Origin of the sequence: Pseudarthrobacter sulfonivorans (assembly GCF_014712225.1) — a bacterium.
Taxonomy (GTDB): Bacteria; Actinomycetota; Actinomycetes; order Actinomycetales; family Micrococcaceae; genus Arthrobacter; species Arthrobacter sulfonivorans.
The window spans coordinates 1-431,639 of record NZ_JACXBW010000003.1 but is presented as its reverse complement, the minus strand read 5'-3'; the positions used below and the strand labels follow the sequence as shown (position 1 = coordinate 431,639).

Here is a 431,639-nt window from a genome sequence, read left to right as displayed (position 1 = left end):
GCGTCCGCGCGTAAGCCCGCACGGACTCCTCCACCTGGGCGGCGAACTCCGCATGGCTCCAGCCGCGCCGGCCGAACCCGACCAGCGCGAAACTCGGCGGCAACAAGCCCCGGTTCGCCAGGTCATACACGGCCGGCATGAGCTTCTTCCGGGCAAGGTCCCCGGTCACTCCGAAGAGCACCAACGAGGACGGACCCGCGATCCGGTTCAGGCGGCGGTCCCGCGGATCCCGGAGCGGATTACGGCCCGGCCGTCCGGTACGCAGCCCGGACGTTCTGCCGTTTTCAGTTTCTGGCATGGTTGCTGTGGAACCTTCAGTTGTCGGTGACGGATGCGGAGCGGGAGCCCAGTGCTGCGATGATGCCCTGCAGCTGTGCGACGCCGGCGGCGCGGTCGGTGAGGTGCAGGCGCAGGACCGGGCGGCCGTGGCCGGCCAGGACCTGGGCGTCGCCGGCGGCCTGGGCGGCAATCAGTTCCCCGAAGGTGAAGGGACGGTCCGGGATGGCGAGGTCCTCCGCGGGGGCCGCGGTGACCTGGAGGAAGACGCCGATGGCGGGGCCGCCCTTGTGGAACTGTCCGGTCGAGTGCAGGAAGCGCGGGCCCCAGCCGAACGTGACGGGACGGCCGCTCGCGCCGGCGAGCCGGTCGCGGATGCCTTCCAGCCCGGCGAAGGCCAGCCGGTCAAAGTAGGCCTGGACACTGAGGTAGCTCTCGTCATCGAGGGTCCCGAGGAGGGCGCCCACGGCCTCCTCCGCAGTGGCTGCACCGCGGAGCCAGTCGCCGCCGCGGACCTCGATGGCGCCGTCGACAAACGCGGCCGGCGTGGGTTCGGGCTGGGCATCGAGCAGGCCGCGGGCGGCGACCTTCGCCGCCTCAACGTCAGGCTGGTCGAACGGGTTGATCCCCAGCAGCCGGCCGGCAACGGCCGTCGCGAACTCCCACACCATCATCTGGGTGGCGAGGCCGCCGGCGATGGCCACTTCGTTCTCCCCGAGCTCGACGTCGGCATCCGCGGCGACCAGCCGGACCACCAGGACGTCACCGGCCCCGGAGGTGACCTCCGGGGAGTCGGGGCCGGCCACCACCGGCAGGACGCCGGTGCCCAGCTTGCCCGTGGATTCGGAGATGAGCTGTTCGGCCCAGTCGGCGAAGCCCACAATGCCCGAGCCGTCCTCGGCGATGACAATTTTGTTCCGCAGCGGGTTGGTTCCGCCGAGTGCCGTTCCGAGCGCCAGCCCGATGTTCTCCGGGGCATCGTCATTGAGGATCTCGGCGGCCTCCTCGGCCTCGTCCAGGAAGGCCTGGATATCGACCCCGGCCAGCCCCGACGGGACCAGGCCGAACGCGGTCAGGGCCGAGTACCGGCCGCCGACATTCGGGTCCGCGTTGAACACGGCACGGTAGCCGGCCTCACGCGACGCCTTATCCAGCGGGGAGCCGGGATCGGTGACAATGATGATCCGGCTCTTCGCATCGAGGCCGGCCTCGGTGAAGGCGTGCTCGAAGATCCGCCGCTGGGAGTCGGTCTCCAAAGTCGAACCGGACTTGGACGACACCACAATCGCGGTTTCGGCCAGCCGGTCCGCGAGGGCAGCCCGGACCTGGTCCGGGTCCGTGCTGTCCAGCACAGTCAGCTCGACGCCGGCGGTGCCGGCGATCACCTCGGGAGCCAGCGAGGAACCGCCCATCCCGCACAACACGATCCGGGTCACGCCGTCGGCCCTCAACGCATCACGGAGCTCCAGGATGCCCGGCACCAGGGCCTGCGAGACGGTAGCCGCCTCGACCCAGCCCAGGCGGACAGCAGACTCGGCCTCAGCGTCGGGACCCCACAGGGTATGGTCCTTCGCGAAGATCCGGGTGGCAATACGGTCCGCCACCAGGGCGGGCAGGTGCTGCTCGAGTGCCTGCTGCGCGGCGCCGGTGGCGTCGTAGCTGAGTGTGCTCATAGTGGGTTAGGAAACCTTCCGTGCAGAGGCAAGGGCGGCTTCGACGTCGGCCAGCAGTTCTTTCCAGCTCGCCACGAACTTGTCCAGGCCTTCGGATTCGAGGAGGGCTACAACCTCGTTGTAGGAGATGCCCTGTGCGTCCAGTGCGTCCAGCGTGGCGTTGGCGTCGGCGTAGGTGCCGGAGACGGTGTCGCCGGTGACGACTCCGTGGTCGAACGTGGCGTCGAGGGTCTTCTCCGGCATGGTGTTGACCACGCCCGGGGCGACGAGTTCGGTGACGTACAGGGTGTCGGGGTAGGCCGGGTCCTTCACGCCGGTGGAGGCCCACAGCGGCCGCTGGGGGAGTGCGCCGGCTTCGGCCAGCACCGCCCAGCGCTCGGTGGCGAACTGCTCTTCGTAGACCTGGTACGCGAGGCGGGCGTTGGCGACGCCGGCCTTGCCCTTGAGTGCCTTGGCTTCGTCGGTGCCGAGGGCGTCGAGGCGCTTGTCGATTTCCGAGTCCACGCGGGAGACGAAGAACGAGGCGACGGAGTGGATCGTGGACAGGTCGTGCCCGTTCTCCTTGGCCTGCTCCAGGCCGGACTGGAAGGCGTTGATGACGGCGCGGTAGCGCTCCAACGAGAAGATCAGCGTCACGTTCACGCTGATGCCCTCGGCGAGGGTAGCGGTGATCGCTTCCAGGCCTTCGAGCGTTGCCGGGATCTTGATGTGGACGTTGTCCTTGTTCACCTTCTTGTAGAGGTGCTTGGCTTCGGCGATGGTGCCGGCGGTGTCCCAGGCGAGGCGCGGGTCAACTTCGATGGACACGCGGCCGTCAACACCCTTGGTTGCTGCTGCCACGGGGGCGAACAGGTCGCAGGCGTCGGCGACGTCGGTGGTGGTGATTTCGAAGATGGTCTCCTCGATGGTTGCCCCGGCCGCTGCCTGGGCAGCGATGGTGGCGTCGTAGTCCGAGCCCGAAGTGATGGCTGCGTGGAAGATGGACGGGTTGGTGGTCACACCAACCACGTTCTTCTCTTCGATGAGCTTGCGCAGCGTGCCGGTTTCGAGGCGGCTGCGGGAAAGGTCATCAAGCCAGATGGATACTCCGGCGTCGGAGAGCTGCTGCGTAGGGGTAGTCATGGTGTTATCTCCTGAATTCTGGATTAGGCCTGAAGGCCGGCGAGGGAGTCCTTGGCGGCGGCGGCGACAGCCTCCGCGGTGATGCCGAACTCCTTGAAGAGGCGCTTGTAGTCGGCGGAAGCGCCGTAGTGTTCGAGGCTGATGGAGCGGCCGGCGTCGCCGACGAACTCCCGCCAGCCCAGGGCCAGGCCGGCCTCGACAGAGACGCGGGCCTTGACGGCGGCGGGCAGGACGGACTCGCGGTAAGCCGCGTCCTGCTTGTTGAACCACTCGACGCACGGCATGGAAACCACGCGGGCGGCGATCCCCTCGGCCTGGAGGGCTTCGCGGGCCTGGATGGCCAGCTGGACCTCGGAACCGGTGCCGATCAGGATCACGTCGGCCGGTACGGTGGCGCCGTCCTTGGCCGCTTCTGCAAGCACGTATCCGCCCTTGGCGACGCCGGCAACGGAACCGAAGGTCTCGCCGTCGGCCGTGCCCTCGCCACGTGCGTAGGTGGGGATGTTCTGGCGGGTCAGGACAATGCCCGCCGGGTTTTCGTGGTTCTCCAGCATGGTCTTCCATGCCACGGCGACCTCGTTGGCGTCACCGGGGCGGACAACGTCCAGGCCCACGATGGCGCGCAGGGTGGCCAGCTGCTCTACCGGCTGGTGGGTGGGGCCGTCTTCGCCCAGGCCGATGGAGTCGTGCGTCCACACGTACAGCGAGGGGACACCCATCAGCGCGCCGAGGCGGATGGCCGGGCGCTGGTAGTCGGAGAAGATCAGGAACGTGCCGGAGAAGGCGCGGGTCCGGCCGTGCAGCGAGATGCCGTTCACGATCGACGCCGCAGCGTGCTCGCGGATGCCGAAGTGCAGGACGCGGCCGTACGGGTTGCCGGACCAGGCGTCGGTCTGCTTGGACGCCGGGACGAACGACGGCGAGCCCTCGATGGTGGTGTTGTTGGACTCGGCCAGGTCGGCAGAGCCTCCCCACAGTTCGGGCAGGACCGGGCCCAGTGCGTTCAGGACCTTGCCCGAGGCGGCGCGGGTGGAGACGTCCTTGCCGGCTTCGAAGACCGGCAGGGCGGCGTCCAGGCCTGCAGGCAGTTCGCGGGCCTCAATGCGCTGCAGGAGTGCCGCGCCTTCGGGGTTGGCTGCCTGCCAGGCGTTGAAGGACTCTTCCCATTCCTTGCGGGCAGCGGCGCCGCGGTCAACCACGGAGCGGGCGTGGGCCAGGACGTCCTGGTCGATGTCGAAGGACTTGGCCGGATCGAAGCCCAGGACCTTCTTGAGGCCGGCCACTTCCTCTGCGCCCAGGGCTGAACCATGGATCTTGCCGGTGTTCTGCTTCTTCGGGGCCGGGTAGCCGATGATGGTGCGCAGCGAGATGATGGACGGCTTGGAGGTCTCAGCCTTCGCCGCGAGCAGCGCGGAGTAGAGCTCCTGCACGTCTTCGACGTATTCGCCGGTCTTGGTCCAGTCCACGCGCTGGGTGTGCCAGCCGTAGGCCTCGTAGCGCTTCAAGACATCCTCGGTGAAGGAGATGTCGGTGTCGTCCTCGATGGAGATGTGGTTCTCGTCGTAGATCACCACGAGGTTGCCCAGTTCCTGGTGCCCGGCCAGCGAGGAAGCCTCGGACGTGACGCCTTCCTGCATGTCGCCGTCGGAGGCGATGACCCAGATGGTGTGGTCGAACGGGCTGCTGCCCTCGGCAGCATCGGCGTCGAAGAGGCCGCGCATCCGGCGCTGCGAGTACGCGAACCCGACCGAGGAGGCAAGGCCCTGGCCCAGCGGACCCGTGGTGATCTCCACACCCGCGGTGTGCTTGTACTCGGGGTGGCCCGGCGTCAGGGAATCCCAGGTACGCAGCGCTTCCAGGTCCTTCAGTTCCAGGCCGTAGCCGGAGAGGAACAGCTGGATGTACAGGGTCAGCGAGGTGTGGCCGGGAGAGAGGATGAAACGGTCACGTCCCAGCCAGTCCGGGTTGCGCGGGTCGTGGCGCATGAGCTTCTGGAAGAGAAGGTACGCGGCCGGGGCCAGGCTCATGGCCGTACCGGGGTGGCCGTTGCCGACCTTCTCCACAGCGTCTGCGGCCAGAACACGGGCTGTGTCCACCGCGCGCTGGTCCAAGCTGGTCCATGACAGTTCTTGCTCTTCCAAATGTGGCACGAAAACCGGGCCCCTCTCTATGCTGATGGCGGCACGGCCGATCCCGTCCTGGCACGCTGAGGCGCCGCTGCGGTGTGTACCAGCCGTTCACCATCGAAACGTGGATCTGTAACTCAGACACTAACCGACGGGAACGCGGTTTCCGCCGCGTCTTTCGGTGTGCTGATCTGGTGACAGCTTAGCTCTATTCCATTCTGCGGGCAGCGCAAATCTCACGTTTTGGACGCAATTTCGCTTTATGTGAATGAGTGTTCCGTGAGGTTGAGTTAATCTGCTCGAATCGGACTGCGAGCAATCATCTGGGCCTATTACGCGGGGATCTGTTGCAAATGCGCACGGTATGCTATTTGGAGGCCGACGCCGGCTGGCCGTGCCCTTCGGGGGCTGCGGGCCAGCGGTACTGCCGGGACCCTTGACCTATGACATTGGCGGGTGCCAGGGCAAACGGCCGCGAGATCCAGCTGCACTGACAGACAGAACTGCCAACAAGAACGGGTGACTGCCACCGTGAGCACAACCGATACGCCGCTAAATGCTGCCCCCGCCCGAGGGAGGGCCGGGCTGGCCCGAAAGGCCAAGGCGTATTTCGCCCTCACCAAACCGCGCGTCATAGAGCTGCTGCTCGTCAGTACGTTGCCCACCATGATTTTCGCCGAGCGCGGCTTCCCGTCGATCGGACTGATCCTGGCCACGCTGGTGGGCGGCGCTTTTGCCGCCGGAAGTGCCGGGGCGTTCAATTGCTACTTTGACCGCGACATCGACAAATTGATGCACCGCACCGAAAACCGGCCCCTGGTCACCGGCGAAGTGACTCCGCGTGAGGCGCTGATCTTCTCCTGGCTGCTCGGTGTGGCCGCCATCGCCATTCTCTGGGTCGGGGCCAACCCCCTGGCCGCATGGCTCGGGGTAGCCGCGATTTTCTTCTATGTGGTCATCTACACACTGATCCTCAAGCGCCGCACCGCACAGAACATCGTGTGGGGCGGGGCTGCGGGCTGCTTCCCGGTGGTGATTGCGTGGGCGGCCGTCACGGAAAGCGTGGAGTGGCCGGCCATCATCCTGTTTATGGTGATCTTCCTGTGGACTCCGCCGCACTACTGGCCCCTGTCCATGCGCTACGGCGAGGATTACCGCAACGCCAACGTCCCCATGCTCGGCGCCATCGCCGGCGCCAAGGTGGTTTCGGTCCAGGTTGTTCTCTACGCGTGGGCCATGGTGGCCTGCTCGCTGCTGATGGTCCCCGCAGGCGGCGCCGGCTGGGTCTACACCGTGACGGCCGTCCTGGCCGGGGCCTGGTTCCTCTACGAGTCGCATGCCCTGTACAGCCGGGCGCAGCGCGAAGACATCCAGGACAAGCGCGCCATGAAGGTGTTCCACGGCTCCATCAGCTACTTGACCCTGCTGTTCATCGCCCTGGCAGTGGATCCGTTCATCGGGTCCGCCATCATCGGCTAATACCGCCCAACGCCCCACGGACGCTCTCTCACTTAACGCGGGTTTAGGGCGAACGCTCTCTCACTTAACGCGGGTTCATAGCGAACGCTCTCGCAGTACATGCGGGAGTCTTAGGGACCCTCTCTCACCACCGGTGAGGGAGGGTCCCTTTGTCTCTGCAGCAGGTGGCAGCAGGTGGTAGAGCGTTCCTCAGTATGCTGCAGGGACTGAGAGAGCGTTCCTGATTTCCCTGCATCAAGTGATAGAGCGTTCCTCCATATGCGCAGGAAGTGACAGAGGGTTAACGGGGAAGTGCCACGGTTCTAGGAACCGTGGCACTTCGCCTCCGCGAGGCTAGGGGCGGGGCTACTTTGTGGGGCTGGAACGCGCGACGTCGGCGGCGTTCGTTGAGGCGCTCATCAACAGTGCCGCGCCCAGCATGTGCGCACCCACCAGCAGGGCGGGAATCCCGTTGTAGTACTGCGTGAAGCCGATGACCGCCTGCAGCAGCGTGACAGCCAGCAGCAGGACAGTTGCCGTCCTGAAGGAGCCACGTATCCGGCGGGCAAACACCAGCACCAGCGCGAACAGGGTGCCGGCCGTGACCAGGTAGGCCGGTACGGCATGGATGTGGGAGAACAGGTCCCAGTCCAGCCCGTTGCGCGGCGCGTCCGCATCTCCGGCGTGCGGACCGGCGCCGGTTACCACCACGCCCAGGATGACGGCCGCTGCCGAGAATAGCGCGACGGCGGCGGTCACCGGGCGCAGTACGCCCGGCAAGGCAGGCAGTAAGACGGTGGCAAAACGTCCGGTCCGCCCATAGGCCCGGTTAACGAGCAGGGTTGCGATGACCACCAGCGCCATGGACACCAGGAAGTGCAGGCCCACCACCCAGGGATTGAGGTTGGTCAGGACGGTAATGCCGCCGATCACCGCCTGTGCCGGGATGCTGGCCAACAGGCCCAATGCCAGCAGGAACAGGTCGCGGCGCTCCTTGCGCAGGTTCCACAGGTACACCAGCATCAGCACGGCGATTGCAGCCAGGGCGAAGGTCAGGAGCCGGTTGCCGAACTCGATGAACCCGTGGATACCCATCTCAGCGGTGTTGACCAGGGAGGTGTCGGTGCAGCGCGGCCAGGTGGGGCAGCCCAGCCCGGAAGCGGTCAGCCGGACCGCCCCGCCGGTGACCACCAGCAGGGTCTGGCCAACGAGTGAGGCCACGGCAAGGCGCCGTACGCGGGCGTCGACGGTACGGGGCAGGCGCGACGTCAGGCGGCCGGCAAACTCAGGAAGGCGTGAAGCCGTGCTCACGGATATCTCAATTCCACTTGAACCAACGGATGGCTGCTGCCCCGGCAAGGACTGTCCAGATCAGCAGTATGAGGGCAGCACCAAAATTAACGGTGCCGAAGAGGAAGGCCTCGCGCAAGGCCGCACCCAGTGCGCCCGACGGGAGGTAATGCACGATTCCCTGGACGACGGCGGGAAGCCGATCGGCGGGAATCACGATGCCGCCCAGCGCGCCGAGCAGGATCCACAGCAGGTTGGTGATGGCCAGGGTGGCCTCGGGCCGGACAGTGCCGGCAACCAGCAGCCCGAGCGCGGTGAACGCCGCTGCCCCCAGGACCAGCAACGTCAGGCCCGGCAACCAGCCGGCCGCGGGCGGACTCCAGCCGAGGGGCAGTGCCACCGCCGTGATGACGGCGACCTGAAGCGCGAGCACGGTCAGCACGGCCAGGACCTTGCCCGCAATAAGGCCGGGACGGCCCAGGGGCGTGGTGGAGAGGAATCGAAGGACCCCGTACCTGCGGTCGAACCCGGTGGCGATGCCCTGGCCGGTGAAGGCAGTGGACAGTGCGCAGAGCGCCAGGATGCCGGGGACCGCGATGTTGATGCGGCTGCCGCCGAGTCCGTCCAGGAGCGGTGTAACGGTTAGGCCCACCAGGGCAAGCAGCGGCAGGACCACCGCGAGGATAAGCTGCTCGCCGTTCCTGAGCATGGCGACGGCTTCGTATTTGCCTTGGAGCAGGATGCGGCGGGGGAGGGTCGCGGGGGACTGACGCACGACGGCGCCGGGAGTGGCGGTCATCGGATTTCCTTTCCCGAAACATCCAGGAAGACGTCTTCGAGGCTTCGCGCCGCGAGGCTAAGCGATGTGGGCATCACCCCGTGGGCGGCCCACCACGTTGTGAGGGCGGCCAGATCCTGGGGTGTGAGCGGCCCATTGGCAACATAGCTGCCGGCGCGTGTTTCGCTGACGGTAATGGTCTCGGGGAGGACCCCGGTGAGGTTAAGCCCGGCTTCGGCTTCGAAGAGGAGAGTGCGGATGTGCTCGCCGGACTCGACGGCGGGCTTCCGCTGGAGAAGCTGCGCAACGGTACCTTCCGCGACGTTCCGGCCGGCGTCGATGATGTAGACGTAGTCGGCCAGCCGCTGCGCGTCGTCCATAAGGTGGGTGGTGAGGATGATTCCCATGCCGGCGTCCCGCAGCTCGGCAATGAGCTCAAAAACCAGCTGGCGCGACTGGGGGTCCAGTCCGGCGCTGGGCTCGTCCAGGAAAAGGACCTCAGGATTGCCGATGAGTGCCGCGGCCAGAGCCAGCCGCTGCTTCTGGCCGCCGGAGAGCCGGCGCACCGACGTCCTGGCAAAGGAATCAATGCCGAGCCGTTCAACAAGTTCGTCAACCGAACGCGGACGGGCGTACATCCCTGCAATGTGGCGCAGGAGCGGAATGGGCCTGGCCGACGGCGGGAGCCCGCCGTCCTGAAGCATCAGACCAACACGGGAGCGCAGGTCTGCCCCCGAACGGCCGGGATCCTGTCCCAGCAGCGAAATGGTTCCACCGCTGCGTGACTGGAGACCCTGGGCGCATTCGATGGTGGTAGTTTTTCCTGCGCCGTTGGCGCCCAGCAGGGCAGTCACCTGGCCGCGTTCGGCAATGAGGGAGACTCCGCTCACCACCCGGAGCATCTTTCCATCCAGGCTGGCCAGCGGGCCAACATCTTTAATTAACCCGCTGATGGACAGAACCGGGGATTCGGGCGTTCGCACCCCAGCATTCTACGGGATGTAGTACTTCGACCGTTGCCCGGGCCCGGCACAGGTCAGCCTCGCCTTACTGGAACGGGGGAGTAAATTACGACATGATTGTGTTGTGTATTCCATGACCAACGCTACTGCCGTGCCCGTTGCCGGGCACGGAGCGCCGCACACCGCCCCGGACCGCGGCCACGTCGCCGTTTCGCCGGCGGCGGACCCTGACGAGCGTACCCGGGACCGCGTGCTGGGTGCCGTTCTGGAGCACGGCCCCATCAGCGCCGCGGAACTGGGCGACATGCTGGGCTTCACACCCGCCGCTGTCCGAAGGCACCTTGACCACCTGGACCGCAGCGGCGTCATCGAAGTTAAACGCGTTGCCAAAGCCGGCGCGGGCGCGGGACGCCCTGCACGCCGCTACGTCCTGAGCTCCCAGGGCCAGTCCACCCTCGGCAACGACTACCTCGACATCGCCACCCTGGCGCTCAAGCAGCTCCAGGAAGTGGCGGGCGACGACGCCGTCCGCGCGTTCGCCGTCGAGCGTTTCGCGGACATGGAACGCCGCTACGCGCCCGAAATTGAACAGGCCGGTACGGACATCACTGCCCGGGCTCAAGCATTGTCGGCAGCCCTGAGCCGGGACGGCTTTGTGGCGTCGGCTGCCTCCATCGAGGCCAAGGCCCCGCTGCCGGCGGCACTGTCCAGCGTTCAGCTGTGCCAGGGGCACTGCCCCATCCAGCAGCTTGCTGCCCATTTTCCTGTTTTCTGCGACGCGGAGACCGAAGTGTTCTCCCGGCTGGTGGGCGTTGACGTACGCCGTCTGTCCACCCTGGCGCGCGGCGGTCACGTCTGCACCACCCACATACCCACAGGCCGGCTGGCTGCCGGCGGACCCCAGGTCCCGCCGGCAGCCCCCGCCAGCCTGAATGAAGTAACCAACCATCAGCAAGAAAGGCCGTGATGACGGACCAACTATCAGAGAAAGCGGTAGCCGAAGACACTGTGATCTCGGAGATTCTGGAAAAGAATCCCGAGCTCCACGGCATCGGCACCTACGAGTACGGCTGGTCCGACAAGAACGACGTCGGCGCCAACGCCCGCCGCGGTATCAATGAAGAAGTCGTCCGTGACATCTCGGCCAAGAAGAGCGAGCCGGAATGGATGCTCGATCTTCGGCTCAAGGGCCTGAAGTACTTCGACCGCAAGCCCATGCCCACCTGGGGTGCAGACCTCTCCGGCATCGACTTCGACAACATCAAGTACTTCGTGCGTTCCACCGAGAAGCAGGCCACCAGCTGGGAGGAACTGCCCGAGGACATTAAGAACACGTACGACAAGCTCGGCATCCCCGAGGCCGAAAAGCAGCGCCTGGTTTCCGGCGTCGCCGCCCAGTATGAGTCCGAGGTCGTCTACCACCAGCTGCGTGAAGACCTTGAACGCCAGGGCGTGATCTTCCTCGACACTGACACCGCGCTGCGGGAACACCCGGAGATCTTCCAGGAATACTTCGGCACCATCATTCCGGTGGGCGACAACAAGTTCGCCTCACTGAACACGGCTGTGTGGTCCGGCGGCTCCTTTGTGTACGTCCCCAAGGGCGTCCACGTGGACATCCCGCTGCAGGCATACTTCCGCATCAACACGGAAAACATGGGCCAGTTCGAGCGGACCCTGATCATCGCCGATGAGGACTCCTACGTCCACTACATCGAAGGCTGCACCGCCCCGATCTACACGTCGGACTCACTGCACTCCGCCGTCGTGGAAATCATCGTGAAGAAGGGCGCCCGCGTCCGTTACACCACCATCCAGAACTGGTCCACCAACGTGTACAACCTGGTGACCAAGCGTGCCATCTGCGAAGAGGGCGCCACCATGGAGTGGGTCGATGGAAACATCGGTTCCAAGGTCACCATGAAGTACCCGGCCGTTTACCTCGTGGGCGAGCACGCCAAGGGCGAGACCCTGTCCATCGCCTTTGCCGGCGCCGGCCAGCACCAGGACACGGGCTCGAAGATGGTCCACATCGCACCGAACACCAAGAGCTCCATCATCTCCAAGTCCGTAGCCCGTGGCGGCGGCCGTGCTGCCTACCGCGGCCTGGTCCAGGTCCGTGAAGGCGCCAAGCACTCTGCCAACACCGTCCGTTGCGATGCGCTGCTGGTAGACACCATCAGCCGTTCGGACACCTACCCGTACATCGACATCCGTGAGGATGACGTGGTGATGGGCCATGAAGCAACTGTTTCCCGGGTCAGCGAAGAGCAGCTCTTCTACCTGATGTCCCGCGGCATGCGCGAAGACGAGGCCATGGCGATGATCGTCCGTGGCTTCATCGAGCCCATCGCCCGCGAACTCCCGATGGAGTACGCACTCGAGCTGAACCGCCTGATTGAACTGCAGATGGAAGGGTCCGTCGGATAACGATGACTGAAATCACTACTGAAAAGGCCCGCATCGGCGCGCCCTCGGCCCAGCCGTTTATTAACGGTTTCACGGAGGAAGGCGAAAGCCTGTCTCCGATCAATTCGGCCACTTCCAAGGCCCCGCTGGCCGGCGAAGCGGTCAAGAGCCACTCGCACGGCGGCGGCGTCGGCATTCCGGACAGCTCACGCGCCGGCCGGCTGACCTCGTACAACCTGGCGGACTTCAAACCGCTGACCGGGCTCGAAGAGGACTGGCGGTTCACCCCGCTCAAGCGCCTGCGCGGCCTGCACAGCGAGGTACTCGCGGGTGCTGCCCCCACCGTCACCGTCAGCGGTCCTGACCGGGTGACGGTGGAGACCGTGGCCCGCGATGACAAGCGCATCGGTTCTGCCGGCATCCCGGAGGACCGCGTGTCCGCCAATGCCTGGGAGAACTTCAGCGAAGCCACCGTCCTCACCATCCCGGCGGAGTTTGAAGCAGACGCCGAGATCACCGTTGTGATCGAGGGCACCTCAACGGTCGCAGCCGCCCAGCACCTGGTGATCGTGGCGGAGAAGTTCTCCAAGTCCGTTGTCGTCCTGGACCACCAGGGCTCAGCCGTGGTGTCCGAGAACATCGAAATCGTGGTTGAAGACGGCGCGGACCTCACCGTTGTCTCGCTCCAGGAATGGAACGAGGACGCCGTGCACGCCTCCTCGCAGCAGGCAAAGATCGGCCGCGACGCCAAGCTCAAGCACGTGGTGGTCAGCCTCGGCGGGGACCTGGTCCGCGTCACGCCGTCGGCCCGTTTCACCGCTCCCGGCGGTGAAGCGGAAATGTTCGGCCTGTACTTCGCCGATGCCGGCCAGCACCTTGAGCAGCGCCTGTTCGTTGACCACGCAGTGGCCAACTGCACCTCGAACGTGCTGTACAAGGGTGCGCTGCAGGGCCGCAACGCCCATGCCGTGTGGGTGGGCGACGTCCTGATCCGCAAGGAAGCCGAAGGCACCGACAGCTACGAGGCCAACCGCAACCTGCTGCTCACGGACGGTGCCCGCGCCGACTCGGTTCCCAACCTGGAAATCGAAACCGGCCTGATCAAGGGAGCCGGCCACGCCAGCGCCACCGGTCGCCTGGACGACGAGCACCTGTTCTACCTGCAGGCCCGCGGCATCCCCGAAGATGTCGCCCGCCGGCTCGTGGTCCGTGGCTTCCTGCACGAAATCATCCAGCAGATCAAGGTACCGGCCCTCGAAGAGCGGCTGACCGAGGCTGTTGAGCGCGAACTCGCCGTAACGAACAACTAGAGGGCGCGGACCTACAGATGACTGACCAGCCAAAGGGCGAACTTGTCTGCAAGACGGATGAAATCCAGCTCAAGCAGGCGCTGCGGATCCTGATCGACGACTACCCGGTAGCCATCGTCAAGGATTCGATGGGAGAAATCCACGCCATCGGGGACACCTGCTCGCACGCGGACATCTCCCTGTCCGAGGGCGAAGTGGAGGGATGCATGATCGAATGCTGGGGCCACGGCTCCCAGTTCGACCTGCGCAGCGGCGAGCCGCTCCAGCTGCCCGCCTACGATCCCGTCCCGGTGTTCGCCGTCGAAATTGTCGGCGACGAGGTTTACGTGGACTTCACCAACGTCCTCAACGGAGCCGAAGCCCCGAACTTCAGCTAGCAGCATCCCCGGTGCCAGCCGGACCCAAGCAACAGAACCAAACTTCCAGATACAGACCGCACCGCCGCCGAAAGGCCCGGTGCAGAGGAGAACAAGACATATGTCTACTCTTGAGATCAAGGACCTGCACGTCAGCATTGACACGGAGCAGGGCACCAAGGAGATCCTGAAGGGCGTCAGCCTGACCATCAAGACCGGCCAGACCCACGCCATCATGGGCCCCAACGGTTCCGGCAAGTCCACCCTGGCGTCCACCATCGCCGGCCACCCGCGCTACAACGTCACCAGCGGCACCATCACCCTCGACGGCGAAGACGTTCTGGCGATGAGTGTTGACCAGCGCGCCCGCGCCGGCGTCTTCCTGGCCATGCAGTACCCCGTGGAGGTCCCCGGTGTCAGCATGACCAACTTCCTGCGCACCGCCAAGACCGCCATTGACGGCGAAGCACCCAAGCTGCGCACCTGGACCAAGGAAGTCAAGGACGCCATGGGCAAGCTGCGCATCGACGCCGACTTCGCCCAGCGCAACGTCAACGAAGGCTTCTCCGGCGGCGAGAAGAAGCGCGTGGAGATCCTCCAGCTGGAGCTCTTCAAGCCCAAATTCGCCATCCTGGACGAGACCGACTCCGGCCTGGACGTCGACGCCCTGAAGGTTGTCTCCGAAGGCGTCAACCGCGCCCACGCCGAAGGCAACATGGGCACGCTGCTCATCACGCACTACACGCGGATCCTGCGTTACATCAAGCCTGACTTCGTCCACGTGTTCGTTGACGGCCAGGTTGTCGAAGAGGGCGGCCCGGAACTGGCTGACCGCCTTGAAGAAGAAGGCTACGACCGTTACGCCACGGGCGCCGGCGCAGCCACCATCGCTGCAGCACAGGCCTAGTTAGGACTTGCCATGACCGAAATCAAAGCGGCCCAGACGGGCCTCGAGGATATCGAAGAGGCATTGAAGGACGTCATCGACCCCGAGCTCGGCGTGAACATCGTTGACCTGGGGCTGCTGTACGGCTTGAAGTACTCCGACGACGACGGCGCCCTGCTGATCGACATGACCCTCACCACGGCCGCCTGCCCGCTCACCGACGTGATCGAGGAGCAGGTAGGCCAGGCCCTGGACGGCGTTGTGGATGACTGGCGCCTGAACTGGGTTTGGATGCCGCCGTGGGGTCCGGAACGGATCACGGACGACGGCAAGGACCAGATGCGGGCCCTCGGCTTCAACATCTGAGTCCCCACCGCCTCCCTAACCTCGCTGCGCTCGGCCAGGGAACCCTAGCGGCGGAGGCCCCTGTTAGCAGTACGACGGCGGCCGGTCACCTTCGCACAGAAGGTGACCGGCCGTCGTCGTTCTGTCATCCATTGCTCCGTAACTGCCCTTTTGACCCCTGAATACGGCAGTTACGGAGCAATCGATGGAGCCGGAGTGCGATGGAGCTAGAGGTTGGCAGCCGAGAACGTGTCGCACTGGTTGATGTCGCCACTCTGGTAGCCCGTGTAGAACCACTTCTGCCGCTGTTCGCTGGAGCCGTGGGTCCAGGCTTCGGGAGAGACGCGCCCGGTGGCCGCCTTCTGGATCCGGTCATCGCCAACTGCCGAGGCCGCTGACAAGGCGTCGTTGAGGTCCTGCTGGGTGATCGGCTCCAGGAAGGGCTGCCCGTCCGGTCCTGCCTGGGTTGATGCGTGCCGCACCCAGAGGCCGGCGTAGCAGTCAGCCTGCAATTCAGACCGGACGGCGCCTGACTCCGGTCCCTGTGGGTCCTGCTGGGCACGGTCCAGGTAGCCCAGCACGTTTTGCACGTGGTGTCCGAATTCGTGCGCCACCACATACTCCTGGGCCAGGGGTCCGCCGGAGGAACCGAACCTGTCCACGAGTTCCTGGAAAAAGCCCGGATCGAAGTAGGCTGTGGTGTCCGCCGGGCAGTAGAACGGGCCCACCGCACTGGACGCGGTGCCGCAACCGGTACTGACGCCGTTGTCGAAAATGATCGTTTTAGGCTGCGGGTACTGCACCCCGTAGTCCTTCAGATATGCCGGCCAGAACGCGTTCAGGCTGTTGACCGTCCCCGTGATCCGGCAGTCCAATCGGGCGTCCGCGTCCGCGCCTGTTTTGCACGCCGGTGCCGTGCCCTGGCTTTGGTCAGGGGTACCTGCCCCGCCGGTAAGGCCCTCCAGCAGGGCGGGGTTAACGCCGAGCAGGGCAGCGATGAGCAGGATGAGCCCGCCCCCGATGCCGCCGCCGACTTTGACGCCGCGGCCCATGCCGCGACGGTCCTGCACCTGCGATGGGTCCAGCTGGACGTTGTCATTGAAGCTCATGAAGTCACAATAGCCCTTGCCGGAGCCGCGGAAGCGGGTCCCGCCGGTAAAGTTGAGTGATGCCTTTTCTCGACAAAATCCAGCGCTGGGCCGAAGAGCGCCCCCATGACACTGCGGTCGTGGTTGCGGGCCGCCGTATGCGCTGGGCCGAGCTTCGCGATGCCGCCACAGCGGCCATCCCGGGCACAGCAGCTGTCACCGTCCTGGCCGAGAACAACTCGGTGGGCTTTGCTGTCCGGTTCGCCGCGGCACTGGCCGGGGAGCGTCAGTGCGCCGTGCTGGATCCCGACTGGCCGGAGGGACTCCGCCAGGAGATCAGGGAACGGATCGACGCAGCAGCCCGGGCCGGCGTGGTCTCCGCGGCGGATGCGCTGGCTGACGGGCGGCCGGAATCGACGTTCCTGATCGGCCTCACCTCCGGCACCACGTCCGTGCCCAAGGCCTTCACCCGGTCACGGCACTCCTGGCGCGAATCCTTCGAGGCCTCCATCGAGTTCTTTGGCCTGCGCCAGGACGACGTGACGCTCGCCCCCGGACCCCTCGCGGCCAGCCTTAACCTTTATGCCTTGGCCGAGTGCCTGTATGCGGGCTCGGAGTTCCAGACGCTGGAGGGTTTCGACGTCGGCGACGTCCACGCCGCCATCACGCACGACGGCGTCACCCGCCTGGTGCTTGTGCCCACCATGCTGCGGTTGCTCAGTGAGCGCGGCCTCGCAGGCGGTGTGGACGCCGCCGGATTGCGGGCCATCATCTGCGCCGGCTCAAAGCTTGATGCACGCACGCTCGAAGCCGCGCGCCGTTGGGCGCCCAACGCCACCATCTATGAGTACTACGGAGCGTCGGAACTGAGCTTTGTGTCCGGCGTGGGGCTGCCCGCCGGGAAGCTCGACGCCGGCGGCACCGGAATCGGCCGCGCGTTCCCTGGCGTGGAGGTCCGGATCCTCGACGACGGCGGTTCCGACCTGCCCGATGGCGAAATCGGCAACATCTGCGTCCGCAGCGGCATGGTGAGCAACGGCTACTTGTGGGGTGACGACGGCCAGGCGCTCCGTTCCTTCGGCGGCTTGCTCACGGTGGGGGACCAGGGGTATCTTGCCGACGGTGAGCTGCACATCCTCGGCCGGCGCGCGGACATGATTCTCACCTCAGGGAAGAATGTTTACCCGCATGAGGTGGAGCTCGCGCTGGCGTCCGTCCCCGGAGTGGCGGCGGCGATTGCAGCCGGGATGCCCGACGACCTCCGGGGCCAGCGCGTGGTGGCGGGCGTGGTTCCGGCCCACGGCGGCATCAGCGCAACGCAACTGAAGGCCGGCATCGAAAACATCCTCTCGCGTGACAAACGGCCGGTGCAATATTTTGCCCTGACCGAGCTGCCCACCACTGACCGCGGCAAAATCAGCCGGAACATCCTGCTGGAATGGATCGGATCCCGTGACACGAGGGTGCGTCAACTTGACCGCTGACGTGCTGCCGGCAGACCGGCAACCCGTGATCATCGCGGCCCGGCGCACGGCGGTCTGCCGGGCCAACGGTTCACTCAAGAACCTCAGGGCGCACCAACTGCTGGCGCCTGTCCTGGAACAGCTCCTCACCGACAGCCGCCTCTCCCCGGACACCGTGTCCGATGTGGTGATTGGCAACGCTGTGGGCGGCGGCGGCAACGTGGCCAGGCTGGCCCTGCTGGAAGCCGGACTTCCCGTCAGCGTCCCTGGCTTGACCGTTGACAGGCAGTGCGGATCGGGCCTTGACGCGATCGTCCTCGCAGCCAGGCTGGTGGCCGCGGGCGGAAACCCTGTGTACCTCGCCGGGGGAGTGGAAAGTATCAGCACCGCTCCTCTCCGCGCGTACCGGAACGACGACGGCGAACCTGACTTTTTCGCGCGGGCCCAGTTTGTGCCGCACAGCTTCGGCGATCCGGACATGGGAGTGGCTGCGGAGAACGTGGCGGCCCGCTTCGCGGTGAGCCGGCAGCGGCAGGATGACCTCGCCTTCCGCAGCCACCAGCGCGCCCTGGCCGCGGCGGCGGCAGGCCGTTTCAGCGGCGAGATCACCCCGCTGGAGACGCCGGCGGGAACCGTCGGCACGGACGACGGACCGCGGCGGGGGCTCAACGCGGCAGTCCTGGCGCGGTTCCCCGCTGCCTTCGTGGCCGGCGGAACTGTTACCGCCGGGAACTCATGCTTCGACGCGGACGCCGCCGCCGCCGTCGTGATCACTTCCTTGCAGCGTGCCCGGGAACTCGGCGTGGCCGACGGACTCCTGGTGTTGGCTACCGATACGGCGGGTGTGGACCCCGAGCTGCTGGGCATCGGCGCGGCGGTTGCCGCCGAGCGCCTGCTGGCGGCCCGGGGAATTTCTGCGGCCAGGGTGGACCTGGTGGAGTTCAACGAAGCTTTCGCTTCGCAGGCGCTGGCTTGCCTGGACCAGCTGGGCCTCGATCCGGAGCGGGTGAACCTCGACGGCGGTGCGCTGGCGCTGGGCCATGCCTACGGAGCGTCGGGAGCGGTGCTGGTGACCCGGCTGCTGGCCCAGTCGCGGCGTGCCGGGAACCACGGTTCCCTGGCGCTGGCCCTGATCAGTATTGCGGGCGGCATGGGGACTGCGGCGCTGCTGCGCTACGAGGCCATCACCGGCTGAGCCCTGCCAGCAATCGGGTACAACGGCGGATCGAGGGGTGACGTCTCGCCGCTAAGGACCCGCCGTAGCGGCGAGACGTCGCCGCTCGACGGCGGGGGGACACTTAGTCCTCCGCCTCACCGAGTCCCCGGGCGGCCAGTGCCTCGCCGGTCTGCCGTGCATACGCCACGGTGGTGATAAACACCGGCAGCACGAGCGCCCGCGGATTCCGTTCCAGCCCGCGTGCCCGGGCGGAATCCCGCACGTCGGCGAAGGCCCCGGCGATGTACGGAATGCTCCGCAGCATCACGCCGATGGTCAGCGCGAAGCGCTCGGGGTCGGCACCGAAGCGCCGGAAGGGCGTAGCCAGGGACACCACGCCGTCCAGCAGGCGCTGCATGGGGGTGGTGGCCGTCAGGAGGGACGCCGCCACCACGCACACCAGGATGTTCAGGACAATACGGGCCGCGGTGGGTCCGCCGAGCTGCCACCACTGGAACAGGCCGATGACCAGGAGGACCGCCAGCAGGGGCCGGACGGCAGCCAGGAGCCGGCGCGGGCCCGCTCCGGTCAGCAGGAACAGGCCGGACATCACGGCGAGGACGGCGGCGGACACCAGCCAGTCCACCACCAGGAATGACGCCAGGCCGCAGCCCACCACCAGCAGGAACTTCAGGGCCAGCGGCGCCCGGTGGATGACGGAATTGCCGGGGACGTAGTTGGCGAGCAGGAAGCCGTGCCCTCTCACGGCGCGGCCAGCCCGGCCGCGCACAGTGCCCGGTATGTTTCCACGGCAGCCGCCGGGCCGCCGTCGAACACTACGCGGCCCCCCTCAACCACCAGCACACGGTCCATTTCCAGCGCCAGGTCAAGGTCGTGCGTGGACATGATGATCTGCTGCCCGAGGCCGGACAGCGTGCGGCGGAGCAGTTCGCGGTTCCGCAGGTCCAGCAGGGTGGACGGCTCATCGAGCACCAGCACCGACGGGTCCACGGCCAGCACGGCGGCCAATGCCATGAGCTGGCGTTCGCCGCCGGAGAGCTCGTAGATGCTCTGGTCTGCGAGGCCCAGCAGCCCGAAACGGTCCAGCGCGGCCTCGGCCAGGCGCCGGCGTTCCGTCCCGTTTCGGACAGAACGCCGCAGCGACAGTTCGACATCCTCGCGCCCTGTCGGCATGACCAGCTGCGAGAGCGGATCGGTAAAGACGAACCCCACCTGCCGGCGGACGGCCCGCACCGCCCGGACGGTATCGGCGCCGTCTACGGTCACGGTGCCCGACGTCGGCTGGACCAGTCCGTTGACCAGCCGCAGCAGCGTTGACTTGCCGGATCCGTTGGCGCCGATCACGCCGATGCGCTGTTCGGTCAGCTCCAGGGTGACGTCGGCCAGCAGCGTCTTGGGCTCCGGCCGGCTGTCGACGGCAACTGCCACGGACGCGTGCCGGAAGGAAATGGTTGCCACGTGCGGGCTACTTAATCCGCTTGACCCGGCGGACCAGCAGGTCGGGGAAAGCGCGGTGCAGGGCGACGGCGATCACCGCGGCGACGGTGTTCTTGATGATATCGCCGGGGTAGAAGACCAGGTCGGCCAGGAAAGCCTCGCCAAGGGTCGCCTTCGAGTTCACCGCCATGCCCACAACGCCGAGGGTGTGCACCAGGGTGATGCTGGTCACCGTCGCGGCGAGGAAGAACCACAGTGCGCGGGCCCGTGACGTGCGCCGGATGACGATGGTGGCAAGCCAGCCCACCAGGGCCGCGGCGAGGGGGAAAGCGATGATGTAGCCCGCCGAAGGGCCGGCCAGGATGCCGAGGCCGCTGCGGCCCTGGCTGAAGATCGGCAGGCCTGCGAGCCCCAGCAGAGTGTAAAGGCCGACGGCGGCGAAGCCGCGGGCGGGGCCGAGCATCAGCCCGGTGAGCATCACCGCGAGGGTCTGGAAGGTGATGGGAACGCCGAATACGTTGGCCGAGATGCCCGGAACCAGCGCGGCACCGGCAACGAGGGCGGCGAAGACGGCGATCAGGCCGAGGTCGGTGGCATCCCAACGGCTGCGTGCGGAGGAGGCGGGGCCGGTGACGGCAGTGTCAGTCTGGCTCATGGGTAGTCCTGTCGGTGGTTGTACAAACGAAGCATGGGGATGATCCTGACGTTACCGGCCGCCGTCGGACGCTTTTTTGTAGGGGACCTACTAAGCGGGTGCCGGTGGTCTGAAGGCTGGGTACAAAGGCCGGCGTAACCGCGTCGCCGTGGCCGCGGTTACGGGCCGAAGCTGGGGCCGGTAGACTTGGACAGGCCGTTCTGTCCGGCCATTCTGCCCGGCTGCTCCAGACACCATCCGTAGAGCTGCGGCGTTTCCCTGTTGTGAAAGGCCTTACCTGCTGTGATTACTGTCCAGGATCTTGAACTGCGCGCCGGCGCCCGGCTCCTCATGGACCAGGTGAGCTTCCGCATCGACAAGGGCGACAAAATCGGCCTCGTGGGCCGTAACGGGGCAGGCAAGACCACCCTCACGCGTGTCCTCGCCGGCGAAGGCCTGCCGGCAGGCGGCAAAGTCACCCGCACGGGCGAGATCGGCTACCTCCCGCAGGATCCCCGCACCCCGGACATGGAACAGCTCGCCCGCGACCGCATCCTGGCGGCCAGGGGCCTGGACATCGCCGTCGGCAAGCTCCGCAAGGCGCACGACGAAATGGCCAGCGAGGACGCCGACGTCCAGCGCAAGGCCATGAACCGCTACGACCGGCTGGAATCCGAATTCCTGGCGGCCGGCGGCTACGCGGCCGAGGCGGAAGCTGCCGCGATCTGCTCCAACCTGGCCCTGCCGGACCGGATCCTCAACCAGCCGCTGAAGACCCTCTCCGGTGGCCAGCGCCGCCGTGTCGAACTGGCCCGGATCCTCTACTCGGACGCCGAGACCATGCTCCTCGATGAGCCAACCAACCACCTTGATGCGGACTCCATCGCGTGGCTGCGCGAATTCCTCAAGAACCACCAGGGCGGCCTGATCGTGATCAGCCACGACACCGAACTGTTGGAAGCCACCGTCAACAAGGTCTTCCTGCTCGACGCCAACCGTGCGCAGATCGACTTCTACAACATGGACTGGAAGCGCTACCTCACCCAGCGCGAAACCGACGAGCGCGCCCGCAAGCGTGAACGCGCCAACGCTGAGAAGAAAGCCCAGGTCCTCTTCGACCAGGCCAACAAGATGCGCGCGAAGGCGACCAAGGCTGTCGCGGCGCAGAACATGGCCAAGCGGGCAGAGCGCCTGCTCAGCGGACTGGAAGCTGTCCGCGAGAACGACCGTGTGGCCGCCCTGCGGTTCCCGGACCCGTCGCCCTGCGGCAAGACCCCGCTCACCGCGGAAGGCCTCAGCAAGTCCTACGGGTCGCTTGAGATCTTCACGGACGTGGACCTCGCGATTGACCGCGGCTCCAAGGTTGTCATCCTGGGCCTGAACGGCGCCGGCAAGACCACGCTTCTGCGGATGCTCGCCGGCGTCGACAAGCCCGACACCGGTGAAGTTGTGGCCGGCCATGGCCTGAAGGTTGGGTACTACGCCCAGGAGCACGACACCCTGGACGTGAACCGGACCGTGCTGGAGAACATGCGCTCCTCCGCCCCGGACATGAAGGACGCTGAAGTCCGCGGCATCCTCGGCTCGTTCCTCTTCTCCGGCGACGACGTTGAGAAGCCCGCCGGCGTCCTCTCCGGTGGTGAGAAGACCCGCCTGGCCCTCGCCACCATCGTGGCATCCAGCGCCAACGTGCTCCTCCTCGACGAGCCCACCAACAACCTTGACCCGGCCAGCCGCGCCGAAATCCTGGGCGCGCTCCGCAACTACAGCGGCGCCGTCGTCCTGGTCAGCCACGACGAGGGCGCCGTCGAAGCCCTCAATCCTGAGCGCGTGGTGCTGCTCCCTGACGGGGTCGAGGACCACTGGAACGAAGACTACCTGGACCTGATTACGCTGGCCTAGGCATGGGCCCTGGGCCTGGGCTAGGCGCCGGGCAGCGTAAGGATTTCTGCGCCGTCGTCGGTGATGGCAATAGTGTGCTCAGTGTGTGCCGTCAGGCAGCCCGTGGCGCTTCGGAGCGTCCACCCGTCGGCGTCGGTCACGAGTTCAGCGGTGTCGGCCATCACCCAGGGTTCAAGTGCGAGGAGGAGCCCGGGACGCAGCTTGTATCCGCGGCCCGGCCGTCCGGTGTTGGGAACGTGCGGGTCCTGGTGCATCGTTGATCCGATGCCATGACCCCCGAATTGGGTGTTGATTGGGTAGCCGGCCTCGCTGAGGACCGCCCCGATTGCATAGGAGATATCGCCGATGCGGGCACCGGGTTTGGCGGCGGCTATCCCTGCGCTCAAGGCGCGCTCGGTCGCGTTGATCATGGCCACGCTCTCGGCGGCCTTTGAGTCGCCCACAATGAAGCTGATGGCAGCGTCTGCGGCGACTCCGCCCTGGGAGACGGCAAGGTCAAGAGTCAGCAGGTCGCCGTCGGCAAGCGAGTAGTCGCGTGGCAGTCCGTGGAGCACGGCGTCGTTCACGCCCGTGCAGATGTAGTGTCCGAACGGTCCGCGTCCGAAGGACGGCGCGTAATCGACGTAACACGAGACGGCGCCGGCCTCGAGGATCATGTCCTTGGCCCACCTGTCGATGTCCAGAAGGTTGGTGCCCACCGTGGCACGGCCCTTCAGCGTCTGCAGGATGTCAGCGACCAGCGTCCCTGTCTCTTTTGCCCGGCTGACCTCGGTGGGGTTCAGGATCTCGATCATGTGGTGCCTTCCTCTAGCCCACGGCAGCTACGTTGCAATCTACTTACCGCACCTTGAGTTCCTGGGCTGCAGTAATGAGTTTTAGCTCCTCGTAGGTGATGCTGAACATCGAATTGTGGTCACCTGCACCGGCCCAGAGGACGGGATGGGCGGCCAGGGACTCGTCCAGGACGGTTTGGATCTTTACCGGATGGCCTATCGGGGCGACGCCGCCCACCTCCTGCCCGGTATGTTCCAGCACGAAGTCCGAGGTGGCGCGCCGAATTTTTCCTTCTCCCAAATGCTTGGCTACCAAGGCGGTGTCCACCCTGGCCGCGCCGCTGGCGAGAATCAGGAGCGGGGCGCCGTCGAGCGTGAACACCAGGCTGTTGGTGATCGCCGCGACGTCGCAGCCCAAAACGGCGGCCGCGGCAGCCGCGGTTGGGACCTTCGTACCGAAGACCCGAACCGTGTCCCGGAGGCCTAACGTGATGAGCGCCAGCTTGACGTTGGCCACGGGCGTGGGCACTTTCCGGAGCTCCACGTTTCAGTACCCCTGCGCGTCCAGGAGTGCGTCTTCCTCTTCTTCAGACGTGGCGTGCTTACGTTTGCGGGTCACGGGCGCACGACGGCGGGCTGCCGCGGCAGCGGAGTGGACCGGGCTGCCCGAATCGCGCGACCCGTCCTCATTTTCGTCCTCATCTTCGGCGTCGATAGCGGCGTTGCGGGCCTGCTGCCGGGCTGCATAGCCGAAACCAACAAACATCAGCACCCCGAACGCGAACCACTGCAGCGAATAGGACAGGTGCGTACCCTCCTCCGTGGCCGGTTTCGGGAACGGGAACGGCGTGTCGGCCGGGGCCGGCGATTCAGACGCCAGCTGGCCGTAAGCGCCGGTGAGCACGGGGTACGGCAGCTGGTCGGCATAGGTGGGCAGGTCGATGGAGGCGAGCTGGCCTTCGGGCGCGCCGCGGTCCAGTTTAGGCTCGCCATGCTTCAGCCGGACAACCGCTGTCACGGGTCCGGATGGGGGTGCGGGGATGGAATCCGGGCTGCCCGGGTTCTTGTTGCCGATGGGCAGCCAGCCGCGGTCAATCACCACGGTCTGGCCGGACTCAAGCTGGAACGGGACAACCACCTCGTACCCGGGCTGCCCGTTCAGTGGACGGTTGCGGACAATCCGCTGGCCGTCCACGTCGTAGGTGCCCTTGAGTTCCACCTGCGTCCATTCCTTGGCCGGGTCCAGGCCGGAAAATTCTTCCCTGGCCTGGTCGAAGGAGATGGGCGTGGCCGAATAATTGGTGAGGACGCGGTTGATCTCAGCCAGGGTCTCGGCGCGGCGGTCCATCTGCCACCTGCCCAGGAACACACAGGCGGTGGCGAAAATGGCGGCAAGCAGGAGGTAACCCATCCACTTGCTGGAAAAGAGAAAGCGGTACATTCAGCCGTCCTGCCCCACCGGCGCCTGGCCGGACTCGTGCCCCGAACCCAGGACGACCGTTTCCTTCCACAGGCCGCGGACCTGCAGGTAGTCCTCCAGCCAGTCGCGGTGCTCCGCGCAGGCCAGCCAGATCTTGCGGCGCTCCGGGGTGTGGATCTTGGGATTGTTCCACAGCAGCTGCCACGAGGCTTCCGAGCGGCACGCCTTCCGGGAGCACATGGCAGCCGTGGCCGGCGGGGGACCGGCGGTCCCTGCGGCCAGGTCGAAAATGTTCATGAAGCGCGCCGTTCCTGTCCATGCGTTGGTTCGTCGTCGTCATCAATGAGTTCGCCCTTGAGCACGGCTGACGGTTCATCTTCCTGCTCCGACTGCCAAACAGGGCTTTCCAACTCAGCCAGAGGAGCGTAGTCGAGAAGCGAGTCGCTGTGGACTTCTGCTTTGTCGCTGCCGTTGGCGATGACCACCGCAATCCACGGGAGGAATACCGCGCCGGCCACCATGACTAGCTTGAACCACCCGTCCACCACAAAAATGAGGATGAGGCAGACCATGCGGATTCCCATGGCCAGCGCATACTTCACCATGCGCCGGTGCATGTCCTCGGAGTGGGCTGTGGCGGCGTCCGTAATGCTGTGGACTGCAGTATCGCCGGAGAACCGCGGGGGGTTTCCGGGCACGAACTGTCCAGCATTGTTTTCAGGGGTCACGGCTGTTTGATCACGCTCCAAAGGCTTGCCTCCATTCTCCCACTATCGGCAGAAGCACCCAAACCTATCCGCAGAAGCACCCCAACGGAGGCTAAGATCGGAGGCAGTAAAAATCCCACCCGTTTCTACAGCGGTGCTACCTGCCGCAGAATCCCGGAGCGTCCTATGTCTGAAGCCACCACCCCCCGCAGCGTCCTGATCACCGGAGGCAACCGCGGCATCGGGCTGGCCATCGCTGAAGCCTTCGTGGCCAACGGCGACAAGGTGGCTGTCACGTACCGGAGCGAGTCCCGGTTGCCGGCAGGAATCCTGGGCGTAAAGGCCGATGTCACCGATGAAGCATCCGTGGACGCGGCCTTCACAGAGGTGGAAGCAGCCCACGGTCCGGTGGAGGTGCTGGTGGCGAACGCCGGGATAACCAAGGACACCCTTCTGCTGCGGATGAGCGAGGACGACTTCACCTCGGTGATTGACACCAACCTCACTGGCGCGTTCCGTGTCATCAAGCGGGCATCCAGGGGCATGATTCGGATGCGGAAAGGCCGCGTGGTTCTGATTTCCTCCGTATCCGGGCTGTATGGGGCCCCGGGCCAGATCAACTACTCCGCTTCCAAGGCCGGGCTCGTGGGCGTGGCCCGCTCCCTGACCCGCGAGCTTGGCTCGCGCGGCATCACCGCCAATGTTGTGGCGCCCGGCTTCATCAACACGGACATGACGGCCGAGCTTCCGGAAGCAACCCAGAAGGATTACCTCTCCAGCATCCCGGCCGGCCGTTTCGCGGAAGCTTCGGAGGTGGCGAACGTGGTCCGATGGGTAGCCAGCGACGAAGCTGCCTACATCTCCGGGGCCGTCATTCCGGTCGACGGCGGCCTCGGAATGGGCCACTAACTCCGTCCGCGGGACCGGCAAGACTCAGGCGGCCGCGTCGAACGCCTCCCTGAGCCAGCCCGCGACTTCTTGGTCCAGTTCTCTCGCATCACGCAGTTCGAGGTGGTGCATCCAGACGTCGGCGGAGGGCTGCACCACTTCCTTGAACCGGTCCGAGTCCAGCCGCCGGGGCAGGGCTATTGAGAGGACCGCCGGAACATCCGTCTTGAGGTGCTGGCGCGGATTCCACACCCAGGCAAAGGCACGCCTATGCCTGAAGGCCACCTGGCTGATGGTGGTGCGGTCCGTTGCTGACACGGTGGCTTTGATGTAGTCCCGTACCGCGAGGCACAGCTCCAGGCCCTCGGGCGAATTGCGGAATAGGTCCTGCGGTGTGGATGGCGTGCCGCCTGTCATGGTGTGAGCCTATGCCCTTCCGGCGGGTCTCCGACGCCCGTGCCGAACTAGCCGGACCGTGCATCTTTGTTGGGGTCGCACAAGGGAACACGGGGCCGGCGCTGGCATGATGGACTGCAGACCCCAAGCGATTTAGACGTATCGAACAAAGGAGCCCTTGTGGGACTGCTGGACAACAAGACAGCCATCGTGACCGGATCCTCCCGCGGGATCGGCGCCGAAGTGGCGAAGATCCTCGCAGGCGAGGGCGCCGCCGTCGTCGTTAACTACCGCCAGAAGGCGCCGCGCGCCAACAAGGTTGTCGCGGGCATTGAAGCCGCCGGCGGCCGTGCCACCGCCGTCGGAGCGGACCTCACCACGCTGGAGGGTGTGCAGGCCCTGGCCAGTGCGGCCATGGAAAACTTCGGCTCGCTGGACGTGCTGGTGCTTAACGCTTCCGGCGGCATGGAATCCGGCATGGCGGACGACTACGCGCTGAAGCTGAACCGCGACGCGCAGGTGAACATGCTCAACGCCGCCGTGCCGCTGATGAAGGAAGGGTCCCGGGTGGTCTTCGTGACCAGCCACCAGGCCCACTTCATCAACACGGTGCCCACCATGCCCGACTACGAACCCGTCGCCCGCAGCAAGCGCGCCGGCGAGGACGCCCTGCGCGAGCTCATCCCCAACCTGGCGGAGAAGGGCATCAGCCTGGTGGTTGTTTCCGGCGACATGATCGAAGGCACTGTCACCGCTACGCTGCTGGACCGCTCCAGCCCGGGCGCCATCGAAGCCCGCCGCGCCGAGGCCGGCAAGCTCTACTCCGTGGAGGAGTTCGCTGAGGTAGTGGCCGGCATGGCCACCGCCGACGTCGAGTCCGGCCACACGGAGTACGCAGGCGGCGCCGACTACTTCGGCAAGAGCGCCAAGTAAGTCATAACGGGCTGGGCCCACGCCACCGAGGGGCCCCGATCGAGCTTGCGAGATCGGGGAGGTGGCGGGGACTGCCTTTTCGTTTGAGTTTCAGACGCCGGCGATGTGCCGGACGGCGTCCAGGTAAGGCATGTTGATGGCGGAGTCCGCCACGGCCCGGACTGCCGGTTTGGCATTGAACGCCACCCCGATGCCCGCGGCCCCGAGCATGTCGAGGTCGTTGGCGCCGTCGCCCACGGCAATGGTGTGCTCCATGGCAATTCCTTCGGCTGCGGCCCATTCGCGCAGGTACTTCTCCTTGGCGGCCCGGTCGATCACCGCTCCGAGAACCTTGCCGGTCAGGGCGCCGTCGACGATTTCGAGCTCGTTGGCGATCCAGTAATCCAGGCCGAGCTCCTCGGCGATGGGACCCAGGATCTGGTTGAAACCGCCGGAGACCACCGCGACCACGTGGCCTGCGGCCTTGAAGGCGGCCACGAGCTCAGCGGCACCTTCACTCAGCTTCACTTCGGCCCGGACAGACTCGACGACGGCGGCAGGCAGCCCCGCAAGCACCGCCACCCGCGCGTGGAGACTCTGCGCGAAGTCCAGTTCCCCGCGCATGGCGGCTTCGGTGACGGCGGCCACCTCCTCGCGTTTGCCTGCGTAGGCCGCCAGAAGTTCGATGACCTCCTGCTGGATCAGTGTTGAGTCCACGTCCATGATCAGGAACTTCCGTGGAGCTTCGCGCAGTCCTGCGGGAACGATGGCCGTGTCCAGCCCGGCCTGGGCCGCGTCTGCCACGGCCCGGCGGAGGGCGGCGATTCCGGCGGCCGTGCCGTCGGCGACGGTGAGCCCGGCAGTGAGGACCTCAAACCTGTGGTCCCCGTTCCTCGACTCGGACTCGATGGTGGCGCCGTTTCCGGCCCAAAGCGAGCGCAGCCGATCGAGCCCGGAATCAGTAAGTTTGGGGCCATAGCTGACCGCAGTCACGTTCGGAGTCATGGCCTCAATCTTAGCCAGCGCGGCACAGGGGCCCGAATTCGTGGCGTGACCCACACCCGTGACGTGCAGCGGGGCGTCATGGCAGGTCCAGCCGCACGCTGCCGCGGGGTATCAGTTATCAGTCCGCCCCCCTTTTGTCCTAGTGTCTACTCCTATGAGTGATGTTCTTGAAATGGCTTCCGTCAGCGTAGTCCGAGGCAAAAAGACCCTGTTGGACAAGGTGGACTGGCAAGTCAATGAAGGGGAACGTTGGGTCATTCTGGGACCCAACGGCGCCGGCAAGACCACTCTCCTGCAGGTCGCGGCAGCACGTCTTCACCCGAGCAGCGGCACGGCAGGGATTCTGGACGAAACCATGGGCCGGGTTGACGTTTTCGAACTCCGTCCCCGGATTGGACTCTCCTCAGCGGCACTGGCCAGCCAGATTCCCGAGTCTGAGAATGTCCTGAACGTTGTTGTCACCGCAGCCTACGGCGTGACCGGACGCTGGCGCGAGGGGTACGAGCGGCCGGACGAACGGCGTGCTTTCCGTCTGCTGAATGACTGGGGCATGGGCCCGCTGCTGAACCGGACCTTCGCCACGCTTTCCGAGGGGGAACGCAAACGGGTCCAGATCGCCCGGGCCCTCATGACGGACCCCGAATTGCTCCTCCTTGACGAGCCCGCCGCCGGGCTGGATCTCGGCGGCCGCGAGGAACTCGTCCACAAGCTTGGCGAACTCGCCAACGATGAAGGGTCCCCGGCCATGGTCCTGGTGACGCACCACCTGGAGGAGGTCCCGCCCGGGTTCACGCACGCCATGCTGCTGCGCGACGGCGGCGTTGTTGCCGCGGGCCCCATCAAGGATGTACTCACTGAGGAGCACCTCAGCAGCACTTTCGGGCTGTCCCTGGACGTCACCGAAAACGCCGGCCGGTACACGGCCACTGCCCGCCGCTGACGCGGTTCCGTCCAGGTGGAGCTTCTCAGCAGCATCCTTGTGTTTTTTGCCGGTTTGTGGGCCGGCACCATCAACGCCGTTGTCGGCTCCGGCACCCTGGTCACCTTTCCGGTCCTCATCGCCCTGGGCATAACGCCGGTAACAGCCTCCATCAGTAACGCCATGGGACTGGTGGCCGGGAACGCGGCCGGTGCATGGGGATACCGGAAGGAACTCAAGGGCCGGGGCCGGCAGCTGCTGAGGCTCCTGCCGGCCTCGCTGCTCGGCGGCATCAGCGGCGCCTGGCTGCTGCTGCACCTCCCGGAAAAGGTGTTCTTTATCGCCGCTCCGGTGCTGATAGTGCTGGCCCTGCTGATGGTGGTCTTCCAGCCCCGGCTCCAGCAGTGGGTACGGGCCCGGGAGGAAAACCCCGAGCACGCCCTCAAGGACAAGAACCACGGCGTGCTGTTGATTGTGCTTGTGTACCTTGCCGGAGTCTACGGCGGCTACTTCGTCGCGGCACAGGGCATCCTGCTGGTGGGCATCCTGGGCGTCTTCATGGCGGGAACCATCCAGAACGCCAATGCGATGAAGAACATCCTGGTCCTGGGCGTGAACATTGTGGCAGCCGCCTCCTACCTGCTCTTCGCGTTCGGGCGCATCAACTGGCCGGTCGTGGCCATCATCGCGGTCAGCTCGCTGATCGGCGGCCTCATCGGGTCCAAGGTGGGCCGCCGGCTGTCCCCGCCGGTCCTTCGCGGCGTGATCTTCGCGCTCGGCCTGGTGGCCCTCGGCTTTATGATCGCCAATCTGCTGAAATAATCAGCCGGTGACAATCCACTTTCTTGAATCCGCCGCGGATCCCCGTGTGTCCGACTACACGCAGCTGACGGACGTCCACCTGCGTAAGCTCCGCGAGCCGGCGGAGGGCATGTACATCGCCGAATCGTCACGGGTGCTGCGCCGTGCGCTGGCCGCCGGCCACCGGCCGAGGTCGTTTTTCCTGGCCGAAAAATGGCTGGCGGACCTGCAGGATGTCCTGGCCGCCTACCCGGAGGTACCCGCCTTCATCGGCAACGTGGCCCTGCTCGAAGAGATCACCGGATTCCACCTGCACCGCGGAGCCATGGCCGCGATGCAGCGGCCTGCGCCGGCGCCGCTCCACGAACTGCTTGCGGGGGCGCGCCGGGTGGCGGTCCTGGAAGACATTGTGGACCACACCAACGTCGGTGCCATCTTCCGCTCCGCCGCTGCCCTGGACATCGACGCCGTCCTGATTTCGCCGCGTTGCGGCGATCCGCTCTACCGCCGCAGCGTCCGCGTCAGCATGGGCACCGTGTTCCAGGTTCCCTGGGCGCGGCTGGAGTCCTGGCCGCAGGACATGTCGGTCCTTAAACAGCACGGCTTCACCGTGGCCGCCCTGGAACTGACCGGGGACGCAGTCGACGTCGACCAGCTCGCCGCCCGCAACCCGGACCGGCTTGCCCTGGTGCTGGGCACCGAAGGTGCGGGCATGAGCGCCGAGACGCTCGCCGCCGTCGACCTCGCCGTGAAGATCCCCATGCGCGCCGGGGTGGACTCCCTGAACGTGGCGGCGGCCTCGGCCGTGGCGTTCTGGGAGCTCCGGCCGCGGCGTTCGCAGGGTCGGCGCTGATCCGCTATTATTGATAGCTGGCTGTCCTGCTCTTTCTGCCTCGCGGCAATGATGCGGGCACCAGCCATCCCATTCATACCTGGCAGCTGGCAAAATCCAGCTGTGCGAACAAAGGCCCCATTATGAAGTCTGATACACACCCGAAGTACGAAGCTGTTGTTTTCAACGACCTGGCTTCCGGCGTCAAGTTCCTGACCAAGTCCACCGTGTCTTCCAAGAAGACCATCGAGTGGGAAGACGGAAACACCTACCCGGTCATCGACGTCGAAATCTCCTCCGAGTCCCACCCGTTCTACACGGGCAAGCAGCGCATCATGGACTCTGCAGGCCGCGTCGAGCGCTTCAACGCTCGCTTCAAGGGCTTCGGCGGCAAGAAGTAGATCACTTCCTCCAAGGTTCTCTACAGGCCCGCACCGGCAACGGTGCGGGCTTTGTTGTTTCCGGGAGCCTGGAGCGTGGGGGAGGATGGAGGGCATGACTGCCACACCATCCGCGCCTGAAGACCGTCCCCGCAGCCACCACGGCGAGTACAAAGTTCCCGGCGGCAAACTTGTGGTGGTGGACTTCGACGTAGTGGACGGGGAACTCTCGGACGTCTCCCTCAGCGGCGATTTTTTCCTGGAGCCGGATGAGACGCTGCCGGCCATCAACCGGTCCCTCACCGGTCTCCCGGAGAGCGCGACGGCGGTCGAGCTGTCCGCTGCAGTCACCGGTTCGCTGCCGCCCGACGCAGTCCTGTTCGGCTTCTCGGCCAACGCCGTGGCCATCACTGTGCGCCGTGCCCTGGCACAGGCAACCTCCTGGTCCGACCACCACTGGGACGTCATCGCACCCACGGTGCTGCCCACCCAGGTCAACGTTGCCCTGGACGAGGTCCTGACCGAAGAGGTGGGCGCCGGCCGCCGCAACCCCACCCTGCGGTTCTGGGACTGGGAGGAACCGTCCGTGGTGATCGGCAGCTTCCAATCGGTGCGGAATGAGCTGCACCCCGACGGCGTCGCCCGCCATGGCATCAGCGTGGTGCGCCGGATCAGTGGCGGGGGCGCGATGTTTATGGAGGCCGGCAACTGCATCACGTATTCCCTCTATGTGCCCCAGACGCTCGTGGACGGGATCAGCTTCGCCGACTCCTACGCGTTCCTGGACGCCTGGGTGATGGCCGCGCTGGAAAAGCTCGGCATCTCCGCCTTTTATGTCCCCCTGAACGACATCGCCACCCACCAGGGCAAGATCGGCGGCGCCGCTCAGAAACGCCTGGCCAACGGCGGCATGCTGCACCACGTCACCATGAGCTACGACATCGACGCCGACAAAATGGTTGAGGTCCTGCGCATCGGCAAGGAAAAGCTCTCGGACAAGGGCACCCGCAGCGCCAAGAAACGCGTGGACCCGCTGCGGCGGCAGACCGGTTTGGCGCGCACCGAGATCATCGCGGCCATGATGGAAGTCTTCAGCGAGCGGTACTCAGCCACTCCGTCGGAGCTGTCCAGTGCCGAACTGGCCGCCGCCCGCGACCGGGTGGCCACCAAGTTCGGCACCGAGGAGTGGCTGCACCGCGTCCTCTAAGCACTCATCGATTGCTGTGTAACGGTCCTTTTGGCCGCTCAAAACGGCGCTTACGGAGCAATGGATGGAGTAGCCTGTGCGGTGAGGGCCCGCAGCAGGTGGCTTCGCTCTTCCACGATGATCCGGCGCAAGGCACGGGGCGCATCGGCGTTGGCCGCCAGCCAGGTGTCAGTGCGCTCCACCACGGGGTGCTGCTCCGGCAGGGTTCCGGCCGGCAGGTCCTGCGCCGACGGATACAGGCCCCGCACAATGCGGGTGGCGATTTCGATGCTCCGGTTCTCCCAGACGTCGCGAAGGCAATCGAAATACGGCTCCACATAGGGTGCCAGGAGTGCTGGGGGCGCAGTGGTGAATCCGGTGATGGTGGCGTCCAGGAGTTGGTTGGACAACTCCGTCCCGTGCACGGCGGCTTTCCAGGCAGCCGCCTTGACGTCCGCATCCGGCCGTGCGGCCAGTGCGGTGGCGCGGCCCGCCCGGCCTGAAGCTGTGGTGTCCCGCGCCAGCTCGGCGTCCAGTTCCCCGGCCGTGGCCTGTCCGTGGGCGGCCAGGGCACGCCAGATGTTCCAGCGCAGCTCTGCGTCCACCGCGAGGCCCTCCACCTGGACCGTGCCCTCCAGGAGGCCTCTGAGGCGGGGTAGGAGGGCGTTGTCGCGCCGGCTGACGGCAGCTACCGTCCTGGCCCATCCCAGCTGATGGTCCGAGCCCGGGGCGGCCCGCTCCAGCTCGCCGGCAGCGGCCGTCAGGAAGTCCCTGCGCACGCCCTCGCGTTCAGCCGCCGGGGTGTAGTGTTCGACGGCGGTCCCGGCGTTGTCGAGGATGTTCAGCAGCACGCCGATGCCGGTTTCGGACGGTCCGAAAGCAGCGACCGCGTGCACGTAACGGGTGGCGGGGCTTTCCGCGTCGCGGGCAGAGTTCCACAGTGCGGTCCAGCACAGGGCCCGGGCCATGGGATCGGTGATCCGGCCCAGGGATGCCAGGACCGTGGCTTCCGAAACCGGGTCGAGCCGGACCTTGGCATAAGTCAGATCGTCGTCGTTGAGCAGCAGCAGCGCGGGCACACGCTGGCCGATCAGGTCGGGAACCTCGGTCCGGCGGCCTGCCGCGTCAGTTTCAACACTGCCCGTCCGGACCAGGGCACCGCCGTCGTCGAAGTTGTAGAGGCCCACACGGAGCCGGTGCGGGCGCAGCTCTTCCCGTCCGGTGACGGGGTCCAGCGCGTCCTGGACGATTGCCGCACTGCTGAGGACGCCGTCGTCGGCTGTTATGTCCAGGGAGAGCGTCGGGATGCCGGACGTCTGCAGCCATTGCGCTGCCCAGCCCGCCAGGTCCCGGCCGGAAGCGGCGCTCAGGGCGGACAGGAGGTCGGCCAGGGTGGTGTTTCCGTACGCGTGGTCGCGGAAGTATTGCCGTGAGCCGGCGATGAACGCATCGAACCCGACATACGCCACGAGCTGCTTGAGCACCGACGCGCCCTTGGCGTACGTGATGCCGTCGAAGTTCTGTTTCGCGGCCTCGAGGTCCGGGATGTCGGCAACGATGGGGTGGGTAGTGGGCAGCTGGTCCTGCACGTACGCCCAGGACTTGCGCTTGTTCGCGAAGTTCACCCACGCGGTCTTCCAGCCCGTCGCCCGGTCCACACCGAGGGTGCCCATGTAGTCGGCGAACGATTCCTTGAGCCAGAGGTCATCCCACCACTGCATGGTGACGAGGTCCCCGAACCACATGTGCGCCATTTCGTGCATCAGCGTGTTGGCGCGCGCCTGGTACTGGGCATCCGTGGCCCGGGAGGTGAAAACGTAGTTTTCGGTGAAGGTGACCAGGCCGGGGTTTTCCATGGCGCCAAGGTTGTATTCGGGCACAAAAGCCTGGTCGTATTTGCCCCATGGGTAGGGGAAGCCGAAAAGGTTGTTGAAGAAGTCCAGCCCGCTTTTGGTGAGGCCGAACAGCTCTGAAGTGTCGAAGGATTTGGCCATGGACGCGCGGCAGTAAAGGGCCAGCGGCACCTCCAGCCGGGTGCCGTCATCGAGCGTTGCGCTCCAGTGGTCCTCGGCCTTGAAGTAGGGGCCGGCGAGGACGGTGGTGATGTACGTGGACATCGGCTTGGTGGTGGCGAAGTCCCAGCGGCTGGTGTCCGGATCGCCGGTCAGCCGGGTGCGGGCAGTTTCCACTCCGTTGGAGGCGACTACCCAGCCTGACGGGGCCATCACGTGGAAGGTGAACTCCGCCTTGAGGTCCGGCTGCTCGAAGTTGGCGAACACGCGCCGCGCATCGGCAGGTTCGTATTGCGTGTAGAGGTAGCACTGGCCGTCCGCGGGATCCACAAAACGGTGCATGCCTTCGCCTGTCCGGCTGTACAGGGCTGTCCCGGTGACCGTCACCTGGTTCTCTGCCTGGAGGTTGTCCAGCCGGATGCGGGCACCGTCCAGAATGTCCGCCACCGGCAGCGCGTTCCCGTTGAGGATCACGCTGTGGACCTCGCCGGAGATGAAGTCCAGGAATGTTGAGGCCGGCAGCCCCTGCCCTGGCTCCGCGGCGGAGAAATTGATGACACTGCGGCTGAGGTACGTCGGCACATCCGGATCCGCGGCTTGCCGCACGTCCAGGGAGACGTCGTAGCTGTGCGTGGTGATCAGGGCTGAACGGGTCGCGGCTTCATTGCGCTGCAGATTCTCATGTGACACCCAGCTATCTAATCACGGGGGACAGCACCGGGAATCACGACGCCGGGCCGGCGGCTAGGCGGTGATCAGCAGCGCTGCTGCCAGGCCCAACAGGGCGATCAGGAGCCACGCCGCAAGCGCCGCGAGCAGCGCCCTGGCTCCGGTATGCAGGAGGGTGCGGATCCGGACTGCGGAGCCAAGTCCGAACAGCGCCGCTCCCAGCAGGACGTCCTGGAGCCCGGCGCCGGCGTCGAGCACTCCGCCAGGCAGCCACCCCGTGGACCGGAGCGCCACCATGGCCACGAACCCGATCACGAACAGGGGGATCACTGGGGGCAGGGCGTGCTGTCCGGCGGCCGTACTGGCGCGGTGGTGCAGGCCCGCCACCGCCACCACCGGTGCCAGCAGCAGTACGCGCGTAAGTTTGACGACGACGGCGATCCCCAGGGCCGCTGTGCCCGCGGTCTGTGCCGTGGCCACCACCTGGCCGACGTCGTGCACGGACGCGCCGGTCCAGGCCCCGAAAGCCAGGGGGCTCAGTTGCAGGGGGTGCATCAACAGCGGCAGCAGGCCGATGGCCAGGGTGCCGCACAGGGTCACCAACGCCACGGGCAGGACGGTGTCCACATGCCGGATGCGGCGCACCGCTGCCATGGCGCCGATGGCGGATGCGCCGCAGATCGAAAAGCCGGTGGCCACCAGCAGTGCGGTCTCACGGGGCAGCCGGAAGAGCCGCACCAGGAAGTAGGTGCCGCCGAACCCCAGCAGCACCACACCGGTTATCAGGACCATGGCCAGCCAGCCCAGGCCCAGGATGTCCATGATGCTGACCTTGAGGCCGAGCAGGATGATCCCGCCCCTCATCAGGTGCTTGCCGGCGAAGTCCAGGCCCGGCCTTGCCCGGCCCGCGATCCACACTGCCGTGCCGGGCAGGTTCGCAGCGAGCAGCCCCAGCGCCACGGCAACCGTCATGGCGGGCAGCGCGGGCACTATGGCATGCACCGCAAAGGCACCAGCCAGGGCGACGGCCGCCGTCAGGAGGCCCGGAAAGAGCCTGTCAGCATCCCGCGGCAGCCAGCCGCGGGGTCCTCCCCGGCGGCCACCGTCCCCTCCGCTTGCGGAGCTCCCTTTGTTAGTCTTCTCTGGCACTCACCTACCTTGCCGGATGTCGCGCGTATTCAACGAACCGGCGGCGGCGGCGCAACACGCCACAATGGATGGCGGTAATGAATTCGAAACAAAAAGATGGTTGGCTAAAGGACATGTCAGACCTATTCCAGGATTACTCCGAGGCCGCCGGGCGGACCGGCGCCTACGACGAGATGTTCGCCCCCGGCCAGGAAGCCCGCGAGTCATACGCGGAGGTGGCGGACGCGCTCCGCAAGCTTTCCCTCGCCGATGTCAGCGCGCGGGCGGACTCGATGGCGCGCACGTTCCTGGACCGTGGTGTGACCTTTGACTTTGCGGGGGAGGAGCGGCCGTTCCCGCTCGACATTGTCCCGCGCGTTATCCCCGCCGATGAATGGACCGTGCTGGAAAAGGGTGTGGCGCAGCGCGTGCGGGCCCTGGAAGCCTTCCTCAACGACGTCTACGACAAAATGAACGTCGTGGCCGACGGCGTCATCCCGCGCCAGCTCGTCACCACCAGCGCCCACTTCCACCGCCAGGTGCACGGCTTCGAGCCTGCCGGCGGGGTCCGGGTGCACATTTCCGGCATCGACGTGGTCCGTGACGCCGCAGGGACGTTCCGTGTCCTGGAGGACAACGTGCGGGTGCCCTCGGGCGTCAGCTATGTCCTGGAGAACCGGCGCGCCATGGCCAAGGGCCTGCCTGAAGCCTTCGGCCAGCAGCTCATCCGGCCGGTGGAGGAGTACCCGCGGCGGCTGCTGTCGGCCCTGCGCAAAACGGCGCCGGCCGGCGTCGACGATCCCACGGTGGTGGTCCTGACCCCCGGTGTCTTCAACAGCGCCTACTTTGAACACACCCTGCTGGCAGGGCTGATGGGTGTGGAGCTCGTGGAGGGCCGGGACCTCATCTGCCGCGGCAACCGCGTCTACATGCGCACCACGGCCGGCGAGCAGCGCGTTGACGTGATCTATAAGCGGATCGACGACGAATTCCTGGACCCCCTGCAGTTCCGTTCGGACTCCATGCTCGGCTGCCCCGGCCTGGTCAACGCTGCCCGCGCCGGCGGTGTGACCATCGCCAACGCCGTGGGCAACGGCGTGGCCGATGACAAGCTTGTGTACAGCTATGTTCCGGACCTCATCCGCTACTACCTCAGCGAGGAACCCGTCATCGCCAACGTGGATACCTTCCGGCTCGAGGAAAAGGAAGCCCGGGAGTACGTCCTGGACAACCTGGCCGAGCTCGTGGTTAAGCCGGTGGACGGCTCCGGCGGCAAGGGCCTGGTGATCGGCCCGGACGCCTCCAACGACGAGCTGGAGGCCCTCCGTCAGCGGGTCGTTGCCGACCCCCGCGGCTGGATCGCCCAGCCTGTCCTTCAGCTGTCCACGGTGCCCACCCTGGGCGGGGACAAGTTCGGGCCCCGCCATGTGGACCTTCGCCCCTTCGCAGTGAACGACGGCGACGACGTCTGGGTGCTGCCAGGCGGCCTGACCCGCGTCGCGCTGAAGGAAGGCTCACTGATTGTGAATTCCAGCCAGGGCGGCGGGTCCAAGGACACATGGGTGCTGGCCGGTTCGCCGCAGGTGCCGGTGGAGACGGTTCCGCGGCCCACGATTTCCATCCGCGAGCGGGTGTCCGTCTGGCCGGTTGAAAGCAACTGGCGGGACCGCCAGCCGGAGCAGCAGCAGTGAGCCCCGTCCTGGCACCGGCAGTAACAGCAACGGGTTCATCCCCACAGATTTCGGACGCACAGGAGGTCACCGCGAATGCTTAGCCGTATTGCTGAGTCCCTATTTTGGATCGGCCGCTATGTGGAGCGCGCCGACGGTACTGCGCGCATCCTGGACGTCCACCTGGAGCGCCTCAACCACCTGCCCATGGACGAGCGCCGCCGCGTTGCGCAGGAACTGCTCGCGGTGATGGGTGCGAGGCCGCAGAGCGAAGATTTCGGCCTGCCCGAACTGCTGCACGCCCTGGCCTATGACAAAACCAGCGCCACGTCCATCGCGGGGTCCCTTGGCGCCGCCCGTGAGAACGCGCGGCGTGCCCGCGAGACCGTGTCCTCGGGACTGTGGGAGAGCCTGAACACCACGTACTACGGGCTGAGCCAGCACCGCAAGGACGTGGTGGGGACGTACCGGTTCTGCAACTGGACCCTTGAACGCACCGCCATGGTCAGTGGTCTGGCTGACACCACCGTGAGCCATGACGAAAGCTGGCTGTTCCTGGTGCTCGGCCGTTCACTGGAACGGGCGGACATGACGGCCCGCATGCTCTCCACCCGTGATGTCCTGTCCGCAGGCATGTCCTGGGTTAACATGCTGCGGTGCGCCGGAGCTTATGAGTCCTTCCTCCGCACCCGGCGGGCAGCATTCGGTGACCAGCATGCCGCAGAATTCCTGTTGTTGGACCGGCTGTTTCCGCGCTCGATCGTTTACGCCCTGCGTGACGCTGATGAGTGCCTCGCCAAGCTGGATCCGTCCGCGCAGCGCGTCGGCTTCATCAATGATGCCCGCCGGATCGTGGGCCAGGCCCGCACCTTCCTCGAGTTCCACCGCACGGACGATCTGATGTCCGAGCTGCCCGAGCACATGGAACGCGTGCAGAAGGCCGTGGCCCAGGCCTCGGACGCCATTTCCCGTAAGTACTTCAATCAGGCGGACGAACTGGCCTGGGTGGGAGAAGTTTCATGACCCGGCTGAGTATCATCCACACCACGGCCTACAAGTACAACAAGCGCGTCACGCTGTCGTACAACGAGGCCCGTATGACACCCCTGACAGATTCCCAGCAGGTGGTTCTTGAATCGGTGCTCAAAGTGTCGCCGTCCCAGGCGGCCGTGAGCAATTACCGGGATTACTGGGGCACCAGGGTAACCGCCTTCGACATGCAGATGCCGCATGAGCACCTCGAGGTTGTTTCCAACATCACGGTCGAAGTGTACCGGGCCGAAAAAATCCCCTCCGAGGCCGACATCGTGGGGTGGGATGTGCTGGCATCAGAGGACACCCTGAATTCGTTCAGTGATTGGCTGCCGCAGTCCCAACTCAGCGGTCCGGGCGACGAAGTCCTGGGAATCATTCCAGGCGTGGTTGAAGGCAGGAACCCGCATGAGGCCGCAATGGCAATTTTCGAGTGGATGCGCGGCGAGATGACCTACATGTCCGGCTCCACGGCGGTCACCACCAACGCGGAGGAAGCCTGGGGGCAGCGGCAGGGCGTCTGCCAGGACCTTGCACACCTTGCCATCGGCGCACTGCGCAGCTGCGGGATCCCCGCCCGATACGTGTCCGGCTACCTGCACCCGAGGTCGACGGCGGCGATCGGCGAGACAGTCGCAGGCCAGTCGCACGCGTGGCTGGAGTTCTGGGACGGGGCCTGGCGCAGCTGGGACCCCACCAACCACAAGCCCGCGGGGGATTTCCACGTGACCGTTGCCAGGGGCCGGGACTACCGCGATGTGCCGCCGCTGAAGGGCATCCTTTCCGGCGGCGGCGGGTCTGCCCTGAGCGTCAGTGTGGAGATCACCCGCCTGGCGTAGGCAGGCCGAGCACACAGGTCACTCGGGCGAGGCCTTGGCCGCCCCACTAAGCTGCGTCCACCAGGTCATCGGGGCGGTGACCTTGAACCGGCGTCCGGTCAGGGAGTCAGGGCTGACCCGGATGAACGTGTCCTTCTTCCCGGCCTGCCACGGGAACAGGTACAGCGCGGCCGTGTCCAGGATGCTTTCCGTGCCCTTGATCGCAGCCGCGGGCCCCTTGAGCACCACGCTCCAGGCAAGGCCGCTGACGGCATCCACGCCGTCGGCTTCCACTGCGACGCGGGAACCTCCGGACGCTGCTTCCAGCTTGGTCCCCTGGCCGGTGCGGAAGACGATCGTTCCGCCGTCCACGGTGTAATTGACGGGGAAGATGTCCGGATGCCCGTCCACGAGGACTGCAAGCCGGCCCACGGAGACTGTCCGGAGGAGTTCCCAGCACTCGTGGTGTTCCAGGTTGTGAACTTCGGTGATTGATTCGCTGCTCATGACGCCGAGCCTACGCCGTGCGGCCCTTGCCGGGACAGTGCCCTTCTGCCTACCAGGGGCTGGGCTTGTAATCCTTCAGGAAAACCCCGTACTGGTCCTCGCCGTTTTCGCCCATCACGATCGGATCGTAGACCCTGGCAGCGCCGTCCACCAGGTCCAGCGGAGCGTGGAAGCCCTCCTCCATGAGGCGGACCTTGGTAAAGTGCGGGCGCTCATCGGTGATCCAGCCGGTGTCCACGGCCGTCATCAGGATGCCGTCGGCGTCCAGCATTTCCTTGGCGCTGGTCCGGGTCATCATGTTGAGGGCCGCTTTTGCCATGTTGGTGTGCGGGTGCCCCGGGCCCTTGTAGGCGCGGGAGAACTGGCCTTCCATGGCGGAGACGTTCACGATGTACTTCCGGTGTGCCGTGGAACGCTTCATGGCCTCCCGGAGCCTGCTGACCAGCAGGAAGGGGGCAGTGACGTTGCAGAGCTGGACCTCGAGCATCTCCAGCGGATCCACCTCATCCACCACCTGTGTCCAGCTGTTGATGGTGGCAAGATCCGGAACCAGCCCGCCGGCGTCGATCGCTGTGCCTGACGCGATGCGTTCCAGCGAAGCCGAACCGGTGGACAGTGCCAGCGAGGTGATTGCATCGCCTGCCAGGACCGGATGATCGGTCACGCTGCCGGCAAGGGCGAGCGGGTGCTTGTCGTGGGCATGGCCGAACGTCATCAGCTCCGGGCCGCCGTTGGCTGGCTCCAGTTCGGCGGGCAGGGGTTCGTCCTCGGCGTCCACCAGCGGCTTGTATGCGTTGCCGGAACGTCGCACTGTCTGGGCCGCATTGTTGATGATGATGTCCAACGGGCCGGCGGCATTCAGGGAATCCGTCAGTGCCATGACCTGTGAGGGGTCGCGCAGGTCGATGCCCACGATCCGGAGCCGGTGAAGCCAGTCGCTGCTGTCCTCCATTGCAGCGAAACGGCGCGCGGCGTCCTTGGGGAACCTGGTGGTGATGGTGGTGTGTGCGCCGTCCCGAAGCAGGCGCAGGGCAATGTACATGCCGATCTTGGCGCGTCCGCCCGTGAGCAGTGCCCGGCGGCCGGTGAGGTCCGTCCGGGCGTCCCGCTTGCCGTGGTTGAACGCTGCGCACTCAGGGCAGAGCTGGTGGTAGAACGCGTCCACCTGTGTGTAGTGCTGTTTGCAGATGTAGCAGGGCCGGGACCGGATCAGGTGGCCGGCAACTTCGCCGGTCGCCGAGGTGGCCAGCTTGTTGCCACGCGTCTCGTCGTCAATGCGGTCCGGCGCTGCAGTTGCTGTCTGGGCGATCACTGCCCGGTCGGCTTCGGAGATCAGGTCGCGTTTGGTGACGCGCCGGTGGCGCTTTACGGCCTTGAACATTTTCCCGGTCGCCCGACGCACCGAAACGTAGTCCGGGTGTTCCTCGTCGTAGACGTGGATGGTGTTCAGAACCTTAAGGCAGGCCTGGATTTCCTCAGGCGTCAGCCCGGCTGACAGATCGGGGGAGCTCATTGCCCCAATTTTACAGCCTGCGAGGAGCCCGGCCCAACGGTGGGAGTGCCGGGCTCCTGACGGGCTTTACGACTTGGTTGAGTGGCCGTGCATTGAGACGCCGACGGCGGCCGCCTGTACTTCGGCGACCTTGTCCACCGAGTCCCGCAACTCGGACCATTTTTCCGTGGCGGCCCGGACTGCGTCCGGCACCAGGATGAGGTTGGCGGCCGACAGGGCGCGCTCGGCCTCGTCCGGTTCGGGGACCACCTGCCCTTTCGACAGCACGGTGATGCCGGAGTCGGTGACCTTGAAGCCGCGGGCCCGGTCGAGGTCGTGATCGAGGCCGATCGCGGCACCGGCCGGGACCTTGACGTTTTTGTCGAGGATGGCACGCTTGACGACGGCACCTTCACCGATATTGACCTTGTCCATCAGAACCGAGTCGAGCACGCGGCTGGACCTGCCGACAAAAACGTCATTGGAGAGCACCGAACCCTCCACGATGCCGCCGGAGATCACGCACCCGCTCGCAACAATGGAATCCAATGCCGAGCCGACTGTGTTGCCCTCGCCACGGACGAATTTGGCGGGCGGCGAGATGCTTTGCCGCGTGTAGATGGGCCATTCCGAGTTGTACAGATTGAAGATCGGCACCGGCGAGATGAGGTCTATGTGCGCGTCGTAGAAAGAGTCGATGGTGCCGACGTCGCGCCAGTACGTGCGGTCACGTTCGGTGGAGCCGGGGATGTCATTGAGCGTGAAGTCGTAGACACCGGCCTCACCCTGGCTGACGAAGTAGGGGATGATGTCACCGCCCATGTCGTGCTTGGTATCAAGTCGTTCGGCGTCCACGTGCAGGGCCGCCACCAGGGCGTCGGCGTCGAAGACGTAGTTGCCCATTGAAGCCAGGAACTGGCTGGGGTCGGCAGCAAGGCCGGGCGTGGTGGCGGGCTTCTCCACGAATGCCGCAATCTTCTGCGCATCGTTCTGGTCCACCTCGATCACACCGAACTGGTTGGCCATGTTCAGCGGCTGGCGCACGGCTGCCACGGTGGCTTTGGCCCCGCTGCGCACGTGCTGTTCCACCATCTGGGCGAAGTCCATACGGTAAACGTGGTCCGCGCCCACAACAACGACGATGTCGGGGTTGGCGTCGTGGATCAGGTTCAAGGACTGGTAAATGGCGTTTGCGCTGCCGAGGAACCAGCTCTTGCCCACGCGCTGCTGTGCGGGAACGGAGGCGACATAGTTGCCGAGCTGGGTGGACATCCGCCACGCCTCGGAAATATGCCGGTCAAGGCTGTGGGACTTATATTGCGTGAGGACCACGATTTGCAGATAGCGCGAATTCACCAGGTTGGAAATCGCAAAATCGATCAGGCGGTAACTGCCGGCAAAGGGCACAGCCGGCTTGGCCCGGTCCGCCGTCAGTGGCATGAGCCGGTTTCCCTCGCCGCCTGCAAGGACAATGGCCAGGACTTTTTTATTTAACGGCATAGTGGTCGCTCCTGTACGCCTTCGTAACTCCCCAAAACAGTCCGGCATGCCCGGACTACTTCACACTAGAACAGATAAGGCGGAAGGACTACCTTGGGTAACGTGCGAATAGACATTGTGACTAAAGAATTCCCGCCGGAGATCTACGGCGGTGCCGGAGTCCACGTGGCCGAGTTGAGCAGGGTGCTTAGTAAGCACGTTGACCTGCAGGTTCGTGCCTTCGGGGCGCCCCGCGACGCTGACTACCACGGTGCCGGGGTGACTTCCTATGCCGTGCCCGAGGATCTGGGTTCGGCCAATGCGGCTGTCCAGACGCTGGGTGTCGATCTGCGGATCGTGCCGGACATCGAGGGAGCCGATCTGGTTCACTCCCATACCTGGTACGCGAACATGGCGGGGCATCTGGCGTCACTGCTGCACGGCATCCCTCACGTGCTCAGCGCACACAGCCTGGAGCCGCTGCGGCCGTGGAAGGCCGAGCAGCTCGGCGGCGGCTACGCGCTGTCCTCTTGGGTGGAAAAAACGGCCTATGAGGCAGCCGCGGCCATCATCGCCGTCTCGGAGGGCATGCGCCAGGACATCCTGCGCAGCTACCCGGACGTTGACCCTGCCAAGGTCAAAGTGGTCCACAACGGCATCGACGTTGAGCTCTGGCAGCGCGATGAAGGCGAAGACGCGGTTCGTGCGCTCGGCATCGACCCGCAGAAGCCAAGCGTGGTCTTCGTTGGCCGGAACACGCGGCAGAAGGGCGTTCCGTACCTGCTGCGGGCTGCCGCCAAGCTGCCGGCCGACGTCCAGGTGGTCCTGTGCCTGGGCGCCGCGGACACTCCCGAACTCGCCGCCGAAACGGCCCGCCTCATCGAGGAGCTGCAGCAGCAGCGGACCGGCGTGATCCTCATCGAGCGGATGCTTCCGCGCCACGAACTCATCCAGGTCCTCAGCCACGCAACCGCCTTCGCGTGCCCTTCGATCTATGAGCCGCTCGGCATCGTGAACCTTGAAGCCATGGCCTGCGGCGCGGCCGTGGTGGCCAGCGCCACCGGGGGTATCCCGGAGGTGGTCCAGCACGGTGAGACCGGCCTCTTGGTTGACCTTGAGCAGGTAACCGATGGCACGGGAACGCCGCTGGATCCGGAGAAGTTCGTGACCGAGTTCGCCGCTGCCCTGACCGAGGTCGTGTCCGATCCTGAGCGGGCGCGCGCCATGGGACAGGCGGGCCGCCGCCGCGCCGAGGAGCACTTCTCCTGGGAGTCCATCACGGAAACCACCCTCGAGGTCTACCGCTCGGTGCTTTCCTGACACGAGGTCCGTTACCAAAACTGAATGACGTACGACGGCGGCGCTCCCCACAGATGGAAAGCGCCGCCGTCGTACGCACTTAACTTCAGCCCGGGATCCAACGCGGGGTCACTTACCGCCCCTCGCGACGGAGATACCGGGGTTTAGTGACCTCGCGTTGCCCTATGGGTCGGGCGGGGGAGGACGGTTACCTCTGCCCGGTTCGTGCTGAGGTGGCGGCGCGTGCCAGCAGCACCTTCTCGTCAACGGGCGCGGTGCCGCTGGCCCGCTGCGCCCTGTAGTATGCCCGGGCTTCGTCCTGCCGCGTCTTTTCGGCGCCGGTGGCAATCGCGGCGCGGACGTGCTCATCCCCGTAGCCGAACGCGTCCACCAGATCCAGGGCGTGTGGCCGGATCTTGACCAGGAGCCGGTTGATGTAGTCTCCCACCGTGCGGGCGCGCTGCATGGAGAGCCGGCCATTCATCAGGTACCAGGAGAGGTTCTTTTCGATCAGTGACAGGCCGAACAGGTCACGGAGCCAGGTCAGCACTACCTTGGTGCCGGGGTCGCTGACGTCGCGTAAAGCGTCCGTGAAGGCCTCCCACTGCAGGAGTTCCGCGTGCGCCCGGGCGGCGTCGATCAGCTCATTCTGGTGCTGGTTGAACAGGGCCGCACCCTTTTCGAGCGGAAGCGTGCCGGCGCCCTTGAGGGCTGCTCCGACGTCGGCCACCATGGTCTGGACGCGGTCTGTCAGGAGGGCACGCTGGCCCTCTTCGTCCCGGAGCGCGATGGCGGCCTTCTGCACTGACCCCGTGTCGGCGACGAACTGTGCTACCTGCCGCAGCCCGGTGCGGTGGATCGCCACGCCGGTTGCCTGGGTTACCACGTAGCGTGCCAGCACGCCGAAGTCGACGTTCCTGAACTCCTTGGCGTAGTCGGCCAGGAGCCGCTTGGCCACGAGCTGGAGCAGCACCGTGTTGTCGCCTTCGAACGTGACGTAGACATCCATGTCCGCATGCAGCGAGGCGAAACGGTTTTCGATCAGGAAGCCCGCGCCGCCGCAGGCCTCACGGCACTCCTGCAAGGTATCCAGGGCATGCCAGGTGCTGAGCGGCTTCAGCGCGGCCGCCAGCGTCTCCAGATCCTGCCGGTCCGCGTCGGTGTCATGGGTGCCGGAGAAGACGTCGTCGAACTTTTGCAACAGCTGCTCGTGGGCAAAGCCCGCGGCGTACGTGGTAGCCAGCCGCGTGAAAAGCCGGCGCTGGTGCCGCTGGTAGTCCAGTAGGACTTCCTCGTCCGTGTGGGAAGACGCGTTGAACTGGCGGCGTTCGGTGCCGTAGCGGATGGCGGCTGATAGCGCGATCTTCGACACCGCGACGGCCGCGCCGTCCAGCGAGACGCGGCCCTGGACCAGGGTTCCGAGCATGGTGAAGAAGCGGCGGCCGGGACTGGCTATGGGAGACGTGTAGGTGCCGTCCGCCGTGACGTCGCCGTACCGGTTCAGGAGGTTGGTCCGTGGGACGCGGACGTTGTCGAAGTGCAGCCGGCCGTTGTCAATCCCGTTGAGGCCGCCCTTGACGCCGTCGTCCTCCCCGCCGATGCCGGGCAGGAACTCCTTGGTGCCGGGATCCCGGAGGTCAACGTAGAAGGCGTGAACGCCGTGGTTCACGCCTTGAGTCACGAGCTGCGCGAAAACCACGGCACCCAGACCGTCAATTGCTGCGTTGCCGATGTAGTCCTTCCATGCGGCCCGGAACGGCGTATGGATGACAAATTCGTCGGTTGCCTCGTCGAAAGTCGCTGTCGTGGCGATGCTGGCAACGTCCGAGCCGTGGCCGGTCTCCGTCATGGCAAAGCAGCCCGGGATTTCCAGGCTCATGATGCCCGGCAGCCACTTGGCATGGTGGTCCGCTGTGCCCAGGTGCATCACGGCCGAGCCGAAGAGGCCCCACTGGACGCCGGCCTTGATCTGCAGGGACGGGTCTGCGGTAACCAGTTCCTCGAACCCGGCAACGTTGCCGCCATGGTCATCGGCACCGTTCAGCGCCGCGGGGAAGGCCCGGTGCACGGCGTTGTGGTCCACCAGGTACTTCAGCTGCCCGAAGACCCTGGCGCGGTGTTCAGTGTGCGTGAGGCCCTCGGTCTTATGCAGTGCCGGGTCACCCGCCAGCGCACGGGAGTGGCGGCGGGCGTCTGCCCATTTGCCCAGGAGCTGCTCGCCGAGCTCCGCAACGTCGACGGCGGGCTGCGAGGCTGACTGAGCATTGGCGCGAGGGCCCGCTGACGAACCCTTGGTGACGCCCGCGGTCGTCGCCGCCGTTCTTACGGCTTTGTTGTTTGCGGCCGTGCCGCCGCCGCCGCGGCGGTCCACTACTTCGGTCATGTCAATGTCCTTCGTTGGTTCTGACAGGTAATTCCAGGAGTTCCGGGGCGATCCCCACGCACAGCCAGGCGGTAATCTGCCGGGCCATGGCTGCCTGGTCCGGTTTTGCCGCGGAGTCGGGAGTGCTGAGCCACTGTTCCCCGGCGCTCCGGACCAGGCCGATGGCGGCGGTGGGCCAGTAGCCGATCACCGCTGCCCGGCCGTCGCCCAGGTGCGCCCGCATCGGGGCGGCAATCATTTCCGCGATGGAGTCGAAAAAGTGGCCCAAGGCCCCCGAAATCGCCGCCGATCCATGCTGGTTATCGGCGTCCACCGGTGCGTAGCGGGTGACGAAGCTGTACACATTGGGGCTGGTTTCCGCCATCTGGAGGTATGCCGAGATCATGGCCAGCAGGCCTTCCCTTGGCGTCTGGGCAGCCTGCGCTGCCTCGCGGATCTTGCGCTGCATCTGGCTGAGGACCACCTCACCGACCGCATGCTGCAGGCCGGCTTTGTCACCGAAGTAGCGGTAGAAGACCGACTTCGATGTGCCCGCGGCTGCGGCGATCTCCTCCATGGAGGCGTCGCTGCCCAACGCGTGGACTGCCCGGCGGGCGGCCTTGATGAGCTCCCGGCGACGTTCCTCCCGGTGGGTCTGCCACCGGGACGAGCGGCCGTCGGCGTTAAGGCCGGCAGCCGGCGTCGGTTCGTTGGGGAGGTTGTTCACGATACTCAGCGTATCAGGTACGCTGAGTATCGGTAACCGACGCAGATCAGAGGAGACACCCATGTCCGTCAACGGACAGTCCGCCACCGGACCCCAGGAATCCACCAGCCCCGCGGCAACCGGCGCAACGCCTTCCGTCCGGCGGGCGGTGATCGTGGGCGGTAACAGGATCCCCTTTGCCCGTTCCGGCGGGGCCTACACGAAGTCCTCCAATCAGGACATGCTGACTGCTGCGCTGGACGGCCTGATTGCCAGGTTCGGGCTCCAGGACGAGCGGATTGGTGAGGTTGCCGCTGGCGCAGTCCTGAAACACTCCCGGGATTTCAACCTCACCCGTGAGGCGGTCCTGGGCTCGGCGTTGTCGGCGGAGACCCCTGCGTACGATCTCCAGCAGGCGTGCGCCACGGGCCTGGAAACAGTGTTGGGCCTGGCCAACAAGATCAAGCTGGGCCAGATCGATTCCGCAATCGCAGGCGGTGTTGACTCAGCCTCCGATGCTCCCATCGCGGTTAGCGAAGGTTTGCGCGGGGTGCTGCTGGACCTCAGCCGGGCCAAGACCCTTCCGCAACGGCTGCAGGTACTCAGCCGGCTGCGGCCCAAGGACCTCGCCCCTGACGCGCCGAGCACCGGAGAGCCACGCACCGGCCTGTCCATGGGTGAACACCAGGCCCTCACAACCGCGCAGTGGAACATTTCGCGTGAGTCCCAGGACGAACTTGCCTTCAACAGCCACCGGAACCTGGCTGCCGCTTATGATGCCGGGTTCTTCGATGACCTCCTGACCCCCTACCGGGGGCTCGCGAAGGACTCCAACCTGAGGGCAGACACCACGCTGGAGAAGCTGGCAACCCTCAAGCCGGTCTTCGGGAAGGGCCTCGGCGCCGAGGCCACCATGACCGCCGGAAACTCCACTCCGCTGACGGACGGGGCATCCACGGTCCTGCTGGCATCAGAAGAGTGGGCCCAGGCACATGACCTGCCCATGCTCGCAACGGTGGTCGATGGGGAAGCCGCAGCGGTGGACTTCGTCCACGGCAAGGACGGCCTGCTGATGGCGCCGGCGTTCGCGGTCCCGCGGCTGCTGGCCCGGAACGGATTGACCCTGGATGACTTCGACTTTTTTGAGATCCACGAGGCCTTCGCCGGGACCGTCCTGAGCACCCTGGCAGCGTGGGAGGACGAGGACTTCGGCCGCACCCGGCTGGGGCTCGATGGCGCCTTCGGCAGCATCGACCGCGCCAAACTGAACGTCAACGGCTCCTCCCTTGCGGCGGGTCACCCGTTTGCTGCTACCGGCGGGCGCATCGTCGCTTCCCTCGCCAAGATGCTGCAGGCCCAAGGCCACGTGAACGGCAGGCCCGCACGCGGGCTCATCTCCATCTGCGCCGCCGGCGGCCAGGGCGTCGTCGCAATTCTCGAAGCAGCGTAGGAGCACCGGATGACAGACACATACACCCGCCTGGTCAGCCAGGGCCTGGGCAAGGACCTCGCCAAACGGCTGGGCCTTCCCGTGCCTGCGGTATTGCGCCGATACACCCCGGGCCAGCCTTTGGTTACCGGCCCCGTCCTGGTGCAGGGGAGTACACCCGGCGCCGACGAACTGGCCGCCACCCTGCTGTCCTGGAACCTGGACGTACGCCGGCACGCCGTGCCCCGCGAAAAGCTCGGGGCCATCATCCTTGTCCTGGACGGCCTGGCCACGCCGGAAGACCTTGAACGGCCGGTGCTGTCCGCTGCGGCCTCGCTCCGCGACCTCGGCCCGGGCGCGCGGTTCATCACCGTTTCCCGGCCGGCCGCAGAAGCCGGCGATCCAGCCGAGGCGGCGGCGCGGCAGGGTGTGGACGGCTTCGTGCGGTCCCTGGCCAAAGAGCTCCGGGCGGGCGCAACGGCAAACGGCATAGTTTTGGCCGACGATGTACAGACCACGAGCCCGAGCGCCCTGGGGGCGCTGCGGTTTTTCCTGTCCGGGCGCTCGGCGTTCGTCGACGGCCAGTTCCTGACCGTCAGCAGTGCCAACGGCACGCTGCCGGCCGATTCTGACCGGCCGCTCGCCGGCAAGGTGGCGGTGGTGACGGGGGCGGCCCGCGGCATCGGGGCGGCCATTGCGCGGACGCTTCACCGGGACGGGGCCACACTTGTGCTCGTGGACATCCCGGCGGCCGGCGACCATCTGGCCGCGGTCGCCAACGAAGTCCACGGCACGGCCCTGCAGTTGGACATCAGCCGTGCGGACGCGGGCCAGCGCATCCTTGAGCACACCCTGCAGCGGCACGGGCACTTGGATATCCTGGTTCACAATGCAGGCATCACCAGGGACAAGCTCCTGGCCAACATGGACCACGCGCGTTGGAACGCCGTGCTCGACATCAACATCGCCGCGCAGCTCAGGATCAACGACGCCCTGCTGGCTTCGGACCACTTCCGCGGCGCACCGCGCATCGTTTCGGTCGCCTCCACCAGTGGCATTGCCGGCAACCGCGGCCAGACCAACTACGCCGCCTCCAAGGGTGGCGTCATGGGAATGGTCCGGGCCACGGCGCCCTTGCTTGCTGCACGGGGAGGAACCATCAATGCTGTAGCCCCGGGCTTTATCGAAACTGAAATGACGGCGCGGATTCCCTTTGCCGTCAGGGAGGTGGGCCGGCGTCTCAATGCCCTGCAGCAAGGCGGCCTGCCATCGGATGTGGCGGAGGCAATCGCCTTCCTTGCCAGCGACGCCGCCGGTGGCATCAACGGGGACATCCTGCGTGTCTGCGGACAGAACCTGGTGGGAGCATGAGTCCCGCGCAACCGGTCATCCTGGGGGAGATGCCCTCGCTCTCCAAGCTTTACGTCAATGCCGCCGCGCAGGCGGCGCGCCGCCGCGTGCTGGGGACCCACGGCGGCTCAACCCTGCCGGACGCTGGCCACGAGGTGCGCGGCGTCAGGGCCGACGTCGGAAATCTCACCGCCTACCAGCACCTCATCGGCCTGTCGGCGCGGGACACCTTGCCCGCGGGCTACCTCCACGCGCTCGCTTTCCCGCTCGCCATGAGCGTGATGAACCGGGACGATTTTCCCTTGCCACTGCTGGGCATGATCCATCTGAGCAACTACGTCGAGCAGCGCGCGCCGGTGATCTTCACCGATCTCCTCGACATCGAGGCCAGGGTGGAGAACCTCCGCGGACACCGCGCCGGAACTCAGCTGGATGTGATCGCCGAGATCAGGGGCGCGGGTAAGCCGGACATCCGCTGGACCGGGCGCTCCACATACCTTGCCAAAGGTGTCTTCCTGCCGGGCATCGACGTGCCCTCACCCCATAACGGCCGGCCCGACTTCACGCCCCCGGACCCGACGGCGGTGTGGCACCTCGGGGTCGACACGGGACGCGCGTACGCCGCCATTTCGGGTGACTTCAATCCGATCCACCTGAGCGTCCTGTCGGCCAGGGCGCTGGGCATGCGGCGCTCCATCGCCCATGGCATGTATCTTGCCTCCAGGGCTCTGGCAGACGTCGGGCCGATGAAGGGCGAAACATTCGGCTGGGCCGTGACTTTCGACGCGCCCGTTTTCCTGCCAGGCCGGGTTGCGCTGGAGATCACCACAGGGCAGGCACCGGACGGAACCTGGCAACGGTCCGACTATGCGGCATGGAATCCCCGCTCCGGCCGCAAGCACTTCAGCGGTTCCGTGGCGCCACTTTAGGGGGCCGGCCGCACTGCCCGGAGAATCCGGTGGAGGCTCAGGAGGATGGACTCGGACGCCGTCACGGCACCCTCGCTGCCGCCCCCGTCGGACCCGGCCATGCAAGCCTCCACCGCCGACTTCGCGGCAGCGAAGAGCCGCCGTTGCTCCGACTCATCATCCGTGTGGAACGAGGCCAGCAGCTGCCCGGTGCTGTCCAACGCGGCGGCCAGCGGTTCGCTGTCCTCGAACGGGACCTCGTACGGGACGTCTTCCGCCCAGATGACGTCTGACAGGACTTCGGTCATGTCCTGGATGTGGAAAGTCACCCGCTCAAGGTCCCGCAAGTTGCGGTAATCGAGGTCCAGGTCCCGCGGGTGGAACCGCCGCCGCGGGTTGGCCCGGCGGCTTTCGTCAGCTTCCCTGACAAGATGGCGGACGGTGCGTGCCGCTTCCGCCAGCTCGTCGGAGCGGCGGGACCAGTCCTCATGCTCGGGCGGCCACTTTTCCGTCAGGGCCGCCGCCATATCCGTGAGCTGTTTGCCCAGTGCCAGCCGCAGTTGACCCAGGCTGTTGGCGGCCGCAGCAAAGTGCAGTGGCGGAAAAACAAGGAAATTAACGGCGATGCCAACAGCGACTCCGGCGCCCATCTGGATCAGGTAACCAAACGAAAAGGCGTCCCGGTTGCTTCCACCCACCAACAGAACCAGCAGCGCCGCCGTCGGGATCCAATCACTTCCGGAGCCAATCCGCGGGAGGCCGCCAAGCAGGACTCCTACGCCCATAAAAACTGCCACGGTCACCGGCGACGGATCACCGATGCTGACCAAGACAAAGGCCAGCCCGATGCCGATGGCGAGCCCGAGCAGCGTTTGAAGACCCTGACGGACTGATCCGGCAACGTTGTGGTACATCGCCACCAGTGCACCCAGGGGGGCGTAGTACGGATACTCCGCGGCGGACCCGGGCATCAGGGGAGCGATGGCGAACGCCACACCTGCTGCCAGTGCTGACTTTGCCGCCAGCTTCAGACGCTGGAGGGTGAAGGCGGCGGAGAGACCGGCGATGGCGTTTCGCAGCATCCGGGTCCCCCTCGATGGCGGCTGGTCCGGACCTGCGTGTGTATCTACCATTCCGCCCACGTTAGGTGCCACTGTGCGCCAGGACAAGGCAGCCGCCGCTACCGGCCCTCCGGACCGTCAGAGACTTCTTTCCGGGTGTGCGGCGCCGTGGCCAGGGGCGACCTCCTCGCCGGCCCGCACAGGTCCCGGGGGAGTGCCGTTGCCGAAGGGCCGGCCGCCCAGTGATTCCCTGCCGTGGGGCTCCAGCCAGCCGGACAGGTCCGGGCCCTGCGGCACTATGCCTGTCGGGTTGATGTCCTCATGGACGATGTAATAGTGCTGCTTGATCTGGACAAAGTCGATCGTGTCGCCGAAGCCGGGAGTCTGGAAAAGGTCCCGCGCATAGCCCCAAAGGGCCGGGAGCTCGGCGAGTTTCTGCCGGTTGCACTTAAAATGGCCGTGGTAGACCGCGTCGAACCTGGCAAGGGTGGTGAACAGCCGGACGTCGGCCTCGGTGATGGTGTCACCCACGAGGTACCGCTGGCCCGTGAGGCGTTCCTCGAGCCAGTCCATGGCCGTCCAGAGCCGGGCATACGCTGAGTTGTACGAGTCCTGGGAGCCCGCGAAGCCGCAACGGTAAACCCCGTTGTTGACTTCGGTGAAGACGCGCTTGTTGACGCTGTCAATCTCCTGCCGGAGATGTTCCGGATAGAGGTCCGGCGCGCCGGGGCGGTGGAACTGCGTCCACTCGGTGGCAAAGTCCAGCGTGATTTGGGGGAAGTTGTTGGTCACGACTTCACCGCTGGCTACCTCCACGATGGCCGGCACGGTGATGCCGCGGGGGTAATCCGGGAACCGCCGGAAGTAGGCGCTCTGGAGCCGCTCGATTCCCAGGACGGGGTCCGCGCCGTCCGGATCCAGGTCAAAGGTCCATGACCGTACATCGTGGGTCGGGCCGGGCTGGCCAAGGGAGATGGCTTCCTCAAGGCCCAGCAGCCTGCGCACGATCACCGTCCGGTTCGCCCACGGGCATGCCCGTGCAGCGATGAGCCTGTAACGGCCGGCTTCCACCGGCCAGCCAGGTTCGCCGTTGTCGCCCCGGCGGCCGTCCCGGGTGATCCGGTCCTCGATGTAGTTGGTGTCCCGGTTGAACTCGGCACCACCGGTCACGTAGGCGCCTTTGGTGCTGTGCTCTGAGTTCCGATCCATGCTGTCTGCAGTGGGTGTGGCGGCAGGCTGACTGCTCTCTGGTTCCTGGCTCATGCGGACAAGCCTAGGCTCCCGCGGCCAGAATCGAAGATATGGGTTGCCACGCCACCAGCCAGCAACCGGCAACAACCGCAAGAAAAAGCGCGATCCAAATACCGGACGGGACTGAGGTTGCGCGGTACAGAATATAGGCGTCCGAACTGGCCAGCCGGTCCCGGCGCCGAAGGTGGACGTTAGTGAGTTTGGCGAGGTCGCGGACCGCTGCGACCAGGAGGGCCACACCCAGTCCGATGGCGACGTGCCCGGTGAAAGCGCTCGGGACGAAGATAACGAGCGCCGCGCCGCCCGCGATCGCGGCGCCGGTGATGATGATGCCGGCGAAGTTCCGGATGAACACCAGCGACGCCACGAGGATCAGTGTTCCGGTGGCCAGGGCTGCAGGGCCCCAACCTCCGAAACCAGAGGTCACCAGGGCAGCACCGGTCAAGGCAGGAACGGGATATCCCCAGAATCCGGACCACACGGCCGCCAGCCGTCCACGGCTGTAACTGGTGGTTGTGCCTGAGTGGTCCAGCTGGAGCCGGATTCCGCCCAGTCGTTGACCGCTCATGACGGCGGCGAAGGCGTGCCCCAGTTCGTGGGTGGCGGTGGCGAGCAGCCCGAAGTACTTCCAGGTTGCCCGCGGGATGGACAGGGCGGTTGCCAGGGCAAAGACCACAACCAATTCGATCAGTGTGACCTCGGGGACGGCAGTCCGGCTAAGGACCTCCGTGACGCGTTGCCACAGTTCCTCGGAACTCAAATGCATTGCCTGCCGGACTGGAGGTAGTAATTGTCAGCCATAGGCCTCTACCGTACTAGAGGGATGGTTCATCGCTGTCCTGCTGCCCTTGGGGGCGCTGAACGAATCGAGGAACACTGTGACCAGCCTGAAAGACCGTCTGCATGCTGACGTCGTGACGCACATGAAAGAGCGGAACAAGACCGCCCTGACCACCGTACGCAACGTTCTGGGCGAGATCGAAACACGGGAAAAGTCAGGAAAAACGCCGATTGAGCTGGACGACGCGCAGGTGACCTCGCTGCTGCAAAAGGAGGCGGCCAAGCGTCGTGACACGGCAAAGATCTACACCGACGCCGGCGAAGCGGAGCGGGCTGCTGCCGAGATCGCGGAGGCGGAAGTCATCGAGACCTACTTGCCCCGTGCGCTGACGGCCGCCGAAGTTGAGGCGATCATCGACGAGACCATTGCCGGGCTGCGGTCCGAAGGTGTGGAACCCGGCCTGCGTCAACTGGGGGCCGTCATGAAGCCGGTGACGGCCAAGATCGCCGGCCGCTTCGACGGCAAAGCCGTCAGCGAGATGGTCCGCAGCCGTTTGGGCTGATTCCCGTTCCAGGGGACAGGAAAGGCACGCCGACTGTATGCGGGCGTGCCTTGGTCCTGCCGGCCGGGAACCGGCCCGAACGGGTGATGCTGCGAAGCTCTGGAATCAGCCTTCGCAGTCCGTGCAGTAGCTGTGGCCGTCTTTCTGCCGTGCGATCTGCGAGCGGTGCCGCACAAGGAAGCAGGAGTAGCAGGTGAATTCGTCCTCGGCCTGGGGGATAACCTGCACGACCAGTTCCTCGGCAACGAATTCGCCACCCGGGACACCGGCGCCGTCCAGTCCGTCTGCCTCATCGAGCTCGAGCACCACGCTGCGGGCGTCCGGTGCGTTGGCGGACTGCAGTGCCTCGAGTGAGTTGTCCTGCGACTCCTTGACGTCGGAGCGAAGTTCATCGTAATCGGTTGCCACTTAGGTGTATCTCTTTTCTTTGGTTCGTCTGTCGCGTATGCAACGTACAGCATCCGCCTACTATTCCCCAATAGGCTGGCGGAAAAATTTGTCTGTGGCGCCGTAGGCGGCGATAGACAAACTCCGGGATCCAAGGGCCCCCAAGGGTTTGCACCATAGGGCACGGAAGGGACTCGAAGCCCGCCTCTGCGTGTGTCTGGGCCAAGAGTGTCTCAAATTCGGGGTTTCTTTACCGGATGTTCCACTGGAGAACCATAAGAGTACGCCAAATCAACGACGCCACCCACCCGAAGGGCCCCAATCCGGACAAATTGCCGGAGGCGTTGGTCACCCGGCCGTTCGCATCGCTCAACCTGGCCTGTCCCGCTACCGTCCCGGCTGAGGGTTTCCGAGACGGACGCCGGCAGACTCGCAAGGGTCCGGTCATCTGGCCACCGGACCACGTTCGGTCTCACCGGGGACGCAATGGGCAACCCCGGCAGGGGCATCGCTGGACCCCCGCCAGGATGCCGGCCGGGGCGACGACAGATCCGCTGAGGAGGAGCAGATTCTTCCTGCGCCCTCCGGCCACGGGCCACCGCAGAGGTGCCAGTGCATCCATCGACGATCCCGACGAATGCTCTGATCGTCCCCATCGATTCGGCCGTCGTCGCGGTCATAAAGAAGCGCGGTCATAAAGAAGAAGGACAGAGCACCTGGTGTGGCGGCACCCGCCGCCGGCGCGGAGATCGTGCCACCCGGCACCATGGGATTCGTGTCGCCGCGAGTCTCGACCGGCGCCTGCCCGGCTGCAGCTGCTCCTTGACCCCGAACCGCAGCGTTGATTCGACACGGTCCGGGACCGGATCAGGGCCTACGCCGGCGCCCGCCGGCTGGACTTTGACGCAAGTGAAAGCATCTGTGATCGCGGGTCCTCGCTGCGTGTCCCGCCGTCGTTCAGGGCGGCCCTTGAGTATGGCGGCTTGACGGAGTGATAGTCCAAACGCTGTACTTTCACTTGGGGGCGGCAGGATTCTGCCGGAGCCGGGGCCTGTCTGACCGGTGACATTGATCAACCACGCCGTACATATGCGCGGCATGGCGGTCGATGCACCCGTCACGATGTATCCCGTTTGCACAGAATCTGAGGCTCTATGACCATCCGATCCATCCCGGCCGCTAAGGCGGCCGTCGCAGCAGGAACCTTCCTGCTCGCATCTGTCCTGTTGACTGGCTGCGGCGGAGAAAAGCACACGTTCAGCGGCGTGGAAGTCTCCCAGCTGGACAAGTCCATCGAGTCACTGGACAGCGCCTGGGCGCAACACCGGGCCAACGGCATCGCAGCTACCGTCGTGGATGACTCCCGCTGCTTCGTCCAGAAGGGCGCCGAGGGTGTCCTCGGCGACACCGCCCTCTGCGGCCCCGTTCACTACCTGGGCCAGGATCAAACCACCTGGGATGCGGTCAAGCTCTCCGGGTCCCCGGAAGGCGCCGACAAAATTATCCTCGGCTCCGGAACCAGCTTCGGCACGGGCCAGCCGGGCGCCAATACCTCCCTGTACCGCGCCGACGGCAAGAAAGCCTCGGACAAAACCGACCTGCCCGAACCGGACACGAAGGCCGCAACCGCCGAACAGGCCATTTGGGACTCATCCTCCACAAGCGGCAGCGGCTCCGGAACACAGGTAGTGACCCCTGACGGGGCCATCAAGGTCAGCAGCGTCAAGATCAGCGACCGCACCGGTGGAGCCTCGGACCGTTTGAAGGCCGGTGACGGCAACAGGTTCGGGAAGGCCACCGTGGACTTCACCAGCATCAAGGCCTCCACGGGCACCACCTTCTACGGGAACTCCGAACCTGCACAGCCGAAGACCACCCTGGCCTTCACCTCCGGCGGGAAAAACTATCCGATCGGCGTCCTGCGCTCCGGTACCGTGACCATGGCGGTGCCCGGCGACGGTAAAGACCTCGCCCTAGCCATCACCTACGAAGGATTGACGCAGACTGTATCCCTCGCTGACGGCAATCTCACCACCACTGCCACTGCGTACTACGACGGTGTGACCGGCACGGCGAAGGGTGCCAAACCCGCTGACCTCGAAATAGGCGATCACACCAAGGACGGCGTGTACACCCAATTCTCTTCGGATGCTTTGACGGCGACCCGGACACCGTACGACGAAAAGAACGGGTGGGCCGCCGAAGGCAAGGCGTGGCTGGTCGTGTCCGGCACTGCACGCGCGGGGAGCACAAAGTTCCTCGGCAAGAGCGTGAATTTTCCCAGCGAGAACTCCAGGGCAAACAGCTACTACGACACCGCGCTGAACGTCAATGCGGCGTCCGTCTCCAACGTCAGCGGTGAAAAGTTCACTGTCGAAGCCAAGAGCATGGATAACGACAAGATCCTCTCCTCGAACGGTCGGGCGACATTCAATCTGGTCTTCGAAGTGCCGGCTGCCGCAACCGATTTCACCGTCGACTACAAGGTGCACTCGGCAGGCACCCTTCAACGCAACATGGACAAGGGCGCGCCGGCAACGACAAGCCTGGACTACCCGATCACGGCCATCCAGCTGACGTTCGCCAAGAAATAACCCAGCGGCAGCGAAGCGCCTTGGCAGCCACCCGCTGCCAAGGCGCTTCTTTGTGCCCGGGAGCGGTGCCGTGATTCCGCACACATGGTCCGCATGCCGCCCGAAGGGACTCCTCTCTGGCGCCATACTTGGACACGGCCAGTAGCTGGGACTGCAAGGGAAGTACACCGTGGTGGCTAGAGGTCGTCGTTCCTGAAAGCCTCCGACGCGCGAGCGGTACGACACGCCTACGCATATTTCGGGACAGATGACACATAAACTGACCCGGTCCGGCCGCAAACTTCCTTGGGGGAATCTTGAAACGCTCTGCCGCCCTGCTCCTGCTCGTCCCACTGCTGCTGGCCGGCTGCGCCCAGTCCCCTGGAAGCGGAGGTGACGGGCCGCTGGACACAAAGCCCTTCTATTCGACGCTGGATGCCCCCGGCATGGACCAGATCAAGGAAACGAAGATAGCAGTTCTGGACATGCGCTCCGGAAAGCTCACCCGGGGCGCCGCCGGTCTGGACAGTACCGCTAAGAGCGCCAGCATCGACGCCCCCGATGGCATCGAACTCAAAATCGTCGGACCGAAGGGGGTAGTGGAAGCCAGGACCAAGTCCCTTCACTTCAGCGTCTCCGACGGCGGCGTGGACGTCACCGAGATCAACTACACCATCACAGCTGATTCCAACGACGCCTATTATGCGATGCTCAACGACGGCATCAAGAAGTACGGGATCCCGGGCTACGCCACGTCCCGGTGGATCGAGGCCATCACCAAGGTCGCGGACTTCTCCGAGAGAAACGACCTGGGTACGGGGCGCGCGCCCGGGGTCGAGGTCCAGTACGAGGCGGCGTACAACGCCTCGGATGGCACGCGGGCTGTCCATGTCAGCGTGACCCCTGAGCCCACGTATGCCCCCGCCGCGCTGGCGCCGCTCGGCACGATGGAATGGGAGAAGGACCCGATGAGCCAGTACGTCGAGTCCATTACCACCCCGGAAGAGAAGGTTGCGCGGCTTCGGGCCTACACAGCTCTCCCGGAAATCCTGAACGCCGCGTCGCCGGTGCACGAGACCCCAACGTCGGTCTACGAGGAACTGTTCGAGAAGAACATCATCACCGCCAGCTACCGCGAGCTGAACAAGGACCAGACCGACTGGGGGACCGGTCAATACCCGGCCCGCAACGCCGGCTACACCTACCAGGTCACGGCCATGTACTGCCCCATGCACCAACAGACCTCAGTGTCTCTGGAGCAGGGCTACCTCAGTTGCACCTTCACCGGCCAGTACATGCGCGACGGCCAGCCGGTCAGCAAATCGGAGGCCGAGCGCGTGACCTCGGTAAAGACGGCAGATGACGACGAGATCCAGTACGCCAAAGTCAACATGAAATTGGACAGCGGCATCTGGAAGGTCGACCGAGTCCAGGTCCAAGTCCGCTAGAAGACCTCAACGGCCATTCCCCCGCATGGTGGGGGCCGGCCCGGCAACGAGCCGCGTACGGACCGCCCGCTGCCGTATGCGCCATGGGCGCCCCTTTCGCGCAGCAGTACGTCAGCCCCAGTACGCTCCCTTCGTACCTGGACACTTTTCGGCACGCGGCAGATACCGCCCTGCGCGATCGTCGCTCGGGGGCTTCGACGCCGGGCTTTGTCAGCTCTGAATCGCTGCAGCGGCCTTTGATGCCGCCTGGATGCCTTCCCAACCTCGCCGGCCTGCTGCCACAACGCGGGGTTCGAGATCACCTTTGTTCTGCAGGATGGACACCAGAGTCGCGTTGACGATGTCCTCGCGGAGCTCGCTCAGCCATGGACCGCGGATGTCCGGCATCACCGGGACGCGCGCCCGGACGGTCAGGAAATGTCCGCCGGCAAAGGCCCCCGCGAGGCAAAGCGCACCGACCACGAGGAGCTTCACGATGTTGTCCCGATCGGTAACGACGATATAGGCCGGGAGGGCAATCAAGACGGCCATCAGCCCCAGTCGCATCACGAGGATCTCCAAGGCGCTGCCGGAGGCCTTCCGACGGGCCACCACGCCCTCCAACTGCTTGTCCCGGACGGCCTGGGCCCTGAACCGCCACTGCCTCTGGGAGCCCAGGTGCAGCTTGACGAGGGCACGGGCCGCGGCCAGCTCCTCCGGGTGGTCCTTGCGGAGCGAGGCAACGGCCGGGTCAGGTGCGTCCGCCCAGGCACTGCCCAGCCGGCGGTTGATGGCCGCGGCCATGTCATCCAGGCTCAGACGGGCCGCACCTTCGGCTGCGTCCTCGACACGGACGGTGGCGGCCGGAGCTGCATGTCCGGCAGATGACGCCTCGTTACGATGCCCGTAGCGTGGCGAGCCGTCCGCGAGATGGTATTCGTTTTTCATGTTCCCCCCAAAATGGCGGCCAGTGGTGCTTCGTCGTTGATGCATTCTTGGCCGGGCGACGTTGTTGGCGCCCAAAAACAATTGTGCATTATGGCGGCCCGCGGGATGCGAGCCGTCAGATTCGTTACGTCCGTGGATCCGCGTAGTTACTGCGCAGATCCTTGGGCACCGAGGCGACGTAACGGACGTGGTTCCACCTGCGCGACAGGGCCGCGCTGGCGGCGATGTCAACGCCCGTGTGCTGAAGCGCTGTCAGCAGGGCTGAGTTGACGACGTCGTCCCGCAGGTCCTGGCGTTCTGACGGTCAGCCAAGGGAATCCGCGGTAATCCGTGCCGTGTTCACAGCGATCTAAACTTTCCGGTCCTCTGGGCCGACGGATGCCGGGCGACGGGCGGGCGCGATGGAGTCCGGCTCTGGATGAGGGCGTCGCAAACTGCAGCGGATACGAGCCAACAGCACCGGGATGCCTGCCTGCTTAGGAGACGCGGGTGCGGGGCTTGCCGGCAGCCAGTTCCTTGACCCAGTCGGGTGTTACCAGCCCGAGCTGGCTGTCCGTGACGAGGCGAAGGCGGGCGGCCGCAATCTGAACCCCGCGGTCATAGGAGGCGGCGCGATGTCTCTTCGGTTCTGGAGCGTCGGCGCGGTGCGCCGCCTGGCCCTCGGCCGTGGAGGCGGAGTTGTGCCCGGCGTCGGATTCCTGGGCAGTCATCATCCACTACTCCTTTTCGTCGGTCGTTGATCCATTGTCGCCCGGTTTCGGCTCACCGTCCACACCGCCCCGGGGTTCAAGGCTTTCGAAGAGCCTCCCGCCGGGCCTGGCCGCAGGCACCGTTCCAGGGGTGGTGTAGGTGGCCAGCGGGTTCTCAAGAGTGTCGACGGGACCTTCATCAGCGACATCATCTTCGGCGACCTGGAGCGGGTCCTCCCAGGCGATAGTGGTGATGCGGACTTCGTCCGGGCCTGGCGGGTTCGCGGCCAGCACGGTCATGATTCCCAGCCCAAGCTTGGCGCGGCCCGGGTCGTCTGACAGTGAGCTGTCCAGCGCCCATTGGGCCCGCCTCCACCATTCGGCCCGGTTGTCGGCGGCCGTCTTCTGCTCGAGGGCTCTCCGATCGGCCTCCCGCTTCTGTTCCAGCGCCGTGTTGTCTGCCTTGGTGCGCTGCCTCAGGATCCGCCAGTTGATCAGCGCAGCCAGCACGGCGGCCAGAAGTACGGCTGCCGGGCTGAAAAGCGCAACGTTCTGCCACCAGTCCAGAGCCAAGGGGCTCAGCGGCGAGGGTACGGGGGAGGGCGGCATGGATCCAGCCTAAGCCGCGGCCAAGACCCGTGCCGGCGAATCTGCAGGAGCGGCGTGTTCGCGATGGAGACTAACGATGTCGGCGGCGATCCTCCGCAGCTCGGGCGCTGCAGCGAAATCGAACACGACAGGCCGGCCGCCGACGTTGAGAGTATTTGCGGCGTGCGGAGATCCATGGACGGGCTCCTCGCACGGGCGTGGATGGAGCAGGAACACGGCCGGGAGCGCCACCCCCGCAATGTTCGGTCAATTACTGCCGTCGATGGACAAAACGCCGATACGATAACCCTCAGCGCCCAATGGGGGCGGCATCATTGGGGGAAACCATGACAGTTCAAACCGGCCGTATTTTCGGCAGAGTCACCAGCTACGTGGGAGGCGGCGCCCTTATCGTCGCGGGGGTTATTGCCGGGCTCGTTCCGTACAGCGAGGGCGGCTACTCCGGCCTTTGCCCGTCGGCACTTCAAAGCCTCACCGGGGGCACCACCACCGGCCAGTCCTTCGTGAACCTGCTCTCCGGCGGCCGTTGCACCACCTACGCCAACACCATGACCATCATCATGGCTGTCCTCATGATCCTCGGCATTGCCGCACTGATCACAGGTATTCTGCTGCGCAAGCGCCAGGATATCGCGGCCGGGGGCGGGTACCAGGCGTATGGAAACCCCGCCGAGCAAGGTAATACCGCCGCCCCTGCCCAGCCGGCCTACGCGCCGATGACGGGACAGCCCGCGGACACCTCACCCTACGCGGGCTCCGGCCGTCCAGCTGCGGTATCAGGCGACCCCACCCGGCGCGCGGCCGGAGCCGGCCAGGGCAGCGGGTCCTTCGACACCAAGCTCCTGATGGTGGGGGTGGCAGCAGTCGCCGGCGTCGTGCTGGTCTCCTTCCTAGTCGACCTGCTCGCGTTCCTGCCCGGCATCGTCGAGTTGCTGCTCTGGACCGCCGTCGGCCTGACCGCCATCTGGCAGCTCAAGCGCCGGGCCGCGGGCACCGACGAGGGGAAGCTGGCCGCAGCCGAAGCGTGGAACCCGGCCGTCGTGGCCCGCAGCCTTGTCGCCGCGGTCCGCTCCCGGCTCGAGGATCACCGCGCGCAGCGCCGGCAGGCAGAACGCGCCCCGGCGAACACCGCGGCACCCACTTTCGCTGCCGAATCCGAGTTCCGCGGCGACGACGGTATGGTCCGGCCCGACGGTCACTGACCGTTCACAAAGTGTTCGAAATGAGGGCCCCCCCGTCACTGACAGCAGGGCCCTCTTCGTGGCCTGGAAGGACCCTGGCCGAGGAAGAATCCCACATGGCGCGCACGGTATCCCGGCGCTCCGCGAGCGTGCGCTTTGAGGACCGTGAGCAGAAATTTGGCGCTGTCCGCTGAGTCCGCCTTCTGCCACATGCGCACTATGTGCGGTGGATCGGCCCACAGGTGTCGCTTTTCAGCATCCGCGTGGGTGAAAACGGAGCTCGCGTGGGTGGAGACAGAAAAAACCCCTGGAATCGTTGGATTCCAGGGGTTTTCCCGTTTGTGCGCGGAGGGGGACTTGAACCCCCACCCCCTTTCGAGGACTAGCACCTCAAGCTAGCGCGTCTGCCATTCCGCCACCCGCGCAGGTGGTAATCCGGAGTTCGTTCCGCCTTTCAGCGTTTCGCTTTTCTCCGAAGCAGCGAGAAAGACTCTAACACGACTTTTCCGGAAACATCCAATCGGGGCTGATGGGTAGGCTGAAGGCACACAAAAACCCAGGTCCTTTGCAGCCTTCCCATCGCCCAAGGAGTTTCCATGTCTGACACCCGCGCCGAGGATGAAGTTGTCCGGATCTGCCAGGAACTCATTCGGATAGACACCTCGAACTACGGTGACGGTTCCGGACCGGGGGAGCGCGCGGCCGCCGAGTACACCGCCGGGCTTATCGAAGAAGTGGGCCTGGCGGCCGAGATCTTCGAATCTGCGCCCGGTCGAGCAAGTGTTGTCACCAGGATGACAGGCGAGGATCCCTCAGCCAGTGCGCTGGTGGTGCACGGGCACCTTGACGTCGTTCCCGCATTGCGCGATCAGTGGTCCGTGGATCCCTTCGGTGCGGAGCTGAAGGATGGACTCATCTGGGGCCGCGGTGCTGTGGACATGAAGGACATGGATGCCATGATCCTGTCCGTGATGCGGGATCTTGCCAGGTCGGGACGGAAGCCCAAGCGCGACATTGTCTTCGCCTTTTTCGCCGACGAGGAGGCCGGCGGTGAATACGGCGCCCGCTACGCCGTGGACAAGCGTCCTGAGCTGTTCGAGGGCGCAACAGAAGCCATCTCCGAAGTGGGCGGGTTCTCGGCAACCATCGGCGGGCAGCGCACCTACCTCCTGCAAACGGCCGAGAAAGGTATCTCCTGGCTCCGCCTCGTGGCCCACGGCCGGGCAGGGCACGGCTCGCAGATCAATACGGACAATGCCGTGACCCGGCTGGCAGCTGCGGTGACCCGAATCGGTGAGTACAAGTGGCCGATTGAACTCACGCCCACCACCCGGCAGTTCCTGGACGGCGTGACAGAACTCACCGGCGTCGAATTCGATCCGGAGAATCCGGACCGGCTGCTGGACCAGCTCGGCACGGTGGCGCGCTTTGTCGGTGCCACCCTCCAGAACACCACCAATCCCACACTGTTGAAGGGCGGCTACAAGCACAATGTCATCCCCGAGTCGGCGGAAGCCTTGGTGGACTGCCGGACGTTGCCCGGCCAGGAGGAACAGGTCCTGGAAATCGTGCGGGAACTCGCGGGGTCCGGCGTCGATGTCAGCTACGTGCACAACGACGTCTCGCTGGAAGTGCCGTTCGCCGGGAACCTGGTGGACTCCATGATCGATGCGCTCCACTCCGAGGACCCGGGTGCCAAGGTCCTGCCCTACACGCTTTCCGGCGGCACCGACAACAAATCCCTCAGCCGGCTGGGCATCACCGGCTACGGCTTCGCGCCCCTCATGTTGCCCGACGATCTTGACTTCACGGGAATGTTCCACGGCGTGGATGAGCGGGTCCCGGTGGACTCCCTGAAATTCGGTGCCCGGGTCCTCAACACCCTCCTCACCAACTACTAGGGCACGGGAGATGACGCCCGAGGAAGTCCTCCCGGACCAGGTGCTGGAAGCCATCCGCGGCCGCGCCGCGGGCTACGACCGGGACAATGCCTTCTTCGTCGAGGACCTTGAGCAACTGACCGCCGCCGGTTACCTGAAGCTTTTTGTTCCAGCGTCCGACGGCGGCCTCGGGCTTGGGCTCGAATCGGCCGCGCAGTGCCAGCGCAGGCTGGCAACGGCGGCACCGGCCACCGCCCTGGCCATCAACATGCATCTGGTCTGGACCGGCGTCGCGCAGGTCCTGGCTGCCAGGGGAGACCGATCGCTGGACTTCGTCCTCCAGGAAGCCGCCCGGGGCGAGATCTTCGCCTTCGGCAATTCCGAGGCCGGAAACGACTCCGTGCTCTTTGATTCGAAAACGGCCGCTACCCCGCTGCCTGGCGGAGCGTACAGCTTCACCGGGACGAAGATTTTCACCAGCCTGTCACCGGCGTGGACCCGGCTGGGCATCTTCGGCAAAGACACCGGCGGCAGGGGAGGGGAGGGTGAGCTCGTACACGGTTTTATCGACCGGGATTCTGCCGGCTACACCATCCTGGAGGACTGGGACACGCTGGGCATGCGGGCAAGCCAGTCGAACACCACGGTCCTTGACGGCGCTGAGGTCCGCCCGGACCGGATCTTCCGCAAACTGCCGGTGGGCCCCAACGCCGATCCGCTGATCTTCGCCATTTTTGCCTGTTTTGAGTCACTGCTCGCTGCTGTCTACACAGGCATGGGCGAGAGGGCCCTGACACTCGGCATTGAGGCGGTGAAACGCCGCACGTCCTTCAAGAACGACGGCAGAAGCTACGCACAGGATCCGGACATCCGCTGGAAGGTCGCCGAAGCAGCCATGGCCATGGACGCCCTCTACCCCCAGTTACTGGCTGTAACCCGCGACGTCGACAACCTCGCCGAACACGGGTCCCAGTGGTTCCCCAAACTTGTTGGCCTGAAGGTGAATGCGACGGAGACCGCACGCCGTGTTGTGGACCTTGCCATCAGGGTCAGCGGAGGCTCCAGCTACTTCCGCGGTTCCGAACTCGAGCGCCTGTACCGGGACGTCCTTGCCGGCATCTTCCACCCGTCGGATGACGAATCTGCGCACAACACGGTGGCGAATGCCTGGCTGGGGCCGCTGGACCCCTAGACGGTGCGCTGGCCTCCGCTACTTGGACGGTCCGCTGATCATGTCAACGGCGTGGCAGCCGGCCTGCGCAAAACCGGCGAGGGCTGCGCAACACCCCTCACACGCTCTCTCACTTAATGCGGGTTTCTCACAAGCGCTCTCTCACTTTCCTCAGGAAAGTGAGAGAGCGCTTGTGGATTTCCCGCATTAAGTGAGAGAGCGTTTCAGGTATTGGGGGCACAGCCTGACTCGGCCGCTGGACGCCTAGACGGTCCGCTGGACCTGCATGACCCGCCGGCGGAGCCAAAAGCGCCGGCCGCCGCCCATGTACAGCACACTGCGCTCCAGTTCCCACTTGCCGTACTCGGAATGCTCCACGAGCCGGCGCCTGGCCTCAGGCAATGAATCCACAGGGCTGACAGTCAGTACGAGGTACTCGTACTGCTTCAGAATGTCCCGTTCCCTACGGACCGAGCTGGTGAGAAATTGTTCCTTCATTGCTCTCCATTTTCGTCCTTTTCCGGCTAACGTGAAGTCATGAGCATCGATCCGCGTGTCGCGCTTCAGTCCCTGACAACCGCCTTGGAAGAACACCTTATAGCAGCATCCAGCAGGCGTGGGGATGGGGATCCCGCCGTCGAAGCGGCATTTTTTTCGGTCGCAGATGCCTTCGAAGTTTATGAAGACGCTCTCTACGAGGCCTACAGCGAAGTGACGCCTCTTCAGGTTTTTGACGACGATGAGGACGAGGACGAGGAATCCGGCATCGACGATGATGAGGACCTCGAAATCGTCGAGGAGTGAAGGGCGTCGCCCCTTCAGTTTCCTCAGCCGCGGCAGTTCCCGCAACATCAGGCGGGTTCGGACACGTCCTCCAGCGCACGCGCTATCTCCGGCGGAAGCCGGGTCAGCTGGGCAGCGAGGATCTCCTTCGCCTGGATCGGTGTTCGGGGGCCAACGATGGCGGTGGCAACGCCATGCTGTGCCAGTAGCCAGCTCAGCGAAACATCCAGCGGCGTCCTGCCCAGGCCTTTCGCGGCCATAGCCACGGCCTCCACAACGCTCGATGGCTGCTGCTCCAGATAAGGCTCCACGTAAGGCGCGGTATCACTGCGTGCGGCCCGGGAATCCGCCGGGATGCTGCCGCGGTACTTGCCCGTCAGCACCCCGCGCCCCAAGGGCGCCCACGCCATCAGCCCCAAGCCTGCATCTTCCACGGCGGGGACCAGTTCCGCTTCCGGTTTCCGCTGGACCAGGGAGTACTCGGCCTGGGCGGCGACGAGCGGAAACCCGGCAATCGCGGCTGCTTTGGCGCTCTGCCAGCCGTTGAAGTTGGCAATGCCCGCATAGCGGGCACGGCCGCTGCGGACCGCGAATTCGAGGGCTGACAACGTTTCGTCCAAGGGGACGTTGCCGTCCCATGCCTGGGCGAACCAGACGTCCACGTAGTCGGTTCCCAGCCTTGCCAGGCTGGCATCCAGGGCGCTTAGCATTGCGCTGCGGGAGGTGTCCACGGACCGCCGGCCCTCCGACGTCGATGTCCCCGCCTTGGTGGAAATGGAGACTTCGGTGCGGGAGACCACGTCACCCAGCAACAAGCCGATCATCGCTTCGGCGCCGCCCTCGGAGTAGGACGCTGCCGTGTCGACGTGCTTTCCGCCACCCTCAACAAAGGTGCGCAAGATCTCCGAGGCATCCTGTTCGTCGGTTTCGTTGGCCCAGGACATGGTGCCAAGGGAAAGGGCGGAGACTCGCAATCCACTGTTGCCGACGTAACGCTGCTGCATAGCTGCAAGCTTACGGGGAATCAACAGGGGGCATGACGTAGTGTCTTACCGTGAACTGGATTGAGGCGGCCCTGCTGGGCCTGGTACAGGGTCTGACCGAATTTCTACCGATTTCATCAAGCGCGCATCTGCGGATTGTGGGACAGTTCCTGCCCAACGCGTCGGATCCGGGGGCGGCGTTTACGGCCATCACCCAGCTCGGAACCGAAACGGCCGTGGTGATCTACTTCTGGCGCGATATCGTCCGGATCGTCAAGGCCTGGGCAGGCTCGCTGGCGGGACGAGTCCCGCGCCATGACCCCGACGCGCGTATGGGCTGGCTGGTGATCCTCGGCAGCCTGCCCATCATCGTGCTGGGCCTGCTGTTCCAGGACCAGATCGAGTCGGTGCTGCGCAGCCTTTGGATCGTCGCCACGATGCTGATCGTTTTCGGCCTGATCCTGGCCGTGGCGGACGCCGTGGGAAAACAGGACAGGGACCTGACCCAGCTGAGCTACAAGCATGGCATCCTGTACGGGTTTGCCCAGGCCATGGCACTCATCCCCGGCGTCTCGCGTTCTGGCGGCACCATCACCGCTGGCCTCCTGATGGGCTACACCCGCGAGGCCGCGGCACGCTACTCGTTCCTCCTCGCCATCCCGGCAGTGTTCGGTAGTGGCCTGTACCAGCTGTACAAAGTGGTCTCAAAGGACGGCATCACCGGCCCGTTCGGCCTTCCGGAGACGGCGCTGGCCACCGTGATCGCCCTTGTGGTGGGCTACGTCATCATCGGCTGGTTCCTCAAATTCATCTCCACCCGCAGCTACCGGCTGTTCGTCTGGTACCGGATCATCCTTGGCCTGGCTCTCTATCTTTTGCTCGGTTTCAATGTCATCAGCGCCTAGAAGTAGGCTTGGGCTGTGAAATCCTGGACTTCCCGCCCTGTTCCTGTGCTGCCTGGCACCATGCCGGCCCTCCGTTTGTTCGACACTGCCCTCGGACGTGAGGTCAGCCTGCCAGTGAGTGGCGAGCAGTCGATGTACGTATGCGGCATCACCCCCTATGACGCCACCCACATGGGCCATGCTGCCAGCTACGTGGCGTTCGATCTCCTGAACAGGGCCTGGCGCGACGCCGGCTTCAAGGTCGCTTACGTCCAGAACGTTACGGACGTGGACGACCCCCTGCTGGAGCGCGCCACGGCCACCGGTGTCGACTGGCGTGACCTGGCAGCGAGCCAGATTGACCTCTTCCAGACGGACATGGAAGCCCTGAACGTGATCGCCCCGGACCACTACGTTGGCGCCGTCGAATCAGTGGACGTGATCGTTCCCGCCATTGAGCGGTTGCTCCAACTGGGACTTGCCTACCGCGTGGCCGGCGCGGCGGGGGAGCCCGACGGCGATGTCTACTACGACGTCGAGGCCGCAGGAAAGCAGTCGATGGCCCCTGATGCCTGGACCCTGGGTTCGATCTCGCGCCTCGGCGAGGCTGAAATGCTCGAGCTGTTCGCCGAACGTGGCGGCGACCCCGGCAGGGCCGGCAAGCGGCAGGCCCTGGACCCCCTTCTTTGGCGGGTAGCCCGCGACGGCGAGCCCAGCTGGCCCGGCGGTGAGCTTGGTCAGGGCCGGCCGGGGTGGCACATCGAATGCACCGTCATCGCCCAGCAGTACCTTCCCGCACCGTTTACCGTCCAGGGCGGCGGCTCAGACCTCATCTTCCCCCATCACGAGATGGGTGCCGGCCATGCCTATTCGCTGGCCGGCGTCCCGCTGGCCCATCACTACGCCCACGCCGGCATGGTGGGCCTGGACGGCGAAAAAATGAGCAAGTCCAAGGGAAACCTGGTGCTGGTATCAAGGCTCCGGGCAGACGGTGAGGAGCCGGCCGCCATCCGGCTTGCCATCCTGGCCCACCACTACCGTTCAGACTGGTCGTGGACTCCGGAGGGGTTCGAGGAAGCCAAAACCAGGCTTGCTGCCTGGCGGCGCGCCCTCGCCGCTGCGCCGGCCGGCTCAGCCGCAGGTGTGATTGGTGAAATGAGGTCTGCGCTTGCCGCCGACCTCGACGCGCCGACGGCGCTGGCGGCTGTTGACCGGTGGGCGGCCACCGCGAACGCGGCGGCAGAAACAGGCTCCCAGCAGGATCTGGCCCTGGTGAGCGACGCAGTCGAGGCGTTGCTCGGCGTCGTTCTCTAAGTCAGTGATCCCGCTCTAACCCAATGACCGCGGCAGCGATGCGGCCGCGGTCACTGAAGCGCCTGGCTTCAAGGCTTGTCGCGGCCCCGGCGTTTAAGGTAGCGCTCAAATTCGCGCGCAATGGACTCGCCGCTCGCCTCCGGAAGGTCGGCGGTGTCCTTGGCTTCCTCCAGCTGGCGGACGTACGCGGCGATTTCCGGGTCCTCGGTAGCCAGCTCATCCACGCCGCGTTCCCAAGCGGCTGCCTCCTCCGCCAGCTCGTGGGTGTCCAGCGGGACCTGGAGAAGTTCCTCGACCCGGTGGAGGAGGGCCAGTTGTGCCTTGGGCGACGGGGCCTGGGCCACGTAATGGGGGACCGCGGCCCATAAGGAAAGGGTCGGAATGCCGGCCAGCAACGCCACCTCCGACAGGACCCCAACAATGCCAACGGGGCCTTCGTACTGGGACGGTTCCAGATTGAGCCGTTCCCGCAGCGGGGCGTCATCCGAGGATGTACTCACCGGGATCGGCCTGCTATGGGGGACATCGGCCAGCAGCGCCCCCACCAGAACCACGTAGTCCACTTTCAACGCCTCGGCATGGACCAGCAGTTCGGCGGTGTAAGCCCGCCACTTGTATGACGGCTCAATGCCCTGGACGAAGATGACGTCCACATTCGAATCCGGCGCGGCCGCCTTGTAGATGCGGGTGGACGGCCATTTGATCTTGCGTTCCCCCGAAGCGTTGCGGCGGACTGTGGGACGCGTGAACTGGAAGTCGTAGTATTCGTCGGCATCGATGGACGCGACCTTCTTGCCGCCCCACACCTTGTTGAGGTAGCGCAACGAGTCGCTGGCGGCCTCACCGGCATCGTTCCAGCCCTCAAAAGCCGCCAGCATCACAGTGATGCGCTGCCCATCGGCCACTGGCAGCAGGAACTGCTCCTGTTCAGGCGCGGCACCTGGTTCCGTGGTGTCTCCGTCGAAGCTATTCATTTCTTCACCCTACTTCCAAGGGCCGGGGCGATGCAGTGAATGCCGGGCCAAAAAGTGCGCCGGTCGCGATTCCATGCGTGAACGCCCGGCGATATTCGCCAAGGGCGTACCCCACGGGTGGCGTTCAGCCTTGCACCGTAGACTGAACGCATGCGATCCTCACCCTCCGATTCACCACTCCGCGCCGTTCTTTGGGACATGGACGGCACCATCGTGGACACAGAACCGTACTGGATCGCCGCGGAACACGCCCTCGTGGAAGCTCACGGAGGCAGCTGGTCACACGATCAGGCCACCCAACTGGTGGGGCAGGCCCTGACGTTTTCGGCCGGCGTCCTGCAGGACGCCGGCGTGCGGCTGGGCACCCGGCAGATCATCGACACACTGACCGCGGAGGTCATCGAGAGCGTCCAGCGTGCCGTCCCGTGGCGTCCCGGCGCGAGGGAACTGCTCGATGACCTGCACCGGGCGGGCGTGCGGTGTGCGCTGGTCACCATGTCCGAGGGGCCGCTGGCCCGCGAGATCGTGGCAAGCCTGCCGAAGCCTTACTTCGAGTTCCTGGTGACGGGAGACACCGTCGCGCAGGGCAAGCCCCATCCGGAGGCGTACCTGAAAGCGGTGGAGCTGCTTCAGGAGGCTGACCCGGGGCTGACCGTCGATCATTGTGTTGCGCTGGAAGACTCGGCGCCCGGGGTCGCGGCGGCCCTTGCATCAGGGGTCGCGACGGTGGCCATCCCGCATATCGTTCCCCTCCCCGACGATCCCCGGCACACAACCTGGGATTCGCTTGCGGGGCGTACCGTCTCAGAGCTGGAGGCCATTGCTGCCAGCAGCCTGGGAGCCGCCGCAGGCCAGGCGCAGACGCTTGGGAGCCTGTCTTGAGCGACACGCCCGCCCCTGCCCGCAGGGAGGGAATCCGCCTCGGCCGGATCGCTGGGATCCCGGTCATCCTGGCCTACTCGTGGTTTGTGATTGCAGCCTTTACGGTCATCGTCTACGGACCCGTCCTGCTGCAACGAAATCCGGCCTTCGGCATTACCGCCTACTACGTGGCATTCGCCTATGCGTTGCTGCTGCTCATTTCAGTCCTGGTCCACGAGCTGGCCCATGCCCTCACGGCCAAGATCTACGGCTGGCCCACGCAGAAGATCGTACTGAATCTTTGGGGCGGCCATACCCAGTTTGAGAACTTCACCGCCACCCCCGCCCGCTCCGTCATCGTGGCACTGGCGGGACCGGCCGCCAACCTGGTCCTCGCCGGCGGCGCCTGGCTGGTCCTGTCCGGCAGCAGCCTGGGCATTGTGGCGGACACGCTGACCAACATCTTCATGTGGGCCAACTTCGTCATTGGCATCTTCAACGTCCTTCCCGGACTCCCGCTGGACGGCGGCCGGATTGTCGAATCCGCCGTCTGGAAGGCCACCGGCAGCCAGGCCAAGGGCACCGTCGCCGCCGGCTGGGCCGGCCGCCTCATTGTGGTGGCGTTGGGCTTCTGGTTCATTGCGATGCCGCTGCTGGCCGGCGTGACACCAGACTTCAGCCTCCTGATGATCACCGTACTCGTGGGCGGATTCCTGTGGATGGGCGCCAGCGCAGCAATCCAGCAGGGCACCCTGCGCGGCAGGCTGCACCTGGTGAGCGCAACCGCTTTGGCAACTCCCGCCGTCGGAATTCCCGCGACCGCCACTGTGGCGGACATCCGCCGCCTGTCAACGGAGGGGACCGCGGTTGTTACCTGCGGGCCGGAGGGGCGGCCGGAGGGTGTTGTGGACTTGCGTGCCCTCGCCGCAGTTCCCGACTCCGCCGCGGGTTCAACCCCTGCGACGGCGGTATCTTATGCACTTGTGGCCGGCGCCTATGTCCCCGAATGGTCCCAGGGGCAGGAGCTGATCCAATATCTTTCCCAGCTGGAGGGCCGTGAATATGCCGTGGTTGACCACCGCGGCGCTGTGACGGGGCTGTTGTCGCAAAACGCGATAGTGAGCGCCATCACTGGCAAGGCGGTCCGGTCGAAGAAGCACCCGCAGGGCCAAAACCGGTAGAGTTACGTGCCGGCCATGCACTGCCGCCGAAAGGGCGCCCGGGGCCTGAACGCGCCGGGCGGACATTTTGCATGCGTGGCCCCACAGTCTTACAGGAGCGAGGAAATTTCATGAGCAGCGAATCTGCCGCCGACACCGCAACACCGTCCACCATCGGTGTTGCCGCCGGCGGAGCCCAGCCGGTAGGGGCTGCCCGCCGCCGCGGACCCTTCCGTGAAGGCGAACGGGTCCAGTTGACCGACGAACGCGGCCGCATGAACACCATCACTCTCGAAAGCGGGGGCGCCTTCCACACGCACCGCGGTTTCCTGAACCATGATGAAATCATCGGTCAGGCGGACGGTTCGGTGGTAGTGAACAACGTTGGCCAGCAATACCAGACGCTGCGCCCGCTCCTCTCCGACTTTGTCCTCTCCATGCCCCGCGGCGCCGCAGTGGTGTATCCCAAGGACGCCGGACAGATCGTCACGATGGCCGACATCTTCCCGGGTGCCAGGGTTGTTGAAGCCGGGGTGGGTTCCGGCGCCCTGTCCATCTCGCTGCTCCGCGCCGTGGGCGACAACGGCTACCTGCACTCCTTCGAACGCCGCGAAGAGTTCGCAGACATTGCCCGCGGCAACGTGGAGACCATCTTTGGTGGCCCGCACCCTGCCTGGCAGATCTCGCTGGGCGATTTCCAGGAGGAAGTAGTCCGCAGCGAGGCTCCCGGTTCCGTGGACCGCGTGGTCCTGGACATGCTGGCACCCTGGGAGTGCCTCGATGCCGTAGCCACTGTGCTGGCACCCGGCGGCGTCTGGATCAACTACGTCGCCACCGTTACCCAGCTGTCCCGGACCGCGGAGGCCATCCGCGCTGACGGCCGCTTCACCGAGCCGGACGCCTGGGAGTCCATGGTCCGCGGCTGGCATCTGGAAGGCCTGGCGGTGCGCCCGGACCACCGCATGGTGGCCCACACCGGGTTCCTCCTGGTCACTCGCCGGCTGGCCGACGGCGTCACAGGCATTTCAGTCAAGCGCCGTCCCTCGAAGACAGACTTCAACGAGGACGATGTCAACGCCTGGACTCCCGGCGCGGTTGGCGAACGGCTGGTCTCCGACAAGAAACTCCGCAGGGCAGCACGTGATGCCATCGCCGGCACCAACGTCAAGGACGGCCCGGAGATCACGAACTAGTCCACATTTCGGGAGTCTCCAGCAGTACCTGCCAACTTGGGGCTAAGGTCTTAATAAGAAGCGCAGGAAGGGGCTGATGCATGATGGAGACGCCGAATCAGGACTCCGGACGGACACCCGCGGAGCAGGCTGCCGCCAACGAACTGTCGGTTGCGGACAGGCAGGTCAATGTCCTTCGGGACAAACTCAGGCACATCGACCGCCAGCTTGCGGCTGCAACGCAGAACAATTCCAAGCTGGTCAGCATGCTGGAAGCGGCGAAAGCCGAGATCCTGCGCCTGAAGAATGCCCTGGATCAGGAGGGCCAGCCCCCCTACAGCTTCGGCACCATCCTGCAGCTCAATCCCAGGCGCATGCCGTCGGCTGGCAACAGCGGGCAGGCCGCTACCGAGGAGTCCGCGGATATCTTCAACGCCGGCCGGAAGATGCGCGTGGGAATCAGCCCGCTGGTGAACATCAGCCAGTTGTCCGTCGGCCAGGAAGTCCTGCTCAATGAGGCCCTGCTGATTGTTGCCGGCCTCGGCTATGAGCGCGCCGGCGAGCTGGCAACCCTCAAGGAAATGCTGGGTACGGACCGCGCCTTGGTGGTGGGCCGGGCGGATGAGGAACGCGTCATCAGGCTGTCCGGCGCCCTGCTCAACGAAAAGCTCAGGGTGGGTGACGCGCTGTCCATCGATTCGCGCACGGGTTATGCCCTCGAGAAAGTCCCCCGTTCCGAGGTGGAGAACCTGGTCCTCGAAGAAGTCCCCGACATCACCTATGAGGATATCGGCGGCCTCGGCCCGCAGATCGAGCAGATCCGGGATGCCGTGGAATTGCCGTTCCTCCACCCGGACCTCTACCGGGAACATGGCCTCAAGGCCCCCAAGGGCATTCTGCTGTACGGCCCGCCAGGCTGCGGCAAAACCCTTATTGCCAAGGCTGTTGCCAACTCCCTTGCCGCGCGGGCGGCGGAGCGGACCGGCAATGTGGACCTGAAGAGCTACTTCCTCAACATCAAGGGCCCGGAACTCCTGGACAAGTACGTGGGGGAGACGGAACGGCACATCCGCCTGATCTTCTCGAGGGCCAGGGAGAAGGCCTCGGACGGCAGCCCGGTAGTGGTGTTCTTTGACGAGATGGATTCACTCTTCCGCACGCGCGGCACCGGGATCTCCTCCGACGTCGAGACCACCATCGTGCCGCAGCTCCTGAGCGAGATCGACGGCGTGGAGCGGCTGGACAATGTCATTGTCATCGGGGCGTCCAACCGTGAGGACATGATTGATCCCGCCATCCTCCGGCCTGGCCGCCTTGATGTGAAGGTCAAGATCCAGCGTCCCGACGCCGAAGCCGCGGCGGACATTTTCAACAAATACATCACGACGGACCTGCCGTTCCATGAGTCGGACCTCGCCGAACACGACGGCGACGTCCAGGCGACCGTGGACGCCATGGTCCAGCGCACGGTTGAAGCCATGTACTCCACGGAGAAGTCCAACGAGTACCTCGAAGTCACCTACGCCAACGGTGACACTGAGATGCTCTACTTCAAGGACTTCAACTCCGGCGCCGTTGTCCAGAACGTTGTGGACCGGGCCAAGAAGTACGCCATCAAGGATCTGCTCACCCTGCATCAGAAGGGCCTCCGGATAGAGCACCTGCTGCGTGCCGTGGTGGACGAATTCCGCGAACACGAGGACATGCCGAACACCACCAACCCTGATGACTGGGCACGGATCTCCGGCAAGAAGGGGGAGCGGATCACTTACATCCGCACCATTGTGCAGGGCAAGGCCGGACAGGAGCCGGGCAAGTCCATCGAAACGATGCCCAGCACGGGACAGTACCTATGACCGCAGTCCCGGAACGCCGCGCCGGGGACGCCCTCCCCGCCGGCGGTGCCATGCGCGTCATGGGGGCGGAAACGGAGTACGGCATCCACGCCCCGTCCGCACCGGGTGCCAACGCCACCATGATGTCCGCACGCGTTGTCCAGGCATACGCCCAGGTGACGCGGCAGCGCGCAGCCGGCGGGGCCGAAACCCGGTGGGACTACACCGACGAGGAGCCGCTGCACGATGCCCGCGGCTGGACCCTCGAACGCGCCTCTGCCCACCCCAGCCAGCTCACCGACCAACCGCCGGTGCTCGACGCCGAGGCCGTGGCGCTGGCTTACGGCCGCGAGGAACTCGAACTGGACGGCGAGGACGAGGCCGGCAGCCTGCTCATGAACATGGTGCTCGGGAACGGCGCCCGCCTCTACGTGGACCACGCCCACCCGGAGTACTCCAGCGCCGAGGTTACCAGCCCCCGGGACGCAGTGATCTGGGATGCGGCCGGAGACCTGGTGGCACTGGCTGCGGTGCGGCGCCTTGCGTCGGACCCTGAGCTCCCGCCGGTCAACCTTTATAAAAACAATACTGATAACAAGTCTGTCTCGTACGGCTCCCACGAGAACTACCTCATGCCCCGCTCCGTGCCTTTCGGGGACATCGTGCGTGGCCTCACGCCATTCTTCGTCACTCGCCAGATCATCTGTGGTGCCGGGCGGGTGGGACTCGGGCAGGACAGTTCCACGCCCGGCTACCAGATCAGCCAGCGGGCGGACTTTTTCGAAGCTGAGGTGGGCCTTGAGACCACCATCCGCCGTCCCATCATCAATACCCGCGACGAACCTCACGCCACTGCCGACAAATACCGGCGCCTGCACGTCATCATCGGGGACGCCAACCTCAGCCAGTCCTCGAATTACCTCAAGTTCGGCACCACGGCCCTCGTCCTGAGCCTTATCGAGGCCGGCCTGGCGCCCAAGGTGGAGGTCTACGAACCGGTGCAGGCCCTTCAGGCGGTCAGCCACGACACTTCACTCACCGCCAGGCTCAGGCTGTTGGACGGCCGCCGGGTGACGGCTTTGGATCTGCAGTGGATGTACCACGAGGCAGCGGCCAAGCTGGCGCAGGACACCGGCGTTGCCGACGCCGTCGACGGGGACGGCCACACCCACGACGTTCTGGAACGCTGGGCCACCACCCTCACGCAGCTCGATTCCGACCGGAACGCGGCGGCCACCTCCGTTGAGTGGCTGGCAAAACTATCCCTGCTGGACGGTTACCGGGACCGCGACAACCTCGCCTGGAACGATGCCCGGCTTGGCCTTGTGGATCTGCAGTGGGCCGACATCAGACCCGAAAAGGGGCTTTACTACCGCTTCCTGGCCAGGAACCGCATGCAGCGGATCGTCAACGACGCCGCGATCGCCGCGGCCGTGACCGAACCGCCGCCGGACACGCGCGCGTTCTTCCGCGGACGCTGTGTCAGCAGCTTCGGCAAGGACGTGGTGGGGGCCAGCTGGGACTCGGTCATTTTCGATGTCCCGGGCTACGGCCGGCTGCAGCGTGTGCCTACCCGGGAGCCCCTCCGCGGCACAAAGGCCCTCACGGGTGGGCTCTTCGCCCGCCACCGCACGGCCGGACCGTTCCTCGCCGAACTCCTTGGTCACAACACCGCTCCGCCTCCGGCGTAAACCGCGCCGACGGGCGCGCAGCGTGGCAATATGGGCGTATCAGCAGATCCGCCCGGATCCGATGATTGCAGAAGGAGAGATTAAGATGGCAGGCCAGGAACAGCAGCAGCCCCAGTCGCGGGACACCGAAGTCGAAGAAGACATCCCCGAGGCACCACCAGCGGCTCCCGATGCGCAGGCTTCGGCCGCCACCCAGGGCGTCGATGACCTCCTGGACGAAATCGACGGCGTGCTTGAGTCCAACGCCGAAGAATTCGTCCGCGCCTTCGTCCAAAAAGGCGGCCAGTAACCCGGATCCAAACGGGGCGGTAGCCGCACCGGCCGGAAGCTGTACCGACGTAGACGGACCACGTTCAAGGAGTGCTAGTGCAGGAATCAACCGCCAATCAGGTAGCCGGCAACGCGACGTCGTCATTTACCGAGCATCTGCAGCGGGACCGGCCGGACCTGCTCCCGTACAACCGTTCACTGAACCCGGCAACGGCGCCGACCGCCCCGCTGCAAGTGCCGCACGCCACCACCATCGTGGCGATGAGCTACGGCGGAGGCGTTCTGATGGCCGGCGACCGGCGTGCCACGATGGGCAACGTCATTGCCAGCCGGCACATCGAAAAGGTCTTTCCGGCGGACCGGTACTCAGTACTGGGCATCGCGGGCACAGCCGGGATCGCCATCGACCTGACACGGCTCTTCCAGGTGGAGTTGGAGCACTACGAAAAAATTGAAGGAACGCTCCTCAGCCTCGACGGCAAGGCCAACCGGCTCGGCGCCATGATCCGCGGGAACCTCCCCATGGCCCTGCAGGGACTCGCAGTGGTTCCCTTGTTTGCGGGTTTCGATACCACTGCGGGCGTGGGCCGCCTTTTCTCTTACGACGTCACCGGCGGCCGGTACGAGGAACGCGAGCACCATACGGTGGGCTCCGGCTCGGTTTTTGCCCGAGGCGCCCTGAAGAAGCTCTGGCGCCCCGGCATGTCTGAAGCCGAGGCGGTCTCCGTGGCCGTGGAGTCACTCTATGACGCGGCCGACGACGACTCCGCCACCGGTGGCCCGGACCCGGTCCGCCAGTTGTGGCCAGTGGTCTACGCGGTGAACCGCGACGGGGCAAGGCGCATCCCCGAATCGGAGCTTGCGGCCGTTGCAGGGAGCATCATCGAAGCCCGGTCCGCCGAACGACGGGAGGCCTGAGATGACGCAGCAGTTCTATGTTTCGCCCGAACAACTGATGAAGGACCGTGCGGACTTCGCACGGAAAGGTATCGCCCGCGGCAGGTCTGTAGTGGTCATCAGCTGCCAGGACGGCATCGCCCTGGTGGCTGAGAACCCGTCCCCGTCGCTGCACAAGATCGGTGAAATTTACGACAAGATCGCCTTCGCAGCTGTTGGCAAGTACAACGAATTTGAAAGCCTGCGCCAGGCAGGCGTCCGGTACGCCGATGTCCGCGGCTACTCCTACGACCGTGATGACGTCACAGCCCGCGGACTTGCCAGTGTCTACGCGCAAAGCCTCGGCGCGGTATTCACTGCCGAGCAGAAACCCTTCGAAGTGGAACTTGCCGTGGCCGAAGTGGGGCCCACCCCGGAGCAGGACCACCTGTACCGGCTGACGTTCGACGGGTCGATCGCAGACGAGCAAGGCTTCATCGTGATGGGCGGCCAGGCGGAGCGGGTCTCAGCCGTTATTGCCGAGGGCTGGCGATCTTCGCTGCGGTTCACCGGCGCCGTCCGGCTGGCTATCGGCGGCCTTGCCAGCGGTACTGAGCAGGGCGAGGCAGGAGCAACCCTTCCGGCCAAGGCCGTAGAGGTCGCCGTCCTGGACAGGCAATCGGAGACGGCCCGCGGTTTCCGCCGGGCCTTCCGGCGAATGAACGACGCCGACATCACGGCGCTGTTGGCGGAGGAGGACTGAGATGGACAAGAGGATCTTCGGTATTGAAACCGAATTCGGGATCTCGTATTCGAGCCCCGATTCACGGCCGCTGGCGCCGGAGGAGGTGGCACGGTACCTGTTCCGCAAAGTGGTCAGCTGGGGCCGTTCGTCCAACGTCTTCCTGACCAACGGTTCGCGGCTGTACCTCGACGTCGGCTCGCACCCCGAGTACGCCACTGCGGAATGTGATGACCTCGCGCAGCTCATTGCCCACGACCGTGCCGGCGAGCTGATCCTTGACGACCTCGTGGATGAGGCGCAGGCGAGGCTGGCGGCCGAGGGTTTCAACGGCACGGTCTACCTCTTCAAGAACAACACCGATTCTGCCGGGAATTCCTACGGCAGCCACGAGAACTACCTGATCCCACGCCGCGGCGAATTCTCCCGGTTGGCGGAGATCCTCATTCCCTTCCTGGTCACCCGCCAGCTAATCGCCGGCGCAGGCAAGATCCTGAAGACCCCGCATGGGGCAACCTTCGCGTTTTCACAGCGCGCTGACCACATCTGGGAGGGAGTCTCGTCGGCCACCACCCGGTCCCGCCCCATCATCAACACCAGGGATGAACCGCACGCTGACGCTGAATTCTTCCGGCGGCTCCATGTCATTGTGGGCGACTCGAACATGTCCGAAACCACAGCCCTGATCAAGGTGGGCACCGTGGACCTCATCCTCCGCATGATTGAGGCGGGAGTGATCATGCGGGACATGCGGATGGAAAACCCCATCCGCAGCATCCGGGAGATCTCCCATGACCTCAGCGGCCGTGCGCTGGTCAGGCTGGCAAACGGCCGCCAGCTCACCGCCCTGGAGATCCAGCAGGAGTACCTGAGCAAGGTCACGGCCTTTGTCCAGGAGCATGGCGCCCACAATCCGCACGTCCCCATGATCCTTGACCTCTGGGAACGGACGCTGAAGGCCATCGAGAGCGGCAACACCAGCACCATCGACACGGAAATCGACTGGGCCATCAAGAAGAAGCTCATGGACAACTACCGCGAGCGGCACAGCCTGGGCCTCGACGCACCCCGGATCGCCCAGTTGGACCTGACGTACCACGACATTTCGCGGACGCGTGGCCTCTATTACCTGCTGCAGTCCAGGGGCGCAGTCCGCCGCGTCGTGGAGGACACCGTCATCAAGGACGCCGTGGACGCGCCGCCGCAGACCACCCGCGCGAAGCTCAGGGGCGACTTCGTCCGCCGGGCGCAGGAACTGGGCAGGGACTACACCGTGGACTGGGTGCACCTGAAGCTCAACGACCGCGCCCACCAGACCATCCTGTGCAAGGATCCTTTCCGCAGCGTCGATGACCGGGTGGAGGCTCTCCTCGGCTCTATGGGCTGACGTTCAGGTTCAGGGGCTATCCTTGACAGGGCCATTCTTTGGCCCTGCAGCGGTGCCGGGCGCCTGTTCCGGTATCGCGTCCACCCTGCCCCGACGAAAGTTCTCTTACGTGCGCCGACTCCTAGCAATCCTTCTCCCCGGTCTGCTGCTGCTTACCGCTTGTGGCGGTTCGCCCGCGGCACCGGAACCCACCAGCCAGTCGGCCGGTGACACTGCCAAGTTCGACTCCCTGAAACTGACGGACAACGGGGACAAAAAGGCTCCCGGCGTGGAGTTCTCCAAGCCGCTGGAGGTCGCGGAGCCCACCGTCAAGGTGGTCACCGAAGGCGACGGCGACGCGGTCAAAGCCAATCAGGTCGCCAACATCTCCATCCTCGCCGTGAGCGGCGCAGACGGTTCCACGCTCGAAGACACCTTCCCGGGCGAACCGGAAGCACTCGAACTCAGCGATGACATGAAGACCGGAAATGCTCTCATCTACAACGCGTTCGTGGGCGCCAAAGTGGGTTCTACCCTGGCACTCGCCGTTCCCGGCCAGGCGGCCGCGCCAGCCAGCGCCGCACCGGACGGCACCACACCGAGCCCCACACCCAGCAGCGCTGCCCAGCCCACGCAGCTCCTGTTGATCAAACTGGTCTCCGCGACGGATGTCACGCCACCGCTTGAAAAGCCCGAAGGCGACACCGTCACTCCGCCAGCCGGCCTTCCGACGGTCAAGGATAATGACCAGGGCATCCCGGAGATCTCCATCGAGGGTGCCCCGGCGCCTACAGCCCTCATCGCCCAGGACCTGATCAAGGGCAAGGGCGCCGAAGTCAAGGAAACCGACACGCTCACCGTCAACTACGTCGGCGTGAACCTCGTCGGCGGCACCAAGTTTGACTCAAGCTACGATCGCGGCGAGACGGCCAGCTTCCCCTTGACCCAAGTGATCAAGGGCTGGACCCAGGGACTGGCAGGCAAAACGGTGGGCTCCCGGGTCCTCTTGGTCGTCCCGAAGGACCTCGCGTACGGTGATGCCGGCCAGGGCGAAGCCAAGGGCGACCTTGTCTTTGTTGTGGATATCCTCGGCGTCAAGTAACTTCCAAACCATCACGCACTCAAACAAAAGGAGCACCCATGTCATTTGGTCAGCGCGATTTCGACCGCCAGAAGCCCGAAATTGACTTCCCGCAAGGCGACGTCCCCACCGAACTCGTCATCACGGACCTGATCGAAGGTGACGGTGCCGAGGCCAAGAAGGGCGATACCGTCTCCACCCACTACGTCGGCGTGGCCTGGTCCACCGGCGAAGAATTCGATGCTTCCTGGGGCCGCGGCGCGCCGCTGGACTTCCGCGTCGGCGTCGGCCAGGTCATCCAGGGCTGGGACCAGGGACTGCTGGGTATGAAGGTGGGCGGCCGCCGTCGCCTGGAGATTCCTTCCGAGCTGGCCTACGGCTCCCGCGGCGCCGGTGGAGCAATCGGCCCCAACGAAGCATTGATCTTTGTAGTGGACCTCGTCGGCGTACGCTGACCGGGACACCGTAAGGTCACTGAAACACGGGAAAGCGCGGTAACAATCAGGAGCAGTTTTCCTGGTGTTGCCGCGCTTTCTGCTTTCCGTGGATGAGTTTAGTAACGTAGCCAGAGTGTCCGTATCCCGTACTGAACGCCTGCTGAACCTGCTGATAGCCCTTCTGAACACCAAGTACGGCCTGCGCCGCGCAGAGCTGCGGGTGAAGGTCTATCACGACACGTCCGGCAACGACGTCGCGTTCGGCCGGATGTTTGAGCGGGATAAGACCGACCTGCGCCAGTTCGGCTTTGATGTGGAGACCGTGACTGACCACGGGTGGAGCGAGGATGACCCGGCCACCACCCGCTACCGCATCGGCAAGGAATCCAACCGCTTGCCCGACGTGCAGCTCAGCCCGGGGGAGTGGACCGTCCTCCTCCTTGCCTCCCAACTGTGGGAGCGCGCCGCGCTGGGAACCGCAGCCGCCAACGCCCTCCGCAAGCTCCAGGCCTCGGGCACGCTCTCCGACGTCGAACTTCCCGTGGGCGTGCAGCCGCGGATCAGGCCGGCCGGACAGGCGTTCGATGACGTGGTGGCGGCCATGCACGCCCAGCACCCGGTCAGCTTCCCCTACCTGGCCGGCACCACGGGGAAGGAAGAGCAGCGGACGGTGGAGCCATGGGGCCTCGGCAGCCGGTTTGGCCAGTGGTACCTGACCGGCTTTGACCGGTCCCGCCAGGCGCCACGTCATTTCAGGCTTTCCCGCTTCACCGGCCCCGTCTCCGTGCTGGACAAGGAAACCTACTCGCCGCCGCCGAACTTCAACATCCGCGAGGAACTGGACCGGCTTCCCGAACTCCCGCTCCGCACCGCCTTCGTGGACGTCCGCGAGGGCCGCCTCCTGGGCCTGCGAAGGCGCGCGACGCCGGTGCCCGCCGCTGGCGCGGGAGCGGCCGACGGCGGCGACGAGCGGCTGCAGGTGGACTTCAGGGACGTTGAGGTACTTGCCGAGGAGCTTGCCTCCTACGGACCGGACGCCGTGGCCCGTGAGCCCGAAGAACTGGTCGCGGCCGTGCGGCACCGCCTGCACAACGCTGCAGCCTTCTGCGCGGCGCCGGTGCCCGACTATCGGTTCGCCGACTCCCCGCGCGGCCGGTCCGTCCGGAAACGCACCTCTGAGGACCAGCTCAAACGGATGCTGCAGCTGGTGCCTTTCCTGGTCCACAACCAGGGCCTGCACATCCAGGACGTCGCCGCCCGCTTCGGGATCACACCCGCCGAGCTGGAAAGCGACCTCCGGATACTCATCTGTTCGGGGCTGCCCGAGGGGTACCCGGACGACCTTCTGGACATTCACTGGGAGGAAGGCCACGTCTTCATCACCCAGGACCTGGACCTTACCCGGCCGGTCCGCTTCACCGTGGACGAAGCCTGCGCCCTCCTGACCGGCCTGGAGACACTCAACGGGCTGCCTGAACTTGCCGAGGGCGGCGCCCTGGAGTCCGTGACCCTCAAACTCATGGCAGCGGCCGGGGAGGAGGGGCTGCGAGCGGCTTCGCTGGCCGGTCCGGAAGTCGGGCCCACGGATTCGGCCGTCCTGGACGTCGTCCGGAACGCCATCCAGGACAGGTCCCAACTGCGGCTGGTGTATTTTTCCGCCCAGCGCGACCAAGTCTCCGAACGGGACGTGGACCCGCTCCGCCTGTACTCGCTGGACAACACCTGGTACTTCGAGGCGTACTGCCACTCCGCCGGGGGCTTGCGGAACTTCAGGCTGGACAGGGTCCAGGACGTGCGGCCGAATGGCCGACCCGCCTCCACACAGATCCGGCCTGGGGAAGGGTTCCCGGCCAAGTTGTTCACGCCGAACGACGACGACACCACCGTCCTGGTCCAGCTCACCAGACAGGGCGCAGGGCTTGCCGACGACTACTACGCGGAAAGGGTGGCGCCCCTGCCGGACGGCGGGCTGGTGGCCGAGATTCGGTTCGGCAACACAACCTGGCTGCCCATGTTCGTGGCACAGCATGGCGGCGCCGCCCGGATCCTCGAACCTTCAGGGCTTGCGGCTGCAGCGCGGAGCTGGATCGAGGCGGCCCTCGCGCGGTATGGCAGTTAGACTCGTCAGCATGCCTTGGTGGTCTTGGATCCTGATCTGGATAGCGCTTGTTGCGGTGTCCCTGCTCTTTTATGTCCTCCTGGGCATCCGGCTGTACCGCCAGGCCATGGCAGTGATGAAGGACCTTGGCGCGGCCGGTACGAAACTCGGGCACCTGGCACCTGCCATGGCCTCACCCACCACCGGCGGGCTGCAGCGTGCCGCGCCCGATCAGCCGGGTGCCGCCGTTTTTGCCTCGCCTGCCCAGATGCGACATGATTACGACGCATCCAAGTCATCCCGCCGGGAGAACCGCCGCCAGAGGCGCGTACAGCGAAAGAGCGACCGGGGACAGCCCCAGTCACTTCGCGATCTGGATCTCAGTTAGACGTAGGATGTTGTTAGAGGAAAGGAATTCCCGTGGGAAGACTCTTTGAAGGCCCGTGGCCAATTGTCATTATCATCGTCGTTGCGCTGTTGCTCTTTGCTGCGCCCAAGCTCCCTGCCATGGCGCGTAGCCTTGGGCAGTCCATGCGGATCATCAAATCCGAAGTCAAGGAAATGAAGAACGACGGCAAGACCGATTCCACCGACACCGAGTCGGGACCCGTGGAAGGCAAGATCGTTAATCACCCGCAGGCGAAGCCTGCACCGACTCAGCCCGGTGAGCCGACCAACGGCACCGACGTTCCGCCGTCGAACCGCGCATAACGCAAAGTGGCACTGACGCGGGGCCGTAAATCCAACCCTGAGGGGCGGATGGCACTTTGGGATCACCTCAAAGAGCTCAAGAACCGGCTGATCAAATCGGCAATTGCTGTGCTGCTCGCTGCCGTGGGCGGCTGGTTCCTTTACGACCCCGTCGTCACTAGCCTGTCGGCTCCGCTGATTTCCATCGCGCAGGAGACCGGCCGGACGGCCGTCCTTAACTTTGCGACCATTGCGGACCCGTTTGCCTTCAAGATCCAGATCGCCATCCAGATCGGGCTCGTGATTTCCAGCCCGGTGTGGATCTACCAGGTCTGGGCGTTCATCACTCCCGGGCTGACCAGGAAGGAACGGGGCTACACGCTCGGCTTTATGGCCGCCGCCGTACCGTTGTTCCTTGCCGGCGTCTTTGTGGCCTGGCTGGTGTTCCCCACGGTAGTCCGGGCCCTGCTCCAGTTCACGCCCCAGACCGGTGCCAACAACATCTCCGCCACCGACTACCTCACATTTGCCACGCAGATGCTGCTGATCCTTGGCATTTCGTTCCTGGTGCCCGTGATTCTGGTGGGCATCAACATGGCCGGGGTGGTGCGGGGCCGGACCATCCTCAAAGCCTGGCGGATCATCGTCTTCCTGGTCTTCGTCCTGGCCGCCCTGGCAGCACCGGGGACGGACGCCTTGTCCATGTTCCTGCTGGCTGCCCCGCTGCTGGTCCTGTTTTTCGCGGCGATCGGGCTGTGTATTGTCAACGACAATCGCAAGGACAAGCGGCAGGCCAAACGGGCCGCCGAGACGGACGCAACAGCCGACATCGCGACCCCCGGCAGTGAACTGAATAACCTGTAGCGCGCAGCGCACTAGGCTTGAAGCATGTCCTCTATTTCCGGGCCGCTCTCGCCCTCCGAAAGTTACCGGGCCAGCAGGGAACGCACAGCCGAGGCGCGCTCGTACCTCGGCGGGTTCGTCCGCACCCTCGACTTTGAGCTGGACGAATTCCAGCGCCTCGCCTGCCAGTCCCTCCAGGAAGGCAGGGGAGTGCTGGTGGCCGCACCCACCGGCGCCGGCAAAACCATCGTCGGGGAATTTGCCATTTACCTCGCACTGGAGCGGCATCTCAAGGCGTTCTACACCACGCCCATCAAAGCACTGAGCAACCAGAAATTCACCGAACTCGCTGATAAGTACGGGGCAGAGAACGTCGGGCTCCTGACGGGTGACACCAGCATCAATGGCGACGCCCCTGTGGTGGTGATGACTACAGAAGTCCTGCGGAATATGCTGTACGCCGACTCCGCCACCCTGGACGACCTCGGCTTTGTGGTCATGGATGAAGTCCACTATCTCGCGGACCGTTTCCGCGGTGCAGTGTGGGAGGAAGTGATCATCCACCTTCCCAGTGAGGTCCAGGTTGTTTCGCTCAGCGCCACGGTGTCGAATGCAGAGGAATTCGGGGCGTGGCTGGACACCGTGCGCGGTGACACCGACATCATCGTCTCCGAGCACCGGCCGGTGCCCCTGTGGCAGCACGTGATGGTGGGCCGGGAAATTGTGGACCTGTTCGCCGGGGAAACCACCTTCGATGAAATCGCGCCGCCGGCCGATGCTAAGACAGGTGCACCCCTGCCGGTCCGGGAAGAGTTGGAGCCGGCACGGGATTCCGCCACCCGCGGTGGCGCAGCCGGCCGGGGGTTCGAGGTCAACCCTGATCTGCTGGCCATGGCCCGCAGCGAAAGCCAGGAGAGCTTCCGTGGGCGGTTCGGCCACGGGGGGCGGAGCCAGCGGCGGCAGCAGAGGCAGCGGTCGGACGGGCGCCCTGCGCAGGGGGCCCAGCCCGGCGAGGTTCGGAGGGCCAGCCGGCCCCAGGTGATCGCCAGCCTGGACCGGCAGGACCTGCTGCCGGCGATCACGTTCATTTTCTCCCGGGCCGGCTGCGACGCCGCCGTGGCCCAGTGCGTGTCCTCGGGTCTTTGGCTGACCACGGAGAAGGAGCAGCGGATCATCGCCCGGCGCGTTGACGAGGCCGGGCAGGACATCCCGTCCGATGATCTGGACATCCTCGGCTTCTGGACCTGGCGGGAAGGCCTGCTACGGGGCTTCGCCGCCCACCACGCGGGCATGCTGCCCACCTTTAAGGAAGTGGTGGAGAAACTCTTCGTCGAGGGCCTGGTCAAGGCTGTCTTCGCCACCGAAACTCTCGCGTTGGGCGTGAACATGCCGGCCCGCTCCGTGGTCCTGGAGAAACTGGACAAATTCAACGGCGAAGCCCACGTGGACATCACTGCAGGGGAATACACCCAGCTGACCGGACGGGCCGGCCGCCGGGGCATCGACGTCGAAGGCCATGCCGTTGTCCTCTGGCAGCCTGGTACGGACCCCGCGGCGGTGGCAGGCCTTGCCTCACGCCGGACGTACCCGCTGAATTCAAGCTTCCAACCCACCTACAACATGAGCATCAACCTGCTGGCCCAGTTCGGCAGGTCCCGCGCCCGGGAAATCCTCGAGTCCTCGTTCGCGCAATTCCAGGCGGACCGCTCCGTGGTGGGCCTCGCCAAGCAGGTGCGCAGCAGGGAAGAGTCCCTCACGGGGTACGCCAAATCCATGACGTGCCACCTGGGCGACTTCACCGAGTACGCCCGGCTGCGCCGCGAACTGTCCGACGCCGAAAACGTCACCTCACGCACCAAGTCCCGCGCCCGGAAGTCCCTGAACGAGGACTCCCTTGCCCGGCTGATGCCCGGTGACGTCGTTGACGTGCCGGGAGGGCGGGCTCCCGGGCTGGCCGTTGTGCTCAGTTCGGACCACAGCGGCCGGGAGCCGCGGCCGGCCGTCCTGACACTCGACAACCAGCTTCGCCGGATCGGCACCGAAGACCTGGAAGGTCCCATTTCTCCCCTGACCCGGATTCGGATTCCCAAGGCGTTCAACGCCAAAGTCCCCAAGTCCCGGCGCGACCTCGCCGCGTCGGCACGCAATGCCTTGCGCGAAAACCGGCCACCAGCGCCCGGACGGAGCACGGACTTTGGACTGGGCAGTGTCATGCCCAACCAGGAGAAACGGATCACGGAGCTGCGCCGGGCACTCCGCGCTCACCCGTGCCACGGCTGCAGCGAGCGTGAGGACCATGCCCGCTGGTCAGAGCGCTGGTGGAAACTGCGCCGTGAAACGGACGGTCTGGTCCGCCAGATTCAAGGCCGCACCAACACCATCGCCAAGACCTTCGACCGGGTGTGCGACGTCCTCTCGGCCTACGGCTACCTGGAGGCCGGTGCAGATGGCCGCCTGTCCATCAGCACCGACGGCCAGCGCCTCCGCCGAATTTATGGCGAAAAGGACCTCCTGATCTCGCAGTCACTGCGATTGGGTGCCTTCGGTGACCTTGACGCCGTCGAGGTTGCAGCCCTGGCGAGCGTGCTGGTCTATCAGGCCAAACGCGAGGACAGGGGCCTCCGCCCGCGGATGCCGAGCATCGCCCTCGAAACGTCCGTGGACCTCGTGGTCCGTGAATGGTCGGCACTGGAAGACGTGGAAGAACAAAACAAACTTCCGCTGACCGGTGAACCGGAGCTGGGGCTGGTGTGGCCCATGTACAAGTGGGCGAAGGGCCGGCACCTCCAGGAGGTGCTGAACGGCACGGACCTGGCGGCAGGTGACTTTGTGCGCTGGGTCAAGCAGGTCATCGACCTCCTGGACCAGTTGGCCAAGATTCCCGGCCTGGATCCGCGCCTGGCCCGGCTGTGCTCGGAAGCCATTTCCCTGGTCCGCCGCGGCGTTGTGGCCTACTCCTCGGTCCTGTGAGGCAACAGCCGGCAGGCCTTCCAAAAAAGAAGTTTTCACGTACCGGCAGCATTTGCTGCGTCCCTTATCCAGGAGCTTTGCCCCATGACTGAACGTTCCACCGTGCCCGCCCCGTCCGAACGGAAGGTGGTCCTCTACCGCAACGGCTCGGTGTACTCCGCAGCGGATCCGCTGGCCACCGCCATGGTGGTGGACGGCGACACCGTTGCCTGGGTGGGCTCCGAACAGGCAGCGTCCTCGATTGCCGACTCGTCCATGGAGATCATCGATCTCCACGGTGCCCTCGTCGCGCCGGGGTTTGTGGACTCGCACGTACACCTCACGGAGACCGGTATTGCGCTGGATGCCCTGCAACTCGGCGGTGTCCGTTCCGCCCGGCAGCTCCTGGACGCTGTGGCTGCTACCCGGGGTGAAGGCCCGGTCCTGGGCCACGGCTGGGATGATTCCGCGTGGGAGGATCCCGCACTGCCCACCGCCGATGAACTGGAACAGGCCGCCGGCGGCCGTCACGTCTTCCTGTCCAGGGTGGACGCGCACTCGGCCCTGGTGTCCTCCTCGCTTGTTGGCGCTGCCGGGCTGGCCGGCCTCGACGGCTACGACTCGGGCCCGCGGGTCCTGCGCGCTGCGCACACTGCGGCACGCCAGGAGGCGCGGCGCCTTCCCGACTCCAGCCTCCGCGGCTACCAGCAGCGGGCCCTTAGGGAAGCGGCTGAAAACGGCTATGTGGCCGTCGCGGAGATGGCGGCGCCCCACATCAGCGGAGTCGCCGATCTTCGGCTCGCCGCCGCATGGAACACTGACGCCGCTGAGGGGGCCGTGCCGGAAGTGCTTCCGTACTGGGGCCAGCTGGCCACCTCGGAGGAACACGCCAGGCAACTGCTGGACGGGCTCGGTGTCCCCGTTCGGGGCCTCGCTGGCGACCTGAACATTGACGGTTCCCTGGGTTCCCGGACGGCAGCCTTGCGGGACGACTACACGGACGCGCCGGTGGAGCGCGGCAACCTCTACGTCACAGCCGCGCAGGCCGGCGCCCACCTGGCAGCCTGCTCCCTCCTGGGCATCCAGGGCGGTTTCCATGTCATTGGCGACGCCGGGCTCGACGCCGCGCTGGAGGCTCTGGAGCTTGCCGCTGCGGAAGTGGGGGAGCAGCGGATCCGTGCTGCCGGTCACCGTTTCGAGCACGTGGAACTGGCGGACGCCGGCGCCGTGCAGCAGCTTGCACGGTACGCGGTCACGGTCAGCGCCCAGCCCCGCTTCGACGCGGAATGGGGGAACGACGGCGGGATGTACCAGCAGCGCCTGGGTGACCGCAGCCGGTCCATGAATGCATTCGCTTCGTTCTATTCGGCCGGCGTTCCCATTTGCTTCGGGAGCGACAGCCCGGTGACGCCGCTGCGGCCCTGGTCGAGTGTGCGTGCCTGCCTGGAACACCACAACCATGACGAACAGATCTCTGCGCGGGCAGCCTTCCTGGGACACACGCGGGCCGGCTGGCGTGCAGCCAGGTACCAGAACCCGATGGCCGGACAGCTGGTTCCGGGCGCGCCGGCGAGTTTCGCTGTGTGGGACGTTGAAGAACTGATGGTCCAGGTGTCGGACGGGCGCGTCCAGTCGTGGAGCACGGATCCGAGGGCACGCACGCCCCTGCTTCCCGCGCTGGACACCGGCACCGACCCGGCTTGCCTGCAGACCGTCAGGGACGGCCAGGAACTCTTTTCCAGTCCGGCGCTGCGTTCCTGATCCGATGCGCAGGTCAGCGCCCTATAATGGGTAGTTGCGCCTGCAGCCAGCGACTCAGCTGATGATCAGGTGCTCCAACCGCTCCCGTCCAGGAAAGGCCCTTTGTGCGCGTCCTTACCATTATTCCGACTTACAACGAGCTGGAATCGCTGCCCAAGACCCTCCAGCGCCTGCGGGCAGCCGTACCCGCCTCGGACGTACTGGTGGTGGACGACAACAGCCCCGACGGTACCGGGCAACTGGCGGACAGCTTCGCTGCCAACGACGCACAGGTTCACGTCCTTCACCGCAAGGGCAAGGAAGGCCTCGGCGCCGCCTACATTGCCGGGTTCAAGTGGGGCCTTGACGCTGGCTACGAGGTCCTGGTGGAAATGGATGCCGACGGCTCCCACCAGCCCGAACAGCTGCCGCAACTGCTGGAAGCCGTCGAACAGGGCGCAGACCTGGCCATGGGTTCCCGCTGGGTCCCGGGCGGCAGCGTGGTCAACTGGCCACTGTACCGGCAGGCGATTTCACGCGTTGGCAGCACCTACGCACGGCTGATGCTGGGCCTGAAGATCAAGGACGTCACCGGTGGTTACCGTGCCTTCCGGAGGTCCACGTTGGAAAAACTCAACCTCGACGCGGTCGATTCGGTGGGTTATGGCTTCCAGGTGGACCTGGCTTGGCGGGTAGCCAAAATGGGCCTCAGGATCGAGGAGCGACCCATCACGTTCGTCGAACGCGAGCTGGGCGCTTCCAAAATGAGCGGCAACATTGTGGTTGAGGCCATGATCAACGTCACCCGGTGGGGCCTGCAGGCACGCTGGAATAAGCTCCGGGGCAAGAAGGAGTCGGCCCGGGGCTGACCCCGGTCCGCTCGCAGGGCGGCGAGATCTCTCCTCAACGGAACTTGCGGTGAACACAGAAAGGGCCGGCCCGGCAACGTGATCCACGTTGCGGGCCGGCCCTTTTCAACTTGTTCGGTGTGCCTCGGTCAATGAGGCTGTGACCGCCAGTGGGTCAGGCGCTGCGCCGTTCACCGCGGCGTTCGCGCAGGATGGTCAGCCGGTCCTCGAGAATCTGCTCAAGCTCCGGGAGGGAACGCCGTTCCAGAAGCATGTCCCAGTGGGTGCGGACGGCTTTTTCGTTGCTGGTATCGGGACGTTCGCCGTCTACCAGGAGCGCTTCTTTGCCGGTCTTGGAAACCCACACAGGAGGAATTTCAGCCTCAGAAGAGAACGTGACAAAAACCTGTTCGCCGTCCTCGCACCGGTATTCCACACGCTGACGCGGGGCCGGCTCGACGCCGGACTCGGTCTCCATGCTCTGCGCGCCAAGGCGCATACCCCGCAGGCTGCGATCGCTCATGTTTTCTCCCTCTGGTCGGTTCGCGGAGCAAGGGCCCCACGCAAGCCGGTGCAATACAACCGCCCCGGACTACTGTGTGCACTGTGCTGCATCTTTAGATTCAACGCATTGCGAAGCATTCTTGTTCCAGCGGATCTGGTCCGGCCGGACAAACACTCAATTATACCGGTAGGTTCCCCCGGCGCCAAACGCAGCGAAGAGCCTGGGTAACAGCGGGCAAAGGCCGCGACGCCTGGTGGCGGCGCGGCCCGTGCCGGCAAATTTCGGGTCAGGCTCAGGGCTGCTTGGCAGGTTCCTCGTCGAAGAGTCCGCCGCCGGAGCGCGGATCAGGATTGGTACCGCCGAGCGCGTTGCCAATACCCTTCAGTGCTTCCCCGACTTCGCTGGGAATGATCCACAGCTTGTTGGAGGAGCCTTCCGCGAGCTTGGGGAGTGTCTGCAGGTACTGGTAGGCGAGCAGCTTCTGATCGGGGTTTCCCTTGTGGATGGCGTCAAAGACCTTTTGGATGGCCTGCGCTTCACCGTCCGCCCGGAGGATGGCCGCCTTGGCGTCACCTTCTGCCGCGAGGATCGATGCCTGCCGCTGGCCTTCGGCCGTCAGGATGGCTGACTGCTTGGTGCCTTCGGCGGTGAGGATCGCGGCGCGGCGGTCGCGCTCGGCCCGCATCTGCTTCTCCATCGAGTCCTGGATCGAGTGCGGCGGATCGATCGCCTTCAGCTCAACGCGCGAGACGCGGATGCCCCAGCGGCCGGTGGCCTCGTCCAGGACGCCGCGCAGCTGACCGTTGATCTGGTCGCGGGAAGTAAGGGCCTCTTCGAGGTTCAAGCCACCAACGACGTTACGCAGGGTGGTGGTGGTGAGCTGTTCGACGGCCTGGATGTAGTTGGCGATTTCGTAGGTGGCCGCGCGCGGATCGGTGACCTGGAAGTAGACCACCGTATCGATGGAAACCACCAGGTTGTCTTCCGTGATAACCGGCTGCGGCGGGAAGGAGACCACCTGTTCCCTGAGGTCCAAGAGCGGCAGGAGCCGGTCCACAAACGGGATCAGGATAGTGAGTCCCGGGTTGAGGGTGCGCTGGTATTTACCAAGACGCTCAACGACGCCGGCCCTCGCCTGCGGAATGATCCGCACCGAACGGACCAGAACAATAATCACGAATACGATCAGGACCACCAGCACAATGGCCAAGGCGACTCCTCCTGCGTTATCCATACATCTCCCTATCCCCAATTATTAGGCTGTATCCAACACTGTTAGTGACGCTAAAAACTACGACGGGTCCGCTTGCTCCTCCGGCGCGGACACCACGGCCGTGGCACCGTCGATGGCCGAGACCACGGCCTTTTGGCCGGCGGGCAGTACAACGCCGGCGGAGCGGGCGCTCCACACATCGCCGCCGATTTTCACCAGGCCGCCGGTGGAGCTGACTGCTTCCATCACCAGGGCTTGCTCGCCGATCAGCCGGTCCACGTTGGTCCGCTGTTCGGCGGGGCCCTTCTTTAAGTGGCTGAGGGCGACCGGGCGGACGAAAGCGATCATCAGCAGGGACACCACACAGAAGACCACTATCTGCAGCCACAGGTCAGCGCCGGCAAAATCCGCAACGATGGCGGCGAGTGTTCCGCCGCCGAGCATGATGAAGAACAGGTCAAGGGTGATCATCTCGATCACCGCGAACGCGAGGAAAGCTGTGAGCCACAGAGCCCACCAGTTTTCACCGAGCCATTCAAACATTCCGTCCCCCTTGACCATCCGGTAGCTGTCTATTTATCCTAGACCGCCGGAAAGCCGCACGGCAGGTGGCCAGGAAGGGGACCAGGGAACGTGGCCAAGTCGTTACTCTGGGCGCCGTGCCGGGCGAAAAACGGTGAGCCGGAACAGTGCGTTAACTTCGGAGTCCGGCTCCCGTGTGTCCAGTTTGGCGGCAAGCGCCTCGCGATCCAGATGATGCCCGGCCGGTCCCATGTACGCCAGGTCAGCCATCTCCCTCGGGGTCAGCACCAACCGGATGTCAACGTCGCGGGCGGATTCCGGCAGGAAGTAGGGCGCGAGAGACTCTGCCAGCCGGGCATCCTTTTGGTCCTCGATGGACAGCATTCCGGCCAGCGCCGCCAGTGAGGCCAGATGTCCCGGCCGCGGTGTGACCACCACCAACCGGCCGTCGGGGCGGAGGATCCGGGCGAATTCGGAGGCGTTGCGGGGCGCGAAGATGACAGTCACCACGTCGACGGCGGCGTCCGCCACCGGCAGCGGCTGCCACACGTCGCAGGCCAGGTTGACGGCCTCCGGGTTGAGGCGGGCGGCTCGCCGCAAGGCGAATTTGGAGATGTCGAGCGCTACGGCGGTGACGTCGTCGCTGACCCGCCTGACGTCGTCGAGCACTACCCGCAGGTAGTGGCCCGTCCCGGTACCCGAATCGAGGACCGTGAAGGGAGTCCCGGCGGAGACCCTGGCGGCGACGGCAGCGGCGACGGCCTCAGCCAGCGGGCGGTAGTGCCCGGCGTCGAGGAAATTGAACCGGGCCGCCACCATGTCCGCAGAGTCAGCTTCGAACACCGTGCCCTTGCCCACCAGCAGGTTGTAGTACCCCTGCCTGGCGGCGTCAAAACTGTGCCCGGCTCCGCACACCAGTGCCGGACGGGACCCTTCCCCGGCGAGGGGACGGACCGTCAACTGCTCGCCGCACAGCGGGCAGCGCAGCGGCGGGGGAGGGGAGGAGGGCATAGCCACTATCTTAGGGCGGTCCCGGACCCGGCGCCTTGCAAGGACCGACGCGCATGGCCCGACGCGGGCGGCCCGATGCGCCGCGGGTGGGCGCAGGTTAGGCTCACGTGGGTGAAGCCAGAACACCTAGCGCTGTTGAATTCCGTTTCGCCGCCGGCAGTGCATCCGGACGGAAGCCGGGCTGTTGTGTCGGTGAACAGACCGGATCTGCAGGTCGATTCATATGTTGGTCAGTTGTGGACTGTCCCGTTGGATCAGGAGAAGCTGCCGCGTCGGATCACCCGGGGCTTCCGGGACACCGCGCCGGCCTTTTCGCCAGACGGACTGGTTCTCGCCTTCCTTCGGACCGACGGGCCGTCGTCGAAAGCGCAGCTTTGGGTGGTGGAGGCCGATGGCGGCGAACCGCAGGTCCTCACCGACAGGCTTCTGGGCGTGGAGACATTCTCCTGGTCCCCGGACTCACACCGGATAGTTTTCAGCTCGCGCGAGCCGGAGGCCGGACGGTACGGCTCCGCAGCCGACGTCGGGGCCGAGGCAGAAGAGCCGCGCCTGATCTCCACCTACCAGTACCGGCTTAACGGCGTTGGCTACACCCGCGACAGGCCCCGGCAGCTGTTTGTGGTGGAAGTCCCCGGACTCGGGGGCGAGCCTGATGCGCCCCTGCCTGACGCCCGCCAAGTGACCTCGCTCGCCACGGATGCCGGCACCGGGACCTTCAGTGCTGACGGGTCCGCGGTCTATTTCACAGCGTCGCTCCACGACGACGACGACGACGACGGGCTGGCCACCGCCATCTACCGGGTGCCAGGCGCAGGAGGCGAGCCCGTGGCCGTCGAAGTGACCGCCCCGATGGCGCAGTCAGTGGCGGACGTCCGCGAATCCAAGGATGGCGGATGGCTGTTTTACATTGCCCGGGACCTGGGCGGGTCCGGCAGGGACTTTGTGGCGCAAAACGCCGTGCTGTTCTGCATGCCCAGCGGAGGCGGCGAGCCGGTGCCGTTGACGGACCCGCAGATGATGGACGTTTCTGCCCCAGGCAGCCGGATTGAACTTCGCGGCCCGGACCGCGCCCTGGTCCTGAACAATGCGCAGGGCACCGTGGAGCTCCTCGAGTTGGGAGCAACAGGTGGGCATTCCCTGCCGGTGCACGGGGACAAGACCGTGACCGGAGCCGCCTGGGCGGGCGGGTCGCTGTTCGTGGCTTTTGCCGACCCTTCCACCTGCGGGGACCTTGCCGTGCTGGAAGACGGACAGCTGCGGATCCTGACGGACTTTTCGGCTGACCTGCGGACCAGGACGGACATCCTCGTGCCGCAGGAAGTCACCTTTGACGCGCCGGACGGCTATCCAGTGCACGGCTGGGTGGTGCGGCCGGCCGGTCAGGGACCGCACCCTGTCCTGCTGAACATCCACGGCGGTCCGTTTACCCAGTACACCGTGGCTCTGTTCGATGAGGCCCAGGTGTACGTGGCGGCCGGGTACGCGGTGCTGATGTGTAATCCGCGGGGCTCCGCAGGCTACGGCCGGGACCACGGGCTGGCCATCAAGGGCCGGTTCGGGACGGACGACATGCAGGACGTGCTGGCGTTCCTCGACGGCGCGCTGGCGAAATTTCCAGCGCTCGACGCCGGGCGGCTGGGGATCATGGGCGGCTCGTACGGCGGCTACCTCACCGCCTGGACCATCGCCCACCACCACAGGTTCCAGGCCGCCATCGTGGAGCGGGGATTCCTGGACCCTGTCAGTTTTGAGGGCTCGGCCGATATTGGCTGGTACTTCGGCGGCGGGTATCTCGGTGACTCAGCGGATGCTCTGGCTGCGCAGAGCCCGCTCGGACATGCAGCCCAGGTACGGACACCAACCCTGGTGATCCACAGCGAAAACGATCTTCGTTGCCCGTTGGAACAGGGCCAGCGCTACTACACGGCGTTGAAGAGGCAGGGAGTGGAAGCTGAACTGCTGGTATTCCCCGGGGAAGACCACGAACTCTCCCGGTCAGGACGGCCGCGGCACCGGATGCAGCGGTTCGAGCACATCCTCCGCTGGTGGTCCCGGTTCCTCCCAACAGCCGCGAACCCCGCCGGGGTACCGCCCCGGTAAACGGCCGACCCTCAGGGATGCCCGTGCAGGAACCCCAGGGCGGCGCGGGCCTTGCCAATGCCCGGCTCAGCCCAGTTGGCGGCATACTCGGCGTTGCTGCTCAAGGACCTCAGCTCGGCACGGTCCACGTAAAGGGTGCCCTGCACATGATCCGTTTCGTGCTGCACGATCCGGGCCTGCCAGCCCTCGAATGCCTGCTCCCTGCCCAGGCCCTCAGGCGTTTCATAGTGGAGCAGCACCCGCTCGTGGCGCACCACCACGGCCTGCAGGCCGCTAAGCGAGAGGCACCCTTCAAAGAAGGCCGCCGTGTCCATGCCCAAGGGCGCATAACGCGGGTTGAGGATGGCCACGAAGTCCAGCGGCGTGCGGTGCCGCACGGCAGCCGCCTCCGGGTCGACGTCGAACTGGTCCTCAAGGACCGCCAGCTGCAGCGGAATCCCAATCTGGGGAGCGGCGAGTCCCACGCCTGGCGCCTCATGCATGACATTGCGCATGAGGACTATCAGCTGCTTGAGCTCGGTGTCGCTGATCTGGCCCTCGACGGCGGCGGCATGCTGGCGGAGCACGGGATGCCCGGCCTGCACGATGGGCGGCAAGGCACCTGCGGCCAGGATCTCCTGGACCCGCTCCCGGAGCTGCGCAGGCGTGAACGGAGTGGGCGGCGATACGGCAATCATGGGGAAAGCCTAACCGGCAGCAGACCTGCGGCAACGGCCTGGTCGGCTAGTGTCGATGCCATGGCAGACCTGAACCCGTCGGAACCCGAAGCACTGGAACGCGTCCTGGATTTTGTCCGGACCCTTGAGGCCGGAGGCGGCGGCGACGCCATCAGGCCGTTCCTCGCGGCGGATTTTCGCTTGTTCGAGGCGCCGCATCTGCTCGCTCCGGAGGGGTCCGCCCGTAGTCGGGAACAGGTGCTTGCAGGCGCCGACCAAAGCGGCGAGGTGGTAGCCGACCAGAAGTTCGAGATCCGGCGCACAACCTGCGAAGGCGGCCGCGTGGTCCTGGAGGCGGACTGGTCCGCAACCGTCCTGATGGACCTGAAATACTGGGACGCCGGCGAAACCATCCGCGCGCGCACCTCATCCGTTTTTGAGGTCCGCGAGGGCCTGATCGTCAGTCAGGACAGTTACGACTGCTACTTCCTGAATTCCTGAACCAAAGCCGTGCCGCCGCGGGCGGTCACTGCATGGTGAAGCGCCGGGCCACCAGCCTGTTCGCGGACGGAAGTCCGGCCACCGTGCGCAAGGCCAGATTCCGGAGGCCCAGGAGCGGCGGCGCAACGGGGCGGCCCAGGGACATGTTTACGCCCGCTTGCCAGCGTGCGCGGCGCGCGGCTTTCCGCCGCCGCGAGGCATAATCGTGGAGGTCACTGCCGACCGGCCTGCCCGCCAAGGCGGCACAGATAATCGGCGCCAACTCTGCCGCGTCGAGCCAGCCGAGGTTCATGCCTTGGCCGCCTATGGGGCTGATTTCATGTGCCGCGTCCCCTACGAGCACGGCCCGCCCCGCAAGTACTCTGCACGCCACCGACGACCGCGGACTGAAGGCGCTCAGCATGGTGTTCGTCGCCGGATCAGGCCGGACCCCGGTGCGGTGGTGAACCAGCCGGGACAGTCCGCGGGCGTCCACGTTAGCGGCGGGTCCGGCCGTGCGGACCACCCACCGGCGAAGGCCACCGGGAAGGGGAAAGGATTCCACTATCCCCTCGGCTTCCAGGTACAGGACAGCCTGCTGCTCGTGGCCACCAGCTGCTGCAAAATCACCCATGACGTAGTGGTCCGGATACGTTTTGGTGCTCACCGGCACGTGCAGCAGGCCGCGCACCGATGACCGGGCGCCATCCGCGGCGACAAGGAGCGGTGCACTCATCTGACCACGGGAACCACCATCCTCCGGTGCCGCGACCGCGACGGTGACCAGTCCGCCGTCGTCCGATACTTCCGTAACCCGGACTCCCCGGATCAGAGCGGCGGCGTCGAGGTCTTGGACGCGCTGTTCAAGTATGGATTCGGTGGTGAACTGGGGGAGGGACAGCACAAACGGAAAGCGGTCCGACACGGTGGCGAACGACATCGACCCGACGATCCTGCCGCGGCTCAGCGCAGTTCCGCTGCGGATCGGCACGCCGGCGTCCACCATGGCGCCGGCCACGCCCGCTTTGTCCAGGGCCTCGAGGGCAGGCGGGTGAATGCCGATGGCGCGGGAATGCTGTTCACGCTGGCGACGCTGTTCCAGGACCTGGACCTTCACCCCTTCCTGAAGAAGCAGGGCAGCGAGGTACAGGCCCACCGGCCCGCCGCCGACGATCACCACGTCAGCCATCAAGGTGTTCCGGACGATGGACGAGGACCTGGTGGAAGGGACGGTGGGGCTGGACGCGCCAGCCCGGGGGAGCGGCGGCGGTAAGTTCAGCCGGTGTGTAGCTGCGCCGGATGGAGACCAGGCCGTCGGAGCGGATGAACGACCCGCGGAAAGGCAGTGCCGCGAGTGCGAACAGTCCGTAGGCTGCGGCGCTTCGGCGCAGGTCATTATGCAGGCAAATGCGCCGTGCCAGGGTCTGGGAGTCTGTGAGTAACTGTGCCAGGCCCGACGGCTGCAGGTGATGGATGACGTGGTTGGAAATCACGACGTCGAACCGTCGCCCCTCGCGGACCAGCTCGCCGCTGCCCGCCTGCACGAACCTGACGTTTGCGTGGTGTGGGCGGCCGGCCGCGAAGTTGTGGGCTCTGCTGTCCGGGTCGATCCCGGTGACGTCGAGCTTCAGCCTGTCCCGTTGGGACCACTGGGCGAGCAACCGTGCCAGGTCACCTCCGCCGCTGCCGATGTCCAGGACGGTGGTGACGGTGCTTGCGGAAAGAAGAGGCCGCAGTTCCTGGACGTAAAGGAGCCTCCAGCCGGAAAAGAGGCGGTTGACCAGCGCGAACTGCCCGTACGTCCGGTCCAGTTTCACGGGATCGCAGTCGGGCGCGTCCATCAGTTCGACGGCATCCGCCGCCCGGCGCCGCATCAGCACCACCGGCTCAAACCCGCGAGGGGGCCGCCGCCCGGTCCTCGATCCGTTCCTCGCGGCGTGCGTTGCTTGGCTCGACAGCGCTCCCCGGCGCGCCGGCTTGGCGGATTTTGGTGAACAGCCCCGTTTCCACGGTGAGACCTGGACCGAACGCCATGGAGCAGATACGTTCATCGCCGTCCATCGGAGGCTGTTCCAGGATGTGCCTAAGAACGAACAGCACGGTGGCGCTGCTCATGTTGCCGAACCTCCGCAGTGTCTCCCGGGCGGGTACCAGCTGCTCATCCGTGAGTTCGAGGCGCGACTGGACCTTGTCCAGGATGCTCCGGCCGCCGGGATGAATGGCCCAGTGGCGGATGTCACGGTAGGGGAGGCCAAGCAGTGACTGGTCGCGGGACAGGAGCGGTTCGAGGGCGCCAATGATGTGGTCATCGATAATGTGCGGCACGTAGTTGCCCAGGACCATTTCGAAGCCGTGATCGCCGATGTTCCATGCCATGGACTCTTCGCCCACCGGAGTCAGGACGGTCTCGAAGTGGTCCAGCTGGAGCAGGGCCGGTGCGTCCGGAGAGTTCCGGGCGGTGACGATGGCGGCAGCGGCGCCGTCGGCAAACAGCGCGGAACCCATGATGGTGTCCGGGTCGTTGGACGTCCGGACGTGGAGGGAGCAGAGCTCGGCACAAACTACCAGGACCACGGCCTGCGGATCTGCCTCGCAGAACGACTTGGCGGCCCTGAGTGCCGGAAACGCGGCGTAGCAGCCCATAAATCCGAGGTGATAACGCTGGACAGCCGGGTCGAGACCCAGGGCGCGGACAATCTTGTAGTCGGGGCCAGGATTGAAGAACCCCGTGCAGGAAACGGTAATGACATGAGTTATGTCAAGTAACGTCAGATCCGGGCAGGCATCCAGGGCCGCCTGAGCGGACTCGATGAAGAGCTTCGTGACCTGCTTGGCGAAGATCTCGTTGCGTACCTTGGTGGACGGATTCAGCAGAAGGCCCGTGGCGGGATCAAAGAATTGCGGATCATCCGACCGGAAGGCCGTGGTCAATTCCTCGACCGCCGTGTGCCGTGTCTCGATGGCCGCCGAATCGAAACACGTGTTCACCAGGCGTGAGCCCAGCCTGGTCAGGCCGGGCTGAGCCGCGAAAACGTCCCGGGCTTCGGCCTGGACCAGCACTGTGGGCGGAACAGCAGTTTCCAGTGAGCGCACGTAGACCGTCATTGGTTCATTCTTGGCGAGCACCCGGGATATGACAATGGCTTGGCCTGCGAAAAGAGGTTCAAGGCGAGCTGCCTTTGTTCGGTGAACGGTCACCAATTGCCCCGCTTCAGCACCTGGTCAGTAACGCCGATAATCTACATTATGTAAAGTAGAAGTGATCCGATTGCAGAATCTGCAGATTAGGACCCGATGATACGACTCCCCCCTTTCCGATGCCTGGACATTGAAATGCGCGCCGTTACCGGGATCCAGGCCTGCTCGACGACGCGCCGGTAATCAGTCTGGCGCTGGAGCGGTTGACGGGTTCGAGGAGTCGCGAAGGGTCCGCCGGTTCGTGGACCACACGGGACATTTTCCCGGGGACTGGATCGTCGGTGATGCCGATGAGTTCTTCGCCCATGAGCGCTCGATCCTGAATCTGGCGTTCGCCACCATCCGGGCCTACCAAACTCATTTGAAGGTGTTCTGCGACTTCCTGACCGACCCGGTCTATGAGTGGGACAGGATCTGCAGTCAGGGGTTCGGCCGCTCCCCCGCCCAGATCATCACAGAGTTCAATCGGGCCCGCCACGCCCAAAACAACGAACAGGCACCGACGAATAGGACGTTCAGCCGGGCAGAGCTGCAGGGCTTCTTCGACCTTGCTGACCTCGAAGTTGAACGGGTCCTGGCCTCGGGGCGCAAGGGCGCGGTCGCCGCCTACCGGGACGCCACCGTGTTCAAAACGGCCTACGCCTGGGGACTACGGGCGAACGAGGTCACGCACTTGCAGACCGTGGACTTCGCCCGAAACCGACGGGCGCCCCAGTTCGGCGAGTTCGGCGTCCTGCAGGTCAGATACGGCAAGGCGCAGCGCGGCTCACCACCGAAGAGACGTTCCGTGCTGACGGTCTTCAACTGGTCTCCCGCTGTCCGGAGACGTGGACCCGGAGCGGCCTGCCTTGGCTGGCCCCGGCCGTCTCGGAAATCTTCCCCACTGCCAACGGCCTGCCGGTTCCCAAGTCCAACCTGCATCGACGCTTCCGCGACTATATCGATGAACTCGGCTATCCGCCGGGCCTGGACATCCATTCGCTGCGGCGGTCCTACGTCACGCATCTCTTCGAGCACTTCGGCTTCGACCACACCTTGGTCCAGCGGCAGGTCGGCCACGAACACGCCTCCACCACGTCTCTATACACCTTAGTTTCCAGCGATTACCAGACCAGCGAGCTCAACCGCGTGCTCGAGGACATGATTGAGAAGGCCGTCCGGCCCAAGGAGGAAAGAGAATGAAACGGGACATCGAATACCGGTGGCGGGCCCGGGAACTCATGGCACGGCACGGCATGCGCAACACCCGCGAACTCGTAGAACCCCTGCGGGAACGCGGGATCACCCTCTCCGAGTCGCAGATCTACCGCATGGTCAGCCAGAACCCCGAACGGAGCTCCTTCCAGTTCCTGGCCGCCCTCTGCGACATCTTCGGCGTCGAAGCGAACGAGCTGTTCACCTTCACGGCCGCCGATGCGAGGTCCAAACGCCAGAAGCAGGCCGCCGCCTCCGGGGAGAACGTCGTCCGGTTCGCTGACGCCTACAAACCCGTCAGGGCCCGGATCCTTGACGACGACTAGAGCCGGCACCCGCGGCCGACCCCGGTCCCAGGGCGACCACCGGTGCGACCGATGTGGGCGGATGGCCGCGAAGATCCGCGTAACCTGGCCCGACGGCGCCATCTGCGGGATCTGCTTCACCACCGCCCTCCGCACCCGAGGATCCTGCCCTGGCTGCGGCGAAGAACGGCTCCTTCCCGGCAAAGCCACCGACGGCACCGACATCTGCAGGGACTGCGCGGGCATCACCACCAACATGACCTGCGAGGGCTGCGGGACAGAAACCGAGAGATTTCGCGCCGGCAACTGCATCCGCTGCGTCCTCCGCGCGGACCTGGAGGGGATGCTCCACCCCCACGCTCCCCCGGATTTGAGCCTCAAACGCCTGATCGGAGTGCTCGCCGGCACAGGCAGGCCGGAGAGTGCTTACACCTGGATGCGCGGGGCCAACACCAACGAACTCCTCACCGGGCTCGGCAACCGCAGCATCGCGCTCACCCACGAGTCCTTTGATGCTCTTCCCGCCTCACGGTCAGTGGAGTACCTCCGGGAAATGCTCATCCATCACGGCATGCTGCCGGACCGAGACCGCCAACTTGCAGCGTTCGAACAATGGCCGGCCACCCGCATCCAGGACCTCGCCGAAACACCGAATATCCAGGCACCAATTGAACGCTTCGCCCGCTGGCACCGCCTCAAACGCCTCCGCCAAATGGCCAGCACCCGAAAGTCGCTGAACACTGCCGTCCGCTCCGCCAAACAGGAAATCACCGAAACGGGGAAGTTCCTTAAGTGGCTTTATGCGGAGCACGGGCTCGCAATGCAAGGCCTTAGGCAGGCGCACCTGAACCAATATCTGGGCGAAGGGCCCACGACCCGGTACGCCATCCGCACATTTCTCGTCTGGCAGATCAAGAACAAATAGATCGGCAGGCTGGAGATACCGCACCGCTACGGCGCCACCAAGCCGCTCATCACCCAACAACAACGCCTCGACCTCATACGCCAATGCATCGAATCCACAGGAGCCCCACTGTCGTTTCGGGTCGCAGGGCTCATCCTGCTGCTCTTCGGTCAGCCGGTCGGCAAGATCGCCGCCCTGCAGTGCGTTGACCTGCAGGCCCTGCCCGAGGGGCTACACCTGAGCCTGGGGAACATCCCCGTCTTGGTTCCGGCCCAGATCGCCCCTATGTTCTGGGACCACCTACACGACCGGCCCAACCAACAGACTGGCAATAAGGGGAGCCGGTGGCTCTTCCCCGGGACCCTGCCCGGCCAACACATCCACACCGACGCCATGATGGGCCAGCTCCGCGCCCTTGGTATCAACCTCGGCGGCGCATGGAACACCGCCCTGCGCAGCCTCGTGGAAGAACTGCAGCCAACCTTGGTCGCAAACGCACTCGGTTACAGCTACCAAATCATCCACAAACACGCCGCAGATGCAGGCGTCCCTATGGCCGGCTATGCAGGGAGAGGCTCGCTGCCCCGATGAGTCGTGTTCACCAAGCTACGAGCCGCGCCGATGGCGTCCTCGAGCTACGTCAGGAACGCGTTCAAAAGCACTATCGCAAGGCCAGCTAGAAAGAGAAGAGAGCAGAACAGCAGTCCCACGGTCTCCAATCCGCGGACCTGTTCACCGCGAAAAGGACCGCGAAGCCTCAGCATCCGCTCGATAATGACCGCCTGACGCTCGGCAATGCGCTTGCGAAAAACAAACCAGCCCAGACCGACGACCATCAGCACCACGCCCAGCTGCATTCCCGCTCCTCCGAAGCCACCACCAATAGCCCAAGACTGGTGGCCCCAGGCTCGACGCGTTGGGAGCCCCAATTGCGGAGAACGCCGCGGAATAGGACTCAGACTGATAAGTGCCATTCCCGCTTGGCGGGGAAGGGGGGTCCAAAAAGCCCTCCGCATGGCTGTGCACGAACGCGCCTAGGGAACACCGGACCGCTCAAAGCGAGAGTAGGCCCCCGGTCAATCCTCCCGAGCTCCTCTGGCGCGAAGTCCCGTTGAGAACCATTCCTTGACCTCGGCGTCAGTGGCGTCGGACAGGTCCAGAACCGTTGCCCCCAGCGTTGTCACGAAATTGGACGAAACCGATGCTCTCTATGAAGGACTGACCCGGGGGAAAAGATGGTCTTTGTGGCTGGTGCCGCGCAGCCGGGGTTAATAGAGGCCTTGCTCGCATCATCTAGATCATGGCAGAAGACCAGGAGACGGCTCCATGGCCTTGGAGCGGGTGCTGAGTGCGACTAAGAACCCCGTTGTCCAGCAGGAATCCGGTGATGGCATAAGCCATACCGATGCCCACGGTTTCGACCAGTTCGGGCTGTCCTGTCCTAGGCCTTAGGGAACCTAGACCCTCAAACTGGACCCCGTGCACCCGGTGGTCTTCGGACGGCGTAACGACGCCCCCCGGAAACGGTATAGGGTCGCGGCCCTCCCTGAAGGACTGCGCCCCATAGCGCCCGCCACTGATGAGGTTGCTGGTGCCTCCCGCTTCGGCCTTGTCCTCGGTTTTGGGATCGGGAACGGGTGGATGAACCGGGACCGGAAGTTTTTGTCGCTTCAAATGGGAGTGTAAGGACGCGTGCCCGTTATCGTAGACGAAGTCCCTGCGCGCATAGTAGCCGTACCCGGTGAAAACGACGAGGTCGTCGGTATTGCCTCGTCCGTGGACGTCGAAGAGCCAGGCCCGGGGTGGTGTAGGGGTCAATGCCGTGGTGGTGGCGCGGATCCTTGAGTGGAAGCAGTCATAGTATGACCTCTTGAACCGTTTGAACTCCTCGGCCCGAGGGAGATCCTCTGGAGATTTCTCCTCATCACCTGGCCGGTACTCTAGGCCGTTACTCTTCCACGTTGCCTGGTTCTGCCATGGGCGGTTAAGGTCCACATATTTGCGGTCGACCCGGTTGAGGAAGGCGTGCGGAACGAAACCCATGGCACACAGTGTCCGGACGAGGCCCAGGGAGATGTCCATGGTCCGTTGGTCATTGGTCAGTCTGGGCTTCTTGTTGGTGCTGGGATCCTCGACTCGTTCTCCGAACCGTTTCGCGTCGCGGGGAGTGGTCGCGGCGCCGCCTGCGTGCGGCGCGACGATTATCACCGGGCAATTTCCTTTCAGGTGCCAGAAGGCGATCTCGCCGTTGTGATCTTCCACCCCGACGAGGCCGGGGACTTCTTCCACACCTTCGAACGGGAGTAGTTGAGACGCCATGACTGCTTTCCCTTTCAGTGATGAAGGTTGAGGGCCTTAATCCATCGCCGGCCGCCGCGTTGCTCATACCAGATGTTGACCATCTTGTTGTGGAGGAAGGCGTCGCGGGCAAGGGCCACTGCGGCCATCTCCGAAGCAACGTTCTCCTTGTTGAGGTCGATGTAGTACGACTGACCGTCGGAGGCCTCGAAGAAGAACCGTTCGAGATCATTTGTGTCGGTGTCGTACTCGATGCGGGACGTGATCCATCGGACGTTCAGGTCGCGGATGACTACTTCAGGCAAGGCAGGTTCCTAACATGTGCTGGTGGCCGTAACCTCTAGCCAGCATCATTGAGGTCACCATGGACGACCAATTAGATCTTGCTAAGCGTTACTGCAGCGTTATGGGCTTAGAGCGCTGCCCCATACGCATTTGAATCACTTGATCTACGAGAAAAAGACCTAGACGCCAACCACGCCACGTTCGCGATCGCCGTTGCTGGCGACGGGCTCTACCAGCTGCACAAAGACGGACGAATCTGGCGCTACACCGCCTGGCTGGCACCACCACTATTCCTGCAAATGCAGGCTCCCCAGCGTTGGATAACAGTCCCATCCGTCGAACATGCAGAACGGGTCTACGACGTTGCCTATCGCGTGCCCGATCACCGTGTGCGCGCGGTGCACAGACCACGTGAACCCTTGGGCCGCCGCAGCGGCCCAGAGTTTTCTTCCTGCGCGTAGTAAAGTTCCGCACCCGCAGGCGCGGCTCCTCTTCGTGGAAGGGCGTGTCGGCCATCTCTCCGGCTTCGTACGCCTCGAAGGGTCCGAGGTAATGTTTGAGACCGGTCATCAGGGCAACGTGGGCTATACCCCTGCCCCATAGTGCAGCGAGGAGATCGCGCAGCATGCCGGCATTAACCTTGATGTTCTCCTCCTCGGTCTCACCCGCGACCACGCCGTGAAGTAAACATGCGAAGGAGCCTCCGGCTCGAGCACGCTGGTCAGCGACGCAGCCGAGGTCAGGTCCGCCGATAGCCACCGCACCCCGGGACGCTCCGCCCCCGGCTGCGGGACAGAGCAAGAACAGCCCACCCCTCCCCCGCCAGGGTCTCGACCAGGGCGGAGCCCGCGATGCCGGTGGCGCCCACTACCAGAGCCGTCCGCTGCGTTGTTGCCATTGTTACTGTGCCGATGGTCATGGTGCTCCTCTTGATATGTGCTCGTGCCGCAGATAGGCCCGACACCCTGGCGGGCCTGCACCTCTCCGGCACAGCTGCGGTCAGACCGATGGCGGCCCTATAGCGACAAGCCACCGCCCTCAGTAGATATCCCTCTCTTGGGTGCTGCAGCTGAGCAGCGCTGTTGATGATCAGTCTTATGCACGCTCGAAGCCACTTCTACTCCCGCGCGTTCTAGGCCGATAGTGGATGTTATGTCAGGTTGTTAGTTTGACAGGACAAAAGGTGCGTTATTTTCATCTTATCTCTTCTCCTTTTCTGGCACCACCCTGCACCCATCCCGGCAACCACAGTGGACGCCTCGGGCGCAACCAGAGGTCCCGCCCACACGCCGGGCTGACCGGTGATATTCTCGGCCGCGGACAATTCCACGCATCGGATTGAGCCTGAGGGACACGACCGATATGGACGACCCCGCAGCCGACGCGGAGATGTCGACGGCGGAAGCCGCCGGGTACCTGAGCAGTTTGGTTGGTTGCAGTGTCAGCGCCGAGATCATGGACAGCTTGAGGGCGCCTGGCCGCGGCCCTGTCGCAGACAACCAAGGCCAAAATATGAGATACCGCCGGTCGGCGATCGATGTGTTTCTCCGGGAAAACGGCACGGATCCGATGGCTGATCGCTGGCGTGTGGCGGAATGGCGCTGACCAATACGAGGCCGCTACCGCCGAGCATCCTGAGCTGCAGTCCGCTGAACCAATCGAAAAATCGAGAAGCCGGGACAGCGACGCTTGGGATCCCGACAAGGCCAGGTAAGAGGCAGGCCCGCGTATTGGCTGTTGTACCGCCCAATTTTGCAAGCCGGTCGGGTCTTCGACGAAGCATGCTTCCTCCGCCCCAGGGATGCCGACAGTGAAACAATAACCATCTTGCCGACGACATCGATGGTTCGGAGGCCAGCGAACCATCCCTTCACTATGGATGAACCTGCGTACGAAATTGATCTCAACAAGTCCAACGCGGCAGAACTCCGGCCGAGGCTTTTGCCCGGATATACCTTTGGGATCAGGCATCAGGCATCAGGCATCAGGCATCAGGCATCAGGCAATAGGCAATAGGCAATAGGCAATAGGACCAAATTATGCGGAAGTCGATCTCAATGGGTCATTCAGCCTGACCCTAAGTACAGAACCAGCGCTCTGTACGGAATATAAGGTCGAGCTCGTCGTAAGGTCAGCCCGCAAAATGTGTTCGGCGTGACGAGCTACACGACAACCGGCTGCTAACATCACCGGCGACAGCGGCGGCCTTGTGGGCCTCCCCGACTTCGAGACATTCATCCGGGCCGCGCGCAAGGAGTGTCATCGCACTCAATGACGCTGCCTACGGCGCGCAAGCGGAACGTCACTATCAGGGTGAGGATAGTTGGCCTCAACCATTGCGCGACGCAACCGGCCGCTTTCGCCGTAAGTGCTCAGTTGGGTTTGTTGGGGTTCATGCGGCAGGTGACGGCACTGCCGGGATCCGCCTGGGCGCCTCCTCTGGGCTGCTGGCTGGCTACGTGGGTTCCCCGGCCTTGGAAAATAGGTTTGAGGTTGGCGGCACGAATCTGTTGGGCGGCACGAGCGCGTGGGTTTTCGGTCACGTCGGGCACAGTCACTTGCTTCGATTGGAGCCATAGTCGGACGGTTGCCAAAGAGTTTGTGGTGTCGATGGAATCTACGCGGATTACCAGCGGGTCACTGGCGGTGGGCAAAATAATCTGGCCCTTAGCAGGCAGGGCGCCGGCCGGGTGCCCGCCCCCGCCGAAGATATCCGGGCCGTTCTCAGTGTTGCGGGCGTGAACGAGGACACGAGGGCCGGGCAGGGCTCGATCCCAAGCGGTATTTTCCCGGTATTCCAGATATACCGGCGGACTCCCCGGAGCTGCGCTCAGCCGCGCAGCGAGCCAGCCTGCACGGCCGGGGCGATTCAGTGCAGTCAGTTGAATGGTCTGGGCTGTCCGCGGCCAGGACCTCCAGACCCGCGACGGAGGAAGCCATCCCAGGTTCTCGAGATTGATGGCGGCCGCCCCCGGTCCTGCCGGCCGGCCGCGGGAATCGTGGAAGCTCCAGACATTCATGGCACTCATGATGTCGAAGCGATCCCCGTAGACACCATCCAACTGTGAGGATGAGTGTCCGAGGCCGAGGGTGTGCCCTAGCTCATGGGCGATGAACGTCGGTTCAAACTCGCGATCACCTGCGTAGGCGATCACGGCACTGTTCCCGCCGAGTGAGCCATGGTCGGCATTGATGTTGTAGCCGAATATGACCTGGGTAAAACCGGTCAGGGAAATGTTTGCGTTCCGTACTGCATCGAGTGCCCATGCGCCCAGCTGGACTCTTTGCGCCCGCCCGGCGAAGGCTGAAATTTCAGCGTTGGTGTGCCCGATGTCGAGCCAGCCGAAAACACGCGTACCGGCAGGACTATGACTGCCCAAGGATACTTCGGACCAATACCGGTTGACATTCAAAGGATCGGACCCGTTCGGAAGAAACATTTCCTCCCACCGGGCCTTGGGACCCGGGGGCACATCTGAGGGGTGACATAAAACGACGGCGAGGGGTTTGCTGCGTACCAGGGACCGTCCGAACCACCATCGGATGTTTTGAAGTGCGTTGACAAGATGTCTGTTCTGCACGTCGCCCCTTCCTCGGATACGCCCTGCACACGTCGAAAGCAGATTCCCAGTAAAAGTTTGAGGGCGTTACGACGGCGTTATTCGGTGACCCAAAACCCGACGCCGAAGTTATCGATATATCGCTAATATATCGATACCTTACAGAATCTTCATTAACTGCGTTTCACCCAGCGGTGCATCAGACGCAGGAATCCGGCACTGAAAGCCTCGCCAGACTGGAAGCTGTCCGATTCCATCGAGCTTGTGCAAACAATATAAGCATGCTTACTATCGAGTGAGTCGATTGGGAGACGGCTGTGAGGGGAATCGAGAAAGGTGCGCTCAGCGAAGGGGGCGCACCTTTTTCGTGCACACGTCATGTGTGCGGCAATACTCTTCCAGCATGTCGAAGACTGCGCCCAGAAACGTCGTCCTACCCGGCGACTACGGAAGTAGTCAGCAAACGGTTACCAGTACCAGTACCTACGTCCAAGCCAAGCTGGAGTAGGCGGGCGTGAACGCGCGTGCCAGATTCATCGTCTTTGCTTCCTTCTAGTGCCGCGTGATTAGTGCGAAAATGGGGACAAAATTTCTGAGCACATGCTCGGCGGAACACTCCATAGGAGAGCTAATGAATGGAAAGAATGGACCCCAGCCGTCCCACACAGGGTCAATGAATGAAAAGAAAAGACCTGATCCCACCAAGATAGAGATGGAACAGGTGCGCGGAGGCGGCTCGGTCCAGAGCGGGGAGTCCGACGCCGATTCGAGTGGTTTACGTTCCGAGCCCACTTGGCTGGACGAGGACTTCGGCGAAGATGCCAGAAGCTAGTCTCTCGCCCAACCATGTTCGACCAGATACGAAGGCTCAAGGCGGCGCGATTCGCGTCGCGTCGTGGCAAAGCGAGAGTGCCCAACGACGATGCTGAAAAGGCAGTGGGCGGCCGTCTTTTCTTTGAGTTTGTATCGCAGGAACTCAAGAACGAGCGGGAGCGCCGCGCAGCCTTGGACAGCCGGTCGGTCACTGTCATCACAAGTTCAGGTTCCTTCGTGACGCTTAGCTTTGCCCTGGTAGCGGTTGTCACCAAGATGACTGATTATCGGCCCTCGCAGCTCACCATCATTTTGCTCGCGTTGGCTACCCTCGCCCTGTGCTCGGCCGCGCTTTTCGCGCTACTGGCTAGCCGACTGGTTTTTTACGTCGTAGTCACCACGGAACAGCTCATTTCGTGGACTCGCGACGAATTCTGGCTAGATGAAGAGGACAATGCCAGATGGCAATTGACTCATGCCAATAGCCGCACGATCAAAAGTCTGCGCCAAGGAAACGCAGTGAAGGCAAATAGACTCCTGTACGCTCTATGGGCCCAACTTCTAGCTTTCGGTCTAATGTCGGCGTCGATCGTCGTCGTGCTAGTGGAGCAGTTGTAAGTTTCTGCACCGTTTCTAAGACGGAGGGAAAATGCATCAGAATCCGGAGAGGGATGTTTCGGTAGGAGAAGTTGCGCTTCTAGCCATTCCAGTCCTTGTTGGTTTACGACGCAAAATGGCAGAAGCAGAGACGCTTCAGCGTACGGGGCAGGCGCAACGCGCCTTCACTCTAGTGAACGAGGTCATAGACGATGTTGGGCGTCTCTTCGACCGTGCGGCAGAAAGGCGCAACCGAGCCGGAGATCAAGATCTTGAGGCCGCAAAGGACATGGTGGCCACCATGATAGGGCCGACCCTGTTGACCTTAGGGCGGTACGCGGAGGCGCTGCCCTTGCTGGATCGGGCCGGGCGCTCTGCACGGGCGACATCCGCTGCGTCGGGGGATGCGAAGGCAGCGCTCAAACTGGCTCTAATGAGCAGCCTTGCGCATGAAGCGCTGGGTGACTTCTCAGCAGGCGCTAGTTCCCTAAATGCGGCCCTTAGCTACTTCTGCGATGCGAGAAAGGATGCACAGAAAAAGGTCGGACGGCTTATCGGGAAACGAATGGCGGGCCGGCTCTTTGCAGGTGACTCCGAGCTCGCTGGAGCGGTACTGCAACTTGCACGTCTGCAACAGGAAGGCGGTGACAATGAGGGGGCGCAAAACTCAATCGACTGGCTATCTTCGATGCTCCCTGCTTTGCGGCCCGACCAGCGACAATATTTTTCGGCGATAAGCGCCGGCGTGCAGGCCGCAATACTGTTATCGGGTGGCGCGGCAGCAGAGGCGGAGCCCCTTTACAGGACGGCTATGAGCTACTGGTCCTCCGTCGTCGGCACCGGTCCCTCCAAGGACTTGGCGGAGGCGATCCTCGCTACAGCGACTTGCTTGGCTGATCTTCACCGCTGGAATGAGGCGGAAGAGCTCGCAATGCTTGGGTTGACTCAATTGCGGGCCGCGCTTGGATCACCGCATCCTAAAGTTGCGGATGCTGCTTTCCTGGCATCACGGTGCGTTGCAGCTCAAGGTCGAGAGGAGCTCGCTTTGGAAACCCTCCTGACAGCAACTGAGGAAGTCAACCTAGCACTCATCGACATCCTGCCGGTTCTGTCAGAACGTCAGAGGCTTATCTACTTGACGCAGGCGAGGATTCACCTTGAGGCTCTGGTCTCCCTGCAGTCGCTGTTAGGTTGGAGCAGCGAGTCGTCCAGACGAATATATGAGCTTGTCCTTCGGCGAAAGGGCATAGCTCTAGACATTGCGGTGCGTGAGCATCACGTCCTGCTTACACGGAAACATCCCGATATGCATGATCGCCTTGAAAAGCTGGGGCAACTCCGGCTTTGGACGGCCCAGCTTTTGTTGTCAGGAGCCCATTCAAAGCAGTCAGAGCAGCAATTGCTTTTGGCGTCCTGGGAGCGTGAGATCGGCGAGCTTGAAGCGGACTTGGGTCGATATGTTTCGCAAGTAGTCGAACACAGATCTCCTGATCTGCAGGACCTAATTTCCGCGATTCCCAGCAACGCTGCGCTGATTGAATTTATAGGATTTGGTGTGAGCGAGCTGCAAGGGAATCCCGCGGACGGCCGCCGTTACATCGGGTTTGTCTTGCGGCCGAGCACGGAGGAAGTGGCAGTAGTAGAGCTGGGCTCCGCAGCCCTCCTAAACAAGGCGGTGCAAAGTCTCCGCTCAGCAATGAACCAACAGCCCGGGACAACTGATCAATCACTGACATCGGCGCTAACGGTCCTATCCGAGCAATTGCTGCAGCCGCTCCTGGACGCTGTTGGTAAGGCGAGCCACTTACTCCTGGCACCTGATGGCCACTTACACAACCTGTCTTTTGAAATTGTCCCGGACTTAAACGGTGTCCAGCTGGTGTCGTCCCATGCCGTGTCTTATCTTTCAACGGCTCGAGATCTGATCGACGTCTCGCGCGATGCGCCGGTAGAGGCAGCACTACCCCTTGTGGTGGGTGCACCAGCCTTTAACTTGGGGGCCGAAAGTGGAGGCTCGCGGGATCGTAGAACAGACCAGGTCTTCCAGAATTTGCCAGGCACAGAAAGGGAAGTGAGGGCCGTCGCACAGCGCCTAGGCATTGAACCAATCACTGGTTCCGAAGCAGTGAAAGCAGTGGTTCTCAACGCCAAACATCCCCAAATACTTCACTTGGCGACGCACGGATGCTTTTTAAGCACTGCTGGTTGGAGGAGCAAGGGAACGGAAGCACGCGCGGTGCAAGCGAGGTGGACCATGACGGATTGTGTTTTGGCGTTCGCGGGGGCGGAGACGTATGCAAGTGGCGGTAATCCCCCGAAAGGAGCAGGCAATGGCTTTCTCTCGGCTCAAGAGATGTTGGCCTTGGACCTCTCAGGAACGGAACTTGTAACCCTGTCAGCATGCGGGAGCGGCTTGGGCGCGGTCTTATCAGGGGAAGGTGTATTTGGCTTGCGGCGGGCCTTAATGCTAGCTGGTGCCCGTTCCCTCGTTGTCAGTCTGTGGAACGTTCCGGACCAATTAACGGCATCTCTCATGGACGATTTCTACAATGAATTGCTGCTTGGACGCTCGCGGTTGGACGCGCTTCGCAGAGCCCAACAAGCGGCAAGACTTCGAAACCCCGACCCGAGTACGTGGGCAGGCTTCATTCTCCTGGGCAAGATCGGACCGCTCAAAACGACTCACTCGGGTTAGCGATTCACCAGGCCTAGGCTGGCCGCTTCAGTATCCTCAGGGATCCCTAGCGAGATCGGCACCTCGACCACTACCAAGTTGACGCACACCCCAAACTGACGTCCGGCAGCCCTACAAACGTCGTCAGAATAGGGTCCGAGAGTCGATTCCTGGACTGTCTTTGTGAACAGTCTTGGATGCAAACCTGACAGAAGCCCTGAAATGCAGCGCCTATTTTGAAGCTTGTCAGGTCGCGAACCAGTGCGCGAAGCGCTGCCCTGTGAATCCCACCGTGCCTTGTTTGGATGCTGCTGGGCCAACGAGCCATAAAGTTGCTTGAGTAGCTCACCAAGCAATTGTCCAGACAGTTTCTGGACAATTTGGTTTGAGCCTCGGAGCCTCGGAGCCTCGTGCTAGAGCCTCAGAAGTTTCAGATTCCGCGGCTGGCGAGCGTCCGGTTCACGGCGGCAATGTCAAGAAACCCGGATCGAACGGCTCGTCTGAGCCTGTCACCGCTGCGCCCATTCCGGGTATTCGACTGGTCAGGACGGCCGGGGTCAGCCAGCGCGTCATGATGTGCTCGTATCCGCGAATCCTCCGGAACCTTCGTCGGGTGCCGCCGGTCAGCCGGGCCGACCGCGTGTCTTCGCCCGCCCGCCGGCGGGATGCCAGCTCCCTACGGTGAAGCCAGCTGTCGCCGAAGTCGAACTCATGGAACGCCGTGGCTGATCCCCCGGGTGAGAAGCTGGTCCAGGGAGCAGTCCTCGTCGTCCAAGTCCGTAGGCTCTTCGCGCCATTCTGCGGGGGGCCACTGCATTGGCTCTGGAATTTCGCCTCCGATCGGCGCAGCGGCGCGCCAGGCGCCAAGGGGTGTCACATGACGTGGCCTATGCTCAGTCAAGACCGAGACCACGATCGCTGACCAAAACCCAATTCACCGCAGACGATGTGTCTCGCCCAAGTCCTTGCCGGACGGACTCACATCGGTACAGGGCGAGCCTCTTCGGGACAACCCTGTGCCCCTCCAGCACTCGCCCTTGCAGGATTACGGCCAATACGCCGACGTTTGATACGCAGGGGCGCCAGTGAACCTTTTCTTGTCCCATCCCTCATCTTCCAAGCACCGGCTGCCCTGAGGGTTACACACTCACGAACGGCCGATCAGCTCGGCCACGCGATCGATTTCTTCCTCCAGGTTATAGAAATGCACGGACAGCCGGATGTTTCCGGCACGAACGGCGGCCCGCACGTTGGCCTGGTGGAAGCGAGCCAGGACTGTGTCGGTGTCGCCGACCCGGACGGAAACGATGGTGGAGCGGTTCTGGTCAGGGAAGTGCTGGAAGGATAAGCCTTGCGCCGAGAGCGCGTCCTGCAGGCGCAGCGTCAGCTGCGAGTTGCGTTCCAGCAGCGCGTCGGTGCCGAACCGGCTGAAGATGCTGAGTGCAGCCTTCTCGGCCATGGCAGGAAACCAGGCCTGCGAGGTGTCGAGCTTCGAGGCAGTAGGTGACAGGTCCATGGCTGGACCGTAAAAACTCTCTGCCGGCTTTCGGGCCGCCTTCCACCCGGGGCCAACTGGCTGGATTCGGTGCAGCAGGTCGCGACGGACATAGAGGTAGCCCATTCCCCTGGAGCCAAGCAGGAATTTGTGGCTTGCCGAGGCCAGGAAGTCGACTCCGTCGCGCACCACGTCCAACCGGCACGGCCCCGGCAGCCTGGCAGGCATCGACGAACAGCCAGGCTCCGGAGTTTGCCGCTACGTTGCTGATGGCCTTCAGGTCGGTGCGATATCCGTTTGCCGAATGAACCGCGCTCACCGCGAGAAGGCGCGTACCGCCGTCGGCCGCGTGGCTGAACTCCTCGGCCGACATTCCGTCTCCCCCGGGCGCCACCGTGCGCACTTCGTAGCCACGCTCCCGAAGCATGAGCCACGGGTAGTAGTTCGATGTGAATTCGTTCGCGGCGACCACCACGTTCTCGCCATGCTTCGCCGTTGGCAGATTGGCGGCCACTATCCCGGCAGCCGTGCTCACGGCCGGAACGATGGCGATCTCCCCCGCGGCAGCGCCGATTATCGCTGCGAAGGAGGCCCGGGCGTCCTCCCCCGCCCGTTCCGCCTCGGTCCAGTCGAACCGGCCCGAGGCCCAAAGTTCGACTGCCCGTTCATAGGCTTCACGCGCCGGCGCGGAGCCGACGTTCACGCTTGCAGTATTGAAATAGATAGTGTCCCGGAGTCCGGGGAAAAGCCGGCGGATTTCAGCCGCTTCCATCAAAACCACTCCTCGTCTGGAACGGAATCAAATAATCCTATTGCGACCGTTTAGGTGCGGCCAGACGCCCCTGCGTGCGAAAGAAAAGCCGCCTTCGCGACCTCCCCGGCGCCCCGCCGTCGAACGTCTGGAAACGGTTGCGGCAACAAGTAGCCCGCCCCGAAAAAATCGGGTACATCCTACGGATGCCTGGACGACGCCGGGACCTTAGTGTCGTTGCATGGCGGCACGCTGGGTTGTCTGCTTCCCACGCATCACTGGGCAGATCAGTGCCGATCTTTCCGCCAGATGGAGACAGCGGCATTGTTCAGTTCCTGGCTCTAAGGACGTCATATGCTGCAAACCCTCATCCCCCAATCCCGGGAACAAGCACTCAACGACGCCCCGGGCAGGCCTGTGATCATGCTCAGGCCTGCTCCCGTCAGAGTGCGTTCCATGATCGGAAATGCCATCGCCTATACGGTCACGCATGTGTTGGTTGAATGGGACACGGGGGAAGAGCACCATGTCCGGTGGGAGGCAAACTGGCTGGTACGCCGGGTGCAGTAGAGCCCGTGCGGGCGGCCACCCGCGCTAGGCTCGAAGCTATGAGTTCCCCCACCCGACAGCAATCAGTCCGCGGCAGCACGGCCGCCATAGCGGCCGCCGCGCTGGCCGATGCCATCCTGATCCTCGTTTTCGCCGCAATCGGGAGGGACGCACATCAACGGACTGACGTCGTCATCGGGGTCTTCCTCACCGCCTGGCCATTCCTCGCCGGCGCCGCCCTCGCCTGGGTCGCGGTCAGGGCCTGGCGGCGTCCCCTGTCACTTCCCACGGGCGTGGCAATCTGGCTGGGAGCGGTTGCGGGCGGCATGGTCCTGCGGGCAGTAACGGGCCAAACAGTGGTGTTCGCATTCGTCGTTGTGGCGCTCCTCAGCCTGGGGCTGTTCCTGGTGGGCTACCGTGCGCTCCTGGCGCTCGTGCGCAGGCTGCGGAAGTCCTGACGCCGCACACGGCACGCGCCGCCGCCAGCCCCCGACAGTTCGGCCATGTAATAGGCTGGCAGGACCACAGAGATTTGCCGGGGCACCGCTACGGCCTACAGATCCGGAAGGATTGAACCAGTGATCACCGCATTCGTTCTGATCAAGACCGACGCCGCACGCATCCCGGAAACCGCCGAGGAGATTTCCGCGATCCAGGGAATCAGCGAGGTCTACTCCGTAACGGGAGAGTGGGATCTGATCGCCGTCGCCCGCGTGGCACGCCACGAGGATCTTGCCGATGTCATTGCCGACAAACTCTCGAAGGTGCCGGCCGTGGTGCACACCTCCACCCACATCGCCTTCCGCGCTTACTCCCAGCACGACCTCGACGCTGCCTTTGCGCTGGGTTTCGAGCAGTAGCACGCCGCTGAACGAAGAATGGCGGGCCCGGCTGATGTGCCGGGCCCGCCATTCTTGGTTATGGAGCCGCTAAGGCCGGGTGAGCGCGACCCACTTGTCCAGGACAGTGGCGGCGGCACCCGAGTCGATTGATTCTGCGGCACGGCCCAACGCTGAACGCATGCGGTCCAGGAACGGACCATCCGCCGTGGCATCAAATGCCACCAGGCCGGCCGCCGCATTGACCAACACGGCGTCGCGGGCCGCTCCGGCCTTGCCGGCCAGGACATCACGCACGACGGCGGCGTTCGCTTTGGCGTCCCCGCCGCGGAGTTCTTCCACAGTCGCCGGACGGATGCCAAGATCGGCGGGCGAAAAAGTCAACTCCGCTACGGCGCCGTCACGGATCTCCCAGACTGTGGAGGGCCCCGTTGTGGTCAGTTCGTCCAGCCCGTCGTCGCCCCGGAAAACAAGGCCACGGCTCCCCCGCCGGGCCAGCACTCCGGCAACGAGCGGAGCCATCCTCGCATTGGCAACGCCCACGGCTGAAGCCTGCACCTGGGCAGGATTGGTCAGCGGTCCCAGAAAATTGAAAGCAGTAGGAATTGCCAGTTCCCTCCGCGGTACTGCGGTGTGGCGGAACGAAGGGTGGAAGACCTGCGCGAAGCAGAACGTTATGCCGGCCTCCCCCGCATTGCGTGCCACGTGCTCCACCGGGAGGTCGAGCCGGACGCCCAGCGCCTCCAGGACGTCGGCGGAACCGGAGGACGACGACGCCGCACGGTTGCCGTGCTTTACCACCTTGGCCCCCGCGCCGGCTGCCACCAGGGCAGCCATGGTGGAGATGTTGACGGTGTTGAGCTGGTCGCCGCCGGTGCCCACAATGTCCAGCTTCTCACCGGGGATGCTGATGGGCGTGGCATGGCGCAGCATCGCCTCCACCAGGCCCGAAATTTCATCAACGGTTTCACCCTTGGCACTGAGGGCAACAAGGAATCCTGCAATCTGGGACGGCGTTGCCTCGCCGGACATAATCCTGTCCATGGCCCACGCGGTGTTATCCGCCGTGAGATCGGTGCCGGTGATGAGCGCTGAGATGAGCCGGGGCCAGGTGTTGCTGCCCGCCGGTGCGGTTGCCTGAGAAGTCACCTCCTGATGCTATCGAGCGGCCCCAGCCCTGACCAATGTGAACACCGCCGGGAACTTTTCCGGGCAATTTCGCGTCTTTGTAGAAAAAGTCCCCCGAAAAGGCGGTTCGCGTTGGGAAGTACGGACTTTTATAGACATAATGTCTATGTGACATCTGCGACCCATGCCCCCAGTACCCCGGCGCACCCGACGCTGAACCGCCCCAACATGGTTTCGGTAGGAACCGTTGTTTGGCTGTCCAGCGAGTTGATGTTCTTCGCCGGTCTCTTTGCCATGTACTTCACACTGCGCTCCACAAGCGGACAGATGTGGGCCGAAGAGACAGCCAAGCTCAACTTCCCCTTTGCGCTCGTTAACACCATCGTCCTCGTGGCCAGTTCCTTTACTTGCCAGATGGGCGTCTTCGCCGCCGAACGGCTGCAGCCCCGCAAAACGGGCGGACCCTTCCAGTTCGCCCGCTGGGGCATGAACGAATGGTTCACCCTGACCTTCATCATGGGCGCAATCTTCGTCGCAGGCCAGAGCACCGAATACGCCATGCTTGTGTCAGAGCACGTCTCGCTCTCATCCAACGCCTATGGTTCGGCTTTCTACATCACCACCGGCTTCCACGGCCTGCACGTCATCGGCGGCCTAATAGCCTTCCTCTTCATCATCGGACGCTCGTTCGCGGCGAAGAAGTTTGGCCACTTCGAGGCGACCTCCGCAATTGTCACGTCCTACTACTGGCACTTTGTGGATGTTGTCTGGATCGGACTCTTCCTGGTCATCTACGTACTGAAGTAGTCAAGCTTTGATTCCTTTTCTACAAGAGGCAGAATTTCAAGAAGCGGCTCACGGAGCCGGCGCAGGATCGAATAAAGGAACCACCACGTGAAGGCTCTCTCGCAAAAGCGGCGTCACCCACTCGCAGTAATAGCGCTGCTACTGATGGGACTACTCGTCACTGGGGGGCTCTACGCCGTTGCCACCACCGTCAACGAGGCGAAGGCTTCCACCACCAGCTACAGCGCAAGTGACACCGCCGAGGGCCAAAAGCTCTTCGAAGCCAACTGCGCGACATGCCACGGCATGGGCGCCAGCGGCACCCAGGCCGGCCCCGCGCTGGTAGGAGTCGGAGCAGCAGCTGTCGATTTCCAGGTCGGTACCGGCCGCATGCCGATGCAGATGAACGGACCCCAGGCCTACAAGAAGCCTGCCCAGTTCAACGAAACCCAGACCCATCAGCTTTCAGGTTATGTTGCTTCCCTGGGTGCAGGCCCGGCAATTCCTGAAGAACACCTGTTGGACGAAAAGGGTAACGCTGCCGAAGGTGGCGAACTCTTCCGCGTGAACTGCGCCATGTGCCACAACGCTGCTGCTGCCGGCGGCGCCCTGACCCGTGGCAAGTTCGCCCCGGCCCTGGCCGACGTTTCCGGAAAGCACATCTACGAAGCGATGGTCTCCGGCCCGCAAAACATGCCCGTCTTCAACGACGCGAACGTGACGCCCGAAGGCAAGCGCGACATCATCACCTTCCTCAAGCAGATCGAATCCAACGGCTCCCCCGGCGGCGCGGACCTGGGCTCCCTCGGCCCGGTCGCCGAAGGCCTCTTCGTCTGGATCGCAGGACTCGGCGTCATCATCGCCTTTACGATCTGGCTGACATCCCGAACGTCCTAGGACGCCGGGATCCCCAAAACTTCTGCTGCCCAGTCAGCAGTTTGACATTGAAAACTAACCCGGCAGACGCCGGGACGAGAGAAGGATGAGGCGAATTATGGGCAACCATAGTGACGGCAGTCCGAACCACTCGGGCACCGTAGCTACGGCTGGTCAGAATGAGGTGGAGAAATTCCAGGATCCTGGACTTCCCCCGCATCGTTTGCGCCTGGCTGACACGGACCCGAAGGCCGCAAAACGGGCAGAACGGCAGGTCGCAGTACTCTTCGGCGCCTCCGTTGTTGGCACCCTGATCTTCCTGGTGGCGTACTTCGCCATTGATTTGGGCGCGGGGTCAGGGGCAAACATTGCCACGATCCGCCTGCAGAACGCCCTCCTGGGCCTTGGCACCGCCTTTGCCATGCTCGGCATCGGCACTGGCATCGTGCATTGGGCCAAGGCCCTGATGCCTGACCACGAAGTCTCCGAGGAGCGCCACGCGATCCGCACCGAAGAGGACCGCCTCGCCGCGGTGCGCATCGTGGACGACATCGTGGAGGAGACCGGCATCAAGCGTCGCCCGCTCATCCGCAACACCCTGCTCGGCGCCGTTGCCCTGGCACCTTTGCCCGCCATCGCGGTTTTTGGTGACCTTGGCCCCCGCCCGGACAACAAGCTGGCGCACACCATGTGGGCTCCCCTGGAAGGCAAGCTCAAGCGCCTCACCCGGGACCCTGACGGTACGCCCATCAAGGCCTCCGACGTCACCCTGGGCTCGGCGTTCCACGTCATTCCGGAAGGCCTGAACGAACTGCACGAGGGCAAGCTCAACGAAAAGGCCAAGGCTGTTGTGCTCCTCATGCGCCTCGATCCTGCGTCCCTGAAGCCCTCAGCGGGACGCGAGGACTGGAGCTACAACGGCATCGTTGCCTACTCCAAGATCTGCACCCACGTCGGTTGCCCTGTTGCCCTTTACGAGCAGCAGACGCACCACCTGCTGTGCCCGTGCCACCAGTCCACCTTCGACCTCACGCAAGAGTGCAAGGTGATCTTTGGTCCGGCCAGCCGGCCCCTCCCCCAACTGCCCATCGCAGTGGACAACGAGGGCTACCTGGTCGCAACAAGCGACTTCAAAGAACCTGTAGGACCGAGTTACTGGGAGCGTGATGAGCATGAGCGCAGCGTCAACAGCTGAAGCCCCCGCCTTCGTAGCCAAGACCAAGACCGGACGCATCACTGATTTCGTTGACTCCCGAGTCGGCGGTTCCGGTATCCTCCGCGAGTTCGGGCGCAAAGTCTTCCCCGACCACTGGTCGTTTATGTTCGGTGAAGTGGCGCTCTACTCGTTCGTCATTCTGCTGCTGTCAGGGACCTTCCTGACCTTCTGGTTCGATCCGTCCATGGCTGAGACCCGCTACGCGGGTTCCTATGTGCCGTTGAAGAACGTGGAAATGTCGGTTGCGTACAGCTCCTCGCTGAACATCTCCTTCGACATCCGCGGTGGGCTCTTTATGCGCCAGGTGCACCACTGGTCCGCCCTGCTGTTTGTGGCTTCCATTGCCGTGCACATGCTGCGTGTGTTCTTCACCGGAGCCTTCCGCAAACCGCGTGAAATGAACTGGGTTGTTGGCAGCGTCCTCCTGATCCTCGCCATGGCGGCCGGCTTCACCGGCTACTCCCTTCCCGATGACCTGCTCTCCGGCAACGGCCTGCGCATCATCGACGGTGTTATCAAGGCCATTCCCGTCGTGGGCACGTACATCTCGTTCTTCCTCTTTGGCGGCGAGTTCCCCGGCACCGCAGTTATCGGTCGCCTGTACATGCTCCACATCCTGCTCGTGCCCGCACTGATCCTGCTGATGATCGTGCTCCACCTCTTTATGGTCGTTGTGCACAAGCACACCCAGTACCCTGGCCCGGGCCGCAACGACGGCAACGTCGTCGGCTACCCCCTGGGTCCGGTATACGCGGCCAAGGCAGGCGGCTTCTTCTTCATCGTCTTCGGCGTCATCGCCCTGATGGCAGCCTTCTTCACGATCAACCCGATCTGGAACTACGGACCGTACGATCCCTCCCCCGTCTCGGCCGGTACCCAGCCTGACTGGTACATCGGTTTCGTTGACGGTGCCCTGCGCCTGATGCCGGGCGTTATTGGGGACTTCCACTTCGAGTACGTCATCTTCGGATACACGCTCACACTGAACGTCCTCCTCCCGGCCCTGGTGCCGGCAGGCATCCTGTTCACCGTGATGTTCATGTACCCGTGGATTGAACGGTGGATCACCAAGGACGACCGCGAACACCATGTGCTGGACCGTCCACGGAACGCCCCGACCCGCACCGCCATCGGCGCAGCAGGCTTCGTGTGGTACTGCGTCATGTGGGCAGCTGCCGGATCGGACCTCATCGCCACGCACTTCCACGTATCGCTGAACGATGTTACATACTGGCTCCGTGCGCTGTTCTTCGTCGGCCCGATCATTGCCTACATCGTCACCAAGCGCGTAGCCCTGGCTCTCCAGCGCAAGGACCGCGAAATCGCGCTCCACGGCCGTGAGACCGGCCGCATCGTGCGCCTGCCGCACGGCGAGTTCATCGAGGTCCACGCACCGCTCGATGAGTACAAGCGCTACAAGCTGGTGGGCTTCGAATCACCGGTTCCGCTGCCGGCAGTTCCGAACGAACACGGCGTCGTGACACGCAAGGAAAAGCGTCGGGCCTTCCTGTCCAGGTGGTTCTTCGAGGACCGTGTGGCACCGGCTACGCCCGCGGAGCTGGAAGCCGCACACGGGCACCACGCTCCGGCAGTGGAAGCGGCAGAGGAAAGCAAGACCCTCAGCCACTGATCAGCCAAGCAGTAATGGGAAGGCCCCGGTCCAATGGACCGGGGCCTTCCCATTGCCGTCAGTTGCCGCGGTATCCGGAGGAATGATTCCGTGCGGTACGGGCTCCCGGCCGCTGGAGAGGGACCCAGAGCTTGTAGCGGTCCGCCCTGTAGTAGGAAACCGAATAGTCCACCATGGCACGCGCCACAAACGCGTGCCGCTGGATTTTAAGCAGTGGGGTGCCGACGTCGACGTTGAGCAGGCGGGCCGTGGAAGGGGACGCTGCCGTCGCCTCGATCATGTCCTCTCCCCACTCCATGACCAGGCCGAACTGCTCGCTCAGGACGTTGTACAGGGAAGTGGGAGGCTCGCTGTCGAGCAATCCTGGCACGCGCTGAGCGGGGATGAAGTTCTCATCCACGCTCATGGGCTCGCCGTCAGCCAGCAACAGCCGCCGGAACCGTACCAGGGGCGTCCCCTCCTCCACCTGGAGTTCCCGTGCGAGGAAGGCACTGGCACCGATCTGCTCGAAGCTGAGGACCTTCGCCGCCGGAACCATGCCGCGGCGCTGCATCTCCTCGCTATAGGAGGTCAGCTTGACCTGCAGATCGAGTTTTGGCTTGCGGACAAAAGTGCCGAGCCCAACTACCCGCTCGATCACCTCTTCACCGACGAGGGCGTCGATGGCCTGCCGGACTGTCATTCGCGCAAGGCCGAACCGCAGGGCAAGATCGCGCTCCGACGGTAAGGCAGATCCCGGCGGACAGGATTCGCTGATGTAAGCCCGCAGGATTTCCCGGAGCTGGATGTAGATGGCTGCACCGCTGCTTCGGTCTATCTCGCCCCGGATGCCCTCGGCTTTAGTGGCCACGGCGTGTCATTCCTGCTTCGATCTTCACCCTTCAATCTTAAACCAACGTTGAGGAGGTCTAGACCGGCCACAAGAAGCGCTCGTGTTCGTGAGAGGGCCGGGAGGGCGCTATATTGGATTGGAAATTTCAGCAGGTGGCGGGCGGGACCGTCAGGACAGAGGAGACGCTTTGCCAGTTCAGAAGGCCGTGGTTTCGGCTGCGATCGGATTGCATGCCCGTCCAGCGGCGGAATTCGTCCGGGCCGTCACAGCCACAGGTCTTCCCGTCAGCATCCGGAAAGCGGGAATCCAGGGCGTCGATGCCAGATCACTGCTCGAAGTGATGACCGCTGATTTTCCGTTCGGCTGTGAGGTGGAGCTTTCAGTCCCTGAAGAATCCCTCAGCGGCACCACCAGACCCGAAGAAATCGAGAACGCCCTCCAGGTGCTGGCAGCGCTACTTGAGGCTCAGGGGGCCGCCCAGGGCCCATCCCGGGTGATCTGACGGCACCTGTGGCAGCAGGCGCGGGCACCAAAGCAACGGCCTACCGCAAAACGAGAAACGCTGGGCCCCACCCGAAGGTGGGGCCCAGCGTTTTTTTTCTGATGCTAAGGCCGGGACCGGACCAGCAGAACCTAGTGCGCGTGGTCTCCACGGCTGTATTCGAAGACCCAGCCCACGAGTGCAACCACGGCAAGGCCGGCAGCGATGAACACGATCCACCATCCGACTGCCAGGCCGAGGAAGCCACCGGCGCATGAAAGACCCAAAACCAGCGGCCACCAGCTCCAAGGGCTAAAGTGCCCCTGCTCGCCGGCACCCTCATGGATTTCAGCGTCGCTGCGATCCTCGGGACGCATACCGACACGACGGCCGGTAAAGCCGAGATACGCGCCGATCATTCCCGACAGGCCCGCGACGAGCAGGACGCCGAGCAGGCCAACCGGCTCCATCCAGTGCGTCAGGAACCCGTAAACCAAGGCGACCGGGACGAAGAAGAAGACGCCGGCTCCAAAGATCCAAGACTCAATTTTCACTGCGCTGTATCCTTCTGGTCGGCGTTACCGAGCACAGCTGCTGCGGGAGCAGGCGACTCGACGGTGTGTACCTGGGAGAGCTCCGGGTGGTGCAGGTCCAGGGCGGGACGCTCCGACCGGATGCGCGGCAGGGACGTGAAGTTGTGCCGCGGCGGCGGGCACGAGGTGGCCCACTCCAGCGAGGCGCCGAAGCCCCACGGGTCATCCACCTCAACCTTTTCATTGCTGCGCCAGGTGATGTAGACGTTCCAGAAGAACGGGATCAGCGAGGCGCCCAGAACGAACGACGCGATGGTGGAGAACTGGTTCATCCAGGTGAAGTTGTCCTCCACCAGGTAGTCGGCGTACCGGCGCGGCATGCCCTCGACGCCCAGCCAGTGCTGGATGAGGAACGTTCCGTGGAAGCCCAGGAACAGCAGCCAGAAGTGGATCTTGCCGAGGCGCTCGTTGAGCATCTTGCCCGTCCACTTCGGCCACCAGAAGTAGAAGCCGGCGAACATCGCGAAGACCACGGTGCCGAAGACCACGTAGTGGAAGTGAGCCACCACGAAATAGGAATCCGAGACGTGGAAGTCCAGCGGCGGCGAAGCCAGGATAATGCCCGTCAGGCCACCGAAGAGGAACGTGACCAGGAAGCCGATGCTCCACAGCATCGGGGTTTCGAACGTCAACGACCCCCGCCACATGGTGCCGATCCAGTTGAAGAACTTCACGCCGGTGGGCACCGCGATGAGCATGGTCATGAAGGCGAAGAACGGCAGCAGCACCGAACCGGTGACGTACATGTGGTGGGCCCACACGGTCACGGACAGGGCAGCGATGGCGATGGTGGCGTAGACCAGGCCCTTGTAGCCGAAGATCGGCTTGCGGCTGAAGACCGGGAAGATCTCCGAAACGATGCCGAAGAACGGCAGCGCAATGATGTAGACCTCGGGGTGCCCGAAGAACCAGAACAGGTGCTGCCAGAGAACGGCGCCGCCGTTTTCCGGGTCAAAGATGTGCGCACCAAACCTGCGATCCGCACCCAGTGCGAACAAAGCCGCCGCCAGTGGCGGGAACGCCATGAGGACCAGGATGGACGTGATCAGGGCGTTCCAGGTGAAGATCGGCATGCGCCACATGGTCATGCCCGGCGCACGCATGCAGATGATGGTGGTGATGAAGTTGACCGCACCGAGGATCGTGCCGAAACCGGACAGCGCCAGGCCGAAGACCCACAGGTCACCGCCGATGCCCGGGCTGAAGGTGGTGTTCGACAGCGGGGCGTAGGCGAACCAGCCGAAGGAAGCAGCACCCTGGGGGGTGATGAAGCCGGACACGGCGATGGTGGAGCCGAAGAGGAAGAACCAGAACGCCAGTGCATTCAGCCGCGGGAACGCAACGTCAGGCGCGCCAATCTGCAGCGGCATGATCACGTTCGTGAAGCCCGCGAACAGCGGGGTGGCGAACATCAGCAGCATCACGGTGCCGTGCATCGTGAACAGCTGGTTGTACTGCTCTTTGGTCTGCAGGATCTGCATGCCGGGCTCGAACAGCTCGGCACGGATCAGCAGCGCCATAACGCCGCCCAGGCAGAAGAACACAAACGACGCGATCAGGTACATGTACCCGATGGTCTTGTGGTCTGTGGAGGTGATCCAGTTGACGACGATGCGTCCCTTGGATTTCGGAACTACGGGAGCCTCAAGGGTCCCCACAGGTGCGGATTGGGTGTAAGTAGCCACGTCGCTCCCCCTACTTCGTTTCGTTCAGGTTCGGGTTGCGGTCATACTCTGCGCCGAGGAGGCCCGTGTTTCCTGCGGCCTTGAGTTTGTCCATGTGAGCCTGGAATTCAGCTTCGGAGACAACCTTCACGCGGAACAGCATTTCGGAGTGGTACTCGCCGCAGAGTTCTGCGCATTTGCCGTCATAGGTTCCCTCTTTAGTGGGAGTGAACCGGATGTAGTTGGTCTTGCCCGGGATCATGTCGCGCTTCTGGAGGAAGGCGGGAACCCAGAAAGAGTGGATGACGTCGCGTGAGTTGAGTTCCAGGTCAACGGACTTGTTAACCGGCAAGTAGAGCGTCGGAAGAGCTTCCTTGTCGATGGCGTTGCCCGTCAGGTGCGCCTGGACGCCTGCTTCGTAGAGGTCCTCCTCGACGACATTGCCGGACTTGTAGTTGAAGTCCCATGCCCACTGCTTGCCACGGACGTCGACTACGACATCTGCCGGCTGTGAGCGGTCATCGATGGCCTGCTGGTCGCGGTCAGTGAAGTAGAAGAACACCAGGACCATGAAGATCGGAATGGTCAGGTAGAACACCTCAAGCGGGAGGTTGAAGCTGATCTGCTTGGGGAACCCTACGGTCCCCTTGCGGCGGCGGTAGGCAACAAGGCACCAGACGATCAAGCCCCACGTAATGATGCCCACAACGAGGGCGGCAATCCATGAGTTGACCCAGAGGTCCATGATCCGGTCAGTGTGATTGGTGGTGCCACGCTCGGTGGGCAGCCACCCCCTCGATACCTCTGGCGAACATCCAGTCAAAACCAACGCGCCGGCAACTGCCAAGCCTGAGATCGATGTGATCGTTTTGCGTCGGCTGCCGGTTCGGTTCTGCGAACTCACAGACGGCCCTTCCTACTTGTTGCTGTTGCCCGGCGGCTCTATGGCCTTCCGGGCACACTAAAAGTTTTACTACTCGGTGTAGAGCTTACCGCTCCGCCGGGCTTTTCGCCCACATGTCGGCGCCGTGCCGTCGTGCCGTTTTTGGCGGACGGAAAGCAGGCGCCGGCATCGGGCGAAAGGACCGGGTCAGTGGAATGAATCACCACATGCGCAGGAGCCTCCGGCGTTGGGGTTGTCAATGGTGAAACCCTGCTTGGAGATGGTGTCTTCGAAGTCGATGCTCGCACCGCTGAGGTAAGGCACGCTCATCTTGTCGACCACAACTTCAACGCCGTCGTAGTCACGGACGGCATCGCCGTCGAGGAGACGCTCGTCGAAGTAGAGCTGGTAGATGAGGCCCGAGCAGCCGCCGGGCTGGACGGCAACACGGAGGCGGAGGTCCGTACGGCCCTCCTGCTCCAGCAGGCTGCGGACCTTCCCTGCAGCGACGTCGGTCAATTTGACCTCGTGCGCGGCCAGTTCATCGCTGGCAGCGGCTGCGGTTTCAGTGGTGTTCTCGTTGGTTGCGGTGCTCATTTGGCCTACCTTTGGACGGTCCTGGCGGCTCCGCGTCAGCGGCGCCTGCCCCTACAGATACGGTATGGGCTATAGCTACATGCTACTTCGGTCGGACGTGTAGCTCTAACTGCAAACGTAACCGTTGGCATCCGGTCATTTGTTCCCGGTAGGGCTGGCCAGCAGCATCAGCGGGGGCGGCTCACGCGAGCCCGTCGGCATTGAGCCGCGCCAGAAGCAATGCTTCGGCAACGACGGCGTTCTTGAAGTCGCCGATGTGCAGCGACTCGTTGGCGCTGTGCGCGCGTGAATCAGGGTCCTCCACGCCCGTGACCAGGATCTGAACATCGGGGTACAGGTCCACCAGGTCGGAGATGAACGGGATCGATCCGCCGATGCCCATCTCCACCGCAGGGACGCCCCAGGCCTCCCCCAGCGCCCACATGGCGGACTTCGCCGCTGCCGACGACGTATCGGCGAGGAACGAATTGCCGCTCTCCCCGGGTGTGAACACGACCTTCGCGCCAAAGGGTGCGTTGGCTTCGACGTGCCGCCGTACGGCATCCATGGCCGCTGCCGGCTCCTGACCGGGAGCCAACCGGAGGCTGAACTTGGCGCGGGCCCGCGGCAGGAGGGTGTTGGATGCCACGTCAACCGCCGGGGCGTCGAACCCGATAATGGACAGGGCCGGCTTGGTCCAAAGACGCGCGGCGATGCTTCCCGTGCCAGCCAGCCGGACGCCGTCGAGCACTGACGAATCAGTACGGTACTCCGCTTCCGTGAGGTCCACGCCGGCGTTGTCATAGCCCACCAGACCGTCGATGGCCACGTTGCCCTCGGCGTCGTGGAGTGTGGCGATCAGCCGGGACAGCAGGGTGGGCGCATCCAGCACCGGGCCGCCGAACATTCCCGAATGGACAGCATGTTCCAGCACCTGGACTTCAATGGTGCCGTCCACGAGGCCGCGCAGGCTGGTGGTCAGGGCCGGTACGCCCACTTTCCAGTTACTGGAGTCTGCAACAACAATCACGTCGGCCCGAAGCAGCTCCCGGTTCGTTTCGAGGAACGTGCGGAACGTGGGTGAGCCGGCTTCCTCTTCGCCTTCGAAAAAGAATGTGACGCCGAGGCCGAACTCCTTGCCCAGGACCTCGGATGCCGCAGTGTAGGCCGCCACGTGGGCCATGATCCCGGCCTTGTCGTCAGCAGCGCCGCGCCCGTACAGCCTTCCGTTGCGTTCGACGGCGGCAAACGGCTCGGACTCCCAGAGCCCGGGATCCCCCGGAGGCTGTACGTCATGGTGGGCGTAGAGCAGGATGGTCGGTTTCCCTGCCGCGGCCTGACGCCGAGCGACGACGGCGGGCCCTCCTGGGGTGCCGTCTTCCTTGTTGCTGCGGAGGATCTGGACTTCGTCCAGCCCTGCGTTGCGGAGCAGGTCTGCCACGGCAGCGGCGCTGGCATCCAAGGGTGCCGGATCGAAACTTGGCCACGCGATGCCGGGTATGGCCACAAGATCCTTGAGCCGGCTCAGGGTGGTATCGAAGGAACTGGCCACGGCCTGCCGCAGCCCGGCCCCGTCGACGGATCGGACGGAGGGGCCTGAGCCGGGGGTGTCGGCGTCGGGCGTTCTGGCGTCGTAGGGCGTTGGCGCTGGATTGGGTGTCATGGCGATCACAATACCCGCGCGGAATCCATTAGGCCGCAAGGTATTCTGTTCAAGTGTTCGGACGTAAAAAGGAAGCGCCTACGGCGCAGGAATCAATAGACCAGCAGGCCGCTGAAGCGGCAGCCCGGCAGGATGCCGCGTTTGGCAAGGGTGCGCCAACGCCCAAACGCAAAGCCCAGGAGGCGGCCCGAAAGAGGCCCCTGGTGCCGGAGGACCGAAAGGCGTCCAAGGCGGCTGAGCGCCAGGCTGTTCAGGACCAGCGGGCCAAAATGCGCCAGGCCCTGGACACCGGTGACGAGAAGTTCCTGCCCCTGCGCGATAAGGGCCCGCAGAAGCGTTATGCCCGCGACTACGTCGATGCGCGCTTCAGCCTCGGCGAATACCTGATGTTCGGGGCCCTGGTGTTTGTGATTATCTCCCTGCTTGTGCCGGCGTCCAGCGAGCAGATGGTTTATGTCCTGGGCGGCTTCTGGGTGATGTTCCTGGCTGTTTTTGTCGACGTGTTCATCCTGTCCCGCCAGCTCCGCAAGAAACTCACGGCCAAGTTCGGTGAAGTCGAGCGCGGTACCGTCTGGTACGGCTCAATGCGTTCGCTGCAGTTCCGCAAACTGCGGCTGCCGAAGCCGCTCGTGAAGCGCGGTCAGTACCCCTCCTGACCGGCTGGCCTTGACCTATCAGCTCCTCGTGAGCATAAATCCCCGGCGGACGGACCGCCGGGGATTTTTTCTGCCGTTCAGCACTCAGCGTCGGCGCATTTTGGCCAGTCCACGATTAACCCGTGCTGCCCAGAAAGGACCTTCGTAGAGGAACGCCGTGTAGCCCTGGACCAGCGTCGCCCCGGCATCCAACCGTTCCTGGACATCCTGCGCCGTTTCGACCCCGCCCACGGCCACGAGGGTGACCGCGCCCCCGGTGGCTTCCTTGAGCCTGCGGAGGACTTCAAGGGAACGCTGCTTCAGCGGTGCACCGGACAGGCCGCCGGCCCCGCATTGGTCCACCTTTGCTGCCGGTGACTTAAGGTCCGAGCGCCCGATGGTGGTGTTGGTGGCGATGATGCCGTCCAACTTCAGGTCCAGCGCGAGCCGCGCAACGTCGTCGATGTCCTCGTCACTCAGGTCAGGGGCAATCTTCACCAGCAGCGGGACGTGGCGGCCAGCAGCCTTGTCCGCCTCCTCCCCCACTGCGGCCAGCAGCGGACGAAGGGTCTGGACGTCCTGCAGGAGACGGAGCCCGGGCGTGTTGGGGGAACTGACATTGACCACCAGGTAGTCGGCTGCCGGTGCGAGGCTCCGGGCGCTGATCAGATAGTCGGCCACGGCATCGTCGAGTTCCACCACCTTGCTCTTCCCGATATTCACCCCGATCACCGGCCGGATATTGGGGTGCTTACGCCGGAGGGCCGCCCGTGCAGCTTTGAGGCGGGGCTCGACGGCGGCCGCACCGTCATTGTTGAAACCCATCCTGTTGATCACCGCGCGGTCCTCAATCAGGCGGAAAAGGCGCGGTTTCTCATTTCCGGGCTGCGCCTGGCCCGTGATGGTGCCTACTTCGACGTGGCCGAAGCCGAGTTCCGTCAGGGCTTCGATGCCCAGTCCTTCTTTGTCGAAACCGGCTGCAAGGCCGAACGGGGACGGGAAGGTCACGCCAAAGGCAGTGGTCTGCAGGGACGGCGCAGGTGCCGTAAACCGCTGAAGCAGCCGCCCCGCACCGGAGCTGTGGGCAAGCTTGATCCCTTTGAATCCGATCTTGTGGGCGCGTTCGGCGTCCATCCATGAAAAGGCCAGCTTAAAGAATGTCGGATATACGCGCATGGCTCTAGTTTTCCGTCTTGGGCGGTGCAGACCAAACCGGGCCGTTACAGAAGGCTGCCCGGCTACCATAAAGCCATGGAGTGGCAGCCTGACATCCTCGGTGCGGGCTTCGAAGCGTGCACGTTCGAGGCATCGGGAGCCGACGGCGTCCTGCGGACCGCGACGCTGGTTCGATTTCGCCCCGGCATGGGCGGGACCGACACGGATCAGCGCGCCAGGCAACACCCTGGCACACAGCAGCGACCACGACGGACGGTGTTGTTCCTGCATGGCTGGAGCGACTATTTCTTCAACGCTGACCTTGCGCGCTTCTGGACGAGCACCGGATACGAGTTCTACGCGTTGGACATGCATAACCACGGGCGCAGCCTGCGCCCCGAGGCGCCGGGCGGCTACGTCGCAGACCTGGCAGACTACGACGCCGAAATCGGCCAGGCCATGGCCATCATCCGGGCCGATCCGGGCGGCCCGGACGAACCGCAGCTGGCGCTCATGGGCCATTCCACCGGCGGCCTGGTGGCTGCCTTGTGGGTCAGCCGCCACCCGGGAGCAGTCTCGCACCTGATACTGAACAGCCCGTGGCTGGAGATGCATGGGAGCGCGTTTGTCCGCTACGCAGCCTCCACGATGGTGAGACCGGTGGCGCGCTTTCGGCCCGAGGCGATCCTGAGGCTGCCCGAACGGGGATTCTATTGGCGGACGATCAGCAATTCGGCCGATGGCGAGTGGGCCCTTGACGACAGGTTCCGGCCGCCCATGGCTTTCCCGCTGCGCGCCGGTTGGCTGAGCGCCGTCCTGTCGGGCCATGCCCAGGTGGCCCGGGGACTGGGCATTGACATCCCTATTTTGGTCCTGCTCTCGCGGGGCAGCGCCACCGGGCCGTTCTGGACTGAGGAGATGCGGCGGACGGACGCCGTACTGGACGTGAACATCATCGCCCTCCGGGCGCTCACGCTGGGGCGCACCGTTACGGTGGAACGGATTGAGGGCGCGCTCCATGACGTCTTCCTCTCACCTGCTGAAGTGCGGGCGGACGCATATGCCCGGCTTTCCCGGTGGCTGCGCGGCTACGGCACCCCTGCACCCGGGCTCGCCGATTCCGGACCTGACGCATGACCTGCCGGGTGCAGTCCTACCCTTGGGTGGTGGCTGCGTCCACTGCGCCGCCGTAGCGCCGGTCCCGCTGGGCGTAAATCTCCACGGCCTCCCACAGTGTCCGACGGTCCACATCCGGCCACAGGGTGTCCATAAAAACGAACTCAGCGTAGGCCGACTGCCACAGCAGGAAGTTCGAGAGCCGCTGCTCCCCCGAGCTGCGCAGGAACAGGTCAACATCGGGCAGGTCCGGTTCGTCCAGGAACTTCTGGATGGTCTTCTCCGAGATTGACCCGGGCTTAAGCCGGCCCGCCGCTACTTCGACGGCGATGGCGGAGACCGCGTCCGTGATCTCGGCCCGGCCGCCGTAATTAACACACATGGTCAACGTGCACGTGGTGTTTCCGGCGGTGAACTCCTCAGCCTCTTCGAGTTCGCGGATGACCGATCCCCACAGCTTGGGCCGGCGGCCGGACCATCGGACCCTGACACCCCACTCGTCCAGCTGGTTCCGTTGCCGGCGCAGCACATCCTTGTTAAAACCCATGAGGAAGCGGACTTCCTCCGGAGAACGGCGCCAGTTCTCCGTGGAGAAGGCATAAACACTCACATACTCGATGCCGAGTTCGATGGCGCCGGCCATCACATCCAGGAGGGCGGGCTCGCCGGCTTTGTGACCCTCGATCCGCGGCAGTCCGCGCTGGTTTGCCCAGCGGCCGTTCCCGTCCATCACAATGGCCACATGGCGGGGGATGAATTCGGCCGGGATCGCCGGCGCAACCGCGCCGGACGGGTGCGGATACGGTGCCACCACGGGGGCGGTTCGTGTCCGCGGAGGATTCTTCTTTTTTCCCAAAGCCACTGTCAGCCACGCTCCACATGTTTGAGGGATTTCAGGACACGCTCAAGGTGCCATTGCAGGTATGCGGCCACCAGCCCGGCGGCTTCCCGGCGGTGCAGCACTTCCGAACCGTCCGCCGTCGTCCAGTCCCCTGTCAGAAGGGCGCCCAACAGCATCACGGTTTCAGCCGCGGGCGCGGGTGACCCGGGCGGCCGGCAGTCAGCGCAGACCATGCCGCCGAGGGGGGCCGAAAACGCAGTATGGGGTCCGGGGCGGCCGCAGCGGGCGCAGGCCGTGAAACTCGGCGCCCACCCGCCGGTAGCGAGGGCCCTCAACAGGTATGAATCCAGGATCAGCCCCGGTGCGTGGTCGCCCCGGCTGAGGGAAGCCAGCGCCCCCACCAGCAGGTTGTATTGGGCGGTGCCCGCCTCGCCGTCGACGTCGGTAAGTTTCTCGGCTGTTTCCGTCATGGCCGCGGCAACGGTGTACCGTCCATAATCCGCGGCGATGTTGCTGCCGTAGGCGCCTTTGGCAACAGCCTGGGTGACAATGTCCAGCGTTTTTCCCGAGACGAGCTGGAGGTCCGCGACCATGAACGGCTCCAGCCGGGCACCGAACTTGCTGCTGGTCCGCCGCACGCCCTTGGCGACTGCCCGGATCTGGCCGTGGTGCTTGGTCAGGAGCGTGATGATCCGGTCCGCCTCACCCAGCTTGTGGGTACGCAGCACCACGCCATCATCGCGGTAAGACCGCGCAGCAAAGGATTGTTGGACCACGGTTAATCTTCGCACTGTGTCCCGGAAAGCCGGCAATGCCGGTGCGTTGCGCGCCGTGGCTTGCGGCGCGCAACGCTATTCCGGATCAGGCGCGGGAATCCCGGATGGCACGGTTGACCGCCGAAATGACGGCTTTCAGCGAGGACGTGCTGGTGTTGGCATCCATGCCGACGCCCCACAGGACCCGCTCCCCCACCGCGCACTCGACGTAAGCGGCGGCCGTGGCGTTTCCGCCCTCGGAGAGGGCGTGCTCGCTGTAATCCAGCACCCGGACGTCCACGCCGTCATCGTGCAGGATGCTCAGCAATGCAGCAATGGGACCATTTCCGGTGCCGGTGCGGCGGACCTGCGCACCGTCCACGGTGAGTGAAGCATGCAGGGTGGTCAGCCCGCCGTCGTCATCGGTTTCGGTGCTGAAGGAGCCCAGGGAGTAGCGGCCCCACTGACCATCCGCCTCGCTCGACGGCAGGTACTCGTCCTGGAAAATCTGCCAGAGCTGGGATCCGGTGACCTCACCGCCCACGGTGTCCGTGCGCTTCTGGATTACGCCGGAGAATTCGATCTGCGCGCGGCGCGGCAGGTCCAAGCTGTGCTCGTTCTTGAGCAGGTAGGCCACGCCACCCTTGCCGGACTGCGAGTTGACCCGGATGACGGCTTCGTAGCTGCGGCCCAGGTCCTTCGGGTCAACGGGCAGGTACGGGACGGCCCACGTGAAGTCCTCCACGGCCTTGCCGGCAGCAGCGGCGTCCCGCTCCAGGGCCTCGAAGCCCTTCTTGATGGCGTCCTGGTGCGAGCCGGAAAAAGCCGTGAACACGAGGTCCCCGCCGTACGGGGTGCGCTCGGCGACCGGCAGCTGGTTGCAGTACTCCACCGTGCGCCGGATCTCGTCGATGTCGGAGAAGTCAATCATGGGATCGATGCCCTGGACGAACATGTTCAGGCCGAGGGTGACGAGGTCCACGTTGCCGGTCCGCTCGCCGTTGCCGAACAGGCAGCCCTCGATCCGGTCCGCGCCGGCCAGGTAGCCCAGCTCGGCTGCGGCCACGCCGGTGCCGCGGTCGTTGTGCGGGTGCAGGGAGAGAATGATGCCTTCGCGGGGGTGCAGGTGGCGGTGCATCCACTCGATGGAATCGGCGTAGACGTTCGGGGTGGCCATTTCGACCGTGGCCGGCAGGTTGATGATGACCTGGCGGTCAGCAGAGGCTTCAAACACATCAGCGATGGCGTTGCAGACCCTGACGGCGTATTCCAGTTCGGTGCCGGTGAACGACTCCGGGGAGTATTCATACGTGATGTGGGTGTCGACGAGGGTTTCCTCGTACTTCTTGCACAGCCGGGCGCCCTGCAGCGCGATGTCCAGGATCCCGTCCTCGTCCTGGTTGAACACCACGCGGCGCTGCAGGACGGACGTGGAGTTGTACAGGTGGACGATGGCCTGCCTGGCGCCGACCAGCGATTCGTAGGTCCGCTCGATCAACTGCTCGCGTGCCTGCGTGAGGACCTGGATGGTGACGTCATCCGGGATGTGGTTGCCTTCGATCAGCTGGCGGACGAAGTCGAAGTCGGTCTGCGACGCCGACGGGAAACCGACCTCGATTTCCTTGTAGCCCATGCGGACCAGCAGGTCGAACATCTTCATCTTGCGTGCAGGGCTCATGGGATCAATCAATGCCTGGTTGCCGTCACGCAAATCCACCGCGCACCAGCGCGGGGCCTTGGTGATGATTTTGTCGGGCCAGGTGCGGTCAGGCATTTCAACGGTGATCTGGTCCTGGAAGGGCAGATACCGGTGGGCGGGCATTCCAGAGGGCTTCTGTGCGTTTCGCATTACTATCGGGGCCTTTTCTGTGGTTCATATCTGAAAGGGTGGCCGGGCAACACAAACTCCGCGACGAGGATGGGCCTTGCGCTAGATCGCGTCTGAGGCCTCGCCGCGGCAGCTAAGAAGAAGCAGTTCTGCGCGCACCATTTGAGAGTAACACGGGTGCGTAAGATGAAGGAGCAACACCTCCAGCAACGTCCACCATGCAGACGCCGCGCCGGTGCCAGCGCCGCCGCGGCATGTCACACGAAGGAGCCTCTGTGCCCATCTCGGGGATCGATTTGTCCAACATTGACCACAGCGTCAGGCCGCAGGATGACCTGTACCAGCACGTGAACGGGTCCTGGCTCAAGGCCACTGAAATTCCGGATGACCGGCCGCTCGAGGGAACGTTCACCGCGCTGCGGGACGGAGCGGAAATCGCCGTCCGGGACATCATCGAGGAGGCCGCTGCCAAGGGCGATGCCGCCAGCGGGATAGAGCGGAAAGTTGGCGAGCTGTACAACAGCTTCATGGATGAGGCCACGGTGGAGGCCAAGGGCATGGATCCCATCAGGGCCCGGCTCGCCGAGGTATTCGCCACGACCTCCGTGTCAGATCTGGTCGCACTGGCCGGGAGGCTCTTCCGCTCCGACGTTTCAGGGCTTTTTTACATCTACCCGGCACCGGACGCGGGCAATCCGGACCGCGTACTGCTGTATACCGGCCAGGGTGGCCTGGGCTTGCCCGATGAGTCGTATTACCGCGAAGAAAAGTTCGCTCCCATGGTCTCCGCGTACCAGGGGTATGTCCGGAACATGTTCAGTTTGGCCGGAGTGGAAGACGCCGAGTCGGCGGCCAGCCGCGTGGTTGCCCTCGAAACCAACCTGGCTTCCCACCACTGGGACAACGTCACGCTGCGGGACCCGCAGAAGACGTACAACCTGAAGTCGTCCGATGAGGCAGCCGCCCTGTTCCCGCTCCTGGGGACGTGGTTCGAGGCTGCGGGGATCGCAGCGGCCAAGCGGGACGAAATTGTGGTCAGCACTCCGGACTTTTTCAGCGGGGCCGCGGCCCTACTCGAATCGGAGCCACTGCCGGTGTGGCAGGAATGGCTGGCGCTGCGGGTCATCAACGCGGCCGCACCATATCTGTCCGCCGAGTTCGTGGATGCCAACTTCGCGTTCTATGGAACAACCATCAGCGGCACGCCGCGCAACAAGGACCGCTGGAAGCGTGCAGTCGCCGTCGTCGAGGCCGCACTGGGCGAAGCCGTCGGGCAGATCTACGTGTCCCAGCACTTTCCCGAGTCGCACAAGGCGCGCATGCAGACCCTCGTGGCCAACCTGATCGAGGCCTACCGGCAGAGCATCACCGGACTGGACTGGATGGGCGAGGAAACCAAGGCAGAGGCGCTCCGGAAGCTGGAAGCCTTCCGGGCCAAGATCGGCTACCCGGACAAGTGGATCGATTATTCAGCAGTGGAAATCGATCCCGCCGATCTCCTCGGCAACGTGGAGCGCGCCCATAACGCCGACGTCGACCGGCACCTCGATGAGGTGGGTAAGCCCGTGGACCACGACAAGTGGCTCATGACCCCGCAAACGGTGAACGCCTACTATCACCCGATGCTGAACGAGATCGTCTTCCCCGCCGCCATCCTGCAGCCGCCGTTCTTCACGGCCGACGCCGACGACGCTGTGAACTACGGCGGCATTGGCGCAGTCATTGGCCATGAGATCGGCCATGGTTTTGATGACCAGGGTTCGCAGTTCGACGGCGGTGGTGCTCTCCGGAACTGGTGGACGGAGGATGACCGGAAGGCGTTTGAAGAACGCACCGCGAAGCTCGTAGCGCAGTTCGATGTTTTGTCCCCTTACGCCGCACCCGGACACAACGTCAACGGCAAGCTGACGCTGGGGGAAAACATCGGCGACCTCGGCGGCCTGACCATCGCCTACAAGGCCTACCTGCTCAGCCTGGACGGCAAGGAACCGGAGGTGTTGGACGGGCTGACGGGACAGCAGCGCTTCTTTGCCTCCTGGGCAGCGGGCTGGCGCCAGGTGATCCGGCCCGAGGAAGCCATCCGGCGGCTCGCCACGGATCCCCACTCCCCCAACGAGTTCCGGACCAACGCCATCGCCAGGAACCTCGACGCCTTCCATGAGGCTTTCGGCGTGACCGAACAGGACGGCATGTGGATGTCGCAGGAGGCGCGCGTCAGCATCTGGTAGTCCACATCTGCTGGTCGCAAAAAGAGGCGGGGCCCTGTTGGCCCCGCCTCTTTTGTCATTTTCGCTGAAGTCAGCCGCGAACGATCAGGTATGGATTGGCCTGCTGGCAACGGCTGTCGCCTGCGGTCTGGTTGACGATGTCCTCGGGCAGGGCGACGGGGCCCGAGCCGGCGCCGTAGGTGACACCTGAGGTGAAGTCGGTTCCCAGATAGGCCTGCACCCCAACTACGCCGGGTGCGGACTGTACCTGCGCTGCTGGAATCCCCAGCAGGGCTGCCACATCAGCGGCGACGTCGTCAAAGCCTGTCCCGAAGTACACCGCGCTTTGCGTCACCGGCGTGGCTGTGAACTGGCCGGTCTGCGTGAAGCCGCCGGTCACTAGCGCCTGCACGATTTCCTGGGCCCGTCCCGGCACGCCGCTGCCGTTGGCTACGGTGACCGGCTGGATGGCCTTGTTGTAGGTCGGTGCGGGCGGCGTGGTTTCTGTCGGCGCCGCGGAGGGCGTCGCGGGTTCCGAAGGCGCCGTGGGATCGGTGAGATCAATGTCCTTCTGGAGGGCAGTGAACAGCTGGGAGCCTGCCGGTTCGGCAATCTGGAGACGGTTGGGGTCTGAGAGGGCCGGGGTGGTGGGCACCGCGACGAAGGCCACCTTGCTGATGTCAATGTCCTTCAGCCGGTTGCCGATGGTGAGCAGCGAGGGCACGGAGGAGAGCCCGTCATCCACGGTGAGGTTCTGGGTGACTGTGTCCGCGATGTTCAGCATTTTCGCCGGGTTGGACAGAGTGCCGTCGTCCTTGATCTTCCTTGTCAGGGATGACAGGAAGCCCTGCTGGGCTTTGATGCGGCCGAGGTCGCCGCCGTCGGCAAAGGCGTGCCGGGTCCGCAGGAACGCGAGTGCCATTTCCCCCTGCACGGAAGACGTGCCCGCCGGGAGCCGGAGGTGGGAATCCGGGTCATACACGGCGTCGCTGATGCAGACGTCCACGCCGCCGACGGTGTTGGAGAGTTCCTTGACGGCGTTGAAATCGGCCATCATGAAGTGGTCGACCTTCATGCCCGTCAGCTTGTTGACCGTATCCACGGCGCAGCCGATGCCGGCCTGCGACATTGCCTCGTTGATCATCACGCCGCTGAGGGCCGGAAAGGACATTTTTGTTTTCTGGTCGGTGCAATGCGGAATGTCCACCAGCAGGTCCCGGGGGAAGCTGATGACGCTGACGCGCTTGTTATCGGCGGAAATGTCCATCAGCATCATGACGTCAGACTTGCCGTAGCCTTTGGAGTCCTCCACGGAGCCATACTCGGCGTTCTTGCCGTCCCTGGTATCCGAGCCCAGGATCAGGATCTGCATCCTGCCCGTCGAGTCGTTCCCTGCGTTGGTGCCGTCCCCGGCACTCAGCGGTGCGGTGGTGATGTTCGACTGAAGGCGGAAGTACCAGTAACCGGCGAAGCCGAGGCCGCCAAGCAGCACAACTGTCAGGACAGCTGTGGTCACCTTCAGCCACCCGGGCATGCGGCGCTGTCCCCCGAAGTGCCGGGCTACGCCGACGGCGCCGGCGTCCGCGTGCCGGGAGACCGGACCGGCTCCGGCTGACGCGTCAGCTCCGTACTCGCGCTTATCGCGGCTGAGCCCCATATGGTGTACCTTCCTCGAAAATTTCAATCCGACCCATTTTAGTCGCCATTTCTGGGAACTTCCCGGTTACCGGCCGGGGCAGGGTGTGCCGACGGGTCAGAACCCCAGTTTGACCAGCTGCTTGGGGTCCCGTTGCCAGTCCTTGGCGACCTTCACATGCAGGTCAAGGTAGATGCGGGCGCCCAGCAGCGCTTCGATCGCCTTGCGAGCGTTGGTGCCGACCTCGCGGAGCCGGGCGCCGCCCTTGCCGATGATGATGGCCTTCTGGGAAGGACGCTCCACATAGAGGTTGACCCGGACGTCCAGGAACGGCCGATCCTCCGGCCGGCCTTCACGCGGAACTATTTCATCAACGACGACGGCCAGGGAGTGCGGCAATTCGTCGCGGACGCCCTCGAGGGCGGCCTCCCGGATGAGCTCGGCGATCATCACTGCTTCCGGTTCGTCCGTCAGGTGCCCCTCCGGGTACAACGGCGGCGACGGCGGCATGTGGCTGATGAGCACATCAGCCAGGGTGTTCACCTGGAAGCCGTCGGCGGCGGAGACCGGAACGATGTCCTTCCAGCCGTCCTCGCCGAGGACTTCCCGGCCCAGTGCGGCGACGGCGAGAAGCTGCTCGGTGAGGGCCTGCCGGTCCACCAGGTCTGCCTTGGTCACAACTGCGATGACGGGCTTGCTGCCCAGCTGCGCCAACTGGGCGGCGATGTATTTGTCGCCGGGGCCGATTTTCTCGTTGGCGGGGAGGCAGAAGCCGATCGCGTCGACTTCGGCCAGCGTGTCGGCCACCAGGTCATTAAGCCGTTTGCCGAGCAGGGTGCGGGGACGGTGCAGGCCCGGGGTGTCGACGAGGACCAGCTGGGCGTCCTCCCGATGGACGATGCCCCGGATGGTGTGCCGGGTGGTCTGCGGCTTGGCGGAGGTGATGGCCACCTTCTGCCCCACCAGGGCGTTGGTCAGGGTCGATTTGCCCGCGTTGGGGCGCCCGACCAGGACCGAGAAGCCTGCCCGGTAACCGCCGTAGTCCGGTGTGTCGGAGCCCTGGCTGGCCGGGCGGTTATTTTTCTTGCTCACGTGGAACTCCCTGCTGGGTTGCTTCCGCCTCGTCAAAGAGGTCTTGAAGGTCAGTGTCTATCTTTGGAACGGCTGCCGCAATGATGTGGCTGACCCGGTTGCGCCTGCCTTCCAGCCGTTCTGCGCGCAACGAGATGCCGTCCACTTCCACGTGGCTGCCGACGATCGGCACCCGGCCCAGGGCCTTGGCCAGGAGGCCACCCACGGTGTCCACCTCGTCGTCGTCGAGCTCGATGTCGAAGAGCTCCCCCAGGTCATCAATGCTCATGCGTGCGCTGACGCGGTAGGCGCCGCCGCCCAGGGCCACGGCTTCGGCGCTTTCGGTGTCGTATTCGTCCACGATTTCGCCGACAATTTCCTCGATGAGGTCCTCGAGCGTCACCAGGCCGGCCGTGCCGCCATATTCGTCGATGACAATGGCCACGTGCGTTGATTCCTTCTGGAGTTCCCGCAGCAGCTCGCTAACCGGTTTGGACTCCGGAACGTACCGGACTTCGCGGGCCAGCGCTTCCACCGGCGGCTGTTTGTCGTCGGGGCCCAGCTCGTGGAGCGTCGCGGCCACATCCTTGAGGTAGACGATTCCCAGGATCTGGTCCGTGTTGTCGCCGATCACGGGGATGCGGGAATAGCCCGAACGCAGGAACAGCGACATTGCCCGCCTGAGGCTGGAGCCGGCGTCGATGCTGAGGATGTCCGTCCTGGGGACCATCACGGCGCGCACCAGCGTATCGCCGAAGTCAAAAACGGACTGGATCATTTCCGCTTCGTTGTCCTCGATCATGTCCGACTCGGAGGCACGGTCCACGAGTTCGCGGAATTCCTGTTCACTGAAGAACGCTTCATCGCCCGCCGGCGCACCGGGTGCGGCTGCGCTGCCGAGCGCCACGAGCCACCGCGGGATGGGTCCGAGGATCCAGGTCAGGAACCGGATCAGCGGCGCCGTGTACCGGACGACGGCGCCCGAATGCAGCCTGCCGATCTGGCGGGGGGAAACCCCGACGATAACAAACCCCACCAGGGCCATGATCCCCGTGGCGGCCAATCCGGCGAGCCAAACGTTGTCGAGCAGGCTGTGCAGCAGGACGGCGACGGCCACGGCCGACGCCATCTCGAACCAGATCCGCCAGAACCGCAACGCCCTGATGTGTGCCACCGGCTGGGCAAGGATGCGGCGCATGGCGTTGCCCCTGCTCTTGAGGAGCGCTTCCTCGGCGTCATGCCGGGGAAGGAAAGTGAACGCGGCGTCGGCAGCGGTCAGGAGGGCTGCGGTGCTGAGGAAAACCAGGGCCATGCCTACAAGGAGCAGGGGCGTCACTGCGTAGTCTCGGCGGGTGCGTCCTTGCCCGTGAATCCGGACAGTAACTGGCGCTGGAGGCTGAACATTTCTTCCTTCTCCTCAGGCTCAGCGTGGTCATAGCCCAGCAGGTGAAGAATGCCGTGCGTCGTCAGGAGCAGCATCTCGTCCTGCAGGGCGTGCCCGGCGTTGGCGGCCTGGACCTGTGCAACCTGGGGGCACACGGCAATGTCCCCGAGCATCCCCTGCGGCGTGGGCCGGTCCGGTGTCCCCGGCGTGAGCTCATCCATGGGAACCGAGAGCACGTCCGTTGATCCGGGCTCGTCCATGAGTTCGATGTGGAGCTTTTCCATGGCGGGTTCGTCCACCAGCAGGATGGAAAGCTCAGCCTGGGGGTGGATGAAAAGCTGTTCGAAAACGTACCGGGACAGCGCCACGAGCTCCGCTTCATCAACCTGGATGCCGGATTCGTTGTTCACTTCGATGCTCATGCGCGTTCCGCCCGCTTCTCACGGCTTACTGAGTGTTTGACTTTGTTCCGCTGGACATCATCCCAAACGCTGTAGGCCCGGACGATGTCGCCCACCAGGCGGTGGCGGACCACATCCGTGGAGTCCAGGACTGAGAAGTTCACATCCTCAATGCCCTGCAGGATCTCCTCCACGATGCGCAGCCCCGAACGCGTCCCGAAGGGAAGGTCGACCTGGGTGACGTCGCCGGTGACCACCATTTTCGATCCGAAGCCGAGACGGGTCAGGAACATCTTCATCTGTTCCGGCGTGGTGTTCTGGGCCTCGTCCAGGATGATGAACGCGTCGTTCAGGGTGCGCCCGCGCATATAGGCAAGGGGCGCGACCTCAATGGTCCCTGCGGCCATGAGCCGAGGGATCGATTCGGGGTCCATCATGTCGTGGAGCGCGTCGTAAAGCGGGCGCAGGTAGGGGTCGATTTTGTCACTGAGCGTGCCGGGCAGGAACCCCAGCCGCTCGCCGGCTTCGACGGCCGGCCGGGTCAGGATGATGCGGCTGACTTCCTTCTGCTGCAGCGCCTGGACGGCCTTCGCCATGGCCAGGAAGGTCTTGCCGGTGCCGGCGGGGCCGATGCCGAAGATCACCGTGTTGGCGTCGATCGCGTCAACATAGTTCTTCTGGTTCAGCGTCTTGGGCCGGATCGTCTTCCCCCGGCTGGACAGAATGTCATGGGTGAGGACATCCACGGGGTTCTGCAGGGATTGGCTGCGGAGCAACGCCACGAGCTGCTGCAGGACGGCGGGGCTGATGACGGTGCCGCGGGCCACAAGGCCGCGAACTTCATGCAGCAGGCGCATGATGCGGGGCACTTCGTTCGCGGGGCCGCTGATGGAAAGTTCGTTTCCGCGGACATGGAAGTTGACTGCCGGGAACTGTTCTTCGATGTACCGCAGGGCCTCGTCGTGACTCCCGAGCGATTGGACCATCTGATCGGAGTTGTCAAAGAGAACCACCTCCGTCCGGACACCGGGAAGTGAATGGGGAAATTCTCCGGCGGCGCGCTCGGTGTTCAGCCGGCGCTTTCCGTTCGTTGATTCAGTCATGATGCTGGCCCGCAGGCCCGTGGTCTCCTCCAGTTCGAACTTAATACCGCCGGATGCTGCGTGGGCGGGCTGTTGCCGAGCACGCAGGAGCCAGCGGTTCCTTCCATCTTACGCCAGCAGGGCCCTCGTCGCGGCGCCCCACGGCGCCGTCGCACCGGCGTTCCCGGAGCCGATACCTGCGCGCTGCCAGGCGACATTAGATATCAACTTCATATCAGGCGCATATCGTTCCCGTTGCAGTTGGGCCCGTGCGGTCGTTTGGGCCCTTGAGGCGTGCCGCACTATGCCATGCTTGAAATTCAGGCCGTCCGGGGACCGGCTTGCGGGGCTCAGGGCCCCATCAGTCACAGCCAGGAAGGACAGGGCCATCAGAGTGCCGGAAACATCCGCCCCCCGCTCGGCCGAACGTGCCGCGCGGCCGTTTCGTGCACGGGGCGCAGTGGCTCTCCTTCCGGCGTTGCTCCTGCTGACCGGCTGCATCGCCGATCCCGGCCCCGAACCGATATTGTCGGCGAACTCCACTGCGGCCGCTACCGGCTCCCCCGGTGTGCCCTCCACGAGTGCACCGCTGGAAACCACGCAGTCCTCGAACAAGGCGCCCGTGTACTGGATCGGCCGCAGCAATGGCAATGTCTTTCTTTACCGGGAGTTCCGGGACGTCCCGGAACAGGAGAACCCGGTGACGCGTGCGCTGCGGGCCATGATGTCCGAAAAGCCGCTTGACCCCGATTTCTTCACCCCCTGGCAGAGTCCCACGGAGCTGGCAACCTCGATCTCCGGAAAAAATGTCATTACCGTCGACGTGTCCGCAGATGCCTTCAACAGCAATCTCGACGCCGACATGGCAGTTCGCGCCATCCAGCAGCTGATATTCACCGCCACTGCTGCGGCGGCCAGCTCAGGGCTGATCGACTCGGGCCAGCAGATCCAGGTCCGGGTCCTGGTGGACAGCCACACCGACTACGTAGCCTTCGGCCATGTCCAGCTGGGTGCCCCGATGTCACGGGCTGCCGGGATGGTGGCGCCGGTGTGGATCATCGATCCGCAGGAGGGCACGGACATCGCCGGCGGCAGCGTCAAGATCACCGGCCGCAGCACGGTCCCGGGTGGCAAGCTGCGGTGGCAGATCCTGCGGACCGCGGGGAACGGGGACAAGACGCCGTACCTGACCGGTGAGACTACGGCCGGCGCTGACGCCGCCCAGTCCGGACTGTTCACGCTTGCGCTCAGCCTCTCGTCCGGAAGCTACGAGCTCCGCGTATCGCAGTCCGATGGCGGCAACAGCGGGGAACTGAACGTGGACACGCGCAAGTTCAACGTCAGTTAGTCCGCGCCTCCGGTCAGTTCACGCAGCGCGTCGGCTTAGGCCCGGGCGGCGCTCCAGCGCCCCAACACATCGCTCGCAAGCACGACGGCGGCGGGTCCGGCAGTGGAGGACCTCAGGACATGGTTGCCCAGGAGTGCCGTCACGGCACCGGCATCGCAGAGCCTGGTGACTTCGCGGGGACTGATGCCACCCTCCGGACCGACGATGAGCAGGATTTCCCGGGGGCCGCCGGCCCCCGGCGCGGCGGCATGCCATGCCTCCAGCACGGACCGTAGCGGCCGCACGGCGTCCTCGTGGAGGATCACCGCGAGGTCCGCCGCTGCCACGGCTGCTACCAGGCCCGGGGTTTCGACGGCGGCGCGCACCTCGGGAATCCAGGCGCGCCGTGCCTGCTTGGCTGCTGCCGTGACCACGGACTGCCATTTGGCATGGGCTTTCGCGGCGCGCTCACCCTTCCAGCGCACAATTGATCGTTCCGACTGCCAGGGCACAACGGCGTCGATCCCCAATTCCGTGGCCGTTTCCACGGCGAGTTCATCGCGGTCACCCTTGGCCAGGGCCTGAACAAGCACCAGCCGGATGTCAGGCTGGTGCTCCACAGCCAGTTCGGCGCATTCAACGGTGAGTTCGGCGGGTGAGGCGGCAACAACCGTTCCGGTCAACCGCTTGCCGGCGCCGTCGGCGATGTCCACGGACTCCCCGGGCGCCAACCGCTTAACTGTCACTGCATGGCGCGCTTCAGGGCCCTGGAGGGTATAGCGGGCGCCGGGAACCAGGTGGTCCAGTGACCCGGCGCCGCCGAAGAATACGGGGTTGCTCACCCCTACAGGTTACCGAGCCGGTCCCGCAGCTTGGCGAAAACGCCGCCGCTGGCCGTCAGTTTGCCCTCGGTGAACTGTTCGCCGCGCAACTTTGCCAGCTGCCGCAGGAGGTCCTCCTGCGCGGCGTCGAGCTTTGCGGGCGTCTCCACCTGCAGGTGGACCATCAGGTCACCGCGGCCGTAGCCACGCAGGTGCGTGACGCCCAGCCCGCGCAGCGTGATGACCTCGCCCGCCTGGGTGCCTGCTTTGACGTCGATTTCCTGCAGCCCGTCGAAGGTTTCCAGGGACACTTCGGTGCCCAGGGCAGCTGCCGTCATCGGAATGTGGAGCGTCGCGTGCAGGTCATCGCCGTCCCGGACGTAGGTGGGATCGTTGTTGACCCGGATCTCGACGTAGAGATCACCGGAAGGTCCGCCGGCAGGGCCGGCCTCGCCCTGACCGGACAGCTGGATCCGGGTCCCCGTTGCGACGCCGGCCGGCACCTTGATGGTGAGTGACCGGCGGCTGCGGATGCGGCCCTGGCCGTTGCACTCGTTGCAGGGATCCTTAATGACAGTTCCGAACCCTTCGCAACTGCCGCACGGGGCCGCCGTCATGACCTGGCCCAGGATGGAGCGCACGGCTCGCTGGACCTGGCCGCTGCCGCCGCAGATATCACAGCGCTCGGGATGGCTGCCTTCGCGGCAGCACGAGCCGTTGCAGGTGGGGCAGGTGACGGCGGTATCCACCTCAAGCTTCCGGTTGACGCCGAAAACGGCATCGCGCAGTTCGATCCGCACGCTGATGAGGGCGTCCTGGCCGCGGCGGACCCTGGACGCGGGGCCGGACGATCCGCCGGCGCCGAAGAAGGTATCGAAGATGTCCTGGAACGCGAATCCCTGGCCGGCATATCCCCCGCCGCCGAAGCCGTTGTCAGTCCCGTTCTCGTTGCCGGTGGTGTCATAGACGCGGCGCTTCTGGGGGTCCGAAAGTACCTCGTAGGCATGGGTCACGGCCTTGAAGCGGTCCGACGCATCGTCCCCGGGGTTAACGTCCGGGTGAAGGGTGCGGGCCAGCTTGCGGTAGGCCTTCTTGATCTCTTCTCCGGTGGCTTCCGGCGAGACTCCGAGGACGTCGTAGTGGCTGCTCAAAGTTCGTATCTCTTCCCTGTTGTACTTCCGGCAGCGTGGCTGCCGGCACTGCTCTTAATGCCTGGACCGGTTATTACGGACCCAGAATTCTTGAAAGGTAACGGGCTACTGCCCTGACCGCGGCCATCGTGGTGGGGTAGTCCATCCGGGTGGGACCCAGGACGCCGACCTTGGCGGTGCTGTCCGGGCCGTAAGCCGTGGCCACCACCGAGGCTTCGGCCAGTCCGTCGTAGGGGTTTTCCCGGCCGATGCTCACGGTCACTCCCCGCGGGTCCTGAGCCATGTCGCTGAGGAGGCGGAGCAGGACCACCTGTTCCTCCAGGGCCTCAAGCACAGGGCCGATGGTGAGGGGGAAATCCACGTTGGACCTGGCAAGGTTCGCAGTGCCCGCCATCACCATGCGGTCCTCGCGGCTGCTGTGCGCGAGCGTTTCCAGCCCGTGAGCCAGTGCCTGCGCAGCTGCCCGCTGGCCTGGCGCGACGGCAGAGACCACACCCGGCAGTGACTGGGCCAGCCGGCTCAGCGGCGTGCCCGCCAGCGAGCCGAGGAAGTGTGTCCGCAGGGCAGCGATCGCGTCCTCACCGAGGTCCTGCCCGACGTCGATCACGCGCTGTTCCACCTTGCCCGTGGTGGCGATGAGCACCAGCAGGACCTGGCGCGGCGCCAGGAGGACAAATTCGATGTGGCGGATGGTGGCCCGGCTCAGGTGCGGGTACTGCACCACGGCCACCTGGTTGGTCAGCTGGGAAAGCAGCCTGACAGTCCTGTCCAGCGCATCATCCAAATCATCCGCGCCCTCAAGGAGCGACTGGATGGCCTTCTTCTCCGCCGGGGACAGCGGCTTGACCGCCGAGATTTGGTCCACAAACAGGCGGTAGCCCTTGTCTGTGGGGATCCGGCCCGCGCTGGTATGCGGGGCGGTGATCAGGCCCTCGTCTTCCAGGGCGGCCATGTCATTGCGGATGGTGGCGCTGGACACTCCGAGGTGGTGGCGTTCAACCAGGGCCTTGGAACCCACGGGCTCGCGGGAGTGCACGTAGTCCTCCACGATGGCACGCAGTACTTCAAGTTTGCGCGGCTCGCTCACACTCCACCTCCATCCCTGGTTGCGCCTCGATCATCACGGCATTGGTCGCGGCTCGTTAGCACTCGACATGCCTAAGTGCTAACAGTCTAATATGACTCGCCCCGTTGTTAGCATTGGTACCGCTCCGGGCGAACATTCGGGGGCACGATCTAGCGCAAGGCGGAATCAATCCATGCAATACCAGAACTGGGGTCCGCAGGAGATCACCGCACCCGTTCGGAACGAACTCCCCGAGGTTCCCGTGGAACGCGGCATGGTGCTCGAAGACGCCCAGTCCGGCTGGGTGGGAGCGGTCACCCGCGTGGAGAAGTCCGGCGGGATGCATGTGGTTGCCCTCGAGGACCGGCGCGGCAAGTCGCGTTCGTTCAAGCTTGGATTCGGGTTCCTCCTGGAAGGCCAGCCCATCAGGCTGATGCCGCCGGCGCCCCGGCAGAACGCGGCCGTGCCCGCCGGCCGGACGGCATCCGGTTCAGTCCGCGTGGCGGGCCAGCGAGCCCAGGTGGCCAAAGCCAGCAGGATTTGGGTGGAGGGAAAGCACGACGCCGAACTCGTGGAAAAGGTCTGGGGTGACGATCTCCGGGTGGAAGGCATCGTCGTCGAGCCTTTGCATGGCATCGATGACCTCGCCGGGGCGGTGGCCGCCTTCGGTCCCGGGCCCAACCGGCGGCTGGGGATCCTAGTGGACCACCTGGTGCCTGACTCCAAGGAGTGGCGCATCGCCGCCGGTGTGATGGCCTCCCCGGGCGCCGCCGGGAATGTGCTGATTGTCGGGCACCCCTACGTTGACGTGTGGCAGGCAATCCGCCCCGCCGTGCTCGGCATCGAGCAGTGGCCCGTGGTGCCCCGGGGGCAGGACTGGAAGACCGGCATCCTGGCCGCCTTCGGCTGGCCGCACGCCACGAAGGAAGACATCGGCCTGGGCTGGCAGAAGCTGCTGGGTGCGGTCCGCAGCTACGCAGACCTTGAAGCGTCACTGCTCGGGCGGGTGGAGGAAGTCATCGACTTCCTGACGGCGCCCTAACTCCGCGGACCCTTGAATGGCCGAAGGACAGTCCCGACGGCGGCATTTGCCGCGCGAACCAGTATTCTTGGTACTGCAGAGGCTGTTGCCGCACCAGACCGGCAGTCTCCAAGCCAGCACCAATGCACTTTCGAAGGATGAAACCGTGGCACAAAACGCACGCGAGCACCGGGACGACCAAGGCCGTTCCGAGTATCAGGGCGTTCCCGCAAATGCGCTGCCCCTCACGGCCAGCGAAGACCGTCAATGGGCCACGCTGGCGCACTTCGGCGGGATCCTCGGTTGTGTGCCGTCGCTGCTGATCTACCTGATTTTCCGTGAGCGCGGACCGTTCACCGCGCAGGAATCCAAGGAAGCACTGAACTTCAGCCTGCCGCCCACCATCGCGGCGCTGGTGGCCAACATCCTGGTATTCATTCCGGTGGTCGGAAACATCTTCGCCGTCATCGCCACGCTCATCTGGATCGCGCTGACCTGCTTTTCGGTGTCCGCCGGTATCCATGTCAACAAGGGCCAGCCGCACCGCTACCAGTACAACCTGCGCTGGATCAAGTAGTCCCACCCGCACCCTGCGGGCCTGGGCCCACGCCCGCAGGGTTCCCTGGCCGAGCTTGCGAGGTTAGGGTGCGGGTGGGGAGGGTTCCCTGGCCGAGCTTGCGAGGTTAGGGTGCGGGTGGGGAGGGCTAGTCCGGCAGGATTCTCCGGACCACGGCGTCCGCCAGGAGGCGCCCCTTCAGGGTCAGCACCAGGGATCCCTTGATCGCAGCGGGCGCGTCCACGAGGCCTTCGGCAATCAGCCCGGCCACAGCGTGGCGGCCCGACTCCCCCAGCGTCGCGATGGCGAGCCCCGAAACCAGCCGGGCCTCAAGCATGACGCGCTCCACGTCCCGCGTTTCGGCGTCGAGCGTTTCCCTGCCCGCAGCGGGCGAGAGCCCCTGGGCGAGCCGCCCCGCATACGCGGTGGGGTGCTTGACGTTCCACCAGCGCACACCGCCCACGTGCGAGTGCGCGCCGGGACCGATGCCCCACCAGTCGTCCCCGCGCCAGTAGGCGAGGTTATGCCGGCACGCCTGTTCCGGCGTCCGGGCCCAGTTGCTCACCTCATACCAGCTGAGCCCCGCCTCGCCGATGAGCTCGTCAGCGAGTTCGTACTTGTCGGCGTGGTCGTCGTCGTCGATTCCCGAAACTTCGCCCCGGCGGATCTGGGCGGCGAGCTTGGTGCCGTCCTCCACGATCAGCGCGTAGGCGCTGATGTGGTCCGGCTGATAGGACAGCGCGGTTTCCAGGGAGTACCGCCAGTCGTCGAGGGACTCCCCCGGCGTTCCGTAGATCAGGTCCAGGCTCACGGCCAGTCCTGCCTCACGTGCCCACTGCACCACCTGCGGCACCCTGCTGGGTGTGTGGGTACGGTCCAGGACTTTGAGCACGTGTGGAACGGCGGACTGCATACCAAAGGAAACGCGCGTGAACCCGGCGTTCTTCAGCACCGCAAGGGATTCGGGGGTGACGGAATCCGGGTTCGCTTCAGTGGTGACTTCGGCGCCATCCTCCAGGCCCCATTCCGCGACGGCGGCCGTCAGGATCCGCGCAAGGTCCTCGGCCGGGAGGAGCGTGGGGGTCCCGCCGCCGAAGAAGACCGTACTCAGGGGCCTCGCCGGCAGCCCGGATTCGGTCAGGACGCGGGCGGCCATCCGCACCTCGGAGATGGCAGTGTCGGCGTAGGCGTCCTGGGACGCGCCGCCGCCGAGTTCCGTGGCCGTGTAGGTGTTGAAATCGCAATATCCGCACCGGACCGCGCAGAACGGGATGTGCACGTACAGCCCGAAGTTCCGGGCCGCCGCACCGTCTGCTGCCTGGCCGGGCAGCAGACCGTCCGACGGCGCCGGGTCACCAAGGGGAAGAACGCTAGGCATCAGCGGGGCCCCCACTGCGCGGTTGTCACTTCTTCTTGGCCTTGTCCTTTGATTCGTCTGTGGTGAGGGCAGCGATGAACGCTTCCTGCGGCACCTCCACCGTACCCACCATCTTCATGCGCTTCTTGCCTTCCTTCTGCTTTTCCAGCAGTTTGCGCTTACGGGAGATGTCACCGCCGTAGCACTTGGCCAGGACGTCCTTGCGGATGGCCCGGATGCTTTCGCGGGCAATGATGCGCGAGCCGATGGCCGCCTGGATGGGCACCTCGAACTGCTGCCTGGGGATAAGTTCACGCAGCTTGGTGGTCATCATCACGCCGTAGGAATAGGCCTTGTCACGGTGCGTGATGGCAGAGAACGCATCGACCTGTTCGCCCTGGAGCATGATGTCCACCTTGACCAGGTCGGCTACCTGCTCTCCGTCGGCCTTCCAGTCCAGCGAGCCGTAGCCGCGGGTCTTGGACTTGAGGATGTCGAAGAAGTCGAAAACGATTTCTGCCAGCGGGAGGCGGTACCGGATTTCCACCCGGTCTTCGGACAGGTAGTCCATGCCGCCCATGACGCCGCGCCGGCTCTGGCAGAGTTCCATGATGGCGCCAACGAACTCGTTCGGGGCCAGGATGGTGGCGGAGACCATCGGCTCGCGGACTTCCGCAATCTTGCCGACCGGGTACTCGCTGGGGTTGGTCACATGGACCACCTTCTTGTCCTCCAGCGTCACCTCGTATTCCACGTTGGGAGCGGTGGAGATCAGATCCAGGTTGTATTCGCGTTCGAGGCGTTCGCGGGTGATTTCCAGGTGGAGCAGGCCCAGGAAGCCCACGCGGAAGCCGAAGCCCAGCGCGGCCGACGTCTCCGGCTCGTACACGAGAGCGGCGTCGTTGAGCATCAGTTTCTCCAGCGCATCACGGAGCACCGGGTAGTCCGTGCCGTCCAGGGGATACAGGCCGGAGAAGACCATGGGCTTGGCGTCGGCATAGCCCGGCAGCGACTTGGCGGCAGGCTTGGCGAGGTTGGTGACGGTATCGCCGACCTTGGACAGGCGCACGTCCTTCACCCCGGTGATAAGGTACCCGACCTCGCCCACGCCCAAGCCCTTGGACGGGGTGGGTTCCGGGGAGCTCACGCCGATCTCAAGGAGTTCGTGCGTGGCGCGGGTGGACATCATCTGGATGCGTTCGCGGGGATGCAGCATGCCGTCAACCACCCGGACGTAGGTGACCACGCCGCGGTAGGTGTCGTACACCGAGTCAAAGATCATGGCGCGCGCCGGGGCGTCGGGGTCGCCCACAGGCGCCGGAAGGTCCCGGACGATCTTGTCCAGCAGGGCCTCGACGCCCATGCCGGTCTTACCCGAGACGCGGAGAACGTCCTCGGGATCGCCGCCAATCAGGCTTGCCAGCTCCGCCGCGTACTTCTCAGGCTGCGCTGCCGGGAGGTCGATCTTGTTCAGGACCGGAATGATGGTGAGGTTGTTCTCCATCGCCAGGTAGAGGTTGGCGAGGGTCTGCGCCTCAATGCCCTGGGCCGCATCCACCAGCAGGACCGCGCCTTCGCAGGCTGCCAGTGAGCGGGAGACCTCGTATGTGAAGTCCACGTGGCCAGGAGTGTCGATCATGTTCAGGGCATAGCTGCTGCCATCGAGTTCCCACGGCATGCGAACGGCCTGGGATTTGATGGTGATGCCGCGCTCGCGTTCGATGTCCATGCGATCCAGGTACTGGGCCTTCATATCGCGGGGCTGAACCACTCCGGTCAACTGCAACATGCGGTCGGCCAAAGTGGACTTGCCGTGGTCAATGTGCGCGATGATGCAGAAATTCCGAATGATGGCCGGATCTGTCGCGGCGGGCACCGGGGCGGTGCGGGCCATGGGAGACACGCAGGGTCCTTACTGTTGGCAGTCATGCGGCCGCCACCAGGACGCACAAAAGGCACCCTGGGGCCGGACCGCATATTTTGAACTTCCAGTGTCCCACGTCCGGACGCCACGCACTGCATCGTTCGGCAGACTGCCGGTCAGCCGGCCGGCGATATTGTTTCCCCATGCCTATAAACTTCCGCTCGCTGGCCAACGCCGTCCGGACCTCCGTTAAGGTTCTGCAAAAACTACGCTCTGGCGCTGCCGGGCCGGCGGCCCACCCCGCACCGGACACCGGCCGCCAGGCGACCCCGTCCAGGCCGGCCCCGGCGGGGACGCCCACGGGGTATCCGGGGGACTTCAGGGGCGTCTCGACCATCCGCTACGCTCCCCGGCCGGACGGCAGTGCCGATCCCGGCGAGATCGTCTGGACGTGGGTGCCCTACGAGGAGGACCACACGCGGGGGAAGGACCGTCCAGTCCTGCTCGTCGGGAAGAACGGCCGGTACCTGCTTGCCCTGATGCTCACCAGCCGGGACCACGATCAGGACGCCCACGGCTCCGGCGACTACGTGGACATCGGGACCGGCGCGTGGGACCGCCAGCGACGGCCGAGCGAAGCGAACCTGCGACGGGTCCTGCAGATCGCGCCGGACAGCATTCGGCGCGAAGGTGCCGTGCTCGAGCGAAAGCCCTTCGATCAGGTGGCCGCGGGACTGCGCCGGCGACACGGCTGGAAGTAACCTGCCGGAATGGCCAGCCTTCCGGCGGGTCTGCTATTCTTTATAGCTGTGTGTCCGTGCAGGTCGACGGCCACTGATGGTTGGCCGCCATAGGTATCCCCACGCCGCTCAGTCAATGGCCAATCTGAAAGCCCTCTAGACCATTTCCGCATTAAAAAGAGAGTTCACACGTGGCTAATATCAAGTCCCAGAAGAAGCGCATCCTCACCAACGAAAAGGCACGCCTGCGCAACAACGCAGTCAAGTCTGAGCTGAAGACGGCCATCCGCGCCGTCAACACCGCCGTTGAGTCCACTGACAAGGATGCAGCTGCTGCTGCCCTGGTTGCAGCCAGCCGCAAGCTGGACAAGGCTGTCAGCAAGGGTGTTCTGCACAAGAACAACGCAGCGAACCGCAAGTCGGCGATCTCCAAGAAGGTCAACGCACTGTAAGGTTTCCAGTTCACTTGAACTGATGATTGTGGCCGGCACCCGGTGGGTGCCGGCCACAACTCTTTAAGCCCTGTCTCTGGAACCGGACATCACGCCGAACCCGTCATGCCTGGGCCTGCGTCAGTGGCGCCGGGCGGATGTCGCGATGACGGTCACCGCGTGTTCAACGGCATAAACCGGGTCACGCGAAAGACCCTTCACCTGCGCGTCGGCCTCGGCGGTGGCCTGGATGGCGCGGACCAGACCGTCCGGGGTCCAGTGGCGGACATCCCGCTGGGCCTGCTCCACCAGCCAGGGCTGCATGCCCAGTTCCCTGGCTATCTGTGCCGACGATCCCTGGGCGCCGGCCACTTTCGCTAACGTCCGCAGCTTGGCTGCCAGTGCGGCAACCAGCGGCACAGGGTCAGCGCCGGTGGCCAGTGCATGGCGGAGTGTTGACAGGGCGAGCGGTCCGTTGCCGGCCATGGCGGCGTCGGCAACCTTGAACGCCGTGGCCTCGATTCTGCCGCCGTAGTAGCGGTCCACCAGCTCGGGAGTTACGGCTCCCGTGGCATCGGCGATCAGCTGGCTGCAGGCTGCCGCCAGTTCGGAGAGGTTGGCGCCGACGGCGTTGACCAGAGTCTGCACCCCGTCGGAGGTGATCTTCCGTCCGGCGGCGCGGAATTCCGCGGCCACGAATGCTGACTTGTCGGCGTCCTTCTTCAGGGGCTGGCAGTCCACCACCGGCCAGCCTCCAGCCTTGACTGCGTCAAGGAGCTTCTTGCCGCGGACTCCCCCGGCGTGCCGCAGGACAAGGACAGCGTCCGGTTCAGGACGGGACAGGTATGCCAGGGCGTCGGCGAGGAAGGCGTCGTTCATGCTTTCAACGCCCTCGACTTCGATGAGTTTGTGTTCACCGAAGAGGGAGGGGCTGACATTCATGGCGAGGGTGCCCGGCTCGTAGCTGCCGGCCGCCAGGCGGCTGACCTCGACGTCGGGAAACGCCGCCCTCACCTGTGCGCGGATGTGGTCCATGGCGCGGATGCCGAGGTATTCTTCGGGTCCGCCCACCAAGACGACTCCCGCGGGGCTTACGTCCCGCCAGGAGGCAAGATTCGACGGCGTTGTCCTGGTTCGTGTGGTTGCGGCTGCGGCCATGGTGGATTCCTCCCGGAAATTCTGGTGCAGTGTCTAAGCCTGCCACGGCGGGCCCCTGCCTCCAAGCCGCGGCCGTCGTATCCCGGCGGGGTGCACGGGGAACGAAGGCGACCAAGGGAAGGCTTTCTCAAGCCACGCAGCCGGCTGTCTGCGGATTCCAGCAGGGCCGCGGTCTAGGCAGCGTGAGGCCCAACACGAACCACGGTATTTGACGTGGCCGGACGGCGTAACGAAGCCCCGGCAGTCCCGCAGCGGTCCGGGCGGTATCGGCTACGCCTGCACTGAACGTTGCCGCGGCGGCGATCAGGACCAATGGGTCCAGGTCTCTTCGGAATGTGGGTGCCGACATCGGGTGTCGCGGCTGCGGCCATATGGTGGTCCGAAGGTGCGCCGATATGGATCGAGGATTCGACGCTTATTGCGGCCTCCGTGTCGGCAAGCGAACTGCCTCCCGCAACCACAGCCGCAAAGACCCTGGCGCCACTGCGACGTCAACCCCGCCATGCTCAAGAACGGAACGCTCGATCAAGAAAGAGCTCCCCAAGTCCCTTCACCGAATGCATAGGGACGCCCCGCCGGCCGGGCTGGGGAACCGCAGCCGCGGGCAGAGATAGCGGGTCCGGATCCGCCCGGTCCGTTCACGGGCTCATGCGCGATGCTGCCGTAACGCGACGGTAACGCCGCAGTCATAGCGTGCATATACATGTCATCGGCGCAAAGGGAGGTTTGTGGTGCCCACCGGGAAGAAGGAAGGTCGCCTCGCATCTAGACGTTTTTGGCCCTATGAGCCGGCCCGCACCATGCTTATCGCCGTGCTCGTCTTGGTCATCTTATTGGCCGCTTGGGGTTTACTCCGCGAGTTGTTGCATTTCGACAAAGTTGAAGCCGGATGGGTGTTGCTCGGCATCTTCGCTCTCACTTTGCTCCCAATCGTCCTGCTTTTGCTGGAGGGCATCGGCGCCGCCGGTGGCTCTGTCGAAATCGGTCAAGTCAAGGTGGCGCTGACCGACGCCGCGGGAGCGCAGACACTTGTCTTGGCCCCACCAAATGTTGCGCCGAACACCGTTATCGCAGACTCCGGTAGTCAGCGGATCATCGAAGGGTTGCGGCGCGCAGGCACGTCCAAGATCGTCGTAGTCAGTTTGCAGGACGGCCACGCATGGTGGGAGTCACGGCTGCTGATCCTGTGTGTCGGCGCGGTGCGGCTAGGCCAACCACAAGTGATTGTATTCACCGCGACGCGCCAGAATAGGCCTGATCAGTTCGTCGGGTGGGCCCACCCGAATGAGATCCGGGACCGCCTTCTCGGTGCCAATGCCGACTTCGGGGCCGCACACGACACGGCCATGGGGCTCTCTGCGGCCGCCCGGCAGATGCACGCCCTCGGCACGGACATCACCCAAAGCCCCAGAGTCAGCAACAAACGATACATTGTCTACCCTGGCGTTGCCGGCTTTCTGAACCCGTTTCTTGAAGAGCAGATGCTCGCTGATGCTCTTGCGGCGGGTGAAAACGACTCTCATCGGGAGATCAGTCTCAGCCGGCTCAAAGACCTTCTGAATCCGGTTCTTCGCAAAGGATATGTTGACCGCACGGATCCCGACGCCGAGTGGTTCAGAAAGGCGCTTCGGTCTAACGAAGAATATCTCGCCATCACGGACGCCGGGACTTATGTTGGTCTAATGACGCGCGCAGAGGTTGTGACGGAAGTGCTCCTCGCCCTTGCCTCAACCAAGCGATAGCCGCGGCCTGAAAGGTTACGGCTGCTGCCCGGGCCCGGTCCATTTGCCCACATGCCGAGGTACTCCTTCGGGTCAGCCCACCAAAACGACTCCGGCGGGGGTCACGTCCCGCCAGGAGGCAACAATCGTCGCCGGCGTTGTCCTGGTTCGTGTGGTTGCGGCTGCGGCCATGGTGGATTCCTCCCGGAAATTCCGGTGCAGTATCTAAGCCTGTTACGGCGGCCCCCTGCCTCCAAGCCGCGGCCGTGGTATCCCCGCGGGCTGCGCGGGGAACGAAGGCGACGAAAGGACGGCTTTGTCCAGGCTCGCAGGCGGCTGTCTGCGGCGTCCAACTGGGAAACTGTCCGGGCGTGCAGCCCCAGGACGAGCCGCAGTATTTGACGCGGCCGGACGGCCGCCCATACACCGGCAAAGGTCAGCGCGGACAGCAGCAGCATCGTCAAAAGGCCGACCGCGCCTTCCGGCCAGGGTAAGGAAGCCCCCGGCAGTCCCGCAGCGGTCCGGGCTGTACCCGCTACGCCTGCACTGAACGTTCCGGCGACGGCGATCAGGGCGGTCGCGAGCCAGGGCACCCAGGCCACCAATGGCACAGCAGCCGTTCCCAGCAGCGTGACCGGTGCCACCAAGGGTGCGGATACCAAGTTGGCCAGCAAGGAGTAGGTCGAAAATTGCGGCTGGAGCAGCACAATGACGGGGCCGCACAGCAGCTGCGCCGAGAGCGGCACGGCCAGGGCAGCCGCTGCCCAACGGGGAACGATCGCAGGGGTCCAGTCCATTATTCGCGAACCGAGGACAATGATCCCCAGCGTCGCCAGCACCGAGAGCAGAAAGCCGAAGCTCGTCGCAAGGCCCGGGTCGATCAACACCAGCCCCATCACAGCAAGGCAGAGGAAGCTGAGTCCCCGGCCCATGCGGCCGCCGGCCAGCGAGGCAATGGCGATGGAACCCATCAACGCTGCGCGCAGGATGCTGGCGTCAGGGCCAACGAGCACCACAAACATTCCCAGGCCGGTCAGCGCGAGGCACGCCGCAGGGATCCTGGGGAGCCTCAGGCTGCGCGCCGCCATCAGGAGCGCGCCCAGGACCAGGCTGCAGTTGGCCCCGCTCACGGCCGTTAAGTGGGTCATGCCGACGGTCTTCATCGCTGCGTTGAGCCCTTCGTCCAGCGCGGAGGTGTCGCCGGTGACCATGCCCGGCAGGAGCCCACGGGGATCGGCCGGCAGGAACGAGGCTGCGGCCACGTACCTTTCCCTGAGCTCCTTTGCCACCACCTCCCAGGCCGGGGCGGCGCCGGCCCCACTGCCATCCGCAGCAGCCGCGCCTGGTGCCGTCGACGCTGCCAGAATGGCGGTTTCCTGTTGGCCCGGCTCAGGCGGCCGCAGCTTGCCGGCGGTCCGGACCAGTTGCCCCGGGACCACGTTGTCCCAGCCGCGGCCGCCCATCACCACGAACTCAGCCCGGGTGCGGATGACCTTGCCGCTGACCGTGACTTGTTCCGTCCGGGCATCCACCGACCACCGTTCGGGCGTCCCTGCCCGTCCCGGGAGCGTGAGGGCGCGCGCGGGACCGGTAATTTCGAGGATGGCGACCACCGATTTCCCCGATGCCGCAGCTTCCGCGAGTGGTCCATCGTGGCGCTGCGAGGAAGACACGGCCGAATGGGCCGCTGCGGTTGCGGCCAGAACCAGAGCCACGGCCGTGGTGGTCAGGAAGCTCCTGCGACCCGCACGGACCTTCCTGCCGCGCGCCACCCGGGCCAGCAGGAGGACTGCCACGACCAGCAATCCGCTGCACAGGAACGCCAGCACGGCAGGGGTCAGCCACGTCCCGGCCACTGCGGCGCCCCAGACAAGCAGCGCCGGAAGTCCCAGCCTGACGTCTGTGCGCCGGCGGGGCTTTTCGGCCGGCGCAGTCTCCTGCTCCGGGCCACGCAGCTTCTTCCTGACATGGCCGGCCAGCATGGCGCTCTTCCGGCGGACCGCCGGGCGAAGAGTTGCGGCGTCCGGCGACAGTCGCTTTGAAGCTGCCGTCGATTGCCTCGATGGCACTGCAGGCACCTGCACTGCGGGCCCCTGCACCGCCGAGTCAACAAAGCGGCTCCACGGGCTTCGTTGGGCCATCTCAGACACCCACCAGCGGGAGAAGCGTTTCCAGCATCTTTGGCCCCACACCGTCCACGGCGTCGAGCTCCTCGACGGACTTGAACGGACCGTGCTCCTTGCGCCAGTCCACGATCCGTTGCGCCAGCACGGGGCCTACTTTCGGCAGGGCGTCCAGGTCTTCCACACTGGCGGTATTGAGGTTGACCTTTCCTGCACCTGACGCGGTACCGGTGCCGGTGCCTGTGCCTGTGCCGGGATCCTGCCCTGCCGCGGCGCTGCCAGGCAGTTCTGCGGGGGTGCTTTCCCCGGGCAGTGGCACATAGAGTTTCTGTCCGTCGGCCAGCACAGCGGCAAGATTGAGCCGGTTGAGGTCTGCTGAAGGCATGGCGCCGCCTGCCTCAGAGATCGCCTGGTGCACCCGGCTGCCGGCGGGCAACTTCACCACTCCGGGCACGGCCACGGCCCCGGCCACATGGATGACAACCGTACCGGTCTGAGGAGTCTCCGCGGGCACTCCAGACGGCTCGGCACGGTCTGTCCCCTGCCCCGGGGTCTCGGCATCACCAGCAGGTCCGTTCGGTTGGGGCGACACCTCGCTGAGCGGGACCACTTGGGGTTGCCCGGCAGCAACCTGTACCCAAAACCAGGCGCCGCCCAGCACGGCGAGGGCGGCAATGAGCAGGGCCACAGGAAGGCCCACCCGCCACCTGAGTGCAGGACCCATCGCGCCGGTGCCGGGTGCGTCCTGGACAACCGATTCGGGAAGGGCGTCCGCACTCCCGTGAGCGCCGCCTGTGTATTCGAAGACTCTTCCGTCGCCGTCGGTCAGCAGCCCCGCACCGTCCCCCAGCGTGGACTGCAGCCGCTCGCGGGCATGCCGCGCCGACTGGCGTGCTCCAGCGTCCCGGCGTGACATGCACCCAACGCTAGGGATTCATCGCCGGAGGTGACAGCCCGGGCCTGCCCTATGTGGAAAGCATCTCGGGCTCCACGGGAGGCGGGGCACTTTCCCCTACGATGACGGCCAGTACACCCAGGCCGGCGTGGGCGGCCAGGACGGCGGGCAGTGAACTGATCTGGGCCGGCGGACACTCGGGCAGTGCAGCGGCCAACCTGGCCGCCAGCCCCTCGGCTTCCGCCGGATTCCCGAAATGGTGGACCGCCAGCCGCGCCAGGCCATCCGGACGGGACGCGGCGTCCTCTGCGGCAATCTCCTCGAGCCGGGCTATGGCTTTGGCTGCTGACCTGACCTTTTCCAGCGGAACGATCTTGCCGCCGTCGACCGCCAGGAGGGGTTTGATGGCGAACATCGTCCCCAGCAGCGAGGCGGCGGCGCCGATCCGTCCGCCCCGGCGCAGCTGCTCCAGGCTGGGAACGTAGAAGTAGACCTTGGTCCGTGCCAGCTGGTCCGTCGCGGCGGTGCTGACCGCGGCTGCCTCCAGGCCGGCGGCCGCGGCGGCCACGGCACTCTGGACGCCCATCCCCAGCGCCATGCCCACCGTGCCGGAGTCCACAACCTCTACTGGGATGTTCACGCGCCCCGCGGCAAGCCGGGCAGCGTCCGCGGTGCCGGAGAGGCCTCCGGAGATGTGGATACTGACAATCGCCTCGTATCCCCCACGTTCGGCGGCATGGAAGGCCTGCTCAAACTGGCCAGGAGACGGCCGCGAGGTCTTGACGGATTTTCCGCCGGCGAGGGCCAGCGCAATGGTTTCGGTGATGTCGTCTTCGCCCTCGCCGTAGATCTCCTCGCCCACCATCACGGGCATCGGGATCACGGTCAGCAGGCCGTCGGAGGCGCAGGCCCGCACCCAGTCGGCCGGCAGCGCGGACGCGGAATCGGTCACCACGGCGGTACGGACCACGACGGCGGACGCGTCCGGGGGCACGCCCGGGCGCGCAGCGGGGCGGAGGGCGGCGAGGCGCTGCCGGAGCCAGAGCCATGCGGCGGCGTCACGGTCGGGCAAGGGGCCTCCTGGTTTAGGGCCGGCCGCCGGGCGGACCCGGCGGCCGGTGTGCCCGGCTAGGCCGGGACGATGTTCACCAGTTTAGGCGCCCGCACGATCACCGTGCGGATGCCGCGGCCGTCCATGGCACGCTGGACGTTTTCGCTGGCCAGGGCCAGTTCGCGCAGCTCATCCTCGCTGATGTCCGGGGAAACTTCGAGCCTGTCGCGGACCTTGCCCTGCACCTGGACCACAGCGGTGACGGTCGCCTGGACCAGCAGCGCTTCGTCGTGGGCAGGCCAGCCGGCATTGGCCACCGAGGCCGGATGGCCCAGGACGTTCCACATGTCCTCCGCGGTGTAGGGCGCAAAGAGGCTCAGGATGACCGCGACGGCTTCCGCTGCCTCGCGGACGGCGGGGTCCGCACCGCCGGGCCCGGCATCTATGGTCTTGCGGGTCGCGTTGACCAGCTCCATTAGCTTGGCCACCACCACGTTGAATTTGTTGTTGTCCAGCAGCGCGGCGGCGTCGGCGATGGTCCTGTGCGTGACGGACCGCAGCGCGCGGTCACCGGATGCGGCGTCAGTACCGGGCTCGCTGGTGACATCCTGCGCCAGCCGCCAGGCGCGGGCCAGGAACTTCGCGGATCCCGACGGCGAAACGTCCGCCCAGTCGACGTCGTCCTCCGGCGGGGAGGCGAAGATCATGGTCAGGCGCACGGCATCCACGCCGTACTTGTCCAGTTGCTCGCCGAGGTCCACGCCGTTGCCCAGGGACTTGCTCATGGCCTTGCCCCCGTTGAGGACCTGGCCCTGGTTCAGCAGCGCGCTGAAGGGTTCATCGGCTTCGAGCATGCCGAGGTCGTGGATGACCTTGGTGAAGAACCGGGCGTACAGCAGGTGCAGGATGGCGTGCTCCACGCCGCCCACGTACTGGCCTACCGGCATCCACTCGTTGATCTTCGCGGGGTCGAACGGCCCCTCGGTGAACTGCGGCGAGACGAACCGCAGGAAGTACCAGGACGAGTCCACAAACGTGTCCATGGTGTCGGTATCGCGCTTGGCCGGTCCGTGGCAGTTGGGGCAGTCCACGTTGACCCAGCCTTCGGCGGCGGCCAGCGGTGACGTGCCCTTCGGCGACAGGTCCTCGCCGCGGAGGTCTGCCGGCAGGGTCACGGGCAGCTGTTCGTCCGGGACAGGAACCTCACCGCAGGCGGGGCAGTGGATGATGGGGATGGGGGTCCCCCAGAACCGCTGGCGGCTCAGGAGCCAGTCGCGGAGGCGGAAGTTGACGAACTTCTCGCCCGTGCCCTGCTTCTCCAGCATGGCGATGGCGGCCGGAATGGCTTCGGTTTTCGGCAGGCCGTCCAGGACACCCGAGTTGATCAGGGTACCCTCCCCTGCCGTGGCCTTGCCCGAAACGGCGGGATCGTCCTCGCCCGTGTCCAGGACCGCGCGGACCGGCAGGTCGAACGTCCTGGCGAAGTCCAGGTCGCGCTGGTCGTGCGCCGGGACGGCCATGATGGCGCCGGTGCCGTAGTCGGCCAGGACATAGTCCGCGGCCCAGACCGGCAGCTTTTCGCCGTTCAGGGGGTTGACCGCGTACCGGCCGGTGAAGACCCCCGTCTTCTCGCGTTCGGTGGACTGGCGTTCGATTTCGCTCAGCGCCTTGACCTGCTCGCGGTAGGCGTCCAGCGCGGCTGCATGCTCGTCCGTGACGAGTTCGACGGCGATCGGCGCGTCAGCTGCGACCACGAAGAATGTTGCGCCGTAGAGGGTGTCCGGGCGGGTGGTGAAGACGGTGACGTCCTTGGCGGCCTTGCCGCCGTCGGCCTCGATCACGAAGTTGACGTGCGCCCCTTCGGACCGGCCGATCCAGTTCTTCTGCATCGCCAGTACACGCTCGGGCCAGTGGCCGCGCAGCTCGTCCATGTCGTCGAGCAGCCGGTCAGCGTACTCGGTGATCTTGAAGTACCACTGGTTCAGGGACTTCTTGGTGACCGGGGTGCCGCAGCGTTCGCAGGCACCGTTGACTACCTGTTCGTTGGCCAGCACAGTCTGGTCCTTCGGGCACCAGTTGACCGGTGAATCCTTGCGGTACGCCAGGCCACGCTCGTAGAAGCGCTTGAACAGCCACTGGGTCCAGCGGTAGTACTCAGGGTCCGAGGTGTGGACGCGCCGGGACCAGTCCGCGGAGATGGCGTAACGCTTGAAGGACGCCGCCTGGGTTTCGATGTTGGCGTACGTCCACTCGCTGGGGTGGGCGTTGCGCTTGATGGCGGCGTTCTCTGCCGGCAGGCCGAACGAGTCCCAGCCGATCGGGTGCAGGACGTCGAAGCCCTGCTGCCGGAGGTAGCGCGCCACAACGTCGCCCATGGCAAATGCCTCGGCGTGGCCCATGTGGAGGTCGCCCGAGGGGTAGGGGAACATGTCCAGCACGTAGCGGCGCTCGCGGGAGCCGTCATCGACGGGAGTGAAGACCTTGAGGTCTTCCCACACCTGCGGCCACTTGGCCTCCATTGCCGCGAAACTGTAGGCACCCTCTTCGGGTGTTTCCGCCGCTACTGATGGTGTTCCGGTCTCTGTCTCCGGCTGAACGCTCACTGCTGCCCTCTTCTGTTCTGTTGCGGCATCTGTGCTGCCCCAACGGTCTGATCCCCTCTGCTGCCGGCCCGGCAATCGTGCCCGGACACACAAAAGCCCCTCTCCATGGAGGGGCGGCCGCTCGGCACTCCGGTTGTCTCCGGATTCCAAGCGGCTAGCTAAGCAGAAGGATCGCACGCATAGGACTACTTTAGCGCACGCGTCCTTCCACCTAAACGTAAGTCGCCCCGAGCGGCTGAAGTAGCAGCGACGGCGCTCTGTTCCTGGATGAAGGGTGACTACAGCGAAAGCAAGGAAGGCAGCCCCTCGCCCGGGTGTGGTGGGCACCGCGAAGCGGGCGGGGCAGGGGCCGCCTTCCTTGCGTGGTGAGACGGGGGCCCGTCGCAACCACGAACTGCTGTCTGGCTGGCTACTTCACGTCCTCGTCGACCCAGTCCATGGACTTGGTCACGGCCTTCTTCCAGAGCCGCATCTGGCGGTCCTGCTCGGCCTGGTCCATTTGCGGTTCCCAGCGCTTGTCTTCTGACCAGTTTGCCGACAACTCGCCGAGGTCCTTCCAGAATCCGACGGCGAGGCCGGCGGCGTAGGCAGCACCCAGGGCAGTGGTTTCAACGACCTTGGGCCGGATTACCGGAACACCCAGGATGTCCGCCTGGAACTGCATCAGCGCGTCGTTGGCCACCATGCCGCCGTCGACCTTCAACTCGGTGAGCGGGACGCCGGAGTCGGCGTTGACGGCGTCCAGTACTTCGCGGGTCTGGAACGCCGTGGATTCGAGCGCGGCGCGGGCGATGTGGCTCTTGTTGACGAACCGGGTGAGGCCCACGATTGCGCCGCGGGCATCCGAGCGCCAGTAAGGGGCAAACAGGCCCGAGAATGCCGGCACGATGTACACGCCGCCGTTGTCTTTGACTGAGGCCGCCAGGGTCTCCACTTCCGGGGCGCTGCTGATCAGGCCCAGATTGTCGCGCAGCCATTGGATCAGGGATCCGGTCACCGCGATCGATCCTTCCAGGGCGTAGTGGGTCGGTGCATCTCCGAGCTTGTACCCCACGGTGGTCAGCAGGCCGTTCTTCGAGTGGACGATCTCTTCGCCCGTGTTGAAGATCAGGAAGCAGCCGGTGCCGTAGGTGTTCTTGGCTTCACCGGTCTGGAAAGCCGCCTGGCCGAAGGTGGCCGCCTGCTGGTCACCGAGGATGCCGGCTACGGGTACTTCGCGGAGCAGCTGGGAGGTGTGGACCGTGCCGTAGACCTCGGAGGAGGATTTGATCGCGGGCATCATGCTCAGCGGGACCCCGAAAATGCCCAGGATTTCCTCATCCCAGGCCAGGGTGTCGAGGTCCATGAACAGGGTGCGGGACGCATTGGTGACGTCCGTGACATGGACCCCGCCGTCCACCCCGCCGGTCAGGTTCCAGAGGACCCACGAGTCCGTGTTGCCAAAGACCAGGTCACCCGCCTCTGCCTTGGCCCGGGCCCCGTCAACGTTGTCCAGGATCCACTTGATCTTGGTGCCGGAAAAATAGGTGGCCAGCGGAAGGCCCACCTTCTGCTTGAACCGTTCCGGGCCGCCATCCTTCGCCAACTCATCGACGATGTTCTGCGTGCGCGTGTCCTGCCAGACGATGGCGTTGTAGACGGCTTCCCCGGTGGTCTTGTCCCACACCACCGCGGTTTCGCGCTGGTTGGTAATTCCGACGGCGGCAATATCGTGACGCGTCAGGTTCGCCTTTGAGAGCGCAGAACCGATGACCTCGCGGGTGTTGTTCCAGATTTCCGCGGGGTTGTGCTCCACCCAGCCGGCCTGCGGGAAGATCTGTTCGTGCTCCATCTGGCCGGACGAAACGATGTTGCCGCTGTGGTCGAAGATGATGGCGCGGGAGCTGGTGGTGCCCTGGTCGATGGCGATTACGTACTGGTTCATGTTGACGTCCTTGTCTGTATGCAGGGTTTGGTAGCTGATCGGTCAGGATGCTGCGGTGATGATGATGGGGACGACTTTGGCGAGGATTCCACCCAGGGCTCCGCCTACCAGCGGTCCGACGACCGGAATCCACGAGTAGGCCCAGTCGCTGCTTCCTTTGCCCTTGATGGGCAGCAGGGCGTGGGCAATGCGCGGGCCGAGGTCGCGGGCGGGGTTGATGGCGTAGCCGGTGGGACCGCCGAGTGAAACGCCGATGCCCACAACCAGGAGGGCAACAGCCAGCGGGCCCAGCCCGGAGGGGGTTCCGCCCAGGGTGAGGATCACGAAGACCAGGACGAAGGTGCCGATGATCTCCGTGATCAGGTTCCACGGGTTGGAGCGGATGGCAGGGCCGGTGGAGAAGACGCCGAGTTGCGAGGCCTGCGCCGGCTCCTCATCGAAGTGCTGCTTGTAGGCGAGCCAGCAGACAACTGCGCCGAGGAAGGCGCCCAGCAGTTCGGCGCCGAAGTAGGTCAGCGTGGATGCCACGTCCACCTTAACGCCCGGGGCGTATTCAGCTTTGCCGTTCACCAGCAGGCCCAGGGTCACGGCGGGATTGAGGTGGGCACCTGACTTGGCGGCAACGAAGACACCGCAGAAGACGGCGATGCCCCACCCCCACGTGACCATCAGGAACCCGCCGCTGTTGCCTTTCGTGCCCTTCAGGGCCACGTTGGCCACGACACCGCAACCCAGCAGGGTGAGCATCGCGGTTCCGAAGACTTCGGAAAGAAAAACAATTCCAAGAGACATCATTGACTCCTTATTTTCTGTTTTCGGTCCCTCGCGGGTTGAAGGACCGTTGAGCCGGCGAGCGTTGACCCTCCGGCTGCAACCTGGCCTGCCTAGGCGACCAGGCTGTGGACCTGCACGCGGTGCAACCGCCCCAATACCTCCTCGGCCCGACGGATTTCACGGGCCTGTGCTGCCGTGTCCCAGCCCAGTGGCCCGGCAAGCACTTCACACACCTCGTTCAGCAGCTCGCCCGTGACCAGCCCCCGGAAGGCAAGGGAAGTGCGCCGGATGAGGACATCAACCAAGTGCCCGATCTGCTCATGTCCGGCCATATACTCCAGTTCGCGGACGCTGAGTTCGCGGGTTGAGCGCAACAGCTGGTCAGGACCGCCGTCGAGGAAGCTGATGACCTCCTCCGCCCTGGTGCCGTAGCGGGTGAACAGGAGGGCCGTCCGGTCGGCACCACGATTCGCGGTCACGTGGGCCTTGATCCAGGCCTGGACACCGGCCTCGTCCGCCGGGAAACCGGCGCCCCCGCCGATGGCGAGCTTCGCCGTCGATACCTGACGCTCCATGCCCAGTTCGGCAAGCACGTCGTTGGCCAGATGTTCGGCCAGCGCCCGGAACGTTGTCCATTTACCGCCTACCAGGCTAAAGACGACGGCGCCCGGGCCGACTGCCTGCCGTTCAATCCGGTAGTCCCGGGACACGAAGCCCGGCTGGGTCGCGTCGTGGCGGGGCAGCGGGCGTACGCCGGAGAACGTGTAGACGATCTGCCCGCGGTCAACGTGGATGCCGGGGAAGACATGCCCGGTCAACTCGAGGAAGTAGTCGATCTCCCCGTCCGTGCACACCGCATCCTGGGCCATGTCGGCGTCCACATCGGTTGTTCCCACCAGAACCCTGTCCCCCATGGGGTAAATCAGGACGATTCGGCCGTCGGTGTGTTCAAAGAAGATCTCCCGGCCCTTGCAGGCCTCGAGCAGGTCCGGGTGGTCAAGCACGATGTGCGATCCCTTGGTGCCGCCCATAAAGCGGGAAGCTGCGCCCATCGCCCCGTTGGTCAGGTCCACCCAGGCGCCGGTGGTGTTCACAATGACATCGGCGGTGAAATCAAAGAGCTCCCCCGTCAATTCGTCGCGCAACTGAACCGTGCTGCCGGTAGACGCGTTTCCGGCACGAACCCCGCGGCCCATCGACTGGAGCGAGACATAGTTGCTGGCCCGGGCCGTGCTGCCGGCCTGCGCCGCGTTCACCAGCCCGGCCTTTTCACCGTCCTGGAGTACGTCCAGGGTCAGACGCTCGGGATTGTGCACCGAGGCGTCAAAATAGGTGGCCGCGTACTTGATGCCGGGGTGCAGGTCGGGAAGTTCCGCCAGCGCCCGCCTGCGGCCCCGGAACTGGTGCCGCGGCACGGTGCCGCCGTCGCGGGAGAATGAGTCGTACATGCTCAGGCCCAGCTTGATCAGGAACGCGCCGCGTTCCTTGGGTTTGCCCTGCTGCCTGTGGGTCAGAAACCTCAAGGGGGCGGACAGTACGCCGGAGAAAGTGCTGAAGATGGGAATCGTGGTCTGCAGCGGCTTGACGTAGTGCGGGGCGATCCGCAGGAGGCGGTTGCGCTCCACCACCGACTCCCGGACCAGACGGAACTCGCCGTTTTCCAGGTAGCGGATGCCGCCGTGGATCATGTGTGAGGATGCGCCGCTGGCACCCTGGCAGTAGTCGCCCCGTTCCACCAGGGCCACATCCACACCCTGGAGGGCGAGATCCCGGAACGTGCCTACCCCGTTGATCCCGCCGCCGATGATGAGCACTTTGGCCTGCGGACGCTCCCGCAGTGCCTGCGCCGCGGCGCGGGCCACCGACGACTTCGCAGACGTGGTGCGGGGGTGGCCAGATGAGTCCTTGAGTCCCAAAAACTGCTCCTTGGGTTTAGTCCTTGGGGCCTACCATCGCAGGTCAGCCGCCCTTCTTCAACTATTCTTTGAAGTAATGGAAAATCCAGTCAAGCTCTATGCACAAACGTGCAGAATGGATGCCGAATGATGCGCTCCCGCCACTCAGACGCGCTGCGGGCTGCACAGATGTACTACCTCCAGGACCTGACCATGGACGCGATCGCCCGGGAACTCCGGACATCCCGGTCCACGGTGTCGAGGCTTCTTTCCGCGGCCCGGGACACGGGTCTGGTGCAAATCCAGATCCGCAATCCGCTGGACACCGGCCCGGAGCTCGAAAGCATGATCCGGCGGGAGTACAACGTGGATGTTCACGTTGTTCCGGTCCTCGAGTCACTCAACGAGGCTGAAACCCTGGACCGCGTGGCCCTGCAGGCGGCGCGCACCATCGGGCCCCTGGTGGATTCCAATGCGATCATCGGCGTCGCGTGGGGCTCAACGCTCAGTGCGGTCAGCAGGCACCTGACCCGCAAGATCACGCACGATACCGTGGTGGTCCAACTCAATGGCGCCGGAAACATGCACACCACCGGCATCACTTACGCGAGCGACATCATGCGCCGTTTTGGCAGCGCCTACGGCGCCCGGGTGGAGCAGTTCCCGGTGCCCGCGTTCTTTGACCATGCGGCCACCAAGGCTGCCATGTGGAATGAGCGCAGCGTGCAGCGCATCCTGGATCTGCAGGCCCGGATGAGCATCGCCATTTTCGGGGTCGGATCCGTCGAAGCCGATTATCCGAGCCATGTCTATGCCGGCGGCTACCTGGACGAAAACGACCTCCGGATGCTTGCTCATTCCGATGTGGTGGGTGACGTGGCCACGGTCTTTTTCCGCCGGGACGGCTCGTCGGATGGCATCGTTTTGAACGAGCGTTCCACGGGCCCGGCGCTCGCGCAGCTGCGGCAGGTCCGCCGCCGGATCTGTGTGGTGTCGGGGGCGTCCAAGATCAACGGGCTGCGCGGTGCCCTCACCGCAGGTCTTGCCACGGACCTGATTCTCGATGAAGCCACCGCGCGCCGGCTGGTGGGCTTTGGAGGCGTGAACCCGGCGAATGGGTAAAGTCAGTCGTATGAAACCTTCTCCCCGGCTTAGTCTCAACAACGGTGTGCTGATCGACCAGCTGGGGTTCGGGCTCTACAAGGTTCCGACGGCGGACGCATCATCACTGGTGGCCACGGCCTTGGGCACTGGCTACCGCCACTTCGACACCGCCGCGATGTACGGCAACGAGGCCGGCGTGGCGCGGGCACTTGGCGCGGCCGTTGATTCCGACGGCGGGAGCGGCGGTTCCGGCGAATCCTCGCCGGGGCTCCGCCGTGAGGACGTCTTTGTCACCACGAAGGTCTGGAACGACGACCAGGGGTACGACACAACGCTGCGGGCGTTTGATACGTCCATGGTCAACCTCGGCCTTGACTACGTGGACATGTACCTTATCCACTGGCCCTGTGCACGGCGCGGCCTCTTCACCGAAACGTACCGCGCACTGGAGACCCTTTACCGCGAAGGAAAAGTGCGCGCCATCGGTGTCTGCAACTTCCAGCCGGCCCACCTGGACCGCCTGCTCGACACCGCCGAGGTGGTGCCTGCGGTGAACCAGATCGAACTGCACCCCTGGCTGCAGCAGTCAGAACTCCGTATGAAACATCAAGCGCTGGGCATCCTCACGGAAGCCTGGAGCCCGCTGGGCCGCGGGCACGTGCTGGCAGATCCCGTGGTGCGTGCCCTTGCCGCCGAACACGGCCGGACACCCGCCCAGATCATCCTCCGCTGGCACGTCCAGCTGGGAAACATTGCCATCCCCAAGGCCAGTTCGGAGGCCCGCATCCGGGAAAACCTGGACGTCTTCGGCTTTAGCCTGTCGGACCGCGACATGGCGGCGCTTGCCGAGCTAGAGCGCGGCCAGCGCACCGGCTCCCACCCTGACAACGTCAACTAGGACCGGGATCCATGAAAACCACCGCCCACCAGTCATCCGCCGCGCCGTCCTACTTCAGCGCCGGGCTGGCGGCCCGCACGCAAGCCGCAGACGTCGAACTCGACGGCAGCGCCGTGGCGTACTGGACGTATGAACCCGTCCAGGCCACTGCCGAAACCCGCACCATCCTGGTCATCCACGGGTTCCGTGGCGACCACCACGGCCTGCTCCGCGTAGCCGACCAGCTGTCGGAAATGCGGATCATCATGCCTGACCTCCCCGGCTTCGGCAGCTCCGCCGCGTTCGTGGCAGGAGAGCATTCGGTGGAACAGTACGGCGCCTTCATCAGCTCCTTCATGGCTGCGCTGGATCTGGGCCCGGACACCGTACTGCTGGGACACTCCTTCGGCTCGATCATCGCGTCCCATTTTGTTGCCGCGCATCCCGGGAAGGTCACGCCGCTGATCCTCGTCAATCCCATCGCCTCGCCCGCCCTGGAAGGCCCCAAGGGCATCATGACCAGGCTGGCCGTCCTCTATTACCGGCTGTCCGCGCGTCTCCCCCGCCGGCTGGGCCTCGCACTGCTGCGCAACCCGGTGATCGTCCGGGTCATGAGCGAAGCCATGGCCAAGACCGGCAACCGGGACCTGCGCCGCTTCATCCACGGCCAGCACCACGCCTACTTCAGTGCATTCGCCGACCGGGAAAGCCTCCTGCAGTCATTCACTGCGTCAGTCAGCGCCCATGTTGCGGAGGTGGCCGGGAAGCTGACACTGCCGGTGCTGCTCGTGGCCGGCGAAAAGGACGAAATCGCCGCGCTGCCGGACCAGCACCACCTCGCCGCGCTCCTGCCGGACGGGGAGCTCAAAGTCATTCCCGGCGTCGGCCACCTCATCCACTACGAAACGCCCGAGCCGGCCGCCGGTTTCATCCGCAGCTTCCTTAAGGACCACCCCGCGTGAAGATTGTCATCGATGCCCGGTTCACCAGGAACGACCACCACGACGGCATCAGCCGCTATGGCGCGAGCCTGATCGCAGCGACCGCCAAGATCGCCGACGTCTCGATGCTGATCAGCGATACGCGGCAACTTGCCCTGCTCCCGGATGTTCCCTACACGGTGATCAACAGCCCCCTATCCCCGGCGGAGCTTTTTGTGGCCCGCAGGATCAACCCGCTCGGCGCGGATGTGGTGGTCTGCCCGATGCAGACCATGGGCAGCTGGGGACGCAACTATGGCCTGGTCCTGACCCTGCACGACCTGATCTATTACGAGCACCCCGCGCCGCCGGGATTCCTGCCGGCGCCGGTGCGCATCCTGTGGCGCATGTACCACAAGGCCTTCTGGCCGCAGCGGCTCCTTTTGAACCGTGCGGACATCGTGGCCACCATCAGCAGGACCACGGAAGCGCTGATGGCCAAGTACCGGCTGACCAGCCGGCCCGTGCGGATTATCAGCAACGCACCGCAGCCGGCCCAGGAACCGCGGGACCCTGCTGCGGGGTCGGACCATGCGCTGGTCTACATGGGTTCGTTCATGCCTTACAAAAACGTGGAGACCCTGGTTGCCGGGATGTCCGGGCTGCCCGACTTCACGCTGCATCTGCTGAGCAGGATCACCCCGGAACGGCGTGCCGAGCTGGAGATCATGGTCCCCGCCGGGGCCAAGGTGGTCTTCCACAATGGCGTCACTGATGACGAATACGCCGTCCTGCTCAGACGCGCCACCGCATTGGTAAGCCTCTCCCGTGCCGAAGGGTACGGGCTGCCGCTGGTGGAAGCCATGTCCCTGGGCACGCCGGTGGTTGCCAGCGACATTCCGATTTTCCGGGAAGTGGGCGGCCACGCCGCCTCGTATGTTGACGCCGACTCCGCCACCGAATTCGCCGCGGCTGTGCAAAAATTGCGGGACGACGCTCACTGGCAGGACGTTTCGCGCCGCTCCGTGGCCCGTGCGGCGGAATTCAGCTGGGACGAGTCCGCCCGGGAGCTGGTGGACGTAGCCCACGACATTGTGGCCGCCCGCTCCGGACGGAAGCGCCGCCGGTAGACCGCCCCCGCCTACAGGACGTCCACGCCATCGAGCCTGACCTGCACCGGTTCCCCGCTCCGCTTGGCGGCAGCGGCAGCCTTCGTTGACCGCAACACCCTGGTCACGGCGCCGGCTTGCCCGTAGGGGAAGAACAGCAAGGTCCGGACATCCTCCCCGGCGCGTTGGGCGGCCGCAGAGCCGGTAAGCACCACCGGGGCCGGACCTGCGGTCCGCAGCGTTAAGCCGGACGTCGTCAGCGCAGCCTCCACCGCTGCGGTGAAATGAACGACGGCGGTCCGGGGGCCGGTTACCGACGCAATCCGGACAGCCGGGGGCAGCTGGAGTTCCATGCGGAGTTCCAGCTCCCGCCTGGCGTACCCGGCCGGGTCCCACCGCAGCAGGGCGCCAACGGCAACGCTCTCCGTCGCGGTGATGACCACCAGGCCGCCGTCGGACGCGGGACGCACCAGCGCCGCGGCATTGAACCAGCGGCGTACGGTGTCCTCCCCGGCCCGAAGGTTTTCCCGGCGCAGCAGCGAGTCGCCGTCGAGCAGCAACGCAGCGGCGTAGCCGCCTTCGGCGACGGGCTCAGCCCCGATGGTGGCTACCACCAGGGCATGCGCGCCGCCCACTTCAGCCTTGACATGGTCGCCGGAGGACGTGATGACAGCCTTGCCGGGAAACGCCCGGCCCAGTTCCTCCGCTGTCCGCAGGACTCCGGTGGCACCTTTGCGAAGCTTCCGCCCCGAGCAGTGGACACACTGCCAGTCGGGGGCCGGCGTCGAGCACCAGCGGCATTGCGGAATCGCCGAGCTGCCGCTGGCTCCCGCCAGGGCCAGCGGCCCTTGACAGGACTGGCAGCGCGACGGCTCGCGGCACGTCTCGCACACCAGTGACGGCGCATAGCCGGCCCTTGCCACCTGAACCAGCACCGGCCCGCGCTCCAGCCCTTCCTTGGCCGCCCGCCACGCGGCGCCCGGAAGCCGCGCCACCAGGGCGAGCGGGTCACGTTCCTGTTCAAAGCTGTCGGCGGTATTCAGGACGCGTGGAACCGTCCGCCGGACAAACGTCCGCTCGGCCTCAACCGGCATGGCCCAGCCCGCCTCCACCAGCCGCTGCAATTCCGTACTCCTCGCGTGGCCCGCCATCAGGCAGGCCGTGCCGTCCTGGTCCGCACGCAGCAGCAGCACCTCACGGGCATGGGCGTAGGGGGCACGCTGTTCGATGTGGAGGTCGTTGCCGTCATCCCAGCAGGCCACAAGGCCGAGGTCCTGAACGGGAGCGAAGGCAGCGGACCGCGTACCAATGGCCACCCGCGCGGATCCGGCCAGGAGGCGCAAAAAATTACGGTAGCGGGGCGTGGGTCCGTCATCTGCCGTCAGCCGGGCGATGTCATCCGCCGGCAGCAGCTTGAGCAGTGCCTGTTCCAGCTGATTGAGGTCGCGGTAGTCGGGCACCACCACTAAGGCCCCGCGGCCGGAGGCGCGGACGGCGGCCACCGCCTCAGCAATCAGCTGCGGCCACGCAGCGGGACCAAAGCCCTGGAGGGGGCTGAAGACCGCCCGCGGGGATCCGCCCTCCTGCAGGTGGCGGACAAAGGCGGGACCGTTGCGGTAGCCCACCCAGCCGCTCCCTCCTTGGGAACCAGCCACGACGGCGGCGTCCCCCGACGTTGCAGGGGTGTCCGGTGCGGCTGGTGCCGGGCCAGGCGGCGGTACGGCGTCTCCCGGCACGGCCTCTTCCGGCACAGCAGCAGCAAGGAAATCCTTCTCCAGCCGTGCCATGCGCGGCGGAACTGCCACCCGCAGCACGTCGCTGACAGTTCCCGCGTACCGGGCGGCGACGGCGGATACGAGCTCCCGCACGGCGGGTGAAAGGACGGCGACCGGGGAGATCACCTTGTGCAGGGGCACCAGGGTGTGGCCGGCGTCGGACTCTGCGGTGCGTTCAATAATGAACCCGCTCAGTTCCTGGCCGTTGAAACGGACTTTGACCCGGACGCCTGCCTGCGCCGCCTCATCCAGTTCTGCCGGCACACTGTAGTCAAAGGGCCGGTCAAGGTGCGGCAGTGATGACTCGACCAGCACCCGTGCCACCGGGAGCTGGGCTGCCAGCGGGGGCCCGGCCTGAGGTGGGCGGGCCGGAAAACCTTGGAGCAGGGACGGCTGTATGGAACCGGGCCCGGTGTGGACCGTATCAGGCATTCCCATGGCGGCCACCCCCTTTCACAGACCAGCCAAGCACCTGGCTCCGACATTTTCAGCCGGGTCAAGTGATTGGCTGGGCGTTGACGGCCGGCTACGCGTTGAAGAAGGCCTTCAGGTCGTCCACGCGGTCCAGCCGCTCCCACGTGAAATCGGGGTCGTCGCGGCCGAAGTGCCCGTGCGCTGCAGTCTTGGCGTAGATGGGCCGCTTAAGGTCCAGGGCATCGATGATGGCACGCGGGCGGAGGTCGAAGATCTCGGCGATGGCGGCGCTGATCCGGGCCGGGTCCACGGTTTCCGTGCCGAAGGTTTCCACGTAGGTGCCCACGGGACGGGCCTGGCCGATGGCGTAGGCGATCTGGATCTCGGCGCGCTTGGCGAGACCCGCAGCCACCACGTTCTTCGCAACCCACCGCATGGCGTAGGCCGCGGAGCGGTCCACCTTGGACGGGTCCTTGCCTGAGAAGGCACCGCCGCCGTGGCGGGCCATGCCGCCGTAAGTGTCCACGATGATCTTGCGGCCGGTCAGGCCGGCATCGCCCACGGGTCCGCCGATGACGAACTCGCCGGCCGGGTTGAGGATGTTTGCGGCACGGGAGATGTCCAGGTTGGCGGCTGCCAGCACCGGGGCAATGACGAAGGACGCGAGATCGGCGCGCAGCCGGTCCAGGCTGGTTCCTTCAGCGTGCTGGCTCGAAATGACCACGGTCTCCACGGAAACCGGCACGTCTTTGTCGTAGCCCACGGTGACCTGGGTCTTGCCGTCGGGACGGAGGTAGGACAGTTCACCGGACTTGCGCACTTCGGTGAGGCGTTCGGAGAGGCGGTGCGCCAGCCAGATCGGCGTCGGCATGTAGGACGGGGTTTCGTCGCTCGCGTAGCCGAACATCAGGCCCTGGTCACCGGCACCCTGGAGGTCGTAGTCGTCCTCCTGGCGGCCTTCGCGGGCTTCCAGCGAGTTGAAGACACCGCCGGCAATGTCGTTGGACTGCTGGCCGATGGACACTGACACGCCGCACCGGGCGCCGTCGAAGCCGTTGGCCGATGAGTCGTAGCCGATCCCCAGGATGGTCTCACGGACGATCTGCGGGATTTCGACGTAGGCGTCGGTGGTGACCTCACCGGCAACGTGGACCAGGCCTGTAGTGGCCATGGTCTCCACGGCGACGCGTGACTCCGGATCGACGGCGAGCAGCGCGTCCAGGATGGCGTCACTGATCTGGTCGCAGATTTTGTCCGGGTGGCCTTCAGTGACGGACTCGGACGTGAAGAGCCGGAGTGCGGAGGGCGTGGCCCCGTGGGTGTGGGGAATGTGCAGCGGTAAAGTCACTCAACTACCTTACTGGTTGGGAATCGGACGTCCGGCCGCGTGTGTCCCCGTACTAAGGAAACGTGGTTCGGCTGTTCGGTCAGGCGCGGGGTGAAACGTGGTTCAGCTCCTGGCCGACCCGCGTGATCACGGCGGCCGAAACCTCAGTCTTGGAGCCGGCCGCCAGTTGTGGTTCGGCGCCGGAGCGGGCCAGGATGACTACCGAGTTGGTGTCCTGCCCAAAGACCTTGTCCGTTCCCACGTGGTTGACCACCAGGAGGTCGCAGCCCTTGCGCTTGAGCTTCGCCCCGGCGTAGGCCAGCACGTCTCCCTGGCCATCGCCTGTTTCGGCCGCAAAGCCCACAATCAGCTGGTTTCCGCGGTCAACCCGGTTTTCCGGTGCGTTCCGGGCCTCCACCAGCTCCTGCAGGATGTCCGGGTTGCGGACCAGCGTGATGACCGGGTCCGCCGTGTCGTCGCGTTTTTTGATTTTCGTTCCGGAAATCTCCGCGGGGCGGAAGTCAGCCACTGCGGCTGCCATGATGACGACGTCGGAATCGGCTGCCGCCGCAAGGGCCGCTTCCCGCAATTGCAATGCAGTTTCGACGGTCACCACATCGACGCCGGCCGGGGCGGGGACGTCCATGTGGGCGGCAATGAGCCGCACCGTGGCGCCGGCGTTGCGGGCCGCCACGGCCAGCGCGACGCCCTGTTTTCCGGAGGACCGGTTGCCAAGGAACCGGACGGGATCCAGGGGTTCCCTGGTGCCGCCGGCGCTGATGGTCACCGTCCGGCCGGCCAGCGGAAGCTGGTAATCGGACTGGCCCTGCGCGAGGGCCAAGGCGGCGTCGAAGATGGCTTCGGGCTCGGGCAGGCGGCCCGGGCCGGAGTCGGCGCCGGTGAGCCGGCCACTTGCCGGTTCGAGCACGGCGACGCCCCTGCTGCGCAGCGTCTCAACGTTGGCGCGGGTGGCTGCGTGCTGCCACATCTCCGTATGCATGGCCGGGGCGAAAAGGACGGGTCCGCGGGCCATCAGCAGCGTGTTGGTGAGGAGGTCGCTGGCCTGTCCCGTAGCCGCGCGGGCCAGCAGGTCTGCCGTCGCCGGCGCCACCACGATCAGGTCCGCCTCATGGCCCAGCCTGACGTGGTTGACCTGGTGGACGTCGTCGAAGACGCTGTTGCTGACCGGGTTGCCGGAAAGGGCCTCCCAGGTGGCCACACCCACAAAGCGGGTGGCCGCCTCGGTGGGGATCACCGTGACGTTGTGCCCGGCTTCAGTAAAAAGCCGGAGGAGCGATGCGACCTTGTAGGCCGCAATCCCTCCCCCGACTCCGAGGACTATGCGCACGTGACCTCCGTCAACAGGCTGTCTTAATTACTCTGCAGCTTCGATCGGTGTGGAAACGAGCTTGCCTTCGTTGATTTCGCGCAGGGCGATGGACAGCGACTTCTCGTTCAGCTTGGTGTCGACGAGGGGACCGACGTATTCGAACAGGCCCTCGTGCAGCTGGGCGTAGTATGCGTTGATCTGACGTGCACGCTTGGCACCGAAGATCACCAGGCCGTACTTGGAATCAGCTGCCTTCAGCAGTTCGTCGATCGGCGGGTTGATGATGCCTTCAAGGTTCGTGGACACGAATTCTCCAAATTCTAACGGGCTAACTGGTACCAGTTACTGGTGCGGGTGCGGGGTCAGCCCCATGAGTGAAACAAGCTCGTCCGCTGCCCGGCGAATGTCATCATTAATGACGGTATGGTCAAACTCCGGTTCAGCGGCAAGTTCCAGTTTAGCGGTTTCCAGGCGTCGCTGCTGCTCCTCGGCGCTTTCCGTGCCGCGGCCCACCAGTCGGCGCACCATTTCGTCCCAGGTGGGCGGCGCCAGGAAGACGAACTGGGCGTCCGGAACGGCTTCTTTGACCTGGCGGGCACCCTGCAGGTCAATCTCCAGCAGCACGGACCTGCCGTCCGCGATGGCCTGGTTCACGGTGCTCTTGAGCGTGCCGTAGGTGTTCTGGCCATGGACAACGGCCCACTCCAGGAGCTCGCCGGCGGCCACGAGGGCTTCGAACTCGTCCTTGGACTTGAAAAAATAGTGGACGCCGTCCTGCTCACCGGGGCGCGGAGCGCGCGTGGTGGCCGAAACGGAAAGCCAGACTTCGGGGTAGTTGTCCCTGATGTAGGTGGACACGGTGCCTTTGCCAACAGCCGTCGGACCTGCGAGGACTGTCAGTCCCGGTTTCTTGCTCACGTATTCCTTTGCGGCGGTGTATGGATAGACGAAGAGTGGTTCGCCCTATTTCTCGTCTATAAAATCTACCAGCGCCTGGCGCTGGTGGATGCCCAGGCCGCGGACCCGCCGGGAAGCCGCGATTCCCAGCTGTTCCATGATGGCCGCTGCCCTGACTTTGCCGATGCCGGGCAGGGCCTCCAGCAGCTCAGCCACCCGCATCCGCGCCAGGGCATCGTCCTCGGCCGCCGAGCTGATGATGTCCGCGGCCGACGTCTCGCCGTTCTTGAGCCGTTCCTTCACCTCGGCCCGGGCTGCCCGGGCGGCGGCAGCCTTCTGCAGGGCATCAGCGCGTTCTGACGCGGATAAGGGTCGCAGGCTCATGGAGGACACCCCCGGAAATTTTCAGATGCGTCCATGGCGGCCGCCATTGGACTTGTCCTGAAACTACCCTTTGGTGCCCTGTGAATCAATGGACGCCCGCATTATCCGGCTCTGCAAAGGCTGGAAGCCGCCTAACCGCCGGGCTAACTTTCGCGAAGTCCGTCCAGCGTGCGCTGCGCCGCACCCTGGAGCCCCTTGATACCCGGACCGGCAGCGAGGATTTCCCGGCTCGAGGTGCCCAGCACCTGCGGGTACGCCGCGCCGAACGTCCGGCGAAGGTCGGCCGGGGTTGCGCCCTGCGCGCCCAGCCCCGGGGCAAGGATGGGGCCGCGGACGGCCGCCAGGTCCAACTGCAGGTCGGTCAGCGCTGAGCCCACAGTGGCGCCGACTACCAGTCCCACCGAGCCCAGTGGCCCTTCGTACCGGCCATTCTCCGCTGCGGCGGCATCGGTGATCCGGCGCGCCACCGAATCGGTGCCGCCAACGTGCTGGACGGAGGCCCCCTCCGGGTTGGAGGTCAGGGCGAGGACAAAAACGCCCCGCCCGTACTCCGCCGCCAGATCCAGGGCCGGGCGGAGCGACTCAAAGCCGAGGTAAGGGCTAAGCGTCACCGAGTCTGCGGCCAGCGCCGATCCGTCCCGGAGCCAGGCGTCCGCGTAGGCAGCCATGGTGGAACCGATATCGCCCCGCTTGGCATCCGCGATGGTGAGCACTGACTCGTCCCGTGCCACCGCAAGAAGCTCCTCCAGCACTGCCAGGCCGGCCGAGCCGTGGCGCTCGTAGAGCGCCACCTGCGGCTTCACCGCGGCAGCGAGCGAACCCACTGCCTCCAGGACGGTCAGCGAAAACCGCCGCAGCCCGGCGGCGTCGTCGTCCAGTCCCCAGCTCTTCAGCAGCACGGGGTGCGGGTCAATGCCCACACACAGCGGGCCGCGGGCAGCCATGACCGCCCCCAGCCGGGAGCCGAAGGACTCCCGGCCGGCGGCGACTGCCGGTGTGAAACTGGACTCAGGCACTCTGCGCCATCCGCGCTGCCGCGGCCTGCGCGTCTGCGGCCTGGGAGGCCGTCAGCGCAGCGGCATGCTCCTGGAGGCTGGTCACTGACCACTCATAGGTGCGCATTGCCTCGATGGCCTGGACTGCGGCGTTGATCTCGGCCACCGTGGTGATGCAGGGAATGCCGATGGACGTCGCGGCGGCACGCAGGGCATAACCGTCGCTGCGGGCTTCCCCGCCGGAGGGGGTGTTGAACACCATGTCGATCTCGCCGGCAATGACCAGGTCCGCGATGGTGCCTTCGCCTTCGGCGCTGCTGCCTTCGGCGACCTTGCGGACCGTGCTGGCCTGGATGCCGTTGCGGCGCAGGACATCGGCGGTGCCGCCGGTGGAGACAATCTCGAAGCCGAGATCCGAAAGGCGCTTGATCGCCATGATGACGGCACGCTTGTCCCGGTTGGCCACCGAGACGAAGATCTTGCCTTCGGTGGGCAGGGCGTTGTTCGCGGCGGCCTGGCTCTTGGCGAAGGCGGTGTCGAAGTGCTTGTCGATGCCCATGACTTCGCCGGTGGAACGCATTTCAGGGCCGAGCAGGGAGTCCACCACTTTGCCTTCAGGCGTGCGGAAGCGGCTGAACGGCAGCACGGCTTCCTTGACCGAGACCGGCGCGTCGAGCGGAAGGGTGGAGCCGTCGCCGGTCTCCGGCAGCATCTTGTACGCGGAGCGGAGCTGGTTGATGGTTACGCCGGTGCCGATCAGGGCCGCGGCCTTGGCCATCTGCACGCCGGTCGCCTTGGAGACGAACGGCACGGTGCGGGATGCCCGCGGGTTCGCTTCCAGGACGTAGAGCACGTCCGAGGCCAGCGCGAACTGGATGTTGATCAGGCCACGGACGCCCACGCCCTCGGCGATGGCCCGGGTTGCGGTGCGCACACGCTCCAGCACGTTGTTGCCCAGGGTGATCGGGGGCAGCACGCAGGCGGAGTCACCGGAGTGGATGCCGGCCTCCTCGATGTGCTCCATGATGCCGCCGAGGTACATGTCCGTGCCGTCGAAGAGCGCGTCGACGTCGATTTCGACGGCGTCCTCAAGGAACCGGTCGATCAGCACCGGGTGGTCCGGGGTGATCTCGGTGGCGTTGGCGATGTAGCGGGAGAGGTTGGGCTCGTCATAGACGATTTCCATGCCGCGGCCGCCCAGCACGTAGGACGGGCGGACCAGGACCGGGTAGCCGATTTCATCCGCGATCTTCTTGGCATCGTCGAAGGAGACCGCGGTGCCGTTCTTCGGGGCGATCAGGCCGGCGTTGTCCAGGACGCGGGAGAATTCGCCGCGGTGCTCGGCGAGGTCAATTGCTTCCGGGGAGGTGCCCAGGATGGGGACGCCGGCGTCGGCCAGCTGCTGCGCCAGCTTGAGCGGCGTCTGGCCGCCCAGCTGCACAAAGACGCCCATAACGCCGCCGGTGCGCTCTTCAGCCGCGATGACCTCCAGGACGTCTTCGAGGGTCAACGGCTCGAAGTACAGGCGGGTGGAAACGTCGTAGTCGGTGGAGACGGTCTCCGGGTTGCAGTTGACCATGACGGTCTCGTAGCCGGCCTTGCGCAGCGCCATGGAGGCGTGGACGCAGGAGTAGTCGAACTCGATGCCCTGGCCAATGCGGTTGGGCCCGGAGCCGAGGATCAGGATGGACGGCTTGGAGTGCAGCGCAATCTCGTCCTCCTCGTCGTAGGACGAGTAGTGGTACGGGGTGTAGGCGGCGAACTCGGCGGCGCAGGTGTCCACGGTCTTGTAGACCGGGCGGATGCCGAGGGCCTGGCGGACACCGCGGACCACGGCTTCGGAGTTGTGCGTCAGGGCACCGATCTGCTCGTCCGAGAAGCCGTGGCGCTTGGCGCGCTGGAGCATCTCCACGGTCAGGGAGCCGGCCTTGCGGATCTCGTGGGAGATTTCGTTGAGCAGCTGGAGCTGGTCAAGGTACCAGGGGTCGATCTTGGTGGCTTCGAAGAGCTGTTCCACGGTGGCGCCGCCGAGCAGGGCACGCTGCACCTGGTGCAGGCGTTCGGTGGTGGGCCGCTTGGCCTTTTCGATGAGCTCCGGGACCTCCCATTCGGGGACGGAGCTGAAGTCCAGCTGCGAGCCCTTCTGCTCCAGGGAGCGGAGTGCCTTCTGCAGGGCTTCGGTGAAGTTGCGGCCCATGGCCATCGCTTCGCCGACGGACTTCATGGTGGTGGTCAGGGTGTCGTCCGCCGCGGGGAACTTCTCGAAAGCGAACCGCGGGACCTTCACCACCACGTAGTCCAGGGTGGGTTCGAAGGACGCGGGGGTCTTCTGCGTGATGTCGTTCGGGATCTCATCCAGGGTGTAGCCGAGGGAGAGCTTGGTGGCAATCTTGGCGATGGCGAAGCCCGTGGCCTTCGAGGCCAGTGCCGAGGAACGGGAGACGCGCGGGTTCATCTCAATGACCACCACGCGGCCGGTGTCCGGCTCCACAGCGAACTGGATGTTGCAGCCGCCCGTGTCGACGCCCACTTCACGGATGACGGCGATGGAGATGTCGCGCAAGCGCTGGTATTCCCGGTCCGTCAGGGTCAGGGCCGGGGCCACGGTGATCGAGTCGCCGGTGTGCACGCCGACGGGGTCGAAGTTCTCGATGGAACAGACGACCACGACGTTGTCGTTCTTGTCGCGCATCATCTCGAGCTCGTATTCCTTCCAGCCGAGGATGCTCTCTTCGAGGAGCACCTCGCTGGTGGGGCTGTACTGCAGGCCCTGGCCGACGATGCGGCGGAGGTCGCTTTCGTCGTAGGCCAGGCCGGAGCCGAGGCCGCCCATGGTGAAGGACGGCCGGACCACCATGGGGTAGCCGAGGTCTTCCGCGGCCTTGAGGGCCTCGTCAATGGTGTGGATGATGTGGCTGCGGGCCGATTCGGCGCCGCAGCGTTCCACGACACCCTTGAACTTTTCGCGGTCCTCGCCGAGCTCGATGGCGGCGATGTTCGCGCCGATGAGCTCCACGTTGTACTTTTCCAGCACACCGTTCTTGTCCAGGGCGATGGCGGTGTTCAGCGCGGTCTGGCCACCCAGGGTGGGCAGGATGGCGTCCGGCCGTTCCTTCGCGATGATCTTTTCCACCACCTCGGGGGTGATGGGCTCGATGTAGGTGGCGTCAGCGAACTCGGGGTCGGTCATGATGGTGGCCGGGTTGGAGTTCACCAGGATGACCCGGAGGCCTTCCTCCTTGAGGACACGCAGTGCCTGCGTGCCGGAGTAGTCGAACTCGGCGGCCTGGCCGATGACGATCGGGCCGGAACCAATGACGAGGACGCTCTTGAGATCTGTACGTTTCGGCATTACTTCTTGTCCTCAGTCTTGTTGTCAGTCTTCTGCGGTGCGGCGGGGTGTGCGGAATCCACCGGTTCCTTGGAAAGGTTGGCCGTCCGGCCGTCCCGGGTGCCTTCCATCAGGTCGATGAAACGGTCGAACAGGTAGGCGGCGTCGTGCGGGCCGGCGGCGGCTTCCGGGTGGTACTGGACCGAGAAGGCCGGGATGTCCAGGCACGCGAGGCCTTCCACGACGTCGTCGTTCAGGCTGATGTGGCTGACCTCAACCCGGCCGTAACGCTCCTCGGGGGCCTGGGTGGCGCCGTCGAGCGGAGCGTCCACGGCGAAGCCGTGGTTCTGGGAAGTGATCTCCACCTTGCCGGTGCGGCGGTCCATCACGGGCTGGTTGATGCCGCGGTGGCCGTAGCGGAGCTTGTACGTACCGAAGCCGAGGGCACGGCCGAGGATCTGGTTGCCGAAGCAGATGCCGAAATAGGGCAGTTTCTCGTCCAGGACGGAGCGCAGCAGCTTGACCTGGGCGTCGGCGGTGGCGGGGTCGCCGGGGCCGTTGGACATAAAGAAGCCGTCAGGGTTGACGGCCTTGACGTCTTCGAGGGTGGAGGTGGCGGGCAGCACGTGGACGCGGACGCCGCGCTCGGCGAAGCGGATGGGGGTCATGGCCTTGATGCCGAGGTCGATCGCCGCGATGCTGAACCGGGCCTCGCCGTCCCAGCCGTGGTCCTTGGGGTCCACGACGTAAGCCTTGTCGACGCTGACTTCCTCAGCCAGCCGGGCGCCCTCCATCGGGGCGCTGGCCAGGACGGCGTCCAGGAGCTCCTTGTCCGGGGCCTTGGCGGCGTCGCCCGAAAAGATTCCGGCGCGCATGGTCTTGTGTTCGCGCAGGTGCCGGGTGATCGCGCGGGTGTCCACGCCCTGTATTCCCACGATCCCCTGCTCAATGAGCTCCTCATCGAGGGAGCGCTCTGAGCGCCAGTTGGAGGGCCGGCGGGCGGCGTCGCGGACGATGTAGCCGGCCACCCAGATGCGGCGGGACTCGGCGTCGTCGCTGTTCACGCCCGTGTTGCCGATGTGCGGCGCGGTCTGCACCACGAGCTGGCGGGCGTAGGAAGGGTCCGTGATGGTTTCCTGGTAGCCCGTCATGCCGGTGGCGAACACTGCCTCGCCAAGGGCGGTGCCCTGCGCGCCGTAGCTGGTGCCGCGGAACATGCGGCCGTCCTCGAGGACGAATACCGCGGGGGTGCTGGCTGCTGGTGCCACTGTCGCTGCCTGTGGTGTCGCTGTTTCAGTCACTGTCTTACTTTCCACTCTGGGGATCCTGGGAATGTTCTTGGGAAGCTGCGGCGATCAATTGCTGAAGGGAGTCATAGAGGGCATCCTTGTCGGCTGCCCTGCGGGTCCGGAAGCCGGTGTCCAGGGTGTGGGTCCCGAGGTCCCACGTCATGACCAGGAGTCCGTCCTTTTCCACGAACTTGCCCGCCATTCCGCTCTCCTGCCGGACTGCGCTGAGGCGTTCGGCCGGGATATAGACGGCCGGCGCGCCGGCGCGGTCCAGGAGTACGCCGTGGGGGTACACGCTGAGGACGGCGTTGGTCCGGATACCGAGGCTGTGCACCGCGATCCGGTCGAGCCAGTCACCGGCGGTGGTGGAGGCAACGTACTGGCCTTCGGCCCGGGCGCCTGGCACGCCGGGTTCCATGGGCACCTCGGGCAAGGGGGCGACGTCGGCCTGCCGCCTGAGGCGGTTCCGCCAGCCGAAGCCGATCATGACCAGCACGGCGGCGATGATCGCCACCGTGCTGACCAGCGTGAGCATTTGGGTGTCCATCAGGCGGCGCCTGCCGCAGCCGCCGCCGATTCCCGGTAAGGCGTGTTGAGCTTGCCGTCCAGGACGGTGGGGTGGCCCTTGTAGAAGGTGGCCACCACCTTGCCCGGCAGCTCAAGGCCGGCGAACGGCGAATTGCGGCCCATGGTGGCCATCTTCGCCGGATCGACAGTCCAGCGGGCAGCCGGGTCCACCAGGATGATGTTCGCGGGCTCGCCGGCGTCCAGCGGACGGCCCTGGTCGGCCAGACGGCCGATCCGGGCAGCCGCGGTGGACGTCACCCGGGCGAAGTCGGCCCAGGTCATGAGGCCGGTCTCGATCATGGTGTGCTGGACCACGGACAGGGCGGTTTCCAGGCCGGTCATGCCCATGGCCGCCTGCGCCCACTCGCATTCCTTGTGCTCGCTGGGGTGCGGGGCGTGGTCGGTGCCCACCACGTCGATGGTGCCGTCGGCCAGGCCGGCGCGCAGGGCCTGCACATCGGCGTCCGTGCGCAGTGGCGGGTTGACCTTGTAGACGGGGTTGTAGCTGCGGACCAGGTCATCGGTCAGCAGGAGGTGGTGCGGGGTGACCTCGGCGGTGACGTTGATGCCGCGTTCCTTGGCCCAGCGGATGATCTCCACGGAACCGGCGGTGGAGACGTGGCAGACGTGCAGGCGGGAGTCGACATGCTGCGCCAGCAGCACGTCGCGGGCGATGATGCTTTCCTCGGCAACTGCGGGCCAGCCGGTGAGTCCCAGGACAGCGGAAACGGCGCCCTCGTTCATCTGGGCCCCTGCCGTGAGGCGGGGTTCCTGCGCATGCTGGGCCACCACGCCGTCGAACGCCTTGACGTATTCCAGGGCCCGGCGCATCAGCACGGGGTCGTGGACGCAGATTCCGTCGTCAGAGAACATCCGCACCCGGGCGCGGGAATCGGCCATGGCGCCCAGTTCGGCGAGCTGCTCCCCCGCCAGGCCGACGGTCACGGCGCCGACGGGGCGCACGTCCACCCAGCCGGCGGCGCGGCCCAGGCTGTGGACCTGTTCCACCACACCGGCCGTGTCTGCCACCGGGTTGCTGTTCGCCATGGCGTGGACGGCGGTAAAGCCGCCCAGGGCTGCGGCGCGGGTACCGGTCTCAACCGTTTCGGCGTCTTCGCGGCCGGGTTCGCGGAGGTGGGTGTGCACGTCCACCATGCCGGGAAGTGCCACCAGGCCGGCTGCCTCGATGACTGTCGCGCCCTCAGCGTCCGCGTGCGTTGCGGCGCCGGCGCCCCGTGCGGCGATGACGCCGTCGCGGATAAGCAGGTCCTCGGCGTCGCCGCCCAGGATGGCCGCACCGCGGATCAGGTACGTTCCGTTGTTGTCTGCCATTAGTTGGTCTCCTCTGTGGAACGGGCTGTGTTGGTGCGGGCTTCGCCCACCGAGGCGGCTGGTTCGCGGGTGTCCCCGGAGAGCAGCAGATACAGGGCGGCCATGCGGACCGAGACGCCGTTGCGGACCTGTGCGAGCACGGTGGAGCGGGGCGAATCGGCGGCGGCCGCGGAAATTTCCAGGCCCCGGTTCATGGGGCCGGGGTGCATGATGATGGTGTCCTTCAACCCGAGGGTGTCCAGTGCGCGGAGCCGGTTGTCATCGAAGCCCCAGCGGCGGGAGTATTCGCGGGTGGAGGGGAAGAACGACGCGTTCATCCGCTCGCCCTGCACACGCAGCATCATCACCGCGTCCACCCCCTGTTCGAGGGTTTCGTCCATGTTGTAGCTGACCTTGCACGGCCAGTGTTCGACGCCGATGGGCAGCAGGGTGGGTGGCGCCACAAGGGTCACCTCGGCCCCCAGCGTGCGGAGCAGCCAAACGTTGGAGCGGGCAACGCGGGAGTGCAGGACGTCGCCGGCGATGGCTACGCGCATGCCTTTGAGGTCTGCGCCGATGGACCCGTTGCCGGACAGTTTGGCCCAGTGCCGGCGCATGGTGAAGGCGTCCAGGAGGGCCTGTGTGGGGTGCTCGTGCGTGCCGTCGCCGGCGTTGATCACGGCGGCGTCAATCCAGTCGGTGGCGGCCAGCCGGTGCGGTGCGCCGGAGGCCCAATGCCGGATCACGACGGCGTCAGCACCCATCGCTGCCAGCGTCTGGGCCGTGTCCTTGAGGGATTCGCCCTTGGAGACGGAGGAGCCCTTCGCGGCGAAGTTGATGACGTCGGCGGACAGCCGTTTGGCGGCCGCTTCGAAGGAGATCCGCGTGCGGGTGGAGTCCTCGAAGAAGAGGTTCACCACGGTGCGGCCGCGGAGGGCCGGGAGCTTTTTGACCTCGCGGTCCCCCACGGCCGCCATTTCTTCGGCGGTGTCGAGGATGCGGATGGCGTTGGTGAGGCTGAGATCTTCGGTGGAGAGGAGGTGTTTCACGCGCCGCCCTCAATGACCACTTCGTTGACCTTGGCACCGTCTGCGGCGGAGTCTGTTTCCTCGAGCCGGACCCTGACCTTCTCGGCGGACGAGGTGGGGAGGTTCTTCCCCACGTGGTCGGCCCGGATGGGGAGTTCACGGTGGCCGCGGTCGATCAGCACGGCAAGCCTGACGATCCGGGGACGGCCGAGGTCGATGATGGCGTCAAGGGCTGCCCGGATGGTGCGGCCTGAGTACAGGACGTCATCGATGAGCACCACAACCTTGTTGTCGATTCCCGTGCGCGGGAGCTGGGTGGGGTACGGCGGCCTGGTGGGCTGGTGCGAGAGGTCGTCGCGGAACATGGTGACGTCCAACTGTCCGACTATTTCCGCGGCGTCCACGGTGGGATCCGCTGCTGCGATCTTCTGTGCCAGGCGGAGTGCCAGCGGGTAGCCGCGGCGAGGGATCCCCAGCAGGACCAGGTCCTTGGAGCCTTTGTTGGCTTCGAGGATTTCATGGGCGATACGAGTGAGGGCACGGTCAATATCGGCCTGGTTGAGGACAACCCTGGCTGGAACCGGTGCGCTTGTGACGGAAGTCAACGCTCGTCTCCCCTTTCCCCGCCTCACAGGACGGAATTAAAAAAGGATCATGTGCGGTTCAAAATTACCACATCGGCGCCGGGCACTAGGCTTTGCCCTATGTCCACCAACCCTTATCAGCAGGGCCCCGGCAGGCCCGGCGGGCCTGCCGGACCCCCCGATCCTTTCCCGGGTCAGGCCAACCCCACCTGGATAGGCCGGATCGAGCCGGAGTACTACCGGCCCGCGCCCGGTACCTATGCTGCTCCCCTGCCTGCCCTGGGTCCCCCGGAGCCCGGCCGTGACGGCGCGGGCATGCGGTCCGGTGGCCTGCTTGCCCTGACTGTAGGCGGCGCAGCCCTTGCTTTCGTGAGCCTCCTGCTGGTGGTGCCCTTCCTGGTGGCGAGCACCGGCGTGGGCGGGTTCATCGTCGGCTTTGTGGTGTCGCTCATACCGCTGTCAGTGGTTCTGCTGACCGTCCACGCGATCGACCGCTGGGAGCCTGAACCGAAGCGGCTGCTCTTCTTTGCGTTTACCTGGGGCGCGGCCGTGTCGGTGGCCGTGACGCTCCTGATCCAGCCGTTTTTCGCCCTGACGTTCCAGTTCAGTGACGTTGCCGACCTGCCGACCTACATGGCCACAGTCCAGGCACCCGTCGTGGAGGAATTTGCCAAGTCCCTGGGCCTGCTAATGCTCCTGCTCCTGGCCCGGAAGCACTTCGACGGCCCGGTAGACGGCGTGGTGTTCGCGTTCACCATCGCCGGCGGCTTCGCGTTCACGGAGAACATCCTGTACTTCGGCCGGGCCATTGCCGAGTCCGCCAGCCCGGCCACCGGCCTGGCCCAGGTCTTCCTGCTTCGCGGGGTGATGTCGCCGTTCGCGCATGCCATTTTCACCGGGACCACGGGCCTCATCATGGGTTTCGCCGCCCGGCGCTGGCACTCCGGAGCCTCTGTGCTGGCTTTTTTCATCGGCCTGATCCCGGCCATGCTGCTGCATAATCGATGGAACAGCATGGGCGCTGGATTCCTGGCCGAGTATGTCCTCATCCAGGTGCCGATCTTCGTGCTGGCAGTGGTGGGGATCATCCTGCTGCGCGTGGCAGAAAACCGGCTCACGCGCCAGCGGCTCATGGAGTACTCGGCCGCCGGCTGGTTCAGCCCCGCCGAGGTGGAATTGCTGGCAACACCCCGCGGGCGGCGGACGGCACTGCATTGGGCGGCCGGCTACCACCGCAGGCCGCAGATGAAAGCATTCCTGCACGCCGCCACCCAGCTGGCCTTTATCCGCCAGCGGATCCTCAGTGGCCGGGACGTCCCGCTGCACCAGGCCGAGGAGAGGCAGCAGCTGCAGCGGATCCTGTCGCTGCGCGCCGCCGTCGCGGGCTGAAACGGGGCACGCCAACGCAGAAGGGACCAGCAGCCACCAAGCGGTGGTTACTGGTCCCTTCTGTGATGTTCTCCCTCTGAGGACAGGGCGTCAGGCGAGCAGCGAAGGCTTCAGCTGCTGCAGTCGTCCCAGGAGTCCGTTGATGAACGACGGCGACTCGTCCGTTGAGAGCGTTTTGGCCAGGGCCACTGCCTCGCTGACGGCGACCCCGTCGGGAACGTCATCGTTGTAGAGCAGTTCCCAGGTGCCGATCCGCAGGATGATGCGGTCAACCGAGGGCATGCGCTCCAAGGTCCAGCCCTGCGAATAGGTTTCCAGGAACTCGTCGATGGCGGTCTGCTGCGAGACGACACCTTCCACGATTTCCAGCGTGTACGGGTTCACGATCTGATCGGTTTTCTCCCGTCGCGCCCTGAGCACGTCGAAAGGCGAAACGGAGCGTTGTTCCGCTTCGAAAAGTACATCCAGCGCCCGGTTCCGGGCCTTGCCGCGTGCGCTCACTACTCGCTGACCCGGCCGAGGTAGCTGCCGTCGCGGGTATCGACCTTGACTTTGGTGTTGTTCTCGACGAACAGCGGAACCTGGATTTCATATCCGGTTTCCAGGGTTGCAGGCTTGGTGCCGGCCGAGGAGCGGTCGCCCTGCAGGCCGGGCTCCGTGTACGTGATCTCCAGGACAACGCTGGGCGGGAGTTCGATGTACAGCGGGTTGCCTTCGTGGATGGCAATGTTGACCATCTGGTTTTCGAGCATGAAGTTGGTGGCGTCGCCAACCGTTGCACCGGAGACCGTGATCTGGTCGTAGTCGGCGGTGTCCATGAAGACGAAGTCCGCACCGTCCTGGTACAGGTACTGGTAGTCGCGGCGGTCAACCGTGGCGGTCTCAATCTTGAGGCCGGCGTTGAACGTCTTATCCACAACTTTGCCGGACATCACGTTCCGCATCTTGGTCCGAACAAAGGCGCCGCCCTTGCCGGGCTTGACGTGCTGGAATTCAATGACGTTCCAGAGCTGGCCCTCGAGCTTCAGGACGGTGCCGTTCTTGATGTCGTTAGTGGTTGCCACTGGTTTCCTTCGGTTTCTTAAGTCTGGTGTTCTCAGACGTTCTATGCCGGCCAAGCATGCCGAACGGCCTGCCAGCGCGTGTTTGTCAAAAATCCAAGAACTATTCTACCGGTAAATCCGGGACGCTCTGCGTCCAGTGGCGCTCCGTGCCTCTCAGCAGGCGAGGTCCAGGACGTCGCGGGCCCGCTGGAGTGCCACGGTGGACGAGTAGATCTGGGCGGCGTCGGCCGATTGGGAGACCCGCAGATCCAGTGCACGGGAAAAGGCCACCACCGCCGCCGCCGCGTGACCGGCAGCGAAGTGCGTCTTGCCCAGATACTGCTGCACGAGGGCTTCACGGTCAGTTCCCTGAAACTCCCCCAGCAGTTGCTTGAACAGCTCCAAGGCGCGATCGGAACGGTGCGATACACGCAGCACCTCGGCTTCGAAAGCCCTGAGCCGGAAGGATTCCGGGTCCTTGAACCGTGCTTCGGCCAGCAGTTCGGCTGCCTCGGCGGCGTGTCCTTCCACGAGCAGGACAAAGATGGTGTCCGCGGGGTCGGTGGACACTGCCAGGGCAGCACGGCAAACTTCCTCGTTGACAATCTCAGGCAGCAGGGACACCGGATTGATCCGGACGCCCGGGAAGCCGGCCTCGGGCCAGTCGCTGGTGCCTACCATGTCGCCCTGCATCAGGAGGCGATTTCCTGGTAGGCGGCAAAGAGCAGCGACGTGTCCGGGACATCCAGGATGCCCGGCTTGGCAATGCCGTCGAGGACAACAAAACGGAGCAGGTCCCCGCGGGATTTCTTGTCACGGCGCATGCCGTCCAGAAGCCCCTGCCAGCGGTCCCTCCGGTACGTGACCGGAAGTCCCAGGGTCTCGAGGATGCTGCGGTGGCGGTCGGCATCGGCATCGCTGAGGCGGCCCACGCTGCGGGCAAGCTCGGCTGCGAACATCATGCCGACAGATACGGCTGCACCGTGCCGCCAGGAGTAGCGCTCCACCAGTTCAATGGCGTGGCCCAGGGTGTGGCCGTAATTCAGGATTTCGCGCAGCCCGGATTCCTTCAGGTCTTCCGAGACCACTTTCGCCTTCACTGCGATGGCACGCTCGATGAGCTCCCGGAGGGTGTCCGATCCCGGATCCGTGGCCGCTGCGGCGTCCTTTTCCACCAGTTCCAGGATGGCCGGATCGGCAATGAAGCCGCACTTGATGACTTCTGCCATGCCGGAAATGATCTCGTTGCGGGGCAGGGTTTTGAGGGTGTCCAGATCCACCAGCACTCCGGCCGGCGGGTGGAAGGACCCCACCAGGTTCTTGCCTTCGGCCGTGTTGATGCCGGTCTTTCCACCGACGGAGGCGTCCACCATGCCCAGCAGGCTGGTGGGCATGTGGATGACCTTCACGCCGCGGAGCCACGTGGCCGCGACAAATCCGGCGAGGTCTGTGACGGCGCCGCCGCCCACTGCCACGATGGCGTCGGAGCGGGTGAAATCGTTCTGGCCGAGTACCTGCCAGCAGAACGCCGCAACCTGGATGTGTTTGCCCTCTTCGGCATCCGGGATTTCCGCTGTCAGGGAGGTGAAACCGGCGGCCGCGAGTTCGTCGCGGACGGTGTCGCCGGTGAGGCGCAAGGCCCGGGGGTGGATGACCAGGACCCGCCGGACGCGTTCACCCAGCAAGGCAGGGAGGTCACCCAGCAGGCCACGGCCCACAACGACGTCGTAGTTCTGCCCCGCGGATTCGCCGGTGACCTTGATGACTGTTGAATCGACGCTCACTTTTCAACTTCCTGTTTGGCGGCCGCGTACTCACGCAGCGCAACTTCAAGCCGGTGCCCCAGTTCGGTGATCGAACCGTGGCGGACGTCCAGGACCAGGTCGGCCAGCCGTTCGTAGACGGGTTTCCTGGTGGCAAAGAGGGTTGTCCAGCGGGCCATGGCATCACCGGCCAGCAGCGGCCGTCCGGAGTTCCGGGCGATCCGCGACGCCACGGTTCCTTCATCGCATTCGAGGTACACCACGGTGCAACCGGCGAGAATTTGTTGGGTTCCGGAGTCCAGCACGGCGCCGCCGCCCAGTGAGATGACCGAGGCGGTGTCCCCGGCGCGTTCCACGGCGGCGGCCACGGTGCGGGCCTCGATTTCCCGGAAGGCATGCTCCCCGCGGCCGGCGAAGATGGAGGCGATGCTGCCGTGGGCGTCCACGATCAGCACGTCCGTGTCCACGAAAGGCACGTCAAGGCGCTTGGCGAGTTCATAGCCGATGGCGGACTTGCCCACTGCCATGGGCCCGATGAGGACGATGGGCCGGTTGCCCGGCACCGCCCTTTTACTCCCGCGGGGCACTAGTGGCCGATCGAGTCCAGGGAGGCCGGAATGCTGTCCAGGTAACCCTTGATGTTGCGTGCGGTCTCCGCTACGGAGTCCCCGCCAAACTTTTCGGTGACGGCTTCCGCAAGGACCAGAGCCACCATCGCCTCCGCGACGACGCCGGCGGCCGGCACGGCACAGACGTCGGAGCGCTGGTGATGGGCCTTGGCGGGCTCCCCCGTGCTGACGTCGACAGTCCGCAGGGCGCGCGGCACGGTAGCGATCGGCTTCATGGCGGCACGGACACGCAGCACATCGCCGATGCTCATGCCGCCCTCGATCCCGCCTGCGCGGTTGCTGGTGCGCACAATCCTGCCGTCGGAATCCTTGACAATCTCGTCGTGGGCAGCCGAGCCGCGGCGTGCAGCGGTCAGGAACCCGTCACCCACTTCCACGCCCTTGATGGCCTGGATCCCCATGAGTGCGGCGGCGAGCCGTGAGTCGAGCCGGCGGTCCCAGTGGACGTAGCTTCCCAGTCCCGGGGGCAGCCCGTAGGCGAGGACTTCCACCACGCCGCCCAGGGTTTCGCCTTCCTTGTGCGCGGCGTCCACTTCGGCCACCATAGCGTCGGAGGTTTCGCGGTCGAAGCACCGCAGCGGATCTGCGTCCAAAGCGATGACGTCGGCAGGGACAGGCAATGGCCGCCCTTCGGGGACGGTCACGCTGGCGATGGAGACGGTGTGGCTGACCAGCTCGATACCAAGCTGCTTGAGGAACTGGGAGGCGACGGTGCCCATGGCAACCCTGGTTGCCGTTTCGCGGGCGCTGGCGCGTTCCAGCACCGGACGTGCTTCGTCGAAGCCGTACTTCTGCATGCCGGTGAAATCTGCGTGGCCCGGGCGCGGCCGGGTCAGCGGTGCGTTGCGTGCCTGGTCGGCGAGGACCTCGGGATCCACGGGGTCGGCTGCCATGATCTGTTCCCATTTGGGCCATTCGGTGTTGGCCACCTGGACGGCGACCGGGCCGCCCTGCGTGAGGCCGTGGCGGACGCCGCCCAGAATGGTGACCACGTCCTGTTCAAACTTCATCCGGGCGCCCCGGCCATAGCCCAGGCGGCGGCGAGCCAGTGACTCGGCAATCTGCCCGCTGGTGATTTCCACACCGGCGGGGACGCCTTCAATAATTCCCATCAGAGCCGGACCATGGGATTCACCGGCTGTCAACCAACGCAACATAATTTCCATCCTGCCACGTATGGCTGTCAGAACGCCCGTCGGGGAAGGCCGACTGAGTCACACATCACATCTATGACCCCTGCGTTAACCTCGTCCCCGCGCCCGGTAAACAGCCGGACCTGCTCCACCGCCTGGTACAGCAGCATTTCCAGGCCCGGGACCACAGTTCCACCACCGGCCTGCCAGACCGTAGCGATCCTGCTCGGCCAGGGGTCGTAGGCCACATCAAGCAAAACGCCCGGCGTCCCGAATCCCAAGGCGGCGATCTCGGCGGCGAGGTTGTCGGCTGCGCGCGGCGGGAGTGTGGAAATCACGACGTCGGCACTCGCCGTGGGAGTGGCGGCTTCGGTCATCGGCCGGACGTCGATGGCCAAGCCAACGCCGCGGGCGGCGGCCTGCGCGTCGGCTGCCCGCGACGGATCGCGGACAAACACCTGTGCGTGGGCGGTGCCCAGGTCCTTCAACGCGGCGACGGCCGCTGCGGCCGTCCCGCCTCCGCCCAGGACGACTGCGGAAGGACTCGCCACTACCCCGGCGTTGAGGACCGCGTTGACGATCCCCGCGACGTCCGTGTTGTAGCCGACCCGCCTGACAGACCCGCCGGCTTCCTCGAAAGCGACGGTGTTAACGACGCCCAGCGTGCGGGCAACACCGCGGACTTCATCCACTTCGGCGACCATGCCGGTCTTCAATGGCATGGTGACGGAGAGTCCACGCCAACCGTCCTGGTGCCTGACACGGTCCATAAACGCGGGCAACGCCTGCTCCGTCAGATCCACTGCCGTGTAGCCGATATCGAGCCCCAGCTTGCTGTAGGCCGCCAGGTGCAGTGCCGGTGACTTGGAGTGGCTGATCGGGTGGCCCAGCACTGCCGCCCGAAGGCTCACGCGCAGCGGCCGGTATTTGCCCGGCACCAGGTGTTGTACTGCTCCACGTAACCGTTGTGCTCTGCCAGAGTCTTGGAGAACTTGGTTTCCTTGGTGTCCAGGTTGATGGTCACCCAATACAGGAAGTCGTTGGTCTTGGGCTTCGCGGCAGCATCGATGGCTGTCTTGCCGGGCGATCCGATGGGGCCGGGCGGCAGTCCCGGGTTGGCGTACGTGTTGTAGGCATTCGACTTATCCTGGCGCTGCTCATCCGTGAAGTTGAAGCTCCTGGTGCCCAGGCCATACGTTACGGCCGAGTCCACCTGCAGGAAACCGCCTGTCTGGTCGTTGGGCTTGAGCCGGTTGTAGATGGCGCCGGCAACGTCGCCATACTCGGCCTGGCCGCCTTCGGCCTGGACGATGCTGGCCACAATGATTGCCTCGTACTGCTTCGCGGGATCGGTGATGCCCTGCGCCACGAGTTCGTCGGTGGTCGTCTTGACCAGGGCCTGGAGGATGTCCTTGGCCGGGGTGCCGAGGGGGAACCTGTACTCACCGGGGTGCAGGAAGCCCTCAAGGTTCTTGGCGTTTGCCGGCAGGCCAAACTGCTGCGGGGAGTCGCTGAATTGCTTCAACTGCTGCACTTTGATGCCCGATCCTTCGGAAATCGCCTGCAGTGACTCATCGATCCGCAGCCCCGCGCTGAGCGCGAAGTAGATGACCTTGGTTTTGTCATGGCCCAGGAGGACGTTGACGGCGTCTGAGTTCTTCATCTCCGACTTGAAGGTGAAGTCCCCCGGTGTCAGGGTCCCGCCGGAAGCGGCAAATGCCTGCAGGAACGTGTCCGCATTGGCGATGACCTTACCGGTTTCCAGCTTGGCGGCCACTGAGCGCATACCCTCGCCGGACTGGACCGACACCTGGACCTCGCCGGTGCCCGGACCGGGGTAGTCACTCGCTTTGCCGCTTCCCAGCAGGGGCTTCAGGAACTGCGCACCCACGGCAAGGGCGGCCACAAACACCACGAGCGTCAGGAACAGTGCCAGCAGACGGCGCCTGCGCCGCACCTTCTTCGAGGGTTTTGTCACGACGGAGCTTCCCGCTGCCCCGGCGAGCAGGCCGGCGTCAGTGTGGTCTTGAGGGTGGGCCGCCTGGGGATCCTCGACGTAGTGCCCGTGGAGGTCTTGCTCATCGTAATGGTGGCCCTCGTAGTGCTGGTCATCATAGTGATGGACTTCGTCAGGGTGGGCGTAACCCGTGGGGTGTCCCTCGTAATGCTCGGCATCCTCGGCGTCAACGGCCTGGTGATTGTCCGTGTGATAGTCGGGCACGGTGGCCGGGACCTGGTGCTGCACCTCGGTGTGCGCCGCTTCCTGGATGGAGGGCCGGGTGTCCGGCTGCCTGGGGACTACGGGCTCGCCTGCATGGACTGGCTCGGCGACCGGCTGGACCGGCTCAGCCGGCTCTACAACGGGTTCGGCCGTCGCGTCAGGCTCGCGTTCGGGCGCCGGCGGTACAACCACCGGGGCGACGGGATCCGCGGCGGGAGCCTCGAAAGCTTCAGGCGCCTGCGCCGGCAACGGCACGTCCTGGCCCGTTTGGTAGGCCTGTTCCGGAACCGCGCTGGTGTCTTCGGTGTGCTTCTCCAATGCGCGGAGCTCTTTTCGGGTCAGCGGCCTGGCGCCATCATGATTGGTGGCGCCTGAGGCGTCATCGTTATTGGACGGGCTCACTGTAGCCTTCCGTGTTCTGAGGTCGAGACTTGCCTTCGGAGACGGAGACGGAGGCGTCAGCCTGGGCCGACCCGCCTGTTCCGGAAGGCTGCGGACGGGGCGGCGCGCTCACGCGGCTCCCAACGTCCGTTCCCCTGGCTTTTTGCATGTCGATGGCGTGCTGGAGAATGCCTGCCGCCGCAACCTGATCAACCACTTTACGGTGGTTGCGGCTGCTCATGCCAGCTTCGTGCAGGTTCCGGTGGGCCGTGACACTGCTGAGCCGCTCGTCAACGAGGTTGACGGGCACGTCAAGGCCCCGGCCGGCCAGCTCTGCCACGAGCAGCTCCGCGTACTCGGCGGCCATCCGGGCGGAGGCATGTTCCTCCCCCTTCATGGTGCGCGGCAGCCCCACGATGACCTGGACGGCGCCGAGCTCCTGCGCGAGCGAGACGATCACCCGCACGTCGGAGTTCTTCTTCGCGTTCCGGTCCAGGGTCTTATACGGCGTGGCCAGGATGGCATCCCGGTCACAGATGGCCACTCCCACCCGGACGGTGCCGACGTCTACCCCCAGTTTGGGGCCCTGGGGGTAGTCGGCGGCTGCAACAGGTTCAGTCACGGGTTCCTTAGCGCCGGGAAATGGCGTCCACGACGGCGGCAAGCGCCGGGGCGACCTTGGTGGCGTCCGTGCCGCCGCCCTGGGCGACGTCGTCCTTGCCACCGCCGCCGCCACCGAGGATCCCTGCGGCAAGCCGCACCAGGGCTCCGGCTTTCACGCCGGCCGCCCGGGCGGCCTCATTGGTTGCCACCAGGATCATGGGGCGGTCATTGCTGACACCGGCCACTGCCACCGTGGAGGCTTCGGAGCCGAGCCGGTTGCGAAGGTCAAGGGCAAGGTTGCGGACGTCGTCGGCACCACCGATCTGGCCGGCGTCGTGCGCGATCACCCGGATGCCGGCGGCATCCTCGGCGGTGCCCACGAGGTTGGCAGCCGCTGCGGTGAGCTGCTCCTTGCGGAGGCGGTCGAGTTCCTTCTCAGTGGCCTTGAGCTTGTTCAGCGTGCTCGCGATCCTGTCGGCGAGCTGGCCGGACGGTACCTTGAGCATCTCGGTCAGCTCGGTCACCAGAGCACGCTCGGCCGCGAGATGGCGGAAGGCGTCCATGCCCACGAAGGCTTCGACGCGGCGGTTTCCGGAGCCAACTGACTGCTCGCCCAGCAGAGAAAGGCTGCCGATCAAGGACGTGTTGGCGACGTGGGTGCCACCACACAGTTCACGGGACCACGCGCCGTCGATCTCCACAACCCGCACTTCACTGCCGTAGTTTTCGCCGAACAGCGCCATGGCACCGAGTGCTTTCGCGTCGGCCAGGGCCATCACCCTGGTGTCCACCCGATAGTTGTTGCGGATGGCCAGGTTGGACACTTCTTCGATTTCCGAGCGCGTGGCGGTGCTCAGGCCCTCGCCCCAGGCGAAGTCGAAGCGCAGGTAGCCGGCCTTGTTGTAGGAGCCCCGCTGGGTGGCCTGGGGGCCGAGGATCTGGTGCAGGGCGGCGTGCACGATGTGCGTGCCGGTGTGGGCCTGCTCGGCGGCATGGCGGCGTTCACGGTCGACGGCGGCGCGCACCAGGGCGTCGGAGGAGATCTCGCCTTCACGGACGATCGCCTTGTGCACGCTCAGGCCCTTGACCGGGCGCTGGACGTCCAGGACCTCGACGACGAAACCGTCACCGGTGATGAGGCCCGTGTCAGCGGACTGGCCGCCCGCCTCGGCGTAGAACGGCGTTTCGTTGAGGACAAGTTCGATCTCGTCGCCGGTAGCGGCGTGGGCGACGCGCTGGCCGGCGCTGAGGATGCCGCGGACGCGGGCATCGCCGTCGAGCTCTTCATAGCCGGTGAAGACGGTCTCGCCCTCACCCAGCATCTCCTGGTAGGCGCTGAGGTCGGCGTGGCCGCCCTTTTTGCCCTTGGCATCTGCCTGGGCACGCTGGCGCTGCTCAAGCATGAGGGCGCGGAAACCGGCCTCATCCACCTTGAGCCCGGCCTCCTCAGCCATCTCCAGGGTGAGGTCGATGGGGAAGCCGTAGGTGTCGTGCAGGGCGAAAGCGTCGGCGCCGGACAGCGGTGCGCCGGCGGCCTTGGATACCGTCACGGCATCCTCAAGGCGGGCGGTGCCCGAAGCGATGGTGCGCAGGAAGGCCCGCTCTTCGGCGTAGGCGATCCGGCTGATGCGGTCGAAGTCCGTCTCCACGATCGGGTAGACGCCCTTCATGGCATCGCGTGAGGCGGGCAGCAGGTCCGGCAGGCAGGCCTTCTCGACGCCGAGCAGGCGCATCGAACGCACGGCGCGGCGGATGAGGCGGCGCAGGACATAGCCCCGGCCCTCATTCGACGGGGTCACGCCGTCGGCGATCAGCATCAGCGCGGAACGGATGTGGTCGCCCACCACGCGCATGCGGACGTCATCGGTGTGGTGGGGATCGTCTGCGGTTTCGGCGGAGGTGTACTCCCGGCCGGACAGCGCCGCTGCCTTGTCGATCACCGGACGGACCTGGTCGGTCTCGTACATGTTTTCGACGCCCTGCAGGATCATGGCGAGTCGCTCCATGCCCAGGCCGGTGTCGATGTTCTTCTTGGGCAGTTCGCCCACGATGTCGAAATCGTCCTTGGAGCGGACATTGTCGATCTGGTACTGCATAAAGACAAGGTTCCAGATTTCGACGTAGCGGTTCTCGTCCGCCAGCGGGCCGCCTTCAACACCGTAAGCGGGGCCGCGGTCGTAATAGATTTCCGAGCACGGGCCGGCGGGGCCGGGCTGGCCGGTGTGCCAGTAGTTGTCAGCCTTGCCCATGCGCTGGATCCGCTCGGACGGGACGCCGGTGTTCTTCAGCCACAAGTCCCGGGCTTCGTCGTCGTCCTGGTACACAGTGACCCACAGGAGTTCGGGCGGCAGGCCGTAGCCGCCGTCGTCAACGCCCGTGGTGAGCAGTTCCCAGGCGAACTTGATGGCGTCTTCCTTGAAGTAGTCGCCGAAGGAGAAGTTGCCGCACATCTGGAAGAACGTGCCGTGGCGGGCAGTCTTGCCCACTTCCTCGATGTCGCCGGTGCGGATGCACTTCTGGATGCTCGTGGCGCGGGAGAACGGCGCTTCTTCACGGGCAGTCAGGTATGGAATGAAGGGGACCATCCCGGCAACGGTGAACAGCAGGGAGGGGTCGCTGGAGACCAGCGAGGCGGAGGGAACCGCCGTGTGGCCTTTGCTGACGAAAAAGTCGATCCAGCGCTTGGTGATCTCCTGCGACTTCATGAGCTGATTACTTACCCTTCTTGGTTCACGCGTTTCTGGTGCGTGACAGGTTGATACAGGGAGCAGTCCGGGCAAGCCGCTACTGCTGGTTTAATTCTCTCGCGTTTTTCCGGCCCTTAACGCCGGGCAACATCCTGCGGTGAAACCACCGGGGATTCGACGCCGAGTGCCGTGCGGAGGTCCGTTTCCCGCTCGTGCATTCCGGACCGGACAGCGTCCGCAAAGTCGTAGAGGCCGTCGGCCAGCCGGCCCACGGCCCGGTTCAGGCCCTCGGGCCCCAGGTTTGATTGGGCTTCAGTGAGCTTTCGGAACGCGATGACTCCGATCGCTACGCCGATTCCCATCCAGACAAGTCGTTTCATGTTCTGTTCTTCCGGTGGCTAGCGGCTGCGGCGGCCGGCCGCGGGCTTCTTGCGGTTGGCGAGGGCGGTGCGGACTCCGTAGCTGAACGCTGCCACCTTGATCAGCGGCGAGCCCACCGTTGCGGCTACGAGGGAGGAAAGCGCGGAGAGGTTCGCGGACGCGTCAGAAACGTTGGAGGCGATGCCGTCCACTTTCTTCAGCTGCTGGTTAGTGGTGGTTACCGTCGCGGTGACTTCGTCCATCAGGGGCGTGGCGCCGTCGCTGATGGACCGGATGGACGTCCGTATTTCTTCCAGGACACTGCCCAGCTTCAGGATGGGTACGGCGAGCAGCAGCACCAGGAGCGCAAACACCCCGGCTGCGACCAGGCCGGCAATATCGCCACCAGACATAGACGTTCAACTCCCTTGAAACTGACGTGAATCTTTTCGGTCCGCGCACGCTGCCATGATGCGTTCCGCAGATGTCCCCCAAGTACCTTACATACAAAGAAGCCCGTGGCGCTTGCCACGGGCTTCTTTGGATACGCTGCTGGGATTTAGCGTGCGTAGAATTCGACGACGAGCTGCTCTTCGCAGGTTACGGGAACCTCGGAGCGCTTCGGGCGACGGACCAGGCGTGCCTGCAGGGCGTCAAGCTTGACGTCCAGGTAGGCCGGAACCTGGGGCAGGACGTCGCGGTGCGCGCCGGCTGCTGCAACCTGAAGTGGAACCATGGTTTCGCTGCGGCTGTGGACGTGGACCAGCTGGCCCTCGCCGACGCGGAAGGACGGGCGGTCAACGCGGATGCCGTCAACCATGATGTGGCGGTGTACAACCAGCTGGCGGGCCTGGGCGATGGTGCGGGCGAAGCCTGCACGCAGCACGAGTGCGTCGAGACGCATTTCGAGCAGTTCGATCAGGTTTTCACCGGTCAGGCCCTTGGTGCGGCGTGCTTCTTCGAAGGCACGGGTCATCTGGGCTTCGCGGATGCCGTACTGGGCGCGCAGACGCTGCTTTTCGCGCAGACGTACGGCGTAGTCGGAGTCCTGCTTCTTGCGGGCACGGCCATGCTCACCGGGGCCGTACGGGCGGCGCTCCATGTACTTGGCGGCCTTGGGGGTCAGAGCAATGCCGAGTGCACGCGAGAGGCGTGCTGTACGGCGAGCACGAGTGTTGTTAGCCACTTGTGTCCTTCCAATATCTGCGGTGTGTCAGTGTTACTGGCCTCCATAATGGAGAGCATCGGCCAACCGCTGCCTTTTGCTACTGGGCACAGGGCTACCCCAACAAGAAACAGTGAAAACTGGAAAATGTGGAGGATTGCGTCCGTGCCTTGCCAGACAACGAACCATCTTAGCAGGATTACCCTGCGTTCCCGCACTCGGCGCCCCCCCGCCCCCACCCGGCTCAGCTGCCGCGGATGATCTTCCGCAGCCGTTCCAGGCGCACGGCGATATCGCGCTCCGCGCCGTTGGCGGTGGGTTCATAGTAGTCCCGGCCCACCAGGTCGTCCGGCGGGTACTGCTGGCTGGCCACTGAGTGCGGTGCATCGTGGGCGTATTTGTAGCCCTTGCCGTGGCCGAGCTGCTTCGAGCCCGGGTAGTGCGCGTCGCGCAGGTGCGCCGGAATTCCGTTGCCCAGTCCCGCCCGGACGTCCGCAATGGCTTTGTTGATGCCCATGTAGGCGGCGTTGGACTTTGGCGCGGTGGCGAGGTGCACCACCGCCTCGGCGAGGACAATCCGGCCTTCGGGCATGCCGATCAGCTGCACCGCCTGGGCGGCGGCTACTGCCGTCTGCAACGCGGTGGGGTCTGCCATGCCCACGTCCTCCGCGGCGGAAATCACAATGCGCCGGGCAATAAAGCGGGGGTCCTCCCCCGCCTCCAGCATCCGGGCGAGGTAGTGCAGTGCGGCGTCCACGTCGGAACCGCGGACCGACTTGATGAAGGCGCTGGCCACGTCGTAATGCTGGTCGCCGGCCCGGTCGTAGCGCACGGCGGCCACATCCAGGGCGCGTTCGGTGTGCTTGAGCTCGATGGATACCGGCGAGTCCTCATCGGCGTCGTCGGCGTCACCGAAGGCAACACCCGAGGCTGCCTCCAAGGCAGTCAGCGCACGCCGGGCGTCCCCGCCGGACAGCCTGACGAGGTGGCCCAGCGCCTCGGCACTGAGCTCCACTTTCCCGTTCAGGCCGCGCTCATCGGCAACAGCACGCTGCAGGAGCCCTTCGATGTCCGCGTCCGTCAGCGGTTTCAGGGTCAGCAGCAGGGACCGGGATAACAGTGGGGAAACCACCGAAAAGGACGGGTTCTCCGTGGTCGCCGCCACGAGGACCACCCAGCGGTTCTCCACGCCGGGCAGCAACGCATCCTGCTGCGCTTTGTTGAAACGGTGGATCTCGTCCAGGAACAGCACCGTGGTGGTCTTGTAGAGGTCTCGGGCCGTCAGGGCCTCGTCCATCACCCGGCGTACGTCCTTGACCCCGGCGGTGATCGCGGACAGTTCCACAAACTTCCGGCCTTTGCCCTTGGCGATCACATGCGCCAGCGTGGTCTTGCCGGTCCCCGGGGGACCCCACAGGATCAGGGAGCTTGGGCCGGCGGGACCCACCGCATCGGTGCCAGCCGCAAGCTGGCGGAGGGGTGAGCCCTGCCCCAAAAGGTGCTGCTGGCCCACCACATCGTCGAGGGTGCGTGGCCGCATCCTGACCGCCAAAGGACTGCGCTGCGCAGCGCTACGGCCTGCCCCGGCACGGTCGGGCGACGACGGTTCGTCACTGTCGTCGTCGTCATTGCCGGGCCCTTGGCCGAAGAGATCATCCACATAGATAGGCTACTCATAGTTCACAACCAGCAATCCGCACGCTCACAAGGGAACCCGCCATGACCGCACGCAGCGCCGACGGCGCCAGCCGTCCGGGATCAGCCCGGTCGGGGTCCGGCCGCGAAGGATCCGTGCGGACCGCTTTTGTGCCCGCGGCCCGACTTGCCGGGTGGGTGGAGCGCTTCGGTGCCGCGCACGGCGGCTTCCGGCTCAGCGACGACGACGACGGTGTGCGGCTGCTGGCGGCCGACGGCACCGTCGCGCTACTCCAGGCCCCCTGGCCTCCGGACGGACGCCCCGGACGTGGCAGCGATCCCTTGGAGCGCCTGGGGTCTGTGGCCGGCCAGCCCCGGACGGCGGGCCTGGTGCTGGTGCGGCGCGGCGGCTATGGAGTGGCGGTGGCGCGGGAAGGTGCCGTGGTGGCGTCCAAGACCGGCTCCAAATACGTGCAGGGCCGGACCGCCGCCGGCGGCCAGTCCCAGCAGCGGTTCGCCCGCCGCCGGGCCAACCAGGCCGACGAGCTGGTGGAGAAGGTGGCGGCCCAGGCGGCAGCGATCCTCGGCGGCCACCCGATCGAGTACCTCGCCCCGGGCGGCGACCGGACCCTGGCTGGCCTGGTGCTGGACCAGCCCGCCCTGAGGCCTTACACCGCGCTCTCCCGGCTGGCCTTCCTGGACGTGGCGGATCCCAACGGCTCAGTCCTCAAGAAAGCAGCGGCCGATATCTGCTCGGTGCGGGTTCAGGTGGCCGACGCCCCTGATGAGGCCAACTTAGGCCGGAACAGTTCCTAGGTCAGGGTCCAGGAGCGCTTCGACAGCCCGTACCAGAACCCGTCGATTGCGGTCTTCGCGTTCAGCTCGCCGGACCCGTAGGCTGCGCCGAGGGCAACGTAGAGCGGCGCCCAGTGCTCGCTGCGCGGGTGGGCATGGCGCGCGGCCGGGGCCTTGTTCAGGAAGTCCAGGATCGAATCCACATCGCCGCGGACCATGGCCTCTTCTGCCCAGTGGTCAAACTCGCTCGAGGCTGCCGGCGGAGCGCTGTCCGGCCCACCGGCAGGGTTGAACCAGCGCAGGTTGTGCGTGGTGAACCCGGAGCCGACGATGAGCGTGCCGCGTTCGCGCAGCGGCGCCAGCGACATGCCGAGGTTGAACAGCCCCTGCGGATCGAGGGTGGGCATGGACATCTGGACTACGGGGACATCCGCCTCCGGGAACAACTCCTTCAGTGGCACGTATGCGCCGTGGTCCAGCCCCCGGCTTTCATCGCGCTCAACGTGGTGGCCATGGCTGGCGACCAGCCGGTCCACCTCTGCAGCGAGCTCCGGCGCCTGCGGGGCGTCGTATTTGACGTCGTAATACTTCTGCGCGAAGCCGCCGAAGTCATACACAAGGCCAGGATCCCGCTGGGTGGCGCTGAGGGTCACGGGCGCGTTTTCCCAGTGCGCGGAGATCATCAGGATGTCCTTGGGCTTGTTGAACGTGCCGGACCAATCGTGCAGCTGCCGGGTCCAGGTGGCGTCGTCGGCAAGCGGCGGCGCACCGTGGCTGAGAAAGAGAACCGGGGGCTGGCCAAGTGTTTGTGTCATGAGTTCATAGTATTCCTTTTTCATTGAACCTTCAACTATAGACAAACCCTCCCATCCAACGCGGGGCTGGCGGCTGGAGCTTCAACAGCCGGTCAGGTGCCGTTTGGGCCGGTCCTGCCGGTAGAGGTAGCGGCCGGCCTCGCTGAATCCCGCGGCGGCGTAGAGTTGCTGCGCTCCGTGGTTCGCAGCGGTGACCAGCAGCCAGTATCCGGCCAGCTCGCGGGCGGCGCCTTCGCGCAGGAGAGACTGCATGATCCGACGGGCATAGCCACGACGCCGGGCGTCCGGGCGCGTGGCCATACAGTACAGCCCGCCCCAGCCACGGGCTTCGGCACCACCGGTAACCGCAGGTTTGGGGGCATCAACAGCAGGCTGAGCAGGTGGAAGTGCGAGCCGACCGACGGCGGCGGGAGCGCCGCCGTCGGACCTCACCAGCGCGTATACCGACGGGCAGCCCGCCAGGATGCTGCGGGCAGTGGCAAGCTCGGCAGGACCGCCCCTCCCGTCCACCTGCCACCACAGCTCCAGCCACTCCGGAGACGGTTCGGTGGAAATTTCGACGCCGGGTTCCGGGACGAGCGCTTGGGGCACGGCACTGTCCGCGGTCGCCTGTTTTGCCCCGCTGTCCCGCCACATCACGAGTGTTTCGGACTGGCGGGTAAAGCCTTCCGCGTCCAGGACGGAGTTGAGTCCAGTGGAGCGCGGATCATCAAACACCTGGAAGATCAGCGGCAGCCGGCGGTCGCGGTACCAAAGCCTGGCCTCCCGCACCAGCGCGTACTGCGCGTGGGAATCGCTGCCCGGTTCGCGCGGCCAGACCGAGTTGGCGCGCTGCGTCACGCCGGACGCCGCCCGCAGGACCCAGCCGTTCGATTCCGTGCGGTCCGGAGCGGGCCAGGCAGCGTCCATCAGCGCCTCGACATCAGGCAACGCTGGAACTGTCATGTCACCTTTCCGATGCGAAAGGCCCCCCGGTTACCCGGGGAGCCTCTCGACACGCAGTACCTCAGTTACTCGGCCGTTTTGGCTTCCGGCTTTTTGGGCTCTTCCGCTTTAGCCTGCGGCTTGAAGTCGACGCCCGCTTCCTTGCGCTGCTGCGCCGTGATGGGCGCAGGTGCCTGGGTCAGCGGGTCGTAGCCGTTGCCGGTCTTCGGGAACGCGATGACGTCGCGGATGGACTCAACGCCGGCCAGCAAGGCCACTACGCGGTCCCAGCCGAAGGCGATGCCGCCGTGCGGAGGGGCACCGAACTTGAAGCCCTCGAGCAGGAACCCGAACTTGGTCTGGGCGTCCGCCCGGTCCAGGCCCATCAGTTCGAACACGCGTTCCTGGACGTCGCGCTCGTGGATACGGATGGAGCCGCCGCCGATTTCGTTGCCGTTGCAGACAATGTCGTAGGCGTAGGACAGTGCCGATTCAGGGTCCTTGTCGAACGTGTCCATGAACTCCGGCTTGGGCGACGTGAAGGCGTGGTGGACGGCAGTCCAGGAGCCGGCACCAACGGCCACGTCACCGGAGGCAACGGCAGCAGCGGCCGGCTCAAACATCGGCGCGTCCACTACCCAGCAGAAGGCCCAGGCACTGGGGTCGATCAGGCCGGTACGGTGGCCGATCTCAACGCGGGCAGCGCCGAGGAGTGCACGGGCAGCCGACTTCTCGCCAGCGGCGAAGAAGATGCAGTCCCCGGGCTTGGCGCCCACGGCGTCGGCCAGGCCGGCACGCTCGGTGTCGGTCAGGTTCTTGGCAACGGGGCCGGCCAGTTCGCCGTCTTCCTTGAACAGCACGTACGCCAGGCCCTTGTGGCCGCGCTGCTTGGCAAATTCCTGCCAGCCGTCCAGGGTGCGGCGGGGCTGGGAAGCGCCGCCGGGCATGACCACAGCGCCGACGTAGGGGGCCTTGAAGACGCCGAAGTTGGTGTCCTTGAAGAACTCGGTAAGCTCGGTCAGCTCCACGCCGAAGCGGAGGTCGGGCTTGTCCGAGCCGTACCGTGCCATCGCGTCCGCGTAGGTGATGCGCTGGATGGGCGTGGGGATTTCGACGTCGATCAGCTTCCACAGTGCCCTGACGATGTTTTCGCCGAGCGAAATGATGTCGTCCTGGTCCACGAAGCTGGCTTCGATGTCCAGCTGGGTGAATTCCGGCTGGCGGTCGGCGCGGAAGTCCTCATCGCGGTAGCAGCGCGCGATTTGGTAATACTTCTCGAAGCCGCCCACCTGAAGGAGCTGCTTGAAAAGCTGCGGGGACTGCGGCAGGGCGTACCAGGAACCCGGGGCCAGGCGTGCGGGGACCACGAAGTCACGGGCGCCTTCCGGCGTCGAACGCGTCAGCGTGGGCGTCTCGATCTCGACGTAACCGTCCTGGTGGAGCAGTTCGCGGGCGATCCTGTTGGCTTCGGAGCGCAGGCGGAGGTTGCGGGCAGGGCCGGGGCGGCGCAGGTCCAGGTAGCGGTGCTTCAGGCGAGCTTCCTCACCCACCTCAACGTGCTCGTCGATCTGGAACGGCAGCGGATCGGCGGTGTTCAGGATGACCACCTTGTCCGCCATGACCTCGATGGTGCCGGTGGCCAGGGCTGGGTTTTCGTTGCCCTCGGGGCGCTGGGAGACGGTGCCTGTGACCTGCAGGACGTACTCGTTGCGCAGACCGTGGAAGACCTCTTCTTCACGGACCACAACCTGGGCCACGCCGGACGCATCGCGGAGATCCACGAATGCAACACCGCCGTGATCGCGACGGCGGCCCACCCAGCCAGCCAGGGTTACGGTTTGTCCAATGTGCTCGGAGCGAAGGGATCCGAGGTCATGTGTGCGCAGCACAGCACACCTTTCTGAAAGAGACAGCAGGGAAAACTCAAGACTAAAGATGCATAGGATCATTCCGGGAACAATCCCGTCTGAGTTTACCCGCTGGAAAGGCCTCGCTCCCCCATGAACCCCCACCGGCAACTCCAGCGCAGGCTGGGGGTGTTTGACGCCACGTCCATAGGGCTCGGTTCGATGCTTGGCGCCGGCGTCTTTGTGGTCTTCTCCCCGGCTGCGGGCCTGGCCGGCAATTTCCTGGTCCTGGCCGTCCTCGTCGCGGGCGCCGTGGCCTACTGCAACGCCGTCGCGTCGGCGGAGTTGGCGGCGCGGTATCCCGCGAGCGGCGGGACCTACATCTATGGCCGGAAGCGGCTGGGCGAATGGCCGGGCTTCATAGCCGGGTGGGGCTTTGTCAGCGGAAAGTCGGCGTCGTGCGCAGCCATGGCACTGACCTTCGGCCACTATGTGGCCCCGGACTACGCCGTTCCTGTTGCTGTCGCGGCCGTGGTAGCACTCACGGTCGTGAACATGTTCGGCATCACGCGGACGGCACTGCTCACCCGGGTCCTCCTGTGCCTGGTGCTGGCCGCTCTCGTTTTTGTGGCGGTAGCGGCAGTCGTCGGGCCGCATCCTGCCGGCGCGGCACCGGGCGCGGGCAGACACTTCGCCGGCGGATCCGCTGCGGGAGGGCTCGGGGGCGTGCTGCCCGCAGCCGGCCTGATGTTCTTTGCGTTTGCCGGGTACGCCCGAATTGCCACGCTCGGCGAGGAAGTCAAGGATCCGGCGAGGACTATTCCCCGCGCGATCCTCGCAGCCCTGGCCGCCGCCTTTGTTATTTACCTGGGGCTGGCGCTCGTGCTCCAAAGCCATCTGCGGGACGGCCGGCTGGCGGCCACCGATGTTCCGCTGCTGGACGCCGTGCTCCATTCCCAACTCGCCGCAGGGGCGCCGCTGGTCCAGGCCGGCGCGGCGGCCGCCAGCCTCGGAGCCCTGCTGGCGCTCATTACGGGAGTAGGCAGGACAACCCTGGCCATGGCGCGGGAACGGGACCTGCCGGCTGCGCTGGCCAAGGTGGGCGGCCGGCACACGGTGCCGTTCGTGGCGGAACTTGCCGTGGCCGCCGTCGTGATCCTGCTTCTCCTGACCACTGATGTGATGACGGTGGTGGGGTTCTCCAGCTTCGGCGTGCTGATCTACTACGCCGTCACCAACGCTGCCGCCTTCACGCTGGAGGCACACCCGTCCCACGCACCCAAGTGGCTGAACGCGGCAGGCTGCGCCGGCTGCCTGCTTCTTGCCTTCACGCTGCCGCCAGCCTCCGTGCTGGGGATGGCCGCCGTACTGGCCGCCGGCGCCGCAGTCCGGTTTTTAGTGCTCCGGCTGCGCCGCTAGCCTCATCCCGCCGAACACTTCGGGCCGTCGTGGGGCACTTTGGGCCACTTGGCCCGGCAATCCGGCCTAGACGACGGCGTGTCCGTGTCGAAGTGCCCCCTGACGGCGCGCCCTCGGGACCTGGTCAGGCCGGCAGGGCTGCTGCCGTGGTCACCTGAACGGTGAGATCTTCCGACGGCGGCGTCCAGAGTTCCGGAAAGGCAACAACCTGTTCCCCGGACCGGATGTCCTTGACCTGGTGGTTGCCGTCGTCGTCGGTGAACCAGACGAACGGGATGCCGCGGCGGTCCGCGAACTTGATCTGCTTGCCGAATTTCTCTGCTTTGGCCGCCACCTCCGTGGCGATGCCCCGGCTGCGGAGCTGGGCAGCCACATCCTGCGCCGCACCCCAGCTGTCATCGTTCGTCAGTGCAACCAGCACAGCTGTGGGGACGGAACGGGAAGCCTTGGCCAGGTCCTGGCTGAGGATGCGCGACACCAGCCGGGTAACGCCGATGGAGAGGCCGACGCCGGGGAACTTGCGGTTGCCCTTGCTCGCCAGGGCGTCGTAACGGCCGCCTGAGCAGATGGAACCGAGCTGCTCGTGGCCCACCAGCACGGTTTCCACCACGGTGCCGGTGTAGTAGTCCAGGCCGCGGGCAATGCTGAGATCGGCCACCACCTTGCCTGGCGCGCGCTGCACTGCGGCGTCGATCACCTGTTCGAGTTCGCTCAGTCCCTCCTCGAGCAGATCGTTGGTGACGCCAAGGGCGCGGACCTGGGCCACGAACGTGGTGTCTTCCGTACGGATTCCCGCAAGCTTCAATGCCAGCTGTGCCTGCTCGTCGGATGCCCCCAGCTCGGTCTTCAGCAAGTCCGCAACCTTGGCGGGACCGATCTTTTCCAGTTTGTCGATGCTGCGGAGCACGCCGGCGGTATCGTCCAGGCCGATCCCGCGGTAAAAGCCTTCGGCAAGTTTGCGGTTGTTGATGCGCAGGCGGAAGTCCGGGATGGGCAGGGCGCTGAGGGCCTCCGCAATCACCAAGGCGATTTCCACGTCGTAGCGGAAGGGCAGTTCGCCGTCGCCCACAACGTCGATGTCGGCCTGGGTGAATTCCCGGGCACGGCCTTCCTGCGGGCGCTCCCCGCGCCAGACCTTCTGGATCTGGTAGCGCCGGAACGGGAAGGCAAGATAGCCGGCATTTTCCACGACATAGCGGGCAAAAGGCACCGTCAGGTCGAAGTGCAGCGCGAGGGCGTGCGGGTCAGACTTTCCGGCTTTGGCGGAGTCCGGGTCAGCTTCGTCGTCCTGAAGGCGGCTGAGCCCATAAACCTCTTTGTCGATCTCCCCTTTACGCAGCAACTGGCCGACAGTTTCCACGGCCCTGGTCTCGATGGACCCGAAGCCGTGCAGCTCAAAAACGTTGCGGAGCGTGTCCAGCACGTGCAGCTCCACCAGCCGCTCCTCGGGAAGCCACTCGGGGAATCCGGACAGGGAGGCGGTGCGTGCCATGGTGGATGTTCTCCTCTTGATGAAAGGCGCCTGGGACTCTGCCCGGCATTCGGCCCGAAACGGGCCAGGAACGGCGGCTGTCCAGCAACTCATGCATAAACTATGTGCGGCAGTCAGTTTATGCGTCATCCGCCCGCATCTCTAATACGGCGGCAGGGGACGCGGTCGGCTGCCGCCAGACCACTGTGCCGGGGCGCTGATCGCCCGGCCGCAGACCGACTTACAGGAGGACCCTTGGCGGCCAGTTCACGCAGTGCCCGCGAAGCCAAACGGCGCGTCCAGCAGATGGAGGCAAAGCGCGAGCTACGGCGGGACCAGGAGTCACGGCGCAAACGCGACAACCTCATCGCCGCCGGTGCGGGAACCGCCGCCGTGGTGCTCGCCGTCGTCCTTCAGTTCACTGCCTTTGCAGGTAATCCCACCGAAGACGAATTCGCCGCACTAGAGGCGGGCCTGACCCCTCCCTCTGCCTCCCCCGCACCCTCCGCGCCGCCCACCAACGCGGCAAACATCCCGTCGCCGGAAACAGCCGCCGGAAAGGTGTTCACCGGCGAGCTTGCCCTGAACCGCGGCACACTCGGCGTCGAACTGGACGGCACCAAAGCACCCCAGGCGGCCGCCGTCTTCAAGTCCCTCAGCGATGAGGGCTACTTCACCGGCAAGACCTGCCACCGTCTCACCACCAGCGAAAGCTTCGGCGTCCTGCAGTGCGGATCCGCCGATGGCAAGGGCGGCGGAAATCCCGAATACACGTGGGGTCCGCTGGAAAATGTCCCCGCTGACAACCTTTACCCGGCCGGCACCATTGCCGTAGCGAGGACGGGCAACAATGCCTACGGCAACGGCACACAGTTCTTTATTGTCTACAAAGACACCATGATTCCGGCCGACACGGCCGGCGGTTATACGGTGGTGGGCAAGGTGACATCCGGACTGGATGTAGTGTCCGGAATCGCCGCGGCGGGAATCACTCCCGGCAGCAGCGACACGGACGGCGCGCCCGTGGAACCAGTCACGATAGACTCGGTTTCTCTGAAGTAGGAAGCCCGGCCTCACGGCCGCGGTGCGGTATGTGAGTATTTTCCTCCAAGCGAAAGACTTTTAGCGGTGACAGACAGTCAGAAATCCGACGAAACAGCAGCAGACCTGACCGAGGCAACGGCCCCCGAGGCTGAGCAGGCAGTAGCTGACCAGGCAGTGACCGATGCGGCAGTAGTTGCCGAGACCGCGGTTCCGCAGGCTGACGCCGAGCCGGCCGAGGCCGCGCAGGACGAGGCGCCCGAGGCCCCGCAGGCTGAAGTGGCTCAGGCTGACTCCGCACCTGCGGCGCCCGAAGCCCCGCAGGCTGAAGTCCCGCAGGCTGACGCCGCCCCCGAGGCCCCGCAGGCCGAAGCCCCCCAGGCTGAGTCATCGCAGGACACACCCGACGCGCCTGATGCTGCACAGCCCGCGGCTCCGTCCCCCGCGCTGCGTCCCGCTCCGTCGCCGGCAGCCTTCGCAGCCCGGCCCAAGCCAGCCGCAGCCGCACCCGCCGCAGCCCCGGCACCCGTAGCTTCAGCCACCTCACTTGCGGAGGCCGCACGTTGGGGCCGCGTCGAAGGTGATGGCCACGTGTTCCTGACCATTGATGGCGAGGAACACCCGGTGGGCCAATACCCGGACGTCAGCAACGATGAGGCCCTCGGGTATTTCGCGCGGAAGTATGACGACATTGTGGCGCAGATCCTGCTCCTTGAGCAGCGCGTCAGCTCCAAGGCTCCAAGCACTGACATGCAGAAGACCGTCACCCACCTGCGCGAACAGCTGGCAGAGCGGAACATGGTGGGTGACCTCCGGTCCGCCGAAGCGCGTCTCGATGCCGTGTCGGCCCAGATCACCGAGCTTGAGAAGGCGGAGAAGGCAGAGCACGACGCCGTGCGCGCCGCCGAGCTCGCAGCCCGCGAGGCAATCGTGGCCGAAGCAGAGGAAATCTCGGGCCAGGATCCTACCCAGATCCAGTGGAAAACCTCCAGTGCACGGATGAACGAACTCTTTGAAAGCTGGAAGACGGCCCAGAAGAGCGGCGTGCGGCTTGGCCGCAGCAACGAAGATGCCCTGTGGAAGCGGTTCCGTGCCGCACGGACGGTGTTTGACCGCCACCGCCGCGCCTACTTCTCCCAGCTCGACAGCACCAACTCAGCGGCAAAATCGGCCAAGGAAAAGCTCATTGCCGAGGCCGAGGCATTGTCCTCCTCCACCGACTGGGGCTTCGCCGCCGGCGAGTACCGCCGGCTCATGGATGACTGGAAGGCCTCCCCGCGGGCAAGCCGCAAGGACGACGACGCCCTCTGGGCCCGTTTCCGCGCCGCCCAGGACGTCTTCTTCACGTCCCGGCAGGCAGCCAACGAAGAGATCGACCAGGAATACGCGGCCAACCTCACGGTGAAGGAAGAGCTCCTGGTTGAGGCCAACGCCATCCTGCCGGTCAAGGACCTCGCTGCCGCGAAGAAGGCGCTCCAGTCCGTCCGGGACCGTTGGGAAGAAGCCGGCAAGGTCCCCCGTGCCGATATGGGACGGATCGAAGCGGGCCTCCGCAAGGTGGAGGACGCAGTCCGCCACGCCGAAGAGGAAAACTGGCAGCGTTCCAACCCCGAGACCAAGGCCCGCACCAACAGCGCACTGTCGCAGCTGGAGGCAGCCATTGCCGGTCTCCAGGACGATCTCGAGAAGGCCGAGAAGGCCGGCGACGCGCGAAAGATCAAGGCCGCAAGGGAAGCCCTTGAGGCACGGCAGGCCTGGCTTGACCAGATCCAGCGCTCCGCGAGCGAACTGGCCTAGGACCCAGCCACCGGCCGTCCAGGCCCGGTTCCGGTTATCCACATGACCGAACCGGGCCTGTGCCTTTTAAGCACGCGCGCGGCAGGATGGGTGGATGGCCACCCCGTCACCTCCCCAGCTCCCTGACCTTTACTCGCCGGGGCGGCCTTTCACATGGCCCGAACTCCAGGCCCTGGCGGCTGACGGCGTCCTTTCACGGTTCCAGCAGCATGGCTATACGCTGCCTGACGTCCAGGTCTCGGCCCAGCTAAGGGCCAGGGCAGCAGCCAATGCGGTGCCTGCGGCAGTGCGGCAGCGTGTGGTGGCAGGCAGGATGACGGCGGCCTGGATCTACGGCTGCGCCGAGGAGCCGGACAAGCTGGCGTTGCTCGTGGATGCCAAACGCCGGATATCCAGTCTCCGCAACACCCGGGGCTGCACACTTCATGAAGTCCGGCTCGGGCCCTTTGACGTGGTCAGCATGGGCGGGCTGATGGTGTCAAGCCCGCTCCGGACCGCCGTGGACATCGCACTGCACGTGGACGCGCACCGGGCCTTGCCCGCCCTGGCCGGGCTGCTGGCCCGTCCGGAGGAGGACGTCCGGATCCGCCTGCTGGTCCTGGCCATCGAAGCCACCCCAAGGGTCCCGCACAAACGGGCCGCCCTGGAAAAACTTGCGCTGCTAACTCCGGCGCTTGTTCCCGGTAGTCCGGTAGACATCGAACACGCCGTCGATGCGCCGGACAGCGCTGAGGACGTGGCTGAGGTACTTGGGGTCACCCATCTCGAAGGCGAACCGTGAGATGGCCACGCGGTCACTGGATGTGTTGACGCTGGCGGCCAGGATGTTGACATGATTCTCGGAAAGTACCCGCGTCACGTCCGAGAGAAGGGACTTCCGGTCCAGCGCCTCCACCTGGATCTCGACCAGGAAGACGCTCGACTGCGTTGGAGCCCAGTCAACATCCACGATCCGGTCCGGCTGGTCCTTGAGGTCGGAGATATTGGTGCAGTCGGTTCGGTGCACGGACACGCCGGAGCCGCGGGTGACGAATCCGAGGATCGGGTCCGGCGGAACGGGTGTGCAGCAACGGGCCAGCTTCACCCACACATCGCCGACGCCGCGCACCACCACTCCGGAGTCGGAGAACTTGGTCTTGGTGACCTGCGTCGGGATACTGACTTCGGTGATGTCGTCGTCAGTGCTTTCGTTGCCACCGAGACTTTCAACGAGCCGCTCCATGACCGACTGCGCTGACGTGTGTCCGTCGCCAACACCGGCGTACAGGCCCGAGATGTCCACATACTTAAAGTCTGCGGCCACCGCCGCCAGCGCCTCGTGCGTCATTAGGCGCTGCAGCGGCAGGTTCTGCTTCCGCATGGCCCGGGTCAGGAGTTCCTTGCCGCGGTCAATCGCCTCTTCGCGGCGTTCCTTGCTGAACCACTGGCGGATTTTGTTCCGGGCCCGGGCGCTCTTGACGAAGTGCTGCCAGTCCTGGCTGGGCCCGGCGCCCTCGGCCTTGGAGGTGAAAATTTCCACCCAGTCGCCATGGTTCAGTTCGCTGTTCAGCGGAACCAGCTTGCCGTTGACGCGGGCACCGATAGTGCGGTGCCCTACTTCGGTGTGGACCGCATAGGCAAAGTCCACGGGGGTTGATCCGGCGGGCAGGGCCATCACCTCACCCTTGGGGGTAAAGACGAAAACCTCACGTGCATTGATTTCAAACCGCAGGGAATCCAGGAACTCTCCCGGATCCGACGTTTCCTGCTGCCAGTCGACCAGGGACCTCAACCAACCCATGTCGCCGTCACGGGGGCTTCCCGGGCCAACGGCGGTTCGGTTGGGCTGATCCTTGTACTTCCAGTGCGCGGCAACGCCGTATTCGGCCCGGCGGTGCATTTCATGCGTGCGGATCTGGATCTCCACGGGTTTGCCCCCCGGGCCGATGACCGTGGTGTGCAGCGACTGGTACATATTGAACTTGGGCATGGCTATATAGTCTTTGAAACGCCCTGGCAGGGGGTTCCAGCGCGAATGCATTGTGCCAAGTGCCGCATAGCAGTCCCGCACGGAATCGACCAGCACGCGAACGCCCATCAGGTCGTTGATGTCGTCGAAATCCTTGTCCCGGACGACCATCTTCTGGTAGATCGAGTAGTAATGCTTAGGCCGGCCGGTGATGGTGGCTTTGATCCGGGCGGCACGGAGGTCCTCGGTAATCTGGTCCCGGATGACGCTCAGGCTCTTTTCACGCTCCGGCGTGCGGTCCCCCACCATCCGGACGATCTCTTCGTAGACCTTCGGATACAGGGCAGCGAACGACAGGTCCTCAAGCTCCCATTTGATGGTGTTCATGCCAAGCCGGTGGGCCAGGGGCGCAAAAATCTCCAGCGTTTCCCGGGCTTTCCGGGCAGATGACTCGGCGGAGACAAACCGCCAAGTACGTGCGTTGTGGAGCCGGTCGGCGAGCTTGATCATCAGGACACGGATGTCCTTGGCCATGGCCACCACCATCTTGCGGACGGTCTCTGACTGCGCGGCCTCACCGAAGCTGACCTTGTCCAGTTTGGTGACGCCATCCACCAGCATGGCAACCTCCGGACCGAAGTCCTTTTTGAGGTCCGTCAGCGTGTACGGCGTGTCCTCGACGGTGTCATGAAGCAGCGCGGCGGCCAGGGTGGTCCCGCTGAGGCCCAGTTCGGCGAGGATGGTGGCTACGGCGACAGGGTGGGTGATGTAGGGATCGCCACTTTTGCGTTTCTGCCCGCGGTGGCTCGTCTCAGCAACGTCAAAGGCCCGCTGGATGAGGTCGAAATCTTCTTTGGGGTTGTTCGCCCGGACCGTTCGCAGCAGCGGCTCAAGGATCGGTGAATATGTGGTGGCGCCGCGGCCCGTGAGGCGGGCCAAACGCGAACGCGTCCGCTCGCGGCGGCCGGGAAACGTGGGCCGCGCGCCGGAATTATCAACCGGAACACCCGGTCCAGGGCGTGCGGAAGCGGTCAGCCCGGCCTGGACTCCGTGGCCCGGCTGCCCATCCCCGCCTGCCATTGGCACCGATGCCGAACGTTCTTCCAATGAAGCACCCCTCACGACCCTGTTAATTACCCCAGTCTATTCCCCCGGCTGTTCACTTCTGTAACCGGACCATAAAAGCGTACGGGCCGGCCTGCATGGAAATTCCACGCAGCCCGGCCCGCCATCGTGCGGTGAAGTCAGGCCCCCGCGGCGGCCGCCGCCCCTTCCTCCCGGGCAGCTTTTTCCGCCCTGCGGTTTTCGACTTTCCTGGCCTGCTTGACCAGCTCGGGCTCACTCTGTCGCAGCCAGGCGTACATAGGCGCCGCCACAAAGATCGTGGCCGCCGTTCCAATGAAGATGCCGACGAACAGGGCAAGCGACAAGTCGCGCAGCGTGCCGGCCCCCAGGAGGCCGGCTCCGATGAACAGGATGGCACCCACCGGAAGGATGGCCACCATCATGGTGTTGATGGAACGGACCAGGGTCTGGTTCACCGCGAGGTTGACTTCCTCAGCGAAAGTCCGGCGCGTGGAAGCATCCAGATCGGCGGTGTTTTCTCGAATCTTATCGAAGACCACAACAGTGTCATACAGCGAATAGCTGAGCACCGTCAGGAACCCGATGATGGCTGACGGCGTCACTTCAAAGTCGCTGAGGGCGTAGACGCCGGCGGTGATGAACATCGTCACCAGCATGGCGGTCAGGGCGGACACCGACATTTTCCAGGTCCGGAAATACAGCGCCATCAGCACCGCAGCCAGTGCCACAAAGACGAGCAAGCCCATCAGCGCCTGCTTGGTGACGTCCGCCCCCCACGTGGGTCCGATAAAGGTAGAGGTCACCTCGTTGTCGGTGACGCCATAGGCCGTGGTGAGGCCTTCCTTGATCTTCAGCGTCTCATCGTCCGTGAGCTTGTCCGTCTGGATCCGCATGGTGGTTCCGGCGACGTTCGCCACGCGCGGCACGCTGCCGGCCACAACATCTTGGACGACATTTTCACCGAGGGCGGCGTCGGTGTCCTTAACATTGGAAACCGTGAACTCAGAACCGCCGCGGAATTCGATGCCGAGGTTGAATCCGCCCTTGACGACGGGAATCACGATGGACAGCGCAACGGCCACCAAGGCGATGAGGAACCAGATCTTCTTGGCCCCCACGAAGTTGTAGGACCGCTTGCCCGTGTAGAGCTCGTTACCGAAAGTGGCAAAGCTGGACATTACTTGTTCTCCTTGGCTGCGCTCTTGGAGGAGCCGGTAAGCTGCTCCTGCTTTTCCGCGAGGCGGCGTTCCGCGATGGTCATGCGCCTTTCAGCTTCGGCAGCGGCGCCGGTGTTCTTGGCCCGGACTACCGCCGGCTTGGCCTCCGGCGTACGCAGGCGGCCCGCACCGCGATAAAGCGGAACGGCACCAAGACGCTTGGGGTCCAGGCCGGAGAACGAGTGGCCCTCCCCGAAGAACTTGGTCCGCGCGAGGAGTTGCAGCGTCGGGTGCGTGAACATAAAGACCACAATGAGGTCGGCTATGGCCGTCAGGCCAAGGGTAAACGCGAACCCGCGGACGTTGCCGACGGCGACGAAGTAGAGCACCAGCGCCGCGAGCAGGTTGACGGCCTTCGAAGCCAGCACGGTGCGCTTGGCGCGCTTCCAGCCGTTCTCCACCGCGGAAACCAGGCCGCGGCCTTCGCGGAGTTCATCACGGATTCGTTCAAAGTACACAATGAACGAGTCAGCGGTCTGGCCGATGGCCACGATGAGCCCGGCCACACCGGCAAGGGACAACCGGTAGTTTTCCGTCCAGCCGAGGATCGCGATGGCCAGGTAGGTCAGGGCGCCCGCAACCACCAGCGAAAGAATGGTGACAAGTCCCAACGCCCGGTACTGGAAGAGCGAGTAGACCACCACGAGCAGCAAGCCGATAACACCGGCGAGGAGGCCCATGCGAAGCTGCTCGCCGCCCAGGGTGGCGGAAATCTGCTGGTCGCTCTGGATTTCGAAGCTGATGGGCAGGGCGCCGAAGCGGAGCTGGTCCGAAAGGGCCTTGGCCGTCTGTTCGTTGAAGTTGCCGGTGATCTGGGGACGCCCGTCGGTAATGATGGCCAGCGACCTCGGTGCGGAGATGACCCGGTCGTCCAGGACGATGGCGAACTGGGCCTTCGGATCGTTGCCGGATTCTCCACCGGCGGCCACATAGAACTGGTTCAGGCGTTCGGTGACCTCTTTGAACTTGGCGGTGCCTTCGCCGTCGAACTGGATATTGACTGCCCATTGGTTGGTCACTGCGCCCTGGGAGCCCTGCTGCAGCTGGAAGGAGGACGTGACAATGTTGCTGCCCTTGACCTCAACCGGGCCCAGGATGTACTTGATCGCCGGAGTGGTTGCGGTGGCGGGCTCGCACGTGACCAGGGGTTTGGTGGGATCGGAGGCGGCCGGGTTGTCCGCGGGCGGGTTGTTGCAGTCGAGGGTTTCGAACTGGCGGTACACCTCGGGCGTGATCCAGTTGAGATCGCTGCCGTTGGCCGGTTCCGCCGTCGGCTTCGGAAGCTGGTCCTCGGGCGTGAGTGCCTCGGTGGGTACAGCTGCGGCATCGCCGTTAAGCAGGACGGGGCGGAAGTTCATGTCCGCGGAGGCCTGGATCAGGTCGCGGGTTTCCTTCGTGGGAGTCCCGGGAAGGCTGACTACAACGTTGCGCCCGGACTGTGTGCTGATCTCCGCTTCGGCGACACCGGAGCCGTCAACGCGTTGGCGAATGATCGCCACCGCCTGGTTGAGCTGCTCTTCATTGATGTCCGAACCGCCCTCAACCTTGGGAGCCAGGATCATCTGGGTGCCGCCCTCAAGGTCGAGCGCCAGCTTAGGTGCCCAACTTGCCTGGCCGGCGATGGTGCCGCCAGCCAATACAGCGGTCAGCACGGCGAGGATTACGCCGAGCCACACCAGGACCCGGAGGCCTGAGTTTTTGGGGCCTGTTCGTGCCATTGTCGATCTTTCTCTTATTACGGAGGAACCGCCGATGCGAGCCTGTTGCTCCCACCGGCGGCGCACCGCAGCCGTAGAGGTGTTGTAAAGCCTGATGCCTTGAGGGCGCGGGCTAGCTGTCCTTTTTACCCTCATCGTTGAGGCGCTTCAGGGTCTCGTCCGGGGTTTCGGCGGCTGCAGGGGGCTTGTTCAGGTCCAGGGCAGTCAGTGAAGACGCGTCATCGGGGACAACCGTCGGCTCATCCTCAGCAGCAACGGCAGGCTCAACGATCTTGGTCACTGCCTGGCGGTGGACGGTGGCGAGATTTCCGGGCGAAAGTTCCAGGACCACCTTGTTCTCGGCGTCGTCCATGGAGACAATCCGGCCGAAGAGGCCAAAGCTCGTCATGACCTCTACCCCGGGTGCGAACTGGGACTGCAGCGTGGCCTGCTGCTCCTTGGTCTTCTTGTTGCGGCGGAACATCATGAAGATAAAGATTCCGAGCATTGCAAACAAGACGATGTTCATGGGATCCACAGGGAAGTATCCGTTCTGTACTGGCGTATCTGGTGTGTGGCTGCGTCCGCTTCGTTCCGCCGTGCAGATGTTCGTGCTGGCCGGCAACGGCCCCTCGGAGCCGCCGGCGGGAACAAAGACCCCGAACGTGCCGGGTTTCATACCAGTCTAAAGGGAAAAGCTGAAAGGACAGCCTCTCAGCTGTTCGGTGCCCAATCGGCCGCTGCTTCGCTGCTGTCCGGGTCTAATTCGAACAGGTCCAGGGGCTCCTGCCCGAACACACCCGCCGGCACCGCGTAACCGAGGTGCGTCCAGGCCGGCGCCATGGCGATGCGACCCCGTGGTGTGCGGCCCAGGAGGCCTTCACGCACAAGAAACGGTTCAGCCACCGTTTCCACGGTCTCGGTTTCCTCCCCCACGGCAATGGCAAGGGTGGAAAGCCCCACCGGGCCGCCACCGAACTTGGTGATGAGCGCCTCGAGAACCGCGCGGTCCAGCCGGTCGAGGCCCCGTTTGTCCACTTCGTACATGTCCAGGGCGGCAGAGGCCGCACGAGCGTCGATCTGCTCAATCCCGTGAACGAGTGCCCAGTCCCGGACCCGGCGGAGGAGGCGGTTGGCGATACGCGGCGTACCACGGGAGCGGCCGGCAATTTCGCTGAAGCCTGCGGAGTTGACTTTGAGGTCCAGCAGGCCCGCTGAACGCCTCAGCACCAGTTCCAGTTCGGCCACGCTGTAGAACTCCAGGTGCCCGGTGAACCCGAATCTGTCCCGCAGCGGACCGGGCAAAAGTCCGGCGCGTGTGGTGGCTCCCACCAAGGTGAAGGGTGGGAGTTCCAGCGGAATGGCTGTAGCGCCGGCGCCCTTGCCCACCACAATGTCCACGCGGAAATCTTCCATGGCCATGTACAGCATTTCCTCGGCCGGCCGCGACATGCGGTGTATCTCGTCCAGGAACAGGACCTCGCCTTCGGAAAGGGAGGAAAGAATGGCGGCGAGGTCTCCGGCGTGTTGGATGGCCGGGCCGCTGCTGATCCGCAGCGGCGCATTCATTTCGGCCGCCACAATCATGGCCAGAGTGGTCTTTCCCAACCCGGGAGGACCGGAAAACAGCACATGGTCAGCACTGCGGCCGCGCATGCGGGAGGCCTGCAGGACAAGGGAGAGCTGCTTGCGGACCCGGTGCTGGCCGACAAAATCATCCAGGTTCTTGGGCCGGAGCGCAGCCTCAATGGCGCGCTCCTCAGGCTCCTCCCCCCCTGCTACCACCGAAGGCTCAACCACGGCTGCCTACGCGGTTGCCGGCCCGCGCGCCGTCCTGCCCAAGCCAGCGGAGGGTGGTCCGGAGGATTTCAGCAACATTGCCGCGGAATGAGACCTCGGGATCGTCCGCGAGGGCCTTATCGATGCTTGCCGTGGCGTCCTTTTCCGACCAGCCCAGGCTGGTCATGGCCGCCACTACCTGCGGCTTCCAGGCTGCCTCGGCCGCGGTGGCCGGGGCGGCGGCACCTGCCGTGCCGTGGGGGACCAGCTTGCCGGCAAGTTCGAGCACGATCCGGCCGGCCACCTTGGGACCGATGCCGGGCACCTTGGTGAACGTCTTACTGTCACCGGTGTGGGCGGCAACGCGGATGGCTTCGGGCTCGTGGACGGCGAGTACGGCCAGAGCAAGCCGCGGGCCCACACCACTGACGCTGAGCAGGACATCAAAGACTTCCCGCTCATCGTCGGAGGCAAAGCCGAAGAGCGTGAGCGAGTCCTCACGGACAATCAGCGAGGTGAAGAGTTTGCCTTCCTCCCCGGTGCGGAGGCCGCTGAGTGTCTGGGGTGTGGCATTGACGCTCATCCCGGCGCCGTTGAGGTCGATGACAGCGGTGGAAAGGCCCACGTGCGCTACGGTTCCGCGAAGGAAACTGATCAAGGCCTTGCTCCTGGTGTACTGCCGGGCCCTTGGAGGGAAACCACCGGCTATCCGAACATATCTACGAATACCCTAGCAAGGGCCACGGACATTCAGCGTGCGCGGCGCGCCTTCGCCTCGGCCTCGGCCCAGGCGCGCTGGGCCGGCGTCAGCGACAGGCTGCCGGGGCCGGTGGTCGCCACCGCGGCCCCGCTGCCGGCCCGCCAGGCGTGGGTGATGGCCAGCGCCAGCGCATCCGCGGCGTCGGCGGGACGGGGCGGCGCATCCAGCCGGAGGATCTTGGTGACGAGCTTGGTCACCGCTTCCTTATTGGACGTGCCGCTGCCCGTGACGGCAGCTTTCACTTCCGACGGCGTGTGCAGCGCCACCGGGATCCCGCGGCGCGCCGCCGCGGCGATCACTACGCCGGACGCCTGCGCCACACCCATCACCGTGCTGACGTTCAGCTGGGAGAACACGCGTTCGACGGCGAGCACGTGCGGTTCGTAGCGGTCCAGCCAATCGTCGATGGCCAGGGCAATGACCAGCAGGCGCTGGTCCAGGGTTTCGTCCGGGGACGTGCCCACCACGCCGACGGCCACCATCGTGGCGCGCCTGTTCCGCTCGACGTCCACCACCCCGATGCCGCAGCGCGTGAGGCCCGGGTCAACGCCCAATACGCGCAGTGTCACGCTCCAACGTCCGCCCTAGGCCGCAAAGCGGTGGTTCACTCAGATTCCAGGGCGGCCTGGACTTCGTCGCTAAGGTCGGCGTTGCTGTAGACGTTCTGGACGTCGTCGAGCTCTTCCAGTGCGTCAACCAGCTTCATGAACTTCTTGGCGGCTTCCAGGTCGAGCGGCACCACCATCGAGGGAACGAACTCCGCTTCATCGGTGTCGTACTCGATTTCGGCCGCTTTGAGGGCGTCGCGGACAGCCTGGAGGTCCGTCGGTTCCGAGTGGATTTCGAAGGTGTCGCCGTTGTCCTTGACTTCCTCGGCACCCGCGTCGAGGACTGCCATCAGGACGTCGTCCTCCGTAAGTTCCTTCTTGGGCAGCGAGACCACGCCCTTGCGGCTGAAGAGGTAGCTGACCGAACCGGGATCGGCGATGGTGCCGCCGTTGCGGGAAATCGCCAGACGGACCTCGGAGGCCGCACGGTTCTTGTTGTCGGTCAGGCACTCGATCAGCAGCGCGGAGCCTTGCGGGCCGCGGCATTCGTACATGATCTCGGTGTAGTCAACCACTTCACCGGTCAGGCCGGCGCCGCGCTTGATGGCGCGGTCAATGTTGTCGGCGGGGACCGAGGTCTTTTTGGCCTTGGTGACGGCCAGTTCCAGTCCCGGGTTGCCCTGAAGGTCCGGTCCGCCCATGCGGGCAGCAACTTCGATGTTCTTGATCAGCTTGGCGAACGATTTGGCACGGCGGCTATCAAGGATGGCCTTTTTGTGCTTGGTTGTTGCCCATTTGGAGTGGCCTGACATGCTTTACGCGTCTCCTCTGATCATCCGGATAAAAAGTTCATGTACGCGTTTCTCCCCAGTCACTTCCGGGTGGAAGGAGGTGGCCAGCAGGTGGCCGGAACGCACTGCAACAATTCTAGCTGTCCCGGGCAGGCTCGCCGCGTGGGACGCATGTTCAGGATCCGCCGGCTCCACCTGGGCGAGTACCTCCACGCCGGCGCCGACACGCTCCACCCAGGGGCCGCGGATGAACACGGCGTGGACGGGAGCCACCCCGGATTCGGTCGCGCTGAAGTCCAGGCTCTTGAAATCCAGGTCGGTTTCGAACGATTCCCGCTGCCGGCCGAACGCGTTACGCCGCACCGTAATATCCAGGCCGCCGAAGGTCTGCTGCGGGTTGCCGGCCAAGTCGGTGGCTGGGTCGGCGATGTCGTTGGCCAGGAGGATCATGCCGGCGCAGGAACCGTAGACCGGCAGTCCGTCACGGATGCGGTCCTTCAGGGGCCCGGCCAGTTCAAAGGCGCGGGCCAGCTTGTCGATGGCTGTGGATTCGCCGCCGGGAATGATAAGCCCGTCCAGGCCATCCAGTTCCTGGGGCCTGCGGATTCCGACGCCGGCCGCACCTGATGCTTCCACGGCGCGCAGGTGTTCACGGAAGTCGCCCTGGAGCGCCAGGACGCCGATCTTCAGGCCTGCGCCCACGCGTGCGGAAGCGGCAGAAAGGGGGTTTGTCATCCATTCAGCATAATGTGCCCCCGGCGCCGGACCGTGCGGGCGGCCCCGCTCCGGGCAGGGTTCCATGCCGTTGCTGGGATATATTACAGAGCATGCTTTACATCAGCGTTCCGCTCGGCAAGCTCGTCCGCCGGGTGTCCCGGCTCAGGGGTGGCGGGTCCGCCCTGCCCGGGCTGGTGGTCGAAAAGATCGACCCCGGCTTTATGCAGCGGACACTCGCCACGCTCCCCCACGGTGTGGCCGTGGTGAGCGGAACCAACGGCAAAACCACCACCACCAAGATGGTGGTTGAGCTCCTCGAAAGCCAGGGCCTGAAGGTCTTCACCAACCGCACCGGCAGCAACTTCACCCGCGGCGTGGCGGCCGCCCTGCTCGGCGAGGTGGACTGGCGCGGCAGGCTCAGGGCCGACGTCGCCGTCCTGGAACTCGACGAAGCCCACGCAGTCCATTTCGTCAACCGTGTCCCGCCCCGCTACAGCCTCCTGCTCAACGTCCTGCGGGACCAGCTGGACCGGTTCGGCGAGATCGACAAAACGGCCCAGCTCCTGCACCACATCGCGGCGAAAACCACCGGCACGGTGGTCCTCAACCGCGAGGACCCCCGCGTTGCCCGCATCGCGGACACCCTCACCGGGCAGGACGTCCAGTACTTCGGGCTGGACGATTCCCTCCTCAGCACCTTCCCCAACGACGACGACATGCGCGCAGCGCCCGGCAGCCCCGCCCCCGCGGCGCTCCCCCACAAGCCGGCGGCCGACGTCGTACTCCGCAAGGTAGGACCGGACACCGCGGATTTTGAGTACGACGGCGTCACCGTCACCACCGCGATGAAGCTCCGCGGCGTCTACAACATCTTCAATGCCGCGGCCGCGCTGGCACTTGCGCGCAGCATCTGCGGCGGGGGTGCGGCGACGGCCGACCACGCGACGCTGCTGACCGCCCTGTCCCAGGTCGAGCCGGCCTTCGGCCGCGGCGAAAGCCTCACCGTTGACGGCCAGCCCCTGGACCTCGTGCTGGTCAAGAACCCCAGCGGTTTCCGGCTCGGGCTGAAGTCCTTCCCGGCCGCCGGTTACGCAACCATGATCGCCATCAACGACAACTACGCCGACGGCAGGGACATGTCCTGGCTCTGGGACGTGGAATTTGATTCCCTCCGCGACGGCGGCGTGGACCAGTTGACCGGGTCGCGGGCGTACGACATGGCGCTGCGGCTGCAGTACGACGAGGTTCGGATCGGCGCGGTCCAGCCAGACATCGCCCCAGCCCTGGCCGCCTTCATCCGCGAGGGCAGCGGCAAGCCGAAACGGATTTTCTGCACCTACACAGCCATGCTGGCCATCCGCCGGGAGCTGTCCAAAATCACCACAGTGGAGGTGGTCTCATGACCGCTGAATCGGCCGGAGCCGTGTCGGGCAGCAAGGGCACCATCCGCGTCCTGCAGCTGTATCCGCGGGACATGAACATCTACGGTGACTGGGGCAACGCCCTGGTCCTGAAGCAGCGGATCAGCTGGCACGGTTATACGCCGGAGCTGCTCGAGTACAACGTGGGCGACGAATTCCCCGCCGACGTGGACCTGATCGTGGGCGGCGGCGGGCAGGACAGCGGGCAACTGGTCATTCAGGACGACCTTCAGTCACGCGCCGGCCTCCTGAAGGAACTGGCAGAGGACGGCGCGCCCATGCTGGCAATCTGCGGGCTTTACCAACTGTTTGGCCGCTTTTTCAAGACCCACCTGGGCACAGTCATTCCCGGAATCGGCATCCTGGACGTGGAAACCCGGGGCACGGACGAGCGCCTGATCGGCAACGTCAAGGTGGCCACGGAGGAGTTCGGCGAGATCCTGGGCTACGAGAACCACAGCGGGCAAACCACGCTGGGCCCCGGCGTCCGGCCGCTGGGGACCACGGCAAAAGGAACCGGCAACAACAGCAGCGACGGCCATGAGGGGGCGCGCTACAAGAATGTGGTGGCCAGCTACCTGCACGGTTCGCTGCTGCCGAAGAATCCCGCCATCGCCGACTTTCTCATCCGGACGGCCGCGGAGCGCAAGTTTGGGACATTTGAGCCGGGCGCCCCGGATGACCGGTTCGCCGTGCTGGCACGCGAGCACGCTGCCCGCCGCCCGCGCTGACGGGCCGCCCCCCTCCGGCGGTCAAACCTGCCACAGGCCACTGACCGCTGCCGGCATACCCGGCTGCACCACGTCCGGCAGCGGCTTGCCCGGTGGGCGCGTAAGCACGGCTAAGTCTGCGCCGGACACGGCTACGGTTCCTTGGTGATCAAGAGTTCGTGGGCGCCTGCGGCCGCGGATCCCAGGGACTCCACGACGGCGGCGGTCCGCTGTCTGGTGGCCGCGTCGGCTTCCGCGGTTGCGCAGACCCCTTGGGGGGCGTCCGATGCGACCGAGCACCACCGGTAGGGATCACGGACAATCACCGACGGCGCCCAGGCGAGGTCCGACGCCGTCCAGTTGCCGGCCGCGTCCTGGCTGAACTGCGCGCGGACCAGCAGCCCCTCGTTGTTCACCACGTACCAGGGCGACAGTTCAGTGACGCCGTTGCCCAGACCGTAGACGATCCAGGTGCCCTTGTAGTTTTCGATCGGCAGCACGGAATGCGTGTGGTGGCCGTAGATCATGCTGAATTGGCCGCTGTCCACCAGGGCGTGGGCCACTTCCTGCTGCTGGGCGTTCGCCTCGCTGGCATATTCCTCCCCCGCGTGCATGGCACCCAGGACGATGTCCGCGCCAAGGGCCCTGGCTTTGACGGCCTTGGCAATCATGGTGGGCGCATCGAGCATGTCCACCTGCCAGCCGTATTCTGCTGACAGGCCGTTGAGGCCGTAGGTTCCTTCAATGACGGCGATTTTTGCGGCCTTCGTCTGCATCATCAGGATTCCCTGCGACTCGGCCTCCGTCCGGTAGGAACCCGTGTGCTTGAGGCCTGCCGCGTCCAGTGCATCCAGGGTGCGCAGCAGTCCGTCAGTGCTGCGGTCGATCGTGTGGTTGCTGGCGGTGGTGCAGGCCTGGTAGCCCACGTTCTTGGACGCTGCAATGATCTGCGGCGGGACGTTGAACGACGGGTAGGCCGAAAATGGTCCGTCCGGCCCCGCGACCGGTGTTTCCTGATGGCAGATGGCGAGATCGCTGTTCCGGATGTACCGGCGCTGGCCTTCCAGGAGTGGCACAAAGTCGAGGCCGGGCGTTCCTGCCGCCGCGGCGTCGTCGCGGGCCTGCTGCCAGAGCTGGGCGTGGACCAGCATGTCGCCGGTGACCAGGACGGATGTGCACCGCAGCGTCGGACACGCAGGCCCCGCGCCCGGGGTGGGGATGGGGGTGGGCGTGGGGGCCGCCGTCGGGCTCTGCACTTCTGACGCCGCGCCCGACACTCCGGTGGCGGACGGCCGGCCTTGTTCCGCAATCAGGCCGCACGCAGTGAGCACCGCCGCCAGGGTGAAAGCCCCGATGGCTGCCCCGATTCGGCGCGCCGCACTGCCGTGTGTGTTCCCCATAAGCGCCATTGTAGGTTCGGCCGCCCCCTAAAGCCGGAAGGCCGCGCATTGAGAAGGCCGGGCCGGTGTGAAAGGTTAGCGGGATGACGAATCCCCTCCTCAGCCCCAGCGCCCTGCCCTACGGGCTGCCGCCGTTTGCCGACATCGGACCCTCCGAATACGCCGAGGCCGTGGCCGCGGGCCTTGCGGAACATCTGGCCGAAATCCAGGCGATCGTGGACAGCCCTGCGGCTGCGACGTTCGAGAACACGGCCGTCGCCATGGAGCGGGCCGGCCAACTGCTCCAGCGGGCGGCTGCGTCTTTCTTCACCCTCGTCTCGGCCGACGCGTCGGCGGAAATCCTTGACCTTGAGACCGAACTTTCACCTCGCTTTTCCGCCCACCAGGACGAGGTCTACCTCAACCGTTCGCTGTTCGACCGGTTCATGGCAATCGACACCTCCGGACTCGGCCCTGAGTCTGTCCGGCTCGTGGCGGAGTACCTGAAGGAGTTCCGCCAATCCGGGATCCAGCTTGATAAGCCCGGGCAGGACAGGCTGAGGGGAATCAATGCCGAACTGTCCAAACTTGGCACGGAGTTCGGGCAGCGTGTCAAGGAGGGCATGAAGTCGGCGGCTGTGTTGTTGGACAGCGCAGAGGAGCTGGCCGGCCTGCCGGCGGACGATATCGCCAGCGCCGCCGAGGCTGCCCGCACCGCCGGCCACGACGGCAAATTTCTGCTGACACTGATCCAGCCCAGCAACCAGCCCGCTATGGCTGCCCTCGAAAACCGTAACGTCCGCCGTCGGCTGTTCGAGGCCTCCACAGGCCGGGGCAGCGACGGCGGCAGCCTGGACGTCCTGGACCTGGTCACCTCAATGGCTCGGCTTCGCGCTGAAAAAGCCGCACTGCTTGGTTTCGCGAACTACGCCGAACTCGTGGTGGACCGCCAAACGGCCCCCGATTTTGAGGCGGTGCGGTCGATGCTGAACAGGCTGGCGCCGGCGGCAGTCCGCAATGCGGACGCCGAGGCTGGCGCCCTGGCCGGGATTGCCGGGCATCCGCTGGAGGCCTGGGACTGGGCGTTCTACTCTGCCAAAGTGCGCCGGGAAAAGTATGCAGTGGACGAGCAGGCGCTCCGCCCCTATTTCGAGCTGGACCGCGTTCTCCGGGACGGCGTCTTCTTCGCTGCCACGTCCCTCTACGGCATCACCTTCCACGAACGCGCTGACCTGGCCGGTTACCACCCGGACGTCCGTGTCTGGGAAGTCCGAAACCCGGACGGAACGGGACTCGGACTGTTCCTGGGCGACTACTACACGCGCGAGTCCAAGCGGGGCGGGGCATGGATGAACTCGCTCGTGGACCAGTCAGAACTGCACGGCACCCGGCCCGTGGTGATCAACAACCTCAACATCTCCAAACCGCCGGCAGGCGAACCCACACTCCTGACGCTGGACGAGCTTCGCACCACGTTCCACGAGTTCGGACACGCCCTCCACGGCTTGTTTTCCAACGTGACGTATCCGCGGTTTTCCGGGACTGCGGTCCCCCGGGACTTTGTGGAATACCCGTCGCAGGTCAACGAGATGTGGATCCTCTGGCCCGACGTGCTGGCCAATTATGCCCGTCACCACACAACGGGCGAGCCCCTCCCGCAGGACGTCGTGGACCGGCTTAATGAGGCGCGGATGTGGGGCGAGGGCTTCGCGACCACCGAGTACCTGGGAGCCGCGCTGCTTGACCTGGCCTGGCACGTGCTGGAGGAAGCCGGAATCCCGGACGACGCGCTGGCCTTCGAGGCCAAATCACTGGCCGCAGCAGGGGTGGCCCATGCCCTGATTCCGCCGCGCTACCGCACCGGCTACTTCCAGCACATCTTCGCGGGCGACGGGTACGCGGCCGGCTACTATTCCTACATTTGGAGTGAGGTCCTGGATGCTGAAACCGTTGACTGGTTCACCGAAAACGGTGGCCTGAACCGGACCAACGGCGAACGGTTCCGCAACGAACTGCTGTCCCGCGGCAACAGCCGGGACCCGCTGGACTCCTTCCGCACCCTCCGAGGACGCGACGCCAGGCTCGAGCCGCTGCTGAAGCGCCGCGGCCTCGACTAAATCCGCATCGATTGCTCCGTAACGGCCGTTTAGGGGGCCCAAAAGGGCGGTTACGGAGCAATCGATGAGAAAGAACGACGGCGGGTGGTCACCTTCGAAAAGGTGACCACCCGCCGTCGTACTTCTTTAAAGTTACTACCAGCCGCGCTCGGCGAGGCGGTGCGGCTGCGGGATCTCTTCCACGTTGATGCCCACCATTGCTTCGCCCAGGCCGCGGGAGGCCTTGGCGATGACATCGGGGTCATCGAAGAACGTGGTGGCCTTGACTACGGCAGCGGCACGCTGGGCCGGGTTGCCCGACTTGAAGATGCCGGAGCCGACGAAGACGCCGTCGGCGCCGAGCTGCATCATCATGGCGGCGTCGGCCGGGGTGGCGATGCCGCCCGCGGTGAACAGCACCACGGGGAGCTTGCCGGCGGCAGCAACTTCCTTGACCAGTTCGTACGGGGCCTGCAGTTCCTTGGCCGCGACGTAGAGTTCGTCCTCGGGCAGGGCCGCGAGCTTGGCGATCTCGGCGCGGATCTGGCGCATGTGGCCGGTCGCGTTGGAGACGTCGCCGGTGCCGGCCTCGCCCTTGGAGCGGATCATCGCCGCGCCCTCGTTGATGCGGCGCAGCGCCTCACCGAGGTTGGTGGCGCCACAGACGAAGGGAACCTTGAAGTTCCACTTGTCGATGTGGTGGACGTAGTCGGCCGGGGTCAGGACCTCGGACTCGTCAATGTAGTCCACGCCCAACGACTGCAGGACCTGGGCTTCGACGAAGTGGCCGATCCGGGCCTTGGCCATGACCGGCACGGACACGGCGTCGATGATTTTGTCGATCATGTCCGGATCGGACATGCGGGACACGCCGCCCTGGGCACGGATATCAGCCGGGACACGTTCCAGCGCCATCACTGCAACGGCACCGGCGTCTTCGGCGATGCGGGCCTGTTCAACGTTGACGACGTCCATGATGACGCCGCCCTTGAGCATCTCAGCCATGCCCCGCTTGACGCGGTTGCTGCCCGTGACGCTGTTCGCGGACGAACCGGCTTCGCTGCTTACATCAGGTGTAGACACAAAAACCCCTATGGGTAGATAGATGATCTTCGCCGGACGTGAGGGCGGCAAGAAGCCGGAAGTACACGCACCGGGTTGCCGGATCCATTGACCGGGCAGTGATAATACTAGTCCCCCGGCGGGCGGCGGGCTTAATCAGGCTTAATCCGTAGCCGCGGACTCCGCAAAAGCCTGGCGGTGGACGGTGGCTATGCGCTGGCAAATGGTAATGAGGCTGGCCACGCCCAGCAGTCCGAGCGTCACCAGCAGAACCACCGGTGGCAGCCCCAGGCCCGTGAATCCGGTGACCACCAGAACCGACACCAGTCTCTCGGCACGCTCGGCGATGCCGACATTTGCCGTGAAGCCGAGGGATTCGGCCTTGGACCGCGCATACGAGACCACCATGCCCAGAACGAGGCAGACCATGGCCGCCACGGCAATCGCGTAATCTGCTCCTCCGGTGAAGAACCAGATGGCCACGCCCGCAAACAGGGCGCCGTCGGCGATCCGGTCCAGCGTGGAGTCCAGGAAGTTGCCCCACCGGCCGCCGGTGTCCCGCATGCGGGCCATAATGCCGTCGAGCACATCCGAGAAGATGAATGTGGTAATGAACAGGGTGCCCCACCAAAGCTGGCCCAGCGGGTAGAAGACCAGGGCTCCCACCACCACGCCGGCGGTGCCGATGACCGTCACCGCGTCAGGGGAAACACCGATTTTCAGGAGCCAGCGGGCAAGCGGGGTGAACAGCGCGGTAAAAAAGCCGCGCGCGTGCCTATTCAGCATCCGTCTCCCCTGGCCAGGCCTCGGCAACCATTTGGCGGACCTCGTCGAGGGTCTGCGTAATCGCCTTGGTCTGGGCAATGATCGGGAAGAAGTTCCCGTCACCGCCCCACCGCGGAACAATGTGCTGGTGCAGGTGGGCTGCGATGCCGGCGCCACCCACCACGCCCTGGTTCATGCCCAGGTTAAAGCCGCCCGGGTTGGCCACTTTGCGCAGAACCCTCATGGCTGACTGGCTGATCTCGGCGAACTCCGCCGTCTCCTCCGTCGTGAGGTCCGTGTAGTCCGGGACATGCCGGTAGGGGCACACCAGGAGATGGCCCGGGTTGTAGGGAAACAGGTTCAGGACCACATAACAGGTCTTCCCCCGGTGGACGATGAGGGCATCCTCGTCGGTCCGGCTCGGACCCACACAGAAGGGGCAGTCGTTTTCGTTCTTGAACTGGTGCTGGCCGCCCTTGATGTAGGCCAGCCGGTGCGGAGTCCACAGGCGCTGGAATGCGTCCGGTACGCCGGCGAGGTCAAAGTCATCGGTCACGCCGGCATCCCCTGGATACCCTGCCCCTGTGTTCTCCTGCACCCTGTTCTGTTCCGTTTCCGCTAGCTGGTCCGGTTACGGACGGCTTCCGTGATCCGCTTGACGGCCTCGGCCACCGGCACGCCGTTGTCCTGGCTGCCGTCGCGGAACCGGAAGGACACGGCGCCGGCCTCGGCGTCGTCGCCGCCGGCGATCAGGACAAACGGGATCTTGTCCTTGCTGGCGGTGCGGATCTTCTTGGGGAACCTGTCCGACGACGTATCCACCTCGGCGCGGATGCCCGCCGCCTTGAGCTGGCCCACGACGTCGAACATGTACTCGTTGAATGTTTCGGCCACCGGGATGCCCACCACCTGGACGGGGGAAAGCCACGCCGGGAAGGCGCCGGCGTAGTGCTCGGTGAGCACGCCCATAAAACGTTCGATGGAACCGAAGAGAGCGCGGTGGATCATCACGGGCCGCTGGCGGGTGCCGTCGGCCGCCTGGAATTCCAGTTCGAAGCGTTCGGGGAGGTTGAAGTCCAGCTGGATGGTGGACATCTGCCAGGTGCGGCCCAGGGCGTCCTTCGCCTGGACGGAAATCTTCGGGCCGTAGAACGCGGCCCCGCCCGGATCCGCGACGAGTTCAAGCCCGGATTCCTCGGCCACTTCGGCAAGGGTCCTGGTGGCCTCTTCCCAGGCGGCGTCCTCGCCGACGAACTTCTCCGGATCCTTGGTGGAGAGCTCCAGGTAGAAGTCGTTCAGGCCGTAGTCCTTCAGCAGGTCAAGCACGAAGGTCAGGGTCTTGGTGAGTTCGTCCTTCATCTGCTCGCGGGTGCAGTAGATGTGGGCGTCATCCTGGGTCATGCCGCGGACGCGGGTCAGGCCGTGCACCACACCTGACTTTTCGTACCGGTAGACGGCGCCGAATTCGAACAGCCGCAGCGGCAGTTCCCGGTAAGACCGGCCCCGGGAGCGGAAGATCAGGTTGTGCATGGGGCAGTTCATCGGCTTCAGGTAGTAATCCTGGCCGGGCTTGCGGACGGTGCCGTCCTCGTTGAGCTCGGCGTCCACGTGCATGGCCGGGAACATGCCTTCCTTGTACCAGTCCAGGTGTCCCGAGACTTCGTACAGGTGGCCCTTGGTGATGTGCGGGGTGTAGACGAAGTCGTAGCCGGCATCGACGTGGCGCTGCCGGGAGTAGTCCTCCATCTCCTTGCGGATGATGCCGCCCTTGGGGTGGAACACCGGCAGGCCGGAGCCCAGTTCGTCCGGGAAGGAAAAGAGATCAAGTTCGACGCCGAGCTTGCGGTGGTCGCGCCGCTCAGCTTCGGCGATGCGTTCCTGGTAGGCCTTCAGTGCGTCCTTGGTGGGCCAGGCCGTGCCGTAGATGCGCTGGAGCTGCTGGTTCTTCTGGTTGCCCAGCCAGTACGCCGAAGAGGACCGGGTCAGGGCGAACGCGTTGGAGATGAGTTTGGTGTTGGGCAGGTGCGGGCCGCGGCAAAGGTCGCACCAGACGGTGGTTCCCTCCTTGCGCTCCACATTGTCGTAGATGGTGATGTCGCCGGCGCCGACCTCGACGTTGACGCCTTCGCCTGCTTCGGCGGCTTCATTCTTTTTACCCAGCAGTTCAAGCTTGTAGGGCTCGTTCTTCATGGCCTCGCGGGCTTCATCCTCACTGACCACGCGGCGGACGAACTTCTGGTTCTGGTTGATGATCTTCAGCATCATCTTTTCGAGGGTTTTGAGGTCCTCGGGCGTGAAGGGCTCGGCGACGTCGAAGTCGAAGTAGAAGCCGTCTGTGATGTACGGGCCGATGCCGAGCTTGGCGTCGGGGCGCAGCTGCTGCACGGCCTGGGCCATGACGTGGGCGGTGGAGTGGCGGAGCACGTTCAGGCCGTCCGGGGAATCGATGGTGACGCCCTCGATCTCGGCGCCGTCGGTCAGCTCCTGGTCCAGGTCCTTCAGCTCGCCGTTAACGCGGGCAACAACAACGTCGCGGCGCTCAAAGAAGAGTTCCGCACCGGTTGTCCCGGTAGTCACCTTGGTCTCTTCGCCATCGACGATGAGGGTGATCTGCTGGGCATCTGACACGGGTGTCTCCTATTCAAAGTTTTAGGCTTCATAGCTTGCGGCATACGGGGACCACAGCCAGCCATCGTCAATGCTATCGGTTCCGCCAGAGGCCGACCAACGGGACCCGCTGGTTCAGGCGGACCGTCCGGGCACCCGGATGGGGCTCAGCCGCCCATTCCGGTGATGGCAAGGCTTCGGCTGATCCCGTCCAGGGGATGCGGCACATCGGTGCCCTCCCGCTGGTTTTCAGGGAAGGGCAGTGTTTCCACCTTGCTCAGGTCCCAGGCCATGCTGGCGCTCAGACTGATTCCCCGTGGACCTGTCCGCCGCGTGGTGCCCCGGATGAGCAGCAACCTGGTGCCGAAGAGCAGCAGTCCCGCCTGTTCCTGGGCTTCGTGGAAGAACACGGAGTCGATGCAGCCGGTGCCGTCATCGATGCTGATGAACACCACCCGCCGCCCGCCGCGCATGGGCGGGGTCTGGGTGGCGATGCGCACCCCGGCCACCAGAACCTCTGTGCCGTTGCGCAGGCCCAGCAGCTTGTCGGCAGTGGTGACTCCCAGCCTGTCCAGCATCGGCCGGTGGCTGTCCATCAGGTGCCCGCTGACATCAATGGCCATCAGGTCAAGTTCTGCCCGGACATTGTCCACCAGGGTCGGGGCAGGAAGGCCGGGTTTAACGTTCCGCAGCTCCACATCACCAAGCGGCAAGGCCAGCTGCCCTTCCATGATGTCCAGGCCCTTCCGGGTGCCGCCTGCCGCCTGGAGTTTCTGCAGATGCTGAACGAGGTCCGCCCGGTTTGCAGCACCGCCCGACTCCCGGTGCAGGGAATCAAAGGCCCCCAGCTGTGCGAGCCTTTTGATGCTGGGCCTGCTCAGCCTGGACCGGGCCCTGAGATCAGCAAGGGAGTCGTAGGGCTGGCCGGCCACAATCCGCTTAAGCTCGGCCCCTGAGAGGCCATAGATGCCGTTGAGGCTCAGCCTGATCCCCAGCTTGCCGGCATCCGCGCCGTCCGCCACCCGTTCCACCCGGTACTCGGCCTGGCTGCGGTTGATGTCCAGGGGAAGGATGGGGATACCCAGCCGTCGGGCCTCGGCCACCAGCAGCCGCTTGGGATACATGCCGGGATCGTGTTCCCACAGCCCGGCCAGGAATGCCTCGGGATGGTGCGCTTTCAACCAGGCGGACTGATAGGTGGGCACGGCAAAGGCCGCGCCGTGAGCCTTGCAGAAACCAAAGCTTCCAAACGCTTTCAGGGTCCCCCAGACGTTGTCCACCACCTCCGGCGAATACCCCCTGATGCGCGCCTCCCTGCGGAAGAACTCCTCCACTTTCAGCTCCAGGACCTCATTGCCAAGGGCCCGGCGGAACTCATCCGCCCGCGCCAGCCCGCAGCCGGTCATCACGTCAAAGGTTTTCAGGATCTGTTCGTGGAAGACGGTGACGCCGTGTGTTTCCTGCAGCACGGGTTTCAGGTCAGGGTGCGGATAGACCTCCGGCGCGAAGCCGTGCCGGTGCTCCAGGAAAGGCCGCACCATGTCCGATTTCATGGGCCCCGGCCGGAACAGCGAAATGTCGATGATGAGGTCGTTGAACTCACGCGGGGCCATCTTGCCGATCAACTCACGCTGGCCGGGCGACTCAATCTGGAAGCAGCCCAGGGTGTGGGTGCTGCGGATCAGCTCGAAGGTGGGCTCATCATCGAGAGGGACAGCGTTGAGGTCGATGTGGCCGTTCTCAGCGATGTAATCCGGCCCGGAGCCGTCAGGCCCCGCAGGGTGGGCACCGGCCGCCACCACTTCCGCTTTGGAAGGATGGATCCGGATGACTTCCCGGATGGCGAAAGCCATCGCGCTCTGCATCCTGACCCCCAGCACATCCAGCTTGAGCATGCCCATGGGATCCATGTCGTGTTTGTCGAACTGGCTCATCGGCAGCCCCAGCCCGCTGGGCTGGACAGGCGTCCGGTCAAGCAGCGTGGCATCGCCCAGGATCACACCACAGGGGTGCATGGAAATATGGCGGGGCAGCCTGTCGAGGCGTTCGGTGAGGTCCACCAGCAGGTCAAGCTGCTGGTTTTCGGCGAAACCACGCTGTTCCACCCGCCCGGCGAATTCCCGGAGTTCAGGTTTTTCAACCAGGGCTTCACGGAATTTCCGGGCCGAAAAACGCCACAGCTGTTTGGCGATCTCACCGACGTCGTCATCGTCCATGCCCAGCGCCATGCCGGCATCCCGGACCGCGCCGCGTGCACGGTACCCGTTTTGCATACTCATCAGGGTGACCCGTTCAGCACCAAACCGGTCAAAGATTTTCCGGTACACGTTGTGCCGTTCGGCGCTTTCGACGTCGATGTCGATGTCGGGCAACGTTGCCCGGTCCCGGGACAGGAAGCGTTCGAAGATCAGGTCATGCTGCAGCGGGTCCACCTGGCTGACGTCGATCAGGTAATTGACCAGGCTGGAGGCTCCTGAACCGCGGGCGGCTGCCCGCACTCCCATGTCCAGGATCATGCGGGAAACTTCCGCCACCGTCAGGAAATAGGAGGAAAATCCGAGGTTCCGGATGATCCCCAGCTCGTGCTCCAGCCGCGAGCGCATTTCCTTGTGTGCCGGGCCTGAGATGCCAGGAAACCGCCTGCCTATCCCCGCTTCGCAACGCTGCACCAGTTCAAGGTGCGGGTCCTGGCTGATGCCGATGACCGAGGCCTCCGGTACCACGGGCTGTTTCCAGCCCATGTCACTCACCGGGTCTATCCGGCAGTAGTCGGCGAGCGCCTCAGTTTGTGCCATCAGTTGCTTGAGGTCAGCCGTGCCATACCCTGCGGCGCGGATGATTTCCTTGCCCAGCTGAAGCATCTGTTCTGCTGATTTGAGCCAGGCTTGCCCGTTGGGTTGGAGTAAAGGTTCTGCCGCAAGTTCCGGCAGGGACTTCAGTGTCCGGGCTGAGTCGAGCACGTCCGCCGTGGCGGCGCCGTCCTCGGCGCAATAACGGACAGCGTTAGTGAGGACAGCCGGGACATGGTGTTCTTCGGCGAGTTTGAGCATGCGCACTGCGTGGGCGGTGCTCAGGGGTTTGCCGGGGGTGGTGAGTTGGGAAACGACTTCCGCCACCAGGCTCCCGGCGGGCATGGCTTCCAGCCAGCGTTTGAAGAGAGTGCGGGGCCGCAGGTACCGCCGCCCGCCCATGGCCCGTCCGACGTCGGAGTCCGGTCCGATCAGGACGGTCAGGACCGGCTTGAGCGTCTGGGGGTCAAGGGTCCGGGAGGCGAGTTCGGCGCGGGTGACCGCTACTGGCACTGCTCCCCCGGCTTTACCCGAAGTGCGGGCATGGGCATCGGATACCAGCCGGCACAGTGCCCGGTAGCCGGCCCCGTTGTTGTGGCCCCGGGCGAGCACCACCACCCGGCCGGCGAGCTGGGTGCGGTGGTCGCCGTCGTCGTCGAAGACCGCGAGGTCCACTCCCACAAGGGGATCGATGCCCGCCGCCATGCATGCTTTGAGGTGTTTGATGGTGCCGTACAGGCCGTCGCGGTCCGTGCACGCGAGCGCTGACGCGCCGTCCGCCGCGGCAACCTGGGCGAGCTCCTCGGGCCAGGAAACCCCGTAGTGCGCGCTGAAGGCGGTGGAAACGTGGAGGTGGGTGAAGCTCATGCTGTTCGGGGCTGGAGGGCGTCGTGGATCCGCACCAGCCGCCAGCGGCCGCTGCCGAGATGCCGGGAAAGGTCAAGGGTGAGCGGCTCCCCGGCATCCTGCGGGTCCAACCGGACCTGGACCCGCCAGATCTCGTGGTCCACCAGGCCTGGGCCGCTGCCCAGGGGTGCCCGGCGCTCCTCAGCCCACCATTGCCGGCGCTCGTACCACCGGACAGGTTCAGCACACACCGTGTAATGCTGCCCGGCCCACCGGAGTTTCAGCGGCTGGCCGGAAGCGGCGCAGTCGACGTCCACGGACTCGCTGAACATGCCCATGGGCGCCTCCCGAACTGAATTGGGCTGATGCGAGATGCTGACGCAAAAGCGGATTGTTCGAATACATGTTCGAATAAATCCAGTCTACGACGGTGCCCCGGCAAAACCTAGACAGGGGTGGACGGACGGCCAGCAGGAGGGCAGGATTGTGGCATGAGCTCCCAAAGCGCACTCCTCAAGCACGTAAGCATCAAAGCCGAGGACGAAACCCTCGTGGCAACCTTTGATATCGACGGCAACATACCGGGAGCGGGTGCGTACGTAGTAGGGCTCGTGGCGGCCAGCCCTGACTACTCGTCCCAAAGACGGCTGGGCATTGAGTTCATGAACGGGGAGGCAATCGCCTTCTACTCGTTCAGTCACGATCAGAGCGCCGAAGAAAATTATGATCTTGATGGCGTGACACACTCCGGCAATACCATCACGGGGAATTTTCCCCTCGCCGCAGTCCACGGCCTGGGCAAGGGGCACGTCATGTCAGCCTTCAGCGAGGCTGACGGCCGGGAATTCCAGTCCGGCGTCGCCGTCGAGGAAGCGCTCTAGCTTCAGCTGTTTTCTTTGTGGACCTTCATCTCGAGTTCGATGAAACCCGAGATCATGGCCCGGTACGTGGATTCCACGATGTCCGGATCAATGTCCTTCTTTTCCGCGGCTCCGCGAACGTGCGCAATCACCCGCTCCACCCGGCCCGGGGCGCGGACTTCAGCGTCGTCCCCCTTCAGGGTTCCGGCGATCCGGATCAGGCGTTCACGCCGCGCAATGAGCGTGACAATCTGCTCGTCGACTTCATCGACCGCAATCCGAACGGCAGCGAGCTGCTCTTTGTCGGCCAATGCTTCCCGATCGTTTCCTTGAATTGTTGCCATCTTCTGACAGTATCGAAGCATGCAGCCCAGAGTCGACTTCATCTCACTAGGCGTTCGCAGCGTTGACGCCTCCCGCCGCTTCTACGTTGAAGGCCTCGGCTGGCCAGTGCGCCGGGAACACGCCGGCGATGTGGTGTTCATCCAGGCCAACCACGGACTGATCCTTTCCCTGTGGGACGCCGGGCAGATGCACGCCGAAGCGGGCGTAGGTACCCCCGGACCGGTTCCGTGCATCACCCTCAGCCACAACCTTCCCAGCACGGAGGACGTGGACCGGGTGATGGCCGAAGCCCGCGCCGCCGGCGCTGAGATCGTGGCCGAGCCTGTCACCCAGCCCTGGGGCGGGTACAGCGGCTATTTTGCCGATCCGGACGGCTTCCGCTGGGAGATTGCGTACAACCCCACCTGGGCAGTGGACGACGACGGCAAGGTCACCGTCTAGGGGCACAGTCACCGTCCAGGACCGGTCACCGCCTGGACGGGCGTCACCTGTCTAAAACAGGGCCTCCACGGGACGGATGAGTTCCGGGGAATTGTTGCGCACGTTCCCCACCTCGCGGCCCACTGAATCCACGTGCCAGTCGGCGGCAACATCCTTCACATGGGCGCGGACAAGGTCCACAAGGAAGGCTGCGTCGTCGATCTGCGGGTCGAGCCACGAGGCCATGGTTGCCCGGTCCATGGGCAGCGGCACCCGGTCATGCAGCTCGGTGAGCTTGCCGAACACCGTGGACTCGGCACCCGGGGGCGGAGTATCCGCGGTGAGGATGGAGGTGGAGAGCATCCACCTGCCCGGATCGCCGTCGGCCTTGGACGGGTCCTTCCACCATTCGTACAGGCCGGCAAACACCAGGCCGCTTCCGGATCCCGGATGGACGTAGTACGGCTGCTTGGCCTTGCCGGTCCCCTGCTTCCATTCGTAGTACCCGTCCGCGGGCACAGCACAGCGACGTGACTTCACGGCCTTGCGGAAGGCAGGCTTCTCCAACACGCTCTCGCTCCGGGCGTTGATCATCCTGGCGCCAATGCCCGGATCCTTCGCCCACGAGGGCACCAGGCCCCAGCGGGCCACGTGCAGCTGCCGGACCGCTTCATCGTCAATGAGCCGCTCCAGGACAATCGGGACATCGTCCGTCGGCGCCACGTTCCATGACGGCGGAAGCTGCACTTCATCCTCAAGCCGGGCGTCAAAATCGGCCAGCAGGTCACCCACGGCCCGGGCCATCACATAGCGTCCACACATGGCACCAGCATGCCATCACCGTTAAGGACTGTCATCCGCCGGCGCAGCAACAGGGAATAGTCCGCCAAGGGTTACCGTTGAGAAGAAGGAATCCCCCTCAACGAATACAGGAGAGCTCCGTGGACTTTACCCCCGAGAACGGCACCATCACCATGTTTTCCACCACCTGGTGCGGCTACTGCAACCGGCTGAAGAAGCAGCTGGACGCGCAGGGCATCGGCTACACGGAAATCAACATCGAAGAGGTGGAGGGCACCGCCGAACTCGTGGAGCAGCTCAACGGCGGCAACCAGACCGTCCCCACTGTGCTCTTCCCGGACGGCACCGCCGCCACCAATCCGTCAGTTGCCGAGGTAAAGAGCCGTCTCGCAGCCTAAGTCCGGCAGCTGATGTGGTAGACAGAACGGGACCAACCTCAGGGGTTGGTCCCGTTTTTGTCTATCTGCATTGAGGGAGCCTTCCGTGGTCCATAAAGTCAAAGGTGTCGTTGCCCGCTCCAAGGGCGCCCCGGTCACTCTGGAGACCGTCCTGGTCCCGGAACCGGGTCCGGGCGAGGCCCTGGTGGACATCCTCACCAGCGGCGTCTGCCACACTGACCTGCACTACAAACTGGGCGGCATCAGCGACGACTTCCCGTTCCTCCTGGGCCACGAGGCCACCGGCGTGGTCAGCGCCGTGGGTCCGGACGTCACCAACGTCGTCCCGGGCGACCGCGTGGTCCTGAACTGGCGGGCCGTCTGCGGCGAATGCCGCGCCTGCAGCAGGGGCGAAGCCCAGTACTGCTTCAACACCCACAACGCCACCCAGAAGATGACCCTCGAGGACGGCACCGAGCTCTCCGCCGCCTTGGGCATCGGCGCGTTCATCGAGAAGACCCTCGTCGCTGCCGGGCAGTGCACCAAGGTGGATCCCGACGCCGACGCTGCCGCCATCGGCCTGCTCGGGTGCGGCGTGATGGCGGGACTCGGTGCCGCCATCAACACCGGCGGGGTCAAGCGCGGCGATTCGGTCGCTGTGATCGGCTGCGGCGGCGTGGGGGTGGCCGCCATCGCCGGCGCCGCGCTCGCAGGCGCGACCACCATCATCGCCGTCGATATCGATGCCAAGAAACTGGAACGCGCCTTGGAACTCGGCGCCACCCATGCCGTGGACTCCTCGGCATCGGACCCGGTGGAGAAAATCCGGGAACTCACCGGCGGCTTCGGCGCTGACGTGGTGATTGACGCCGTCGGCCGTCCGGAAACGTACAAGCAGGCGTTCTACGCCCGCGACCTCGCCGGCACCGTGGTGCTGGTGGGCGTCCCGACGCCGGACATGACCCTGGAACTGCCGCTGCTGGATGTCTTCGGCCGCGGCGGCTCGCTGAAGTCCTCCTGGTACGGCGACTGCCTGCCGTCCCGGGACTTCCCCATGCTGATCAGCCTCTACCAGCAGGGCAAGCTCGACCTGGACGCCTTTGTGACCGAGCGGATCACCATCGACCAGGTGGAGGAAGCGTTCGAGAAGATGCACTCCGGTTCGGTGCTGCGATCGGTGGTGGAGCTGTGACCGCGGCTTCCTCGCCGGCAGCAGGCACCGACGGCGGTCCGCTGCGGATCGACCGTCTGGTCACCTCCGGGACGTTCTCGCTCGACGGCGGCACCTGGGATGTGGACAACAACGTCTGGATCGTGGGCAACGACGCCGAATGCGTGGTGATTGATCCGGCGCACGATGCCAAGGCTGTTGCCGCGGCGGTGGGTGACCGGAGGCTCAAGGCGATCCTGCTCACGCACGGCCACGACGACCACATCCGTTCGGTGGGCGACTTCTGGGACCTTGTCCAGGCCCCCATCCACCTGCACGAGGCCGACTGGATGCTCTGGAAGAGTGTCTACCCGGACGTGGAACCGGACGTCCGCATCAACCACGGTGACGTGCTCGAAGTGGCGGGAGCGAGCTTGACGGCTCTGCACACCCCGGGGCATTCGCCGGGTTCGGTGTCCTTCCACCTGGCTGACGGTCCCGACGGCGAGGGGACGGTTTTCAGCGGCGACACCCTCTTCCAGGGCGGCCCCGGAGCCACGGGCAGGTCCTACAGCAACTTCCCCACCATCATCGAGTCGATCAGGACGTGGCTGCTGCCGCTCCCGGCCGAAACGGTGGTCCGGACCGGGCACGGCGACACCACCACCATCGGAGCCGAAGCCCCGCACCTGGATGAATGGATCGCCCGGGGCCACTAGGGCCCGACCACCGAAGCGGGCTACGCTTCCCTGCTGTACACGCGGCTGAAGTCAGCGTGGCAGAGGGTGGCGTGGCCCGCGTAGGCGGCAATTACCGCGTCCTCAACGGCCTGGACTGTCAGCCCCGGCACAAGATCGTCGGCCGCCCCGGCGGTGGCCGGGTCCCAGTCAAGGCCCAGCGCCGCATAGCTGTCCGTGAGGACGGCGCGGATGGGGGCGGAGTTTTCCACCACGATCACCGAACTGAACAGCCAGCCGCCGCTCACCACACGCTGCGCCGTGCCGACGAGTTTGATCCGGTGGGTCGGATCCGCTGGGTGGGTGCCATGGACGCTGAACTCGCCGGGGCAGTACTCGCCGGGGATCTCGCCGACGGCGGCCTGCACGCCGGCGTCCCGCAACGCCTGTGCCAGGAGCTCGCCAAAGAAACCGAACCGGCTTTTGGAGCCGGCAATGGCGTCTGCGTCCGGCATGACGTGGTCAACCACCAAAGTGCCCTCATGATAGGCGGCGGCGCGGCCTCCCGCCTTCCGCACCAGGGGCTCGAAGCCGTGGTCCCGGCAGGCCTGCGCAGCCGCCTCGAAGCCCGGCAGGCGGGTGTCCCGCTGGCCGAAAGCAACAGTCGGGGCGGGCCGGTACAGCCGGAGGGTGGGACCGATCCCGCCGGTCTTGGCCAGGGTCAGCAGTTCCAGGCCGAATTCCAGATCCCTCCCGGCGCCAAGAGTATGGTCCTGCCGCACCACGGTGAGCGTCCGGTCGGCCTCGACGTCCTGCATTTTGCTAAGCTCCCTTATGGTCATAATGCAATTCCTTGTCGTGGCCGCGGCGTTCGCGGTCATCGACTCCATCTGGCTCAAGCTGATGAACCCGTTCTACCGCAGCCACATCGGTGACCTGCTCGCTGACAAGCCCCAATTAGGTTACGCCGTGGCTTTCTATGTCATGTACATAGCGGGGATTCTCTTCTTCGCCCTGCGGCCGGCGCTCGACGGCGGCAGCTGGCTGACCGCCGTCGGCTACGGTGCCGCGCTGGGCGCCTTTGCCTACGCAACGTATGACCTCACCAACGCCGCCACCCTCAAGACATGGCCGCTGCAGCTCATTGTGGTGGACATTCTCTGGGGAGCCGCACTGACCGGGCTGTCCACGCTCGCCGGCTGGCTCGTGTTCCGGTCCACCTGACCGGGCTCCCGGCAAAAGCTACCTGACACGCACGGACTATGACGTACCGTCACCCGCCGGGTGGCTAAACTCAGAACCCGGCGGTACCCCCACACTCCTCCAGGAGAGGCAATCCACTGATACGAGTCATTAGCTATAACCTTCGCAAGCACAAGGCCAGCGGGGAACTCGTGGCCCTGGCCCGGGACTTCGCTGTCGATGCGCTCTGCCTGCAGGAGTGCGACACAACTGACCTGCCGGACACCCTGGGTCACCTCCAACTGGCCGATTCGACCAAAGGAAACCGGCTGGGGCTGGCCATCTACTACCGGCCGGACCGGTTCACCGCGCACGGCACCAATACCTTTGCGCTGAAGAAGTCCCTGCACGACATGGTTCTGGCGCCGGCACATGAACGGCTCATCGGCACGCGTGTGCGGGACAACGAGACTGACCACGAACTCGTCATTGCTTCCTTCCATGCGGCGCCGCTGACAGCCACCAACTCGCTGCGGCGCAACCAGATCAAGGCGGCCCACAAGGAACTGCTCGGCATGGGTTCCGGCCTGATGACCCTGATGGCGGGTGACTTCAACTACCCGTTCTTCACCAAGAACCTCACCGAACACATGAAGGATTCCGGGTACGAGCTCTCGCTCAGCAACCGCAGGACCTACACGCGGTACAAGGTGTTCAAGGGGCACTTCGACTTTGCCACCTCACTGGGACTGAACATCGAGAACGTCGAGACGCTGCCACGTGGCGCGTCCGATCACCTGCCCATCCTGGTGACCGCCGAATACGGTCAGGATTCCACCCCGGCGCAGGAGCCCCCTGCCTCCTGACTGCTTGGCCAGGAACGGATTAGCCGGCCGCGGCCCTGCAGAAGAATCCCAAGCACGGCCCGTCGGGCCCGTCAGCTCCGTCAGGTCCGTCAGGTCCGGCGCAGGGTCAGGATCTGCTCCGCACGGCCGAAAGGTCCCTGAAGGTCGTGGAGGACAGTGGAGGTAAGTCCGATCCCATCGGTACCGAAGGAAACGGCGTTGTCCAGGCCAAGCCATTCGCCCCCGGGCCGGCGGTACATGTGGATCTGCAGGTCCAGATTGGGAAAGGCGTAACTGCCCTCGCCCGGGGCGACCCTGGCCGCGATTCCGTTGGCGGTGTCCACCAGGCCCATCAGGCGGGTGAAGTCGCTGCTGTCCGCCACGTCCGTCAGGGGATGCTGGGTGCGCAGCCAGACCGTTCCTGCTCCGTCCCGGTGCCCTTCAGCCACGCGCATCTCAAGGGACCGGATATACCCGCCCGGCCAGATGGCGGCGCCATCGAACGGTTTACAGTCCTCCGGCGCAGGAATGGCGGCATCCTCGACGGCGGCCACCGCGGCCGTGTCACTGGTGATCATCCGCCACGCAGTGGCCCTGATCGCCACACGGCCGCTGGCAACCAGCTCTGCCTGCAGCAACTCGATGGTCCGGCCCGGACGAAGCGTGGTGGTTTCTATGTGGCATTCGCCGCCGGGAATCAGCCCGAGGATCTCGTAGCTGAGCCGGGCCATCCGCATGTCTGCGCGGGGTTCGTGCCGCTCCAGGCTGTCAGCCATCAGGCCGGCGGCGGGCGCCATGTGCTGTTCATGCTCGTTCCAGGCGCCCTGGGCGTGAATCGTTGAGCGGAACCGGCCGCTGCCCAGCGACTGATAGTAGAAAGTCCCGTGGGCAAGTTCAGGCAGTTCCTTGGTCAACGTTGGCCCCTTCTGACATGTCTGGGTGAATGATGATTAACTCTAGTATGTGCCGGGCCCCGGGGTGCTGAACTGAACAAAGTACCGGCGCCCGCGGCCCCCTTTCGGACTAGACTCGGAAATTGGGTCCCGTCAGTGACCTCGAAGCGAGGTGTTCCACGCATGCGCGTCATCAGCTACAACCTCCGTAAGCACAAAGCGAGCGGCGAGCTGCTCGCGCTTGCACGGAATTTCGCCGTCGACGCGCTGTGCCTGCAGGAAGTGGACGCCGCCGAGCTGCCGGAAGCGCTCGGTCCGCTACGCCTCGCCGATACCACCAAGGGCAACCGACTGGGACTGGCCATCTACTACCGGACGGGCCGGTTTACCGCCGTGGACACGCAATCCTTTGCGTTGAAGAAGTCAGTGCATGACAGGGTCCTGGCACCGGCCCATGAGCGGCTGATCGGTACCCGCGTGGTGGACAACGAGACCCAGCACGAGCTGGTCATCGGTTCGTTCCATGCGGCTCCCCTCACTGCATCCAATTCGCTGCGGAGAAAGCAGATCCATGCTGCCCACGCGGAACTGCTCAGCATGGGCAGCGGCCTGATGACGCTGATGGTGGGTGACTTCAACTATCCGTTCTTCACCAAGAACCTGCACGCGCACATGAAGAACTCGGGTTACGCCTTATCCCTCAGCAACCGCCGGACGTACACCCGCTACAAGGTGTTCAAGGGGCATTTCGACTTCGCCACCTCGCTGGGCCTGGATATTGCCAGCGTGGAAACCCTCCCGCGGGGCAAGTCGGACCATCTGCCCATCCTGGTCAATGCGGAGTACGGCAAGGATTACTGACGGTCCCTACCGACTCCGCCCGGCCCGGTCAAGAAGGCGTGGCTGCAGGTGCGGCCAGGCTTGCGCGAAGCCGGGGTGCAGTTCCTTCCTGCCCATCTCCCCCAACGGCACCCATTGGAGCTCGAGGCTTTCCGGATCACTGATCACGGGTTCAAACGGTTCAATCACCAGGACCGCAACGGTGGTGTACGTCCAGTAGCCGACGTCCAACACGGAGGTGAAAAGCACATCAACGCCATCCGCCGGCACTGCTGCTTCCTCGTAGGCTTCCCTGAGGGCGCCCGTGACGGCATCCTCGCCGTGATGAAGGGCGCCGCCGGGCAGTCCCCAGGTTCCGCCGTTGTGGCTCCACAGTGCGCGGTGCTGGAGAAGTACCCCCTTGTAGGGGTCGTACGCCAGCACGCCGGCCGCACCGAACCTGCCCCAAAACCGGCCGCGGTCCCCCTCCACCCAGGCGTCGCCCGGGTCCCGCGGACCACGCAGGACCGGGGGAACGCGGGAACTCGCATCAGCGGACGTGGCAGCCTGAAAATGGTCCATGCCCCAAGTCTGACAGGTGTCCGCCCATCCCCGCATGCGGCACGACGTCACGTGTCAGCCGGCCTGGCCTGCGTGCCCGCGTTCGACGGCGAAATCACCGCCGGGATACATGACCGTTTCGTGTCCGTCGTCGAAGCGGACCAGGTACGGCGGATGGCCTGCGTCGCCCCGCACTTCCACGATCACCCCGTGCCGGTCGGATGATCCGACAGTCCTGCCCCGGACGATAATCCTGTCCCCTTGAGTTGCCTCCATGGCAATCACCTCCAAGCCCCAGAGTACGACTCGGCGGCAGGCAGTAACAGGGGCTGCGTGGCAGGATTCAGATATGCCGCTTCGCCTCCTCCTCGTTTCAGACACCCATGTCCCCACGCGCGCCCGGGAACTGCCCGCCCAGGTGTGGGCCGCCGTCGAAAGCGCGGACGTGGTGTTCCACGCCGGCGACTGGGTGAGCGCAGGAGTGCTGGACGAGTTCGAACGGCGGAGCCGGCGCCTGGTGGCGGTCTACGGCAACAATGACGGACCGGAGCTCCGCCGGCGGCTTCCCGAGTCAGTGAACGTGGTGCTGGAAGGCGTGCGGTTTGCCGTAGTCCACGAGACCGGCACGGCAAAGGGCAGAAATGAACGTGCGGAGGCACTGTTCCCGGATACCGATGTGCTGGTTTTTGGCCACAGCCACATCCCGTGGGACACAACCTCACCGCGGGGACTGCGGCTGCTCAACCCGGGCTCGCCCACGGACCGCCGCCGCCAGCCTGTCTGCACGTACATGACCGCAATAGTTGATGGTGGACTTCTGCGGCAGGTGGAGCTGGCGGAGGTCCGCAGGGACTGAACAGGGGGTTGGCAGCCACAGCGCTGAGTGTCTAGGGTGGGAACATAAGCTTGCTTACCTTTTTGGTGCGGGCCGCCACCGCCCGCTGCAAGTGCACCCGACCGCTAGTACGCCTGACAGGAGGATTGCCATGACGGATCAGTACACCTTCCGAAACCCGGTGACAGCCTAAGAGAAGATTTCGCCGCCCGAGCAGCACCAGCCGGAACCGGGACTGGATGCAGGGCTTGAACCGAAAGCCGACCTGGGTGAGCAAAGCTACCGCGGGACCGGCCGGCTGGAGGGGCGCAAGGCCATCGTGACCGGAGCCGACTCCGGAATCGGGGCGGCGACGGCCATCGCCTTTGCCCGCGAAGGAGCGGACGTTGTGCTGTCCTACCTGCCCGAGGAGGAAGAGGACGCCGCGCGGATCGCCGGCCTGATTGAGGCAGCGGGGCGTAAAGCCGTCAAAGTGCCCGGCGACCTGAAGGATGCAGCCGCATGCCGCGACCTGGTGGACACCGCCGTCGCGGTCCTGGGCGGGCTGGACATCCTGGTCAACAACGCCGGCAAACAGGTGGCGCAGGAGGACATCGCGGACATCACCGATGAGCAGTTCGACCACACGCAGAAGACCAATGTGTACGCCATGTTCTGGCTGACGAAGGCCGCCGTCCCGCACCTGCCCCCTGGCTCGACCATCATCAACACCACGTCCATCCAGGCGTACAACCCGTCCCCCACACTGGTGGATTACGCCACCACCAAGGCAAGCATCAACAACTTCACCAAGGGACTCGCCCAGCAGCTCGCCCCCAAGGGCATCCGGGTCAACGCCGTGGCGCCGGGTCCCATCTGGACGCCGCTGCAGGTCAGCAGCGGGCAGCCGAAGGAAGAACTGCCTGAGTTCGGCCAGTCCACTCCCCTGGGCCGGGCCGGCCAGCCCGCCGAACTCGCCCCGGCATATGTGTTTCTTGCCTCCGCAGAGTCCAGCTATGTGGTGGGCGAGACACTGAACGTCAACGGCGGCACGCCTTCGCCGTGACCGCTGGCCGGCGCCGGCTCAGTCCCTGGCCGCGGCGAGCAGTTCATCGGTGGCGGGATCGGGTTCGCCGTCGAAGAACTGTGCCAGCACCGTCTTGAAAACGGTCTCGCCAGGTGCTGCGCGGAGGAACAGCGTCATGGAGGAGCGCAGTTTTTTCGCATCAATGCCGCCCAGGATGTCGACGGCGGTACGGCCGGTGTGGGTGGCCACGGCGGTGCTGCACTCGAGCAGCCGTGGCCCCAGAACGTCGTGCTTGAGGTAGGCCTGGGCTTCCGCCAGGGAGGTGATGGCGAATTTCACGGACACAGGGCTGCTGCCGAGGCCGGCGATCTGCGGAAAGATGAACCACATCCAGTGGCTGCTCTTGTTGCCGAGCTGCAGCTCTGAAAGGGCCTGCCCGTAGGTCCCGCCGCTGTTCTGCGCTTCAACAAAGCGTTCCAGGTTGTACGGGTTGGTCATGGCCTTCTCCTTTTGTTGGTGATGATCTCAGACTGTACGGGCTGTCATGTCAGCGGTCAGGGCCGCGGCGCGGCGGACCCACTCGTCAGGGTCCTGGCTCCAGCGCGCGATCACCACGTTGGCGCGTTGCCGGTCGGTGCCTTCCAGCGCCGCGAGCAGGGGAACCATGACGTCGGCGATCAGGGGGTCAATCAACTCGGCAGTGTGCGCTGACCGGATGAAGCCCTCGAGCCTGGTCAGGTCGGAGTGGCGCAACAGGGCAACGCGGGACTGCAGCAGCACGACGGCGGCGAGCCGACGCTCATAGACGGCCCGCCTGCCCGGTCCGGGCTGGCCCCAGAGCTGCGAGGCCAGTGCTGTCACGTCGTCGTGGCCAAGGCCCTTGAACTTCGTACCAGCGTCCCGGACAGTGCCCCGCACGGCTCCCACAGATGCCCCATAGGAACTGAGGGCCCCGCCCACGCGTGACTCCACTTCCTCTGCCCGGTACCAGGTGCCTTCATTCTGCAGCGTGGCATCGATGAAGCCGGCAGCGTCCTGCACTGTTTGATTCACTGGCGTCACCTCCGGCCTTGGCGTCCTGCCGCGGCATGCTCGATGCAGTAAGGGGTCCAGGGCCTGGCCTCCAGGCGGCCTTCGGCGATGGGGCCTCCGCAGACGGCGCACACCCCATATGTGCCGTCCGAAATTCTGCGCAGCGCGGCTTCGACTTCGGCCAGTCCGGCGCTGCTCTGGTTCAGCAGCGCCGACGCCTGCGACAATTCGAAGGCAATGGTGGCGCCCTCCGGGTCATGTTCATCATCCACATTGGAGTCCTGGCGGGCCGCATTGGCCAGCGTGATGTCCGCTCGGAGCGCCGGAAGCAGCGCCAGTTTCCGGCCCCGCTCTTCCTCCAGCATGATCCGGAACCGCTCAAAATCAGCCATGGGAAAAGCCTATCGCCGTCCTCCCCCCGTCCCTTCATTCCGCGGTCGGGACGCCGGTTACGGTGGACAGACGGCAACCGGATCAACGCGTCACAGCGGGCTGTCAGTACCAGTTCTTGATTACGGAGTGGTTCCAGGCGCCGCAGGGAGATCCGTAGCGGTTCAGGATGTAGGCAAGCCCCCATTCGACCTGGGTGCGGTAGCTGGTGAGCCAGTCGCTGCCTGCGCTCGCGTATTTGCTGGCCGGCAGGGCCTGCGCGATGCCATACGCCCCGGAGTCCGGGTTGGTGGCCGTGGTCAGCCAGTTGGATTCCTTCGTCCACAGCTGCGCCAGGCACTGGAACTGGTCCTGGCCCCAGCCGAAGGCGGAAAGCCGCCCGGCGGCGTAATTCCTCGCACCGGCGGGATCATTCACCGCGCCACCGGGAACGGAAGGTACGACGACGGGCGGCAGAGTCGGCGCCGGACTTTCAGCGGGCGGTACTGGAACGGGGACTCCGGCGGCCGGGTCCCGGGGTGCCGGGTTCGCCGGGGCCTGGGCAGCAGCCTTGGCCGCGGCATCAGCCTGCCGGCGTGCCTGCTCCTCCGCTGCCGCCCGCTTGGCGGCCTGGGACAGCTCGTAGGCAGCCTGGGCAGCCTGGCCTTTCCGGAATTCTCCTTCCACTGCTGCGCTGGTTCCCTTGAGTGAGGCGAGTTGGGCGGTGAGTTCATCACTGTGCTTCTGTTGCTCCGCGACCTGCCGCGGCATAGCACGCTGGGCTTCCTGGGCTGAGCCCAGCTTGGCTTCGGCAACGCCAGCGAGCCGTTCGCGCTCGGTCTTCGCGGCACGCTCCTGCTCGGCCAGCGCCGCCGAGATTCGTTCCGACTCTGCCGATTTGTGGACCAGTATCGCCGTCTTGTCACTGATGATCCGGACGATGTCCAAGCCGTGGAGGCTGTTGGTCTGCATGGCATCGAGCGCCGCGAAAAAGCCCATATTTGTGCCCCCGGTCTTGTAGGACTGCACGGCGAGGGCCCCGATCTCCTTCTTGTGCCGGCTCGATTCCTCCTGGGCCTGGGCCACCTGCGCGGCCAGGGCCTCCACCCTGGAACTGGCTGCCTGAAGAGCGGACTGTGCCACAGCGTACTCGGCAGCAGCGGTTACGGCGGCATTGCCCAGCGCCTCGGCCTGGGCCTGCAGCCCACCGAGCAGATCCGCGATTCTGGTGACTTCAGCGGCCGTGCCAGCCTCACTTTGCTTGGCCTTCTCCACATCCTGCCAGGAAGGAAACCCACCGGGAGGAGCCTCGTCTGCGGCGTGCGCAGGCAGCAAGGAAAACGATGCGGCCACGGCGAGGGCAAGTATTGCCGTGAGACCGGGCAGCCGCGAATTTCGCACAAACGGGGACATAGTTCGTGAGCTTACCGGGCAAAACGCCGCGGCGGGGCTAACCGGCGCCGGTGCGGGGTCGACGTCCGGACAACGACTGGACCGCCTGTTCAATATCGATCCAGTCGCGTTCGACGTCTTCCAGATACAGCCGGGCGGCAGTAATCAGTCCGCCTTCCACTTCGAACAACGCCACCCCCCGCACCTGAAACGGCTGGCCGTCCGAGCGGGTGCCAGTCCACTTCCATTCGACCCAGGTGGTGTTTCCGTCGTCCACCGTGCGCATCACTTCTGAACGGAAGTTCGGGATCCCGGCGAACATTGCCTCCCAGTTGGCGTGCATCTGCGCCCGTCCGACGAAGGCCCGCCCGGGATGGGCAGGCTGTTCGCTTCGGTAGTCCTCGTGGAAGAGCGCCGCGGCCGCTTCAAGGTCGTGGGCATTAAGCGCCGTAAAAAGCTGATCCAGAACATCGCTCATGGCGTCCCTCACTTGCCTGCAGAACCACACCGACTGCTGTCCGGCGACCCGGTCGCAGCCACCGGGAAGGGGCACTCTCTATCCATTATCGGTGCCTTGAAGGCCGTCCGGCATCTTAATTTTGAGACACAACGATCAGTTAGATGACCCAACCGGGCATATACGGATCCCGGCCGGTGACCTGCATCGTCGTGCCTTACGGACGAAGAATCCAGCAACTCGGCCAGGTGAATTCCGGCCCTACATTCCGTTATCGGAATGTGACATTGGCGAAAAGCAGCAGCTATGGTCGTTCGGTGCCCTGGTTCAAAGCCGGGACATTCCCGTCAGTATGCCGAGCCCTGCCACTGACCCGGGACCCCAGACGCAATGCAACTGGCAGGGACGGGGGAACCACGTTTCCACGGCCTATTGAGGCCTTGGGGTTAAGTCGGCATTCGTCCCGTCCCTAACGACGGCGATCCCGGCCGGGTCTCTCCAACCCGAACCCGACAGCTCACCCCGCAGGCATGGGAGAGGCAATCAACCATGTCCAAGAAGTACACTGCCGCACGCCACCGTGCAGCCACCACCACCACGTCCCGCGCCCTGATGATCGGACGGCCGGCCCTTGTAGTCGCTGCCGCATCCGGTCTGTTTTTCGGCGTCAGCGCCCCGGCTCACGCCGGCGTCCACGGACCTGACGATTCCGGAACAGCCAATGCACAGGGCCAGGTCAGCGCACCGGCCGCAGCCGTGACTCCGGCCCCTGCAGCGGCAGCAGCCAATGTCCACACCGTCGTTTCCGGCGACACCCTCGGCCAGATCTCCGCGGCTAACGGCGTTGCACTCAACGACGTCCTGGCCGCCAATGGCCTGTCGCTGGCGTCCATCATCTACCCGGGCAACCAGATCCAGATCCCCGGCGCCGGGCAGGCCGTCGCGGCCCCGGCTCCGGCTCCCGTAGCCAAGGCCGCCGCGGCCCCGGCCGCGCCCACCAACACCGGCATCAAGCTGGCGTCAACCTCCGCTCCGGCCCAGGCCCCTACCGGCTCAGCCGGCTCGGCAATCCTGGCCAACGCCTACTCCCAGCTCGGGGTACAGCAGGACTGCACCGCCATGGTGGAGAAGGCACTGCGTTCCGTCGGCAAGAGTGTTGGAGACCTGGCCCCGGGCCAGTTCTTCCAGTACGGCAGCGTTGTTGGCACGCCCGCCCCGGGTGACCTGGTGATCACCGCCGGCCACGTCGGCGTCTTCGCCGGCAACGGCCAGGTTGTCAGCGGCGGCGTGGACGGTTTCAAGACCGAGGTCCACTCCATCAGCTGGCTCCAGGGCGCATCCTTCGTCCGCGTAGCGTGATCCCGGCCGGCTGGACGGCGGCGCGCGGCACCCAGCCGCCCGCCGTCGTCGGCCGCTGCTGCACACTCACACGTGCTGCCCGAACCAGGACAGCATGTCATTCCAGGCAGCAGTCGCCTGGGTCTGGTCATAGCGTTCCCCGGTGTCATTGTGGAAGGCGTGGTCCACGCCCGGGTAGACAGTGAGCTGATGCGTCACAGTGGTGGCGTCGAGGGCATCGCGGAGGGCCGGCATCGCGCCGGTAATCCGCTTGTCGAGTTCGGCGTACACCCCGAATACGGCAGCTTTGATGGCCGGCACCTTGTTGAGGTCCGGGCCCGGCCCGTAGAACGCCGCGGTGGCTTTCAGGCCGGGCAGCTCCGTAGCCGCCTGCCAGGTGATCCCGCCGCCGAAACAGTACCCGTTCATGGCGATGCGTCCGGAGTCCACAAAGTCCTGGGCCTGCAGGTAATCAAAGGCCGCAGCGAAGTCGGCAACGTGCCGGGCTGTCCCGGCACTGGTCAGTGCGCCGGAAACGGCGTCCGAATCAAGGCTGGCGGTGCCTCCTTCCCTGCTCAGTAGGTCCAGGGCCAGCGCCGCGTAGCCGGCCTTGGCGAAGCGGCGCGCCACGTCCTGGATATGCGGGGTCAGCCCGCGGTTTTCGTGGCAGATCAATACAGCCGGGCCCGCTGCACCGGAGTCCGGCCGGGCGAGGTAACCACTGATGTCGGTGCCGCCGGCGGCGAACCGGACTGTCGCCGTCGTCAATCCTGCGGCACCTTCGGGAACGGACAGCGGGCTCTTCGCCCCAAGCACCGGTCCCGTAGATGCGGCACCCGTGCCCGCCGTCGGGGCTGAGGGCGTGGGCATAGGGTCGGTGCTGCGCGGGACTTCCTCCGGCGTGCACCCCACCAGCAACATCGCGGCCGACGCCGCGGCCATGCTGCCCGTGATGAAGGCGACCCGCCGGGTGAAGGTGCGCTGCGTCATTGCACCGGCACGGTAATCATCGAAGAACTCCTCGATCAGGTACCGTTCAAACTTTCCAAGCCGGACCATGGCAAGCCTCCTCGCGTGAGGCTCATATCCTGCTCCGAAGCACGCCGTACGGCAAGGGGCGCGCAACATTTCCGGCCCCTCCTAGGGCAGCTGCCGCCGTTTCGGAAAGGCGATCCGGTCCAGGTCCTTGGCGGCGATGACTGCAGAGCTGCCGGCACGGCCCCGCGCCTGCCCCTCGAGCAGGGTGACGTCGTCACCGTACCGCGAGGAGAAGTGGGTCAGGATCAGCGTGCCGACGGCGGCGCCGGCCGCCAACTCCCCGGCCTGCCCGGCGGTCAGGTGCGAGTACTGCGTGGCGAGCCCGCCGTCGTCGTCACTGAACGTTGACTCTGCCACCAGGAGATCCACCCCGTCCGCCAGCTCCTCGGCACCCCGGCAAGGCGCCGTGTCCATCACAAAGGCGAAGCCCTGCCCCGGACGGGGAACGCTCACATCGACCAGGCGCACACCGCCAAAAGCCCCCTCACGCTGCAGGCGACCCACCTCAGCGCCCTGGATCCCGGCGGCAGCAAGCCTGTCCGGCAGGAGGCGGCGGCCATCTGGTTCTTTCAGCCTGTAGCCGTACGTTTCAATTCGGTGCTTCAGCGGCTGCACCTCCAGGCCTGAGGCGATGGCTCCGCCGCCCCCGTGCGGGTACAGCCTCAGGTCAATTCCGGGCGTGCTGACGGACACCAGCGCACGGACCACGTCCTCCCCCGATGCCGGGTAATGCAGGTGGACTGGATGACTCACGCCGTCCAGCGCCATCCGGGAAAGCACGCCCGGCAGCCCAAAGCAATGGTCACCGTGCACATGCGTGAGGCAGATCCGCGTGATCTGCGAGGCAGATACCCCCGCGTGGATCATCTGCCGCTGCGTGCCCTCGCCGGGATCAAAAAGCAGGCCCTCACCATCCCACCGCAGCACGTAGCCGTTGTGGTTACGCGTCCGGGTGGGGACCTGCGAAGCAGTGCCGAGGACAACGAATTCACGCATGGAACCGAGTTTCCCACCAGAGCCTGGCTACAGCCATAAGTCCCTTCTCCGGGCGTGGCGCGACTGCTACATTGGCTCGGCCAAGCCGGTTCACTGCTGGGTTCTGCCGGTAATAACGGAAGGACGCACCATGCTCTCTGACTCTGCCCGCCCCGTCATCAAGGCAACGCTGCCTGTGGTGGGTGAAAACATCGAAGAAATCGCCAAACGGTTCTACAAACACATGTTCGGGGCGAGGCCGGACCTGCTCGACGGCCTGTTTAACCGCGGAAACCAGGCCGACGGCCGCCAGCAACAGGCGCTGGCCGGATCAATCGCCGCCTTCGCCACCTACCTCGTGGATAAGCCGGACCAGCTGCCGGACCACTTGTTGTCCCGCGTGGCCCACAAGCACGTCTCGCTGGGCCTGAGCCCGGAGCAGTACCAGATCGTCCACGACCACCTGTTCTGGGCCATCGTGGACGTGCTCGGGGACGCTGTCACCCCTGAGGTCGCGGCGGCCTGGGACGAGGTGTACTGGCTGATGGGGAACCTGCTGATCAACAAGGAACGCGGCCTCTATGGCGCGGTGCATCTTTCCCCGGAAACCATCTGGCGCACCTGGCGGGTGGCCCGGCGCATCCAGGAGACGGCCGACGTGGTCACTTTCGTGGTGGAAAGGACTGATGAACGGGACGTGAAGCCGTCCCTGCCCGGGCAGTACGTGACCATCAGGATGCCCATGAAGGATGGCGTCCATCAGCCGCGCCAGTACAGCCTGACCCGCGCCGATGACGGGCAGCACCGGCATTTCGCGGTCAAAAGGGTCCATGGGCTCGCCACCCCTGACGGCGAGATGTCCAACCTCCTGCACCAGGACGTCAACGTCGGCGATGAAGTGGTGCTTTCAGCCCCGTTCGGTGATGTGGTGCTGGAATACACCGACAGGCCTGTGGTGCTGGCCAGCGCCGGCATCGGCATCACCCCCATGGCCGGGATGCTCTCCCACCTCGTGAAGGCTGGCTCGCAGCGCCAGGTGATGCTCCTGCACGCTGACGACAGTCCGGAGTCGTTTCCACTCCGTCAGCAGGTCACCGAGGACATCGGCCGGCTGCCTGAGGGATCCCTGCACAGTTGGTTCGTGAACCCGGCAGAGGATCAGGGCCCGTCCGGCTCAACGTTCCAGGGGTTCATGGACGTCAATGCCGTGGAGCTGCCGCTGGACGCCGAATACTACCTCTGCGGGCCGCTGCCGTTCCTGCAGGCGGTGCGGAGCGCCCTGATCGCCAAGGGCGTTCCGGCCAAGGACATCCAGTACGAGGTGTTCGGCCCGGACCTGTGGCTCGCTGACTTCCAGTAAAGCGGAACCGGGCCGGCTAGAACTGTTCTGCCGGAATCGTAAACCCTAGGTCCAGGAGCCCCCTGCCCGCCTGTTCCAGGATGGGGTCCATGGTCAGCGAAGCGTGGTTGAGCAGCACGTTGACGTCTCGCTGGATCCGCTGGAGCGGGTGCGTCAGGCGGTGCACGCTGCCGCCTGAGCCGGTCAGGATGAGCCGGACTGCCTCGGCCGAGGCCTGGCCGCTGAGGCCGAGGGAGAGCCGGTACCGTGCGCGCTCCTCATCTGTGAACGCAACAGGCCGGCGTCCAAAAGACGCGGAGACCACGCTGACGGCTTCCTCCCAGTGCAGGCGTGCGGTGGCAACCTGTCCGTACGCCTGGGTGAACCGGGCCTGGGCAAGAGGCGAATCCGCCTGGCGTTTCTCCACGGTCTGCTTGACCCTGCGCACCATCATCAGGTTGCGGAACTCTTCGAGTGCGTGCTCCGCAGCCCCGAGGGCGGCTGCCGGCGCGACCATGTTCAGGAACGTGGCCATGGGGATGTGGATGCTGGGATCCGGGTGGATGAAGCTTCCCGGGTTGTCAGCGGCTGCCAGCAGATTCCACTCGAGGGCACGGTGCGCCGGGACGAAGAGGGCCTCAGCCCGGAGATCGTTGCTGCCGGTGCCCCGCAGGCCGGCCGTGTGCCAGACGTCCAGCAACTCGAGCTCCGCCATCGGGACCAGGCACTGCAGGCGGACGTCGCCGTGCCGGACTGCCAGGAGCGCCCAGTCAGAATGCATCACGCCGGAGGCAAAGCTCCAGCGGCCGGAAATGGCGAACCCGCCGGGGACCTTCTCCGCTGATCCGGGAGGGGCTCCGGTTGCCGCGGCCAAGGGGGCGGGGCCGTTGGCGAATACTTCGTCCTGGGCTTGCTGCGGCCAGCGGGCCAGCATCCACACGTGTTCCACAAGGTGGCCGACGCTCCATGCGGTTGAGGCGTCACCCTGCGCGAGGCGGCGGACCACCTGCACATAGGTTTCGAGCCCCATTCCGAATCCGCCCACGGCCTTCGGCGCGAGCATCTGGAAGACACCTGCGGCTTTCAGTTCGGCAATGGTTGCGGCCGGGATGCGGCGGAGCTCTTCGGTTTCCCCCGCACGCTCCCGCAACCGCGGAACCAGGGCGTCCACCCGGGCCAGCAGCTCGTCATGCGTCGGAACCGCGGCGGCGGCCCCGGGGAGGTCCGCGGCCGGGAGGTCGATGGCCGGGAGGGCGACGGCCGGGCGGTCGATGGCCGGGAGGGCGACGGCCGGGAGATCCGCGGCCGGGAAGTCGATGGTATGCCCGGTGTGGTTCCGCTTTGCTGCCAGGTAAAGCCGGTTGGCTTCGGACAGGTGCACACCCGTGGGGACCTGCTCCGTCACATCAACGCCCAGGGCTGTCAGCTGGCCTACCTTGTCCGGGTTGTTGGTCAGGAGGCGGATCCGGCCGGCGCCGAGGGCGCCGAGCATCTGGGCGGCGGCAGTGTAATCCCGCTCGTCCTCCGCGCGCCCCAGTGCCACGTTGGCTTCGTAGGTGTCCAGGCCGGCGTCCTGCAGGGCGTACGCGTCAAGTTTCGAGTACAGGCCGATGCCGCGCCCCTCCTGGCGGAGGTACAGCAGGAAACCTCCGACGGCGGCAATCTCCTCGACAGCTTCGCGCAGCTGGGGACCGCAGTCGCAGCGCTCGCTGCCGAAGACGTCGCCGGTCAGGCATTCGCTGTGCAGCCGGACGAGCGGTGCGGCACCGTCCGGTCCTTGGTCCAGGAGCGTCTGCTCCCACTGGCCGAGTCCAAGCAGGAGGTGTTCCTTGCCGTCGGCCAGTCCGTGGAAGGTCATCACCTCGGCCGTGGCGGTGAAACCATCCGGAAAGCGCAGCGGGACGGTGACCTGGCTGCGCACGGCGGCAGGTTGTTCATATGGCCGCGCGACGGTCTCGGTCAGGACGGTCATATGTGCTCCTCGGGAGGTCGGAACGAAAGTACTTGAATGTTGAAGTAAATAGTAGTGCCGATGAGTTCACGATGCAAGTGATCTGGCGGACTAAAAACTTCATGCGTGAAGTGAATGCCCTAGACTTGCCCCATGGAACAACCCGAGGAGCCCCGCTGGCTAAACAGCGACGAACGCGAGGCGTGGCTGACTTTGGTGGGCGTGATGATGAAACTGCCGTCTGCCCTGGATGCGCAACTGCGGCGCGACGCCGGGTTGAGCCACTTTGAGTACATGGTCCTGGCAGGCCTGTCCGAGGCGCCGGACCGCACGCGCCGGATGAGCGATCTGGCCGGATTCACCGAGTCAGGCCTCCCCCGCCTGTCCCAGGTGGTGAGCCGGCTTGAAAAGCGGGGCTGGGTCCGTCGCTCCCCTGACCCCACCGACGGGCGCATCACCTTGGCCGCGCTCACCGATGACGGCTGGGCAAAAATCGTCGGGACTGCCCCGGGTCATGTGCAGGCCGTCCGCACACTGGTATTTGATCCCCTGACGAAGGCGCAGTCACGCCAGCTCGGCAGCATCGGCAAACGCATCCTCAGTGTGCTGGACCCGGACGACTACTGCCTGCGGAGCGCCGACGTCGAGCCTGGAGCGTAAGCTTACGACCGCTTTCTGACCCTCGGCCGGGCCCCCGGCGAGGAGCGCCACGGGTTCAGGAGGTAAAGGCTCGCCCATGCCAGCCCTATCACCAGCAGGGCCCGGATCGATAATGCCCATGGAGTGTTCCACAGCCATAACGCTGCGGCCCAGGGAAGAAAGATCAGGTACTCCAGGCCCTGAAGTACCCACGCCTGGCCTTGGAACGCGGCCCACGACTCACCAAGATCCCCCTGCCGAAGCAGCAGCAAAACTCCGAAGGCTACCCACAACAGCGCGGCGATGAGAAAGACTGCTGCGCTAACGATCTTGGTGGAGTCCGCCATGGCCCCTCGCCCCTCCCGTTTCCCGGGCTCTGGCAGACCTGAGGTTTCGTACGTGGAGGACCACCGATATGACGATCAGCGGTACATGGATGGCCGGCAGGTTGTGGGCGAACCATTTGGGGAGATAAATGTCTGTCACGGAACCGGTGGGGTCGCCGAGCCGTCGCGCCAGCGGCGTCAGCGGACAGTGGAACCCGTTGGCGGCGAAAATCAGGATTTCGCCGGCAACAACAGCGGCAGCCTGTCCCACGCGCCGGTCAGTCCGCCTTCGGATCCCTGAATACAGCACGAACATCATGCAAGCCTCGATGGTGAACCAGGCAAACGTATGGAATCCCTTCACGGCTTTCAGCGCCAGGCGGTGCTCCGTCATCTACCAACTCAAGCACATGGCGTCGCTGCCGCAGCAGGGGCTTTTGTCCTGCCGCACCGGTGTACTCAGCTGTCGGAACGGATCCTGGTCGGATGGGCGGCGCCGGTAGAGGCAACGATCTCGGCCGCCAGCTCGTGGATGCTCAGGTTGCGTGCCCGCGAAGCCTGGAAGAGCCATTCAAGCGCAACATCCTGGCTGCAGCGTTCTTGTCCGATGATGACACCGACCGCGATGTCTATGGGTGGCCGGGCCGCCATCGCGGTCCGGAGATTATGCTCCGCCTCCCGCAGTGACGCGATCCTGAGTACAAGGCGCAATCCCTTGGATGCGTCGGCGGCCAAAGCGTGCGCATTGGCGATTGCCTCCCTGCCGAAGCCGTGCGGCCGGAGGCTGTAAAAGCTCATCCCGGCACTGGCGACGCCTTCCAGAGGCATCGCCAACGCCAGGACGGACAGCACTTTCTGGCGCCTGGCGGCATCAACGAAGCTGGGCCAGCGTTCCTCGGTCCTCAGATCCGGGACAAGGACCATTGACTCATCCGTTGCGGCGGTCAACGCAGGACCTTCCCTGTTGCTGGTCTGGGCCGCCTCAAGACCGCGTGTGGCTTCATCGGAGCTTCCGAGAGCCGGGATGCCGGAGGCTCTGAGAACAGTGATGCCGCAGGACACATCTCCCGAAAAATAGGCCTGCTGCTCGGCGCAGAGTGCGGCGAGGTCTTCGAGGAAGCCGGAGAGGTCCGGACAATTCAAAACGAGGTCCTCGACGTAGCCGGTGATGTCGGCGGCGGGATAGGTGCGGGGAAGTCGGGCAGCCATGGGCAACCTTTCCGGATGCTGGGGGTTCCATGCCCAGTCTTGCTTGCGGCCGCGCTCTGCCTGACGGTCATTCCAGCCTACTCCTCCCCCCGCCCGCGAGGTAGGAATGGGTCGGACGGCCCTACGCTCCCCGCCGCTGCTGAGTGAAGCTGGAGGTTGAGCAAAATGTCAGGAGGGCGGGAAGCGAGATGGGATCCATGGATGGCACCGTGGCTCTGGTAACAGGAGCGGCGGGCGGCCTGGGAAACGCGATAGCAACGGGCCTTGCGCGCGAGGGCGCCCGGGTGGTGGTGGTCGCGCGCTCCGCACCGCGGGCGGCGGAAGCAGTCGAGGCCATCCGCTCGCGCGTTCCTTCCGGTCAGCTAGAACCACTGGTCTGCGACCTTTCGGACCAGGCCTCGATCCGCACTGCGGTGGCGGACTTCCGCTCCCGCCATGACAGGCTCGACGTGCTCGTCAACGCAGCGGGCGTGCTCCGCAAGGAGCGCCACGTGACGCCCGACGGCCTTGAACTGACCTTCGCCACCAATGTGGTTGCCTACTTCCTGCTGACCAATCTCTTACCGGACGCGCTCAAAGACGCCTCCGGGACGGGGAAAGTTACTCCTGACCAGCCGGCCCGGGTGCCGCGGACGTCCCGGATCGTGAACGTGGCCTCCCGGTATGGAAATGCCAAGCTCAACTTCGATGACCTCCAGACGGCAAAAGGCAAATACAGCTACCTGCGCGCCACCCCGCCCACCATGCTCGCCCGTGTTCTCCTCACGCAGGAGTTCGCTGAGCGGCTGCGTGGCTCCGGCGTGGTGGCCAATGCCGTTCATCCGGGACTGGTCAAGAACACCTCGCTGCTGCAGGACGTCGGGGGCCCGTTCCGCTGGATTACCAACGTGTTGGGCGCGCCGGCTGAAACGGCAGCGGACACTCCGCTGTGGCTCGCCACGTCAGGCGAAACAGCGGGAGTTTCCGGCAAACTGTGGTCGAAGCGCAAGGAGCTCCCGACGCCGGGCATGGGTTCGGACCCGGAAACCCGCCAACGCCTGTGGAACATGTGCACGCAACTCACTGAACGGCCGTGACTTACCGCGCGGCGTCGGTCGCGCGGTATTGATTTCCCCCGCTCCACAGCGTCCCCGACGATCCGTTCAGGGTCGAAGGCCAGCTGCAATGTCATCGCTGTGGTTGGCCAAGACGGCCCCTTGCTAATCCCCGGGCGTGCCAGTACTCGGCCGGGTGTTCTCGACCCCATGATTCAGGGTCGGACCCGACCGGTTGACCATCATCCATGTTCCGATGACCGATTCCGGCCTATCTTTGGAGGACGACCCTGCGATCAAAGGAATTTGCCGTGGACCGTCTAGTCCCCCAGCTCGATGGTGTACATCACCTCAAACTCCCGGTCCGCGATCTGGACCGCAGCAGTGAGTGGTTCCAGAGCCGGCTCGGCTACGCCACTGCGATGGAGTTCCGTGAGGACGGCAAGGTCATGGGCCTTGCACTGAACCACCCGGATGGCGGCCCGCGGCTGGCGCTGCGGCTGGATCCGGCCAAAGCAGCCGCCTCTGCCGGATTCGATTTCTTCTCGATCGGCGTTCCGACAAAAGCCGCACTTGACGCGCTCTCAGCGCGGCTGACCCGGCTGGGGGACACTCACTCGGGCGTCCGGATAGCCTCTCTAGGATGGATACTTCCCGGGCTCTCGGACCCGGACGGCCATGAGATCCGCTTCTACACCACGGAATCCCACCAGAATGCGCCGGAAGGACAGGTGTATATCGTGGACAACGCCCGGTCGGCGGGGAAGCACGCAGGCATGGAGGGGTCACCATGACGTACGTCAGCAATTTGGGTGATGTGGGCCGAGATGACGTCGCGCTCGCCGGCGGCAAGGCCGTGGGGCTGGGCGGCCTCATCAAGGCAGGGCTGCCGGTTCCCCGGGGTTTTGTCCTTAACACTGCGGGCTATACGGATTTTGTGGGCGCAAATCGCCTCGAGGCGGACATCCGTGCACTGGCCGCACTGTCACCGCAGGCGTCGCCGCAGGACTACGAGGATGCTTCCGCGCGGATCCGCGCACTGTTCACTCACGGCACCATGCCGGCCGGCATCGAAGCAGAACTGGGCGCCGCCTATGGCCGCCTCGGCGACGGGAACGCGGCCGTTGCGGTGAGGTCGTCGGCCACGGCGGAAGACCTTGCCTCGGCCAGCTTCGCCGGGCAACAGGAGACCTACCTGAATGTCGTGGGGGCCGAAGAGCTGCACGCGGCAGTGATCGATTGCTGGGCTTCCCTGTGGACCGCGCGCGCCATGGCCTATCGCGCCCGCGAAGGCATCGCACCGGACTCGGTCCGCCTCGCGGTGGTGGTCCAGCGGATGGTGGAGGCCAAGGCCGCCGGCGTGATGTTCACGGCCAATCCGGCCAACGGGCGCCGCGACCAGACGGTGATAAGTGCCGCGTGGGGCCTGGGCGAGTCCGTGGTCAGTGGAACGGTCACCACGGATGACATTGTGGTCGACGCCGGGACGGGCCGTGTGCTGTCGCGGCGGACAGCCGACAAGGAGGTCATGACGGTCTACGGGGAGCACGGCACCAAGGAACAGCCGGTACCGGCGGCACGGCGTCGTGAGCCCGTGCTTGATGACCGGGACGCGGCCGAACTTGCCGGTTATGGAACGCGGATTGCGGAGCATTTCGGCGGGCCGCAGGACATTGAGTGGGCGCGGGCCAGTGACGGGTTCGCTATCCTGCAATCCCGTCCCATCACCGCGCTGCCTGAACCGGCAGCTGATGTCCCGGACACCTGGCCTGTGCCCTATCCGAAAGGACTCTACTTCCGGGCGAGCATCGTGGAACAGATGCCCGACCCGCTCTCGCCGCTGTTCGCCGACCTCATCGACGGCTCGGTGTCCAAGTCGCTAAGGGCCTTGATGTCAGAGGCCATCGGCAAGAACGTGATCCGCGAGGACGACGTGGGGCTGCCCACCGTTAACGGCTACGCGTACTACTACTACCGCACCTCGGGAATGTGGCGGGTGATGGGCAGGTCGCTGACCGCCGTACGCGCGCTGGTCCGCGGCCAGGCGCACATGGGAGTGGCCGGCTGGCGGGAATATTCGCATCCCCGCTACGAACGCGTGATCAAAGGCTGGTCCGCGAAGCCACTCCGCGCGCTCTCCGGTGAGGAACTGCTCGAAGGCGTGCAGGTACTGCTGGACGCCGGCACCGTGTACTACACGGCCGTGCAGTCAATCATTCCGCTTGCAGCCACCAGCGAAATCTCCTTCCGGGCGTTCTACGACAGGCTGGTCCGGCGCGACGGCGATCCCCCGGCCCAGACGCTCCTCCTCGGCTACGACAGCCAACCCATCCAGGCGGAGAAGTCGCTGTATGACCTCGCCGGCTGGGCCCGCAGCGATCCCGGACTGACATCGGCGCTGTTGAACGAGCCGACGGCGGCGCTCGCCGAGTGCCAGCGCACCGGCTCCCCGCCCGCCGACGTGGACCTTGCCATCTGGCAGGAATGGCGTTTCTGCTTCCAGGAGCATCTGGACCGGTTCGGCCACGCCGTCTACAACCTGGACTTCGCCAGCCCCGTGCCGGCCGACGATCCGTCCGCACTGCTGGACACGCTCAAGTTTTACCTGCGCGGGCAGGGCACCGACCCGCACGAGCGGCAAAGGCAGCTCACGGAGCGCCGGGAGGAGCTGACTGAACAGATGTCCGCCCGGCTCGGGCCGCGCCGCCGGGCCGCATTCCTCCGGCTGCTCCGGTGGGCCCAAGACCTCGCACCCCTCCGCGAGGACGCGCTGGCCGACGTCGGACTGGCCTGGCCGCTGCTGCGGCAGATGCTGCTCGAACTCGGGCAGCGGCTGGTGCATGCCGGCATCATTGCCGAGCCCGGCGACGTGTTCTGGCTGCACTTCCAGGAGCTGCGAAGCGCCGTCGAGTTCGGCCTGGCCGCACCGCGAGCCCCGGCGGCCGTGGCCATTACCGGAGCCGACCGGCCCGTCCGCGCCGCCGCCGTCGAGGAGCGCAGGACGCTGTGGCGGGGCCAGGTCAAAGCTGCCGCCCCGCAACTGCTCCCGGAGAGCCGGTGGATGGAGAGGGTCTTCGGGTCCATGATGCCTGCCGGCCCGCAGCATCAGGTCGGCAACGTGATCAAAGGCGTCGGTGCGAGCTCGGGCCGCGTCAGAGCTCCCGCCCGCGTCCTGCACGGGCCTCACGACTTCGCCCTGATGGCGCCCGGTGACGTCCTGGTGGCCCGCATCACCACTCCCGCGTGGACATCGCTGTTCGCGATGGCCTCCGCCGTGGTCACCGATGTCGGCGGTCCCTTAAGCCACAGCTCGATCGTGGCGCGGGAGTACGGCATCCCCGCCGTTCTCGGCACCGGCGTGGCAACGCAGCGGATTGCCAGCGGCCAGATGATCAGCGTGGACGGCGACGCCGGCACAGTCACTCTAGAGGCCTCGCCAGGAACGCCGGGCGCACGGCCGGTCAATCTCTGATGCGGTCTCCCCGCGGGACGTTGGCCCCTACCACGCTGCGCTGGCCTGTAAGACACTGGCGAACATTAGGGTGTTAACTCCGTAGGATGAGCTGCGGGTAGGTCCTCGCTTCCGGCCCTGCCGGGCTTTGGTGCCCTGAGCTCGATCCCGGGAGGGGTATTCATGGCGGGAAGACTGTCAACGGCTGAGGCGGGCAAGGCCGCCGGTGACCTGATGCTCAAGAGCTTCACGTTGCTGCTGCTCGTGTTTGCCTTGCTGCTGGGCGGCGGCACGGCGGCGCTCGCTGTCACACCGACCGGCGTCGTTATTGAGGACAGGGCCGGCGTGCTCGACCGCAACGCCCTTGTCCCGGCCATCACCGCCATCGAATTCCATGAGCCCACCAAAGTGGCTGTCTACACCTACAACGGAAGCGCCGCGGACAACCTCAACGAAGAGGTCCTCAGGTTCGCCCGCGCGGAACACCCGGACTGGATCAGCCCGGACGGTCAGAAATGGGCCGACGGTCTCTTCATCTTTGCGCTCGATCCCGTGGGCCGGCACGTGGGCACCTACATGGGAGAGGACCGCAAGGTTTCACTGGCGCAACGCGATGACATCCAGGAAGCGGCAAAGGACCTCCTGCGCGACGCCCAGTGGACGGACGGCACCATCGCGGGAGTCCGGCGGGGAGCCGAACTCATCAATCAGCCCTGGTACCAGTCGGCCGCCTTCGTCATCACAGCCTGGGTGACGGGTTCGCTGGCCGCGGCGGGGGCTGCTGCGTTGCTGATAGTACGGGCCGTAACCAGGGCGGGCAGCCGCAAGGAGCTGGCGAGGGGAGACCGAAGCTACGCCAACGTCAGCACAGAGCTGGACGTCACCGAGCTCAATGCGAGCACCATCCCGGAGTCGTCCTCGTACGGCAGCAGTGTCCTGGAGAAGCACCGTACCTTCCTGAACCGCTACAACGCGGCCACCGGGCTTTCGAACCGGGTGCACGCCCTGACACCGAGGGCGTTGAGCCGCCGGCCAAACCTCAAGCTGGTCCGGGAGTATGCGGACGCCGCCGCCGAGCTGGATGCCCTCGATGACGTCATTGCCGACAGCAACGCGCTGTTGAACCGGTTGAACACCTGGCCAACGGCTTGGGACCGCCAGCTGGCGCCCTTCCGCAGCGACCTCGCCGGGCTGGAGCAGCTACTGACCAAGCGTCACGGGCAAGGCGACTCCGCCACCGCCGCGTCCCTGCGGTCCTTCCGCGACCAGATCCTGGCGGAAATCGAACGGTGGACCGCCCAGCTCACAGACGGGACCATCACCCCGGATGAAGCGCTGGACCGCCTTCGTGATGCCCGCACCCGCCTGTCCGAGCTGCTCAAGCAGCACACCGAAACCGTGATCGCGGGCTTCGCCAAGACCGAAAGGGAAGCCAAACTCATGCGCAGGGGGATGGAAGATGCCCAGGAAGGCACCGACCGCCACCGCCGTCGGGGCTACGAACCCAGCATCCTCGGCACCGTCTACCCTTCCTACTATTTCTTCTCCGTCCCTGCCTTCAACTCCGGCCTGAACACCGGCGTCGGCAGCGTCAGCTCGGCCAGGGGCGGCGGCGGGACCACCGGCTACGGGAGCAGCGGGGGAAGCTTCTCAGGCTCCGGCAGTTCCTCCAGTTTCTAGGTGACTTTCGGCCCTACACGTCCATCGCCCCTGGCCGCAGGCTGGAGAGCAGCAAGAGTCCATTGAAGGGATGCATCATGGAGCCGGCGTCAGAAGGTGCCATGTTTGTGGTGGGGGTGGACGGATCGGAGGCATCCGTGGAGGCGCTCCGGCAGGCCCACTGGCTGGCCGCCCCCGTCGGGGCCAAAGTACTGGCCACCGCCTACTGGGATGACCCGCAGGTCTATGCCGGGTACGTGGCAATGGGCATAGACCGCTTCGAGGACCGGGTGATGATCGTCCTCAACGACGCCCTGGAACAGGCCTTCGGCGACGAGATTCCGGCCAACGTCATCCCGCGCGTTGTCCGGGGCCACCCGCGGGATTCCCTCATCGACGCCAGCCGGCACGCGGACATGATCGTTGTTGGCAGGCGAGGCCATGGAGGATTCGGCGGCCTGCTCCTGGGCTCCGTCAGCTCAGCCTGCGTTGCCCATGCACACTGCCCCGTCCTGGTTGTTCACAGCCCCGATAAGAGAACAAAGGAAAACCAGCCGTGAGAACCTCTCAACCCATCGCCGTCGCCACCAACGACTCGCCGCAAAGCCAGGCGGCCGTGCAGTGGGCTGCCAGCCGGGCTGCTAAGGCTGGCGTTCCGCTGACCATCCTCTATGTCGTTGACGACCGCTGGATGGCCGACCCCATTCCGTGGACCGGGGAACTGCTGGAAAAGGGGGAACAGCTGCTGCAGTCCGCAGCCGGGCGCATGACGGGCACGCTGCCGCTTGAGGTCACCACCAAAGTCCTGGAGGGAGGAATCGCTGACTCGCTGCGGAAGTATTCCTCCCAGGTGTCGATGCTGGTGGTCGGCTCCGGCGCCCCGCATTTGGGCGGTTCGCTGACGGACCGGGCCCTGCAGGTAGCCGCTGCAGCGAAGTGCCCGGTCGCGGTCATTGGGGTCACGGAGGCTGAAGGCGGCCAGGGCGTGGTGGTGGGCGTGGACGGCTCGGAGGAAGCCACGCAGGCCGTAGCGTTCGCTGCTGCCGAGGCAGACCGGGAAGGCCAGGAGCTGACGGTGGTTTATGCCATCTGGGAACCGGACAAATGGGTGGACAGTGGAGCTCTCACCCAGTCGCTGACCCAGCGGATTGAGGACGAGGAACAGATGGTGCTGTCCGAAACTGTCTCCGGCCTCCGCGAGGACTACCCGGACCTGGTAGTGCACAGGATCATGGATACCAAGCGGGAACCGGCTGAGGCGCTGGTCAAAGCCGCAGCCGGCGCCCGACTCCTGGTGGTTGGAAGCCGGGGCAGGGGCGGTTTCAAGCGGCTGCTCCTCGGTTCCACAGCACACGCGGTCCTGACGCAGCTTCCGTGCCCCACGGTCATCACCCCAATCCACCGCATCTAGCACCAGACGTAGTAGCCTGCGAGCATGCAAAGCGATACTTCGGGATCCCGGACGGAAGTCCTCAACGTACACGACTGCTGGAAATACCTCCGGTCAGTCTCGGTCTGCCGGGTTGCCCTGATCCGCAACGGTGAGCCGGAAATCTTCCCCGTCAACTACGTTCCCGATAACGGCACGGTGATATTCCGCACCGGATCAGGAACCAAACTGGATGCCGTGCTGGGCGGCGGTTCCATCGCGTTGGAAGCCGACGGCCTCAACACCTACGGCACCATCGCCTGGAGCGTCATCGTCAAGGGCACGGCTGCGGTTGTGGACGCGCAGGAGGACTTCCAGGAGGCAGCGGACGCCGGGCTCTCACCGTGGGAAACCGGAAGCAAGGACCATCTGGTGCGGGTCACGCCCTCAGTGGTCAGCGGCCGGCGTTTCGTGATCAATCCCCCGTCGCACTGGTGGCCGCCGCTGGATGCCGGGCGGCACTGAATTGGGCGGCACTGAACCGGACGGACCTAAGGTTCGGGGAGGAACGGAGCAGCGCACGACGACGGCGCTCACCTCACGGCGCCCACGCTGACTGGAGCGCCTCCCACCGCCGTCGTGCTTGCCTTCCTGCCGCCGCGGAGGGCGCGAAGCGCGTTGAGGATAGTGGCCAGGTCCACCAGTTCCTGGAGGAGTGCGCCCGCAACGGCGGGAATGAAACCGAACACGGCCGCGACCATCAGGCCGACGCTGAGCAGGATGCCAATCCAGATGCTCGCCAGTGCTATCCGCATGGTGCGCTGGCCGATGTCAACGGCCAGCGCCGCTCTGGATAGGTCGTCGAGCATGATCACGACGTCCGCCGACTCACTCGCCGCGGTTGATCCTTTGGCGCCCATCGCGACACCGACCTCGGCGGCGGCCAGCACCGGGGCGTCGTTGAGCACAATGATCAGGGCCGCGACGTACTCGCCCGCCGCCACCGTGGCGCCGATGGCGGTGACGGCAAGCAGGTCAATGCCCCACCGGCCACCGAGCAGCGCCCTGAGCATCGAACCGGACCGGATGACCGCGATGAGGACAGCGTAGGCGCTTGCTGTCCACCGGGCCGCAGGGTCCTCCCCCCGTGCAAGCAACACCGTGACCACTGCACCGATCCCCACGGTGGCACGGGGAAACGCACCATCGCAGTCCTGAGGAGTGTTGGGCTCATGGCTACGACCCTAGGGCGTGTCCGGAATCCGCAGCTAAGGGGCCTTCGGACCCCAACTGGGTATTCTTGCCGCCATGGCCGTGCCGTTGCTGGCAGTCGGTGCCCTCAATGCTGCGGAGGAGCCTTATGCGGGCGTTGTAGGGTCCGACGGCGGCACGGGGCTTTCCGGGGGCACCGGCCTTTCCGTGGGCACCGGGCTGCCCGAAGGCATCGGACTGATTCGCGGGGCTGTACCCTCCGGCGGGACCGGGCCAGTCAACGGAGCCGGCCCCCGCTCGCCGCTATCCCGGGCACCCTGGTCGAGGCGGAACGGCGGGTATTCGTCGCGCATGAGGGCCACGTAGGTGATGACCCGGTAGATCCAGCGGTTGAAGCCCATGAGCAGGTCGAACAGGGGGCGCTGGTAACGGCCGCTGAAGAGCAGGATGACAGCCGCAACAAGTACCAGGAAGTTGAACAACGAGAATCCCGTTGCCGTCTCGTACCTGATTCCCGGGTTCTGGGGGTCGCTCCAACGGACGGTGCTGGCGCCTGTCAGCGCCCCAATAATGATCAGATGTGGCAGCGCGAGGAGCCAGCCCTTGACCAGCACGAGTCCGCGGGACAGCCGCTCCGGATAGTCGACCTCAAAATCAGCGGGGTAGTCAGTCCGGGCCAGCGTGAATGGCGGATACCTGTCCGTTCCCAGCGCAGAATAGGCATAGAAGGACACGCGCCAGCTCCAGCGCAGGACCCCCACGTTGAAGTTGAAAAGGGAACGTGGAAAGCGGGCGGTAAACAGGATGGCGAACCAGGCAATGATCGTGACTACAACGAACGCGAACCAGAGGAACAACAGCACAACAAAGTGCGGGATGGCCAGGAACCATTTCACCAGCCACATCCATCTGGACAGCACGGGATCGAGCTCACCGCGAAGCCTGGCCGGATAGGGCATCGCGTCGGCAGCATCATGGACACCTGTGAGCTGGTTACCTGGGACCTGATTGCCTGAGACCTGATTGCCCATGACCCGGTTCGGGGGGCCTTGAGGGGCTCCGTAGGGCGCGGCGCCAGAATACGCTCCAGGCACTCGAGCGGCCGGCTGCGCCGCGTGGCGCCCCAGCCCTTGCGCGCCGAAGATCAGGAGCGGCACCCCGAGTACCAACAGGATGGCTCCTGCTGCGAGCAGTCCCGCAGCTATCGGACCGAACAGCTCGGACCGGAACCCCGCCTGCAGATCCGTTGATACTCCCGGGCTGGCGTCGGCATTCATGACCACCACGGACCAGTCTCCCGCAGCTATCTTCCAGTCCAGGTTCCGTTCGCCGCCACCAAGCGCGGAAGCCACCCAGAAAGTCTGTTCTGCGGGATCTGATAGTGGCGTTGTTCCCTGCACCTCCCGGTACTCAGTACGGAACGGCCGGAACTCGACTTCCCGCAATTCGGAGTAGTTGGCTCCTGAAAGGTAGCGGTCGACATCCTGCCTGGGTGCAATGCCAACAAAAATGTCCTTCCCAGGGTTGACGGACTCCGCCGTGATCCTGACGCTGCCCACGTCAAAGGGCAGGGGTCCCGGGTATGAGTCGCCCCGGATTCCATCTGCCCGGGCGGAGACTATGGCCGTGGAATCCACCGCAAACCGCTCCCTCGGAGAGGTGAGGTATCCGCCGTCGTTCTGGAGTGCGTTCACCCACGACGCAGCTATGCCGCCGAAAAGCAGCCCCACACCCATCATGGAGAACAGGATGCCGACTATGAGCATGGTGATGGAACGGGCTTTCATGGGAGTCCTTCCGTCGTAGCAACAACGTGGCCCCGCACCCCCTGCGGTGCAATGAGTCCCTTCCAGAGTTAGGCCATAGTGCACCGGTTAGTAGGGCCAAAGGTCACGGCTCGAAGCCCCAACGCCCCTACGGCACCCCGTTCGGGTCATTGGACCCTTGTGGCGGCCCTCCGGTTCCTAAAGAATGAGTCAGGCTCACGAAGGCACCCCGTTGCGGGTTTGCGGCGGGGGCGCAGAAGGGATCAGGATGAACGCCTCAACAGCACCGGAGCATGCCGTCGAAGTGTCCAACGACGGGATCCGGGTGTTCATCCTGGACGACCACGAGTTGGTGCGGCGAGGCCTGCAGGATCTCCTGGAAAGCGAAGGCTTCGTCGTCGTCGGCATGTCCGGTTCTGCCGCTGAAGCGGCTCGTCGGATTCCGGCGCTGCGTCCTGATGTGGCGATTCTTGACGCCCGGTTGCCTGACGGCACGGGGATTGAGGTCTGCCGCGATGTGCATTCGGTCGATGCAACGATCAATTGTCTGATCCTTACAAGCTACGACGACGAGCAGGCACTCCGCGGCGCAGTCCTCGCCGGGGCCTCGGGGTATGTCCTGAAGGAGATAGGTGGTTCCGACCTGATCGGAGCGCTGCGCCGCGCCGCCAACGGAGAATCGCTGTTCGATGCGGAACTGAAGGCCAGAATCGTGCAGGGCCTCGCCGAGCCGGAGCACGTGGACCCGAGCATCGCGGTGCTGACCCGGCAGGAGCGCAGGGTGTTGGAGTTTATTGGCGAGGGTCTGACCAACCGCCAGATCGGCGAGCGCATGCTTCTTGCCGAGAAGACTGTCAAGAACTATGTCTCGTCCCTGCTGGCGAAGTTGGGTTTTGAGCGCCGGACGCAGGCGGCGGTCCATATGGCGCAGCACCGCGACCAGTAGCTACGCCAGCAGCACGGCGGCCAAGCTAGAACACAGGCGCCGTCCAGGTCAGTGCTGTTCCGGTTTCAGGGGAACTGGAGACCTCGAAAGTGCCGCCGAGCTTGCTGGCCCTGTGCTGCATATTGGTCATTCCGTTCCCGGGCGTTCGGACGCTGAATCCCGCGCCATTGTCCTGGACCCGGACATGCACGAATCCGTCGTCTACGGAAACGGACACGCGGATGGCATCCGCCCCTGAGTGCCGGACGGCGTTACTCAGCCCTTCCGTAATTACGGCCAGGATGTTGGATGCGGTTTCCTCGTCCCTGATCGCGTCGATGGGGCCGGTCAGGGTAAGCCGGGGAACAAACCGTAGCGACCGGGCAGCGGTGCGGACTGCCTGCAGCACACGGCTGCTGAGAAGTTCCTTCTCCAGGGCGGAGTCATTCAGGGAATAGATGGTGTTGCGAAGCTCCCGGATGGTCTCGTCCAGTTCGGCGGTAACGTTCTGCAGGGTAGTCGCGCCGGCATCGCTGGTCATCAAGCGCCGGAGGCTTTGGATGCTGAGCCCCGCGGCGAACAGCCGCTGAATGACCAAGTCATGAAGGTCGCGGGCGATCCGGTCGCGGTCAGTGAACACCGCAAGTTGTTCCCTCATCCTGTGAGCTCTCGCGAGTTCCAGCGCAAGGGCAACGTGCGAACCGAACACTGAGCCCATCTCCACATCCGTCTTACTGAATCTCCCGGCAACATGCTCGCGCACGAGGACCAAAAGCCCGTAGTTGGTGCCGCGCGCGCTGAGGTCTATGACCAGCAGTTGGCCGCCACCCGGCACCATGGCACCGCCGAGGGCCGACGAAGCGCCCTCGATGACAGCCGCCTGGCCTGTGGAAGGAACTGCGTCAATCTCCCCTGAATCAAACGGCGAAAGCCGTCCAACCCACTCCGCGGCGGTTCCGCCCGCGGCCCCCGCCACGCGGAACAGGCCGGAAGTGCCTTCCGGAACCAGGATGAGCGCAAGGCAGGAACCGGACTCCTGCAGTGCCCTGGCGGCGATCATGTCCAGTCCCCCGTCCTGGTCCCCCGGCGTCTCCGCGTCGCCCATCTTGCCGGTAACGTCCATACAAGCCTGAAGCCATGCTGTTCTGCGCCTGGCGTCATCGTAGAGCCGGGCATTTTCTATGGCGACGCCGGCGGCAGCAGCAAGTGCCTCCGCCAGCTCCTCATCCTCGTCCGTGAAGTCGCCACCACCCCTTTTTTGGGTCAGGTAAAGATTGCCGAAAACAACATCCCTCACCCGGATCGGTACGCCAAGGAAAGATTTCATCGGCGGATGGTGCCTGGGAAACCCGTAGGCATCCGGATGTTGGCCCAGGTCATGAAGCCGCAGCGGCTTCGGATCCCGGATCAACAAGCCGAGGACGCCGTGGCCTGTGGGGAGCGGGCCAATCTCGTGGGCGAGGTCCTCCTCGATCCCCACCGTGATGAAGTGGCTCAGGCCACGGTCACTTCCGATGACTCCCAACGCTCCGTATTCAGCGCCAACAAGGTGGCAGGCAGAATCTACCACCCTGTGCAGGACGGCCTCCAGGCTCAGGTCTTCGGCCAGTGCAACGACGGCATTCAAAAGGCCTTGCATCCGTTGTTGGGCGCTCACCAACTCCCCGGCACGGTCAACAAAGTCCGTCAGGAGTTCGTCCATCCTAGAGCCGGCAGCGGAGCGCGGGCCCTCAGCCGTGTGCCGGATGGGTTCGCTCACGGGAACCGCCTTCCGGAGGTCTTTTTGACCGCACACGCAAAGCCGACCGGCTGCAGCAGTTGCACACAGAATACCCCTCGCTGCGCTTTTCCTCCACGCTCTGAGGCCGGCTTCAGGGGTCTTTGTGCCCTGTGTTGCGGGCCGACCACGCCCCTATGCTCGTGGACATGACCACAGATGCATCGAGACTGCAGGCCGCCAGCCTGTCGCCTGAGGAGTGCTGGAAGCTGTTGCGGGCCGGTTCCGTGGGCCGCCTTGCCGTCTGGGTGCATCCCGAAATCTTTCCCATCAACTACAAGGGCCACCATGAGTCACTGGTCCTCCGGACCGGAGCGGGCACCAAGCTTGCGTCTGCATTGGGCAAAATGGTGGCACTCGAGGCCGATGGCGCTGACACCGATGCGGGCGTGGCCTGGAGTGTTGTGAAATAAGTGGACGGCGTTTCAAGATTGCTGCGCCGCTTACCTGGGGTGGCTCCCTGGACGAGGCAACCCGCGCCGGGCTGGAATGACCCTGTATGAGGGCGTGGTGGGTCGAGGAGCCCGGTCCCATCGCGTCCGGCCCGTTGCGGATGGGCGAGCGGCCTGATCCGTCGCCCGGCCCGGGCGAGGTCCTGCTTTCCGTGCGTGCCTGTGGCGTCTGCCGCACGGACCTGCACCTTGCCGAAGGGGACCTCCGTCCCCGTGCGGCCCGTAGGATCCCCGGCCATGAGGTAGTGGCCGAGGTGGTGGGACTGGGAACGGGCAGCACCCGGTTCCGTCTTGGCGATCGTGTGGGGGCAGCTTGGCTGGCCCGAACGTGCGGCTCGTGCCGATTCTGCCGGCGCGGGTCGGAGAATCTTTGTCTCAGCCCTACGTTCAACGGCTGGGACACGGACGGCGGGTACGCGGAGCTGATGGTCGCCCACCAGGACTATGTGTATCCCCTGCCCGAAGTATTCTCTGATGAGAAGGCTGCGCCCTTGCTCTGTGCAGGGATCATCGGATACCGGGCGCTTCGGTGCTCCGGGCTCCCACGGGGCGGCAGGCTGGGCATCTACGGTTTTGGCGGATCAGCCCACCTGACAGCCCAGATGGCCATCTACGAAGGCGCAAGCGTCTACGTCATGACACGATCGGCGGCGGCGCAGCAGCTAGCCTTGGAATTGGGGGCACGGTTCGCCGGGCCCGCTGAAGCCGACCCGCCTGAGCTGCTGGACGCGGCCATCCTCTTCGCTCCCGTGGGTGGCCTGGTGTCTGTTGCGCTCAGGGCGCTGGACCGCGGAGGGACCCTCGCGGTCGCCGGAATCCATTTGAGCGACATTCCGGTCCTTGACTATCAAAAGGACCTCTTCCAAGAGCGCCACCTCCGCAGTGTTACAGCCAACACCAGAACCGATGGCCTGGAATTCCTGGCGCTGGCCGAGAAGATTCCCCTCCGCCCCACCACGGTGGCCTACCCCTGGACAAAGGCGGACCAGGCATTGCTTGATCTTTCGCGGGACCGATTCACGGGAGCTGCCGTGCTGCTCCGATCATCCTGATCCGCGGGAGGAAGCGCTGCGCCTTAGGTGTCCTTCGACCCTAGGCGCAGAGCCGGATACTGGGGAAAGGTAGTGCCATGAGTGAAGGCAAACGCTTTCTGGTTGGAATTGACGGTTCGGAATACTCCCCCGCGGCGCTGCGCCTCGCCGGCCGGCTGGCATTCGCACTGGGCGCCCCGCTGCATGTGGTCACGTGCCTGGGTTATTCCGACTTCTATCTTCCGGAACGTGTGCCCCCTGGCGGGGTCCTCGCTACCCCGGCGGAACTTGAGGCCATCGCCCGCCGCCTGATGGAGCAGGCCCTCGAGAGGGCCTTCGCCCCGAACACCTCTCTGCGGTTGTCAAAGTGGGTTCGCCGGCGAAGGTCCTGGTGGAAGAAAGCCGGAACGCCCAGCTGCTCGTCGTGGGCCGGCGGGGCCGTGGCGGCTTGCTGGGACAGCTCATGAGTTCGGTGAGCGCCGCCTGTACTGCACCCGCGCATTGTCCTGTAGTGGGGGTCAGCCAGGAGGCCGGGAAGACCATGGAACAAACCCCTGGCCTGAATCCCATAGCGGTGGGCGTGGACGGGAGCGCCCCGTCCCTCACGGCACTCCGCTGGGCCCAAGCGTTGGCACCGCTGCTCAAGGTCCTTGTTGAAGAAAGCAGTACTGCGCATACCGTCATTGTGGGCAGCCGCGGACGCGGCGGATTTGAAGGCCTGCTGCTGGGTGCGGTGAGCGCGACAGTGGCTGAGCACGCAAAATGCCCTGTCCTCATGGTGCATGGCACGGACCTGCCGGCAGTATTATCGGTTGCTCCCGGGCAGCTTTCTGCAGAAGGCGGTGGCCAGACCGGATCCAGCCATGCCCCCGCCTGACCGCATGGTTGTTGGCTACGACGGTTCGGCCGAGGCGGCGGCGGCTGTGCGCTGGGCTGCCCGGCATGCGGCTCACCTGGACTGTGAACTGCAGGTGATTCATTGTTCGCTGTGGCCCCTGCTGACCAGTGACCTCGGACCGGTCAAAGGCATTGCAGGCAGCGGCCTGCAACATCAGGCCCAGACCATCCTTGAGGAGGGGAAAGCTGAGGCACTGTCCGTGGCGCCCCGGGTGCCGGTCCAGGGCAACCTCCTGTACGGCCTGCCCGCAGGCCACCTTCGGCGGATGGCCGGGGATGCCCGCATGCTGGTGCTTGGCAGCCGCGGGATCGGGGGTTTCCTGGGGCTTCTCGTCGGATCCGTCAGCCTGGAGCTGGCGGCCACGGCCGCCTGCCCTGTCGCGGTGATCCGGTTTGATAAGCACCCCCAGGGACGCGTCGTGGTGGGGATTGACTCGTCAGGGTCGGCGGGGGCGCTTCGGCTTGCCTGTGACCTGGCCGGCGCCACGGGAGCTGGACTGACGATCATCCACGTCATCCGATCCCACGACGACATGACCTACGCAACCGGGAGAGGCAATGAAGCGGCCCTTCGTCTCCTCCACAAGGTGGCTGACGACGCCAGGGCCCTTGCACCGAACGTGGCGGTCGGCCAGGACCTTGTCCGGGATGATTCCGTCCCCCGGGCGCTCCTCAATGCCTCCCGCGGCGCCGCCCTCATCGTGGTCGGAAGCAAAGGCCACGGCCTGCTGAAAGGAACTGTCGGATCGGATGCCCATGCTGTCCTCCACCACGCGACAGGCCCGGTGCTGATCGCCCGCAACTGAACCCGTCCGGACCCTGACTACACCGCCGGACCCCGGGCACCGCCGTCGGACTTTCCGGGACTTTTGTCCCTTACCGCGGCGGCAGCCGGGCGCCATCGTTGAGGTGGAGCAGCGTTCCGCCCGCCCCGTGGACCCAGGATCAACAACAGCGAGGAACGGACATGAAGGCTATCGTTTACGGCGGCCCGGGGAAGAAGTCCTGGACCGATGTGCCGGATCCGGCGATCCGGAACCCCGCCGATGCCATCGTCAGGGTGGACACCACCACCATCTGCGGGACGGATCTGCACATCCTCAAGGGCGATGTCCCGGCCGTGACGGAAGGACGAATCCTGGGCCACGAGGGTGTGGGCACCATCACGGAGGTCGGTTCGTCAGTGACCACCCTCAAACCAGGCGACCGCGTCATCATCTCCTGTATCAAGTCTTGCGGTCACTGCGCCAACTGCAAGGTGGGCCTCTATTCGCACTGCATGGGTGACGAGGGAGCCCCGGGCATCGGCTGGGTGTTCGGCCATCTGATCGACGGTACCCAAGCCGAATACGTGCGGGTGCCCTACGCGGAAAACTCCCTGCACCTCCTACCGCCCGGGGTAAGCGACGAGCAGGCCGTCATGCTGTCCGACATCCTCCCTACCGGCTTCGAAATCGGCGTCCAGTACGGGCGCGTGAAACCCGGCGACACGGTGGCAGTGGTGGGGGCCGGTCCGGTGGGGCTGGCCGCCATCGCCACAGCGGGGCTCTACGGGGCGGCGAGCATCATCGCCGTGGACCTTGACCGGAACCGGCTGGCGAAGTCCCGCGAGTTTGGGGCCACCCACGTTGTGGTTTCAGGCGACGCCGACTGGAAGGAACAGGTGCTGGCCCTGACCGACGGCCAGGGCGTGGATGTGGCCATCGAGGCGGTAGGCATTCCCGCGACCTTCAGCATGTGCACGGAGATCGTCCGGCCGGGCGGGAACGTCGCCAACGTCGGGGTCCATGGCAAGTCCGTGGAACTCCATCTGGAGAACCTGTGGATCCGGAACATCAACATCAGCATGGGACTCGTCAGCGCGAACACCACACCGATGCTGCTGAAGCTCGTGGCCCGGAAGAAGCTGCCGGCAGAAAAATTTGCGACGCACCGCTTCAGTTTCGACCAGTTCCTGGAGGCCTACGACACGTTCGCCAGGGCTGCAGAGACCAACGCGCTGAAGGTGGTCATTTCGGCATGAAAGCCCACGTTGTGTACGACTCCACCTACGGGAACACCAAGGCCGTTGCGGACGCCGTGGTGCAGGGGCTCAAACCCCTCGGCGCTGCAGCGGTCTCCGTGGCGGACTTCAACCCCGCCACCATGTCACCCGGCGACCTGCTGGTCCTCGGGTCCCCCATCAATGGCTGGCGGCCCACGCCCAAAATCACGGAACTCCTCACGAGGCTGGGCGACGGCAAGCTCCAGGGCATCAACGCGGCAGCGTTCGACACCCGCGTCCGTTTCTTCATCCATGGCGACGCAGCCAGGAAAATGACCAGGCTGCTGAAGGAGGGCGGCGCCACCATCATTTCCGACCCGGCCCCGTTCTACGTCCGGGGCACAGAAGGGCCCCTCCGCAGCGGGGAGCTTGAGAAAGCAGCCAGCTGGGCAAAAACGCTCGCCGCAGCCGTCCGCCCGGCGCCATGAGGAGATGAGTGAGCACGGCAGCGGCTCCCCCGCCGTCCGGGGCTGATGCTCCCGCAGGGTCCGGCCTCACCGCCGCGGAGGTCAGGGAGCGGACGCTGGCAGGCCTGGCCAACGGAGCACCGGAGGAATCGAGCCGAAGCCTGTGGCAGATCCTCCGGGCGAACGTGCTGACGATGTTTAACGGCATTGTGGGCGGTTGCTTCCTGCTGTTGCTCCTCCTGGGCCAATGGAGGGACGCACTCTTCGGCTTTGCCGCGCTCAGCAACGCCGTTATCGGAGTTGTCCAGGAGTACCGGGCCAAAACGCTTCTGGACAGGTTGGCTGTCCTGGATGCACCCAAGGCCCGCGTCCTCCGTGACGGCCGCGTTCAGGAAGTTGCCGTTGCCGACGTGGTGATGGACGACATCTGCGTGCTGCAGGCCGGCGACCAGGTTGTAGCCGACGCCATCATCATCGATGACGAAGGCCTGGAAATGGACGAATCGGTCCTCACCGGCGAATCAGATCCGGTGGGCAAGGACAGGGGCTCGTCCGTCCTGTCCGGCTCCACCGTCACGGCGGGCCAGGGACGGGCACGGGTGGTCGCCGTCGGCGCGGGCTCGTACGCCAGCCGGCTCACCGCCGAAGCCAAACGTTTCTCCCTGGTCAATTCGGAGATCCGCAACGCGATCCACCGCGTCCTGCGGTGGATCAGTTGGGCCCTCTTTCCCGTCGTGGCCATCATCACCAACGGCCAGATGCAGGCGAAGGGCGGCTGGGACACTGCCTTCAGAACCGGTGCCTGGCAGGAGGCATTCGTCGGCGCCGTGGGCGCGGCCATCGCCATGATCCCCCTGGGCCTGGTACTTATGACCAGCGTGGCGTTCGCCGTGGGCGGTGCACGGCTGGCCCGCCTCAACGTGCTGGTGCAGGAACTCGCCGCTGTGGAGGGGCTGGCACGGGTGGACGTCCTGTGCATCGACAAGACCGGCACCCTCACGGAGGGCAGGGTGGTCTTCGATGACGTTCACGACACCGGACGGCAGCTTCCCCAGGGCTGGCGGGAGGCCCTGGGGTGGTTCGGCGGCGATCCGCACGCCAATGCGACTGCCCGCTGCCTGGCACCCACTTTCGCGTTCGACGGGGGCGCCGCCCCGGGCGCCGTCGTTCCCTTTTCATCCGCCCGGAAGTGGAGCGCCGCCAGTTTCGATCGCCCGCACGCTGCCGCGGGAACGTGGGTTCTTGGTGCTCCGGAGATGGTGTTTGCAGGAAGCCACCCAACGGGAAGCAGCGCGTCCACTGAGGATATCCTAGTCCAGTCCCGCCGCCTGGCGTCCCGGGGCCTGCGGACCCTGGTGCTGGCGCACACCCCAGACCTGCTGTCCGGCGAGGACCCCGATGACGACGTGCAGCTGCCCGCAGGGTTGGCTGCTGCCACCCTCCTGACGTTCCGGGAGAAGGTGCGTCCGGACGCGGCCCAAACCCTAGCGTACTTCCGGCAGCAGGGCGTCGACGTGAAAGTCCTCTCAGGCGATGACCACAGGACGGTGACGGCCGTGGCACGAGAGGTAGGGCTCGACGTCGGTGCCGGCTACGACGCGCGGCAACTGCCTGCAGACGCACACCTGATGGAAGAAACGCTAAAGAGCTTTTCAGTGTTTGGCCGGGTCACGCCCGCACAAAAGAAGGACATGGTGCTGGCGCTGCAGAGAATGGGCCATACAGTCGCCATGACCGGCGACGGCGTCAATGACGCTCTTGCCCTCAAGGAAGCGGATATCGGCATAGCCATGGACACCGCAGCGCCGGCCACAAAAGCTGTGGCCCGTCTGGTGCTCCTGGACGGGCGATTCGACCGGCTTCCGGCCGTGCTCGCCGAAGGCCGCCAGGTTATTGCCAACATTGAACGGGTCTCAGTGTTGTTCCTCAGCAAAACAACCTACGCCTTCTGCCTCTCAGTCATCTTCGGAACCCTAATGTGGAGCTATCCGTTCCTGCCCCGGCAGCTCTCCGCCACGGACGGCCTCACCATCGGCATCCCTGCCTTCTTCCTCGCCCTGATGGGCAACACCCGGCGCTACCGGCCTGGCTTCCTGCGGCGCTCGCTGTCCCTGGCCCTCCCGGCAGGAGTCATTGTGACGACGGCGGTCCTCGCCGTGCAGGCGTACTCCATGGCCGTTGGGGGTTTCAGCGCCGGTGCCAACCGGACAGCATCGGTTCTGACACTTTCCCTGGCGGCCCTCGCCATTCTGGCGGCGGTCAGCCGCCCCGTCAGCGGCCTCCGACTGGCCGTCGTGGCTGCCATGTGTACCGGGCTTGTCCTGCTGATGACCGTCCCGCTCCTGACGGATTTCTTTATGCTGGAGTGGCCTCCGCCCGAACTCCTGGCGGTCACCCTCGCGGCCGCGGCCGCCGCCATCCTGGCCGTGCTGGTATTGGGCCGGATCCACGCGCGACGCTACCCCATCGATCGATCCGAAGCGACGCCCGGCGCTGAGTGAAGCTCCTAGGACCAGTCTTCTAGAGCCAGTCTTCTAGAGCCAGTCGGCCGAAAAGTCCTGCGGCGGCCACCAGCGCGTGCGCGGTGAAACCGCGAACCGTCGACCGGAAATATCGGCCGGGCGGATCTGCACCAGATGCTCCTTGAGCCCGGACTGCCAAGGTTCGCGGTCGGGACCACCCTCCTGCAGGCTCGCCGGATCCCCTTCGAAGGGCCCCGGCTCCCCTTTGACCACAACGCTCCAGACTTCGGTGCCGTAGGGATTCAGTCCGTCCACCTCGAAGGCCACCGCGGTGCCTCTGAGGAGGGAACGGAGTTTCGTGCCCGGCGCCGTACGGAAGACCACCGTTTCATCGACGACCATAAAGTTCACCGGAAAGATCTCCGGGACCGCACCGTTGATCACGGCCAGCCTCCCGATGTACGAGGACTGCAGATACTTCCAGCACTCGGCCGGGGCGAGAACTTCGACTGGAGACTCTGAGGGCGAGCTGCTCATGCACTGATCCTAGCGATCATCGCCGAGAACAACACTCATGCCCTCGCCGGCCTTCTATCGCCGGTGGGGATCCTTCTTATTTCATTGGTCATGCTCAGAGGCGTACTGCCGCGTGCAGTAGCCTGACTTGGACTCGTAACGGGTGGTCTTGGCGTATTCAGAGAGGCATTGCGCTTCGTGCTGCCGGAGTTCTATTGGGCGTACGGGGTGCTGCTGTGGGCGTGGTTCATGGCTGTGGGCGTCAGCCTGCTGCGCCTCCGCCCCACGGCCGACAACTGCTAGGGGTGCGTACCGGGCTCCCATCCGGCGCAGCTGCCATACAAGCGGGTAGCCCCATACCTGTGAATTAGGTATCGACTACTCGTGTACCCGTCCCCGCCTGACCCTAGTGTGGGAAACGGGGCCGGCGGTGAGTGGTTCGTACCGAGACCGTGCGCACCGCCCCCAGCCACCGTCGGCCCCCCTTGACGATTATTTGGCGGCTTCCCCGTCAGGCGCGCCACCGTTCCGCAGACGAGCCGGCGGCGCTAGGAAACCCCAAGGTCCCGATACAGGGTCTTCCAAATGTCCACTCCGTACCGCCGCCGGCGTGATCACCTCCTCGGCGTTACCTCGGATGCGGCAGGACCACCGCGACGCCGGGCCCCTGCTTGATCCGCACGTATTGGACAGGCCGCGCGCCGGGGTCGACAACAACGAGGAAGGCGTCCGGACGGTTTTGGTTCATGGCTTCTCTCAGTCCTTCCCGACAGGGGCTGAATGAATGCGCCTCACCCTGGCCACGGGAGAATTGCCGGGTGCCCCGGATGCTGTCCTCGGCCTCAATTCCGCCAGTCAGATGGCGGGCTTGGAACGCCTGGCCGTACCTGCGTTCCATCTGGAGCGGACGCTTCGAGTCGGCACCTGTACTGAACCGGACCGTGTGCTGTCGTTCAGACCCTGGTGGGGGCTAGCAGGCCTCCGATGAGCCCTGCAAGTGCTGCCGGCAGAGCGATGAGACCGGCGATCAGGGGAGCCAGGGACGGGACGGTCATGATCATGATCGCTATGCCCACCAGTAGCGCCGGCGAGGCCACGCAGACCGTCACCCAAAGCGGATTAGCACGGACTTGCGACCACACAGCTGCTGCAAGGGACATGGCAGCCCCGGCGAGCATGGCCAGCCTCCCCACGCGCAACCGCTCAAGGAACTCCGGGGTCGGCGCGTAGGCGAACAATGTCGTCCGTTCAAGGGCAATGGCTGTCACGATGATGGCCCCAACAACCAAAGCCGCCCAGGGCAGTGATCTTCCTCTCCACCAAGGGCGGACGACGTAGCGCTCGTTGCCGTTCTGCGAACTCATCACAAGGCGAGCCTAGCGGCCCTCGGGACAGGGCGCACCGGGAGGGCATCAGCCTGTTGTCTGTCCTGGATGCCGGGCCTGAACGGGCCGCTAAGCCCGTCTTGCACATCGATGAGACCTCAGGTCGACCTCTAATCAGTTCGATTTCGGCTGCCATCCCGTTTAGAGTGTAGGTACGTAAGGGAGTATTCCGAAGCGCTGCATACGTCAACACGTCAGGCACAGATGCCTGGCCGGGTGCAGCGGCCAGCCGGACGGCGGGCGGAGAGACTTACCCGGCTCTCTGCTACCCACCTTACGAAAGCGGGCACACGTTGACTGTTTCTCCCCTGATCTGGGGCATCACCATTGTGGTAATTCTGGCCCTTCTGGCCTTTGATTACTTCTTCCATATCCGCAAGGCCCACGTGCCCACGCTGAAGGAAGCGGCCTTCTGGTCCGGCCTCTATGTGGGCATCGCCATCATCTTCGGCATTCTCGTTCTGGTCTTCGGCGGATCGGCTATGGGCTCGGAGTATTTCGCCGGATACATCACGGAGAAGGCGCTCTCGGTGGACAACCTGTTTGTCTTCCTGATCATCATCGCCAGCTTCCGCGTTCCGCGCGAGGATCAGCAGAAGGTGCTGCTGTTTGGCATCGTGTTCGCGCTGATTGCCCGCACCGGCTTCATTTTCCTCGGCGCGGCACTGATCAATTCCTTCGCCTGGGTCTTCTACGCCTTCGGCCTGATCCTGCTGCTCACGGCCGGCAACCTGCTCAAGCCCGAACCCGAGCACGGCAGCGAGGAGGACAACTTCATCATCCGTCTGGCACGCAGGTTCTTCCACACCACCGATCACTACGACGGCGACAAGCTGTTCACCATGGAGAACGGCAAAAAGGTCCTGACCCCGATGCTGCTTGTCATGGTGGCCATCGGCGGCACGGACATCCTGTTCGCCCTGGATTCGATTCCGGCCATCTTCGGCCTGACCCAGAACGTCTACGTTGTCTTCACCGCCACGGCCTTTTCGCTGATGGGCCTGCGCCAGCTGTACTTCCTGATTGACGGACTGCTGGACCGGCTGATCTACCTCTCCTACGGCCTGGCGGCGATCCTGGCCTTCATCGGCGTCAAACTGATCCTGCACGCCCTGCACGAGAACAACCTCCCGTTCATCAACTCTGGCCAGCCGGTCCCGGTCTTCGAGATCACCACCGGCCTGTCCCTGACCGTCATCATCGGCGCCCTGGTCGTCACGGTGGTGGCATCGCTGCTGAGCAAGTCCGGCAAGGCACAGACCGCTATCAACAACGCCCGCCGGCACGCAGTCTGCTACCTGGACCTCGGATACACCGCGGATCCCGCCGAGCGCGAACGTATCTACAACGCCCTGCTGGAAGAAGTACAGCAGATCGAAGAGATGGACCCGAAGTACCGCAACAAGGCCAAGGACGTGGAAGCCATCCGCACCGAGGTAGCCGAGGCGCACCGGCAGCACGCGGAGTACCTGGCCCGGTAGCCTTGCGGGATTCGTGGCGGCGCATCCTGCGCCGCCACGAATCCGCAAACTGCCACCGCATGCCCTTAAATGTCACCGTTCTCGATAAGAACCAGGGCTGACCGGACCGAAAGGCCCGGCTGCACCTCAAGCGTTCGGGAGCTGCCGCGTGTAGCAGGACCGTTTATCCCGACGCCGGCGTGAACTGGCTGGCGGTGAACTCCGCCCCCTGGGGGTCGCGGATCAGAGCCGCCCGCGTCCACTCCGTGTCACTTTGGCCTAGAACCTTGGCGCCGAGCCGTTCGGCCTCAACCACGGTCCGGTCGCGGTCGGCGACCGTGAACGAGACGTGCCAGTGCGGCGGTTCGTCCGAGCCGGCAGTCGCAATCCAGGCGATCGCGTCCTCGAAGCCGGGCGGGGCGGCCAGCACTGACTGCCGCGCCCTGATGCCCGGATCGACGGTGGCCTCAAGGTGATCACCATAACCGGGCCGGCGGATCATCATCCCGAAGCCGAGGTCGTCGACCTGCCAGCCGAACGCCTGCTCATAGAACGCAATGGCCGCGCTCGGGTCAGGCGCGTGCAGATCGCTGAAATTCCAGGTGCCTGGCAGGTTGGCCACTTGTGCCCCCAGGCGTCGCCTGGCCTGCCAGATGCGGAACTCGGCGCCCTGCGGATCGGTCAGCGCAGCACTTCGTCCGCCCTCCCCTGCATCGGCAGGCGCCGACAGCACTTTGGCGCCGGCGTCGACCAGTCGTTGCACTGCGGTATCCGCGTCCTCGACCGCTATGTAGGTGCTCCACACCGCGGCACCCTCCTGCGCGCTGGCCATCCCGCCGACGTCCTGGCCGTCGAGCCTTGCTATCAGGTAACGGCCCGGCGCTCCCGGCGGCATGACGTCCTCGAATGTCCAGCCGAAGAGTCCGGCGTAGAACTCGACGGCGGCCTCGACGTCAGGCTGCTCGGTGTCGACCCAGCATGGGACTCCCTGCGGGTAGGTCCGTGCGGTCATGTGTGGCTCCCGTCCATGGCCACAGCCTATCGAGCCCGGATCCAGCCCGGTACCCCACTCGTGAGCCTTACGCCCGCAGAAGCAACGCAAGGACTAACGGCTCTCCCGCCGGGCCTGGCACCGGGCGCACGGTTGATGACGGAAGTTGGGCGTCCAAGAGGGCCACCACCATCCCTGAATCAACGCAGCCCGTCACGGCCCCAGTGGTTTGTTCATTTCGATGACCGGGACGTGGGCAGCTCAGGTCGTTCGGGCGGATGATAGTCGCATGCACAGGATCATCGGGTGGCTGGCGGCAACCATCATCATCACGCTCATCTTTGGAAGCGTCTATGTCACGCTCCAGCAGTTCGGCCGTCACTCAGCCAATGCGGCCCCCGCAGCGGCGGCCGCCGCACAGGTTCAACGGATGGGTTCCGAGCCGACGACCGAACCCCGGCTGGAACTGACAGCCGACAGTGGAGTCTTCATCATTGTGTTCGGGGCGGACAACAAACCCACATCCACCACAGTCAGCCTCCACGGGGCACCTCCCGACATTCCCGCCGGGGTGCTTGAGACGGCAAGAACCTTGGGATCCGACGCCGTGACCTGGCAGCCGGAGCCGGGCCTGCGGATGGCGGTCGTGGCGCGGCAGGCGCCGGGCGGGGTCGTCGTCGCCGGGCAGTCGCTGACCCCTTTCGAGGACAGTGACCGGACGAGCCAACTGCTCCTCGCGGCCGGCTGGCTGGGCAGTCTGGTTGTCCTCGCCGGAGCGTACGCTGCAACAGCTCTCGCCAGGCGCCGCCGGGACGGAGTCAACACCGCTGCTTTGAAGGAGGGAACCCCGTGAACAAGAACCGACTCGAGGCGTTCAGCGATGGCGTGCTGGCCATCATCATCACCATTATGGTGCTGGAACTGCATACACCCGACGAACCGACCTGGCACGGATTAGCGGCTGTCCTGCCCACTTTCCTCAGCTATCTGCTCAGCTTCGTGTACGTGGGAATTTACTGGAACAACCACCACCACATGATCCACCTGGCCGGCCGGGTCAACGGCGCCATCCTGTGGGCCAACCTGCACCTGTTGTTCTGGCTCTCGCTCTTCCCGTTCTCCACCCGGTGGATGGATGAGTCCGGATTCGTGCAGGTTCCGGTCCTGATCTACGGGCTCAACCTTCTCTGCGCCTCAATCGCCTACTTCATCCTGCAACAGGCACTGATTCGCCAGCAGGGCAGGGACGGCGCCCTGGCGCAGGCGGTCGGCCGGGACTGGAAAGGCAAGTCTTCGCCGCTGATTTACCTCCTCGGCATCGCAGCGGGGACTATCCAACCGTTGCTTGGAATTGCTGTCTACACCGTGGTGGCACTGATCTGGTTGGTGCCCGACCGTCGGGTTGAGCATTTCGTCACCCGGGCGCACCAGGCCGACGGCGTCAGTGACGGGGCCGAGGACCACCGCGCCCAGGGGTGATATCAAGTCCGCCGGCTTAGGTGCCGCATCATCGTCACGGCATGAGCGCGTAGAAGATGACCCAGTTCATGGCGAGGTTGAATCCGGCGTGGGCCGCTACTGCACCGGCCAGTGATCCGGTGAGCCGCCGGAAGCCGTAGAACACCAGGGACGCCGCGAACATGGCAGCCACCCAGAAGAGCGCCGGGAGCGGCAGGAACGCCCAGACACCGGCAACAAACACCACCCCGAAGTGTGCCAGATGGGTGACGGCGAACGCGGCCGCGTCAATCAGCGCTGCCCGCCGGTCCCCGAGTTGCGCAGCGAAACTCTCGTGGGCCACGCCGCGGTACAGCACCTCCTCCCCGATCGGACTGAAGAGCATCCCGATGACGGCAAAGATGATGAAGTAGACGAGCCGGTCGTCGTCGGAGGGTGCTGCCGGCACGCTCGAGTACGACAGTGCGATGTACGCGAACGGGTGGGACAGGCTGTGGCCCCACACGGCGGCAGCCGCGTAGTGCACTGCGAGGGCCATTGACACGCCGGCCATCACCGCCGGCGCAATCCAGCGCCACCGTGTTGGCCACACCAGGCCGATGCGGCTGCGCCCTTCCCTGGTCAGAAGTACCCACGGCAGCGCGATCATCGCCACAAACACGACGCTGACAGCCTGATAGCTGCCGGTCACGTTTGCCTGCAGGACGAGGGCCACCCGCACGAGCCCGAAAAGGATGAGCAGCAGGATACCGGTGCGCAGGTTCAGCGGGAGAAGCGAGCGGAACGGTGCTCGGACAGTCAGGGTGGTCATACCGTGAGTGTAGGGCGACAGTAGCAAGTCCCGCCGGACAGGCGGAACATCCGCCACCCGTGTCTGCGGCGTCTGATCTGATGCTCAAGCAGCGCACCCCGGCTGTAATGTCGGCCCCCTTCGGTAGCTTCGAGGCAAGCAATCCGAAATGCGGAAAGGGCCACGCACTACTTCTCCCATTAGCCAGACCGATTCCAACAGGCTGGGCATCGGGCCCGGTACGCGCAAGCATGCCGACGCTGCGGCGTTCTCAGGTACTCCGGTGAAGAGCACCTTGCCGGAGTGGTATCCGGAGCTGCTCGCATCCGTGTCCCAGCAAACCCACACTGACGCCGCGGATAGTCAGCACGCCCGTCAACAGTTTGGAAAATGGACCCGAGCTCATCGAGCCCGCCGCGCCCGGCCCAATAGACTCTTTTGGGTGAAACTCATGGGCACCATTACTAGCCTTTGGTGAACCGAGCGCTGTCGCCTGGCAGAAGTTCTTCTACAACCGTCTTCCCCGTTGATTCCAACGTTCTCGCTCGGCCTCCTCCTCGTCCCAAAAGAGTGAGTCACGGCGACGTACGTAGAGCAGCCTTCCAACAAGTCCTGCTGTAGCCAGGATCGTGGCGATGTACAAGTAGTTCACGCCATCCCAAGGCAAGAAAAGACGAAGGGCTAGAACAACCATCTGTAGCGCGAACATAATGCACGCCATAGTCATAAAGAAGCGAAATGCACCGCGAGTCATCTTCGGCTCTAGTCTTTGCCGGCTCCACTTGGTGACATGCGCAAAGCCTACTGCCCCTCAGTATCAGCGAGAAGACTACCATTTCGCGTTCACTTCCTCGGCGTTCCGAAAGATGGCAGTCCGCGTGAGGTTCCGCAAGCCGGTCCCTCAACAGCGCAAGCGGCCACTCAAGGCATTCGGATCTCGACCGCTGCATTTCCGGAGCCAGTTAATTCCCGTAAGACCTGCCCGCGAAAATGCCCGGTGAAGGGAGGACAAACGCTACATTCCACCGCCACTTGACCCCTGAGCGTGAAATTTCGCACCGGTCCTCCCCAGACCCCGATTCCACCAGGGCGGGGCGTTATGCGAAGTACCGCTTCAGCGAGAACCCATCAACACGCCAGCGCTAACGAAGACCACGGCATAACGTCTGGCTGCGCATATCCGGCGTATTCAGGCTGGAATTTGCCCGTCTTGAGCTCGATGATCACATAGCCTGCTGACCGCACTAACGACCCACTTCACAGTTACTGCTCGTCACCGCTCCCCCGTCAGGAATGTGGAATTTCTTCTGACTTGGTGATGCTGTTCAGTAAGTCATGCACTATCTCCCCGCCCCTGGCAAAGGGATCTGAACCGCGGTCAGCCAGTGAGCGATGACGACGTCGTCACGCTCAGAAGTCTGTCACTACCGCAGTCTGTTAGTCCGGCTCTTGGTTGCCGATGGTAGAGATTATGTAGAGCTTGTCGGAGGAAAGTTTGTTTGTTGTAGCTAGCTTGGGGGTCCGGAGAATGTCACCTGCGAAGATCACGGCGTCGCCGAGATGCTTGGAAATGCGTCGTGCCCATGTATTTGGGCCGGGCTCTTTAGTTTGCACTCAGCCGGTGGTGCGCGCTCGTTGCCATAGAGGGAAAGCCTGCCGTGACACACCGGCGAGGCATACTTTGTTGGCTCTAATGGTCAGCTCGTCGGCCAGCGCCCCGTGGTCATTGGGGGCATGCTCTTCCGCAACCTGGGCGCGGCGGACCCGTCGCGGGGAGGCGCCATCGACGCTGGCGGGCACGGGAGGATCCAACTGTAGTGTCCCGAGGCGGGCAGGATCGGCTCCGCCCGGACCTGAACCAAACGGACGTGGCAATATGCCTGACCGGTCCGGCATTGTTTTACCACATGGTGTGTTCTTCACGGCCACGGTGCGGCTTAGAGTGCGGGCGCTTGTCCGAGGTCTGTGCGGAGTTGGGACAGGCGTGCGTAGGCGTTGTCGCGATAGGCCAAGAGGGCGGTCTTGTTTCCGGGATCGACGTCCAGGAAACCGTGCCCGCTCTTGAGGCCGAGGTTGCCGTCCTTGACCATCGCGACGAGCGCTTCCGGGGCGGCGAACCGTTCACCGTATGCCTTTTCGAGGGTGCGGTACGCGGATTCGTACACGTCCAGCCCTGCCATGTCGCCGATGGCGAAGGGGCCAAAGAGTGCCAGACGGAATCCGAATGTGTTGCTTACGACGGCGTCGATCTGTTCGGGCGTCGCGGTGCCTTCGTCAACGATTTGGGCTGCCTCCTTGTAGAGGGCGAACTGGAGTCGGTTTGCGACGAACCCCGGCGTGTCTGCCACTCTCGCCGGTGTCTTTCCCAGGCTGCGGATGAGCTGTTCGGCGCGGTCAAGGACTTCCGGATTGGTCTCCTGGCCGGGGATGAGTTCGACGCCGGGAATAAAGGGCGCGGGATTCATCCAGTGGACGCCTAGGAACCGCTCCGGGCCGGTTACCGACGGGGCGAGTTCTCTGATGGGGATCGCTGAAGTGTTCGTTCCGATGATCGCGTGGGGTGGGGCGGCGGCCGAGACCCGGCGAAGGATGTTGGCTTTCAGTTCGGGTTCTTCCGGAACCGCTTCGGCGATGTAATCCGCTGCCGCTACGGCTTCCTCGATACTCGGGGCCGCCGCCAGGTTCGCGTCGATGATTTTCGAGGCACCCTCGGGCAGGAGCCCGTGGGCTTCAAAGTCCTTGGCTTGTTCTACAAGCCGCACGCGGGCACGTTCGGCTGTTTCGCCGTCAACGTCCCCCAACATGACTTTGTAGCCGTGCAAAGCCAGCACCTGGGCTATTCCTCCGCCCATGTACCCGGACCCGACGACGGCGGTGGTTGAGATGGTGTCTTTGATGGTCATGAACAGCTCCTCGAAAGATGGTCTGCCGCCCGAACGTAGGAGTCAGGCGGTTAGCGAATGGTGTAGCCGCCGTCAATGGCCAGGGTGTGTCCCGTTATCAGTGAGGCGGCGTCGCTCAGGAGGAACGCCACTGCCCCTGCTATGTCTTCGGGTTCCCCGAAGCGGCCGATGGGGATCCTGGACAGCAGTTCGGCCGCCCAGTCGGGGCGGCTGAGGGTTGAAGCGGTCAGTTCTGTCCGCACGAACGTTGGTGCTACGGCGTTGACGCGGATTCCGGCCGGCGCCCATTCCAGGGCCAGAATCTTGGTGAGGTGGATGAGGCCGGCTTTGCTGGTGCCGTATGCCGCGCGTTCCTCGATTCCGACGATTCCGGCCTGCGATGCCACATTGACGATTGCCCCTTGGGTTCCGCTTTTGATCCAGTGCCGGGCCAGTGAGGTGGTGAGGAAGAAGCTGCCCTTGAGATTGGTGTCAAAGACGGTGTCCCAGTCCTCCGTCGTCAGTTCCAGCGCGGGTTTGGGCACGTTGACGCCGGCGTTGTTGACGAGCAGATCGATGCCGCCGCTTTCCTGCATCAGGTCCTCGGCGAACCGGGCTATCTGGGCGTGCTCCGTTATATCAACGGGTAGGGCACGGGTTCCGTAGCGTTCGCTGATCAGGCGTGCACTTTCGGCGTCGCGGCTGGTTCCGTAGACGGTCGCGCCGGACTCGGCAAGGCCATCGGCGATGGCCTTGCCGAGTCCGCGGGCTGCTCCGGTGACCAGTGCTTTCTTGCCGTCCAGGCGGAAGTCAGGCACTGGCGTTCCTTAGTTCCCGAAGGTGTGGTCGGACCAGGGCAGGGTGGTGCCCCGGTACTTAGCCGCCCGGACGTCACCGGAGCGTGCATGCCCTTCGAAGCGTTCCACCCGTGAGGCACGTCCGCAGAGTTCACCGAAGAAGGCGCTGGATTCGGTGTTGGTCACTTCCTGGTAGGTGACGGTACGCAGGTATTTGCCGACCCAGAGGCCGCCGGTGTAGCGGGCGGCACCGCGGGTGGGCAGCACGTGGTTGGTGCCGATGACTTTGTCTCCGTAGGAGACGCAGGTTCCTTCGCCCAGGAACAGTGCGCCGTAATCGTGCATCTTCTCCAGGGCTTCGCGGGGGTTCTCCGTGAGGATCTGTACGTGCTCGTAGGCGTACTCGTCCGCGAGGATGTAGGCGTCATCAAGGGTCGCGACCACGTGAACCGCGCCCCAGTCGCGCCATGCTGCTCCGGCGTAATCGCGGGTTGGCATGTCCACAAGGATCGTATCGATGTGCTCGATAACCTTCCGGCCCAGTTCTTCGCTGGTGGTGATCAGGACCGCGGGTGAATCGGGGCCGTGCTCGGCCTGGGACAGGAGGTCAACTGCGACGATGAACGGGTCTGCGTGCTCATCGGCCACGATCAGAACCTCCGTAGGCCCGGCGAAGAGGTCAATCCCGACTTCGCCGAAGAGCTGGCGCTTGGCCTCTGCGACGAAGGCGTTGCCGGGTCCGGCCAGCATGTTGACAGGTTTGATGGTCTCGGTGCCAATCGCCAGCGCGGCTACCGCCTGGATGCCGCCGAGGAGGTAAATCTCGTCTGCGCCAGCCAGATACATCGCCGCGACCGTGGCGTCCGGGACCTCGCCCTGAATCAGGGGTGTGCAGGCAGCGACGCGTTCGACACCGGCAACCTTCGCGGTGATGATGGTCATGTGCGCGCTGGCCAGCAGCGGGTACTTTCCGCCCGGGATGTAGGCGCCGGCAGCCTGGATCGGGACGTTCTTCTGGCCCAGGAAGACGCCCGGCATGGTTTCAATTTCGAAGTCACTCAGTGACTCCAGCTGCTTCTGTGCCATCACCCGGACCTGTTCCTGGACGAACTTGATGTCCTCAATGGTCTGTTCCGGAACCCGGGCGATGATTTCCTCCAGCTGCTCCTTGTTAAGCAGGAAGGATTCGGGTGCGTACTTGTCGAACTTCTCGGAGTATTCCCGAACTGCTGCATCGCCGCGTTCGCGGATGTCCGCGATGACGCCTTCGACGGTGGCGCGCACTTCAGGTGTGCTGCCCCGGTTCAGGCTGTTCTGAGCCGGCTCTTTCAACATTACGGAGTCCACGGCCGAACTGGTTGTTGTTGTAGCGGTCATGAGGAAAACCTTCCATCTTCATTGATGGGCGACTTTGGGAGCGCCCCGGGCCAGGCCAGCTAGCCTGCATGTGAAACGAGTGTATACGTATACATTTGTCGCCGCAAGACCTTGTGCGCGCCGAATGTTTACGTATACACTCCTTGTCACGAGGTAGCTGATGTGGCTGCCGTCACTGTCCGGTCGAAGACAAAGGAGTCTCATAGTGAGCACCCCCGCGACAACCGCAGCGCCACCCGCTATTGATCCGAAAATGCGCCGCAAGGCCCTCGTTTCATCCGTGCTGGGAAGCTGCATAGAGTGGTACGACTTCTACGTTTACGGAGTCGCCGCGGCCATCATCCTGAACAGCCAATTTTTCCCGAACGCCAGCCCGTTCGTCGGCATCCTGCTCTCCTTCAGCACCTACGCCATCGGCTTCGCGGCCCGCCCCATCGGCGGCATCATCTTCGCCCACTTCGGCGACCGACTGGGCCGGAAAAAAATGCTCATGATGACGCTGGGCCTAATGGGCGGCGGTACGTTCCTCATTGGCTGCCTGCCCAATTTCGCCACCATCGGTATCGCTGCGCCGATCCTGCTGGTGCTCCTGCGCATTGTTCAGGGCATCGGCGTCGGCGGCGAGTGGGGCGGTGCGGCGCTCATGGCAACCGAGTTCGCCCCGGCAAAGCGACGAGGGTTCTTCGGCTCCTGGCCGCAAATCGGTGTACCTGCCGGAACGCTGCTGGCCAACGGAGCCTTCTACATCATGGGCTACCTGATCTCACCGGAGGCCTTTGTGGCCTGGGGCTGGCGCATCCCGTTCCTCGTCTCGATCCTGCTGGTGGTCCTCTCCTTCTACATCCGCAGCAAGGTGGACGAATCCCCCTCGTTCGAAGAAATCAAGCGCAAGGGTGAAATCGAGAAAATGCCAGTGGTCAAGGTCATCAAGACTCGACCCCTGACCATCCTCAAAGTCATCATGATGCGCTTTGCCGAGAACGCGAACTACTACATCTACACCACCTTCCTGCTCGCCTACGGTCCGGCAGTGCTGCTGGAAAAGAACACCATCCTGCTGGCAACCATGATCATGGCAGGCCTGGGCGTTTTCTCCATCCCGTTCTGGGGCTGGGTATCGGACCGTTGGGGCCGCCGCTACACGGTTATCGCCGGTGCCACCACGATGCTCCTGATGGCGTTCCCCTTCTTTTGGGCCGTCCAGACCGGCGACTTCTTCATGGTCCTGCTCGTCCTGATCCTGACCTGCAACGTGGGACGCGACCTGTGCTACTCCGTGGAACCTGCCTACTTCACCGAACTCTTCGAACCCAAGCTCCGTTACTCCGGGGCTTCCGTCGGCCCGCAGGTGGCAGCCGTCTTCGCCGGAGGATTCGCTCCACTGATCGCCACCGCGCTCATCGGCCCGGAGTTCGACCGCTACTGGCTTGTCGCCCTCTACATGGTGGTCACTTCGATCATCACCATCGTTGGCGCACTGTGGTCACCGGAAACCGCTCCGCGGGTCCGGCTCCGCACGGGACTCAGCGCAGAATATGATCCCACCACTGCCCCGTAACAGGGGCCTCAGCGGCCCGACCCGGCCCGTCGGCGAAATGCCGGCGGGCGCGGGGCCCTGAGTTTGGCTACTCTGAAGCAAGCCCACAACCAAAGTCCGGCATCCGCTCAGCGCATCCGGCACCAAGCAAGGAGAACACCGCGATGGTAACCAGCCGCGACGTCGCAGAACTGGCCGGCGTCTCGCAGGCCACGGTTTCCCGGGTCATGTCCTCCTCCGCAAAGCTCTCTCCCGCTACCAAGGCCCGCGTGCAGGCAGCCATGGACACCCTGGGCTACGTGCCCCACGCCGGCGCCCAAGCCATGAAAACCAGACGAACCAACACCATCGGAGTCGTCGTCGCAGACCTCACCAACCCCTTCTACGCCGAGGTACTCGATGAACTGAGCCGCGAACTCGACGCCGCCGGTTTCCGAGCCGTCATATGGAACGCCGGCGGCGGAAGCCACCACGATGCGCTCAAGGCCATCCGGGAACACGCTGTGGACGGCGTCATCTTCACCACCGCCACCGAAGACTCGGTCGAACTCCAGGCCGCCATCGAAAAGAACAGCCAGATCGTCCTCATCAACCGTGTGGTGGAGGGTCTGGAATGCGACCAGGTCACGAGCAGCAACACCGACGGCGGCGCCGCCGTCGCCGACTACCTGCTCGCTCACGGCAAAACCCGCGTAGCCTTCATCGGCGGAGCCAACAACGCCAGCACCTCCCGGGAGCGCATGGAAGGATTCCTCAGCAGAATGGCCGAGCGAGGCCATCCTGTGCCCGAACACTTCCGCTTCCACGGCGGGTTCTCCCACGACAACAGCGCCCAGGTCATGAACCGCCTGCTCTCCCGAGCCGATCGTCCACAGGCTGTTTTCTGCGCCAACGACCACATGGCCTTCGGAGCTCTGGATGCCCTCCGCGCCAATCAGCTCCAGCCCCAGGACTGTTGGGTCATCGGCTACGACGACGTTGAAATGGCCGCCTGGGACTCCTTCAGCCTCACCACCGTACGGCAGCCCAGCCGAGAGATGGCCCGCGTAGGGGCGAAGATGCTCATTGACCGCATCTTTTCTCCGGCAAGCGCCCCACGCCGCGTGAACTTCCCCTGTGACCTTATCGTCCGGGGAAGCACGGAAAGGGCCTGAACGAAAACGCAGCAACCCCGCCCCCACCTCGGCGCAGCGCGAGGCAGGCGAAGGGACCCCGCCTCTTGGCGTCTCCCCGAGTGCGCGGCCTAACTTTCAAACTTGGGCCGGACCTTTAGACTCCGCTACCAGCGACGCCCGGAGTTCCAGCTGGTGCCAGATCTCCGGCTTGCTACCGACAAGCTCCATGCGCAAACATCCAGGACGCGCTCCTGTGCATTGACTGCCTTGCCATCACTCGGTTATACGAGGCCATCGTTCCAGAATCACCGGATATCGTGAACCGATCGAGCTGAACGACTCACCCTCATGCGCCGGGAGCAGTCGCTGGGTCGTCTTCGAGTGCCGCGGTGATGGCAGCCGGGGACGACAGGGTATTGACCATCGACCCGACGTGCCTCGTAGGTGTAGGACGTAACGGCCAGGGGCCAAGCACCCACAGGCATCGCCCCTGAGTACGCGCACAGCTTGTCCCATACGATGCGGTACTGCTTGATGACAGACGGCTTATAGTTGCACCGCTCCATCTCAGCGATGATCGCCCCCACGAGATCGGCGACCGTAACAATCTGATTCTCCATTGCAGCTCTCCAACCTTGATTTGTGGCGCTTATACGCCATTCTTCAAGGCTGGACCGTTATGCAAAGTAATCTCCACCAAAGCCCCATCGCAGAACCGTGGATCATGCTGCAGTGGCATAACGTCCAGCTGCGCATAACCCGCGTTATGGCCAGCTGGCCATAACCTTGGCCGGCTTGGCATGTACATGGCAGCAGTGGATGACCTCCTCGCCCACACCGATGACAAACCCACCATTGGCCTTCTGCTCTGCAAGTCCAAGGACAATCTCGGGGCCGACTACGCGCTCCGGACAACGCAAATGCCCATCGGCGTCTCCGAGTGGAAAACCGCAATCGTGGAGTCGCTGCCCGAGGAATTCGCTGCCACTTTGCCCAGCATCGAACTGCTCGAAGCCGAGCTCTCACAGGACCTATCATCAGAAACGCCGGTCAGCCCTGGGGAATCACCGCGACAGCCACAGCAGTAGCCTGAAGCCGGTTCCGAGGCCGCCGCAGCGCTATAACACGGCGCACCTTCTACTCTGTTATTTGGTGCGGTGAGCAGCATCACTGAATGTGCGGTGTGGCGCGACCACTAGGTACTGTTCTCCGGGTGCTAAAGGACAAAAAACATATCGCCGCCTCCGTAATTACCCTCACCATGGCCGGTGGACTGCTAATCGGCGCGTCCGCTCCTGCCAACGCCACTTCCTGGCCCTTCGGCTGGTGGAGCTGGGTCACCGCCAGCGCCCAATCCCCGGCAGCCGCGGAGCCTTCCGCGCTTGCCACCGCTTCGACGCCCCCACCCGCTCCGTCGACGTCCGCTCCTGCTGCCGCGCCGACGTCGGCTCCCGCTGCGGTTCCCGAAACGCCGGCTCCGATTCAGGATCCGGCTCCCGCGACCCCGGCGCCGGCTCAGGTCCCGGCACCCGCTGCTCCGGCCCCGGTTCCGGCACCCGCTGCTCCCGCTCCGGCCCCGGCCCCGGCCCCGGCTCAGGTCCAGCCTCCTGCGGCTCCGGCAGCCAGCGGCACGGCGTCCAACGCCGTGGCCCTCCGCTCCTTCGAACTCATCAATCAATACCGGTTGGCCAACGGCCTCGCCGCGCTTCGCTACAACACGGGACTCGAATCCGTGGCGCAGGGATGGTCAAACACCATGATGGCGGACATCAACGCCGAAGGCAGCGCCGGCTTCCGGCACAACCCGGACGCTGCCGGCCAAATCCCGTCCGGCTGGACCCGTTCCGCGGAGAACATTGCAGTGAACGCCGACGCCGATGCGCTCTTCGCTGCGTGGAAGGCCTCCCCCGGCCATAACGCCAACATGCTCAACGCCAGCCTGACCGACTTTGGCTTCGGTTCGGCCCGGCTCGCCGCCGGTTCCCCGTACGGGGCGCAGTTGGTAGCCACCCAAAACTTCGCCACCTACGGGAAGTAAGCAAAGGAACGACGGCGGCCGGCCGCCGTCGTTCCTCAACACGATAAGTTCCGAACAAGGCGAACGACGGCAGAAGGTTCCACCGTCGCCCACTTCCCTTTTGATTCAGTTCAGGTCGAATTCCCGGTAGGCGTGCCCGTCCCGGGCGTGCATCACCACATGCGCCGGCTGCGATCCGACGGCCACGTGCGCGGCGGCCAGGGCTTCCTTCTGAGTGCGGAAATACTGGTGCTTGCTTGTCCTGAACTTATGCAGGTCCCACTTGTTGCCATCCGTCCCATCGCAGGGTTGCACATGGAAAATGGCGCGCTTCACTGCCTTCCTGTCGAGCGTCGCTGTGCTCATGACGATCTCCATCCGCGATTCTTTCTGTTGGACCAGGCTCCGCCCGGCGAACACTACTGGCCGCAGCACAAGCCATGGAATCAGTCCACTCCCGCGGGGACGGAAAAACAAGCCCTCTTGGAGCAGTACTCTTTCGGGACCTGTCCTTCGGCCACAGCGGTCACTCTGATGCCCTCCCAGACGGGTTCAGGACTCCTCGAGTGCCGCTCGCCGGACGGAAAAGTATGCTGAGTGGCTTCCGGGACTCAGACGCAGGAGTAGTCGTAGTCGAACCCACCTGAGACATACTGCGTGAGCGTGACTCTGCTTCCCCCGGTCAGCGGCGCAGCGGCACACATCCGCTTCGCCGACGCGAGTGAACTTGCCCCGGCGAGCCAGCTCCTGGCGGTGTAGAGCGGGCTCGACGCCGGAGCGGTGCCGGCTATTTGCGACCACTGGCTACTCGTGGAGTAGAGTCCGCTCGTGGCACCGATGCTCGCGAAATAGGCCATCATGCCTTCAAGATCCGCGCGGTTCGCAGCCTTGTCGGCGGACCAGCTGTTGCCGGTTTCGACGTCGAGCCACCAGGTGTATGAGCCGGGATTGCTCACGCCCCGGATGTTTGCATCGTCGTATGCCTTGGCGTACCCGTACATGTATGAGCAGGCCGCCCCAAAGGATCCGCCCGTGCACTGGCCGTAGGGGTTGGCCACAGTGGTTCCACCATAGGTATTGCTTTTAGGCCACCAGGAGCCAGCTGACCCCGGATTGCCGGTGTTCACGTAGAGCGCGGCTTTGGGCTGTCCGGTAGTGCCCGTTGACGAAGCGGCCCAGGACAGCTCGGCAGCGAGGCAGGGATTAGTGGTATTTGCGAGGCCGTTGTTGACGCCAACAATTCCAAAGGTCTGGCCCTTGGGCAACGCCTTGCCGCACTGCGGCCAGGAGACGTCATTGCCCGGGCCGGCGGCTGTTGCGGCTTCCGCCGGGAGTGTGTGGAGCATCAACAGCATGGTTGCAATGACGGCAAGCCCATAACGAAACCGGCTTAACATTGACGTTGCGCGGGGGATGTTCATGGTCGGGCCCCATCTCGGCTCTAAGCAATCAGGTACCCAGCATGAGGGCCCCGTCTGTCCACGTCAACGTATTCCGCCGCTTGGCGGAACCTAAATGACGATCTTCTGATGCAAACACCAGGTCGGAATGTACTGGTGCTCAAGCGATCGTGATGACTCTCTGGCGTGGGTCGAGGATTTCTTGGAGGCGGAGCTTGCACGCCAGAACGGGGATTCCGCTGCGCGCCGGGCGCTCAGGTCCTGCAACGAACCGGTGAGCGGCGCAGTAGGCCGTGATGACTATGGCGTGCACGGGCCGGGTGTCCAGGAACAGGACCGCCGCCGGCCGGGGCTGGGTCTGGCACGCCGGGAAGATCTAGGCAGGCGCAGCTTTTCGGTTCCTGCCCTGGTAGAGGCGGCGGTAGCTTGAAGGTGTTGTGTTGAGCTTCCGGGTGAAGTGGAGCCGGAAATTGGCTGTTGTTCCCAGACCGGTCCGTGAAGCAACCGCGTGCACCGTCAGGTCGGTGGTTTCCAGTAGTCGGCATGCTTCGGCCAGGCGTTGATCGTTCAGCCAGCTCAGAGGTGTCATTCCTGCTTCGGCCGCGAATTTCCGGGCGAAGCTCCTGGCGGCCCAGCCCGCATGGGTGGCCATGTCGTCGACGGTGAGCGGTTCAGCTAGGTTCTGCCTGGCCCAGGCGCAGGTGTCTGCGAACAGGGCCAGGGGCGCGGCGACTGCACGTTCCATGAACTGGATTTGGCCCCCTTCCCGGTGCGGGGCCACGACCATTCTCCGGGCAATTCTGTTGGCTGCCTCGGTTCCATAGTCCTTCCGGACCAGGTGCAGACACAGGTCTATGCCTGCCGCGACCCCCGCGCTGGTGCTGACGCTGCCTTGGTCTATGTACAGGACGTCTGCGTCGACGGTGACGCCCGGGTACAGGGTTTGAAGGCGTTCGGCGTTTCTCCAGTGGGTGGTTGCCCGTTTGCCGTCCAGGAGACCTGCAGCAGCGAGAGCGAAGGCGCCTGTGCACACGGACACGACGCGGGCGCCGTTGCCCGATGCCTGGCGGAGGGCCTCGCAGACTTCGGCGGGCGGGTCGTTGAGCGGTGCGTAGCCGGGCACCACGACCGTATCCGCAGACAGAAGGGCGTCCAAGCCATTTGTCGCCTGGATGGAGAACCCGGACGTTGTCGGCACCAAGCCGGGCTGGGCTGCGCAGACCCGAAAGGAGTACCGTCGCCGCTCATCCTCGTGGCCGAAAACCTGCGCTGGAATGGCAAGGTCGAAAGCGACCACATCCGGCAGTGCCAGTGCGACGACTCGGTGCATAGGGCCACTGTACTCACGAAGGCACGAACTGGGCAGAATCCTTTCCATGCAGGGAATTTTTGCCACGCATTTCCGCTCCCGGTAACTGGCAGCATTGGCGTATGACAATCTTTTCGGCAGGGCAGAAGACGACCGCTGTCACCCCCGTGAGCACCACATCCACGGGCCGGAACCGTCCGCGCAGTGCTGGTCCTTCACAGAGGGGGCGCATGGGTTGGATTGTGGCAGGCTCGTTGGTTACGGGCGTCCTGGCTGCACTATCGCTGGCCTTCGCCCCGTTCATTCCGGCCACCGAAAGCGGCGTGACCGGCGGCATCCTGCTGGGACTTGGCCTGGGATGGGCCATGCTGGCTGCGCTGTCGGTCCGGTTCACCGATCAGCCACAAAAGTGGGCCGCGGCTCCTGCGCTTTTTATGGGATTGGGCGGATTCCTTCTGGTGGTGTTCGGCTCCCCAACCCAGGAAGTGCTCGCCTGGTTGTGGCCGCCCGCATTGCTGGTGTTAGCGGTCTGGATGATTGCCCGGACCAGGCGGCTGCTACGTAGCCGGAGCGGTCGCGTCCTCCTGTACCCGGTGATCGCGCTGCTCGTCCTGGCTTCATTGGGCGGCGGCTTCGAAACCGTGCGCAAAACGCCGGACGCGGAGGCCTCCCCGGTGCAGGGTCAGTTGGTCGACGTCGGCGGGCACCGCCTGTACCTGGACTGCACCGGCTCGGGCAGCCCCACCGTCGTGCTGGAACCGGGCGCCGGCCTGATGTCCTCTGATCTCGCATGGATAGCACCGGCCGTTGCCCGCGACACCCGGGTTTGTGTCTACGACCGGGCAGGCCGTGGGTGGAGCGACCCGGCAAACAGGGTGCAGGACGGCGCGCAGACGGCGGCCGACCTCCACACACTGCTGCGGCGCGCGAATGTGCCGGGGCCGTATGTGCTGGCAGGGCATTCGTTCGGCGGCCTCTACGCACTCACTTTCGCTGCCCGCTATCCCGAAGACGTGGCCGGGTTGGTCCTGCTGGACTCAACCGCACCAGCATCGGACCCGGAATCAGCGCGCGGCACTAATGCGGACTCCGAAGACACGATGGAGCGTGCCTCCGCACTGGTCTCGGCCGCGGGGCGTCTCGGCCTGGCCTGGCTGCTCGGCGTGACACCCGGGCACCTCAAGAGCACAGTGGACGAGTACATCAGTGCGGGCTCCTCTGCGCAGCAAGCAGCAGAGTTGAGGAACTTCACCGATAAGCCGCTGGTCGTCCTAACAGCAGGCACCGGCAGCCAGCCCGGCTGGGCCGCTTCCCAGGAAGCCCTTGCCTCACTCTCAACCAACAGTCTGCACCGAATCATTGACGGATCCACCCACATGTCATTGATCGATGACCCGGAGGACGCGGCCGCGGCCGCTCGGGGGATTCTGGATGTGGTCTGGGCAGTGCGAACGGCAAGCCCACCGGCCCCGTAACTCCACTCCCCCGAGGGTTTCAACGAGACGCGGCGCAATCTATGCGGACCGGGGGCTCAAGAGGTCGGCGACGACCGTAGACTGCACACGGGGCCATCGACAGCCTCGTAAAGTTCCCTCGAAGGAGTTCCATGGCCGATCTGGTGCCCGAGTATCTGACCTTCGATTACAGCTGCCAGTTCCGCGGTGTTCCCGGGGCGCGCCACGATCCCGAGGGCTACCCGGTCTCCTGGACCGTCACGGTCAAGGGAACCGTCTGGGATGAGGAAGACGACGGCGGGGACGGTGCTGAAGTCACTGTCGGGGACGCCCGCCTGTACCTGGTCCCGGATGCTGGCATTATCGACCTGTTCCTCACCCTGGATGCTGTGGACCAGGAGCTGGCCAACGTCGGGGAGATGCTGAGCCTCAAACGTCCGGACCTTATCGAGGACATGGCGTTGGGCGGTGACCTGCTGATTGTCTCCTCACTGTGGATCGAACCGAAGTTCCGCGGGAACAGGCTCGGCCACGCCATCCTGAAAGCGATTCTCTGCACCGTCGGCCGCTCCGCTGTCACCGTCATCCTGCAGGCCTCCCCGATCCTTGCCGACGGCGACCCCGAGGAGGGCACCCCTGAGCACGAGGCGGCAAGGGCTGCCCTGCGCCGCTACTGGGAACGGTTCGGCTTCCAGCCTGCGTCCGGCGACTATCTGGTTCTCGATCACATGGCGGACGTCCTGGACTGAGCAGTGGCATGGCGTCTGAGCTGCTTGGACCGGAATGCCCCTGCGAGCCTCCGTGAGGGCCCGTTACTCGGGATCGAGGGCGACGGCAGTGGCACCGGTTACGATGCCTGGTCGTTGACGTTCAGCTGGAAGTCCACCGACAGCCCGCCGAGCGTCCGGCACGCATCAGGCCGGATCGGGTCGCCGGGGTAGTTGGGGTCCGTCGGGTAGAACCCGATGAACGGTGTGGTTTGTGGTGGCCAGGGTGAACTTCTGGGCGCCGGTCCGTTGCAGCTGACGGCCGTGTTGGACGCGCTGACCTGGATGAGGTTGGCCTGCACCCGGACCGGGTCCTGGGGCTGGATCGGATCCAACGGGTGGATGACGAGGTGGATGGTGCCTTTGACGGTGAGAGGCCCGGCGTCGGAGGCGATTGTGCCGGTGATGGGGACTTTCAGGTTCACGATTTTGGCGGCCGGGGCTGCTGGACAGGGGCGGCAATTGTTCCAGTGAGGGCAGCGGTGAAGATCGCGCCCGGGGCTAGGCGGAGCATGATTGAACGGTTCATGGTCCTCGCATTCAAAGGGTGCGGCGGTTGGGGTCAGCACCCTCCACGGCGGAGGACGGGATGACAGCTAGCCCTCACCTACCGGTCAGTAGTCGCGCTCTACGCCATCCGGATCTGCCTACAACACTAAGGAGGCCCGCTTAGCCACCAGCCGGACCGGCCCAAGCACCAAAGGTACCGGTCCCCCCGCCTCCGCTGTCGTCGTCTTTGCCGCAACGTTTGCAGCGCTTATATAGGGCGCCATCCTCCGCGTGTTCGACATGCCAATCGTGCTGAATGTTCAGCTTGCACAGCAAGGCCTTTAGCATGGTCTTCTCCAATCGAATCTGGTGCCGGCTGAGGGTCGATAATCCAATCATCGCCTTCGCGCCGCCGCCGCAGAAGACATAACTGGATTCCTTCGTCCCCTCTCAAAATCAAAGGAATCCGGCGCCAAGCGGTTGGACAGATCGCCATCTACAAGTGCAAAGCTCCTGCGGCGGGCCGTCCGTGTCCGCACTGACCGGACACCTTCGTGCGGCCTTTTTCTGGCCCCTGGTTCGCAATAGTCCGCTGCGTTTTCAGGGCGTGAGGATCACGAAGCCGGCGGCCGGGACAGTGGCGCAGATCGCCAAGCCGTTCCGGCCGACACCGGCGACCCAACTTGGGTCGCGTCTGTTGAATAGGCGTACTGAAATTTGTCTCCAACCGCATGCAGGCTCGCCGGTTCGACATGATCCGGCTCCAGGCCACCATGGAGGTCATCCGCCCCTCGCCGATCTTGTTCGGGTACCAGAAGCTGATGCCCTCCTCGGATATGGGCCACATGTACTGACGGCCGCGAGGAAGCGCGAGGTCACTGGTTCGAACGGCCAGGATTTTGGCCAGTTGCTTATAGGTCTCCTGTGCTTCACCGAAGAAGTGCCTGTCCCGGCTCCTGAATGAACCGAAGCAGGCCCCCAACATCGCTGCCCGGATGTAGCTGCCTGCCTTGTCGTTGCTCGTGGGCTGCGGAGGGACCGCCGTCGGAAATCTACCGTCGAAGCGCTGTTCCCACCGTCAGTCCCACGCGCCGCAACCTGGTAGCGGCCGACGGCGGTGCTGCCGCCCTCGCGGGGGGCTCGGAAGGCCGTTCACCCAAGTCCCTCCCGGGCTACCGGCGACCGGGATAGTGCGAGTGCCCATCCGCCGGCCACTCCAATGGCAAGTAGTACGGTTGCGAAGCCGATAGCCGGTGCGCTCGGCCATGTCAGGGCGCCGCCATACCGCAGCAGGGCAAGCGCCTGCAGAATGACGAAGGCAACGGAGGTTAGCGCCACGGGGCGGACGGTGCGGAGGTTGCCGCTCAACTGGCCCTGCGCGGCCGCCCAGCCAAGACCGACCAGCCACGCTCCTATCGCCCTCGCTGTGAGCTCGGACAGTGGCCACGGCCACCACGTCGCGGCCGGAATGGGTACTGCCAGGAGCGCCACGCCATATAACAGCAGTACCCCGGCGATTCCCGCCAGGAGCAGCCTGAGCGCAGGGGGTAGCACTGGCCGTCCCGCCGCTACGGACTTTGGGGCAGGACGCCGTGACCGGATCTGCCTCCAGCTGATGACGAGCATCGCCACGGGCACGATGGCATAGATTGCCAGCCACGCCCAGGTGGCTACTTGGGCAAGTGGGGCACTGTCTTTCGACAGGTGGAAGCGATCGAGATGAAGCAGGGTGACTCCGAAGGTCAATGTTGTGAAGACGAACACGGGCCAGACTGCCAGCCTCGCTGACTCCCAAGTCACTGAGCGGGCGCCCGTCACCTCCAGGCCGGCGGCCGCCCAGTATGCCGCCCCGAGGAAGACCGCGGTCATGGGCGGATTGACTGTCCACGCGAACCATTCCCCAGTGCGGAGCGGAAACACGAACAGCACGAGCCCGGCAAGAAACACGAGGAATGCAGCGACGTAGAGCAGCCACCGCATCGGCGGAATCAACGGCGTGACCTCAGTTGAAGCGGATGTCACCGGGCAACTCCTCGGGTGTGGCTGCACCACCAGGGGCCGGGGCAGGCAGGGGGTTCTCGGCCAGGCAGGTGTGGAGCATCGAGACCACGGTGGCGCCGTCCCCGACTGCGGTAGCCACCCTTTTGATCGAACCGGCCCGCACGTCGCCGATCGCGAAAATGCCGGGCATGCTGGTTTCCAGCGCCAATGGCACCCTGTTGGGCCTTCCGGACCCGGCGTCACTGACATCGCGGCTGGCGCCCGTGCGCAGAAAACCGGCTGGGTCACGCTCTACGGTGTCGGGCAGCCAGGAGGTACGCGGCACCGAACCGATCAGCACGAACAAGCCGCCCGCTTCGATCTCCTCGCTCGGGGTTGCGTCGGCGGCTCCGGATGCGGCGACCTCGACGGCGGTTAGGAATCCGTCCCGATCGCGGGCCCCCACGATCACGGTGCTACAGCTGATCGCAACGTTCCGGGTGGCCTCAAGTTGGGAGATGAGGTAGTCCGACATACTGGCCGACAGGGTGGGTCCGCGCACCAGCAGCGTCACCTTCTTCGCGTACTTCGCAAGGTGCAGAACCGCCTGTCCGGCCGAGTTGCCGCCACCAACCACACAGACGTGCCTCCCGGCCATCGACGGCGCTTCGGAGACTGTCGCCCCGTAGAAGACGCCTCTGCCGACCAGATCCTCCAGCTGAGGTATGCCGAGGCGACGGTAGTCCACCCCGGTGGCCACCACCACTGTGCGGCACCGCACGACACTGCCATCGGAAATCGACACAGCGAACAACGCTCCGTCCACGCCCAGCCCCATCGCCTTCCGCATGAACAGGAAGTCCGTGCCCAAAGTCCAGGCCTGCTGAAATGAGCGGTAGGCCAGGTGGGCGCCGCTCACACCGCGGGAGAAGCCAGGGTAGTTGCGGATCAACGAGCTGGTGCCAGCCTGGCCTCCCACAGCCTCTCCCTCCACCACCATGGTGGAAAGGCCCTCGGAGGAGGCATACACGGCGGTCGCGAGACCGGAGGGACCGGCTCCCACGACCACCACATCGAAGATCTTGTCCGCCGATGGCGGTCGCGTCACCCCCATCGCTTCGGCGATCTCCAGGTCGCTGGGGTTCTCGAGGACAATTGGTGATGCGGTGAACTGCAGCACCATGACCGGCAGCACGGGGTCGCGCAGGCCCAAGCTCTCCAGCGTCCGTTCCGCCGTCTCGGACCCGACCGGGTGGAAGCCTACCGGAATGTGGTTTCGGCTCAAGGAGTCGCGTAACGCGTGAGTCCGTTCGTCGCCTACCTCCCCGATCAGCCGGACCGCCTCGAACCCGACCCCCTGGGCCAGGTGCCAGTCGTCGAGGGCGTCGGTAATTGCACCATGGAATTCTTCGTCGCGCGCTCGTTCGGGACGTATGATCATCAATTCGGCGTACCCCTGCGCGATCGCCCGGAATACAGTGGGGGCGCTGGCAAAGTCACCCCATATCACCACAACACCACGTTTGGCGGCGGGGTGAAAGCCATAGGCACGCCGCAGGAAATCGAGTCCACTGCGGTCAGCCGGTCCGTAGCACCCTAGAATGAGGGCGACCGCGCGATTCCAGTGCCGGAGCCCCTCCAGCACCGCCCGCCCGTGGGCGTAGTGGGCGCACGCCACCACCTCGTAATCAGCACCGTAGCGTCGACGTAACTCATCTTCAAGAATGCGCCGAGAGGCCGGGTCTGTGGTGGCAATCAGCATGACCGGAACCGAGTGATCCATGGCCGCCGTCTTTCCGGTTCAAGGGTTCGGTGGCGCCCACGATACTCGCGCTAGGACATTGGGTACAAGGGGCGCTCGGAGGCTCTGCTGCCGCCTTCGACCCTTTTCATTCCAAGGGCGCGGAGATTCTGCCAGAATAGCTCCCGACGGCGGGCGAACGGGATGAGCTGAGCAGAACCTGAGCGATGAAAATGGAGGACCCATGGAGGACCGCCCCATTCCGGGAATCAGCCTCATCGCCACACCCAGTGGAACAGGGTGTCTGGATTGCCTCGGCGGTGACGGTCCAGGATGGTGGCTGCATCTTCGCCGCTCCGCCCAATGCGGCCACATCGGCTGCTGCGATTCATCACCCTCACAGCATGCCAGTGCCCACGCGCGGACCGTCGGTCACCCCGTCATGAGGTCCTTTGAACCTGGGGAGAACTGGTTCTACGTGCACACCACGAAGAAGTTCTTCCGCGGCCCGCGCCTTCCGGATCCCCAGTCCAGACCCTTCGAGCAGCCGGCACCTGCACCGGCAGGCAAGGTACCGGCAGACTGGCGGGAGCACTTGCACCGGTAACGCGGATGCAGACAACCAACCGTACTGACGCCGGGATTCGGTGAAGGATGAACGGCGTGCCTGGTTCCCGGCAACAGCAAATTTCCAAAGTGTGGGTAAACAGCGGTCGAGCGGATGGTTAGGCTGGGTGGATGGCGACAGTTATTCTCGTGCGGCACGGCCGCACCACAGCCAATGCCACCGGACTGCTGGCCGGTCGCGCCGCCGGTGTCAGCCTGGACCAGTTCGGGCGCGAGCAGGCGGCTTTGACCGGAGAGCGGCTCGCGGCCGTGCCCGTCGTCGGGGTGGTATCGAGCCCTCTCGAGCGTTGTCAGCAGACCGCCCAGCTCATCCTTGATCGCCAGGCTGGCACTCCGTACGCGCCGTTGGAATCCGATCTAACCGAGTGCGATTACGGCCAGTGGCAGGGCCGCACGCTCAGTGATCTCGCAACCGAAGATCTGTGGTCGGCCGTGCAATCGCAGCCGTCCGCCGTCATCTTTCCCGGCGGTGAATCCATGGCCGCGATGCAGGCTCGGTCGGTGGCAGCGATTCGACGCCACGATGCAGCCTTTGAAGCCGAGTACGGGACGCGGGCCGTGTGGGTGGCGGTGAGTCACGGTGACATCATCAAGTCAATCCTCGCCGACGCGCTCGGCATGCACCTCGACCTGTTCCAGCGTATTAACGTGGGCCCTGCCTCCGTATCGATCGTGCACTACGGCGCTGGTCGGCCGGGCGTCTACGCGACAAACACCGACGCGGGGGATCTGTCATGGCTGTCGAACGGCCTCAACTCTGGCGACGCGCCGGTGGGCGGCGGTGCAGGGCAGGGGGCGCCATGAAGCTCATATGCCTAAAATGCTCATATGCCTACACGTGTTCATGAGTTTGCTTGGCCTGATCGGGTCGTCGTTGGCACCATTGGCCTTCCGGGGGCGCGCACGTTCTACCTGCAGGTGCGCGCAGGGACGCAGATCGTAAGTATCGCCATGGAGAAGCAGCAGTCGGCTCTGCTCGCCGATAAAATCGACGAAATTCTCGACCAACTCCTCACCGTCGAGGGCAACCCCCACAGCGTTCCCACCAGTACCCCCATTGAATTGGTTGACAATGACCAGCTGGAGGCCGTTCAGGAGCAGTTTCGGACCGGCGCCATGAGTTTAGGTTGGGACCCGGCGACGGCGCAGGTGGTGATAGAGGCCTACCCGATCACCGATGTCGACCCTGATAGCAACGACGAGTCGCTTGACGAGGACGACGCTGACGTGCCCGAAATGCTGCTGGTGCGGATGCCGGTCGGCACCGCCCGCGCATTCGCCAAGCGCACTCGTGAGATCGTGGGCGCCGGGCGTCCCGCATGCCCGCTCTGCGGTTACCCCGTAGACGCTGACGGGCACGTCTGCACCCTGCCCGAGGTCTGATGCCGGCGCCCGACCTGCTGACTGCCGAGCTGACGCTTACCGGCCGCATCACGACGGCGTCGAACGCCACCTTCCTGGGCAGCATCGGGGACACGAAAGTCGTCTACAAGCCGATAGCCGGGGAGAAACCGCTGTGGGATTTTCCCGACGGCTTCCTTGCCCACCGGGAGGTTGCCGCGTACCTGGTTTCGGAGGTCCTCGGCTGGAATGTGGTGCCACGCACCTGGCTGCGCGATGGTCCGTTCGGCGAAGGGATGGTGCAGCTGTGGCAGGAGACAGACCCCGACCAGAACGCGGTGGACCTCGTTGCGTCGGACGACGTACCGGAGATCCGCTGGAAACACGTCCTAGAGGGTCAGGATGAGAATGGACGGATGGTCGCCCTCATACACGAGGACTCTCCGGCGCTCAGACGCATGGCGGTGTTCGACGTCGTCGTGAACAACGCCGACCGTAAAGGCGATCACATCCTTGCCATCACGGACGGACACCGGCACGGCGTGGACCACGGGCTCACCTTTCACCGTGACCACAAGCTGCGCACGGTGCTGTGGGGGTGGCTGGGAGACGCTCTGACCCTCGAGGAACTTGCGGGCATCGATCGTGTCAGCGAAGGACTGGACGGTGAGCTGGGCCGAGACCTGGCGGACCTGCTCACCGCCGAAGAAATTGCGTCGGTCGCCGCGCGCTGCGCCCGGTTGAGCTTTGCGCGTCGGTTCCCGGCTCCGAGCGGTGAGATGCCGGCGGTGCCCTGGCCGCTGTTCTAAGGGAAACACGGTTACGGGCATCGCAGGCTGTGTCACGTTGATGGCATGAATCTTGAGGTAGCGGCGGAGCCCATCGTGCTTGATTCCGGAGCTGGTGAGGCCAACCCCATCCCCGGTCGGGAATCCAGTACTACAGTGGATGCATGGCTGCCAGCCGCAATCCGCTCGACGACCTGCGCGAAACGATCGGCCGCCTTGCCGATCAGCTCAAGCTGCCCGGTGCGGAGCGCGTCGACGACTTGGTCGGCGATCTCGTGGGTCCTAGGCCGGGGCCGGCCCGGCCGCTGTCCGAGGTGCAGGCCGAGCTCGACGCGCTGGTTGGACTGGAGACGGTGAAGGAACAGGTGCGGGCCCTCGTCGCACTGCTCCAGGTCCAGGCGCGCCGTAAGGCGCACGGCCTGCCGGAGGTGGCCACATCACAGCATCTGGTGTTCCTCGGAAACCCGGGCACGGGCAAGACCACCGTGGCACGGCTCCTGGCCGAGATGTACCGCGCGGTCGGTTTGCTGCAGAAAGGCCATCTGGTCGAGGTCGACCGTTCGGGCCTGGTTGGGCAGTACGTCGGCACCACCGCCATCAAGACGGACCGGGTGATCCGGCGTGCGCTGGACGGCGTCCTGTTCATCGATGAGGCCTACGCGCTGGCCCCGGAGGACGGCCGGATGGACTTCGGCCCCGAGGCGATCGAGGTCCTGCTCAAGCGGATGGAGGACCACCGCCATCGCCTTGTCGTGATCGTGGCCGGGTACCCGCGGCTGATGGAGTCCTTCTTGCTCTCGAACCCCGGACTGCGCTCCCGGTTCGCCCGCGAGATCACGTTCCCCGACTACTCCGTCGACGCACTACAGACGATCTTCCACCGAATGCTGGCCCAGCACGAGTACAGGCTGGAGCCGGGTGCGGACCAGGTGCTTCGCCGCATCTTCACCGGGCTCCACGCGGGCGAGGACTCCGGCAACGCACGTTTCGCTCGCACGCTGTTCGAGCAGGCGCTCAACCGTCAGGCGCTGCGGCTGTCGCTCGACGAGGAACAAAGTCTCGACGCGCTCGATCGTGAGGCCGTCATGACGCTCACGGCGGACGACATCGTCGAGGCCGCGCTGGCCTTGGGCGAGGAGCCGGAGCCGGAACCGACGCCGGAACCGGAGCGGCCACGCTGGTGGCGCTGGCTGGTTTGACCGGGTCCGCGGCGGCTGTCAGGCGAATGCCCGTCCAGCCCCCCCGGGCGGGAAAAGCACAACATTCCACTGTCATGCAACCGGGGGGACAGGCAGGACTGCAGCTCTGGCAGGAGTCGGGCCCCGACCAGAACGCGGTGGACCTCGTCGCCGAAAACGAATTAGCGGGTATCGGTTGGCAAATCATCCTCCAGGGTCAGGACGAGAAGGGGCGGATGGCAGCACTCATGCATGAGGACTTTCCAGAGCGGGGGCCGCATAAACGGAGGCACGTTGTAAAGGTTCAATGTCCAAAATCAGGGGCATGTGGTCGCTGAACTGCAGCCAGTCCTCGTGCCGGCCGATCTCGAGGGTCGCTGATGCGCCGCGGAGGAAGGCGTAGTCAATATGGTGTCCGAAGTGCAGCTTCTTGGTGTGATAGTAGGTTTTGGTAATTTCGACGCCGTGAGCGATGCCTTCAGTCCGATGGTGAACGCTTCGGAGTCCGAGTCCGTGAAGTTTGTCGACCAACAGGGAATGGTTTCGTCCCGGGTGTTCCCTGTCCCAGATGGTGTTGCTGTTGAAATCGCCGATAAGCAGAGAAGGTGCCGACGACAGGAAGTCAGCGTGCCGATCGACAACCTCGTGAGTGACCCGGACATATTTCAGGTCTTTGTCGCGGACGTGGGCCCATAGCGCGACGATATTCACGCCGTCCACAGTGAACGGAATATGCCAGGGCAGGAGACGTCCCGCGTCATGGAGTACGTAGGAGCGGTCGGTGAAACCTATGACGCCGAGGCCTTTGTGAGGGTTGGAACCGATCCAGGCATTGAACGGAGCATCCGTTTCAGCGATATGTTTCTGCGAAACCTCCGGCAAGACCGCGACATCGGGCTGAAGAGCCTCCACCAGCCAGCGCTTTTTGGCATAACCCATGGCACAGTTCCAGGAGACTATTCGCATGCCCATACGCTACTTGGTTCTCGCAACTCAATAACTCGTTCTAGCGCAAAACCACTGCTTCCTCTGGCCTTTTCCTGCACTTGAACTGCGACCACTTCCGTTACACATGCAAATCGGAACAGCTGCCCTTGCCTAACGAGCCTCGGCTACGGGCTCGTTGTCTGAATCGCTTGCGAGCGCGGCCGGCAACGGCAACCCATACTTCTCGCACAGGAACCGGGTTTGGCAGTACCGCTGCGCGTCGGCGGCTACATTGCCGAGGACTGCGGAGTTCATGCCGGCACCGATGAGGATGCCCACGAACGGCACCACCTTTGCAACGTTCTGAACCGGAACCCTAGAGCCAGCCGGACCAAGGTGCTGCAGTAACTTCTCGAGGGCGGCCAGCAGACGGTGGTCGGCGCGGAGTTTGTCTGACCATCGAACACGTCCTTTGATAGCTTCGGCGGCACGGGCGACGTCACGCAGCGGCTCGACCTTGGCTGCTTGCGCCATGAATGATCGGCGTACCAAGCGTTGGATGAAGATCTGCTCATCGGGGTCTTTAGCGTCGTAGCCGTAGGAGTACGCGATGCGCGACGCAATCGATGTGCTCAGGACTTGGATGACGAGAATGTCGGCTGTCATAGCGGCAGGAATACCGGCCACAGGAACCATAGCCAGCGCACCCATTGCCCCACCTTCCAGCGCGCCAGCAGTCCGCCAAGTGAGGGTGTTGAATCTCAGCAGTCGGTCGCAGACCTTAAGGTCGTGCTCCCGCAGTTCCGTGAAACTGTTGAGGTCGAGACCTCGCTTGCGGGCCAGCTTCTCAACGCCCTCAGGGTCGTTAAGTTCCATAGCCCAGTCGTTGACCAGCTCGAGAAGCGCTGCCGCGCCTTCGAGCGCTGGTCGCACGGCTGCGGTGGCGACAGCGTCGCCGGCACGGCGAATGGGCTCCTTGACCCCGTCTGGCACAGCTGCCGTAACTCTGCTCATGGCCTTGCCCGTTACATCGCTGGTGCGCTCGAGCGCGCCGCTCGCCCAGTTCGGCAGACCACGGCGGTTGTTACGCCTCTGCCAGTGCTCGTTGAGCTTGTCCCACACTTGCCCCTCGTACGCACTCATCGGCAGTGCGGCATCTACGAACGGGTCGGTGTATGTGCTCAATGGGATTCTCCGTTTCGACTGTGATTGCTGGATCTATGTTGCTATAAAAGCTGGGACGTATGGGTGAGGGCGCAGCGGGTCGTAGCTGCGCATTATTAAAAGGTGTTATTCAGGTGTGGGAGCACGGAGCGTAAATCGCGCCGCAGGGGGAAGGACAGGGTGTCGGCTAAACCGAAGGTCTCCTTCCCCCAAGGTCACGCCTAGCCCGGAATCTGGATCCGCGCCGCTTCCTGCAGCAACGGATCGGAGATGATCACCGTGGCCGCCCCGGGAGCCACGTCGAAGGCGATGAACCCACGGGACTTGTCCCCCGGCAGTACATCGCCGGAGCCCAGCTGGTTGTCGGCAAACATGTTCAGGTCAGCCTTCCGGCCGCCGGCGTCCTTGGCCGAGAAGTAGAGCGGGTTCGAGCTCGTCTTTCCGGACTCGGTCTCCCACAGCACGTCCAGGAGCAGGTAAGTCCCGTTCTTCGGCGGCGTTGCAAAGGCAGTGGTGGTCACTGCGTCCGTGCGGACAGCGGAAACAATGGTGATCCTAGCGACATCGCCGTTCTTCATCTTCACCGCGAAGGGTGTCCCCACCGCGGGTGCCGCCGGAGCCGCCGGTGCTGGAGCGGCCGACGGCGGTGCTGCCGCCGGCTGCGCGGCTGCCTCAGCAGGAGCCGCGGAGGCAGCGGCAGAGGCGATGGGACTGGAATCCGCCACAGGCTTGCCGCCGCTGGAGCACGAACCCATGACGATGCCGAGCAGCAGGACGCCGGCAGGAATCACAAAACGCTTCTTCTTGTAAAACGGGCGGCGCTTGGCCGGGGCCTGAGCAAACGGCGCGGACGGGACTGAATCAAAGTTCTGGTGTGACATGGTGGTGCCTTTCGAGAGTGTGGTGTGGTGTGACTGCGGAGTTACTGCTTTTCCCATTTGCCGCAGCGGGTTGAATTGAAGTCCTGGCCCGGGGAGAGCGTGACCACAGGGCGGCCACCACCAGGGATGTCGTTTTCGATGATGTCGCCGCCGTTGCTGCCGCTGCGGTAGATCCCCCAGTAGCACGTGGATCCCACGGCTGCGGCGGCACGGTACGTCCCGGGTTCGATGTCGGAGCCCACGGTCCACGTGCCGTCGCCCACCGTGTTGGCAGCCTTCGCCTTCTCGGCCCCGGTCACGGCCTCTTCGCGGGCTTTCACGGCAGCCTCGGCTGCTTTGACCGCGGCGTCTGCCTTCCCAACCTCGGTTTCCCTGGTGGAGACCTTGGCTTCACGGGAGGCAATGCCGTTCTGGAGGGTGTCGTACTTGCCCTTCACAGACGCGTAACTGCTCAGAGCTGCGTCACGCTCAACTTCGACCGTTTCCTTCTCACCAGCCAGAGCGGTGTAGGCCTCACTCGCCTTCGGGTCGGGAAGTACCGTGCCGAAGGCGATACCGCCACCAAGAAGGACGACGGCGGCCGTCGCCACAAGGATGCGCTTCTTCCGGCTGCGTTTCGGTGCGGCAGCTTCCGGCTGGGCCTGGAGCTCCGAAGGTTCCGCCGTGTCCGGCAGCGGTGTGCCGGCGTCGTCCGTGTTCAACATGTTCTCTTCCTCTGTTCGTGGATCACAGCTGAACGGTGGCGGGATGCTGATCCCCCAATGTGCGGTCTCCCGCCACCGTCGCAGCTCCGGAAGATTCCTTCTTGGCTGCAGAACGAACCTACGGTCATCGACCGATGCAACGGCCTTGGGTCACTGATAACCCGGGTTATCAGTGCAAAGCGAGGAATGTCGCTTCGGACCAATAGGCTGGTGGGACCATCACGACTGAAGGGGGCAGCCTTGGAGACTTCAACACAGACCTTGCGCATGACGCTCTCCGATGTCGCCTCGCTGGCCCAGGTTCAGCGGCCGGTTGTGTCCATGTGGCGCAAGCGCAGCAGCGGAGGTCCGCTTCCGTTCCCGACGGCTGCGGAGCGAATCAACGGCATCGAGATGTTCGACGCCGATCACGTCACCGCCTGGCTCCAGGCCACTGGCCGCGGCAACAACCCGGAGGCGCGGAACGACGTCGCGGTCTTCGCGAAACTTACTGCACCAGCAGCCGCAGCCCACTGGGACAGCCGTCAGACGTTCGACGGCCTGACCTCGCTCCTCGCCCTAAAAGTCATCACCGGGGAGGCTCTGGCACAGAAAACCGCCGCGGAACTCCTGGACGCCGCCGATGAAGCCGACCCGGACGATGTGTTCCTCTACAGCGAGCTTGAAGCCCTCGGCTCCGCGCTGACCGGGCTGGCAAGCTTCGCCGACAGGCTGGCGGACAGCGCCTTCAGTGCGCCGGCCGCGTTCGAAAAGCTGCTTGCCCACCGATTCAAGGACGGGCTGCGCGAGCAGTCAGACACGGCGCTGACAGAGGCCGCGCTGACGCTTATGGGGGCGGCCGCGATGGAGCTGGCCTCCACGCTGGACGGCAGGACCGTCATCGTCGACTCGACGCCGGGCGGGAGCGACGTCATGGTCGGCATCGTGGAACGGTTCGGCGAGTCGCGTCCCATCACGCTCCTGACCGCAGACCACCACGGGAGCGCCTCCCGGCAGGCGCGCCGGCGGCTGGCCGTACATGGCGCGGACAACGAGCCGGTGAAGGTGGACGCCAAGGGAGCATTCGCAGTCAGCGGTCCCGCGGTTCACGTGGCGCAATACCCGGCCCCGGGCGACCCGTCCCCGAACACCAGCGGCATCCTGCTGGGCATCGAGAACATCGTGCTGCAAATGGACGACGCCCAGCGGGCGGTGGTCATCGCTTCCGCCCGCGTCGTGTGCGACGCCCTCGACGGAGACGACGGCAACCTCCGCTCGGACCTCCTGCGGTCCGGCAGGGTCCGCGCCATCATCCGGCTGCAGCCGGGCCTGCTACGCGCCAAGCCGCGCGAACCCCAGGCGTTGTGGGTGCTCGGGCCGTCCTTTGCAGAGGTGCCCATCGCCGACCGGTGGACCATGGTGGCCGACCACGCTGCAGAAGTTCGGCCGCAGCAAGTCGGAGAAGGACGCCGGCGCCGACCACCCGCTGCTGTCCGACCGGCGCAACATAATTGTCGTGGTTGATGAGGCCCACCGGTCCCATTACGACGACCTGGACGGCTATGCCCGGCACCTGCGTGACGCGCTGCCGCACGCGACCCTGATCGCATTCACTGGCACACCGATATCCTTCGACGACCGCAACACCCAAGACGTCTTCGGGGACTACATCGATATCTATGACCTCTCGCGGGCGGTAGAAGATGGTGCCACGGTGCCGGTGTACTTCGAGCCGCGGCTGATCAAAGTAGGACTGGCCTCAGACGTCACGGAGGAGATTCTTGACCAGGCCGCGGACGAGGCCACGGTTGGTCTGGATGACACCGAACGCGCACGCCTTGAGGCGAGTGTCGCCGTCGTCAATGCCGTTTATGGTGCCCCGCAGAGGATCGCCGCGCTCGCCGAGGACCTGGCGGCGCACTGGGAGAACCGGCGCGAGCGGATGGCCAAGTTCATCGAGGCGCCCGGCAAGGCGATGATTGTCGGCGGAACGCGGGAGATCTGCGCGAAACTGTATTCCGCCATTGTGGAGCTGCGGCCCGACTGGCATTCAGACGACCTATCCAAGGGCAAGATCAAGGTGGTGTACTCGGGCGACGCGACGGATTCACCGCCGGTGTCCGACCATGTGCGCCGCGATTCGTTGAACGCCCAGGTGAAGGAGCGGCTCAAGAATGTGGACGACGAGCTGGAACTCGTGATCGTCAAGGACATGATGCTCACCGGCTACGACTCCCCGCCGCTGCATACGCTGTATCTGGACCGGCCGCTCAAGGGCGCGCTGCTGATGCAGACATTGGCACGAGTGAACCGCACGTTCCGCGGCAAGCAGGACGGGCTTCTGGTGGCGTACGCGCCGCTGGCGGAGAACCTGGCGAAGGCGCTGGGCGAGTACACGCAGTCGGACCGGGCGAACAAGCCGGTGGGCAAGAACATCGACGAAGCCGTCGGACTGACGGTTTCCCTCGTGGAATCCCTGCGTTCCTTGCTGGCTGGTTACGACTGGAAGGCTGTGCTGATGAAGGGCGGCCCGAAGGCGTTCCTCAACGCAGTCACGGGCGCAGTCAGTTACCTCCGCAATCCCGGTACGCCCGGCAACCAGCCGGCAGACGGGGAGGAGTCGGTTGCTTCTCAGTACCGCAGGTTCTCCAGCCAGTTGTCGCGTGCTTGGGCGCTGTGCTCCGGTTCGGATACGTTGGCGGAGCTGCGGCCGGAGATCCAGGTATACGAGGAAATCCGTGTCTGGATGGCGAAGTACGACGCTGCCGACCGACAGGCCAGCGGTGAACCGGTTCCTGAGGAGATCCAGCGGCTACTGGGTCAGCTCATTGCCAACGCCACGTCGTCGGGCGAGGTGCTGGATATCTACGACGCGGCGGGCATGCCGAAGCCGTCCCTGGATGACCTGACGCCCGAGTTCATCGCCAAGACGCAGAGGGCACGGAATCCGCAACTGGCTATTGAAGCGTTGCGGAAGCTCATTGCGGATGAGTCGGCCGCGTCCACGCGCAACAACGTGATCCGGCAGAGGGCGTTCTCAGAGCGGATTACCGAGCTGATGAAGAAGTACACTAACCAGCAGCTGACGTCAGCTGAAGTCATCGCTGAGCTGGTCGAGCTGGCGCGCGACGTTGCCGCTGAAGGTAACCGTGGAGCGCACTTCACTCCCCCACTGAACTCGGACGAACTCGCGTTTTACGATGCTGTGGCTTCTAACGAATCGGCGGTTGAGGTCCAGGGAGAGGGGAAGCTGGCTGAGATCGCGCGGCAGCTTGTGAACGTCATGCGGCGCGACGTGCGGACCGACTGGACCGTGCGCGACGATGTCCGGGCTAAGCTCCGGTCTTCCATCAAACGGCTGCTGGTCCTCAACGGATATCCGCCGGACAAGCAGCCGGAGGCGATCAAGCTCGTCATGGAGCAGATGGAGTCCATGGCGCCGCGGTTTGCCGAGGCACGGGCGTAGCCCGCAATGTCCCTAGGCAAGTACAACCTCGAGAGAACGCTGTGAGCCCCACGATCTCAAAGGAAGACATTTGACCCCTGGCCTGTCATCACAGAGCGATGCCTCAACGGCGAATGGACTGGCACGGGTCCATTGGGAGTGGAGCTGCGTCGAGGGCTAAACATCGAGCGACGTTCAGCCGACCCCGTTATCCTGGTCTTGCGGCCCCGGCTGCACAGCAACAGCCCAGGTTGGGCATTTCCCCAGCCTGGGCTAGGGCTTCAACAGCTAGTTAACGTTGACGGGTTCTTCCGCAGAAACTGTGGACTCTGACGTTGCATCCGCGAACGGCCACTCGTCTCGTTTCATGTAACCAAGAACCACAGGCGGCAGACCGAGTGCGGAAGTTAGTTGAGTAAAGAACTGACGGATGTAGGGGTAAGCAATGAAGTAGACATTGGTCTCAATCCAAGCCGAAACTGTCGCGGCGCTGACGTCAAGCTCCCCAATAACACTGAAGGCCACAATGTGGTTTGCCCGGATAATTGTCGCGTTGTCCTCGCCCTGGCCAGCAAAGCAGCTCAGTACGTGTTCCAGCCGAACCAACAGGACATTTGCTTCGGGATCGTAGGCGAACCCGGGTTCGCCACGAACTAGCTTCACTGTCATGTCAGCGGCAGCGCTTTGGACCGGCCCGGCATGGACTTCATCCAGACGGACCTGTACCGGCTCGGTCGCAGCTACGAGGGCAGCTACTTCAGAGGGATTTACGGCAGCGTCCTCCGGCTCAGCGTGGATCCGCAGCAAGGTCACAATATCTCCGATTCAATTTGCTAGACATGGGCGGCCGCCCCCACAAGGTCGTAAACAGCTGTTACGACCTTCTGGGCACGGCCGCCCGCGCTAACGCGGACGGCTGGCAAAACGGTCTGAAACTTCGGCTGAACCGTCGGCAACTTCATCACGGCTTGATGCCATTGCACGGACGTGTGATCAGGATTGCGCATCAGGCAATTCTCAATCTGCGTCATCAGCTCGAGACTTGGAAGATCCTCTTCCAAGTCAAGTTCGCGAGCAGACTTGAGCCACGAGGCGATCTCCGTCCACGCCCATATCTTCATAGACCCGGCACCAATGTAATCAAATGGCACTGGAAAATCCTTGGCCGCGGTCCACTTTCGCGCCCCTTCCCGGCTGACGCCGGCGCGTTGAGCAATGTCAGTTACACCGACCAAGTCGCGATGTACACCAACAATTTTAAGACCGTCCAACTGCTTCTCTAGGCGGCGGGCAACATCGATAACCTCGGCGACCGCATCCCTGCGCTCAACGAAGGCGGTCACCGTGACCATGCCATCCACCGTTTCCCAAAACGTGTCGGAAAATTGTTCGGCCAAGACGTTTTCAGTAGCTTCAGACTCTAGATCAATACCGGATACGCGCAGGGTTATTTCAATCATTTTCACTCCCCAAGATGTATAGCTGTTTCTAACTATCCCACAGCAGTTGGCAACTGCCAACCAACTATGGGCCATCTTTAGGTACAGAGCCGTAACGATTCGCCCACACCCTAAGGGCGACACGCTGGCTCTTCAGCTCGTCCAGCCAAATACCCAGCCGCTCGACTGTTGCATCCTTTGACGGCAGCTCCCTGAGCGTAAGCTCGGCTGTTCGAAGTTGGGAACCTGCGACACCTAGCAGATCTGAGGGGATGGCATCGGCGCCCTCGGCCCCCAAAAGCTCACCAACCAGGTCCTGTGCATTGTCGAGGTCTTGGTTGGCCTCATCGAACGCCGCCTCCGCATCGGCAAGCTGCTCGGAGGCAAGCTCCAAGATTTCCAGCATCGACTGTTGGGCATCGTTCCTCTCGAGAAGAGCTTTGGCCGCCCTAAGAAGCTTGGCAGCTTCCTCCAGTGCAGTCTCTACCCGCCCAAGAGGGTCCCTGAAGTCACGATGTTCACACCGCCCGACCCTTTTACGGGATGTACGGGCCACGCCTTCCGAACCCTTCCCGGTTGAGAAGACCCGAATTTTGTGGTTGGGATCAGCACTGGGGCAAATCAAGGTCAAACCGCCGTGACTGGTGGCTTTCTCACTGGACCACCCGAAGCGCCGGGCCAGGTCCAAGGTCTTCTGCCACTCCTTATTCTGATGGGTCCAAACGGACTCCGCCACTCCGCCCCCTCCGGTGGACCAACAATTTTTTGATTCTCAATCTCAATCTTGGCTCATGCAGTGACGAGTAAAAGTCCTAGAAGTCCCAGTCGTCGTCTTCCGTGTTAACGGCCTTGCCGATCACGTAAGACGAACCTGACCCGGAGAAGAAGTCGTGGTTCTCGTCAGCATTCGGGGACAATGCCGAGAGGATGGCCGGGTTCACGTCGGTGACGGAGGCCGGGAACATGGCCTCGTAGCCCAGGTTCATCAGGGCCTTGTTGGCGTTGTAGTGCAGGAACTTCTTGACGTCCTCGGCCAGGCCGACGGAGTCGTAGAGGTCGTGGGTGTACTGGACTTCGTTTTCGTAGAGCTCGAAGAGCAACTCGAACGTGTAGTCCTTGATCTCCTGCTTGCGCTCCTCGGAGAGGCCTTCCAGGCCCTTCTGGAACTTGTAGCCGATGTAGTAGCCGTGCACGGCCTCATCGCGGATGATCAGGCGGATCAGGTCAGCCGTGTTTGTCAGCTTGGCGCGTGAGGACCAGTACATGGGCAGGTAGAAGCCTGAGTAGAACAGGAAGGACTCCAGCAGGGTGGAGGCCACCTTGCGCTTCAGGGGATCGTCGCCCTGGTAGTAGTCCATGACGATCTGGGCCTTCTTCTGAAGGTTCACGTTCTCGGTGGACCAGCGGAAGGCCTCGTCGATCTCCTTGGTGGAGGCCAGCGTGGAGAAAATCGAGGAGTAGCTCTTCGCGTGCACCGACTCCATGAACGCGATGTTCGTGTAGACGGCTTCCTCATGCGGGGTGATCGCGTCCGGAATCAGGGAAACTGCGCCGACGGTGCCCTGGATGGTGTCCAACAGGGTCAGGCCCGTGAACACGCGCATGGTGAGCTGCTGCTCGTCCGGGGTCAGCGTGGCCCACGACTGCACGTCGTTGGACAGCGGGATCTTCTCCGGCAGCCAGAAGTTGTTGACGAGGCGGTTCCAGACATCCACGTCCTTGTCGTCCTGGATGCGGTTCCAGTTGATCGCCTCGACGTGGCTAAGCAGCTTGACCTTTTCGGTCATGTCATCCCCTAAAAATGTTGGGTTTGTTCTTTGAAGTTAAGCGTACGACGGCGGGCGGCCGCCCGCCGTCGTACTGTCACCGATTTAGTTGAACATTAAAGCATGCAGCTGACGCAGCCGTCCACCTCCGTCCCTTCCAGCGCGAGCTGGCGGAGACGGATGTAGTAGATGGTCTTGATGCCCTTCTTCCAGGCATAGATCTGGGCCTTGTTGATGTCGCGCGTGGTGGCGGTGTCCTTGAAGAACAGCGTCAGGGACAGGCCCTGGTCCACGTGCTGGGTGGCGGCGGCGTAGGTGTCGATGACCTTCTCGTAGCCGATCTCGTACGCGTCCTGGTAGTACTCCAGGTTGTCGTTGGTGAGGTACGGCGCCGGGTAGTACACGCGGCCCAGCTTGCCTTCCTTGCGGATCTCAATCTTGGACGCCACCGGGTGGATCGAGGAGGTGGAGTTGTTGATGTAGGAGATCGAGCCGGTCGGCGGCACAGCCTGCAGGTTCTGGTTGTAGATGCCGTGCTTCATGACCGAGGCCTTCAGCTCGCGCCAGTCCTCCTGCGTGGGGATGTGGATGTTCTTGAACAGCTCCGCAACCTTTTCGGTCTGCGGCACCCACTCCTGCTCCGTGTACTTGTCGAAGAACTCGCCCGAAGCGTACTTGGACTTCTCGAAGCCGCCGAAGGTCTGCCCGGTCTGGATGGACAGCAGGTTCGAGGCCCGGATGGCGTGGTAGACCACCGAGTAGAAGTAGATGTTGGTGAAGTCCAGGCCCTCTTCGGAACCATAGTGGACCCGCTCGCGGGCCAGGTAGCCGTGCAGGTTCATCTGGCCGAGGCCAATGGCGTGGCTCTGGTCATTGCCGCGGGCGATGGACGGAACCGACGTGATGTTGGACATGTCCGACACTGCCGAGAGGGACCGGATGGCCGTCTCGATGGTCAGGCCGAAGTCCGGGCTGTCCATGGCCTTGGCGATGTTCAGCGAACCCAGGTTGCAGGAGATGTCCTTGCCGGTCTGGTCGTAGGACAGGTCATCGTGGTACGTGGTGGGCTGCGAAACCTGGAGGATCTCCGAGCACAGGTTGGACATGATGATCTTGCCGTCAATCGGGTTCTCCCGGTTCACGGTGTCCTCGAACATGATGTACGGGTAGCCCGATTCGAACTGGATCTCGGCGAGCGTCTGGAAGAACTCACGCGCTTTGATCTTGGTCTTCTTGATCCGGGAATCGTCCACCATCTCGTAGTACTTCTCGGTGACCGAGACGTCGGAGAACGGCATGCCGTAGACCTTTTCGACGTCGTACGGGGAGAACAGGTACATGTCCTCGTCCTTCTTGGCCAGCTCGAACGTGATGTCCGGGATGACAACGCCCAGCGAGAGGGTCTTGATGCGGATCTTCTCATCCGCGTTCTCGCGCTTGGTGTCCAGGAAGCGGTAGATGTCCGGGTGGTGCGCATGCAGGTACACCGCACCGGCGCCTTGGCGGGCACCAAGCTGGTTGGCGTAGGAGAAGCTGTCCTCGAGGAGCTTCATCACGGGGATGACGCCGGAGGACTGGTTCTCGATCTGCTTGATCGGGGCGCCAACTTCGCGGATGTTGGTCAGCGCGAACGCGACACCGCCGCCGCGCTTGGAGAGCTGCAGGGCCGAGTTGATGGACCGGCCGATCGACTCCATGTTGTCTTCGATGCGCAGCAGGAAGCAGGAGACCAGCTCGCCGCGCTGCTTCTTGCCGGCGTTCAGGAACGTGGGGGTGGCCGGCTGGAAGCGGCCTTCGATGATCTCGTCCACCATCTGCAGCGCGAGCTTCTCGTCGCCGCGGGCCAGGTGCAGGGCCACCATGCAGACGCGGTCCTCGTAGCGCTCCAGGAAGCGCTTGCCGTCAAATGTCTTCAGCGTGTAGGACGTGTAGAACTTGAACGCGCCCAGGAAGGTCTCGAAGCGGAACTTCTTCTTGTAGGCGCGGTTGAACAGCTCACGGATGAAGTTCATCGTGTACTGGTCGAGCGTTTCGCGCTCGTAGTAGTCGTTCTTGACCAGGTACTCGAGCTTCTCTTCCAGGTCATGGAAAAAGACGGTGTTGTTGTTCACGTGCTGCAGGAAGTACTGGTGGGCGGCCTCGCGGTCCGCCCCGAACTGGATCTCGCCGTTCGGGCCGTACAGGTTCAGCATGGCGTTGAGCTCGTGATAGCCCAGCCCCTTGTAGGCGGCCGGCATCTCGGGCTTCTCGACGGCGGCACCCGCGCGGGTGCCCTGGCCTTCGGCCCTGGTTACTTCTGTGTCTGCGACAGTCGTGTCCAAAACGTGTCCAATCCATTGTTTACGCGGGCAACGTCTTCTGGCGTGCCCATAAGTTCAAATCTGTATAGCCGGGGTACGTGGCATTTCGCCGCGATGATGTCCGCGGCCATGCAGTAGTTGTCCCCAAAGTTTGTGTTGCCTGCACCGATGACCCCGCGGACCAGTTGCCTGTTCTGCGGGTTGTTCAGGAAGCGGATGACCTGCTTGGGCACTGAGCCCTCTCCCCCGGTGCCGCCGTAAGTAGGAACCACCAGCACGTACGGCTGTGCAGCAAGAAGGGGCGCGTCCTTTGCCTGGAGCGGGATCCGCGCCGCGTCGATGCCCAGCTTCATGACGAAGCGCCTGGTGTTCTCGGAGGTGGAGGAAAAATAGATGAGCCGGCTCTGGGTGGTGACAGGCGGCAACGGGGCCGTCTGGGCCCTGGCCTCTGCCAGTGCTGCCACGGGAGTCACCTCATGTGTGGGTTCGAAAATTGCCGGCTGGCGGGAAGTGGAGGCTAAGCCACGGAGGAAACTGCAGCCTGGGCCAGTTCCTCGATCTTGTCCGGGCGGAAGCCTGACCAGTGGTCCTGGTCGGTGACCACAACAGGTGCCTGCATGTAGCCAAGTGCCTTCAGGCGCTCGAGCGCATCGGCGTCCTGGGAGATGTCAACGCTCTGGTATGCGATGCCCTTTTTGTCCAGCGCTCGGTACGTCGCGTTGCACTGCACACACGCAGGCTTGGTGTAAACCGTAACGGTCATAGTCCCTGTCCCCTTTATCGAAATCTTCGCTCGTCTTTGTCCCGCCCAAGCTGTACGTCGATACTACATGTAGTGCAGACGGCTCTTCGGAACCCCAAGATGATGTATTACAAGTATGTCATTTAATGCACTTTTAATCCACAGGCGGGCGCTTCAAAATGTCCCGGATTCCAGCGTTTTTTGCCAGCTTCATCCACACCCTGTGGAGTACTTAGCCACATTTAACGGCCCGCGTGTCGTTTACTGGACGGCGTGTCGAGCCCCGTTGCCAGGGTCCGGGAAAGCGACCCGGACCACTACATGTAGTGGCCTACGGCACGCGACCGGACGCGGCCAAGAGACGCACGTCTCCCATTGCCTTAGAGGTTGTCCATTGCTTCGCAGGGACTAGCCCCGGGCTGGGTTCGGTGGACGTTTCTTGCAAGCCGGCCGATGAGGACCCCGAGGGACCGGGCGTCGTCCTCTTCGAGCCCGCCAAGGAGTTCCGCTTCGGCGGCGGCAACTCGTTCCTCATACGTGACAAGCATCTGCCGACCGCTTTCGGTGGCGATGATCTTCCGGGCCCGACGGTCGGCCGGGTCGGGGATGCGTTCGACAACACCGGCGTCCACCAGGGTGTCGAGCAGATAGGTCAGGACGGTCCTGTCGATGGCCAGATGGGCCCCGAGAGCCTGCTGGTTCGGCGGATCTTTATGCACAACGGCGGAGAGCACCTGAAAGCCGCGGATGCCGGCCGGCATCTCGGCAACGGCGGCCTCAAACCGGGTCTGGTAGCCGCGCAGCACCATGCCCAGGTGCCACCCCAGGTCGCCTGGAACGGCTGCAGTCGTGATTCCAGTGCTGGTCTGAGTGCTTTCGGTCATGACCACATCATACCGCCAACCGTGAAGTTGCACAGATGTTCTGTTGAGAATATAGTCTGTCCAACAACATATTTACATCCCGGAAGGTCGACAGCATGAGCGCTCCGCAGAATCACCCGGCAGAACCCCGGACAATCGGGGTCCTCGGCGCGGGAAGGGTGGGAACCGCCGTCGGCCGCCAGGCGCTCAAGGCCGGTTACGACGTCCTGGTCGCCACCTCCCAGCCGGCTGACGACATCGCGCTCATGGTGCAGATCATGACGCCCGGCGCGATCGCGGTCACGGCCGCCGAGGCGGCGGGATCGGACATCGTGGTCGTCGCGGTGCCGCTGCACAAATACCGCACGCTAAACCCGGAACTCCTGGCCGGCAAGACGGTCATCGACGCGATGAACTACTGGGCACCAGTGGACGGCGAGATCGACGACTTCGAGAACGAAGACAGGACGAGCAGCGAAATCGTCCAGGCGTACCTGGCGCGCTCGAACGTCGTGAAGACGCTCAATCACATCGGCTACCACGACCTCGAAGTTGACGGCCAGGAACCCGGCTCTGAACGCCGGCGGGCCCTCGCCCTGGCCGGTGACCATCAGGACGCGAAGGAGCTGGTCAGCCGATTCATCAACCGGATCGGCTACGACGCGGTGGACGCGGGGCCGCTCGCTGCCGGCCGCAGCTTCCAGCCGGGCACCGAGATCTTCAACGGCAGCCACACGGCGGACCAGCTGCGCTCCATCCTGGCCGCGCTGCGCGAACCTGCCCGCGCCTGAACCCCGGCATTCAACCACCCACAGCACTGCATTCAGGAGAACATCATGGAACTCGGCGCCTACAGCTTCGGCGACACCCCGCGCAATCCCGACGGGAGCCTCAGGCCCACCTCCGAGGCCATCCGCAACCTCCACGAGGCCATCGTCCTCGCGGACCAGAACGGACTGGACTACTTCGGAATCGGCGAACACCACACCGTGGACATGCCGGCCTCCTCACCGGGAACCGTGATCGCCGCAGCAGCGTCCGCCACCAAGCAGATCAAGCTGGGCAGCGGCGCGAGCATCATCAGCACCGATGACCCGGTGCGGGTGTTCCAGCAGTTCGCCACCGCTGACGCTGTCTCCGGCGGCGGCCGGATCGAAATCACCGCCGGCCGCGGATCCTCCGTTGAGACGTTCCCGCTGTTCGGCTACGACCTGAGTGACTACGACCGGCTCTACGCCGAAAAGCTTGACCTGCTGATGGCCATCAACAGCAGCAAAACCGAAAACGTCACCTGGTCCGGAACCGTGAGGCCCGCACTCGACGATCTCGCCGTCGTGCCCCGGCCTGTCAACGGCAGGCTGCCCCTCTGGCTGGCCACCGGCGGCAGCGCCCCATCCTCGGTCCGCGCCGGGGAGCTCGGCCTGCCCATTTCCTACGGCATCATCGGCGGAACACCTTCGCGGTTCGCTCCACTGGCAGAGCTCTACCGGGCCACCGCCGCGAAGGCCGGTCACACCGGCGACGACATCAAGGTCTCCGTGGCGACCCTCGGCCTGATCGCCCCGACCAAGAAGGAAGCACTGGAACGCTTCTACCCCGGCTGGTACAACCTCAACATCGAAATGGGAAAGCTCCGGGGCTGGCCCGCGCCGGACAAACGCCACTTCCTGGCACAGGCCGCGTTCCCCGGCGCGTACTACGTAGGCGACCCGGACGAAGTCGCCCAACGCGTGGTGGATCTGCACGGGCACATGGGACACATGCGCCACTTCCTGCAGATGGACATCGGCGGCCTGCCCCACGAACACTTCCTGGAATCAATCACACTGCTGGCCACAGAGGTCAAACCCCGCGTGGAACGCCTGCTGAAGAACCGGTAACGCTCCTGAAGAACCCGTAACGTAGCCCGCCGGTTCAACCCCGGGCCACGAGGTTGTCCCGGATCTCCCGGCGCAGGACCTTGCCGATGAGCGAACGCGGCAGGGAGTCGAGCACCACCACCCGGCGCGGCACCTTGTAAGCAGTCAGCTGCTCCCGGGCAAAGGCCAGCAGCGCATCAGGATCGATAGTGGTGCCCGGGATCGGAACCACGGCGGCGACCACGTCCTCGCCCCCGCCGGGCCGCGGCAACCCCACCACGGAGACTTCGGAAATGCCCGGGAAGGTCTCGATGACGTCCTCCACCTCACTGGGCGAGACGTTGAAGCCGCCGGTGATGATCAGTTCCTTGATCCGGTCCCGGATGGTGATGAAGTAGTCGTTATCCACCGAGACGATGTCTCCGGTGCGGAACCAGCCGCCGTCGAGCAGTGCATCCTCGGTCTCCTCCGGCCGGTTCCAGTAGCCGCAGAACACCTGCGGGCCGCGGATCAGGAGCTCGCCCTCCTCCCCCGGGGCGCGGTCCAGGGCCAGGTTCTTCGGGTCCACCACCCGGATGTCCGTCAGCGGGAACGGCACACCCACGGTGCCGGGCTTCCGGCTCGGTCCGAAGGGGTTGCCGATGGCGATCGGCGAGGTTTCGGTGAGCCCGTAGCCTTCGATGAGGTAACCGCCGGTCGCCTTTTCCCAGGTCTCCACCGTGGCCGTGGGCAGGTTCATGGCCCCGGAGATGGAGAAGCGGATGGTTTCCAGCCCGATGCCGCGTTGCGCCGCCGCGGCCGCAATGCGGTCGTAGATCGGCGGTACGGCGGGCAGGAACGTGGCAGGAGACTTCGTGAGTGCCTTCAACACGAGGTCGACGTCGAACTTGGGGAACAGGACCAGCTTCGCGCCGATGCTGAGGGCGAACGTCATGCACAGGGTAAGGCCATAGGCGTGGAACATCGGCAGCACCGCGTAGACGGTCTCCCTGCCCTCCTTCAGCCCAGGCACCCAGGCCCGGCCCTGCGCGGCGTTGGCCTGCAGATTGGCGTGGGTGAGCATCGCGCCCTTAGGCAGGCCGGTGGTGCCGGACGTGTACTGGATGACGGCAAGATCCTGGGCCGCGGGACGCGGATGTTTCTTCTTGAGTCTTCCGGATGTGAGGAGCTGCCGCCACGGCAGCACCGGGCGCGGGGCGGGCGCTGGCCGGCCCTTCGGCTCGCCCCTGCCGACGGTGAGCGCAGCACGGGCCTTCCGAGCGGCGGGTACGGGAAGCCGCAGCGCCAGGCGCTGCGGCAGCGGCATCGCGGGGATGAGTTCCACCGAGACAATCGTGCGGAGCCCGACGTCGGCCGGCAGCTGGCGGACCCGCGACACGGCCTTGTCCCAAACGATCGCGACGGCGGCCCCATGGTCCTCGAACAGGTGGCGCAGTTCACGGTCCGTGTAGAGCGGATTGTGTTCGACCACCACCGCGCCGAGACGCAGCACGGCATGGAAGGCGACGACGTGCTGCGGGCAGTTCGGCATCACCAGGGCCACCCTGTCGCCCGCTTTGACGCCCAGTTTCTTCAGGCCGGCGGCGGCCCGGCTGATCAGTTTTCCGAGCTCACGGTAGCTTGTTCCGGCGCCAAAGAACTCCAGGGCGGTCTTGGACCCGCAGCGGCGCACGGACTGGTCCATGAGGTCCACCAGCGAACCCTCCGGGAGCACCAGGTCCGCCGGGACACCCGGCCCGTAGGAACTTGTCCACGGACGCTCACTCCAGTACTGCCCCGGTTGCGCTGCGGCGCCCTGCCCCATATCGCCGTCGGTCGCCTTCCGCGTGGTCCTCTTCATCATCAGTCCTTGCCGCTGGAGTCTGCCGGAGTCTGCGAGCGTACCTGCGCGCCGCAAGAATCCTACCTGCGCGCAGACGGATGAGACGGCCTCTATCTGCGGTCCCGCTTGATTGTCGGACCCCCTTGTCATGATGGATACATGAGGAACCCGGCAGTGGCGAAGGCATATGCGGACATCAGCGCGGCCGTTGCTGTGCTCACCGGCGTGGTGAACGAACCCGGTTCCGATGGACTTCCTGCGGAGGGCGACCCGCTGCGGGTATTGTCCGAGGATTGCCTGGATATTCTGACCGGCGCCGCGGCGGCGGATGCGCAGATGGCTGGTTTGAAAGCACTAACAGCGGTGACATACGCGGACACTGCCCAGGCCGCAACACCTCCGGAGGCTTCGGTCCAGGCCCAGGAGATGGCAGTCACGGCTGAGGTTGCGTGTGCCCTGACCATCGGTGACCGAGCGGCGGGTTCGTTCCTGGCGGTTTCCCACGCCCTGACCAATACCTTGCCGTTGACCCTGGCCGCCCTGCAGTCCGGAACCATCTCCTGGCAGCACGCCCGGGTCATGGCGGACGAAGCCGCCACCCTTGACCGGGCCGGTGCCGCCGCACTGGAGGCCCACTTCCTGGACCCCGACGCGCCGGGCCCGGCCAGTGGGTGTCCCGCCGGCGAAATGCCGGCATCCCGGTTCCGTCACCGGGCCCGCACCTGGCGCGAACGCCACCACACCGAGAGCATCGAAAAGCGCCACACGAAAGGTGTCCTGGACCGTCGGGTCGAGTACGTGCCGGACCAGGACGGGATGGCCTGGCTCACGGCCTACCTCCCGGGGGACCAAGCCGCTGCGATCTGGAACCGGACCACCGCCGTGGCCCGTGGTCTGCAAGGCCCCGACGAGCCCCGGACGCTCACCCAACTCCGGGCCGACGTCTTCGCCGCCGCCCTCCTTCGCGGCGGAAACCAGGACAGCAGCGGGAACCAGGGCAGCGGCGATATCCAGGGCAGCGCCGGCAACCAGGGCAGCGGCGATATCCAGGGCAGCAACGGGAGCGCGGAAGGCAGCAATCCCGGGCAGGTTCCGCCGCCGCGGGCCGAGGTCCTGGTGACGGTCCCGGTGTTCTCCCTGCTCGGCGCCACCGAGGAGCCAGCGATGCTGGACGGCTACGGCCCCATCCCGGCGTCGATGGCCCGGGACCTCGTGGCGAACGGAGCCGACTCGTTCTACCGCGTCCTGGTCGATCCCCGGGACGGGGCCCCGCTGGAGATCGGGCGGTCCAGTTACCGGCTCAGCAAGGCCATGCGGCAGTGGCTGCGGCTGCGGGACGGCAAGTGTCCCTTCCCGGGCTGCAGCAACAACTCACTGGACAACGAGGCCGACCATATCCTCGCCTGGGCCAAGGGCGGCACCACCGGGGTCTCGAACCTGGGACAGCCATGCCCCAAACACCACCGCCTGAGACATACCAGCGCCTGGCGGCCCACCCCGGCCACCAAAAACGAACCACCCGGCTGGATCTCACCCTCGGGAAGGCGCTACAAGAGCGAACACCAGGACTGGGAACCACCCCACTGGCCCCACCAACCCAGACCGCAGGAAGGATCGAAGGAAGGATCACCGCGCGGCCACCCGGACAGTCACCCGGACGCGGCAAGAGACCCGGGCTTCATCCACACCGGACTATCCCTGGGCGAAGACGGCCTGGAACGGTTCCTCCACGCCCAGGCCTGAGGCACCTCCACGCCCGGGCGTGAGACGGGCCGGTGGACAGGACCGTTCCTACAGCTGCGCCTCCCGGCGGTCCAGCACAATCTGCTGCACGTCCAGGTAGCCCGACTGGAAACCGGCCCGGGAATAGCACAGGTAGAACAGCCACATCCGCTGGAATACGGCGTCGAAGCCCAACTCCCCCACTTCCTGCGAGCGCGCGACGAACCGTTCCTCCCAGAGGCGCAGCGTTGCCGCGTAGTGGTCGCCCATGCCCATCCGCTCACGGACCCTGAGGGTGGTGTGCTGCTGGGTCACGCCTTCGATGGCCCGCACGGAGGGCAGGAAGCCGCCGGGGAAAATGTACTTGTGCACCCAGGTGTAGGCGTTGCGAGTGGCAAGCATCCGGCCGTGCGGCATGGTGATGGCCTGGATGGCCACCTTTCCGCCGGGGGCCAGCACCCGGTCGATGGTCTGGAAGTAGATGGGCCAGTATTCATAGCCAACGGCCTCGATCATTTCCACTGAGACGATGGCGTCGTACTCGCCTTCCACCGCCCGGTAGTCCTGCAGCGCCACCGTCACCCGGTCCGCGTAGCCAGCGGCCGCAATGCGTTCCTGCGCGAGGTCCCGCTGTTCGCTGGACAGCGTCACGCTGTAGACTGTGGCGCCGCGGGCAGCGGCCCGGAGTGCCAGTTCGCCCCACCCGGTGCCGATCTCCAGCAGTCGGGTGCCGGACCCCACGCCGGCCTTGTCCAGCAGCCTGTCGATCTTCGCCTGCTGCGCCTCCGCCAAGGCCTCCCAGGGCACCGATTCCAGGGCACCCCCGCTCCGCGGGAACAGCGCCGAGGAGTAGCTCATGGTGGTGTCCAGGAAGTTGGAGAACAGCTCGTTGGACAGATCGTAGTGGCGTGAGATGTTGCTCCGCGTGTTCTGCTCTTCGTTGAGTTCGTGCCGCGGGGTCCGGGGCAAGTACAGGGTCCGGAGCGTCTGCAGCGGCTTGGGGATCAGCGTGCCCACGGATCCCGCGAAGACCTCCAGCACCCCGGCCAGATCCGACGCCTCCCAGTCCCCCGCCATAAACGACTCGCCGAGCCCGATCAGGCCGTTGTCCCCGATCCGCCGCTCGAACGCCTCCGGCCTGACCAAGATCATGACCGGCGCGTCGGGGCCACCGATGCCCAGGACCGAACCGTCCGGGTACGCCACCTGCAGGGGCAACCGGCGGACGGCTGCCTTGAAAAGCAGGCCTGCGGCCTTGCCCGCTATAACGGCTTTAGTGCCCGACGGCGCGTGCGTAACACCGGGCCAAATCTCCGGATCGATGGTGGCGGGCGACGCCGGTACCCCGGCAGCGATGTTCCCTGCCAGCGGGTGCCGCACAGACTTTGCGGCGGGAACCTGCGCGGCGGCCGTTCCGTTCTCGTCGGTCATTGTCATTGAACTGCCTCCTGTGAGGGGTGATGTGGCCTTTTGACGACGGGCAGGCGACTTGCCCAGAGTTTAACGCCCTGAAAGCGGATTAATGCGGATACCAGCAGCGGCGCGGCCGGGACGGCTGCGGCCGCTGCCAGGATGTTTTTGGTGGTGGCCGGCCGCCGCTCCCCGTCCATGGTGGCGACGAAGGGCCGGTGCCCCTCCCGCTCCAGGACGATGGATACGGACAGCCGTTCCTCAGGCGCAGGCACCTTCATCCGGTACTGCCCGTCAACATCGTTGAACGGTGAAACATAAAACGCCTTGGGGACGCTGGCCCGGCCGGCAGCATCCGTTTCCAGGAGGTAGCAGTGGCGTTCGCCGTAAGTGTTGTGGACCTCGGCGATCACGCACTGCAGCGCCCCTGACGTCCGGTAGCACCAGAAGAGGGTGAGTGGGTTGAATACGTGGCCGAAGACCCTGGCGCTTGTCAGCATCCGGATGGGTCCGCCGTCGGGCTCTATCCCCCGGGTGCGCAGGAACCGTTCCACGTTGCTGCGGATGGTGGCCCCGGGATCGCCCAGATGGTCGGCGGCCCGGAACACGGCCAGTGGCTGCAGGATCCGGGGCAGGGTCGGCAGCCGGTCCACGTCCACGAACCAGCTGTAGCTCCGGTAAGTGAACGCATTTTTCAGCGGTGTCTGCCGCACATGCGAGATGGACGTGCGGTAGATCGCTGCCGTGGGGCTCATGCGCCCTCCGACGCTGCCATCAGCTCCGGCTCCCCTGCTGCCGGCCCGGGTGCATCCACACCGGGCGCGTCCCAGGTGCGTCCCAGGCTGGCGGCGGCACGGACGCCGGACAGTGCCCCGTCCTCGTGGAAACCCCAGCCCAGATAGGCGCCGGCGTAGGCGATCCGGTCATCACTCAGCGCCGCAATCTGCTGCTGCGCGCGCACAGACTCCGGGGTGTACTGCGGGTGTTCGTACACCATCCGCTCCAGCACACTGTCCTCCCTGATCAGGTCCGATTCCCCGAGGCTCACCAGATACGGCCGGCGATCAGTGGGCTGCAGGCGCTGGAGCCGGGTGAGGTCGTAACTGACCAGGACCTTGTCCGGCCGGGCGTCGCAAGCCGGGAGCCGGTAGTTCCATGATGCACGGGCGTTGTCCGCTGCGGGCAGGACGGCGGGGTCCCGGTGGAAAACCGTGTGGTTGACCGAGTAGGGCATGGCACCGAGCGCTTCCTTTTCGGCCGGTGTTGCGTCGGCCAGGAAGCCGAGGGCCTGCCCGGGGTGCGTGGCGATCACCACCGCCTCGAAGTCTTCGATCCCCTCGGCGGTGTCCACTTCGACGCCGAGGGCGTGGCGCCGGATGGCGGTGACCGGGCTGTTAAGCCGGATGTCCGGAAGCGTGGCGGCCAGCTTCTCCACATACTGCCCGGAACCGCCGGTGACCGTCCGCCACTGCGGCGAACCCTTGACGCCCAGCAGGCCGTGGTGGCCGAGGAAAGTGAAGAGGTACCTCGCCGGATACGACAGCGCCGTGGTGGGGTCGCAGGACCAGACTGCGCTCACCACGGGCGTCATGAAATGGGAGATGAAGTAGGGGCTGAAGCGCTCCCTGGCGAGGAATTCGCCGAGGGTGAGTTCGGCGCCGCCGGCGCCGGGGCCGCCGTCGGACGCTGTCCCGGCATCGATGAGTGCCCGCGCCCGCCGGTAGAAGCGCATGACCTCCACCAGCATCAGCAGGTAGCGGCCGCGCAGCAGGCTGGACGGCCGGGCGATGATCCCTTTCCCGCCGTCGCGCGCCCCGGCGTACTCCAGGCCGCAGCCGTCGCACCGGATGGACATGCTCATTTCAGAATTCTGGGTCTTGACGCCCAGCTCCGCAAACAGCCGCAACAGGGTGGGATAGGTCCGCTCGTTGTGGACGATGAACCCGGTGTCGATGCCGAAAGAGGAGCCGTCCGGTTGCGGGACGCAGTGCGTGTGCGCATGCCCGCCCAGCCTGCTGTCCGCCTCGAAGAGCGTGACCTGGTCGTGCCGGTTCAGGATATAGGCGGCCGTCAGGCCGGCCACTCCGCTGCCCACGACGGCGACGCGCCTGCCCTCGCCTCCGCCCGATGCTGGGGTCAGTGACACCTTTGCTCCTCTGCTGAACATTTGCCGTTGGATAGTCAAGGGCAATTCGGAACAGCGGGTTTGCCGGATGGGTTGATGGACCGGAACTTTTTTATCAGCGGGCCGGCAGCAGTAGTGTGGGCTGGTGGTCAATCCCGTACATCTGAAGACCCTCCTGGAGGTAACCCGGCTGGGTTCGTTTGCCGCGGCTGCGGCACGCCTGGGCTACACGGCATCGGCGGTCTCCCAGCAGATGTCCGCCCTGGAACGCGAGGCGGGGGTAATCCTCTTCCAGCGCTCCGCCCGCAGCGTGGTTCCCACCGAGGCCGCGGTGGTGATGACCCGGCACGCCGCGAAGGTGCTGACCGACATCGAGGCCCTGATGGCTGCCGCCGCCAAAACCCATGACAGCACCAGCCAGGAGCTCAGGCTGGGCATCTTTCCCAGCCTCGCCACGTACGTCCTGCCGCGCATCCTGAAGAATCCTGCGTGGAAGGATTTGGGCATTGACCTCAGGGTGTCCGTTGCCGAGCCGTCGCAGACCATCCAGGGACTGCGCTCCGGCGGTGAGCTGGATGTGGCGCTGGTCTTTCAGGTGGGCCAGTCCGGGCTGGCCTGGCCGCACACCCTCAACCGGCAGTGGATCGGTGACGACAACTTCCGTGTGGTGCTTCCTGCCGGCTGGGGGTTTGGGGCCGAGGCCAAAGTGGCGGCAGACCACCTGTCCGAACTGCCGTGGATCATGCACCATCCGGGCAGTCCCGACGCCGTGGTGATCGACCGGCTCTTTGCCAGCTGCAACCTGCACCCGCGCGTGGTGGCGCGCAGCGACGATTTCCACGCCAGCCTGGAAATGGCTGCAGCCGGACTAGGTGCCGCGCTGGTACCGGAGCTTGCGCTGCGGCACCGGCCCGCCGGCGTCGTGGTGCTGGACGTGCCGGAGATCCGGCTGGCCCGGAACGTCTTCGCCCTGCTCATCAACGAGACGAAAACCGCCCGCGTGCAGCTGTTTGTGGACCTGCTCGCCGAAACCCTGGCGGGGCTGGGGACTGCCGGGAAATAGTGCCGAACGCTGGAATGCACAGCGCTTGGGGTCTATGTTGAAGGTATGAACAGGGTAGCGAGCCAGCACTTTGGAGAAATCGAGCTCAACCACGGCAGTGACCACAACGTCGCTACCAGACATGAGCTCGGTGGCCATACCTTGGAACTCGACCTGATCATCAACGCGCACGACCACTTCGACGAAGCAGCGATGCACAAGGTGGACTACCGGCTCCGCTTCCTCCCCGAACTCGTGGACGAGGTCCGGGAGATGATCGCCGAGGAGCTGGGGCAGGAAGGCACCAGCCCGCAGGAATACCTCAACTTCCACTGCAGCGCCCTCAAAACCGAGCAGCTGCAGAAAATCTTCGGCGTCGAGGAACGCAGCCAGCTCACCAATGACGTCTTCCTCAAGGCCCTCAAACTCGGCCATGTCGGCATCTTCCCCGGCCAGCCCGAACGCTACTTTGTCCTGGACTTCACCCTCGGCGCCCACTTCACCGATGAAGTCCTGGTGGCGTCCGCCGATGAGGACGGCGTAGTGGACGACGAAATCGTCTGGGAGTCCTGAGCATTCCCATCGATTGCTCCGTAACCGCCCTATTGACGGCTCAAAAGGGCGCTTTCTCAGCATTCGATGGAAATCGGGGCGAATGATGGGGACTTTTAGCCCTAGCGGCGGCCGCTGACACCCTTCCACCATGAATCATGGATAAGCGCAGAAGGTGGCGGCTGGCGGCGTGGCTGCTGGTTGCGGGCGTAGTGGTTTCACTGGCGGCCGGCCTGTTCCATGCTGAATCAAACGATGCCAACGATCACGTGGCCTCGTTCTCTGCGTACGCCGCCAGCGGGATCTGGACTTTTGTGCACCTCTGCCAGTTTGTGGGCATGGCGCTGCTGACGGGCGGGCTGTTTGTCCTGCTGCCCGCCCTCATTGTCCGGCCGGGCCTCCTCGCCGTGACCGCCCGCTTCGGAGCCCTGTCCGCGGCCATTGCCCTCGCTCTTTATGGCGCGCTCCAAGCCGTGGACGGTGTCGCCCTCAAACACGCCGCCGACGCCTGGGCAACCGCCGCCGAACCGGAAAAGGCGATGCGTTTTGCCACCGCCGAGGGCATCCGCTGGCTCGAGTGGGGCATGCGGAGCTACCAGAGTTTCCTGCTGGGAACCGCCCTGGTACTTTTTGGCATCGTTGTGGCGGCCACGCGTCAGGTGTCCCGGGTCATCGGTTATCTCATGGTGCTCTCCGGCGTCGCATACCTGGCTCAGGGCTGGATTATCGGAGCCGAAGGCTTCGTCGCCGCGAACAGGTGGCCCACCCTGATCGGGATTGTGGCGACCCTCGCCTGGACCGTGTGGTTACTCGTCAGTGCCCTGCGGATGAAGGCTTCGACCCGGTCAACCAGCGGGCAGGTCGACGGCTGAGCCTGTCGAAGCCCTCGGGGAGCCCTAACACCTCCCATCGATTGCTCCACAGGAGCCCTTTTGAGCGCTCAAAAGGGCTGTTACTCAGCATTCGATGACTTAAAGCGCGATGGGTTAACGCGCGACGGCGGCCGGTCACCTTTCGGTGACCGACCGCCGTTCGTTCGCTCGCTTCTCAAAGGCTGGCGCGGCAGGCCGCACCAGCCTTTGAGCCTCTGCGAGCTCTCTTGGTCAGACTGTTGTTACTACTTGGCTGCTTGCAGCAGGCTGGCGCGGACCGTCTTGGTGGCCTTGACCAGGTTCCGCAGGGACTCTTCGGTCTCGGCGTAGCCGCGGGTCTTCAGGCCGCAGTCCGGGTTAACCCAGAGCTGGCGGGACGGGACGTGCTTTACGGCGGTGGCCAGCAGTTCGGTGACCTCGGCTTCGCCCGGGACACGCGGTGAGTGGATGTCGTAGACGCCCGGGCCGACGCCGCGGCCGAAGCCGTGGGACTCGAGGTCGTGGACTACCTCCATGCGTGAGCGTGCGGCTTCGATGGACGTGACGTCGGCGTCGAGGCCGTCGATCGCGTCGATGATCACACCGAACTCCGAGTAGCACAGGTGGGTGTGGATCTGCGTGGCGTCGGCGGCACCGGCGGTGGCCAGGCGGAAGGAGTCCACGGACCACTTCAGGTAGGCTGCGTGATCGGCCTTGCGCAGCGGCAGGAGCTCGCGCAGTGCGGGCTCGTCCACCTGGATGACCTTGATGCCGGCGGCTTCGAGGTCAGCGATCTCGTCGCGGAGGGCCAGGCCAACCTGGTTGGCGGTTTCGCCCAGCGGCTGGTCGTCGCGGACGAAGGACCAGGCCAGGATGGTGACAGGACCGGTGAGCATGCCCTTCATGGGCTTGTTGGTCAGCGACTGCGCGTATTCGGCCCAGGCCACCGTGATGGGGGCGCTGCGGGTGACGTCGCCCCACAGGATGGACGGACGCGTGCAGCGTGAGCCGTAGGACTGGACCCAGCCGTGAACCGTAACGTCGAAGCCTTCGAGGTTCTCGGCGAAGTACTGCACCATGTCATTGCGCTCGGGCTCGCCGTGGACCAGGACGTCATAACCGAGCTCCTCCTGGAGCTCCACAACGCGCTTGATCTCGTCCTTCATGAGCTGCTCGTACTGCTCGTTCGTGAGGGCGCCCTTGTTGTTGCGGGCACGGGCGGAGCGGATTTCGGAGGTCTGCGGGAAGGATCCGATGGTGGTGGTGGGCAACGGCGGCAGGTGCAGGGCCTGCTCCTGGGCGGCTTCCCGGACTCCGTACTCCGAGCGGCTGAAGTCGGCAGCGGTCAGGGCACCGGTGCGGGCCCGGACGTCGTTCCGGCGCACGCCGGCAGCAACGGCGCGGGCGGCGATGACGGCGGACGCCTCGTCGATGGCTGCCGTGGCGGAGGCGGGGTCTGCCAGGTAGGACGCGAGGGTCTTGACCTCCACGGCCTTCTGGTCGGCGAAGGCGAGCCAGCTGCGGAGCTCGTCAGTGAGCTGGCCCTCTTCGGTGACGTCGTGCGGGACGTGCTGGGTGGAGGTGGACGTGCTGACTGCGAGCTTCCCGGCCGCGGCCTTCAGTTCGTCCAGCTTGGCGGCGGAGACGGCGAGGTCGTTGCGCCAGATGTTGTGGCCGTCCACGACGCCGGCAACGAGGGTTTTGTTGCCGAGGCCCGCCAGTGCCGCTGCGGACGGAACGGCGCCCTTGAAAGCGTCGATGTGCAGGGCGTCGATGTTCGTGGCGGCCAGGGTGCCGAGCTGGCCGTCCAGGGCGCCGTACGGCGTGGACACAAGGATCTGCGGGCGCTTGGCCGCACCGGAGAGCACCTCGTAGGCACGGGCCACTGCCGCTTCGATTTCTGCAGCCGGGGTGTCCTGGTCAACAACCAGGGCCGGCTCGTCAAGCTGGATCCAGCTGGCACCTGCAGCGGCGAGCTTTTCGAGCAGCTGCGTGTAGACCGGCAGGATGTCCTCGAGGCGGGACAGCGGCGCGAAACCGGCCGGCGCGTCATCGGATGCCTTGGACAGCAGCAGGTAGGTCACCGGGCCCACGATGTAGGGGCGGGTCTCGATGCCGTTGGACAGGGCGAACTCGAATTCCTCCACGATGCGGTTGGAGGCGAGGGTGAACCCGGTCTCCGGGCCGATCTCCGGAACCAGGTAGTGGTAGTTGGTGTCGAACCACTTGGTCATTTCCAGCGGCTGCTGGTCCTTGGTGCCGCGGGCCAGGGTGAAGTAGCCGTCGATGTCCAGCTGGCCCTCGGCGTTGAGGAGCTTGCCGAAACGGGCCGGGACCGCGCCGAGGTGGGCGGTGGCGTCCAGGACCTGGTCGTAGTAGGAGAACGTGCCCGGTACGGCGGCGGCTTCGGTGAGGCCCAGTTCCTGCAGGCGCTTGGCGATGGTCAGCTGGATGTCCTTGGCGGCGGCGTCCAGTGCCGCGGCGTCGATTTTGCCGGCCCAGTAGGCTTCGACGGCCTTCTTGAGTTCGCGGCGGCGGCCGATGCGCGGGTAGCCCAGGAGGGAAGCGGCCGGGAACGGAGTGGCGGGTATGTTGTTTTCAGGCATGGGAGAGTCCTTGATTGTGAGAGCGAAGAGTGGTCTGGGGGTTGCGGGCGAGGTCAGCTGGCCAGCTGGCGGGCCGCGGCGTTGAACCGTACAGCTGCGCTGCGGCGGCCAACTGAACGGACGTGGCGCGGAAGTGCCAGTTTGTCCAGCACCTCCAGTGCGCTCACGTGTTCGTTGAAGGTGTAGAGATGGATGCCCGGTGCGCCGGCATCGAGGGCTGCGTTGGCGAGGTCAACGGTTGCCCGGACGCCGATCCGGAGCCGTTCGGAGTCGGTGTCTGCGGCAGCCAGGCGGGCCAGGAGTTCCGGCGCCGGCTGAACGCCTGCCAGTTCGCCGAGCCGGGTGACGCGGCGCAGGCTGGTCAGCGGCATAACGCCCGGGATGATGGGGATGGTGACTCCGGCGCGGCGGGCCCGGCTGACGAGGTCCGCGTACTCCGCGGTGTGGAAGTAAACCTGCGTGATGGCGAAGTCCGCGCCGGAGCGTTGCTTGGCCAGCAGCACCTCCACGTCGTGGGCCACACTGGGAGACTCCGGATGCCGCGTGGGGTAGGCCGCCACACCCACGGCGATCTTGCCGGCGCACAGCAGCGCCGAGCGCCGCTGCTCAACACGGCGGATGAGCTCGATCAGGTCCTGTGCGTACCGGAGTGACCCGGGCACGGGCGGTTCGCCGTCCTGGGGGCGGTCGCCGCGGAGTGCCAGGATGCCGCGCACCCCGGTCTCCAGCAGGTCCCCGATGATCTCGGCCAGTTCCTCCGGCGTGTTGCCCACGCAGGTCAGGTGCGCCAGCGGCCGGAGGGTGGTCTCCAGCAGGAGCCGGTTGATGAGTTCGACGGCGGTGTCCCGGTTTGAGCCGCTGGCACCGTACGTGACGGAGACATAGTCCGGCTCGGTGGTTTCCAGTTCCCGGATGGTAGTCCAGAGCGACTCAGCTGCGGCCGGCGAACGCGGCGGGAAGAGTTCATAGGAGAGGGCCACGGGAGCGGTCTCGGAAAGATTTGGATGCGTTTCGATAAGGCTTGGCGGTGACATTTGCGTCCTTGGCTTTGGGCCATTGGCGGCGTCCGGTCAGCAGATGTGACGGGAAGCCGGCAATGAATTGAGTTTGGGGAACACGGAAAAACTTCACAGGGACGCAGCCGCGACTGTTACGCCTGGACGAAGTTCGCCGTGAGCAAATGTCAGGCCCACATGGGGGCACCCACACCCTCCGGATCGGAGGATCGCTGACACGTTACCTCGGTAACTTGTATAGAACTCTAGGAGCCCGCCGGACACCATTCAAGTTCGCTGCCGAATTAAGACGCAGGTTTACGCCGTGTTTCGTGACGGCACAGAATTTTCTTCGCCTACCACGGCCGGTCCGGCCCGGAACCGAAGTCATCGTCCTGCAGGTATTCGTCCCGCTCCTGCCCGGCATTCCGCTCGCTCTGAGCCTCCCGGGCACTGTCCTTCAGCTGGTCGAGCTGGCTCTGGTTCCCCGGTTCGGCCGGTTGCCCGGCTTGCCCCGGCTTCTTGGCCGGTTCAGGCGCGGTGGTGCCGACGGCAGCTTCCGCCGACTTCCGGGTCAGCCGTTCCGCCGCCTGCTTCAGCCTGTCCGCTGCCCCGGCCCCGGAGTCACTCCCGGCTGTGGCGATAAGGCAGCCGTCCGGTGCTGCCTTGACAACCGCCAGGCCCTCGGCAAAGAGCCGGCCCGCCGCCACCAGGTCCCCCGCAGCGGCCTTGGCATCACCGAGGCGTTCGACGCTGAGCGCCAGGTTGACCCGGATGACGCATTCGTCAGCCCGGCCCGCCAGCAACAGTGCCTCCTCGAAACTGCGGCGGGCTCCGCCGTAGTCCCCGGCGAGGAACAAGCCGTCACCTTCCGCGAAAGGCGCCTTGTGCGGCTCGGCGACGTTGGCGATACGGAGCCCCGCCGCGGCATCGGCCACTGCGGCGGAGTCGCCGGCGTCGAAAGCCCTGCCTGCCTCCCCGCCGAGCACCCCCACACTGAACAGCTTGGCGGCCAGGCACAGGACCAACAGGACCGGCAGGAGGGACCACCAGAGCAGCCGACGGCGGCGCTGCAGCCTGTCCTCAGGAGACCGGCCACCTGTGGACTCTTCACGTGCGGACGGGCCACGTGCGGACGGGCCATGTGAGGCCGGGAATCTCATGGGCGCCTTTGCCTGGTGGTTCATTTCCGTGCCGTCGCCAGGGGCCGAGCAGCGTCCGGATTCAACCGTCCAGCAGGGAGCCGGCGCCACTGGCGCAGCAGCAGGAAGGCCTCCCGCAGACCCAGCAGGAACGCGCCCAGGGCGAAGATCCAGTAGAGCTCACTGCGGCCGTCCGGACCGGCGCCTTCCGGTGCCCGCTCGAGCTTGCCGGGATCCGCCGCCTGCATCATCGGCGCCACGGCATCGCCGGCCGAACGGTGGATGTAGGGAACGCCCAACTGGCCGGCGATCCACTGCAGTTTCCCTTCATCGATGACGGACAGCGCGTCCCTGCCCGTTCCTGTGGTCCGGTCCTGGATGTAGCCTGCCCCGCCGTCACTGCCGGAACGCGGCCCGGCATTCTCCTTCATCCGGCCACCTTCCGGTGTGCCGTAGCCGAGCACGGCTCCCCCGTTGACCAGGCCGCCATCGACCCTGATGGCCTCGGGCGCCGCGGCGCTGGTCTGTTCCCCGTCGCCCAGGTAGTAGACCAGGCGGGGCCGTTCGGGGTGGCTGTCGCGCGCGGAACGCAGCCGCTCAGTCAGCAGCTTGCGGGCGGAGGTGATGCTGCTCCCCTTTGAAAAGGCCGTCACCTGTGGCTGCAGGACCGCGACGGCGGTGTCCAGCGCGGACGTGTCCGTGGTGAGGGGCATCCGGACAACGGCGTTGCTGTCGAACGTCAGGAGCGAAAAGCGGGCTCCGGCCAGTTCGCCGGCGATGGCCATGATGTCCCGGCGGACACCGTCCAGCCGTGGCGAGCGGTCGCCGTAGTCTTCGGCGACAATGCTGCTGCTGGTGTCCACCACAAAGAAGACATTGACGTCCGCCGCGGCGGCCTGGACGCTGCCGCCCGGAACCCCCGGCCTGAGGGCGGCGGCCAGGAGCAGCAGCACCAGGGCGCCCCGGAACAGCCACTCACGGAGCTGGCTGCCATGGCCCCGGCCGCGGGCCCCGGGCTCCCGCGACGCCAGGACCAGCCGCCAGGCCAGAAACAGCCCGGCGACGGCGATGACGGTGGCCATCAGCCACCAGGGAAGGACGGGCTGCAGGTTCATGGCCTCAGCCACCAGGGAAGGACGGGCTGCAGGTTCATGGCCTCAGCCACCACGGAAGGACTGGTTGCAGGGTCATGGCCTCAGCCGCCAGGACGCGCCTGCCAGGACCAGCCCGGACAGGAGTGCCACCGTCAGGGGCACGTCGGGCAGGTCCGAGACCACGGTTCGCGGTGCCCCCTGCATCGCGGCAGCTTCCGTGGACTGCACCCTGCGTACGATGTCTGCCACGGCATCCGGGGTGTCCAGCGGATAGTACGCCCCGCCGCTGGCTTCGGCTGTTGCGCGCAGCCTGGCACCGGGCTGCCCGGGCCCGGGGCCGTAGTCGAAGTCACCGGGATTCAGCGCGTACACCCGGACGCCGCGCTCCTGTGCCAGGGCGCCCGCCTGTTCCAGGGTGAAGATCGGATCACCGGAGAGGTAGTTATCCGTCGCCAGGACAACCGAACGCGAGCGCTGCGTGGCTGCACCGGCGCCGCCAGTCCCGTCCGTTTCTGACGTCGTGGTTGCTCCGGCGCCGCCGGAGTCCGGGAATGCGTTGACGCAGGACGCCAGGCCGTCCCCGATCAGCGAGGATCCCCGGCCGCTCCAGGTGCCGTCCAGGAAACCCGCACTGCCGGGGTCGCCGTCGAAGGCGGCCTTAGCTGCCTTGAGCTGTTCCTGCACGTATTCGTAGTCATCGGTGAGCGGAAAGGCCTGCATGGCGCTGCTGTCGAAGATGGTGAGGCCGATCCTTTCGCCGTCGAACTCCTTCGCGAGCATGCCGAAGACCTCCACCACGGCAGAATCTGCGCTGCTCATGGAGCCGGAACTGTCCAGGCACAGCATGATGTCCCGGTTCCGCTGCTCCGGCCGGACGGTGGTCAGCTCCGCCGGGCGCGCGGCCGCGGCCACCGCGGACACCAGCAGGGTCCCGGCCGCGAGCGCCGCCACGGCGAGCCAGCGGCGGTGGCGTCGGAGGGCAGCCTGGTATTCGGGCAGAGCGGTGAGGCGGTCCGCATTGGCCACCGGCCGGCGTCGTGCGTTTGCCTGCGGGTCCGGGCGGAAGGCACGCCAGAGGGCCACGGCTGCCAGGAGCAGCGCGGGCGGGATCAACCACCAGAACATCAGTTCCATTGCCGCACCGCCCGGCGGGCTGCCTCGGCCGATTGCGTAAGTGGCGGCAGCGGCTCCAACCCGAACTCGCCGGGATAGATCCTGCGGACGGCCTCGGCGATACCGGGAAGGGGGTGCACGTGCAGCTCCGCCAGGGTCATCCTGGGCGCGTCCACCCCGGTAGCGTCCCGGGCAAACCGGCGCACCAACAGGCTCAGTTCCTGGTGCGATTCGCGGGCAGTCAGCAGCCCTGCGGCGGCGTCCGCAGTCACGGCGTCAATCCGATGCAGGTAAGCCTCCTTGAGGTCATGAAGGTCCGACGGCGGCGTGAACCGGGCAGGCGGCGACGGTGACCGCCGTTGGCGGGTGCTGAGGAACACGAAGCAGTACCAGCCCAGGACCAGGGTGAGGAGGGCAAGGCCCGCCCACATCCAGCCCTGGCTGTACTGGAGCGGCCCGATGAGGCCGGGATCAGCCTGCACGCCGGTGCCTCTCCAGGAGCGCGAACAATTCCGTCATCACCGTGCTGCTGCCGGTCACGTGGCCTTCGGTGATGCCGGTGCGGCGGAACATGGCCTGCCTGCCGGCATCCCGCTCCCCTGCCGCCTTTGCGTACGCTTCGGTGATTGCCGGGGATGCGGCCAGGTGCCCCGGCAGCGCCGCCGAGTCCGCCACACTGAAGGCGTCCCGCATGGCGCTGTCTTCCCCGGCCAGGTCCGCGTCGCGGACGGTGAACCAGAGGATTTCATGCTGGGCACGCAGGCGGCGCAGCAGCTGTTCGAGGTCCGGGCCGGCGGCGAGTTCGTCAGCCACGACGAAGAGCAGGAACCGGCCCTTGACGGTGCGGGCCACGTGCTCCAGCTGGGCCTCGATCCTGCTGGGACCGGAATCCAGGGTGATGGCCGAATCAATCTCCCGCAGGATCCGTTCAAGGTGCGCCTCCCCGGCCTTCGCCGGGATGGTGCGCGTGCCGTGCCCGTCCCCGCAGACCAGGCCCACCACGTCACCGTGCCGCTGCGCGAGGTAGCCCGCCACACCGAGTGCCATCACGGCGATGTCCTTTTTGGGTTCGCCGTCACGGGATTCGGCGGCCATGTTCCGGCCGGTATCTGTCACCAGCAGGACAGTCTGCCGCCGCACGGCCACATACCGTTTGACGAGCGGCGACCCGTGCCTGGCGGACGCCTTCCAGTCGATGTCGCGGACCTCGTCACCGGGGACGTAGGCGCGGAGGTCGTCAAAGTCGAGGCTGCGGCCGCGGAAGACCGAACCGTATTCGCCGTCGAGCATGCCGCGGGCTTTGCGGTGGGCGAAGATGGCCATCTTCGACTTCACGCGCTGGAGGAGGCTGGCCACCGCCGGGCTCAGGGCGTCTGGACGGAGGCCACGATGGCGTCAATGACTGTCTCCACCGGCACCTGCTCGGCAACGGCATCAAATCCCAGGATCAGGCGGTGCCGCAGCACCCGGTGGGCGAGGGACTTCACGTCCTCCGGGATCACGTGGTCCCTGCCGTTGAGCAGCGCCACGGCCCGGGCGGCCTGGCTGAAGGCAATGCTGGCGCGGGGGCTGGCGCCGAACTCGATGAACCCGGCCAGCCGGCGGTCGATGTACTGCCCGGCATTGCGGGTGACAAACACCAGGCCCACGATGTAGTTGGTGATGGCGGGGTCGATGTAGATCCGGCGGACCAGTTCCTGCACGCCCACCACGGCGTCCAGCGAAGCAGCGGCGGCGGGTTTCTGCTCCGCGGTGAAGATCCCGGCATCAATCCGCCGGAGGATCTCCGTTTCCTCGGCGGGCGAGGGATAATCCAGCACATCCTTGAGCATAAAGCGGTCCATCTGCGCCTCCGGCAGCTGGTACGTGCCCTCCTGCTCGATCGGGTTCTGGGTGGCGAGCACCAGGAACGGCGAGGGCAGTTTGTACTCCTGGCCGCCGATGGACGTCTGCCGTTCCTGCATCGCTTCGAGCATGGCACTTTGGGTCTTGGCGCTGGAGCGGTTGATCTCATCGAGCAGGACGATGTTGGCATGCACCGGACCCAGCTGCGTGATGAAGGTGCCCTTGGCGGCGTCGTAGATCTGCGTTCCCACGATGTCGCTCGGCAGCAGGTCCGGGGTGCACTGGATCCGCCGGAACTCCGCACTCACGGCCTCGGCCACGGTCTGGGCGGCGGTGGTCTTCGCCAGCCCCGGAACGCTTTCCAGCAGGATGTGCCCGCCGGTCAGGAGGCCCACCAGCAGGGACTCACGAAGCCGCGCCTGGCCCACCACTTTGGCGCCGAAGCTGCGGGAAATGTTTGCCGCCACCTGCTGTGCACGGGCCAGTTCCGCCGGTTCGATGCGAGCTGGCGCGCTGGTCTGAAGCACTGGATTTCCCCCTGAAGGCTGCTGCCTGGTGACTGTGGACTGATGGTGTAGCCGGCGGGCGGCTCTCCGCCCGCCATCCTATCCAAGCCAGCTTCGAACCGGCCCGCAAGGGGGACCCCTCCCCATGGCGGGTCCGTCCGGTCTATCCTGTTGAAATGATCCAGCTACCAGCCAGCTACCAGGAGTATCTCGCAGGAAAAAGCGAGAGTTTCATCAACACCGTGCGGCCCATCCTGATGCAGTCAGCGGCGGATCAGTCCCACGGTGTGCGGGTGCTCAACCTGCCCCACGGACACCAGGCGCATCTGGACGATTCAATCCCGTTCGGGACCGTCATCGAAGACATCGACTGACTGCTTCGGCCCGGCAGGTCTAGCCTTTGACGGCACCTGACAGGGCGAAGGAGCTGCCGGCGCCCCTGGCCACGAAGACGTACAGGGCCAGCACCGGAACTGAGTACAGGATGGAAAAAGCGGCCAACTGGCCATAGGCGACTGCCCCGTGCTGTCCGAAGAAGCTGAAAATCGACACTGCCGCCGGCTGCCTCGCTTCGGACAGGAGCAGCACGAAGGGGACAAAGAAGTTCCCCCAGGCCTGGATGAACACAAAGATGAACACCACGCCGAGCCCCTGCCGCATCAGCGGCAGCACGATGGTCCGCAGCGCCATCAGTCCGGAGGCACCATCCACCCAGGCCGCCTCCTCCAGCGATACCGGCACGGCGTCCATAAAGTTCTTCGTCATCCAGATGGCCATCGGCAGCGTGGTGGTTGCCATGAAGAAGATCGTGGCGGGCATGGAATCCAACAGGTCAAGCTGTACGAACAGGCCGTAGACCGGCACCATGATGGCTGTGATCGGCAGGCACGTCCCGAACAGGATCGTGTACATGAAAGGCCTGTTGAAGCGGGACTGGTACCGGGAGAGCGGGTAGGCGGCCAGGACCGCCGCGGCCAGGTTGACGGCGGCGGTCCCGGCAGAGAGGACCATGCTGTTCCACAGTGGCTGGAACAGCAGCCCCGGAGTCATGATCGCGGCAAAGTTGGTCAGGGAGACCTCGCCGGGGAGCCTCGCCTCGTGCCCGGCGGAGGCATCGAGGGAGGCCAGCACCAGCCACAGCAGCGGCAGGACAAAGCAGGCACCGATCAGGATCAGGGCCGCGTCCGCCGGGACCCGGGCGCGCTGCTGTGCCCGCGACACGGCACCCCCGGGACCCCCTCCCGTCCGCCGGCCGGTCCCGGCCGTGCCACGCGCCGCCGTCGTCATTGCTTGGGCTCCCGGAGGAGCCGGACGTAGGCCGCGCCGAAAACCAGGCCGATCAGGATCAGCACGGATGCCACGGCCGTTCCGTATCCGATGTCACCGAACTTGAAGGCTTCCTGGTAGGCCAGCACGGGCAGTGTGGTGCTCGCGTTGGCGGGCCCGCCCGCCGTCATGACCCAGATGAGGGTGAAGACTGCCAGCGTCTGCAGGGTGATGAGCATGAGGTTGGTGGCGATGCTGCCGCGGATCATGGGGAGGGTCACGTAGGCCAGCCGCTGCCAGCCGCTGGCGCCGTCCATCAGCGCCGCCTCCGTGACCTCGCCGGGCACGTCATCAATGGCGGCGCGGTACACCAGCATGGAAAAGGCCGTGCCGCGCCAGATGTTGGCCAGCATGATCGCCACCATCGGGAACGAATACAGCCAGTCGGGCTGGCCGAGTCCCACGGACCCCAGGACCTGGTTCAGCGTCCCGTCGCGGCTGAAGTACGCGTAGGCGGCGAACGCCGCCACGATCTCCGGCAGCACCCAGGCAGCCACCACCGCGGTTCCGACGACGGCGGCCACCGGCCGGCGCGCCCGCCTCATCAGGATGGCGATGGCCAGTCCCAGCAGGTTCTGGCCCACGATGGCCGAGCCCGCGACGAAGACGACGGTCAGTGCAAGGGAGAGGGGCAGGACCGGATCGGTGAAGAGCCGCTGGTAGTTCTCGAGCCCCACCCAGCCAGGACTGCGGGCGTTGCGGCCGGTCAGGGCGGCGTTGGTGAACGAAGCGTGGAAGGCCCACAGCACGGGTCCGGCCAGGAACACCAGCAGGAGCAGCACAGCCGGGAGTACCGGAAGCAGCCGCGCCCGCCGCCGGAGCAGCGGACGGCTTACGGTGGGCCGCCGCCGGGAAGTGGTAGTTGCCACAAGCTACTTCACGACGGTTTTGGCGTCACCTACGATGCCCTTCACCGCCGTGTCATACTCCGCGGCGGCCTGCGCAGGGGATTTCGCCCCGGTGATCACAGCCTCGGTTGCCTCCTGGACCGCCGCCGAGATCCGCGGGTAGTCGGCCGTTGCCGGGCGGTAGTGCGTGACGGCCACGAGCTTGGACACGTCCTTCACAAACGGGTTGGCCCCCTGGTATGCGGCATCAGCGGCGACGTCCTTGCGCACGGCAATCTGGGAGCTTGCGATGTCGAAAGCCAGGGAGTTTTTCTGGTTCAAGGCGGTGGCGAGGAAATCGAACGCCAACTGGGGGTCGTTGGTCCCCGCCCCGACCGCCAGCGTCCACCCGCCGGACATGCTGACTCCACCGGGCGCCTGGCCATTCTGTGTGGGGAAAGCGGTCACGCCCATGTCCTGGCCGTACTCCGGCCATTCGTAGCTGCCGCCCTTCTGCCAGAACGAGGGCGTGTAGGAACCTTCCACCGTGGCGGCCATCTTGCCCTGCGGGAGCCATTCCCCGAAGACCTTCTTCCACACGTTGGCATCCAGGGCTTCGGCCGGGGAGACAGCCAGCTTTTCGTCGTAGAGGGTTTTGAGGAAGGCGAGCGAGTCCGTGAATCCCTGTGAACCCAGCACCCACCTCTGGGCATCGGCGTCGTAAAGTTCGGCCCCGGTTCCGTAGAGCAGCTCGTAGAAGCTTTGCATCACGGTGCCTTCACCGGTGGCCTTGCCGGCGTACATGTTGAACGGCACCACAGCGGGGTTGCTGGCTTTGATTTTCCGGGCGGTGTCCAGGATGTCCTGCCAGGTGCGGGGCTCCCAGGGGACGCTGACGCCAGCGGCAGTGAGGACTTTCTTGTTGTACCAGATGGCCCGGGTGTCGGTGCCCAGCGGGACCGCGTACGTGCCGCCGTCGTCCCCCAGCCCCGCCGCCTTGGCGCCCTCCTCAAACTTCTCCCAGTCCTTCCACCCTTCGAGGTGGCTGTCCAGTTTGAGGAGATAACCGGCGTCGACGTCGGACCGCACCTTGAACGTGTCCTCGTAGAAAACGTCCGGGGCTGTGGAAGGCGAGCGGAGGGCCAGGGCAAGCTTGGTGCCGTAATCGTCGTCGTTGGCCTGGACCGGCTCCAAGGCAACCGTGACGCCTTGGTGCGCGGCTTCAAATTCCTGCTTGGCCGACTGGAACAGGCTATCCAGGGCGCTGAAGGAGTCCGTCTTCTGGTAGACCACCTTGAGGGTTTTGGTTTCCGCTTGGGGCGCGGCCGGTGAACAAGCCGTCAGCGCAATGGCCGCAGCGGCGAGCAGTGACGTAATTTTGAAGGCCCGAGGACGCATGATGCTCCATTCAATCAATGGCTGCTGTCCCTTTTGACTGCGGGCCCCCAGCCGCGGCGATATGCACATGCTAGATGGGGCTCCTGCCACAGGCAAGCAGCCGCGGTCAGACTTCCAGGAGCAGCCGCTGTGCCCGGGGCGCCAGGGTGTGCTCCAGTACCAGGCAGGCGGCGCCAATGGCGCCCACATCCTCACCCACTCCCGTGCCCACAACCTCGATGGTGTGGATCAGGCGGGCTGCGCTGCTGGCATCCACCAGCGCCGGGATTTTCTCAAGGTAGCGGTCAGCGATCCGGCTCCAGAACGGGCCGCCAAACACCACTCTTTCCACATCCAGCGTGTTGGTGACCACCGAGACCGCCCGGGCCACGAGGACTGCGGACTTGTCGATGATGGCCAGTGCTTTCTCATCTCCGGCGTCGGCGAGGTCGCACAACCGGGCGAAGCCCTCCTGCACCTCGGCGCCGCTGGTGTGCTTCGCGGAGCCATCCAGAATTCCGGCAGCAACGGCTTCCGCCACCAGCACTTTCGGGATAACAGAAGACTTCACGCAGCCCCGCAGGCCGCAGTCACAGGCCGGGCCGTCCGGGTCCACAATGATATGGCCGATCTCGCCGGCGTTCCCTGAGGTTCCGCGCACCACTTCGTCATTGAGCACAATGCCGCAGCCGATGCCGGTGCCCATGTACATAAACACGAAGCTCCCCGCGCCGCTGGGGCCGCCGGCCCAGGTCTCGGCGACGGCGGCGCTGGTAACATCCTTGTCCACCAGAACGGAGTACCCGGTTGCCTTGGCCAGGGCGTCCCGGAGTTCCACCCGGTCCCAGCCCGGCAGCAGCGGCGGGTCAACCACGGTGCCGTTGTCCAGGTCGATCGGGCCGGGGGCGGCCAGGCCCAGGCCCGCGATCTTGGTTGTGTCCACACCGGATTCGGCAACCAGCTGCCCGATTTCGGTGGCCATGGTGGCGATCACGGCGGCGGGATCGTTTCCGCCGGGGGTTTTGATCCGGGAGTGCTGCACCACCGCGCCCACGAGGTCAAGGACCACAAAGGTGGTAACTGCCGGGTCCAGGTGGACGCCCACGGCGTACATGCCCGCCGGGTTGAGCCGCAGCATGGTGCGCGGTTTGCCCGGACCGCTGCCTTCCTTGCCGGCCTCCACAATCAGGTGCTGGTCCAGCAGGCGGCGCGAGATGTTGGAGATCGTCTGCGGCGAGAGGCCCACGATCTGGGCGAGTTCAACGCGGCTCAGGCCGCCCGATGACCGGCGGATGGCATCGAGGATCACCGTCAGGTTGAAGTCCCCCATGCGCGGCAGGTTCGTCCCGCGCCGTGGAGCCGAGGGCTGGCGAATTTCTGGCACGGTCTCCCCTATAGTTTGCGGCCCCCATAGTTTGCGGCCACGTACAGATGATGTCTGAATGGTACGTTACCGCCTGACGCACGCCCAGAGCCGGAGGCGGACCGCGGCGCGGCCGGTTGCCTAAGCCCGTCTGGTGCTGACCGCCACCGTGAATTTCGGGTTGTTGCCCCTGACCGTGGTGGGGCCGACCCGCCGTTCCAGGGCAGGGAGATATTGCAGGTGGCGGTTGAAGACCGTCCACAGCTGACCGCCCGGAGCAAGCACCCGGGCTGCCGCCTCGAACAGCTTGAGCCCGGCCCCGGCATGCACGCTGGCGCCCAGGTGGAACGGCGGGTTCAGCAGGACCAGATCCACACTTGCTGCGGGCAGGGTGCTCATGGCGTCATCCTGCAGCGCGGAGATCCGGTCCGCGAGGCCGTTGGCCCGCGCAGTGGCTTCGGCCGACGCGACGGCAGCGGCGGAGCGGTCAGTCGCCGTGACCCGGGAACCGGGATTCTGCCGGGCGTACATGGCAGCGAGGACCCCGGTGCCGCAACCGAGGTCCACGGCATGCCGGGCGGCGGGCATCTCCGGCAGGAAGGTCAACAGGAACCTGGTGCCGATGTCCAGCTTCGTGCCGGCGAAGACGGCGCCGTGCGCAGCAACGTCAAGGTCCAGCTCGGCCAGGTGTTCGACGGCGGGATGTCCGACGGCGGGGTGCGCCATGGGGGCGTGCCCGGCGGCGGGGCCGGAGCTTTGTGCGCCCGTTTCCTCCGTAGCTGTGTCCGAAGCTGCATCCGGGGCGGCCTTCTTGGGACTGCTGGCGATGATGAGGCGGGACTTCTGCCGGGCCAGCTGGGGCTGGACGGTCCGGAAGTGGCGCTCCAGGACAGCGTTCATTCCCAGCGACATGTGCTTGACCCGCCCGCCGGCGATGAGCACAACGTCCGGGGCTGCGTATAGGGCCACGGCTTCGGCGATTTCCTCGAGTTCCGCCAGGGTTCTGGGCAACTGCAGCAGCACCGTCCCCGCACCGGAAAGCAGGCGCTCCCCCAGCGGCAACTGCCCGAAGCCTGCCAGCCCCAGGACGGTTGCGTTGTTCCGCAGGGCTCGCTCGCCCGTGATGAGATCCTCGTGCACGCGGACCCGCTGGACGCCCAGGAAGGCCAACGCCCCCAAGGTGAGGGCGCCGTAGCGGTCACCGATTACTGCCAGTCGGCTGTCCGGACCTACCCGGCCGGCCGCGGCTTCCAGCAGGAGCTTGTCCGTGGCGTCCCAGGCCTGCAGGTTGGGCGCCTCGACGTCGGGGTGCCGCCGGAGCTTACCGAAAATGTCCTCAAGGCTGTTCGCTGCCACGTGGTTCCTGCCGTCCGGGAGTGTGCTGGGTGGTTGGGCTGTCACTGCAGAAACGCGGGCAACTTCAGGATGGCCGCGACGGCCGCCCGGCCCGCGCGGTTCGCGCCAATGGTGGACGACGACGGGCCGTAGCCCACCAGGTGCACGCGCGGTTCGGCAGCCACCTGGGTTCCGTCCATGGCGATCCCGCCGCCCGGTCCCCTGAGGTGAAGTGGCGCGAGGTGTTCGAGCTCCGCGCGGAACCCGGTGGCCCACAGGATCACGTCGGCCCGGAGGAGGCTGCCATCGGTGAGCCGGACGCCGTCGGGCTCTATGGAACTGAACATGGGCTGCCGGTGCAGCGCGCCCCGTCTTTCTGCAGCCCGCAGGGCGGGCGTCCAGATGAGGCCGGTCACGGCCACGACGCTCTGCGGGGGCAGCCCCTGCCGGACGCGTTCTTCGACGAGGGCGACGGCGTCGTGCCCGGCCTGCGCGTCGAAGGTGGCGTCGCGCCATTCGGGCTCGCGCCGGGTGAACCAGCTGGTGGTGGTGACATGTGAGATCTCGTCCAGCAGCCCGACGGCGGAGATTCCCCCGCCCACCACAATGACGTGCAGGCCGCGGAACTCTTCTGCGGAGACGTAATCGGCCACATGCAGCTGCCGGCCCCGGAATGTGGAGCGGCCCGGATAGATGGGCCAGAACGGCCTGGTCCAGGTGCCGGTGGCGTTGATGACCGCCTTCGCCGACCAGTCACCCCGGTCAGAGCTGACCCGAAGTCGGCCCGCCGGATCCGCGTCTTCCCTGGCCACGGACGTGACCTTGACCGGACGGAGGACCTCGATCCCGAGTTCGTGCTCGTAGGCTTTGAAGTATCGGCTCAGGAACTCTGAGCTGGGTTCCGCCGGGTCCACGTCGGGTTTGGCGATTCCGGGGAGGTCGCTGATGCCGTTGACCGTTTCCATGATGAGGCTTTTCCAGCGGTGCCGCCACGCACCGCCGGGGCCTTTCTCGGCGTCCAGGACCTTGTATTCGATTCTTCTGCGCTGCAGGTGGTAGGCCGCCGAGAGCCCCGCCTGCCCCGCGCCGATGACCACAACGCCGGTGGTTCCGTCTTCCATGTCTGCTGGCCGGGTTCCGCTAGACCTTCTTCACCACGGAGGATTTCAGCTGCATGGGCCCCACGCCGTCCACTTTGCAGTCGATGTCGTGATCGCCCACGCCGTCCACGAGCCTAATGCCGCGGACTTTGGTTCCGACCTTGATGACGTTGGAACTGCCCTTGATTTTCAGGTCCTTGACTACCGTCACGGTGTCGCCGTCCGCCAGGACATTACCCACCGCATCCTTGATGACCCGCGGCCCGGCCTCCTCGGCTGCGGGCGCTGCCTCGGCGGCCCACTCGTGGCCGCACTCCGGGCAGACCAGGAGCGAACCCATCTCATAGGTGTAAACACTGGCACATTCGGGGCACGGCGGCAGGGACTCATTCACTCCCCCATGATAATCGGACCGCTGCACTGACAGGCGCCCCGCCGCCGTCGTACTGTTGGGCCATACCTGTAGAAAGGCACCGACCATGGCAACGGAAAATCGGGCAGCACCGCTGCTGGCGAAAGCGCTGGGCATCGTCCTGGGTACTGATGAAATACCGCTGAGGCTGCGGGCATGGGACGGTTCCGAGGCGGGGCCGCCCGACGCACCCGTCCTCGAGTTCAGGTCCCGCCGGGCGCTGCGGCGGATCCTGTGGTCCCCCGGGCAACTCGGGTTGAGCCGCGCGTACGTTGCCGGGGACATCGACGCGCCGGGCGACATCTTCGCCGCCTTCGCTGCCCTGAGCTCGGCGGGCAAGTTTTCCGAGCCCGGGCCCTTCCGGCCGCTGACGCCCCGCGAGCTGGCCACGCTGCTGAGTACCGCCGTCCGGCTGGGAGCGGTGGGCCCCAACCCCACCCCTCCGCCGGAAGAGGCAAAGGTCACCCGGAAGGGCCCGCTCCACACGCGGCAGCGGGATGCTGCGGCAATCTCGCACCATTACGACGTCGGCAACGACTTTTACGCCCTCGTGCTGGGAGCGTCGATGGCCTACTCGTGCGCCGTGTGGGGTGAGGGCTCCTACACGGACAACAACGGCCTTCCGGCGGGTCTGGACGGGGCGCAGAAGGCCAAGCTGGACCTGGTCTGCCGCAAGCTCGGCCTGAAACCCGGGATGAGGGTGCTGGACGTGGGCTGCGGCTGGGGCAGCTTTGCCCTGCACGCCGCCCAAAGCTACGGCGCCACGGTAGTGGGGGTGACCCTCTCCTCGGAGCAGGCCGTGTTTGCCCGCAAGCGTGCCGCCGAGGCAGGCCTGACCGAAAGGATTGACATCCGCGTGCAGGATTATCGGGATATCGACGACGGCCCCTTCGACGCGATCAGTTCCATAGGCATGTCCGAGCACGTCGGCCGGGAACAGATGCCGCACTATGCGCAGATGCTGCATGGGCTGCTCCGCCCCGGCGGGCGGCTGCTCAACCACGCCATCTCCTGGAATGCCGGGCCCACCAAGCCGGACCCTGACTCGTTCATCCCGCGCTACGTCTTCCCGGACGGCGAAATGCTCAGCCTCGGAGAAGTGGTCACCGCGCTGGAGGGCGGCGGGTTCGAGATCCTTGACGTTGAGGCCCTGCGCCGGCATTACGCCCTGACGCTGCGGGCCTGGGTGCGGCGGCTGGAAACCAACTGGGACGAAGCGGTTGGCCTCACCAGCCTGGGACGGGCCCGGATATGGCGGCTGTACATGGCCTCAAGCGCCCTGGGCTTTGAAGCCGGCCTCACGGGAGTGAACCAGGTCCTGGTCCAGCGTGCCGGCGGGGACCAGCCGCCGCTGCGCCGGACGGACTGGATCTGAACCGCTCGGCACCGGCAGCCGAAAAGTACCGGATAAACGAAAAGAGCCACCCGGCCGGGTGGCTCTTTTTGTGGACACGTGGTCCGGTTTGGTGGAGCTGAGGGGACTCGAACCCCTGACCCCCTGCATGCCATGCAGGTGCGCTACCAGCTGCGCCACAGCCCCAAACCGCCGCTCTCCAGGCCGTTCAGGCCTCTCGAAGCAACCTGATTAGCTTAATAGAAATCTGCGCTGTGCGCCAATCGGGAGCCGCTTGCCGGAAAAAAGGCATGACGTGGAGAAGTCCCCGCTCAACGGACTTCTCCCCCGCGCACGACGAGGGGATAAGACCATGCGAGGGGGAAATGCGTACAGGGACTGCGGAGGCAACAAAAAAGTCCGCCGGAATCTCTCGATTCCGGCGGACTATCCGGTGGAGCTGAGGGGACTCGAACCCCTGACCCCCTGCATGCCATGCAGGTGCGCTACCAGCTGCGCCACAGCCCCGGACCTTCGCTACTCCGTGATCTCCGGAGCAACTCAAATATCTTAGACCAGCATTTCCGAAAATTCCAAATCGGGCATATTCGGGCTGGCGAGGCCGGTTACTCGGTTTCTGAAGCGGCAGATGCTTTGGCTGATGTGTCCCCGGCCAGCTGCAGGTCGACGACGGGGCAGTCCTTCCACAGGCGCTCCAGGGCGTAGAAAACGCGGTCTTCCTCGTGCTGGACATGGATCACGATGTCCGAGTAGTCGAGCAGCACCCAGCGTCCGCCGGCGCGGCCTTCGCGGCGGACCGGACGGAGATCCTGCTTGGAGAGTTCTTCTTCAATGCCGTCCACGATGGCGTTGACCTGGCGCTCGCTCGGTGCGGATGCGATGAGGAAGACGTCCGCCAGGGCGAGGCGTTCGCTGACATCGAGCGCCACAATATCGTGGGCGATCTTGTCCGCGGCGGCCTTGGCGGCCTGACGGGCTGTGGCGATGGATGAATCTGATGCAGTCACGTGACTCCTTGTAGTTTTCTAAAGCTTTGTAAGGGGCGCTGCCGGTCAGCGGGAGACGCCGGTGGCGATGAGGATGACGCCGGAAATGAGGGCCGCAATCCCGAAAACCAGGACAAGGACCTGCATGAGCCTGAGCCGCTTTGCGCGGGTCAGGCCTGCCGTAGCCGCGTCCAGCGGCTCAAGGCCATGCGCGGAGCGGGCTGGAATGCGCAGGTCCTCGTAAAGACCCTCACCCTCCCCCGCCGAGACGTCCGGAATAACCGGAACCGTGCGCTTCGGTTCAGTAGCTGCACGGGCTGCGGCTTCGGCCCGGGCGATCACCCGGGAACGGCCTGAAGCTGCTCCCGGTGCCGTTGCCGAAGGCGCCTGCCGGGATGCGGACGAAGGACGCCGGCTCTTGCCGCCCTGCCGGACTTTGGCTCCGGACTGTGTCTGCACCGGCACGTACGAGGTTGCCGGGGGTTTCATGACAGGCCGGTCAACGCCGGGAACCTGGACGAATTCAAGGGGCGTGACCATGGCGAGGTTGTCAGCTGTGGCCGGACCTGACTGACCAGCCGACCGGCCGGGCGATGGCTGGCCGGGCACGGCCTGCGTGGAGGCGCCTTGCACGTGCGGGCCTTGCGGCGGTGCGCTCTGCGGGGCAGGGGGCGCCGCCTGCTCGGCCAGTTTCTGCTTGGCCATGGCCCGGCGGTTGAGGACCGCGGCACGCTCCGCGAGGGCGATCTGCTCGGCGAGGATGTCGGGGTCCACGGCTTCGGGATCCAGGGAGGCAATGTGCTCCATTTTGGCCAGCTGGTTCCTGGCCTGCTCGGCAATGAGGGCGCGGGCTGCAAGGGCCTGCTCCACGCTCATGCCGTCGGGAAGCCCCGTTGCTGCGGGTGCGGATGCTGGGCGGGGTGCTGTACCGGGTGCGGATGCCGGGCGGGGTCCCGATGCGCCGGGTCCCGATGCGGGGCGGGGTCCCGATCCGCCGGGGCCTGATGCCGGGCGGGGCCCCGCGGGTCCTGGCTTGGCGCCGGCCGGAGAGCCGGGGCCAGCAGGAAGCGGCTTACCCATCGGGGCGGCGATGATGGGGTTGGCCGAGGTGACGGCCTGTTCCTTGAGTTGCTGGAGCCTTAACTGCCTGCGGGTGGGAGGGCCGCCGGCCGAGAGTTGCCCTTCCTTTTCTTCAAGTTCCTTGATGGTGCGCAGGGCAGCACGGTCCCGGGCCCGAATCTGCGACGATCTCTGGGCCTGGGTTTGTTCCGAGACGGAATCCACCGGCGCGTCGGCCGCGCGGCGCTGTTTTGAGGCAGGCGAAACCTGGCCCGGGCCCGTGGACCCGGTAGCCGTGTTCTCATCTCTGGCCTGCCGCAGTTCGCGGCGGCTGCGGACGGGGGGCTGTTCCTGACTCATTGAAAACTCATTCAGTACTTGCTGGCTCGTCTGTTTCGGTAGTTTGCGCAGCCTCGGGAGGCAGACCCTCGGCGTACAGTCCATATTTGGCGATGTATTGCACCACCCCGTCGGGCACCAAGTACCAGACAGGGTTGTTCGCTGCCACCCTGGTCCGGCAATCCGTGGAGGAAATCGCCATGGCCGGCACCTCCAACAGGCTGACATCCTTCCGACCCATGCCATCGAGCACGTGTCCCGGACGGGTCACACCGACGAAATGGGCCAGTGACCACAGCTCATCAATGTCTTTCCAGGACAGGATCTGTGCCAGCGCATCCGCGCCGGTGATAAAGAACAGGTCCGCATCCGGGCGCTGGGTCCGGAGGTCACGCAAGGTATCAATGGTATACGTGGGACCGGGCCGGTCGATATCCACCCTGCTCACCGTGAAGCGGGGATTGGATGCAGTGGCGATCACCGTCATGAGGTACCGGTGCTCAGGCTGGCTGACCTGCTTGTGCGTTTTTTGCCACGGCTGCCCGGTGGGGACAAACACCACTTCGTCCAGACCGAACTTGGCAGCCACTTCACTGGCTGCGACAAGGTGGCCGTGATGGATGGGATCAAATGTCCCACCCATCACGCCCAGGCGCAGCCGTCCTTGCGCACCTTCACGGTGCAGAACACGGGAAATGTCAGTGGCCTTGGCCGTGGTCGTGCTTGTTGGGGTGCTGGCGGTGCGGATCGGCGTGCTCGTCCGTTGCGGCGTGCCGGTTACCCAGGTTGGAGTAGGACAGCGTCACGAACATCAGTGCCAGCAGGACCACGAACATCACACCGCCGATCACGAACGGCGGCGCAATCAGCGGTGCCAGTTCCTCATGTTCAGTGGCGGCAGCGACGGATGTGGCGATCTGCTGGAGCAGCATTTTCTCCCCTAGGGTTTTCAAGGATGTGGGCAGCGGATCTTCCCGCCGTTCCGGACTTCTGTCTATGTTACCGCGTTGCTAGCCGCGGACTTGGCCCTCGCCCTGCACGATCCACTTGGTGGTGGTGAGCTCGGTGAGCCCCATCGGTCCGCGGGCGTGCAGCTTCTGGGTGGAGATGCCCACCTCGGCACCCAGGCCCAGCTCGCCGCCGTCGGTAAACCGGGTGGACGCGTTGACGATGACTGCCGCCGAGTCAATCTCCGCAATGAACCGCTCCGCGTTGGCGAGGTTGTTGGTGAGGATGGCTTCGGTATGGCCGGTGGACCAGGTGCGGATGTGCTTCACGGCGTCATCCAGGCTGTCCACCATGGCCACGGCGAGGTCGAGGTCCATGTACTCGGTCTCCCAGTCCGCGTCCGTTGCGGGCGTTGACTCGATGGAAGCAGGCAGGGCGGCGCGGATGCGGTCGTCCGTGTGGAGGGTGACGCCGGCGTCACGGAGCGCGGCGGCCACAGCCGGCAGCACGGTGGAGCGGGAGTGGACCAGCAGCGTTTCCACCGTGTTGCAGACGCTGGGCCGCTGGGTTTTGGCGTTCAGCAGGATATCCACCGCCATCTCTTCACTGGCGGATTCGTCGATGAAAATGTGGACGTTGCCTTCACCGGTTTCGATGACGGGGACGGCTGCGTTCAACACAACGGATTGAATCAGGTCCCGGCCGCCGCGGGGAATCAGCACGTCAACGCGGCCGCGGGCCCGCATCAGGGCGTTGGCGCCCTCCCGGCCGTACTGGTCCACCGTCTGCACGGCATCGGAGGGCAGGCCCACGCCGTGCAGGGCGTCACGGAGTACCTGCACCAGGGCTTCATTCGTGGCGGCCGCAGCGGTGCCGCCCCGGAGGATGACGGCGTTTCCGCTCTTGAGCGCGAGGCCGGCGATGTCAACGGTCACATTGGGCCGTGCCTCGTAGATAGCGGCCACCACGCCCATGGGCACGTTGACCTGGCGCAGGCGGAGGCCATTGGGCAGGGTCTGTCCGCGGACCACATTGCCCACGGGGTCCGGGAGGGTGGCGAGGTTCTCCAAGGCATCCACGAGCCCGGTGATTCGGGCATCGGTAAGCGTCAGCCGGTCCAGCATCGCAGCCGAGGTTCCGTTGGCCTTTCCGGCAGCGACGTCCTTGGCATTGGCGGCCAGGATGACGCTCTTCCGTTCCAGCAGGGCGGCGCCGATGGCGCGGAGGCCACGGTCCTTCCAGGCCCGGTTGGCCCGGGACATCCGCCGGGCTGCCTGCTTGGAGCGGTCGGCGACGGCGTGGACTGCGGCCTCGACTTCCTCGGGCGACAGCGGCACTGCGGTCTCCGGTGACGTCGCTTCCGGCGCAGCAGGAACGCCCGTGTTATCTCCGGTAGTCGCAGCAGTGGGATGGGTCAGTGCCTCAGTCATGGTCCAAGTTTAGGCGAGTTGGGGACTCAGACCAGCACCAGGTCATCAACGTGAACAACTTCACGGTCATAGCCGCGGCCCAGCGCCTTGCCCAGTTCCTTGGTGGAGCGGCCCAGCATCTGCGGCAACTCGGCCGAGGAGTAGTTCACCAGGCCCCGGGCGATGACGGTGCCGTCCAGGCTGACCATTTCGACGGCGTCGCCCGCTTCAAAATCCCCATCGACGGCGGAAATGCCGGCGGGGAGCAGGGACGTTCGGCGGTGGCGTACGGCCTTCACCGCGCCATCGTCCAGGATCAACCGTCCCCGGACGGAGGCGAGGTGCGCCAGCCACAGCAGGCGCACGGGCTTGCGCGCGCCGTTCACCGTGAACCAGGTGCCAACATCCTCACCTGCCAGCGCCGCGGCAGCGTTGGCGGTGGACGTGACAAGGGCGTGGATGCCGGAGCCGGCGGCGATCGTCGCGGCTTCGACTTTGGTGGTCATGCCGCCGGTGCCCACGCCGGCTTTGCCTGCCTTGCCGATGGTGACGCCGTCGAGGTCGTGCGGGCCTTCCACCAGGGGAATCCGCTTGGCACCGTGCGACGGCGGGCCGTCGTAGAGGGAGTCGACGTCGGAGAGCAGCACCAGCGCGTCGGCGCGGACCAGGTGGGCGACGAGGGCAGCCAGGCGATCGTTGTCACCGAAACGGATCTCGTGGGTGGCCACGGTGTCGTTTTCATTGACCACCGGAACCACGCCCAGATTGAGGAGGCGGTCCAGCGCGCGGAAGGCGTTGGTGTGCTGGCTGCGCCGCATCAGGTCGTCAGCGGTGAGCAGCACCTGGCTGACCGTCACGCCGTGGGCGCCGAATGCCTGGGTGTAGCGGGCCATCAGCAGGCCCTGCCCGACGCTGGCCGCGGCCTGCTGCGTAGCAAGGTCACGCGGCCGCTTGGCCAGGCCGAGCGGCGCCAGGCCGGCGGCGATGGCGCCGGAGGACACCAGTATGATCTCGGTGCCGGCGTTGCGCTTCGTTGCCAGCGCGTCCGCCAGGGCGGTCAGCGCTTCCTCGGAGATGCCGCCCTTGATGCTGGTGAGCGACGACGAACCGACCTTAACAACGATCCTGCGGGCATGCGCGAGCACGCTGCGGTCCGCGGTCCGCTGGTGTGGCACCGCGGTGGCGGCGCTACTGGTCATCGTCTGCGCCCAGTCCACTCTCCTTGAGCGGCTTGGCAATCCGGCGGCTGCTGACCGATTCGGTCCAGATGCCGGCCTTGCGCTCTGCTTCGAGCTCGGCGCGGGCGGCAGCCTTGGCTTCCTTGCGTTCCTGCTGTTCATCGCGCTTCTGGCCGCGGGTGGGGCGGTCGCCGATATCGGCAAAGCGGACGTCGGTGCCTCGGGGTGCCGCGAGCAGCTCCGCACCGGCCATCATGGTCGGCTCCCAGTCGAACACGACGCCGTCGTCCTCGCCGATCACCACGGTGTCGCCCGGCTTGGCACCCTGCTTGAAGAGTTCGTTCTCCACGCCCAGCTTGGCGAGCCGGTCCGCGAGGTAACCGATGGCTTCCTCGTTGGTGAAGTCGGTCTGCTTGACCCAGCGCACGGGCTTGTCGCCGAGGACGCGGAACAGCGGCTCCAGGTTCTTCTCTTCGCGGCGGATCTTAAAGCCGGACTCGTTGACGGCGCGGGGCCGCAGCACGGGCGGCTGGACCTTCGGCGGCGCGGCGGCCAGGGTGTCGCGGGCGGCCTGGACGATTTCCGCCATGGCAAAGCCAAGCTGGCGGAGGCCCTCGTGGCTGGTGGCCGAGATCTCGAAGACCCGGTAGCCGCGGGACTCCAGTTCAGGGCGGACGAATTCGGCCATGTCCTTGCCGTCCGGCAGGTCAACCTTGTTCAGGGCGACGAGGCGGGGGCGTTGGTTCAGCGGCACCACTTCGCCGTCGGTGCCGGCGTAGCTCATGTCAACGGCGTACTTTTCCAGTTCCGCTTCGATGATGGCCAGGTCCGCGAGCGGGTCACGGTCTGATTCGAGCGTGCCGCAGTCCAGTACGTGCACCAAGGCGGCACAGCGTTCCACGTGGCGCAGGAAGTGGTGGCCAAGGCCCTTGCCCTCGCTGGCGCCCTCGATGAGGCCGGGCACATCGGCGATGGTAAAGCGGATGTCGCCGGCCTGGACGACGCCCAGGTTGGGGATCAGGGTGGTGAAGGGGTAATCGGCGATCTTGGGCCGCGCAGCGGACATGGCCGCGATCAGGCTGGACTTGCCGGCCGAGGGGAAACCCACCAGCGCAATGTCGGCGATGGACTTCAGTTCCAGCACAATGTCGGCGGCGTCACCCTCGATGCCCAGCAGGGCGAAGCCCGGGGCCCGGCGCTTCTGCGAGGACAGTGAGGCGTTGCCCAGGCCGCCCTGGCCGCCCGCGGCCGCGACGTATTCGGCGCCTTCGCCGACGAGGTCCGCGAGGACGGTACCGTCCTTGGACTTGACCACGGTGCCGTCCGGAACCGGCAGGATGAGCGTCTCGCCGCTCTTGCCGCCGCGCCAGTCCCCCATCCCGGGTCCGCCGTTGGTGGCGTGCCTGTGCGGGGCGTGGTGGTAGTCCAGCAGGGTGGTGGTCTGGTGATCAACGCGCAGGATGACGTCGCCGCCGTCGCCGCCATTGCCGCCGTCGGGACCGCCCAGGGGCTTGAACTTCTCCCGGTGGACGGAGACACAGCCGTGGCCGCCGGTACCGCCGGATACGTGCAGTACTACCCGGTCTACAAAGCTCGCCACGTGGATCTCCTCAGTGCTTTTTTCCTGGACGCCACAGGCGCCAAGACGATTGTAATGCGGTTAAAAGAACAGTGGAGCGGACCAAATGGCCCGCTCCACCGCTTCAGAACTATTTGTTACTCTGCAGCTGCAGCAGTAACGATGTTGACGACGCGGCGACCGCGGCGGGTGCCGAATTCGACAGCTCCCGGGGTCAGTGCGAACAGGGTGTCGTCGCCGCCGCGGCCAACGCCGGCGCCCGGGTGGAAGTGGGTGCCACGCTGGCGGACGATGATCTCGCCTGCGGAAACTACCTGGCCGCCGAAGCGCTTGACGCCGAGGTACTGGGCGTTGGAGTCACGACCGTTGCGAGTGGAACTCGCGCCTTTTTTATGTGCCATTTGAAATGCCTGCCTCTAAATTCTGGGGAATCTGCTGAAAACCTGAACAGTAACGAAGGTTACTTGATACCAGTGATCTTGACCTTGGTCAGTTCCTGACGGTGACCCTGGCGCTTCTTGTAACCGGTCTTGTTCTTGAACTTCTGGATGACGATCTTCGGACCACGGAGGTCGTTGAGGATCTCAGCCGTAACAGTTACCTTGGCCAGGTCCGCAGCTGCGGAGGTGACCTTTTCACCGTCTACCAGGAGCAGGGCAGGCAGCTCAATGGTGCTGCCAGCTCCACCGGCGACGCGGTTGAGGGTAACGAAGTCTCCAACGGAGACCTTCTCTTGCCGGCCGCCTGCGCGGACAATCGCGTACACCACTTGGGAACTCACTTCTCTCGACGTTTATAACTAAATTTGCGTGCGGGCCCGAATCCAAATTGGCTGGGTTTCCCGCTGTGCCTCAACGCCGTGGGGTCGTAACCCAAGTGTTGGCGTAAGCACCGAAGATCTAGAATACGCTAATTTCGCCTTCGGCTGCAAATGAGGCTGGTTACGGCCGGCTGCCTGTGATAGGTCCCACTGAGGGGAACAGTCCTGACAATCCGAAACCGTGCCCGACTATCGTACCGGCTGCAGCCCCTGCTGATGTTCAGGCATGCAGGCGCGGCGCGTCGAAGAAGTCCACTTCGAAACGGCACGAGTGCCGGAATGCCTGGAGCATGGCGGCCTGTTCGTCCGCTGCCGCCTTCCGCCCTGCCTCGTCAGCCATGGCGACAGCTTCGCGTGTTGCCTGTGCGAAGTCCTCGTCCGCGTAGGTCCGAAGCCACTGGGCATACGGGTGTGCTTCGGGTGCCCCGGCTGCCAGGAACTGCGAATGCAGGGTCCGGCCCACTTCGGCGTAGAGCCAGAAGCACGGCAGGAGTGCCGCGACCAGCACTCCGTAACTGCCGGAGGCGGAGGTTGCCAGCAGGTGGTCCACGTAGGACTTGGTGACGGGGCCCAGGACGTGCTCCACCGTGCGTGTGCTGAGCCAGGTGCGGTGCAGTTCGGATTCGACCTCGAGGCATTGCCGGGCGGACCGGGCCCAGAACAGCTGTGCGGCTTCCGTTGGCGCCAGCGCACTGGCCCGGGCCAGGGCACGCGAGTAGCCGTTGAGATAGATGGCGTCCTGGGCGAGGTAGTAGGCGAACTGATCCTCCGCCAAGGTGCCTTCGGCCAGGCCGCGGATGAATGCAAGCCCGTAGATGGCGTCCAGATCAGGGGCCGCCGCCTGGCGCAGGGCAGCAGCGAATTCCCCGGCGGCGAGGGGCTGCCGGAGGTGGTGGAAGTGATGGATGGGACCGTTGCCGCCCCCCACATCCAGCTGGCCCGAAGCCTGCAGCGCGCCGGAAAGCCAGGGCTTCACCTGCCGCAGCGATGCTTCCCAGTCCCCCAGCCGGGCCTGTGCCGTGGCCATGGCCGAGGACAGCGAGCAGCCGGTGCCGTGGCTGTTGCGGGTGGGAATCCTATCTCCGGCCACTTCCACTACCGGCCGGGAGAGCAGCCCCCCGGCGTTGACGAGGGCATCCGGGCACGCACCGCCGTCGAGATGGCCTCCCTTGACCAGGATGGTGGCGCCGGTGGCCGCGGCGAGGCGTTTGCCCTGCTCCAGCGCGGCGGCCCAGCCCCGGGCCAGCGGTTCGTGCACAAGGATGGCCAGCTCGGCGAGGTTGGGGGTGATGAGGTCCGCGAGCGGCAGCAGGGCGAGCAGGGCAGCCTCCGCCGATTCCTTCAGCAGCCGGTCCCCGCTCGTGGCAACCATGACGGGATCCAAAACCACGACGGCGGGACGCACCTTTTCCAGCCAGCTGCGGACCGTGTCAATCACCTCCGCGTTGCCCAGCATGCCGATCTTGACGGCGTCGATGGTGATGTCATCGCTGATGGCATCAAGCTGCTGGCGCAGGAAGGCGGCCGGTGGCACATGGATATCCTGGACACCCCGCGTGTTTTGAACGGTCAGTGCGGTGATGGCTGCCATGCCGTAGCCACCCAGGGCGGCAATGCTCTTGAGGTCGGCCTGAATGCCTGCCCCGCCGGACGGATCCGATCCGGCGATGGACAGCACACGCGGGGTAGCATGCAGCACGGCCCCCGAAGTGGATGACCCGGGTACCGGGCGCTGGGCTGCGGGAATTTGGGCTGGTTCCCGGGTTTCCGGGGTGGCGGAAGTTTCGGGGGTTGCGGGAGGAAGGACATAGGTCGAAGCCAAAGGAGACATCCCTTCGCCGGTACTAGCCGGACAGGTTCAACGGGTGTGGATCTCAGCCGGCCCTTTGCGCGGCACCCCGTGTCAGAAACCCACCCTAGCGCTTCCGTACTCCCGCCGCCTCAGATGAAGCCGGAACGCAGGATGCCCGCATGCGCCCCTGGAAGGGGACGCGTACGGGCATCCTGCGCGGAGTCCCCGCGAAGAGTCAGAGCTCGGAAGCGGGTACCCCTACGCCGAGGATAATCGGCGCATTGGTCTGTGCCGGCGCGGCCGCCGCCGGGGCGTTGGTGCGCTCCGGCGCCTTGGCAGCATGGGTATGCCCCGAGGTGACGGCGGGAGCGGCTTCGTGATGTTCCACCGTGGTGGCGTTGGCTGCGCCCTGGGCACGGCTGGCGCTCCGGTTCCGCCGCGGACGGCGGGCACGGGGCTGCTCGGTGTGGTCGGAGTAGTCCTTCTCGGCCGCGGCAGGAGCCGCCGGAGCCTGGGCAGAGGCCTGAGCCTGACGGGCAGGCTCTGCTGCCTGCTGGCGCTCAGCCTGCTGGCGCTCGGTCTGCTGGCGCTCGGGCCTGCTTTCGGCCTGGCGCGCGGCCTCCTGGCGCTCGGCCGGAGCGCTGGCAGCAACAGGTGCCGGTTCGCCAAGCTTGGCGAACGCCTCCGCCAGGCGGTCAAGAGTCAGTGCCGGAGCCTGCGGCTGCTCCTCGTGGTGCGCCACAAACGGCAGCACGACCTGCTCCCCACCGAACGTCAGCACGGCGGCGGGCCTGCCCGTGCTGTCCGTTTCGGAAGGTTGCGCCGGTGCAGGGGCCGGGGCCTCCGGGCTGGAGGCCTTGCCGGCAGCGGCATGGGCTACTTCGTCGTCGTGCAGGTGGGCCGCGTGGGCGGCGGCCGCAATGTTGGCGAGGGCCGCCCTTGTGGCCTCAGCCTTGGCATGGCGCTCGGCATCGCTCGGATCCGGGTGGACCGTATGGATCTGCACCGGAGCTGCAGGCGCTACGTCCAGGGGCTGCCCGCCGCGGCCGCGGCGGCGCTTCCGGTCAGTCCGGCCGCCCTGCTGGGCGTCCGGACGGGTGTCGACGCGCTGGTTGTCCGGGCGCTGCGTGTCCGGGCGGTTGTCCGCACGCTGCACGTGGTGCTCGGCGGCGACGGTGTTCGCGCGGCGGTGCTCCACCGGGTCGTCGTGGGTAACAATTCCGCGTCCGGCGCAGGTTTCGCACTGTTCGCCGAAGACCTCAAGGAGTCCGGTGCCCATGCGCTTTCGCGTCATCTGCACCAGACCCAGCGACGTCACTTCTGCCACCTGATGCTTGGTGCGGTCACGGCCCAGGCATTCCACCATGCGGCGGAGCACCAGGTCGCGGTTGGACTCCAGGACCATGTCGATGAAGTCAATGACAATGATGCCGCCGATGTCGCGGAGCCGGAGCTGCCGGACCACTTCTTCGGCCGCTTCCAGGTTGTTCTTGGTGACGGTTTCCTCGAGGTTGCCGCCGCTGCCGGTGAACTTGCCGGTGTTGACGTCCACCACGGTCATGGCTTCGGTACGGTCAATGACCAGCGAACCGCCGGACGGCAGGAAGACCTTGCGCTCGAGTGCCTTGTGGATCTGCTCGTCGATCCGCCATGCGGCGAAGATGTCCTGGTCCTTGGTCCACTTTTCCAGGCGGCCCACCAGGTCCGGGGCAACGTAGGTGACGTAGGCCTCGATGGTGTCCCAGGCTTCTTCGCCCGAGACGATCAGCTTGGAGAAGTCCTCGTTGAAGACGTCACGGACCACCTTGATGGTGAGGTCCGGTTCGCCGTAGAGCAGTTCCGGGGCGAGGATCTTGGTGGATGTGGACTGGCTTTCGATGCCCTCCCACTGTGCCCGCAGCCGGTTGATGTCGTGCGTGAGCTCCTCTTCCGAGGCGCCTTCGGCCGCGGTTCGGACAATCACGCCGGCATGCTCGGGCAGGCGGTCCTTGAGGATGCGCTTGAGGCGGTTGCGTTCGACGTCGGGCAGCTTGCGGGAGATGCCGGTCATGGACCCGCCGGGTACGTAGACAAGGTAACGGCCCGGGAGGGAAATCTGGCTGGTGAGGCGTGCGCCCTTGTGGCCCACCGGATCCTTGGTGACCTGGACGAGGACGGTGTCGCCCGATTTGAGCGCGTTTTCGATCCGGCGCTGCTTGCCTTCGAGGTTGACGGATTCCCAGTTCACTTCACCGGCGTACAGCACGGCGTTGCGGCCGCGTCCGATGTCTACGAACGCCGCTTCCATGGAGGGCAGGACGTTCTGCACCTTGCCGAGGTAAACGTTGCCGATCAGCGAGTCCTGCTGGGTCTTGGAGACGAAGTGCTCTGCGAGGACGCCATCCTCCAGGACACCGATCTGGATTCTGTCGTCGCGCTGGCGGACGATCATCTGACGGTCTACAGATTCGCGGCGGGCCAGGAACTCGGCCTCGGTGATCACAGTCCTGCGGCGGCCCGTGTCGCGGGATTCGCGGCGGCGCTGCTTCTTTGCTTCGAGCCTGGTGGAGCCCTTCACGCTGGTCACCCGGTTGTTGACCGGCGCTTCGGTCACCGCGCGCGGAGCCCGGACACGCGTCACCGTGTTGGGCGGATCGTCGCCCTCTCCACCGGTGAGTTCAAGATCCTGGTCGCCACGGCGGCGACGACGACGACGGCGGGACGTCACGCCTTCATCGTTCTGGCCGGCCTCTTCTTCGTCGTCGTGTCCGGCACCGTCCTCGCTGCCCTCGGAACCATCCGTGTCAGTGCCGGCATCGCTGTCACCGCCGCGGGCGCGACCGCGGCGGCCACGGCTGCGGCGACGGCGGCGGCTGTTGGCGTCGTCCCCTTCGCCCTCTTCGGCGTCGTCCTCTTCCGGCTCTTCCACCGCGGCGGGAACAGGCCGGACAACAGTTGTCAGGTCCGGGGCCTGGAAGAGCACGGACGTGGCTGAGCCCGGTTCCAGGAACAGCGAACCGAACGGGCTGGCGGGCTCGGCGGCGGCCTGCTCGCCCTCCGGTCCGGCGGCGTCAGCCTGGGCCGGAGCTGATTCCGCGGCAGCGGCGGCTCTTACGGGAGCGGAGGCCGTCCCGGGAGCGGCTGCGTCGGGGGCTGCCGCGTCAGTCGCAACAGTGTCAGGGGCGGCTGCATCAGTCGCAACAGTGTCATGAGCGGCCGCGTCAGTCGCAACAGTGTCAGGGGCGGCTGCGTCGGGGGTTGCCGCGTCAGTCACAACAGTGTCAGGGGCGGAAGCCTTGCGGGTGGCAACGCGGCGGCGGCGGACCGGCTTGGCATCGGGATCTGCCTCGGCGAGCGGGGATCCGCCGGCGGGTTCCGCGGCATCCGGCGCAACGGTCTGACCGGACGCAGATGCTTCCGTGGACGGTGCATCCGCGGCTGGCGCGTCCTGGGCTTCGACGGCGAAAGCAGGCAGCGGTTCCCCAACTTCGGGCTTCCTGCGCGCGCGGGTCCGGCGGACAGGGGCCTTGGCCTCCGGCGCGGTCTCCACTACGGCAACTGCCTCAAGGACCGCAGCAGTCTCGGCGTCGGGCTGCGCCGCGGCTTCGGTCAGTGACCCGGTACCTGTGGATGCTGCGACGCTGGCTGCCTTCGGGGCTGCCTTACGGCGGGTCCTTGTGGCCTTCCGGGGCGCCTCGGGGGTTTCAGCTGCCACTGTTTCAGCATTAACGGCTGGTACGTGTTCATTTTCCATGTGTAGCTACACTCCTGCCCCTGACGTACCGCCACATCCGGCACCCATTGGGGCACATATTGTCAAAACCCGCAGGCGTTGACAGAAGTCAGTTGGATACTCCCAGGTTCGCACCGGCATTGGGGTGCGGCAGCCCGTGGGAGCCGTCGGCTGTGTCCTGAAACCCGTTGTTCTAAACGCCACAACCAGGTGCCGACCAATGGAATTGCGGGAGGCCGGATCACAGAGAATCCAAAGCCTGCCCTGCTCATCATTGGCGGTCTTGAAACAAGCCACCGGACCGGAGTCCGAATGTGGGTCGGCCTCCAGCCATGTTCATTCTCTCACACCCCGGCCCCGAGGCCGCGGAAGCGGGGTCAAAGGATGCGCGCCTGGAGGCTCCGGCCTGTGGCGCTCGCTGGAGTGCGCGTTCAGGCGCCGGCGTTACAATCGGGCTAGGAGCACCCGAAGCAAAGGACGCCACACACCATGCCCAGCAGTTCCCCGCACGGTACCGACACAACACACGACTCCCCCTCCGCCGGGGCCCCCACTGCCGCGCCGGCTGCCGCGCCGGCCACGAAGGCCGCGGCCCTGCCGCGCATGGCCCGTAACCGGCCCCTCGGTTGGCTCATGGTCATTACGGGAATCATCGGCTGGCTGGCTTCGGGAACGCTTGTCCTGGAAAAGCTGGAGGTCCTTAAGGATCCCAACCACGCCACCGTCTGCGATGTGAATCCCTGGATCTCCTGTGGCCAGGTGATGCAGACCTGGCAAAGCTCGGTGTTCGGGTTCCCCAACATGTTTATTGGCATTGTGGCTTTCGCCATCATCATCACCGTGGGCATGGCCCTGCTGTCCGGCGCTACGTTCGCCCGCTGGTACTGGGCAGGGCTCCAGGCCGGCGTCACCCTGGGTTTCGCATTTGTAGTGTGGCTGTGGTCCCAGGCCCTGTACGTGATCCACATCCTGTGCCCGTTCTGCATGATCGTCTGGGCCGCCATGATTCCGCTGTTCGTCTGGGTCACCATCAGGAACATCAGCCACGGCGTGATCCCCATGCCCGCCGGCGCAGCCAAAGTCCTGGGCGACTCGGGCTGGATCATCACCGCGCTGCTCTATGTCGCGGTCATCGCCACCATCTTCTTCGCCTTTATCCAGGTGTTCGCCGGCACGTCCGGCTTCTAGGCCCCAACCGCGTCGAGGTGACACTTAAGGCCAATGTCCGCGCCGGACATTGGCCTTAACTGTCACCTCGGTGAGGCGGGTGGTGCAGGTGCTAGCCCTGGAACCAGATTTTGATCTCGCGCTCTGCCGAGTCCACGGAGTCGGAGCCGTGGACCAGGTTCTGCTGGACCTTCAGGCCCCAGTCGCGGCCGAAGTCGCCACGGATGGTGCCGGGGGCGGCAGTGGTGGGGTCGGTGGTTCCGGCCAGGGAGCGGAAGCCTTCAATGACGCGGTGGCCTTCGAAGATCGCGGCCACTACCGGGCCGCTGAGCATGAATTCCACGAGCGGCTCGTAGAACGGCTTGCCCACGTGCTCCTCGTAGTGCTGCTCCAGGAGTTCGCGGCTGGCGTCGACCTTCTTCAGCTCCGCGAGGGTGTAGCCCTTGGCCTCGATGCGGCTCAGGATGGCGCCGCTGAGGTTGCGGGACACGCCGTCGGGCTTGATCAAAACGAGGGTGCGCTCAATGCTCACAGTTGCTCCAATGCGTTGGTGGGGGTTTCGGGACAAGTCTACGAGGCCGGCGGGGTGTCCCCGTGCGCCGCGTCCCATTCGGCCTGTTCGCGTTCGCGCTTGGCCGACTCCGAGTCGATCCTGATGCCCGTGCGGATCCCGTACCACCAGGCCAGGCCGAACAGGGCGCCCACCAGGAACATCATGGGTTCAACGATGCCGGTGAGGATCAGCACGATCTGCAGGATCCAGCCCAGTGCCACGCCCCACGGTTTGGACAGTACCGCACAGGCGAAGACCATGACCAGGCTGAGGGCGATGCCGACCCCCAGGATCAGGGCCGGCGGGAACTCACCGCGCCTGAGCCCAAAAACGGCCAGGGTGGCAAAAAAGACCACAAACGCCTCGAGCAGCAGGACCGTGGAGGCAAACATTACCTTGGTGGAACGGCGCTTCTTCGGCATCCCCGGACGCCATTCACGCTGGGCTTTGGTCAGCTTGGCCACGGCTAGGCCTCCGTCTTTCCGAGCAGGATCCGCGCCTCAGCCACCAGGGTGATGGACCCCGTCACCAGCACGCCGCCGGCCAGGTCATCGTTGGCTTCAGCACGCTCCACCGCCCACTCCAGGGCGTCGTCGAGCTTCTCCGCGATGTGGATGTTGTCTTCGCCGAAGCCCATCTCCACAGCCAGTTCCGCCAGTTCGGCTGCAGGGACGGCCCGCGGTGAGTTGGACTGCGTGAAGCAGTACTCCTCCGCAAGGCCGCCCAGGGACTCCTTGAGCTGGCGCAGGATTTCTTCCGCGTCCTTCTCCTTGAGGACCCCCACCACCGGCACAAGCCGGGTGAAGGTGAAGGCCTCCTGGATGGCCTCGGCCGAAACCCTGATGCCGTCCGGGTTGTGGGCGGCGTCCACGATGATGGTGGGCGCCGTCCGGACAACTTCGAGCCGGCCCGGTGAGGTGACGGAAGCGAACGCTTCCTGCAGCACTTCGGCATCCAATTCCTTCTCACCGCCGAAGAAAGCCTCGAGCGCCGCCACGGCAACGGCCGCGTTTTGCGCCTGGTGCGCCCCGTGCAGGGGCAGCAGCAGGTCCGGGTACCGGCCGGCGATGCCCTGGATGCTGACGACCTGCCCGCCCACGGCAACGGTCCGGGACTCGACGCCGAATTCCACGCCTTCGAACCGGAACGGCACCGCCACGTCCTTGGCCTTTTCCAGCAGCACCTGGGCAGCATCCACGGGCTGCGCCGCGCTGATGAGGTACCCGCCGGGCTTGATGATGCCGGCTTTTTCGTAGGCAATGTCTTCAGTGGTGTCGCCCAGCAGGTCCGTGTGGTCCAGCGAGATGGGCGTGATCACCGAGACCTGCCCGTCGCCCACGTTGGTGGCGTCCGTGATGCCGCCCAGGCCAACCTCGATCACGGCGACGTTGACGGGCTGGTCGGCGAAAATGGCGAAGCCCAGGATGGTCAGGCATTCAAAGTAGGTGAGCCGGGGCTGGCCCTCGGCCTCCAGCTCGGAATCGACGATCTGCAGGTACGGGCGGATCTCATCCCAGATCCGGACGAACGTTTCGTCGGAGACGGGATGGCCGTCGATGCTGATCCGTTCGGTGACCTTGGACAGGTGCGGGCTGGTGTAGCGGCCCGTGCTGAGGCCGTGGGCGCGCAGCCCGGCCTCGATCATCCGTGCCGTGGAAGTCTTGCCGTTGGTTCCGGTGACATGGATGATCGGAAAGGCCTTGTTGGGCTCGCCCAGGACGTCCATGGCCCGGAACAGCGGTGCCAGCCGCGGCTCCATCTTATTTTCGGGCGCACGGCCCAGCAGCTCGGCGTAGACACTCTCTACGGAGAATTCGTCGGTCATATCCTAGGCCTCTGTTTTTTCGACGGTGATGCGGGGGTCCCCGGACCCGGCCGGAACGGTGTCCAGCTCAAGGGTCAGGGTTTCGGTCTTGACCAGCTCGGCGTTCGCCAGCAGCGCGTCGAGGACAGCCTGGCCGGCCGTCACCGTGGTCCGGATCCGGTCGCTGACGTTCAGCCCGGCGTCCTTGCGCGCCTGCTGGATGGCGCGGACCATGTCACGGGCCAGGCCTTCTGCTTCAAGCTCCGGCGTGACTTCGGTGTTGAGGACCACGAAGCCGCCGCCCGGCAGTACTGCGACAGCAGAAGATGCAGCAGCCGAACCGCCGTCAGCCCCCGCCACCACTGTCTCCAGCGCGTACTCCTGCGGTTCCAGCTCCAAACCACCGGCGGTAACTACACCCTCTTCGGAAACAGACCAGTCACCGGACTTGGAGCCCTTGATGGCCTGCTGGACGTTCTTGCCCAGGCGCGGCCCGGCAGCGCGGGCGTTGACCACGAGCTTCTGTTCGATGCCGAACTCCTCCGGGGACGCGCTCTCGGCGTCGAGCAGGCGGACGGACCGGATGTTCAGTTCATCGGCGACGACGGCGGCGAAACCTTCCAGCGCATCCGCGCCGGGTGCCACCACGGTCAGCTCCTGCAGCGGCAGGCGGACGCGAAGGTTCGCGGCCTTGCGGAGCGAGGAGCCGGTGGAGCAGATCTGCTGCACACGGTCCATCGCTTCCACCAGGGACGCGTTGGCCGGGAAGAGCTCCGCGTCCGGCCAGTCGGCCAGGTGCACGGAGCGGCCCCCGGTCAGGCCGCGCCAGATCTCCTCGGAGACCAGCGGCAGCAGTGAGGCGGCGACACGGGACACGGTCTCCAGCGCGGTGTACAGCGCATCGAAGGCGTCAACGTTCTCGTCGAAGAAGCGCTGGCGGCTGCGGCGGACGTACCAGTTGGTCAGCATGTCCAGGTAGCTGCGCAGTTCGTCGCAGGCGCCGGAGATGTCGTAGCTGTCCAGCTGCGCGGTCATGTTGCGGACCAGGTCGCCGGTGTTGGCCAGCAGGTACTGGTCCAGGGTGTCGGCGTAGCCGTCGTAGCGCAGCTTCGCGTCATACCCGGCCCCGCCGTCAGCGGCGTTCGTGTACAGCGTGAAGAAGCTGTAAACATTCCACAGCGGCAGGATGACCTGGCGGACGCCGTCGCGGATTCCCTGCTCGGTGACCACCAGGTTGCCGCCGCGCAGGATGGGGCTGGACATGAGGAACCAGCGCATCGCGTCGGAGCCGTCGCGGTCCAGGACCTCGGAGACGTCCGGATAGTTGCGCAGGCTCTTGGACATCTTCTGCCCGTCCGAGCCCAGCACGATGCCGTGGCTGATGACATTCCGGAACGCCGGCCGGTCAAACAGCGCGGTGGAAAGGATGTGCAGCATGTAGAACCAGCCGCGGGTCTGCCCGATGTACTCCACGATGAAGTCGGCGGGGTTGTGCGTATCGAACCAGGCCTCGTTCTGGAACGGGTAGTGCACCTGGCCGTACGGCATGGAACCGGAGTCGAACCAGACGTCCAGCACGTCCTCGACCCGGCGCATCACGGACTGGCCCTCTTCAGGGGTGCGGGGATCATCCGGGTTGGGGCGGGTCAGTTCGTCGATAAACGGGCGGTGCAGGTCAACCTGGCCGGCCTTGTTCAGCGGCAACCGGCCGAAGTCGGCTTCGATCTCGGCGAGGGAGCCGTAGACGTCGGTGCGCGGGAATTCGGGGTCGCTGGACTGCCACACGGGGATGGGGCTGCCCCAGTAGCGGTTGCGGCTAATGGACCAGTCGCGGGCGTTGGCCAGCCACTTGCCGAACTGGCCGTCCTTGACGTTGCCGGGGATCCAGTTGATCTCCTGGTTCAGTTCGGACATCCGGTCCTTGAACTTGGTGACTTCCACGTACCAGGAGGACACGGCGCGGTAGATCAGCGGGTTGCGGCAGCGCCAGCAGTGCGGGTAGCTGTGCTCGTAGCTGGCCTGGCGGACCAGGCGGCCCTGGGCGCGGAGCACCTGGGTGATGGGCTTGTTCGCCTCGAACACCTGCAGGCCGACGATGTCGTGCAGGTCGCCGTGGCTGAACAGCGGCAGGAACCTGGCACCTTCGTCTACGGACAGCACCACCGGGATGCCGGCCTCTTCACAGACCTTCTGGTCGTCCTCACCGTAGGCGGGGGCCTGGTGGACGATGCCGGTGCCGTCGGTGGTGGTGACGTAGTCCGCCACGAGGAAGCGCCAGGCGTTCTGCGTGCCGTACTTTTCGGTGTCACTGAAGTCGTGCCACAGCGGCTCGTACTGCAGGCCTTCGAGTTCGGCTCCGGTGTGGGTCGAGACGACGGCAGCCTCGGCAGAAGCGAAGTCCTCGTAGCCCAGGTCCTTGGCGTAGGCAGCCAGGAGGTCCGCGGCCAGGAGGAAACTGCCGGTGACGGGCGCGTCCGGCGAAGCGGCCTTGATGCCGTTGGGTCCGGCGGGGAGCACGGCGTACGTGATGGCAGGCCCGACGGCGAGCGCCAGGTTGGTGGGCAGCGTCCAGGGGGTCGTGGTCCAGGCGAGCGCCTGCACACCGGCCAGCTGCCGGGACAGCTCCGACTCCCCCGCCGTGATGGGGAACGTCACCGTGACCGTCTGGTCCTGGCGGTTCTTGTAGACGTCATCGTCCATGCGCAGTTCATGGTTGGACAGCGGCGTCTCGTCCTTCCAGCAGTACGGCAGCACGCGGTAGCCGTTGTAGGTCAGGCCTTTTTCGTGCAGCTGCTTGAAGGCCCAGAGGACCGACTCCATGTACTCGACGTTGAGGGTCTTGTAGTCGTTGTCGAAGTCCACCCAGCGGGCCTGGCGGGTGACGTAGCTCTTCCACTCGTCGGCGTACTTCATGACGGAGGCGCGGCAGGCGTCGTTGAACTTGTCGATGCCCATGGCTTCGATCTGGGTCTTGTCCGTCATGCCCAGCTGCTTCATGGCTTCCAGCTCGGCGGGCAGGCCGTGGGTGTCCCAGCCGAAGCGGCGCTCAACCCGGCGGCCGCGCTGGGTCTGGTAGCGGCCCACCAGGTCCTTGGCGTAGCCGGTCAGGAGGTGTCCGTAGTGCGGGAGGCCGTTGGCGAAGGGAGGGCCGTCGTAGAAGACGAATTCGTTGCTGCCGGGTTCGCCGCCGGGGGCGTCGGCGCTGCGCTGGTCGATGCTGGCCTGGAAGGTGCCGTCCTGGTCCCAGTACTTCAGGATGCGCTCTTCGATCTCCGGGAACTTCACAGAGGCAGAGACGCCAGCGGCGGCACCGCTCGAGGCAGTGGCAGAAGGGGAAGCTGAGGCTTTGGGGTAATACGTCATTCTCGACATCCTGGGTTGAGCTGGTGAACCGTCCAGCCGCTGCTGGCCGGTTCCGTTCAGGATGCGAGGACGGCTCCCGTGCAGTCCTAAAACTGCACACTTACCGCGGTACCACCTCACTTACCGGCACTGCGTCAGCTCCCCGGAAGGAGCCTTTGTTGTGCCGGCCGCTCATTACTGCTGTGACGGGCTTACCCGTCCGGTTCTAGTAACACTTGCCGCCATATGCAGGGCAGCGAGTGCGTTCTTCCGGAAGCTCACCGGTGATAGCCGGGTCGTAGCCACCTTTGAGTCTACTATCGCCCGGCTGCCCACCGCCATTCCGAGGCGCGCATACTCACAGTTCACCTGTTCGCAATCAGCCCTTGCGGATGAGCTTATGGGCGGCTGCCTGGGCTACTGGCCGGATGACGATCTGGTCCAGGTTGACGTGGTGCGGTGCGCTGACGGCGTAGCGGACGACGTCGGCCACGTCCTCTGCCGTGAGGGGCTTCTCCACCCCCTGGTAGACCTTCGACGCCGCCTGCGCGTCGCCGAGCCGGTTGAGGGCGAACTCCTCGGTCTGGACCAGGCCTGGCGCCACCTCGATGACGCGGACGTTATTCTCTGCTTCCTCCAGCCGGAGCGCACCGGTCAGGGCGTGCTGGGCGAACTTGGCCGCGTTGTAGCCGGCGCCGCCCTCGTAGGCCACCAGCCCCGCGGTGGATGTCAGGTTCAGGACCGTGCCCTCACCGTTGGCCCGCAGCATGGGCAGGAACGCCCGCGTGAGTTTCAGGGTGCCCAGGACGTTGACCCGGTACATCCATTCCCAGTCCTCGGTGTTGGCGGCGCCCACGTGGTCAGCTCCCTTCGCTCCGCCGGCGATGTTGATCAGCGTTCCCACGCCCCCTGCCTCGGTGACACGGGCAAGCAGCCGTGCAACGTCGTCGTCCTCGGCGATGTCGGCGGGAATCCCGACGGCGCCGGTCTCGGTTTCCAGCGCAGCCAGCCGTTCAGCGCGGCGCGCCACCGCGAAGACCTTCCAGCCTTCCGCCGTCAAGGCGCGGACCGTTGCCTCGCCGATGCCGGTGCTGGCGCCGGTAACAACTGCCGCCCTGTTGTGGCGTGCATCCTCTTGCGATGCCTGGTTCTGTGCTGTCCTGGTGCGTGAATCGTCAGTCATGGCACCACCCTAACGGCCACGGACCTACGGGCGCCGTTGTATGAACTCCCATATCACCTGCGCGTGATTCACCTCAGGATCCCGGGCGCCATAAAGGAGCGTGACCCGTTCGTGTGTCACCGCCAGCTCATGAAGCGTGTCAACGGCAGGGTTGTTGTCGAGCTCCTGCAAGTACAGCTGCCTGAAGTCCTCGAAGCGCTCTTTCATGTGGCCGAATTCCTTTCGGAGCGGCGGCGACGGCGCAATTTCCTTCAACCACAAGTCCAGCCGCGCGTTCTCCTTGCTGAGTCCGCGTAGCCAGAGCCTGTCCACCAGAACCCGGCAGCCGTCGTCGTCCGCGGGTGCCTCATAGATGCGTTTGATCCCAAAAGTTGCCGCCGCTTCACCCATACGCCGCACGCTACGGCAGCGCAGGAACCACCGGGCGGATGAGTCCATGAAACAATTGCCCAATGGCTGAAGACACTCAGGGTACAGACACGCCCTCCACCGCCCCTATCAACGTTCCGGACAAGCCCGCCCTTGAGGGGCTCGAAGCTGCCCTCACGCAGCGCTGGCTTGCCGAAGGGACCTACAAGTTCAACCCGGACACCACCCGGGAGCAGGTCTACTCGATCGACACTCCCCCGCCCACCGCGTCAGGGTCCCTGCACGTAGGCCACATGTTCTCCTTCACGCAGACGGATGTGCTGGCCCGCTACCAGCGCATGATCGGCAAGAACGTGTTCTACCCCATGGGCTGGGATGACAACGGCCTGCCCACCGAACGCCGCGTGCAGAACTACTACGGCGTCCGGTGCGACCCCGCCATTGCTTACAACGCCGACTACCAGCCGCCGGCGCAGCCCGCCAAGAACCAGCGCGATTTCGACGTCGTCTCGCGCCGGAACTTCATCGAGCTGTGCGAGGAACTGGCTGTGGAGGACGAAAAGGTCTTCGAAAGCCTGTTCCAGCAGCTCGGCCTGTCCGTGGACTGGCAGCTGACCTACCGGACCATCGATGATGCGTCCCGTGAAGTCTCCCAGCGCGCCTTCCTGGCAAACCTGGCAGCCGGCGACGCGTACATGGCCGAGGCCCCCACCCTGTGGGATGTCACCTTCCGCACCGCCGTGGCGCAGGCCGAACTCGAGGACCGCGAAGTGGCCGGCTCGTACTACCGGTACCCGTTCTTCACCGAAGACGGCGAAAAGATCTACATCGAGACCACGCGCCCGGAACTGCTGGCCGCCTGTGCCGCCCTCGTGGCTAACCCCGACGACGAGCGGTACAAGCCGCTGTTCGGCAAGAAGGTTACGTCCCCCGTTTTCGGCGTCGAGGTTGAGGTTAAGGCACACCCGCTCGCCAAGGCGGACAAGGGCTCCGGCGTCGCCATGGTGTGCACGTTCGGCGACCTCACCGACGTCACCTGGTGGCGTGAACTCCAGCTCCCCACCCGCGCCATCGTGGGCCGCGACGGCCGCATCATCGGCGACACTCCGGGCTGGATCACCACCGACGCCGGCCGCACCGCTTTTGAAGCCATCGCCGGCAAGACCGTCTTCAGCGCCAAGGAAACGGTCGTGGAGCTCCTGGCTGCCGCGGACCTGATCGACGGTGAGCCGAAAAAGATCATGCACCCCGTGAACTTCTACGAAAAGGGCGATAAGCCCCTCGAAGTGGTCACGTCACGCCAGTGGTACTACCGCAACGGCGGCCGCGACGAAGACCGCCGCGAACGGTTGATCGCGCGCGGGCACGAGATCAACTTCCACCCCGCCTTTATGCGGTCCCGCTTCGAAAACTGGATCTCGGGCCTCAACGGCGACTGGCTGGTCTCCCGCCAGCGCTTCTTCGGCGTGCCCATCCCCGTCTGGTACCCGCTGGACGCCGACGGCAACCCCGACTACGACTCGCCGATCGTGCCCTCGAACGAGCAACTGCCGGTGGATCCCGCCGCGGACGCCGCTCCCGGCTTCGACGAGGCGCAGCGCGATGTTCCGGGTGGTTTCACCGGCGACGCCGACATCCTGGACACCTGGGCGACGTCATCCCTGACGCCGCAGATCGTGGGCGGCTGGAGCCGGGACGAGGACCTCTTTGCCAAGGTGTTCCCGTTCGACCTGCGTCCCCAGGGGCACGACATCATCCGGACCTGGCTCTTCTCCTCCGTGGTCCAGGCCGACGCACTGCAGAACGTCGCGCCGTGGAAGCACGCCGCCATCTCCGGCTGGATCCTGGACCCGGACCGGAAGAAGATGTCCAAGTCCAAGGGCAACGTGGTGGTCCCCACCGACGTGCTCGACGAATTCGGTTCCGACGCGGTCCGCTACTGGGCCACATCAGCCAAGCTCGGCGCTGACACGGCCTATGAGATCGCCCAGATGAAGATCGGCCGCCGGCTGGCCATCAAGCTGCTCAACGCCTCAAAGTTTGTGCTGAACCTTGGGGCCACCGAAAATTCGGTGGTCTCCACGGACCTCTCGGTCCTGACCAATCCCCTGGACCGCGCCGTGCTGGCACAGCTGGCTGACGTTGTTCGGCAGTCCACCAAGGCGTTCGATAACTACGACTACGCCCGTGCCCTGCAGATCACCGAGAGCTTCTTCTGGCAGTTCACCGATGACTATGTGGAACTCATCAAGGACCGCGCCTACGGTGCTGCCGGCGAGGCAGAGCAGGCATCTGTCCTGGCCGCCCTGGCAACGAGCCTTGACACGATGCTGCGGCTGTTCGCCCCGTTCCTGCCGTTCGCTACCGAAGAGGTCTGGGGCTGGTGGCGCACCGGTTCAGTGCACCGTGCTGAATGGCCCGCCGCCGTTGAGGTGGATGGCGACACCACCCTGTTGGCCACCGTGGGCACTGCCCTCAGCGGTGTCCGCAAGGCGAAGTCCGAGGCCAAGGTCAAGCAGCGCACCGAAGTCCTCTCGGCCACCATCACGGCCTCTGAGTCCCTGACCACGCAGCTGAAGGCCGGGCTGGGCGACCTGAAGGCAGCCTCGAACGCCCGCGAACTGACCCTGGTGGCAGGCGACGGCGAACTCACGGTCAGTGACGTGGTCCTGGCGGCTCCCGAGGAGCAACCGACCGCCTGACCCCTGGGCGGGCCCTGTTGAGGGCCCGCCTCGAAGTATCAGCCTGTTTTCGGGCAAAGGGGAAGCCCCATCAGCGTTTTGCCGTTGGTGGGGCTTCGACTTTGCGGCCATCTGGTGACGTCTTAATGGTCTGGCAGGATCCTGGGATTTTCAGGTCTTCCTACCTCGTCACTGGTAGCTTATATCTGACTTTGCCGAAGGCTGCGTCGGATATATATCACTGAATCTTTGGTTCCTGCGTCTCACTTCTTTCGAAGTGGGTAAGAACTATTCTGGTCCGGTGGCGGGGCAAGCGCAAGAGCCCCTGAAGAACTACATGAGAGTAATTCTTCAGGGGCTCTCTGCTGCCCGGCGAGGGGTGCCGGTCAGTTGAATTCGGGGCTTTCGCTGCGGCTGCGCTTGATCTCGAAGAAGTGCGGGAAAGAGGCCAGCGTGACCGAGGCGTCCCACAGCTGCCCGGCCTGCTCCCCCCGCGGGATGCGGGTCAGTACCGGGCCGAAGAATGCGGTTCCGTTGAAGGCCACAACGGGCGTGCCGACGTCCTGGCCCACCAAGGAGATGCCTTCTTCGTGGCTTGCCCGCAGCTGGGTGTCGAAGGCGTCCGTGGTGGCAGCGTCCGCCAGGCTGGCCGGAAGGCCGCACTCGGCGAGGGCCTTGCTGATGACGATGCCAAAGTCCTTTTCGCCGCCAACATGGATCAGCGTGCCCATGGCGTCGTACAGGGGCTTGACCACCTGGTCACCGTGCAGTTCCTTCGCGGCGATGATGACGCGCACCGGGCCCCATGCCTTGTCCATGAGCTCCCGGTAGCCGGCGTCGAGATCCCGCCCCTCGTTCAGGACGGCCAGGCTCATCACATGCCACACGGTCCTGATGTCCCGGACTTCCTCAACCTCGCCGATCCAGCGGGAAGTGATCCAGGCGAACGGGCACAGCGGATCGAACCAGAAATCGGCGTGGTTGGTGGTGGTTTCAGTCATGCGTGAGTCCTCTGGGTTCGTCAGTGCTGTGAATCGTTGGTGCCGTAAAGCGTGAGCCCGGGATGGGTCAGGCGGATTTGCGACGCTTGGTCACGTGCGGGATCAGCGTAGGCTCCGCCTTCTTCAGGACAACGTCGGCGGTGATCACCACGCTGGCCACGTCCTCCCGGCTGGGCAGGTCAAACATCACCGGCAGCAGCACTTCCTCCATGATGGCGCGCAGGCCGCGGGCGCCGGTGCCGCGCTCCAACGCCTGATCGGCGATCGCGTTCAGCGCGTCGTCGTCGAAAGCGAGTTCCACGCCGTCGATCTGGAACATCTTCTGATACTGCTTGACCAGCGCGTTCTTGGGCGTGGAGAGGATCTGGATGAGGGCGTCGCGGTCCAGGCTCGAGACCGTGGTGATCACAGGCAGGCGGCCGATGAATTCCGGGATCAGGCCAAACTTCAGCAGGTCTTCAGGCATGACCTCGCCGTAGGAGTCCACTTTGTTGCTGGCATCGTTGAGCGGGGCGCCGAAGCCGATGCCCTTGCGCCCGGAGCGTGAGCCGATGATCTCTTCGAGTCCGGCGAAGGCGCCTGCCACGATGAAAAGCACGTTGGTGGTGTCGATCTGGATGAATTCCTGGTGGGGGTGCTTCCGCCCGCCCTGCGGCGGTACCGACGCAACGGTTCCTTCCAGGATTTTCAGCAGGGCCTGCTGGACGCCTTCACCGGAGACATCCCGGGTGATGGAGGGGTTTTCGCTCTTGCGCGAAATCTTATCGATTTCGTCAATGTAGATGATGCCCTGTTCGGCCTTTTTGACGTCGTAGTCCGCGGCCTGGATGAGCTTAAGCAGGATGTTCTCCACGTCCTCACCCACGTAGCCGGCCTCGGTGAGCGCCGTGGCATCGGCAACGGCGAACGGAACGTTCAGCCGCCGGGCCAGGGTCTGGGCGAGGTAGGTTTTGCCGCAGCCCGTGGGGCCGATCAGCAGGATGTTGGACTTGGCTATCTCAACGTCGTCGTGGTGGCCGCCGTCGGCGAGGCTGCCGCTCTTCGGTGCGTGGCCGGCCTGGATCCGCTTGTAGTGGTTGTAGACGGCGACGGCGAGGGAACGCTTGGCAGGCTCCTGGCCAATGACGTATTCCTGCAGGAAGTCGAAGATTTCGCGGGGCTTGGGGAGTTCGAAGCTTCCCAGATCGGCGACTTCCGCGAGCTCTTCCTCAATGATCTCGTTGCAGAGTTCAATGCATTCGTCGCAGATGTAAACACCGGGCCCGGCAATGAGCTTGCGCACCTGCTTCTGGCTCTTTCCGCAGAAAGAACACTTCAGCAGATCCGTGCTCTCGCCAATCCGAGCCATATGTGAACCCCTTTAGAATCTTGCTGCCAGGCAGCTGTGCACCGTTGCTGGAATCGTGGCGGGCCTGGGAGGACCGGCCGTGACACCTTCCACTCTAGGTCACAATTGCCCGCAAGGGTGGAAAGCGAAGGCCGGTGCGGCCCAAATACTGGACCGCACCGGCCGCTGAAGAGCCTGGCTACCTGGTGATGGCCTGCGGCTTCATCTTTCGGGAATCAAGCACCTGGTCGATGAGCCCGTAATCCAGGGCCTCGGCAGCTGTCAGGATCTTGTCACGCTCAATGTCGTTGTTGACCTGCTCCGGCGTACGGCCCGAGTGGTGTGCCAGCGTGTCCTCAAGCCAGGACCGCATCCGCATGACTTCCGCGGCCTGGATCTCGAGGTCCGAGGCCTGTCCACCCTGGCCGCCGGAGAGTGCGGGCTGGTGGATCAGGACCCGGGCGTTGGGCAGCGCCAGGCGCTTGCCCGGGGTACCGGCGGCCAGGATCACGGCGGCGGCGCTGGCGGCCTGTCCGAGGCAGACAGTCTGGATCTCCGGCCGAATGTACGTCATGGTGTCGTAGATCGCGGTCATCGCGGTGAAGGAGCCGCCCGGGGAGTTGATGTAGAGCGTGATGTCCCGGTCCGGGTCGGTGGACTCGAGCACCAGCAGCTGGGCCATGACGTCGTCGGCCGAGGCGTCGTCAATCTGGACACCGAGGAAGATGATGCGGTCCTCGAACAGCTTGGTGTACGGGTCCTGGCGCTTGAAGCCGTAAGGCGTGCGCTCTTCGAACTGGGGAAGTACGTAGCGGCTGGTCGGAAGGTTACCGGCAGTCGATCCGAAGTTGTAGGTCATTTTTGTTGCTCCTGATCTGAATGTTCGAAAGTGCCGGTTACTACTCGGAAGCCGACTCGCCGGAGGTGCCGTTGGCGGTGCCGCCACCGCCGGACACGGAACCGGCGTGGGCCGCGATCTTGTCGAAGAAGCCGTACTCGAGGGCTTCGGTGGCAGTGAACCACTTGTCGCGGTCGTTGTCCTTGAGGATGGTGTCCACGGACTGGCCGGTCTGGTCCGCAGTCAGTTCAGCCATGACCTTTTTCATGTGCAGGATCAGTTCGGCCTGGATCTTGATGTCCGAGGCCGTGCCGCCGATGCCGCCGGAGGGCTGGTGCATCAGGACGCGCGCGTTGGGGGTGGCGTAGCGCTTGCCCTTGGTGCCCGAGGACAGCAGGAACTGGCCCATGGAGGCTGCCAGGCCGGTGGCGACGGTGACGACGTCGTTGGGGATGAACTGCATGGTGTCGTAGATGGCCATGCCGGCCGTGACGGACCCGCCGGGAGAGTTGATGTAGAGGTAAATGTCCTTCTCCGGGTTCTCCGCGGAAAGGAGCAGCAGCTGCGAGCAGATGGCGTTGGCATTGTCATCGCGCACCTCGGAGCCCAGCCAGATGATCCGCTCTTTCAGGAGCCGGTTGTAGATGTAGTTGTCCTGGCCTGCCGGATCGACAGTCGCCATCCGGGGGGTCTCTGCGTGCTGTGACATGTGTACTTACCTCTCGCTGGTGACGGTGACATCACTGAACTTCACTACTTGGACACTAACCGGTCTGATGGCTGATTTGTTCGCCGGAATCGCGCTGTTCGCTGACGGCGCACGATCCCCGGGCAGCCGTCGAGGCAATGCCGTTCCCGGGGCGGCGCCCTTAACGAAAGCAGCCCCCGGACCGGTTGGTCCAGGGGCTGCCTTCAGTTGCACTGCCGGGGGCGTGCTAGAACTTCACAGCTGCCGGGTCGTCGCTGGGAGTCGCTTCCGTCCCGGCCTTGGCGTCCTCAGTTGACTCCTCAACAGCGGGAGCGTCTTCCTCGCCGCCGGGGCGGACGAAGTCGCTGAGGTCAACAGCCTTGCCGTCGGTGTCGGTGACAGTGGCCTGGCCGAGGACAACTGCCAGTGCCTTGCGGCGGCGGACCTCGGATACCATCATGGGGACCTGGCCGCTCTGATCAATGATCTGGGCGAACTGGTTCGGGTCCATGCCGTACTGGCTGGCGGTGGAGACGATGTAGTCGATCAGCTCGTTCTGGCTGACGTTGACTTCTTCCTTTTCGGCGATCGCGTCCAGGATGACTTCGTTCTGGAAGGCGCGGGCCGTGTTGGCCTTGACCTCTTCGCGGTGTTCCTCGGTGTCGTGCTCGCCTTCACCGTGGCCGTTGCCCTCCTTGAAGTGGGCTTCGAGCTGCTCTTCAACCACAGAGTCAGGAACGGGGACCTCAACGAGCTCAACGAGCTTGTCCAGAACCTTGTCGCGGGCCTCTACGCCCTGCTCAACAACCTTGGAGTCCGCGGCCTGCTTGGCCAGGTCCTCACGGAGTTCAGTGAGGGTGTCGAACTCGGAAGCCAGCTGGGCGAAGTCATCGTCGGCCTCGGGGAGCTCGCGCTCCTTGACGGCCTTGAGGACAACCTTGACCTGGGCGGACTCGCCGGCGTGGTCGCCACCCACCAGGGTGGTGTCGAAGATGGCATCTTCGTCGACGCTGAGGCCGGTCACGGCTTCGTCGAGGCCTTCGAGCATGGTGCCTGCGCCCACCTGGTAGGACAGGCCGGCAGCGGAGTCAACGTCCGCGCCGTCAATGGTGGCGGTGATGTCGATGGTCAGGAAGTCGCCATCGGCAGCCGGACGCTCCACGGACTTGAGCGTGCCGAAGCGGCCACGCAGTTCGTCCAGGGCCTTGTCCACGTCTTCGTCGGAGGATTCCGCGGCAGCTACCTCGACCTTGATGCCGGCGTAGTCCGGGAGTTCGATCTCGGGGCGGATATCAACCTCGGCGTGGAACTTCAGTTCCCCGTCAGTGGAGGTGGGGTCCGGAACTTCGGTGATCTCAACCTCGGGACGGCTCAGGGGGCGGATGCCGGATTCCTGAACTGCAGCCTGGTACCAGCCGTTGAGGCCTTCGTTGATGGCAGTCTCCAGGACGTAGCCGCGGCCGACGCGCTGGTCGATCAGCTTGGACGGGACCTTGCCCTTACGGAAGCCAGGGACCTGGATCTGCGAAGCAACAGTCTTGTAGGCCTCGTCGATGCTGGGCTTCAATTCCTCAAAGGGGACCTCAACATTGAGCTTGACCCGCGTGGGGGTGAGGTTCTCGACAGCGCTCTTCACGGTCTAAGTACTCCTGGGGTTTGTGGGATGGGTATCTGCAACGCATTTCTTCCCCGGGCCGCCTAGACGGTCGAGGCCGCAGAGTCGGGGTGACAGGATTTGAACCTGCGACTTCCTGCTCCCAAAGCAGGTGCTCTAGCCAAGCTGAGCTACACCCCGTAAGTGCACAGGCAAGTCTACGGTCATTCCGGCCCTGTTTGCACATTTGACACGTGGGGCATGAATTAGGTTTAGTTGTATCCGGCTTCAACAGCCAGCCCGAAGAACGCAGCAACCCGGCAAACCGGCGAATGTGCTTTTCCGGGGACGTAGCTTAATGGTAAAGCCTCAGTCTTCCAAACTGATTACGCGGGTTCGATTCCCGTCGTCCCCTCCGGATATGCAAGACAAAAGCAGGGCCCCTCGCTGAGGGGCCCTGCTTTTTTGCAGGCTGATTTTGTTATTGCTGGCAGGCCGGGCACCAGTACAGCTTGCGGCCAACCAGTTCTGTCATGGCTACCGGGGCGTCACAAACCCTGCACGGGAGCCCTTCCCGCTTATAGACGTAATGCGCGTCGTCCCCCGCGGGCAGCACGGCGCCTTCCTCCCAATACGCCGCCGGCGTGGTGATAATCCGCCCGTCCCGGACGCCGTCGGCCATCACTGCGGCTGTATCGTCCCACAACAGCCCGGCTGCGCAGGCGGATAAGGCGTTGCCGGGCAGCCAGGGGTCCAGCCGTTGGCGGAACAGCACTTCGGCCCGGTAGACGTTCCCGACGCCGGCGATCACCTTCTGGTCCATCAGCAGCGCCGCGACGGGCGTCTTACGGGACAACAGGCCCGTCACAAACCCGGTTTTGTCTTCGGGCCGGTTCCTCAGCGGGTCGGGGCCCAACCTGGCCAGGACGGCGCGCGCCTCAGCCTCGGTGATGGCGGCACAGGTAGTGGCGCCGCGCAGGTCCGCCCAGCCGTGCCGGCTCACGAGCCGGACGCGAACGGCGCCTTTGGGTTCCGGCGGCCCCGAGTAAGCAACCTCCTCGAGGTCCGCAAAAAGCTCGCTCTCACCGATCTTCCGCGGCGCACCGATGCTGGACGCGCCACGGAAGGTGGCATCGCCGCCAAAGTCCCAGGCCCCGTAAAGGCCCAGGTGGACGTGCAGCACCACGGCGTGGTCAAAATGCAGGAAGAGGTGCTTGCCGTGGGCCCGCGAGTCCGTCAGCACCTGGCCGTCCAGGAGCGCCGCGCCGGCCGTAAACCGGCCCTGCGGGCTGCTGACGTACAGCGTCTCACCGGTAAAGACGTCCCCGAACTGTTGCGCCAGGCGGCGGACTGAGTGCCCCTCCGGCACTACTCGATGACCTCGCCCGTGGCCTCATAGGCCGCGATCTTGCCGATCCGGCGGACGTGCCGCTCGTCGTTGCTGAAGGGCTCGGCGAGGAAGGCTTCGATCAGCTCAGTGGCTTCCTCGACCGTGTGCTGGCGGCCGCCGACAGCCACCACGTTGGCGTCGTTGTGTTCCCGCGCCAGCTTCGCAGTGGAGTGGTTCCAGGCGAGTGCTGCGCGGACGCCCTTCACTTTGTTGGCTGCGATCTGCTCGCCGTTGCCCGAGCCGCCCAGGACGATGCCCAGTGCCTGGACGCCTGCCTGCTGGTCGGCCACCACGGCGAGCGCTGCGTTGATGCAGAAGGACGGGTAGTCATCCTGCGCGTCATACTCCTTGGGACCGTGGTCCACCACCTCGTAGCCCCTGGCAGTGAGGTGGCTGACCAGATGGGCGCTGAGTTCCATCCCTGCGTGGTCGGTGGCGATGTGTACGCGCGGGAAGGCAGGGGAAGAAGTCACAGCAGTGTCCGTTCGTTTCGGGCCAGGGTCAGATCAACATCGACAAGGATACTAGGATCCGGTCGCGCCGGGCCCTGAACCGGGGCCGCCGCGCTGTGCCCTCGCTGCGACGCGCGTCAGAACCTCGGCAAGCCGTGCGGCCTTCGCGGGGCTGCCGCCGCTGACCGCGACATTGTGTCCGTCAGTCTTGCGTACGACGACGGCGGGGCCGCTGCTGACCAGCATCGCGGCGGTGCCGCCGTGGTTCCGGTAGCCCCACCCGCCATAGTCCGCTGCGCGGACGTCCGCGGCACTGGCAGCGGAAATCGCGGCCGCGGGAACATCCATGACCGGCAGTACGCCGGCCACCAGCACGCGCAGGCCCCGTCGGTCCGCCTTGACCCGGGCGAAGAGGAACGCTGCGGCCACCACGGCAGCGGCCGCCACGAGGGCACCCAGCCAAGGCAGTGCCACAGCGATCAGGGCAGCCGGAAAGAGGCTGGCAACAGCGATCATGACAAACACGGAACTCCGGGCGTGCACCCAGAGCCGGTACGTGTCCTCCGCCAGGTCAGGATCCAGCTCACGGGCGAGGGCAAGTTGCAGGGCACGGTCATCCTCGGGCGACCACTGATTGTCAGCCTTGAAGACAAACCCCATGATGACTCCAAGCGACAGGGCCGCGCCGCTTCCCACCGCGAGGACAATCACGTCCACGTGGGACTCCCGGGCATCGGCGAGCCCCGTCTGGCCAACCAATCCGGCCGCCAGGACAGCGGTGACGAACAGGCTCACGGACAGTCCTGCGCCCATCATGATCCGCCGCATCACAGTGGGCCGGGACAGGGGCACTGCCTGGGACAGCACCAGCCAGCCGGCGGCGATGATCAGCGCCGCGCCGCCCCACGCGTAGGCACCGAACGGCGCAAAGTAAGCGCCGCCGTCGGCCGTCCAGCCGATCGCCACCGGGTCCGGAAGATCGGCACGCAGCAAAAAGGCGCTGAACACAAAAGCCCCGGCAAGTACCACCGGAAAGCCCACCGCGAAGCGAAGCGCCCTGGCATCCACTGAATCCCGGAACTTTCCCATGCTCTAACGCTACTCCCGCCAGCGGCCGTGACAGAATGACTTCACTTGTGCCGGAGCAGGCCACCGCCCGCCGGCAACCGACCCTTCTGGAGGCCCCACTTGCCAGGTATGAACCTGACTCGCGCCGAAGCCCGCGAGCGTGCCGAACTCATCAACGTTGACTCCTACGAGGTCACCCTGGATCTCACCAGGGGCGGGCAGGTCTTCGGGACCACCACTACGGTGAAGTTCACGGCCGTGCCCGGCTCCTCCACGTTCATCGACGCCGTCACCCACACCGTGCACAGCGTCACGCTCAACGGGCGGGCACTGGACCCCGCCAGCGTCTCCGACGGCATCCGCATCCAGCTGCCCGACCTGGCGGACAGCAACGAGCTCACCGTGGTGGCGGACGCGCCCTACATGAACACCGGCGAAGGCCTCCACCGGTTCGTTGATCCGGTGGACAACGAGGTGTACCTGTACACCCAGTTCGAGGTGCCCGATTCGCGGCGCATGTTCGCGGTCTTCGAACAGCCCGATCTCAAGGCCACCTTCGCCTTCACAGTCACGGCGCCGTCGCACTGGGACGTCATCTCCAACTCCCCCACCCCGGGGGCCGTGCAAACCACACCGGGCGGCGACGGCGGCGCCCGCTCCGTCTGGACGTTCGCCCCCACGCCGCGGCTGTCCTCGTATGTCACTGCACTCATCGCCGGCCCGTATCAGTCCGTCCGCAGCGAAGTGGCCAGCTCCGACGGCCGGATGATCCCGCTGGGCGTCTTCGCCCGGAAATCCCTGATGCAGTACCTCGACGCGGACAACATCTTTGAACTGACCCGGCAGGGCTTCGAATTCTTTGAGGCCCAGTTCGGCGTCGCCTATCCGTTCGAAAAGTACGACCAGCTGTTTGTGCCCGAGTTCAATGCCGGTGCCATGGAGAACGCCGGTGCCGTGACCATCCTTGAGGGCTACGTGTTCCGCAGCAAGGTCACCGGCGCGCAGATCGAACGCCGTGCCATCACCGTGCTGCACGAGCTCGCCCATATGTGGTTCGGCGACCTCGTGACCATGCGCTGGTGGAACGACCTCTGGCTCAACGAGTCCTTCGCCGAATACATGTCGCACCTCGCCGCGGTGGAAAACACGTCCTTCACCAGCGCCTGGACCACGTTCGCCTCGGTGGAGAAATCCTGGGCCTACCGCCAGGACCAGCTTCCCACCACCCACCCGATCTTCGCCGAAATCAACGATCTGCAGGACGTGGAGGTCAACTTCGACGGCATCACTTACGCCAAAGGCGCCTCGGTACTGCGCCAGCTCGTGGCCTGGGTGGGGCCGGAGCAGTTCATGGCCGGCGTCCGCGAATACTTCGCCAAGCACGCCTGGCAGAACACCGAGCTCAGCGACCTCATGGCGGAGCTGGAAAAGGCCAGCGGCCGCGACCTTGACCAGTGGGGCCGGCTCTGGCTCGAGACGGCCGGCGTCAACACGCTCGCGCCGGAACTCGAAGTGGACGCTTCCGGGACGCTGACAGCTTTCAGCATCGTCCAGTCCGCCGTGGCGGAGTGGCCCACCATCCGTCCGCACCGGCTGGCCGTCGGGTTCTACAACCTGGACAGCGCCGGCAAGCTGGAACGCGTGCACCGGGAGGAGCTCGACGTCGACGGCGAGCGCACCGAGGTGCCCGCGCTGGTCGGGCTGGCGCAGCCGGACCTGATCCTGGTGAACGACGACGACCTCGCCTACGCCAAGGTCCGGCTCGACGGAAAGTCGTTGGCCACGGCCACGGCCCACCTGAAGGATTTCAGCGGCAGCCTTCCCCGCACCCTGGTCTGGAACTCCGCGTGGGATGCCGCGCGCGACGGCGAGACCCCTGCACGCCGGTACGTGGAACTGGTCCTGGCCAACGTGGCTGCCGAATCAGATTCCTCCGTGATCATGGTCCAGCTGCGCCAGCTGGCCACCACGCTGAACTTCTATGTTGCCGAGGAGCACCGCGCAGCCACCACCGTTGCGGCCGCGGACACGCTGTGGGGCCTCGCCAGCGCAGCAGCCGGCCGTTCCGACGCCCAGCTTCAGTTTGTGAAGTCGTTCGCCCTGCTGGCTTCCAGTGGCGCCCAGCTGGACACAGTGGCGGGCCTTTTGGACGGCTCTGTGGCGCTGGACGGGCTGGCCGTGGACCAGGACCTGCGCTGGGAACTGCTGGCGTCGCTGGTGGCGGGTGGCCGCCTGGGCCGGGAAGAGATCGACGCGGAACTGGAGCGCGACAACACGGCCAGCGGGCAAAACGCTGCCGCACTGGCCACGGCGGCGATCCCCACCCCGGCGGCCAAGGCGGCTGCCTGGGAGTCGATCGTGGTCAAGGGCGAGCTCTCCAATGCGCTGCAGGGTTCGGCGGTCAGGGGCTTTATGCGCGTCCTGGACCGGACGCTCCTGGAGCCGTTTGCGGAAAAGTACTTCGACGCCGTTCCCGGGATCGTGGCGAACCGCACCCACGCACTGGCCCAGCAGATCGTCGTCGGGCTTTACCCCGCGCTGCTGACAACGCAGGCCACGGTGGACCGCACGGACGCCTTCCTTGCTGGACTCCCGGCGGACAGTTCGGCGCTGCGGCGCATGATGCTGGAGAACCGCGACGGCGTGGCCCGGGCCCTGCGGGCACGCGCGGCGGATGTCCTTCCGGGCGATGTGTAGGGCGGCGGCATGAGCCTGAGTCAGCACCACTATTCGTTGGCGGTTCAGTGGACCGGCAACCTGGGTGAGGGGACGTCGTCCTACCGCGGCTACTCACGGGACCACGACATAGTGGTTCCCGGGCTGCCGGTCCTAAAGGGCTCGGCCGATCCGACGTTCCACGGGGACCGGGACAGGTACAACCCTGAGCAGTTGCTGCTCGCGGCACTCGCACAGTGCCACATGCTGTCCTTCCTGCACGTCGCGGTGCGGCACGGGGTGGTTGTCACCGATTACCGCGACGAGGCCACGGGACGTCTGCGCCTTAACCAGGACGGCAGTGGACAGTTCGAGTCCGTCACGCTGAACCCCCGCGTCACCGTGGTGGACCCGTCCCACGTGGCGTTGAGCGAACAGCTTCACCGGGAAGCGAACCAGGTCTGCTTCATCGCCCGGAGCGTGAATTTCCCGGTGCTTCACTCCCCTGTGACCGTGGCCTCCAGTCAGCCCAACTAGGTAGCAGCAGATGTCGTTTTGAGGGCCCAAAACGACACCTGCTGCTACTTACATGGGCGGGGTGGGGGTTAGCGGCTGCCGAGGAGTTCCTCAGCGAGCCGGGCTTCCGTGGCCGGCGCGAGGCCTGCCTTCCGGCGGCGCTCCAGGCCTTGGCGGCGCTCGTCCGCGAGTGTGTCGGCCAGTGTCTCCTGCCAGGGCGCCATGGTCAGGCCGGCGGCCCTGGCGGCCTGGTTGCTGCGTGTGCAGAACCCGTCGTGGCCGGGCGGCAGCCACAGCGGGAGGGAATCCGGTCCGGACCAGTAGTCGATGCCGTGCCCCACGAGCCAATCCTCCGAAGCGCTGAGCACCTCGCCCCCGTACCCGGCGGCGGTCCGCGACTCCTCAAGGTAGTCGCCGAACGGCACCCGGTTCCCCACCGCGTTCAACGGGCCGGTCACTTCCTGCTCCGCCGCGGTGAGGATCCATCCCGCCAGGTCCCGCACGTCAATGACCTGGGTGGCATGGCTGGCAATGTCAGGGACGACGGCGGGCCGGTTGTCCCGCGCAAACCTCGCCGGCCAGTAACCATAGCGGTCAGTCCCGTCCCCGGGTCCACCGATCAGGCCGGCGCGGCAGAGATGGGCCTTGCCTCCGGTCGCCTTGAGGGTTACTTGTTCAATGGCTGCCTTGGACTCGCCGTAGTTTTCGGGGGTGGATTTGGTACCCGGCGCCAGGGGCTGCAGGAGCGGAGCGTCCTCGGCGGCGTCCGGGGTCGAATGGTCTGCGTAGACAGAACAGCTGGACACGAACGTCCAGTGGCCCGCCCGGTTAGCCACGGCTGTCAGCGCTTCCGTGGCCGGCACAGGATCACGGGCCACCTCGATGACGGCATCCCAGTCCCCGCGTAGCTCCGTGTAGCTGTTCGCGCCGAGTGAACGGTCTGCCTGCACCCAGTGGACGCCCGCCGGTGGTTCAGCCGCGGAACCGCGGGCCAGGCAGGTGACCTGATGCCCTGCGGCCACTGCCTGCCGGGCGACTTCTGAGGAGAGAAAGGCTGTTCCGCCGAGGACGAGGATGCGCATGGGTCCACGGTACGGCGCTAATGTTGAAGGAGAACAGAGCCTTACGCGCCGGGCGAACCCGCGCAGGCCCACTTTATCCCCGGCCGCCGCCGGAGACCCCAAGGAGTTTCACCCTTTATGTTCAGCATGCTGTCGATCCTTCCATCCGCCGCCACCGAGCCTGACGGCATCAGCGTCGCAGGCATCGTGATCAGTCTCGGTGTCGGTGTAACCATCTGGCTGGTGGCGACGTTCCTGATTTCCCGGATCAGCAAGCGGGTCGCGTCGGGCAGCAACTTCTTCAAGAAAGCGCATTTCAAGTGGGTTGCTCCGGCCATTCGGGCATTGGACCATGAGCGGCGCGTGCAGCGGGCGGAAACCATCGGTTCGCTGCTCAACAGCATTGTAGGCGTGCTGGTGGCCGTCATTACCACCATGTATGTCCTGCAGAACCTGGACATCAACATCGCCCCGCTGCTGACCAGCGTGGGCATCCTGGGTGTCGCGATCGGTTTCGGCGCCCAGCAGCTGATCCGCGACTTCCTTGCCGGCATCTTCATCACCATCGAGGACCAGTACGGGATCGGCGATGTCATCGAAACCAGCGAAGTAGTGGGTGTGGTGGAGTCCATGGGACTGCGGATCACCCGGGTCCGCTCCGAGGACGGCGCCATCTGGTACCTCCGCAACGGCGAGATCCTGCGTGTGGGCAACCGGTCGCAGGGGACTTATGTTCCCGTTTCAGATGTCCCGGCGGCCGGGCCTGAGGCCGCTCTGCATGAGCCGGCCACTGAGGCCAAGAAGACGCCCCAGAAGGCGGGAGAATAGAGCCATGACCATCCCCGTCGAACCGCAGCAGCCACGCCAGCTCATGCAGAACGATCCCTTCAGCCAGCCCGGCTATACGGATAATTTCTATGACGCCGTGGGCGGCCATCAGACCTTCGTCAAACTGATCGATGTTTTCTACGACGGCGTGGCGACGGATCCACTGCTGCGGCCCATGTACCCGGAGGAGGACCTGGCCCCCGCCAAGCGCCGCTTCCTGATGTTCCTGGAGCAGTACTGGGGCGGGCCTACAACTTATGGTGAGGAACGCGGCCACCCGCGCCTGCGGATGCGCCACATGCCGTTCCGGGTCACCCCGGAAGCCAAGGACCGCTGGCTGTTCCACATGCGGACAGCCGTGGATTCCCTGGCGTTGCCCCCTTTGTACGAGGGAACACTCTGGGATTACATGGAGCGTGCTGCCCTGTCCATGGTGAACAGTCCTTCGGAAGCCTAGAGGCCACTGCCTGTCCGCACCAGGACGTGGCCGCGCGGACCGCTAAGGCGGAACCACCGGCCTGCCCGGTAAAGCGTCTGTTCCCCGTCAGCGAGGAACCCCAGCGTGAGGGCCGCGAAGGCTGCTCCTGCCGGGAGGCCGGAGCCGTCCAAGGCCCGGCCCCACACCGCGGCACGCGCGTTGTTGACGATCAGGGCGCCGGGCTGAGCCGGGACAATTCCCGCCACCTCGGTGATGCCGGTTTCAGCGGCGCGGCGGAGTTCGGAATCCTGCAACGGGCCGACCCGCTCCCAGCCCGTCCGCGGTGCGCCGACCCCCGTCCACGATTCGGTGACGGTGGACGGCGGAACCGGCAGCTCGACGTCGTCCTCCCCCGCCCGGGCCAAGCGGTCCAGGACCGCTGACAACGCAACGGTTGCGTCCACCGTGGAAGGCACCGCCAGCCCGATCGTCCGCAGGCCCAGGATGGTGGGCGTGCTTTCGCCCAGCAGCCGCGGCCGCAGGACACACACGTACGCCGCTAAGACGGAACCGGAGGCCTGGAGGCGGATGGCGCCGTCGTCGATTGTTTTGGCACGGGTGGCGAAGGTGCGGAGATCGGCGAGATCACGCGGATCGGCGAACTGCAGGGACTGGGTGAGTAGATCAGACACACCATGAACACTACCGGCTGTGCGTTGGTTGAGCGGTGCCGGGGCTGCGTCTAGAGTCGAACCATGACTGAAGCCGAAACCGGACTGCTGGCGCCGCCCAGCGGCGACCCCACGTCCACGCTCATCCAGCTCCTCGACCTGGGTGAGTTGGAAGGGGCCAGGACGGACGAAGACATCTTCCTGGGCCCCTCCTCGCAGCCGCAGCCCCGTGAGCGGGTCTTCGGCGGCCAGGTGCTCGCGCAGTCACTGATTGCCTCCATGCGGACGGTGGACCCGGACCGCTTTGTCCACTCCATGCATGGCTACTTCCTGCGGCCCGGCGACGCCAACAAGCCCATCACCTTCGGGGTCCAGCGACTGCGGGACGGCCGGTCCTTCTCGGCCCGGCGCGTCCACGCTTACCAGGAAGGCGTGCCGATCCTGTCGATGATCGCGTCATTCCAGAACCTGGATGAAGGCCCGGACCACGAGTCACAGATGCCTGCCGGCATTCCTGCTCCGGAGTCGCTCCCCAGCACAGCCGAGCTGCTGGGCAAATTCGACCATCCCATCGCACAGCACTGGGCCTATGAACGGCCCTTCGATATCCGCCACGTGGACCCGCCCCTCTACGTTTCCGCCAAGGGGAAGCAGGAACCCCGGAACGCCGTCTGGATGAAGACCTTCGGCCCCATGCCCGATGATGCGAACCTGCACCGGGCCGCGCTGGCCTACGCGAGCGACTACACGTTGCTCGAATCCATCCTGCGCCGCCACGGGCTCAGCTGGATAACCCCCGGCATGAGCGTGGCCAGCCTGGACCACGCCATGTGGTGGCACCGGCCCGCCCGCGTGGACGAGTGGCTGCTCTACGTCCAGGAGTCCCCCAGCGCCCAGGGCGCGCGGGGACTCGCCACGGGAAAGATCTTCAACCAGGCCGGGCAGCACGTCGCCTCCGTGGCGCAGGAGGGCATGATCCGCGTGCCCACCGACCTGAAGGACAAAGTGGTGGGTGCGGTGCAGTCCAAACTCCTGCAGCACCAGATCCGCAAGGCCGTTCGGGACTGACTTCCCGAAGGCAGCAGAAAGGCCGGCCCCGTCAGGGCGCCGGCCTTTCTTTGGCCTGAATCAGCCGCGGGTCGGTCAGTCGCGCGTCAGGCGGCGGTGGGTTACACGGTGCGGCTTGGCCGCATCGGGACCGAGGCGTTCGACCTTGTTCTCCTCGTAGGATTCGAAGTTGCCCTCGAACCAGTACCACTTGGAGGGGTTTTCCTCGTCGCCTTCGTAGGCCAGGATGTGGGTGGCCACCCGGTCCAGGAACCAACGGTCGTGCGAAACCACCACGGCGCAGCCGGGGAATTCCAGCAGCGCGTTCTCGAGGCTGCTGAGCGTTTCGACGTCGAGGTCGTTGGTGGGTTCGTCAAGGAGCAGCAGGTTTCCGCCCTGCTTGAGGGTCAGCGCCAGGTTGAGCCGGTTTCGCTCACCACCGGAGAGCACACCGGCCTTCTTCTGCTGGTCAGGCCCCTTGAAGCCGAAAGCGGCGACGTAGGCACGGGACGGCATTTCAACCTGGCCAACCTGGATGTAGTCCAGGCCATCGGAAACAACTTCCCAGAGCGTCTTGTTCGGGTCGATGCCGCCACGGCTCTGGTCAGCGTAGGAGATCTTGACCGAATCGCCGATCTTCAGTTCGCCGCCGTCGAGCGGCTCCAGGCCGACGATAGTCTTGAACAGGGTGGATTTGCCGACACCGTTAGGGCCGATGACCCCGACGATGCCGTTGCGCGGCAGGGTGAAGGACAGTCCGTCGATCAGGGTGCGGTCGTCGAAGCCCTTCTGGAGGTTCTTGGCCTCCAGAACGAGTCCGCCGAGGCGCGGGCCCGGGGGAATCTGGATCTCTTCGAAGTCGAGCTTGCGGGTGCGGTCCGCCTCGGCAGCCATCTCCTCGTAGCGGGCCAGACGGGCCTTGGACTTGGTCTGGCGGCCCTTGGCGTTGGAGCGAACCCATTCGAGTTCCTCGGTGAGGCGCTTGGCCTGCTTGGCGTCCTTCTTGCCCTGCACCTCAAGGCGGGCGCGCTTCTTCTCCAGGTATGTTGAGTAGTTGCCCTCGTAGGGGTACAGGTGGCCGCGGTCGACCTCGGCGATCCATTCCGCGACGTGGTCAAGGAAGTACCGGTCGTGGGTGACGGCCAGGACGGCGCCGGCGTAGTCGGAGAGGTGCTGTTCCAGCCACAGGACACTTTCTGCGTCCAGGTGGTTAGTGGGCTCGTCCAAGAGCAGGAGGTCCGGCTTCTGCAGCAGGAGCTTGCAGAGCGCCACACGGCGGCGCTCACCGCCGGAGAGGAGGGTCACGTCAGCGTCGGCGGGCGGGCAGCGGAGCGCGTCCATGGCCTGCTCTAGCTGGGAATCGAGGTCCCAGGCGTCCGCGGCGTCAATGGCTTCCTGCAGCTGACCCATCTCTTCGAGGAGCACGTCATAGTCAGCGTCGGGGCTGGCCATTTCCTCGGAGATCTCGTTGAAGCGCTGGATCTTGCCGTAGATTTCACCAACACCTTCCTGGACGTTGCCCAGGACGGTCTTGTCCTCGTTCAGCGGCGGCTCCTGCAACAGGATGCCCACGGTATAGCCGGGGCTGAGCCGCGCCTCACCGTTGGACGGCGTGTCCAGGCCTGCCATGATCTTCAGGATGGTGGACTTACCGGCACCGTTCGGGCCAACAACACCAATTTTGGCGCCCGGAAAGAAGGACATGCTTACGTCGTCAAGAATGAGTTTTTCGCCAACGGCCTTGCGGGCCTTGGTCATTGTGTAGATAAATTCCGCCATGGTTCCAAATCTAGTGGGTTGGCGGGCTTAACTCACATTCGGTGCCTTAGGCCCCTGCCCCCACGAAGCACTTCCCGCTGGCCAGGACCGGCAGGACGGTGACTGTTACGCTGCCGTCGCGGATGTGGCCAAGCACGCAGTCTGTGTCCTGCAGTACAGCGGATTCAATGGCATCGGCTTCCAGCCCGGTGGGCGTGCGGCTCGCCGATACTTCAAGGACTGCCGGGGCAACACCGGCGCCGGTGAGGGCTTCCGTCACCTGCGCCGTGGCCGGTCTCGGGGTTCCCGCCGCAAGCCGGCTCAGCGCATCCGTCACCGTCTGTTTCATCGCGGCGGTGGCGGGGTTCTCCGCGGCGGTGGCCCCGGACGCCCCCGCCGTGCCGGGCTTCGGGCTGCCTGGCTCAACTGCCGCCGCGGTGCCAGACTCTGTGGTTGCCACCGCCGAGGGGCCGGCAGCTGGCTGCGTGCCGGCCGACGAACCGCCGGTGCAGCCCGTGAGCACAAAGGCGGTCAGTGCTCCGACTGTCAGCAGCGCCAAGGCCCTGGCGATGCCTGGTGTGCGCTGGCGGGCATGCGCCGGCCGGCTGATGACGGTAGTTGTCTGCCGGTTTTCGGTCGCGCGCTTCATGCCGCCATTCTTCCACGGCGCCAAGCCCGCACTGGAACCGCCGGGGTGCCGGCTGAACGCCGGCACCCCGCTGGCGCGCGTTTCGCTCGGCGACCTCAGCCTCCATCTCAGACGGCGGAATCGACGAGTTCGCCGGTTTCAGCATCAACGGGAACGTAGTTGCCGTCAGCGTCCTCAACGAAGACCGCCGCCGCATCGTCGTCCACGGGCTCCCCTTCGTCCGGCTCTCTGTCCTCGTCCGGATCGGCGGGGCCTCCCCCGGTTGTATGTTGCGCTCCATTGTTAACTGTGCGGATGTAGTTGGCCGAGCCCCACATGAGGTCGTGCCCCACGGACTCTGCATCGATTTCGTGGGCGAAGTGGATGCGGCCGTCTTTCTCCCACGTGCGCAGCTTGAGCCGGCCCACCACGATCACGCGCTGGCCCTTCTTGATGCTGCAGCCCATGTTCCCGGCCAGCTGGCGGTACCCCTGAACGGTGAACCAGTTGGTGTGCGTGTCCACCCACGTACTCGTAGTGCGGTCGAAACGCCGGGCCGTTGACCCGAGGCGGAACGAGGCAGTTCCCACTCCGGTAGTGGTAGTGGAGGTCTTGATGTCGGTGGCGACGAAGCCCCGGAACGTCATGTAATCGCTCATTGTTTTGTCCTGTCTCCGAAGGTGTTGCCTTAGCGGCAGAACCAGCTTCGCGCGGACAGCATGAGGCCGCGAGGGACAAACTTCCGTATGTGGACAACCCCGCCGTGAACTGCTGTGTTGAGGACAAGTGCCAAACGTGGCGCGGCTTTGACGCAGCGGCACGCCGGGCAATGTAAACTTTTTCATGCGCCGGATTTCTGGTCGTGGCGCCAAGTGCCCCAGTAGCTCAGGGGATAGAGCAGCGGCCTTCTAATCCGCCGGTCGGGGGTTCGATTCCCTCCTGGGGCACCGTTAGGGTGAGTCGAGACATCCTTCACGGATGCGTCGAAGCCAAACAAGAACACCCCGGTCTCCGGACCGGGGTGTTCTTTTGTTTAGCTTCGACGTTCCCCCGCGCCCGCCACCGCCCGGAAAGAGGCCCTGTTCGCGGATCCCGGCCTTGGAGGCTCGGATCCGCCAACAAGCTCAGGAAACTTCAAGGGCCGCGGCCGGCCACAGAATCAAAATCAGGCGTACGGCAGCACGAGTTCGGCGTAACGCGCCTTGACCGTCTCAATGACAGTGTCACCGTCGGCGTCCCAGATCTCTTGGTTGAAAATTTCGACCTCGATATCGCCTGTATAACCGGCCTCCCGGACCCAGGTGGTGATGGTGGCGAAGTCAATGACGCCGTCGCCCATGTAGCCGCGGGACAGCAGCGGATCAGCCGCGATGGGCATGTTGAAGTCGCAGACCTGGTAGGACGCGAGGCGCCCCTCACGGCCGGCGCGTTCAATCTGTGCCTTCAAGTCCGGGTCCCACCAGACATGGAAAGTATCGACGGCGACGCCAACCGTCTGCGCGTCGAACGGCGCAGCCAGGTCCAGCGACTGCCCCAGGGTAGAGATGAGGGCGCGGTCGGCGGCGTACATCGGGTGCAGCGGTTCCAGCACCAGCCGGATCCCGTTCCCGGCGGCGAACGGGACCAGATCCGCGAGCCTGTCGGCGACCCGCCGGCGGGCCGCCACCACGTCCTTCTCCCCCGGCCCCAGTCCGCCGACCACCAGGAACAGGTCCCTGGTGTCCAGCGCAGCCGCTTCGAGGATGGCGGCGCGGTTGTCCGCCAGCGCAGCGGCTTGTCCCTCGGCGTCTGCTGCCGTCAGGAAACCGCCGCGGCAGAGCGAGGATACCCGGAGGCCCGCGTCCCGAATCAGCTTCGCGGCCTTGTCGAGACCGACTTCCTCAATGCGGTCCCGCCACGGGCCGATGGCGGGCACGCCGGCGCGGACGCACCCGTCAACTACTTCGGCAAGGGTCCATTTCTTGGTGGTGGCGCTGTTGAGGGACAGTCGCGAAAAAGGGGACGGTCCTGAATTGAATGTCATACTCCCACTCCATTGATTCGCAGGTAATCGGACATGCGGAACGCGGCCAGGGCAGGGTCCTTCAGGAGTCCTGCCTGGTCAGCGAGTTCGAACGTCCGGGACAGGTGGCACACGGACCGGCCCGAATGCAGGCCGCCCACCATCTGGAAGCCCGGCTGTCTGCCGTTGAGCCAGGACATAAAGGCGATCCCGGTCTTGTAGTAGAAGGTGGGGGCACTGAAGATGTGCTTGCCCAGTTCCCGGGTGGAATCAAGGATGGCCCTGGCTTTGGCGGGGTCACCGGCGTCGTAATTCTGCAGGGCCACCGAAGCGGCCGGGTAGATTGCGGCGAAGATGCCCAGCAGGGCGTCCGAGTGGTGCGTGCCGTCGCCGTCGATCAGTTCCGGATAGTTGAAGTCGTCGCCCGTGTACAGTCGGACGCCCGCCGGCAGCGCAGCCCGCAGGGCAACTTCGTGGGAAGCATCCAGCAGCGAAACCTTCACGCCATCCACTTTGTCCGCGTGTTCACGGATCAGGGACAGGAACGTTTCGGTGGCTGTGGCGACGTCATCCGAACCCCAGTAACCGGCAAGGGCGGGATCGAACATGGTCCCGAGCCAGTGCAGGATAACGGGCTGGTCCACTTCCTGCAGCAGCGTCGAATAGACGCGCATGTAGTCGTCCTGCCCCCTGGCCACGCGGGCAAGCGCGCGGGAGGCCATCAGAATGACCTTGGGTCCCGCTTCACTCACGACGGCGATCTGCTCACGGTAGGCGTTGATGACCGCCTCGATTCCTGCGGCTCCGTCAGGCAGCTGGTCCGGGTCCAGCTGGTCGGTTCCGGCGCCGCAGGACACCAGGTCTCGAACAGTCTTGCCGGTGGTGGCGGCGTTATCTGAGGAGACCACCGAGGCCGCTTCCACACCGGTGCGTTTGATGAGCTGCTGGGTGGCTGCCCAGTCAAGGCCCATGCCCCGCTGGGCCGTATCCATGGCATCGGCCACGCCCAGTCCGTAGGACCACAGCTCGTGGCGGTACGCCATGGTGGCTTCCCAGTCGAGGGAGGCGGGCGCTCCGGGAGTATTGTCCCCCAGTACTTCGGGGATTACGTGGGCAGCGGCGTAGGCTCGGCGGGACGTGAGCGGGGCGGTGGGGCGGGCCCAGGATGTACCGCCTTGGAGGCGGTACTCGCGGGTGCCGCCGTCGTGGGTGGGAAGGATCAGGGAAGTCATCAGAGCGCGATCTCCGGGATGTCGATGGTGCGGCGTTCGTCGCTGGACTGCAGGCCCAGTTCGGCCAGCTGCACGCCGCGGGCTGCGGACAGCAGGCCAAAGCGGTGCTCGCGGCCTGCAACAACGTCGCGGAGGAATTCTTCCCATTGCAGCTTGAAGCCGTTGTCCAACTCTGCGTTCGCCGGAACTTCCTGCCACTGGCTGCGGAAGGATTCCGTCACGGGCAGATCGGGGTTCCAGACGGGCTTGGGCGTGTGCGCACGCTGCTGGGCAACGCACTTGTTCAGGCCTGCGACGGCTGAACCATGCGTGCCGTCGATCTGGAATTCCACCAGTTCGTCGCGATAGACCCGCACAGCCCACGAGGAGTTGATCTGGCCGATGACAGGCTCGCCTGCCGGGGTAACGAGCTCGAAGATGCCGTAGGAGGCGTCGTCAGCGGTGGCCTTGTACTCCTTGCCGGCCTCGTCCCAGCGGGCCGGGATGTGCGTGGCGGTTTTGGCGTTGACGCTCTTGACCTTGCCGATGATGCCTTCCAGGACGTAGTTCCAGTGGCAGAACATGTCCGTGGTCATGCCGCCGCCGTCTTCCTTGCGGTAGTTCCAGGACGGGCGCTGTGCCGCCTGGACGTCGCCCTCGAAGACCCAGTAGCCGAATTCACCCCGAATGGACAGGATGCGGCCGAAGAAGCCCTCGTCAACCAGGCGGCGCAGCTTGACCAAACCGGGGAGGTAGAGCTTGTCATGCACGACGCCGGCGGTGACGCCGGCTTCCTTGCCGACGCGGGCCAGCTCGATTGCCTCCTCCAGCGTTTCGGCGGTGGGCTTCTCGGTGAAGATGTGCTTCCCGGCCAGCATGGCCTTCTTAAGGGTCGCGGAGCGGAGGCTGGTCATGGAGGCATCAAAAATGATGTCCACTGAGGGGTCGTTGATGACGGAGTCCAGGTCCGTGGTCCATTCGGACACCTTGTGAAGCTCTGCCAGCTCGCGGATTTTGGCTTCATTCCGGCCCACCAGGATCGGTTCCACCTGGACCTTCGTCCCGTCCTCCAGCGTGAATCCGCCGGCATCGCGGATGGGAAGGATGGAGCGCAGCAGGTGCTGGCGGTACCCCATCCGGCCGGTAATGCCGTTCATGGCTATGCGGATCGTCTTTGTTTCGAAGCCCATGTGTCCTCCACGGTGAGTGAGCGTTGTGATACTCAAGCGAGTTGGGAAAGCGCATTCCCACTGATGTCATGATGCCCTAGCCGATTCCACCTTGGCAAGCGCTTTCCCAAACATCCTGAAACTGCAATACTGAACCGAACCCGATTTGCACTGAATTTGCCCGACAGGAGACGCCGTGGTTGCAAGTACCCTTTCAGAGGTTGCCCGCCTGGCCGGCGTTTCGCCGGCCACCGCGTCACGGGTCCTCAACGGCTCCGCCAGGACACCGGGGCAGGACATCGCCGAACGCGTGCGTGCAGCGGCCGAATCCCTGGGCTACATCCCCAATGCCCAGGCCCAGGGGCTGGCCAAATCGAGCTCCGGGCTGATCGGGCTGATAGTGCACGACATCGCCGACCCGTACTTTGCGGCCATCGCGCGTGGGGTCCAGGAAGCCGCCCGGGAACAGGGCAGGATGGTTCTGCTGGCAACAACTGCCGGAGCCCCGGCGGACGAGAGGGAAGCGGTGGCCGCCTTTGCAGCCCGGCGGGCGGATTCGATCGTGATCGCCGGATCCCGCTCGGCCCGTCCCGAGGATGGCGAAGGGAACACCGAGCTGGCGGCGGAGCTTGACCGCTACTGCCGCAACGGCGGTCAGGTAGCAGTTGTCGGGCACGCCGTCGTCGGCGCTTCCTCTACCGAGGGTTACCACGTGGTGCCCGTGCCGAATGAGGACCTTGCCGCCGAACTCGCCGCCGAACTCGCGGTTTCACGGGACGACGACTTTGTCATCATCGGCGGGCCGGCCGGCCTGTTCACCTCCGACGACCGGGTCCGCGGATTCCAGCGCGGTCTGGCCGACGCCGGCCTGCCGCCGGCCGAGATCGTCCGCACCGGGTTCAACCGCTCCGGCGGATTCGACGCGGGCGTTGCCCTGGCTGCCCGGATCAAAGCTTCCCCGGAGGCTGGGGACACCTCCGGGTATGCGAAGCGGACCTGCATCTTTGCCGTGAATGATGTCATGGCCATCGGGGCGGCCGCGGCACTGCGCTCCGAGGGCCTGCGCATACCCCGGGATGCCACCATCGCCGGCTTTGACGACATTGAGACCCTCCGGGACTTCCGCCCGGCCCTCTCAACAGTGCACCTGCCGCTTGAGGAAATTGGCCGGCAGGCCACGCGCAGGGCCGCAGGGATGATCGGCGAGGAAGCCGCGCCGTCGACCATCACCGGCCATGTCACGCTGCGGCGCAGCACTGAAGGCGTGCTTCCCTCCGAAGGAATCTCAAGAATGTTGCCCACGGATTCCTGAGCCTGTGGCTAGGCGCCGGGGCGCCCTGATGTAGCCATTCCAGATCGAGCCTACGGAACGAGTGGGCAGGCGCCGGACTATTCCTGTTTGTTTTTCCCGGGACCGCTACTCGGTTTCCGGGCGGGGTCCACCGAACCGCCCGCTCCGTAGCTGCCCTTTGAATACCGCCCGATTTCGGAGTCAGCGGTGCGGCCCGGTACCAAGCCGGCATCACCATAGTCGCCCTTTACGTAGCGTCCCGACTCCCCGGCCTTGTCTCCAAGGGGTTCGGGCAGGCCGCCTTCCTTGCCGGCAGTACCGTAGTTTCCTTCGCCGTATTGGCCTTCCTCATCGTCCGCATGGCGGCCGCCCTGGGCTCCGGCCGTGCCGAAGTTTCCTTCGACGTACCGGCCGCGGAGGTCTGGTTCTACTGGCTGTTTTTCCGGGCCTGCCTCATTCGGGGTGTCTTCGAAGCCGCTGTTGTGGGTCATGACCGTGCCTTTCCCAAAAGGAACTCTGCGTTTTCTGCGGCGCAAGTTAAGTCTAGCGAGAGCCGCAGTTTCCGAACAGAACTTCCCATGGCCATTCAGTGCCCGCCCAGGTTAAACAGTTCACTGAGTGGCGGGCGTGCTTCACGGCGCAGCCTGATATTTGGGGGCAGTCCCCTAACGCTGACTGAATCACCGTCGATGTGAATCGACAGCCGCCCATCCCCTGAGAACGGCACATTATCGAAATAGAAGCGCGTGTCTTGCGGGGGCAGCGTGGGGGCCAGCCATACCTCGTCCCAAGGAAGCCCGGGGTCGAAGCGCAGCAGCGTCCTGATGAGCTGAACGGGCGCTGCCGACGCCCAGGCCTGCGGGGAACATGAGGCGGGGTACGGGACAGGTTCGGGGTATCTTGACCGGTCCAGCCCACAAAAGAGTTCCGGTAGCCGGCCATTGAAATGATCCGCGGCCTCCAGCAGGGAGTAGGCCACTTTGTGGGCCTCCTCAACGAACCCGTGCCGCATCAGCCCGGCGGCGGCGATGGCATTGTCGTGGGGCCAAACGGATCCGTTGTGGTAGCTGGCAGGGTTATAGGCGCCCATGCTTGATGCCAGCGTCCTGATCCCCCAACCGGTAAACATGTCAGGGGACACCAAGTGTTCGGCCACCTGCGCGGCCTTGTCGTTGTCGATGATCCCGGTCCAAAGGCAATGGCCCATGTTGGAGGCGAGCGCGTCGACGGGTTTCTTGTCCTTGTCCAACGCAACCGCGAAATAGCCGCGCTCCGGCAGCCAGAACTGTTCGTTGAACGCCTGCTTTAGTCTGGACGCCTTGGCCACGCAGGCATCGGCTGTCTTCGCGTCGCCGGCGGCCGTGGCCAGCAGCGCACGGCCGATGTATGCGGCGTAGGCGTAGCCCTGGACTTCGCACAGGGCGATGGGTGGTTCGGCGAGGGATCCGTCGGCGAAATTGATCCCGTCTCCCGAGTCCTTCCACCCCTGATTGCGCAGGCCCCTTTCCGTTTTCCGCTGGTATTCAATAAAGCCGTCGCCGTCCCGGTCGCCGTAATCCTCCATCCATCGAAGTGCCCTGTCCGCTGCAGGAAGAAGCTGACGCATCGCTGCATCATCAAGTCCCCACCTGCCCAGCTCGGCCAGGACGACGACAAACAGCGGAGTCGCATCGGCGGTGCCGTAGTAGACCCCGCTGCCTCCCAGCGCGAGACCGGCGGTGGCTCCGAGGCGGACTTCGTGAAGGATCCTGCCGGGCTCCTCCTCCGAAGCGGCGTCTACCTTGGTTCCCTGATAGTCCGCCAACGTCAAAAGGGTCCCTTTCGCCAGAGAAGGGTCCAGGAGCAGGGACATGAATGAGGCGAGCAGGCTGTCCCGGCCAAATAAGGCCATGAACCACGGTGCGCCCGCTGCAACCACGGCGCGGCCAGGGTGGTCTGGGTTGAAAATTCGCAGGGACCCCAGATCGTCCTGGCTGCGTCTGATGACCCTCTCCACTGCCTCGTTCCGCAGATCTGCTGTGGGCATGGACTCGCGCCACTCCATGACACGGCGCAAGGCATCTGCCCCCCGTACGCCTCCTGCTCCGGCACTGGCGTGGCCGGCTTTGCCCGCCAACAGAGGTGTTGCCGAGATGGTGCCTGACCATTGCCCGTGGGCGGCGATGGTTGTGTCCAGGACCAGCCGCTCCTCCTCAAGCCGCGATCCGGCGAAGGCGACCCGGATGCGCCGTGTGTGGCCGTCCCGCTCCGACTCGAGCGTCAGGCCTCCCGGGGTCAACCGGCGGGAACAACGCCCGCGTGGGGCCTGCCGGCCTTCCTTGACTTCAAACAAGCTGGCAAAGTCCGCGTCGGGGAAGAGCTCCACCCGGCATCGCAGCGGCCGTTGAGAGTAGTTATGCACCGTGACGGTCTCGGTGAGACCTTCCCCGAGCTCGCGCTCCCGGTCAATGAGCAATGACGTGTCGGCGTGATCGTCCCTCTGGGGTCTGCCAACGAAGACGCCATGAAACGGCTCCGGGGTGGTGGCCGAGAGCGCCTCAACCGGCAGCCCCTGAACCTTCAGCGTCCATTCACTGATGAACCGCGTGTCCTGGAAGAACAAGCCGTGCGGAAGGCGCGCGGACATGTCCCCGTTGGGGGCCGATATGCAGAACGACGTTCCTTGGACCAAGGTGAGTGCCCCCGGGCCCGCAGAACCGGCGCTGTTCCCGACATCCCTTTCGGCCATTCCCGGCTTCTCCCGCAGCGCACACCGTCTATGTCAAACTATCTCCCCTAAAACTAGGGAGGATCACCCGCCTCCGCAAGAGGTTCGACGGCGGTTCGCCAGTACGCGGCGCCCCTCGCCTGCCGTGACGGTCGGGCAGTGTCACGCGGGCCGGGGCCACAGGATGATGCCCCGTGTGGCTAGAGTTGCTAAATGGTGAACCGCGAACTCGTGGCAGCGATCCGCACGATGCTGATGGAGCGGGCTGACCCGGTGCGTGCTGCCGGGGCGCAGGCCTATATGAAGTCGTCCATTCTTTCCCTCGGTGTCAGAGTTCCGGAGGTTCGCCGTTGTGTGGTGGCCGCAGCTGCCGCCTTTCCGTTCGAGTCGTCGGAACAGCTGCGCGGGACCGCCCTCGTGCTGTGGCGGGAAGCGCAGTGGCGGGAAGAACAGTACGCGGCGATCGACCTCACCGGGCTCCGGCTGGTTGCCAGGGACCCCCTGATGCTGCCGGTGTATGAGGAAATCATTCGAACCGGTGCCTGGTGGGACTTCGTGGACGGCGTGAGCCAAAGGACCTGCGGTTTGCTGCTGGCACACCCGGCTATGATCACGCCCGTACTGCTTGAGTGGAGCACGGATGAGGACTTCTGGATCAGGCGCGCCGCCATCACGTCCCAGCTTAAGGCGAAGTCGGCGACCGATACCGGCCTGCTGCGCGCAGCGATCGAGGCCAACTTGGGCGACCCGGAGTTCTTTATCCGGAAAGCCATCGGCTGGGCCCTCCGGGAGTTCGCCAAGACCAACCCCGCGTGGGTCGGGGATTTCGTGACGGAACATGCCGGCCAGCTGAGTTCCCTGTCGCGGAAGGAAGCCGTGCGGCATCTGAAGCCCTAAATGACCGGGCGCTCCGTAACAGGCTCCCCCGTCTTCCGGAAGAGCCGCTTGGTCTGCGGATCCATGAAGATCAGGTACAGGCCAAACAGCAGGCCGGTGATCGCAGCGGCGAAGCGGGCCAGGACCAGGGCCAATCCCAGATCCCCGGTCTGGAGGTAGGGAAACACTTCGAGCTGGTCCGAAATCGCGTAGATCATAAAGAACGACACGATGAAATAGAGTGCCTTGACCTGCCAGTCGTTGCGGATGCCCGTCACGGCAAACAACGGGATAAGCCACACCACGTACCAGGACTGGATCATGGGCGCCAGCACCACGACCGCCGCGAACGCCAGGGTGAGGCGACGGATCAGGCGCTCGTGCTCACCCTTGAAGATCTGGAAGGCGGCGATGCCCACGGCAAGTAACTTGCCGGCGTCGAACACCCAGCCTGCCAAGGTCCAGCCGTCCAGCCCGAAAGCGTTGGAAATCGAGGCAACCACCAGGCCAACGAGTCCCACCGGGGCATACCAGATGAAGATGCTGCCGGGAGCGGAGAGGCCGTTGATCCAGCCGAAACCGAATCCGTTGACCAGGCTCAAGGCGTACAGCATGGCGAGGCTCAGCCCGCCTGCGAGGGCCCAGAAAAGGAACTTCCGGGGCCAGCCGGCGTTTTTGCCGGCCCACATCAGGCCGATAAACGGCAGGAACACCACTGTGATGGGCTTAACGGCGATGGACAGGGTCACCAGAACGATCCCGAGCACCACCCGCCGCGTGGCAGCGTAATAAAGCCCGGCCAGGGCGAGCCCGATCATGAGGGCATCGTTATGGACGCTGGCGATGAAGTTGGTCAGGAACAGGGGGTTGGCGGCCGTGAGCCAGAGCGCACGGTGCGGGTTGACGCCATGAAGCTCCGCGAGCTTCGGCACGTAAATGATGCAGAGCACCACGCCGGCCAGTGCAACCAGCCTGAAGAGCATCACGCTGGCCTCGGGATGGACGTTGGTGGACCAGACCACAAACTGCTCAATCCACAGGAACAGCTGGCCATACGGCACGGGAGCTTCGGTCCACAGCCGGTCGGCGCCGAGCTGGAAGTAGTTGGATAGCGCCGAGATGCCGTTCTCGTAAGGGTTGAACCCCTCCACCATCAGGCGGCCCTGGCCAATGTAGGCGTACACGTCGCGGCTAAAGAGCGGAACGCTGATCACCATCGGCAGGCCCCACGCCGCCACGGCCTGCAGGGTGGCTTTGCGCGCTTCGGGCCCCCAAACCCGGACGCGCTGCCCCAGCCGCAGCCAGGAGCGCACCAGGAGCATTCCGCCGACTGCGACCAGCACGATGGCCAGGGCCACCCCGATGGCCTCTGTGCGCATCCAGATAAAAATCGGAACGCGGCGGAGTTCGGAAACCGGTGCCAACCAGCCGACACCTATGGATCCGACGGCCATAAAGACCGAGCCGAGAAAACCGGCCAGAATCGGGGAACGGGGGTCGTTCACTTCGGCCGCACCGGCCCTGGGGATCACGATGGTGGCCATCTCCCCCGCTGCAGGCACAGGCGCCGTCATCTCAGGATCGTCCAATCTCTTTGCTTTCAGCGCTTCGGCCCAGTGGGCCGCGGTAGCCGCCCCGGCCGCGCAGGCACAGCAGAGCGGCCAAAATCCCAGCCTCGCTGTACCCGAAATCCTAGCATCGGACGGTTGCGGCGGGGCTAAACGGTAGGCTGGTGCGGTGCCTATAACTAACGAACGCATCGTCTGGATCGACTGCGAAATGACTGGCCTGGACATCAAGAACGACGCCCTGATCGAGGTGGCGGCGCTGGTGACGGACTCGGAGCTGAACATACTGGGCGACGGAGTGGACGTAGTGATTAAGCCCGAGGACGCGGCCCTCGCCCAGATGAACGACTTCGTGCGGGACATGCACACCCGGTCCGGGCTGCTCGAGGAACTGCCGCACGGCAAAACGATGGCCGAGGCCGAGGCCGCCGTCATGGAATACATCGAAAAGTGGGTACCGGACCCCCGCAAGGCCCCGCTCGGCGGCAACTCGGTGGGAACGGACCGCGTGTTCCTCTCGCGGGACATGCCGGCCGTGGTTGAACACCTCCACTACCGGGTGATCGACGTCAGTACCATCAAGGAACTCTCCCGCCGCTGGTTCGCCCGGGCATACTTCCAGTCCCCCGCCAAGAAGGGTGGCCATCGCGCCCTCGGCGACATCAGGGATTCCATCGACGAGCTCCGGTACTACCGCGAGGCGGTTTTTGTGCCGGCCCCCGGACCCGACAGCATCACAGCCCGCGGCATTGCCCAGCGCGTTACAGGCGCCCCCGAACAGTAATCTGCGCCACGTTTCGGGGGAATTTTCCTCGAAAACCGCAAAAGTGGCACAACCATCGCCGAACAGCCTGTAAGCTGTTTGAGTTGCCTTTCCAGAGGACCGGGTCTCCGGATCAGCTGCAGGGCACATGGTGGGCTTAGCTCAGTTGGCAGAGCGCCTGGTTGTGGTCCAGGAGGTCGCGGGTTCAACCCCCGTAGCTCACCCTCATAGGGCGGCAGCAGAAGCCGTCAGTTTGGAGGCCGTACCGGATATCCGGTACGGCCTTCTTTTTTGCACAATTGCCGGCGCCGCGCCGCACGCACGAAGGGTCACCTGCCATGACAGTTCTGCCGATCACGATCTGGGGAGAACCGGTGCTCCACCGTCGCGCCGCCGAGGTGGAAGTGTTCGACGACGAACTGCGCACCCTGATTGCCGACATGTTCGAAACCAATGACGCGGCCAACGGCGTGGGCCTGGCAGCCCCGCAGGTTGGCGTGGGCAAAAGAGTCTTCGTCTACAAGTTCGCGAACGACGACGACGCTCCCCCCGTCGGGGTCCTCGTGAACCCCGTGCTGACGCTGTCCAAGGTTTCCGGTGCACTGCCCGACCCCGATGAAGAGGAGGAAGGCTGCCTCTCCTTCCCGGGTGGCCAATTCCCGCTCAAGCGCGCGGAGTGGGCGCGGGTCCAGGGCTTTGACGGCCACGGGCAGCCGGTCGATTTCGAAGCCACCGGCTGGTTTGCGCGGGTGATCCAACACGAATACGACCATCTGGACGGCAAACTGTACGTAAACCGGCTGCTGGACCGTTATTCACGGAAGGCCATGAAACTGGCCAAGAAGAGCGGCTGGGGCGTTCCCGGGCTGACCTGGATGCCGGGCGTGGACCCGGATCCCTTCGGCCACTAGAAGCTCCGGGGACAGCTCAGCCGGCTGCCATGAGTTCACCTTGCTGCGATGGTGGGCTGGTCGGGGCACGAGTCCAGGACGCGCTTCATGGCATCCTTTTCCGGCTGCGTGACCCACAGCCCATACGATGCCTTGACGGAGATCTGGCGGGCCACGTAGTGGCAGCGGATGTTCTTATTTTTGGGCAGCCAGGTGGCCGCGTCCCCAGCGCTTTTCTGCTGGTTGGCGGGACCGTCTGCGGCGATGAGGTTAAGCGGATCGTTGGCCAGGCTTTGTCGCTGCTGCGGGGTGAGCCCCTGGGCGCCTTTCTGCCACGCGTCACCGAGTGCCACCACGTGGTCGATCTGGATTTCCTTGCTGCTCTCCGGCCCGCGCCGGAACTCCACGGCTGTCCCCGTGTACGGCTCCACGATGGCACCGGACGCCACCCGGCACGTCGATCCCTCAGTGAAGCCCACCGACGCCAGGTCGCGGCGGAGGATGTCATTGCGGGTGTCGCAGCCGTTCCGGTCAACATCCAGCCACGCCTGCCCGAATGCCTCGCGCTGGTAATTAATATTCGGCGCACGGCCCTTGACCGCCAGCCCGTCCAGGGCAGCCCGGGCACTCCCCTGCGGGACGGGGTAAACGGGGACTACGGGTTTCATCCACGTACCGTCAAAGACCGGCGCCTGGCTGGGTCCGGCAACAGCGGGTTCTGCCGCCGCGAACTGGCCGGCCGTGAAAAACCACAGCACGATAGACAGTACTGACAACGCCAGCACCACCAGCAAGGCCCACGCCTGTCTCGAGCGCCGGCGGGCACGGCGGTAGGCACCCCAACTGACGGTCATGAGTTAGGAACTCTTCCGGGATTCTCGTCCACCAGAAGAGCCTAGGACACCCCACTGACATGCGGACTGTTATCCACAGTGGGGAGGACGAGTGGCCGGGATCTACTGCTCCCGGACCACCCGCCGGAGATCCTCTTCGGCCAATTGGAGGAGGCTTTCCAGTTGCCGGACCCGGTCCTCGCCAATATCGCCGGCAGCCAGCGAAGCGCGGGCCTGCTCCACGAGCCTGACGGCCTCTTTATGGTTGGCCTTGGCGACGTCGAGGGCGTGTTCAAGAGTGGTGTCGTGGAGAGTTTCGTTATCCATGGCACCAGTGTGGTCCCGATTCCCGGCCGATTCCAGCAAATCAGCCGGGAATCAGCCGGGAATGTCGTGACTGGCCCGTCAGGGCCCCCGTTTTAGACGGCGATTGCGGCCAACGCGGCAGCAGCTTCCTTGGCCGGGAACGACGGCGGGTTGACCCCTGCCATCTCTTCCATGACCCGGACAACCTGGCAGCTGTAGCCGAACTCGTTGTCGTACCAGACGTAGAGGATGACGTTCTTGTCATTGGAGATGGTGGCAAGGCCGTCCACAATGCCCGCACGGCGTGAGCCGACGAAGTCGGTGGACACAACCTCTGGCGAATCGATGTAATCGATCTGCTTGCGCAGGTCCGAATGCAGGGACATCTGGCGCAGGTAATCGTTCACCTCGTCCTTGGTGGTGCCGTTTTCCAGGCTCAGGTTCAGGATAGCCAGGGACACGTCCGGGGTGGGGACGCGGATGGAGCTGCCCGAGAGCTTGCCCTGAAGTTCCGGGAGCGCCTTCGCCACCGCCGTGGCGGCACCGGTTTCGGTGATGACCATGTTCAGCGCGGCGGAACGGCCGCGGCGGTCGCCCTTGTGGAAGTTATCGATCAGGTTCTGGTCGTTGGTGAAGGAGTGGACGGTTTCCACGTGGCCGTGGATCACGCCGAACCTGTCGTTGATGGCCTTCAGGACCGGGGTGATGGCGTTGGTGGTGCAGGACGCTGCCGACACGATCTGGTCCGAGTCCAGGATGCTGCCGTGGTTGATGCCGTGCACGATGTTCTTCAGTGCGCCCTTGCCCGGAGCAGTGAGGAGCACGCGTGCCACGCCCTTGCTCTGCAGGTGCTGGGACAGGCCTTCGGCGTCGCGCCAGCGGCCGGTGTTGTCCACCACCAGCGCGTTCTTGATGCCGTACGCGGTGTAGTCAATCGTGGCGGGGTTGTCCGAGTAGATGACCTGGACCTGCACGCCGTTCGCGGTGATGGTGTTGGCCTCCTCGTCAACGCGGATGGTGCCCTCGAACGAGCCGTGGACCGAGTCGCGGCGCAGCAGGCTGGCGCGCTTGGTGAGGTCCTTGTCCGATCCGCGGCGGACCACGATGGCGCGCAGGCGCAGGCCGTGGCCGCCACCGGCCTTTTCGATGAGGAGGCGCGCCAGCAGGCGGCCGATCCGGCCAAAGCCGTAGAGCACCACGTCCGTGCTGGTGCGGTCATCAGCGCCACGCTTGCCGACGACCTCAGCCAACTCGGCGCGGAGGAACTCCTCCAGGGAAGCGCCGTTGCCTTCAAGCTTGAACTTCTCGGTCAGGCGGGCCACGTCGATGGCCGCTGCGCCGAGCTCCAACTGCGAAAGTGCGTTCAGCAGCGGTGCGGTCTCTTCGAGCAGGAGCTCGGTGTTACTCATGCGGCGGGCAAACCGGTGCGCCTTGAGGATGTTCATGGTGGACTTGTTGATCAGGCTGCGCCCGTGGATGCTGGTCACCACGTTGTTTTCACGGTACAGCCGGCCAATCACCGGAATCATGGCCTCAGCAAGAGCCTCCCGGCCCATCCACGTATCAAGACAAGAATCTGACGTCTGGCTCACAGAACTACCTTCCTCGGTTCAGCCACATACGTCCTCGTATGCGGATGTCGGCCACCTGATGTTGTCCAGGGGCTCTGGCACCGGCGGGGTTCTGTACACCCCGGGTGCCGTGGAGAAGCGCAAAGAAAAACCACCGGCTGCGAACGCAGACCCGGTGGCAGAACTTCTACGTTCGCTCTCTATTCTAGGCTGGGGGCGCGGCCCGGACAGCCTCCGGCGACGTGAAGTCACTCACACGCCCTGCCGGTTGAAATTAGTGGGATGGGTTGACCGATACGCCGGGTTCTGTGCTCCCGTGCCGTTGCCAGCGCGGGAGTAGCGGCCATCCATCTACGAACGCCGTTGCCGACGCCCTCCAGCGGCCTACCCGGGCACTCGGGCGGGCTGCCCTCAAACGTGCCCTGTCTGGCCTTGCTCCGGGTGGGGTTTACCTAGCCTTCCCGGTCACCCGGGAAGCTGGTGGTCTCTTACACCACCGTTTCACCCTTACCTGCTGCTTTCCGAAAGCGGAAAGCGCAGGCGGTCTGTTCTCTGTGGCACTGGCCTGCGGGTTACCCCGAGTGGGCGTTACCCACCACCCTGCCCTGCGGAGCCCGGACGTTCCTCGAGCCACTTGCGTGACGCGCGGCCGCCTGGTCAACCCATCCGGAACCCAGTCTACCGGGGAAGGAGGCACCGCCGTCGCCGGATCCTTTCCGGGCCCCGGATGGGACAATGGAAATAGGAACCGGCCGCTGGTGACGGCACGGAACCGTCCAGACCGGGAAGTGATCGTATGGACCTCACTGCCGTTGTTGTGCTTCTCCTCGTCCTCCTTGTGCTGGCCATCCTCGCCAGGATGTCCGTCAGGATTGTGCGCCAGTACGAGCAGGGTGTCCTGTTCCGGCTGGGCCGGGTGGCCGGGGTCCGGATGCCGGGCCTGCGCTTCATCATTCCTGTGGTTGACAGGCTTCCGCTGGTCAGCCTGCGGATCGTGACCATGCCGATCCAGTCACAGGGAATCATCACCCAGGACAACGTCAGCGTGGACATCTCTGCGGTGGCCTACTACCGCGTTGTGGACGCCGTGAAGTCAGTAGTGGCCATCGAAAACGTCGCGGCGGCGATCAACCAGATCGCCCAGACCACCCTCCGGAAGGTGGTCGGCAGGCACAGCCTGGACCAGACGCTGTCAGAGACCGAGCGCATCAACAGCGATATCCGGGAGATCCTGGACGCGCTCACCCTCGCATGGGGCGTGGAGGTGACCCTCGTCGAGCTGAAGGATATCCAGCTCCCCGAAGGGATGAAACGGGCGATGGCGCGGCAGGCCGAGGCCGAGCGTGAGAAGAGGGCCAAGATTATCGCCGCTGAAGGCGAATCCATCGCGGCCACCGCCCTCGGGGACGCCTCGGACACCATGATGGCCCACCCGTTGGCCCTGCAGCTGCGGAACCTGCAGTCCCTCGTGGAAATCGGCGTGGACAAGAACACCACGGTGGTGTTCCCCGCCCCCTTAATGAGCACCATCGGAGAGCTCTCCGCATTCCTCGCACGCGAAAACCTGGCGGCGCAGGCCCACAATGCCGGGGCTGCATCCGCCACTCCCATCAAGGCTGCCTAGAGGCCGCGCCCCCTGTGAGCGCGCGATCAGGGAGGCCTCGCCGTCGCCGGTAGGATCGTACGGTGCTGATTCTGCTTCCCCCCTCCGAAGGCAAGACCCCCGCAGCCCGCGGATCCGCCGTCGACTGGCCCGCCCTGAGCTTTCCGGCACTCAACACGTACCGGGCGAAAGTCCTCGAAGCCCTGGGCACAGTCAGCGCGCACGAGGACGCCCTCGCTTTGCTGGGCGTCGGCGCCTCACTCAAGGACGACGTCGAACGCAACACCCGGCTCCACGCCGAACCGGCGGCGCCTGCCCACCAAATCTATTCGGGCGTTCTGTACGACGCGCTCGGTTACAAAACCCTGACGCCGACGCAGCGCCGCAAAGCGGATGCATCGGTGCTGGTGGTTTCCGCGCTGTGGGGCGCCATCCGCTTCGCAGACCGGGTGCCCGCGTACCGCCTGTCGATGGGAACTGCACTGCCCGACGTCGGCCGCCTCGCCTCTTTCTGGAAGCCGCAGCTTTCGGAGGCGCTCGCTGAGGCGGCTGCCGGGCACCTGCTGGTGGACTGCCGCTCCAGCACCTACGCCGCGGCGTGGGCGCCCGAGCCGGCGCAAACTGTGTCGGTTAACGTGTTCACCGAGGTGAACGGCGTGCGCAAGGTGGTGAGCCACTTCGCGAAACATACCCGCGGTGAGCTGGCACGGCACCTGTTGTCCCGCCGCGGCAACGCCCCGCAGACCCCGGCTCAGCTGCTCAAAGCCACGCGCGAAAAGTGGGATGCCGAGCTGGTGGACGGTTCAGAGCGGAAACCCCACGCCCTGAACATCATCCTCCCCAACTAAGTAACAGCAGATGTCGTTATGAGCGCCCATAAAGACATCTGCTGCTACCTACATCGGGTTGCTAGGCAGTTGGGGCAGCCGTGTTCCACTCGGCAGAACGCACCAGGATGGCGCCGGAGTCCGGGCAGAACACAATGTCGTCCTCGGCGGCGGCCTTGATTTCGGCGAGGTCGCCGGGGCTGAGCTTCATCCCCGACGCCTCAGACGTGCCGTGGAAAAGCCGGGCTGCGCCCACGCCGCGCCTGGCGAGGGTCTTTTCATAAAGTGCCAGCATCCCGGCGTCGAGGCCGGCGGCGAATTCGTCCCGCTGGCCCCGAACAACGTTCTCTTCAGCATCCACTTCAGCCAGCGCTGCATCGAGTTCCGCACGAATGCCGCTAAAAGAGCCCTGGATGTTGTCAACAATCTGCTGCTGGGCGGCCTGCCGGGCCCGAAGGGAGTCGAGGCGTTCCAACACTTCGAGCTCCACGTCCTCAAGGTCTGAGCGGCGCTTGTTGAGCGACGCGATGTCCTTCTGCAGCGCCACGAGGTCCTTCGACAGCCCCGTTCCGCTGTTGAGCCGGGCCTCGTCCCGTTCTATCCGGTTGGCGACCTGCTCGACGTCGGCCTCCGCCCGCTTCAGCTCGGCCTCGGCGTCGTGGACAGCCACCTTGGCGCCGCCCAGTTCACCGTTGGCGACCGAGAGTGCAGCCTGGAGGTCGGTGATCCGCGGATCAGCGTTGAGGGTGCGGCGGCGGTTCGACAGCGATTTGAGCTTTGCGTCCAGCCCCTGCAGTTCGAGCAACTTCAACTGTTCCGCCGGTGCTGCCTTAGCCAACTGCTACCTCCGCTTAATTCCTGCCGGCCGGAACCGGGCACCCGATCGGCGCTCCCTAGACTCTAGCGCCCGCCGGGAGTCAGAATGAAGTCCCACGGGTCGCTGTTGGTGTTGCTGACGCGGATCTCCACGTCGTGGCCCTGGTCAGCGAGCACGTTGCCCAGTGCCGAGGCGGCCGCCGGCAGCCAGAGCCATTCGCTGGCGAAATGTGACACGTCAATGAGATAAGGCCTGCCGTTTGCCGCGGACTCCCGCGCTTCGGACGCGGGATGGTGCCGGAGGTCGGCGGTGACGTACACATCGGCACTGCTGGCCCGCACTTCGTCGAACAGCGAGTCTCCGGCGCCACCGCAAACCGCAATGCGCCGTACCAGGCCGTCCTTGTCGCCGGCAACGCGGACTCCCCCGGCTACGGACGGCAGGATGCCGAAAACGCGCGCGGCGAAGTCGCCCAGGCTCATGACCTCGGCGAGATCGCCCACGCGGCCAATGCCTTCTTCAGGGAGCCCGTTCGCGGCGACCGTCAGCGGCGCAACATCCTCCAGTCCCAGCGCATCGGCCAGGACATCAGAAACGCCACCGACCGCGGAATCGCCGTTGGTGTGGACGGTCAGTAACGCCGTACCTGACTCGATGAGCCGGTGGATTGCCTGACCCTTGGCGGTGGTGGCAGCCACCGACGTGACCCCCTTAAGCAGCAAGGGATGGTGCGTAATCAGCAGCTCGGCACCCCATTCCACGGCCTCGTCTATTACCGCCAGCGTGGGGTCCACTGCGAACATCACCCGGGTCACGGATGCGGACGGGTGGCCTGCCACCAGACCCACTTCATCCCAGTTTTCGGCCAGGGACTCGGGCCAGAGTTCCTCGACGGCGAGCAGGACCTGGCCCAGGGTGGGGGCAGCCGGGACTTCCGCCTCAGTGTTGTCCCCGGAGCCGGTGCCGTCCCCGACCGCATCTGTAACGCCGGTGTCTGCAGATTCCATAGACTCAGTTTTACCCCATCACGCCGTTTGGCCCGCACGTGCCACAGCCTCGTAGGGTAGTCAGGGAATCATCCGGGACTCTCAACCATTGAAGAGGTCATGAAAACTTTTGTTCTTGGCGGAGGCTGCTTCTGGTGCCTGGACGCTGTCTACCAAAAAACCAAGGGCGTCACATCAGTGGTCTCGGGGTATACCGGTGGCCACGATCCGCAGCCTGACTATTACTCGGTGTGCAGCGGAACCACAGGCCATGCCGAGGTTGTGGCAGTGACCTTCGATGAGGCCGTCATTCCGCCGGAAATCATCCTGGACATGTTCTTCGCACTGCACGATCCCACCACGCTCAACCGCCAGGGCTATGACGTAGGTACGCAATACCGGTCGTCGATGTTCTATGAAACCACCGAGGAAAAGATTCTCTTCGAGGAAGCCATTGACCGTAACCAGGCGCTGTGGTCCCACCAGATCGTCACCGAAGTCAGCCGGCTCCCGCGCTTCCATGTCGCTGAGGACTTCCACCAGGACTACTACGCAAAGTACCCGGAGCAGGGCTACTGCCAGGTGATCATCAACCCCAAGCTGGCGAAGGCCCGCAAATATTACTCTGCATGGCTTAATGCTTAGCAGCGGCCGCAGGCCGTCGTTAGGCTGACCTCAGTATTCATCCTTCTTGAGATAGGCGTATGTACATGGCACGGATCTATGACGATGTAACGCAGCTGGTCGGCGGCACCCCGCTGGTCCGACTGAACCGGCTGAGCGAAGGCCTGGACGCCACTGTGGCGGTCAAGCTCGAGTTCTACAACCCGGCCAACAGCGTCAAGGACCGCATCGGTGTGGCAATCGTGGACGCCGCTGAGAAGTCAGGCGCCCTCAAGCCCGGCGGCACCATTGTTGAAGGCACATCAGGCAACACGGGCATCGCCCTCGCCATGGTGGGCGCAGCCCGCGGCTACAAGGTCATCCTGACCATGCCCGAAACCATGTCCACCGAGCGTCGCGTGATGCTCCGTGCGTTCGGTGCCGAGATTGTGCTGACCCCCGGTTCCGAGGGCATGCGCGGCGCCGTGGAGAAGGCCCAGGAAATCGTGGCCAACACCGAGAACGCCATCTGGGCGCAGCAGTTCGCCAACGAGGCAAACCCCCAGATCCACCGCGAAACCACGGCTGAGGAAATCTGGTCCGACACCGACGGCAAGGTAGACATCTTCGTCTCCGGCATCGGCACCGGCGGAACCATCACCGGCGTCGGCCAGGTCCTGAAGGAGCGCAAGCCCGGGGTCCAGATCGTGGCCGTGGAACCGAAGGATTCCGCCATCCTCAACGGCGGCGCCCCGGGCCCGCACAAGATCCAGGGCCTGGGCGCCAACTTCATCCCGGAACTGCTGGACACCAACGTCTACGATGAGGTCCTGGACGCCACTCTCGAAGATTCCGTGCGGGTGGCACGCGATCTCGGCATCAAGGAAGGCATCCTCGGCGGCATCTCCTCGGGCGCCATCGTCTGGGGCGCACTGGAACTTGCCAAGCGCCCGGAGAACGCCGGCAAGCTGATCGTCGCAGTTGTGTGCGACTTCGGCGAGCGTTACATCTCCACCGTGCTCTATGACGACATCCGCGGCTGATCCAGCCGTTGTCGCCCCGTTTCCTGTAGAAAGAACTTTGTGGGCTTTTTCGCAAGACTGAAGGAAGACCTCGACGCCGCCCGGTCCCACGACCCGGCGGCTCGAGGTTCTTTTGAGAACTTTTTCGCCTATTCAGGGCTCCATGCCATCTGGATCCACCGGCTGACGCACCGCCTGTGGCAGGTCCCGGGGCTGCGTTTCCCCGCGCGGCTGGTATCCCAGCTGGGCCGTTTCCTGACCGGAATTGAGATCCATCCGGGCGCCACAATCGGCCGCCGTTTCTTCATCGACCATGGCATGGGCGTGGTTATCGGGGAGACCGCGGAGATTGGCGAAGACGTGATGATTTACCACGGTGTGACGCTCGGTGGACGGTCGCTGGCCAAGGTCAAGCGTCACCCCACCATTGAGGACCGCGTCACCATTGGCGCCGGCGCCAAAATCCTGGGGCCCATCACCATCGGCCGGGACAGCGCGGTAGGGGCCAACGCCGTGGTGGTCAAGGACGCGCCGCCTGAATCGATCGTCACCGGAGTCCCCGCCAAGTGGCGTCACCGGGACGCGCAGCGCGAAACCAAACCCGCCGTGGACCCCGCCGAGTACGACATCGAATACCGGATCTGACGCCTAATTCCGACCTCCGGCTGCTGTCCCTCCGGCCACCCGCTTGAGCACCAGCATCACCAGGGGGTCGAAAAGCCGGTCGGGCAGTAGCCGCCTCAGCGTCAGGATGGCACGCGCCCCGTTGCCAACCGGGTATCGGCTCCGGGGCCGTGCCGAGGAGGCCGCGTGCAGCACCGCAGCGGCGATAACCCCGGGCTGGGTCGAGGTTTCGGCCCGGTCCGTGGACCCCAGGGCGCCCGCCATCAGCTGCGCCTGGGACGCGTACGGTCCCGTGCCGCTGGTCTCACGCAGCCCCTGGGCGGCGACATGTCCCCACTCGGAGATGGTGCTGGCGGGCTCAATGATCGACACACTGATTCCGTGCGGCTTCAGCTCCAGCCGCAGCGAGTCACTGAGGCCCTCCACGGCGAACTTCGAGGCGTGGTACCAGGCCCCAAGCGGCTCATAGAATTTTCCGCCGATGGACGAAATGTTGATGATCCTCCCCCGGCCCGCCTGCCGCATGGCAGGCAGGACCAGCTGCGTCATCCTGGCCAGCCCGAAGACATTCACGTCAAACTGGCGCCGGCCTTCGGCCAGGTCCACTTCTTCCAGCGCCCCGAACGACCCGTAGCCGGCGTTGTTGACCAGGACATCTATGCGTCCCCGCTCCGCCAGGACGCGTCCGACGGCGGCACTCATCGAGTCCTCGTCCGTCACGTCCAGTGCCAGGACCTGGATGCCGAGCGCTGCCAGCGGCTCCATCCTGGCGATCCGGCGGGCTCCCGCATACACCAGGAAGCCGTGGCCGCTGAGTGCTTTGGCCGCCTCGAACCCAATTCCGGTGGACGCTCCCGTGATGAATGCGACTGGCTTGGGCACCTGGGACTCCTTGGCTGGACGGACACCGCGCTTGCCGGAAAACACCAACGGCCGGCAGCTCCCAGAATATCCTCGGAAGTGCCGGCCGCAGGGTGATGCAGTAGGTGGCGGGTTAGTGCGTGTCCACTGCTTCGATTTCAGACTTGTCCTCGCCCCAGAGGGTGTGGAACGTGCCGTCGGAGTCGACGCGGCCGTAGGTGTGGGCACCGAAGAGGTCGCGCTGGCCCTGGATCAGGGCCGCCGCCACGCGCTTGCGGCGCAGGCCATCGTAGTACGCGAGCGAGGAGGAGAACACCGGCACCGGGATGCCCAGCTGGACAGCCGTGGCCACCACTCGGCGCCAGGCCGGCAGCGCTTCCGCAATGGCCTGGGTGAAGGCCGGAGCGAAGAGCAGGTTTGCGGGCTTCTCTTCAGCGGCGTAGGCCTTGGTGATGTCCTTGAGCAGCTCGGCGCGGATGATGCAGCCGGCCCGCCACAGGGAGGCGATTTCGTCCAGCTTGAGATCCCAGCCGTATTCCTTGGCGGAGGAGGTCAGCATGTCCAGGCCCTGTGCGTAGGAAACAAGCTTGGAGGCGTACAGTGCCTGGCGGACGTCCTCAACAAAGGTTTCCGGGATTTCGACGGCGGCTTCCCCGCCGGCCAGCAGTTCCTGGCCCAGCTTGCGCTGCTCGGCCTGGGAAGACAGCGCACGCGCGAAGACGGACTCGGCGATGCCGGAAACCGGGGACCCGAGTTCGAGGGCGGAGATGACCGTCCAGCGGCCCGTGCCCTTCTGGCCGGCGGCGTCAACGACGACGTCAACGAACGGCTTGCCGGTCTTGGCGTCTACGTGGCCGAGGACCTCGGCGGAGATTTCGATCAGGAAGGAGGACAGGTCGCCCTTGTTCCATTCGGTGAAAATCTTGGCCTGCTCGGCGGGCTCGATACCGGCACCGGAACGGAGGAGGTCGAAGGCTTCGCCGATGACCTGCATGTCGGCGTATTCGATGCCGTTGTGGACCATCTTGACGAAGTGGCCGGCGCCGTCGGTACCGATCCAGGCGCAGCAGGGCTCGCCGTCCACCTTGGCGGAGATCTTCTCGAGCAGCGGGCCGAGGGCCTTATAGGACTCCTTCGAGCCACCGGGCATGATGGAGGGGCCGTTCAGGGCACCTTCTTCGCCACCGGAAACGCCGACGCCCACGAAGTGGAGGTCCTTTTTGGCCAGTGCGGCTTCGCGGCGGCGGGTGTCCTCGTAGTGCGAGTTGCCGGCGTCGATGATGATGTCGCCGGCTTCCAGCAGCGGTTCAAGCTGCTCGATGACGGAGTCCACCGGCTTGCCAGCCTTGACCATGATCAGGACGCGGCGGGGCTTCTCCAGGGAGTCGACCAGCTCCTGCAGCGTTTCGGTGCGGATGAAGTCGCCGTCCGTGCCGTGCTTTTCGAGCAGTGCGTCGGTCTTTTCCACGGACCTGTTGTGCAGGGCAACCGTAAAACCGTTGCGGGCCAGGTTGCGGGCCAGGTTGGCTCCCATCACCGCAAGGCCGGTGACACCGATGTGTGCTGACATCAAAAACTCCAATTCATTGTGTGCAATGGACGTGCAGAGGGCTCCGCGTTTGCTGCGAAGCACACGCTCACGAACCGATGGATCCGATTAAAGCATATATATTCCAGACGCTGAGGGGAAGTGGCGCCCGCCTTGTGGAACCCCGCAGGTCAATCCGCGTCTAGGCTTGACACCATGTCGACCAGCCTCCACCACCGTGCCATTGAGAATGTTGGCACCCGCATCATCACCGGAGACCTCCCCACTGGCCACGTTATGCTGGCCGAGCAGTTGGAGGAAGAGCTGAAGGTCTCCCGTTCCGTGGTCCGTGAAGCTGTGCGTGTTCTGCAGTCGCTGGGCCTCGTGGAGACCATTAAGCGCGTGGGCATCCGCGTCCTGCCGCCCAGCCGCTGGAATCCCTTTGATCCGCAGGTGATCCGCTGGCGGCTCTCCAGCGACGGCCGCGGCGCTCAGCTGCGGTCGCTGATCGAACTGCGGTCCGCCGTCGAGCCTGCAGCCGCAGAGCTCGCCGCGAAAAACGCCCCGGCGCAGCTGCGTACTGAACTTGTGGACATTGCCCACGCAATGCGCGACGCCGGCCACAACGGGCAGGCGCAGAAGTTCCTGGAGCTGGACATCGCCTTTCACTCGGTACTGCTTTCCGGCTCGGGCAACGAAATGTTCGCCAACCTGATGGGCCAGGTGGCCGAGACCCTCACCGGCCGCACGGTCCATGGCCTAATGCCGGAGCACCCCCATGAGGGCGCGCTGCAGTGGCATGTTGATCTGGCCGAGGCCGTGGCAGCGGGCGATGCGGCGGCGGCCCGCAGTGCCTCCGAACAGATCATGCGCCGCACCACGTCCAGGCTTTCGGGAACCTGGACTGATCAGCCCCGCGTGTTTATTCCGGTCCGCCGGACTTGAATGGTCTGCCGGCACTGACATCCCGCCGGGACGTTTTCGGGGCTTTATTCGGGCCGGAAGTTGAGGAGGACTTTGCCGGATTCGGCGGAGTTTTTGGCGGTGGCGAAGGCTTCGAGTCCCTGGCTGAGCGGGTATTCGTGGGTGATGACGGGGCCGATGTGCAGCGTGCCGTCGGCGAGGGCGGTGATGACGTCATCGATTTCGTTGTTGAAGCGGAAGGAGCCTTTCAGGTTCAGTTCCCGGGTGATGGCCAGCGAGATGAGGACCGGCTGCGGTCCGGTGGGCAGCAGCCCGACCATGACCACGGTCCCGCCGCGGGCCGCACCCTGAATGGCTGAGGCCAGGCCGTGGTGGCTTCCCGAGGATTCGATCACGACGTCGGCCTGCACGGCCGCGATGCCCTCGGCGTCACCGGCCTGCAGGACCTGGTCCGCGCCGACCGCCGCGGCGATCTCCAACGGTTTGGCGTGCATGTCCACCGCGGTGATCCGCGATGCCCCGGCACGTTTGAGGACCGCGATGGCCAGGGCACCGATCGGGCCGGACCCGATCACCAAAGCCGTCTTGCCGGCCACGTCCCCGGCCCGGGCCACCGCGTGCCAGGCCACCGACGCGGGCTCGATCAAAGCGGCCGTGCGCAGGTCCAGGGACCTGGGGAGTTCCCGCAGCATCCGGGCGGGCAGGTTCACGTACCGGGCGAACGCCCCGTCGGTGTGCGGAAACCGGGCCGCGCTGCCCAAATACGTGCAGCCCGGGGACAGGTTGGGCCGGTCCGCCGGATACCTGATGTCCCCGGCACCCGGGCCGGGCGTCGCGGGGTGGACCGCCACCGGGGTGCCCGCCGCGGGCCCGGTGCCGTCCGCAGCGGCCCGGACCACTGTCCCGGAAATCTCATGGCCCAACACCAGGGGGGCCTTCAGGATCGATTCCCCCGCCGCACCGTGCAGCCAGTAATGCAGGTCCGACCCGCAGATCCCGCCATAGGCAACCTCGACGACAGCCTCATCCGGGCCAGGTACGGCCAGCGGCACGTCCTCGATCCGCAAATCCCCCTTACCGTGGGCCACCACGGCCGGACCAGAGACCGGCAGCATCACCTCGTCAGCCACACCCTGTCTCATCACGTTTCCGCCCATCAGACCACCACCGTCATTCCGCCGTCGATAAAGATTGTCTGCCCGTTCACGAAGTCCGACCCGTCCGAGGCCAGCCACACCGCTGGGCCGGCCAGGTCCTGCACGGTCCCCCACCGGGCCGCCGGGGTCCGGCCCAGGATCCAGGAGTTGAACTGCTCATCGTCCACCAGGTTCTGCGTCATCTCCGTGTGGATGTAGCCCGGGGCGATCCCGTTGATCTGCAACCCGGAGGCTGCCCACTCGGCCGTCATCGCCCGGGTCAGGTTCCGCAGCCCGCCTTTTGCCGCCACATACGGGGCGATCGTGGGCCGGGCCAGGTCCGTCTGCACCGAGCAGATGTTAATGATCTTGCCCCTGCCCCGCGGGATCATGTGCCGGGCCGCTTCCCGGCCCACCAGGAACGCGCTGGTCAGGTCCGTTTTGATGACCCGCTCCCAGTCGGCGACGTCCAGCTCCAGCATCGGCACCCGGTGCTGGATCCCGGCGTTATTCACAAGGATCTGCAAAGGCCCCACATGCTCCTCCACCCACGCAATCCCACGGGCGGCCTCGGCATCACTCGTGACATCAAACGCGACACTGTGCACCCGTCCCGGACCGAAATCCGCAGCCAACGCCACCTCAGCCGCCTTCAACCGCTCGGCATTGACCCCGTTCAACACCACCGTCGCACCCGCATCGGCCAGTGCCCGGGCCAGCGCGTTGCCGATCCCCCGGCTCGACCCCGTCACCAGGGCAACCCGCCCCGTCAAATCAAAAAGCCCACTCATGAAGCAGCCGTTCCTTTCGTCGCCGAATCGGCAGTTTGCGCGTCATCGCGGTTGTCGCTCAAATGTGAAATAGCCTGCCGCACCACGGCCAGGTCCTGGTCGCCCAAGCCCTGGCGCTTAAGTTCGGCATAAAGTTCGACGCCGGCACTCGCCATCGGCACTGCAGCGCCGGCCGCCCGGGCTGACTCGAGCACAAAGGAAAGGTCCTTGTGCATGAATTTGGCCGGCCCTGTTGGTGTGTAGTCCTTTTGGACCAGCCGTGGTCCCACGTTTTCGAGCACCCGGCTGCCGGCCAGACCGCCGCCCAGTACGTCAAAGAGTGCCGCCGGATCCATGCCGGAGCGCTCGGCGAGCTCGGCCGCCTCGGCGAGCGCCGCCGTCGTGGTTCCCACGATGAGCTGGTTGCAGGCCTTGGCCAGCGACCCTGAGCCCAGTGGACCCATGTGCCGGACTGTGGTTCCCATCGCCGCAAAGAAGGGCTGAAGCCGCCGGAAGTCTTCGGGCGACCCGCCGGCCATGATGGCCAAGGTGCCGTCGGTTGCCCCCTTGGTTCCGCCGCTGACCGGTGCGTCCACCACCACGGCGCGGCCGTCACTGGCGTCCCGCACCCGGCGGCCAAAGTCCTGGACCCTGGCGGGTGAAACCGAGCTCATCACGACGACCGCCGTACCGGCCGCCGGCGGCGTTTCAGCCCAGCTCGCCAGCAGCCCCGCCGTCGCCTCCTCGATGAAGGAAAGGTCCGGCAGCATAAACGCGATGATCGGGAGATCCCGCAGCGCTGCAACGTCCGGCGCCGCGGCTGCGCCCATCAGCACCAGATCGCGCAAGGGTCCGTCGGAACGGTTCCAGGCGGTGACGTCCCATCCAGCGCTGACAAGGTTCCGTGCCATGGGCAGCCCCATCAGCCCAAGGCCAACAAAACCCGCTCTTTGGTCTTCCATCAATAGCCTCGACTCACATCGTTGTGTGGTTAATGTAGGGAAATCTGTCCAATATCCTAGCCTCTATTCAGTATGATGAACACTATGACGACTCAAACCACCGTCGCGATCGCCGTTCCGCTCGAAGCAGAGCATGTGGACCGCATCCGCGCCGTAGACCCTTCCGTGACCGTTCTCTACGAGCCGGACCTCCTTCCGCCCGAGCGTTTTCCCGCTGACCATTCCGGGGATCCGGACTTCAAGCGGACGCCAGCGCAGGAAGAGCAGTACTGGGACATGCTCAACAAGGCGCAGGTCCTGTACGGCCTGCCCAATGAGAGCCCGGCAGGCCTGGCGCGCATCGCCCGCGAGAACCCGCGGCTCCAGTGGGTTCACGCCATGGCTGCCGGGGCCGGCGGCGCGGTCAAGGCTTCCGGACTTGACCAGGAAACTCTCAGCAAGTTCAAGGTGACCACATCGGCCGGGGTCCACGCCCTGCCGCTCGCAGAATTCGCCGCCCTGGGCATCCTCAATGGCTTCAAGCGCAGCGCGGAGCTGGTCCAAGACCAGGCCGCCAAGGTGTGGCCCGAGCTCCGGACCCCCACCCGACTGGTCAGCGGTTCCACCCTGGTGGTCACCGGCCTGGGTGAGATCGGCCTGGAGACAGCCCGGATCGCCCGCGCCCTGGGCATGAAGGTCAGCGGAACCAAGCGCACGGTGGAACCCATCGAGGGAATCGAACAGGTTGCCGACAACGACGGACTCGCCGGGCTCCTTGCCACTGCCGATGCCGTCGTGAACACCCTGCCTGGCACACCGTTCACGGAGAAGCTGTTCAACCGGGACGTCTTTGCCGCGATGAAGCCCGGAACGGTGTTTGTGAACGTCGGCCGCGGCACCGTGGTGGACGAGGACGCGCTCCTGGAGGCCCTCAACAACGGCCAGGTGTCCTACGCCTGCCTCGACGTCTTCGCAGTTGAACCGCTCCCCCAGGACAGCCCGCTGTGGGAGCACCCCCAGGTCCTCGTGTCACCCCACACGTCCGCGCTCAGTGCGGCAGAAAACCGCCTGATCGCCGAGCGTTTCGCCGGCAACCTCCGCACCTTCCTCGACGGCGGCGACTTGCCCCACCTGGTGGACACGGTCCACTTCTACTGACCGGCACCCCCGCTCACGCGACAGAGCCCCTGCCGGACTCCTGGAAACAGGAATCCGGCAGGGGCTCTTCACGTATCCGGGCCTTTCCGCTGGAGCGCCGGACCTTTCCGCAGACGCGGTGGGCCATACCCTGGAGTGGCGGGCTTTCCGCCGGGGCGCCGGACCATCCCCTGGCGGCCGGGCATCGCTGTTCCGGTTCCCCGAAACACCGAAAGGCGGCCTTCCCGTTCACCGGGAAGGCCGCCTTTCGTCTGCGTACGCGGGCTTTGGCTAGCTGGCATCCTCCACGAGGACCAGGTCGCGGCCGTTAGTCTCGGGGGTGAAGAACGTGGTTCCGAAGGAGATCAGCGCCAGCACCAGCGAGTAGATGGCGGGGACCAGCCAGGAGTGGCCGGTGGCAGCCAGGAGGGCGACGCCGATCATGGGGGCGAAGCCTCCGGCGAGCACGGCTGAGAGTTCGCGGCTCAGGGCCACCCCTGTGAAGCGGTGCTGGGCGCCAAAGAGTTCCGGGAGCAGGGCGCACTGCGGGCCGAGCATGGACTGCACACCCAGGGAGATGCCTACCACCATGACCACCCAGACGAGGGTGACGTTGCCCAGGGTGACCAGGTAGAAGGCCGGCAGGGCGATGATGGCCTGGAAGAGTGCGCCGTAGCGGTAGACCGGGACACGCCCGAAGCGGTCGGACAGCGCTCCGAAGGTGACCACCATGACCGCTGCGAAGCCGGCAGCGATGAGGAGGCCGGTGGGGCCGATGAACTTGTCTCCGGCAAAGACACCGGCGGGCAGGCTGATGAAGGACACCAGGAGCGCGGAGTAGATGGACGAGTTGCCGTTTTCGCCCATGCGGAGGCCGATGCCGATGAGCACGTTCTTCTTCGAGTGCTTCCAGATCTGGCCCACAGGGTTCTTCACCACGGCCTTGTGCTTCTCAAGCTCCTGGAAGACCGGCGTCTCCTTAAGCCGGAGGCGGATGAAGACGGCGATCACAATCAGGATGACGCTCGCCAGGAACGGCACGCGCCACAGCCAGCCCTGCAGGACTTCCTTGTCGGCCAGCGCCATCAGCGCAAAGGTGCCTGCCCCAAGGAGCGTGCCGAGCTGGATGCCGACGAACGGCAAGGCCGCGAAGAAACCACGACGGCGGCGCGGGGCCACCTCCGAAATCAGGGTGGTGGCACCTGCCTGCTCCGCACCTGCGCCCAAACCCTGGAGGATGCGCAGGGCCACCAGCAGAACGGCCCCAAGCATTCCTGCCTGTTCAAAGGTGGGCAGGAGTCCGATGGCGAAGCTTGCCATGCCCATCAGGCCAATGGTCAGGATCAGGACCATCTTCCGGCCGAACCGGTCACCGATGTAGCCGAAAACAACGCCCCCGAACGGACGGGCAGCAAAGCCCACGCCGTATGTGGCGAAGGAAGCGATGACAGCACCGCTTTCCCCGAGGGGCGAGAAGAAGAGCGGCCCGAAAATGAGTGCGGAGGCCAGGCCGTAGATGTAGAAGTCGTAGTACTCCAGGGCGGAGCCTACAGAGCTGGCAAGAGTTGCCCTTCGCAGCTGCTCCGGATCGACGACGGCGCCATCCTCGTCAGCCTGCGGTGATTTAGTACGAGTTGTCACAAGAACTCCCTCAAAAACACTCCAGGCCCCCGTTGGCCTGGTGGGTTAGCGACGACACCTGTTGTGCGGATCACTATACTGAACAGAGTACAGCAAGTTGAACAGGCCGCAAGGGGCATTCTGAATTGTTGCTTCCAACGACCGTCGAAGCCGCAGTAAGCGCGAAGCAGGCCGCCCTAACCCATGGGGTTGCCCAGGGACCGGGCCAGCTCCTTGAGTTCCTTGACCATCTGGGACCCCTGCTCCTCGGTGTAGGTCGCTTTCAGTGCAGTGACGGACAGGCCCAGGCTTGGCCCATGGGCACCGCGGGTGGGCACGGAGACCGCAAGGCACACAACGCCTGTAGTGGATTCCTCATCCTCGAAGGCGTAGCCCTGTTCGCGGATTGTGCGCAGCTGGGCCTTAAGCTCAGCGCCGGTGCGCAGCGACTTGGGGGTGAGGACCGGAAGCTCAGCCGTGTCGGAAAACATCGCGTCAACGTCATGGTCGTGGAGGCGTGCAATAAGGGCCTTGCCCACGGCACACAGCGAGACCGGCATTTTGTCGCCGATGTTGGAGGTCAGCCGGACGGCGGGATGCCCTTCGTAGCGTGCCAGGTAGATGACGTTGGTGCCGTCGAGCATGGCTATCCGCACCGTCTCACCCGAGAGGGTAGGTGCCTGTTCGCAGAACCGGTAGAACTCCTGCACCTCATCAAGCCGGCTCAAGTAGGCGGCGCCGAGTTCCACCAATTTGCGGCCAAGCGTGAATTCGGCGCCCTGACGGCTGATGAGCCGGGCTTCCTCCAGGGCCAGCAACAGGTTGGACGTGGATGACTTCGGGATCCCCAGCTCGCGGGCAAGGTCACTGAGCGTCAGCCGGCCGGTAGCGGAGGCCGCCAAGGCATCCATGACGGCGGCGGCACGGGTGACTGCCGGCGCCGGCGATGCGCTCCCCAGGCCATCGGAGGAGCGGGGGGTGCGGGAATCGGCCATGATTCTCCTTCAATCGGCACGCCGGGAGCGCTTGAGGTGTAGGTTGTTCATTCCACTGAACAGTAACCATCATAATGGCTGCAGGGCTGTCCGGCGGAGAAAAATCGTGGCCGGCCGCAGCGCCCGGCACGTGACGTGGGGCATTTGTTTGTTTCCGGCAGTTCACTGTATATTCATTTCAGACCCTCCACCGCGGCATCCCCCAATAGTCGCGGTGGAGGGTTTTCCAATGCCCCGGAAACGTCAGGGACCGGCACTCAGGCCACATCGGCGGCAGACTCCCGCAACCGCCAGCCGCCGCCGACGCCATCGCGTTCCAGCACCATGGTGGTCAGCGCGGACTGCGGGTTGCGTCCCAGCCTCACCTGGACCTGGAGAACCTCAACATCCACACGGCCCAGACCCTTGGGCATTCGCCGCTGATCCTCCCACCAGCTCACCCGCTCGAACCACCTCACGGCTTCGGCACCCACGGCCCATTCCCTGCCCCCGTCGACCACCGCCGTCGGGATGCCGTCCCGTGACGTCTTAACAACCACATAATCCATAGCGGGAACTCTAGGCCGGGGCACCGACAATAACCGGCGGGGCGCCGGAGCCTCCCGGCTGCAGCCGGGGAAACAAAAAACCCCGCCGTTCCCGACCGTGAAGTCTTGGAACAAACGGGGTTTAGTGGTGGGTCCTACCGGGATCGAACCGATGACATCCACGGTGTAAACGTGGCGCTCTACCAGCTGAGCTAAAGACCCAAATGGTCAGTTTCCGCACTTCAGTGCGTCGACCAACGAACATAAACTCTACCTGATGTGCAGGAGCAAAAGCCAATCCAGGCACGCCGGCCGTGGCTCACGCCTCTGCGCCGGGGATTTGCGTCGGAGTTTTGGTTCAGAGATCGGGAAGTTCGGCGGCAAGCCACGTCAGTGACTCACTAACACCGGTATGGAGCTTGATGGTGGCCTGGGGGTCGCCCCGGGTCTCTCCGCGGTTGATGATCACCACCGGCTTGCCGCCCTTGGCCGCGTGACGTACGAAGCGCAGCCCGCTCATGACCGTCAGTGAAGAACCGGCAACAAGGAGGGCGGCGGCGTCGTCCACCATGGCGTAGGCGGCCTCAACCCGCTCCTTGGGTACGTTCTCGCCGAAATACACAAAATCGGGCTTGAGCGTTCCGCCGCAGGCTGGGCAGGCCGCCACAACAAAGCTGCTGATCAGCGCAGCGTCGTCAACGGTTGCGTCGGCGTCGGGGGCCATTTCCACGAGGCCCGATGTGGTGGCACGCTCCAGGAATTCCGGGTTCAGTTCCGCCAAGACCCCTGCCAGCAGGCGCCTGGTGTAGGTGCGCCTGCACTCCAGGCAGACCACCTGGTCGTAGCGGCCGTGCAGGTCAATGACGTTTGTGCTGCCGGCCTCTTCGTGGAGCCGGTCCACGTTCTGCGTGATGAGGCCGCTCAGCAGCCCCCGCCGCTCGAGTTCCGCCACGGCACGGTGCCCCTGGTTGGGATCCGCATGCCGCAAATGCGACCACCCGATATGGTTCCGCGCCCAGTACCGCTGGCGGTTGGCGGGATCGCGCACAAACTCCTGGTAGGTCATCGGAGAACGTGGCACAGCGTCCGGGCCACGGTAATCAGGAATGCCCGAATCCGTACTCAGCCCGGCGCCGGTCAGCAACGCCAGGCGCTTGCCGGAAAGCAGCGCCCGGACGCTTTCCAACTCCCGCAGATGGTCATCCGCCAGCGCGGCGGGATCAGCAGCGGGAAGGCTGGCAAAGCCCGTCAGGCCTACCCCAACACCCCGCTGCTGCTGGTCCATTCGGCGTCAGGCCCGGTCCAGACCCGCCAGGACATCGCGGTATTCGGAGAGCTCACGGGCCTGCCCGCGCGGATTCACCACGACGTAGCGGATTATTCCGGCAGCATCGATGATGAACGTGCCGCGCTTGGCCATCCCGCTCCCGGGATCGAAGACACCGTACGTGCTTGCCACTGCCCCGTGCGGCCAGAAGTCGGCCAGCAGGTCGAAGCCGTAGGCTTCCTTTTCGGCGTAAGCCCGCAGGCTGAACTTGCTGTCCACTGACACTGCCAGGACGGTGGCCCGGGCATCCTCGAAGACAGCCAGGTTGTCCCGGATTTCGCAGAGTTCGCCAGTGCAGATCCCGGAAAATGCGAAGGGATAAAACACCAGTACAACGTTCTGCCCGCGGAAAGAGGACAGTCTCACGGGCTCCCCGAACTGGTTCGCCAGTTCGAAATCCGGGGCGGACTCCCCCACCGCGGGGACAGGCCCGGCAGCAACGGAAAGCGCTGCCGTCACTTGTTTTTCTTGCTGACCAGCCGGGTTGCGCTCCAGTCCTTGGAGACACCGGCGGACGTTGTGAGGTGCAGGCCCGCAGTAGGAGCCGCTTCCTGGATTTCCGCCGGGGACACGTAGCCCTGCCGTCCGGACTTCGGCGTCAGCACCCAGACGACGCCGCCCTCACTCAGGGTGGTCAGCGAATCCATGAGGGTATCCACCAGATCCCCGTCGCCGTCCCGCCACCAAAAAATGACGGCATCTACAACGTCATGGTCGTCTTCATCCAGGAGCTCGGACCCCGTGAGGTCCTCAATATCATCACGCAAGTCGAAATCGACATCATCGTCGTAACCGAACTCCTGAATCAGATCCCCGCTTTTGAAACCCAATTTTTCCGCCACATTTACCGAAGTGGCGGCGTCGGCCTCGCTCACGTGTTCCTCCAATGCCTAATACATGCAATTCGCATAGTGATTTCCATTACTCCCAAGCCAACACCCTTTGTGCCTGCGCTTCAAGCTGCCAACCCCGCGATCCGCCATATTCTGCGTCACATCCAGGGCCTCCAGCCTGCGTTGCAGCGGCTTTCGTCACACAACCAGTATGACGGCGAAATACAACCGCAGTGCCATGGACGCGGCTACGCATCGCGCTGAAGTCAGAGCTAGAGTGGCTGGTGACAACTATGCCTGCGGGGCGACCGCCTGGAACTGAATGCAGACATAGGCGTGATAGGACCCTGCCCGGCGCACATGACCGGGCTGTTGTAACCGATACGTCGCACACGTCGCAGTCATTCCGGACAGTCACCCTGCCCGGGGTGAGGGCGCCGATGCATGCGCGCAAAGAGAGGTTGGACG

The 431,639-nt window shown here is 65.1% G+C and carries 397 protein-coding genes, 8 tRNA genes, 1 other RNA gene, 6 pseudogenes and 2 riboswitches; of the genes and pseudogenes, 163 read left to right on the top strand and 249 right to left on the bottom strand.

Annotated elements, in window-relative coordinates:
* The 4 genes and pseudogenes from IAQ70_RS06390 to tkt all read right to left on the bottom strand — a co-directional run.
* Positions 1–298: pseudogene (locus tag IAQ70_RS06390) on the bottom strand (glucose-6-phosphate dehydrogenase); the annotation flags it as partial.
* A gap of 16 nt (positions 299–314) precedes the next feature.
* Positions 315–1,949, bottom strand: coding sequence for a glucose-6-phosphate isomerase (locus IAQ70_RS06385; protein ID WP_190988457.1), 1,635 nt, complete (start codon positions 1,947–1,949; stop codon positions 315–317).
* Positions 1,950–1,955: 6 nt separating this feature from the next.
* On the bottom strand, positions 1,956–3,071 hold the full coding sequence (gene tal, locus IAQ70_RS06380) for a transaldolase (RefSeq protein ID WP_190988456.1): 1,116 nt from the start codon (positions 3,069–3,071) through the stop codon (positions 1,956–1,958).
* 23 nt (positions 3,072–3,094) lie between these two features.
* Positions 3,095–5,212 carry a transketolase gene (gene tkt / locus IAQ70_RS06375; RefSeq protein WP_190988486.1) on the bottom strand — a complete coding sequence of 706 codons (2,118 nt, stop codon included), beginning with the start codon at positions 5,210–5,212 and terminating at the stop codon, positions 3,095–3,097.
* Positions 5,213–5,716: 504 nt separating this feature from the next.
* On the opposite strand from tkt, the gene IAQ70_RS06370 reads away from it, so the two are divergent.
* Complete coding sequence (locus IAQ70_RS06370) at positions 5,717–6,676, top strand: heme o synthase (RefSeq protein WP_190988455.1); 960 nt, start codon at positions 5,717–5,719, stop codon at positions 6,674–6,676.
* A gap of 345 nt (positions 6,677–7,021) precedes the next feature.
* On the opposite strand, the gene IAQ70_RS06365 is transcribed toward IAQ70_RS06370, so the two are convergent.
* Genes IAQ70_RS06365 through IAQ70_RS06355 form a run of 3 tightly spaced genes read right to left on the bottom strand, consistent with a single transcriptional unit; the run spans position 7,022 to position 9,706 of the window.
* Positions 7,022–7,966, bottom strand: a complete 945-nt coding sequence (locus tag IAQ70_RS06365) for a COX15/CtaA family protein (RefSeq protein WP_190988454.1) — start codon at positions 7,964–7,966, stop codon at positions 7,022–7,024.
* Between the two features lie 7 nt (positions 7,967–7,973).
* Positions 7,974–8,744 carry an ABC transporter permease gene (locus IAQ70_RS06360; RefSeq protein WP_190988453.1) on the bottom strand — a complete coding sequence of 257 codons (771 nt, stop codon included), beginning with the start codon at positions 8,742–8,744 and terminating at the stop codon, positions 7,974–7,976.
* Entirely contained in the window at positions 8,741–9,706 is a 966-nt protein-coding gene (locus IAQ70_RS06355; protein WP_190988452.1) for an ABC transporter ATP-binding protein, read from the bottom strand. The genes IAQ70_RS06360 and IAQ70_RS06355 overlap by 4 nt, the downstream gene beginning before the upstream one ends.
* Before the next feature lie 112 nt (positions 9,707–9,818).
* On the opposite strand from IAQ70_RS06355, the gene IAQ70_RS06350 reads away from it, so the two are divergent.
* The 6 genes from IAQ70_RS06350 to IAQ70_RS06325 all read left to right on the top strand — a co-directional run bounded on the left by IAQ70_RS06350 (position 9,819) and on the right by IAQ70_RS06325 (position 15,012).
* Entirely contained in the window at positions 9,819–10,652 is an 834-nt protein-coding gene (locus tag IAQ70_RS06350) for a helix-turn-helix transcriptional regulator (RefSeq protein WP_190988451.1), read from the top strand.
* Complete coding sequence (gene sufB / locus IAQ70_RS06345) at positions 10,652–12,115, top strand: Fe-S cluster assembly protein SufB (protein WP_190988450.1); 1,464 nt, start codon at positions 10,652–10,654, stop codon at positions 12,113–12,115. Before IAQ70_RS06350 ends, sufB begins: the two co-directional genes overlap by 1 nt.
* A 2-nt stretch (positions 12,116–12,117) precedes the next feature.
* On the top strand, positions 12,118–13,404 hold the full coding sequence (gene sufD, locus IAQ70_RS06340; protein WP_190988449.1) for a Fe-S cluster assembly protein SufD: 1,287 nt from the start codon (positions 12,118–12,120) through the stop codon (positions 13,402–13,404).
* 17 nt (positions 13,405–13,421) lie between these two features.
* Entirely contained in the window at positions 13,422–13,781 is a 360-nt protein-coding gene (locus tag IAQ70_RS06335; RefSeq protein WP_190988448.1) for a non-heme iron oxygenase ferredoxin subunit, read from the top strand.
* Positions 13,782–13,881: 100 nt separating this feature from the next.
* A complete protein-coding gene (sufC, locus tag IAQ70_RS06330; RefSeq protein WP_190988447.1) occupies positions 13,882–14,667 on the top strand; it encodes a Fe-S cluster assembly ATPase SufC in 786 nt (261 codons plus the stop codon).
* A gap of 12 nt (positions 14,668–14,679) precedes the next feature.
* Positions 14,680–15,012, top strand: a complete 333-nt coding sequence (locus tag IAQ70_RS06325; RefSeq protein WP_190988446.1) for a metal-sulfur cluster assembly factor — start codon at positions 14,680–14,682, stop codon at positions 15,010–15,012.
* Positions 15,013–15,218: 206 nt separating this feature from the next.
* Here IAQ70_RS06325 and ypfJ read toward each other — a convergent pair whose 3' ends face one another.
* On the bottom strand, positions 15,219–16,100 hold the full coding sequence (gene ypfJ, locus IAQ70_RS06320; protein ID WP_190988445.1) for a KPN_02809 family neutral zinc metallopeptidase: 882 nt from the start codon (positions 16,098–16,100) through the stop codon (positions 15,219–15,221).
* 59 nt (positions 16,101–16,159) lie between these two features.
* On the opposite strand from ypfJ, the gene IAQ70_RS06315 reads away from it, so the two are divergent.
* A complete protein-coding gene (locus IAQ70_RS06315) occupies positions 16,160–17,563 on the top strand; it encodes a class I adenylate-forming enzyme family protein (RefSeq protein ID WP_190988444.1) in 1,404 nt (467 codons plus the stop codon).
* Positions 17,553–18,737 (top strand): thiolase family protein, encoded by a 1,185-nt coding sequence (locus IAQ70_RS06310; protein WP_190988443.1) that lies wholly within the window; start codon positions 17,553–17,555, stop codon positions 18,735–18,737. The genes IAQ70_RS06315 and IAQ70_RS06310 overlap by 11 nt, the downstream gene beginning before the upstream one ends.
* A gap of 103 nt (positions 18,738–18,840) precedes the next feature.
* On the opposite strand, the gene IAQ70_RS06305 is transcribed toward IAQ70_RS06310, so the two are convergent.
* The 3 genes from IAQ70_RS06305 to IAQ70_RS06295 are packed head-to-tail and all read right to left on the bottom strand — an operon-like array spanning position 18,841 to position 20,811.
* Positions 18,841–19,464 (bottom strand): energy-coupling factor transporter transmembrane component T family protein, encoded by a 624-nt coding sequence (locus IAQ70_RS06305; RefSeq protein ID WP_190988442.1) that lies wholly within the window; start codon positions 19,462–19,464, stop codon positions 18,841–18,843.
* Entirely contained in the window at positions 19,461–20,177 is a 717-nt protein-coding gene (locus IAQ70_RS06300; RefSeq protein WP_190988441.1) for an energy-coupling factor ABC transporter ATP-binding protein, read from the bottom strand. Before IAQ70_RS06300 ends, IAQ70_RS06305 begins: the two co-directional genes overlap by 4 nt.
* A gap of 7 nt (positions 20,178–20,184) precedes the next feature.
* Entirely contained in the window at positions 20,185–20,811 is a 627-nt protein-coding gene (locus tag IAQ70_RS06295; protein ID WP_190988440.1) for a biotin transporter BioY, read from the bottom strand.
* Between the two features lie 282 nt (positions 20,812–21,093).
* Here IAQ70_RS06295 and IAQ70_RS06290 point away from each other — a divergent pair, with 282 nt between their 5' ends.
* Positions 21,094–22,692, top strand: coding sequence for an ABC-F family ATP-binding cassette domain-containing protein (locus tag IAQ70_RS06290; RefSeq protein WP_164199838.1), 1,599 nt, complete (start codon positions 21,094–21,096; stop codon positions 22,690–22,692).
* Positions 22,693–22,712: 20 nt separating this feature from the next.
* Here the strand turns inward: IAQ70_RS06290 and map are convergent, their stop codons facing one another.
* The 5 genes from map to IAQ70_RS06265 are packed head-to-tail and all read right to left on the bottom strand — an operon-like array spanning position 22,713 to position 25,613.
* Entirely contained in the window at positions 22,713–23,486 is a 774-nt protein-coding gene (gene map / locus IAQ70_RS06285; protein WP_190988439.1) for a type I methionyl aminopeptidase, read from the bottom strand.
* A gap of 43 nt (positions 23,487–23,529) precedes the next feature.
* Entirely contained in the window at positions 23,530–24,009 is a 480-nt protein-coding gene (locus IAQ70_RS06280) for a YbaK/EbsC family protein (RefSeq protein WP_317983596.1), read from the bottom strand.
* A 3-nt stretch (positions 24,010–24,012) separates the two neighbouring features.
* Complete coding sequence (locus IAQ70_RS06275) at positions 24,013–24,906, bottom strand: SURF1 family cytochrome oxidase biogenesis protein (protein ID WP_190988438.1); 894 nt, start codon at positions 24,904–24,906, stop codon at positions 24,013–24,015.
* Positions 24,907–25,182, bottom strand: a complete 276-nt coding sequence (locus tag IAQ70_RS06270; protein WP_190988437.1) for a hypothetical protein — start codon at positions 25,180–25,182, stop codon at positions 24,907–24,909.
* The gene (locus tag IAQ70_RS06265; protein WP_190988436.1) at positions 25,179–25,613 is read right to left on the bottom strand and encodes a DUF3099 domain-containing protein; all 435 of its coding nucleotides are present in this window, start codon (positions 25,611–25,613) and stop codon (positions 25,179–25,181) included. The genes IAQ70_RS06270 and IAQ70_RS06265 overlap by 4 nt, the downstream gene beginning before the upstream one ends.
* Before the next feature lie 165 nt (positions 25,614–25,778).
* Here IAQ70_RS06265 and IAQ70_RS06260 point away from each other — a divergent pair, with 165 nt between their 5' ends.
* Positions 25,779–26,501: a beta-ketoacyl-ACP reductase gene (locus IAQ70_RS06260; protein WP_190988435.1), complete on the top strand. Its 723-nt coding sequence runs from the start codon at positions 25,779–25,781 to the stop codon at positions 26,499–26,501.
* Between the two features lie 24 nt (positions 26,502–26,525).
* Here IAQ70_RS06260 and IAQ70_RS06255 read toward each other — a convergent pair whose 3' ends face one another.
* Positions 26,526–26,897 carry a DUF5655 domain-containing protein gene (locus IAQ70_RS06255; protein ID WP_190988434.1) on the bottom strand — a complete coding sequence of 124 codons (372 nt, stop codon included), beginning with the start codon at positions 26,895–26,897 and terminating at the stop codon, positions 26,526–26,528.
* 159 nt (positions 26,898–27,056) lie between these two features.
* Here IAQ70_RS06255 and IAQ70_RS06250 point away from each other — a divergent pair, with 159 nt between their 5' ends.
* Positions 27,057–27,809: an SDR family oxidoreductase gene (locus tag IAQ70_RS06250; RefSeq protein WP_190988433.1), complete on the top strand. Its 753-nt coding sequence runs from the start codon at positions 27,057–27,059 to the stop codon at positions 27,807–27,809.
* 90 nt (positions 27,810–27,899) lie between these two features.
* On the opposite strand, the gene serB is transcribed toward IAQ70_RS06250, so the two are convergent.
* Complete coding sequence (serB, locus tag IAQ70_RS06245) at positions 27,900–28,793, bottom strand: phosphoserine phosphatase SerB (protein ID WP_190988432.1); 894 nt, start codon at positions 28,791–28,793, stop codon at positions 27,900–27,902.
* 154 nt (positions 28,794–28,947) lie between these two features.
* Between serB and IAQ70_RS06240 the strand changes: the two genes are divergently transcribed.
* The 5 genes from IAQ70_RS06240 (at position 28,948) to IAQ70_RS06220 (ending at position 32,932) form a co-directional block, all read left to right on the top strand.
* On the top strand, positions 28,948–29,733 hold the full coding sequence (locus IAQ70_RS06240) for an ABC transporter ATP-binding protein (protein WP_190988431.1): 786 nt from the start codon (positions 28,948–28,950) through the stop codon (positions 29,731–29,733).
* 15 nt (positions 29,734–29,748) lie between these two features.
* A complete protein-coding gene (locus IAQ70_RS06235; RefSeq protein ID WP_190988430.1) occupies positions 29,749–30,534 on the top strand; it encodes a sulfite exporter TauE/SafE family protein in 786 nt (261 codons plus the stop codon).
* Positions 30,535–30,541: 7 nt separating this feature from the next.
* Entirely contained in the window at positions 30,542–31,366 is an 825-nt protein-coding gene (locus tag IAQ70_RS06230; protein WP_190988429.1) for a TrmH family RNA methyltransferase, read from the top strand.
* A 122-nt stretch (positions 31,367–31,488) separates the two neighbouring features.
* Positions 31,489–31,746 carry a type B 50S ribosomal protein L31 gene (locus IAQ70_RS06225; RefSeq protein WP_024365679.1) on the top strand — a complete coding sequence of 86 codons (258 nt, stop codon included), beginning with the start codon at positions 31,489–31,491 and terminating at the stop codon, positions 31,744–31,746.
* Between the two features lie 94 nt (positions 31,747–31,840).
* Positions 31,841–32,932 carry a lipoate--protein ligase family protein gene (locus tag IAQ70_RS06220; RefSeq protein WP_190988428.1) on the top strand — a complete coding sequence of 364 codons (1,092 nt, stop codon included), beginning with the start codon at positions 31,841–31,843 and terminating at the stop codon, positions 32,930–32,932.
* Between the two features lie 50 nt (positions 32,933–32,982).
* Here IAQ70_RS06220 and pepN (IAQ70_RS06215) read toward each other — a convergent pair whose 3' ends face one another.
* Positions 32,983–35,613, bottom strand: a complete 2,631-nt coding sequence (pepN, locus tag IAQ70_RS06215) for an aminopeptidase N (RefSeq protein WP_190988427.1) — start codon at positions 35,611–35,613, stop codon at positions 32,983–32,985.
* Positions 35,614–35,667: 54 nt separating this feature from the next.
* Positions 35,668–36,666, bottom strand: coding sequence for a YeiH family protein (locus IAQ70_RS06210; RefSeq protein WP_190988484.1), 999 nt, complete (start codon positions 36,664–36,666; stop codon positions 35,668–35,670).
* Between the two features lie 188 nt (positions 36,667–36,854).
* Between IAQ70_RS06210 and IAQ70_RS06205 the strand changes: the two genes are divergently transcribed.
* The 3 genes from IAQ70_RS06205 (at position 36,855) to IAQ70_RS06195 (ending at position 40,261) form a co-directional block, all read left to right on the top strand.
* On the top strand, positions 36,855–38,411 hold the full coding sequence (locus IAQ70_RS06205) for a circularly permuted type 2 ATP-grasp protein (protein ID WP_190988426.1): 1,557 nt from the start codon (positions 36,855–36,857) through the stop codon (positions 38,409–38,411).
* 75 nt (positions 38,412–38,486) lie between these two features.
* The gene (locus IAQ70_RS06200) at positions 38,487–39,413 is read left to right on the top strand and encodes an alpha-E domain-containing protein (RefSeq protein ID WP_111909491.1); all 927 of its coding nucleotides are present in this window, start codon (positions 38,487–38,489) and stop codon (positions 39,411–39,413) included.
* The gene (locus IAQ70_RS06195; RefSeq protein ID WP_190988425.1) at positions 39,410–40,261 is read left to right on the top strand and encodes a transglutaminase family protein; all 852 of its coding nucleotides are present in this window, start codon (positions 39,410–39,412) and stop codon (positions 40,259–40,261) included. The genes IAQ70_RS06200 and IAQ70_RS06195 overlap by 4 nt, the downstream gene beginning before the upstream one ends.
* Positions 40,262–40,279: 18 nt before the next feature.
* Here IAQ70_RS06195 and IAQ70_RS06190 read toward each other — a convergent pair whose 3' ends face one another.
* From IAQ70_RS06190 to glgC, 3 genes are all read right to left on the bottom strand, one after another.
* A complete protein-coding gene (locus IAQ70_RS06190) occupies positions 40,280–40,747 on the bottom strand; it encodes a pyridoxamine 5'-phosphate oxidase family protein (RefSeq protein WP_190988424.1) in 468 nt (155 codons plus the stop codon).
* A gap of 49 nt (positions 40,748–40,796) precedes the next feature.
* Positions 40,797–42,260: an SDR family NAD(P)-dependent oxidoreductase gene (locus IAQ70_RS06185; protein WP_190988423.1), complete on the bottom strand. Its 1,464-nt coding sequence runs from the start codon at positions 42,258–42,260 to the stop codon at positions 40,797–40,799.
* A gap of 66 nt (positions 42,261–42,326) precedes the next feature.
* A complete protein-coding gene (gene glgC, locus IAQ70_RS06180; protein ID WP_190988422.1) occupies positions 42,327–43,739 on the bottom strand; it encodes a glucose-1-phosphate adenylyltransferase in 1,413 nt (470 codons plus the stop codon).
* Between the two features lie 102 nt (positions 43,740–43,841).
* Between glgC and glgA the strand changes: the two genes are divergently transcribed.
* Positions 43,842–45,038, top strand: a complete 1,197-nt coding sequence (glgA, locus tag IAQ70_RS06175; RefSeq protein WP_317983595.1) for a glycogen synthase — start codon at positions 43,842–43,844, stop codon at positions 45,036–45,038.
* 187 nt (positions 45,039–45,225) lie between these two features.
* On the opposite strand, the gene IAQ70_RS06170 is transcribed toward glgA, so the two are convergent.
* Together IAQ70_RS06170 and IAQ70_RS06165 are read right to left on the bottom strand one after the other, a co-directional pair.
* Positions 45,226–47,400 (bottom strand): acyl-CoA dehydrogenase family protein, encoded by a 2,175-nt coding sequence (locus IAQ70_RS06170; protein WP_190988420.1) that lies wholly within the window; start codon positions 47,398–47,400, stop codon positions 45,226–45,228.
* A gap of 1 nt (position 47,401) precedes the next feature.
* Positions 47,402–48,169, bottom strand: coding sequence for a TetR/AcrR family transcriptional regulator (locus tag IAQ70_RS06165; RefSeq protein WP_190988419.1), 768 nt, complete (start codon positions 48,167–48,169; stop codon positions 47,402–47,404).
* On the opposite strand from IAQ70_RS06165, the gene IAQ70_RS06160 reads away from it, so the two are divergent.
* The 3 genes from IAQ70_RS06160 to IAQ70_RS06150 are packed head-to-tail and all read left to right on the top strand — an operon-like array spanning position 48,168 to position 51,793.
* Positions 48,168–49,535 carry an acetyl-CoA C-acetyltransferase gene (locus tag IAQ70_RS06160; RefSeq protein WP_190988418.1) on the top strand — a complete coding sequence of 456 codons (1,368 nt, stop codon included), beginning with the start codon at positions 48,168–48,170 and terminating at the stop codon, positions 49,533–49,535. The two genes, IAQ70_RS06165 and IAQ70_RS06160, sit on opposite strands and share 2 nt — an antisense overlap.
* 9 nt (positions 49,536–49,544) lie before the next feature.
* Positions 49,545–50,885 (top strand): 3-oxoacyl-ACP reductase, encoded by a 1,341-nt coding sequence (locus tag IAQ70_RS06155; RefSeq protein ID WP_190988417.1) that lies wholly within the window; start codon positions 49,545–49,547, stop codon positions 50,883–50,885.
* Complete coding sequence (locus tag IAQ70_RS06150) at positions 50,882–51,793, top strand: MaoC family dehydratase (protein WP_190988416.1); 912 nt, start codon at positions 50,882–50,884, stop codon at positions 51,791–51,793. The genes IAQ70_RS06155 and IAQ70_RS06150 overlap by 4 nt, the downstream gene beginning before the upstream one ends.
* Here the strand turns inward: IAQ70_RS06150 and IAQ70_RS06145 are convergent.
* The 3 genes from IAQ70_RS06145 to IAQ70_RS06135 form a co-directional block, all read right to left on the bottom strand.
* Positions 51,790–52,854 carry an FUSC family protein gene (locus tag IAQ70_RS06145; protein WP_190988415.1) on the bottom strand — a complete coding sequence of 355 codons (1,065 nt, stop codon included), beginning with the start codon at positions 52,852–52,854 and terminating at the stop codon, positions 51,790–51,792. The two genes, IAQ70_RS06150 and IAQ70_RS06145, sit on opposite strands and share 4 nt — an antisense overlap.
* Positions 52,855–52,971: 117 nt before the next feature.
* On the bottom strand, positions 52,972–54,042 hold the full coding sequence (locus IAQ70_RS06140; RefSeq protein WP_223859246.1) for a glutathione S-transferase family protein: 1,071 nt from the start codon (positions 54,040–54,042) through the stop codon (positions 52,972–52,974).
* A gap of 64 nt (positions 54,043–54,106) precedes the next feature.
* The gene (locus IAQ70_RS06135) at positions 54,107–54,844 is read right to left on the bottom strand and encodes a M50 family metallopeptidase (RefSeq protein ID WP_223858950.1); all 738 of its coding nucleotides are present in this window, start codon (positions 54,842–54,844) and stop codon (positions 54,107–54,109) included.
* A gap of 118 nt (positions 54,845–54,962) precedes the next feature.
* Here IAQ70_RS06135 and IAQ70_RS06130 point away from each other — a divergent pair, with 118 nt between their 5' ends.
* On the top strand, positions 54,963–55,427 hold the full coding sequence (locus IAQ70_RS06130; protein ID WP_190988412.1) for a GatB/YqeY domain-containing protein: 465 nt from the start codon (positions 54,963–54,965) through the stop codon (positions 55,425–55,427).
* Positions 55,428–55,532: 105 nt separating this feature from the next.
* Here IAQ70_RS06130 and IAQ70_RS06125 read toward each other — a convergent pair whose 3' ends face one another.
* A complete protein-coding gene (locus IAQ70_RS06125; protein ID WP_056339942.1) occupies positions 55,533–55,835 on the bottom strand; it encodes a DUF4193 domain-containing protein in 303 nt (100 codons plus the stop codon).
* Positions 55,836–56,968: 1,133 nt separating this feature from the next.
* Between IAQ70_RS06125 and IAQ70_RS06120 the strand changes: the two genes are divergently transcribed.
* Positions 56,969–58,408: a hypothetical protein gene (locus IAQ70_RS06120; RefSeq protein WP_190988411.1), complete on the top strand. Its 1,440-nt coding sequence runs from the start codon at positions 56,969–56,971 to the stop codon at positions 58,406–58,408.
* Between the two features lie 296 nt (positions 58,409–58,704).
* The gene (locus IAQ70_RS06115) at positions 58,705–59,835 is read left to right on the top strand and encodes a hypothetical protein (protein WP_190988410.1); all 1,131 of its coding nucleotides are present in this window, start codon (positions 58,705–58,707) and stop codon (positions 59,833–59,835) included.
* A gap of 210 nt (positions 59,836–60,045) precedes the next feature.
* Here the strand turns inward: IAQ70_RS06115 and IAQ70_RS06110 are convergent, their stop codons facing one another.
* The 3 genes from IAQ70_RS06110 to IAQ70_RS06100 all read right to left on the bottom strand — a co-directional run bounded on the left by IAQ70_RS06110 (position 60,046) and on the right by IAQ70_RS06100 (position 62,060).
* Positions 60,046–60,762: a hypothetical protein gene (locus IAQ70_RS06110; protein WP_190988409.1), complete on the bottom strand. Its 717-nt coding sequence runs from the start codon at positions 60,760–60,762 to the stop codon at positions 60,046–60,048.
* A gap of 476 nt (positions 60,763–61,238) precedes the next feature.
* A complete protein-coding gene (locus IAQ70_RS06105) occupies positions 61,239–61,475 on the bottom strand; it encodes a hypothetical protein (RefSeq protein WP_190988408.1) in 237 nt (78 codons plus the stop codon).
* A 3-nt stretch (positions 61,476–61,478) separates the two neighbouring features.
* Positions 61,479–62,060 (bottom strand): hypothetical protein, encoded by a 582-nt coding sequence (locus tag IAQ70_RS06100; RefSeq protein WP_190988407.1) that lies wholly within the window; start codon positions 62,058–62,060, stop codon positions 61,479–61,481.
* A gap of 326 nt (positions 62,061–62,386) precedes the next feature.
* Here IAQ70_RS06100 and IAQ70_RS06095 point away from each other — a divergent pair, with 326 nt between their 5' ends.
* Positions 62,387–63,262: a hypothetical protein gene (locus IAQ70_RS06095; protein WP_190988406.1), complete on the top strand. Its 876-nt coding sequence runs from the start codon at positions 62,387–62,389 to the stop codon at positions 63,260–63,262.
* A gap of 321 nt (positions 63,263–63,583) precedes the next feature.
* Here the strand turns inward: IAQ70_RS06095 and IAQ70_RS06090 are convergent.
* Positions 63,584–63,666 (bottom strand) — tRNA-Leu (locus tag IAQ70_RS06090).
* A gap of 171 nt (positions 63,667–63,837) precedes the next feature.
* Here IAQ70_RS06090 and IAQ70_RS06085 point away from each other — a divergent pair.
* Both IAQ70_RS06085 and IAQ70_RS06080 read left to right on the top strand, forming a co-directional pair.
* Positions 63,838–65,142, top strand: a complete 1,305-nt coding sequence (locus IAQ70_RS06085; protein ID WP_190988405.1) for a M20/M25/M40 family metallo-hydrolase — start codon at positions 63,838–63,840, stop codon at positions 65,140–65,142.
* A gap of 10 nt (positions 65,143–65,152) precedes the next feature.
* Entirely contained in the window at positions 65,153–66,313 is a 1,161-nt protein-coding gene (locus tag IAQ70_RS06080) for an acyl-CoA dehydrogenase family protein (protein WP_190988404.1), read from the top strand.
* A 243-nt stretch (positions 66,314–66,556) separates the two neighbouring features.
* On the opposite strand, the gene IAQ70_RS06075 is transcribed toward IAQ70_RS06080, so the two are convergent.
* The gene (locus IAQ70_RS06075) at positions 66,557–66,790 is read right to left on the bottom strand and encodes a DUF5703 family protein (RefSeq protein WP_190988403.1); all 234 of its coding nucleotides are present in this window, start codon (positions 66,788–66,790) and stop codon (positions 66,557–66,559) included.
* Between the two features lie 39 nt (positions 66,791–66,829).
* On the opposite strand from IAQ70_RS06075, the gene IAQ70_RS06070 reads away from it, so the two are divergent.
* Positions 66,830–67,096 carry a hypothetical protein gene (locus IAQ70_RS06070; protein ID WP_190988402.1) on the top strand — a complete coding sequence of 89 codons (267 nt, stop codon included), beginning with the start codon at positions 66,830–66,832 and terminating at the stop codon, positions 67,094–67,096.
* Between the two features lie 47 nt (positions 67,097–67,143).
* On the opposite strand, the gene IAQ70_RS06065 is transcribed toward IAQ70_RS06070, so the two are convergent.
* Positions 67,144–68,079: an aldo/keto reductase gene (locus tag IAQ70_RS06065; protein ID WP_190988401.1), complete on the bottom strand. Its 936-nt coding sequence runs from the start codon at positions 68,077–68,079 to the stop codon at positions 67,144–67,146.
* A gap of 50 nt (positions 68,080–68,129) precedes the next feature.
* Between IAQ70_RS06065 and IAQ70_RS06060 the strand changes: the two genes are divergently transcribed.
* Complete coding sequence (locus IAQ70_RS06060) at positions 68,130–68,963, top strand: undecaprenyl-diphosphate phosphatase (RefSeq protein ID WP_190988400.1); 834 nt, start codon at positions 68,130–68,132, stop codon at positions 68,961–68,963.
* Positions 68,964–68,978: 15 nt separating this feature from the next.
* Positions 68,979–70,256 (top strand): cysteine--1-D-myo-inosityl 2-amino-2-deoxy-alpha-D-glucopyranoside ligase, encoded by a 1,278-nt coding sequence (mshC, locus tag IAQ70_RS06055; RefSeq protein WP_190988399.1) that lies wholly within the window; start codon positions 68,979–68,981, stop codon positions 70,254–70,256.
* A gap of 68 nt (positions 70,257–70,324) precedes the next feature.
* Here the strand turns inward: mshC and IAQ70_RS06050 are convergent, their stop codons facing one another.
* Positions 70,325–71,230, bottom strand: a complete 906-nt coding sequence (locus tag IAQ70_RS06050; RefSeq protein ID WP_190988398.1) for a PAC2 family protein — start codon at positions 71,228–71,230, stop codon at positions 70,325–70,327.
* A 150-nt stretch (positions 71,231–71,380) separates the two neighbouring features.
* Here IAQ70_RS06050 and IAQ70_RS06045 point away from each other — a divergent pair, with 150 nt between their 5' ends.
* The 18 genes from IAQ70_RS06045 to IAQ70_RS05960 all read left to right on the top strand — a co-directional run bounded on the left by IAQ70_RS06045 (position 71,381) and on the right by IAQ70_RS05960 (position 91,910).
* A complete protein-coding gene (locus tag IAQ70_RS06045) occupies positions 71,381–72,112 on the top strand; it encodes an HAD family hydrolase (protein ID WP_190988397.1) in 732 nt (243 codons plus the stop codon).
* Positions 72,109–73,272, top strand: coding sequence for a site-2 protease family protein (locus IAQ70_RS06040; protein WP_190988396.1), 1,164 nt, complete (start codon positions 72,109–72,111; stop codon positions 73,270–73,272). Before IAQ70_RS06045 ends, IAQ70_RS06040 begins: the two co-directional genes overlap by 4 nt.
* Positions 73,273–73,382: 110 nt before the next feature.
* Positions 73,383–74,444, top strand: a complete 1,062-nt coding sequence (locus tag IAQ70_RS06035; RefSeq protein ID WP_190988395.1) for a tRNA (adenine-N1)-methyltransferase — start codon at positions 73,383–73,385, stop codon at positions 74,442–74,444.
* Between the two features lie 83 nt (positions 74,445–74,527).
* Entirely contained in the window at positions 74,528–76,279 is a 1,752-nt protein-coding gene (arc, locus tag IAQ70_RS06030) for a proteasome ATPase (RefSeq protein ID WP_190988483.1), read from the top strand.
* The gene (gene dop / locus IAQ70_RS06025; RefSeq protein WP_190988394.1) at positions 76,276–77,949 is read left to right on the top strand and encodes a depupylase/deamidase Dop; all 1,674 of its coding nucleotides are present in this window, start codon (positions 76,276–76,278) and stop codon (positions 77,947–77,949) included. Before arc ends, dop begins: the two co-directional genes overlap by 4 nt.
* A gap of 85 nt (positions 77,950–78,034) precedes the next feature.
* Entirely contained in the window at positions 78,035–78,238 is a 204-nt protein-coding gene (locus tag IAQ70_RS06020; RefSeq protein ID WP_190988393.1) for a ubiquitin-like protein Pup, read from the top strand.
* Positions 78,239–78,315: 77 nt separating this feature from the next.
* Complete coding sequence (gene prcB, locus IAQ70_RS06015; RefSeq protein WP_190988392.1) at positions 78,316–79,137, top strand: proteasome subunit beta; 822 nt, start codon at positions 78,316–78,318, stop codon at positions 79,135–79,137.
* Between the two features lies 1 nt (position 79,138).
* On the top strand, positions 79,139–79,858 hold the full coding sequence (gene prcA / locus IAQ70_RS06010; RefSeq protein ID WP_190988391.1) for a proteasome subunit alpha: 720 nt from the start codon (positions 79,139–79,141) through the stop codon (positions 79,856–79,858).
* Position 79,859: 1 nt separating this feature from the next.
* Positions 79,860–81,224, top strand: coding sequence for a Pup--protein ligase (gene pafA, locus IAQ70_RS06005; protein ID WP_190988390.1), 1,365 nt, complete (start codon positions 79,860–79,862; stop codon positions 81,222–81,224).
* A gap of 109 nt (positions 81,225–81,333) precedes the next feature.
* The gene (locus tag IAQ70_RS06000; RefSeq protein WP_190988389.1) at positions 81,334–82,305 is read left to right on the top strand and encodes an FKBP-type peptidyl-prolyl cis-trans isomerase; all 972 of its coding nucleotides are present in this window, start codon (positions 81,334–81,336) and stop codon (positions 82,303–82,305) included.
* A gap of 38 nt (positions 82,306–82,343) precedes the next feature.
* Positions 82,344–82,739, top strand: a complete 396-nt coding sequence (locus IAQ70_RS05995; RefSeq protein WP_056340002.1) for an FKBP-type peptidyl-prolyl cis-trans isomerase — start codon at positions 82,344–82,346, stop codon at positions 82,737–82,739.
* Between the two features lie 115 nt (positions 82,740–82,854).
* Positions 82,855–84,840, top strand: coding sequence for a helix-turn-helix transcriptional regulator (locus IAQ70_RS05990; RefSeq protein ID WP_190988388.1), 1,986 nt, complete (start codon positions 82,855–82,857; stop codon positions 84,838–84,840).
* Between the two features lie 10 nt (positions 84,841–84,850).
* Positions 84,851–85,207 (top strand): hypothetical protein, encoded by a 357-nt coding sequence (locus IAQ70_RS05985; protein WP_190988387.1) that lies wholly within the window; start codon positions 84,851–84,853, stop codon positions 85,205–85,207.
* 32 nt (positions 85,208–85,239) lie between these two features.
* Complete coding sequence (gene tatA / locus IAQ70_RS05980) at positions 85,240–85,530, top strand: Sec-independent protein translocase subunit TatA (protein WP_190988386.1); 291 nt, start codon at positions 85,240–85,242, stop codon at positions 85,528–85,530.
* 48 nt (positions 85,531–85,578) lie between these two features.
* Positions 85,579–86,373, top strand: coding sequence for a twin-arginine translocase subunit TatC (gene tatC, locus IAQ70_RS05975; RefSeq protein WP_190988385.1), 795 nt, complete (start codon positions 85,579–85,581; stop codon positions 86,371–86,373).
* Between the two features lie 24 nt (positions 86,374–86,397).
* Positions 86,398–89,322 (top strand): DEAD/DEAH box helicase, encoded by a 2,925-nt coding sequence (locus tag IAQ70_RS05970; protein ID WP_190988384.1) that lies wholly within the window; start codon positions 86,398–86,400, stop codon positions 89,320–89,322.
* A gap of 84 nt (positions 89,323–89,406) precedes the next feature.
* Positions 89,407–91,062 carry an amidohydrolase gene (locus IAQ70_RS05965; protein ID WP_190988383.1) on the top strand — a complete coding sequence of 552 codons (1,656 nt, stop codon included), beginning with the start codon at positions 89,407–89,409 and terminating at the stop codon, positions 91,060–91,062.
* Positions 91,063–91,166: 104 nt separating this feature from the next.
* Positions 91,167–91,910: a polyprenol monophosphomannose synthase gene (locus tag IAQ70_RS05960; RefSeq protein ID WP_190988382.1), complete on the top strand. Its 744-nt coding sequence runs from the start codon at positions 91,167–91,169 to the stop codon at positions 91,908–91,910.
* A gap of 154 nt (positions 91,911–92,064) precedes the next feature.
* On the opposite strand, the gene IAQ70_RS05955 is transcribed toward IAQ70_RS05960, so the two are convergent.
* From IAQ70_RS05955 to IAQ70_RS05940, 4 genes are all read right to left on the bottom strand, one after another.
* Positions 92,065–92,412 carry an RNA polymerase-binding protein RbpA gene (locus tag IAQ70_RS05955; protein WP_003802221.1) on the bottom strand — a complete coding sequence of 116 codons (348 nt, stop codon included), beginning with the start codon at positions 92,410–92,412 and terminating at the stop codon, positions 92,065–92,067.
* Between the two features lie 274 nt (positions 92,413–92,686).
* Entirely contained in the window at positions 92,687–93,628 is a 942-nt protein-coding gene (locus tag IAQ70_RS05950; RefSeq protein WP_190988381.1) for an SPFH domain-containing protein, read from the bottom strand.
* 57 nt (positions 93,629–93,685) lie between these two features.
* A complete protein-coding gene (locus tag IAQ70_RS05945) occupies positions 93,686–94,150 on the bottom strand; it encodes an NfeD family protein (protein ID WP_190988380.1) in 465 nt (154 codons plus the stop codon).
* A 102-nt stretch (positions 94,151–94,252) separates the two neighbouring features.
* Positions 94,253–95,140: a putative RNA methyltransferase gene (locus IAQ70_RS05940; RefSeq protein WP_190988379.1), complete on the bottom strand. Its 888-nt coding sequence runs from the start codon at positions 95,138–95,140 to the stop codon at positions 94,253–94,255.
* A gap of 111 nt (positions 95,141–95,251) precedes the next feature.
* On the opposite strand from IAQ70_RS05940, the gene IAQ70_RS05935 reads away from it, so the two are divergent.
* On the top strand, positions 95,252–97,240 hold the full coding sequence (locus tag IAQ70_RS05935; protein WP_190988378.1) for a S9 family peptidase: 1,989 nt from the start codon (positions 95,252–95,254) through the stop codon (positions 97,238–97,240).
* An 11-nt stretch (positions 97,241–97,251) separates the two neighbouring features.
* On the opposite strand, the gene IAQ70_RS05930 is transcribed toward IAQ70_RS05935, so the two are convergent.
* A complete protein-coding gene (locus IAQ70_RS05930; RefSeq protein WP_190988377.1) occupies positions 97,252–97,917 on the bottom strand; it encodes a peptide deformylase in 666 nt (221 codons plus the stop codon).
* A gap of 60 nt (positions 97,918–97,977) precedes the next feature.
* Here IAQ70_RS05930 and IAQ70_RS05925 point away from each other — a divergent pair, with 60 nt between their 5' ends.
* A complete protein-coding gene (locus tag IAQ70_RS05925; protein ID WP_190988376.1) occupies positions 97,978–98,397 on the top strand; it encodes a nuclear transport factor 2 family protein in 420 nt (139 codons plus the stop codon).
* Between the two features lie 25 nt (positions 98,398–98,422).
* On the opposite strand, the gene IAQ70_RS05920 is transcribed toward IAQ70_RS05925, so the two are convergent.
* The 3 genes from IAQ70_RS05920 to IAQ70_RS05910 are packed head-to-tail and all read right to left on the bottom strand — an operon-like array spanning position 98,423 to position 101,481.
* Positions 98,423–99,565, bottom strand: a complete 1,143-nt coding sequence (locus IAQ70_RS05920) for an FAD-dependent oxidoreductase (RefSeq protein WP_190988375.1) — start codon at positions 99,563–99,565, stop codon at positions 98,423–98,425.
* Positions 99,558–100,250: a class I SAM-dependent methyltransferase gene (locus tag IAQ70_RS05915; protein WP_190988482.1), complete on the bottom strand. Its 693-nt coding sequence runs from the start codon at positions 100,248–100,250 to the stop codon at positions 99,558–99,560. Before IAQ70_RS05915 ends, IAQ70_RS05920 begins: the two co-directional genes overlap by 8 nt.
* Positions 100,251–100,263: 13 nt before the next feature.
* Complete coding sequence (locus IAQ70_RS05910; protein WP_190988374.1) at positions 100,264–101,481, bottom strand: type III polyketide synthase; 1,218 nt, start codon at positions 101,479–101,481, stop codon at positions 100,264–100,266.
* A 735-nt stretch (positions 101,482–102,216) separates the two neighbouring features.
* Here IAQ70_RS05910 and IAQ70_RS23290 point away from each other — a divergent pair.
* From IAQ70_RS23290 to IAQ70_RS05890, 4 genes are all read left to right on the top strand, one after another.
* Positions 102,217–102,756, top strand: a complete 540-nt coding sequence (locus IAQ70_RS23290; RefSeq protein WP_407682565.1) for a tyrosine-type recombinase/integrase — start codon at positions 102,217–102,219, stop codon at positions 102,754–102,756.
* On the top strand, positions 102,753–103,094 hold the full coding sequence (locus IAQ70_RS05900; protein WP_190988373.1) for a helix-turn-helix domain-containing protein: 342 nt from the start codon (positions 102,753–102,755) through the stop codon (positions 103,092–103,094). Before IAQ70_RS23290 ends, IAQ70_RS05900 begins: the two co-directional genes overlap by 4 nt.
* A gap of 61 nt (positions 103,095–103,155) precedes the next feature.
* A complete protein-coding gene (locus IAQ70_RS05895) occupies positions 103,156–103,998 on the top strand; it encodes a hypothetical protein (RefSeq protein ID WP_190988372.1) in 843 nt (280 codons plus the stop codon).
* Between the two features lie 264 nt (positions 103,999–104,262).
* Complete coding sequence (locus IAQ70_RS05890; protein WP_190988371.1) at positions 104,263–104,568, top strand: hypothetical protein; 306 nt, start codon at positions 104,263–104,265, stop codon at positions 104,566–104,568.
* 44 nt (positions 104,569–104,612) lie between these two features.
* Here the strand turns inward: IAQ70_RS05890 and IAQ70_RS05885 are convergent, their stop codons facing one another.
* The 5 genes and pseudogenes from IAQ70_RS05885 to IAQ70_RS05865 form a co-directional block, all read right to left on the bottom strand.
* Positions 104,613–104,834, bottom strand: a complete 222-nt coding sequence (locus tag IAQ70_RS05885) for a hypothetical protein (RefSeq protein WP_190988370.1) — start codon at positions 104,832–104,834, stop codon at positions 104,613–104,615.
* A gap of 436 nt (positions 104,835–105,270) precedes the next feature.
* Entirely contained in the window at positions 105,271–106,296 is a 1,026-nt protein-coding gene (locus IAQ70_RS05880) for an N-formylglutamate amidohydrolase (protein WP_190988369.1), read from the bottom strand.
* A 14-nt stretch (positions 106,297–106,310) separates the two neighbouring features.
* Positions 106,311–106,580 (bottom strand): hypothetical protein, encoded by a 270-nt coding sequence (locus IAQ70_RS05875; RefSeq protein ID WP_190988368.1) that lies wholly within the window; start codon positions 106,578–106,580, stop codon positions 106,311–106,313.
* A gap of 333 nt (positions 106,581–106,913) precedes the next feature.
* Positions 106,914–107,479 (bottom strand): annotated as a pseudogene (locus IAQ70_RS23285) (NAD-dependent epimerase/dehydratase family protein); the annotation flags it as partial.
* Between the two features lie 1,453 nt (positions 107,480–108,932).
* Positions 108,933–109,940, bottom strand: a complete 1,008-nt coding sequence (locus IAQ70_RS05865) for a PASTA domain-containing protein (RefSeq protein ID WP_190988367.1) — start codon at positions 109,938–109,940, stop codon at positions 108,933–108,935.
* A 1,089-nt stretch (positions 109,941–111,029) separates the two neighbouring features.
* On the opposite strand from IAQ70_RS05865, the gene IAQ70_RS05860 reads away from it, so the two are divergent.
* Complete coding sequence (locus IAQ70_RS05860) at positions 111,030–111,551, top strand: hypothetical protein (protein ID WP_190988366.1); 522 nt, start codon at positions 111,030–111,032, stop codon at positions 111,549–111,551.
* 31 nt (positions 111,552–111,582) lie between these two features.
* Positions 111,583–114,225, top strand: coding sequence for a CHAT domain-containing protein (locus IAQ70_RS05855; protein ID WP_190988365.1), 2,643 nt, complete (start codon positions 111,583–111,585; stop codon positions 114,223–114,225).
* Between the two features lie 1,126 nt (positions 114,226–115,351).
* Here IAQ70_RS05855 and IAQ70_RS23035 read toward each other — a convergent pair.
* A complete protein-coding gene (locus IAQ70_RS23035; RefSeq protein WP_263406482.1) occupies positions 115,352–115,927 on the bottom strand; it encodes an aminotransferase class V-fold PLP-dependent enzyme in 576 nt (191 codons plus the stop codon).
* A gap of 34 nt (positions 115,928–115,961) precedes the next feature.
* Positions 115,962–116,471, bottom strand: a pseudogene (locus tag IAQ70_RS23030) (aminotransferase class V-fold PLP-dependent enzyme); the annotation flags it as partial.
* Positions 116,472–116,804: 333 nt separating this feature from the next.
* Between IAQ70_RS23030 and IAQ70_RS05845 the strand changes: the two are divergent.
* From IAQ70_RS05845 to IAQ70_RS05835, 3 genes are all read left to right on the top strand, one after another.
* Entirely contained in the window at positions 116,805–117,020 is a 216-nt protein-coding gene (locus IAQ70_RS05845; protein ID WP_190988364.1) for a hypothetical protein, read from the top strand.
* Between the two features lie 38 nt (positions 117,021–117,058).
* A complete protein-coding gene (locus IAQ70_RS05840; RefSeq protein ID WP_190988363.1) occupies positions 117,059–117,457 on the top strand; it encodes a DUF3054 domain-containing protein in 399 nt (132 codons plus the stop codon).
* Between the two features lie 120 nt (positions 117,458–117,577).
* Positions 117,578–117,859 carry an Lrp/AsnC family transcriptional regulator gene (locus tag IAQ70_RS05835; protein WP_190988362.1) on the top strand — a complete coding sequence of 94 codons (282 nt, stop codon included), beginning with the start codon at positions 117,578–117,580 and terminating at the stop codon, positions 117,857–117,859.
* Positions 117,860–117,928: 69 nt separating this feature from the next.
* On the opposite strand, the gene trpD is transcribed toward IAQ70_RS05835, so the two are convergent.
* Positions 117,929–118,987 carry an anthranilate phosphoribosyltransferase gene (trpD, locus tag IAQ70_RS05830; RefSeq protein ID WP_190988361.1) on the bottom strand — a complete coding sequence of 353 codons (1,059 nt, stop codon included), beginning with the start codon at positions 118,985–118,987 and terminating at the stop codon, positions 117,929–117,931.
* Positions 118,988–119,134: 147 nt separating this feature from the next.
* Between trpD and ctaE the strand changes: the two genes are divergently transcribed.
* From ctaE to qcrB, 4 genes are all read left to right on the top strand, one after another.
* Entirely contained in the window at positions 119,135–119,773 is a 639-nt protein-coding gene (ctaE, locus tag IAQ70_RS05825; RefSeq protein WP_190988360.1) for an aa3-type cytochrome oxidase subunit III, read from the top strand.
* A gap of 87 nt (positions 119,774–119,860) precedes the next feature.
* Complete coding sequence (gene qcrC, locus IAQ70_RS05820) at positions 119,861–120,649, top strand: cytochrome bc1 complex diheme cytochrome c subunit (protein ID WP_190988359.1); 789 nt, start codon at positions 119,861–119,863, stop codon at positions 120,647–120,649.
* A gap of 97 nt (positions 120,650–120,746) precedes the next feature.
* Positions 120,747–121,823, top strand: coding sequence for a cytochrome bc1 complex Rieske iron-sulfur subunit (gene qcrA, locus IAQ70_RS05815; protein WP_190988358.1), 1,077 nt, complete (start codon positions 120,747–120,749; stop codon positions 121,821–121,823).
* Positions 121,801–123,474 (top strand): cytochrome bc1 complex cytochrome b subunit, encoded by a 1,674-nt coding sequence (gene qcrB / locus IAQ70_RS05810; RefSeq protein ID WP_190988357.1) that lies wholly within the window; start codon positions 121,801–121,803, stop codon positions 123,472–123,474. The genes qcrA and qcrB overlap by 23 nt, the downstream gene beginning before the upstream one ends.
* 58 nt (positions 123,475–123,532) lie before the next feature.
* Here the strand turns inward: qcrB and IAQ70_RS05805 are convergent, their stop codons facing one another.
* Positions 123,533–124,324: a GntR family transcriptional regulator gene (locus tag IAQ70_RS05805; RefSeq protein WP_190988356.1), complete on the bottom strand. Its 792-nt coding sequence runs from the start codon at positions 124,322–124,324 to the stop codon at positions 123,533–123,535.
* A gap of 169 nt (positions 124,325–124,493) precedes the next feature.
* Between IAQ70_RS05805 and IAQ70_RS05800 the strand changes: the two genes are divergently transcribed.
* The gene (locus IAQ70_RS05800; protein ID WP_190988355.1) at positions 124,494–124,808 is read left to right on the top strand and encodes an HPr family phosphocarrier protein; all 315 of its coding nucleotides are present in this window, start codon (positions 124,494–124,496) and stop codon (positions 124,806–124,808) included.
* A gap of 131 nt (positions 124,809–124,939) precedes the next feature.
* On the opposite strand, the gene IAQ70_RS05795 is transcribed toward IAQ70_RS05800, so the two are convergent.
* From IAQ70_RS05795 to IAQ70_RS05775, 5 genes are all read right to left on the bottom strand, one after another.
* On the bottom strand, positions 124,940–125,341 hold the full coding sequence (locus tag IAQ70_RS05795; RefSeq protein ID WP_190988354.1) for a cytochrome c oxidase subunit 4: 402 nt from the start codon (positions 125,339–125,341) through the stop codon (positions 124,940–124,942).
* Positions 125,338–127,065 (bottom strand): aa3-type cytochrome oxidase subunit I, encoded by a 1,728-nt coding sequence (ctaD, locus tag IAQ70_RS05790; RefSeq protein WP_190988353.1) that lies wholly within the window; start codon positions 127,063–127,065, stop codon positions 125,338–125,340. The genes IAQ70_RS05795 and ctaD overlap by 4 nt, the downstream gene beginning before the upstream one ends.
* Before the next feature lie 10 nt (positions 127,066–127,075).
* Positions 127,076–127,948: an aa3-type cytochrome oxidase subunit II gene (gene ctaC, locus IAQ70_RS05785; protein ID WP_190988352.1), complete on the bottom strand. Its 873-nt coding sequence runs from the start codon at positions 127,946–127,948 to the stop codon at positions 127,076–127,078.
* Positions 127,949–128,134: 186 nt separating this feature from the next.
* Complete coding sequence (locus IAQ70_RS05780; RefSeq protein ID WP_190988351.1) at positions 128,135–128,524, bottom strand: HesB/IscA family protein; 390 nt, start codon at positions 128,522–128,524, stop codon at positions 128,135–128,137.
* Between the two features lie 181 nt (positions 128,525–128,705).
* A complete protein-coding gene (locus tag IAQ70_RS05775; RefSeq protein WP_190988350.1) occupies positions 128,706–130,166 on the bottom strand; it encodes a dipeptidase in 1,461 nt (486 codons plus the stop codon).
* Between the two features lie 53 nt (positions 130,167–130,219).
* Between IAQ70_RS05775 and IAQ70_RS05770 the strand changes: the two genes are divergently transcribed.
* Positions 130,220–130,822 carry a DUF3043 domain-containing protein gene (locus tag IAQ70_RS05770; protein WP_190988349.1) on the top strand — a complete coding sequence of 201 codons (603 nt, stop codon included), beginning with the start codon at positions 130,220–130,222 and terminating at the stop codon, positions 130,820–130,822.
* Positions 130,823–130,906: 84 nt separating this feature from the next.
* On the opposite strand, the gene IAQ70_RS05765 is transcribed toward IAQ70_RS05770, so the two are convergent.
* Entirely contained in the window at positions 130,907–131,977 is a 1,071-nt protein-coding gene (locus IAQ70_RS05765) for a quinone-dependent dihydroorotate dehydrogenase (protein ID WP_190988348.1), read from the bottom strand.
* A 75-nt stretch (positions 131,978–132,052) separates the two neighbouring features.
* On the opposite strand from IAQ70_RS05765, the gene IAQ70_RS05760 reads away from it, so the two are divergent.
* Positions 132,053–133,093, top strand: coding sequence for an alpha/beta hydrolase (locus IAQ70_RS05760; RefSeq protein ID WP_190988347.1), 1,041 nt, complete (start codon positions 132,053–132,055; stop codon positions 133,091–133,093).
* Between the two features lie 16 nt (positions 133,094–133,109).
* Here IAQ70_RS05760 and IAQ70_RS05755 read toward each other — a convergent pair whose 3' ends face one another.
* From IAQ70_RS05755 to leuA, 3 genes are all read right to left on the bottom strand, one after another.
* Positions 133,110–133,934 carry an isoprenyl transferase gene (locus IAQ70_RS05755; RefSeq protein ID WP_190988346.1) on the bottom strand — a complete coding sequence of 275 codons (825 nt, stop codon included), beginning with the start codon at positions 133,932–133,934 and terminating at the stop codon, positions 133,110–133,112.
* A 2-nt stretch (positions 133,935–133,936) separates the two neighbouring features.
* Positions 133,937–134,689, bottom strand: coding sequence for a DNA repair protein RecO (recO, locus tag IAQ70_RS05750; RefSeq protein ID WP_190988345.1), 753 nt, complete (start codon positions 134,687–134,689; stop codon positions 133,937–133,939).
* Positions 134,690–134,774: 85 nt separating this feature from the next.
* Entirely contained in the window at positions 134,775–136,517 is a 1,743-nt protein-coding gene (leuA, locus tag IAQ70_RS05745; RefSeq protein WP_190988344.1) for a 2-isopropylmalate synthase, read from the bottom strand.
* A gap of 254 nt (positions 136,518–136,771) precedes the next feature.
* On the opposite strand from leuA, the gene IAQ70_RS05740 reads away from it, so the two are divergent.
* Positions 136,772–138,724: a M13 family metallopeptidase gene (locus IAQ70_RS05740; RefSeq protein ID WP_317983593.1), complete on the top strand. Its 1,953-nt coding sequence runs from the start codon at positions 136,772–136,774 to the stop codon at positions 138,722–138,724.
* A gap of 70 nt (positions 138,725–138,794) precedes the next feature.
* Here IAQ70_RS05740 and IAQ70_RS05735 read toward each other — a convergent pair whose 3' ends face one another.
* From IAQ70_RS05735 to IAQ70_RS05715, 5 genes are all read right to left on the bottom strand, one after another.
* A complete protein-coding gene (locus IAQ70_RS05735) occupies positions 138,795–140,360 on the bottom strand; it encodes an LCP family protein (RefSeq protein ID WP_190988342.1) in 1,566 nt (521 codons plus the stop codon).
* 96 nt (positions 140,361–140,456) lie between these two features.
* Positions 140,457–141,431: a GTPase Era gene (gene era, locus IAQ70_RS05730; protein WP_190988341.1), complete on the bottom strand. Its 975-nt coding sequence runs from the start codon at positions 141,429–141,431 to the stop codon at positions 140,457–140,459.
* Positions 141,415–142,746, bottom strand: coding sequence for a hemolysin family protein (locus IAQ70_RS05725; protein WP_190988340.1), 1,332 nt, complete (start codon positions 142,744–142,746; stop codon positions 141,415–141,417). The genes era and IAQ70_RS05725 overlap by 17 nt, the downstream gene beginning before the upstream one ends.
* Positions 142,743–143,216 carry an rRNA maturation RNase YbeY gene (ybeY, locus tag IAQ70_RS05720; RefSeq protein WP_190988339.1) on the bottom strand — a complete coding sequence of 158 codons (474 nt, stop codon included), beginning with the start codon at positions 143,214–143,216 and terminating at the stop codon, positions 142,743–142,745. The genes IAQ70_RS05725 and ybeY overlap by 4 nt, the downstream gene beginning before the upstream one ends.
* On the bottom strand, positions 143,213–144,298 hold the full coding sequence (locus tag IAQ70_RS05715; protein ID WP_190988338.1) for a PhoH family protein: 1,086 nt from the start codon (positions 144,296–144,298) through the stop codon (positions 143,213–143,215). Before IAQ70_RS05715 ends, ybeY begins: the two co-directional genes overlap by 4 nt.
* A gap of 439 nt (positions 144,299–144,737) precedes the next feature.
* On the opposite strand from IAQ70_RS05715, the gene IAQ70_RS05710 reads away from it, so the two are divergent.
* Entirely contained in the window at positions 144,738–145,625 is an 888-nt protein-coding gene (locus tag IAQ70_RS05710; protein ID WP_317983592.1) for a GerMN domain-containing protein, read from the top strand.
* Between the two features lie 35 nt (positions 145,626–145,660).
* Here IAQ70_RS05710 and IAQ70_RS05705 read toward each other — a convergent pair whose 3' ends face one another.
* From IAQ70_RS05705 to hrcA, 3 genes are all read right to left on the bottom strand, one after another.
* A complete protein-coding gene (locus IAQ70_RS05705; RefSeq protein ID WP_190988336.1) occupies positions 145,661–146,446 on the bottom strand; it encodes a 16S rRNA (uracil(1498)-N(3))-methyltransferase in 786 nt (261 codons plus the stop codon).
* A 2-nt stretch (positions 146,447–146,448) separates the two neighbouring features.
* Positions 146,449–147,576: a molecular chaperone DnaJ gene (gene dnaJ, locus IAQ70_RS05700; protein ID WP_190988335.1), complete on the bottom strand. Its 1,128-nt coding sequence runs from the start codon at positions 147,574–147,576 to the stop codon at positions 146,449–146,451.
* 73 nt (positions 147,577–147,649) lie between these two features.
* Positions 147,650–148,663, bottom strand: a complete 1,014-nt coding sequence (gene hrcA / locus IAQ70_RS05695) for a heat-inducible transcriptional repressor HrcA (protein WP_190988334.1) — start codon at positions 148,661–148,663, stop codon at positions 147,650–147,652.
* A 172-nt stretch (positions 148,664–148,835) separates the two neighbouring features.
* Between hrcA and IAQ70_RS05690 the strand changes: the two genes are divergently transcribed.
* Positions 148,836–149,684 carry a DUF3097 domain-containing protein gene (locus IAQ70_RS05690; protein ID WP_190988333.1) on the top strand — a complete coding sequence of 283 codons (849 nt, stop codon included), beginning with the start codon at positions 148,836–148,838 and terminating at the stop codon, positions 149,682–149,684.
* 145 nt (positions 149,685–149,829) lie between these two features.
* The gene (locus IAQ70_RS05685; protein WP_190988332.1) at positions 149,830–150,240 is read left to right on the top strand and encodes a DUF4870 domain-containing protein; all 411 of its coding nucleotides are present in this window, start codon (positions 149,830–149,832) and stop codon (positions 150,238–150,240) included.
* A gap of 127 nt (positions 150,241–150,367) precedes the next feature.
* Here the strand turns inward: IAQ70_RS05685 and hemW are convergent, their stop codons facing one another.
* Both hemW and lepA read right to left on the bottom strand, forming a co-directional pair.
* On the bottom strand, positions 150,368–151,597 hold the full coding sequence (hemW, locus tag IAQ70_RS05680) for a radical SAM family heme chaperone HemW (protein WP_190988331.1): 1,230 nt from the start codon (positions 151,595–151,597) through the stop codon (positions 150,368–150,370).
* A gap of 25 nt (positions 151,598–151,622) precedes the next feature.
* Positions 151,623–153,479: a translation elongation factor 4 gene (gene lepA, locus IAQ70_RS05675; RefSeq protein ID WP_190988330.1), complete on the bottom strand. Its 1,857-nt coding sequence runs from the start codon at positions 153,477–153,479 to the stop codon at positions 151,623–151,625.
* A gap of 164 nt (positions 153,480–153,643) precedes the next feature.
* On the opposite strand from lepA, the gene IAQ70_RS05670 reads away from it, so the two are divergent.
* Positions 153,644–154,201, top strand: coding sequence for a type II toxin-antitoxin system PemK/MazF family toxin (locus tag IAQ70_RS05670; protein ID WP_190988329.1), 558 nt, complete (start codon positions 153,644–153,646; stop codon positions 154,199–154,201).
* 170 nt (positions 154,202–154,371) lie between these two features.
* Positions 154,372–154,632, top strand: a complete 261-nt coding sequence (gene rpsT, locus IAQ70_RS05665) for a 30S ribosomal protein S20 (RefSeq protein ID WP_011692086.1) — start codon at positions 154,372–154,374, stop codon at positions 154,630–154,632.
* A 120-nt stretch (positions 154,633–154,752) separates the two neighbouring features.
* Here the strand turns inward: rpsT and holA are convergent, their stop codons facing one another.
* Positions 154,753–155,769, bottom strand: a complete 1,017-nt coding sequence (holA, locus tag IAQ70_RS05660; protein WP_190988328.1) for a DNA polymerase III subunit delta — start codon at positions 155,767–155,769, stop codon at positions 154,753–154,755.
* A gap of 800 nt (positions 155,770–156,569) precedes the next feature.
* Here holA and IAQ70_RS05655 point away from each other — a divergent pair.
* On the top strand, positions 156,570–157,511 hold the full coding sequence (locus IAQ70_RS05655) for a hypothetical protein (protein WP_190988327.1): 942 nt from the start codon (positions 156,570–156,572) through the stop codon (positions 157,509–157,511).
* A gap of 101 nt (positions 157,512–157,612) precedes the next feature.
* Here the strand turns inward: IAQ70_RS05655 and IAQ70_RS05650 are convergent, their stop codons facing one another.
* The 7 genes from IAQ70_RS05650 to IAQ70_RS05620 form a co-directional block, all read right to left on the bottom strand.
* Positions 157,613–159,559, bottom strand: coding sequence for a ComEC/Rec2 family competence protein (locus IAQ70_RS05650; RefSeq protein WP_317983591.1), 1,947 nt, complete (start codon positions 159,557–159,559; stop codon positions 157,613–157,615).
* 73 nt (positions 159,560–159,632) lie between these two features.
* Entirely contained in the window at positions 159,633–160,529 is an 897-nt protein-coding gene (locus IAQ70_RS05645; protein ID WP_190988325.1) for a ComEA family DNA-binding protein, read from the bottom strand.
* A gap of 49 nt (positions 160,530–160,578) precedes the next feature.
* Complete coding sequence (locus tag IAQ70_RS05640) at positions 160,579–161,580, bottom strand: DegV family protein (protein ID WP_190988324.1); 1,002 nt, start codon at positions 161,578–161,580, stop codon at positions 160,579–160,581.
* A gap of 56 nt (positions 161,581–161,636) precedes the next feature.
* Positions 161,637–164,162, bottom strand: a complete 2,526-nt coding sequence (leuS, locus tag IAQ70_RS05635) for a leucine--tRNA ligase (protein WP_190988323.1) — start codon at positions 164,160–164,162, stop codon at positions 161,637–161,639.
* 409 nt (positions 164,163–164,571) lie between these two features.
* Positions 164,572–166,086, bottom strand: a complete 1,515-nt coding sequence (gene glpK / locus IAQ70_RS05630; RefSeq protein ID WP_190988322.1) for a glycerol kinase GlpK — start codon at positions 166,084–166,086, stop codon at positions 164,572–164,574.
* A 42-nt stretch (positions 166,087–166,128) separates the two neighbouring features.
* Positions 166,129–166,878, bottom strand: coding sequence for an MIP/aquaporin family protein (locus IAQ70_RS05625; RefSeq protein WP_190988321.1), 750 nt, complete (start codon positions 166,876–166,878; stop codon positions 166,129–166,131).
* A 92-nt stretch (positions 166,879–166,970) separates the two neighbouring features.
* The gene (locus IAQ70_RS05620; RefSeq protein ID WP_317983599.1) at positions 166,971–168,722 is read right to left on the bottom strand and encodes a glycerol-3-phosphate dehydrogenase/oxidase; all 1,752 of its coding nucleotides are present in this window, start codon (positions 168,720–168,722) and stop codon (positions 166,971–166,973) included.
* Positions 168,723–168,902: 180 nt separating this feature from the next.
* Here IAQ70_RS05620 and IAQ70_RS05615 point away from each other — a divergent pair, with 180 nt between their 5' ends.
* Genes IAQ70_RS05615 through IAQ70_RS05600 form a run of 4 tightly spaced genes read left to right on the top strand, consistent with a single transcriptional unit; the run spans position 168,903 to position 172,786 of the window.
* A complete protein-coding gene (locus tag IAQ70_RS05615; RefSeq protein WP_190988319.1) occupies positions 168,903–169,877 on the top strand; it encodes a sugar-binding transcriptional regulator in 975 nt (324 codons plus the stop codon).
* A gap of 10 nt (positions 169,878–169,887) precedes the next feature.
* Complete coding sequence (locus IAQ70_RS05610; protein ID WP_190988318.1) at positions 169,888–170,757, top strand: aldo/keto reductase; 870 nt, start codon at positions 169,888–169,890, stop codon at positions 170,755–170,757.
* Between the two features lie 11 nt (positions 170,758–170,768).
* Positions 170,769–171,698 (top strand): alpha/beta fold hydrolase, encoded by a 930-nt coding sequence (locus tag IAQ70_RS05605; protein WP_190988317.1) that lies wholly within the window; start codon positions 170,769–170,771, stop codon positions 171,696–171,698.
* Positions 171,695–172,786 (top strand): glycosyltransferase family 4 protein, encoded by a 1,092-nt coding sequence (locus IAQ70_RS05600; protein ID WP_190988316.1) that lies wholly within the window; start codon positions 171,695–171,697, stop codon positions 172,784–172,786. The genes IAQ70_RS05605 and IAQ70_RS05600 overlap by 4 nt, the downstream gene beginning before the upstream one ends.
* 11 nt (positions 172,787–172,797) lie before the next feature.
* Here the strand turns inward: IAQ70_RS05600 and IAQ70_RS05595 are convergent, their stop codons facing one another.
* From IAQ70_RS05595 to pyrR, 13 genes are all read right to left on the bottom strand, one after another.
* On the bottom strand, positions 172,798–174,978 hold the full coding sequence (locus tag IAQ70_RS05595) for a primosomal protein N' (protein WP_223858938.1): 2,181 nt from the start codon (positions 174,976–174,978) through the stop codon (positions 172,798–172,800).
* 88 nt (positions 174,979–175,066) lie between these two features.
* The gene (metK, locus tag IAQ70_RS05590) at positions 175,067–176,302 is read right to left on the bottom strand and encodes a methionine adenosyltransferase (protein ID WP_190988315.1); all 1,236 of its coding nucleotides are present in this window, start codon (positions 176,300–176,302) and stop codon (positions 175,067–175,069) included.
* Between the two features lie 79 nt (positions 176,303–176,381).
* Positions 176,382–177,629 carry a bifunctional phosphopantothenoylcysteine decarboxylase/phosphopantothenate--cysteine ligase CoaBC gene (gene coaBC, locus IAQ70_RS05585; RefSeq protein WP_190988314.1) on the bottom strand — a complete coding sequence of 416 codons (1,248 nt, stop codon included), beginning with the start codon at positions 177,627–177,629 and terminating at the stop codon, positions 176,382–176,384.
* Positions 177,630–177,656: 27 nt separating this feature from the next.
* A complete protein-coding gene (gene rpoZ, locus IAQ70_RS05580) occupies positions 177,657–177,917 on the bottom strand; it encodes a DNA-directed RNA polymerase subunit omega (protein WP_090581074.1) in 261 nt (86 codons plus the stop codon).
* 36 nt (positions 177,918–177,953) lie between these two features.
* Complete coding sequence (gene gmk, locus IAQ70_RS05575; RefSeq protein ID WP_190988313.1) at positions 177,954–178,529, bottom strand: guanylate kinase; 576 nt, start codon at positions 178,527–178,529, stop codon at positions 177,954–177,956.
* 45 nt (positions 178,530–178,574) lie between these two features.
* Positions 178,575–178,892 (bottom strand): integration host factor, actinobacterial type, encoded by a 318-nt coding sequence (gene mihF / locus IAQ70_RS05570; protein WP_190988312.1) that lies wholly within the window; start codon positions 178,890–178,892, stop codon positions 178,575–178,577.
* Positions 178,893–179,035: 143 nt separating this feature from the next.
* A complete protein-coding gene (gene pyrF, locus IAQ70_RS05565) occupies positions 179,036–179,908 on the bottom strand; it encodes an orotidine-5'-phosphate decarboxylase (RefSeq protein WP_190988311.1) in 873 nt (290 codons plus the stop codon).
* On the bottom strand, positions 179,901–183,239 hold the full coding sequence (carB, locus tag IAQ70_RS05560) for a carbamoyl-phosphate synthase large subunit (protein ID WP_190988310.1): 3,339 nt from the start codon (positions 183,237–183,239) through the stop codon (positions 179,901–179,903). Before carB ends, pyrF begins: the two co-directional genes overlap by 8 nt.
* Positions 183,239–184,543 (bottom strand): glutamine-hydrolyzing carbamoyl-phosphate synthase small subunit, encoded by a 1,305-nt coding sequence (carA, locus tag IAQ70_RS05555; protein WP_190988480.1) that lies wholly within the window; start codon positions 184,541–184,543, stop codon positions 183,239–183,241. Before carA ends, carB begins: the two co-directional genes overlap by 1 nt.
* On the bottom strand, positions 184,524–185,054 hold the full coding sequence (locus IAQ70_RS05550) for a PH-like domain-containing protein (RefSeq protein WP_190988309.1): 531 nt from the start codon (positions 185,052–185,054) through the stop codon (positions 184,524–184,526). The genes carA and IAQ70_RS05550 overlap by 20 nt, the downstream gene beginning before the upstream one ends.
* A complete protein-coding gene (locus IAQ70_RS05545; protein WP_190988308.1) occupies positions 185,054–186,406 on the bottom strand; it encodes a dihydroorotase in 1,353 nt (450 codons plus the stop codon). The genes IAQ70_RS05550 and IAQ70_RS05545 overlap by 1 nt, the downstream gene beginning before the upstream one ends.
* Positions 186,406–187,434 (bottom strand): aspartate carbamoyltransferase catalytic subunit, encoded by a 1,029-nt coding sequence (locus IAQ70_RS05540; RefSeq protein ID WP_190988307.1) that lies wholly within the window; start codon positions 187,432–187,434, stop codon positions 186,406–186,408. The genes IAQ70_RS05545 and IAQ70_RS05540 overlap by 1 nt, the downstream gene beginning before the upstream one ends.
* Complete coding sequence (gene pyrR / locus IAQ70_RS05535) at positions 187,431–188,018, bottom strand: bifunctional pyr operon transcriptional regulator/uracil phosphoribosyltransferase PyrR (RefSeq protein WP_190988306.1); 588 nt, start codon at positions 188,016–188,018, stop codon at positions 187,431–187,433. Before pyrR ends, IAQ70_RS05540 begins: the two co-directional genes overlap by 4 nt.
* 99 nt (positions 188,019–188,117) lie before the next feature.
* On the opposite strand from pyrR, the gene IAQ70_RS05530 reads away from it, so the two are divergent.
* Positions 188,118–189,386 (top strand): PrsW family intramembrane metalloprotease, encoded by a 1,269-nt coding sequence (locus IAQ70_RS05530; RefSeq protein ID WP_190988305.1) that lies wholly within the window; start codon positions 188,118–188,120, stop codon positions 189,384–189,386.
* Between the two features lie 90 nt (positions 189,387–189,476).
* On the opposite strand, the gene nusB is transcribed toward IAQ70_RS05530, so the two are convergent.
* From nusB to IAQ70_RS05460, 14 genes are all read right to left on the bottom strand, one after another.
* Positions 189,477–189,887: a transcription antitermination factor NusB gene (gene nusB / locus IAQ70_RS05525; RefSeq protein WP_190988304.1), complete on the bottom strand. Its 411-nt coding sequence runs from the start codon at positions 189,885–189,887 to the stop codon at positions 189,477–189,479.
* Entirely contained in the window at positions 189,887–190,450 is a 564-nt protein-coding gene (gene efp / locus IAQ70_RS05520) for an elongation factor P (protein ID WP_190988303.1), read from the bottom strand. The genes nusB and efp overlap by 1 nt, the downstream gene beginning before the upstream one ends.
* Positions 190,451–190,603: 153 nt before the next feature.
* Positions 190,604–191,122 carry a tetratricopeptide repeat protein gene (locus IAQ70_RS05515; RefSeq protein WP_190988302.1) on the bottom strand — a complete coding sequence of 173 codons (519 nt, stop codon included), beginning with the start codon at positions 191,120–191,122 and terminating at the stop codon, positions 190,604–190,606.
* Positions 191,122–192,213, bottom strand: coding sequence for a 3-dehydroquinate synthase (gene aroB / locus IAQ70_RS05510; RefSeq protein ID WP_190988301.1), 1,092 nt, complete (start codon positions 192,211–192,213; stop codon positions 191,122–191,124). The genes IAQ70_RS05515 and aroB overlap by 1 nt, the downstream gene beginning before the upstream one ends.
* Positions 192,210–192,719 (bottom strand): shikimate kinase, encoded by a 510-nt coding sequence (locus IAQ70_RS05505; protein WP_190988479.1) that lies wholly within the window; start codon positions 192,717–192,719, stop codon positions 192,210–192,212. The genes aroB and IAQ70_RS05505 overlap by 4 nt, the downstream gene beginning before the upstream one ends.
* Before the next feature lie 59 nt (positions 192,720–192,778).
* Positions 192,779–193,978 carry a chorismate synthase gene (gene aroC / locus IAQ70_RS05500; protein WP_190988300.1) on the bottom strand — a complete coding sequence of 400 codons (1,200 nt, stop codon included), beginning with the start codon at positions 193,976–193,978 and terminating at the stop codon, positions 192,779–192,781.
* Between the two features lie 26 nt (positions 193,979–194,004).
* On the bottom strand, positions 194,005–194,865 hold the full coding sequence (locus IAQ70_RS05495) for a shikimate dehydrogenase (RefSeq protein WP_190988478.1): 861 nt from the start codon (positions 194,863–194,865) through the stop codon (positions 194,005–194,007).
* A complete protein-coding gene (gene mltG / locus IAQ70_RS05490; protein ID WP_190988299.1) occupies positions 194,862–196,577 on the bottom strand; it encodes an endolytic transglycosylase MltG in 1,716 nt (571 codons plus the stop codon). Before mltG ends, IAQ70_RS05495 begins: the two co-directional genes overlap by 4 nt.
* The gene (ruvX, locus tag IAQ70_RS05485) at positions 196,561–197,178 is read right to left on the bottom strand and encodes a Holliday junction resolvase RuvX (protein ID WP_190988298.1); all 618 of its coding nucleotides are present in this window, start codon (positions 197,176–197,178) and stop codon (positions 196,561–196,563) included. Before ruvX ends, mltG begins: the two co-directional genes overlap by 17 nt.
* A gap of 7 nt (positions 197,179–197,185) precedes the next feature.
* Positions 197,186–199,864 (bottom strand): alanine--tRNA ligase, encoded by a 2,679-nt coding sequence (gene alaS / locus IAQ70_RS05480; RefSeq protein WP_190988297.1) that lies wholly within the window; start codon positions 199,862–199,864, stop codon positions 197,186–197,188.
* Positions 199,865–199,980: 116 nt separating this feature from the next.
* On the bottom strand, positions 199,981–200,226 hold the full coding sequence (locus tag IAQ70_RS05475) for a DUF6167 family protein (RefSeq protein ID WP_223858930.1): 246 nt from the start codon (positions 200,224–200,226) through the stop codon (positions 199,981–199,983).
* Positions 200,227–200,244: 18 nt separating this feature from the next.
* Positions 200,245–200,619 carry a DUF948 domain-containing protein gene (locus tag IAQ70_RS05470; RefSeq protein ID WP_190988296.1) on the bottom strand — a complete coding sequence of 125 codons (375 nt, stop codon included), beginning with the start codon at positions 200,617–200,619 and terminating at the stop codon, positions 200,245–200,247.
* Between the two features lie 146 nt (positions 200,620–200,765).
* Complete coding sequence (rpsD, locus tag IAQ70_RS05465; RefSeq protein ID WP_190988295.1) at positions 200,766–201,392, bottom strand: 30S ribosomal protein S4; 627 nt, start codon at positions 201,390–201,392, stop codon at positions 200,766–200,768.
* A 223-nt stretch (positions 201,393–201,615) separates the two neighbouring features.
* Positions 201,616–203,031, bottom strand: coding sequence for a replication-associated recombination protein A (locus IAQ70_RS05460; protein ID WP_190988294.1), 1,416 nt, complete (start codon positions 203,029–203,031; stop codon positions 201,616–201,618).
* 59 nt (positions 203,032–203,090) lie between these two features.
* Between IAQ70_RS05460 and IAQ70_RS05455 the strand changes: the two genes are divergently transcribed.
* Positions 203,091–203,822 carry an acVLRF1 family peptidyl-tRNA hydrolase gene (locus IAQ70_RS05455; RefSeq protein ID WP_190988293.1) on the top strand — a complete coding sequence of 244 codons (732 nt, stop codon included), beginning with the start codon at positions 203,091–203,093 and terminating at the stop codon, positions 203,820–203,822.
* On the opposite strand, the gene IAQ70_RS05450 is transcribed toward IAQ70_RS05455, so the two are convergent.
* The 3 genes from IAQ70_RS05450 to aspS all read right to left on the bottom strand — a co-directional run bounded on the left by IAQ70_RS05450 (position 203,819) and on the right by aspS (position 207,429).
* Entirely contained in the window at positions 203,819–204,616 is a 798-nt protein-coding gene (locus IAQ70_RS05450; protein ID WP_190988292.1) for a dioxygenase family protein, read from the bottom strand. The genes IAQ70_RS05455 and IAQ70_RS05450 overlap by 4 nt on opposite strands.
* Before the next feature lie 81 nt (positions 204,617–204,697).
* Positions 204,698–205,561: a GNAT family N-acetyltransferase gene (locus IAQ70_RS05445; RefSeq protein ID WP_190988291.1), complete on the bottom strand. Its 864-nt coding sequence runs from the start codon at positions 205,559–205,561 to the stop codon at positions 204,698–204,700.
* Between the two features lie 65 nt (positions 205,562–205,626).
* On the bottom strand, positions 205,627–207,429 hold the full coding sequence (gene aspS, locus IAQ70_RS05440) for an aspartate--tRNA ligase (protein WP_190988290.1): 1,803 nt from the start codon (positions 207,427–207,429) through the stop codon (positions 205,627–205,629).
* Positions 207,430–207,540: 111 nt separating this feature from the next.
* Between aspS and IAQ70_RS05435 the strand changes: the two genes are divergently transcribed.
* On the top strand, positions 207,541–208,806 hold the full coding sequence (locus IAQ70_RS05435; protein WP_190988289.1) for an APC family permease: 1,266 nt from the start codon (positions 207,541–207,543) through the stop codon (positions 208,804–208,806).
* Between the two features lie 124 nt (positions 208,807–208,930).
* Here the strand turns inward: IAQ70_RS05435 and hisS are convergent, their stop codons facing one another.
* Positions 208,931–210,298 (bottom strand): histidine--tRNA ligase, encoded by a 1,368-nt coding sequence (gene hisS, locus IAQ70_RS05430; RefSeq protein ID WP_190988288.1) that lies wholly within the window; start codon positions 210,296–210,298, stop codon positions 208,931–208,933.
* Between the two features lie 234 nt (positions 210,299–210,532).
* On the opposite strand from hisS, the gene IAQ70_RS05425 reads away from it, so the two are divergent.
* The 3 genes from IAQ70_RS05425 to IAQ70_RS05415 all read left to right on the top strand — a co-directional run bounded on the left by IAQ70_RS05425 (position 210,533) and on the right by IAQ70_RS05415 (position 213,896).
* On the top strand, positions 210,533–211,339 hold the full coding sequence (locus IAQ70_RS05425) for a peptidylprolyl isomerase (RefSeq protein ID WP_190988287.1): 807 nt from the start codon (positions 210,533–210,535) through the stop codon (positions 211,337–211,339).
* Between the two features lie 66 nt (positions 211,340–211,405).
* Positions 211,406–213,115 carry a DUF349 domain-containing protein gene (locus IAQ70_RS05420; RefSeq protein WP_190988286.1) on the top strand — a complete coding sequence of 570 codons (1,710 nt, stop codon included), beginning with the start codon at positions 211,406–211,408 and terminating at the stop codon, positions 213,113–213,115.
* A 94-nt stretch (positions 213,116–213,209) separates the two neighbouring features.
* Positions 213,210–213,896, top strand: a complete 687-nt coding sequence (locus IAQ70_RS05415; RefSeq protein WP_190988285.1) for a type IV toxin-antitoxin system AbiEi family antitoxin — start codon at positions 213,210–213,212, stop codon at positions 213,894–213,896.
* Here IAQ70_RS05415 and IAQ70_RS05410 read toward each other — a convergent pair.
* From IAQ70_RS05410 to pdxT, 9 genes are all read right to left on the bottom strand, one after another.
* Positions 213,777–216,170: a RelA/SpoT family protein gene (locus IAQ70_RS05410; RefSeq protein WP_190988284.1), complete on the bottom strand. Its 2,394-nt coding sequence runs from the start codon at positions 216,168–216,170 to the stop codon at positions 213,777–213,779. The genes IAQ70_RS05415 and IAQ70_RS05410 overlap by 120 nt on opposite strands.
* Before the next feature lie 137 nt (positions 216,171–216,307).
* Complete coding sequence (secF, locus tag IAQ70_RS05405) at positions 216,308–217,327, bottom strand: protein translocase subunit SecF (protein ID WP_190988283.1); 1,020 nt, start codon at positions 217,325–217,327, stop codon at positions 216,308–216,310.
* On the bottom strand, positions 217,327–219,084 hold the full coding sequence (gene secD, locus IAQ70_RS05400) for a protein translocase subunit SecD (RefSeq protein ID WP_190988282.1): 1,758 nt from the start codon (positions 219,082–219,084) through the stop codon (positions 217,327–217,329). The genes secF and secD overlap by 1 nt, the downstream gene beginning before the upstream one ends.
* Before the next feature lie 112 nt (positions 219,085–219,196).
* Complete coding sequence (yajC, locus tag IAQ70_RS05395) at positions 219,197–219,592, bottom strand: preprotein translocase subunit YajC (protein WP_190988281.1); 396 nt, start codon at positions 219,590–219,592, stop codon at positions 219,197–219,199.
* 185 nt (positions 219,593–219,777) lie between these two features.
* The gene (gene ruvB / locus IAQ70_RS05390) at positions 219,778–220,863 is read right to left on the bottom strand and encodes a Holliday junction branch migration DNA helicase RuvB (RefSeq protein WP_190988280.1); all 1,086 of its coding nucleotides are present in this window, start codon (positions 220,861–220,863) and stop codon (positions 219,778–219,780) included.
* On the bottom strand, positions 220,856–221,500 hold the full coding sequence (gene ruvA, locus IAQ70_RS05385) for a Holliday junction branch migration protein RuvA (protein ID WP_190988279.1): 645 nt from the start codon (positions 221,498–221,500) through the stop codon (positions 220,856–220,858). Before ruvA ends, ruvB begins: the two co-directional genes overlap by 8 nt.
* A gap of 92 nt (positions 221,501–221,592) precedes the next feature.
* Positions 221,593–222,171 carry a crossover junction endodeoxyribonuclease RuvC gene (gene ruvC, locus IAQ70_RS05380; RefSeq protein WP_190988278.1) on the bottom strand — a complete coding sequence of 193 codons (579 nt, stop codon included), beginning with the start codon at positions 222,169–222,171 and terminating at the stop codon, positions 221,593–221,595.
* Positions 222,172–222,206: 35 nt separating this feature from the next.
* Complete coding sequence (locus tag IAQ70_RS05375) at positions 222,207–222,962, bottom strand: YebC/PmpR family DNA-binding transcriptional regulator (RefSeq protein ID WP_190988277.1); 756 nt, start codon at positions 222,960–222,962, stop codon at positions 222,207–222,209.
* A gap of 3 nt (positions 222,963–222,965) precedes the next feature.
* Entirely contained in the window at positions 222,966–223,676 is a 711-nt protein-coding gene (gene pdxT, locus IAQ70_RS05370) for a pyridoxal 5'-phosphate synthase glutaminase subunit PdxT (RefSeq protein WP_190988276.1), read from the bottom strand.
* 92 nt (positions 223,677–223,768) lie between these two features.
* On the opposite strand from pdxT, the gene IAQ70_RS05365 reads away from it, so the two are divergent.
* Together IAQ70_RS05365 and IAQ70_RS05360 are read left to right on the top strand one after the other, a co-directional pair.
* On the top strand, positions 223,769–225,061 hold the full coding sequence (locus IAQ70_RS05365) for a Mur ligase family protein (protein ID WP_190988275.1): 1,293 nt from the start codon (positions 223,769–223,771) through the stop codon (positions 225,059–225,061).
* Positions 225,058–225,810 (top strand): type 1 glutamine amidotransferase, encoded by a 753-nt coding sequence (locus IAQ70_RS05360; RefSeq protein ID WP_190988274.1) that lies wholly within the window; start codon positions 225,058–225,060, stop codon positions 225,808–225,810. Before IAQ70_RS05365 ends, IAQ70_RS05360 begins: the two co-directional genes overlap by 4 nt.
* Positions 225,811–225,941: 131 nt before the next feature.
* Here the strand turns inward: IAQ70_RS05360 and IAQ70_RS05355 are convergent, their stop codons facing one another.
* Entirely contained in the window at positions 225,942–227,189 is a 1,248-nt protein-coding gene (locus IAQ70_RS05355; RefSeq protein WP_190988273.1) for a CapA family protein, read from the bottom strand.
* Between the two features lie 83 nt (positions 227,190–227,272).
* Here IAQ70_RS05355 and IAQ70_RS05350 point away from each other — a divergent pair, with 83 nt between their 5' ends.
* Positions 227,273–229,285 (top strand): M3 family metallopeptidase, encoded by a 2,013-nt coding sequence (locus IAQ70_RS05350; RefSeq protein WP_190988272.1) that lies wholly within the window; start codon positions 227,273–227,275, stop codon positions 229,283–229,285.
* 135 nt (positions 229,286–229,420) lie between these two features.
* On the opposite strand, the gene pdxS is transcribed toward IAQ70_RS05350, so the two are convergent.
* The 6 genes from pdxS to IAQ70_RS05320 form a co-directional block, all read right to left on the bottom strand.
* On the bottom strand, positions 229,421–230,347 hold the full coding sequence (gene pdxS, locus IAQ70_RS05345; protein WP_190988271.1) for a pyridoxal 5'-phosphate synthase lyase subunit PdxS: 927 nt from the start codon (positions 230,345–230,347) through the stop codon (positions 229,421–229,423).
* Positions 230,348–230,488: 141 nt separating this feature from the next.
* Positions 230,489–231,112, bottom strand: coding sequence for a phosphatidylinositol phosphate synthase (gene pgsA, locus IAQ70_RS05340; protein ID WP_190988270.1), 624 nt, complete (start codon positions 231,110–231,112; stop codon positions 230,489–230,491).
* Entirely contained in the window at positions 231,102–231,689 is a 588-nt protein-coding gene (locus IAQ70_RS05335) for an HIT family protein (RefSeq protein ID WP_190988269.1), read from the bottom strand. Before IAQ70_RS05335 ends, pgsA begins: the two co-directional genes overlap by 11 nt.
* 20 nt (positions 231,690–231,709) lie before the next feature.
* Positions 231,710–233,719, bottom strand: a complete 2,010-nt coding sequence (gene thrS / locus IAQ70_RS05330; protein ID WP_190988268.1) for a threonine--tRNA ligase — start codon at positions 233,717–233,719, stop codon at positions 231,710–231,712.
* A 146-nt stretch (positions 233,720–233,865) separates the two neighbouring features.
* Complete coding sequence (locus IAQ70_RS05325) at positions 233,866–237,354, bottom strand: DNA polymerase III subunit alpha (protein WP_190988267.1); 3,489 nt, start codon at positions 237,352–237,354, stop codon at positions 233,866–233,868.
* The gene (locus IAQ70_RS05320) at positions 237,351–237,671 is read right to left on the bottom strand and encodes a DUF6504 family protein (protein ID WP_190988266.1); all 321 of its coding nucleotides are present in this window, start codon (positions 237,669–237,671) and stop codon (positions 237,351–237,353) included. The genes IAQ70_RS05325 and IAQ70_RS05320 overlap by 4 nt, the downstream gene beginning before the upstream one ends.
* A 153-nt stretch (positions 237,672–237,824) precedes the next feature.
* Between IAQ70_RS05320 and IAQ70_RS05315 the strand changes: the two genes are divergently transcribed.
* A complete protein-coding gene (locus tag IAQ70_RS05315) occupies positions 237,825–238,214 on the top strand; it encodes a hypothetical protein (RefSeq protein WP_190988265.1) in 390 nt (129 codons plus the stop codon).
* 2 nt (positions 238,215–238,216) lie between these two features.
* Here IAQ70_RS05315 and IAQ70_RS05310 read toward each other — a convergent pair whose 3' ends face one another.
* Entirely contained in the window at positions 238,217–238,537 is a 321-nt protein-coding gene (locus IAQ70_RS05310; RefSeq protein WP_190988264.1) for a chorismate mutase, read from the bottom strand.
* Between the two features lie 19 nt (positions 238,538–238,556).
* Here IAQ70_RS05310 and IAQ70_RS05305 point away from each other — a divergent pair, with 19 nt between their 5' ends.
* Complete coding sequence (locus IAQ70_RS05305) at positions 238,557–238,979, top strand: VOC family protein (protein ID WP_190988263.1); 423 nt, start codon at positions 238,557–238,559, stop codon at positions 238,977–238,979.
* Between the two features lie 51 nt (positions 238,980–239,030).
* Here the strand turns inward: IAQ70_RS05305 and IAQ70_RS05300 are convergent, their stop codons facing one another.
* Positions 239,031–239,780, bottom strand: a complete 750-nt coding sequence (locus IAQ70_RS05300; protein WP_190988262.1) for an SOS response-associated peptidase — start codon at positions 239,778–239,780, stop codon at positions 239,031–239,033.
* A gap of 119 nt (positions 239,781–239,899) precedes the next feature.
* Here IAQ70_RS05300 and IAQ70_RS05295 point away from each other — a divergent pair, with 119 nt between their 5' ends.
* The 3 genes from IAQ70_RS05295 (at position 239,900) to IAQ70_RS05285 (ending at position 242,005) form a co-directional block, all read left to right on the top strand.
* Positions 239,900–240,157: a mycoredoxin gene (locus IAQ70_RS05295; RefSeq protein WP_131133128.1), complete on the top strand. Its 258-nt coding sequence runs from the start codon at positions 239,900–239,902 to the stop codon at positions 240,155–240,157.
* An 85-nt stretch (positions 240,158–240,242) separates the two neighbouring features.
* Entirely contained in the window at positions 240,243–241,328 is a 1,086-nt protein-coding gene (locus tag IAQ70_RS05290) for an S-(hydroxymethyl)mycothiol dehydrogenase (protein ID WP_190988261.1), read from the top strand.
* Complete coding sequence (locus IAQ70_RS05285; RefSeq protein ID WP_317983587.1) at positions 241,325–242,005, top strand: MBL fold metallo-hydrolase; 681 nt, start codon at positions 241,325–241,327, stop codon at positions 242,003–242,005. The genes IAQ70_RS05290 and IAQ70_RS05285 overlap by 4 nt, the downstream gene beginning before the upstream one ends.
* 20 nt (positions 242,006–242,025) lie before the next feature.
* Here IAQ70_RS05285 and IAQ70_RS05280 read toward each other — a convergent pair whose 3' ends face one another.
* Positions 242,026–242,805, bottom strand: a complete 780-nt coding sequence (locus IAQ70_RS05280) for a lipoate--protein ligase family protein (protein ID WP_407682564.1) — start codon at positions 242,803–242,805, stop codon at positions 242,026–242,028.
* Position 242,806: 1 nt separating this feature from the next.
* Between IAQ70_RS05280 and IAQ70_RS05275 the strand changes: the two genes are divergently transcribed.
* Positions 242,807–243,187 (top strand): DUF2177 family protein, encoded by a 381-nt coding sequence (locus IAQ70_RS05275; protein ID WP_223858924.1) that lies wholly within the window; start codon positions 242,807–242,809, stop codon positions 243,185–243,187.
* A 119-nt stretch (positions 243,188–243,306) separates the two neighbouring features.
* Complete coding sequence (locus tag IAQ70_RS05270; RefSeq protein ID WP_190988474.1) at positions 243,307–244,011, top strand: endonuclease/exonuclease/phosphatase family protein; 705 nt, start codon at positions 243,307–243,309, stop codon at positions 244,009–244,011.
* A gap of 89 nt (positions 244,012–244,100) precedes the next feature.
* Here the strand turns inward: IAQ70_RS05270 and IAQ70_RS05265 are convergent, their stop codons facing one another.
* Positions 244,101–244,904, bottom strand: a complete 804-nt coding sequence (locus IAQ70_RS05265; RefSeq protein ID WP_190988259.1) for a thioesterase family protein — start codon at positions 244,902–244,904, stop codon at positions 244,101–244,103.
* 162 nt (positions 244,905–245,066) lie between these two features.
* Between IAQ70_RS05265 and IAQ70_RS05260 the strand changes: the two genes are divergently transcribed.
* Entirely contained in the window at positions 245,067–245,744 is a 678-nt protein-coding gene (locus tag IAQ70_RS05260; protein WP_190988258.1) for an endonuclease/exonuclease/phosphatase family protein, read from the top strand.
* Between the two features lie 6 nt (positions 245,745–245,750).
* Here the strand turns inward: IAQ70_RS05260 and IAQ70_RS05255 are convergent, their stop codons facing one another.
* Both IAQ70_RS05255 and IAQ70_RS05250 read right to left on the bottom strand, forming a co-directional pair.
* Complete coding sequence (locus IAQ70_RS05255) at positions 245,751–246,284, bottom strand: NUDIX domain-containing protein (protein ID WP_190988257.1); 534 nt, start codon at positions 246,282–246,284, stop codon at positions 245,751–245,753.
* A 54-nt stretch (positions 246,285–246,338) separates the two neighbouring features.
* Positions 246,339–246,539: a DUF1918 domain-containing protein gene (locus IAQ70_RS05250; protein WP_190988256.1), complete on the bottom strand. Its 201-nt coding sequence runs from the start codon at positions 246,537–246,539 to the stop codon at positions 246,339–246,341.
* A gap of 73 nt (positions 246,540–246,612) precedes the next feature.
* On the opposite strand from IAQ70_RS05250, the gene IAQ70_RS05245 reads away from it, so the two are divergent.
* A complete protein-coding gene (locus IAQ70_RS05245; protein WP_190988255.1) occupies positions 246,613–247,119 on the top strand; it encodes a metallophosphoesterase family protein in 507 nt (168 codons plus the stop codon).
* A 178-nt stretch (positions 247,120–247,297) separates the two neighbouring features.
* Complete coding sequence (locus tag IAQ70_RS05240; RefSeq protein WP_190988473.1) at positions 247,298–248,143, top strand: glucose 1-dehydrogenase; 846 nt, start codon at positions 247,298–247,300, stop codon at positions 248,141–248,143.
* An 18-nt stretch (positions 248,144–248,161) separates the two neighbouring features.
* Here the strand turns inward: IAQ70_RS05240 and IAQ70_RS05235 are convergent, their stop codons facing one another.
* From IAQ70_RS05235 to IAQ70_RS05215, 5 genes are all read right to left on the bottom strand, one after another.
* Entirely contained in the window at positions 248,162–248,602 is a 441-nt protein-coding gene (locus IAQ70_RS05235; RefSeq protein WP_190988254.1) for a DUF1810 domain-containing protein, read from the bottom strand.
* Between the two features lie 27 nt (positions 248,603–248,629).
* Positions 248,630–249,166: a DNA alkylation repair protein gene (locus IAQ70_RS05230; RefSeq protein ID WP_407682563.1), complete on the bottom strand. Its 537-nt coding sequence runs from the start codon at positions 249,164–249,166 to the stop codon at positions 248,630–248,632.
* On the bottom strand, positions 249,163–249,528 hold the full coding sequence (locus IAQ70_RS05225; RefSeq protein WP_190988253.1) for a TraR/DksA family transcriptional regulator: 366 nt from the start codon (positions 249,526–249,528) through the stop codon (positions 249,163–249,165). The genes IAQ70_RS05230 and IAQ70_RS05225 overlap by 4 nt, the downstream gene beginning before the upstream one ends.
* 103 nt (positions 249,529–249,631) lie before the next feature.
* Entirely contained in the window at positions 249,632–250,918 is a 1,287-nt protein-coding gene (locus IAQ70_RS05220) for an aggregation-promoting factor C-terminal-like domain-containing protein (protein WP_190988252.1), read from the bottom strand.
* Positions 250,919–250,955: 37 nt separating this feature from the next.
* Positions 250,956–251,375, bottom strand: coding sequence for a nuclear transport factor 2 family protein (locus IAQ70_RS05215; RefSeq protein ID WP_190988251.1), 420 nt, complete (start codon positions 251,373–251,375; stop codon positions 250,956–250,958).
* A gap of 360 nt (positions 251,376–251,735) precedes the next feature.
* A riboswitch (cyclic di-AMP (ydaO/yuaA leader) is annotated at positions 251,736–251,900 on the top strand.
* 3 nt (positions 251,901–251,903) lie between these two features.
* Here IAQ70_RS05215 and IAQ70_RS05210 point away from each other — a divergent pair.
* Entirely contained in the window at positions 251,904–252,713 is an 810-nt protein-coding gene (locus tag IAQ70_RS05210; protein ID WP_190988250.1) for a C40 family peptidase, read from the top strand.
* Between the two features lie 66 nt (positions 252,714–252,779).
* Here the strand turns inward: IAQ70_RS05210 and IAQ70_RS05205 are convergent, their stop codons facing one another.
* Positions 252,780–253,751, bottom strand: coding sequence for a dienelactone hydrolase family protein (locus IAQ70_RS05205; protein ID WP_190988249.1), 972 nt, complete (start codon positions 253,749–253,751; stop codon positions 252,780–252,782).
* An 81-nt stretch (positions 253,752–253,832) separates the two neighbouring features.
* Positions 253,833–254,726 (bottom strand): ribonuclease Z, encoded by an 894-nt coding sequence (locus IAQ70_RS05200; protein ID WP_190988248.1) that lies wholly within the window; start codon positions 254,724–254,726, stop codon positions 253,833–253,835.
* A 130-nt stretch (positions 254,727–254,856) separates the two neighbouring features.
* Here IAQ70_RS05200 and IAQ70_RS05195 point away from each other — a divergent pair, with 130 nt between their 5' ends.
* Positions 254,857–256,065, top strand: a complete 1,209-nt coding sequence (locus tag IAQ70_RS05195) for a globin domain-containing protein (RefSeq protein WP_190988247.1) — start codon at positions 254,857–254,859, stop codon at positions 256,063–256,065.
* A 16-nt stretch (positions 256,066–256,081) separates the two neighbouring features.
* Here the strand turns inward: IAQ70_RS05195 and ribA are convergent, their stop codons facing one another.
* Positions 256,082–258,016 carry a GTP cyclohydrolase II RibA gene (gene ribA / locus IAQ70_RS05190; protein ID WP_190988246.1) on the bottom strand — a complete coding sequence of 645 codons (1,935 nt, stop codon included), beginning with the start codon at positions 258,014–258,016 and terminating at the stop codon, positions 256,082–256,084.
* Between the two features lie 132 nt (positions 258,017–258,148).
* Here ribA and IAQ70_RS05185 point away from each other — a divergent pair, with 132 nt between their 5' ends.
* Positions 258,149–258,655, top strand: coding sequence for a MarR family winged helix-turn-helix transcriptional regulator (locus IAQ70_RS05185; protein WP_190988245.1), 507 nt, complete (start codon positions 258,149–258,151; stop codon positions 258,653–258,655).
* A 2-nt stretch (positions 258,656–258,657) separates the two neighbouring features.
* On the opposite strand, the gene IAQ70_RS05180 is transcribed toward IAQ70_RS05185, so the two are convergent.
* The 3 genes from IAQ70_RS05180 to IAQ70_RS05170 form a co-directional block, all read right to left on the bottom strand.
* Entirely contained in the window at positions 258,658–258,981 is a 324-nt protein-coding gene (locus IAQ70_RS05180; protein ID WP_190988244.1) for a hypothetical protein, read from the bottom strand.
* The gene (locus IAQ70_RS05175) at positions 258,956–259,354 is read right to left on the bottom strand and encodes a hypothetical protein (protein ID WP_190988243.1); all 399 of its coding nucleotides are present in this window, start codon (positions 259,352–259,354) and stop codon (positions 258,956–258,958) included. Before IAQ70_RS05175 ends, IAQ70_RS05180 begins: the two co-directional genes overlap by 26 nt.
* A gap of 65 nt (positions 259,355–259,419) precedes the next feature.
* On the bottom strand, positions 259,420–260,169 hold the full coding sequence (locus IAQ70_RS05170) for a GAF and ANTAR domain-containing protein (protein ID WP_190988242.1): 750 nt from the start codon (positions 260,167–260,169) through the stop codon (positions 259,420–259,422).
* A gap of 209 nt (positions 260,170–260,378) precedes the next feature.
* Between IAQ70_RS05170 and IAQ70_RS05165 the strand changes: the two genes are divergently transcribed.
* The 7 genes from IAQ70_RS05165 (at position 260,379) to IAQ70_RS05135 (ending at position 268,207) form a co-directional block, all read left to right on the top strand.
* Positions 260,379–261,245 (top strand): SDR family NAD(P)-dependent oxidoreductase, encoded by an 867-nt coding sequence (locus tag IAQ70_RS05165; protein WP_317983585.1) that lies wholly within the window; start codon positions 260,379–260,381, stop codon positions 261,243–261,245.
* A gap of 269 nt (positions 261,246–261,514) precedes the next feature.
* A complete protein-coding gene (locus tag IAQ70_RS05160; protein ID WP_190988241.1) occupies positions 261,515–261,997 on the top strand; it encodes a VOC family protein in 483 nt (160 codons plus the stop codon).
* The gene (locus tag IAQ70_RS05155; RefSeq protein WP_190988240.1) at positions 261,994–264,675 is read left to right on the top strand and encodes a PEP/pyruvate-binding domain-containing protein; all 2,682 of its coding nucleotides are present in this window, start codon (positions 261,994–261,996) and stop codon (positions 264,673–264,675) included. The genes IAQ70_RS05160 and IAQ70_RS05155 overlap by 4 nt, the downstream gene beginning before the upstream one ends.
* Positions 264,676–264,888: 213 nt before the next feature.
* Complete coding sequence (locus tag IAQ70_RS05150) at positions 264,889–266,334, top strand: DUF5129 domain-containing protein (protein WP_190988470.1); 1,446 nt, start codon at positions 264,889–264,891, stop codon at positions 266,332–266,334.
* A 77-nt stretch (positions 266,335–266,411) separates the two neighbouring features.
* Positions 266,412–266,873 (top strand): universal stress protein, encoded by a 462-nt coding sequence (locus tag IAQ70_RS05145; protein ID WP_190988239.1) that lies wholly within the window; start codon positions 266,412–266,414, stop codon positions 266,871–266,873.
* A complete protein-coding gene (locus IAQ70_RS05140; RefSeq protein ID WP_190988238.1) occupies positions 266,870–267,724 on the top strand; it encodes a universal stress protein in 855 nt (284 codons plus the stop codon). The genes IAQ70_RS05145 and IAQ70_RS05140 overlap by 4 nt, the downstream gene beginning before the upstream one ends.
* A gap of 24 nt (positions 267,725–267,748) precedes the next feature.
* Positions 267,749–268,207, top strand: coding sequence for a pyridoxamine 5'-phosphate oxidase family protein (locus IAQ70_RS05135; RefSeq protein ID WP_190988237.1), 459 nt, complete (start codon positions 267,749–267,751; stop codon positions 268,205–268,207).
* A 68-nt stretch (positions 268,208–268,275) separates the two neighbouring features.
* Here IAQ70_RS05135 and IAQ70_RS05130 read toward each other — a convergent pair.
* A pseudogene (locus IAQ70_RS05130) lies at positions 268,276–268,647 on the bottom strand (heavy metal translocating P-type ATPase); the annotation flags it as partial.
* 393 nt (positions 268,648–269,040) lie between these two features.
* Positions 269,041–270,681, bottom strand: a complete 1,641-nt coding sequence (locus IAQ70_RS05125; RefSeq protein WP_223858920.1) for a DUF4389 domain-containing protein — start codon at positions 270,679–270,681, stop codon at positions 269,041–269,043.
* 247 nt (positions 270,682–270,928) lie between these two features.
* Between IAQ70_RS05125 and IAQ70_RS05120 the strand changes: the two genes are divergently transcribed.
* Entirely contained in the window at positions 270,929–271,606 is a 678-nt protein-coding gene (locus tag IAQ70_RS05120; protein ID WP_190988236.1) for a response regulator, read from the top strand.
* Positions 271,607–271,631: 25 nt separating this feature from the next.
* Here IAQ70_RS05120 and IAQ70_RS05115 read toward each other — a convergent pair whose 3' ends face one another.
* Positions 271,632–273,344 carry a GAF domain-containing sensor histidine kinase gene (locus tag IAQ70_RS05115; protein ID WP_317983584.1) on the bottom strand — a complete coding sequence of 571 codons (1,713 nt, stop codon included), beginning with the start codon at positions 273,342–273,344 and terminating at the stop codon, positions 271,632–271,634.
* A gap of 167 nt (positions 273,345–273,511) precedes the next feature.
* Here IAQ70_RS05115 and IAQ70_RS05110 point away from each other — a divergent pair, with 167 nt between their 5' ends.
* The 8 genes from IAQ70_RS05110 (at position 273,512) to IAQ70_RS05075 (ending at position 280,694) form a co-directional block, all read left to right on the top strand.
* Positions 273,512–273,775 carry a pyridoxamine 5'-phosphate oxidase family protein gene (locus IAQ70_RS05110; RefSeq protein WP_407682562.1) on the top strand — a complete coding sequence of 88 codons (264 nt, stop codon included), beginning with the start codon at positions 273,512–273,514 and terminating at the stop codon, positions 273,773–273,775.
* A gap of 86 nt (positions 273,776–273,861) precedes the next feature.
* Positions 273,862–274,866, top strand: coding sequence for a zinc-dependent alcohol dehydrogenase family protein (locus tag IAQ70_RS05105; protein ID WP_190988235.1), 1,005 nt, complete (start codon positions 273,862–273,864; stop codon positions 274,864–274,866).
* A gap of 77 nt (positions 274,867–274,943) precedes the next feature.
* A complete protein-coding gene (locus IAQ70_RS22650) occupies positions 274,944–275,312 on the top strand; it encodes a universal stress protein (RefSeq protein WP_263406481.1) in 369 nt (122 codons plus the stop codon).
* Positions 275,213–275,722: a universal stress protein gene (locus IAQ70_RS05095; RefSeq protein ID WP_190988234.1), complete on the top strand. Its 510-nt coding sequence runs from the start codon at positions 275,213–275,215 to the stop codon at positions 275,720–275,722. The genes IAQ70_RS22650 and IAQ70_RS05095 overlap by 100 nt, the downstream gene beginning before the upstream one ends.
* Positions 275,709–276,548, top strand: a complete 840-nt coding sequence (locus IAQ70_RS05090) for a universal stress protein (protein WP_190988233.1) — start codon at positions 275,709–275,711, stop codon at positions 276,546–276,548. The genes IAQ70_RS05095 and IAQ70_RS05090 overlap by 14 nt, the downstream gene beginning before the upstream one ends.
* Positions 276,549–276,709: 161 nt before the next feature.
* On the top strand, positions 276,710–277,765 hold the full coding sequence (locus IAQ70_RS05085) for a zinc-dependent alcohol dehydrogenase family protein (protein ID WP_190988232.1): 1,056 nt from the start codon (positions 276,710–276,712) through the stop codon (positions 277,763–277,765).
* Positions 277,762–278,214, top strand: coding sequence for a flavodoxin family protein (locus IAQ70_RS05080; protein ID WP_190988231.1), 453 nt, complete (start codon positions 277,762–277,764; stop codon positions 278,212–278,214). Before IAQ70_RS05085 ends, IAQ70_RS05080 begins: the two co-directional genes overlap by 4 nt.
* Before the next feature lie 8 nt (positions 278,215–278,222).
* On the top strand, positions 278,223–280,694 hold the full coding sequence (locus IAQ70_RS05075) for an HAD-IC family P-type ATPase (RefSeq protein WP_190988230.1): 2,472 nt from the start codon (positions 278,223–278,225) through the stop codon (positions 280,692–280,694).
* Positions 280,695–280,727: 33 nt separating this feature from the next.
* Here the strand turns inward: IAQ70_RS05075 and IAQ70_RS05070 are convergent, their stop codons facing one another.
* Together IAQ70_RS05070 and IAQ70_RS05065 are read right to left on the bottom strand one after the other, a co-directional pair.
* Positions 280,728–281,192: a pyridoxamine 5'-phosphate oxidase family protein gene (locus IAQ70_RS05070; RefSeq protein ID WP_190988229.1), complete on the bottom strand. Its 465-nt coding sequence runs from the start codon at positions 281,190–281,192 to the stop codon at positions 280,728–280,730.
* Positions 281,193–282,124: 932 nt separating this feature from the next.
* A complete protein-coding gene (locus IAQ70_RS05065) occupies positions 282,125–282,535 on the bottom strand; it encodes a hypothetical protein (RefSeq protein WP_190988228.1) in 411 nt (136 codons plus the stop codon).
* Between the two features lie 314 nt (positions 282,536–282,849).
* Between IAQ70_RS05065 and IAQ70_RS05060 the strand changes: the two genes are divergently transcribed.
* A complete protein-coding gene (locus IAQ70_RS05060; protein WP_190988227.1) occupies positions 282,850–284,037 on the top strand; it encodes a TerC family protein in 1,188 nt (395 codons plus the stop codon).
* A gap of 163 nt (positions 284,038–284,200) precedes the next feature.
* On the opposite strand, the gene IAQ70_RS05055 is transcribed toward IAQ70_RS05060, so the two are convergent.
* Positions 284,201–285,028 carry a VOC family protein gene (locus IAQ70_RS05055; RefSeq protein ID WP_190988226.1) on the bottom strand — a complete coding sequence of 276 codons (828 nt, stop codon included), beginning with the start codon at positions 285,026–285,028 and terminating at the stop codon, positions 284,201–284,203.
* A gap of 268 nt (positions 285,029–285,296) precedes the next feature.
* On the opposite strand from IAQ70_RS05055, the gene IAQ70_RS05050 reads away from it, so the two are divergent.
* Positions 285,297–285,860: a hypothetical protein gene (locus IAQ70_RS05050; RefSeq protein WP_190988225.1), complete on the top strand. Its 564-nt coding sequence runs from the start codon at positions 285,297–285,299 to the stop codon at positions 285,858–285,860.
* Positions 285,857–286,486 (top strand): TMEM175 family protein, encoded by a 630-nt coding sequence (locus IAQ70_RS05045; RefSeq protein WP_190988224.1) that lies wholly within the window; start codon positions 285,857–285,859, stop codon positions 286,484–286,486. Before IAQ70_RS05050 ends, IAQ70_RS05045 begins: the two co-directional genes overlap by 4 nt.
* A gap of 34 nt (positions 286,487–286,520) precedes the next feature.
* On the opposite strand, the gene IAQ70_RS05040 is transcribed toward IAQ70_RS05045, so the two are convergent.
* From IAQ70_RS05040 to hisD, 5 genes are all read right to left on the bottom strand, one after another.
* Positions 286,521–287,276, bottom strand: coding sequence for a CPBP family intramembrane glutamic endopeptidase (locus tag IAQ70_RS05040; protein WP_190988223.1), 756 nt, complete (start codon positions 287,274–287,276; stop codon positions 286,521–286,523).
* Between the two features lie 1,593 nt (positions 287,277–288,869).
* Positions 288,870–289,055, bottom strand: coding sequence for a hypothetical protein (locus IAQ70_RS05035; RefSeq protein ID WP_190988222.1), 186 nt, complete (start codon positions 289,053–289,055; stop codon positions 288,870–288,872).
* 137 nt (positions 289,056–289,192) lie between these two features.
* Positions 289,193–290,158 carry a 3-hydroxyacyl-CoA dehydrogenase family protein gene (locus IAQ70_RS05030; RefSeq protein ID WP_190988221.1) on the bottom strand — a complete coding sequence of 322 codons (966 nt, stop codon included), beginning with the start codon at positions 290,156–290,158 and terminating at the stop codon, positions 289,193–289,195.
* 50 nt (positions 290,159–290,208) lie between these two features.
* The gene (locus IAQ70_RS05025) at positions 290,209–290,955 is read right to left on the bottom strand and encodes an SDR family NAD(P)-dependent oxidoreductase (RefSeq protein ID WP_190988220.1); all 747 of its coding nucleotides are present in this window, start codon (positions 290,953–290,955) and stop codon (positions 290,209–290,211) included.
* Between the two features lie 9 nt (positions 290,956–290,964).
* Entirely contained in the window at positions 290,965–292,311 is a 1,347-nt protein-coding gene (hisD, locus tag IAQ70_RS05020; protein ID WP_190988219.1) for a histidinol dehydrogenase, read from the bottom strand.
* A gap of 205 nt (positions 292,312–292,516) precedes the next feature.
* On the opposite strand from hisD, the gene IAQ70_RS05015 reads away from it, so the two are divergent.
* From IAQ70_RS05015 to IAQ70_RS05000, 4 genes and pseudogenes are all read left to right on the top strand, one after another.
* The gene (locus IAQ70_RS05015; protein ID WP_317983583.1) at positions 292,517–293,869 is read left to right on the top strand and encodes an MFS transporter; all 1,353 of its coding nucleotides are present in this window, start codon (positions 292,517–292,519) and stop codon (positions 293,867–293,869) included.
* 143 nt (positions 293,870–294,012) lie between these two features.
* The gene (locus tag IAQ70_RS05010) at positions 294,013–295,002 is read left to right on the top strand and encodes a LacI family DNA-binding transcriptional regulator (RefSeq protein ID WP_190988217.1); all 990 of its coding nucleotides are present in this window, start codon (positions 294,013–294,015) and stop codon (positions 295,000–295,002) included.
* A 755-nt stretch (positions 295,003–295,757) separates the two neighbouring features.
* Positions 295,758–296,051 (top strand): annotated as a pseudogene (locus IAQ70_RS05005) (PDDEXK nuclease domain-containing protein); the annotation flags it as partial.
* 125 nt (positions 296,052–296,176) lie between these two features.
* Positions 296,177–297,001: a CAP domain-containing protein gene (locus tag IAQ70_RS05000; RefSeq protein ID WP_190988215.1), complete on the top strand. Its 825-nt coding sequence runs from the start codon at positions 296,177–296,179 to the stop codon at positions 296,999–297,001.
* A 105-nt stretch (positions 297,002–297,106) separates the two neighbouring features.
* Here IAQ70_RS05000 and IAQ70_RS04995 read toward each other — a convergent pair whose 3' ends face one another.
* The 3 genes from IAQ70_RS04995 to IAQ70_RS04985 form a co-directional block, all read right to left on the bottom strand.
* Positions 297,107–297,358 (bottom strand): DUF2188 domain-containing protein, encoded by a 252-nt coding sequence (locus tag IAQ70_RS04995; protein WP_190988214.1) that lies wholly within the window; start codon positions 297,356–297,358, stop codon positions 297,107–297,109.
* 233 nt (positions 297,359–297,591) lie between these two features.
* Positions 297,592–298,326, bottom strand: coding sequence for a glycoside hydrolase family 25 domain-containing protein (locus tag IAQ70_RS04990; RefSeq protein WP_317983582.1), 735 nt, complete (start codon positions 298,324–298,326; stop codon positions 297,592–297,594).
* 430 nt (positions 298,327–298,756) lie between these two features.
* Positions 298,757–299,710: a GlxA family transcriptional regulator gene (locus IAQ70_RS04985; RefSeq protein ID WP_190988212.1), complete on the bottom strand. Its 954-nt coding sequence runs from the start codon at positions 299,708–299,710 to the stop codon at positions 298,757–298,759.
* A 209-nt stretch (positions 299,711–299,919) separates the two neighbouring features.
* Here IAQ70_RS04985 and IAQ70_RS04980 point away from each other — a divergent pair, with 209 nt between their 5' ends.
* Entirely contained in the window at positions 299,920–301,164 is a 1,245-nt protein-coding gene (locus tag IAQ70_RS04980; protein WP_190988211.1) for an alpha/beta fold hydrolase, read from the top strand.
* Between the two features lie 131 nt (positions 301,165–301,295).
* Entirely contained in the window at positions 301,296–301,892 is a 597-nt protein-coding gene (locus tag IAQ70_RS04975; protein ID WP_190988210.1) for a hypothetical protein, read from the top strand.
* Between the two features lie 98 nt (positions 301,893–301,990).
* Here IAQ70_RS04975 and IAQ70_RS04970 read toward each other — a convergent pair whose 3' ends face one another.
* From IAQ70_RS04970 to IAQ70_RS04960, 3 genes are all read right to left on the bottom strand, one after another.
* A complete protein-coding gene (locus IAQ70_RS04970; RefSeq protein WP_190988209.1) occupies positions 301,991–302,335 on the bottom strand; it encodes a hypothetical protein in 345 nt (114 codons plus the stop codon).
* Between the two features lie 1,216 nt (positions 302,336–303,551).
* The gene (locus IAQ70_RS04965; RefSeq protein WP_317983581.1) at positions 303,552–304,421 is read right to left on the bottom strand and encodes a hypothetical protein; all 870 of its coding nucleotides are present in this window, start codon (positions 304,419–304,421) and stop codon (positions 303,552–303,554) included.
* Positions 304,402–306,162 carry an FAD-dependent oxidoreductase gene (locus tag IAQ70_RS04960; RefSeq protein WP_190988208.1) on the bottom strand — a complete coding sequence of 587 codons (1,761 nt, stop codon included), beginning with the start codon at positions 306,160–306,162 and terminating at the stop codon, positions 304,402–304,404. Before IAQ70_RS04960 ends, IAQ70_RS04965 begins: the two co-directional genes overlap by 20 nt.
* A gap of 202 nt (positions 306,163–306,364) precedes the next feature.
* On the opposite strand from IAQ70_RS04960, the gene IAQ70_RS04955 reads away from it, so the two are divergent.
* The 5 genes from IAQ70_RS04955 to IAQ70_RS04935 all read left to right on the top strand — a co-directional run bounded on the left by IAQ70_RS04955 (position 306,365) and on the right by IAQ70_RS04935 (position 310,075).
* On the top strand, positions 306,365–306,727 hold the full coding sequence (locus IAQ70_RS04955; protein WP_190988207.1) for a UBP-type zinc finger domain-containing protein: 363 nt from the start codon (positions 306,365–306,367) through the stop codon (positions 306,725–306,727).
* 131 nt (positions 306,728–306,858) lie between these two features.
* Positions 306,859–307,551, top strand: a complete 693-nt coding sequence (locus tag IAQ70_RS04950; RefSeq protein WP_190988206.1) for an MSMEG_4193 family putative phosphomutase — start codon at positions 306,859–306,861, stop codon at positions 307,549–307,551.
* A 24-nt stretch (positions 307,552–307,575) separates the two neighbouring features.
* On the top strand, positions 307,576–308,130 hold the full coding sequence (locus IAQ70_RS04945; RefSeq protein ID WP_190988205.1) for a DUF3090 domain-containing protein: 555 nt from the start codon (positions 307,576–307,578) through the stop codon (positions 308,128–308,130).
* Positions 308,130–308,897 (top strand): SCO1664 family protein, encoded by a 768-nt coding sequence (locus tag IAQ70_RS04940; RefSeq protein WP_190988204.1) that lies wholly within the window; start codon positions 308,130–308,132, stop codon positions 308,895–308,897. The genes IAQ70_RS04945 and IAQ70_RS04940 overlap by 1 nt, the downstream gene beginning before the upstream one ends.
* A gap of 143 nt (positions 308,898–309,040) precedes the next feature.
* A complete protein-coding gene (locus IAQ70_RS04935) occupies positions 309,041–310,075 on the top strand; it encodes an AAA family ATPase (RefSeq protein WP_190988203.1) in 1,035 nt (344 codons plus the stop codon).
* A gap of 225 nt (positions 310,076–310,300) precedes the next feature.
* Here the strand turns inward: IAQ70_RS04935 and IAQ70_RS04930 are convergent, their stop codons facing one another.
* The 4 genes from IAQ70_RS04930 to IAQ70_RS04915 form a co-directional block, all read right to left on the bottom strand.
* Positions 310,301–311,020, bottom strand: coding sequence for an endonuclease/exonuclease/phosphatase family protein (locus IAQ70_RS04930; protein ID WP_343998353.1), 720 nt, complete (start codon positions 311,018–311,020; stop codon positions 310,301–310,303).
* 132 nt (positions 311,021–311,152) lie between these two features.
* Positions 311,153–312,166 carry an EcsC family protein gene (locus IAQ70_RS04925; RefSeq protein ID WP_223858918.1) on the bottom strand — a complete coding sequence of 338 codons (1,014 nt, stop codon included), beginning with the start codon at positions 312,164–312,166 and terminating at the stop codon, positions 311,153–311,155.
* Positions 312,167–312,366: 200 nt separating this feature from the next.
* Positions 312,367–313,026: a DUF4352 domain-containing protein gene (locus tag IAQ70_RS04920; protein WP_190988201.1), complete on the bottom strand. Its 660-nt coding sequence runs from the start codon at positions 313,024–313,026 to the stop codon at positions 312,367–312,369.
* A 41-nt stretch (positions 313,027–313,067) separates the two neighbouring features.
* Positions 313,068–313,730 (bottom strand): flagellar basal body-associated FliL family protein, encoded by a 663-nt coding sequence (locus IAQ70_RS04915; protein ID WP_223858916.1) that lies wholly within the window; start codon positions 313,728–313,730, stop codon positions 313,068–313,070.
* 240 nt (positions 313,731–313,970) lie between these two features.
* Here IAQ70_RS04915 and IAQ70_RS04910 point away from each other — a divergent pair, with 240 nt between their 5' ends.
* Together IAQ70_RS04910 and IAQ70_RS04905 are read left to right on the top strand one after the other, a co-directional pair.
* A complete protein-coding gene (locus IAQ70_RS04910; RefSeq protein WP_223858909.1) occupies positions 313,971–315,233 on the top strand; it encodes a hypothetical protein in 1,263 nt (420 codons plus the stop codon).
* Positions 315,115–317,175: pseudogene (locus tag IAQ70_RS04905) on the top strand (type I restriction endonuclease subunit R); the annotation flags it as partial. The gene IAQ70_RS04910 and the pseudogene IAQ70_RS04905, both read left to right, overlap by 119 nt.
* Before the next feature lie 267 nt (positions 317,176–317,442).
* Here IAQ70_RS04905 and IAQ70_RS04900 read toward each other — a convergent pair.
* The 8 genes from IAQ70_RS04900 to IAQ70_RS04865 all read right to left on the bottom strand — a co-directional run bounded on the left by IAQ70_RS04900 (position 317,443) and on the right by IAQ70_RS04865 (position 324,285).
* A complete protein-coding gene (locus IAQ70_RS04900; protein ID WP_190988200.1) occupies positions 317,443–317,967 on the bottom strand; it encodes a hypothetical protein in 525 nt (174 codons plus the stop codon).
* Positions 317,968–317,987: 20 nt separating this feature from the next.
* Positions 317,988–318,614 carry a helix-turn-helix transcriptional regulator gene (locus IAQ70_RS04895; protein WP_190988199.1) on the bottom strand — a complete coding sequence of 209 codons (627 nt, stop codon included), beginning with the start codon at positions 318,612–318,614 and terminating at the stop codon, positions 317,988–317,990.
* Between the two features lie 64 nt (positions 318,615–318,678).
* Positions 318,679–319,281, bottom strand: coding sequence for a hypothetical protein (locus IAQ70_RS04890; RefSeq protein ID WP_190988198.1), 603 nt, complete (start codon positions 319,279–319,281; stop codon positions 318,679–318,681).
* Between the two features lie 124 nt (positions 319,282–319,405).
* Positions 319,406–320,380 carry a class 1b ribonucleoside-diphosphate reductase subunit beta gene (gene nrdF, locus IAQ70_RS04885; RefSeq protein WP_024368367.1) on the bottom strand — a complete coding sequence of 325 codons (975 nt, stop codon included), beginning with the start codon at positions 320,378–320,380 and terminating at the stop codon, positions 319,406–319,408.
* A gap of 95 nt (positions 320,381–320,475) precedes the next feature.
* Positions 320,476–322,596 carry a class 1b ribonucleoside-diphosphate reductase subunit alpha gene (gene nrdE, locus IAQ70_RS04880; protein WP_190988466.1) on the bottom strand — a complete coding sequence of 707 codons (2,121 nt, stop codon included), beginning with the start codon at positions 322,594–322,596 and terminating at the stop codon, positions 320,476–320,478.
* A 53-nt stretch (positions 322,597–322,649) separates the two neighbouring features.
* Positions 322,650–323,123: a class Ib ribonucleoside-diphosphate reductase assembly flavoprotein NrdI gene (nrdI, locus tag IAQ70_RS04875; protein WP_190988197.1), complete on the bottom strand. Its 474-nt coding sequence runs from the start codon at positions 323,121–323,123 to the stop codon at positions 322,650–322,652.
* A 53-nt stretch (positions 323,124–323,176) separates the two neighbouring features.
* Positions 323,177–323,422, bottom strand: a complete 246-nt coding sequence (gene nrdH / locus IAQ70_RS04870; RefSeq protein WP_190988196.1) for a glutaredoxin-like protein NrdH — start codon at positions 323,420–323,422, stop codon at positions 323,177–323,179.
* Positions 323,423–323,781: 359 nt separating this feature from the next.
* Complete coding sequence (locus IAQ70_RS04865) at positions 323,782–324,285, bottom strand: MarR family winged helix-turn-helix transcriptional regulator (RefSeq protein WP_190988195.1); 504 nt, start codon at positions 324,283–324,285, stop codon at positions 323,782–323,784.
* A 95-nt stretch (positions 324,286–324,380) separates the two neighbouring features.
* Here IAQ70_RS04865 and IAQ70_RS04860 point away from each other — a divergent pair, with 95 nt between their 5' ends.
* Positions 324,381–325,055 carry an NADPH-dependent F420 reductase gene (locus tag IAQ70_RS04860; protein WP_190988194.1) on the top strand — a complete coding sequence of 225 codons (675 nt, stop codon included), beginning with the start codon at positions 324,381–324,383 and terminating at the stop codon, positions 325,053–325,055.
* A 45-nt stretch (positions 325,056–325,100) separates the two neighbouring features.
* The gene (locus tag IAQ70_RS04855) at positions 325,101–326,144 is read left to right on the top strand and encodes an LLM class flavin-dependent oxidoreductase (RefSeq protein ID WP_190988193.1); all 1,044 of its coding nucleotides are present in this window, start codon (positions 325,101–325,103) and stop codon (positions 326,142–326,144) included.
* 34 nt (positions 326,145–326,178) lie between these two features.
* Here IAQ70_RS04855 and IAQ70_RS04850 read toward each other — a convergent pair whose 3' ends face one another.
* Positions 326,179–327,927, bottom strand: coding sequence for a long-chain-fatty-acid--CoA ligase (locus tag IAQ70_RS04850; RefSeq protein ID WP_190988465.1), 1,749 nt, complete (start codon positions 327,925–327,927; stop codon positions 326,179–326,181).
* 177 nt (positions 327,928–328,104) lie between these two features.
* On the opposite strand from IAQ70_RS04850, the gene IAQ70_RS04845 reads away from it, so the two are divergent.
* Positions 328,105–329,688: an HNH endonuclease signature motif containing protein gene (locus IAQ70_RS04845; RefSeq protein ID WP_190988192.1), complete on the top strand. Its 1,584-nt coding sequence runs from the start codon at positions 328,105–328,107 to the stop codon at positions 329,686–329,688.
* Between the two features lie 48 nt (positions 329,689–329,736).
* On the opposite strand, the gene IAQ70_RS04840 is transcribed toward IAQ70_RS04845, so the two are convergent.
* Genes IAQ70_RS04840 through IAQ70_RS04830 form a run of 3 tightly spaced genes read right to left on the bottom strand, consistent with a single transcriptional unit; the run spans position 329,737 to position 333,223 of the window.
* The gene (locus IAQ70_RS04840) at positions 329,737–331,104 is read right to left on the bottom strand and encodes a class I SAM-dependent methyltransferase (protein WP_190988191.1); all 1,368 of its coding nucleotides are present in this window, start codon (positions 331,102–331,104) and stop codon (positions 329,737–329,739) included.
* Positions 331,101–331,832, bottom strand: a complete 732-nt coding sequence (locus tag IAQ70_RS04835; protein WP_190988190.1) for a DUF1365 domain-containing protein — start codon at positions 331,830–331,832, stop codon at positions 331,101–331,103. The genes IAQ70_RS04840 and IAQ70_RS04835 overlap by 4 nt, the downstream gene beginning before the upstream one ends.
* Positions 331,829–333,223, bottom strand: coding sequence for an NAD(P)/FAD-dependent oxidoreductase (locus IAQ70_RS04830; RefSeq protein ID WP_407682561.1), 1,395 nt, complete (start codon positions 333,221–333,223; stop codon positions 331,829–331,831). Before IAQ70_RS04830 ends, IAQ70_RS04835 begins: the two co-directional genes overlap by 4 nt.
* A 124-nt stretch (positions 333,224–333,347) precedes the next feature.
* Between IAQ70_RS04830 and IAQ70_RS04825 the strand changes: the two genes are divergently transcribed.
* The 3 genes from IAQ70_RS04825 to IAQ70_RS04815 all read left to right on the top strand — a co-directional run bounded on the left by IAQ70_RS04825 (position 333,348) and on the right by IAQ70_RS04815 (position 335,668).
* Entirely contained in the window at positions 333,348–334,265 is a 918-nt protein-coding gene (locus tag IAQ70_RS04825) for a LysR family transcriptional regulator (RefSeq protein WP_190988188.1), read from the top strand.
* A gap of 45 nt (positions 334,266–334,310) precedes the next feature.
* Positions 334,311–334,817 (top strand): DUF2004 domain-containing protein, encoded by a 507-nt coding sequence (locus IAQ70_RS04820; protein ID WP_190988187.1) that lies wholly within the window; start codon positions 334,311–334,313, stop codon positions 334,815–334,817.
* Positions 334,818–334,954: 137 nt separating this feature from the next.
* Positions 334,955–335,668 (top strand): DUF4386 family protein, encoded by a 714-nt coding sequence (locus tag IAQ70_RS04815; RefSeq protein ID WP_190988186.1) that lies wholly within the window; start codon positions 334,955–334,957, stop codon positions 335,666–335,668.
* 245 nt (positions 335,669–335,913) lie between these two features.
* Here the strand turns inward: IAQ70_RS04815 and metE are convergent, their stop codons facing one another.
* The 8 genes from metE to IAQ70_RS04775 all read right to left on the bottom strand — a co-directional run bounded on the left by metE (position 335,914) and on the right by IAQ70_RS04775 (position 344,969).
* Entirely contained in the window at positions 335,914–338,253 is a 2,340-nt protein-coding gene (metE, locus tag IAQ70_RS04810; protein ID WP_190988185.1) for a 5-methyltetrahydropteroyltriglutamate--homocysteine S-methyltransferase, read from the bottom strand.
* 53 nt (positions 338,254–338,306) lie between these two features.
* Entirely contained in the window at positions 338,307–339,287 is a 981-nt protein-coding gene (locus IAQ70_RS04805) for a methylenetetrahydrofolate reductase (protein ID WP_190988184.1), read from the bottom strand.
* 317 nt (positions 339,288–339,604) lie between these two features.
* Positions 339,605–340,435: a hypothetical protein gene (locus tag IAQ70_RS04800; RefSeq protein WP_223858907.1), complete on the bottom strand. Its 831-nt coding sequence runs from the start codon at positions 340,433–340,435 to the stop codon at positions 339,605–339,607.
* Positions 340,432–341,505 (bottom strand): vWA domain-containing protein, encoded by a 1,074-nt coding sequence (locus tag IAQ70_RS04795; protein ID WP_190988183.1) that lies wholly within the window; start codon positions 341,503–341,505, stop codon positions 340,432–340,434. Before IAQ70_RS04795 ends, IAQ70_RS04800 begins: the two co-directional genes overlap by 4 nt.
* Before the next feature lie 72 nt (positions 341,506–341,577).
* A complete protein-coding gene (locus IAQ70_RS04790) occupies positions 341,578–342,618 on the bottom strand; it encodes a vWA domain-containing protein (protein ID WP_190988182.1) in 1,041 nt (346 codons plus the stop codon).
* A complete protein-coding gene (locus IAQ70_RS04785; RefSeq protein WP_190988181.1) occupies positions 342,609–343,079 on the bottom strand; it encodes a hypothetical protein in 471 nt (156 codons plus the stop codon). Before IAQ70_RS04785 ends, IAQ70_RS04790 begins: the two co-directional genes overlap by 10 nt.
* Positions 343,069–343,953 (bottom strand): DUF58 domain-containing protein, encoded by an 885-nt coding sequence (locus IAQ70_RS04780; RefSeq protein ID WP_190988180.1) that lies wholly within the window; start codon positions 343,951–343,953, stop codon positions 343,069–343,071. Before IAQ70_RS04780 ends, IAQ70_RS04785 begins: the two co-directional genes overlap by 11 nt.
* 8 nt (positions 343,954–343,961) lie before the next feature.
* A complete protein-coding gene (locus tag IAQ70_RS04775; protein WP_190988179.1) occupies positions 343,962–344,969 on the bottom strand; it encodes an AAA family ATPase in 1,008 nt (335 codons plus the stop codon).
* Between the two features lie 155 nt (positions 344,970–345,124).
* Here IAQ70_RS04775 and IAQ70_RS04770 point away from each other — a divergent pair, with 155 nt between their 5' ends.
* Positions 345,125–345,322, top strand: a complete 198-nt coding sequence (locus IAQ70_RS04770) for a hypothetical protein (RefSeq protein WP_190988178.1) — start codon at positions 345,125–345,127, stop codon at positions 345,320–345,322.
* Between the two features lie 19 nt (positions 345,323–345,341).
* Here IAQ70_RS04770 and IAQ70_RS04765 read toward each other — a convergent pair whose 3' ends face one another.
* The 7 genes from IAQ70_RS04765 to IAQ70_RS04735 all read right to left on the bottom strand — a co-directional run bounded on the left by IAQ70_RS04765 (position 345,342) and on the right by IAQ70_RS04735 (position 352,670).
* Positions 345,342–346,235, bottom strand: a complete 894-nt coding sequence (locus IAQ70_RS04765; protein WP_190988177.1) for a carbohydrate ABC transporter permease — start codon at positions 346,233–346,235, stop codon at positions 345,342–345,344.
* The gene (locus IAQ70_RS04760) at positions 346,232–347,143 is read right to left on the bottom strand and encodes a carbohydrate ABC transporter permease (protein WP_407682560.1); all 912 of its coding nucleotides are present in this window, start codon (positions 347,141–347,143) and stop codon (positions 346,232–346,234) included. Before IAQ70_RS04760 ends, IAQ70_RS04765 begins: the two co-directional genes overlap by 4 nt.
* A gap of 3 nt (positions 347,144–347,146) precedes the next feature.
* Entirely contained in the window at positions 347,147–348,499 is a 1,353-nt protein-coding gene (locus IAQ70_RS04755) for an extracellular solute-binding protein (RefSeq protein ID WP_190988176.1), read from the bottom strand.
* A 106-nt stretch (positions 348,500–348,605) separates the two neighbouring features.
* On the bottom strand, positions 348,606–349,808 hold the full coding sequence (locus IAQ70_RS04750; protein ID WP_190988462.1) for an ROK family transcriptional regulator: 1,203 nt from the start codon (positions 349,806–349,808) through the stop codon (positions 348,606–348,608).
* Between the two features lie 174 nt (positions 349,809–349,982).
* Positions 349,983–351,197: a class I SAM-dependent methyltransferase gene (locus IAQ70_RS04745; RefSeq protein ID WP_190988175.1), complete on the bottom strand. Its 1,215-nt coding sequence runs from the start codon at positions 351,195–351,197 to the stop codon at positions 349,983–349,985.
* A gap of 41 nt (positions 351,198–351,238) precedes the next feature.
* The gene (locus tag IAQ70_RS04740; RefSeq protein ID WP_190988174.1) at positions 351,239–352,297 is read right to left on the bottom strand and encodes an FAD-dependent oxidoreductase; all 1,059 of its coding nucleotides are present in this window, start codon (positions 352,295–352,297) and stop codon (positions 351,239–351,241) included.
* A 19-nt stretch (positions 352,298–352,316) separates the two neighbouring features.
* On the bottom strand, positions 352,317–352,670 hold the full coding sequence (locus tag IAQ70_RS04735) for a zinc ribbon domain-containing protein YjdM (protein WP_317983578.1): 354 nt from the start codon (positions 352,668–352,670) through the stop codon (positions 352,317–352,319).
* Positions 352,671–352,755: 85 nt separating this feature from the next.
* On the opposite strand from IAQ70_RS04735, the gene IAQ70_RS04730 reads away from it, so the two are divergent.
* Positions 352,756–354,063: an SAM-dependent methyltransferase gene (locus IAQ70_RS04730; RefSeq protein WP_190988172.1), complete on the top strand. Its 1,308-nt coding sequence runs from the start codon at positions 352,756–352,758 to the stop codon at positions 354,061–354,063.
* An 89-nt stretch (positions 354,064–354,152) separates the two neighbouring features.
* Here the strand turns inward: IAQ70_RS04730 and IAQ70_RS04725 are convergent.
* The 13 genes from IAQ70_RS04725 to IAQ70_RS04665 form a co-directional block, all read right to left on the bottom strand.
* A tRNA-Ala gene (locus IAQ70_RS04725) sits at positions 354,153–354,228 on the bottom strand.
* A 248-nt stretch (positions 354,229–354,476) separates the two neighbouring features.
* Positions 354,477–354,549: transfer RNA gene (locus tag IAQ70_RS04720), tRNA-Ala, on the bottom strand.
* Positions 354,550–354,647: 98 nt separating this feature from the next.
* Positions 354,648–355,049, bottom strand: coding sequence for a ribosome silencing factor (gene rsfS, locus IAQ70_RS04715; RefSeq protein WP_190988171.1), 402 nt, complete (start codon positions 355,047–355,049; stop codon positions 354,648–354,650).
* A gap of 45 nt (positions 355,050–355,094) precedes the next feature.
* Positions 355,095–356,447 carry a hypothetical protein gene (locus tag IAQ70_RS04710; protein ID WP_190988170.1) on the bottom strand — a complete coding sequence of 451 codons (1,353 nt, stop codon included), beginning with the start codon at positions 356,445–356,447 and terminating at the stop codon, positions 355,095–355,097.
* 7 nt (positions 356,448–356,454) lie between these two features.
* The gene (nadD, locus tag IAQ70_RS04705; RefSeq protein ID WP_223859023.1) at positions 356,455–357,084 is read right to left on the bottom strand and encodes a nicotinate-nucleotide adenylyltransferase; all 630 of its coding nucleotides are present in this window, start codon (positions 357,082–357,084) and stop codon (positions 356,455–356,457) included.
* Positions 357,085–357,124: 40 nt separating this feature from the next.
* Positions 357,125–357,358: a hypothetical protein gene (locus IAQ70_RS04700; RefSeq protein WP_190988168.1), complete on the bottom strand. Its 234-nt coding sequence runs from the start codon at positions 357,356–357,358 to the stop codon at positions 357,125–357,127.
* Between the two features lie 78 nt (positions 357,359–357,436).
* Complete coding sequence (locus IAQ70_RS04695) at positions 357,437–358,804, bottom strand: glutamate-5-semialdehyde dehydrogenase (protein ID WP_190988167.1); 1,368 nt, start codon at positions 358,802–358,804, stop codon at positions 357,437–357,439.
* 26 nt (positions 358,805–358,830) lie between these two features.
* Positions 358,831–359,982: a glutamate 5-kinase gene (gene proB, locus IAQ70_RS04690; RefSeq protein ID WP_190988166.1), complete on the bottom strand. Its 1,152-nt coding sequence runs from the start codon at positions 359,980–359,982 to the stop codon at positions 358,831–358,833.
* Complete coding sequence (gene obgE / locus IAQ70_RS04685) at positions 359,972–361,561, bottom strand: GTPase ObgE (RefSeq protein WP_190988165.1); 1,590 nt, start codon at positions 361,559–361,561, stop codon at positions 359,972–359,974. The genes proB and obgE overlap by 11 nt, the downstream gene beginning before the upstream one ends.
* 116 nt (positions 361,562–361,677) lie before the next feature.
* Positions 361,678–361,941 carry a 50S ribosomal protein L27 gene (rpmA, locus tag IAQ70_RS04680; protein ID WP_120949928.1) on the bottom strand — a complete coding sequence of 88 codons (264 nt, stop codon included), beginning with the start codon at positions 361,939–361,941 and terminating at the stop codon, positions 361,678–361,680.
* 59 nt (positions 361,942–362,000) lie between these two features.
* Positions 362,001–362,309: a 50S ribosomal protein L21 gene (gene rplU / locus IAQ70_RS04675; RefSeq protein WP_190988461.1), complete on the bottom strand. Its 309-nt coding sequence runs from the start codon at positions 362,307–362,309 to the stop codon at positions 362,001–362,003.
* A 271-nt stretch (positions 362,310–362,580) separates the two neighbouring features.
* Positions 362,581–364,191 carry a bifunctional hydroxymethylpyrimidine kinase/phosphomethylpyrimidine kinase gene (gene thiD / locus IAQ70_RS04670; protein ID WP_190988164.1) on the bottom strand — a complete coding sequence of 537 codons (1,611 nt, stop codon included), beginning with the start codon at positions 364,189–364,191 and terminating at the stop codon, positions 362,581–362,583.
* A riboswitch (TPP riboswitch) is annotated at positions 364,174–364,271 on the bottom strand. (Overlaps the previous gene by 18 nt.)
* A 116-nt stretch (positions 364,272–364,387) precedes the next feature.
* A complete protein-coding gene (locus tag IAQ70_RS04665) occupies positions 364,388–367,885 on the bottom strand; it encodes an Rne/Rng family ribonuclease (protein ID WP_190988163.1) in 3,498 nt (1,165 codons plus the stop codon).
* Positions 367,886–368,353: 468 nt separating this feature from the next.
* Here IAQ70_RS04665 and IAQ70_RS04660 point away from each other — a divergent pair, with 468 nt between their 5' ends.
* Positions 368,354–369,052: a vitamin K epoxide reductase family protein gene (locus tag IAQ70_RS04660; RefSeq protein ID WP_223858904.1), complete on the top strand. Its 699-nt coding sequence runs from the start codon at positions 368,354–368,356 to the stop codon at positions 369,050–369,052.
* A 91-nt stretch (positions 369,053–369,143) separates the two neighbouring features.
* Here IAQ70_RS04660 and ndk read toward each other — a convergent pair whose 3' ends face one another.
* The 6 genes from ndk to IAQ70_RS04630 form a co-directional block, all read right to left on the bottom strand.
* On the bottom strand, positions 369,144–369,563 hold the full coding sequence (gene ndk, locus IAQ70_RS04655; RefSeq protein ID WP_190988162.1) for a nucleoside-diphosphate kinase: 420 nt from the start codon (positions 369,561–369,563) through the stop codon (positions 369,144–369,146).
* A gap of 38 nt (positions 369,564–369,601) precedes the next feature.
* Positions 369,602–370,048 carry a DUF4233 domain-containing protein gene (locus IAQ70_RS04650; RefSeq protein WP_190988161.1) on the bottom strand — a complete coding sequence of 149 codons (447 nt, stop codon included), beginning with the start codon at positions 370,046–370,048 and terminating at the stop codon, positions 369,602–369,604.
* Positions 370,049–370,050: 2 nt separating this feature from the next.
* On the bottom strand, positions 370,051–371,409 hold the full coding sequence (locus IAQ70_RS04645) for a bifunctional folylpolyglutamate synthase/dihydrofolate synthase (RefSeq protein WP_190988160.1): 1,359 nt from the start codon (positions 371,407–371,409) through the stop codon (positions 370,051–370,053).
* 3 nt (positions 371,410–371,412) lie between these two features.
* Positions 371,413–374,751: an isoleucine--tRNA ligase gene (gene ileS / locus IAQ70_RS04640; protein WP_190988159.1), complete on the bottom strand. Its 3,339-nt coding sequence runs from the start codon at positions 374,749–374,751 to the stop codon at positions 371,413–371,415.
* Positions 374,752–375,109: 358 nt separating this feature from the next.
* Positions 375,110–375,913 (bottom strand): SDR family oxidoreductase, encoded by an 804-nt coding sequence (locus IAQ70_RS04635; RefSeq protein WP_190988158.1) that lies wholly within the window; start codon positions 375,911–375,913, stop codon positions 375,110–375,112.
* A gap of 24 nt (positions 375,914–375,937) precedes the next feature.
* A complete protein-coding gene (locus IAQ70_RS04630; RefSeq protein ID WP_190988157.1) occupies positions 375,938–376,303 on the bottom strand; it encodes a DUF488 domain-containing protein in 366 nt (121 codons plus the stop codon).
* A gap of 62 nt (positions 376,304–376,365) precedes the next feature.
* Between IAQ70_RS04630 and valS the strand changes: the two genes are divergently transcribed.
* Entirely contained in the window at positions 376,366–378,984 is a 2,619-nt protein-coding gene (gene valS, locus IAQ70_RS04625) for a valine--tRNA ligase (RefSeq protein ID WP_190988156.1), read from the top strand.
* A 365-nt stretch (positions 378,985–379,349) separates the two neighbouring features.
* On the opposite strand, the gene IAQ70_RS04620 is transcribed toward valS, so the two are convergent.
* The 6 genes from IAQ70_RS04620 to IAQ70_RS04595 form a co-directional block, all read right to left on the bottom strand.
* A complete protein-coding gene (locus IAQ70_RS04620; RefSeq protein WP_190988155.1) occupies positions 379,350–379,964 on the bottom strand; it encodes a DsbA family protein in 615 nt (204 codons plus the stop codon).
* 67 nt (positions 379,965–380,031) lie between these two features.
* Positions 380,032–381,312, bottom strand: a complete 1,281-nt coding sequence (gene clpX, locus IAQ70_RS04615; protein ID WP_190988154.1) for an ATP-dependent Clp protease ATP-binding subunit ClpX — start codon at positions 381,310–381,312, stop codon at positions 380,032–380,034.
* 178 nt (positions 381,313–381,490) lie between these two features.
* Positions 381,491–382,150, bottom strand: coding sequence for an ATP-dependent Clp protease proteolytic subunit (locus IAQ70_RS04610; protein WP_190988153.1), 660 nt, complete (start codon positions 382,148–382,150; stop codon positions 381,491–381,493).
* 40 nt (positions 382,151–382,190) lie between these two features.
* A complete protein-coding gene (locus IAQ70_RS04605) occupies positions 382,191–382,811 on the bottom strand; it encodes an ATP-dependent Clp protease proteolytic subunit (protein WP_190988460.1) in 621 nt (206 codons plus the stop codon).
* Between the two features lie 253 nt (positions 382,812–383,064).
* Positions 383,065–384,453, bottom strand: a complete 1,389-nt coding sequence (gene tig, locus IAQ70_RS04600; RefSeq protein WP_190988152.1) for a trigger factor — start codon at positions 384,451–384,453, stop codon at positions 383,065–383,067.
* 84 nt (positions 384,454–384,537) lie between these two features.
* Positions 384,538–384,612, bottom strand: a tRNA-Pro gene (locus IAQ70_RS04595).
* 143 nt (positions 384,613–384,755) lie between these two features.
* On the opposite strand from IAQ70_RS04595, the gene IAQ70_RS04590 reads away from it, so the two are divergent.
* Positions 384,756–384,826: transfer RNA gene (locus IAQ70_RS04590), tRNA-Gly, on the top strand.
* 66 nt (positions 384,827–384,892) lie between these two features.
* Here IAQ70_RS04590 and IAQ70_RS04585 read toward each other — a convergent pair.
* From IAQ70_RS04585 to IAQ70_RS04575, 3 genes are read right to left on the bottom strand one after another with little or no spacing between them, the layout of a single operon-like run.
* Positions 384,893–385,780, bottom strand: a complete 888-nt coding sequence (locus IAQ70_RS04585; protein ID WP_190988151.1) for an Fpg/Nei family DNA glycosylase — start codon at positions 385,778–385,780, stop codon at positions 384,893–384,895.
* On the bottom strand, positions 385,780–386,274 hold the full coding sequence (locus IAQ70_RS04580) for a ribose-5-phosphate isomerase (RefSeq protein WP_190988150.1): 495 nt from the start codon (positions 386,272–386,274) through the stop codon (positions 385,780–385,782). Before IAQ70_RS04580 ends, IAQ70_RS04585 begins: the two co-directional genes overlap by 1 nt.
* A 51-nt stretch (positions 386,275–386,325) precedes the next feature.
* Entirely contained in the window at positions 386,326–387,342 is a 1,017-nt protein-coding gene (locus IAQ70_RS04575) for a hypothetical protein (RefSeq protein WP_190988149.1), read from the bottom strand.
* Positions 387,343–387,450: 108 nt separating this feature from the next.
* Here IAQ70_RS04575 and pepN (IAQ70_RS04570) point away from each other — a divergent pair, with 108 nt between their 5' ends.
* Both pepN (IAQ70_RS04570) and IAQ70_RS04565 read left to right on the top strand, forming a co-directional pair.
* The gene (gene pepN / locus IAQ70_RS04570) at positions 387,451–390,018 is read left to right on the top strand and encodes an aminopeptidase N (RefSeq protein ID WP_190988148.1); all 2,568 of its coding nucleotides are present in this window, start codon (positions 387,451–387,453) and stop codon (positions 390,016–390,018) included.
* Between the two features lie 9 nt (positions 390,019–390,027).
* Entirely contained in the window at positions 390,028–390,513 is a 486-nt protein-coding gene (locus IAQ70_RS04565; protein WP_190988147.1) for an OsmC family protein, read from the top strand.
* A 68-nt stretch (positions 390,514–390,581) separates the two neighbouring features.
* Here the strand turns inward: IAQ70_RS04565 and IAQ70_RS04560 are convergent, their stop codons facing one another.
* The gene (locus tag IAQ70_RS04560; protein WP_190988146.1) at positions 390,582–391,574 is read right to left on the bottom strand and encodes a Rossmann-fold NAD(P)-binding domain-containing protein; all 993 of its coding nucleotides are present in this window, start codon (positions 391,572–391,574) and stop codon (positions 390,582–390,584) included.
* Between the two features lie 117 nt (positions 391,575–391,691).
* On the opposite strand from IAQ70_RS04560, the gene IAQ70_RS04555 reads away from it, so the two are divergent.
* Together IAQ70_RS04555 and IAQ70_RS04550 are read left to right on the top strand one after the other, a co-directional pair.
* The gene (locus IAQ70_RS04555; RefSeq protein ID WP_190988145.1) at positions 391,692–392,381 is read left to right on the top strand and encodes a mechanosensitive ion channel family protein; all 690 of its coding nucleotides are present in this window, start codon (positions 391,692–391,694) and stop codon (positions 392,379–392,381) included.
* Between the two features lie 4 nt (positions 392,382–392,385).
* Positions 392,386–392,838 (top strand): globin, encoded by a 453-nt coding sequence (locus IAQ70_RS04550; protein ID WP_317983577.1) that lies wholly within the window; start codon positions 392,386–392,388, stop codon positions 392,836–392,838.
* On the opposite strand, the gene IAQ70_RS04545 is transcribed toward IAQ70_RS04550, so the two are convergent.
* Positions 392,835–393,491, bottom strand: coding sequence for a hypothetical protein (locus tag IAQ70_RS04545; RefSeq protein ID WP_190988144.1), 657 nt, complete (start codon positions 393,489–393,491; stop codon positions 392,835–392,837). The genes IAQ70_RS04550 and IAQ70_RS04545 overlap by 4 nt on opposite strands.
* 63 nt (positions 393,492–393,554) lie before the next feature.
* On the opposite strand from IAQ70_RS04545, the gene IAQ70_RS04540 reads away from it, so the two are divergent.
* Positions 393,555–394,538, top strand: a complete 984-nt coding sequence (locus IAQ70_RS04540) for an acyl-CoA thioesterase (protein ID WP_190988143.1) — start codon at positions 393,555–393,557, stop codon at positions 394,536–394,538.
* 75 nt (positions 394,539–394,613) lie between these two features.
* On the opposite strand, the gene ettA is transcribed toward IAQ70_RS04540, so the two are convergent.
* The 3 genes from ettA to IAQ70_RS04525 form a co-directional block, all read right to left on the bottom strand.
* On the bottom strand, positions 394,614–396,296 hold the full coding sequence (gene ettA / locus IAQ70_RS04535) for an energy-dependent translational throttle protein EttA (protein ID WP_190988142.1): 1,683 nt from the start codon (positions 396,294–396,296) through the stop codon (positions 394,614–394,616).
* A gap of 46 nt (positions 396,297–396,342) precedes the next feature.
* Positions 396,343–396,924 carry a DUF6993 domain-containing protein gene (locus IAQ70_RS22645; protein WP_223858898.1) on the bottom strand — a complete coding sequence of 194 codons (582 nt, stop codon included), beginning with the start codon at positions 396,922–396,924 and terminating at the stop codon, positions 396,343–396,345.
* 107 nt (positions 396,925–397,031) lie between these two features.
* Positions 397,032–397,562 (bottom strand): single-stranded DNA-binding protein, encoded by a 531-nt coding sequence (locus IAQ70_RS04525; RefSeq protein ID WP_190988141.1) that lies wholly within the window; start codon positions 397,560–397,562, stop codon positions 397,032–397,034.
* A gap of 215 nt (positions 397,563–397,777) precedes the next feature.
* Here IAQ70_RS04525 and IAQ70_RS04520 point away from each other — a divergent pair.
* Positions 397,778–397,850: transfer RNA gene (locus IAQ70_RS04520), tRNA-Arg, on the top strand.
* Positions 397,851–398,068: 218 nt separating this feature from the next.
* On the opposite strand, the gene IAQ70_RS04515 is transcribed toward IAQ70_RS04520, so the two are convergent.
* Genes IAQ70_RS04515 through IAQ70_RS04505 form a run of 3 tightly spaced genes read right to left on the bottom strand, consistent with a single transcriptional unit; the run spans position 398,069 to position 401,306 of the window.
* On the bottom strand, positions 398,069–398,926 hold the full coding sequence (locus IAQ70_RS04515) for a sugar phosphate isomerase/epimerase family protein (RefSeq protein ID WP_190988140.1): 858 nt from the start codon (positions 398,924–398,926) through the stop codon (positions 398,069–398,071).
* The gene (locus IAQ70_RS04510; protein WP_190988139.1) at positions 398,923–400,137 is read right to left on the bottom strand and encodes a dihydrodipicolinate synthase family protein; all 1,215 of its coding nucleotides are present in this window, start codon (positions 400,135–400,137) and stop codon (positions 398,923–398,925) included. Before IAQ70_RS04510 ends, IAQ70_RS04515 begins: the two co-directional genes overlap by 4 nt.
* Positions 400,137–401,306 carry a Gfo/Idh/MocA family protein gene (locus tag IAQ70_RS04505; protein WP_190988138.1) on the bottom strand — a complete coding sequence of 390 codons (1,170 nt, stop codon included), beginning with the start codon at positions 401,304–401,306 and terminating at the stop codon, positions 400,137–400,139. The genes IAQ70_RS04510 and IAQ70_RS04505 overlap by 1 nt, the downstream gene beginning before the upstream one ends.
* 175 nt (positions 401,307–401,481) lie before the next feature.
* Here IAQ70_RS04505 and IAQ70_RS04500 point away from each other — a divergent pair, with 175 nt between their 5' ends.
* Positions 401,482–402,597 (top strand): LacI family DNA-binding transcriptional regulator, encoded by a 1,116-nt coding sequence (locus IAQ70_RS04500; protein ID WP_190988137.1) that lies wholly within the window; start codon positions 401,482–401,484, stop codon positions 402,595–402,597.
* Positions 402,598–402,674: 77 nt separating this feature from the next.
* Here the strand turns inward: IAQ70_RS04500 and IAQ70_RS04495 are convergent, their stop codons facing one another.
* Both IAQ70_RS04495 and IAQ70_RS04490 read right to left on the bottom strand, forming a co-directional pair.
* Positions 402,675–403,067, bottom strand: a complete 393-nt coding sequence (locus IAQ70_RS04495; RefSeq protein ID WP_190988136.1) for a hypothetical protein — start codon at positions 403,065–403,067, stop codon at positions 402,675–402,677.
* Between the two features lie 95 nt (positions 403,068–403,162).
* Positions 403,163–405,304 carry an amylo-alpha-1,6-glucosidase gene (locus IAQ70_RS04490; RefSeq protein ID WP_190988135.1) on the bottom strand — a complete coding sequence of 714 codons (2,142 nt, stop codon included), beginning with the start codon at positions 405,302–405,304 and terminating at the stop codon, positions 403,163–403,165.
* A 192-nt stretch (positions 405,305–405,496) separates the two neighbouring features.
* Here IAQ70_RS04490 and IAQ70_RS04485 point away from each other — a divergent pair, with 192 nt between their 5' ends.
* Positions 405,497–406,180, top strand: coding sequence for a DNA alkylation repair protein (locus IAQ70_RS04485; RefSeq protein ID WP_190988134.1), 684 nt, complete (start codon positions 405,497–405,499; stop codon positions 406,178–406,180).
* Here the strand turns inward: IAQ70_RS04485 and mptB are convergent.
* The gene (gene mptB, locus IAQ70_RS04480) at positions 406,177–407,733 is read right to left on the bottom strand and encodes a polyprenol phosphomannose-dependent alpha 1,6 mannosyltransferase MptB (RefSeq protein WP_190988133.1); all 1,557 of its coding nucleotides are present in this window, start codon (positions 407,731–407,733) and stop codon (positions 406,177–406,179) included. The two genes, IAQ70_RS04485 and mptB, sit on opposite strands and share 4 nt — an antisense overlap.
* Before the next feature lie 163 nt (positions 407,734–407,896).
* On the opposite strand from mptB, the gene orn reads away from it, so the two are divergent.
* From orn to def, 3 genes are all read left to right on the top strand, one after another.
* Positions 407,897–408,511: an oligoribonuclease gene (gene orn / locus IAQ70_RS04475; RefSeq protein WP_190988132.1), complete on the top strand. Its 615-nt coding sequence runs from the start codon at positions 407,897–407,899 to the stop codon at positions 408,509–408,511.
* A 130-nt stretch (positions 408,512–408,641) separates the two neighbouring features.
* Positions 408,642–408,714: transfer RNA gene (locus tag IAQ70_RS04470), tRNA-His, on the top strand.
* 114 nt (positions 408,715–408,828) lie between these two features.
* Complete coding sequence (gene def, locus IAQ70_RS04465; RefSeq protein WP_190988131.1) at positions 408,829–409,401, top strand: peptide deformylase; 573 nt, start codon at positions 408,829–408,831, stop codon at positions 409,399–409,401.
* Positions 409,402–409,436: 35 nt separating this feature from the next.
* Here the strand turns inward: def and IAQ70_RS04460 are convergent, their stop codons facing one another.
* From IAQ70_RS04460 to rnpB, 4 genes are all read right to left on the bottom strand, one after another.
* A complete protein-coding gene (locus IAQ70_RS04460) occupies positions 409,437–410,234 on the bottom strand; it encodes an HNH endonuclease family protein (protein WP_190988130.1) in 798 nt (265 codons plus the stop codon).
* A gap of 102 nt (positions 410,235–410,336) precedes the next feature.
* Positions 410,337–410,540 (bottom strand): hypothetical protein, encoded by a 204-nt coding sequence (locus IAQ70_RS04455; RefSeq protein WP_190988129.1) that lies wholly within the window; start codon positions 410,538–410,540, stop codon positions 410,337–410,339.
* Positions 410,541–410,632: 92 nt separating this feature from the next.
* Entirely contained in the window at positions 410,633–412,111 is a 1,479-nt protein-coding gene (locus IAQ70_RS04450; protein ID WP_190988128.1) for a glyceraldehyde-3-phosphate dehydrogenase, read from the bottom strand.
* 258 nt (positions 412,112–412,369) lie between these two features.
* Positions 412,370–412,755, bottom strand: an RNA gene (rnpB, locus tag IAQ70_RS04445) — RNase P RNA component class A.
* A 131-nt stretch (positions 412,756–412,886) separates the two neighbouring features.
* On the opposite strand from rnpB, the gene IAQ70_RS04440 reads away from it, so the two are divergent.
* Entirely contained in the window at positions 412,887–413,714 is an 828-nt protein-coding gene (locus tag IAQ70_RS04440; protein ID WP_190988127.1) for a slipin family protein, read from the top strand.
* 62 nt (positions 413,715–413,776) lie between these two features.
* Positions 413,777–414,541, top strand: coding sequence for a YaaA family protein (locus tag IAQ70_RS04435; RefSeq protein ID WP_190988126.1), 765 nt, complete (start codon positions 413,777–413,779; stop codon positions 414,539–414,541).
* 61 nt (positions 414,542–414,602) lie between these two features.
* On the opposite strand, the gene IAQ70_RS04430 is transcribed toward IAQ70_RS04435, so the two are convergent.
* Positions 414,603–415,358, bottom strand: coding sequence for a zinc ribbon domain-containing protein (locus IAQ70_RS04430; RefSeq protein WP_190988125.1), 756 nt, complete (start codon positions 415,356–415,358; stop codon positions 414,603–414,605).
* Positions 415,359–415,420: 62 nt separating this feature from the next.
* Positions 415,421–416,344, bottom strand: a complete 924-nt coding sequence (locus IAQ70_RS04425) for a Nif3-like dinuclear metal center hexameric protein (RefSeq protein ID WP_190988124.1) — start codon at positions 416,342–416,344, stop codon at positions 415,421–415,423.
* A gap of 99 nt (positions 416,345–416,443) precedes the next feature.
* Between IAQ70_RS04425 and msrA the strand changes: the two genes are divergently transcribed.
* The 3 genes from msrA (at position 416,444) to epsC (ending at position 418,593) form a co-directional block, all read left to right on the top strand.
* On the top strand, positions 416,444–416,968 hold the full coding sequence (gene msrA / locus IAQ70_RS04420) for a peptide-methionine (S)-S-oxide reductase MsrA (protein ID WP_190988123.1): 525 nt from the start codon (positions 416,444–416,446) through the stop codon (positions 416,966–416,968).
* A gap of 65 nt (positions 416,969–417,033) precedes the next feature.
* Positions 417,034–417,969, top strand: a complete 936-nt coding sequence (gene cysK, locus IAQ70_RS04415) for a cysteine synthase A (protein ID WP_190988122.1) — start codon at positions 417,034–417,036, stop codon at positions 417,967–417,969.
* Positions 417,970–418,008: 39 nt separating this feature from the next.
* On the top strand, positions 418,009–418,593 hold the full coding sequence (gene epsC / locus IAQ70_RS04410) for a serine O-acetyltransferase EpsC (protein ID WP_190988121.1): 585 nt from the start codon (positions 418,009–418,011) through the stop codon (positions 418,591–418,593).
* A 3-nt stretch (positions 418,594–418,596) separates the two neighbouring features.
* Here epsC and IAQ70_RS04405 read toward each other — a convergent pair whose 3' ends face one another.
* Together IAQ70_RS04405 and gndA are read right to left on the bottom strand one after the other, a co-directional pair.
* On the bottom strand, positions 418,597–419,454 hold the full coding sequence (locus tag IAQ70_RS04405; RefSeq protein ID WP_190988120.1) for an oxidoreductase: 858 nt from the start codon (positions 419,452–419,454) through the stop codon (positions 418,597–418,599).
* A gap of 112 nt (positions 419,455–419,566) precedes the next feature.
* Complete coding sequence (gene gndA / locus IAQ70_RS04400) at positions 419,567–421,003, bottom strand: NADP-dependent phosphogluconate dehydrogenase (protein WP_190988119.1); 1,437 nt, start codon at positions 421,001–421,003, stop codon at positions 419,567–419,569.
* 174 nt (positions 421,004–421,177) lie between these two features.
* Here gndA and IAQ70_RS04395 point away from each other — a divergent pair, with 174 nt between their 5' ends.
* Positions 421,178–421,906 (top strand): FadR/GntR family transcriptional regulator, encoded by a 729-nt coding sequence (locus tag IAQ70_RS04395; RefSeq protein WP_190988118.1) that lies wholly within the window; start codon positions 421,178–421,180, stop codon positions 421,904–421,906.
* A 44-nt stretch (positions 421,907–421,950) separates the two neighbouring features.
* On the opposite strand, the gene IAQ70_RS04390 is transcribed toward IAQ70_RS04395, so the two are convergent.
* From IAQ70_RS04390 to IAQ70_RS04380, 3 genes are read right to left on the bottom strand one after another with little or no spacing between them, the layout of a single operon-like run.
* On the bottom strand, positions 421,951–423,000 hold the full coding sequence (locus IAQ70_RS04390; protein ID WP_223858966.1) for an L-idonate 5-dehydrogenase: 1,050 nt from the start codon (positions 422,998–423,000) through the stop codon (positions 421,951–421,953).
* A gap of 41 nt (positions 423,001–423,041) precedes the next feature.
* The gene (locus IAQ70_RS04385; RefSeq protein WP_190988116.1) at positions 423,042–423,812 is read right to left on the bottom strand and encodes an SDR family oxidoreductase; all 771 of its coding nucleotides are present in this window, start codon (positions 423,810–423,812) and stop codon (positions 423,042–423,044) included.
* The gene (locus IAQ70_RS04380) at positions 423,809–424,753 is read right to left on the bottom strand and encodes an NAD(P)-dependent oxidoreductase (RefSeq protein WP_190988115.1); all 945 of its coding nucleotides are present in this window, start codon (positions 424,751–424,753) and stop codon (positions 423,809–423,811) included. Before IAQ70_RS04380 ends, IAQ70_RS04385 begins: the two co-directional genes overlap by 4 nt.
* Before the next feature lie 72 nt (positions 424,754–424,825).
* Between IAQ70_RS04380 and IAQ70_RS04375 the strand changes: the two genes are divergently transcribed.
* Complete coding sequence (locus IAQ70_RS04375; RefSeq protein WP_190988114.1) at positions 424,826–425,890, top strand: D-2-hydroxyacid dehydrogenase; 1,065 nt, start codon at positions 424,826–424,828, stop codon at positions 425,888–425,890.
* Between the two features lie 270 nt (positions 425,891–426,160).
* Here IAQ70_RS04375 and IAQ70_RS04370 read toward each other — a convergent pair whose 3' ends face one another.
* The 7 genes from IAQ70_RS04370 to IAQ70_RS04340 all read right to left on the bottom strand — a co-directional run bounded on the left by IAQ70_RS04370 (position 426,161) and on the right by IAQ70_RS04340 (position 431,213).
* A complete protein-coding gene (locus IAQ70_RS04370) occupies positions 426,161–427,510 on the bottom strand; it encodes an MFS transporter (protein WP_190988113.1) in 1,350 nt (449 codons plus the stop codon).
* A gap of 176 nt (positions 427,511–427,686) precedes the next feature.
* On the bottom strand, positions 427,687–428,484 hold the full coding sequence (locus IAQ70_RS04365) for an IclR family transcriptional regulator (RefSeq protein WP_190988112.1): 798 nt from the start codon (positions 428,482–428,484) through the stop codon (positions 427,687–427,689).
* Positions 428,485–428,741: 257 nt separating this feature from the next.
* A complete protein-coding gene (locus IAQ70_RS04360; RefSeq protein WP_190988111.1) occupies positions 428,742–429,032 on the bottom strand; it encodes a hypothetical protein in 291 nt (96 codons plus the stop codon).
* 125 nt (positions 429,033–429,157) lie between these two features.
* Positions 429,158–429,233: transfer RNA gene (locus IAQ70_RS04355), tRNA-Val, on the bottom strand.
* A gap of 136 nt (positions 429,234–429,369) precedes the next feature.
* On the bottom strand, positions 429,370–430,296 hold the full coding sequence (locus tag IAQ70_RS04350; protein WP_190988110.1) for an NAD-dependent protein deacetylase: 927 nt from the start codon (positions 430,294–430,296) through the stop codon (positions 429,370–429,372).
* Between the two features lie 6 nt (positions 430,297–430,302).
* Positions 430,303–430,797, bottom strand: a complete 495-nt coding sequence (locus IAQ70_RS04345; protein ID WP_190988109.1) for a peroxiredoxin — start codon at positions 430,795–430,797, stop codon at positions 430,303–430,305.
* Positions 430,794–431,213, bottom strand: a complete 420-nt coding sequence (locus IAQ70_RS04340) for a DUF3052 domain-containing protein (protein WP_190988108.1) — start codon at positions 431,211–431,213, stop codon at positions 430,794–430,796. Before IAQ70_RS04340 ends, IAQ70_RS04345 begins: the two co-directional genes overlap by 4 nt.
* Between the last annotated feature and the right edge of the window lie 426 nt (positions 431,214–431,639).

Excerpts from the sequence above, each read along its gene's own strand:
- secD (WP_190988282.1), bottom strand. The coding sequence starts at position 219,084 with ATGGCACGAACAGGCCCCAAAAACTCAGGCCTCCGGGTCCTGGTGTGG.
- map (WP_190988439.1), bottom strand. The coding sequence starts at position 23,486 with ATGATCGAGATCCTGAACCCCACCGAGGTCAGCCGGGCAAAAGAGACA.
- IAQ70_RS05455 (WP_190988293.1), top strand. The coding sequence starts at position 203,091 with ATGACCGCACGCAGCGCCGACGGCGCCAGCCGTCCGGGATCAGCCCGG.
- IAQ70_RS05965 (WP_190988383.1), top strand. The coding sequence starts at position 89,407 with ATGACTGAACGTTCCACCGTGCCCGCCCCGTCCGAACGGAAGGTGGTC.
- holA (WP_190988328.1), bottom strand. The coding sequence starts at position 155,769 with ATGGCCGCAGCCGCAACCACACGAACCAGGACAACGCCGTCGAATCTT.
- IAQ70_RS06240 (WP_190988431.1), top strand. The coding sequence starts at position 28,948 with ATGAGTGATGTTCTTGAAATGGCTTCCGTCAGCGTAGTCCGAGGCAAA.
- nrdH (WP_190988196.1), bottom strand. The coding sequence starts at position 323,422 with ATGACCGTTACGGTTTACACCAAGCCTGCGTGTGTGCAGTGCAACGCG.
- ileS (WP_190988159.1), bottom strand. The coding sequence starts at position 374,751 with ATGACGTATTACCCCAAAGCCTCAGCTTCCCCTTCTGCCACTGCCTCG.
- IAQ70_RS04645 (WP_190988160.1), bottom strand. The coding sequence starts at position 371,409 with ATGACCGACGAATTCTCCGTAGAGAGTGTCTACGCCGAGCTGCTGGGC.
- IAQ70_RS04630 (WP_190988157.1), bottom strand. The coding sequence starts at position 376,303 with ATGGGTGAAGCGGCGGCAACTTTTGGGATCAAACGCATCTATGAGGCA.
- IAQ70_RS04540 (WP_190988143.1), top strand. The coding sequence starts at position 393,555 with ATGACTGAAGCCGAAACCGGACTGCTGGCGCCGCCCAGCGGCGACCCC.
- IAQ70_RS05845 (WP_190988364.1), top strand. The coding sequence starts at position 116,805 with ATGCTGCAAACCCTCATCCCCCAATCCCGGGAACAAGCACTCAACGAC.
- sufD (WP_190988449.1), top strand. The coding sequence starts at position 12,118 with ATGACTGAAATCACTACTGAAAAGGCCCGCATCGGCGCGCCCTCGGCC.
- leuA (WP_190988344.1), bottom strand. The coding sequence starts at position 136,517 with ATGCGAAACGCACAGAAGCCCTCTGGAATGCCCGCCCACCGGTATCTG.
- IAQ70_RS04750 (WP_190988462.1), bottom strand. The coding sequence starts at position 349,808 with ATGGGGGACTTCAACCTGACGGTGATCCTCGATGCCATCCGCCGGTCA.
- IAQ70_RS04955 (WP_190988207.1), top strand. The coding sequence starts at position 306,365 with ATGGAGGACCGCCCCATTCCGGGAATCAGCCTCATCGCCACACCCAGT.
- pgsA (WP_190988270.1), bottom strand. The coding sequence starts at position 231,112 with ATGCTGAATAGGCACGCGCGCGGCTTTTTTACCGCGCTGTTCACCCCG.
- IAQ70_RS04350 (WP_190988110.1), bottom strand. The coding sequence starts at position 430,296 with ATGGACCAGCAGCAGCGGGGTGTTGGGGTAGGCCTGACGGGCTTTGCC.
- prcA (WP_190988391.1), top strand. The coding sequence starts at position 79,139 with ATGACGCAGCAGTTCTATGTTTCGCCCGAACAACTGATGAAGGACCGT.
- IAQ70_RS05255 (WP_190988257.1), bottom strand. The coding sequence starts at position 246,284 with ATGGACCATTTTCAGGCTGCCACGTCCGCTGATGCGAGTTCCCGCGTT.
- IAQ70_RS05355 (WP_190988273.1), bottom strand. The coding sequence starts at position 227,189 with ATGGGGAACACACACGGCAGTGCGGCGCGCCGAATCGGGGCAGCCATC.
- msrA (WP_190988123.1), top strand. The coding sequence starts at position 416,444 with ATGAAAACTTTTGTTCTTGGCGGAGGCTGCTTCTGGTGCCTGGACGCT.
- clpX (WP_190988154.1), bottom strand. The coding sequence starts at position 381,312 with ATGGCTCGGATTGGCGAGAGCACGGATCTGCTGAAGTGTTCTTTCTGC.
- IAQ70_RS05760 (WP_190988347.1), top strand. The coding sequence starts at position 132,053 with ATGGAGTGGCAGCCTGACATCCTCGGTGCGGGCTTCGAAGCGTGCACG.
- IAQ70_RS04620 (WP_190988155.1), bottom strand. The coding sequence starts at position 379,964 with ATGACTGAAACCACCACCAACCACGCCGATTTCTGGTTCGATCCGCTG.
- IAQ70_RS04665 (WP_190988163.1), bottom strand. The coding sequence starts at position 367,885 with ATGGAAAATGAACACGTACCAGCCGTTAATGCTGAAACAGTGGCAGCT.
- IAQ70_RS22645 (WP_223858898.1), bottom strand. The coding sequence starts at position 396,924 with ATGAAGCGCGCGACCGAAAACCGGCAGACAACTACCGTCATCAGCCGG.
- IAQ70_RS05880 (WP_190988369.1), bottom strand. The coding sequence starts at position 106,296 with ATGGCGTCTCAACTACTCCCGTTCGAAGGTGTGGAAGAAGTCCCCGGC.
- IAQ70_RS22650 (WP_263406481.1), top strand. The coding sequence starts at position 274,944 with ATGAGTGAAGGCAAACGCTTTCTGGTTGGAATTGACGGTTCGGAATAC.
- IAQ70_RS06255 (WP_190988434.1), bottom strand. The coding sequence starts at position 26,897 with ATGACAGGCGGCACGCCATCCACACCGCAGGACCTATTCCGCAATTCG.
- IAQ70_RS05885 (WP_190988370.1), bottom strand. The coding sequence starts at position 104,834 with ATGCAGCTGGGCGTGGTGCTGATGGTCGTCGGTCTGGGCTGGTTTGTT.
- IAQ70_RS04525 (WP_190988141.1), bottom strand. The coding sequence starts at position 397,562 with ATGAGCGATTACATGACGTTCCGGGGCTTCGTCGCCACCGACATCAAG.
- IAQ70_RS05180 (WP_190988244.1), bottom strand. The coding sequence starts at position 258,981 with ATGGCGGACTCCACCAAGATCGTTAGCGCAGCAGTCTTTCTCATCGCC.
- IAQ70_RS05470 (WP_190988296.1), bottom strand. The coding sequence starts at position 200,619 with ATGTCTGGTGGCGATATTGCCGGCCTGGTCGCAGCCGGGGTGTTTGCG.
- IAQ70_RS05970 (WP_190988384.1), top strand. The coding sequence starts at position 86,398 with ATGTCCTCTATTTCCGGGCCGCTCTCGCCCTCCGAAAGTTACCGGGCC.
- pepN (WP_190988148.1), top strand. The coding sequence starts at position 387,451 with ATGAACCTGACTCGCGCCGAAGCCCGCGAGCGTGCCGAACTCATCAAC.
- proB (WP_190988166.1), bottom strand. The coding sequence starts at position 359,982 with ATGACCAGTAGCGCCGCCACCGCGGTGCCACACCAGCGGACCGCGGAC.
- IAQ70_RS06170 (WP_190988420.1), bottom strand. The coding sequence starts at position 47,400 with ATGACCGAAGTAGTGGACCGCCGCGGCGGCGGCGGCACGGCCGCAAAC.
- IAQ70_RS05170 (WP_190988242.1), bottom strand. The coding sequence starts at position 260,169 with ATGGCTGCCCGACTTCCCCGCACCTATCCCGCCGCCGACATCACCGGC.
- IAQ70_RS05940 (WP_190988379.1), bottom strand. The coding sequence starts at position 95,140 with ATGCCCTCCTCCCCTCCCCCGCCGCTGCGCTGCCCGCTGTGCGGCGAG.
- IAQ70_RS06020 (WP_190988393.1), top strand. The coding sequence starts at position 78,035 with ATGGCAGGCCAGGAACAGCAGCAGCCCCAGTCGCGGGACACCGAAGTC.
- IAQ70_RS05040 (WP_190988223.1), bottom strand. The coding sequence starts at position 287,276 with ATGACCACCCTGACTGTCCGAGCACCGTTCCGCTCGCTTCTCCCGCTG.
- IAQ70_RS06155 (WP_190988417.1), top strand. The coding sequence starts at position 49,545 with ATGACAGACACATACACCCGCCTGGTCAGCCAGGGCCTGGGCAAGGAC.
- IAQ70_RS05775 (WP_190988350.1), bottom strand. The coding sequence starts at position 130,166 with ATGACACCCAATCCAGCGCCAACGCCCTACGACGCCAGAACGCCCGAC.
- IAQ70_RS04550 (WP_317983577.1), top strand. The coding sequence starts at position 392,386 with ATGACCATCCCCGTCGAACCGCAGCAGCCACGCCAGCTCATGCAGAAC.
- IAQ70_RS06050 (WP_190988398.1), bottom strand. The coding sequence starts at position 71,230 with ATGAATAGCTTCGACGGAGACACCACGGAACCAGGTGCCGCGCCTGAA.
- IAQ70_RS06360 (WP_190988453.1), bottom strand. The coding sequence starts at position 8,744 with ATGACCGCCACTCCCGGCGCCGTCGTGCGTCAGTCCCCCGCGACCCTC.
- IAQ70_RS04565 (WP_190988147.1), top strand. The coding sequence starts at position 390,028 with ATGAGCCTGAGTCAGCACCACTATTCGTTGGCGGTTCAGTGGACCGGC.
- IAQ70_RS04575 (WP_190988149.1), bottom strand. The coding sequence starts at position 387,342 with ATGGGAAAGTTCCGGGATTCAGTGGATGCCAGGGCGCTTCGCTTCGCG.
- IAQ70_RS06275 (WP_190988438.1), bottom strand. The coding sequence starts at position 24,906 with ATGTACCGCTTTCTCTTTTCCAGCAAGTGGATGGGTTACCTCCTGCTT.
- IAQ70_RS05625 (WP_190988321.1), bottom strand. The coding sequence starts at position 166,878 with ATGTCTCTTGGAATTGTTTTTCTTTCCGAAGTCTTCGGAACCGCGATG.
- IAQ70_RS06350 (WP_190988451.1), top strand. The coding sequence starts at position 9,819 with ATGACCAACGCTACTGCCGTGCCCGTTGCCGGGCACGGAGCGCCGCAC.
- IAQ70_RS05780 (WP_190988351.1), bottom strand. The coding sequence starts at position 128,524 with ATGAGCACCGCAACCAACGAGAACACCACTGAAACCGCAGCCGCTGCC.
- IAQ70_RS06315 (WP_190988444.1), top strand. The coding sequence starts at position 16,160 with ATGCCTTTTCTCGACAAAATCCAGCGCTGGGCCGAAGAGCGCCCCCAT.
- IAQ70_RS04975 (WP_190988210.1), top strand. The coding sequence starts at position 301,296 with ATGGCCGATCTGGTGCCCGAGTATCTGACCTTCGATTACAGCTGCCAG.
- IAQ70_RS05070 (WP_190988229.1), bottom strand. The coding sequence starts at position 281,192 with ATGAGCAGCTCGCCCTCAGAGTCTCCAGTCGAAGTTCTCGCCCCGGCC.
- IAQ70_RS04920 (WP_190988201.1), bottom strand. The coding sequence starts at position 313,026 with ATGTCACACCAGAACTTTGATTCAGTCCCGTCCGCGCCGTTTGCTCAG.
- IAQ70_RS05435 (WP_190988289.1), top strand. The coding sequence starts at position 207,541 with ATGAACCCCCACCGGCAACTCCAGCGCAGGCTGGGGGTGTTTGACGCC.
- IAQ70_RS04945 (WP_190988205.1), top strand. The coding sequence starts at position 307,576 with ATGCCTACACGTGTTCATGAGTTTGCTTGGCCTGATCGGGTCGTCGTT.
- IAQ70_RS06385 (WP_190988457.1), bottom strand. The coding sequence starts at position 1,949 with ATGAGCACACTCAGCTACGACGCCACCGGCGCCGCGCAGCAGGCACTC.
- IAQ70_RS04860 (WP_190988194.1), top strand. The coding sequence starts at position 324,381 with ATGAGCGCTCCGCAGAATCACCCGGCAGAACCCCGGACAATCGGGGTC.
- IAQ70_RS06220 (WP_190988428.1), top strand. The coding sequence starts at position 31,841 with ATGACTGCCACACCATCCGCGCCTGAAGACCGTCCCCGCAGCCACCAC.
- IAQ70_RS05280 (WP_407682564.1), bottom strand. The coding sequence starts at position 242,805 with ATGACCATAAGGGAGCTTAGCAAAATGCAGGACGTCGAGGCCGACCGG.
- IAQ70_RS05300 (WP_190988262.1), bottom strand. The coding sequence starts at position 239,780 with ATGTGTGGACGCTATGTGATGGCCCGGGCCGTGGGTGACCTGCTGGCC.
- IAQ70_RS05915 (WP_190988482.1), bottom strand. The coding sequence starts at position 100,250 with ATGCGGCGCCGGGCGGCGGATGCCGTCGAACTGATGGACGCGCCCGAC.
- IAQ70_RS06065 (WP_190988401.1), bottom strand. The coding sequence starts at position 68,079 with ATGCAGCAGCGTTACGTCGGCAACAGTGGATTGCGAGTCTCCGCCCTT.
- pafA (WP_190988390.1), top strand. The coding sequence starts at position 79,860 with ATGGACAAGAGGATCTTCGGTATTGAAACCGAATTCGGGATCTCGTAT.
- IAQ70_RS04610 (WP_190988153.1), bottom strand. The coding sequence starts at position 382,150 with ATGACCTACAACTTCGGATCGACTGCCGGTAACCTTCCGACCAGCCGC.
- IAQ70_RS04710 (WP_190988170.1), bottom strand. The coding sequence starts at position 356,447 with ATGAGTCAGGAACAGCCCCCCGTCCGCAGCCGCCGCGAACTGCGGCAG.
- IAQ70_RS06195 (WP_190988425.1), top strand. The coding sequence starts at position 39,410 with ATGACCCGGCTGAGTATCATCCACACCACGGCCTACAAGTACAACAAG.
- IAQ70_RS06150 (WP_190988416.1), top strand. The coding sequence starts at position 50,882 with ATGAGTCCCGCGCAACCGGTCATCCTGGGGGAGATGCCCTCGCTCTCC.
- IAQ70_RS05050 (WP_190988225.1), top strand. The coding sequence starts at position 285,297 with ATGCACAGGATCATCGGGTGGCTGGCGGCAACCATCATCATCACGCTC.
- IAQ70_RS06335 (WP_190988448.1), top strand. The coding sequence starts at position 13,422 with ATGACTGACCAGCCAAAGGGCGAACTTGTCTGCAAGACGGATGAAATC.
- hisD (WP_190988219.1), bottom strand. The coding sequence starts at position 292,311 with ATGACCGCTACAACAACAACCAGTTCGGCCGTGGACTCCGTAATGTTG.
- IAQ70_RS05195 (WP_190988247.1), top strand. The coding sequence starts at position 254,857 with ATGCTCTCTGACTCTGCCCGCCCCGTCATCAAGGCAACGCTGCCTGTG.
- gndA (WP_190988119.1), bottom strand. The coding sequence starts at position 421,003 with ATGTCAGCACACATCGGTGTCACCGGCCTTGCGGTGATGGGAGCCAAC.
- IAQ70_RS04495 (WP_190988136.1), bottom strand. The coding sequence starts at position 403,067 with ATGACCCACAACAGCGGCTTCGAAGACACCCCGAATGAGGCAGGCCCG.
- IAQ70_RS05260 (WP_190988258.1), top strand. The coding sequence starts at position 245,067 with ATGCGCGTCATCAGCTACAACCTCCGTAAGCACAAAGCGAGCGGCGAG.
- IAQ70_RS04850 (WP_190988465.1), bottom strand. The coding sequence starts at position 327,927 with ATGGGGCAGGGCGCCGCAGCGCAACCGGGGCAGTACTGGAGTGAGCGT.
- IAQ70_RS05055 (WP_190988226.1), bottom strand. The coding sequence starts at position 285,028 with ATGACCGCACGGACCTACCCGCAGGGAGTCCCATGCTGGGTCGACACC.
- IAQ70_RS06225 (WP_024365679.1), top strand. The coding sequence starts at position 31,489 with ATGAAGTCTGATACACACCCGAAGTACGAAGCTGTTGTTTTCAACGAC.
- IAQ70_RS05030 (WP_190988221.1), bottom strand. The coding sequence starts at position 290,158 with ATGACCATCAAAGACACCATCTCAACCACCGCCGTCGTCGGGTCCGGG.
- IAQ70_RS05900 (WP_190988373.1), top strand. The coding sequence starts at position 102,753 with ATGAAACGGGACATCGAATACCGGTGGCGGGCCCGGGAACTCATGGCA.
- IAQ70_RS05735 (WP_190988342.1), bottom strand. The coding sequence starts at position 140,360 with ATGGGGCTCAGCCGCGATAAGCGCGAGTACGGAGCTGACGCGTCAGCC.
- IAQ70_RS06145 (WP_190988415.1), bottom strand. The coding sequence starts at position 52,854 with ATGCTGCGAAACGCCATCGCCGGTCTCTCCGCCGCCTTCACCCTCCAG.
- IAQ70_RS05950 (WP_190988381.1), bottom strand. The coding sequence starts at position 93,628 with ATGGATAACGCAGGAGGAGTCGCCTTGGCCATTGTGCTGGTGGTCCTG.
- IAQ70_RS04425 (WP_190988124.1), bottom strand. The coding sequence starts at position 416,344 with ATGGAATCTGCAGACACCGGCGTTACAGATGCGGTCGGGGACGGCACC.
- IAQ70_RS05155 (WP_190988240.1), top strand. The coding sequence starts at position 261,994 with ATGACGTACGTCAGCAATTTGGGTGATGTGGGCCGAGATGACGTCGCG.
- IAQ70_RS05365 (WP_190988275.1), top strand. The coding sequence starts at position 223,769 with ATGCTTTACATCAGCGTTCCGCTCGGCAAGCTCGTCCGCCGGGTGTCC.
- IAQ70_RS05595 (WP_223858938.1), bottom strand. The coding sequence starts at position 174,978 with ATGGGAATGCCTGATACGGTCCACACCGGGCCCGGTTCCATACAGCCG.
- IAQ70_RS05610 (WP_190988318.1), top strand. The coding sequence starts at position 169,888 with ATGAAACCTTCTCCCCGGCTTAGTCTCAACAACGGTGTGCTGATCGAC.
- hemW (WP_190988331.1), bottom strand. The coding sequence starts at position 151,597 with ATGCCTAGCGTTCTTCCCCTTGGTGACCCGGCGCCGTCGGACGGTCTG.
- IAQ70_RS04560 (WP_190988146.1), bottom strand. The coding sequence starts at position 391,574 with ATGCGCATCCTCGTCCTCGGCGGAACAGCCTTTCTCTCCTCAGAAGTC.
- IAQ70_RS05890 (WP_190988371.1), top strand. The coding sequence starts at position 104,263 with ATGTTCTGGGACCACCTACACGACCGGCCCAACCAACAGACTGGCAAT.
- IAQ70_RS05235 (WP_190988254.1), bottom strand. The coding sequence starts at position 248,602 with ATGACCAACCCGTACAACCTGGAACGCTTTGTTGAAGCGCAGAACAGC.
- IAQ70_RS06165 (WP_190988419.1), bottom strand. The coding sequence starts at position 48,169 with ATGGGTGTCTCCTCTGATCTGCGTCGGTTACCGATACTCAGCGTACCT.
- IAQ70_RS05315 (WP_190988265.1), top strand. The coding sequence starts at position 237,825 with ATGAGCTCCCAAAGCGCACTCCTCAAGCACGTAAGCATCAAAGCCGAG.
- IAQ70_RS05150 (WP_190988470.1), top strand. The coding sequence starts at position 264,889 with ATGCTCAAGAGCTTCACGTTGCTGCTGCTCGTGTTTGCCTTGCTGCTG.
- dop (WP_190988394.1), top strand. The coding sequence starts at position 76,276 with ATGACCGCAGTCCCGGAACGCCGCGCCGGGGACGCCCTCCCCGCCGGC.
- IAQ70_RS04510 (WP_190988139.1), bottom strand. The coding sequence starts at position 400,137 with ATGACTTCCCTGATCCTTCCCACCCACGACGGCGGCACCCGCGAGTAC.
- qcrB (WP_190988357.1), top strand. The coding sequence starts at position 121,801 with ATGAGCGCAGCGTCAACAGCTGAAGCCCCCGCCTTCGTAGCCAAGACC.
- IAQ70_RS04390 (WP_223858966.1), bottom strand. The coding sequence starts at position 423,000 with ATGCTGCCGGTCTCTGGTCCGGCCGTGGTGGCCCACGGTAAGGGGGAT.
- IAQ70_RS04990 (WP_317983582.1), bottom strand. The coding sequence starts at position 298,326 with ATGCTCCACACACTCCCGGCGGAAGCCGCAACAGCCGCCGGCCCGGGC.
- IAQ70_RS05995 (WP_056340002.1), top strand. The coding sequence starts at position 82,344 with ATGTCATTTGGTCAGCGCGATTTCGACCGCCAGAAGCCCGAAATTGAC.
- IAQ70_RS05930 (WP_190988377.1), bottom strand. The coding sequence starts at position 97,917 with ATGATTGCCGTATCGCCGCCCACTCCGTTCACGCCTGCGCAGCTCCGG.
- IAQ70_RS06070 (WP_190988402.1), top strand. The coding sequence starts at position 66,830 with ATGAGCATCGATCCGCGTGTCGCGCTTCAGTCCCTGACAACCGCCTTG.
- IAQ70_RS06185 (WP_190988423.1), bottom strand. The coding sequence starts at position 42,260 with ATGAGCTCCCCCGATCTGTCAGCCGGGCTGACGCCTGAGGAAATCCAG.
- IAQ70_RS04660 (WP_223858904.1), top strand. The coding sequence starts at position 368,354 with ATGCCCAGCAGTTCCCCGCACGGTACCGACACAACACACGACTCCCCC.
- IAQ70_RS05445 (WP_190988291.1), bottom strand. The coding sequence starts at position 205,561 with ATGACAGTTCCAGCGTTGCCTGATGTCGAGGCGCTGATGGACGCTGCC.
- IAQ70_RS05090 (WP_190988233.1), top strand. The coding sequence starts at position 275,709 with ATGCCCCCGCCTGACCGCATGGTTGTTGGCTACGACGGTTCGGCCGAG.
- IAQ70_RS04950 (WP_190988206.1), top strand. The coding sequence starts at position 306,859 with ATGGCGACAGTTATTCTCGTGCGGCACGGCCGCACCACAGCCAATGCC.
- IAQ70_RS05550 (WP_190988309.1), bottom strand. The coding sequence starts at position 185,054 with ATGGACACCCAAATGCTCACGCTGGTCAGCACGGTGGCGATCATCGCC.
- IAQ70_RS06270 (WP_190988437.1), bottom strand. The coding sequence starts at position 25,182 with ATGAACATTTTCGACCTGGCCGCAGGGACCGCCGGTCCCCCGCCGGCC.
- nrdF (WP_024368367.1), bottom strand. The coding sequence starts at position 320,380 with ATGACCGAAAAGGTCAAGCTGCTTAGCCACGTCGAGGCGATCAACTGG.
- IAQ70_RS04440 (WP_190988127.1), top strand. The coding sequence starts at position 412,887 with ATGGACCTCACTGCCGTTGTTGTGCTTCTCCTCGTCCTCCTTGTGCTG.
- IAQ70_RS05515 (WP_190988302.1), bottom strand. The coding sequence starts at position 191,122 with ATGCAGGGCGACATGGTAGGCACCAGCGACTGGCCCGAGGCCGGCTTC.
- IAQ70_RS05350 (WP_190988272.1), top strand. The coding sequence starts at position 227,273 with ATGACGAATCCCCTCCTCAGCCCCAGCGCCCTGCCCTACGGGCTGCCG.
- IAQ70_RS04915 (WP_223858916.1), bottom strand. The coding sequence starts at position 313,730 with ATGTTGAACACGGACGACGCCGGCACACCGCTGCCGGACACGGCGGAA.
- IAQ70_RS05605 (WP_190988317.1), top strand. The coding sequence starts at position 170,769 with ATGAAAACCACCGCCCACCAGTCATCCGCCGCGCCGTCCTACTTCAGC.
- IAQ70_RS04815 (WP_190988186.1), top strand. The coding sequence starts at position 334,955 with ATGGATAAGCGCAGAAGGTGGCGGCTGGCGGCGTGGCTGCTGGTTGCG.
- IAQ70_RS05320 (WP_190988266.1), bottom strand. The coding sequence starts at position 237,671 with ATGGGCATGTTCAGCGAGTCCGTGGACGTCGACTGCGCCGCTTCCGGC.
- IAQ70_RS06160 (WP_190988418.1), top strand. The coding sequence starts at position 48,168 with ATGTCCGTCAACGGACAGTCCGCCACCGGACCCCAGGAATCCACCAGC.
- IAQ70_RS04755 (WP_190988176.1), bottom strand. The coding sequence starts at position 348,499 with ATGCGTCCTCGGGCCTTCAAAATTACGTCACTGCTCGCCGCTGCGGCC.
- IAQ70_RS04490 (WP_190988135.1), bottom strand. The coding sequence starts at position 405,304 with ATGGCCGAAAGGGATGTCGGGAACAGCGCCGGTTCTGCGGGCCCGGGG.
- IAQ70_RS05245 (WP_190988255.1), top strand. The coding sequence starts at position 246,613 with ATGCCGCTTCGCCTCCTCCTCGTTTCAGACACCCATGTCCCCACGCGC.
- IAQ70_RS04840 (WP_190988191.1), bottom strand. The coding sequence starts at position 331,104 with ATGACAATGACCGACGAGAACGGAACGGCCGCCGCGCAGGTTCCCGCC.
- IAQ70_RS05955 (WP_003802221.1), bottom strand. The coding sequence starts at position 92,412 with ATGAGCGATCGCAGCCTGCGGGGTATGCGCCTTGGCGCGCAGAGCATG.
- IAQ70_RS05010 (WP_190988217.1), top strand. The coding sequence starts at position 294,013 with ATGGTAACCAGCCGCGACGTCGCAGAACTGGCCGGCGTCTCGCAGGCC.
- cysK (WP_190988122.1), top strand. The coding sequence starts at position 417,034 with ATGGCACGGATCTATGACGATGTAACGCAGCTGGTCGGCGGCACCCCG.
- IAQ70_RS04795 (WP_190988183.1), bottom strand. The coding sequence starts at position 341,505 with ATGAACCTGCAGCCCGTCCTTCCCTGGTGGCTGATGGCCACCGTCATC.
- IAQ70_RS05910 (WP_190988374.1), bottom strand. The coding sequence starts at position 101,481 with ATGACGGTCTACGTGCGCTCACTGGAAACTGCTGTTCCGCCCACAGTG.
- def (WP_190988131.1), top strand. The coding sequence starts at position 408,829 with ATGACAGTTCTGCCGATCACGATCTGGGGAGAACCGGTGCTCCACCGT.
- IAQ70_RS05415 (WP_190988285.1), top strand. The coding sequence starts at position 213,210 with ATGGCCACCCCGTCACCTCCCCAGCTCCCTGACCTTTACTCGCCGGGG.
- glpK (WP_190988322.1), bottom strand. The coding sequence starts at position 166,086 with ATGAACCAGTACGTAATCGCCATCGACCAGGGCACCACCAGCTCCCGC.
- IAQ70_RS06295 (WP_190988440.1), bottom strand. The coding sequence starts at position 20,811 with ATGAGCCAGACTGACACTGCCGTCACCGGCCCCGCCTCCTCCGCACGC.
- IAQ70_RS04845 (WP_190988192.1), top strand. The coding sequence starts at position 328,105 with ATGAGGAACCCGGCAGTGGCGAAGGCATATGCGGACATCAGCGCGGCC.
- IAQ70_RS05655 (WP_190988327.1), top strand. The coding sequence starts at position 156,570 with ATGCTTATCGCCGTGCTCGTCTTGGTCATCTTATTGGCCGCTTGGGGT.
- IAQ70_RS04835 (WP_190988190.1), bottom strand. The coding sequence starts at position 331,832 with ATGAGCCCCACGGCAGCGATCTACCGCACGTCCATCTCGCATGTGCGG.
- IAQ70_RS05670 (WP_190988329.1), top strand. The coding sequence starts at position 153,644 with ATGCCTATAAACTTCCGCTCGCTGGCCAACGCCGTCCGGACCTCCGTT.
- IAQ70_RS04605 (WP_190988460.1), bottom strand. The coding sequence starts at position 382,811 with ATGGCGACTGTCGATCCGGCAGGCCAGGACAACTACATCTACAACCGG.
- ybeY (WP_190988339.1), bottom strand. The coding sequence starts at position 143,216 with ATGAGCATCGAAGTGAACAACGAATCCGGCATCCAGGTTGATGAAGCG.
- serB (WP_190988432.1), bottom strand. The coding sequence starts at position 28,793 with ATGACTCCGAACGTGACTGCGGTCAGCTATGGCCCCAAACTTACTGAT.
- IAQ70_RS05145 (WP_190988239.1), top strand. The coding sequence starts at position 266,412 with ATGGAGCCGGCGTCAGAAGGTGCCATGTTTGTGGTGGGGGTGGACGGA.
- rpmA (WP_120949928.1), bottom strand. The coding sequence starts at position 361,941 with ATGGCACATAAAAAAGGCGCGAGTTCCACTCGCAACGGTCGTGACTCC.
- thiD (WP_190988164.1), bottom strand. The coding sequence starts at position 364,191 with ATGTCTCCTTTGGCTTCGACCTATGTCCTTCCTCCCGCAACCCCCGAA.
- IAQ70_RS05275 (WP_223858924.1), top strand. The coding sequence starts at position 242,807 with ATGCAATTCCTTGTCGTGGCCGCGGCGTTCGCGGTCATCGACTCCATC.
- alaS (WP_190988297.1), bottom strand. The coding sequence starts at position 199,864 with ATGAAGTCGCAGGAGATCACCAAGCGCTGGATCGACTTTTTCGTCAGC.
- metE (WP_190988185.1), bottom strand. The coding sequence starts at position 338,253 with ATGCCTGAAAACAACATACCCGCCACTCCGTTCCCGGCCGCTTCCCTC.
- IAQ70_RS05855 (WP_190988365.1), top strand. The coding sequence starts at position 111,583 with ATGCATCAGAATCCGGAGAGGGATGTTTCGGTAGGAGAAGTTGCGCTT.
- IAQ70_RS04770 (WP_190988178.1), top strand. The coding sequence starts at position 345,125 with ATGATCCAGCTACCAGCCAGCTACCAGGAGTATCTCGCAGGAAAAAGC.
- IAQ70_RS05215 (WP_190988251.1), bottom strand. The coding sequence starts at position 251,375 with ATGAGCGATGTTCTGGATCAGCTTTTTACGGCGCTTAATGCCCACGAC.
- IAQ70_RS04985 (WP_190988212.1), bottom strand. The coding sequence starts at position 299,710 with ATGCACCGAGTCGTCGCACTGGCACTGCCGGATGTGGTCGCTTTCGAC.
- IAQ70_RS06105 (WP_190988408.1), bottom strand. The coding sequence starts at position 61,475 with ATGATGACTGCCCAGGAATCCGACGCCGGGCACAACTCCGCCTCCACG.
- IAQ70_RS06110 (WP_190988409.1), bottom strand. The coding sequence starts at position 60,762 with ATGAAAAACGAATACCATCTCGCGGACGGCTCGCCACGCTACGGGCAT.
- IAQ70_RS05945 (WP_190988380.1), bottom strand. The coding sequence starts at position 94,150 with ATGTTTGAATGGCTCGGTGAAAACTGGTGGGCTCTGTGGCTCACAGCT.
- IAQ70_RS04790 (WP_190988182.1), bottom strand. The coding sequence starts at position 342,618 with ATGGAACTGATGTTCTGGTGGTTGATCCCGCCCGCGCTGCTCCTGGCA.
- IAQ70_RS04485 (WP_190988134.1), top strand. The coding sequence starts at position 405,497 with ATGGTGAACCGCGAACTCGTGGCAGCGATCCGCACGATGCTGATGGAG.
- IAQ70_RS05120 (WP_190988236.1), top strand. The coding sequence starts at position 270,929 with ATGAACGCCTCAACAGCACCGGAGCATGCCGTCGAAGTGTCCAACGAC.
- nrdE (WP_190988466.1), bottom strand. The coding sequence starts at position 322,596 with ATGCCGGCCGCCTACAAGGGGCTGGGCTATCACGAGCTCAACGCCATG.
- IAQ70_RS05505 (WP_190988479.1), bottom strand. The coding sequence starts at position 192,719 with ATGGCAGTGGGCAAGTCCGCCATCGGCTATGAACTCGCCAAGCGCCTT.
- IAQ70_RS04940 (WP_190988204.1), top strand. The coding sequence starts at position 308,130 with ATGCCGGCGCCCGACCTGCTGACTGCCGAGCTGACGCTTACCGGCCGC.
- IAQ70_RS05110 (WP_407682562.1), top strand. The coding sequence starts at position 273,512 with ATGACCACAGATGCATCGAGACTGCAGGCCGCCAGCCTGTCGCCTGAG.
- carB (WP_190988310.1), bottom strand. The coding sequence starts at position 183,239 with ATGCCGAAACGTACAGATCTCAAGAGCGTCCTCGTCATTGGTTCCGGC.
- IAQ70_RS05185 (WP_190988245.1), top strand. The coding sequence starts at position 258,149 with ATGGAACAACCCGAGGAGCCCCGCTGGCTAAACAGCGACGAACGCGAG.
- IAQ70_RS04635 (WP_190988158.1), bottom strand. The coding sequence starts at position 375,913 with ATGACTGACGATTCACGCACCAGGACAGCACAGAACCAGGCATCGCAA.
- IAQ70_RS04935 (WP_190988203.1), top strand. The coding sequence starts at position 309,041 with ATGGCTGCCAGCCGCAATCCGCTCGACGACCTGCGCGAAACGATCGGC.
- IAQ70_RS23035 (WP_263406482.1), bottom strand. The coding sequence starts at position 115,927 with ATGCCTGCCAGGCTGCCGGGGCCGTGCCGGTTGGACGTGGTGCGCGAC.
- IAQ70_RS04385 (WP_190988116.1), bottom strand. The coding sequence starts at position 423,812 with ATGAGTGGGCTTTTTGATTTGACGGGGCGGGTTGCCCTGGTGACGGGG.
- IAQ70_RS06120 (WP_190988411.1), top strand. The coding sequence starts at position 56,969 with ATGACCATCCGATCCATCCCGGCCGCTAAGGCGGCCGTCGCAGCAGGA.
- IAQ70_RS06260 (WP_190988435.1), top strand. The coding sequence starts at position 25,779 with ATGTCTGAAGCCACCACCCCCCGCAGCGTCCTGATCACCGGAGGCAAC.
- IAQ70_RS04505 (WP_190988138.1), bottom strand. The coding sequence starts at position 401,306 with ATGGGCTTCGAAACAAAGACGATCCGCATAGCCATGAACGGCATTACC.
- IAQ70_RS04555 (WP_190988145.1), top strand. The coding sequence starts at position 391,692 with ATGTTCAGCATGCTGTCGATCCTTCCATCCGCCGCCACCGAGCCTGAC.
- IAQ70_RS05375 (WP_190988277.1), bottom strand. The coding sequence starts at position 222,962 with ATGTCAGGCCACTCCAAATGGGCAACAACCAAGCACAAAAAGGCCATC.
- arc (WP_190988483.1), top strand. The coding sequence starts at position 74,528 with ATGGAGACGCCGAATCAGGACTCCGGACGGACACCCGCGGAGCAGGCT.
- IAQ70_RS05615 (WP_190988319.1), top strand. The coding sequence starts at position 168,903 with ATGATGCGCTCCCGCCACTCAGACGCGCTGCGGGCTGCACAGATGTAC.
- IAQ70_RS05530 (WP_190988305.1), top strand. The coding sequence starts at position 188,118 with ATGTCCACCAACCCTTATCAGCAGGGCCCCGGCAGGCCCGGCGGGCCT.
- IAQ70_RS05225 (WP_190988253.1), bottom strand. The coding sequence starts at position 249,528 with ATGGCTGATTTTGAGCGGTTCCGGATCATGCTGGAGGAAGAGCGGGGC.
- IAQ70_RS05250 (WP_190988256.1), bottom strand. The coding sequence starts at position 246,539 with ATGGAGGCAACTCAAGGGGACAGGATTATCGTCCGGGGCAGGACTGTC.
- IAQ70_RS05305 (WP_190988263.1), top strand. The coding sequence starts at position 238,557 with ATGCAGCCCAGAGTCGACTTCATCTCACTAGGCGTTCGCAGCGTTGAC.
- IAQ70_RS04380 (WP_190988115.1), bottom strand. The coding sequence starts at position 424,753 with ATGGAAGACCAAAGAGCGGGTTTTGTTGGCCTTGGGCTGATGGGGCTG.
- IAQ70_RS06035 (WP_190988395.1), top strand. The coding sequence starts at position 73,383 with ATGAGCAGCGAATCTGCCGCCGACACCGCAACACCGTCCACCATCGGT.
- IAQ70_RS04855 (WP_190988193.1), top strand. The coding sequence starts at position 325,101 with ATGGAACTCGGCGCCTACAGCTTCGGCGACACCCCGCGCAATCCCGAC.
- IAQ70_RS05085 (WP_190988232.1), top strand. The coding sequence starts at position 276,710 with ATGAAGGCTATCGTTTACGGCGGCCCGGGGAAGAAGTCCTGGACCGAT.
- tatC (WP_190988385.1), top strand. The coding sequence starts at position 85,579 with ATGGCACTTTGGGATCACCTCAAAGAGCTCAAGAACCGGCTGATCAAA.
- IAQ70_RS04930 (WP_343998353.1), bottom strand. The coding sequence starts at position 311,020 with ATGCGAATAGTCTCCTGGAACTGTGCCATGGGTTATGCCAAAAAGCGC.
- sufC (WP_190988447.1), top strand. The coding sequence starts at position 13,882 with ATGTCTACTCTTGAGATCAAGGACCTGCACGTCAGCATTGACACGGAG.
- IAQ70_RS05310 (WP_190988264.1), bottom strand. The coding sequence starts at position 238,537 with ATGGCAACAATTCAAGGAAACGATCGGGAAGCATTGGCCGACAAAGAG.
- IAQ70_RS05545 (WP_190988308.1), bottom strand. The coding sequence starts at position 186,406 with ATGGCAGACAACAACGGAACGTACCTGATCCGCGGTGCGGCCATCCTG.
- aroC (WP_190988300.1), bottom strand. The coding sequence starts at position 193,978 with ATGTTGCGTTGGTTGACAGCCGGTGAATCCCATGGTCCGGCTCTGATG.
- IAQ70_RS05135 (WP_190988237.1), top strand. The coding sequence starts at position 267,749 with ATGCAAAGCGATACTTCGGGATCCCGGACGGAAGTCCTCAACGTACAC.
- ribA (WP_190988246.1), bottom strand. The coding sequence starts at position 258,016 with ATGACCGTCCTGACCGAGACCGTCGCGCGGCCATATGAACAACCTGCC.
- sufB (WP_190988450.1), top strand. The coding sequence starts at position 10,652 with ATGACGGACCAACTATCAGAGAAAGCGGTAGCCGAAGACACTGTGATC.
- IAQ70_RS05125 (WP_223858920.1), bottom strand. The coding sequence starts at position 270,681 with ATGAAAGCCCGTTCCATCACCATGCTCATAGTCGGCATCCTGTTCTCC.
- IAQ70_RS05065 (WP_190988228.1), bottom strand. The coding sequence starts at position 282,535 with ATGAGTTCGCAGAACGGCAACGAGCGCTACGTCGTCCGCCCTTGGTGG.
- IAQ70_RS04960 (WP_190988208.1), bottom strand. The coding sequence starts at position 306,162 with ATGGATCACTCGGTTCCGGTCATGCTGATTGCCACCACAGACCCGGCC.
- IAQ70_RS04365 (WP_190988112.1), bottom strand. The coding sequence starts at position 428,484 with ATGGCCGATTCCCGCACCCCCCGCTCCTCCGATGGCCTGGGGAGCGCA.
- IAQ70_RS05080 (WP_190988231.1), top strand. The coding sequence starts at position 277,762 with ATGAAAGCCCACGTTGTGTACGACTCCACCTACGGGAACACCAAGGCC.
- IAQ70_RS04800 (WP_223858907.1), bottom strand. The coding sequence starts at position 340,435 with ATGAACCACCAGGCAAAGGCGCCCATGAGATTCCCGGCCTCACATGGC.
- IAQ70_RS04360 (WP_190988111.1), bottom strand. The coding sequence starts at position 429,032 with ATGGATTATGTGGTTGTTAAGACGTCACGGGACGGCATCCCGACGGCG.
- IAQ70_RS06140 (WP_223859246.1), bottom strand. The coding sequence starts at position 54,042 with ATGGATCGGAACTCAGAGCACAGCACCAAAGGCGCCTACGTGACCGGT.
- IAQ70_RS05895 (WP_190988372.1), top strand. The coding sequence starts at position 103,156 with ATGGCCGCGAAGATCCGCGTAACCTGGCCCGACGGCGCCATCTGCGGG.
- IAQ70_RS05105 (WP_190988235.1), top strand. The coding sequence starts at position 273,862 with ATGAGGGCGTGGTGGGTCGAGGAGCCCGGTCCCATCGCGTCCGGCCCG.
- IAQ70_RS05715 (WP_190988338.1), bottom strand. The coding sequence starts at position 144,298 with ATGACTGAATCAACGAACGGAAAGCGCCGGCTGAACACCGAGCGCGCC.
- IAQ70_RS05840 (WP_190988363.1), top strand. The coding sequence starts at position 117,059 with ATGAGTTCCCCCACCCGACAGCAATCAGTCCGCGGCAGCACGGCCGCC.
- IAQ70_RS04805 (WP_190988184.1), bottom strand. The coding sequence starts at position 339,287 with ATGTCACCGCCAAGCCTTATCGAAACGCATCCAAATCTTTCCGAGACC.
- tal (WP_190988456.1), bottom strand. The coding sequence starts at position 3,071 with ATGACTACCCCTACGCAGCAGCTCTCCGACGCCGGAGTATCCATCTGG.
- IAQ70_RS04515 (WP_190988140.1), bottom strand. The coding sequence starts at position 398,926 with ATGACATTCAATTCAGGACCGTCCCCTTTTTCGCGACTGTCCCTCAAC.
- IAQ70_RS05765 (WP_190988348.1), bottom strand. The coding sequence starts at position 131,977 with ATGCGCGTATATCCGACATTCTTTAAGCTGGCCTTTTCATGGATGGAC.
- glgC (WP_190988422.1), bottom strand. The coding sequence starts at position 43,739 with ATGCCGTTAAATAAAAAAGTCCTGGCCATTGTCCTTGCAGGCGGCGAG.
- mihF (WP_190988312.1), bottom strand. The coding sequence starts at position 178,892 with ATGAGCCTGCGACCCTTATCCGCGTCAGAACGCGCTGATGCCCTGCAG.
- IAQ70_RS05450 (WP_190988292.1), bottom strand. The coding sequence starts at position 204,616 with ATGACACAAACACTTGGCCAGCCCCCGGTTCTCTTTCTCAGCCACGGT.
- secF (WP_190988283.1), bottom strand. The coding sequence starts at position 217,327 with ATGTCCAGCTTTGCCACTTTCGGTAACGAGCTCTACACGGGCAAGCGG.
- IAQ70_RS05690 (WP_190988333.1), top strand. The coding sequence starts at position 148,836 with ATGCAATACCAGAACTGGGGTCCGCAGGAGATCACCGCACCCGTTCGG.
- IAQ70_RS04700 (WP_190988168.1), bottom strand. The coding sequence starts at position 357,358 with ATGCTGCTCCAGCAGATCGCCACATCCGTCGCTGCCGCCACTGAACAT.
- IAQ70_RS04980 (WP_190988211.1), top strand. The coding sequence starts at position 299,920 with ATGGGTTGGATTGTGGCAGGCTCGTTGGTTACGGGCGTCCTGGCTGCA.
- ettA (WP_190988142.1), bottom strand. The coding sequence starts at position 396,296 with ATGGCGGAATTTATCTACACAATGACCAAGGCCCGCAAGGCCGTTGGC.
- IAQ70_RS05475 (WP_223858930.1), bottom strand. The coding sequence starts at position 200,226 with ATGAAACGACTTGTCTGGATGGGAATCGGCGTAGCGATCGGAGTCATC.
- IAQ70_RS05175 (WP_190988243.1), bottom strand. The coding sequence starts at position 259,354 with ATGACGGAGCACCGCCTGGCGCTGAAAGCCGTGAAGGGATTCCATACG.
- mptB (WP_190988133.1), bottom strand. The coding sequence starts at position 407,733 with ATGACGGCGCCTGTGCCTGCAGCGGGGGAGATGGCCACCATCGTGATC.
- IAQ70_RS06100 (WP_190988407.1), bottom strand. The coding sequence starts at position 62,060 with ATGCCGCCCTCCCCCGTACCCTCGCCGCTGAGCCCCTTGGCTCTGGAC.
- IAQ70_RS04740 (WP_190988174.1), bottom strand. The coding sequence starts at position 352,297 with ATGGAAGACGGAACCACCGGCGTTGTGGTCATCGGCGCGGGGCAGGCG.
- IAQ70_RS06045 (WP_190988397.1), top strand. The coding sequence starts at position 71,381 with ATGCGATCCTCACCCTCCGATTCACCACTCCGCGCCGTTCTTTGGGAC.
- IAQ70_RS05985 (WP_190988387.1), top strand. The coding sequence starts at position 84,851 with ATGCCTTGGTGGTCTTGGATCCTGATCTGGATAGCGCTTGTTGCGGTG.
- IAQ70_RS05220 (WP_190988252.1), bottom strand. The coding sequence starts at position 250,918 with ATGTCCCCGTTTGTGCGAAATTCGCGGCTGCCCGGTCTCACGGCAATA.
- IAQ70_RS04460 (WP_190988130.1), bottom strand. The coding sequence starts at position 410,234 with ATGACCGTCAGTTGGGGTGCCTACCGCCGTGCCCGCCGGCGCTCGAGA.
- IAQ70_RS06080 (WP_190988404.1), top strand. The coding sequence starts at position 65,153 with ATGACGCCCGAGGAAGTCCTCCCGGACCAGGTGCTGGAAGCCATCCGC.
- IAQ70_RS06075 (WP_190988403.1), bottom strand. The coding sequence starts at position 66,790 with ATGAAGGAACAATTTCTCACCAGCTCGGTCCGTAGGGAACGGGACATT.
- IAQ70_RS05210 (WP_190988250.1), top strand. The coding sequence starts at position 251,904 with ATGTCCAAGAAGTACACTGCCGCACGCCACCGTGCAGCCACCACCACC.
- yajC (WP_190988281.1), bottom strand. The coding sequence starts at position 219,592 with ATGAACATCGTCTTGTTTGCAATGCTCGGAATCTTTATCTTCATGATG.
- IAQ70_RS04375 (WP_190988114.1), top strand. The coding sequence starts at position 424,826 with ATGATGAACACTATGACGACTCAAACCACCGTCGCGATCGCCGTTCCG.
- IAQ70_RS04865 (WP_190988195.1), bottom strand. The coding sequence starts at position 324,285 with ATGACCGAAAGCACTCAGACCAGCACTGGAATCACGACTGCAGCCGTT.
- IAQ70_RS05200 (WP_190988248.1), bottom strand. The coding sequence starts at position 254,726 with ATGCGTGAATTCGTTGTCCTCGGCACTGCTTCGCAGGTCCCCACCCGG.
- IAQ70_RS05205 (WP_190988249.1), bottom strand. The coding sequence starts at position 253,751 with ATGGTCCGGCTTGGAAAGTTTGAACGGTACCTGATCGAGGAGTTCTTC.
- hisS (WP_190988288.1), bottom strand. The coding sequence starts at position 210,298 with ATGGCACGCACCGCCTCCCTGTCCGGATTCCCCGAGTGGCTTCCCGAG.
- qcrA (WP_190988358.1), top strand. The coding sequence starts at position 120,747 with ATGGGCAACCATAGTGACGGCAGTCCGAACCACTCGGGCACCGTAGCT.
- IAQ70_RS04995 (WP_190988214.1), bottom strand. The coding sequence starts at position 297,358 with ATGGAGATCGTCATGAGCACAGCGACGCTCGACAGGAAGGCAGTGAAG.
- IAQ70_RS06085 (WP_190988405.1), top strand. The coding sequence starts at position 63,838 with ATGTCTGACACCCGCGCCGAGGATGAAGTTGTCCGGATCTGCCAGGAA.
- IAQ70_RS04695 (WP_190988167.1), bottom strand. The coding sequence starts at position 358,804 with ATGACTGAGGCACTGACCCATCCCACTGCTGCGACTACCGGAGATAAC.
- IAQ70_RS04820 (WP_190988187.1), top strand. The coding sequence starts at position 334,311 with ATGAACAGGGTAGCGAGCCAGCACTTTGGAGAAATCGAGCTCAACCAC.
- valS (WP_190988156.1), top strand. The coding sequence starts at position 376,366 with ATGGCTGAAGACACTCAGGGTACAGACACGCCCTCCACCGCCCCTATC.
- IAQ70_RS05925 (WP_190988376.1), top strand. The coding sequence starts at position 97,978 with ATGGCAGACCTGAACCCGTCGGAACCCGAAGCACTGGAACGCGTCCTG.
- IAQ70_RS06190 (WP_190988424.1), bottom strand. The coding sequence starts at position 40,747 with ATGAGCAGCGAATCAATCACCGAAGTTCACAACCTGGAACACCACGAG.
- pdxT (WP_190988276.1), bottom strand. The coding sequence starts at position 223,676 with ATGACAAACCCCCTTTCTGCCGCTTCCGCACGCGTGGGCGCAGGCCTG.
- IAQ70_RS06200 (WP_111909491.1), top strand. The coding sequence starts at position 38,487 with ATGCTTAGCCGTATTGCTGAGTCCCTATTTTGGATCGGCCGCTATGTG.
- IAQ70_RS04395 (WP_190988118.1), top strand. The coding sequence starts at position 421,178 with ATGTCGACCAGCCTCCACCACCGTGCCATTGAGAATGTTGGCACCCGC.
- ypfJ (WP_190988445.1), bottom strand. The coding sequence starts at position 16,100 with ATGAGCTTCAATGACAACGTCCAGCTGGACCCATCGCAGGTGCAGGAC.
- IAQ70_RS06325 (WP_190988446.1), top strand. The coding sequence starts at position 14,680 with ATGACCGAAATCAAAGCGGCCCAGACGGGCCTCGAGGATATCGAAGAG.
- IAQ70_RS06205 (WP_190988426.1), top strand. The coding sequence starts at position 36,855 with ATGTCAGACCTATTCCAGGATTACTCCGAGGCCGCCGGGCGGACCGGC.
- IAQ70_RS06095 (WP_190988406.1), top strand. The coding sequence starts at position 62,387 with ATGACAGTTCAAACCGGCCGTATTTTCGGCAGAGTCACCAGCTACGTG.
- IAQ70_RS04730 (WP_190988172.1), top strand. The coding sequence starts at position 352,756 with ATGGCAACGGAAAATCGGGCAGCACCGCTGCTGGCGAAAGCGCTGGGC.
- IAQ70_RS04895 (WP_190988199.1), bottom strand. The coding sequence starts at position 318,614 with ATGATTGAAATAACCCTGCGCGTATCCGGTATTGATCTAGAGTCTGAA.
- IAQ70_RS05645 (WP_190988325.1), bottom strand. The coding sequence starts at position 160,529 with ATGTCACGCCGGGACGCTGGAGCACGCCAGTCGGCGCGGCATGCCCGC.
- IAQ70_RS04455 (WP_190988129.1), bottom strand. The coding sequence starts at position 410,540 with ATGGATAACGAAACTCTCCACGACACCACTCTTGAACACGCCCTCGAC.
- IAQ70_RS05360 (WP_190988274.1), top strand. The coding sequence starts at position 225,058 with ATGACCGCTGAATCGGCCGGAGCCGTGTCGGGCAGCAAGGGCACCATC.
- IAQ70_RS05325 (WP_190988267.1), bottom strand. The coding sequence starts at position 237,354 with ATGAGCTTCACCCACCTCCACGTTTCCACCGCCTTCAGCGCGCACTAC.
- IAQ70_RS05920 (WP_190988375.1), bottom strand. The coding sequence starts at position 99,565 with ATGGCTGACGTGGTGATCGTCGGCGGCGGGCCGGTGGGCCTGTACCTC.
- IAQ70_RS04765 (WP_190988177.1), bottom strand. The coding sequence starts at position 346,235 with ATGACGACGGCGGCGCGTGGCACGGCCGGGACCGGCCGGCGGACGGGA.